Below are 459,141 nucleotides of genomic sequence, written 5' to 3' on the forward strand. Positions count from 1 at the left end.
CAGCTTGTCTGGCTGCGCTGGTCTACGAGTCGCGGTCGAAGGACGAGCCGACGTCACCGCGGTTGCCGCGGGGCGACGTACGGCTCGCACTGGAACGGATGGGATCGATCTGGCGGGACCTGTCCGCGCTGGAGCGGGACATGCGGGTGGACTTCCTGCGGTCCATGGACCTGAACTTCTGCTGGCCCGCGTTCCGCTGGGCCTCGGGCGCGTCGCTGGCCGAGGTCCTGTACGAGTCCGACCTGGCCGCCGGCGACTTCGTCCGCTGGGTCAAACAACTCATCGACCTGACGGAGCAGATCGCAGACGCCGCCGGCGACACTCCGCTACGCAAGACAGCCCGCTCCGTCGTCGACCAGATCCGCCGCGGCGTGATCTCCTACGCGTCCATGGTCGAGTAGACCTCTTCGGGTGAAAGAATTCCTTCTACGCAGTACGTGTTGTAAACCCCTGCCTTGAAGGAGAAGACGTTCGTGGAGTTGTCGCGCCGGAATCTCGGGAAGTTGGCTGTTGCGACGGGTGCCACCGCTGCGGTGGGTACCGGTGCCGGCTATCTGATCGGGCGGCCTGCTGATGCTGCTGCGACCTGGAAGACGACCGGGACCGCGGTGCCGGCGCTGGCCGGGTTCGACAACCAGATGAAGGCGTTCATGCAGGCGCGGGGTGTCACGGCCGGCCAGGTCGCGGTGACGTACAAGGGGCGCCTGGTGCTTGCCCGCGGCTACAGTACGTCGACTGCGCTGACCGTGCAGCCGACGTCGCTGTTCCGGATCGCGAGCCTGTCCAAGTCGTTCACCGCGGCCGCGATCGTGAAGCTCGTACAGGATGGCAAGCTCAGCCTGTCCACGCCGGTCGCGAACATCCTCGACATCACGCCCGCGAGCGGGCTGACCCGCGACTCGCGCTGGTCGACGATCACGTTGTGGAAGCTGCTGCAGCACCTCGGCGGCTGGGACCGGGACGTGTCCGGTGACCCGAACTTCAAGGACGCGATCATCTCGCGCACCCTCGGCGTGCCGCTCGAGCTGCAGCACGCGGACGTGATCAAGTACATGGCCGGCCAGAAGCTCGACGTCAACCCGGGCACGAAGTACGCGTACTCGAACTTCGGGTACCTGCTGGCCGGCCGGGTGATCGAGAAGGTCAGCGGCCTGAGCTACGAGAGCTACGTGAAGCAGAAGCTCCTGGCCCCGTTGAAGATCAAGCGGATGTCGCTCGGCTACTCGATCGCGAAGCACAGCGGCGAGACGTCGTACGAGTCGCAGTACACCGGTCCGACCGTGCTCGACATGTCCGGTAAGACCGTCGCCGCGCCGTACGGCTCGTTCAGCATGCGGATCCAGGACGCGAACGGCGGCTGGATCGCGAGCGCACCGGATCTGGTGCGCTGGGCGAAGATGTTCGACGCGCCGTCGAGCGTGCTGAACAGTACGTCGCTCGGCCGCGTGTGGGCGAAGCCGTCCACCGGCGTGAACGCCGACGGCTGGTACTACGGTCTCGGCTGGCAGATCCGCCCGGTCACCGGCGGCACCGGTCGCAACACGTGGCACACCGGCAGCATGCCCGGCACGTACACGCTGCTCGTCCGCACCTCCGGCGGCCTCAGCTGGGCCGCCCTCGTCAACCGCCGCGACGACACCAGCGGCAAGTCGTACGGCGACATCGACGCAGCCATGTGGACAGCCGCCAACACCGTAAAGTCCTGGCCCACCCACGACCTCTTCCCCCAGTACTTCAGCTGAGCTCTCCGCCCAATTTGCTGGGTCAGCCAGCCAATTTGGTGGGTCAGCCAGCCAAATGAGGGGTTCTGCACCCTGAACGAGGGTGACAAACCCCCAAGGTGACTGGCTGACCCACCAAATGCCGAGGGGTGCGGGCTAGAACATCAGTGCGCGGAAGTGTGGTGTGCTGATCTGGGTTTCGCCGGCCATGGCGGTGAGTGCGTCGCGGAGGGTGTCTACTGCTTCGTCGCCGAGGCGTTTGCGGAGGCGGCGTTCGTAGGTCTGGTGGAATTTCCGGGCGGCGGCGAGGGCTCCCCGGCCGCGTTCGGTGAGGTGGAGCAGGCGGGCGCGCGCGTCGGTCGGGTCGGGGCGGCGTTCGACGTACCCGCGGCGTTCCATGTCGTCGACGATCTGGCTGGCGCCCTGCTTGGTGACGTGGAGTCGCTCGGCGAGGCCGGTGATCGTGGTCGGGCCGTCGTTCAACGTCCGGAAGACGAAGCCGTCCGACCGGCCCTGGTCGTCGTACCCCTGGGCGGCCACGTGCTCGCGGAGTTCGCGGACGAACTCCTGCTCCGCGAGCAGCAGGAGGATTCCGATATCAGGCTTGCCCGAACGCGTCATACCGGTCATGATAGTCAAGCTGACTTGGTCAAGTCAGCTTGACTAAATGATGAGGGGGAACGCAATGCACGTCATTTCTGCCGCCGCGGCGCCGCGGTTCCAGTTGCCGGGTGTCGAGTTCGCCGTGTTCGCGGCGCCGAGTCTCGGGTCGGCCGGGCTGTGCGCGTGGCGGCTCACGGTCGACGAGGGGCACGTCGGCGACGCGCCGCACACGCTCGACCGCGACGAGATCTTCACCGTGCTCAGCGGCACCGTGCAGCTCGGGCCCGACGGCGAGAAGCTCGGCCCCGGCGACTCCGCGGTCGTACCTGCCGGTGAACTGATCTCGCTGAGCAATCTCGGCGAGGGCAAGGCGGAGCTGATCGTCGCCATCACCGCCGGCTTCACCGGCCACATGGCCGACGGCACCGCCGTCCAGCCGCCCTGGTCCAAGTAGTCGTCAGCAGCGCCGGTTCGGTGGGCTGTACGTCGTTTTGCTCGGTGTGGCGACGTAGTAGTCGGTGACCCACGACCCGTCGGTGAGACGGTCCCACACGGCCGTGGTGCCCACCTTGGTGCCCGCTCGCTGGCAGCTGATCCAGGCGAGTGATCCGATCGGCAGCGGGCTCGGGTACGCGGTGTACGCCGTACCCGGGCCGTGCCGCCGGCTGAGGTTGTTGATCGTGGTCTGGTACGGGAACGAGCAGCCGGGGATGGGTGCGCTGTAACCGGTCTTGTTCGGGGTGCGGACGTAGTAGTCCGTGACATAGGTGCCGTCGATCAGCCGATTCCAGACGGTCGTGGTGCCGATCTTCGGGCCGAACGTCTGGCAGACGATGCGGACCCCGGAGCTCGCCGGAATGGTGGAGCGGATCGGGTAGGCGGTCGACGGGCCGCTGTAGGAGTAGATGGTGGCGCGGACCGTGTACGTGTACCAGACCGTCGCCACCGGTGCGTCGAAGCGGTCACTGTCGATGTTGAGCGTCACGCCGCCGTACGTCTCGTTGTGGTCGCCCTGGTACTGCTTGCCGCGCTGCCCGACCGCCCAGAACGTGTTGGGCACTGTCGGCCAGCCGGTGAGGGAGCTGTTGCCGTCCCAGCGGGCGATCCAGAGTGCGTCCGGGCGTGCGTAGGAGCTGGAGTTGTAGGCGGCGGCGAGGTCGACCGCACCGGAGTTCTGGTGCGCGTAGACGCCTGACAGGAAGCCGAGTGCGTGGATCTGCTTGGTCCACGCCGACAGGTACCGCAGTACCGTCGCCCGGCACGTGCTGTCGGTGATGTCGTAGTGCTCCATGTCGGCGTAGATCGCGCTACCGCCGAGCAGGTTCAGCGCTCTGGCCTGCTGTACGGCGTCCCGCGCCAGCAGACCGCCCTGGAAGGTAGCCGACGGCACTGTCATCTTCACCGCGTTGGTGCGGGTCGTGCAGGGCGCCTGGTATCCCATGTAGATCGGGATCAGCCGGAAGCCCATCCGGGTCACGCTGCTGACCCAGCTCGGTGTCAGCTGCGGCTGTGCGCAGCTCCGGTTCACTCCGCCGATGTAGATGCCGACCGCGCGGTACGGCGAGGCCAGCCACGCGGACATCTGTGCGACGGTCGGCGCTGTGCAGGTGTCGAAAGCCAGCCCGGTGAACCGCGTTGCCGTCGTACCGGCGCTGTAGGGCAGTGGTGTTGTCGGCTCCGCGGCGGCGGGCAGTCCGACGACCGTGAGTGCGAGAGCCGCGACGAGGACCTTGAGTTTGAGCATGTTGACCCCCCTGCTCCCAGTAGACGCCTGCGGGTAGGTTGAGGCCAAGACCGAGTGCGGGAGGGTTGGCGGCATGCCGGAGATCGTGGAGGTTGGGGAGCGGCCGTACGTCGCTCTGCGGGGCAAGGTCGCGATGGACGGGATCGGGGCGTTCGCGGACCGGATGGGCGAGGTGATCGGCTGGCTCGCCGCCAAGGAGATCGCGCCGAACGACGCGCCGTTCTTCAAGTACGACGTGGTCGACATGGAGGCCGGGCTGGTGCTCGAGATCGGGTTCCCGGTCGACGACCTGCACTCCGGTGAGGGCGAGATCGTCACCGGCGTCCTGCCGGCCGGACGCTATGCGACCGTTAGCCATCACGGTCACCCTGACGGCCTGATGGAAGCCACCCGCGACCTGCTCGCCTGGGCCGAGGACCAGGGCCTCGAGTGGGACTCCGACGGCCCCCACTGGACCGCCCGCCTGGAGATCTACCGCTCCGACCCCCGCGAGGTCCCGAACATGAACGACTGGGACACCGACCTCCAGTTCAAGCTGAAGGACTGAGTGCCAACCGTTCTCGCCGGCGTGGCGCGGCTCGAGGGTGAGCGGATTCGTCATGTTGCCTCGCCGTTGATCGAGCTCGGGTGTGCACTGCATGTGCTGGCCGAGCCTGCGCACCACGACCGGGTGGACTGGGCTGCGTCGCTCCCGCTGTCCGCTGAGCTTCGTGAAGAGCTGGCGCAGTGGAGCTGGACCGTGCGCGCCGTCCGTGCCCGCTTCTTCGCCACCAGCGCCGCCACTGGCCTGCCCACCTGGTCTGACGAGCTCTCAGCGCTCCGCGAGCGCTCGCCCGAGGACGTGGCCGCGGAACTGGTCCGCCCGTTGCACGGTCGCCCGCTGAGCAGCCGCTCGATCGACACGGACGCCGTACAGCACTGGGCTCGCAGCCGCGGCCGCTCCGTCGCGGCACTCGTCGAAGCTCTTCTGACCTCACCCGAGGAGCCCGTACGCCGTTTCCTCGACGTACTGGATGCCTGCTGGCACGAGTGGTTCGGTGCGTTGTGGGAGGAGTCCCGGGACTCGCTGGCTGCCCGTGGACGGCACGACCGGGACCTGGCCGTCCGGGACGGTGTCGGGACGATGCTGTGCTCGCTGGACAGTGCGATCGACCTGCGGGACGCGGACAGCGTCGTCGTACAGAAGGTGCAGAGCAAGCGCATCGACATCAGCAGCCGCTCGCTGCTGCTTGTCCCGAGCAACTACATCGCACCGCACCTGTTCGTCGGCGAGGTCCCCGGCGAGCCCGTCACGATCATCTACCCGGCCACGGGCCGCGCCGCCGCAGTACCGACGGCGCAGCAGATCCGTGCCCGGCTGGACGCGCTGGCGTCGCCCGACCGCCTCCAGGTCTGCCGCGCCGTGGCCAGCGAGCCACGCACCGCCGGCGAGATCGCCGCCCTCTGGGGCCTCCACCCGACCCAGGTAACCCGCCACCTCCGAGCCCTCACCCGAGCCGGCCTCGTCACCGCCGAACGCCAAGGCCGCTTCGTCGCCTACCGCCTCAACAACGACGCCCTGACAGCTCTCGGCTCTGACCTGCTGACGCTGATCATGCGCTGATCCGAAGGCGGCTCAGCACTGGGCGGCTTCGCGCTTCCAGGTGAAGTCGAAGAAGTCCGTAAGGGCCTGGTAGTGCGCCTGCTGAGGAACCTGGACCATGAGTTCGTCGGAGTTGATCGAACTGTCGGCCATGTTGTCCGACCCGAGCCAGCTGCGGTACGTCCGCTGGCCGGCCGACACGTAGCTCACCAGCAGCATCTTCGAATGGTTGAAACTGATGTCGTTCGCCGGCGCGCCGCCACAGGTCTGCGTGTCCAGCCGGGTGACACCGCCCTGGTCGAGAGTGCTCCGTACGACCGGTCCCGCACCGGCAGTGTGCATGACCTTCACCCAGGCACCCGCCTTACGCAGCCGCACCAGTTCCTGCGCGATCCGCCGGGCCCGCTCGTTGGTGAAGCCCGAGGTCGCGACCCGGATCACCGCCTGGTCGGGGTTCGGGATCGTCCGCAGCCGGGTGATCACGGGATCCTCGGCGATGCAGTCCAGCGGGTAGGCCATCACGCCGTACCCGCCGTTGAAGAAGTGCTGGAAGAGCCTGCCGTCGTTGGGCGTGGCGGTCTGGCACCGCGCCGCGCGGGGGCTGTCGGTCATCTGCTGCTGGAACAGCGCTTTCAGGTCGTCGTGCATGGTCTGGTTGTTCACGAACTGGAACGCGACGTTGTACTGGTTCTTGTTCGCGTCGTCCGTCGGGTTGTACGACGTGACGAGCGAGACATGGCTCGCGGTACCGGTCCGGGAGAACGTGAACGACTTCTGGTGCAACTGCCCCTTGCCCTCCGGCCCGCGGGCGGAGTTCTTGATGCACCTGAAGAAGCTCGCGTCGCCGGCGACCCCCAGGACGGCACGCAGGTGGACTGTCCCACTGCCGCAGTTGCGGTCCCACACCAGTACCTGCACGTGAACCCCGCGCCGGTGTGCATTGATCAGCGCGGTGGTGACCCCCTGGTCGTTGAGGTTCCAGGTCACCGCCCGGATCGTCTGCTGCGCCGGTGTGTGCGCGATGTTGTCGAGGATGGCGCGGCGGATCGGGCTCGACTGGGCCCCGGTGGCGGTCGGGTGCTGGCCGATCGGTCCGGGCTGCGGTGTGTAGGCAACCGCGGCCGTGGACGGGGCGATCAGAGGTGTCGTCAGGGCAGCGATCGCGGCCGAGACTCCGATCACCGCGCGTTTCCAGGGGAGTTTCATGGACGTTCCTCCGTCTAGACGATCCACTGTGGCTGCGACAAGGCAAACAGCTACCCCGGGGACGGCACCAGGAAGGGAACCCGGCAGTTTGACCGGAAGAAGCACCTACGATGTGCCGGTGACAGGTCGCGACGCGATGATCCGGCAGGACCTCGGTGTTCCGGCAGGATCAATGGACTGACAGAAGTCCGCAGTCCACCGGCGGTGCCGGGGAAGCGCTTGTTGGATGGGCAGCTGTGACCTCATCTCTTTCGCCTGCTGTCAGACGGCTGATCGCCGCGACACTCGTCAACACTCTCGGGAACGGCGTCTACGCGGCGGTCGGGGCGCTCTACCTGACGCGGGCCGTGGGGCTGTCGGTTGGTCATGTTGGTGTGGGGCTGACGATTGCCGCGCTGGTCGGGCTGGTTGCGAGTACGCCGCTTGGTGTGGTCGCCGACCGGCTGGGGCCGAACCGGGCGTACGTCGGGTTCCTGTTGCTCCAGGCCGTCACCATGACCGCGTTGACCCAGGTGCGGTCGTTCGGCTGGTACGTCGCTGTCGCGGCGGTGACCGCGATCGCAGACTCGGGGCAGCGGGGTGCGAAGGGTGCGTTGATCGCCGGTGTCGCTGCGGCCGATCAGCGGGTCCGGACGCGCGCCATCCTCCGAGTCGTCACGAACATCGGCATGGCCGTGGGGATGGCAGCCGCGGGTGTGGTCCTCGCGGTCGACCGCCGCGAGGTGTACGTCGTAGCGCTGCTGGCGAACGCGGCGACGTACGTGGTGACGGCCGGGCTGGTGCGGTTCGGGATGCCGGCCGTCGCGCGGGTGCCTGCCGCGGCGGGGCCGTCGGGGCTGACCGCGGTGCGGGACCGCCGGTTCCTGGTGTTCGTCGGGCTGGACGGCGTACTGAGCATGCATGGTGCGCTCGCGCAGATCGGTATCCCGCTGTGGGTGGCGACCGCGACGGATGCGCCGCGGTGGATGATCTCCGTGCTGCTGGTGCTCAACTCCGCCGCGGTGATCCTGCTGCAGGTACGGATCTCACGTGGCACCGAGCGCCTCGGCGGGGCGGCCCGGGCCGGTCGACGTGCCGGGGTGCTGTTGGCGATCACCTGTCTGGTGCTGGCGCTGAGCGATGCGACGTCCGGTGCGGTGACGATCGGTCTGCTGATCGCGGCGGCGCTCGCGCATGTCCTGGGGGAGATGCTGCAGTCCGCGGGCGGGTGGGGGATCAGCTTCGAGTTGGCGCCACCTGGCGCCCAGGGGCAGTACCAAGGCGCCTATGCGATGGGGCACCAGATCGGTGACCTCGCGGCACCGCTGCTCATCACGACGGTCGCGGTGTCGTGGGGCTGGCCGGGATGGTTGCTGACGGCAGGCGTCTTCCTGGTCGCCGGGATGTTCGTACCTGTCGTGGTGCGAGAGCCAGAACCCGTTATGCAGCCAGCGGTTTGAGCAGGTCGCGTAGTGCGCGGGCGGCGGTGAATCCGGCGCGGTTGGCGCCGATGGTGCTGGCCGACGGACCGTAGCCGACGAGGTGAATGCGGGGGTCGACGACTGTGGCGGTGCCGTTCATCCGGACACCGCCGGAGGGCTCACGGAGGTGCAGCGGAGCGAGGTGAGCGAGGTCGGCCCGGAAGCCGGTCGCCCACAGGATGGTGTCGACGTGCAGGCTGCTCCCGTCGGCCCACTCGACACCGTCCGGTGTGATGCGCGAGAACATCGGCAGGCGGGTGTAGACGCCGCGGTCCGCCGCGGCCTGTTCCTGTGGTCGCAGGTGCAGTCCGGTGACGCTCACGACGCTCCGCGGCGGCAGACCGGCGCGGACGCGTTCCTCGACGCGTGCTACGACCTGGCGGCCGTACTCGGGCGTGAAGTCCTCGTCGGTACGCCACTCCGGCGGCCGACGCGTCACCCACGTGGTGTTCGCAACCGCGGAGATCTCCGCGAGCAGTTGCACGGCTGACGCTCCGCCGCCGACAACCAGGACCTGCTGCCCGGCCAACACGGCAGCACCGCGGTAGTCGGCGGTGTGCAGCTGACGCCCCTGGAACGTCTCGATCCCCGGGTACCACGGGATGAAGGGCCGGTCCCACGTCCCGGTCGCGTTCACGATCGACGCCGCGCGGTACCCGCCGTTGGACGTCTCGAGCTCGAACCCGTCGTCCACCGCACGGACGCTCTCGACCGCAACCGGCCGGAGCACCGGCAGGCTGAACTGCTTCTCGTAGTCCGCGAAGTACGCCGGCACGAACTCGTTGGCTCGTTCCGCGCCGGCACTGGACGGCACCGGTACGCCGGGCAGGTTCGCGATCCCGTGGACGTCGTGCATCGTCAACGAGTCCCAGCGGTGCTGCCACGCGCCACCTGGTTCCGGGTTCCGGTCCAGCACGACAACCTCGTCGTACGGCGTGAATCCCATCCGCACCAGGTGGTACGCCGCCGACAGGCCGGCCTGCCCCGCTCCGATCACCGCTACGTCCAGCACACCAGGAGCAACGCCGGACCCGGTCGGTGTCTTCCCGGCTACCGTGGACGACCATGGATCTCGGCGCGATGTACGGCGTGAAGATGGACTGGTTCGTCAGTTTCGCCGCGGTCGCGCGGTACGGCGGGTTCTCGGCCGCCGCGAAGGCGGTGTACCGGGGCCAGTCCCGGATCAGCGAGCACGTCGCGGAGCTCGAACGCGCGCTCGACGTACAGCTGTTCGACCGTACGGCGCACCCGCCGCGCCTCACGCCCGAGGGCCGCGCGCTGCTCCTGCAGGCCGAGGAGATCCTGCGCCGCGTGCAGAACCTGTCCGCCGGGGGAGCCGTCCGTTTCGGCGCCTACCCGAGTGCCGCGGCGTGGCTGTTCCCCCAGGTCGTACGACGCCTGCCAGACACCATCCGACTGCTCCTGATCGAGGGGCCGAGCGTGGATCTGGAGGCCGCGTTGGTCCGTGGTGACATCGACCTAGCCATTCGACCGGTGCACCCGCTCGTCGCGGACGAGTCGCTGACCCACGAGATCCTCTGGCGCGAGCCCCTCACCGCGGTCTTCCCCGAGAACCACCCACTCGCAACCGGCCAATCCGTCACCTTGCACCAGTTGGCCGAGCTGCCCTTGATCTCGATCGGTGAGAGCGACGGCCCGCGGCAGTTCGAGTCCCACCTGGCGTTCGCGTCGAAGGGCCTCAACCCGGAGTCCGCGTTCCGCACCAACCAGCCGCAGACCCTGCTGTCACTGGTCCGCCACGGGCTCGGCGTAGGCGTCACCAATGAACTGGCCGTCACCACCGCCAACCTCGACGGCGTCCGTCTGGTCCCCATCGACGATGCCGGTGTCGAACGTCAGGTCGCCCTCTTCACCCGGCGCGACCATCCGCCGTCCCCGGCACTGCTGCAGGTCATCGAGGTGCTTCAGCGGATGAACTGGTCCACGTAGTCGGCGCCGAGGCCGTTCGCGCCGTAGTGGTCCCGGCAGAGCTGGATCTTGGTGAACGTGTCCTCGTAGCCGGTCTGGTTGCCGGCCTCGTCGACGTAGATCATCGCGCCGGAGATGTTGAAGAAGGTGATCATCTCGGTGCACTCCTCCGGGACGCGGAGCGTGTGGATCTCCCCGGGCGGTTCGTACACGAACGAACCCGCGTCGGCGACCCAGTCGTGTTCGTCGTACTGCCACTTGCCCTTGATGACGTAGCCGAAGACCGCGCTCGGATGGCGGTGCCGGGACACGATGCCGGCGCGGGTGACCTTGAGCAGGTTGCACCACTGGCCGGTGATCGTGTTCAGCATCAGCGGCCGGAACCACACGTCCGGGGCCTGCGGCACCCAGAGCCGCTCGTCGTCGGGAACCGCCTGGACCGCGATCTCCGCCGGGACACCTGCCGATATCGGAATCATCCAGTTCTCCTACATGCTCAGGTAGCCGCCGTCGACGGGTACGACGGCGCCGGTGACGAAGCCCGCGTCCGGGCCGGTCAGGAACGCGATCACGCCGGCGACCTCGTCGGGCGTGCCCCAGCGGGCCATCGGGGTCCGGGAGAGGATCCGGTCGGAGGCGGCCGGATCGGACCGCAGCGCGGCGGTCAGTTCGGTGGCGATCCAGCCGGGCGCGACCGCGTTCACCCGGATCCCGTCCGCGGCCCACGCGACCGCCAGCGACTTGGTCAGCTGCACGATCCCGCCTTTGGACGCGCTGTACGCCGGAACCAGCGGCCCGCCGAAGTAGCTCAGCATCGACGCCACGTTGACGATGCAGCCGTTACTGGCCGCGAGCAGATCGTGCGCGGCCTCGGCGGCCCGCATCGCGCCGGTCAGGTTGATCTCCACGACGTCCCGGAAGACGTCCGGCCGGTGCTCGTCACCTCGCCGGATGACGCCGGCCGCGTTGACCAGTACGTCGAGCTGCCCGAGCGACCGGATCAGCGCCTCCACCGAGCCGTCGACGCGCAGATCCAGCTCGACCTGAGCGGGGCCTGCGCCGAGGCCGGCCGCGACGACGTGCAGTCCGTCGGCGGCGAGTCGCCGTACCGCGGCCGCACCGATCCCGCTCGTTCCTCCGACGACCAGCGCGGTCCGTGTCATGCCCGGCATCGTGCTCGACGCGGGCAGGTCCCGGCAACCATCACCCGGACGGCGGATCGCACCGATCCGCCGTCCGGGTGCCCGGTCAGGCGCTCAGGTCGATGCGCCGGTGGTAGCGCTGCCCCGCCTTGCCGCCGATCAGGGCCGCGATCAGCGTGATCACCACGGCGGCGACCAGGGCGACGAGCCCACCGGTCGTCAGCGTCGCATCGGCGATCGGCACCGACGGCAGCTCGACCCGGTTCAGTACGTCGTACTGCGAGCCGGCCAGGGCGGCGATCCCGGCGACGGCCGCGGTCACGACGACACCGATCAGCCAGACCCCGAACCCCTGCCGGGCACCGTCGAAGCGGGCGAGACGGCCGGCGACGTACCCGCCGTTGTAGTAGGCGATCGCCAGGATCAGCAGCAGGATCGCGCCCGAGGCGATCCCGATCGTGCTTGCCGTGTCGGCGCTGCCGGTGGCGTCGTTCCAGTCGAAGGTGATCGCGTAGTCGACGGCTGCCGCGATGGCGCCGACGATGCCGGTCAGCAGCGCGATCAGCCCGACCGCGACCAGCCAGCCGAAGAACGCGGAACCACCTTTGAAGCCGCGGTACGACGGGTCGACCTCGGCCGCCGGTGACGGGTCGATGTGCGCCCGGTGCCGGCTGGTCGTGGCGGTTCGATCGTCCTCGTACATATCGGACGGACCGACCCGATCGATGCGGGTTTCTTCCTCATGTTGCTGGGTCATCAGCTTCTCCTCACCGGACAAGCCCCGTGTACCTCCCCGGTACCCGCTAAGAAACCCAGCGATTACTCAGAGCAGCTGATCGATGCGGTCGTGGTAGCGCCGGCCGGACTTGCCGCCGATGATCGCGAACAGCAGCGTGAGGATGAGCAGGGTGGCTCCGGCGGCGATGCTGCCGAGAAGAACGGTGTTGTCGCTGAGCGCCACGTCCGGCCGGTTGACCTCGTCGAGCAGGCTGTACTGGCTGTCCAGCACCCAGCCGGCGCCGGCGGCGATCGCTCCGACGAGCACGGCGATCATCCAGACGCCGAAGCCCTGCCGTCCGCCGTCGAACCGCGCCAGCCGGCCGGCGACGTACCCGCCGATGTAGAACGCCAGCGTCAGCATGAAGATCGTGACACCTGCCGCGGTGAGCGAGGCCGCGCCGGGCTGAGCCTTCGCGTCACTGGTGGTGTAGTCCAGGATTTCGGCGGTGCCGAGCGCAGCGGCCGACACGGCGGCCATCAGCAGCACCGACATCGAGATCGCGATCAGCCACCCGAAGAACGCCGCGCCGAACTTGAACCCGCGGTACGACAGCAGGTCCGGGTCGACCTCCGCCTCGGCCGCCGCCGGCGGTGTCCGCAGCGGCTGCTCCTGGGGGATCGAGATCGTGCTCATCGCCCGGCTGGCGGCCGCGCGCGCCTCCTCGTACTTCTGGGTGCTGGCGTCGCCGGCGGGCGTGGTGATCGTGGCGGTGTCGCCGGGGTACTGCTGACTCATCTCCGCTGGCTCCTCAGGTCGGCTTCGGGGCGGTCCCTACCCGTCCGCACTGCGCCTGACACAGCCGGAGCGCTGATTTAACCGACTCCTGGGATGCCTTCACTCACCGTCGCCGGGTATCGGCGCGGAGTGAACACCAGCGAGCCGGCCGGGCGGGGCACAGTGCGCGTCTGTGACGAGCCGACCAGGAGCAGGCACCGCATGTCAACCGTTTGAGGATCCAGTTCCGCCAGTGTCGTGACAGTGATCGACTCCTCGGGCCCGCCGACGTCCCGTCCGACCACTACCGGCGTACCGGGGGAGCGGTGCTCCAGCAGCAGGTCCCGGGTCGCCTCCACCTGCCAGGTACGGGACCTGGAGGCGGGGTTATAGATCGCGATTGCCAGGTCTGCCTGCGCTGCCGCGGTCAGGCGCTGGGCGATGACGTCCCACGGCTTGAGCCGGTCCGACAGTGACAACACGCAGTAGTCGTGCCCCAGCGGCGCCCCGACCCGGCTGGCGACCGCCTGCGCGGCTGTCATGCCCGGCAGCACCTTTACGGCGATGTCGGCGTACTCCGGCTCCGCTGCGATCTCTGTGACCGCACTGGCCATGGCGAACACACCTGGGTCACCGGACGAGACCACAACCACCCTGGAGCCCTTGCGAGCCAGGTCGAGTGCGAACGCGGCCCGCTCCGACTCGACGCGGTTGTCCGAGCCGTGCTTGCGCTGACGGGCCCGGTCCGGCAGGCGATCGACGTACGTCGTGTAGCCGATCACGTCGTCCGCACCGGCGATCGCGGCGCGCACCTCCGGCGTCATCCACTCCGGACCGGCCGGACCGAGGCCGACGACGGTGACGGAGCCCTCGGCGGCGGTCTTGGTGACCGGGGCGGCGAACGTGTTGTTGATGGGGCTCGGGAGCAGGGCGAGGGAGAAGTACGGGACCTCGTCCGGATCGACCTCGTTGAGCGGGGCTGTGCGCTGGGCGTCGGTGGTCGCGCGTTCGACGTACCAGGCCTCGTCGGCGCGCCCCGCGAGCTCGAAGGCCTCGCGGACTCCGGCGAAGGTGCGGCCGAGCTTCATCACCGCGGCCGCGTCTGTGGACCGGAGGCGGTCTGCGAGTACGTCGGGGGGAAGGGTGCCGGGGAGGACCGTGAGGATCTCGTCGCGCTCACACAGCGGGCGACCGAGTACGGCGGCTGCGGCGCTGACCGAGGTGACGCCGGGGACCACCTCGCACGGGTACCTGTCCGCGAGGCGTTTGTGCATGTGCATGTACGAGCCGTAGAACAGCGGATCGCCCTCCGCGAGGACGACGACGTCCCGGCCGGCGTCGAGATGCGCCGCGAGCCGGGCGGCGCAGTCGGCGTAGAAGTCGTCCATCGCGCCCTGATAACCACCCGGGTGGTCTGTCGTCTCGGTGGTGAGCGGGTAGACGAGGTGCTCCTCGAGCTGCCCAGGCGTCAGGTACGGCGCGGCCACCGACCGCGCAATGCTCCGCCCGTGCCGCGCACTGTGAAACGCGACCACGTCAGCAGCCCCAATCAACCGAGCCGCCTTCACAGTCACAAGCTCCGAGTCCCCCGGGCCAAGCCCCACACCCCACAACCGACCTGTCACTCTGTCTCACTCGCAATCGCGTTGACGGCGGCTGCGGTGATCGCGCTTCCGCCACGTCGTCCTCTGACCACCAAGTACTCCAGCCCGAGCGCGTTGGCCGCCAGGGCTTCCTTGGACTCCGCCGCCCCGATGAACCCGACCGGGATACCCAGCACCGCAGCCGGGCGCGGCCCACCACCCGCGATCACCTCCAGCAAGCGGAACAGCGTGGTCGGCGCATTCCCGATCGCCACCACCGCCCCTTCGAGCCGGTCGAACCACAGATCCACGGCGGCAGCGCTTCGAGTTGTGGCGAGTTGCTCGGCGAGCTCCACGGTCCGCGGGTCCTGCAGCGTGCAGATCACCTCGTTGTCTGCCGGAAGCCGTCGCCGGGTGATACCGGCAGCGACCATCTGCGCGTCGCAGAGGATCGGCGCACCGTTCTGGAGCGCGGTACGGGCGTTCTTCACCACGTTCGGCGACCAGGCGAGGTCACCGACCAGGTCGGTCATCCCGCACGCGTGAATCATCCGTACGGCGACCTGCGCCACGTCGGCCGGCAGCCCGTCGAGCGCCGCCTCGGCCCGGATCGTCGCGAACGACCGCCGGTAGATCTCCGCGCCGTCCCGCTCGTACTCGTAACTCACACCCGTTCCCCGTCCACCAGATAACCGTTGCCCACCGCAAGAACATCCACAAACGCACCGGCGGGCTTGCCGCACCGCCGCTCACACCCCGACCAATGCACCCGCCGCCCCCGCCCAACAACCCGCCCCGTGGTCAGGTGGGTAGTTGCGTCAGTTCGGACGTCGGCTTGTGCCTTGGCACACCCCGGCTGACCGGCGCAGGCCGTCACACCCTCCCAGACCGACCCAGGAGTGGTGACCAGCCCGACCTCCTCCAACCCGCTGGCCGCCGCAGGAACCACGACAGACCGCCACGGCGTGATCCGAACCTCATCACCCGCCCGCACCAACGCAGCCGCCTGCTCCTGCGTCAAACTCCCCAGCGGAACGGTGACAACCAGCGCCGCCCCATGCACACCAGCAACCACCCGCGCCGTCTCAACCGGCAGCACCTCAGTCGCCCGCAACCCAAGCCGCTCCAGGATCAACTCCTCACCCCGAGCGACCTCAGCGATCCGCCACTCCTGATCGCGTACCTCCAGGAACGCCTCCGCCGCAGCCACCATCAGCTCCGGCACCACGCCCCACTCCACCCGCACGCCAAGGCTCCCAAGGCTCAACAACGCGGTCCGCTCATCCAGCGCTCGCACCGCCACATCTGCCGCCAGCTCGGACAGATCCCCACGCCCATCGTCCAACGCGAACAGGAACCGTCCCGGCAGGTCAGCCAGCCCAGGCCGGTCGCACAACGCGCGGTCCAGCGCACTGGCGACCGGAAGTACGTCGTACCGCGACAGCTGGTCCAGACCGGAGAGTGGTGACGCCAGGATGTTCCGCACACGCTCATGCGCGATCGACGGCAGCAGACCGGCCGCGAACAGCCGATCCGACAGCTCCTCCGGCCCGTCTGACCGCAGTCCACGGATTTGTACGTTGCCCCGCGACGTGAGCTCCAGCCGCCCGTCACCCAGTTCAGCGGCCGCGAGACGCAGTACGTCGAGCTGTGGTGTCGTCAGCCGTCCACCGGGGACTCGGACGCGTGCGAGACCGCCGTCAGCCGCCTGGTGCACTGCCAGCACACCGGGGCATCGATCGACGTTTGTCCTCGCCACAGCCGTGATGCTACGTCCCCGGAACCTGGTGTGTTCTGCCCCACAGCAGGAACCCGACCGCCACCACCGCACACCCGCCGCCGGCCACCATCGCCACCTGCACCGACCACGCGTCCACCACGAGCCCACCGAGTAGCGCCCCAGCCGACAACACCGCCTGGAACGAGGAGGTGAACCACACGGTCGCCGCCTCCCGCGACTCGGGCACAGCCTGCGCGAACATCGTCATGGAGCAGACCGGTACGCCGCCGTACCCGAGCCCCCAGACCACGAGGAGCAGCAGCGCTCCCGCCGTACTGCGGCCGGCCACTGGCATGAGGAGCGTCGCTGCGGCAATGAGTGCGGCGCAGGTGGTGAAGGTCGTGCGGAGATTGCGAGCTGCCCACAGGCCGGCGACCACGTTGCCGATCAGACCTGCGGCGCCGTAGACGAGCAGGAACAGGCCGATGAGCTCCGGGCGCACCACTTCGCGCAGGAACGGCGTGACGTAGGTGTAGGTCGCAAAGTGGGCCGTGACGATCAGACAGGTCACGACGAGAGCGGTCCGACTGCTGCGGAAGGCCTTGCGGAGTACTGCGGCGTGGGTGACCTGTAACGGCGGCAGTGGCGACACGGTGGCGCGTAGTGCGACCAGTGCCAGCAGGGCGAGTACGCCGAGCGCTGCGAACGACGTACGCCAGCCGGTGAGCTCACCGACGAACGTGCCTGCTGGTACGCCGAGCACCGAGCCGAGGGGGACTGCGGAGAAGATGACGGCCGTCGCCCGCGGCGCCCAGCGCTCCGGGACGAGTCGTCCGGCGAGACCGGCGCCGATGGACCAGAAGCCGCCAATCGTCAGGCCGACCAGGAAGCGGGCAACCAGCTCGAGCCAGAAGACCGGTGCGGCGGCCGCGAGGAAGCCCGCGATGGCCAGCAGGGTCATGAGTACACAGAGCATCAGGCGTCGGTCCAGCCGGGCTGTCGCAAGCGTGACGACAGGTGCGGCGACAGCGGCGACCAGACCGGGCATCGTCATCAGCCAGCCGGTGCGGCCCGGCGTAAGGGCGAAGTCGGCGCCGATCGGGCTGAGCAGCCCGATCGGGAGGATCTCGGTGGTGACGATCACGAAGATCCCCAGCGTCACCGCACCAACCCCAAGCCACTGAAGAGCTCGCGGAGCAGTCCGGGTTGTCAGAACAGTCATAACCCCCAGGCAACTCCCCGCCCCACCAACCGACTCGCGATTTCACGACACCGCGCTCGACAGGCAGCAAGCCGTCGTCTTTCCGCGATGGTGTGTTCTGCAGCTCGACAGGATGTCTTGGGTGGACGGGTAGTGCACCTGAGCGTGGATGTGTCCGTGCGTACAGCGTCTCGCTGGTGCTCTACCTGTCGAGCTGCAGATCACGCAGCCCGCCGAGGAGCCGCGCTGCCACCATTCGGACTGCACGCCGAGTCGTGGCGTTTGGCCCGTCCCCGGTGCGGCGGGTCGTGGATCGAGGCTGCGTTTGGTCGCCGAAACCCGCGACTCGATCGGCCACAGGTGCCTGCGGCGAATGATCCGGCTCGGGATGATCTTTGGGCGGATGATTCGAGCTAGTCTCGGAGGTATGGCGCAGCTTCCGGAACGTACTGTCCCTGACCTCACCGGGTATCTCACGCACGCCGGTCACGTCCTGGAGACCCAGTTGTCCGCGGCGCTGGCGGAGATCGGGCTGACGCTGCGGATGCAGTGCGTACTGCGGCACGCGCTCGAGGCCGAGCGTACGCAGATCCAGATCGCGGAGCTGGCCTACATGGACAAGACCACGATGGTGGTCACCGTCGACGCCCTCGAGAAGGCCGGGTACGCCGAACGCCGTCCCTCCGCGACCGACCGCCGCGCCCGCATCATTGCCGTCACCGAGTCGGGCGCCAAGATCGCCGCCGACGGTCAGAAGATCGTCGACCGCGTCCACGCCGACGCCCTCGAAGCCCTCACCGCCCAGCACCGCAAGACCTTCGTGGACTCCATCACCACCCTGGTAGACGGACCCCTTGCCACCCCAACCACCGCCCAGCCGGTACGCCGCTCCCGCCAACGCGCGAGCTGAACTATCCGGGCAGGTACTCCGTCAGCTCCCGCCAGGACTCTTTGCTGTCCTCGGACTCGACATGCGGCTCGCGGAACAGGCGGATGTAGGACGCGATCTCGGCCACCGACCACCAGACGTCGAACAGCTCCAGCGCCGCGGCCCGCGGGCTGACCGGGCCGGCCTCCGACTGGTACGCCGGGAGTACGTCGGTCGGCCCGCCGAGGACCGCCTTCAGGTCGCGTTCGCGGGGCGCGAGGCGCACGGTCTCCCAGTCGACGAGGCGCATGGCGCCGTCGGCGGTGCGCAGTACGTTCGCGCTGTGCGGCTCGCCGTGCGTCACGACCCAGGGCTCGTCCGACGCGTCGACCTCGCGCGCCAAAGCGTCGTAGTGGTCCAGCATGCTGTGCACGTAGGCGTGCGCCCCGGCCAGCCGCAGTCGGGCGGGCTCGGAGTACGGCCCTGCCGACCACGGCCGCTTGAGGTCCTCGAGCGCCGCTAGGAGCGCGTCCCTGTCCGGTACGGCGAAGTCCCAGCGCTGCAAGGACTCTGGTGCCGTCGTCGCGTGGAGCCGACCGACGATCCGAGCGATCTGCTCCCGCTCGGCCGGGTCGTCCCAGGCGCCGTCCGGAGTGCTCCACCCGTGCAGGTACGGCAGGACCGACACTGTCCACCCGGTCAGTAGTTCGCGCACCAGCCGACCGTCCAGATCGGCCAACGGCGCCACGACGAACTCGTGGCCACGGTCCGCCAGTTCCTTGGCAGTTCGCATGGCCGCCTCGATCTGCGGGCCGACCCGGTCCGCGGTCACGAACCAGCGCGGTCCGTCCGTGTCGGAGGCAATCCAATGGTGACTGCCGAACCCCACGGGTGCGTAGGTGACCTCCGCAGGCCGGAAACCCCAATGTTCCTTGAGGATCCCGGCCACCAGGTCGCGCGAGATCTCCGCCGGCTCGGTTCTCATCCCGACGACCCTAGCCGCGAACCCGAGCGCAGGCAGGTCGTTTTCGCTGTTCATCCGATAGAAGATCGTCTGTTATAGAACTATCTGCTATGGTCTTTTCAATCGATGACCTGAGGAGAAGCCGGTGAAGGTGGATGCGGCGCGTGGGCGGGCCAAGGCGTTGGTGGTGCTGTGCGTGATGCAGCTGATGATCATCTTGGACGGGACTGTGGTGACGGTCGCGTTGCCGACGATCCAGGCGGAGCTGGGATTCTCGCAGGCGGGGCTGGCGTGGGTGATGAACTCGTACCTGATCGCGTTCGCCGGGCTGCTTCTGCTGGCGGGGCGGATCGGGGATCTGATCGGGAGCAAGCGAGTCTTCGTCGCGGGGCTCGGGCTCTTCACCGCGGCGTCGTTGTTGTGCGGGGTGGCGGGCAGTGCCGAGGTCCTGATCGTCGGCAGGTTCCTGCAGGGGGTTGGCGGGGCGCTGGCCTCGGCGGTGATCCTCGGCATGATCGTGAGCCTCTACCCGGCTCCGGGCGAGCAGGCGCGCGCCATGGGCGTCTACAGCTTCACGGCTGCCAGTGGTGCGTCGATCGGCCTCATCTTCGGTGGTGTGATCACGCAGACCATCGGCTGGCACTGGGCGTTCCTGATCAACGTCCCGATCGGTGCGGTCTCGCTGGCGTTCGCCGTACGTCTCCTTGCGCGCCAGCCAGGTCTCGGCCTCGCCAACGGTGCTGACGTCCTGGGTGCCGTACTGGTGACCGCAGGACTCTCGCTGGGCGTCTACACGATCGTCCAAACCGCAGAACCACAGGCGACACTGACTCGCACGGTGGTGCTGGCCGTTGCGTCGCTCCTGCTGCTGGCCGCCTTCGTCGTACGCCAGGCGCGGATCAAGAACCCGTTGCTTGCCCTGCGCATCTTCCGTCGCCGGCAACTCACCGTGGCCAACGGTGTGGTCGTCCTGCTCTTCGCAGCCGGTTTCGGCTTCCAGTTCACCACCGCCCTGTACGTGCAGCGAGTACTCGGCTACGACTCGCTCACCACCGGCCTAGCGTTCCTGCCCGCGCCGCTCATGAACGGGCTGATGTCCCTGTCACTCGCACCACGTCTCACCGTCCGCTTCGGCCCACGCAAGATGCTGATCGCCGGGCTGGGCGTCTTCCTGCTGGCACTGCTCTGGATCAGCCGTGCACCAGTGGACGGCTCGTACGTCGTCAACGTCGGCCCTGTGCTGGCGGTAATGGGTGCCGGTATCGGTGTGGCCATCCCAGCCTCGATCATGCTGGCCATGTCCGGTGCTGACGCCGGCGACGCCGGACTGGCCTCAGGACTCAACAACACCGCCCAGCAGGCCGGTGCAGCCGTCGGAACCGCCGTACTGGCCACCCTGGCCGCATCAACGACCACCAGCCGCCTCACGCAGGGTGCGGGCGACCTGCTGGCACTACGCGACGGCTACGGCGCCGCGTGGCTCGCAGCGGCCGGTTTCGTACTAGCAGCCCTCTTGCTGTCGGTCAGCCTGCTCCGGACGGAGCGCTAGTCTTCCGCCGTGAGTACGTCGAGAGACCCCGACCGCCTGATCCTGTTCACCGACGCGGTGGTCGCGATCGCCATCACGTTGCTCGTGCTCCCGCTCGTCGACCTCGTACCCGAGGTACAGGCGGACGGCGGCGACGCGGTCAGCGTGATCACTGAGCACCGCCAGGAGATCTTCACGTTCCTGCTGAGCTTCGTGGTGATCGCGAGCTTCTGGCTGGGCCACCACCGGGTGTTCGAGCACGTCCGCGCGTACACCACCGCCATGATGCGGCTGAACCTGCTCTGGTTGCTCACGATCGTCGTACTGCCGTTCCCGACCGAGATCATCGGCGCCTTCGACAGCGACCGGTTCACCGCCGGCCTGTACACGGGCACGATCCTGGCGCTCAGCATCTGCCAGTCCGCGCTCACGTGGATGGTCCATGGTCACAAGGAGCTGGAGAGCCCGGACAATCCGGTCGGCAAGCGGGAGCTGGTGAGCTCGTTGCTGCTGACCGGATTGACCTTGCTCGCCTTCCTCCTGGCGTCGCTGGTGCCAGGAGTGAACTTCTACGCGATGCTCCTGCTGCTGTTGTCGCCGATCTTCATGCGGGTGTGGAAAGGCCGCTCCAGAATCCGCACTGGTGCTCAGCAGTCAGATTGACGCGCTGGATGCCGCCCTGGTCCGTCGGCGCGAGTGAGAGCCCGTTGACGGCCTTGGCGCCGGTGGGCGACCAGTGCGGCCGGTCCGGTCCGTTCGGGTTGCCGGTCCGCGCGAACGCCGTCCAGTAGTCGATCATCTGGTTCGACAGCTGCTGCTGCGTCTCCGACATCGGGAAGTCGTACCCACCCAGCCGGAACAGGTACGGGAGTTCCGTGGCGTGTGCGGCGCCCAGCCCGGGTGCAGCGATCGGTGAGTGCTTGTCAGCGAACTCGTACGCGTACACCGGCACCTTGCGCGCCGCCTGCTGATCCGTCGCGACCTGTGTGCACGACCAGATCCGGTCCGTCGTCACAGCACCCCACGCCGCGGCCGGCGACTCGTAGCGCGACTGCGGGTACTGCCGCAGTACCTGAGGTGCCTTCTGCGCGCCGACCATGTTCCTCACCAGCGCCGGGTAGTCCTTGATGTCTCCGAACGCGGCCAGCCAGCCGTTCGCCTCGTCGTGGTTGTTGCCGGAGATGATCGGCACCCGGTGGAACAGTCCAGCCTTCATCGCCTTCGCCGGGCTGAACGGTACGACGGGACTCCCGCCGTACCCGATCTGCGTGAACTGGAGCAGGTCGTCCACCAGTACGTCGGCCTTCAGACCGCGCAGGCACTCGAGCGTCGTGCAGTGCTTGCTGTCGGCCCACTCCTTGCCGGTCGCCTGTACCCGGCTGACCGGGATCCAGGGCGAGTCAGCGGTCTGGCCCGGGTACTGGCTGTTGTCGGCCCAGTTGAAGGCGCACGAGCCACTCTGCATGATCGCCTTCGCGAACAGGCCTGTGGAGGTCGGAGAGGTCAGCTGGGCGCACACGCTCATCCCACCGGCGGACTCACCCGCCACCGTGACGTTGCGCGGGTCGCCGCCGAACCCGCCGGCGTTGCGCTGCACCCAGCGCAGTGCGGCCTGCTGGTCCTGCAGGCCGAACGTGCCCGAGCCCGGCAGGCCCGGGTACCCGAAGAAGCCGAAGATGCCGAGGCGGTAGTTGACCGTGACAACGACCACGTCACCGCGAGCCGCAAACTTCGACGCCTCGTAGCTGCTGCCGGCGCCGGAGAAGAACCCGCCGCCGGGGATCCACACCACGACGGCCCGTGGTTTCGTGGACGGCTTGGCGGGAGTCGTCACGTTCAGATAGAGGCAGTCCTCGGCGGTGGACCCGTCCGGCGCCTCGGAGTTCGCCTGCTGCGCGCACACGCTGCCCGTCTTGGACGCCCGTACGCCGGTCCACGGCCGCGCCGGCTGCGGCGCCTTCCACCGCAACGCGCCCACCGGGGGAGCGGCGTACGGAATCCCGTCGTACACCAGTGCATCCCCAACGGTCTCACTGGCCACCAGCCCTTTATCGGTCCGCACGACGCCAGGTTCCGCGGCCTCACCAGGCCCGGCGAACGCCACCAGCAACCCAGCCGGAGCCACCACGGCCGCCATCATCGCCAACAGTCTCTTTTTCATGCCTGGAGCGTCACCCACACCACGCCGGCCCGACTTCGGTCCGGTGGCCAGAAGCAATCAGACTTTGGTCTATGGCAAGGATCCGCGGGCGGCTCCGACATTGTTGTGAATCGACCACGACACCGAGGAGATCCGGCGATGAACTCGCAAGCCATCACTCCGTTCCGCATCGACGTTCCGCAGCACGAGCTCGACGACCTTCGGTATCGGCTGGACCGGGCGCGGTTCACGGAGGAGCTGCCGGACGCGGGCTGGGGCTACGGCGTACCGCTCGGCTATGTCCGGGACCTCGTCGCCCACTGGCGGACCGCCTACGACTGGCGCGCCTGGGAGGCGAAGCTGAACCGCTATCCGCAGTTCACGACCGAGATCGACGGACAGCGCATCCATTTCCTGCACGTGCGCTCACCGGAGCCGGACGCGGCGCCGCTGATCCTGACGCACGGCTGGCCTGGATCGATCGCGGAGTGGGTCGACGTGATCGGTCCGTTGACGGACCCCCGCGCGCACGGCGGCGACCCGGCGACGGCCTTTCACCTGGTCATCCCCTCGTTGCCAGGATTCGGCTTCTCCGGTCCGACGACGGAGCGCGGCTGGGGACCGCGCCGCATCGCCGCGGCCTGGGCGGAGCTGATGACGCGGCTCGGCTACGACCGCTTCTGCGTCGCCGGCAACGACTGGGGGTCGTTCGTCTCCCTCGAACTCGGCAGACTCGCCCCGGAGCGCGTCGTCGGTATCCACGTGACCCAGATCTTCACCGGCCCCACCGGTGAGCCGGGTGAACTGGACGATCTCACCGAGGACGAAGAGGCCGCGCTGGCCAATGAGCGCCAGTTCGAGGAGAGCATGAGTGCGTACGGCGTACTTCAGACTCAGCAGCCGCAATCGCTCGCGCACGCGCTGGCGGACTCACCGGTCGGGCTCCTCGGGTGGCACTGCCTGATCTACCGCGGCGGCCTGGACCCCGATTTCATCCTGACCAACGTGATGATCCACTGGCTCACCGGAACCGTCGCCTCGGCGATGCGGATCTACTACGAGTTCGCCCAGCAGGACGCTCCGACCGCGCCGACGACCGTACCGCTGGCGCTCGCGCAGTTCAGCGAGGACACCAAGCCGGTCCGCCGGTTCGTCCACCGCGATCACCAGAACCTGGTCTCCTGGAACGTCTACGACCGGCCCGGCCACTTCGCCGCGACGCAGTCACCGGACCTACTGATCACCGACATCCAGAAGTTCTTCAAGAGCCGTGTCGTCTCAGCAAATAGGTGTCCATGATCCAGCCCTTCCTGTCGCGGGCCTCGGCGCGGACCTTCTCGATTTCGGGGGCGACCTCTCGGAGCGGGCCGGAGATCAGGAGCTCGTCCGGTGTGCCGAGGTAGGCGCCCCAGTAGATGTCGGCGTCCTGGTCGAGGTGCTCGGTGAACGCGGTCTGGGCGTCGAGCATCACCACGACGTCGTCCACGCCGGCCGGCCATTCGCGCGCGAGCCTCCGGCCGGTGGTGATCTGGATCGGGCGCCCGACCTGGTTCAGTCCGACCCGGTGCCGTGCGGCGAGCGTCGACACGCTGCTGATCCCGGGAATCACCTCAACCGCGAACTCCAACGAGCCCCGCGCCAGGATGTCGTCCAGGATCGCCAGCGTGCTGTCGTACAGCGACGGGTCGCCCCACACCAGGAACGCCCCCACCTGGTCCTCGCCCAGCTCGGTCGCGATCAGGTCCGCGCACACATCGGCCCGGCGCCGCCGCCAGTCGTCGACGGCCTCGACGTACGCCGGCGTCGTACGGTCCCGCTCCGGGTCCCGCCCGACGACGACCCGGTACTCCTTCGACGTCGCGTACCGACGCAGGATCTCCGACCGCAGATCCACCAGTTCCTGCTTGACCTCGCCCTTGTCCAGCACGAAGAACACGTCGACCCGGTTCAGCGCCGACACAGCCTGCATCGTCACCTGCTCCGGATCACCCGCACCGACCCCGACCACCACAATCTCCCGCATGCGCGGCAGCCTATGTCAGACGGTCAGCAGCAGTCCGGCCGCGATGACGGATCCCACAACGGCGCCGCCGTAGCACAGGACCACGATCGGTACGGCGTACCGCTTGAGCTGCAGGCCGTCGTACAGGGTGTAGCGGAAGCGGTGCGCCCAGTGGAACAGCGCGAGCGCGCACAGGCCGAACAGCACCAGACGGGTGAGCGGATTCCGCAGTACGGCGAGCAGGTGGGCGTGTGAAGGTGACCACAGGTCGAGCGGGATCGCGAGACCGAACAGGAACAGCAGGATCGGCACCATCAGCGCGGCCACCATGCCACCGGAGCTGAACAGCATCCAGAGGAACGGTTCGGGTGAGCGGCGGTTCATCGCAGCACCAGCCACGCGACGACGGCCGACAGCACCAGCCAGGCCAGGTAGTGCGCGGCAACGACCTGCCCCGCCGGCACCCGGCGGCCGCGGACCTTGATCGCCATCGCCCGCGGCGCCAGCCCGAACCACGTCACCACGTGCAGCAGCACGAACAGCATCGCGATCACGTTGATCGCGACCACCCACCACTGGCCGCTCCAGTCGACGAAGCGCTGATACGACGCGGCGCCGTCGCTGATCGCGTTCACCAGCAACAGCAGGAACACCACGAACCACGCGACGAACACGCTGCTCAGCTCACGCAGTACGAACAGCACGTACGCACGGCGCTCAAGCCACCAGAGCAGGTGGATCGGCCGCTGGTAGACGCTCACCGCTTGCCCCGAGAACGCGGCATCAACAGTTCCTTGATCGATTCCGTCGCGGCCGTCAGCTTGTAGCGCTGGATCGCCCCGGCCGGATCCACACCCTTCGGGCACACCGCGCTGCACTCACCCACGAACGTGCAGGCCCAGATCCCTTCCGGCGACGACAGTACGGCGCGACGCTCGTCGGCGCCCTCGTCGCGAGAGTCCAGGTTGTACCGCTGCGCGAGCGCGATCGCCGCCGGGCCGAGGAAATCCGGTTCGAGGCTGTACACCGGGCAGGCCGAGTAACAGAGCATGCAGTTGATGCACATGCTGTACTGCTGGTACTCGTCCAGTTCCTCCGGCGTCTGCAGGTACTCGCCGTCCTCGACCGGACTGTGCACCTCCCGGACCAACCACGGCGTGACCTTCGGCAGCTTGGTCATGAAGTCGTCGATGTCCACCACCAGGTCGCGGACGACCGGGAAGTTGTGCAGCGGCTCGACCCGGATCGGGCCGGGGGCGTAGTCGGTGAGGAAGGTCGCGCAACTCAACTGGGGTTCGCCGTTCACCGTCATCCCGCAACTGCCGCAGATCCCCATCCGGCACGACCAGCGGAACGACAGGGTCCCGTCCAGGTGGTCCTTCACGTAGGTGAGGCCGTCCAGGATCGCCCAGTGCTCCCGCAGCGGGACCTGGTACGACTGCATGACAGGCTCCGTGTCGACCCCGGGCCGGAAGCGTGCGACCTCGAGGGTGATCTCGTCTGCCATCACTACCTCCCGTACACGCGTTCGCCCGGCGGCCAGCGAGTGAGTGTCACCGGCAGGTACCCGACGCGGCTGGATCCGTCCGGTTGGCGTCGTACCAGCGAATGCGCCAGGAACTGCTCGTCGTCGCGGGCCGGGAAGTCGGTCCGCTGGTGCGCGCCGCGCGACTCCTCCCGCAGCACCGCGCTGTCGATGATGCACTCGGCGACATCCAGCATGAATCCGAGTTCGAGCCACGCGATCAGCTCGGTGTTGAAGTCCGTGCTGTGATCGTCGATCCCCGCGTGCTGGAAGCGCAGCCGCAGCTCCGCAAGTTCGTGCGCGGCCTTGGTCAGCGAGTCGCCGTCGCGGTAGATCCCGGCGCCGTTCTCCATCGTCGCCTGCATCTCGGTCCGGATGTCCGCGATCCGCTGGTGTCCCTCGACGCGCCGGCCCAGCTCCGCCGCCAGCCGGCGCTCCTCGTCCCGGCCCTGCGCGAGGATCGACGACGGCACATCGCGGTGGTAGCGACCCGCGAAGACCGCGGCGGCGCGGCCGGCCCGGTTGCCGAACACCAGGCACTCCGGCAACGAGTTCGACCCCAGCCGGTTGGCGCCGTTGATGCTGACGCAGGCCACCTCACCGGCGGCGTACAGGCCGTCGAGCGGAGTGGCGCCGCGAAGGTCCGTGTGGACGCCGCCCATCATGTAGTGCACGACCGGGCGCACCGGGACGAGCTCGCGCACCGGATCGATGTTCTGGTACTTCGAGCACAGCTCCCGGACGAACGGCAGCTTGGCGTCGATCAGCTTCGCCCCCAGGTGCCGCAGATCCAGGTTCACGACCGGTCCGTACGGCGTATCGATCGTGCGGCCCTTCTCCATCTCGTGGACGAACGCCTGCGACAGCCGGTCGCGTGGCCCGAGTTCCATGTTGCGCAGCACGGGTTCCGGCGTCGGCGTACCGAGGTCGTAGTCCTGCAGGTAGCGGTAGCCGTCCTTGTTGAGCAGCCATCCGCCTTCGGCCCGGGCCGCCTCGGTGATCAGGATCCCGGTGAACGGCAGGCCGGTCGGGTGGTACTGGACGAACTCCATGTCCTTGAGCGGCGCCCCGGCGCGATAGGCCAGCGCCATCCCGTCGCCGGTCTTGATGTTGGCGTTCGTCGTGAACGGGAACACCCGGCCGCAGCCGCCGGTGCAGAGGATCACCGCGTTCGCCGTGATGGTCTCGACCCGCCCGGTGGCCAGTTCGATCGCGACCACGCCGTACGCGCGTCCGTCGTCGACCAGGATCTTGGTGACGTACCACTCGTCGTACCGGACGATGTCGGAGTAGGAGAGCGCGGTCTGGAACAGCGTGTGCAGCAGGTGGAACCCGGTCCGGTCGGCCGCGAACCACGTGCGCTTCTTCTTCATACCGCCGAACGCGCGGACCGCGATCTTCCCGTCCGGCTGCCGGCTCCACGGGCAACCCCAGTGCTCCAGCCGGAGCAGTTCCCGCGGGGCCTCGGCGACGAACGCCTCGACGGCGTCCTGGTCACACAGCCAGTCGCCGCCGGACACCGTGTCGTACGCGTGCTCGTCCTGCGTGTCGTCAGCCCCGGCCACCGCCGCGGCACCGCCCTCGGCGGACACCGTGTGGCTGCGCATCGGGTAGACCTTCGAGATCACCGCAACGCGCAGTGCCGGGTTGGTCTCGGCCACCGCGATGGCAGCTCTCAACCCGGCACCGCCGCCTCCAACCACCACCACATCGTGATAGCTCGCCATGGCTAGGCTTCGTGGTCGCCGCTGTGCTCGTCCATCAGCACTTTGCCGTCGTGCCGCACAGTCCGGATCCGGACGCTGCCGTCGTGGAACTCGTGCCGCATCTGCCGGCACCCGCACGCGAACAGCACGTCGTCGAGCCGGAAGCCCTCGAAATCGTCTTCCTGGCTCCGATCGGCATCTCCGAGCCGCCCACACGGCGCCCGTTCCCCAGTGAGATGCGTCTTCGTCCCCGTCATTCGCCCACCTCCTCGCCCTCCGAGGTGTTCGTGACTTACATCACACCTTCGATAGTGCGCCTGCCGGGCGGGGACGGCAATGGGTTACTGCTTGGCCTGGCGCCACTCGCGTTCGAAGGGCAGGCGCCAGGCGCGCGGGGCGATCAGCTGGTGGATCGCGTTCGGGCCCCAGGTGCCGGCCTGGTACGGCTTGACCGGCGGCGGGTCGTCCAGCAGCGGCGCGGACCGGTCCCACAGCGACTCGATGCCCTCGGCCGTGGTGAACAGGGTGTGGTCCCCGCGCATCGCGTCCAGGATCAGCCGCTCGTACGCCTCCAGTACGTCGCCCGCGCTCCCGGTCTCCTGGGTGGAGAACTGCATCGACAGCTTCTCCAGCCGCATCCCCGGCCCGGGCCGCTTGCCGTAGAACGACAGCGACACCCGGGACGAGTCGGCCAGGTCGAACGTCAGGTGGTCCGGTCCCTCCGAGCCGACGCCGGAGCCCGCCGGGAACATCGTCTTCGGCGCCTCCTTGAAGGCGATCGAGATGATCCGCTGGCCCTCGGCCATCTTCTTGCCGGTGCGCAGGTAGAACGGCACGCCGGCCCAGCGCCAGTTGTCGATCTCCACCTTCAGCGCGATGAACGTCTCGGTGTCCGAGTCCGGCGCGACCCCCTCCTCGCCGCGGTACCCGGAGTACTGCCCGCGGACCACGTCACCCGGATTGATCGGCAGCATCGACCGGAAGACCTTGTTCTTCTCCTCCGAGATCGCCCGCGGCTCCAGGGCCGTCGGCGGCTCCATCGCGACGAACGACATCACCTGCATCAGGTGCGTGACGACCATGTCCTTGAACGCGCCGGTCGGCTCGTAGAAGGTGGCGCGCTGGTCCAGGCCGAGCGACTCCGGGATGTCGATCTGCACGTGGTCGATGAAGTTCCGGTTCCAGATCGGCTCGAACAGTCCGTTCGCGAACCGGAACGCGAGGATGTTCAGTGCGGCTTCCTTGCCGAGGAAGTGGTCGATCCGGAAGATCTGCGACTCGTCGAAGGTCTCGTGGACGAAGTCGTTCAGATCGATCGCGGACGCCAGGTCGTCGCCGAACGGCTTCTCCATCACCACCCGGGCGCGTTCGACCAGGCCGGCGTCGCGGAGCATCGCGATCACCGCCTGCGCGGCCTTCGGCGGCACCGACAGGTAGTGCAGCCGGCGAGTGTCCGGTCCGAGCAGTTCCTCGGCGGCCTTGACCGCGGCCGCCAGCGCGTCCGGTCCGGCGGTCACCGGGACGTACTCGAGCCGGTCGGCGAACTGGGCCCACTCCTGGTCGCTCATCTTGTGAGTGCCGAACGTCTCGACCGCCTTCCGCGCACGCTCGCGGAACTCGTCGGAGCTCAGGTCCTCGGTCGCGGTCCCGATCACCCGCACGTCCGGGGTGAACTTGGACTGCTGCAGGTACGCCAGGCCGGGCAGCAGCTTGCGCTTGGCGAGATCGCCGGTCGCCCCGAACAGCACGATCACGTGCGGCGCCAACGGCTCCGGGTCCCGCCGTGACGGTCGCGACCCGGGCGCCGGATACGCAATGGTCTGAGTACGGTCAGGCATTCAGTCCTCCCGAGGACGCCACCGGAGCCAACCCTTCGAAGTCTAGGTGCCTCCGGTGACGCCAAGGGGTCAAGCTGATTGCCAGAGACCGAGAATGTTGCCCTCCGGGTCCTTGAAGTACGCCGCGAAGCCCATGTCCGCGACCGGTACCTTCTCGCCGACCCGTTCACCGCCGAGGCTCTCGATCGTCTTCCAGGCCGCGTCGATGTCCGGTACGTCGACGGTCAGCATCGGCCCCTTGAGATCCTCGGTGCGCTGGAACATCCCGCCGTTGATGAAGCCCGGTTCGGCCGGCATGGACTGCTCGTCCACCGGTCCCGTCGACGCCATCGTGTAGTCCAGTCCGGGCATCTCCATCACGTTCCACCCGAACGCCTCGCGGTAGAACGCCCGCGCCCGGTCGCCGTCGTCGTACGGAACCTCGAAGTGCACGATCCGCCCTGTCATCGCAGCCCTCTCCGTTGGTAACGCCACTACGGTCCGACGCTAGACCCGGGACCGGGCTTGCACTAGGCGTCGTACGACGCAGTGACCTTCAGCAGTTCGGACAAGTCGCTGCCGGACGCGATCTCCTCGGGGTCGGCGCCGCGCCGGAAGAGCCGCGCGCCGGCCGCGATGCCGCCGAGGGTGAGCGTGTCCGCGTGCCGCCGCAGCCACGTCCCCTCGCGGAGCCCGAGCACCGGTACGTCGTTCTCCTCGAGGAACTCGGTGATCCGCAGCTCGCGCGTCTCGCCTTGGTGCGTCGACGTCGGGTCCGGATCGAGGTAGTGCGGGTTGAGCTGGAACGGCACCAGACCGAGCGTCTCGAACGATGGCGGCTGCACGATTGGCATGTCGTTGCTGGTCCGCAACGACGGCCCCGCCAGGTTCGTCCCGGCACTCGATCCGAGGTACGGCGTCCCGTTGCGGACGCGATCGCGGATCACGTCGAGCTGTCCGCTGACCTGCAACGTCTTCACCAGCCGGAAGGTGTTGCCGCCACCGACGAAGATCGCGGCCGCCGATTCGAGTGCTCCGGCATCGGTGTGAGCGCCGACAACTGACACGCCGAGCGGTTCCAGCGCGGTCCGGATCTTTGCGGTGTAGCCGTCGTGGTCGGCGAGCGCGTACGGGACGAACACCAGCTCGCGGACGTCGCGCAGGATGTCGCGCAGCGCGTCCAGAGCGTGCTCGAGAAACGGCCGGCCGTGGGTGGCGGAGTTCGAGAGCAGAAGCAGTTCCACAAGATCCCCTTTGCTGGTCAGCGACGGCGGGTGCGGGCCGCCGGCGTACGGTGCGCGAGCAGGTTGCTCAGTTCTTCGGTTGCCTCCAGCAACCGTGGGACGTGGTCCCGGATATCGCCGGGCAGTTCCTCGAACTTGCCCTCGACCACGGTCAGCGAGCCGATCGGGCGGCGGCCGAGCCGGACGGGCGCGGCGATCGCGCGGGTCGCGGCGTCGTACTCGCCGTCCGAGAACGCCCAGCCGGTCTGCACGGTGTCCTCGAAGACCCGCTCCAGTGCGGCCTCGTCGACCTCGGTCAGGTCGGTGAACCGCGCGAACGGCCGCCCGGACAGCAGCGCGCGGCGCTCGTTGCGGTCCAAGAAGGCGAAGTACGCGCGGGACGTCGCGCCGGCGTGCGCCGGGTACAGGTCACCGACCAGCGGGTGGCTGCGCAGCGGACCGCCGCCGCCGTCGACCGCCGCGATGCAGCGCACGTGGAAGCCGTCCGGGATCGTGAACGTCGCCGTACGCTCGGTGTCCTGGGCCAGGCGCTCAAGCACCCCGTCCGCGAGCGCGGCCAGCCCGCCGGTGCGCTCCCACAGTGCGGCCATCCGCCACATCGTCGGGCCGAGACTGTACCGGCGGGTGATCGGGTCCGGACGGAGGAAGCCGCGGAACGCGAGCGCCGCGAGCAGCCGCTGGGCCGAGGACTTGTCGATCCCGAGCTCGTCGGCGAGCTCCATCACACCCCAGTCGCGGCGCTGCTCGGAGAACGAGATCAGGATCTGCAGCGCCCGATCGACGGTCTGCAGCGGTGATCGTACGTCGTCATCCACGCGCAGAAGAGTAACGCAGCGGCCCAATTATCGATCTCCTCTCTCATATAACGGGAAGTCGTTGCAGATGTCGCGCCTTCTCCTCGACTCTCTTCGGCATGAACCTCGTCCTGCGCCGCGTGGCCGCGATGCTGCCCGCGCTGATCGGCGTCGTGGTGTGCATCTTCGTGCTCACCCGGGTGCTGCCCGGCGACCCGGCCCGGACGCTGGCCGGTGATCAGGCGGACCCGAGCGTGGTCGCGAAGATCCGCACCGACATGGGCCTCGACCAGCCGCTGCACCTCCAGCTGGTCCGGTACTTCACGGACCTCCTGCACGGCAACCTCGGTTTCGCCTGGCACACCGGTCACAGCGTGGCCTCCGACTTCGCGTCCCGGCTGCCCGCGACCGTGGAGCTCGCCCTGGTGGCGCTCCTGATCGCGCTGCTCGCCGGCATCCCGCTCGGGGTCATCAGTGCGACGCGCCGCGACCGCCCGGTCGACCACGCCGGCCGGGTGTTCTCGCTCCTCGGTGCGTCGATGCCGCTGTTCTGGCTCGGGCTGATGGTGATCGTCGTCTTCTACAACAAGCTCGGATGGGCACCGGCACCGCTCGGCCGGGTGGCCGAGGGCATCAACCCGCCGACCGGCATCACCGGCCTCTACCTCGTCGACTCGCTGCTCACCGGCGACTTTGTGGCGTTCCGCTCGGCGCTGTCCCACATCATCTGGCCGGCGCTGTGCCTGGCGACCGGCAGTACGGCGATCATCGCGCGGATGACCCGCTCGGCGATGCTCGAGGTGATCGGTCAGGACTACGTCCGGACGGCGGTCTCCAAAGGCCTCAAACCGTCGGTCGTCACCCTCAAACACGCCCTGCGGAACGCGGCCCCGGTGATCGTCACGATCTCCGGCCTGCAGTTCGGCCAGCTGATGGGCGGTGCGGTCATCACCGAGACCGTCTTCACCTGGCCCGGCATCGGCTCGTACGTCGTGCAGTCCGTCCTGGCCACCGACTACGCGCCGGTGCAGGCCTTCACGCTGGTCGCCGCGGTCGTCTACCTGGCGGCGAATCTCGTCGTCGACCTCGTCAACGCCCGCCTGGACCCGAGGATCGCCGATGCCTGATCTCAAGTCCCGCCCGACCACCACGCTTAGCCTGCTCCTGCGCAACCGCCTGGCCGTCGTCGGCCTCGTCTTCATCGCTCTGTGGACGCTCGGCGCGCTCCTCTCTGGTCTCTCGCCGTACGGCGCCACGCAACCCGGCGCCGGCGCACTGCTCCAGGGCCCTTCGTGGGCGCACCCGTTCGGTACCGACAACTTCGGTCGCGACCTGCTCACACGGGTGCTGGCCGGCGGCCGCATCTCGTTGTGGACCGGCCTGATCGCGATCGCGATCTCGCTGCTGATCGGCGTACCGCTGGGCGCCTTCGCCGGGTTCGTCCGCGGCCGCGCCGGCGGTCTGGTGATGCGGTTGATGGACATGCTGCTCGCGTTCCCGTCGCTGGTGCTCGCGATGGCGATCGCGGCCGCGCTCGGTCCCGGCATGGTCAGCGCGATGGTTGCCGTCGGCATCGTCGGGATCCCGGAGTTCGCCCGGATCGTGCACGGTCAGGTGCTGTCGCTGCGCGAGCGGGACTTCGTCGAGGCCGGGCACGCGATCGGCCTGCCGGGACGCAGCATCCTGATCCGGCACATCGTGCCGAACGCGCTCGCCCCGATCCTGGTCCGGGCCACACTCGGCATGGGTTACGCCATTCTGACCGCCGCCTCGCTGAGCTTCATCGGCCTCGGCGCCCAGCCGCCCGACCCGGAGTGGGGCGTGCTGATCTCGGACGGCCGCGGCTACATCATCAGCGGCGAGTGGTGGATGACCACGTTCCCCGGCCTGGCGATCGCGACCTCGATCCTCGGCTTCAACCTGCTCGGCGACGGCCTCCGGGACGTCCTCGACCCGCGCCTGCGGACCAGCAAATGACGCACCCGCAACGACAAGGAGACCGCGTATGAAGCGGACAGTTCTGGCTCTCGCCGCGGCGGCGGCCCTCGCGGTGTCCGGCTGTGCCGCGAACGCGAACAGCAACAGCAACGGCAGCGGCGCGGAGGACGCCGGCGACACCCTGGTCGCGGCCTACTCCGAAGGCGGCAAGACGCTCGACCCGGCCGAGGCGAACGACGTCACCTCGGACACCTTCGTGGTGGCGGCCTACGACCAGCTCGTCACCTACGCCCGGACCGAGGACGGCGGCAAGCCGAAGGCGAAGACCGACCAGATCGTGCCGATGCTGGCCGAGTCCTGGAAGGCCAGCGCGGGCAACACGTCGTACACCTTCAAGCTGCGGGCGGACGCCAAGTTCCAGGACGGGGCGCCGGTGACCGCGGACGCGGTGGTGAAGTCGTTCGACCACATCAAGGCGTCCAGCTCGGCGAGCTTCCTCTACAAGATGGCCGGGATCGCGAAGGTCACCAAGGTCGACGAGCAGAACGTCAAGATCGACCTGACCGCCCCGAACCACCTGTTCCTGCAGATCCTGCCGATGTACTCGTTCTCGATCATCGATATGGACAAGGTGGCGCAGAACGGCGGCGCCAAGTGGCTGGCCACCAACACGGCCGGTTCGGGCCCGTACAAGATCACCAAGTGGGACCCGTCGACCGAGGCCGCGATGGCCCGCAACGACTCCTACTGGGGTGACACGCCCAAGCTGCGTCAGGTGAACGTGAAGTTCATCGCCGAGGCGTCGAACCGGGTCCAGCTGCTCAAGAAGGGTGAGGTCGGCCTCGCGCTCGAGGTGCCGCCGAAGGACGTGCAGTCGCTGAAGGCAGCGGACGGCGTGACGATCGACTCGCGGGCCGGCAACAAGATCCTGTTCTTCGCGATGAACAACAAGATCAAGCCGTTCGACGACCCGCGGGTCCGGCAGGCGGTCTCGTACGCGATCCCGTACGAGAAGCTGCTGAACGACGTGATGAAGGGCCAGGCGTCTCCGATGAAGTCGTCGGTGGCCAGCTCCACGCCGGGATTCACCGACGCCGGCTACACCTACACCCACGACCTGGACAAGGCTCGTGCGCTGCTCGCGCAGGCCGGTCTGCCGCAGGGCTTCAGCTTCGACTTCACGCTCGGCTCCGGCTTCGACGACTGGAACGACGACGCGGTCCTGATCCAGGCCGAGCTGGCCAAGATCGGCGTGAAGATGAACATCAAGAAGATGGCGCGGCCGCAGTTCCTGGAGGCGCTGGAGACCAAGAAGGTCCAGGCGTACATCACCCGCTGGACGTCGTTCGTCAACGACCCCGGCTACCACCTCGGCCTGCTGCTCACCAGCCAGGGCTCGAGCAACTACGCGAACTTCTCCGACCCGGTCGTGGACAAGGCCTGGCAGCAGGCGTCGACCGAACCGGACGTTGCCAAGCGCAACAAGCTGTACGGCGCCGCGCAGCAGGAGATCAACACCAAGGCGCCGTGGGCGTACCTGTATGAGTACAACATCGTGGTCGCGCACCGCGCCGGGCTCGACGGCTACACGTCGTACCCGGACGGCATCGTCCGTTTCTTCCAGCTGAGCGTGACCAAATGAGCTGGGAGACGAAGGTCCTCGCCGAAATCGAGGCGACCGCGGACGAGCTCGTCGAGCTGGCCGGTGACCTGATCCGGATCCCGAGCGAGAACCCGCCGGGGGACTGCACCGAGGTCGGTGAGTTCATCGCCGCCGTACTGCGGAAGGCGGGCGTCGAGGTGGACGTCCTCGACGCCGGCCAGGGCCGCCTGAACGTGGTCTCGCATCAAGGTTCGCCGGGTGATCGGCACCTGGTGCTGGCGGGGCATTCGGACGTCGTACCGGTCGGTGACGTGAGCCGCTGGAGCTTCCCGCCGTTCGCCGGTGACGTCGTCGACGGGTACCTGCGCGGCCGCGGCGCCAGCGATATGAAGGCCGGTCTCGCCGGGATCATCCACGCGTACGTCGTGATGCACCGGCTCGGCGTACCGCTCGGTGGACGCTTGTCGCTCGCCGCGGTACCCGACGAGGAGGCGGGTGGGCCGCTCGGCGCGGACTGGCTGCTCGATCAGGGCGTGCTGGACGGTGCGACCGGTGCGGTGATCGCGGAGCCGGCCGAGCGGACGCACCCGACGATCGGGCAGAAGGGCAGCAACTGGTTCCGGCTGACGGTGTCCGGTCGGCCGGGTCACGGGAGCCTGCAGCCGTTGCACGGGACGAACGCGAATCTCCAAGCGGCGAAGGCGATTCTCGCGTTGCAGTCGCTATGGGAGATGGTCCCGGACGCGCCGGCCGAGGTACGGGAGCTGATCGCGCGGTCGCAGGTGTTCGCGGAGGAGCGGGAAGGGTACGCGCCGGGCATCGGCGCGGTGTTCGACCACGTGACGATCAACGTCGGGAAGATCACCGGGGGCAGCGCCACCAACGTGGTCGCTGACAAGTGCGTTGTCGAGATCGACACCCGGGTGCCGATCGGACTGACCCGCGCACAGGTTCTGCAGCGGGTGGACGAACTCTTGGCGGAGGCCGGTGTCGAGGCGACGGTGGAGCCGCTCGGGTTCCGCAGCGAGCCGAACTGGACGCTGCCGGACGACCCGATCGTGGTCGAGCTGGTCAGTTCACTGCGCGAGCTCACGGGTGAGCCTGCGGAAGGTGTGCTGCAGTGGGCGTCGTCGGATGCGCGGACGTTCCGCAGCCACGGCATTCCGGTGCTGCAGTACGGTCCGGCCGAGTTGTCGACAATCCACGGATTCGACGAGCGCGCGCCGGTCGCGGACGTCGTACTGTCGGCCAAGACCTACGCCCTGACCGCCCTGCGCTATCTGGGTGTGGCCGATGAGTGATGTGTTGACTGTCGACAATCTGACGGTGCGGATCGACACATCGCGCGGGCCGATCACGCCGGTGCGCGACGTCAGCCTGCGCATCCCGCGCGGGAAGATGCTCGGGCTGGTGGGGGAGTCCGGCAGCGGTAAGAGCGTCACCGCGATGACGATCACCCGGCTGCTGCCGCGACGGAACGTGCACGTGACGGGCGGGCGGATCGAGTTCGACGGGCGGGACCTCACCAACCTGTCGGACCGGTCGCTGCGGGCCGTGCGGGGCAAGGACATCGCGACGATCTTCCAGGAGCCGATGACCGCGCTCAACCCGGTGCTGACCATCGCCGACCAGGTCACCGAGCCGTTGCGCGTGCACCTCGGGCTGTCCCGCCGGCAGGCCGCGGACCGTGCGGCCGAGCTGCTCGACATGGTCGGCATCCGCGACACCGCCCGGGTCCTGCGGGACTACCCGCACCAGCTGTCCGGCGGGATGCGGCAGCGCGTGATGATCGCGATGGCGATGTCGTGCGAGCCGAAGCTGCTGATCGCGGACGAGCCGACGACCGCGCTCGACGTCACCACCCAGCTGCAGATCCTCGAACTGGTGATGGACCTGCAGCAGAAGCACGGGACGTCGGTCCTGCTGATCACCCACGACCTCGGAGTCGTCGCGCAGACCTGTGACGAGGTCACGGTGATGCACGACGGCCAGGTGCAGGAGACCGCACCGGTCGAGCAGATCTTCGAGGCACCGCAGGCGGACTACACGAAGCGGTTGCTGAGCTTCTTGCCCTCCAACCGGGAACGTTCGCGCACGGCTCGTCCGGCCGAAAGACCCGCGCTCCTGGAGGTCTCCGACCTGGTCAAGGTGTTCCCGGGCCGGCGGCGGCGCGGACGGCGTACCGAAGCTGTCGCCGCGGTGGACGGCGTGAGCTTCAGCGTGGCGCCTGGCCGGACGCTGGCGATCGTCGGCGAGTCCGGATCGGGCAAGTCGACGACCGGGCGGGCACTGCTGCGGCTGCACGAGCCGACGTCCGGATCGGTCAGCTTCGACGGCGTCGACCTGATGGCGTTGCCGGCCGAGGAGCTGCGGGCGATGCGGGCCCGGATGCAGATCGTCTTCCAGGACACGTACGCGTCGCTGGATCCGCGGTGGACGATCGAACGGACACTGGCCGAGCCGCTGCGGCTGCACACCGACCTCGAGGCCGCGGGGATCCGCGAGCGCCTGGTCGAGGTGATGGAGCTCGTCGGGCTGGAGGCCGGGCACCTGGAGCGGTTCCCGCACGAGTTCTCCGGTGGTCAGCGGCAGCGGATCGGCATCGCCCGGGCGTTGCTGCTCAACCCGTCGCTGGTGGTCTGCGACGAGCCGGTGTCCGCGCTCGACGTGTCGGTGCAGGCGCAGGTGCTGGAGCTGCTGAAGGACCTGCAGGACCGGCTCGGCCTCGCGTACGTCTTCATCTCGCACGACCTGTCGGTGGTGCGGCTGATCGCCGATGAGGTCCTCGTGATGAGCCGCGGCAAGGTCGTCGAGCACGGCACGGTCGACGAGGTCTTCGCCGCGCCGAAACACCCGTACACCAAGGCGTTGCTGGCCGCTGTGCCGTCGCCCGACCCGCGAGCGCGCCTCGACCGCGCCCAGCGCCGCGAACTCGTCGAAGCCGGAACCAAGGAGGCAGTCGCATGACAGTCCTGGGTGTTGTGACCATTGGGCAGTCGCCGCGGAGCGACATGGTTCCGGAGATGCGGCAGTGGTTGCCGTCGTCGGTCGAGGTTCGCGAACGGGGTGCTCTGGACGGGCTGTCGGCGGCCGATCTGAAGACGCTCGCGCCGCGGCCGGGTGACGAGACCCTGACCACCCGGCTGCGCGACGGCTCGTCGGTCGTGATCGGCCGGGCGGGCGTCCTGCCCCGGCTGCAGGCTGCGATCGAAATCCTCGAGGCAGGCGGCGCGGACGTCGTACTGATCGTCTGCACCGGCGACTTCCCGCCGTTCCGCCACAGCCGCCCGTTGCTGCTTGCGGGTCCGCTGCTGACCGCGGGCCTGTCCGCGCTGGCCGGTGACGCGCTGGTCGGAGTGGTGTGTCCGCTGGCGGAGCAGGAGCAGCAGTCGTACGAGAAGTTCGAGCACCTGGACCAGAAGATCAAGGTCGCGTGGGCGACGCCGTACCAGCCTGGTCTGACCGAGTTGGAGAACGCTGCCCGGTCGTTGGCCGCGGAGGGCGCGCAGCTGCTGGTTCTCGACTGTATGGGGTACACGCAGGAGCATCGTGAAGCGGCCGCGACCGCGTCCGGGCTGCCTGTGGTCCTCTCTCGTTCAGTCGTCGCTCGACTCACTGCGGAGCTGACATGACCACTCGTACGAAGACCAAGCACCCGCGGGCGTTCGAGCCCGCCACACTGGCGCTGCTGGTTGTCTGCGCGGCCGTCGGCGCGGTCATCGGTCTGCAGATCATCACCACCCTGGGCGTCACGCCGAACACCGCGCTGATCGGTGTCCTGGTCGCGGTCGCGCTCAGCCGGGTGCCCCTCGCCGTACTGCGTCCTTTCCGGTCGGTGCATCGGCAGAACCTGGTCCAGTCGACGATCTCCACCGCGACCTTCGCGGCCGCGAACTCGCTGCTGCTGCCGATCGCGATCCCGGTCGTCCTCGGCCGGCCCGGACTGGTCTGGCCGATGCTGATCGGCGCCGGACTCGCGATGCTGATCGACTTCGTGATGCTGTACTGGCTCTTCGACTCGAAGGTCTTCCCGGGATCGGGCGCCTGGCCGCCGGGGGTCGCCGCGGCCGAGGCGATCAAGGCCGGCGACGAAGGCGGCAAGCGGGCCGCGCTCCTGGGGGCCGGTACGGCGGTCGGTCTGCTCGGCTCGTGGCTCGGCGTTCCGATGTCGGCGTTCGGGGTGGCGTTCATCGGGAACGTGGTCGCGCTGACGATGTTCGGCGTCGGGCTGTTGGCACGGGGCTACAGTGCGGACCTGTTCGGAGTGGACATCGCGGCGCACTACATCCCGCACGGGCTGATGGTCGGCGCCGGTCTGGTGGCGTTGATCCAGGCCCTCGTGGTCGTGTTCCGCGGCCGCCGTACGCCGGATCCCGCCGACTCCACCGAGTCCACTGCGGAGCGTACGACGTACACCCGCGACGACTCCGCCGCCGGCCGCGGTCTCGGCCGCGGTTTCGTCCTGTACGTCGGCGCGGCGATCCTGCTCGCGATCACCGGCGGACTGGTCGGCGACCTGGGGTTCGGAGAGCTCGTGCTCTGGGTGCTGTACGCGGCGGTGTCGTGCATCATCGCGGAGTTCATCGTCGGATTGTCGGCAATGCACTCCGGCTGGTTCCCGTCGTTCGCGACGTCGCTGATCTTCCTCACGATCGGCATGCTGCTCGGGTTCCCGCCGATCGCGCTGGCGTTGCTGGTCGGGTTCATCGCGGCCGGCGGACCGGCATTCGCGGACGCCGGGTACGACTTCAAGGCGGGCTGGCTACTGCGCGGGCGGGGCAGCGACCCGGCGTTCGAGCTGGCGGGGCGGCGGCAGCAGCTGTTCGCGGGCGTCATCGGGATGGCGGTCGCGGGTGCGGTCGTCGCGCTGACCTACCACGTGTACTTCGACCGCGACCTGTTCCCGCCGATCGTGCAGGTCTACGCCAAGACCATCCAGGCCGGTGCCGACCAGGACCTGATCGGCAAGTTGCTGCTCTGGGCCGTGCCGGGCGCGATCATCCAGGCGCTCGGCGGCGCGAAACGCCAGATGGGCATCCTGCTCGCCACCGGCACGCTGATCGTCAATCCGATCGCCGGCTGGACGGTGCTGGCGGGGATCGTGCTGCGGGTCGCGTACCGCCGCTGGAAGGGCCCCGAGGCGGAGTCGCAGATGACCATCGCCGCGGCCGGCTTCATCGCGGGCGACGCGTTGTGGGGCTTCGGCAACAGCCTCGTGAAGACGAAATTCTGACTAGGAGAAACAGATATGGCATGGCGTGAAGTTCTCGACCTGTACGACCTACTCGACGATGCGGCTGCGTCCGGGACGGCGGTGGCCGGCTGGCTGAAGGCACATGGTGTCGACGACGTCAGCGTGACGACGGTGCAGGGCGACAAGGGCAGCACCGATTTCGTCCGGGCAGTCATCCCGGGCAGCCGGGGCCGGAGCGCCGGTGGCGATGCGCCGACGCTGGGGATCATCGGGCGGCTCGGCGGACTCGGAGCCCGGCCGGAACGGATCGGCTTCGTGTCCGACGGCGACGGGGCGCTGGTCGCGCTCGCGGTGGCCGGCAAGCTGGGCTCGATGCGGCAGCGGGGCGACCAGTTGCCGGGTGACGTGATCGTCGCGACGCACGTCTGCCCGGACGCCCCGACCCGTCCGCACGATCCGGTGCCGTTCATGGATTCGCCGGTGGACGTCGGCGCGATGAACGAGCACGAGGTCGAGGACGCGATGGAGGCGATCCTGTCGGTCGACACCACCAAGGGCAACCGGGTCGTGAACCACCAGGGCTTCGCGATCTCGCCGACGGTCAAGGAGGGCTGGATCCTGCGCGTCAGCGAGGACCTGCTCGACCTCGCCTCCCAGGTGTCCGGGCGGCTGCCCGTCGTACTGCCCCTGACGATGCAGGACATCACGCCGTACGGGAACGACGTCTACCACATCAACTCGATCCTCCAGCCCTGTACGGCGACCTCCGCGCCGGTGGTCGGCGTCGCGATCACCACCGAGACCGCCGTCCCCGGCTGCGGCACCGGCGCGACCGACCTGACCAGCGTGGAGTCGGCCGCCCGCTTCTGCATCGAGACCGCCAAAACCTACGGCGCCGGCACAGCGTCCTTCTACGACAAGGCCGACTTCACCCGCCTCACCGAGCGCTACGGCAGCATGCACCACCTCCAGACCATGGGCTGACAGACGCTTTACGGTGGGGGTGTCTGTTCCCGCTCGGGCCCCGGGCGAACGACCGGACCTGGGAGGATTGTGTGCCGAATCGGGCAGAAGATCCTCCCCAACCCGGTGATCTCATCGCGGCCAGGATTCAGCGATGGCTGATCATCATTCCGACGCGCTGCTCACCCGTACCGCTCGCGCACACGGAGTAGGCGTACTTGTGGTGGTCGATCCACTGGAATCCCCGGGAGCAGGTACCCAGGAGGGCCTGCGCACTCGTTGCCGGGCCGATGGCAGTGACCACGGCCGTCGTACTCCACCCGCACCGCTTGAGTCTTCTACGGTGGGGGTGTCTGTTCCCGCTTGGGTCGTTCGTCGGTGGGGTGAAGACACTCTGGAGGAGAGCCGTGAAGTACTTGCTGATGATCTGTGGCGACGAGTCGGCTGCTGCGCATGCCAATGACGGGTGCGGCGGCTGGACGGAGGAGATGGAGTCGCGGGGGGTCGTGGCCGGTGGCGCCGGGCTGCGGCCGCCGGACGAGGCGACCACGGTGCGGGTGCGGGAGGGCGAGCTGCTGCTGACGGACGGGCCGTTCGCGGAGACGAAGGAGCAGATCGGCGGGTTCGTGCTGATCGACTGCGCGGACCTGGACGAGGCGATCGAGATCGCGTCGAAGCACCCCGCGGCCGGTTACGGCATGATCGAGATCCGGCCCGTGTTCGAACCTCCGGTGCTGGAACCGCCGGTGTGACGTTCGAGGAGATCTATCGGCAGGAGTGGGGCCAGGTGGTCGCCACTCTCATCCGGCTCACCGGGAACTGGGAGCTGGCGGAGGAGTGCGCGCAGGAAGCGTTCGCCGCGGCCCTGCAGCGGTGGCCGAACGACGGCGTACCGGATCGGCCCGGCGCGTGGCTCACCACGACCGCACGCAACCGCGCGATCGACTGGCTGCGCCGTGAGGCAGTGGGTGCACAGAAGCTGCAGGAGGTGGCTGCGATGACGTACGACTCAGAGCCGCCGTACGACGTACCGGACGACCGCCTGCGGTTGATGTTCACCTGCTGCCATCCCGCACTGGCGATGGAGGCACGCGTGGCGTTGACGCTGCGGACGCTGGCCGGCCTGAGTACGACGGAGATCGCGCGGGCGTTCCTGGTGCCGGAGACGACGATGTCGAAACGGCTCACCCGCGCGAAGCAGAAGATCCAGCACGCGGGCATCCCGTACCGCGTCCCACCCGCAGACCTCCTGCCGGAGCGGACACCCGCCGTACTGGCGGTCCTGTACCTCCTCTTCAACGAGGGGTACTCCGATGTTGTCCGGAGCAACCTGACCGGTGAAGCGATCAGACTGGCCAGACTGCTCGTCCAACTCATGCCGGACGAACCTGAGGCCGCAGGACTGCTTGCACTGATGCTGCTGCACGACGCGCGCCGCGACACGCGTCTTGCAACGGACGGCGCACTGGTCACGCTGGACGAGCAGGACCGCACCCAGTGGGACCACACGCAGATCACCGAAGGCGTAGACCTCCTCGACGCCGCTCTACGCCGCGGCGAGCCCGGCCCGTACCAAGTCCAAGCCGCAATCGCAGCCTGCCACGCCACCGCCCGCACGGCCGCGGATACCGACTGGCCCCAGATCGCCGCCCTCTACGCCCAACTCCCGCAGACCCCCGTAGTAGCCCTCAACCGCGCCGTGGCAATAGGCATGGCAGACGGCCCAGCCGTAGGCCTACGCCTAGTAGAAGACCTAGCAGCCGGCCCCCTCAACGGCTACCACCTCCTCCCCGCCACCCGAGCCGACTTCCTCCGCCGCCTGAACCGCCACCCCGAAGCCGCCACCGCCTACCGCGAAGCCCTGACCCTGGCCACCACAGACGCCGAACGCCTGTACCTGGAGAAGCGGTTCGCTGATTCGCTCATTTGAAATGCCCCCGCGCGCGTACTGTGGCAAGAGGGGGAGGGGGCGCAATGGTGGGGGAGACCGATTGGGCCGCGATCGCCGGCGAATTCAGCCGCCGAGAGCTAACAGCACTGACAACGACGCTTGAGAGCAGCAACGACGCGTTCCGGAAGATCGTCGACCGTGCACTGGACGATGAGGACGTTTCCGCAGAGTTCGCACGGGCCTGGACCGCGGCGGGCCGGCAACCCGGAGAAACGCTCCTACTAGCCGCTTATCTCTACGCGCGATGTCAGGCGGAGTGGGAGCTGACCGGTGACTACGACAGGATCAGCGCGGCCATCGACAGCGCTCGCCGAGGCTGGGAGCAGTGCGACAGGCCGGAAGGCTTGGATGACCCGGCCACAGACTTGTTCCTCCAGCACGTCGCATCTCTGCCGGAGTGCATGAATGCCGAGGGAGCGGTGAACAGCTCCTGTCCGGTCGCGCTCGAGGATCACGCGGCAGCCGTGGCGGAAGTCAACTCGGCGATCCTTCGATCGATCAAGAGCACCCGCAACCTGGACGCCTCGAGCTTCGGCCGATTCCTGTCCGAGATCGTCGAGAAACACATAGTCACGTACGAGGCGGTCGCCGCGGTCGCCCACGCCGTACTGGGCTGGCTCCTGCAAGGCTCCGACGCCGTCCGTGCGCTCGAGGCATGCATGGCACGGCTCGAGAAAGCCGAGTCCAGTGCGCTCCTGGCCAACGACGTCTACGCCTCGGAGCTGCGTGCGCACAGGTATGCCTTGCAAAGCTTGGCTGAGCACACACCCGGTCCAAGGATGCCGGAGCTGACGGTCGACGAGGCCCGCCTGATCTACTGCTATCCGTTCGCCGTCCCGCCGAGTGTCAACTGGGAGGATCTCGGGGAGGCGGACGTCCTGGCCGGTGCGCGACCGCAGCTTGCCGACAGGTTGCAACTCTCCGACATCTGGAACGAGAAGGTCTACAACGGCCTCGTGGTGACGCTGCCGCCGATCAACATCCGCACGACCGCCGGCCTCGATCTTCGCCATACTGTCGAGCTTCGGCTCAGCAATCTCGGCAATCACTACATCCGGATCGAGCACGCCAGCGGCGAGCTGGGACTGCACGACATCTACCAGGGATTCCGTCGAGCCTTGCCCATCATGGGCGAGGAGACGGTGACCTGGCTCGAGGGCGGCGACGGCCGATCGTGGAAGCGCCTCCACGAGTTCGCGAACGGAGTACTCGAGGACCTAGCCATGCAGGTCGCTAACGCGAAGCTGAGCGAGTGGTACGCGGATCTTCAGAAGAACTTCCACGTCGTGCTGGAGATCAGGCGGGCGCGGGTTCGCGTCGCCGGCGGTGACGAACGCGAAGCGACCGGTGCGGACATCACCGCAACGGCCGGGAAGCTGTTGCTGAACCCGATCACCAGCTATGCGACCGCGCTCGAGGAATGGACCCGTCGACAGGTGCCGGAGGTCCATAACCTGTGCGGAGACGCCGGATACGACACCGACCTGCTGGCCCGTACCGACAACACGACGCTTCTGGTGCTTCCCGGTAGTCCGAACTGGGTCTACCTCGGCGAGGAGGAGAAGGTCGAGTTCGTTGCCTCGCTTCCCCCACTCCTGCAACGGTGGCGCCAGGAACTGCGAGATCTGAAGGATGCACTGGCCAACCCGCTGAAGGCCCGAGATTTGGAGAAAACCAAGCGCAGGCAGGTGGAAGAGGACCGGATGAGCCTTGCCCGCCACGTGGCCGAGGTCCGTCTCTGCCTCGATCGGTTGCACAGCCAGCGCCTGGTGCCGGCCGGAGTGCAGCGTCGGCAGGTCGACAGGCTGTACGAAGCCGCGGGTCTGACTCGGTACGAACGCGAGATCGATGAGGAGATCCGCGAGGTCGAGGCGCTCTACGCGCTGGTCGCCGCGTATGTGGGCGTTGTCGAGGAGCACAAGGCGCGCGACGAGGAGCACAAGGCGCGTGCGGAGGAGCAGCGGGCGCGCGCGGAGGAGGTCGCGACCAGCAAGTACCAGGGGAGGATGCAGGCCGCCCTGGGGGTGCTGGCGGTGCTTTCGCTGGTAGGTCTGTTCGACGCGATCAATCAGTTCACCCAGGCATCCGCTGCCGATCGAGTGCCGTCGGTGTGGGCCTCCGTGGAGCTCGCGTTCGTCCTGCTGACCGCGACCGCGATTGCAGTGGGTTTCTGGCTGACGGGACGTCGGGGAGGTAAGCATGGACACGGTGTCTGACCGGTCGGACGTGGAGTATGTCGACTCCTGGCACTTGGCGCCGGAGCAGCTTGAGCGCCTGTACGACGAGGTGCTCAATCCGAGCTTCCCCGTCGACGAGTTGGAGCCGCGGGACCAGTTGCTGCCACGGCTGGCGCAGGAAGACAGCGGGGTCTGCTGTCGCGTCGCGGTCGATGCGGATGGACGGGGCGTGGCCGCGATCATCGCCGACATCTACCCTGCGGCTCGTGTGCTGCTGTTGGCCTATCTGGCCGTTCGATCGGACCTCCGTGATCGAGGCATCGGGAGTGGACTCGCTCGCGACGCCGTACCGGGCTGGATCGCGAGGTATCAGCCTGCGCTGGCTGTCGCGGAGGTGGAAGATCCACGCTTCAACGCCGACAGCGAGGCTGCCGGGTATGGCGACGCAGACTTGCGGATGCAGCTGTACGACGGTTTCGGTGGGCTGATTCTGCCGGTCCCGTATGTGCAGCCGGCCCTCACCGCCGGAGCTGAGCGGGTCCGGAACCTGTTGCTGATGGTGTTCCACGCCGCCCCGGAGGTCTGTCACGGTCAGCGGCTCGACCCCGAGTTGCTCGTGCGGTTCCTGACGGACTACTTCACGGTGTGCGAAGGCAGCACTCCCGTGGACGCCGAGTTCACCGAGTTGCTCGACGCCTGCAAGCGCGTGGACGGTATCCCGCTGATGAAGCCGTCCGAATATCTCTCGGATTGAGTGTCTGTCCCGGCGGAAGTCGTTCGTCGGTGGGGTATGACGGATATCAGGAGTGTTGTGGCGGCGGAGCGGGCCGAGCTGGCGGACGTCCTGGCCGGGCTGCAACCGGAGGACTGGGACAGGGCGACGCTGTGTGATGGGTGGCGGGTGCGGGAGTTGGTTGCGCACGTCACGCTGCCGTACCGGATGTCGTTGCCGCGGTTCGTGGCCGGGATGGTGCGGGCCGGTGGCAGGTTCAATCGGTACGCCGATCGGCAGGCGCGGCGGGATGCGGTGGAGCTGACGCCGGCGCAGCTGGTCGAGTGTTTGCGTCAGAACCTCAACCACCCGTGGAAACCGCCCGGTGGCGGTTACGAGGGCGCGTTGTCGCATGACGTGATCCACGGCCTCGACGTGACCGTTGCGCTGGGCATCGATCGGCAGGTGCCGACCGAGCGGCTGCGGATCGTCTTCGACGCGATGCGACCACGTCACGCCAAGTACTTCGGCGTCGACCTGACCGATGTCCTACTGCAGGCCACCGATCTCACCTGGACCTACGGCACCGGTACACCTCTCACCGGCACGGCACAGGACCTGTTACTGGTCCTGAGCGGCCGTAGCCTCCCACCGAACCACCTGTCCGGTCGCGACGCCGACCGCTTCACCGCTGGAGTGACCCGATGATCATCAGCCTTCCCATCGAGGACCGGCCGCGTTCGTACGCCTTCTACCAGGAGGCACTCGGCCTGACACCGGTCGGCGAGCTGGACGACGACGGCATTCCCGAACCGCTGCAGTTCCAGCTGGCCGACGGCGTACGGATGATGCTGATCCCGACCGAAGGATTCGGCTGGGTGCTGGGGGACCAGCCCGCCGCACCGCATGGCCAGAGCGAGTGCATCCTCAGCGTGGAGGTCGAAAGCGAGGAGGCCGTCGACGCGCTGGCCGCCAAGGCGGTCGCTGCCGGGGCGGTGCAGGTGACGGCGCCGACGCGCAAGCCGTGGACCTACATGGCCACGTTCACCGACCCCGACAGGCACCTCTGGATGGTCACAGCTCCTTGAGTTCGAGGGCGTAGTCGCCGTGGGTGGCGGTCCGGAGCAGGATCCGGCCGGAGTCGACGGTTGCGTCGGTGATCGGGTCGTCGACGTACAGCCCGGCGATCCGGGTGCCGGCCGCCGGATCCCACACCGCGACGTTGCCGCCGGTCGATCCGGTGACCAGCACGGTCCGGTTGTTCAGCGACCCGATCGCCACGCATTCGACCGCCGAGGCGCGGTCGGCCGGGTTCTCGATCCGCTTCCCGTCCGAGATCGTGTACAGCCGCGCCCGCCCGTCGCACGCCACCGCGACGATCGCGCCGTGTCCGGGAAGGTTGCCCAGGGCCACAGAGGTCGCCTGCTCCAGGTTCGGCTTGACGTACAGCAGATCCCAGCCGTGCTCGAGAATGTACGACGACAGCTCGACGAACGGCCCGGCGATCGCGCGCGGACGCTCGCCCGCCCCAGCCAAGGTCCGCCGGTCCCAGATCCAGACGGCACCGTCGACCGATCCCGTCGCGATCACCGGCACGCCGTCCACCTCACCGGCCGCCGCCACCGACTGGGGCCAATCTTCCGGCCGGTCCAGGTCGAGTGGCCGTGGGCGATACATGTCGCGCGGCGGTTCGTTGCCAAGCGCCTCCGGGACCGTGGTCGGCACGAACCCGTCGTACCGCCAGCGTTCGGTCGAGGCGCTGCGCAGCCGCGAGAGCGTGACACCCTCACGGTTCGCGTCGTACTCGATCTGCTGCAGCTGCACCAAGGTGGTCTTGTCGTTGTCGGGCGCCACGGCGACGATCGGATGTCCGCCGACGACGCCGATCGCGATGGCCCGGGTGCGTTCGTCGTACGGCGACTCCTCGACGTACGCGTGCCCGTCGGTGAACCAGAACAGGCGGCTGCCGATCCCCGCAGCGACCACGAACGGCGCGCCGATCCGGGCGCCGGCCATGACATCCAGGAGGCTGTCACTGTCCGACTGGATCGGATCGGTCCGCCAGCCCTCGCGGCCGTCGGCCGGATCGATCAGCAGAAGGCGGTGGGCGCGGTCCCCGCCGGGCTCGTCCTGCACGGCCAGGAGTACCAACGCGTCGTCACCCTCGACCCCGAAGCCGCGGACGACGAGGGCCCCGAGCGCCGGCGAGAGCTCGATGGGCCGCAAGGTCACCGCGTCGACCATCTTCAGTGAGCTGTCGAAGTCGATGCCGGCGATGACCTGCCGTCCGTCGACCCGGCCGACCCCGAGGGCATGACCGAAACCGACATCCGCCGCGGCGATCTGCTCCTTGGTGCGGGCGTCCCACACCTCGAGGATCCGGTCGTATCCGGCCGAGGTCACCACGACCGGGCGACCGTCGATGACCGACATCGCGACCGCGGTCGCCCGGTGGCCGAGCGGGATCATCGACCTGACATCCGGTACGCCGGTCCGCGGATCCCACAACTCGATCCGGGTATCGACCGCGATCGCGACCACCGGCAGATCGTCGATGTGGCCGAATCCGAGACCGCGGACCTTACCGGTGGTGCTGTAGGTCGACTCGAGATCCGCTCGCCAGTCGAGGCTGCCCTCGACCATCCGCAGCCAAGGTGCCGTCGTGAGCTCGCCGACCGCGTCGCCGAGCCCGGTCATGGAGGCGCCGGGATACTCCTTCAACCTCGCATGCAGTTGCCCGGCGAGCTGCGTGGGATCGCGGGTGAGCGCGGTCCGGCTCCGGCGGAGGGTGCGTTCCACCACGTCGACGGGCTGGAACGTGGTCATCCACCGGACCATCGCGTCGACGTCGTCGCGGGACGCGTCCTGTTCCATCACGAGCTTGGCCGCGGTGATGACCGCATCGGTCTGGTCGACGCCCAGCAGGTCGACCGCGCGGGCCAGCCAGCCGGCGTCGGTCACCAGGTCGACGACCGCCTGCGACGCCGGTGCGATCCGGTCCGCGTCGGCCACCAGATGCTCGGCGAGGTAGCGCACCGGGTAGAAGTTCGCGTCCGCCCAACCGTCGATGGCCGCCTTCTGCCGCGCTGCCAGTGCGCGCGCGATCCGTCGGTGACCGGCGGCGTACGACGGCTGCGCGTGGAAGTGCTCCACGAACGTCTGGTGGGCCAGCCGGTAGGTGCTCTGGCCGTGCTCCCCGTCGAGCATGACGTACGGCGCCGCTTCGACGAGCAGGTTGTCGAGATCGGTCTCGCCGGGCCGGCCGTCCGTGAACGCGCCGGCCGCCGTCGCCCAGATGCCGTCGGCGCGCGGGAGTCCGCGGCCACGGGCGTGGCCAAGAGCCTCGAGCAGCGGCCGGAAGTTGCGGTTGGCAACCGTCAGCCGATCCACAGCGATCGCGAACAGGCCGCGGTTGTCCTGCTCCAGCAACTCTGCGAGCTCCGGCTGGGCCTCGGCGGTGAGCAACTCGGGCCGGGCCAGGATCTCGTGCACAGCCAGCCGGGCGTAGAGGAAGTGCCGGTTGTGCGCGCCGACACTGCGCGCGGCAGTGGCCGCGATACCGCGGTTGATGGGCAGTGCGCTCAACCGATGCTCGACGTACCTCGTCACCGCGTCGGGATCGAGGTCCACCGTCACGGTCCCGATCGGCGCGAGCGCGTCGAGCAGGTTGGTGTCGATGGGCGCCGGGTGGTCAAGCCCTTCGTTGGTCGAACGGCGCGTGCCGACGACGACCCGGCAGCCGGGCACCTCGGCCAGTTGCCGCAGTACGGCGGCCACCGCCAGCGGATCCTGCGCCTCGTCGAGCGCGTCGACCATGACCGTACTGCCCTCGACCACCGTCCGTAGGCCTTCGAGCGTGGTGGAGACGTCCGGTTCCTCTTGGAGGTCGGCGGCCACCCGGTTGATCACTTCTGTGGTCGTCAGGCCGGTGAGCAGGACTGTGGCGTCGAAGACGTCGTCCGGCGGCTGCTCCGGCGCTGCCATCCGCTGGACCCGGTCGGCGCGGATCAACAGCTCGCGCAGCGACGGGTTGCTGTGTACGACGAGATTGCCGAGTACGGCGGACTTGCCCGAGCCCGCCGGCCCGGTGACGGCGAGCAGCCCGGAGTCGGTGGTGCGCAGCCAGTCGGTGATCTCTCGATGCTCCCGGTTGCGCCCTTCGAAGTACCAGGTCGGCTCACCGAGCTCCGCGCCCTGCGCCTTGGGGACGAAGAACTTGCGCTGATCCTCGGGCAGGCCCTTGAGGAATGCCTCCAGCTCGAGATAGACGTCCTGGGGCGCGGTGACGCCCGCGCCGAGCGGCCGCGGTGGCGGAGTCAGCGGCCGAGCCTGGCCGAGCCCGACCGGGATCGCGAAGCCGAACGCCAGGTGTTCCTCCAGCCGCCCGACCAGGTCGGCCACCCGGATGACCTCGTCGTTGGGCGTGAAGGACTTCAGCGCCAGGTCCAGAGCCTTCGGCACCGCCTCGAGGAAGCTCGATCCGGTACCGCCGCCACCGAGCAGCGCGAACCGTTTGGCCGGATTCGTCTTGGCCAGGGTCTTCGCCGCCAGCAGTTGCACGAACCGCTCGGCGCCGCAGGCCTCGATGACGACCAACGTCCACGCGCCGTGGTCCTCGCTCCGGTCCCGCCACTCGTCCGCCAGGTGATTCGCCAGTTCCTCCGCGCTGTGACCGGAGCCCTTCCGGTGCTGTGTGCTGTTGTACGACGCCAGCCAGGCATCCTCCGTATCGGACTCGCCATGGCTCACCCAGACCAGGACCGAACTCCGCGGCCCGTCCCGATCGGCCCAGGCGCCCAGCTCGTGCCGCACCCAGTCGGCGTCCGGCCGGCCGTCGCTCCACGGATGCACGACCCCGCCGTACGGCGCGAGCAGGTCGGCGATCGCCTTGACGTCGGCCTCAGCCGCGATCGACGCGAACGGCCGTCGTACCTCGGTGCTGTATGTCGCGATCGGGATCGGGAAGATCGTGAACGCGGGCTCGCTCATCGGTCCGCGTCCTCGGGTGGGACCGCCAGGACCTGCTCGGTGACGCCCGATGCGCCGCCGCCCTTCACCTCGACACGGTAGACGCCTGGCTCCCCGAGGACGACGGATGCGGTCAGTGCCCCGTCGCGACGTTCCAACGGGGGCACCGCGACCTGCCAGCGGTTGAAGGCGTCGACGACCCGGCACGTCGTACCGGCCGCGTCCGCGCCGGTCACCGTGACGGTGAGCGGTTCTCCCACGGAGACGACGTCGGGTACGTCGATGCCGATCTCGCCAGGTCCGAGCGGCGGACCGGCGGTGTCGTTGGTCAGTACGTCGCGCACATGCGAGATGGCTTCCTCGGTGGCCGCGACGGCGCCGTGGGACTGCGGCAGCGTGCCGGGAGGCAGGCCGAATCCGGCGGCCGACCGGCGGAACACCGTGCCGTCGCCGCGCAGATCCAGCCGCTCCCGGATCACTCCGGCCGGATCGGTGATGCACGTGTGCATCAGGGGTGTCAGTGCGCCGTCGCGGATCGACAGACTCTGCATCGTCGGCTGTTCGATGCCGATGAGCAGCCGCAGACTGCCGGCCTCGCCTTGCATGAGTTTGTCGTGCCGCAGCAGGGATTCCTCGGCGAGTTCCCGGTCGCCGTCGAGGCTCTCGACGTCCCCGGGCTCGAGCCGGCGGGCCGTCGTACCTTCATCGACACAGCGGTAGAACGGCAGCAGGTCGTACAGCCCGGGCATGTGCTGGACCAGTTTGCGCAGACGTTTGCGCGGAATCGGCAGACCGTCTCCCGAGCGGAGGATGTACGCCGACTTCACGGAGCCGTAGTACGGCGTGCCGAGTGTGACCGTCGTCCGCACGTCCGACGTACCGCCGAGCACGTGCAGGTAGTACCGGGCGACCAGGCCGCCCATCGAGTGCGCGACCAGGACGACCTTCGCGTCGGCGCTGCCGGACGGATGCGCCCGCCACTGGGACAGGTGCCGATCGACCAACCGCTCGAGCTCGTGGGCGTTGTGTTCCACGGACAGCCGCCAGTCGTACGGGAACTCGCACAGCGCATCCGGATGTGCGAGCACCCGTCCGATCCCGGCCAGCAACTTCGTGTACGGCTCGAAGCCCTTCAGTACCGGCGCGAACGCCGGGAAGCGCAACAGTCCGGTGGCGCGAACGCGGCCGGTCCGGCCGGCCCGTTCGTCATCCGTGACGGCCAAACGTTTGAGCGCTCTCCCTGTCGTCCACGCGCTGACCCACCAACTCGCGTCGTCGAGTCCCCACAGGACATCCCCCGACTCGACGTCGGCCAGCGAACTCCCCATGATTCCCGGGATCACGATGACGGCATCCCGGGACACGGCCCCCACTGCGTCCATCCGAACCCACCCCCGGATTCAGTCTCGATCCGGGCCGGGCGAATTACCAGACCGTGGCCGGGTGGCGAAGCTTGGCCGGACGGAGCGCCCTCTTGGTGGCTGATTGACCGGCTGCTTGACGGTGGAACAGGCGGCCGCCGTACCGGAGCCACTCGACCTGTCCGTCCGTGCCGCGGACGAAGTTGGCGCGGACGTGCGTGGGTGTGCCGTCCGGGTTCTGCGCGAGCACGTAATCCTTGCGGTAGAAGGCGAATCGGAACAGCGCCTGGCCGCCCACACCGGCGAGCAGCTCACCGCTGTCGGCGGTGAGGTCGAGACCGAGCTCCTCCGGCTTGCCGTCGAAACCGATCTGCTGGGAGACGTAGGTGCCTTCGTAGGCGGCCAGCCGGCTCGGCGGCAGCTCTTGCGGTACGGCGGGCAGATTGCTGACGCCGGCGAACTCCTGCAGCGCCCAGTCGTCTGCGAACAGCTCTGCCACCAGCGACGGGCCGCTCTCGGAGTTGGTGAGCAACGTGATGGCGAAGTCCCGCTGCGGCACGAACAGGAAGCCGGAGTGCTGACCTGACCAGTCGCCACCGTGCTGCACCACCGTCGGGCCCTGCGCGGTCGGCCGCAGCATCCAGGTGACACCCACCCCGTTCAGCTCCACGAACAGCGTGCCGCCCGGACCCGGGTGCGACTGCATAGCCAGCCTGCTGCGGTCGCTGAGCAGTCGAGGCAGGTCTCGATGCCCCAGGTGGTACCGCGCGTACCGGAGCTGATCCCGGGCGCTCGAGATCAGGCCGCCGATCGAGTGCAGCGCCCGCGGCATCGCGTCGAACGACGGCTCGACGACCGGCTTGCCGTCGACGATGTTGTGCGACGCGGCGACGCTGAAACCGTCCAGCTCACTGTGGAAGAACCTGCTGTGGGCGAGCCCCAGCGGATCGACGACCAGCTCGCGGGCGGCGGTCTCGTACGGCTTCCCGGCCACCACCTCGATGATCCGCCCGGCCACGCCGATCGCCGCGTTGTTGTACGAGAACACTTTCCCGAGCGGCGTGAGCTGCGGGACCTTCGTCATACCGGCGACGTACTGCGCGAGGGCTTCGTCGCCCTGGCCGGTGTCCCAGAAGTAGTCGCCCTGCCAGCCGGCCGAGTGGTTCAGCAGTTGGCGGACGGTGACTCGCGCGGCGACCGACGGGTCCTGGGTCGCGAAGTCCGGAAGGTAGGCGCGGACCGGTCGGTCCAGGCTGATCCGGCCGCGCTCGACGAGTCGCATGATCGCGGTCCCGGTGAACGTCTTGGACGTCGAGCCGATCCGGAACACGGTGTCACCGGAGACCGGTTCGCCGGTGTCGACGCTGGTGACGCCGAAGCCGCGGACGTACTCCCGGCCGCGGTACCAGACGCCGAGACCGGCCCCGGGGATCGCGTACTTCGCCATCCCCGCCTCGACCTTCTCGGCCAGTCGCCCGATCCCGGCCGGTTCGCGCAAACCGGCCGCCGGGGCGGGCAGGGTGGACAATGCGGCAACCGGAACGGCAGCGGCCGCGGACTTGAGCACGGTACGACGGGTGAGCGACACGTCAACGTCTCCTCGGGCGGGTAGTAATGCTTCCGATGCCGCTATTATTACCAGAATTGGTATCAATGGATACCCTGAAAGAACCCTGATGGAGAGCCGATGGAGGAGTCCGCGACCCCGGTGCTGGACGTGCTGCTGCACCCGATCCGCTGGCGCATCGTGCAGCGGGTGCTGGGCCGCGAGGTGACCACCACGGACCTGAAACGCGACCTGCCCGACATCCCGGCGACCACCCTGTACCGGCACGTCGCCGCGCTGATCGATGCCGGCTACCTGACGGTCGTCCGTGAACGAAAGATCCGCGGCACCACCGAACGCACCCTCACCCTCGACCAGACCAAGGTCGGCCGGATCGACGAGCGCGAAGCCCGCGCAATGACCCCGGACCAGCACCGACAGGCGTTTCTGATGCTCCTGACTCGCCTCGCCGCCGACTTCGACCGTGTGGTCGAGAGCGGAGACCTGTATCCACGGATGCATCAGCTGGGCTACTCACAGCTCGCCCTCTACCTCAGCTCGGAGGACATGGCCGCGTTCCGCGCCGGTTTCGAGAAGCTGATCGAGCCCTACCTGGCCGAGTCGCCGGGCAAGGACCGCGTCGTACTGTCGATGTTCTCGTTGCCGGACAGCTGATCTAGCGGCGCGTGAGGCGGAGCTGGGCGACGTCGAGGTAGCCGGAGGCGAAGCCGGCCTCGCTGTAGGCCAGGTAGTACTCCCACGCCCGCCGGAACGACTCGTCGAAGCCCTCAGCCCGGACGACGGGCCAGTTGGCGACGAACCGTTGCCGCCACCGGCGGAGCGTCTCGGCGTAGTCCGCGCCGAAGCGGTGGTCGTCGTCGACCGTCAACGTGGTGTGCCGCTCCACGGTCTCGTCGATCGCGGTGCGGGACGGGATCAGACCGCCCGGGAAGATGTACTTCTGGATCCAGCTGTACGAGTTCCGGGTGGCGAGCATCCGGTCGTGGTCCATCAGAATCGCCTGGAGTGCGACCCGTCCATCTGGTGCGAGCAGCTGGTCCAGCGTGCGGAAGTACTCCGGCCAGTACTCCTCGCCGACCGCCTCGATCATCTCGACGCTGACGACGGCGTCGTACGTGCCGGTCACCCCGCGGTAGTCCTGCAGCCGCAGGTCGATCCGGTCGACCAGACCGGCATCAGCAACGCGTTTCTGCGCCAGCTGCAGCTGCTCGGTCGACAACGTGATGCCCGTGACCTGCGCGCCACGACGAGCGGCAGCGATCGCCAGCGTGCCCCAGCCGATCCCGACTTCGAGCACCCGGCTGCCGGGACCCACATCGGCGAGATCCAGGATGCGTTCGACCTTGCGGGACTGGGCTTCCTCGAGGTCCTGGGCAGCCAGCGGTACGTCGTGGTCGAACAGTGCGGAGCTGTACGTCAGGCCAGGGTCCAGGAACGCGGTGAAGAGCGCGTTGCTGAGGTCGTAGTGCGCACTGATGTTCTCCCGGGCACCGGCCGGTGTGTTGCGACGGAGGCGAGGTATGCGCCGGTCGACGACCCGCCGGAGGCGCAGGAGGTACGGCGGCACGAGCTGTGCGACCCGTGCTGCGAACGGGGTCAGCAGGTCGCTCAGGTCAGTGCCGTCGGCAGCAGCCCAGTCGCCTGCCATGTACGCCTCGCCGAGACCGATCTTGGGGTTGTGGGCGAGCCGCTCGAACAGTGAGTCCGGGCGGACGATCCGCAACACCGGTGCGTCCGGTCCGCCGCCACCGTGGACCGTGCCGTCCGGATAGACCGCGCGTACCGGGACCTGGTCGAGGATGCGATCGACGATCAGCCGGGTGATCCGGGCACGGACGCACAGCGGGCGCAGGACGGGGTGTCGCAGGCAGAGTGGTTGGGCCATGGTTGGACTGCTCATCGGAGTCCTCTCTGGAGCCGGTGCACCGGGCGTCGGACGACAGGTAGGCGGCGCGCCCACAGCCACACCCCGTTGAGGCGGATCAGCAGGGACACCCGCTGCGACATCAACGGCATCCGTACGGCGGCAGCGAGAGTCGCCCGACGGGTGGCCGGGTGCGGTACGCCGTCGAAGCTCGCCCCGAAGACCGTGTGACCGTCGCGGGACAGGCTCACCTGCACACGGATCCGGTCGTGGCCGAGCTCGAAGCTCAGGCGGTACTGGCCGGAGACGTCGTTGAACGGCGAGACGTACAGCTCCTTGGGAGTCTCGGCGGTGCCGTGCTCGTCCGGTCGGAGCAGGTACGCGTGCCGTTCGCCGTACGTGTTGTGCACCTCTGCGACGACGTACGGGGCGTCGAGGCACCAGAAGACGGTCAACGGGTCGAAGACGTGGCCGAAGACGCGGGCGTTGGCGAGCATGACGACGCGACCGTCGTACCTGATGCCTTCACTGGCGAGGTAGCGACGCAGGTCGGCCTTGATCGTCGGACCGTGGCCGCCGAGGTGGTCGCGGACGTCGAAGCGCGCCAGCGGACGCAGGTACCAGGGCTGGTGCGGTACGTCGTCCAGATCGACCAGCCACTGGTACACCCGGTACCGGAACGCGTGGCGGATCGGAATCCGCCGCCCGTGCCGGACGGAGCCGGTGACGATCGCCGGGAGTGTGGGGAGCACACCGGCGACCGTCACCAGCGGACCCCGAAGGACTCGGCCGCGGCGACGCCGGCGCGACAGCCGTCCTCATGGAATCCCCAGCCGTGATACGCCCCTGCAAACGTGATCCGGCCGGTGTTGAGGGCTGCCAGCCTGCTCTGCGCGGCGACGGCCTTCGGGGTGTAGACGGGGTGCTGGTAGTCGATCCGCTCGATCACCTTCGCGGGATCGACCGTCGTGGCACCGTTCAGGGTGACCAGGTAGGTCTCGTCGGTCTCCAGACGCTGCAACCTGTTCATCCAGTACGTCGTCAGCGGGGCACCGGAGCCGATGATGTAGTTCCACGACGCCCGGGCGCTCTTGGTTGCTGGAAGCAATGAGGTGTCGGTGTGCAGGACCGCTGTGTTGCGGCTGTACTCGAACGGCCCGAGCACCGCCTTCTCCAGCGGCGATGCGTCGGCGAGCAGGTCGAGCGCCTGGTCGGCGTGGGTCGCCAGAACCACCCGGTCGAACTCGGACGCAGCGCCGTCGGGGCCGTCGGCAACAGTCACCGTGACGCCGTCCGGATGCCGCTGCACCGCGTGGACGGGACGGTGTGTGCGAACGGCGCCGACCCGGTCGGCGAGCGCGTCGACGTACTGCCGGGAGCCGCCGGTAACGGTCAGCCATTGCGGTGAGCCGCTGACCGAGAGCATGCCGTGGTGGTCGAGGAACCGGAACAGGTAGCGCGCCGGGTAGGTCAGCGCCGAGCTGCCGCCGCAGGACCAGACGCAGGACACCACGGGTACCGCGTACTGCCGGACGAAGGCCGGGCTGAACCGCTCGGCCTCGAGGAACTCGTCGAGCGTCGTGAGATCGTCGTCGCCGGTCCGGGCCAGGTAGGCGGCGGCTCGGCGGTGGAAACGGCGGACCTCCCCGAGCAGCCTGAGAAAGCTCCGGTCCAGGACCCGGCGCCGCTGCGCGAAGACTCCGGCCGCGCCGCGCCCGCCCGCGAACTCCAGCCCGCTCGCCGGGTCGCTGATGCTCATGCTCATCTCGGTCTGCTGGGTCCGGACGCCGAGCTCGGCGAACAGTTTGCGGAGCAGGGGATAGGTGCGGGTGTTGTGGACGATGAAGCCGGTGTCGATCGCGAGCCGGCGTCCGGCAGGGTCGGTGACGTCATGGGTGTGGGCATGCCCGCCGAGCCGTGGTTCGGCCTCGAACAGCGTGACGTCGAAGCGCCGGGCGAGCAGGTAGGCGGCGGTGAGACCGGACACGCCGGCGCCGATCACCGCGACGGACTCGGTCATGGGCAACGCCTCCAGGCTGTCTAAGGTCTGTCTAAAGATTAGGCAGATGACTAGCTCTAGTCAAAGGTCTGTCTAAAGTTTGTATACTGTGTGACCGTGGAGACTTCGGTGCCGGGCGGACTTCGGATCGGTGCGCTGAGTAAGCGCGCCGGGGTCAGCGAACACGTGCTGCGCGCGTGGGAGTCGCGCTACGGCCTGCTGTCGCCGACGCGCTCGTCCGGTGGCTTCCGGCTGTACTCCGAGACCGACGTGCGTCGGGTCCAGCGCATGCGCGCCTACCTCGCGGACGGCCTGTCCGCCGCCGAGGCGGCCCGCGCTGTGCTGGCAGAGCCGGCCGCTGCGGCGCCCCCGCCTCAGGACCCGGTCGTCGTACGGCTGGCCGAGACCAACGGGCCGGTGAGCCTGCGGTCCGCTCTCGACCTGCTCGACGAGCGGGCCGCGCACGTCGTACTGGACCAGCTGTTCGGTGCGTTGACCGTCGAGGCCGTGATCCGCGACGTGCTGATTCCGTACCTGCACGAGCTGGGGGACCGGTGGAGCCGCGGGGACGTGACCGTCGGCCAGGAGCACTTCGCGAGCAACGTGATCCGGAGCCGGCTCGCTGCGTTGTCCCCGGGCTGGGGCGGCGGCCGCGGGCCGCAGGTTCTGCTGGCCTGTCCGCCCGGTGAGCTGCACGACATCGCGCTGCTGTCGTTCGGACTGGTACTGCGGCGCTCGGGGTGGCGAGTGGTCTTCCTCGGCGCCGACTCACCGACCGGCGACATCGAGCGCACAGCCGACGCGCTCGAACCCGACCTGGTGATGCTCGCCGCCTCGGACGCGTCCCGCTTCGACGCGATCCGCCCGGAACTCGTCCGGCTCGCGCAGAGCCGGCCGGTCGCACTGGCCGGCCCCGGTGCATCCGCGGAGCTGGCCGCCGCCGTCGGGGCGCAGTACGTCGACGACGACCCGGTCACCGCCGCAGAGCGATTGGAGGAGAGTCGATGATCGTCATCGAACGTGAAGTCGCCGTCGCCACCACACCCGAGCGGGCGTTCGACTACCTGGCCGACTTCCGCACCACGCAGGAGTGGGATCCCGGGACGGTCCGCACCGTGCTGGTAGCGGGTGCAGGCGGCGAAGGTACGACGTACCGCAACACGTCTCGCTTCAACGGCCGCGAGACCGAGCTGACCTACGTGGTCGAGGAGTACGCCCGGCCGGACCGGATCGTCCTGCGCGGCGAGAACCGGACGATCGTTGCCCGCGACACCATGACGTTCCGCAGCGAGGCCCACATCACCCGGGTCACGTACCGCGCCGAGTTCCAGCTCAAGGGTCTCGCCCGGCTCGCTGAACCGTTTCTCCGCAGGTCCTTCGAGCACCTCGGCGAAGAGGCCGAGGAAGGTCTCCGCAACGCGCTGGGGAAGCTGGCCGCATGAGCGGCGCTCTGGACACCCTCCTGGACCGCCTGGTCGTCCCTGGCTACACGAGGCTCGGCTATCGCCTCCGGAGCAGGTCGTGGCCCGCCGACGACCCCCGCCCGAACGCCCTGGCCGGCAAGACCGCCATCGTCACAGGCGCCCGCGGCGGCCTGGGCAAAGCCACCGCCGCGGGCCTCGCCGCCCTGGGTGCCACCGTCCACCTGGTGGTCCGTGACGCCGCCAAGGCCGCCCGTACCGTCGCAGACCTTCGCGGCGAGGACCCTAACGCCACGTTCGTGCTCGACGAGTGCGACATCTCCGACCTCGACGCCGTACGCCGCTACGCCGCCACCTGCGCCGGGCGAGTCGACGTACTGGTCCACAACGCCGGAGTCATGCCCGCCCACCGCACCGAATCCCCCCAAGGCCACGAACTGACGCTGGCGACCCATGTCCTGGGCCCACTGCTCCTGACCGAGCTGCTCCGCCCCAACCTCGTCAACGGCCGCGTGATCCTGGTCGCCTCAGGAGGCATGTACACCCAGCCCCTGCCCACCGACCCCGAGTACCGCGACCCGCCGTACCGCCCCGCCACCGCCTACGCCCGCACCAAGCGAATCCAAGTAGCCCTGACCCCACTGCTGGCCGCACACCTGGCCCCCACCTTCGTAGCCACCATGCACCCAGGCTGGTCCCAAACCCCCGGCCTGACCAGCTCCCTCCCCACCTTCACCACCCTCACCAAGCCGTTCCTGCGCACCCCCACCCAAGGCGCAGACACCACGATCTGGCTGGCAGCAACCACCCCCCAACCGCCCACAGCCAACTTCTGGCACGACCGCAAGATCCGCCCGACCCACTACCTCGCCAGAACCCAGGAATCCGCAATAGAACGAGATGCGATCTGGACCTACTGCCGCAAGTCGGCAGGCATCTGAAGCGCCACGAGATCGCGCGGGCGTCGCCTGGGGGTCCGGGGGCGAAGCCCTCCGGGCGGGGTCTGGGGGTTGCACCCCCAGAAAGCACAACGAGCGATCCACCGCTTGCGCATTCTGCAAGCAGGGATCGCTCAGGATCCGAGCGCCCCCGGCAGGATTCGAACCTGCGCACCCGCCTCCGGAGGGCGGTGCTCTATCCCCTGAGCTACGGGGGCTCAGGAACGAGCAGAACATTAGCAGCATGTTCATGCCATCTCCGAATCGGGGCTTCGGCGTGGGGGTAGAAATCTGGGCATGCGCAAACTGGGGATTTCTCTTGTTCTCGTGCTAGCCGCCCTCCTTCTACCCACCCAGGCCCACGCCGTCGCCGGATGGCACGTCGTCGGGTCCGACAACGCCCGTCCGCTCGACGAAAGTCAGGGACTCGCCACGGTGACCCGTGGCGGCACAACGCAGTACCGCTACACCGGTGTCGGCACGATTCCGGCCGACCTGTTGACGAGAGGCTGGAACCACGTCGGCGACCCGGGCGCCGCACAGGGCTGGTACGTCGAGCCGTACCAGCGCGACGACCGCGGCGGGAAGCTGTACCGCGTGCAGTCCCCGTCGGGCACCTGGTCCAACTACGTGCACGCACTGGAGTCCTGGGAGGCGAACAACAACAGCTTCGCCGCAGTGTCCCCGGACGCGCAGTGGATGGTGACGGGGGAGTGGGGAACGATGGACCGCCTCCTCGTCCTCCCCATGCCCGGTGTGGCCGCGACGGACCCGTCGAAGAACCTCCCGTACGCGTCGGCGATCCGCCTCGACCACCAGGTGCGCGACGTACAGGGCTGCGACTTCGTGACCGCCACTCAGCTCCTGTGCTCCTCCGACGACCCGGACGGCACCCTGTTCGGAACGACGAAGCCGCTGCTGCAGGTCGACCTGACCGGTCCGGCCGGGTCCGCCGACGTGACCGGGCACGTCACGTCCCTGGGCCAACTGCCGCTGCAGAGCGGCTGCTCCGGTGACTTCGAGGTCGAGGGCATCGACTACTTCGAGGCTGACGGGACGCTGCGGGTGATCGTCATGTCACCGGGGATCTGCATCGGGATCGACAGCAAGACGTACCGGTTCCAGCGCTGACCCTGTCGATCGTCGTACGGGGGACCCCTGAGCGGACCCTGGAAGACCTGGGGAACGGGATCAGATCTGCCGTGGGCGCCGTCATAGTGGACGTAAGCCCAACGGTGGAAAGGAAAACGGTACTCATCATGGCAAGCTCACTGGTCCGCCCTACACACGGTCGCTGGATCGGCGGTGTCTGCGCCGGACTGGCTCGCCGGTTCGGTATCTCCGCCAACACGATGCGGCTGATCTTCGTGATCAGCTGCCTCCTGCCCGGCCCGCAGTTCCTGATCTACATCGCGCTCTGGATCCTGGTCCCGGAAGAGCGCTGACCCCCGCCCGCCGGCCGCCGCGGCGCACCTGGCAACCTGACTCTTCATGAGAGCAGGCAGGTGGCGCCCGGCGGCCGCGGCTGCTGTGCTTCTCGTCAGCGGAGCACTCGCCGGCTGCCAAGTCGGCCCGGCAGCGCCGGCGGCGGCCGAACTGAGGACCGGCGCACCGCCCTGGGACGCTCCCCGGGACGCGGTCTCGTACATCGACAAGGCCGGTTTCGAACGGCTCCCGCTCGACTTCTCCGGCCCCTCGCCGTACACGCTGACCATCGCGGTCACGGTCGACGGCAAACCCGTGCAGGTCCCGGCCGGGATCGGCATCGACAAGCTCCGCGCCGAACAGGCCGCCATCCACACCCACACCACCGACGGCCAGGTCTGGGTCGAGGCCAAGACCGCCTCCGAACACCCCACCCTCGCCCAGTTCTTCACCCTCTGGGGCCTCCGGTACGACGCCAAATGCCTCGCAGACGCCTGCACCGACCTGAAGATCACCGTCAACGGCACCCCCGCGCCCTGGAACACCCCACTGACCCGCAACGCCCACGTCATCGTGACCGTACGTCACTGATCCGCGCGGTGACCGGGTCGGGAGCGACCGGCGTACCGGGCTGTGGATGGTGAGTCAAGGGTTTGGGGGACGGGCCATTAGGCTGATCCGGTGACCCCGGAACAGCTCGCTGAGAAGATCCTGCAGGCCCTGGCCGCGCTCGCCGCCGACGGCGCCATCACCGTCGAGGGCGGGCTGCCGCGCGAGCTGAAGGTCGAGCGACCCAAGAACCCCGAGCACGGGGACTACGCGACGAACGTCGCCATGCAGCTGGGCAAGCGGTCGGGGATGAACCCGCGCGCGTTCGCCGAGCTGCTCGCCGCCAAGCTGCGGGGCGACGAGGCCATCACCGCGGTGGAGATCGCCGGCCCGGGGTTCATCAACCTCCGGGTAGCGGCCGACGCCCAGGGCAAGGTCGCGCAGGCGATCCTCGACGCGGGCCCGAAGTACGGCACCAGCGACAGCCTCCAGGGGCGGGCGATCAACCTCGAGTTCATCTCCGCGAACCCGACCGGCCCGCTGCACCTCGGCCACACCCGCTGGGCCGCCGTCGGTGACGCGCTGGCCCGGGTGCTGGCCGCCGCGGGCGCGAGCGTCAGCCGCGAGTTCTACATCAACGACCGCGGCAACCAGATGGACAAGTTCGGCGCCAGCCTGCAGGCGGCCGCGCACGGGCACCAGATCCCCGAGGACGGGTACCACGGCGAGTACATCCTCGACCTGGCGAAGCGGATCGCCGACGAGGTCCCGGACATCCTGACGCTGCCCGAGGACGAGCAGGTGATCGCGTTCCGCGAGGCGGGGTACGAGCGGCAGCTCAAGGAGCAGCAGGAGCAGCTCGAGCACTTCCGGACCAAGTTCGATGTCTGGTTCTCGGAGCGCAGCCTGCACGAGCAGGACGGCGTACCGCACGCGATCCAGAAGCTCCGCGACCAGGGACATCTGTACGAGGCGGATGACGCGCTCTGGATGCGGACCACGGACTTCACCGACGACAAGGACCGCGTCCTGATCCGGTCGAACGGCGAGCCGACGTACTTCGCCTCCGACGCGGCGTACTACGTGAACAAGCGCGAGCGCGGTTTCGAGACGTGTATCTACATGCTCGGCGCGGATCACCATGGGTACGTGAACCGGCTGAAGGCGATCGCGGCCTGCGCCGGCGACGACCCCGAGCACAACATCGAGGTCCTGATCGGCCAGCTGGTCAAGATCCTCAAGGGCGGCGAGGAGATGAAGCTGTCCAAGCGGGCCGGCACCATCGTCACGCTCGCGGAGCTGGTCGAGGAGGGCGGCGTCGACGCCCTGCGCTACACGCTGTGCCGCTACCCGACCGACTCGCCGCTGACCCTGGACATCGAGGAGATGACCCGCCAGGCCAGCGAGAACCCGGTGTACTACGTGCAGTACGCGCACGCCCGGCTCGCCTCGATCCTGCGGAACGCCGACGAGCTCGGTATCAAGCTGGACGAGTTCGACCCGGGCCTGCTCAGCCACGAGCGCGAGGGCGATCTGCTCCGCGCGCTGGCCGAGTTCCCGCGGGTCGTCGCCACCGCCGCGGAGCTCCGCGAGCCGCACCGCGTCGCGCGGTACCTCGAGGACACGGCGTCCGCGTTCCACAAGTTCTACGACAGCTGCCGCGTGCTGCCGCGCGGCGACGAGGAGGTGGAGCCGGTGCACAAGGCTCGCCTGACCCTGGTCTCCGCGACCCGGACCGTGCTCGCCAACGGGCTCGACCTGCTCGGCGTCTCCGCACCGGAGCGGATGTGAGGGCGCACGAGGCGGGCGCGCTGCACGCCGACATCGGCCACAAGGCTCCGCAGTGGCTGCGCGCCCCGCGTGACCCCAACGACCTGGTCGCCGCGCTCTGGTCGACCACGGCCAAGAAGAACGGCGAAGGTGCCCTCGAGGTCGGCGGCGTCGACGTCCGGGAGCTGGTCGCCGAGCACGGCAGCCCGGCGTACGTGCTGGACGAGGACGACTTCCGCGCCCGGGCCCGCGCGTTCAAGCACGCCTTCAAGGACTTCGACGTGTACTACGCCGGCAAGGCGTTCCTGTGTACGACGGTCGTCCGCTGGGTGATGGAGGAGGGCCTGAACCTCGACATCTGCAGCGGGGGCGAGCTGGCCGTCGCGCTCCGCGCCGGTGCGGACCCGAAGCGGCTCGGTTTCCACGGCAACAACAAGTCCGTTCCCGAGCTGGCCCGCGCGCTGGACGCCGGCGTCGGACGGATCATCGTCGACTCGCAGTACGAGATCACCCGGCTGATCGAGCTGGCGGCGGAGCGGAACGTCGTCGCGCCGGTGATGATCCGGGTCACCGCGGGCGTCGAGGCGCACACCCACGAGTACATCGCGACCGCGCACGAGGACCAGAAGTTCGGGTTCTCGATCACCTCCGGCGCCGCCTTCGAAGCCGTTGCCCGGGTCAACGAGTCCCCGGAGCTGGAGCTGCTCGGCCTGCACTCGCACATCGGCTCGCAGATCTTCGATTCGTCCGGGTTCGAGGTCGCCGCGAAGCGCGTGATCGCCTTGCACGCAAGGGTTTCCGACGAGCTCGGCGTCGACATGCCGGAGCTCGACCTGGGCGGCGGTTTCGGGATCGCGTACACCACCCAGGACGACCCGTCCGACCCGGCGCAGCTGGCCACCGAGATGGGCAAGATCGTCGAGCACGAGTGCCGGGCGTTCGGCGTCGAGGTGCCGAAGGTGTCGATCGAGCCCGGCCGCGCGATCGTCGGGCCGGCAATGTGCACGGTGTACTCGGTCGGCACGGTCAAGGAGGTCGAGCTGGACGCCGGCGCCGCCCGGACGTACGTGTCGGTCGACGGCGGGATGAGCGACAACATCCGCGCCGCGCTGTACGACGCCGACTACTCCTGCACGCTCGCGAACCGGTACTCCGACACCGCGCCGACGCTCGCGCGCGTGGTCGGCAAGCACTGCGAGGCCGGGGACATCGTCGTGAAGGACGAGTTCCTGCCCTCCGACGTCCAACCGGGCGACCTGATCGCGGTTCCCGGCACGGGCGCGTACTGCCGGTCGATGGCGAGCAACTACAACCACGTACCGCGGCCACCGGTGATCGCGGTCAAGGACGGCCACCTGCGCGTCGTCGTACGCCGTGAGACCGAAGACGACCTGCTTCTCCTGGACATGGGGGCCGCCCAATGACTGATGACAAACCTCTGAAGGTAGGCCTGCTCGGTTGCGGAGTGGTCGGCACCGAAGTGGTGCGGATCCTGACCGAGCAGGCGGACCATCTCGCGGCCCGCGTCGGCGCCCCGCTGGAGATCGCGGGCATCGCCGTACGCCGTCCCGGCCGCGCCCGCGACATCGCCGTCGACCCGGACCTGATCACCACCGACGCGCAGGCGCTGGTGTCGCGCGGTGACCTGGACCTGGTGATCGAGGTGATCGGCGGTCTCGAACCGGCCCGCGGCCTGATCCTGACCGCGCTCGAGCACGGCGCCTCGGTCGTCACCGCGAACAAGGCGCTGCTCGCCGAGGACGGCCCGACGCTGTTCGCCGCCGCGGAGAAGTACCAGCGCGACCTGTACTTCGAGGCCGCCGTCGCCGGTGCGATCCCGATCCTGCGGCCGCTGCGCGAGTCGCTCGCCGGTGACGACGTGACCCGGGTGATGGGCATCGTCAACGGCACCACGAACTTCATCCTCGACAAGATGGACAGCACCGGCGCCGGTTTCGACGAGGCGCTCGAGGAGGCCCAGGCGCTCGGGTACGCCGAGGCCGACCCGACCGCCGACATCGAGGGTTTCGACGCCGCCGCGAAGGCCGCGCTGCTGGCCAGCCTGGCGTTCCACACCCGGGTCTCGATCGCCGACGTGCACCGCGAGGGCATCACCGAGGTGACCGCGACCGACATCGCCTCGGCCCGCGAGATGGGCTGCGTGGTGAAGTCGCTGGCGATCTGCGAGCTGGACGAGCGGACCGACTCCGTCAGCGCCCGGGTGTACCCGGCGATGATCCCGGTCACGCACCCGTTGGCCAGTGTTCGGGACGCGTACAACGCGGTTTTCGTGGAGAGCAAGGCAGCCGGCCGCCTGATGTTCTATGGTCGTGGTGCCGGCGGCGCCCCGACGGCCAGTGCAGTTCTCGGGGATCTGGTGTCCGCCGCGCGCAACCGGCTCAAGGGTGTGCCGGGGGTCGGCGAGTCGTCGTACACCCAGCGGGCCGTGCGGCCGATGGGCGACGCGATGACCCGCTACCACGTGTCGCTGGACGTGGCCGACAAGGCCGGTGTGCTGGCGGCGGTGGCCCATGCCTTCTCGGAGCACGACGTGTCCATCCAGACCGTCCGCCAGGAGGGCCGGGGCAGTGACGCGCAGCTGGTGGTGGTCACCCACACCGCGACCGACGCCGCGTTGTCCGCGACCGTGGAGTCCTTGCGGGACATGGACATCGTCCGTGAAGTCAGCAGTGTGATGCGGGTAGAAGGCGAGTAATTCAATGGTTCACCAGTGGCGTGGCGTGATCGAGGAGTACAGAGACCGGCTTCCCGTCTCGGCGGACACGCCGGTGGTCACGCTCGGCGAGGGCGGGACGCCGCTGGTGGCCGCGCAGTGGCTGAGCGAGCAGAGCGGCTGCGAGGTGTGGCTGAAGGTCGAGGGCAACAACCCGACCGGCTCGTTCAAGGACCGTGGGATGACGGTGGCGATCTCGCTGGCCGCGCAGGCCGGTGACAAGGCGGTCGTCTGCGCCTCCACCGGCAACACCTCGGCGTCGGCCGCGGCGTACGCCGTCCGCGCCGGGATGCTGCCGCTGGTGGTGATCCCGGCCGGCCGGATCGCGAAGGGCAAGCTGGCCCAGGCGGTCGTGCACGGCGCGAAGCTGGTGCAGATCGACGGCGGGTTCGACGACTGCCTGCGGATCGTCCGCGAGCTCGGCAAGAACTACCCGGTCGCCCTGGTGAACTCGGTCAACCCGGTTCGCCTGGAAGGGCAGAAGACCGCGTCCTTCGAGGTCTGCGACGCCCTCGGCGACGCACCGGACCTGCACTTGCTGCCGGTGGGCAACGCGGGCAACATCGCGGCCTACTGGAAGGGGTACCAGGAGTACGCCAAGGACAAGCTCGCCACCCGGACCCCGAAGATGTGGGGTTTCCAGGCCGAGGGGGCGGCGCCGATCGTGCGCGGCTCGATCGTGGAGAAGCCGGAGACGGCCGCGACCGCGATCCGGGTCGGGAACCCGGCGTCCTGGACGCTGGCCGAGGCCGCGCGGGACGAGTCCGGCGGACGGATCGAGCTGGTCACCGACGAGCAGATCCTGACCGCGCAGCGTGACCTCGCCGCTCGCGAAGGTGTGTTCGTGGAGCCGGCCTCGGCGGCCGGTGTCGCCGGGCTGCTGCACGCCAAGGCGCAGGGCTGGCTGCCGGGCGGTTCGACGGTGGTGATCACCGTCACGGGCCACGGCCTGAAGGACATCGACACCGCCCTCGGGCATGTTTCGTTCGAGGAGCCGCCGGTGACCCCCGCGGACACCGACGCCGTCGCCCGCATCGCCGGCCTCGCCTGATTGCCATGGGTGAGCACAAGCCGTGTGATCAGGTCCGCGTACGGGTGCCCGCAACGAGCGCCAACCTCGGTCCGGGATTCGACGCGTTCGGTCTCGCGCTGACCTTGTACGACGACCTTGTCGTCACCCCGTGCGGCTCCGGAGTGACCGTCGAGGTGACGGGATGCGGCGAAGGCGAAGTACCGCTGGACGACACGCATCTGGTGGTGCGGTCGATCCGGGCCGGGCTCGAGGCGCTGGGTGCCCCGGTGCCCGGATTCACCTTGCGGTGCGAGAACCGGATCCCGCACGGACGCGGCCTCGGGTCGTCGTCGGCGGCGATCGTCGGCGGCCTCGCGGCGGCGTACGCACTGGCCGGCGAACCGGTCGATCGCGAGCGTCTCGTCGTACTGGCGAACGAGATCGAAGGGCACCCGGACAACGTCGCCGCGGCAGCGCTCGGTGGGCTCACAATCGCTTGGACGGAAGGCGAAACCGGCCGCGCAGTCAGGTTGGAACCGGCGGCTGGAACTGCTGTTGTTGCTTACGTACCGGACAATCGGGTGCTGACCAAGGAGGCGCGCGGACTGCTGCCGGGCGTTGTTCCCCACAGTGACGCGGCGGCCAACGCGGGGAAGGCGGCTCTGCTCGTCGCGGCGCTGACCGGCCGGCCGGAACTGCTGCTCACCGCGACCGAGGACCGGCTCCACCAGGAGTACCGCGAACCGGCGATGCCGGAGAGCCTCGCGCTGGTGCACAAACTGCGCGGCAGCGGGCTCGCGGCGATCGTCAGCGGCGCCGGCCCGACGGTCGCCGTACTGGGTGGTCAGGACGCGAAGAGCGCAGGTCAGGACCTGTTTTCCCGCGGTACGCCGGACGCGCCGGACGGCTGGACGAAGTACGAGCTGGAGATCGATCCAGTCGGCGTACAGGTCTGGTCGATGGAAGCCGGCTGATCCGGGAATGCCGGACCGCTGACACGCGTTGTACCTCCCGAGTCGGCAGAAGGACCCGTGGTGGTGCTAGTCTCGACTCACCCGATCCCCTCCAGGTGATCGGTGTGCTCTCGTCACGATCCGGGCTGTGCTCCCGGCACCCTGTGTTGTGTGGCGACCCTCCTGTGGATGTGACCTTGCGCCGCCTGCGTCGGAGATGTCCGGGGGGACTCAGATCGAGCGAGAGACTCTTGTACCCCACGTGCCCGTTGTGCGGCCGTGGGTGGAAATTGGTCGATGCGCCGTGCAGGCCTTCGACGATCCGTGTGGGAAGGACCTCACGTGACAGAAACTGTTGAAGCTTCCAGCGGAGACGCCGCGACCTCAACCGCGCGTCGCCGGAAGGCTGGAAGCGGCCTCGAGGGCATGCTGCTCCCCGAGCTCAAGCAGCTCGCCGGGACGCTCGGCATCAAGGGCACCGGCGCACTGCGCAAGGGCCAGCTGATCGAGGCGATCAAGGCCGCCCAGACCGGCGGGTCCGCCGGTTCTTCTGCGGGCGGCTCGACCACGGCCCGCGGCGGTTCGAAGGCGAAGGCGACGCAGCCGACCCTCGACGACGCCGCGAACGAGGCCGTGGAGGCGCCGGCGGCGAAGTCCGCGGCGCCCGCGAAGCGCGAGGGCGGCAGCCGCCGGACCCGCGCCGCTGCCCAGAAGGACCCCCAGAAGGACGCGGCCCCCGACGCCGCGCCGAACGGTGCTGCCCCCGAGGCCGCCGTCGAAGCGCCGGCCGCGACGATCGCGCAGCCCGAGACGGCTGCCCCGGCCGGCACCCAGACCGGTGCGGTCGAGCGGGTGGAGACCCGTACCGAGGAGCGCGCCGACGACCGTGGTGAGAACCAGGGCCGCAACCGCGACCGGAACCGCGACGCCCGCGAGCAGAACCGGGACAACGCCCGGGACAACCGCGACAACCAGGGCCGTAACCGTGACGGCGGCCAGACCCGCGAGCAGAACCGGGACACCAGCCGGGACGGCCAGCGCGACGGCAACCGTGAGCAGAACCGCGACAACCGCGAGCAGAACCGCGACGGGAACCGGGACGGCAACCGTGAGCAGAACCGCGACAACCGCGGTGACAGCCAGCGGAACCGTCAGGACCGTAACGACCGTCAGGACCAGAGCGACCGGGGCGAGGAAGGCGAGGGCCGTCGCCGGCGCCGCCGGGGCCGCGACCGGGAGCGCACCCGCGACGGCCAGTCCACCGACCGCCGTGACGGCGGCCGGGACGGCGGTCGCGACACCGGCCGCACCCGCGGCCGTGGCGAGCGGTACGACACCGAGCCGACGATCAGCGAGGACGATGTCCTGGTGCCGGCCGCCGGCATCCTCGACGTACTCGACAACTACGCGTTCGTCCGGACCAGCGGCTACCTGCCGGGCCCGAACGACGTGTACGTCGCGCTCTCGATGGTGAAGCGCTACGGCCTGCGCAAGGGTGACGCGATCACCGGCGCGGTGAAGCAGCCGCAGGAGGGCGAGCGCAAGGAGAAGTTCAACCCGCTGGTCCGGATCGACACCGTGAACGGCGCCGACCCGGAGATCGCCAAGCAGCGGCAGGACTTCAACAAGCTCACCCCGCTGTACGCGACCGAGCGGCTCCGCCTGGAGACCGAGCCGGGCGTGCTCACCACCCGGATCGTCGACATCGTCAGCCCGATCGGCAAGGGTCAGCGTGGTCTGATCGTCTCGCCGCCGAAGGCCGGTAAGACGATGGTGCTGCAGGCGCTCGCGAACGCGATCACCACGAACAACCCCGAAGTACACCTGATGGTCGTGCTGGTGGACGAGCGGCCCGAAGAGGTCACCGACATGCAGCGCACGGTCAAGGGTGAGGTCATCGCCTCGACCTTCGACCGCCCGGCCGACGACCACACCACGGTCGCGGAGCTGGCGATCGAGCGCGCGAAGCGGCTGGTGGAGCTCGGCCACGACGTCGTCGTGCTGCTGGACTCGATCACCCGGCTGGGCCGTGCCTACAACATCGCGGCGCCGGCCAGCGGCCGGATCCTGTCCGGCGGTGTGGACTCGTCCGCGCTGTACCCGCCGAAGCGGTTCTTCGGCGCGGCCCGCAACATCGAGGACGGTGGCTCGCTGACCATCCTCGCGACCGCGCTGATCGAGACCGGCTCGAAGATGGACGAGGTGATCTTCGAGGAGTTCAAGGGCACCGGCAACATGGAGCTCCGGCTGCGCCGCGAGTTCGCCGACCGGCGGATCTTCCCGGCCATCGACGTGGTCGCCTCCGGCACCCGCCGCGAGGAACTGCTGATGTCCAAGGACGAGACCCAGGTGGTCTGGAAGCTGCGCCGGGTGCTGTCCGCGCTCGACGGGCAGGCCGCGCTGGAACTGCTGATCGGCAAGCTCAAGGAGAGCAAGTCGAACATCGAGTTCCTGCTCCAGGTCAACAAGACCACGCCGTCGACCGGCACCAGCCACAGCACCACCAACGGCGACTGAACGACCCTCGATTACCGGTTTGCCGCCTCCGGGTGGCAAACTGGTACGTCGGTTCCGGTTCACGCTCGCACCGTGCGGGCGACCCGGGGCGCTTGATATTTCCTAGGAGACTTGTTGTGAAGGCTGACATCCACCCGACGTACGTGGACACCACGGTGACCTGCACCTGTGGCGCCACGTTCCAGACGCGCTCGACCGCGGAGAACGGCGTCATCCACGCCGACGTGTGCTCGCAGTGCCACCCCTTCTACACCGGCAAGCAGAAGATTCTCGACACCGGTGGCCGGGTGGCCCGCTTCGAGAAGCGGTACGCCAAGAAGTAGCTTCCACGCCGCGCGCCGGTCCTGCCCGTTCTGGGCGGGACCGGCGCGCGGTTTGTGTTGTCAGACAGGTTCCGAAGGGAGGAGTGCGGCATGTTCGAGGCAGTCGAGACGCTGAAGGCGGAGTACGCCGAGCTGGAGCGGCAGATGACGGAGCCGGAGTTGCACTCCGACCAGGCCAACGCCCGCCGGGTCGGCAAGCGGTACGCCGCCCTGGCCCCGGTGGTCCGGACGTACGACGAGTGGTCGCAGACCGGTGACGACATCGAGGCCGCGCGCGAACTGGCCCACGAGGACCCGGCGTTCGCCGAGGAGGCGGTCCGGCTGACCGCGCGGCGCGATGAGCTCGCCGAGCGGCTGCAGACACTGCTCGTCCCGCGGGACCCCAACGACGACAAGGACGCGATCCTCGAGATCAAGGCGGGTGAGGGCGGCGACGAGTCCGCGCTGTTCGCCGGCGACCTGCTGAAGATGTACCTGAAGTACGCCGAGTCGCAGAACTGGAAGACCGAGGTGCTGGACTCGGCCGAGTCCGACCTGGGCGGGTACAAGTCGATCACGGTCGCGGTGAAGGCGAAAGGTACGCCGGAGCCGGGCGATGCGCCGTACGCGAAGCTGAAGTTCGAGGGCGGGGTGCACCGGGTCCAGCGGGTGCCGGTGACCGAGTCGCAGGGGCGGATCCACACGTCCGCGGCCGGCGTCCTGGTGCTGCCGGAGGCCGAGGACGTCGACGTCGAGATCGACCAGAACGACCTGCGGATCGACGTGTTCCGGTCGTCCGGTCCGGGTGGGCAGAGCGTCAACACGACCGACTCCGCGGTCCGGATCACCCACCTGCCGACCGGCATCGTCGTCTCGATGCAGAACGAGAAGTCGCAGCTGCAGAACCGTGAGCAGGCGATGCGGGTCCTGCGGGCGCGCCTGCTGGCCGCGGCCCAGGAGGCGGCCGACCAGGAGGCGTCGGACGCCCGGCGGTCGCAGATCCGGACCGTCGACCGGTCGGAGCGGGTCCGTACCTACAACTTCCCGGAGAACCGCTTCTCCGACCACCGCGTCGGCTACAAGGCCCACAACCTCGACCAGGTCCTCGGCGGCGACCTGGCGCCGGTCATCCAGGCCCTGACCGAGGCCGACCTGGCCGCACGGCTCGAGGCCGTCGATTCCCAGTGAGAGCTCTACTCGCTGAGGCCGCCGAACGGTTGCGCGAGGCTGGGGTTGCGTCGCCGGAGTTCGATGCTGCCGAGTTGCTGGCGTTTGTGACCGGGTCCAGCCGGTTGCATCTCAGCGAGCCGACGGCGGAACAGGTCGTTGTGTACGACGAGCTGATCGCGCGACGGGCCGCGCGGGAGCCGTTGCAGCATCTGACCGGTACGGCGGCGTTCCGGTACCGGGAGCTGGCGATCGGGCCCGGGGCGTTCGTTCCGCGGCCGGAGACCGAGGTCATGGTCGGGTGGATCCTGGAGCGGATCGCCGGTGTACCGAACCCGTTGGTCGTCGATCTGTGCAGTGGCTCCGGGGCGATCGCGGGCGCGGTGGCGACCGAGCGTCCAGACAGCACGGTGCACGCCGTCGAGTTGTCGCCGGACGCGGTGGTGTGGGCTCGCCGCAACCTGGAGGGCACGGGCGCGGTCCTGCACGAGGGCGATATCGACGGATGCCTGCCGGAGCTCGACGGTCAGGTGGACGCGGTGATTTCCAACCCGCCGTACATCCCGTTGACGGCCTGGGAGTCCGTGACCGCGGAGGTTCGCGACCACGACCCGGCGCTCGCGCTCTGGTCCGGTGACGACGGCCTCGACGAGATCAAGGTGGTCGCCGCGACCGCGGGCCGGCTGCTGAAGCCGGGTGGCTGGTTCGCCTGCGAGCACGCCGACGTCCAGGGCGAGTCGGCCCCAGCGATCTTCGCCGCCACCGGCCTCTTCACCGAAGTCCGCGACCAGCCGGACCTCGCCGCCCGCCCCCGCTTCGCAACCGGCCGCCGCATCTGAGTTGGTCGAAAGCGGCAGCTCGACAGTACGTATACGTCTACTACCTGCCTTTCCGCGCCGGGCGGCAGGCGGGATCACCGGACAGTGGACGTATACGTACTGTCGACCTGCACAAACCCCCAACAGCCCCGCTGGGCGCTAGCTGCGGGTGATGCCGCGGGCGCGGGCGGCCGGGCGTGCGGGCGGTCTGGCCAGGTCCTGTTCGCGGATCTTCCCGATCGCAGGTACGTCGGGTTCCCGGCGCGTGAGCCGGCAGACCACTGCGAAGTGATCCGCGCCCGGCACCTGCACGACCTCGACGTCGCGTGCGACCAGGTCCGGGGTGGAGAACAAGCGGTCGATCGACCGGCCGTCCGGGGTGGTGACGGGCGGCGGATCGCCGAACGCGTCCACGAGACCGAGCGTCTCGCCGAAGAACTCCCGCGGGTTCGGCATGTTCAGGTCACCTGCGACCACCGCGCGACGGACACCGCGTGCCGCCAGCTCGTCCCGCAGGTATGCCGTCATCTGCTCGCCGAACTCCCGCCCGGGTCCCTCGCGATACGTGTACTCGACCCCCTCGGCGCTCCGGAACATGTGGATCGGGCACACCTGTCCGCCCACGATGTCGACCGCACCGAGCGCCCCGAACTCACCCCGCGCGACCAGGAACCCCTTCGGATGCGGATCCATCGGCTGACCGGTCCGCCAGTGCAGGTAGTCGATCGACGGGTTCGGCAGGTCGATCCGCTCCAGCTCGGTCAGCGGGTACGTCGACGCGATCCCCACCCCCAGCCGCTCCACGCCGGGGATGTGCGAGTCCGAGAACCCGTGCCGCAGGCGATACGTCTTCCGCCCCGGCATGGCCGCTGCGGCCAACCGTTTGAGCTGGTCGCCGTCCGGGTCGAGCTCGGTCACGATCAGCACATCCGGCTGCAGCCCCGCGAGCGCCTGCCCGAAGTCCGCCGTACGGTCCGCGTCGTCGTACCCGTCGGGGCCGACGAGCCGGCCGCCGGCGATGTTGGCGAACGCGATCGAGATCATTCGTAGATCACCAGTTCCGGGCGGGGCTTCAGGGCCAGCACCTGTGCCGGGGTCATCAGGGGACCGTGGCGGGTGTCCTCGGTGTAGAAGAGCTTGAAGCCGGCGTGGACCGACGGCGGGAGGGCCGTGGTGAGTTTGGTCCACGTCTTGAGCTTGTCCGTGCGCGCGCCGATCCCGTCGACCGACTTGATCGTCACGACTCCGGGATGCGGTTTCAGTGCCTTCTCGCCGGTGACGATCCGCGCCGACAGTTGGTGGAACACGAACACCTTCTCCGGCAGATGGTTCGCCTGCACCAGCCCGGACAGGTACGCCGCGATGCTGTCGAGCTCCGCGCCTGTCGTGTGCCCGAACACGCGGCCCGGTACCTGGGTCGGGCCGACCGCCCATTCGGGGTCGAACGCCAGCCCGACGTCCGGTTCCTTCAGCCATCGCTCCAGCCGCTTCACCTCGGGCAGGATCTTCGCCCGCCCGGGCTGGATGTCGAGCAGCAGGAGCATCTTGTGCTTCCGCGCGACCGTCAGGTATTGCTCGATCTTCGCGTCGTCGAGCCGCCCGCGATACATCCCGTCCTTGCCGCGCGATCCTCTCGCGACGACCGTGATGAGTTCCATCACGGGCAGCGGCGTGCGCCCAGCCGCGTAGGCGCGTGACAGCTTGTCGAGCTTCACCGCCTTCGCGTCCAGGTCCTTGTCCAGCGGTCCCAGTGCAGGTGAGCCGGGTAGACCGACGTACGCGACCAGCTGGTACTTCGGGAAGATCGCTCGCCCACCGCGTGGCAGTCCGTCCGGTGCTGGCGGGGGAGTAGGGCTGGAGTGCGCGGGCGTCGTCGTCGGAGGTGGCCCGGCCGGGGCGGGCTTGTCATCGCTGCAGGCCACCAGACCTAGCAGTACGACGGCCAGCGCCCCACAGACTTTCCGCACCGCACCAGCCAATCACACGTCAGGCTGCAGCGGCGGTCCGTTCCAGTCCAGCGGCTGCGCGCTGCACCATCGACTCCGGTCCCTCGGCGAGTGCGAGCTCCAGTGCACGCGCGAAATGCGGGCGTGCCTGTGTCAGATCGCCCTTCGCCAGCAGCGTCTCAGCCAGCCGCAGGTACGCGTTCTGCTGCGACTGCGTCGAGTCGCTCTCCAACGCCAGCTCCAGTGACCGGCGTCCGACGTCGGTCGCTGCAGCCCACTGGTGCTGCCGCGCGTACGCCGTACCCAGGAACGCGTACGTGTAGATGAGGCTGTAGTCGGCGCCTCGCTCCACCCCGAGGTCCCGGGCCGTCGTCAGAGCCGCCACAGCGTCGTCCACGCGGTCCAGCTCGAGCAGGCATTCACCGATCCCGTTCAGTACCTCTCCACGTACGGCGGGATCGCCCAGCGCCAGCGATTCCTCGTACGCCGAGAGCGCCCGAGCGAACTCCCCGCGGTCGCCGTACGTCACCCCGAGGTACGCCAGCACCCGGGACGCGATGCCGGTCTCAGCAGCGTGCCGAGCGACCTTCAACGCCTCCTCGAGTACGCCGATCGCCTCGTCGTCGGGATGCAGCTTCGCCAGGCTGTAGCCGATCGAGGCGAGCAGCCGCGCCCGCAACGCCAGGTCCGCGTCCTGCGGCAGCCTGTCGCGTGCGTCCTGCAGCGTTCGCAGACTGGCCTCAGCGCCGAGGCGGTACCGTCCGAGGCTGCCGATCGACAACAGGACCCGTGCCTCCACCGAGGCGTCCGTAGCGGCACGCAGCGCGAGCTCCAGCGCCTCGTCCATCTCGTAGACCCGGCCGCGCTGGAAGAAGCAGGACGCCACGGCCAGACCGAGCCGCCACGCGTGTTCCGACGCACCACTCGACTCGGCGAACCGGATCGTCGCCAGCACGTTCGCGCCCTCGCTGTCGATCCACTCCAGTCCGTCTGAGGCCGAGGTGAACTCAGGCAACCGCACCGGCGCCGGCTCCGGTAGCGGTTGCAGCTGGCTGCTGAAGATCGCCGTACTCGCGGCTGTCGTCGCGTAGAGGTAGTAGTCGAGCAAACGCCGTACTGCGTCCGGCTCGGGGTCCAGTGTGCGTGCGTACTGTCGCAGCAGGTCGTGGAACTGGAAACGGCCAGGACGCAGCTGCAACAGCAGGTTGGCGTCGACGAGCTGCTCCAGCAGGTCCTCCGCATCAACCGCGTCCACGTCGGCCAGCGCCGCGGCGGCGTACATATCGACGTCTTGGCCGGTCATCGCGCCGAGCAGACGGAACAGGCGCTGCTGGTCCGACGGCAGATGCTCGTACGACAAGGCGAACGCGGGGGAGACCCCACCGCTGTCCGTGCTGAGCTCAGCCAGCCGCCTGTCCTCAGCGTCGAGTCGTCGGCTCAGGTGCTCGATCGTCCAGCTCGGGCGATGCCTGAGCCGCGAGCCGGCCACCCGGATCGCCAGCGGCAGGTGGCCGCACTGGCTGACCACCTGTGCCGCAGCAGCTGTGTCACCAGCACGGTCCGGTCCTACGATCTCCGCCAGCAGGTCCCGCGCGTCCTCCGGCCCCAGTACGTCGAGTGCCAGCCGAGCTGTCGCGTCCAGCCCGGTCAGCTGCCGCCGACTGGTCACCAGCACGCCACACTGCGGGCTCCCGGCAAGCAACGGCCGTACTGCGGCACTGTCGGGCGCATTGTCGAGTACTACGAGGATGCGTCGGCCTGCTAGCTCAGAACGCCACAGTGCGGCCCGCTCCTCGAGGTCAGCGGGGATGCGGTCCGCCGGCACGGCCAGCGTGCGCAGCAGGCGGTCCAAGGCCTGCAACGCGGACACCGGTTCATTGCCGGGCGTGTAGCCGTGCAGATCGATGAAGAGCCGCCCGTCCGGGTACACGTCCGCCAGCTGACGTGCGGCGCGTACGGCGAGCGCTGTCTTGCCAACACCTGCCATACCGTCGATCGCAACGACAGCAGGTCCTGGTGTGCGCAGTGCGTCGACCACTTGGGTCAGTACGTCGTCACGGCCGACGAACGCCGCACCGTCGTACGGCAGCTCGTCCCGCAGCACCGGGCGGGCAACTGGCTCGTCGTTGCGCAGAATGCGTTCGTGGATCGCCCGGAGCGCCGGACCGGGCTCCACACCGAGCTGTTCGACCAGCTCTTCCCTGGTCCGGGTGTAGGTGTCGAGAGCTTCGGAACTCCGGCCGCTGCGCCAGTACGCCAGCATGAGCTGGCCGGCGAACTGCTCGCGCAAACGATCAGCCTCGACCAGCGCGACCAGCTCCGGCACCAGGTCGCCGTACCGGCCGCGCTCCAGGTCGAGATCGATCCGCTCGGCCAGCACCTTCAGCCGGCGCTCCGTGAGCCGGTGCCGCTCGACGCCGACGTAGTGCCCGGGCAGGCCGCCCAACGGCTCACCCTTGAACAACGCAAGGGCTTCCGACAGGTTCGCCGCCGCCTCGTCGAGGTTGTCCGTCGCATGCGCGGCGCTGACGAGCTCCTCGAACCGGGTGAGGTCGAGGGCCACCCGCAACCGGTACCCGGCGCGGGAGCTGACCAGCACGTCCTTGGGCAGCAGTTGACGCAACCGGTAGGCGTACGTCGCGACGATCTGCGTCCCGCTGTTCGGTGGCGCGTCGTCCCACACGAGCGCGAGCAGATCGTCGGCAGAGACCACCTGGTCCGCCCGGAGCGCCAGCACCGCCAGGAAGGCCTGCTGGCGCAACGGACCGAGCTCCAGCCGGCGCTCACCGGACCAGCCGCGCAGAGGACCGAGCAGGTCGAGCCGCAGGTCCTCAGTCACAGACGACAGTCTGTCAGCTACCCCGCGTTCACACCTAAAGGTCCTGTCCGGTGATCCATCGCCTACTGCGGGGCACTCGGCACGGCACCTCGCCGCACGGGTGCAAAGGCCACGATGCTCCGCATCGAGACCTTCGCCCCCGCACGCCGATGCACCGCACCGAGCACCTCCTCGCTACGGCGCTGGATCACCGGACAGGACCTAGGTAGCTGTCGATCTCGGACAGCAGGGACGATTTCACCGAGTCCTCGGCGAACGACACGCGGACCGCGGTCTTGGCCAGTTCGCCGACGCCGGCTTCGTCCAGGTCGAGCAGCCGCGCTGCCACGGCGTACTCGTTGGTGAGGTCGGTGCCGAACATCGGCGGGTCGTCGGAGTTGATCGTGACGACCAGGCCGGCGTCGACCATCGCGCGCAGCGGGTGGACGTCGTACGACGCGACCGCGCGGGTGGCGATGTTGGACGTCGGGCTGACCTCCAGCGGGATCCGGTGCTCGCCGAGGTAGTCGACCAGCGCCGGGTCCTGCATCGTCGACGTACCGTGGCCGATCCGCTCGGCCTTCAGCAGCCGCACCGCGTCCCAGATCGTCTCCGGACCGGTCGTCTCACCCGCATGCGGGACGCTGCGCAGCCCGGCCGCGACCGCCGCCTCGAAATGCGGCTGGAACTGCGGCCGCGGTACGCCGATCTCCGGCCCGCCGAGCCCGAACCCGACCAGGCCCTCCGGACGGATCTCGGTCGCGATCCGCAACGTCTCGTCGGCGGCCGGGATCCCTGCCTCACCGGAGATGTCGAAGATCCACCGCAGCACCAGCCCGAACTCCTTCGCGGCCGCGACCCGCGCGTCCTCGATCGCTTCGCAGAACGCCTCGGCGGCGATCCCGCGGATCACCGAGGTGTACGGCGTGACCGTCAGCTCGGCGTACCGCAGGTTCTGCTGCTCGGCCATCTCGCGGGCGACCTCGTAGGTCAGCAGCCGGACGTCCTCGGGCGTCTTGATCAGCTCGACGACGGACAGGTAGATGTCGATGAAGTGGGCGAAGTCGCTGAACTTGAAGTACTCCGTCAGCAGTCCCGGATCGGCCGGCACCGGCGACCCGGGGTGCCGGGCGGCGAGCTCGGCGACGATCCGCGGCGACGCCGACCCGACGTGGTGGACATGCAACTCGGCCTTCGGCAACCCGGCAAGGAACTCACGCGACACAGTCATGTCCGGGATCCTAGAGAGCGGCCCGGCCGTTCGGCGCGGAAGCTGACAATCGTTTGTCAGCAACGACCCGGTTAGGGCCGGGGGCCGCGTGAGTGGCACGATTCACTCCGTGAGTGAGCGCTTCGACTTCACCGGGGACGAACTGGCACCGGCGTACCGCGCAGCGGTGGACGCCATCGAGGCCGGCGACCTGGTCGTCCTGCCGACCGACACCGTGTACGGGCTGGCTGCCGACGCCTTCAAGGCCGACGCGGTGCAGCGGCTGCTGGACGCCAAGGGCCGCGGGCGGGACATGCCGCCGCCGGTGCTGATCTCGGTGGTGGAGTCGCTCGACGCGCTCGCCACCGACATCCCGGACGACGGCCGCAAGCTCTGTGAGGAGTTCTGGCCGGGGCCGCTGACCGTGATCTGCCATGCGCAGACGTCGCTGATGTGGGACCTGGGGGAGACCCAGGGCACGGTCGCGCTGCGGGTGCCGGACCACGAGAACACCCGCGAGCTGCTGTCGCGGACCGGACCGCTTGCGGTCAGCTCGGCGAACAAGTCCGGGCAGCCGGCGGCGCTGGACGTGTACGACGCCGAGGAGCAGTTGGGTGAGTCCGTCGCCGTGTACCTCGACGGCGGCGAGGCAACCGGCGGCCAGCCCTCCACCATCGTCGACCTCACCGGCGACACCCCCCGCGTAGTCCGCGTAGGCGCCCTCTCGGTGGACCAACTCCGCGCAGTAGTCCCCGACGTAGCCACCGAAACCGACGAAAAGCCGGCAGCCGAAACGCCCACCGAGGACAAGCCCGCGGACGAGACGCCCGCCGAGGACAAGCCCGCGGACGAGACGCCCGCCGAGGACAAGCCCGCGGACGAGAAGCCGGCGGACGAGAAGCCGGCGGACGAGAAGCCGGCGGACGAGAAGCCGGCGGACGAGAAGCTGGCGGAGGAGAAGCCGGCGGAGGACAAGCCTCTGGTGGACGAGTCCGCGGAGGACAAGCCCGCCGAGGACAAGCTCGCCGAGGACAAGCCCGCCGAGGACAAGCCCGCGGATGTCGAGCCAACTGCGGAGGCGGTTGTGGCGTCCAAGGAGGACGACACCAAGACCGATCCCGATGTGAGGCCTGCGGACCGAGGTCATGACTCCTGACTCCACGCCTACTGCGCGGCACTCGGCACGGCATCTCGCCGCACGAGTGCAAAGGGCAAGATGCTCCGCATCTAACCCTTCGCCCCCGCACGCCGAGCTACCGCACCGAGCACCTGCTCGCTACGGCGTGGAGTCAGGAGACATGACCTAGTGCGCGAGTACCTGCTGGTCCTGTTCGTGGCGATGGCCACGACCTTTCTGCTGACCGGCGTGGCCCGGCAGATCGCGCTGCGGTACGGCGCGGTCGCGAAGGTCCGGGCCCGGGACGTGCACAAGGTCCCGATCCCGTACTTCGGCGGCCTGTCCATCCTCGGCGGCCTGATCGCCGGTTTCGCGGTCGCCTCCAGCCTGCCGTTCCTCGGCAACAGCCTGCAGGTCGCCCACGACGCCCGGGCGATCCTGGTCGGCGGCGTGGTGATCTGCGCGGTCGGCGTGGTCGACGACCTGTACGAGCTGGACGCGATCACCAAGCTGGCCGGCGAGGTGCTCGCGGTCGGCGTACTCGTTGTCCAAGGCATCCAGTTGTACTGGCTCCCGCTGCCCGGCGGCGTGATCTCGCCGTCGCCCGCGCAGCTCGCCGTCCTGACCGCGGGCATCCTCCTGGTGTCCTGCAACGCGGTGAACTTCGTCGACGGCCTGGACGGTCTCGCGGCCGGCGTCACCGCGATCGGCGCGACCGCGTTCTTCGTCTACTCGTACCTGCTGAACGTCCACGAGAACCTCGACCGCGCCACCACCTCGACCCTGATCACGGTCGCGCTGGCCGGTGCCTGCCTCGGCTTCCTGCCGCACAACTTCTTCCCCGCAAGGGTTTTCATGGGCGACTCCGGCGCCCTGCTGATCGGCCTGATGCTGGCCGCGTCGACGATCAGCCTGACCGGCCAGATGGACCCGAACGCGGTCCCGTACGAGGTCGGCGGCTCCAGCCTGCTGCCCGCACTGCTTCCCCTGGTGCTGCCGATCGCCATCCTCGCGATCCCCGCGCTGGACCTGACGATGGCCTACGTACGCCGTACCAAGGCCGGCCGCTCACCGTTCGCGGCGGACAAGCAGCACCTGCACCACCGCCTGATGCAACGCGGTCACTCGCACCGCCGGGCCGTCCTGCTGATGTACCTGTGGACGGCCTTGATCGCGTACGGCGTCGTGGTTCTCGGCCTCCTCCTGACCTGGTGGACCGCCCTCGTCGTACTGGCCGTCGCGGTCACCGCCGTGCTGCTCACGACGGGTCTCCCGCGACGAACCGGGAAACCGCTCGCCAAAGTCTGAGTATCCGCTGAGAGGGACCAGACCACTCGCCGGTGTGGCCTACCGATAAGGTGTGCCTGTACAGCGGCAGGGGCCTCGTTTTGCTGACCACGCAGACTTTGTGCTAGTTTTCACAAGCACCAGCAAAGAACAGCGACACCCCTGACCCCGCCCACCCGACGAGCTGGCCGCGAGACCAGCACGCCAGCAGGACGGAACCACCAGATGGCTCCTACGGCCCACAGCCCGAAAATCGCCGGACAAGCGACCAAGCACCCGGCGTTGGCGATGTTGCGTGGCGCTCTGGTCGCCGCACTGGTCGTCGGCGTGAACGCCGCCGCCGTGTCCACGGTCGCCGCCGGTGTTCCCGGCCTCCTGGGTGCGCTGCTGGGGATGCTGACGGTCGTCGTGTTCTCCGGTGCCGGTCTGCTCGCGCTGCACCTTTCGCGCAAGACGTCCCCGACCGTGCAGCTCGCCGTCGCGATGGCGTCGTACACCGGCCGGATCGCGATCTTCGGCGGCCTGCTCGCGCTCGCGCTGAACTCGGACGGCCTGGCCAGGCACGTGAATCTGACCGTGCTCGGCCTGGTCGCGATGGTCGTCGTGATGGGCTGGATGGCCGGCGAGATCTGGGCCTGGTCCCGGCTCCGGGTGCCGATCTACGACCTCGACAAAGAGGTGACGGCGTGAGCACCCTTCGTAACGATTCCCCTGCCCTGCCGGGGATTGCCGGGCCCGATGTGACCGCTTCTGTTGCCAACTGGTACGTTTCGGGTGCCAATGAGCGAGCACAAGGATCCGAAGCCATCACCCCCCAATTCGGGCGACGGCTGGCGGGTCCTGTCCTACTTGATCGGCGGTGTCCTCGTCTACGGGGCCATCGGGTTCGGGTTGGATCGCCTCTTCGGCACCCAGTTCTTGCTTCCGGTGGGCATCGTCCTCGGTGCCGGCCTCAGCATCTTGATGTTGCACTTCCGGTACGGGTCGCGGTCCTGACGAAGGTTCCGATGGATCGGATCCTTACCGGGTCTGACGTTGTTGACCGCCATGCCCTGAGCCGCCCTGCCCCTGAATTCCAGGCGTCCGACTTGAGCACGACGCGAGAGGAGACCCGGTGACCGCCGGCGTTCCGACCGAGTTCATCCCACCCGGTCCACAGAACTTCGAGACCACTCCGATCATCCACGGTGTCGACTGGTTCACCAAGCCCGTGCTGGTGGCCGCGCTGTCCGTCGTGGTGATCCTCTGGTTCTTCTACGGTGCGTCGCGCAAGGCCGCGATCGTGCCGAGCAAGCTGCAGTTCGCCGGCGAGCTGGGCTACAACTTCGTCCGCAACTCCATCGCCCGGGACGCGATCGGCAGCGCGGACTTCATGAAGTTCGTGCCCTACCTGTGCGGCCTGTTCTTCTTCATCCTGCTGAACAACGTCGCCGCGACGATCCCGCTGATCCAGTTCCCGACCTTCAGCCACATCGGCTGGGCGTACGTGGCCGCGATCATGAGCTGGGTCATCTACAACGCGGTCGGCATCAAGAAGAAGGGCCTGTGGGGCTACTTCAAGCACCAGACCATGCCGGCCGGCGTGCCGGGCTGGCTGATGCCGCTGATGATCCCGATCGAGTTCATCTCGAACATCCTGGTCCGGCCGATCTCGCTGAGCCTGCGGCTGTTCGCGAACATGTTCGCCGGCCACATCCTGCTGCTGGTCTTCGTGCTCGGCGGCGAATACATGATCCTGCACTCCGGCAGCATCGCGATCGGCGGCGTCGGCATCATCACGCTGCTGATGGCGCTGGCGATCGCCGGGCTGGAGCTGTTCGTGCAGTGCATCCAGGCCTACATCTTCGTGGTCCTGACCGCGCAGTACATCGGCAGCGCGATCGCCGACGAGCACTGACCCGCACCACCCCGCAGTACCCCTAGACCGGTAGTAACGGAATCCCGGATAGCCGCTATCCGTACTGAAAGGAAACACCGCAATGGTGAGCAACATGGCTCTCGCAATCACCGGTGACATCGCCGTTCTGGGCTACGGCCTCGCTGCCATCGGCCCGGGTGTTGGCGTCGGCCTGATCTTCGCCGCCGTGATCAACGGCACGGCGCGTCAGCCCGAGGCTCAGGGCAAGCTGCAGTCGATCGCGTGGATCGGCTTCGGCGTCACCGAGGTGCTCGCGATCATCGGTATCGCCCTCGCCTTCGTGTTCAAGGGCTGACCCCTTCCCCCCTGACTGACAGGACCCAGACATGCTGACGTTAGTTCTGCCGCTGACCGAGGCCGCGGACGAGGCTCCGAGCCCGCTGCTGCCGCACACGGCTGAGATCATCTTCGGCTTCGTCTTCCTGGTCCTCTTGGCCATCGCCTTCGCCAAGGTCGTCGTACCCAAGTTCGAGAAGGCGTACGCCGATCGGACCGCGGCGATCGAAGGCGGGATGAACGAGGCCAAGCAGGCCCAGGCCGAGGCGAAGGCCGCTTTGGACAAGTACAACGCGCAGCTGGCCGAGGCCCGGCAGGAAGCTGCGAAGATCCGCGAGGACGCCCGCGAGCAGGGCGCCCAGATCATCGCGGAGATGCGCGAGCAGGCGAACGCCGAGGCCGAGCGGATCGTCACCCACGCCCGCGCGCAGATCGACGCCGAGCGGACGCAGGCGGTCGCCTCGCTGCGCGGCGAGGTCGGCACGATGGCGACCACGCTGGCCGGCCGGATCGTCGGCGAGTCGCTCGAGGACGAGGCCCGGCAGCGCCGGACCGTCGAGCGGTTCCTGGCCGAGCTGGAAACCTCGGAGTCCGCTCGTCAGGCTGTCGGAACGGACGGCTGATGCGCGGCGCGTCGAACGAGTCACTCGCCCGGGCCGAGCAGGCCCTGGCGGGTGCGACCCCGGCCGAGGGCCTGGGGAGCGAGCTGTTCTCGATCGCCAAGCTGCTGGACGGCAGCGGCGCGCTCCGGCGTGCGCTGACCGACCCGGCGCGGCCGGCCGCGACCAAGTCCGGACTGGCCGAGCAGCTGTTCGGCGGCAAGATCTCCCCCCAGGCGTTGGAGATCCTGTCCGTCGCGGTGTCCGGTCGCTGGGTCAGCGGCCGGGACCTGGGCGACGCCCTGGACCAGCTGAGCGTCGAGGCCGAGGTGGCCTACGCCGACACCCGGCGGAAGCTGGACGAGGTCGAGGACGAGCTGTTCCGGCTGGACCGGGTGGTCGCCGCCGAGCGCGCCCTGGCCGAGAAGCTGGGCGACCGGGGCATCCCGGCCGAACACCGGCAGGAGCTGATCCGCGGACTGCTGCAGGGCAAGGCCGACGCCACCACGGTGCGGCTCGCCGAGCGGGCCGTGGACGGCCGCGGCCGGGCCTTCGCGGCCTCGCTGCGCTCCTACCAGGTCGCCGCGGCGGCCCGGCGGAACGCCAGCATCGCGACCGTGCGGGTGGCCACCGACCTCACCGAGGCGGAGCGGACCCGGCTGTCGGCGGCACTCGGACGGCAGTACGGCCGGGAGATCCAGCTGAACGTCATCGTCGACCCGAACGTGGTCGGCGGCGTCCGGGTGGACATCGGCGACGAAGTGATCGACGGAACCATCGCGGCCAGGCTCGACGACGCGCAACGGCGCATCGCGGGCTGAACCCCCTTAACGACATACAGCGGCGCTAAGGGTCGGGAAAGCCTCTTAGAGCCACAACAGGCCAGCAAGGGTCAAGGAAGCAGGAAACACAATGGCTGAGCTCACGATCAGGCCGGAGGAGATCCGGGACGCCCTGGATCGGTTCGTCACCGAGTACCAACCGGCCGAAACCGCCGCCGAAGAGGTCGGCACCGTGGTCGACGCGGGTGACGGGATCGCGCACGTCGAGGGTCTGCCCTCGGCGATGACCAACGAGCTGCTCGAGTTCGAGGACGGCACCCGGGGGATCGCGCTGAACCTCGACGTCCGCGACATCGGCGTCGTCGTCCTCGGTGAGTTCGACGGGATCGAGGAGGGCCAGCAGGTCCGCCGGACCGGTCAGGTCCTGTCGGTGCCGGTCGGCGACGGCTACCTCGGTCGTGTGATCGACCCGCTGGGCAAGCCGATCGACGGCCTCGGCGAGATCAAGGACCTCGAAGGCACCCGCGCGCTGGAGCTGCAGGCGGCCGGCGTGATGGACCGCCAGGAGGTCCGGCAGCCTCTGCAGACCGGCATCAAGGCGATCGACGGCATGATCCCGATCGGCCGCGGCCAGCGTCAGCTGATCATCGGCGACCGCAAGACCGGTAAGACGGCGATCGCGGTCGACACGATCATCAACCAGAAGGCCAACTGGGACTCCGGCGACCCGGAGAAGCAGGTTCGCTGCATCTACGTCGCGATCGGCCAGAAGGGCTCGACGATCGCCTCCGTCCGCGGCGCGCTCGAAGAGGCCGGCGCGATGGAGTACACCACCATCGTCGCGTCCCCGGCGTCCGACCCGGCCGGCTTCAAGTACGTCGCGCCGTACACCGGCTCGGCGATCGGCCAGCACTGGATGTACCAGGGCAAGCACGTCCTGATCGTGTTCGACGACCTGACCAAGCAGGCCGAGGCGTACCGCGCCATGTCGCTGCTGCTGCGCCGCCCGCCGGGCCGCGAGGCGTACCCGGGTGACGTCTTCTACCTGCACAGCCGGCTGCTCGAGCGCTGCGCGAAGCTGTCCAAGGAGCTCGGCGGCGGCTCGATGACCGGTCTGCCGGTCATCGAGACCAAGGCGAACGACGTCTCGGCGTTCATCCCGACCAACGTCATCTCGATCACCGACGGCCAGATCTTCCTGCAGTCGGACCTGTTCAACGCGAACATCCGCCCGGCCATCGACGTCGGTATCTCGGTCTCCCGGGTCGGCGGCGCCGCGCAGATCAAGGGCATGAAGAACGTGTCCGGCACGCTGAAGATCGACCTGGCGCAGTTCCGCGCGATGGAGGCCTTCGCGATGTTCGCGTCCGACCTGGACGCCACCTCGCGGCGCCAGCTCGACCGCGGTCAGCGCCTGGTGCAGCTGCTCCGTCAGCCGCAGTACTCGCCGTACCCGGTCGAGGACCAGATCGTCTCCATCTGGGCCGGTACCAAGGGGCACTTCGACGAGGTCCCGGTGAACGACGTACTCCGCTTCGAGCGGGACTTCCTGGACTACCTGCGCCGCGAGACCAAGGTGCTCGACGCGATCCGTGAGTCCGGGCTGTTCGGCGACGACGAGGCGCAGGCCGTGACCGAGGCGCTGAACGCGTTCAAGCCGACGTTCCAAACCTCGGAGGGCACGCTGCTCGGCACCGAGGCCGAGGCCGTGGCGATGGACGAAGAGGACGTCGAGCAGGAGCAGATCGTCAAGCAGAAGAGGGGCTGACCGGTGCCGGCCAACCTGCGGGAGCTACGCGATCGGAAGGCTTCGGTCACGACGATCAAGAAGCTCACCCGCGCGATGGAGCTCATCGCGGCGTCCCGGATCGTCAAGGCGCAGCAACGCGCCCAGGCGGCCGGTCCGTACGCGCGTGAGCTCACCCGTGCCGTGTCGGCAGTGGCGACGTTCTCGAACGTCGACCACCCGCTGACCACCGAGAAGGAGAACCCGCGCCGGGCCGCGGTGCTGCTGATCACCTCCGACCGCGGTCAGGCCGGTGCGTACTCGGCCAACGTGATCCGCGAAGGGGAGCGGCTGAACCAGCTGCTCCGCGAGGACGAGAAGCAGATCGTTTCGTACATCACCGGCCGCAAGGGCATCGCGTACTACACCTTCCGGCAGCGCGAGGTCGCGCAGTCGTGGGCCGGTGAGTCCGACAGCCCGAGCTTCGCCCGGGCGCGGGAGGTCGCCGACGCGCTGATCGAGGCCTTCCTGACCCCGACCGAGGAAGGCGGCGTGGACGAGATCCACATCGTCTTCACCCGGTTCGTGTCGATGCTGACCCAGCGCACGGACGTCATCCGGCTGCTGCCGCTGGAGGTCGTCGAGGGCGAGGAGGCGCCGGCGGCGGACGACGTGCTGCCGCTGTACGAGTTCGAGCCCTCCGCGGAGGACGTCCTCGACGGTCTGCTGCCGAAGTACGTCGCCAGCCGGATCCACTACTGCATGCTGCAGGCGGCGGCGTCGGAGCTGGCCAACCGCCAGCGGGCGATGAAGTCGGCGACGGACAACGCGCAGGACCTGATCGAGAAGCTCACGCGGGACCTGAACCAGGCCCGCCAGGCCCAAATTACCCAGGAAATCAGCGAGATCGTCGGTGGCGCCAGCGCGCTGGCCGACGCGAACGCCGGGAGCGAGTGAGAGAGATGACTGCCACGGTTACCGAGAAGAACAACGAGGCGGGTGCCACCGGCATCGGTCGCGTCGCCCGGGTGATCGGCCCGGTCGTCGACATCGAGTTCCCAGCGGACGCGATGCCCGACATGTACAACGCGCTCGAGGTGGACATCACCATGGGCGACGTGACCCAGACGATCACCCTCGAGGTGGCGCTGCACGTCGGCGACAACATCGTCCGGGCGATCTCGATGAAGCCCACCGACGGCCTGGTCCGCGGCGCCGAGGTGCGGGACACCGGCGCGGCGATCTCCGTGCCGGTCGGCGACGTCACCAAGGGCCGGGTCTGGTCCGTGACCGGCAAGTGCCTGAACCAGGACGAGTCCGAGTTCGAGATCACCGAGCGCTGGCCGATCCACCGCAAGGCGCCGGCGTTCGACCAGCTCGAGTCGAAGACCGAGATGCTCGAGACCGGTATCAAGGTGCTCGACCTGCTCACGCCGTACGTGCAGGGCGGCAAGATCGGCCTGTTCGGCGGTGCGGGCGTCGGCAAGACCGTCATGATCCAGGAGATGATCTACCGGATCGCCCACAACTTCGGCGGTACGTCGGTGTTCGCGGGCGTCGGCGAGCGGACCCGTGAGGGCAACGACCTCATCAACGAGATGGACGAGGCCGGCGTCTTCAAGGACACCGCGCTGGTGTTCGGCCAGATGGACGAGCCGCCGGGCACCCGGCTGCGCGTCGCCCTGTCGGCCCTCACGATGGCGGAGTACTTCCGCGACGTGAAGGAGCAGGACGTGCTGCTCTTCATCGACAACATCTTCCGGTTCACCCAGGCCGGTTCCGAGGTCTCCACCCTGCTCGGCCGGATGCCGAGCGCGGTCGGTTACCAGCCGAACCTGGCCGACGAGATGGGCGTGCTGCAGGAGCGGATCACGTCGACCCGCGGTCACTCGATCACCTCGATGCAGGCGATCTACGTGCCCGCCGACGACTACACCGACCCGGCGCCGGCCACCACGTTCGCGCACCTGGACGCGACCACCGAGCTGTCGCGTGACATCGCGTCGCGTGGTCTGTACCCGGCCGTCGACCCGCTGACCTCGACGTCGCGGATCCTCGACCCGCAGTACATCGGCCAGGCGCACTACGACGTGGCCGTCCGGGTGAAGCAGATCCTGCAGAAGAACAAGGAACTGCAGGACATCATCGCGATCCTCGGTGTGGACGAGCTCTCCGAAGAGGACAAGATCACCGTCGCCCGCGCGCGCCGGATCGAGCAGTTCCTCTCGCAGAACACCTACATGGCGGAGAAGTTCACCAACGTGCCGGGTTCCACGGTGCCGCTGAAGGACACGATCGAGTCCTTCCAGAAGATCACCGAGGGCGAGTACGACCACGTCGCCGAGCAGGCCTTCTTCAACGTCGGCTCGCTGGACGACGTCGACCGCAAGTGGGCCGAGCTGCAGAAGGACAACTGAGATGGCCGACGACTCCGCGAAGCACCTCGAGGTAGCCCTCGTCGCGGCGGAGCGGACGGTCTGGCAGGGGCAGGCGAGGATCGTCATCGCCCGCACCACCGACGGTGACGTCGGTATCCTGCCCGGCCACGCGCCGTTGCTGGGCCTGTTGCAGGGCGGCACCGTCCAGGTGCGGACCGTCGACGACGAGTACTTCGTCGCGGCCGCGCCGGACGGGTTCATCTCGGTGGCGAACGACCGGGTCTCGATCCTGGCCGAGAACGCCGAGATGGGGCACGACATCGACCTCGAAGAGGCGCGTCGTGAGCTCGACCAGGCGATGGCGGCCGGCCTGGCCGACGCCGACGCCGACGAGGTACGACTCGCCGAGGCCAGGGTTCGGGCCGCCGAGCAGACGTCCTAGCCGCACCTGCCATAATCGAATATCGCGTCACGCAGTACGGTTCTCCGGGGTGCCCGGGGCAGTACCGAACACGGGCACCGGAAATGAGGTCGGCAAGGTATGAGGGTAGTCCTCGATGTCGTCGGGGTCTGTCTGCTTGCCGCCGTACTGTTCATCGTTCTTGTCGCGTTCCGCCGTCACTGGTTGTCCAGGGACGGCGGAACTTTTGATTGCAGCCTGCAGCTCGCGCAGAAGGAACACGGCCGCGGCTGGGCGCTCGGCCTGGCCCGCTACGTCGGCGACGACCTGCAGTGGTTCCGCGTCTTCAGCCTCGCCTGGTGGCCGAAACTCGTCGTCAACCGCCGCCAGCTCGAAGGCATCAGCACCCGCCGTCCGATGGGTAACGAGCCCTTGGTCACGTACGCCGGCCACGTCATCGTCGACGCCGACCTCCGCGACCGCACCGTCCACTTCGCCATGACCGAAGAAGCCCTCACCGGCGTCCTGGCCTGGATGGAGTCGGCCCCACCGAGTACCCAGACCTACCTCTGAAGCGCCTTCAGCAGCATCGGTAGGGAGGCGTGCAGCTCGCGCTGCCAGTAGGCCCAGCCGTGCGTGCCCGGTCCGTAGAAGTTGGTCGTCAGGTGTTTCGCGCCGACCTGCGCCATGCGGGCGGCGAGGGCATGGTTCTGGCGGTTGAAGTCGGCCTCCAACGCGTCGGTCTTCCCGGGCGGGTCGAACGGTCCGGCGGTGCCGTCGCCGCAGGAGAGGTAGATCGGCAGGGACTTGAGCCGGTGCGCCAGGTAGTACGGGTCGTGTGCCTCCCAGATCCGGCGCTGCGCGACCGGGTCGCCCCAGACCCGGAGCGGATCGTTGCCCTGTCCGGCGAAGAATCCCTTGATCCGGTTGATCGACTCGTCGTTGAGCAGCGGATGGGCGGAGCCGGAGTACGCCGCGGCCGCGCGGAACATGCCGGGATGGCGAGCGGCGTACAGCAGTGCTCCTTGGCCGCCCATCGAGAGGCCGGCCACGACGCGGTTCGAGCTGGCGCCCCAGTCGTGTTCCAGGAGGTGCGCCAGTTCGACGGTGTGGAATGTCTCCCAGGCCGGGTCGCCGCCGGCGCCGTAGTTCCACCAGTCGCTGTACCAGCCGTTCCAGCCGGCCTCGGGCATCACGACGAGGACCTTGTGCAGGCTCGGGATCTGCGCGATGTCGGTGCCGGACCAGGACGTGTAGTCCCCGCAGCAGCCGTGCAGCAGCCAGAACGTCGGCCAGTGCTGACGCCGGTCCGCCGGATTCCAGCCGTCCGGCGTGAGCAGCCGGACGTTGACGGTGCGGCCGCCGAGAGCCTGCGACCGCACGGTCAGATCGGTCAGCCGTTCCGCGACCTGCTTGACCGCGACGACTTCGGCACCGCGCGACGCGGGCCGGGCCACCACAGCCGGAGCGGCGGCGGTCGCCTGGGTGGGAGCGATCGGGGAGAGTCCGAGAAGCAGAGCGGCGACGAGCAACGCTCGCTGGGCGATCCAGGACAGCTGTCTGGGCACGAGCGAACCTCCGGGGCGGGGGACCCGAGACTAAAACCAGGCGAGTTCATTACTCAAGGGCACGACCGAAATTCGGTGGGTAGTTCACCGTCCGTGTGCCAGGATCTCGGCCATGGAGACATACTTCTTCCGCGTCGGCTAGCTTCCGCTGGCCTGTTCGAGGTTTCCCGCGGTCAGCGATGCGGGAGTGACCGGTTGGTTGTTCCCGGGTGCTATCCGGGAGATTCTCCATGCAGTTGGTGCTGGTGCGGACCGTCACGGGGTTGGAGCACCTGGCGGCCGAGGAACTGGCCGATGCAGGGCATCGGGTGGTCGAGGTGTCGAAGCGTCAGGTGATCGTCGAGGCGTCTCCGGAGGTGGTCGAGCGGCCGCCGCTGGTGGCGGACGACTTGTTCGAGGTGTACGGCGTGGCGCCGGATCCCGGGCGGACGCGCGCCGGGTTGACGGCCGCGCTGCGTGAGGCGATTCGGTCGGTGCCGATCGCGCGTGGTGCGTTCGCGGTGTCGGCGTCGTTCCAGGGACCACGGAACTTCGGTCGGTACGACGTCGAGGATCTGGTGGGGGAGCGGATCGCGCGGCTGACGGGTGGGCGGTACCACTCGCGACGGTACGGTGTCGCGCCACCAGAGGAGCGCTCCGACTGGCGCGTGGTCCTGGACGGCAAGACGTTGTGGGTCAGCCGCCGCCCGTACGCCGTACCACTCCATCGACGGACGTGGCGTCGGCAGACGGTCCGAGGAAGCCTGCACCCACCCGTGGCCGCTGCGATGGCCCGGCTGGCGGGACTCGCGCCCGGGCACGAGGTACTCGATCCGTTCTGCGGCGCCGGCACGCTGCTCCTGGAGGCGCGCGCGCTCGAGCCCCGGGCACGGTACGCCGGAGTGGACCGGGATCCTGCAGCGCTCGAGGCCGCGAGAGCCAACGGACCGGAAGGGGTGAAGTGGCGACGTGGAGATGCGCGACGGGTTGATGACCCGGTCGATCGGATCCTCACCAACCCCTCTGGAACCACCGCCTGACCCTCAACACACCATCAGCCTTGCCGGGCAATATCCGTGCATAGTTGTCGCTGAGTGTCGGAATCGGCTGGATGGGTTCGTTGGAGAGGTATGAAGATTCTTCTTACGTCGTCTGGGGTCACGAACGCGTCGATTGCGGGCGCGCTGGTCGAGTTGCTGGGGAAGCCGGTCGCGGAGGCGTCGGCGTTGTTCATTCCTACTGCGTTGTATCCGTTCCCCGGTGGGGCCTATCCGGCCGCGCGGGCGGTTTCGGGGGAGCGGTTGGGTGGGCTCGGGTGGAAGGCGCTGGGGATTCTGGAGCTGTCGGCGTTGCCGAGCATCGAGGAGGAGGCCTGGGTGCCGACGGTGCGGGAGGCGGACGCGATTCTCGTCGGAGGTGGCGACCCGTTGTTCCTGGCGAACTGGATGCGGCGCTCCGGCCTGGCCGACCTGTTGCCGACGTTGAGTTCCGAGGCGGTCTATGTCGGGGTGAGTGCAGGAAGCATCGCCGCGACCACGACCTTCGTCGAGACCTATCCCGAGCCGCCCCGAGGCGCCGACCGCCCGCTGAAGGCGGAGGACGTCGTCTTCCCCACCCCCGAGGGAGACCTGGACAGAATCCTGGTCACCGGGCAGGGCGCCGGCCTCGTCGACTTCGGCGTGATCCCGCACCTCGAGCACCCGCACCACCTCGACGCGTCGCTCCCGAACGCGGAGCGGTGGGCGGCACACATCCCGGCACCGACCTACGCGATCGACGACGAGAGCGCCGTCCGGGTCGTCGACGGTGCCGTCGACGTCGTTTCCGAAGGCGTCTGGAAGCTCTTCACCCCGTAGCCGTAACGAGCCCTTGACATGCGCGTTCCGCGTTCGTAAATTCCTGCGCATACGTAAGAGCAGCGCTCAAATAGGTCATATATGAATGCTCATACGTATGAACGTGCAGCCGCTCTAGTCCTGGGGTGAGAGATATGCGCAGTCGGTGGCGGGTCTTGGTTGTGGTTGGTGCGCTGGTGCTGGCCGGGTGTTCCGGCCCTGCCAAGACGCCGGCCTCCAGCGCTGGAGCGGCGGTCGTCTACGGGAAGACCGACGGCGGTACGACGTTCGTCCGCAACTACAACGTGATGGGCCCGGCGACGGACAAGGCGCCGAACATGGAGCTGGTGTACGAGCCGCTGATGCGGGTCGACTACGGCGACGGCGGTGTCGTGAAGCCGTGGCTCGCGCAGAGCTGGGCGTTCTCGGACCAGGGCAAGGCGCTGACCATCAAGCTGCGCGGCGATGTGACCTGGTCGGATGGGCAGAAGTTCACCGCGGACGATGTCGTGTACTCGCTCGGTCTCCCGATCGAGAAGCCGGACTTCAGCATCGCGGGGATCACCTACAAGTCGGTCGCGAAGGTCGACGCCACCACCGTGAAGGTCGTCTTCGCCGAGCCGTCGTACGCGACCCTGAACCAGTTCGCGAACATCCTGCTCCCGATGGTCCCGAAGCACGTCTGGTCGAGCCAGAACCTGAACACCTGGACGAACCCGGATCCGATCGGCACCGGCCCGTTCACGGTGCAGGAGTTCAAGCCGCAGCAGATCACCCTGGAGGCCCGCTCCGATTACTGGGGCGGCAAGCTCCCGATGACGACGTACAAGATCGTCCCGACCAGCGCCGACGCACTGAAAGCCCAACTGCTGAAGGGCGATATCGACTGGGCGTCGGCGAGCTGGCCGAACGGCGAGAAGGAGTACGTCGCCAAGGACCCGGACAAGCACCTGTACCAGCTGTACTCCAACGGCGGCGCGATGTCCGTGCTCTTCAACACCGCGAAGGCGCCGTTCGACGACGTCCATGTACGGCGTGCGCTCGCCCTCACGATCGACCGTACGGCGGTCGTCACCACGCTGCAGCGCCCCGGAACCGAGGCGGGGCCGACCGGTCTGTCGGAGCAATTGTTCGCGGACTGGCTCGACCCGGCGTACAAGGGCAAGGTCCAGAAGGTCGACGCGACCGCGGCGAAGGCCGAGCTGGCCAAGGGCGGGTGGACGGTCGAGAACGGCGCGCTGGTCAAGGACGGCAAGCGGTACCAGCCGAGCATCCTGTTCAACGCCGACTGGGGCTGGGGCAACTACGCCGACATCCTGATCAACACCTGGAAGCAGACCCTCGGGCTGCAGGTGAAGGGCGCCGGCCAGCCGAGCGCCGGGTACTACGACAAGCAGAACCTGGGCCAGTTCGACCTGGCCGCCGCGTCCACCGGCGGCTCCGGCGTGTACGGCGTCTACCGCTTCCTCAGCAGCCAGTACCTGACCCCGGTCGGCAAGTCGGCCACGCTGAACCAGGGCCGGTGGAACGACCCGGAGACCGACAAGATCATCGCCGCCATGCAGCGCACCGACAACGTCGACGAGCTGAAGACGCTCGGCCGGCAGTTGCAGAAGATCGTCGTCGACAAGACTCCGTTCAGCCCGATCTACAACAACTTCTACTTCGTCGACATCAACGCGACCCGCTGGACCGGCTGGCCGACGCCGGACGACTTCGACCACATCCCGTTCGTGGGGATGGGCCCGGACACGATCCTGACCATGCTGAAGCTTCAGCGCCGGGGGAGCTGAACCGTGCTGACCGTGCGCTGGGCGTTCCTGGCCCGGCGGCTGGGTTTCTACCTGGCCGCCGCGGCCGCCGCGATCGGACTCAACTTCCTGCTGCCCCGGCTGATGCCCGGTGATCCGTCGTCCGCGATCGTCGAGGAGCTGGAACGCGTGAGCGGCCAGCAGGTGCCGGCCGAGACCCTACTGTCGATTCGCGCGATCTTCGGCAACCCGCACGCCAACCTGGCCCAGCAGTTCGCCGACTACCTCCGCCAGTTGTCGCACGGCGATCTCGGCGTCTCCGTGGTCAACTTCCCGGTCCCGGTCGCCGACCTGGTCTGGCAGGCCCTGCCGTGGACTCTCTTGCTGGTCGGTACGACGACGGCCACCGCGTTCGCGATCGGCACCCTTCTCGGTGTCGTCGCGGGCTGGAAGGCGGGTAGCCGTCTCGACGCGATCCTCACGCCGTTCACGACGTTCCTGAGCAGCGTCCCGTACTTCTGGGTCGCGCTCCTCGCCCTCTGGGTGTTCGGTTTCGTCCTCGGCTGGACACCGCTGTCGGGCGGGTACGACGCCGACCTGCCGCAGGGATTCAGCCTCGCGTACGCCGGCAGCGTGCTCCATCACGGTGTGTTGCCAGCAGCAACGATCGTGTTCTCGGCCTTCGGCGGCTGGCTGCTCGGGATGCGGAACATGACCGTCACCACGGTCCGCGAGGACTACGTGCTGCTCGCCCAGGCGAAAGGCCTGTCGCCGCGGCGGGTGATGTTCCGGTACGCCGCCCGGAACGCGATGCTGCCGAGCTTCACCGGGTTCGCGATGGCGCTCGGCGGTGTCGTCGGCGGCGCGCTGCTGACGGAGATCGTGTTCAGCTACCCGGGGATCGGCTACCTGCTGTACGAGGCTCTCCAGAAACGGGACTACCCGATGATGCAAGGCGTCTTCCTGCTGATCACGCTCGCGGTCCTGCTCGCGAACCTGGTCGCCGATCTCGCGTACGTCCTGCTCGATCCCCGGATCCGGGCGCGGGGGTGACCATGCTCAAGAGCTGGAAGGTCCGGATCGGCCTGTCCATCCTGATGTTCTTCGTGCTGCTGGCCGTCTTCGGACCAGTAGTCGGCGGAGATCCCCGGGCGAACGACATCCAAGCGATCTCGCAGCCCCCGAGTTGGCAGCATCTCTTCGGCACCACTCAGTTCGGTCAGGACGTCCTCGCCCAGACCATCGCCGGCGCCCGCGGGTCGATGCTGGTCGGGATCCTGGCCGCCGCGATCGGCACCCTGATCGCGATCCTGGTCGGCGTACCGGCCGGGTACTTCGGCGGCGCGGTCGACAACGGCCTGAACTTCCTCACGAACCTGTTCCTGGTGATGCCGGTGCTCCCGCTGATCCTGATCGTCGCGGGCTACGTGCAGGGCACCGGGCCGTTCGTGATCGCGCTGATCATCGGCCTGTTCGGCTGGTCGGGCGGCGCGCGGACGCTGCGGGCGCAGGCGCTCAGCCTGAGCAGTCGTGACTTCGTCCTGGCGATGCGGATGGTCGGCGAACCGCATCGCCGGCTGATCTTCTGCGAGGTCCTGCCGCACCTGACCGGATGGATCTCGGCGATGTTCCTGCACGGCATGATCGGCGGCGTGATGGCCGAGGCCGGCCTCGCGTTCCTCGGCATCACGGACTCCGGGTCGATCAGCTGGGGCACGATGATCCAGGCCGCGCAGCAGCAGAGTGCCGTACTGCGCGGGCTCTGGTGGTGGTTCGTACCGCCCGGGTTGTGTATCGCGCTGATCGGTACGGCGGCGACGCTGGTGAACTTCGGCGTCGACGAGGTGTCGAACCCGAAGTTGCGCATGGCTCGCCGTTCGGTCGTCGTACGGACGCGAAAGGTGGCGGAGGCATGAGTGTGCTGACGGTGGAAGGGCTGACGGTCGAGTACGTGACCGGCGATCGGCCCGTTCGCGCGTGTGACGACGTGTCGTTCGAGCTGCGGCGGGGCGAGATCCTCGGGGTGGCGGGCGAGTCGGGGTCGGGGAAGTCGACGCTGATCACCGCGCTCACCAGACTCCAGCGGCCGCCCGCGGTGACCACGGCCGGCCGGATCGAGTTCCACGGCACCGACCTGGTCGGGTTGGGCCCAGATCAGCTCAGGAAGTTGCGCTGGACCTCGCTGGCGATCGTCCTGCAAAGTGCGATGGACGCGCTCAACCCGGTCATGCGGGTCGGCGCGCAGTTCGTCGACGTACTGCGCACGCATGACAAGACCCTGAACTCCAAAGCTGCGTGGGCGCGGGCTGCCGAACTGCTCGGCATGGTCGGCATCTCGGCCGACCGCGTCCGCGCGTACCCGCACGAGCTGTCCGGCGGTATGCGTCAACGCGCCAGTATCGCGCTCGCACTGGCCTGCCGTCCCGAGCTCGTGGTGATGGACGAGCCGACGACGGCTGTCGACGTGGTCATGCAACGCCAGATCCTCGCGCAGGTACTACGGCTCAGGAAAGAGCTGGGGTTCGCGGTCGTCTTCGTCACGCACGACCTGTCGCTGCTCCTGGAGCTCGCCGACCGGATCGCGATCATGTACGGCGGCCGCATCGTCGAGATCGGCACCGCCGAGTCTCTGTACACGAAGCCCCGGCATCCGTACACGCGTGGTCTGCGTGACTCGTTCCCGCCGCTCCGCTCGGAACTCCGCACGCTGACCGGGATCCCCGGCAGCCCGCCGGACCTGCGGGACCCGCCGCCGGGGTGCGCGTTCCATCCCCGCTGCCCGGACCGGTTCGACGGTTGCGACCGGCAACGACCGGACCTGGTGACGATCGAGGACCACGCCGTCGCCTGCCGCCTGTACCCGTCGGGAGGATGATCAATCATGAGCCAACCCGTTCTCGAGGCCCGGGCGGTCTCGAAGCATTTCGCCGCCGGACGGTCGACGGTGCGCGCGGTCGAGGACGCGACGCTGGCGCTGCTCCCGGGCCGGATCGTGGCGCTGGTCGGGGAGAGCGGCAGCGGGAAGACCACGCTGGCCCGGCTGCTCGCCCGCTTCTACGCACCGACGTCCGGTGAGATCCGGCTGCACGGCGAGGCGGTGAAGGGCAAGCCGCGCGAGTACTACCGCGACGTACAGCTGATCTTCCAGGACCCGTTCGGATCGCTGAACCCGCTGCATCGGGTGCGGTACAACCTGGAGCGGGCGGTCAAGCTGCATCACGCCGTACGGTCCAAGGCTGATCTCGACCAGAAGGTCGTCGAGTTGATCAACCGGGTAAGCCTGGCCGAGTCGTATCTCGACAAGTTCCCGCACGAGTTGTCCGGTGGGCAGCGCCAGCGGGTCGTGATCGCGCGGGCGCTGGCGGTCGAGCCGAAGGTGCTGCTCGGCGACGAGCCGATCTCGATGCTGGACGTGTCGATCCGGCTCGAGATGCTCAACCTGCTCGAGCGGCTGCGCGCCGAGGACGGCCTCGCGCTGCTGTACATCACGCACGACATCGCGAGCGCGCGCTACCTGTGTGACGACATCGTCGTGATGTACGCCGGCCGGATGGTCGAAGGCGGCCCGAAGGAGGACGTGATCGCGGGCCCGCTGCATCCGTACACGCAGCTGCTGATCGACTCGTCCCCCGATCCCGAGCGCGGTGACCGGAACAACCTCTTCGACGCCGAGGACCTCGGCGAACCACCGAGCCTGATCGACCCGCCGAGCGGCTGCCGGTTCCACCCGCGGTGCCCGGTCGCGATGGACATCTGCCGTACCCAAGCACCGCCACGGACCGAACTGACCGACGGCCGCTGGACCCATTGCTGGTTGCAGGAGAAGAAATGAAAGCACCACGACAGTCCGATGTCGCCCGGCTCGCGGGTGTCTCCCAGTCCGCTGTCTCCCGGGTGGTGAGCGGGGACGTCGACCGGATCCCGGTGGAGACCCGGGACCGGATCCTGGCCGCGGTCAAGGAGCTCGGCTACGTCCCGAACGCGGCCGCGCGGAACCTGCGCAACAAGCGCAACCGGCTGCTCGGCGTCCACACCTTCGAGGCCGTGTTCCCGCACGCCCGCGAGGACTTCTACTTCGAGTTCCTGCTCGGGATCGAGGAGCGGGCCGAGGAGATCGGGTACGACCTCGTGCTGTTCACCTCGACCGGGACGAGTGACGGCCGGCGCCGGATCTACCGCGACGGCACCAACCGGCTCAACCTCGCCGACGGGACCGTCCTGCTCGGTGCCGCGACCGATCGCGAGGAACTGGCCCGGCTCTGGCACGACGGATACCTGTTCGTCCACATCGGCCGCCGCGAGGTGCCGGGCGCGGAGATCCCGTGCATCATCCCGGACTACGTGACGGCGGCCGACCGGATCGTCACGTCGCTGGCCGAGCGCGGCCATCGGCACCTGGCGTACCTGCACTCGGGGATCGACCAGGAGGCGTACGCCGATCGCCGGACGGGTTACCGCGCCGCCGTCGAACGGCTCGGTCTGCACGATCGCTCGCCGGGGCTGCGCGGTGAGTCGGGGCTGACCGAGGAGTGGCTCGACGAGCTGGCGTCCGGACCGGAGACCGCGGTCGTCGCCGAGAACATCGGGCTGGCCGAGCACCTCAGGACGGGGCTGGCGGCGCGCGGGCTGAGCATTCCGGAGGACGTCTCGGTGGCAGTGCTGGAGGGCTCGGGGGACGAGCCCGGCCACCGCTGGGACTGCCTGGTGATCCCGCGCAAGGAGATCGGCCGGATCGCGATCGACGCCCTGGTGGCGCGGGTCGAGAACCCGGACGAGGAGCCGGTCAGCCAGTTGGTGGCCTGTGACCTGGTGGCCGGCGAAACCGTCGCCGACCCCCGACCGAAGGAGTAACGGGTGGAGACTGATGTCCTGGTAGTCGGCGGCGGACTGGGCGGGGTCGCCGCGGCGCTCACCGCGGTCCGGCTCGGGCGCCGCGTCGTACTGACCGAGTCGACGGACTGGCTGGGCGGTCAGCTGACCAGCCAGCTCGTGCCGCCGGACGAGCACCCGTGGATCGAGCAGTACGCCGCCAGCGGGTACGCCGAACTCCGCCGACGCATCCGGGACTACTACCGGCGCAACTACCCGCTGACGCCCGAGGCCGCTGCGGACCCGCTCCTCGATCCCGGTCTCGGCGTCGTCAGCCGCTTCTGCCACGAGCCCCGTGTCGCTGCGGCCGTCCTGGAGGAGATGCTCGCGCCGTGGCGCGCGTCCGGACAGCTGACTGTGCTGATGGAACACGAGCCGGTGTCGGCCGCGACGAGCGGCGACGAGATCGAGGCGGTGACGCTGCGGGACCTCAGGACCGGTGCCGAGCGGACGGTGTCGGCGACGTACGTCGTGGATGCGACCGAGCTGGGCGATCTGCTCGAGCTGGGCGGTGTCGAGCACGTGATCGGGGCGGAAGGTCGCTCGGAGACGGGAGAGCTGCACGCGCCGGACGTCGCGAATCCCCTTGATCAGCAGGCGTTCTCGTGGTGTTTCGCGCTGGAGCACCGGCCGGGGGAGGACCACACGATCGACCGGCCCGCCTCGTACGAGCACTGGCGGGACACGGTCGCGCCGTTCTGGCCGGGATCGCAGCTGTCCTGGACGGACGTCGTACCGGTGACGCTGGAGCAGCGGGAGTGGCGCCTGCTCGACGCGAACCCTTCGCAGCGAGCGCCGTTCTCACTGTGGCGGTACCGGCAGATCCTTGCCAGTAGCAACTTTGTCGACAAGGCGATCCCGGACGTCACGGTGGTGAACTGGCCGCAGCTCGACTACTGGGAACAGCCGCTCCTCCCGGATCCCTCGGACGCGTTGGCCGCGAGCCGCGAACTGTCGTTGTCCTTCCTGTACTGGATGCAGACCGAGGGCGGCTATCCCGGTCTGCGGCTGCGGCCCGACGTCACCGGTACGGCGGACGGTCTCGCGAAGGCGCCGTACATCCGCGAAGCGCGCCGGATCCAGGCCGAGTTCACCGTGCTGGAGCAGCACGTCGGTGTCGAGGCGCGGCCTGACGGTGCGGGCAGTGAGGTGTTCGCGGACAGCGTCGGGCTCGGGCGGTACCGGATCGATCTGCATCCTTCGACGGCCGGCCGGAGCTATGTCGACATCGAGGCGTACCCGTTCCAGATCCCGCTCGGTGCGCTGATCCCGGTCCGCGTCGACAACCTGCTCCCGGCGAACAAGAACATCGGGACCACGCACATCACCAACGGTTGTTACCGCCTGCACCCGGTCGAATGGAGTATCGGCGAGGCGGTCGGCGCACTGGTCAGCTTCTGCCTGACCGAAGGCCTGTCACCACGCAAGGTCCGTAACGATCCCACCCATCTGGCCGACTACCAGCGCCTCCTCACCGGCACCCTGGGCACCCGGATTGCCTGGCCCGAGGAGATCCGCACCCATCGCGACTGAAGGGACCCACCCGTGCTCCGAAAGTCTTTGGCCGCCCTGTGCGCTGCGCTCCTGTTGTCAGGCACCGCTCTGGTGAACGCAACAGCGCAGACCACCGCCCTCCCCGCCCTGCACACCGAAGGCAATCGCATCAAGAACAGCGCCGGCACGAACGTCACCCTCAAAGGTGTCTCCGTCATCGCGCCCGAGCAGAACGACGTCTGCACCGACTGCAACAACAAGCCGATCAACGACCTGATCGACATGACGGTCTCGAACGGCTGGAACTCGAAGGTCCTCCGCCTGCTCGTCACCGAGGCGATCGGCAAGGACCTGAACGCGTACGACGCGACGTACATCAAGCCGTACGTCGACCACGCCGTCGCCAAGGGCCTGTACGTGATCATCGACCTGCACCTGGTGCGCAACTACGGTGACGCGGCCGGCGCCGTACCGCAGGCCGATGTGAAAGGGTTCTGGGACTTCATCGCGCCGCGGTACGCGAACAATCCGAACGTGCTGTTCGAGGTGTTCAACGAGCCGATCGCGCCGGACAACTGGGCCACCTGGAAGTCGTACATCCAGCCGGTCGTGACCTCGATCCGCTCGGTCGCGTCGAACGTGATCCTGATGGGCAGCCCGTCCTGGAGCACCCGCCTGAACGGCGCGCTGACCGACCCGATCACCGGCGGCAACATCGCCTACGTCTACCACCTGTACCCGAACCAGGGCCCGGCGACCGCGGCCAACCTCGACCCCAAGTTCGGTACGGCGGCCGCGACGCTGCCCGTCGTCCTCACCGAGTTCGGCTGGGACCCGTCACCGTCCGCGAACCAGGTTACGGCCGGTACGACGTCCGGCTGGGGACTCCCGCTCCGCCAGTATCTGGACGCGCGTCCGCAGATCGGATGGATGGGCTGGATCTTCGACAACTTCTGGGCGCCGGTGATGTTCGACAAGAACTGGAACCTGCTGTCCGGCGAGTACCAGGGCGCGTTCGTCCGCGACTGGCTGGCCGGCGCCCCGGCGACGTCGCCGTGCTCGAGTCACCTGGCCCGGGGCGCGACGGTGACCGCGTCCTCGACGTACGACGCGAACTCGGGCGCGCCGAAAGCGGTTGACGGGTCGTGTGCGGACAGCGGACGCTGGATGTCGGCCGTCGGCGACACGGCGCCGGTACTCACAGTGGATCTGGGGACCTACAAGGATGTGAGTCAGGTGGACGTCTACAGCGGGTACGGGTACCCGAACGTTGCCACCGGCACCGTCCTGACCGCGTTCAAGGTCGAGGGCCACACCTCCGCCGGCTGGGTCCAGCTGGGCAGTTACACCGCCAACACCCGCGCTCTGGTCTCCACGCCGGTGACGTCGGCGGCTCTCGACCAGATCCGGCTGACGATCACCGACCCGTCCGGAACCACACCCGACATCGCCCGCGTCTACGAGGTGGCCGCCCACTAGGAGGACTCGTGATCCGTTCCCGACCAGTTCGGTTGATCGTCGCGCTGCTCGCCGGTGCGCTGGTTCTCCCCGCGGTTCCGGCGCTGGCGTCGCGGGAGGTGACGCTGGAGATCCTGTCCGGCCGCCCGGACACCGCGACCGGCGGCGACGCGCTCGTGCATGTCGTTGCACCGGATGACCAGGTTCGCGTGACTCTCAACGGCAACGACGTGTCATCGGCGTTCATTGCTGACGGCGACGGTCTGACCGGACTGGTCGGGAATCTGCGGCTCGGTTCGAACCTTCTCCGGGCCGAGGCGGACGGGCGGCGTACGACGCTCGAGGTGCGGAACCACCCGCGGCAAGGGCCGGTGTTCTCGGGGCCGCACGAGCAGCCGTTCCTGTGTGAGACGGCCAAGTTCACGATCCCGGTGATCGGTGGCACGCTCGGCGCTCCGCTCGACGCGGACTGCACGGTCGCGCCGCGGGTCGACTACTTCTACCGGACCACCGCGGGCCAGTTCGCGAAGTGGCCGGCGGGCGCCACGGCGTACCCGGCGGATCTCGCGAAGACGGACTCCGGTGATCCGTTCATCGTGCGGATGGAGACCGGCAGCGCGAACCGGGCCGTCGTCCAGACCAGCATGCTGCACGACCCGCTGCGCTCGGCCGCACCGACCCCGACGCGGCGTTCGCCGAGCTGGAACGGCCGCGCGATCTTCACGCTCGGCGGCGGATGCGCCGGCGGCTGGTACCGGTCGGGTACGACGACCGGTGGGGTGACGGACGCGTTCCTGCTCGGCCGCGGGTACGCGCTGATGTCGTCCTCGCTCAACGTGTTCGGGCAGAACTGCAACGACCTGACCGCGGCTGAGTCCGCGATGATGACGAAGGAACTGTTCGTCGAGCACTACGGACGCCCGGACTTCACGATCGGCTTCGGCTGCTCCGGCGGCTCGTACCAGGCGCATCAGATCACCGACAACTACCCGGGCATCTTCGACGGCATCGTCGTCGGCTGCTCGTTCCCGGAGGTCGGGTTCGGCACGGTCTCGTTCATCAGCGACTCGTGGCTGCTCGACTCATACTTCACCAAGTCTTCGGTGCCGTGGACCCAGGAGCAGAAGCGTCAGGTGGCGGGCTTCCAGACGTACGCGACGCTGCCGAGTATGGCGGCGAGCGCCGCCCGGATCGACCCGCGGCAGAACTGCTCCCATCTTCCTGTGGTTGAACGCTACGACCCCGTTGCGAACCCACGAGGTGCTCGCTGCGACGTCTTCGATCACACGATCAACGCGTACGGGGCCGATCCGTCGACCGGGTTCTCGCGGCGGCCGCTCGACAACGTCGGCGTGCAGTACGGGCTGAAGGTCCTTCGGGCCGGCGTCATCACGCCCGCACAGTTCCTGGACCTGAACTCGTCGATCGGTGGCTTCGACGCGGACGCCAACCTGGTGCCGTCCCGGACCGTGGCGGATCCGCAGGCCACGCGGACGGCGTACCGGACCGGGCGGCTGACGAACGGCGGCGGCGGGCTGAAGGACGTGCCGATCATCGACTACCGGGCGTACTACGACACCCAGTCGTACGGCGACATCCACGTCCGGTACCACACGTTCTCGATGCGCGCCCGGCTGCAGAAGGCGAACGGTACGGCGGCCAACCAGGTGAGCCTGCTCGAGGACGCGACGTACGGACTGTTCAGCACCGCGAGCCCACTGCTGCAGCACGCCGTCGACTCCATGGATCGTTGGCTGACGCAACTGACCGCGGACACCACGTCGCGGCCGAGGATCGACAAGATCGTGGCGGCGCGGCCGTCCGAGCTGGTCGAGGGCTGCCGTACTCCCACGGGCTTCGTCGCGCAGCCGCTGAACCGGGACCCGGCCTCGCGCTGCGAGAAGCTGTTCCCGTCCGCGTCGTTCCCGCGCGAGGTGGCAGGTGCGGGCGTGGCGGCCGACGTGATCAAGTGCAAGCTGCGTGAGCCGGTGCGGTCGGACTACCCAGGCTTCACCGAGGCTGACTGGCAGCGGCTGCTGACAATCTTCCCCAGCGGCGTCTGCGACTGGTCGAAACCAGGCATCAACCAGCAGCCCCTCTCCGGCACCTGGCTCGCCTTCAACTGACCCACCTATCCACGCTTTCCCAAACACCCACCTGCCTACCTGCTTTGGCGAACGTCCTGCCTGCGGCGAGCTGCGCTTCGTCTCCAGCCGGCCTACCGATCTGCCGGCTGTTCACCCCGGGGCCTCGAGCCGGCCGACCGTTCGCCTCCGGCCGCGCCTGTGGGCCTGCTCTTCGCAGGCGGCTCTCGTCTGCATACCCGCTTTCGCCTCCCGTGTGATGTGATGTTTCCCCTTGTGGATAAGGGGTTCCGCGACTTTGTGAGTTTGCCGAGATGGACGATGTGACGTAGACTCAAACACATGTTCGAGTGTGATCTGTCCGAGTTGCCGACGGCCGACCTGCTGGAGTCGGCCGCCGCGCACCGCGCCGAGGCCAACCGCGCCGACGCGCAGCTGCTCGAACACGCCCAGGTCTACGCCGACCGCTTCCACCCAGATGTCTGCCCGGTGCGACTCAGCCGCCGCTCATGCGACGGCCGCGAACGCGCGATCGTTCTCGGCGGCGACGGCTGCCCGGAGATCGCAGAGTTCTCCATCGCCGAGTTCGCCGCCGTGCTCGGCATCTCACCGGGGGTGGGCGCCAAGCTGCTCGGCGATGCCCTGGCACTCCGGCACCGGTTTCCGTTCACCTGGGCCCGGATCCAGTCCGGCGACGCAACTCCGTGGAAGGCCCGCCAGATCGTCACCGCCTGCACGAAGCTGTCCCAGGAGGCCGCTGCCTACGTCGACCGACGGGTCGCGGCAATGATCGACACGATCTCGCCGTACCGGCTGGAAAAGATCATCAAAGCCGCCAAGTACCACGTCGCCCCCGACCTCGCGAAGGCCGAGGCCGAGGAGAAGGCCAAGGAGCGCGGTGTGTTCGTCGGCAACACCGACGAGCACGGCACCAAAACCATGTACATCAAGGCATCCTCCGGCGCGGTCGCCCGCAACAACGCCGCCCTCAACGCCATCGCCGACGCCCTCAAGACCTTCGGCGACCCCCGCACCCTCCAACACCGCCGCGCCGAAGCCGTCGACATCATCTCGGACCCCCTCTACACCCAAGAACTCCTAGCCCAGGCCCGCCGCGACACCCACGCCGCCCCCGCCGCCGACCTCGTCCCCGCCGGCACCAACGCTCCGACCGACGAACCCCCAACGGCCAGCCAAGCCCCCGCAGTCAACCCCGGGGACACCTCCAACGCCGGCCACTCGGCCACCGCGGACACCGTCAATTCACCTCCCGCGGCCACCGTGGTGCGGGCGGGGAGTGTGAGGCCCCACGTCGACCTGCGTGACGAGGACCTGCTGGATGACCGGACCGGGGCCTACGGCAACGAGCCTGCCCCGGACGACTGGGCCGATTGCGATGCACCCAGCCTCAGCGGCGGCGAACTGCCCGGCCCGCGCGACATCCGCTATCCCGAGGTGCTCGACCTCTCCGACCCCTTCGGCCCGTTCGGTTCCGGCCCACGAGCCAACCTCAACGACGCCGGCACCGACGACGACCAACCACCGGACGACGGTGCCCTGCGCGCACTACATGCTCGACTAGCGCAGATCAAACACGACGCCCACACCAGTCCCACCACCAGCGGACAGGTGCGCCCAGGCCAGACCGAGATCTACGTGCACCTGACCGACCACACCCTCGCCACCGGCACCGGTGTACTCCGCGCCGAAACCATCGGCCCACTGCTGGCCACCCAACTAACCGAACTCGTCGGCCACGGACCGTACACCGTGAAACCCGTCATCGACCTCAACGAGGCCGTCAGCGTCAACGCCTACGAGATCCCCACCAGAATCCGCGAACGAGTCAAACTCACCCACCCCGTCGAACTCTTCCCGTTCGGCACCCGCGAGACGACCAGTTCCGTGGACCTCGACCACCTCCGCCCGTACGACCCGCTCGGGCCACCAGGCCAGACCTCCACCACAAACCTCGTACCGTTGGGCCGGTTCGGTCACCGGGTGAAGACCCACGCCCGCGGCTGGAGCGTGCGCCGCGTCGACTACAAGACCGTCGAGTGGACCACACCGCACGGCTTCACCTTCCGCGTCGACCCCACCGGCACCCACCGAGTGGCGGACCCGTGAACGGTCAGCCCAGGCTGAACCGGAACCGATGCCTCCGCGGTTGCAGGTCGTGCGGCGGGAGGATCGGGGCACCGCTGGTTGGACTGCCTAGGCCGTGTTGCAGGGCGTCCAGGGTGATCCAGACGCGGTCGCCCGGCGTCAGATCGGCTGGGTGTTCTGCGGCGGCTAGGTCGGCGATGGTCCAGCGGCGTACGGTCAGGGCGAAGTGTGGGTCGCCGGTCAGGCGGAGTTTGCCGGCTGGGCCGGAGAGTTCGGCCCAGCGGACGTCGGCGCGGGCGCCGTTCTCCTGGGGGTACAGGTACGGGACCTGGAAGTCGTCGATCGTGCTTGTGTAGCGGCCGATCTGCGCTGCCGACCGGGAGTCCGGGTAGGCCTGCCCGGGGCCCAGCCCGAACCAGGTCAGGCCGTGGAATCCCGCCGGCACACCGAATGTCACCCCAAGACGAGCCCAGGGCACCATCCACTCACCCAACGGCTCGACGTCAACCTCCGCCGTCAGCCGCGCGCCGTCGGTCCTCCAGGTGTACGTCGTCTGCACCCGAGCGTCTGTTGCCGCAGCGCCGACCATCGTCACCACGGTCAGCGCGTCGTCGTACGGCTCCACCGCGATGGTCCGGTACCGCAGTCGATCCAGCCCGGCGTTCGCCCACCGGGTCTTCCGGTCCAGCGTCGTGGCATCCCAGGTCCGCGCGTCATGCTGCGTAGGAGCCCGCCACAGTTCCAGCGGAACATGCGCGATCGCCCACCCACCAAGCCCAACCAACCTCCCAGTCCGCCCGTCGAACCGCCCCGGACCGAGGAGGAGATCCCCAGCCCGGCCCCCGAGGCTGTGGGCTCGGCCGGGGGATTGCGGGGTGCCAACCCACTCGCCTCGCGGTTGCCCACCGGGGGCGTTGAGTTGGGTTTGGGTTGAGGCGAGTTCGTGGCAGGCGGGGGCCCAAGGGGTGGTGTTGGTGAGGACGGCGCGGATGGTCAGCCAGCGTTCGCGGTTCTGGAGTGGGGGGAGATCGGGGAGTTGGACGGTCGCGGACCGGCCGGCCGGGATGACCGGGAGGGTAAGTGGGCCGCGGGCAACTACCTCGCCCTCGTCGGCGATCTCCCAGTGCAGCGACAGGTGGGACGTGTCGAGTACGTCGTACCTGTTGGTGATCGTGAGGACGTCACCGGCGACGGACAAGCGCACCGGCTCGTAGACCTTGCGGACCTCCGCGAGCACCGGTTGCGGGGTCAGATCAGGGAACACCAGACCGTCGAGGACGTACGTACCGTCGTGCAGTTCCTCACCGAAGTCACCGCCGTACCCGTAGGAACCGTCCGCTCGCAGGATCCCGTGTTCCATCCACTCCCACAGGAACCCGCCCTGACACCGCTCGTACGTGTCGAACAGCGCCTCGTACTCCGGCAACCCACCAGGACCGTTACCTCCGGCATGTGAGTACTCGCACAACACGAACGGCATCGCACGCCGCCGCGCATCCAGCGCCGGATCCTCCAGCGGCTTCTCGGCGCGCTTCCCGATCGCCTCGACCTCGGCGTGCGACGCGTACATCCGGCTGTACACATCCACATCCGCACACGACAGATCACCCTCGTAGTGCAACGGCCGGGACGGATCCCGGTCCCGCGTCCACTCCGCCATCGCGGTCAGGTTCGACCCGACGCCGGCCTCGTTGCCCAGCGACCACATGATCACGGACGGATGGTTCTTGTCGCGCTCGACCGTCCGCCGCATCCGGTCCAGCGACGCGTCGAGGAACCGGGGGTCGTCGGCCGGGTTCCCCTTCCAGTCGATCAGCATGAACCCGTGCGACTCGTAGTCACACTCGTCCATCACCCAGAACCCGAGCTCGTCGCACAACTCCAGCAACCGGGTGTCCGGCGGGTAGTGGCTGGTCCGGATCGCGTTGATGTTGTGCCGCTTCATCACCAGCAGCTCTTCGCGCATCCGCTCAGCAGGTACGGCGCGACCGAACACGGGATCGTGCTCGTGCCGGTTCACCCCGTGGAACAAGACCCGCCGCCCGTTGACCCGCAGTACGCCGTCGACGATCTCCACCGTCCGGAACCCGATCCGCAGCTCCACCCGCTCACCGGGCAGCTCCACGACCGCGTCGTACAACCGCGGCACCTCGGCCGACCACGGCTCGATGCCCGGAATCGTCACCGTCTCCCCGCACGGCACCACTACATCCAGCGATGGGATCCGCACCACCGCACCCGGCGCCGACTCGACCATCAAGACACCGGCGCCGTCGACGTAATCCGCATGCACGAAGACGTCGGCGTCCACCGGGCGCGCGATCAGCGTGACGTCCCGAAAGATGCCCGGCAGCCACCACATGTCCTGGTCCTCGAGGTACGAACCGGACGACCACTGGTGCACGCGCACCGCCAGCACGTTCCGCCCCGGCCGCAGTACGCCGCCGACCGCGAACTCGGCCGGCAGCCGCGAACCTCGCGTCACCCCGAGCTCGACCCCGTTCAGCCAGACCCGGGCGCACGAGTCCACCCCGTCGAACCGCAGGACCGTCGACCCGCTCCACTCGGACGGCAGCTCGAAGACCAGCCGGTGGTCGCCGGTCGGGTTCTCGTCCGGCACGTACGGCGGGTCGACCGGGAACGGATACTTCTGGTTCGTATACGCCGGACTGCCGTGGCCGTGCATCGGCCACGAAGAAGGCACCGGCAACCAGTCCCACTCCGAGTCGTCGAAGTCCACCTCCTCGAATCCCGTCGCGCCCACCGAGGGAGACAACCGGAACCGCCACTGCCCGTTCAGGCTCAACCGAGGCGCGTCCGACCGGACGGCCGCCCGCGGCGGCAGCACGCCGTACCCAGGACCCGGATCTTCCCAGTAGTTCACGCGTCCTCCCGGATCCACACGGTCATCGGCCCGACGTCCCGGTTCGCCCAGGCGTAGTACGGGATGGCGGTCAACGTGCTGTCTCGCCCAGGTACCTCGACGGTGGTGACGCCGCCGAGCAGGTCGGGCTGCTCGCGTTCGACGAGCTCACCCGGGACGACTGCTGTCTGGTCGAGGACGACATCCGCGTCCTGCTGCTCGAAGCAGTACACCAACGGGCCGCGCTCGATCGCGATGCAGCCACGGATCGAGTCGATCCGCTCGTCGGGCGTCGTACGGCGGGCCGCGACCGGCAACTCCAGTACGACCTCGTCGCCCACCGCCCACACCCGCCGCAGCGGTCCTTCGAACCCGTTGACCGTCAGCCGATGGCTCTCCGCCCACGCCGGGATCCGCAGCCCGAGCGTCCAGGGCGTGTCCGGCGTCGACGTGATCCGCACGCGGACAGTCCCGTGCCACGGATACTCGGTCTCGATCTCGAAGCCGATCGGGCCCACGTTCACCGAGGCCGGCGCATACAGCTGCACCTGCACCCCGTCGTCGTCCGAGGTCGCGACCAGCTGATCCAGCGACGACAGCGTGCGCATCACGTTCGGCGGGCAGCACGCCGTACCGAACCACGGCTGCCGGCCACCCACCGCGGACCGCTGGTCGTCGGCGAAGGCGTTGTTCCGCACCTTCAACGTGTTCACGTAGAAGAACCGGTCACCGTCGAGCGAGACCCCGGAGATCACCGCGTTGTAGAGCGTCCGCTCGATCAGGTCGGCGTACTTGCTCTCACCCGTCGCGAGCAGCAGCCGCCAGCTCCATTGCACGCTGGCGATCGCGGCGCAGGTCTCGCAGTACGCCGCGTCCGGCGGCAGCTCGAACGGGTCGCCGAACGCCTCGCCGTACCACCTCGCTCCGACGCCGCCGGTCAGGTACGTCTGACTCTCGACCATGGACGACCACGTCGCCTGCAACGCGTCGAGCAGCTCGTCGTCGCCGGTCTCCACCGCGACGTCGGTCGCGCCGGACGCGAGGTAGAGCGCCCGGACCGCGTGCCCGGCGATCGTGCGGACCTCGCGCACCGGCAGGTGATCCTGGAAGTACGCCGGACCGTGGTGACCCGGGGGAGTGAGGAGCCCACGCCCGCGCGCCTCGACGAAGTACGACGCCAACTCCAGGTAGGCCGAGGTACTGGTCTCGCGGTAGAGCTCCACGAGCGCCATCTCGATCAGCGGATGCCCGTCGACTCCCTCCAGCCGTCCGGGGCCGAACGTCTTGCACAGGTGATCGGCGAACCGGCACGCCACGTCGAGCAACGTGCGATCGCCGGTCGCCCGGACCTGCGCCACGGCTGCCTGCAGCAGATGGCCCGCGCAGTACAGCTCGTGTCCCTTCTCCAGGTCGCCGTACCGCTGCCCGTCGAGCGCGAGCCGCGTGTAGGTGTTGAGGTACCCGTCGGGGTCCTGCGCGGCCGCGACCAGCGCGCTCGCGGTCGACTGCCGGCCGGCGAGGTCGGCCGACGGTTCGCGGGCCTGCTCCCAGGCGACGGCTTCGAGCCACTTGTAGACATCGGTGTCGGCGAACAGCTTCCCGGCGAAGGCGCCGGTCTGCTCGTCGGCGGCCCGGCGGAAGTTGCGGAGCGTGCCGACCTCCTCCAGCCGCTGGGCAGCGGCCGGGATGGTGGCGTCGCGGTTGATCCGCTGCCGCTCCAGCCAGAAGCCGCCGGTGATCGACGTGGTGCCGAGGGGGAGTGGGCGCAAAGGCATGGAGGCAAGGTAACCACCGCCGCGGACGTCGAGGCAAGACTTGGTGCAAACGATTGCGGCCACGAGAATCACTGAGTGCAAACGATTGCGGTTGATGGGCGTCACGCTCTTGACATCGGCTCGTAACCTCCGTGACCATGAGGGCCGGTCGTTCCATTCGGACGTGACTAGATATTCAGACTGCGCAGTTCAGCAGCCGCCCACCGCACCGATTGCGAGGCATGGACGATGACCGAAACTCCTCCAGGCGAATCCCCCGGCTGGTCCCGGCGTGGATTCGTCGGAACCACTGCGGCCGCCATCGGTGTCGCGTCGCTGGGGATCACGCCGACCGCGAGCGCCAAGACAGCTGCCGGCGCGAGCGTGAACGACGACCGGCTGCCCGCCTTCCCCGGGGCCGAGGGCGCCGGCAAGTGGGCCAAGGGCGGCCGCGGCGGCTCCGTGTACGAGGTGACCACGCTGGCCGATTCCGGACCCGGCTCGTTCCGGGACGCGGTCTCCGGCTCCGACCGGACCATCGTGTTCCGGGTCTCGGGCACGATCCAGCTGCAGTCGGGACTGAAGATCGCCGGCAGCAACCTGACGATCGCCGGACAGACCGCGCCTGGTGGCGGGATCTGCGTGGCGGGCTACGGCACCAACATCGCCGGCGGCGCGCACGACATCGTGATGCGCTACCTGCGGTTCCGGCTCGGTGACGAGAACGCGGTCGCCGACGACGCCTTCAACACCAACGTGCCCGGCTCGGTCAGCCCGGAGATCCGCAACCTGATCATCGACCACTGCTCGTTCAGCTGGGCGGTCGACGAGTGCCTCTCGCCGTACGGGAACTTCGACGTCACCGTTCAGTGGTGCATCGTCTCCGAGGGCCTCGCGCTGTCGGCGCACCCGAAGAACCGGCACGGGTACGGCGGGATCTGGGGTGGTGAGCGGAACACGTACCACCACAACCTGGTCGCCCACCAGGGCGGACGGCAACCGCGCTTCGGCTACACCGAGGGCATCACGCTCGAGGTCGACCACTACAACAACGTGATCTACGACCACGGGTACACCTCGGTGTACGGCGGTGAGTGGGCCAACGGCATCAACATCATGAACAACTTCTACAAGCCGGGCCCTACCACGCTCGACGAGGTCGCACCGGTCGTGGTGAGCGCGAACCGCGGCGGCCAGTGGTACATCGCCGGCAACCAGGTCGACGGCTACCCGGACGTCACCGCGCACAACCGCCGCGGCATCCGGTACCCGATCGGCGGCATCGTCGAGCTGGCCGAACCGCAGCCGATCCCGGGCCGTGGCGACCTGCAGACGGCGAGCAAGGCGTACGACGCGGTGCTCGCCGGGGCTGGTGCGATCCTGCCGAAGCGTGACGCCGCCGACGCCCGTGTCGTCGAGGAGGCCCGCACCGGCACCGGCCGGCTGATCAACTCGCAGAAGCAGGTCGGCGGCTACCCGGAGCTCGTCCAGACCGAGGCGCCGGTGGACTCCGACCACGACGGCATCCCGGACTGGTGGGAGAAGGCCAACGGCCTCGACCCCAACGACCCGTCCGACGCGCAGAAGATCGCGCCGAACGGCTACACCTACCTGGAGAACTACCTCAACTCGCTGGTGCCGGACCCGGTCGGCAACCCGGCCGTGCGGATCACCAGCCCGGCGCAGAACACGGCGCTCGCCGGCCGCACCGCGCCGACCGTGACGATCAAGGCCGATGCGTCCGCCGCGAAGGGCGGGCAGCTCGCCAAGGTCGAGTTCTTCGCCGGTGACCAGCTGATCGGCACCGCGACCCAAGCGCCGTACCAGGTCCAGTGGAAGAACGTTGCCGACGGCTCCTACTGGATCAGCGCGCGGGCCACCGACAAGAACGGTACGGCGACCCAGTCGATCGCGGTCCAGGTGCACGTCAACAAGCAGAACGGTACGACGGGCTGGACCTCGGCCGCGGTCGGGAAGCCGCCGGTGCCGGGCTCGGGCAGTCTGGACGGCGGGGTGCTGAGGATCAAGGGCTCCGGCCGGATCTACGGGCGGACCAGCAACTTCCACTACGTGTACCGCAAGCTCCAGGTGGGAGGGGTCGCGCAGATCACCGCGCGCCTCGACAAGATCAGCAAGATCGCCAACGGACTCACCGCGGGCCTGATGATCCGCGACTCGCTGGACCCGGCCGCGCCGTTCATGTACGGCGGGATCGGCTTCGGTGTCGCGGGCGGGTACGGCACGGTCAACGACAACGCGAGCGCTGCGCCGACCGCCACCGACGACGGCGGCATGAAGGCGCAGGCGATCCGGCTCCAGACCGACGGATCGGTGCCGAGCGTCGGCCCGTGGCCGTGGGACGACAGCTACCTGGACCCGACGAAGGTGTATTGGCTGCGGCTGCTCCGGCGCGAGCGCCCGCAGCAGTTCGGTGACGTCGAGTTCGAGGCGTTCATTTCGACGGATCAAGTCAAGTGGGACCGCTTCGGCTACGAGAAGCTCGTGATGCCGAGCCGGACCTTCTACATCGGTTTCGCCATCGACGGCGGCCGCCTGGACGACAACGGTCTCATCGACTACGGGACCGCGCAGTTCAGCAACATCACGCTCGAGCAGCAGTGAGGTAGAAGACATGTCAGAACGCATGATCGACCGGCGCAAGCTGCTGCAGGGCGGCCTCGGCCTCCTGGCCGTGGCAACGATCCCCGGCTGCGGCTTCTTCGACACCAAGCCGGCCGGGTCCGGCGCCCAGGCCGCCGCGGCCGGCGAGAAGGAATCGCCGATGCTGAAAGCCCTGGTGGACAAGGGCTCCCTGCCCCCGCTGGCGGACCGGTTGCCGAAGAACCCGCCGGTGATCAAGCCGCTCGCGGGTAAGGCGATGTACGGCGGAACCTGGCGGTCGGCGATGCTGACCCAGGAGGACACCCAGTGGCTGTGGTACGCGATGCGCTACGAGCCGCTGCTGCGCTGGAAGCCCGACAAGGTCGGCAAGCCCGGGTACGACGAGATCGAGGCGAACACCTGCGAGTACACGGTCGATGCCGAGAGCAAGGTCTACACCTTCACGCTCCGCGACGGGCTGAAGTGGTCCGACGGGAAGCCGTGTACGGCGGACGACATGATCTTCACGATTCTCGAGGTGCAGTGTGACGAAGGTCTGCACCCGGACGGTCTGTACGACGCGTTCACGTCGCCGGACACCGGCAAGATCGCGAAGGTCGAGAAGGTCGACGCGCGCACGATCAAGATGACCTACAGCTCGCCGCAGCCGTCACTGCTGGTCCAGATCGCCGACGGCATCTTCGAGCGTGAAGGCGCCTACGGGATGCTGCTGCCGAAGCACTACTTCCAGCAGTTCCACCTGAAGTACAACAAGTCCGCGAACGCGCTGGCGAAGAAGGCCGGCGTCGGCAGCTGGACGGATCTCTTCTCGCAGAAGCAGAACCCGTGGACCAACCCGGAGCAGCCGACACTGGCGCCGTGGAAGGTGACCACCGCGCTCGGCAAGGGCTCCGCGGTCACCCTGACCCGGAACCCGTACTACTGGAAGGTCGACGACCAGGGCCGCCAGTTGCCGTACATCGACAACTGCCGCGTCGAGGTCGTCCAGGACGCCCAGGTCGAGCTGCTGAAGGTGATGAACGGCGAGTTCGGCATGCAGTACCGGAACTTCGGGACGCCGCAGAACAAGCCGGTCGTCGCGTCGAACCGGGAGAAGGGCGGCTACAAGATCTTCGAGGTGCCGACCCAGCTGACCAACACGATGGTCCTCGGCCTCAACATGACGCACAAGGACCCGGTCAAGCGGGCGCTGTTCGCGAACAAGGAGTTCCGGGCCGGTCTCTCGCACGCGATCAACCGCAAGGAGGTCATCGACGCGGTCTACGCCGGTCAGGGTGAGCCCTGGCAGGGCGCGCCGCCGAAGGACTCGCCGTACTACAACGAGCAGCTGGCCACGCAGTTCCTGGACTTCGACGCCGCGAAGGCGAACCAGCACCTGGACGCGGCCGGGCTGACGAAGAAGTCGCCGGCCGGTAAGCGGCTCGGCGCGGACGGCAAGCCGGTCTCGGTGGCCGTCCTGGTCAGCGAGTCGTTCCCGGACCATGTCGAGGCGATCGAGTTCATCAAGAAGCGCTGGGCCGCGGTCGGGATCGAGCTGCGCACCCAGGCGGTCAGCGAGGACCTCTACAAGGAACGGGTCAAGGGCAACGATCACGACGCCGGGACCTGGACCTGCGGCACGTTCGTGCTGCCGACCGGCACCGGTGGCGACCACTACTGGGTGCCGACCAACGACGGCAGCGCGCGGTACGGCATCGGCTGGGCGCAGTGGTACCAGTCGAAGGGCGAGGAGGGCGTGAAGCCGCCGGCCGAAGTACAGAAGCAGATGGAGCTGTTCACCCAGGCGCGGCAGGAGCCGGACCCGGCGAAGACGCTCGACCTCGGCAAGCAGATCCTGCAGATCGCCGCCGACCAGTTCTATTACATCGGGATCAGCTCGGTGCCGAACACGTACGGCGTCGTGAAGAACGACTTCCACAACGTGCCGGACAAGATGAGCGAGTCGGTCGCCCCGGGCATCGTCCACCCCGAACAGTTCGCGATCGGTCAGTAATGCTGCGGTTCGTGGCCCGGCGGCTGGTCTGGATGGTCATCACGCTGGCGGCGATCTCGTTCGTCACCTTCGTGGTCATCAAACTGCCGCCGGGCGACTACACCACCACGGTGATCGCGAACGCGGAGGCCCGCGGCCAGGACATCCCGGACTCGCAGATCGCCGAGCTGAAGCGGCACTACGGGCTCGACAAGCCGTTCATCGTGCAGTACCTCACCTGGATCAAGGGCGTCGTACTGCACGGTGACCTCGGACAGTCGTTCGCCTGGAACCAGTCGGTGGCCAGCCTGATCGGCAACCGGGTGCTGCTGTCGATGATCCTGTCGATCGCCAGTCTGCTGTTCGTCTGGGCGATCGCGTTCCCGATCGGCATCTACAGCGCGCTGCGGCAGTACTCCGGCGGCGACTACATCGCGTCGTTCCTCGGCTTCATCGGGATGGCCGTCCCGGAGTTCATGCTCGCGCTGGTGATGATGTACGTCGGGTTCCGGTACTTCGGCCAGAGCGTCGGCGGACTGTTCTCACCCGAGTACGCCGACGCGGCCTGGAACCTGGGCAAGCTGCTCGACCTGATCTCGCATCTGTGGATCCCGATCGTGGTGGTCGGCGTCGCGGGGACGGCCGGGCTGATCCGGATCACCCGGGCGAACCTGCTCGACGAGCTGCACAAACCGTACGTCGCGACCGCCCGGGCAAAGGGGCTGCCGGAGTGGAAGCTGCTGCTCAAGTACCCGGTCCGGATGTCCCTCAGCCCGTTCTTCAGCACCGTCGGCTGGCTGCTGCCCGGCCTGATCAGCGGCGAGACGATCGTGTCGGTCGTGATGAGCCTGCCGACCAGCGGCCCGCTGCTGCTCGGGGCGGTGAAGAGCCAGGACATGTACCTGGTCGGCAGTTTCGTGCTGATCCTCAGCACGCTGACGGTGATCGGCACGATGCTCAGCGACCTCGCACTGGCCTGGTGGGATCCGCGGATCCGCACCCGGTTCCAGAAGGGATAGATCCGCATGGTCCAGCAGACCGAGGTGATGGCCACCGGTCCTCAGCACGAGGCCCAGGAGGAGGTGGTGAAGAGCCTGCGCGACCACGGCGCGCTGCCGCAGTGGCGGCTGATGTGGCGGCAGTTCCGCCGGCACCGGCTGGCGCTGATCGGGTTGATCGTGCTGATCCCGATCTACTTCATGGCGGTCTTCGCCGGGTTCTTCGCGCCGTCGAGCGCCGACACCGCGCACACCGAGCTGCCGTACGCCCCGCCGCAGCGGGTGCACGTCTCGGCGGAGCACGGAATGTTCGTGTACGGGTACTCGTCGACGCGAAACCAGGAGACCTTCGAGCAGACGTTCACCGTCGACAAGTCGAAGATCGTCGACGTCGGGTGGTTCGTCCGCGGCGACGAGTACTCGATCCTGGGCCCGATCAAGTCGAACATCCACCTGATCGGGCCGACGAAGGCCGGCGAGGCGTTCTTCCTGGTCGGCGCCGACCAGTCCGGCCGGGACCTGCTGTCCCGGCTGATCCACGGCGCCCGGGTGTCGCTGTCGATCGGTCTGGTCGGGGTGTTCGCGAGTTTCGTGCTCGGCATGCTGATCGGCGGCATCTCCGGCTACATGGGCGGCACGGTCGACAACATCATCCAGCGGATCATCGAGTTCATCATGTCGGTGCCGACGCTGCCGCTGTGGATGGCGTTGTCGGCGGCGCTGCCCGGCAGTTGGGGTCCGTTGACGCGGTACTTCGCGATCACGGTGATCCTGTCGCTGATCGGCTGGACCGGACTGGCGCGGGACGTCCGCGGCCGGTTCCTCAGCTTGCGCGAGGAGGACTTCGTGATGGCGGCCCGGCTCGACGGCGTCAGCCGGACCGGGATCATCTTCGGCCACATGGTGCCGTCGTTCGCCAGCCACATCATCGCGTCGATCTCGATGGCGGTACCGCGGATGATCCTGGCCGAGACCAGCCTGTCGTTCCTCGGTCTCGGTCTGCAGCCGCCGGCGGTCAGTTGGGGTGTGCTGCTCGAGGGCGCGCAGAACATCCGCGCGGTCGCCACCGCCCCGTGGCTGCTCACCCCGGGCCTCGCGGTCGTGGTCGTCGTACTCGCCATGAACTTCGTCGGCGACGGTCTCCGCGACGCCGCGGATCCGTACAAGTGAGGACTCTGTGATGCAACCTTTGTTGGAAGTGCGCTCGTTGAGGACTCACTTCGAGCTCGGCGACGGTGTCGTGAAGGCGGTCGACGGCGTCAGCCTGTCGGTGCCGCGCGGCCGCACGCTGGCCGTGGTGGGGGAGTCCGGGTGCGGCAAGAGCGTCACCGCGCGCTCGATCCTGCGGCTGGTGGAGAAGCCGGCCCGGATCGTCGGCGGCGAGATCCTGCTCCACCCCGACTCCGACGGGGAGCCTCTCGACCTGCTGGCCGCCAAGGACAAGCGGCTGCGCCAGGTCCGGTGGGCCGATATCGCGATGGTGTTCCAAGAGCCGATGGCCTCGCTCAGCCTGGTGCACACGATCGGCGACCAGATCGTCGAGGCGGTCCGCCTCCACGAGAACGTCGGCAAGCAGGCCGCCCGGGAACGCGCGATCGAGATGCTCGGCCGGGTCGGGATCCCGGACCCGCAGCGCCGCGTCGACTCGTACCCGTTCCAGCTCAGCGGCGGTATGCGGCAACGGGCCATGATCGCGATGGCGCTGTCCTGCCGCCCGCGGCTGCTGATCGCGGACGAGCCGACGACCGCGCTCGACGTCACCACGCAGGCGCAGATCCTCGACCTGCTGCAGGATCTCCAGCAGGAGTTCGGGATGGCGATCATGCTGATCACCCACGACCTCGGGGTCGCGGCGCAGGTCGCCGACGAGGTCGCGGTGATGTACCTCGGCGAAGTCGTCGAGCAGGGGCCCGCGTCCGCCGTACTGAGTCAGCCCAAACATCCTTATACACAGGCACTTGTGCGTTCGGTGCCGCGGCTCGGTGCGCGGGGGCAGGAGCGGCTGGTCGCCGTACGGGGGACTGTGCCGCCGCCGTACGAGCGTCCGACCGGATGTCGCTTTCACCCGCGGTGTGACGCGTTTATGGCGGGCAAGTGCGACGTGACTGTGCCCACGAGGGTCCGCAGCGACGAGATCGACGTCGCCTGTCTGCTGTACGGCGAGGAGAAGTCATGACGTTGCTGGAGACGCGCGGACTGACCATGCACTTCCCGCTGCACGGCGGGTTCCTCGGGCGGAACCGCGGCTTCGTGAAGGCGGTCGACGGTGTCGACCTGTCGATCAAGGCCGGCCGGACGCTCGGACTGGTGGGTGAGTCGGGCTGCGGCAAGACGACCCTCGGCCGGTGCATCGTCCGCGCGTACGAGCCGACGTCGGGCAGCATCATGTTCGACGGTGTCGACCTGGCGCCGCTGAGCGAGAAGCAGCTGAAGCCGTACCGGGCGCAGGTCCGGCTGATCTTCCAGGACCCGCACTCGTCGCTCGATCCGCGCAAGACGCTGCGCGACATCATCGCCGAGCCGCTGCGCGTACAGGAGTCGGGTTCGCGCGACGAGATCGACGACAAGGTCGCCGCGTTGCTGCGGCGCGTCGGGCTGCGGGCGGAGTACGCGCACCGCTACCCGCACGCGTTCAGCGGCGGCGAGCGGCAGCGCGTCGTGATCGCGCGGGCGCTCGCCACCGAGCCGCGGCTGGTGGTCGCCGATGAGGCGGTCAGCGCGCTCGACGTCTCGGTTCGGGCCCAGATCCTCAACCTGCTGCGCGATCTGCAGGAGGAGTCCGGCCTCACCTACCTGTTCGTGTCCCACGACCTCGGCATCGTCGAGCACGTCGCCGACGACGTCGCGGTGATGTACGTCGGCAAGCTCGTCGAGAGCGCGTCGACCGAAGAGCTCTACTCCAAGCCCCTGCACCCGTACACCGAGGCGCTGCTGAGCGCCGTACCGGATCCCGACCCCGCCTCGCGCGGGCAACGCGAGCGGATCAAGCTGCTCGGCGAGATCGCGGATCCGTCCAAGGTGCCGGCCGGCTGCCCGTTCCATCCCCGGTGCGGGTACGCCGAGGCCCGGTGCAAGACCGAAGTCCCGCAGCTGCGCGAGATCGGTGGCCGCAAAGTCGCGTGCCACTTCGCCGAGCAGCTCGACCTGAAGGGTGTCCTCACGGCCACCACCGCCCCGTAAGAGAGGTCTTCTCATGTCCGAAGGAAACATGTCCCGTCGTGGACTGTTACGCAATGGCGCACTGATCGGTGGACTGGCCGCGTTCGGCGGTGCTCTGCAAACGTCTCCCGCGGCCGCCAGTTCGACGAGTGCGATCCCGCGCGCCGCCGCGCAATCCACGGCTGGAGTCGTGGACATCCCGAACAAGTACAACGTGCCGTTCTCGGTCGCCGACGACGAGCTGTTCGTGTTCGCCGCCAACTTCAAGCCGTTCGAGCTCGGCGGCAACGACGACGGGCGGGAGGCGCACCGGTACTTCGACGCCGTGTTCGGCGACGCGATCCGCGCCAAGTTCCCGAACATCAAGGTCAAGTACGCGACCTGGGACTACCCGATCCGCTACGAGGACATCGCCAAGGCCGGCCGGGTGCCGGACCTGATCCTGGAGGACCCGCGGCTGCGGATCGACCGGGACCTCGAGCCGCTCGGCTGGACGCAGGACATCACCTCGCTGATCCAGGGCGCCGGTATCGACCTCAGCACGCTGAACGTCGGCTCGGTCGAGCAGATCAAGTCCCGCTCCGACGGCGGCCTGTACGGCGTCCCGCTGTGGATCGACGAGAGCCTGCTCTTCTACAACAAGAAGATCTTCGACAAGTTCGGCGTCCGGTACCCGGGCGTCGGGTCGACGTACGACGACGTCTACAAGCTGGCCCAGAAGCTCACGCGACAGGTCGGGATCGACCACTACAAGGGCTACATGCAGCACCCGGACAACTACCTCGCGATGAATCAGCTCGGGCTCTACCCGTTCGTGCCCGGTTCGAGCGAGCAGCCGGCGCCCGAGGACGTCAAGGTCAACCTGACGAGCGCCGAGTGGAAGTCGGTCGCGAACAACCTGCACCGGTTCCTGATGATCCCGCGGAACAACTTCACCACGGTGGACGACTTCTTCAAGGGCGACATGAGCTTCCCCGGCCACCTCGCGATGGCCGTGAACAACCTGTCGAAGCTGAACGCGTACGCGCTCAGCTCCTACTACATCGAGGAGGACGACGCCGCGCAGTTCGCCGAGTGGGCGAAGAGCGTGCAGATCGGCGTCACCTCGATGCCGGTGCTGTCCCGCGGCTCGAAGACGATCTACCAGCCGGACACCCGGGCCGCGTTCATCCCGCCGCAGTCGCAGCACAAGGACCAGGCGCTCGACGTGGTCAAGTACCTGGTGTCGGAGGAGATGCAGACCCGCATCTCGTCGTACGGCATGAAGGCGGTGCTGAAGACCGACGCCGTCGTGAACGCGTTCGGTACGGCGATCCCGGAGCTGGCCGCCATCGACACGTCGGCCGTGTACTGGGGCGAGAACGCGGTGATCAAGAACTACCAGAACACCGAGTACTGGGACATCCCGCTGTACAAGGTGTTCCGGCAGCACGTCCTCAAGGACGGCATGGACGTCGACTCGTCGCTGCTGGTCACCGAGACGCAGGACATCCCCGACTACATCAAGGCGCAGGTCGCCCGCGGACTGACGTGGTGATGGCATGGTGAACGACCCCAGGTTCGACGGCCGCATCCGCGAGGGTGCGGCCCTCCTGCCCACCATTCATCCGGGCGACAGCCACGCCGCGACGCTGGTCGAGACCGCTGCCGGTGACCTGTTGTGCGCCTGGTTCAACGGCCCGGGGGAGGGCGAGCCGGACACCAACATCGTCCTGTCCCGCCTCCCCGCCGGATCGGACACCTGGACCGAGCCGGTGCAGCTGTCGTCCGACGCCCAGCGCTCCGAACAGAACCCGCTGTTGTTCGTTACTCCGGGCGATGACGTTTGGTTGCTGCACACGTCGAACGAGCCGCATGATCAGTCGACCTCGCGCGTGATCCGCCGGGTGTCGCACGACGGCGGACTGACCTGGGAACGGTCCGAGGTGCTGTTCGACCACCTCGGTTCGTTCATCCGCAACCCGGTGGTCGTGCTGAGCAACGGCGACTGGCTGCTGCCCGCGTACGACTGTGACAAGACCGCCGAGCGGACGGTGCTCAAGCTCAGCACCGATCGCGGCGAGACGTGGTCGACGGTGGAACTGCCGGACGCGGTCGGCCAGGTGCAGATGAGCGTCGTCGAGCTGTCGCCCGGCGAACTCGTCGGGTACTTCCGCAGCCGCGCCGCCGACCGCATCCACCGGTCGGTGTCGAAGGACAACGGCCGCACCTGGACCTCGCCGGAACGCACCGCGCTGCCGAACAACAACTCGGCGGTCCAGGTGCTCCGGCTGGCCGACGGCCGGCTCGTCCTGGTGTTCAACGACTCGTCGGCGGAGCGCGACCAGTTCCGCTGGGTCGACGACGGCAAGGGCGGCGTACGCCGGAAGACCCTGCGGACCCCGCTGACGCTGGCGCTGTCCGAGGACGACGGCGCCACCTGGCCGTACTGGCGGAACCTGCAGGTGCAGGACGAGGAGTACCGCGACAACGAGTTCGGCTACTCGTACCCGACGTTGCTGCAGACGCGGGACGGGCAGCTGCACGTCGCGTACTCGTACCTGCGCAAGACCATCAAGCACGTGACCCTGGCGCCCGAGTGGATCCAGGCAGGAGACCGATTGCCATGAGTATCGAGAAGTGGGGCCTGCACGAGCTCACGCTGTCCGGGCCTTCCGAGGGCAACCCGTTCGCCTTGGAGTTCCAGGTCACCTACCAGTTCCGGAACCGGATGGTCACCGTCGACGGCTTCTACGACGGCGACGGTGTCTACCGCGCGCGGTTCTCCCCGGACCGCGAGGGGGAGTGGTCGTACATCACGTCGAGCTCCGCTCCTGAGCTCGACGGCCAGTGCGGGACCTTCGTGTGCTCCCCGCCGGGGCCCGGGAACCACGGGCCGGTCGACGTACTCGGCAAGCACCACTTCTCCTACACCGACGGCACGCGGTACGACTGCGTCGGCACGACCTGCTACCACTGGACGTACGAGACCAAGGAACTCCAGGAGCTGACCCTGGAATCGTTGCGCTCGGCACCGTTCGACAAGGTCCGCATGTGCCTGCTGCCCACGGACGGGATGCGCCCCGAGCGCACCCCGTTCGCGGGCAACACGCCCGGCTCCGTCGACGTCGAGCGGTACGACCCGGAGTTCTTCCGGCACTTCGAGTCCCGCGTCGCCGACCTCCTCGGGCTGGGCATCCAGGCGGACCTGATCCTGTTCCACCCGTACGACCGCGGCGTGTGGGGCTTCGACCGGATGAGCCCGGCGCAGGACGCGGCCTATCTGCGGTACGTCGTCGCGCGGCTCGCGGCGTACCGGAATGTCTGGTGGTCGCTGTCGAACGAGTACGACTTCAACCGGCTCAAGACCATCGCCGACTGGGATCGGCTGCTGCAGCTGGTGCAGCGGTACGACCCGTACCAGCGGCTGCGGTCGATCCACAACGGGACCAAGATGTACGAGGTCTTCACGCCGTACGACTTCGGCAAGCCGTGGATCACCCACCAGAGCGTGCAGCACTGGGACGGCGCCGAGGTCGCCGCCTGGCGCGACTGCCCGAAACCGGTGGTGATCGACGAGATCGGGTACGAGGGCAACGCCGGCCGCCGCTGGGGCAACCTGACCGCGGACGAGATGGTGCACCGGTTCTGGCAGGGCATGTCGCTCGGCGGATACGTCGGGCACGGCGAATCGTTCGTCGACCGCGAGACCCGCGCATGGATCTCGATCGGCGGCCGGCTGTACGGCGACAGTCCGGAGCGGATCGACTTCCTCCGGGCCGTGTTCGCCGGGCTGCCGCGGCAGTCCGACGGTGAGGTCGACGCGGACCGCTGCGTCCTGCACTACCTCGGCGACCGTCAGCCGTCCGCTGTCGAGCTGGACCTGCCGGACGGCTCGCCGTTCCACTTCGACCTGATCGACACGCGGGCGATGACCATCACCCCGCTGGCCGAGTACTCCGGCCCGAGCCACATCCCACTGCCCGCCACCCCGTACCTCGCCCTGAGAGGGACCCGATGACGTCAGTAGCACGCTGGGACGTGCTCGAACTACCTGTGCCCGGTCCGGGCGGCGTCCTGTTCCGCCACACGTCCGGCGCCACCGCGTACGCCGCACCGTTCCAGTCGGGCGACGAGTGGATCGTCCGCTACAGCCCTTCTCTGGAAGGAGTTTGGTCGTACGATGGCGGTACTCTGGAGTGCACGCCCGCGACCTCGCGTGGTCCCGTCCGTCGCTCCGGCACCACACTGCGCTGGGCGGACGGAACGCCGTACCACCCACTCACGACTGCCTGGTTCGGCGACCCGCAGCAGTGGGCCGCCGCCCGCCCGGCGCTCGCCGCCTCGCCGTTCAATCGGGTCCGCCTTCGGATGTCGGAGGCCGCGGAGCAACAGGTCCGCGACCTGCTGGCTGTCGACATCGTCGCCGACCTGGTCCTGCCGATGGACGAGGCCGTCGTCCGCGACGCGGTGAACCGCCTGGCCGCGTACCGCAACGTCAACTGGTGCTTGTCGCCTGAGCCTGGCACAGCAGCCTCTGCCGTGCGGCGGCTCGCTGAGCTGATCGCCGAGCTCGACCCCAGCCACCACCTGATCTCGATGCATGAGGCAACCGACCCGGGACCGCCGTGGCTCACACACCTGAGCGTCCGTCTCGAGAACCTCCGCGGTGTGTCGGTCCTGCGCCGCGACTACGCCAAGCCGGTCTTCGTCGACGCCTGCGGCCACGAAGGCAACGGCACGACCCCGGACACCAGCCTCCACCCGGAAGAGATGCTGACTCGCATCTGGGAAGGCACGGTGCGCGGGGCCTACGTGACGCACGGCGAGTGGTACGTCGACCCGTCGTCGGTGAGCGTGGTGCCCTGGTCGGACGGAGGCAGCCGACCCACTGGCGTCGTCGCGCAACGGCTGCGGCTGTTGCGGGAGGTGCTGGACGAGCTGCCCGACGGCGTGGAGCCGATCGACGACTACCGTGACGCTCCGACGCTCGCGGTGCCCGGCTCGTACTACCTCCAATACCTCGGAGAGCACCAGTTCCCTGACCGCACGTTCTCCTTGCCCGAGGGCGAGTACGACGTCGACGTACTGGACGTGTGGAACCACTCGGCACGCCGTACCCGCGAGAGCGTCACGGGTGCCGGCACGTTGACGGTTCGGCTGCCCGGCACGCAGTACCAGGCCATTCAGATCCGCCGGACCTCCTGATGCCCGCGCTCACGTCCGGGTCACGCCAAGCCTCGTTGCGTCGCACACCAGACGGTGTGGTGCTGGAGCTCGGTCTGGCCGACGGTCCGCTCTACCTGGAACGCCCGCTCGGCGATCTCCTCACCTGCTCGGCCGGTCGCCCCTGGCAGCCCAGCCCACTGACGTCTCCCGACGGATGGTGGATCTCGCGGCGGCCAGGGGAGCACCGGGCGGGCTGCCGGACCGGGCCGCTCGCGGTCGAGGTGCGGTTGGCGTTCGACGACGGCGACCGGCTGGACGTCGAACTCCGGTGGCGCAACACCAGCAAGCAGCGCGTCGCCGACCTCGCCGTCGGACTGCTGCTCGACCTCGGCCGGGCGAAGGACAGTCAGCTCACCGTCCCCGGCCTGATCTACAACGACAACCCGTCCGCCGACCCGGCCCGCGCCGTACCGCGCATCGGCCCCACCCCCGGCGGCGGCTTCGTCGCCGAAGAGGACCGGCTGCCGATCCCCGGCGTCAACCTCGAATGGCGCGATGGCCGCGAACGCCGTTGGCTGTCCGTCTTCTCGCGCCCGCAGGCACGGCGCTCCGGCGACGGTCAGGTCCGGTACGGCTCGCTCGGCGCGATCCGGCAGGACGGGCCGGTGATCGCGGCTCTCAGCGGCGTACTGATGTTCGACGGCAAGCAGGACGTCCGCTACGTCAGCAAGGCCGAGACCGAGACGACCGACGACGGGTACCTGACGCTGCGGCCCGGTGAGGTCTACACCCAGCACCTGGTCCTGGACTGGGGACCGCAGGAACTCCGCGGGCACGCGTTCCGGCACCTTGTCGAGAGTGCCCGCACGCTCTTCACCGCCGCCAGCGCGCGCGGTCTGGCTCTGGACGAGTTGATCAGCTTGAAGACGGTTGCCTTGGACAACCGGTGGTACCAGTCCGGGACCGTGGCCGGGTACACCAAGTTCAGCGACATCCCGGGCAACGGGCCGCGCAAGCCCCGGCATTTCCTGTACGGCTGGACCGGTCAGGCGCTGAAGCTCGCGTGGTGTGACGCGCAGATCGGGTTCAACACCCGGGACCGGCTGCGCATCGACCGCTGCCGTGCGGCCGTCGAGTTCTACCTGGCCGGTAGTCCGACGCCGACTCCTGGCCTGCGTCACAACGCGTACCAGGTCAGCACCCGGCGCTGGACCAGCTTCCGCGCCGGCAACCGCCCGATGGTCTCCAGCCGAGCGTACGGCGAGACGATCAGCGACCTCGCCGACGTCATCACGCTCTTCCGCGACCACGACGAACCCGTCCCGCCGTCCTGGCTCAACGCCCTCGAAGAAGCGATGATCTTCCTCCGCGGCACCGCCCAGTTGGCTGACGGAACCTTTCCGGTGGGATGGCGACTCGACGGTACGCCGGCCGCGACGACGGTGTCCGCGGCGGGTATCCCGTGCGTACTGGCCGCTCTCAAGGCCTCGTCGGTGCTCGCCTCCGCCGAGCTGTTGTCGGACGCAACGATCTGGCTGTCTCGGTATCACGACCAGCATGCGCGTACCTTCGATCGTCCGTTCTCTCGCTCCACGTTGGACGCGGCGTGCGAGGACAAAGAAGCCGGCATGTACTACTTCATGGCCGCCTACGAGCTCTTCCGCCGCACCGGCGACCCGCTCTACGCGACCTGGTGCGAAGTCGCTGCCGATTGGCTTCTTACCTGGGTGTACGTCTGGTCCCCGGAACAGGAGGAGGACTCGCCGCTGCACGTCGCCGGGTTCAACGCGATCGGGTGGCCGACCGTCAGCGTCCAGAACCACCACCTCGACACCTTCTTCCCGACGTACGAACTCCTGTCCTTCGGCCTGACCACCAACCGCCCCGCCTACGTGAAGGCTGCCCGCACCACCCTCCAAGCCCTCACCCAAGGCGTCGCGACCGCTCCGAACGACTGGAACTTCCCCCTGCCTGGCGAGCAAGGCGAAGCCGTCTTCCAAACCCACTGGCAACGCCGAGGCCACACCAACACCTGGAACCCCAGCTGGGTCATAGCCATCCCCCTAACCAACGCCCTACGCACCCAACCCCTCCAATGACCGACTACCTGATCACGGACTACGTTGAGCGTGCTGGGGCGGACTGTACGGCGGCGATTGCGGAGGCGATTGACGCGTGTGCGATGACTGGCGGGCGTGTGGTTGTGCCTGATGGTGTGTTTGTGACCGGGCCGATCCGGCTGCGGAGCAACGTCGAACTGCATCTGTCCGCCGGTGCGACGCTCCGGTTCCGGACCGACCCGGCGGCGTACCCGATCGTCCGCACCCGCTGGCAAGGCATCGAGTGCTTCAGCCACTCACCACTCATCTACGCGTACGACGAAGCAGACCTCGCGATCACCGGCACCGGCACCCTCGACGGTGGCGCGACCACGGACAACTGGTGGAGCAGCACCCGCCCACGCACCGACTGGGAACGTCTCCTCCGCATGGTCGAGGCCAACGTACCCGTCGAGGACCGCATCTTCGAACCCGGTCACGGCTTCCGCCCGAGCTTCATCCAGCCGCACACCTCCCGTCGCGTACGCATCGAAGACGTCCGCATCGTCAACGCCCCGATGTGGGTGGTGCACCCGGTGTTCTGCACCGACGTCCTCGTCCGCGGGATCACCGTCGACTCCCTCGGCCCGAACAACGACGGCTGCAACCCCGACTCCTGCGAGAACGTCGTCATCACCGGCTGCTCGTTCACCACCGGCGACGACTGCATCGCGGTCAAGTCCGGCCGCGACGCCGACGGCCGCCGCGTCGGCCGCCCGTCCCGCAACATCCTGATCGAAGACTGCCGCTTCACCGCCGGCCACGGCGCCCTGACCATCGGTAGCGAAGCCTCCGCCGGAGCATCCGGCATCCACGCCCGGGACCTCCACATCACCACGCCCGCGGGTGGATCGGGGGTCGACCACGCGTTGCGGATCAAGACCAACTCCTCGCGCGGTGGCGTGATCGAGCACGTCACCGTCGAGAACGTCGTCGTCGACGCGGTCACGACCTCCGCGATCCTGATCACCACCCGGCACGCGGAACCGGAACAGTTCGGCGGCCACGCGCCCGTCGTCCGCGACATCACCGTCACCAACCTCGCCGTACGCTCAGCGCCCCGAACCGTCGAGATCCACGACTCTCCCCAGGCACCGGTCGAATCCTTCACCCTGACCACCTCTGAAACTCCGTGAACAGCTCGACGCCGCCCAATTGACCCGGCTTCAGCAACACCTCCAGACCATGAACCCCCGGCACCGCCGAGGCAGCCCGACACAGATGCACGCCCGGCGAGATCGGCGTCGCACCTCCCGCAAGCTCGAGCGCCCTAACCTCAAGCTCCCGCAACACCTGCCCCGACGTATCCCCACCAGCAACCACAACCCGCCGCACGCCAACCCCCGCCGCCCTCCGAACAACCTCCGCCAACACCCCCGGCACCCACCCAAGCTCCTCCGGCGCCACCCCATTCGTGTGCACGACGACGCCCTCACCACCCGCCGAAAACGCGCCAACCACCCACTCCGCCACCTCGTCGTCGAGTGGTAGCACGGTCCAGCCGGCGAGGCGGGCATGTTCGATCTGCTCGGCCGTGCGCGGCGACTGACTGCCCGACACGACCAGCACCGGACCACCAGCACCCGACGTACCCGAGCCGACAACCTCACCCTCCGGCCGAAGCGCCAGCCCCAACGCCCGGGACAGCCCACCCGACCCAATCGCAAACCGCACCTCACCCGCGGACCCGTCCCGCAGAATCACACCCCCGAGCGTCCGCAGATCCTCATCCGTCAACGCATCCAGCACCACCGCACCAACCCCACCGGGCATGACAGCGCCGTTGGAATAGCTGGTCAGGTGAAGGGCACTCAGCGGGAGGGCGGTTTGGAGTGAGAGATGCCGGCGGAGGTCGGACTCATGCATAGGGGTGGAGGGGTGCGTGGACATGGTGGGTTGGCGATCGAGGCGATGGATGGTGCCGGCTTCGGCGGCGAAGTGGTGGCTGAAGACCGTGTAGCGACCGAGCTCCGGCTGCGCAATGAGAATCGGAACAACCGCCCGCCCGCAGACCTCACGCCCGATCTCCAGCGCGCGTCCGATACTTCCGCGGCTGGGAGAGGAGTCCGCGGTCGAACACACCTTGTACTGCAGCACCCGCGGCCCAAGCTCCCGCAGCGCTTCCAGCACCGGACGGACCTCGGCTTCCTGCTCGTCCGGCGGCAGCGACCGTGCGATCCCGGCGACCCCGATCACGTCGTACCGCCCGGCCAGCTCCCGCAACTCAGGTGCCGACGGCAACGTCACGAGCAACACAGCCCGTAACCCAACCCGCGCAAACTGCACCATCGCATCCGTCGACCCGGTGAAGTCGTCCCCGTAAAACGCCGCCTCAACCATGCTGACTCCCACTCACGCGCCGCCGGCGTACGGCGAGCCGAACTTGTCCAGGGCCTCTTGTAGGGCAGGGACTTGCGCAGCGGCCGCGTCCAGGGCTGTGCCTGAGGTTGCTGCGGACCAGGCGGCTCGCATCGCGGTCACGCCCGCGCCCGGCCCGCTCGGGTGGCCGTGGATGCCGCCGCCGGCGAGCACCAGGAGATCAGTGGTGTTGGTACGCCGGTAGGTCTCCGGCGCCAACCCAGGCGTCTGCCCGGACGACAACACCGGCAGCGTTTCGTAGCCTCCCAGCAGAGGCGTACGTACGGCGGCAATGGACCGAAGCACCTCCTCATCGGTCTCGTAGAACTTGTTGGACAGCCCGTTGGTATGCAGGTGATCCGCCCCGGCCAGGCGGGCGAGTTTGGACCAGGCGACGTAATCGATGCCGAGCTGCGGCGCACGGGTGTACACACCGGTCATCGCGCGATGACCGTGGATCGGGAGGGCGCAACGTTCCCGCAGCCAGGCGAGCGCGCTGAAGCCGACGAGGTTCACGCACACCATCACGCAGGTGCCGCCGGCGGCGTGGACCAGGTCGTGGTTGGCGGCCATCCGATCGAGGTCGTCGGTGATGTTGAACGCGTACATGGGGCGCCGGCCAGTGCGGGCGGCGGCCTTGTCCAACTCTTCGGTGACGACCGCGACCCGCTCGGCGAGTGGCGAATGCGGCGGATTGCCCATCAGCTCGTCGTCCTTGATGAAGTCGATCCCCGCCTCGGCGAGCTCGCGCACGACGAGCCGAAGGTCTTCAGGAGGCAACCCGATACTCGGTTTCACGATCGTGCCGAGCAGGACGCCGTCCGGCCGGTCGAGCAGCTCGCGAGTCCCGCGGACGCCGTACTGCGGACCGGGGTAGCGCTGGGCGAACGGCGCCGGGAGGTCGAGGTCGAGGAGCCGGATGCCGGCGAGCTGCCGCAGCTCGAACAAGTTGCCGGCCACCGCGGCCAGCAGGTTGGGTAACGACGGCCCGAAGTTGTCCAGACCGAAGGCGACCCGGACTCGCGCACTCCGCTTTCCCGCCTGTGGAGCAGTCCCGGCGCGACCCGCACCGTTGGGGCGAGTCGCGCCGGGGAGATCGGCGTTGCCGGTGGCTGGGATTTCTTCGACTGCGAGGACGCGAGCGGCGAACCGTTCGCGGAGCTCGGGGGTCTCCCGGGCGACGGCCGTGAAGGTGCCTGTCGACTGCTCACCGGCGATGGCTTCGGCGGCCTGCTCGAGCGGGAGGTACGTCTCGACCAGGTACGTCGCGACGACCTCGAAGGATGCTGTCATCGGAACTGACTCCTTTGCTCGGGTCCGACAAGTCTCCGCCAGTAAACCTCAAGAAAACAAGGCGGATCGGCCAGCCTGTGGATAGCCGGTTGACTTCGGGGTCGGAGGAGGCAAAGGTTTACCTCATGGCGACGATCCCTGCGACTCTGCTGCTCGAGGACCGGGCCGCGCTGGCGATGAACGCGGTGACCGGCCTGGCCGACGACGACCTGGACGGCATCCCGTTCTTCAGCGCGAACCTGCTGGCCCGTCCTGCCCGCATGGACCACGGCGACTGGGACTACGGCTCCAGTCACGGAAGGCTCACCGACGCGATCCTGCTGACCCGCCAGATGACCGGCGGCAAGGACTGGGACCCGCGCTGGGACACCATCGCCGACCGCTACCGGCAGCGGCTGTTCGCCCTGCTCGCCGACGACGGTCTCACCTACCGTCAGACGCATCCCAAGGGCCACTGGCTGCCGAATGCGAACCTGATCGACCAGCGCGCCACGCTGCTCGCGATGACGACCGCGGTGGTCGCCGCCGACGATCCGCAGGCCCAGCGCGCCGCGGACCGCCAGGTGGCCGCGCTGAAGCGGATCGCGATCAAGGAGCGCGACGTCTGGTTCTACCCGGCGTCGGAGTACACGGCAGCCGGCTGGCCGTCGTCGAACGCGATCGATCTGCACCTCGCGCCCGACCCGGCCTCGTTCTCCGGCCGCCTGATCATGCCGCTGCTGCGCTACCACCAGGCGACCGGTAACACCGACGCACTGGAGCTGTGCGAGTGGTTCGCCCGGCTGATCGTCGAGAAGAGCGGTGTCTTCAACGCCGACGGGAGCTTCAACCCGGCCCGTGCGTACCGCAGCGGTCACTTCCACACGCGAGTCGGGACGCTGGAGGGACTGGCCCGGCTGGCGCGGCATACCGGTGACCACGGACTGACCCAGTTCGTGCGCCGCAGCTACGACTGGGTCCTCGGCGAAGCGACCCGGTTCGGCTGGACGCCTGGTGACCTCGCCGATCAGCAGTACGAGCACGAGACCTGTTCACTCGTCGACCTCATCGGTCTGGGGACGACACTGGCCGGCAACGGACTCACGGAGTACTGGGCAGTCGTCGAGCGTTTCGTTCGCAACCACCTGGCCGCATCGCAACTGCAGGACGTTAGCTGGGTGGAGTCCGCACCGGACCGCTCACAGGACGAGCCCGGTTGGCGGACGTACGTCGACGTGGGGGAGCGCGTCCTGGGTGCCTTCTGCGGGTACGGCGCTCCGAACGACTACGTGTCCGACGTACCGCTGGGGCGTGGCCACACCAACGACGTCCAGGCGTGCTGTGTCGGCTCTGGCGTCCGTGGACTGTTCTGGGCGTGGAACAGCATCGTCACCGGTGACCACCGGGTGACGCGAGTCAACCTGCTGCTCACCCGCGGCCACCACGCGGTCGACGTCATCAGCCACTTGCCGGTCGAGGGCAAGGTGGAGCTGCACGTCAACGAGCCGATGGACGAGCTCCGCGTGCGCATCCCCGACTGGGCTGGGTACGCGCGGCTGAGGCTGCAGCGCGGTGACGACGAGTGGACCGGCGCCGAGCGGATCTGGGCGCCGGACGGTTACCTGTCGATTCCGAAGCCGCAGCCGGGGGAGCGCATCACGGTGACGTTCCCGATGGTCGAGCAGACCACGACAGAGCTTGCGGCCGGCAACGAGTTCCGGACCACCTGGCGCGGCGACGACGTGATCGCGATCGACCCGCCCGGCACGTCCCGCCCGATGTACGGCGACCGCCCGGAGCACGCCGGCGGCCTCCGCGAGTACGAGCTCCACCGACCCGAGACGGAGTGGTCCTGGTGAGAACTGAATGGGTGCTGCCCGAGCTGCCGAGTGCGGCAGAGCTGGCAGGGCTGACGGCGTACGACCTGCGTTGTGAGCACCGTGTCGATCCACTCGGGATCGGTACGGCGCGACCGCGGCTGAGCTGGCGGCTGGCGTCACCGACCCGTGGCGATCGGCAGGACGCGTTCCGGGTGCAGGTGCTGCGTGACGGCGTCCAGGTGTGGGACAGCGGGTGGCGGACTGAGCCGGACACGTACGTCGACCACGGTGGCGCTCCGCTGACGTCGCAGACCGACTACGTCTGGCAGCTCTCGGTGCGGGACGCGGCCGGTGAGGTGTCGTCGGCAGAGGCGATCTTCGCGACCGGTCTCTTCCACGAGGACGAGTGGGAAGCACACTGGATCGAGCACGACTACGAGACCGATCCGTACTTCGAGCCGCCCGTGGATCGCGCGGAGCCGCGGACGGTGCGGCAGGCAACCATCGCGCCCCCACGCCACTACCGGCGCTCGTTCGAGCTGACCCAGCCGGTCACCAGGGCGCGGGTCTATGTGACTGCGCACGGTCTCTACCAGTTCAGCGCCAACGGTCAGCGGATCGGCAACGACGAGCTGACCCCGGGCTGGACGGACTATCGCGAGCGCGTCGCCTACCAGACGTACGACGTGACCAACGTGCTGCACGAGGGCGAGAACGTGATCGGCGCCGTCCTCGGCGAGGGCTGGTGGTCCGGGTACGTCGGATGGGACACGCGAAGCCACGCGCACCACTACGGCAAGAAACCGCAGCTGCTCGCGCAACTCGTCGTCGATCACCCGGACGGCGCGCGGACCGTGGTCGCGACCGACGGCCGCTGGGTTGAGCGCGTCGGGCCGATCAGGTTCGCGGACCTGCTGATGGGCGAGTCGTACGACGCCAGGAACGAGCTCGGCGCGTGGTCCAGCCCGGGGTACGACGCCGGCGAGTGGGCGCCTGCTGGTGACCTCGGCGGTGACGTGTCGACGCTCATCGCGGCGACGACGGATCCGGTGCGGGTGACCGAGGATGTGCCGGCGACCGCGGTCACCGCGCTCGCACCAGGACGTTTCATCGTCGACCTCGGGCAGAACCTCGCGGGCCGTGTGCGGTTGCGGGTACGCGGCGCCCAGGCAGGGGACCGGATTCGGCTGCGGCACGGCGAGATGCTGCAGGCAGACGGCGAGTTGTACACGGCCAACCTCCGCACCGCCGACGCCACCGACTACTTCGTCAGCGCCGGCGCGGGCGAGGAGTTCTTCGAACCGATCTTCACCGTGCACGGCTTCCGGTACGTCGAGGTCGACGGCTACCCAGGTGAGCTGACCACGGCGGACGTCACCGGGCGGGCGCTGCATTCGGACACGCCGGTCGCGGGGCGGTTCGAGTGTTCGGACCCGGGCGTCAACCAGTTGCTCAGCAACATCCGGTGGGGGCAGCGCGGCAACTTCGTCAGCGTCCCGACGGACTGCCCGCAGCGCGACGAGCGGCTCGGGTGGACGGCGGACGCACAGATCTTCCTGCCCACCGCGGCGTACCAGGCGGACGTGCTGACGTTCTTCGAGAACTGGTTCGCGGATCTCGCGGTCGCTCAGACCGATGAAGGCGCCATCCCGGATGTGATTCCCCATGTCATCACCGGCCGGCACGGCACACCGGCCTGGGCGGATGCGGCGACGATCGTGCCGTGGACGCTGTACCGGATCTACGGCGACGAGCGTGTACTGCGGACCGCGTGGCCGGTGATGCGGCGCTGGGTCGACTACGTGCACCGCGCCAACCCTGACCTGATCTGGCGGAAGCGGACGAGCGGTCATTACGGCGACTGGCTGCAGGTCGGCGCGGTGACCGACCGGGATGTTCTCGCGACCGCCTACTTTGCGCGGAGCGTGGAGTTCACGGCGGCAGCCGCCCGGGTGCTCGGGCTGGCCGACGAAGCAGCGGCGTACGGCGAACTGCGGGACAAGATCGCGGTGGCGTTCGTGGCGGAGTTCGTCGATGCCGAGGGCAAGGTTCGCGGCGAGACCCAGACCGGGTACCTGCTGCCGTTGGCGTTCGGGTTGCTGCCGGAGCAGGCCGAGCAGGCGGCGGTGAAGCATCTGGTCGCGGATCTCGAGCTGCGCGGGCGATCGCTGACGACCGGATTCGCCGGAGTCGCGCTGCTGTGCCCGATCCTGACGAAGTACGGGTACGCCGACCTGGCGTACGACCTGCTGCACGACGACCGGTACCCGTCCTGGGGGTACTCGATCAAACACGGCGCGACGACGATCTGGGAGCGCTGGGACGGGTGGACCGAGGAGAACGGGTTCGGGCCGGTCGCCATGAACTCGTTCAACCACTACTCACTCGGGTCGGTCGGCGAATGGCTGTACGGCGATGTCGCCGGCATCAGCCAGTCACCCGAGTCCATCGGCTTCCGGGACCTCGTCATCAAACCCACCCCCGGCGGCCGCCTGCACTGGGCCGAGGCGTCGTACGACACCCCGACCGGCCGAGTCACCACCCGCTGGCAACAGTCCGACGGCACCCTGACCCTCGACGTCACCATCCCACCCGGCGCCCACGCCACCATCCACATCCCCACCACCAACCCCGAAGCCACCCAGGAATCCGGCCACTCCGTCACCGAGTCGGAGCACCTGACCGTCCTCAACTCCACCCCCAACACCACCACCTGCCGCGCACCCTCAGGCACCTACCACTTCACCACCCCCGCCTAAGGCGGGGGCGGGGAGGATCAGCGGCGGGGGCGGTGGGGTGGGCGGGCGGTTGAGGCGCGGATGACCAGTTCGCCTTGGACGTGGGTGGTGGCGGTGCTGACGCGGGGGGTGAAGCGTTCCCAGGCCTGGCGGCCTAGTTCGACGGTGGAGACGGCGTACGTCGTGAGGCCGGGGTCGGTGTGGGCGCTCATCGGGGCGTTGTCGATCCCGGCGACGGAGATGTCGCCGGGGACGGAGAGGCCGAGTTCGCGGAGACGGCTGAGGACGCCCACGGCGACGTGGTCGTTGAAGCAGATCATCGCGGTGGGCTTGTACGTCAGCGCCTCGTCCACCGCGTCCTGCCCGTCGACGAGCGTCGACCCGCACGGCACCCGGAAGATCGTCAGACCGGACGCCTCCGGCGAGCGGAACCCGCGTTGGCGTTGCTGATCGGACCACGCCGCGGTCGGGCCCTGGAGGTACGCGATCCGCTTGTGGCCGAGTGCCGCGAGGTGTTCGCAGAGCGCGCGGACGCCGAGGTGGTAGTCGACCACGACCGAGCCGACCGCGTGGTGCCGCAGTACCCGGTTGATCAGGACGAGCCGGCGCGCGGCCTCGGCGACCTCGCGCAGACGGGGCGTACTCATCCGCGGCGCGCACAGCAGCAGCCCATCGACCCAGCGAGCGAGCTCGATCGCGGATCGGTACTCCTGCTCCGGGTCCTCCTCGGTGCCGGCGACCAGCGTGTGATGGTCGGTCGCGGTGGCTTCGGCGGCGACACCCTTGAGGATCTCGGCGAAGTACGGGTTGCCGAGGTCCGGTACGACGACGCCGACCGTCCGGCTGCTGCCGCGCAACAGGGTCTGGGCGGCCGGGTTCGGCCGGTAGCCGACGTCCTGGGCCGCGACGCGGACGCGGTCGGCGACCTCCGGCGACACCGGCTTGCCGCCGCTCAGTACCCGCGACACGGTCGCCGTCGACACCTCGGCCAGCCGCGCCACGTCATGGATCGTGGCCCGGGCGGCGCGGTCGGGAACAGCCTCAGAAGATCGGTACCGTCTCACCGGCCCATTGGACCATGACCACGGCACAGATCGCTGCCGGCAGAGTGATGTAAACCTTTTCCTGATTTGCCCCACCGAACTCTTGACGGCTCCCGACCTGCCTGCGAATGTAGCCAGGAAAAGGATTACCCGCCCACCGCCCCGGGCTTTCTGTTGCGGCGGTCCGCGCGAGGAGACCGCCGTGCGCAATCGCCTGTTGAGCCTGCTTCTGGTCGTGCTCGCGGGAGCAACCCTGCTCACCCTCTCGGCCGGTACGGCGACGGCCGCGAACCCGGCGACGTACGGACCGTTCGACCCGCGGATCGAGCTCGACGGGCACTGGGGCCGTGACGACGACGTCGCGATCACCGTGAACTCGGGCTCGTCGGTCCGCCTGCGGTTCACCGGCTCGCATCTCGGCGTGCTGCTCGACACCGCGTCGATCACCGTCCCAGCGCAGCTGTACGTCGCGATCGACGGCCAGGCGCCGGTGCTGCACAAGGCGGACGCGGACCACAAGGTGTTCGCGGACGACCTCGATCCGACGGTCGCGCACACCGCGGAGATCGTGGTCAAGGACGTCGACGAGTACGTGAACCGCTGGAACGTCCCGCTGCAGACCGGCGTCGTGCTGGAGAAGATCGAGCTCGCCCCGGACGCCAAACTGATCCCGCTGCCGACGACCGCGGAGCACCGCATCGAGTTCTACGGCGACTCGATCACGCAGGGCGTGATGGCGCTGTGTGCCGAGCTCGGGACCGACTGCGCGGACGGCACCAAGGCGTACCCGCACCTGGTCGGGGCGGCGTTCGGCGCCGACACCAACCAGGTCGGCTTCGGCAAGCAGGGCATCATTCAGCCCGGTCACGGCAACGTCGGTACGGCGTCCGAGTCGTTCGGCTGGAACCTCGCCGGCTTCCCGGCCGCACCGTTCGACCCGGGCGCGGTCGTGGTCAACTTCGGGACGAACGACGCGGCGTCGCCGAGCGCCGAGTTCACCCCGGCGTACCTGGCCTACCTGCGGAAGATCCGCGCCGCCGACCCGCAGACGCTGATCGTTGCCCTGCGCCCCTTCAACGGCACGCACGCCGACGACATCAAGGCGGCGGTCGCGGCCGCGAAGGACCGTCGCATCGTGTACGTCGACACGACGGGCTGGCTCGGACCGGACGACTTCAACGGCAGTACGCACCCGAACGTCCAAGGTCACCAGGTCGCCGCGACCAAACTCACCGCAGTGCTCAAACGTCTGACCGGCTGGGCCACCGGCCCCAGCGGTACGCCGAAACTCGCGCCGCTGGGCCTCGAGGACGCGACCTGCTCGGACACACCGCTCAGCCTCACGTACCAAGGCCCGGTCCGCCTCGGCGTCACCGGCAAACTCACCATCCACGCGGCGAACGGCGAGGTCGTCGACACGATCAGCCTGGCGGACCTCACGTCGTACCACCGGACTGTCGGCGACGCCCGCACGGACTACGGCGAGCTGCACACGTGGACCTACCAGGCGGTCGTGGTCGACGGGCGGACCGTGAAGATCTACCCGCACCAGCGGCTCAAACCCGGCCAGGTGTACTACGTCACGGTCGATCCCGGGTTCGTGCAAGGCGATCCGGGCATCACGAAGGCCGACGGCTGGCGGATCCGCACGCGCCAGGACCCGCAGAGCGACGGCGAGTTGACCGTAGGACGCGGCCGGGATTTCTGCACGGTGCAGGCGGCGATCGACTTCGTCGGCGAGGGACACCAGGCGACGATCGACGTCGCGCCCGGTCTCTACCGCGAGCTCGTCTGGGTGCCGCCGACCAAGCCCGGTCTCACGATCCGCGGTGCGGGCGCCGGCAGGACCGTGATCGGGTACCCGAACAACAACCTGCTCAACGGCGACTCCGCGATGGGCAGTGTCCCGGTCGAGCAGTCGTACTGCCAGCGCCGCGTGATCCCGCAGTCGGATCGGTTCAACTGCTGGCGGTCCGCGATGGGCGTGTTCGCCGACGACTTCACGATGACGGACGTGACCGTGCAGAACCTCACGCCGTACCGCGGGTCGCAGGCCGAGGCATTCTTCGGCAACGGGAACCGGATCGTGCTGGCGCGGGTTCGCATCCTCGGGTACCAGGACAGCCTTCGCCTGCAAGGACAGGCGTTCGTGACGAACAGCTACGTCGAGGGTGACGTGGACTTCGTCTGGGGGACCGGCGGCGTGTTCATGCAGGACTCGGAGCTGAAGGCGCTGCACGAGGGCTACTACAACCAGGTCCGCAACATCGACAACGGGCCGGGCAACATCTTCGTGCGGGTGCGGCTGACCCGCGCGCCGGAGGTGGCCGACGACAGCGTGTTCCTGGCGCGCGCGGAGCTCAGCCGGTTCCCGACCAGCCAGGCCGTCTTCATCGACTCCGCGATGGACAGCCACGTGAAGAAAACCGGCTGGCAGATCACCAGCCCCAACGACTGCGCGGCCGCCGGCCAGATCCGGTTCTGGGAGTACCACAGCACCGACCTGGCCGGTCAGCCGCTCGACACCAGCACACGACTGGCGTGCTCCCGGCAGCTCGGCGACGACGAGGCGGCGCAGCTGCGCGACCCGGCGTTCGTGTTCGGCGGCTGGCACCCGGTTGTTCCCCGCCTCGAAAGGTGATCCATCATGAAGAACGTCAACCGTCGGGCCATTCTCGGAGGTGCTCTCGCCGTGACTGCCGGCAGTGCAACCGGCTGGCCGCTCACCGCGGCCGCGACCGAGGTCCCCGCAGGCGGTGTGCGGCCGCATCCGGCGCCGCGGCCCGTTGCGCCGGTGAACGCTGAGATCGCAGCTGCCCACGCGGCGACGTACAAGACGCTGCCGCAGGTCGTCGTCGGGGTGGACGTCGAGGAGCTGATGAAGATCCACACCGCGGCGGACGCCGACGCACTGCGTCCACAGCTCGTCGCACAGGTGTGGAAGGACACCGGCGTGCTGCCGACCGGCCTGCCCACGGTGACGCGCGACATCGGTGTGCCGGCCGCGCTGCCGGAGTTCACCGGCGTACGGCGCTACGACCAGCTCGACGTGGCGATGCCGTTCGGGTACGTCGCCACGGTGTTCGTACTCGAGCCGACGCAAAGCACGCACCGGCGCGTCGCGTTCTACCACAACGGGCACGGTGAGGGTCTGGACACGATGCAGCGGGTTGCACAGGGCCTGCTCGACCACGGGTACACCGTGCTGCTGTTCGCCATGCCCTTCTACCACTGGAACCCGAAGACGCTGCAGGACCCGGCCGACCCCACCAAGCAGCTGCAGCCGTCACACAACGACCTGCCGCAGTGGGCCTCGGACACGTACTCGCCGCTCGCGCTGTTCCTGACACCACTGGCCGTGGCGATGAACTACGTGCAGGCGACGTACCGTCCGTCGTCGGTGCAGATGATCGGGCTGTCCGGTGGCGGCTGGGCGACGAGTGTGTACCCGGCGCTGGACACGCGGATCACCCGGTCGTACCCGACCGCCGGCTCGCTGCCGTTCTTCGTCCGGCCGGGGTCGCCGAAGCCGAGCCCGACGCGCGGCGACTGGGAGCAGCGGCTGGACATGCAGCCCGGGTTCTACGGGCTGGCCGACTTCCCGGACTTCTACGCGCTCGCGTCCGTCGGGCGGAACCGGCGGCAGATCCAGATCCTCAACCGGTTCGACGAGTGCTGCTTCAACGGTGTGGGGCACCGTTCGTACGAGGCGGCGGTGCGGCAGCGGATCGCCGTGATCGGGACCGATGCGGTGAGCAACGAGTCGAACGGTCACTGGGAGCTGCTGGAGGACGCGACCCACGGCGACCACACGATCAGCCCCTACGCGCTGTCGGTGATCCTGTGGGACCTGGACACCCACTGCGCGCACCTGCCCTAGTGTCCTGAGTCGAAACGTCGCGATATAAGTCCAGGCCCGAAGCCCTCCATCATGGCCGGCCGGCAGCACGTTCCCCAGCACGACCAGCGCCGACAGCATCTTTGTGCACCCACCAACCAAATCCCGGGCGGTTTCGTGGTCGAGCCGTGCACAAAGAAGCGCCGCGCCGCGCCGCGACGGGGCTTTGGGGAGGTTTACCCTCCCGAAGTGGGCCCGAAGTGGGCTGTAGAGCTCCCCGGTTCGGTCCACGGACCTACCCAAACCGGTTTGGGGAGGTTGCCTGTTCGTCTTTGTGCACGGCTCGACCAGAAACCGGCCGGAAAAATGGTTGGTGGGTGCACAAAGATGCCGTCGGCGCTGGCTGCGCTGGATGAGGTGCCGCGGGCCGGCCGTGATGGAGGTCTTCGGGCCTGGACTTAGTTCACGAACTTCGGGCGCAGGACACTAGCGGATCTGGTGCACGTCCTTCACCGGGCGTCCGTTGACGGTGACGTTGTCGAAGGTTAGTGCTGCGTGCTGGACGGTGCTTGGCTGGTCGACGGTGAAAGCGCAGTCGACCAGCCGGAAGTCCTCGATCCGGGAGTTCCGGTAGCCGCGGAGCAGGAGCGCGTTCCGCGCGTGCTCGACCTTCACGCCGCGCAGTTCGACGTTCCGGACGGTCGGCGTGAGCGGGCCGGCCTCTCCCTCACCGCGATGGAAGTTGCACTGGACAACTTCCTTCAGGACGTCGGAGACCGTGATGTCGCGCAGGTAGACGTTCTCCACGAAACCGCCCCGCACCGCATTGGTCTTGATGTACAAGGCGAAGTACGGTCCGCCGATCCGGCAGTTGCGGACGTACACGTTGCGGATACCGCCGGTCAGGTCCGAGCCGAGCGTGATCGCGCCGTACTTGACCCGCAGCTCGCAGTCCTCGATCAGCACGTCCTCGGTCGGTACGTCGACCCGCAGGCCGTCCGCCTCGCGCCCGGACTTGAGCGCGATGCAGTCGTCGCCGGCGTCGATGACACAGCCGGAGACGACGACCGAGCGGCACGACTCGAGGTCGATGCCGTCGTTGTTCGGTCCCTGCGAGTCGATGACCAGGTCCCGGATCGTCACGTTGCGGCACAGCACCGGGTGGATCTGCCAGAACGGTGAACGGACGACGGTGACGCCCTCGATCAGCACGTTGGTGCAGTTGTACGGCTGCACGAAGCTGGATCGCAGCCGGCTGCCCCGCAGCCGGTCCGCGAGCGGCACGCCGTACCAGCTCTGTTCGCGCAGTGTCGTGAACTCCTCGTCGCACTCGTGGAACCACTGCCACCAGGTGTCCCACGAGCCTTGCCCGTCGAGCGTCCCGGTGCCGGTGATCGCGATGTCGGTGCAGCCGTTCGCGTAGATCATCGGCGCGTGATTCAGGACGTCGAGACCTTCGTAGCGCGTCTCGACGAGCGGGAGGTAGTCGGCCGGGTCGGTGCTGAACAGGAGTGTGGCGCCCTCGCTGACGTGCAGCTCGACGGACGACAGCAGACGGATCCCGGTGGTGCGCCAGCGCCCGGGCGGTACGACGACACGCCCGCCGCCGGCCTGTTGGCACGCCTGGATGGCAGCCGCGATACCGGGACCGGCGTCGTCCTCGACCGCGCCGTACGAGGTGATCGGGAAGTCGACGGCAGGAAAGGCCGGCGGCCGGACGCCGGCCAGAATGCGGTCGGCGTCCGGCCAGCCTGCCGGGAGAGTGGTGTCCGGAGCGGTCACGTGAGCTGGGCCGGGTCCGTGATGAGCTGACCGTTGACGTGGAAGTTCTGGAAGGTCAGCTCGGTGTCCTGGATCGAACTCGCGGCGTCGATGCTGGTGTACGTGCAGTCGATCAGCCGGAAGTCCTGGATCGGCGACCGCGGGTACCCGAAGATCGAGAACGCGTTCCGGGCATGGCCGACGTTCACGTTGCGCAGCTCGACGTTCCGCACCCGCGGTGTCAGCGGGCCGACATCGCCCTCGCTGCGGTAGAAGTTGCAGGACACGACTTCCTTGGTGAGGTTCGAGATGTCGAGGTCGCGCAGGTAGATGTTCTCGGCGAAGCCGCCGCGGACCGAGTTCGTCTTGATGTAGAGGCCGAAGTACAGGTTCGGGCTGCCGATCGTGCAGTTGCGGACGAACACGTTCCGGACGCCGCCGGTCATCTCGCTGCCGATCGTGATCGCGCCGTACCGGATGTTCAGCGTGCAGTTCTCGATCAGGATGTTCTCCGACGGCACGTTGATCCGCAGGCCGTCGGCGCCCTTACCGGACTTGATCGCGATGCAGTCGTCACCGCAGTTCAGCGTGCAGTCGTGGATGTGGACGTACTGCGAACTCTCCGGGTTGACGCCGTCGTTGTTCGGGCCGCGACTGTCGATGGTGAGGCCGCGCACGGTGATGTTGCGCGACAGCACCGGGTGCACCTCCCAGAACGGCGACCGGAGAATGGTGACTCCCTCGATCAGCACGTTGCGGCAGGACTGGGTCTCGATGAACGCGGCGCGCAGGTGGTGGCCGTCGCCGAACACGCGGTCCGCGACCGGTACGCCGTCCGCCGCCATCTGCTGCAGCGCCTGGGCGTCGGGGCCGGACGGGGTGACCCAGGACCACCAGTTGTCCCAGGTCGCGCCGCCGTCGAGGGTGCCGGTGCCGGTGACGGCGATGTTCTCGCAGTCGCGGGCGTAGATGAGCGGCGAGTAGTTCATGCACTCCTGACCCTCGAAGCGGGTCAGCACGACCGGGAGGTACTGCGCGGGGTCGGTGCTGAAGAGCAGCGTCGCGCCGTCGGAGACGTGCAGGTTGACGTTGGACTTCAGGTGGATCGCGCCGGTCAGGAAGGTGCCTGCCGGTACGACGACCCGCCCGCCGCCGGCCCGGTGACAGGCGTCGATCGCCTTCGCGATCGCATCCGTCGCGAGGGTCGCACCGTCGGCCACCGCCCCAAAGGTCGTGATCGAGAAGTCGCGAGCACGAAACCGCGGCGGGACCGTCCTGCGCAGGATCTCGCCCGCCTGCGCCCAGCCGGGACCGGGGTCCAGTGGACTTGCTTGCGCAACAGTTGGAACGAGAGAAGACGCGAGCGTGGTGCCTGCCGTCAGTTTGAGGAAGTTCTTGCGCGTGAGCATGGAGGCTCCTTCAGTTGTCGACGCGGGTGCCGTTGATCCAGACCTGGTTCAGGCGCAGGCCTTCGACGTTCTCGATCACGTTGTCCTCGGTGATCGCGTCGAAGCGGCACTGGTGCAGGTGGATGTCGCGCAGCGGGTCGTCGGTGAGGCCGAGCAGGTTGAGGGCGCGCGGCGCGGACGCGACGGTGAGCTGACTGATCGTGATGCCGTGCACGTCCGGCGGATACGCCCCGGTCGTCACATTCGCGTAGTTGAGCACGATCTCGATCGCCGAGTCGGCGGCCTGCCCGACCGTCACCCGGCGTACGTCGATGTTCGTGATCGTCCCGCCGCGGTCCGGGTTGCTCTTGATCCGGATCGCCCGCTCGAGATGCGGGCTGCTCATCCGGCAGTCGCGGACGAAGATGTCCATCACACCGCCGCTGGTCTCGCTGCCCGCGGTCACGCCGCCGTTCCCGTCGGCCATCTCGCAGTTCCGCACGACGGCGTACCGGGCCGGCACGTTCACCCGCCGCCCGTCGGCGTCCTTGCCGGACTTGAACGCGATGCAGTCGTCACCGGTGGAGATCGTGCAGTTCTCGATCAGTACGTCGGTACACGACTCCGCGTCGATACCGTCGTTGTTCGGCCCGTCCGGGCTGTCGACGGTGACGCCGCGGATCGTGACGTTGCGGCAGAGCACCGGGTGGATGTTCCACATCGGCGAGTCCTTGACCGTGATGCCGTCGAGCAGCACGTTCTCGCAGCGGTTGAACTGCAGCAGGTTCGGCCGCAGGGTGTGACCCGCGCCGAAGACCCGCTGCTCGACCGGAACGCCCGCCGCGGCCATCTGGATCAGCAGCGTCTTGTCCGGTCCCTCGTTCGGCGGCGGCCCTCCGGTCCAATCCCACCAGTGCGTCGCGTCGGCGCGCCCGTCGAGCACGCCCTGACCGGTGACCGCGATGTCGCGCTGACCGTACGCGTAGACGAAGGCGGAGTAGTTGTAGCACTCCGTTCCCTCGTAGCGCGTCGCGACGACTGGGAGGTACGCCGCGGGGTCCTGACTGAACGCCAGCCGCGCTCCGGCCGCCAGGTGCAGGTCGACGCGACTGAGCAGATGGACGGCGCCGGTCCGGTAGTCACCCGCCGGTACGACGACGTGTCCGCCGCCGCGCCGGTGACAGGTCTCGATCGCCGCGCGGAGCGCCGCCGTGCAGTCGGTCGCGTCGTCGCCGACGGCGCCGAAGTCGGTCACGTCGTACCAGCGATCCGGGAACCGCGGCGGGCGGATCCTGCGCAGGATCGCGGCGACTTGCGCGTCCGGTGCGTTTCCGGCGGCGGCCGGGGCGGTACCGCCGCCAAGCAGGGATCCACCGGTGAGAGCAGCCCCACCGGCGAGCAGGACAGTACGGCGACTTACTGGGGCGGTCATCCGCGGCTCCTTGCGTGCAAACGATTGCAACCGATCGTGCCTGTCTCGGGTGAGGCTGTCAACGGGTGGCTGTGGACAACGGACTTGACCGGCCTGAAATCTCTTGGATACTTGCGGGCAAAGCTTTACCTCATCCGTCCCTGAGGAAGGTTGGAACCATGCGCCCCACTCGTCGTCAGATGCTCGGTGTCACCCTCGGAGGAGTGGTTGCTGCAGGCATCGGCTTGCCCGCGGCCGCCGCCGATCAGGAAGCCCTCATCAGATCGCGGATCCGCCCGCCGCGGTTCCGGGACGCCTGGTTCCCGATCACGGCGTACGGCGCGACACCCGACGACGCGACAGCGGGGATCGCGGCGGCCGTCTCGGCCTGTCATCACGCCGGCGGCGGGCATGTCGTCGTACCGCCCGGAGTGTGGCAGACCGGTGCGATCAACCTGCTGAGTCACGTCGACCTGCACCTGGAAGAAGGTGCGACGCTCCGGTTCAGCACCGACCCCGCGGCGTACCTGCCGGTCGTGCGGACGCGCTGGCAGAGCGTCGAGGTGTACAACTACTCGTCGCTGATCCGCGCCGAGGGGCAGACCGACATCGGCATCACCGGCAAGGGCGTCCTCGACGGCGCCGGTGACAACGAGCACTGGTGGTACCTGATCGGCAGCGGTCAGTACGGCTGGCATACCGGCCTGCCGAACCAGCGCGCCGACTGGGGCGAGCTCGAGCGGATGAACAACGAGCAGGTCCCGGTCGAGCAGCGGGTCTTCGGCGCCGGGCATTACCTCCGTCCGAGCTTCATCCAGCCGTTCCGCTGCCAGAACGTGCTGATCGAGGGCGTGACCGTCAAGGACTCGCCGATGTGGACGATCCACCCGCTCGAGTGCCGCAACGTGACCGTCCGGGGCGTCACGGTCAGCAACCTGGGCCCGAACGGCGACGGCTGCAACCCGGAGTCCTGCACCGACGTGCTGATCCGCGACTGCACGTTCGCGACCCACGACGACTGCATCGCGATCAAGTCCGGCCGGGACGCCGACGGCCGCCGGCTCGGGCTGCCGTCGCGCGGGATCATCGTGGAGGACTGCACGTTCCTCAGCGGTGGCGCCGCGGTGGCTGTCGGTAGCGAGATGAGCGGCGGCGTCGAGGACGTGTTCGTCCGCCGGCTGTTCGCGCCGGCCGATCCGGCGGCGGACGAGGCGTACCTGCAATGGCTGCTCTGCGTGAAGTCCACCTCGACCCGCGGCGGCTACGTGCACAATGTCGATGTCCGCGACGTGGATTCGCGGGCCTGGATGTATCGTCCTTTGGAGGTTACTTTCAGCTACCAGGGAGGTGGCGACCAGTCGTTGTTCCCGGACGTTCGCGGCATCCGCTTCGACCGGGTCCGGGTGGCCCGCGCCGAGCGGGCGTACCGCATCGTGGGAGCGGAGACGAAGCACATCACCTCGGTGGCGATCACCGACAGCCGGTTCGACGAGGTCGCGGCGGAAGCTGTCGTACAGTACGCCGACGATGTGACGATCCGGAATGTGCGGATCGGCCAGACGTAGTGGGCCAGAGGTAAGGATCGACAGGGCTGAGGGGAAGACAGTGGCGGAACGGGTTCGGTTGATCGACGTGGCACGCGAGGCCGGCACCTCGGTCTCCACGGTGTCGCGGGCGCTGAACGGTTCGGACCTGATCTCGCCCGAGGTGGTCGCGCACGTGCGCGCGGTGGCCGGCCAGCTGGGATACCGCGCCGACAAGCGAGCGCAGGAGTTCAAGCTCGGCCGTCCGCTGACGGTCGGCGTGACGGTGCCCGACCTGACGAACCCGTTCTTCTCCGAGGTCCTGAAGGGCCTCAACGCCTCCGCGCGCGCCGGTGGGTACCGGCTGCTGATCGGCGAGAGCAGCGAGGACCCGGCCGAGGAGCTGCGCCTCGTCGACGAGCTTGTCGACTACTCCGGCGCGCTCGTGCTGTGCAGTTCGCGACTCACCCGCGCCGGCCTGGAGAAGGCGCTGGCGCAGCCGGTCCCCGTGGTCTGCATCAACCGCACCGTGAAGAACGCCGGCGTGGTCGCGATCGACTACCGCGCTGCCTCGCGACTGCTGCTCGAGCATCTCACCGGTCTCGGCCATCGCCGGGTGCTGTACGTCGGCGGTCCGGCAACGTCCTGGTCCGACGGCGAGCGGCGCCGGACGTTGCGTCGTACGGCGCGGGCGCTTGATGTGACGTTGGACGAGATCGACGGGGGTTGGTCCGGCAACCACGGGTACGACGCCGGTCCGACCGTGCTGCACAGCCGGGCGACGGCGGTGATCACGTTCAACGACCTGGTCGGGATCGGCTTGCTGAGCTGGATGTACGACAACGGCGTCGAGGTGCCGTCCGAGCTGTCGGTCGCGTCGTACGACGACATTCCGATCGCGGCGTACTCGCGTCCGCCGTTGACCTCGCTGCGCAACGAGCGGGCCAAGCTGGGCGAGCTGGCGTGGGAGCAGCTGACCAAACGGCTCGGCGGCGCCGACTGGCCCGCGCCGGACCTGCTCACCCCGGAGCTCGTCGTGCGCGCCAGCACCGGACCGGCTCGTCGGCGGGCTCGCATTCGCTGAAATCCCTGTGTGCAAACGATTGCATGGGTGAGGGTGCGTCAGCTAGCGTTGACGCATGCTGCCGCCACATGTCGTGCTGGGGACGGCCTACTACCCGGAGTACCTGCCGCGCTCGCTCGGTGATCGGGTCCCGACCGACTTGGATCTGATGGTTGCGGCCGGCATCACCGCGATCCGTGTCGGTGAGTCGGTCTGGTCGACCTGGGAACCACGGGACGGCGTCTTCGACCTCGAATGGATCCGCCCGGTCCTCGACGGCGCCCACGACCGCGGGATCAGCGTCATCCTCGGCACGCCGACGTACGCCGTACCGCCATGGCTGCAACGCGCGCACCCGGAGATCGCGGCCGAGAGACAGACCGGCGTACCGGTGCCGTGGGGGATCCGGCAGGAGATCGACTACGGGCAGCCCGCGTTCCTGTTCCACGCGGACCGGGTGGTGCGGCGGATCGTGGAGCGGTATCGCGACCATCCGGCGGTGATTGGGTACCAGGTCGACAACGAGCCCGGTGTGTTGCTGGCCCACAATACGTCCGCGTTCTCGGAGTTCGTGGCGCGACTGCGGCGGACGTACGGCGATGTCGAGGCGCTGAACGAGGCGTGGGGATTGACGTACTGGTCGCATCGGCTGAGCGACTGGTCCGACCTGTGGCGACCGGACGGGAACAGTACGCCGTCGTACGACCTGGCCTGGCGTCGGTTCCAGGCGGCGCGGACGTCCGAGTTCATCGGGTGGCAAGCCTCGTTGCTGCGGGGGTTGCGGCGGCCGGGGCAGTTCGTGACGACTTGTCTCGCGTACGACCGGCCGGCGGTGGCCGACGTACCGCTGACGGCGCAGCTGGACGTTGCGGCGGGCAACATTTATGTCGACGTACAGGACGGGTTGGCGCGGCCTCCGCGGCCTTCGCTGTTGGAGCCGGGGTGGATCGGGCGGAGTGTGTCCGAGCTGTTCCTGGCCGCGGATCGGATCTACGGGTCGCGCGGGGAGCCGTTCCTGGTGACCGAGACGAACGCGACGGCGATCGGCGGTTCGCACCAGAACAAGCCGCCGTACGATGGGCAGCTTCGGCAGCTCGCGTGGGCGATGGTGTCGCGCGGTGCGCGGATGGTCGAGTACTGGCACTGGCATTCGATCCATCACGGGGCGGAGACGTTCTGGGGCGGGATTCTCGGGCACGATCTGGAGCCGGGCCGGGTCTACCGCGAGGTCGCGGCGATCGGCGCCGAGTTGGCTGAGGCCGGTTCGTCGGTGGTCGATCTGACGCCTGATGTGGACGTCGCTGTGCTGTGGTCTCAGGAGTGCGACTGGGCGATGCAGTGCCAGCCGCCGCTGGCGACGCCGGGTGGTATACCGGACAAGGCGTCGTACCGGACGATCGTGGAGGCCTTCTACTCGGGGATTCTGGATGCCGGGTTGCGCCCTGGGGTCGTTCCGGTCGAGCGGCTCGAGGCCGCGTTGTCGGCTCCGGTACTTGTTGCTGCGGGGCTTTACGTCGCGTCGGACGCGGTGCTGGATCAGTTGGTCGCGTATGCGCGGGACGGTGGGCATCTGATCGTCGGGCCGCGGACCGGGTACGCGGATCCGGAGGCCCGGCCGCGTGCCGAGGTCGCACCGCCGCGGTTGCGGGAGGCGGCCGGTTTGGCATACCAGGAGTTCGAGAACCTCGATTCCACGATGCCGGTACGCGGGCTGGACGGGCATGCGACGCGATGGGCGGAGACGTTGCTCGTCGACGATGCCGACGTACTGGCGTCGTACGAGCATCCGACCGGGCGCCGGCCGATCGTCACCAGCAAGCGGTTCGGCGCGGGGCGGGTGACGTACGTCGGGACGGTGCCGGATCGTGCTCTGGCCGCGGCACTGTTCGGGGAATCGCGAGTGTGGGCGCCGTCGGTGACCGCGATGTCTGCGGTGAATGCGGCGGGGGAGCGCTTGTGGTTCGTCCACAACTGGTCCGGGACGGCGGTGGCCGTCGAGCCGCCGATCGCTGGTGTGCCGGCGCGAATCGAGTTGGGTCCGTGGGATGTTCGGGTGCTCAAGGAGGCGCAGTGAGGTACTTCGAGGATCTGACGCCGAGCACCGGGGCGCGGGAGCCGCGGGCGTGGCTGCGATCGTCACGGCCGCGGATCAGTCTGAACGGGCGCTGGAGCTTCAAGCTCTGGGACAGTGCGCCGGATGGTATGCCAAAAGTCGAGGCGGACTGGGGCGAGCTCACCGTTCCCGGGCACTGGGTGCTCCAGGGTCACGACCGGCCGCGGTATACCAACACCGCGTTCCCGTTCCCGATCGATCCGCCGTACGCGCCGGACGCGAACCCGACAGGCGATCACGTCCGGACGTTCGAGCTCGCGGACTTTCCGCTCGACGGCGCGGTACTGCGGTTCGAGGGCGTCGACTCCTGCTTCAAGGTCTGGGTGAACGGCACCGAGGCCGGGACCGCCAAGGGGAGCCGGCTGCCGAGCGAGTTCACGGTCGGCCACCTGCTACGGCCGGGCCGGAACACGCTGGCCGTGCGGGTCCATCAGTGGTCGTCCGGTTCGTACCTCGAGGACCAGGACATGTGGTGGCTGCCGGGCATCTTCCGGGACGTGACCCTGCTCGCGCGCCCGTTGATCGACGACGTGTTCGTCCACGCGTCGTACGACCATGTGACGGGCGCCGGGACACTGCGGGTCGACGTCTTGGCTTTGTCTGACGCGGTTGTGCGGGTGCCGGAGCTCGGGCTGGTCGTCGAGCCCGGTGTGCCGGTGACGATCAGTGGGGTCGAGCCGTGGTCGGCTGAACTGCCGCGGCTGTACGACGCGACCGTCGAGGTGCCGGGGGAGACGGTCGAGCTGCGCATCGGGTTCCGGACCGTGGCGATGGTCGACGGGCTGTTCACCGCGAACGGGCGGCCGTTGTTCTTCCGCGGCGTGAACCGGCACGAACACGACGAGCGGCGCGGCCGGGCTCTCTCGGTCGAGGCGATGCGGCAGGACCTCGTACTGATGAAGCAGCACAACATCAACGCCGTACGGACCGCGCACTATCCGCCACATCCCGCGTTCCTCGACCTGTGCGACGAACTGGGCCTGTGGGTCATCGACGAGTGCGACATCGAGACCCACGGCTTCATCTACACCGACTGGCGCGGCAACCCCGCCGACGACCCGGACTGGGCGCCGATGATGCTCGACCGGATGCGGCGGATGGTCGAACGCGACAAGAACCATCCGAGCGTCGTGATCTGGTCCCTCGCCAACGAGAGCCACCGCGGCCGGAACTTCGGCGACCTGGCCGCCTGGACGCGACAGCGGGATCCCGACCGCGCGGTGTTCTACGAGCGGGACCGGACGTACGAGTTCTCGGACTTCTACAGCCTGATGTACCCGCCGCTGGAGGACCTCGAGGCGATCGGGACGCGCACCGAGGACGTACCGGAGGAGACCGCGGAACATCCCGCGCTCGAGGCAAGGCGGCGGGCGCTGCCGTTCATCCTCGCCGAGTACGCGCATGCCATGGGCAACGGTCCCGGCGGGCTGGCCGACTACCAGCGCATCCTGGAGCACTACCCGCGCCTGCAGGGCGGCTTCCTCTGGGAATGGATCGATCACGGCCTACTGTTGCCCGGAGCAACAGACCACGTCTACGGCGGCGACTTCGGCGAACGCCTCCACGGCACCAACTTCTGCATCGACGGCCTACTCTTCCCCGACCGAACCCCGTCCCCCGGCCTCACCGAATACAAAAAGGTCCTGGAACCAGTACGCATCACCGGCCCCAACCCCCTCACCATCCACAACCACCGAACCCACACAGACACCACCGACCTCCAATTCCACTGGACCGTCGAGGAGGACGGGGTAGAACAAGCCACCGGCCACCTCCCGCTCCCAGCTATCCCCCCAGGCCAATCCGCGACCGTCCCACTCCCATCCGCTTCGCCTTCTCATCGGGAGCGGGTACTGACCGTGCGCGCGGTACTGGCGAAGGATGAACCGTGGGCAACCGCGGGACATGAGATCGCCTGGGCTCAGTTCGTGCTGGAACAGCCCGCCTCGGCACCTGCTCCCGCGGCAGCTCCCGTGGTGGAGAGCGGGCAGGTCCTGAAGCTCGGTGGAGGCGAGTTCGACCGTACAACCGGCCGACTGACGCGACTGTTCGGACAGGTGGTTGACGGACCTGAGCTGGACCTCTGGCGTGCCCCCACCGACAACGACAACGGCCAGGGCGGCCGCAACGGCGTCACCCAGGAGTGGCGCGCCGCCGGCCTGGACCGACTCCTCCACCGAGTCGAAACCGTAGACGTCCACGACAACGAACTCGTCGTACGCACCCGAGTCGCCCCCGAAGGCCTAGGCGTCAGCGCGCACACGACGTACCGCTGGACCGCCAACGACGACACCCTCCAGCTAACCGTCGACGTACAGCCAGAGGGCGAGTGGTCCGGCACAGCGGTAACGCCACGCTGCAGCAGCTGGCCCCGCGTCGGCGTACGGCTGACGCTCCCGTCTGCGCTAGAGAACGTGCAGTGGTACGGCGGCGGCCCCGGCGAGGCGTACGCCGACAGCCGCGAGGCCGCCCGAGTGGGCCGCTACGCACTCACCGTCGACGAGCTACAGACGCCCTACGTCGTACCGCAGGAGAACGGCTCCCGCATCGACGTACGCTGGGCCGAACTAACCGATGCCGACGGCAACGGCCTCCGAGTCAGCGGCACCCCGCTTTTCCAGCTGACCGCCCGCCGCTGGACCACCGAAGACCTCGAACGCGCCCGCCACCGCTCGGACCTCACCGCCCACGACCACATCTACCTGAACCTCGACCTGGCCCAGAACGGCCTCGGCTCAGCCTCCTGCGGCCCACCCGCCACCAACCAACACACCCTCGAAGTAGCGCCCTACACATTCACCCTGAGATTCCACCCACACAGCTGAGAACTGTACGAACGTCGTCTTTGTGCACGGCTCAACCATGAAACCGGCCGAAGAATGGTTGGTGAGAGCACAAAGCTGCCGCTGGCGCCGGCCTACGGGTTCAAGTGGGAAGTGAGGCGGTGGATGTAGGGAGCTCGTTGGTCGGGGGTTGCGGGGGTTTCGAGGTGGCGGGTGTTGTAGAGGTTGTCGTTGGGATAGCGGGGGAAGACGTGGACGTGGTAGTGCCAGGCGTCTTGGTAGCCGGCGGGTTCGTTGTGCTGGCGGGTGGAGATGCCTTCGCAGTTGTAGGTGCTGCGGATGGCGATCGCGACCTCGCGTACGACGTCGTGGACGGCGTGCCCGGCCGCGGGTGGTAGGTCGTAGAGGTTCTCGTGGTGATCGGTGGGGACGACCAGGACGTGGCCCTGGTTGTTGGGCCACCAGCGGGAGGCTACGAAGGCGAGTGCGTGCTCACGGCGCAGCACGATGTCGTGCTGCGCCGTGAGGTGGTCCTCGCCGCCGGCGGCCAGTCGGCAGAACGGGCAGTCGTAGCCGTCGGGTGCATGGTTGAACATGCTCAGCGTGGTACCACAAACGTGATGTAGGTCGAGTTCCCCTTGCCGGCCACGCCGGAGTTCGGGCCGAGGGACAGCTGCCCGGCGGGTACGTCGCGCTTGAAGAGGATCAGGCGCTGGTCCGTCGTGCCTACGGTCTCGCCGGTGCGAGTGAACGAGGACAGCCACGACGGCCACCACACGTTCTCGCCGCGGGGATCGAAGGCGACGTACACGGTTGCCGGCTGGGTCAGGTTGAGTGTCAGGTAGTCGGGTGGTGTGGTCGCCTTGGAGTCGTCGTTGGAGCCCGGTACCAAGGCCTGACCGTTCAACGCCCCAGGCAGCTCAGTGACCGTGTAGCTCCGGTCCACATAGATCGGCGCACCTACCTGAGCCTTCACGAGATTGGACAGCTTCTCCGGCGCCGCGACAGATACGAGAGAGCTAGCCAGCGGCGGTTCGCTCCGCGTGACGCCCAGCACCCGGTTGCCAACTGTCTTGACGGCAGAAGCGGGCTGACCGGTCAGTGGTGCGAAGGTGAAGGACGACAGCGGTACGGCGACACGTTCAAGCGTGTACGACGTACCAGGATCTGTCCGCAGGCTGATGACGTCGGCCAAGGTGCTACCGACGACAGTCTTCCCGTGGGAGTCGATCACACGGACCTGCTGACCCGGCCAGGGGTTGCGGAGCTTCAGCGTGTCTCGGCTGCCGGCCTGGATGCCGACAACGTTCGGTACGCCGTCGTGTACCTCAGTGCTGATCCGGTGCCCGCCCTCGATCTGCACCGACCCTGCGACGTCCCAGTCACGCGGCCACGCGGGCGCGACGTGCACGGTCCCGTCGTACGACTGGACGAGCGCTTCCTGGAGGCCGGTGGTCAGTACGCCGCCCCACTCGTTGTAGAAGCTGCGGTTCCGGACTGCTTCCTGGCCGGTGCGGTGGACGGTGAAGCCGTTCGGGTAGATCTGGAAGTCCGCGATGCCCTTCAGCAGCAGACGTTTCACCTCGTCCGAGAGGCCGAGCCGGGCGGCCCACGTCGAGTCCATGCCCCAGTCCTTGTCCTGTGGATAGACACGCTGCCGATAGGTCGCCTGCATCAGCGCGGACGTCTCGTCGAACACGCCCCACGGCCAGAGCGCCTCCATCTCCGGGTTCTGCGTGTTGTGCGACTCCTCGTCGGTACCGGACCACGCCAGCACCTCCTCACCGCCACGCTGCACGGTCCGGAACGGCGGCAGCTTGCTCACCGCGTCCCGCAACTGCTTGGCCAGCGCTGTGTCTCCATGCGATACGGCCAGATCGGCAACCAGCGGGAAGATGACCCGCATCGCCGCCATGTCGGGCACCGGGTCACTGGTGTCCCACTGCACCTCCAGCGCGTTCACGTGCTCCAGGTGCAGGTAGCCGTCGGCACCAGTGGTCATGGCGGACAGGTAGAACCGCGCCACGTCCCGCATCAGCGGGTAGCTCCGGTTCAGCAGGGCCTTGTCGCCGGTGTACCGGTACTGCTGCCAGATGTTGTTCACCAGCTCCGGCCCGCTGGTCAGGATCCGTCGTGTCCAGCTGGGCTCCTGGATGTTGTCGCAGCCGTCACCAGTGCCGTCGTACCGCATGAACTCCGGCAGGCAGAGTCCTTCGCCGCCGATCCAGTGCGTTCGCGTCCATTCGCGCATCAGTTCGGCACGGTCGAGGTAGAACTTGAAGTACGGCGAGTTGAGCTCGCCGATGCCCGCGCCGAGGTTCGCGGACACCAGCATCCGCAGGTTGAAGTGCCAGTACGAGTCCTGCGCCCAGTCCGCCTGGTCTCCCGCGGACGAGAACATCCGCACCACCGCACCGTGCGTGCTCGGTACGTCGCCGCGCATCGACGCGGCCATCGTGTACAGCTGCAGCGTCCGGAGGTTCTCGACGTACTCACCGGACCCGTCCGCCGACGTGATCCGCATCGGCGCCGCCTTCTCCCAGAACGCGTGCCACCAGGCGAGGTGGTGACTCGGAGACTCGACGACGGCACGTCGCGCGGCTGCCCGCAGCTCTCCACCGCGGTACGACGGTACGCCGACGACCAGCCGGAAACTGCCGTCGGCACGAGGCCGGAATGTCAGGCGCACTGTCAGCGGGTCGACCACCGACGCGGTGACGCCTTGGGCCTGTGCTGTCAGCGCAGCCACCGCCCCGGTGATGCTGCCGGAGGCCTCGTCGTGGAACGTCTCCGCCAATGCAGCGATCCCACCAGCGGCACTGACCGCCGGCGTACGACCTGCCCACAGCTTCAGATCAGCGGTCTGCACCTGCGACGGATCCGCACCCGTCACCTCCAGAACGAACTGATCCGCGTCAGCCCGCACATACGAGCGTGCTGTCAGCCCGCCACCGCTCTGCACCACCTGACCGTCGTACAGCGCCAACCGCCCCCTGTAGTCATCGGCACGCATCAGCGAGTCCAGACCGGGTACGACGAGACGCCCCGCGGACTTGAGGTCCGGGAACGTGTCCACGCGGTTGAGCTGCGCGCTGTAGCCCTTCTCGGCCCAGACCGAGGCCCCGAGCACACCGTTCCCCAGCGGCATCGCCTGGTACGAGCGCCACGCAGGACCCTCCTGGACGAGGTCAGACCGCGACACCAGCCCTGCAGTGTCGCCCTGCAGCGCACCGCCGCGCCAGGCGGTCGTTGCCTGCTCAGACGGCGTACTACTCGTAGCTGGGACGGAGGCGGCGCCGACGGTGAGCAGCGCGGCCAGCAACGGCATCGTCAGACGGAGAGAAGTCACGAGCGCACCTCGATGAAGTAGTCGACGCCGCGGCGGGTACGGAACTCGACGACGCCGTCCTCCGGCCGGGCGAACGCCACTGGGCCGATGGACGACTTCACGTCGACCAACGCGCCGGTCCGCAGCCGCAGCCGGTTCCCGAGCAACGAGCGGATCTTTGCCTTGGTCAACTTCCCGTCGGACCACGAGAGCTCCAGATCGAAGCCGCCGCGGGCACGCAGGCCCTGCACGCTCCCGGTCGGGAACGCGGTCGGCAGACACGGGAGCAGTGCGACCTCGCCGGAGTGGCTCTGCATGATCATCTCGGTCAGTCCGGAGACGCCGCCGAAGTTCCCGTCGATCTGGAACGGCGGGTGCAGGTCGAACATGTTCGGTGCGGTACGGCCAGGAGCCAGCAGCTGGGTCAGGTGCTTGTACGCGTTGTCCGGCTCGAGCAGCCGGGCGCGGAGGTTCAGTTTCCAGGCCAGTGACCATCCCGCGGTCACGGCCGGGCCCCGGAGCTCCAGCGACTTCCGGGCCGCGTCGGCGAGTTCCGGCGTACTGCGTGGGGTCACCTGGTCGCTCGGGAACACGGCCCACAGGTGGGACACATGTCGACTCGTCTCCAGCGCGGCCTCCTCCCAGTCGATCAGCCACTCCTGCAGCTGGCCGAGGTACCCGATCTGGAGCGGTGCGAGCTTCGACCGCGCGTCCGCGGCGGCCGCAGCCAGTCCGCTATCGACACCGAGTACCGCGGTGGCCTGGCCGAAGACCTTGAACAGGTCGTGCAGGATCTCGGTGTCCATCGTCGGGCCGGCACAGATGCTGACGCCCTCGTTGTCGTAGTCGTGGTGCTTGACCTCGGGGGAGTGCGACGGGCTGGTCACCAGCCACCCCGTCTTGGCGTCCGTCTGCAGCTGGTCGAGGAAGAACTCCACCGAGCCACGCAGGACCGGGTAGTACTTCCGCAGCATCTCCTTGTCGCCCGTGTACTCGTACCGCTCCCAGAACAGCAGCGACAGCCACGCACCGCCGGTCGGCCAGACCCCGTAGTACGCGAAGTCGACCGGTGCGGTCCCGCGCCACCCGTCCGTGTTGTGGTGCGCTACCCAGCCAGGTGCGTCGTACATGGTGGCCGCGGTACGGGCGCCGGACTCGGACAGCTCGCTGATCATCTGGAACATCGGGTCCCAGCACTCCGCGAGGTTCGCCGGACCGGCCGGCCAGTAGTTCATCTCGGCGTTGATGTTGAGCGTGAACTTCGACTGCCACTCGGGCAGCATCTTGTAGCTCCAGATGCCCTGCAGGTTCGCGGGCTGGCCCGGCGTACGCGAGCAAGAGATCAGCAGGTATCGGCCGAACTGGTAGTACAGCGCGGCCAGCTGCGGGTCGCCGCCGTTGCGGAACGCCGTGATGCGCTGATCGGTCGGCAGCGCGATCGAGTCCGACGTACCGAGGTCCAGATCGAGGCGGCCGAAGAGTCGCTGGTAGTCCTCCACGTGCTGGTGCCGCAGCGCGCCGTACGCCGGGCGTCCGATCGCGGCGAGTGGTGCTACGGCGCGCGCGACCTGGTCCGCGCTGACGTCGAGGTAGTTGCGGTAGCTGGTGCCGACCGAGAACAGCAGCGTGACCTGGTCGGCGCCCGCGACCGAGAGCTTGCCGTCAGCAACCGTAGTGGAACCGCCTTCGGCGAACGCCCGCAGCAGCGCGCAGAACTTGACCGAACCGGTCAGCCCTTCGGCGTCGCCGCTCACCCCGTTGAGCGCCAGCGTCTGCTTGTCGTACGCCGCGGGGGTCGCGGCCTGCTCCGTGCTGTACGTCGCGTCGAACGTGAGCGCACCGCGCTCGCTGGCCGTCAGCCGCATCACCAGCACCTGCGCGGGATGGCTGACGAACACCTCCCGCGTGTACCGCACGCCCGCGTGCTCGTAGCTGACCGACGTGATCGCCGTGGTCAGGTCGAGCTCCCGCCGGTACGCCGTGACAGCGGTCGCGTCGATGCCCGGAAACGCCAGCGAGAGGTAGCCGACCGGCTGGTACTGCATCTGTTCGGTCGGACGGCCCATGAAGTGCTCGTCGGCGAGGTTCTGCGCGTCGAGGTACTTCTCCTCGGCGATCAGCCGGCGGATCTCCGGGAGGACGTCCTTGCCGACCGGGTCGTCGTACTGGTGCGGACCGCCGGCCCAGATCGAGTCCTCGTTCAGCTGCAGCTGCTCTGTCGCGGTGCCGCCGTACACCATGGCACCCAGGCGGCCGTTGCCGATGGCAAGTGCCTGGAGCCACTCGGTGGCGGGTTGGGTGTACCAGAGCTTCAGAGGGTTGGTGTCGCTGCCCGGTACGGGTACGGGTGCGGCGCCGGCGGTCAGGGGAGTGGTGAGGGAGCCGGCGACGACTGCTGTGCCGGCGGCGGCGCCGGCGGTCTTCAGGACCTGCCGGCGGGTGTATTCGGACATTGGGCGGTCTCCCTGGGGCGGTAGATGCGCTGGGCGGTGCCACGGAACACGTCGTTGTGCGTGGCGGGTGGCAGCAGTGCGGTGGTACGGCGGATCACCTCGGCGCGGGTGGCGGCCAGCGTGCACACCGGCCAGTCCGAGCCGAACAGGAGCCGTTCACTGCCGAAGAGTTCGAGGGCGACGTCGACCAGTGCGCGGAGGTCGTCGGTCGCGAGGTGGGCGGTGCCGGAGAGCTTGACGGTCACGTTCGGATGCTCGGCGAGGGCTTGCATTCCGGACCGCCACTCGGGGGTCGCGGCGGTTGGGTTGCCGAGGTGGTCGAGGACGAGACGGGCGTCCGGTACGGCGGACGCGAGGCGGGCGGCGCCGATCAGGGCGGAGGGGCGGAGCAGGAGGTCGATCGCGAGGCCGGCGTCGGCGGCGGCCCGCACGCCGCGCACATGCGCGGGAGCTGTCAGCAGGTCAGGGTCGGTCTGGTCGGCGGGTGGGCTGCGTACGCCCACCAATCGCGGGTCGTCAGGTAGGCGGTCCGGGAAGTCGAGCAGATCGAACCAGCCCACCACACCAACCACCGCCGGACTCTGCCGAGCCAACGCCAGCAGATCGTTCACCTCACCCGAATCAGCATCCGCCTGCATCAGCACAAGCTCAGGAACGTCGGGCAGGTCGGAGAGGGTGAAGTCACGGCGGAGAGGATGCCCCGCCGGAAGCCAGGGGAGGCGGCGGCGCATCAGGTCCCAGACGTGGACGTGGGCATCAATCATGGCGGCCGGCGGGTCTGGTGATGGAGCTTTCGCCTCGGGCGTGGGCGGCGAAGAGGCGGGCTGAGTCTTCGGGGTCGGTGCCCGCGAGGACCTCGATCAGGTCCAGGTGGCGGCGGGCCATCAGGCCCCAGTCGCCGGCGTACATCGCGTTGGACACCACCTGCAGGCTCCACAACGCCGGCTCCAGCGTCCGCCACACGCGCAGCAGCATGGAGTTGCCGCTGGTTGCCAGCACCTGCCGGTGGAACCGCAGGTCGGCCTCACGGAACGCGCCGATGTCGTGGTGGCCGGCCGCCTCGATCATCCGCTGTACCTCGATCCGGAGCAGGTCGAGCTCCTCCGGCGGTGCGTGACCGGTCGCCCGGCGGGCTGCGGCGGACTCGAGCAGTACGCGGACCTCCCGCGCCTCCCGGGCCTCGACCTGCGAGATCTCGGTGACGAAGTTCCCCAGCCGCGGCCGGTACGTGACCAGCCCCTCGTGCGCCAACCGCCGTACCGCTTCCCGGGCCGGGGTCTGGCTGGTGCCGAGCACCCGGGCGATCTCGGACTCGACCACCCGCATCCCGGGCGCGAGCTCGCCGGACAGTATCCAGCCGCGGATCGCCTCGTACACCCGGTCGGACAGCAACTCTGTGTCACTGGGCATCGGCGGAGCAGGGTGACTCGTCGCCAGGGCAGTTCCGGCACCGGAGCGGTAGTGCTGGACCTCCTCACGACGCCGCCGCGAGACCGTCGACTGCGAGACGCCGTACGTCGCCGCCAGCTCGCGGGTCGACGGGCGATGTCCGGAATCGGCCATCGATGTTGTCGCGACAGCACCCAGCTGGACCCGGTCGACCATCCGCGGCCGTCCGCTGCGCATCCCGTCGTCGAGGCCGGCCATGCCCATCCGGAGGAATCTCCGGCGCCACTTGCCGACCGTGCCCGGGGTGACCTCGAGCAGGTCCGCGACCGCCTTGTTCGAGCGTCCCTCGGCGCTGGCCAGCACGATCCGGGCCCGCAGCCGCATCGCGGCGCTGGTCCGCGGAGCGGCCGCGAGCTGGCTGAGCGCGGTCCGCTCGGCCACCGACAGGGTCAGCGGCGACTTCGGTCTTCCGGCATCGGGCATGGCTGCATGGTGACCCGGTTCACAGCGTTCTGCCAACCCCTTATGGCGCGGACTTCTGACTCAGAATGTCCACTTTGCCGTTTAAACGTTGACACTTGAGCGTCGCGCTCTGCATCGTCACTCGATAACGACGCCCGGCCGCCCCCGAAGCCGGGACGATCCGAGGAGGACCCGGAAATGGCTCGTTCGATACGGCGCTCCCCAGGACGCAACCCACGGCGCAACCCAGGACGCACACCAGGCCTGCTGACAGCTGTCGTGATCCTGGCGGCCGCGGCGGGCTGCGGCGGCGGCTTCAGCGACGACAAGGGTGCTGCTGGTGACAGCACCGGCGAAGTGCGGATGCTGGTCAACATCACCCCCAACCTCACGAAGAGCTACTGGGAGGGCCTGGTCAAGCCCTTCGAGGACGCGAACCCGGGGGTCGACGTGAAGATCGAGGCGCCGACCGGTTCGGGTGTGAAGGACACGCTGCCGCAGCTGCTGGCGGCCGGCAACGCGCCGGATGTCGTCGAGACGCTGATGGCCGACAAGGTGCTGGCGCCGCAGATGCTCGACCTGACCGACCAGGCGTGGACCAAGGACACGCCGCTGGTGGAGCAGGCCTCGCTCGACGGCAAGGTGTACACGGTCGGTGTCGGCCAGCAGGCGCAGTCGCTGGTGTTCTACAACAAGGACGCCTTCGCCAAGGCCGGTATCAGCGCCCCGCCGAAGGACCTGGACGAGCTGACCGCCGCCATGGGCAAGCTGAAGGCGGCCGGCTACCTGCCGCTGCAGACCGCCGGCGACTACGTGACCGGTCTGCAGTTGCTGCAGCTCAGCGACCCGTCGATCGCCACCAAGTACCCGGACTGGTACCAGCAGATCAGCTCCAAGCAGGCCAAGGTCGGCGAGACCATGCAGCCGCTGCTGGAGCGCTACGAGTCCTGGATCAAGAACGGGTACGTCGACAAGAACGCGCTCGGTCTGAAGGACGTCGGCGCGCAGACCAACTTCCTGTCCGGCAAGGCCGGGATGTACATCATGGGCAGCTGGTTCGTCCGGACCGCCGACGACGCCAAGCCGGCGTTCGACCTCGGTGTCTTCGCCGCACCGACCGAGAAGGGGCAGCCGTCACCCGGTCCGCAGGGCGTCACGATGGCCGCGCCGTACATGGTGCTGAAGTCGACCGAGCAGCGCGACCTCTCGATCAAGCTGGTGCAGTGGCTGGTCACCGACAAGACCGCGGTGCAGAGCCAGCTCGCGCAGGACGGCAACTTCCGCAAGGGCTACACCGACAAGCTGTCGCCGCTCGGCAAGCAGGTGCAGGACATCCTCGACCAGGCGCCCAAGCAGGTCGCCCAGGGTGAGGGGTACGGCGCCAACACGCTGCCGCAGGGCTTCAACGGCGAATGGAACAAGGCGGTCCAGAGCCTCTACACGGGGAAGAGCGCGAAGGACGTCGCCACTCGCATCGACAGCTGGATGGGCTCGAAATCGTGAGAGCCCGCCTGACGACCCTCAGTATGGTCGGCCCGGCGCTGGTGCTGTTCGTCGTCATGCTGGTCGTCCCGGTCTGTCTGTCGCTCTACCTCAGCCTGACCGACTGGGACGGCTACAGCGCGAACCCGGCGTTCGTCGGCCTGAAGAACTACGTCAGCCTGACGCACAGCGCCGAGGCGATCCGGGCGGGCTGGGTGACGCTGCTGATCGCGGCAGTCGGCACCGTCCTGCTCAGCGTGTTCGGACTCGGGTTCGCGCTGCTGGTGAACGGTGCGTCCCGGCTGAACGCGTTCTTCCGCATCGTGCTGTTCTACCCGCACGTCTTGAGCGCACTGGTCGTCGGCTTCCTGTGGAGCGCGGTGCTCGGTACGTCGGGTGTCGTCAACGGCTGGCTCACGTCGAAGGGCGCCGAGGTACTGCCGTTCCTCTCCGACCCCAAATGGGCTCTCGCGAGTCTGATCGCCGTACTGGTGTGGGCCGGGTTCGGTGTGAACGTCGTGCTCTACCTGGCCGGGCTGCAGACGGTGTCGAAGGACCTGCTGGAGGCGGCGCGCATCGACGGCGCATCGAAGCGTCAGACGTTCTTCAACGTGACGCTGCCCGCGTTGGCGCCGGTGGTGACCGTGAACCTGGTGCTGTCGCTGGTGACGTTGCTGAAGACGTACGACCTCGTGGTGTCGCTGACAGGAGGCGGCCCGGCTGGGTCCACGCAGACAGCGGCGTACCTGATCCTGTGGGACTCGTTCCACAACAACGCGCTCGGGTTCGGCTCGGCGCAGAGCGTCGTACTGATGGTCATCACCGCAGGTCTCGCTCTGACTGTTGCTCGCCTGCGGGCGCGTGCTGACCGGGGGGTGCAGGGATGAGCGCGCTCCGGATGCCGAGGATCGCGCCGATGCAGCTGAAACCGCTCAAGACCAAGGGCTGGGGACGGATCGCGTTCCTGGTCGTGACCAGCGTGCTGATGCTGGTGCCGATGTACCTGCTGATCACGAGCGCGTTCAAGTCGCAGCAGGACATCCTGGCGCACCCGTTCTCGCTGTCACCCGACCAGTTCACCACGGAGTACCTGCGCAAGGCCGCGACGAACCCCGACTTCAACATCCTCAAGGGGTACGCCGTCACCATCCTGTTCGTGGTGTCGGTGAACGTGCTGTCCGTGGCGCTGGCCGGCCCGGTGTCGTACGTGATCGCGCGGCGCAGCGAACGCCGGTACCGGATGCTCCTGCTGCTGTTCGTGGCCGGGACGTTCATCCCCAGCCAGGTGCTGGTGATCCCGGTCGTCTACACGCTGAAGTTCCTCGGGCTGATGGGCACGATCCCCGGGTTCGTGCTGTTCGAGACCACGCTGACGCTGCCGTTCTCGATCTTCCTGTACGCCGGCTACATCCTGACGATCCCGGCCAGCCTGGACGAGGCGGCCGCGGTCGACGGGGCCGGCAAGCACCGGGTGTTCTGGTCGATCGTGTTCCCGCTGATGAAACCGGCCGTGGTGACGATGGTCATCCTGAACACCTTCTCGGTGTGGAACGACTTCGTGAACCCGCAGATCATCCTCGGCCCGGGCAGCGGTCTCTACACCGTGACGACCGGCGTGTACGCCGCGGTGAGCCAGTACTCCACCGACTACACGGTGGTGTTCCCGACGCTGCTGCTCGCAGTGGCTCCGTTGCTGGTGGTCTTCGTGCTGCTCCAGCGGCACGTGATCAGCGGCCTGACCGCGGGAGCGACCAAGGGATGAACGAACCTGTCATAGCGGAGATACCGATTGGCGCACCGCCCGCGTGGGCGATCATGCAGCGCCGCCTGTTCGACGTGATGGACGAGGGCTGGTGGCTGTTCCGCGAACGCTACTGCCTCCCCGACGGCAGCTTGCGATACGCCGGCCCGGTGCAGAGCCGGGACGGTGCGGACGACTTCTACGAGGCGTTCGTGAACTGGCCGGTGCTCTACCAGCTCGGTGGCGCGGACGACCTGATCGACGTGTCGAAGTGGCACTGGGAAGGTGTCACCCGGCAGCTGACCGACCTGGGTTTCCTGGTCGACGAGTTCGAGCGCGGGTACGACTGGTTCCACATCGGCGAGTCGATGATCTTCTTCTACTCGCTGTGCGCCGCGGACCCGACGGACGAGGTGTTCCGGGAGCGCGCGTACCGGTTCGCCGAGCTGTACCTGCCTGGCTCGTCCAACTACGACCCGGTGACCCGGACGATCCGCGCGCCGCACAACGGCGCGGGCGGTCCGCGGTGGGGCATCAACGACGAGTGGCGGACGTTCGGCACCAACCAGGAGCGGATGCGCATCTTCGGGCTGCCGTTGTCCGGTGTGCCCGGGATCAATACCTGGGACGATCTGAAGGACAACGCGGATCTGATGGGTGCGGAGATGATCCGCCGACTCGGTGCTGGTGACACCGCAGTCAACCTTGCCGCGACGACCCTGACCGCGAACGCCTGGCTGTACGACCACAGCGACCGGTTCGCCGCGTGGACGCTGGAGTACCTGGACGCGTGGGAGGAGCGGGCCAAGGCGAACGGCGGTCTGCTGCCCGACAACGTCGGCCCGAGCGGCATCGTCGGCGAGCTGCACGACGGCCGCTGGTACGGCGGCAAGTACGGCTGGAACTGGCCGCACGGTGTCTACAGCGTCGGCTCGGCCGCGTGCGTCGCGGCGCTGAACGGCGCCGTACTCACCGGTGACTCGAAGCGGCTCGACTTCGCGCGGCAGCTGCTGGACCACCTGTACGACCGTGGCATCAGCGGTGCGGTCGACGAGACCGACATGAGCATCCGCGACCGGTGGGAGGCGGAGCTCGGTGAGGACTGCGCCAACCCGACGCTGCTGATCCCGAACCGGCACAGCGACGACGGGTGGTTCGACTATCAGCCGCCGCAGCTCGGACTGCCGATGTGGTTGTGGCAGGCATCCTTCGAGCCGGGTGACCGTGACCGGCTGAGCAAGCTGCGTGAGCGCAGCGGCTACGACTGGCGGACGGTCCGCGACTTCCGCAACAAGGAGGATGCCGGCCATGAGGCGCCCTGGCTCGCCTACCTGGCCGGAGACAACCCCGGCTACCCGGAAGCGATGCTGGGCGTCGCCCTGTCGCAGGTGCAGCGCCGGATGGACCTGATGGCCGTAGACACCGTCGACCCGGCCGAAATGAATATTCACCACTGGCAGCGGCACAACCCGGTCGCCACCGAGGCGCTGCTGCAGCTGACCACGGGTACGCCGCAGCTGCTCTACAACGGCGGCCTGCTGCCACTGCGCGTGCTGTACCTGGACGCGGACCGCGGCCGTCCCGGTCTGCCACCTGACGTCGCCGCACTGGTCGACACGGTGGAGCCGGACCGGACCGGTCTGCAGCTGGTCAACCTGTCCGCGACGCAGACCCGCCACGTGGTCGTCCAGGCGGGGAGCTTCGGCACGGACCGGATCGACGAGGCGACCGTGTCCACCGCGACGGGCGAGTACCCCGGCCCGTCCCCGGCGTACACCTCGACCCCGCCGACGCCAGGCACCCGCACCGTCGTTGTCGACGGCAACCGACTCGAAGTGACGATGCCGCCCGGCCGGACCATTCGGCTCGATCTGAGGCTGACCAGAAACACCTACCGCGCCAAGCACACGGCGCTTGCCTAATTGAGTACTGAGGAGACATATGAGCAGCACGGAACAAGCCCCGGTGACGCCTGTCTGGGACCTGCCGGTGCGGGGCGACACCCCGCCGGTGCCGGATCCCGACCTGGTGTCGCGGCTGTCCGAGATCGGGTCGGCCACCGCCTGCGCCCGGTTGCACAACCAGGGCATCCGCCGGACCTTCGTCGACGGTCCGACCAGCATGTTCCCCGGCAAGAAGGTGGTCGGCCGCGCGCTGACCCTGCAGTTCATGCCGCAGCGTGAGGACATCGCCGACGGGCAGACCCAGGAGTACATCGAGCGCAGTACGGCGCTGTGGGCCGTGCTCGACGAGATCCAGCCCGGCGACGTCCTCGTGGTCCAGGCCTACGGCAGCCACACCACGGGCTGCTTCGGCGACATGCTGGTCCGCTACTTCAAGCTCCGCGGCGGGGCCGGCATCGTCGTCGACGGCCGGATCCGCGACGTACCCCGGGTGTCGGAGCTCGACGTCCCGATCTGGTCCACCGGAGCCACCCCGCACTACGCGTCCCAGTCCGAGCTGTTCCCGTGGGCGTACAACGTCCCGGTGGCGGTCGGCGGCGTCCTCACGCTGCCGGGGGACCTGGTGCTCGCCGACGACGACGGCGCGGTTGTTGTCCCCAGGCAGCGTGCGGAGTCCGTCATCCAAGCGGCCGCCGAGCACGACGAGTGGGAGAAGTTCAGCCGGCGCCGGATCGACGAAGGCGCCCCCTTGCGTGACTACTACCCCCTGACCGAGAAGACCCGTCTCGAGTACGAGCGCTGGCGCAGCCAGAACGGCAACGCCGGCGACTGATCCCTCCGAGAGAGGACCCCGCCCAACATGTCCAAACGAACCAGGCGTACGACGCTCAGCGTCGGCGCCGGGGTGGTCGCGGCTGCCCTGGTGACCGTCGCGGCGATCCAGTTCAACGCCCAGCCCGCAGGTGCTGTCGACTGCAAGACCTTCTGGGTCGCACCCAGCGGCAACGACTCCGCCAAGGGCACCGAGAAGAGCCCGTGGAAGACCGTGACCCGGGCCCGTGACGAGATCCGGACCAACCACCTCAACGACCGGATGAACTGTGACATCACCGTCAACCTGAAGGCCGGCGACTACCCGGTCGCGTCCACGATCGACCTGAACGAGCAGGACTCCGGGAAGAACGGCCACCGGGTCGTGTACCGCAGCGTTGACGGTCCCGGTAAGGCGCAGCTCCAGGGCGCCGAGGAGATCACCGGCTGGACGCCGACCGCGAACGGCATCTACAAGGCCAAGTTCGACGCGTCGAAACCGTTCTACACGCTCTTCGAGGACGGCAAGCGCGCCACCAACGCCCGGTATCCCAACCGGGGCAGCGACGACACGTGGTCGCCGTACCTGACGTCGATCCTCTACGAAGAGGACAAGATGGACGTCCGCAACTGGCTGTGGGGTACGCCTGGTGACTGGGACCCCACGTGGGACATGAGCCAGGCTTCGGTGACGATCTGGTCCGGTGGTTCGTGGTCCTGGTTCACCGACACCATTCCGCTGCTGGACACCAACTTCAAGAAGACCCAGACCACGCTGAAGTACTGGACCCGCTACGCGATGGTCAACAGCCGTGGCGGCTCCCGCTACTACTTCCAGAACTCGCTGAGCTTCCTGGACCAGGCGGGGGAGTACTACGTCGACAACAAGGCCGGTGAGGTCTACTACAAGCCGCGCGCCGGCAGCATGGACGGTGTCAAGGTACTGCGGCCGACGGTGAAGACTGTGCTGAACCTGGCCGGCAAGTCACCGCAGGACCGGCTGCACGACGTCACGTTCGACGGCGTCGGTGTGCAGTACTCCGACTTCGTGAGCTGGTACCGCAACGGCTGGGTGGCCGGCGGCGACGCAGGTGTGGAGCACAAGTACCCGGAGTACGACCGGCAGATCGAGATGCCGCGGAACCGGTTCGGCGCGATCACGCTGACCAACACGAGCAACATCGACCTGAGCCGGCTGCACCTGTCCGACACCGGCTTCACCGGCATCTACCTGCTGTTCGCCAACGACCACACCAGGATCACCGACAGCTTGCTGGAGAACATCGGCGCCGACGGCATCAAGGTCGAGGGCGGCTGGCCGGGTGAAGGCGACCTGAGCAACCACCACACGATCTCGAACGTGTTCATCGACCACATCGGTGAGCTGGTCCCGGGTGACTCGGCGGGCGTCGAGCTGATGGACACCGGCAACAACACGGTCCAGAACATCGTGGTCAAGCACGGTGCCCGCTACGGCATCAGCCTGGAGTCGCGGCCGGAGGTGAAGGACGGCGACCAGTACGCGAGCGGCAACACGTTCAAGTACATCAAGCTCGAGGAGCTGGGCCTGGACAGCGGTGACATGGGCGCGTTCTACACGTACGGCGTCGACAACCAGGACCCGCACCCGGTGCAGAACACCGTCGACCAGCTGGTCATCGGCGACGTCATCCCGGACCCGTCGATGCCGGACGCCGGCGGTACCCGTGGCGTGCACATGGACGCCGGCGGATGCGGATTCGCGTTCAGCAACGTGCAGGTCGGGAAGGTGACCGACCAGAAGTACCAGTCGTACCAGTGCAACGAGGTGACGAACGCCGACTGGGTCGAGGGCTTCGACGCGTCGAAGATGGAGTACGACAAGATCGGCGTACTGCCCACGTTCCCGTACGACGTCGCGGGCCGGTGACCCAGATGTCACGTTTCGCGGCAGGAGTACTGGCCGGACTGGCCTTGCCCGCTCTTGTCCTCGGAGGCGGGGTGGCGGCGCGAGCCGCCGCCCCGGCGGGGCAGGACAACTGCAGCTCGTTCTGGGTCGCGCCGGACGGCGACAACCGGGCGCCGGGCACCGAGTCGAAGCCCTGGAAGACGATCGAGCACGCTCGGGACACCCTGCGGATCCGGTCGCACGCCGGGTGTACGCCGGTGGTGAACCTGCGCGCCGGGACCTACCTCGTCGACAAGACGATCACGTTCGACGACCGCGACTCCGGTGTGACTTACCGGAGCGTGGACGGCCCGGGCCGGGCGGTCCTGGACGCGGGACGGGAGGTCACCGGCTGGACGCCGTACCAGGACGGCATCTTCAAGGCGAAGGTCGACGTCGACCAGCCGTTCTACACGCTGTACGTCGACGGCGCGCGGGCCACCACCGCCCGGTACCCGAACCGGCGCTCGGACGAGGAGTGGGCGCCGTACCTGAAATCGGTCCTGATCGAGCCGGAGAAGGAGGCCGTCCGCGACCAGGTCGGCTTCACCGAGGGCGACTGGGACGAGACCTGGAACCTGGGCAGCTACACCGACTGGCCGGCGCAGCTGATGATCTGGTCGGGCGGCTCGTGGAGCTGGTTCACCGACACGGTGCCGATCAAGAACCCGGACTGGAAGGACAACAAGGTCACGCTGGACTACTGGACCCGGTACGCGATGATGAACTCCCGGTCCGGCTCGCGGTACTTCGTCCAGAACTCACTGGACCTGCTCGACGCCGAGGACGAGTACTACCTCGACTGGGCGAACAAGGAGCTGTACTACAAGCCGCGTGGCGGCACGATGGACGGCAAGCGGGTCCTGCGTCCGACGCAGACCCAGGTGCTGTCGCTGGCCGGTGTCACGCCCACGCGCCGGCTGCACGACATCGCGTTCGACGGTCTCGGGATCGCGAACACCGACTTCATGCAGTGGTACCGCTCGGGCTGGATCAGCGCGGGTGACTCCGGCCAGAAGCACAAGTACAAGGAGTACGACCGCCAGATCGAGATGACCCGCAACCGGTACGGCGCGGTCACTCTGACCAACACTCGTAACGTCGACCTGACCGGGCTGCACCTGCGGGACACCGGCTATCACGGCGTCTACCTGCTGTCGGCCAACGACCACGTGACGATCGCCGACAGCCTGCTGGAGAACATCGGTGCCGACGGCATCAAGGTCGAGGGCCCGTACCCGGGTGAGGGCGACGTCGCGAACCACAACACCTTCACCAACCTCTACATCGACCACGTCGGCGAGCTCGTGCCGGGTGACGCGGCCGGGATCGAGCTGATGGACACCGGGAGCAACAAGATCTCGCACGTCGTCGTGAAGCACAGCGCGCGCTACGGCATCAGTCTCGAGGCGCGGCCCGAGGTGAAGGACGGCGAGGGCTACGCAGTGAACAACGAGTTCTCCTACATCCGGCTGGAGAAGACCGGCCTGGACAGCGGCGACATGGGCGCGTTCTACACGTACGGCATCGACAACCAGGAACCGCATCCGATCCAGAACACGGTGCGGCAAATGGTCGTCACCGACGTGATCCCGGACGACTCGATGCCGGACAGCGGCACCCGTGGCGTGCACATGGACGCGGGCGGCTGCGGATTCAGCTTCTCCGACATCGAGATCGGGACGGTGACCGACGACAAGTACCAGTCCTATCAGTGCAACGAGGTGACCAACGCCAACTGGGTGGCCGGTTTCGACCCAGGGCGGATGGAGTACGACAAGATCGGCGTACTGCCCTCGTTCCCCTATCCCGTGGAAGGGCGGTGACCTGAGGATGTCCACACGTTCAGGACTTTTCATTGGACTCGCGGTCGGGCTGCTGGTGCCCGCGGCGGTGTTCGGCGGCTCCGCGCTTGGGGCCGGTGCCGCGCCCGCCGATCACGCGGGTTGTGCGGCGTACTGGGTGTCTCCTGCCGGGAACGACTCCGGTGCAGGCACGGAACGGCAACCGTGGAAGACGATCGAGCATGCTCGCGACACCCTGCGGTCGCGGGGTCATGCCGGCTGCACCACGGTGGTGAACCTGAAGGCCGGGACGTACCAGGTCGACAAGACGATCACCTTCGACCAGCGCGACTCCGGGGTCACGTACCGGAGCGCGGATGGGCCCGGGAAGGCCGTGTTCGAGGCGGGGCGGGAGGTGACCGGCTGGACGTCGTACAAGGACGGCATCTTCAAGGCGCCGGTCGACATCAGCCAGCCGTTCTACAGCCTGTACGCCGACGGCAAACGTGCTACGACGGCCCGGTACCCGAACCGGGAGTCCGACGACAAGTGGGCGCCGTACCTGCGGTCGATCCTGTTCGACCCGACCAAGGAAGCGGTGCGCGACCAGCTCGGGTTCAACACCGGTGACATCGACCCGTCGTGGGATCTTCGGCTCGGTACGTCGTGGCCCGCGCAGGTGACGGTGTGGTCGGGCGGCTCGTGGTCGTGGTTCACCGACACGATCCCGATGCTCGACATCAACTTCACGAAGAAGCGGACCACGCTGGTGTACCCGGCGCGGTACGGCTTCATCAACTCCGGCGGCGGCTCGCGGTACTACGTGCAGAACTCGCTGAGCCTGCTCGACCAGGCCGGCGAGTACTACCTCGACTACCCGGCGAAGACCCTGTACTACAAGCCGGCCGGCGGCACCATGGACGGTGTCAAGGTCTTCAGGCCGACGCAGACGCAGGTGTTCTCGATCGCGGGCGCGTCCCCGAACCAGCGGGTGGAGAACCTGACACTCGACGGCCTGACCATCCAGCACACCGACTTCATGGACTGGTACCGGTACGGCTGGAACGGGACGGGTGACTCGGGCACCAAGCACAAGTACCCGAAGTACGACACCCAGATCGAGCTGCCGCGGAACCGGTGGGGTGCGATCACGCTCACCAACACCCGCGGGGTGAAGCTGACCAGGCTGCACATCCAGCAGACCGGGTTCACCGCGATCGAGGTGCTGTTCGCGAACGAGAAGACCACGGTCTCGGACAGTCTGCTCGAGCATCTCGGCAACGACGGCATCAAGATCGAGGGTGGCTGGCCCGGTGAAGGTGACGTTGCCCATGGCAACACGTTCACGAACAACTACATCCACCACATCGGCGAGCTGGTGCCCGGCGACTCGGCCGGCGTCGAGATCATGAACAGCGGCGGCAACCTCGTCAGTCACACGGTGGTCGAGCACGGTGCGAGGTACGGCATCAGCATCGAGTCGAGGCCGGAGATCCCGAACGCGGACAACTACACCGGCGGCAACACGGTCAAGTACGTCCGGCTGTCGCATCTGGCGCAGGACAGCGGCGACACCGGTCCGTTCTACGCGTACGGCGTCCGCAACGAACCGCCGTACACACCGGACGCGTCCGTGTCTCAGCTGATCATCGACGACGCGAACGCCGACCCGTCGATGCCGGACGCGAAACCGTACGGCGTGCACATGGACTTCGGCGGCTGCGGGTTCGCGTTCTCGGACATCAAGGTGACGAACACCGAGAGCGACCCGTACCACGGGCCGTCGGCGGGACCGTGCGACACGTTCGCGAACGTGAGCTGGGAGGCCGGGTTCGACGACTCCAGGATGCAGTACGACCAGATCGGCGTACTGCCTTCGTTCCCCTACGAGAAGCCTTAGAGAGGTCATGAACATTCTGGGTGGCTACCGGGTACTCGACCTGTCGGTGGCGATGGCCGGGCCGCTGGCGGCGATGCGGCTCGGCGACCTCGGTGCTGACGTGGTCAAGGTCGAGCCGGTCACCGGCGAGTGGCAACGGCACACCGCCGCCGGCGGAGCGACCGGCAATGAGATCAACGCGTCCTTCCTGTCGCTGAACCGCAACAAGCGCAGCCTGGCCGTCGACCTGAAGTCCGACGCGGGCCGCGAGCTGCTGTACGAGCTGGTGCGTACAACAGACGTGTTCCTGCAGAACTACCGGCCGGGCGTCGCCGCACGCCTCGGCGTCGACTACGACACCCTGCGCGCACTGAAGCCCTCGCTGGTCTACGTGTCGATCTCTGGGTACGGCGAGAGCGGTCCGTACGCCGAGTGGCCCGGACAGGACCTGCTGGTACAGGCGATGAGCGGTGCGCTGTTCAGCGCCGGCCGACCGGATGAGCCACCTGTCGCCGCACCGTACTTCCTGGCCGACGCGGTCACGGCGTACAGCGCGTTCGAAGGCGTGCTGGCAGCCCTGCTGCACCGGGAGCGGACTGGCGAGGGGCAGCTCGTCCAGGTGAACATGCTGGACGCGGTGATCGCTCTGCAGATGCAGGAGCTGTCGGTGCACACCGTTGGCGGCGTACCACAGACGCGGTCCGAGGAGGTACACGCGCACAGCTACATCCGCGCGCCGTACGGGATCTTCACCACTGCCGACGGGTACATCTCACTGGCGTTTGCGAACCTGCCCGTACTCGCGGAGGTACTGGACGCGCCGCAGCTCGCCGGACTGGACGCGGAGCGCGACGGCTTCGCACGGCGCGACGAGATCGCCGCCGCGGTGTCTACTGCGTTGCGACGGGAGACGACCGAGCACTGGATGCTCAAGCTGCGTGAGCGCGGCGTGTGGTGCGGTCCGGTGCTCTCGTACGACGACGTACGCACGGACCCGCAGGTGCTGCACAACGAGTCCTTCGTGACATACGAGCACCCGACCGAGGGCACCGTGACCACGCCAGGCTTCCCGTACCGCTTCAGCCGCACCCCGGCCGACGTACACCGTCCTGCCCCGCTCGTCGGCGAACACACCGATGAGCTGCTGGCCGAACTAGGCATCTCCCCAGCAACCCGCCAGGCCCTCCTGGACGACGGCGCGGTGCGGCGCCGGAACGCCTGACCAGTTTCCGCCAGACACTCCGACCGAAGCTGCGGTTGACCCCAAGACACGACACAGTCGAACAAAGGAGAACGGGAAAGCGCTCTCCAACCGTGGGGGGCTACGACCTGGGAGTGTCGCGTGGCTCAAACAGAACGAATCCCCAGCCGACAGACCACGGCCGGTAAACCGACGGGCTCCGGACCACCGGGGACCGTTACGGACAGTAGACCCTCGGCGAAGCCGCTGTCCTGGTGGGCGCGCGCCCGCCGGGACAAGATCTTGCTGCTGATGGCGCTGCCCGGGCTGGCGCTGCTGCTGGTGTTCCACTACCTGCCGCTGCTCGGGAACCTGATCGCGTTCCAGGAGTATCTGCCGTTCGTACCGCTCGGCCGCAGCGCATGGGTCGGGTGGGACAACTTCGCGGTGATCTTCAACGGCGACCCGGAGTTCCTGAACGCGCTCAAGAACACGCTGCTGATCACGCTGGTCCAGGTGATCTTCGTGTTCCCGGCGCCGATCGCGCTGGCGCTGCTGCTGAACAGCCTGCTGTCCGAGCGGATCAAGCGGGTCGTGCAGTCGGTGCTGTACCTGCCGCACTTCCTGTCCTGGGTGATCGTGATCGCGATCTTCCAGCAGGTCCTCGGCGGCAGCGGGATGATCAACAACTTCCTCCGCGAGCACGGGATGGGCACGATCGACTTCCTCGGCAACCCGGACGGCTTCATCGCGCTGCTCACCAGTCAGGTGATCTGGAAGGACACCGGCTGGGGGACGATCCTGTTCCTCGCGGCGCTGACACAGATCGATCCGGGGCTGTACGAGGCCGCCCGCGTCGACGGCGCCTCCCGCTGGCGGCAGTTGTGGCATGTCACGGTGCCCGGGATCCGCGGACTGATCATCCTGCTGCTGATCCTGCGGCTCGGCGACTCGCTGACCGTCGGGTTCGAGCAGATCATCCTGCAGCAGAACCTGGTCGGGAGACCGGCGAGCGAAGTACTCGACACCTACGTCTACAACAACGGCGTACTGGCCGGCCAATGGGGTGTCTCGGCCGCGGTCGGATTGGTCAAGGGGCTTGTTGCCGTCGTCCTGGTGCTCGGCGCCAACAAGATCGCCCACATCTTCGGTGAGGCGGGGGTGTACAAGAAATGAGCACGATGCAGAAAGGGATCGACGACGGTCCCGGCACCGCCTCGCGGGCGGTCAAAGGCGTCGTACTGCTGATCTGCTGCGCGATCGTCATCATCCCGTTCATCGGTGTGATCTCGACCAGCATCGCCAGCCAGCAGCACGTGACGAACTCCGGCGGCTTCGTGCTCTGGCCGGACGGCCTGAACCTGGACGCCTACAAGTCGATCTTCAACGGCGGCGTGGTGCAGCGGGCGCTGCTGGTCAGTGTCGTGATCGCCACCGGCGGCACGCTGATCAGCCTGGCCGGCTCCACGATGCTCGCGTACGCGCTCAGCCGGCCGGGGTCGTTCGGGCAGCGGCCGATCCTGATGATCGTGCTGTTCAGCCTGTTGTTCAGCCCCGGCCTGATCCCGAACTACCTGGTGGTGAAGGAGTTCGGGCTGCTCGACTCGTTGCTGGCGCTGATCCTGCCGACGGCGATCAGCGGGTTCAACGTGATCGTGCTGCGCTCGTTCTTCATGGGTATCCCGGACTCGGTGCTGGACTCGGCCCGGATCGACGGCGCCGGCGACTTCCGGATCTTCTGGTCGATCGTGCTGCCGCTGTCGCGGGCCGTGCTCGCGGTCGTCGGGCTGTTCTACGCGGTCGGGTACTGGAACGCGTTCTTCAACGCGATGCTCTACATCAGCGACACCGCGAAATGGCCGTTGCAGCTGGTCCTGCGGACGTACGTCGTCAACAACACCGAGCTGAGCAGCGGTGATCTCGGCGGCGCGTCGGCCGACCAGCTGCCGCCGCAGGAATCGATCCAGATGGCGATCCTGGTGGTGTCGCTGGTGCCGATCCTGATCGTGTACCCGTTCCTGCAACGGCACTTCGCCAAGGGCATGATGACCGGGGCGGTGAAGGGATGACCGGGATCAGCAGAAGAACGCTCCTCGGCGGATCGCTGGCCGCCGCGGCCGTCAGCCTGAGCGGCTGCTCGACCGTGACGCGATCGACCGATATCGCGGCGCTGAACAAGCCCGTCGCGCTCCCGACGTACCAACGCTTCGACGGCCCGAAACCGGACCTGCCGCGAAGCCACCCGTTGATGCCGGACTGCTTCTACAAGTTCCCGGCGAACCCGGCCAACGTCACCGACGGCGCACCCGGCGACGGCAGCGACGTGACCGGGACGGTGCCGACGTCGAACCCGATTCCGCCGACCGCCGACCGCAATCCCTACTGGAAGGAGCTGAACCAGCGCGTCGGTTCGCCACTGGACCTGACGATCACCTCGGCCGCGGGCAGCGACTACGTCAACAAATTCGCGACGTCCGTGGCCGGCGACACCCTGGGTGATCTGTTCAATGTCGACGGCGGTTTCGCCTACCTGCCGCAGTTCCTGGAGGCACGCGCTCAAGACCTCACCGAGTACCTGTCGGGCGACGCGATCCTGGAGTATCCGTTCCTCGCCAACCTCTCCACTGATTCGTGGCGCGGCTGCGTGTACTCCGGCGGCATCCGGGCCGTCCCGATCCAGCGCGGGGTGATGTCGTCGAACCTGCTGCTGGCGCGGCAGGACATCCTCGACCAGCTCGGCGTCGAGCTCGGCTCACCCGGTGTGGACGAGCTGATCGCGGTCGCCAACGCGGTCACGGACGGCAAGAAGAACCGGTGGGCGTTCGCCGTGCCGCCGACGGCCGCGGTGAGCGCGATGCTCGGGTTGCCGAACGGGTGGGAGGTTCGCGACGGACGCCTGGTGCACAGTCGCGAGCTCGAGGAACACAAGCAGATGATCGCGGTCGGTGCGCAGTTGCAGAAGGCCGGTCTGATCCATCCCGACGGGATCGCGAAGAACAACCAGAAGGTCTGGTTCAGTCAGGGGTCAGCGGTGATGACCCAGGACACGTACTCGTCGATCCAGAGCTTCTATCGGCGCAGTGTGGTGCCGAACTTCGCGATCGGGTTGCCGGTCGTGCGGGACGCGTCCGGGAAGGTCGGGCGGTTCCTGCTCGGGCAGCCGAACAACTCGATCGCGGCGATGCGGCCGAGCTCGCCCGAGCGGACCAAGATGCTGTTGCGGATCCTCAACTGGATGGCCGCGCCGTTCGGCACCGCGGAGTACCTGTTCCGTAAGTTCGGGCTGCCCGGACGGCATTACACGCTGAAGGGCACCGACCCGGTGCTCACCGAGGCCGGGCAGAGTGAGGTCTGTCTGGGCGAGTTCCCGATCCAGTACCTGGCCGACGGCGGATACCCGGTCTATTTCCCGGGTCATCCCGAGGCGGTCGATGTCGCGTACAACCATCTCAAGTCCATCCTGCCGACGGCGATCCTGCAGCCGACGTACGGGCTGTACTCGCCGACCCAGTCGATCAAGGGGAAGCTGAACGACAACCGGTTCGACGCGCTCACGAAGGACATCCAGCTGGGCCGTGCCGACCTGACGGACTGGGACAAGACGGTCGCCGAGTGGCGGAAGTCCGCCGGCGACGCGATCCGGCACGAATACGAGGAAGCAATGTCCGCCCAGGGGCGGAAGTAGGCACTCCCGCTGGGGACTGGGAACAAGCAATATCCTGTTCCCAGACCCCGGCGGTTGTTCCCGCTACTTGCAGCGTAGGGAGTCGAGGTTCGGGGCGTCGCCCATGGCGTGGTTGCCGGCGTCGTTCGGGTGCAGGCCGTCGCCGCCGTCGTACGCCGCCGCGAGCCGGGACGGATCCGCCGGGTCACGGGTCGCCGCGTCGAAGTCGGCCACGCCGTCGAACTCGCCGCTCGTGCGGATGAACGTGTTCACCGCCTGCCGGATCGCTTCCTTCTCCGGCGTGTACACGAACGAGCTCCCCATCGGCGTCAGCGTCCCGCCGACGATGCAACGGCCGGACGCGTGCACCCGGGCGATCAGCTGCCGATACCCGGCGAGCAACTGCTCGGTCGTCGCGCCGGCGTAGATGTCGTTGATCCCTTCCAGCACCAGCACGGTCCGTACGCCGGGCTTCGTCAGCACGTCCTTGTCCAGCCGGGCCAGCGCGCTCGCGCCCGCACTGCCTGCCTTTGCGATCCCGCCGAGCACCCGGTTCCCCGAGATGCCTTCGTTCGAGATCGCCAGCCGTCGCGGCTCCGGCAGCTTCGCGTACCGGGCGGCCAGGATGTCTGGCCAGCGCCGGTTCGTGTCGATCGTCGTGCCGACCGACGAGGTGATCGAGTCGCCGAGCGTCGCGACGGTCTCCACCGGCCGCGGCGCCTCGACGATCGCGGCGTTCAGGAAGTACCACGCCGAGGACTCCGTCTGGTACGCCGTACTCGACTCGTCGGCCGCGTGGTCGCCGGACGTCGACTTGTAGCTGTGCTGCATCGCCCGGTTGTGCGCGGTGATCACGCCCGTCGTCCCGACCACGTGCAGGCTGACCGTCAGGCTGGTCAGGGCCGGCACCGTACCGGGCAGCGGATCGCTGATCGCCATCGCGCCCGGTGGGATCGTCACCGTCGTACTGCCGCTGAACGTGAGGCGCCGGCTGGACCCCGGCACCACGCTCGCACCGTTGTCCTGCCGCCCGACGTACACCGAGTCGGACACCAGCGGCTGGTCCCCGTTCGCGTTGGAGATCCGGATCCGCAGATCCTTCCCGCCCACGGACGTCCGCAGCACGTTCCGCACGGTCATGTCACTCAACGACCCGCCGGCGATGTCGTCCGCCGCGCCCCATGTCGTCACCAGCCCGCTGCCAGCACCTCCAGTCGCCACCTCGTCCGGTGCGGCCGCCACCAGACCTGCCGCACCCACCGCCGTCACCAGCAAACTCGCGCCCACCCGGCGCCACGCAGTAAAAGTCATGCCCATCAAGTCACCCCCGAATACCTACGCATGCAATCGTTTGCAGAGATTCTGTCGCCGAACGGTCGGCCTGGCGAGCCGAACGGTAGATATCCCGGCCGGCCGGTGGATTGGCCGGTCAGGGACAATGGGCGGTGATGACGCTGACCGAGATGTTGCCGGGGACCACCGAGCCTGACGACCTGTTCGACGCCCTGCAGAGCTGGGTGGGGGAGCAGGGGATCTCGCTGTACCCGGCGCAGGAGGAGGCGCTGATCGAGGTGATGACGGGGTCGAACGTGATCCTGTCGACGCCGACCGGGTCCGGGAAGAGTCTGGTGGCGACCGGTGCGCACTTCGCCGCGCTGGCGAACGGGCAGCGGACGTTCTACACCGCGCCGATCAAGGCCCTGGTGTCGGAGAAGTTCTTCGCATTGTGCGACGTGTTCGGCGCCGAGAAGGTCGGCATGCTGACCGGCGACGCCTCCGTCAACGCGGGCGCGCCGATCATCTGCTGTACGGCGGAGGTCCTGGCGAACATCGCCCTGCGCGAAGGGGCGGACGCGGACGTCGGCCAGGTGGTGATGGACGAGTTCCACTTCTACTCCGAGCCGGACCGCGGCTGGGCCTGGCAGGTGCCGCTGCTCGAGCTGCCGAAGGCGCAGTTCGTGCTGATGTCCGCGACTCTCGGCGACGTCGAGCGATTCAAGATCGATCTGTCCCGCAGGACCGGCCGGCCGACCGCGATCGTCTCGTCCGGCGAGCGCCCTGTCCCGCTCCTCTACAAGTACGTCACCACGCCGCTGCACGAGACGCTCACCGAACTCCTGGTGACGCACCAGGCTCCGGTGTACGTCGTCCACTTCACGCAGGCCGCTGCCCTGGAACGCGCCCAGGCGCTGACCAGCATCAACGTCTGCACGAAGGAGGAGAAGGACAAGATCAAGGAGCTGATCGGGCACTTCCGCTTCAGTTCCGGCTTCGGCAGGACCCTGCACCGGCTGATCATGCACGGGATCGGCGTCCACCACGCCGGCATGCTGCCGAAGTACCGGCGGCTGGTCGAGCAGCTCGCGCAGGCGGGGTTGCTGAAGGTCATCTGCGGTACGGACACGCTCGGCGTCGGGATCAACGTACCGATCCGTACCGTCCTGCTGACCGCTCTGAGCAAGTACGACGGCCGTCGGCAGCGCATCCTCAAGGCGCGCGAGTTCCACCAGATCGCCGGCCGCGCCGGCCGGGCCGGGTACGACACGTCCGGCACGGTCGTCGTGCAAGCGCCGGACCACGTCGTGGAGAACGTCAAGCTGCTCGCGAAGGCCGGTGACGACCCGAAGAAGCAGCGGCGGGTCCAGCGCAAGAAGCCGCCGGAGGGTTTCGTCACCTGGGGCGAGGACACGTTCGACCGGCTCGTCGCGGCCGACCCGGAGCCGCTGCAGTCGCGGATGCGGGTCAGCCACGCGATGCTGCTGAACGTGATCGCCCGCGACGGCGACGCGTTCGCGAGCATGCGGCACCTGCTGCAGGACAACCACGAGGACTCGCGGGCGCAGATCCGGCTGATCCGCCGCGCGATCCAGATCTACCGGACGCTGCTCACCGCCGGCGTCGTCGAGCGCCTGGACGAGCCGGACGAGAACGGCCGGTCGCTGCGGCTGACCGTGGACCTGCAGAAGGACTTCAGCCTGAACCAGCCGCTGTCCACGTTCGCGCTGGCCGCGCTCGATCTGCTCGACCCCGAGGACCCCGTGTACGCGCTCGACGTGGTGTCGGTGGTCGAGGCGACGCTGGAGGATCCGCGCGCGATCCTGTTGGCGCAGCTGCACCACGCCAAGGGCGAGGCCGTGAACTCGATGAAGGCCGACGGCATCGAGTACGAGGAGCGGATGGAGCTGCTCGAGGACATCAGCTGGCCGAAGCCGCTCGAAGAGTTGCTCGAGGCAACTTTGGAGATGTACCGGCAGACGCACCCGTGGATCGCCGAGGCCGGGCTGTCGCCGAAGTCGGTGGTCCGGGACATGTTCGAGCGGGCGATGACCTTCGGCGAGTTCATCCAGTACTACGGTCTCGCGCGGTCCGAGGGCATCGTCCTGCGCTACCTCAGCGACGCGTACAAGGCGCTCCGGCAGACCGTACCGCCGGACAAGGTGAACGACGATCTCACCGATCTGATCGAGTGGCTCGGCGAGGTGGTCCGCCAGACCGACTCCAGCCTGCTCGACGAGTGGGAAGAACTCACGAACCCGACGGACGTCCCGCAGGCGGAGGTGGTCCCAGCGGGTCCGCGCCGGATCACCTTGAACACCAGGGCTTTCCGCGTCCTCGTCCGCAACGCCATGTTCCGCCGCGTCGAGCTACTCGCCCTGCACCGCTGGGCCGAACTCGGGCAGCTCGACACCGCAGCCGGCTGGGACGCAGGCCGCTGGGCCGAAGCCGGTACGGCGTACTACGCCGAGCACGACGTGGTGGGCACCGGCCCCGCAGCCCGCGGCCCTGCACTCTTCATGGTCGAGGAACACCCGGGCTACTGGGAGGTCCAGCAAATCATCGACGACCCCGAAGGCAACCACGACTGGCGCATCACCGCCAGCGTCGACCTCAACGCCTCCGACGAAGCCGCCGAACTCGTCCTGGAAATGGTGTCGTTCAAGCCCCTCTGACATTCCGGAAGCAGCCCGTCCGGAATGCGGTGTAGACCAGAGGTGTGAGTCTTCCTGGTGAGATCGTGCCGGTTCAGCGGGTCGAGGTCGGCCCCGGGCATCACCTGGCGGTACGGCGGCGCGGCGCGGGCGGCGTACCGCTGCTGCTTCTGCACGGATTCCCTTGCACGAGTCGCATCTGGGCGCACAACCTCGTCCCGTTGGCGGAGGCCGGGTTCGATGTCGTCGCGCCGGACCTGCGCGGGTACGGCGAGTCCGACTTCGCGCCGGACGGCTACTACGACCTCAACGCGTTCAACGCCGACCTGACCGGTCTGTTCGGCAAGCTCGGGTGGGAACGTGCCGTCGTCGCAGGTCATGATCTCGGCGCGTCGATCGCCATCGATCTGGCCAATCGCTACCCGGACCGCGTGGACCGCCTAGTGATCCTGGACGACTCCACACCCGCCCTCGACGACGCGTTCGCGGCCGCCGGCATTCCGGCGGCGAACGCCGGGTCCGCGGTCTACGACTACGTTCGCCGTCAGGGACGTGAGGCCGATGCGCTGGTCGCGGAGCTGGACACGCCGGAGCAGCGGCGGCGCTACGTCGCCGAGTTCTACGGGCATCGCCTGTGGTGTCCTCCCGACGCCTTTGACGAGGAGGACCTGGCCTTCCTGACCGAGCCGTACGGCGACGCGGACCGGCTCCGTGCGTCGTTCGCCGACTACGAGATCGTCATGGGCACCCGGCCGCTGTCCGCGCCGGAGCTGCTCGACCGGCCGGTCGAGCAGCCCGCGCTCATCCTCGTCGGGACGGACCAGGTGACGAAGGACGACCACGTCGAGCAGCGCTGCGCGATCGGGTTCCCCGCGGCGGTGGGTCCGTTGTGGGTCAGGGGAGCCGGACACTTCCTGCCCTGGGAGCGGCCCGAGCTGGTCAACCGCGCGATCCGTTCGTTCTGCGGCGACCTTCTGTCAGCTGATCAGCTCGGCCACTCGACGTCGACCTCGGTGTCGGCGTTGTAGTCCACGCCCGGTACGTCGAAGCCGTACAGGCGGCGTACCTCGGACAGGAACCACGTGGCGTCGGCGACCTCGGCGATGTTGTCTTGGGTCGCGGACTCCCACTGGGTGCGGACGGCGGACTGGATGTCGTCGTTGAGTTCCCAGCGGTCGAGGCGGATGCGGCCCTCGTCGTCCAGGTCGAACGGGGTCTCGCCGGTGAGCTGGTCCCACAGCGCGATCGACTGTTCTACCGGCGTCTGCAGAGCGGTGACCTTGTGCAGCAGGCTGACGTACAGGCCGATGCCCGGGATCGCGGACGACGCCTGGGTGACGGCGGCGCCGTTGACCGACGTCATCGCGGTCACGCCGTCCGCGGCCAGTTTCAGCGCGGTCTGCTCCAGGTCCGCCTTGGCCGCGCCGATCGAGCCCTGGCGGTAGAGCGGGCCGGTCAGCTCGGAGCCGATGTAGGTGAGGGCGACGGTGTTGAACCCAGGCTTGAGCAGGTCGCGCTCCTGGAGGGCGGTGACCCACCGGGCCCAGTCCTCGCCGCCCATCACCTTCACGGTCTCCGCGATCTCGTCGTCGGTCGCGACCTCGATCCCGACCTCCTGCAGCACCGGCGCACCGTCGTCGAACGCGAGGCTCTTCGTGGTGTGCTCGGCGCCGATCGCCTTCAGCACCGACTGGTACGTCTCGCCGTTGCGCGGGTCCGTGCGGCGCGGCGCGGCGACGCTGTAGACGAGGTGGTCGATACCGCCGAGCTGCTCGGCGACCAGGTCGAGCACCTCGTCCTTGGTGGTGTCCGCGAAGGCGTCGGCGTTCACGAAGGTCCACGAGCGGCCGAGCTCAGCGGCCAGCGCAGCGGTCTCCGCAGTGCGGTACCAGCCGGCAGTCGCCGTACGCCGGGCCGTCGGAGCCTTCTCGAAGCAGATGCCGATGCCGTCGATCCCGTACCGCGCGAGGCCGGCGATCGTGGTCGCGAGCCCGTAGCCGGAGCTGGACCCGATCACCAGCGCCGTACGACGCTCCGCCGTACGCCCCTCGACCTCGGCCGCCATGTCCCGTACCACCCGCGCACACCCTGCCGGATGGGAGTCGAGGAACAGGAATCCGCGCCCAACCGGCTTCACCACACGCTCAGTCATGCGGACGACCTTATTAGCTCCAGTACATTTCCGCGTCGTCAGGTTCCACGACGACGTCGGCGCCGAGGCGGCGGAGGTTGCCGGCGAAGTCGGTGTAGCCGCGGTGCACGTGGTGGGCGGCCGACACGAGGGTCTCGCCCTCGGCGGCGAGACCGGCCAGCACCAGGGCGGCGCCCGCGCGGATGTCGGAGGCGACCACCGGAGCGCCGGACAGCCGCGGTACGCCGCGAACGACCGCGTGATGCCCGTCGGTCTGGATCTGCGCACCCAGCCGGGTCAGCTCCTGCGCGAACGTGAACCGGCCCTCGAACAGGTTCTCGGTGACCATCGCCGCGCCGTCGCTGATCGCGTTCAGCGCGATCACGAACGCCTGCAGGTCGGTGGCGAACCCGGGATACGGGAGCGTGACCACGTCCACCGGCTTCGGCCGGTCGTGCATCCGGACCCGGAAGCCGGGGTTCAGCACGGTGATCTCGGCGCCCGCCTTGTGCAGCTTGTCGAGCGGCAGTTCGAGGTGTTCCGCGTGCCCGTTGGTGATCGTCACGTCACCCTTGGTGATGGCGGCCGCGAACGCCCAGCTGCCGGACACGATCCGGTCCGGCACCACGACGTGGTCGACGGGATGCAGCAACCCGCTCACCCCGGTGATCTCGATCCGCGGCGAGCCGGCGCCGTCGATCTGCGCGCCCATCTCGACCAGCATCGCCGCGATGTCCTGGATCTCCGGCTCGCGGGCGGCGTTCTCGATGATCGTGGTCCCGCGCGCGAGCACGGCCGCCATCATGATCGTCTCGGTGGCGCCGACACTCGGGAAGTCCAGCCAGACCTCGGCGCCGTGCAGCCCCTGCGGCGCCTCGGCGATCACGAAGCCGTGCTCGATGTGCACCTTCGCGCCCATCGACTCCAGGCCCGCGACGTGCATGTTCAGGCCGCGGGAACCGATGTTGTCGCCGCCCGGCAGCGCGACCTCGGCCTGGCCGCAGCGGGCCAGCAGCGGACCGAGCACCGAGATCGACGCGCGCAGCTTGCGGACCAGGTCGTAGTCGCACTGGTGCCCGATCGTGCCCGGTACGGCGATCGTCGCGAGCCGCTGCTCCGCGTCGACGGTCACCTCGCACCCGAGGGTGTCCAGCAGTTGCGCCATGAACGTGACGTCGAGAATGCCCGGCACCTGCCGCAGCGTCGTCGTCCCCTCCGCCAGCAGCGCTGCCGCCATCAGCTTGAGCACACTGTTCTTCGCTCCGGCCACCTCGACAGCGCCGTCGAGCCGTGCCTCACCCGCGATCCGAAACCGTTCCACCGGTCGACTGTAGCGTTCGACCGTCTCGGGCTTTGCGTAGAGTCCTGGCATGGCTGTGAACTTGACGCGGATCTACACCCGCACCGGAGACGCCGGCGAGACCCGCCTCGGCGACAACTCCGTCACCTCTAAGACGGATCCGCGGCTGGCGGCGTACGGCGAGGTCGACGAGGCGAACTCCGCGATCGGCGTGGCCATCGCGGCCGGGCACCTGAACAGCGCGATCGTGGTGCTGCTGACGCACATCCAGAACGACCTGTTCGACGTCGGCGCGGACCTGTGCAACCCGATCACGCCCGACCCCGAGTACCCTCCGTTGCGCATCACCCAGGACTACATCGACCGCCTCGAGGGCTGGTGCGACGAGTACAACGGTCGTTTGACCAAGCTCCGCTCGTTCATCCTGCCGGGCGGCACCGAGGGCGCCGCGTACCTGAACGTCGCCCGCGCCGTCGTACGCCGCTCCGAGCGGGCCGGCTGGGCCGCGGTCGAGGCGCACGGCCCGTCCGTCAACCTGCTCGCGATCACGTACCTGAACCGGCTGTCCGACCTGCTCTTCATCCTCGGCCGCGTCGCGAACCTGTCCTCGGGCGGCGACGTCCTCTGGGTCCCGGGCGGCGAGCGCGGTTAGCCGATCTCCCAACTGAAGGGCATCCGCAGTACGCCGGCCGGCGGCAACCCGAGCGCGCTGTAGAGACCGGTGGTCAGGCCGTCGAGCGTCAACGGCGCCGCACTGACCGCCAGATCATCGGTCGTCGTCGGCGCCTTCAGCTGACTGAGCAGGTTGCGGTGCGGTACGGCGGTCACGGCGATCTCGTCGCGGTCCAGACCGGCCCGGTTGCACGCGAGCGTCAGTGCGTGCTGGAACCCGCCCAACTCGTCGATCAGCTTGTGATTGTGCGCGTCCGCACCGGTCCAGACCCGTCCGCGGGCCAGCGATTCCAGCTGCTCCTCGGGCAGGCCGCGGTCCTGTGCGGCCTTGGCGACGAAGTCCTTGTAGATGCGGTCGAGGATCTCCTCCAGCCGCGCCCACTGCTCGTCGGTGAACTCCTCCTGCGCCGAGAACATCTGCGCGTTCGCGCCCTCGGACACGGCCTCGCGGGAGATGCCGATCCGTCCCAGCGCATCGCGTACGACGCCCTTGCCGGTGAGGACCCCGATCGACCCGGTGATCGTGCCGGGCTGCGCGACGATCACGTCAGCCGGCATCGCGACGAAGTACCCGCCGGATGCGGCCACACCGCCCATCGACGCGATGACAGGGCGTCCGGTCGAGCGCAGCCGCAGTACTTCGTTGCGGATCGCGTCTGACGCGACGTACGAACCACCTGGGCTGTCGACGCGCAGCACTACCGCCTTCACGCGTTCGTTGTCCGCAACAGCTCGCAGTGCGGCGCCGACCGTGTCGGAGCCGGAGCCAGGACCACCCATCGGGCTGTTGGAGTTGCGACCGACCGAGATGCCACCTGTCACGCGGACGACTGCCACCAGCGGCTTCTGCGGCCACGGGAGGTTCTTGCGTACCTCGTCGAGCGTCCGCGGACCACGCCGGATGTACCGCTCAGCCAGCAGCCTGTCGTCGTACTGGAGTTGCTTCTCGAGCTCGTCGTACACGTCCGACCGGTAGCCGAGTCGATCGACCAGACCGGCGTCCAGACCGGCCTCAGCGGGCAGGGGCGCGCTGTCGACGAGCTCTCGGACTCGTGCGCTGTCCAGACGCCGCCGTACGGCGATGCCCTCGACGATCTGCTCGTACGCCGATTCCGCGAGCCGCGACGCCATCTCGCGAGCAGGCGCCGTCATCTCCCGCTCCGTGAACGTGTCGGCAGCCGTCTTGTACTCACGCCGCTTGCCGAACTGGGGGATCACACCGGCCTTGTCGAGCGCACCGCGGATGAAGACCGCCTGCACAGACACACCGGTGATCGCCAGGTCGCCGGACGGCTGCAGCCAGATCTCGTCGAACGCCGTTGCCAGGTAGTACGGGACGGTGCCCTGTCCGGCCTCGCCGAACGACTCGGTCCACGCGACAGCTGCCTTACCCGACGTACGGAAGTCAGCCACCGCCTCACGCAGCTCCTGCACCTGGGCCAGTGAGAGCCGGTTGCCGCCGATGTGGGCCACTACGCCGACCACACCGTCGTCACGCGCCCCCTTCCGGAGCGCGCCCACCAGCTCGCGCAGCGTCGGCAGGTGGCGCGCACGGAACGCCGCCACGGGTGAGGCGGGCGGCGTCTCGAGTACACCGCGGGTCAGGTCCAGCTCAAGCAGAGTCCCCATACTCAGACCCTAGACCCACGCCAAAGGGGCTCAAGGGGTCTCCAGCAGCCCACGGGCGGCGGCCTCGTCCTTCGGCCAGACGTAGACCGTCCAGCCGTCGGTGGTGCGGGCCGCGGTCGCCTTGATACCGAAGTCCTTCAGGCGGCTGACCAGGACGCGGGCGTCGTTGTAGTTCGGCACGGTGCGGATGTCGATGAGCAGGCCGAAGGCGTCCCGGTCGGCCGGGCGATGGTCGACCCGGCGTACCAGCGACCCGCCCTTCGCCTTCGAGAAGGCCCAGCGGCACAGCAGTACCATCAGACCGGCCAGGGCGATGGCCACCACCGGGAACAGGAAGTAATCCTCGGCGAACACGGACACCATTGTCTCGCGAATCAAAAGATCGTGAACTCTTGGCAACCTTCCGTGTCTCCGGGGAGTCTTTACCAACACAGAGCTGCCACGCGGCCGCAACACCTCGGGGGCCGCCGGAAGAGCGGGAGGGCACGGACATGCTCGCACCGACCCACAGCAAGCCTGACACCGGTGACAACGTCGTACACCTGACCGGCATCCTGGACGTGCGCACTGTCGGCGACGTCCGTCAAACTCTCAACGAACTGATCGACACCTCCGACGGCGACGTGATCGTGGACCTGGAAGAGGTCGACGCGGTCGACGCCACCGGCCTCGGCCTGCTGGTCGCGACCCATCGCCGGACCCAGTCGCTCGGCCGGCAACTCGTCCTCTGGCACCCGATGCCGTCGGTGGTCCGCATCCTCGCGGTCACCCGCCTGCACCGCGTCCTCAACGTCGAGCGAACACCGCTGCCACTGACCGCCTAGGTCGTGTCCGGTGTGATCCATACCCCTGGTGACACCAGTCACGAGGGGAGGACTCACAAGGGCACAGAGTCCTACTCTCGGGTACATGGCGACCGAGAAGGATCGACCCTGGGTGATGCGCACGTACGCGGGCCACTCGTCCGCGGCGGAGTCCAACGCGCTGTTCCGGCGGAACCTTGCGAAGGGCCAGACCGGGCTGTCGGTCGCGTTCGACCTGCCGACCCAGACCGGGTACGACGCGGACCATCCGCTCGCGAAGGGTGAGGTCGGGAAGGTCGGCGTACCGGTCGCGCACCTGGGCGACGTGCGGGCGCTGTTCGACCAGATCCCGCTCGCGCGGATGAACACGTCGATGACCATCAACGCGCCCGCGATGTGGCTGCTCGCGCTGTACCAGGTGGCCGCGCAGGAGCAGGGCGCGCTGCCGGACGAGCTGACCGGGACCACGCAGAACGACATCGTCAAGGAGTACCTGTCGCGCGGGACGTACGCGTTCCCGCCGGACGCGTCGCTGCGGCTGACGACCGACGTGATCGCCTACACGGTCGCCACCATGCCGAAGTGGAACCCGATCAACATCTGCAGCTACCACCTGCAGGAGGCCGGCGCGACGCCCGTGCAGGAGCTGGCGTTCGCGCTGTCGACGGCGATCGCCGTGCTCGACCGGGTGCGGGACGGCGGGCAGGTGCCGCCGGAGCGGTTCGGGGACGTGGTGCAGCGGATCTCGTTCTTCGTGAACGCCGGCGTGCGGTTCATCGAGGAGACGTGCAAGATGCGCGCCTTCGTCCAGCTCTGGGACTCGTTGACCTTGGAGCGGTACGGCGTCACGGACCCGAAGGCCCGGCGGCTGCGGTACGGCGTACAGGTGAACTCACTCGGGCTGACCGAGGCGCAGCCGGAGAACAACGTGCAGCGCATCGTCCTCGAGATGCTCGGGGTCACGCTGTCGAAGAACGCGCGGGCCAGGGCCGTGCAGCTGCCGGCGTGGAACGAGGCGCTCGGGTTGCCGCGACCGTGGGACCAGCAGTGGTCGCTGCGGATGCAGCAGGTGCTGGCGTACGAGTCCGACCTGCTCGAGTACGACGACATCTTCGACGGCTCGCACGTGATCGAAGCCAAGGTCAACGAGCTGGTCGAGGGGGCGCGCGAGGAGATCGACCGGGTGCAGGCGATGGGCGGCGCGGTCGCCGCCGTCGAGAGCGGGTACCTGAAGCAGGCGCTCGTCGGCTCCCATGCCGAGCGGCGGCAGCGGATCGAGTCCGGCGAACAGGTCGTCGTCGGGGTCAACAAGTTCGAGAACACCGAGCCGTCGCCGCTGACGGCCGATCTCGACACCGCGATCCAGACCGTCGACCCGGCGGCCGAATCGGCGGCCCTGAAGTCGTTGCAGACCTGGCGTGCCGAGCGCGACGCGGCCGCCGTCGACACCGCCCTGTCGAAGCTGCGTGCCGCGGCCAAGACGACCGACAACCTGATGCCCGTCACGCTCGAGTGCGCACGCGCCGGCGTGACGACCGGGGAGTGGGCCGGCGTACTGCGCGAGATGTATGGCGAGTACCGCGCACCGACCGGTGTCGCCGGATCCGTCGGGGTATCGGGCGGTGGCGCCGAGATCGCCGCGGTCCGCGAGAAGGTCACCGCCACGTCCACCGAGCTGGGCGGCCGGCTCCGCTTCCTGGTCGGCAAGCCCGGTCTGGACGGTCACTCGAACGGCGCCGAGCAGGTCGCGGTCCGCGCCCGCGATGTCGGCTTCGAGGTCATCTACCAAGGCATCCGCCTGACCCCCGAGCAGATTGTCGCCGCGGCCGTTGCCGAGGACGTGCACTGCGTCGGTCTCTCGATCCTGTCGGGCTCCCACATGGAACTGGTCCCGCAGGTGGTCGAAGGCCTCCGCGAAGCCGGTCTGGAAGACGTGCCGGTCGTCGTCGGCGGCATCGTCCCCGACGCCGACGCGAAGGCCCTCCGGGCCGCCGGTGTAGCGGCCGTCTACACACCGAAGGACTACGACCTCACCGGCATGATGTCCGACGTCGTCGACGTCATCCGGCACGCCAACAAGTTGTAGGTTGGGGCGCATGAGCGCTAATACTCGGCAGCTGTCCAACGGAACTGAGATCCCCGTGCTTGGGCTCGGGGTCTGGCAGGTGGATGACGGGGCGGAGTGCGAGCGCGCCGTCACCTGGGCACTCGAGGCCGGCTACCGGCACCGGTCCGAGGCGGCGCGCGCGGCGCACGACACCGGTGACGTGCTCGACGTAGTCGTCGACGGTGAACTTGGCCAGCGGCGAGGGTTCCACCGCCAGCGCGTCGAGATCCTGGGGAGCCTGGTAGGACTCAGGGATGAACTGGCTGTTGCCGTGGCCGGGAAGATCGACGGCGACGGCGCGGTGGCCGCGCAGCGTCAGTTCGCTGACCAGGCCGGACCAGCCGTAGGAGTTGGAGTTCGTGCCGTGCACGAGGACCAGGGTGGGCTTTTCGTTCGTCATGGGTGGTTCCTTTTGTTGTCGGGAGTGCAGTCAGGAGTGCTGTCGGGGGTTTCGTCCCATCGGCCACAGGGGCGGGCCGCCGGCCGGGTGCACCGGGCCGGCCAGGTCCTCGAATCCGTGCCGCAGGTAGAGCGCCCTGCTACGCGCCGAGCTCGCTTCGAGGTACGCCGGCACGCCGTCCTGGTCGAGCAGGCGCAGCCGGTGCCGGAGCAGAGCCGAACCGAGACCTGCGCCTTGCCGACGACCCGTCACTGCCATGCAGAACAGGTACGCATGCGGTTCGGCGGGGTGGTGCGGTGCGAGCACCTCGCCCAAGGCCTGGAGCCGTAGGCCCGCGGTACCGAAGACCGCGCTGAGATCGGTGGACGCGGCCGGCTCGGGCCCGGCGAGGTGATGCCAGATCGCGACACCGTCACCGTCGTCGACGATGTCGGTCCGCGCGGCCGGGTGCCCGAGTTGGTGGCGGTAGAAGCGTTCTTGAAGCTCGGGCCGCCGACAGGTCCCGCCGAACAGCCAGGTCGCGATCGGGTCGTCGGCGAACGCCGTCGCCAGCACGGCCAGCACCGCGCTGTGGTCAGTCGGCGCTACCGGTCGTAGCTGCATCGGGTGGTCCTTTCGGATACGTCGTATAACTACAACGTATTGCCGATGCTCCGAACTCCGGCCAATTCTGCGGCGGAGAACTGGAAAGTGTACTAGTGTTTCGCTAAGTGAACTAGGACACTTGGAGTCGTCGTGGGACGCCCTGACCCGCCGTATCTGCAGATCGTCGCCGAGCTCGAGTCCCGGATCCGCACCGGTGCGCTGCGGCCCGGCGACCGCCTTCCGTCAGTACGTCAGATCGCCCTGCAGTGGGGTGTTGCGATCGCCACCGCCACCCGCGTGATCAGCACCCTCCGCGAGGCAGGCCTGGCCGATACCCGGGTCGGCTCCGGCACGGTGGTCACCGCCCAGCCGACCCGCAGCCGGCCCGCGCCGCCGAGCGCGGCTCCCGCGTCGCTGGTGCGGCCCCGGACAGGTACGCCGGAGCGCCGCCGGACGCGCGGCTCGCAGGCAGTGAGCCGCGAACGGATGTTGCGGGCAGCGGTGGCCATCGCCGACGGAGAAGGGCTCGAAGCAGTCTCGATGCGACGGGTGGCCGCCGCGGTGCGCCTCGGGCCGATGTCGCTGTACCGGCTCGTGGCGAACAAGGACGAGCTCTTGGCGCAGATGGCCGATCAGGTGTTCGGTGAAGCCGGGCTACCGGACACAGAACCCGACGGCTGGAGGGCGCGCCTCGAGCTGATCGCCCGCACACAGTGGGCCCTGTGCCGCCGGCACCTGTGGCTACCGCGGGTGGTGTCGTTCACCAGACCGACTCTGGCGCCGAACATGATGGCGCACACCGAATGGACGCTTCGGGCTCTGGAGGGTCTCGACCTGTCCATCGAGACCCGTGTGCAGGAGGCGGTCACGCTGCACTCGCTGGTGATCACGTCCGCCCTCAGCCTCGCCGAGGAGCTGGAAGCCGAGCACGCCAGCGGTATGACGCTGGCACATTGGCTCGCCACCCAACGGGTCCGGGCCGACGAACTGTTCGCCACCGGTCGCTTCCCGCTGCTCGCCGAGATGCACGAGAGCACGACCCCCGACCTCGACGCGCTGTTCGACTACAGCCTCAACCGGCACCTCGACGGCTTCGGCGTGCTGATCGACCAACGCGCCCCGTAGTCCCAGAAGTAGCCCTCCTGAGCGGCCGCCTCAGACCAGCAGGCTGGTGCTCTTCGCCATCTTCTCCCTGAAGGCCTGCCACCTCGTCTCCGGTAGTTCGGGCGGGCCAGGGAGAAGCTTGCGTACGACGGTCGCGCCGGGGGCCCAGGCGGCGTCGGGCAAGGTGCCCATCACGTCGGCGTAGACCGACCGGAGGACCTCGGCCTGGGCCGCCCATGAGAACCGGTGCTGCAGTTCGGGGTCGTCGGCGATGCGTTGGGCGATGCGGTCGCGGTCGGCGAGCACCGTCTGGACTGCCCGCACGAGGCCGTCCACGTCGCCCGCGGGGTAGACCGCGCCGAGGTCCAGCTCCTTCACCAGATCGGCCTGTGCCGGGGTGTCGCTGGTGATGATGGGCAGTCCGGCGGCGATGTATTCGCAGAACTTGTTCGTCACCGCGATGTCGTGGTTCGGCGCGTGCAGCAGCGGGCTGAGGCCGATGGTGGCCGAGCGCAGGTAGAGCGGCACGACCTCGGCGGCGACGAACGGCGCCAGGTGCACGCGGTCGGCCACGCCCAGCTCGGCGGCACGGGCCTGCAACTCGGCGGTGACGGAGTTGGCCCGCGCGACGATCGCGAGATGGACGCCGGGCAAGTGGGTCAGCGCCTCGACCGCCGTTCCTACGCCGCGAGCACGGTTGACGCCGCCGCCGTACACCAGCAGCGGAACGTTCTCGGGCAACCGGAGCTGCTCGCGCAGACCGACCACCTCGGCGTCCTCGGGCGGCGAGACCGGGGCGTTGAGGACGACGTCGGGCAGCTCGGCCAGCTTGTGGTCACGCTTGAGCCACTGGGCCAGCGGCTCGGACACCGTGATGACGCGGTCGGCGTCGCGGATGAACTCGCGTTCGAGATCGCTGTACGCCGCGACTCGGCGCGGAGCCACGACCGGCACGCCCGGGATGTACTCGTGGGCGTCGTAGATGATCTTGATCGTCCGCCCGTCCAGTGCCGCCCGGTGCGCCGCGCGCGCCGCGATGCCGAGCATGAACACGTCGTGCACGTGGATGACCTCGATCAGCAGGCGGTCGAGCAGCGGGCCGAGCGTCAGCTCCTGGTCGACCAGCTCGGGCATCACCCGCCGCCAGCGCCCCGACGGCAGGTAGCGGTACAGGGCGAGCAGCCGCTCGCGCCGCTTGCCGATGCCCAGGTCGGTGATGTCGGCCGCGGGCCTGGTACGCCGGAACGAGTACGCGCGGGCCTGGAGGACGGCGCGGTGCACCCGCAGCAGCCGCCAGCGCATCGCCCGCTGCAGTCGGTCGAGGAGAGACCGCTTGGCAGGCCCAGTGCGCTCTTGGTCGCGGCGATCGCGACCGCGGTCGCCGCGCAGCTCCCGGCTCGCGTACTGCCAGCGGCCGTAGGCCAGCGTGTACTCGGCCTCGGTCCGGAACCACGGCCGCAGGTTCGTCTTGAGGTTGGCCAGCCGTTTGCGCCACCCCGTCAACAGCACCTTCGACGGGATGATCGGGCACAGCACCTGCACCTTGCCGAAGTAGCGGAGGCCCCGGAACCGGCGTCCGGGGATGCCGATGCAGGTGACGTCGAGGTCCCAGTTGGCCACTGTCTGGGCGTACTTGAGCACGCGGGCGTCGACGACGATGTCGTTGCCGGCCATCATCACGACCTTGGGCCGGATCCAGGACGGCTTCCAGTCGACCGGCACCGGACTCGACTGGCTCGACTGCTCGACGAACGCGGCCAGCGCGTCCGCCGACCAGCTGCCGTCGTGCACCATCTCGACGAAGTCCGGTCCGCGGGCGGCGATCTCGCGGCCCCGCTCCGGGTGCGCGATCAGGTCCAGGACGACCTGCTCGACGGTGTCGGGGGTCGCGTCGACGATCGGCAGGTCCAGCCCGGTCTCCGCGGCCACGCGGTCCCGGACGTGCTGGGCGATGTGCCCCACCACGATCCGGCCCGCCGCCATCGCCTCGCACGCGGCGACGCCGTAGCTGCCGATGCGGAACTGGTCGAGCACGATGTCGGCGTCGCGGTAGACGGCCGGCATGTCGGCCGGGTCGACGCCCTCGACCCGGCGATAGGTGATCAGGCCCCGCTCCGCCAGGCTCTCCATGATCGGGTCGATCAGCTCGGAACCCTTCATCGCCGACTTGCTCGGCGCGTGCGCCACCACCGGCTTCCCGTGCGCGAGCACCGGGGCGTCACTGCGCCAGGCCTCGACGTCGACGATCACCGGGCACCAGACCGCGTTCGGGACGTAGTCGAGCAGATCGGGGGTGGAGACGTACACCCGGCCCGGGTACGACGTGAACAGCTCGACGGCCCGGGTGGAATTGCGTTCGAGCAGCTCGACGGTCTCGTCGTCCAGGTCGGGGAACGGCGACCACGGTTCGGTCTCCGCGTGCAGGCTGGGGATGCGGACGTCGGAGCCGTGGGCGATCAGCCCCACCTGCAGACCCTTGGTGAGCAGATGCGGGATCTCGAAGGATCCGTCCGGCCCGTGCAGGGGTCCGAAGATCGGCCGGGCCGCCTCGAGCAGCACGTGCGTGTAGCTGCGCACCACATGGTTGTAGAAGTTCAGCCGCCAGCGCGGATTGCGCCGGTACGTGCGCGCCGGCACCCCGTAGTCGACCGGGTAGTCGAGTACTCCCTTGAAGAAGGCGAACGACGTCGCCTTCGTGGCCGGCACCCGCTCCTCGAGCGCCCGGGCCCACCGGGTGCCCTGACCCGCGAAGTTGGCCGGACCGACGAGCAGCCGCACGGATGCGTCGAGCCGCACCGGCATTCCGTCATCCACAGTGTCAATCCCCCCACGAGATCTCCCGGCCAGTCTTGACATTTAAGGACTAGACCGGTATTGAGACAGACCGCTCCACGGCCTGTGCACTTCGTACGAGTCCCCCCGGACTCATACCTATAGATGCAGTGGGACTCTCAGTTGGTTGCCAGGAACGCCCATTTGTTACCGAAGGCTGCCGCTGTAGCGGAGCAGGACGGGCGTCCAGAGGCCGAGAGCGGCGACGGCGACGACCAGAAGTACGGCGCTGACGAAGGTGGTGACGCCGACGCCGTAGTGCTCGGCGAAGGCGCCCAGTGCGAGCGACGCGACGGGCATGATCCCGATCGCGAGTTCCTGGACGCCCAGTGCGCGGCCGTGCAGCGACTCGTCGGTGGTCATCAGGAGCAGCGTCGTCTGCAGGACGCCGAAGGCCGCGCTCATCACCCCGATCGCGGTCATCAGCACGAACGACACCACCGGGTCGTGGGACAGTGCGAACAGCGACCACAGCGTGCCCCAGATCGCCGTACCCACCACGAACATCCCGCCCTTGAACCGGAAGTCGCCGAGCCAGGCGATCACCAGCGAACCGGTCAGCCCGCCGACGCCTGCGCAGGTCAGCAGCCAGCCCAGTCCGGCCGCGTCGAGCCCGAGCGACTCCTGCGCGAAGACCGGCATGAAGGACTGCGCGATCGGCCACAGCAACGTGTTCGCGGCCAGGGTGATCAGCAGGACGGTCGAGGCCAGCCGGTTCCGGGCGAGGTCGCGGAGGCCGCTGCTGACCATCCGGAGCGCCGATCCGGTGTGCCCGCCGGCCACCCGACCGTACTCGCGCAACGGCAGCAATGTGACCAGCGAAATGGCATACCAAAAGGTCGAGACCCACAACGCGGCCGGTGCGCCCAGGCCGGTGATCATCAGTCCGCCGACCGCGGGCCCGATGACCTGCGTCATGTTCAGCGCCATTGAGTTCAGCGCGTTGGCGTTGCTGAGGTTCTCCCGGCCGACCAGGTCCATCACCAGCGAGGCGCGGGCCGGCTGCGACGGTGACTGCGCGAGCCCGATCGCCAGCCCGCCGACCACCAGCACCCAGTACGACGCCTTGCCGAGCGACGCCAGCGTGGCAACGGCGCTGACCGCGACCAGCGCCCACGACGCCGCGACGATGAGCAGCCGCACTCGGTTGTGCCGGTCCGCGAACGCACCGGCGAACGGCCCCAGTAGCAACGGCGCCAACCGCACCGCCGTGTAGACGGCGACCAGGAAGTCCGAGTGCGTGGTCTCCCAGGCGAGCCACCCGAGCACGAGTGTCTGCGTCCAGACACCCCCGAAGAAGAACAAGTTCGAGAACCAGAACAACCGAAACGCGCGGTTGTCCCGCAGCGAGCCCAGCGTGCGTCCGACAGCAGTCCCGGTACTCACACCTGGAGTTCGCCGTCGCGGACGACGACCTGGCCGCCGGCGATGACGTATTCACGACGCGGTGCGCGGACCAGTACGTCGGGCGCGTTCTCGGCGTCGAGCAGCACGATGTCCGCGCGAGCTCCGACGGTGAGGCCGTGGTTCTCGCGGTGCACGAAGGAGGCGCCGTACGTCGTCGCGAGCTCGACCGCGTACGTCAGGTCCTCGTCGGTGCGGAGTCCGTGCAGCCGGGCGAAACCGCGGGCGATCTGCAGCAGGTCGCCATCGCCGTACGGCGACCACAGGTCGCGGATGCCGTCGGTGCCGAGGCCGATCGGGACGCCCGCCGCGCGCATCTCGCGGAACGGCAGCGGCGCCGAGGTGGGCGGAGCGACCGTCGTCCAGGAGATCCCGGCCGCGCCGAGCCGGTCGACCAGTTCGGTCCGCCGCGCCGGGGGCAGCTCGCCGAGTGCGAACCCGTGCGACACGTTCACCTTGCCCTGCAGACCGGCCTGGACGGTGCGCTCGGCGATCAGCTCGTACTGGAACGCGCCGAGGTCGCCGCGGTCGTGCAGGTGGATGTCGATACCGACCTCGCGCCGGTGCGCGATCTCGAACAGCGCGTCCAGCTGGCCGACCGGGTCGCGGTCGATCGTCGCCGGGTCGAGACCGCCGATGCTCGTCGCCCCTTCGGCCGCGGCCTTGTCGAGCAGGTCGAGGACGCCGGGACGCCGGAGTACGCCGTCCTGCGGGAAGGCGACGATCTCCACGTCGACGGCGCCGTCCAGCGCGGCCGCTGCCTCGAGCACGTTCGCGATGCCGCGCAGCTCGACACCGAGGTCGACGTCGACGTGCGTGCGGGTCGCCGTCGTACCGTGCCGGAGGAACTCGCGCAGCACCGCCTTCGCGCCGTCGACGCTCGGGATGCCGTACTTGTCCCGCTCGGCGCGCTCGTGCGCGATCCGGCCCTGTGTGGTCGGCTGCCCGCCGTACGACACCCACGGCTGGCCCCACCAGCTCTTGTCGACGTGCGCGTGCGCGTTGACGAACCCCGGCAGCGCCAGCAGTCCACGTCCGTCGACCCGCTGCTCCGCGTCCGTGCCGCTCCCGGCGGGGGAGAGGTCCGTGATCACGCCGTCGACGATCGTCACGTCGACCGCGTCGCCGCCCCAAGGGCGCACGTCAGCAAGCAGCAAAGAGGTCATGGCAAGAATGGTATACCAAATTCTCACTCCATCCCGCGGCTGCTCCGGAACAGCACGTGGGACTGCGCGAGGTGCTCGGTGGCGAGGCGTTCGGCGGCGTCGACGTCCCGGTTGGCGATCGCGGTGAACAGCTCCAGGTGCTGGCCGGCGACCGCGATCAGGTCGTCGTGCTGGGTCAGCAGCCAGCGCATCCGGCTGCGCAACGGGCGCTCGATCTCGACCAGCAGCTCGTTGGACGCCAGCTCGGTCACGATCTCGTGGAAGTCGGCCGCCTTCCGCCGCGCGACGACGGCGTCCTTCGCCCGGGCCGCGACCAGTTGCTCGTCCAGAACCGCCCGCAGCCGGTCGAGTCCTTCCCGGGTACGCCGCTCCGCCGCGAGCCGGAACGTCAGCGGCTCGAACGCCTCCCGGACCTCGGTGAGGTCGGCGATGTCGGAGTCGGTGAACGTCCGCACCACCGCCCACGAGCGCGGCCGCAACGTCACCAGGCCTTCGTTGACGAGCGCCTTCAGGGCCTCCCGCACCGGCACCCGGCTGACGTCCAGCGCGGCGGCCAGCTCGCGCTCGACCAGCCGCTCACCCGGCGGCCGCACCCCGTCGAGGATCTCGCCCCGCAGCTGTCGCGTGACCCGTTCGGTCTCGGACTCCCGGCTCTCGCTCATCGACCCTCTCCGACGTTTGGTATGCCATTGCCAGCATGGCGTACTAGCGGCCGGCGGGGCGAATCAGCCGGCCGACTTCTCCTTGATCAGGTCCTCGACGGCCTTCGGGATCGTGGTCTCGAAGTCGAGCAGCTTGGCCCACGTGAGCGTGACCGTGATGACCACCATCTCGTCGTACAGGGCCTTCACGCCCTCGACCCAGCCCGGGTACTGCTCGTCGGTCATGACCTTGTGGCCTGCGATCAGGTAGCCCTCGGGAACTCCCGGGACCAGCTCGAGCGACGCGGTGCCGCGGAGCAGCAGCACCTTGGGCGGGAAGGCGCCGGTGTCGATGGTGAGCGCGACCTTCGGGTTCTTGCGGAGTGCGGCGACCTTGGCGGTCTTGGGCGCGGTGGCGATCTGGATCTGGTCGCCCTCGATCCAGAACCCGATCGGGACCACCCGCGGGTCGCCGTCGAGGCCGTCGTAGGCGAAGCGGGCCGGCTCGGAGCCGTTCAGGAGCTGCTGCGCGTACGGCTTGGCGAGGATCTCGGCGATCTGCTGCTGGTTCATCTCGGTATCCAATCTGAGGAGGTTGTTCTCATCAGGGGGACGGAGCCGCCGCGGGGTTCTCGACATCGATAGGTTGGCGGATCGTGGAAAGTTTTGAGTTCGGTCGCGGGAAGGTCCAGCTCGCCGACGACGGTGCCGTCGCACAGGTGCTGCACCCGGATGGACGGCGCGTCCTGCTGGACGACGGCGTAGATGGCACTGTGCAAGACAGCCTGCACGCCTGGGGCAAGGGTTTCGTGATCACCGATCGCGGAGCGCACCGGTTCGACGCCCCGGCGTTCACCCGGTGGCGGAGCAGCGGCATCGACCTGATGTACCAGTTCGGTGACCTGGAGCTCCGCGTCGGCCGGCGCTTCGGTGAGCGGTGGACCGAGACGTACGAGCTCCGCAACACCGGCTCCGATCCGGTCGAGGTCGGGTCGCTGGCGATCAGTACGCCGTACCGCGATGTCTACACGTCGAGCCGGGAGAGCCTCACCGGCGCGGTGCACGCGCACGTCTGGACAGGCGGCGCGGACGCGTGGGTCTGGGCGGTGCCGATGGACGGCAGCGGGCCTGGGCTCGGCCTGCAGCTCACGGAGGGCGAGCTCTGGGCGTACTCGGTCGAGTCCCGCGAGCCCGGCACGAGCAGCAACATCCGCGGCCACATCTACCTCCATGTCACCGACCATGCACGGGTACCCGGCGCGATGGGCGGCCAACCGGCCATCACGCTCGCGCCAGGAGCGTCGTACCGCTGGACCTGGCAGCTGGCCTGGTACGACGACCTGCCCGCCTTCCATGCGGACCGCGCACCGCTGGTCGGCGCCGACCGCCTCGCCGTCGAGGTCGGCGAGACGATCCAGCTGCACGACGGGCGCGAGATCACGAGCAGCGAGCCAGGCATCAAGTACGTCGAAGCTCCCGACGGCAGGTCGCGGATCGCGGTCCTCTTCCACGAGCCGCTGCGAACGATCGCCGAACGCCGCGCCCGCTTCGTCCTCGACCGGCAACGGCGACCGGAGCTTCCCGACAGCCGCAAGTACGCGTTCGTGCCGTACGACAACGAGAGCGGTCTGACCGTCCTGTCCAGCGCCTGGCGCGACTGGAACGACGCCCGCGAACGCGTCGGCATGGCTCTTCTCCTGCAGGAGGTCCGCGACCGCGGTTGGGGCGACCGCGCCGAACTGGACGAGGCGCTGGCCGGGTACGAGCAGTTCGTCCGCGAGCATCTGCTCGACGAGCACGGCACGATCCAGGACGACAGCGTCCACCAGAACGCCGTACGTCTCTACAACTTCCCGTGGTTCGCCCGCTTCCTGCTCGGCCAGGGCGATCGCGCCGGCGCGGCCCGCATCCTCAACCGGTACTACGAACTCGGCGGCGACCACTTCCTCGCCTTCGACCTCGGCCCGCTGCTGAGCGAACTCGGCCTCCACGAGCACCTGGTCCGGCACGCGACGACCTTCATCGGGTACGGCGACGAGCTGCCGCCGCACGAGGTGAACTACGAGCAGTCGATGGTCGCCCCGCTCCTCGAGCTGCTCGTGTCGGCGTATCGCGTCGCACCGGACCAGATCGACGGCGCCGAGCTGACCCGGCGCCTCCCGTGGCTGACCGCGTTCGCCGCCGACCAGCCCGACGTACGGCTGCGGCACGTGCCGATCCGGCACTGGGACGGCTACTGGTTCGGCCGGCTGCGCCTGTGGGGCGACGTCTTCCCTCACTACTGGTCCGCGTTGAGCGCGGTCGTGTACGCCGCCTGGCCCCGCGAACTCGTGACGCCGGACGAGGCCGCCTGGCTGGATCGCGCGGAGGACGCGATCCTCCGCGCGAACCTGGTCAGCTTCGCCGCGGACGGATCGGCGACCTGCGCGTTCGTGTACCCGAGCTGCGTCAACGGCCAGCCCGCCCACATCGCCGACCCCCTCGCCAACGACCAGGATTGGGCCCTCGTCTACGCCTTACGGCGTGAGCGTCGGCAGTAGCTCGCGGAGCTGGGCCATCACGTACTCGTGCACGCTCGTCCCGTACGAGATCCGCGTCGCGCCGGCCGCGGCGAGCTCGGCCGGCGTCGGTCCACCGGTCTTCGCGTGCCCGTTGATCGGCCCGCCGACCGCCTCGGCCACCTGGGCCAGCTGGTCGAGCGGCGCGAGGATCGGATACACGCAGTCGACCCCGGCCCGCCGGTACTCGCGTCCGCGCCGTACCGCCTCGGCGACGGGGTCGTCCACCGGCCGGAGGAACGTGTCGACGCGCGCGTTGATCACCAGCTCGGCGCCCGCAGCCGCGCGTACCTCGGCCAGATAGTCCGCCTGCTGGGCGATGTCGACCAGTGCGCCGTCGACCGAGTCCTCGAGGTTGCAGCCGACCGCGCCGGTCTCCAGCAGCCGCTCCGCGAACTCCTTCGGCGGCAGACCGTACCCGGCCTCCAGATCCGCGGTGACCGGTACGTCGACCGCGCGCACGATCCGCGCCACGGCGGCGAACATCGTCTGCGGCGGGGTCAGCTGTCCGTCGTCGTACCCGAGGACGCGGGCGACCGCGCCGCTGCTGGTGGCCACGGCCGAGAAGCCGGCCTCGGCGACGAGGCGTGCGCTCACCGGGTCCCAGGCGTTCGGGAGGACCAGGGGAGTGCCGCCGTGGTGGAGTGCTCTGAAGAGTTCGGCGGTCATGGCTTGTAGTGGCCGGGCTCCATCCGCCCGGTCACCCCCACGCGGGTCCACATGTTGATGGTGATGATCAACGCGATCAGCTGCGCGAGCTCCTTCTCGCCGAACGCTTGCGCCGCGACCTCGTACACGTCGTCCGGGACGTGGTCGACGCTGATCAGCGTGATCGCCTCGGTCAGCTGCAGCGCGGCCTTCTCCTGCTCGGTGTAGAACTTCGCCGCCTCGCGCCACACCGGGAGCAGCGCGATCCGCTGCTGCTGGTCCTCGCCGAGCTCCCGCAGGTCGAGCGAGTGCATGTCGGTGCAGTACGCGCACCCGTTGATCTGCGAGGCCCGGATCCGCACCAGATGCGCCAGCTTCGGGTCGATCCCCTCGTCCGACACCCGGTCCAGCTCGATCATCGCCTTGTAGAAGTCCGGCACCAGGTTGGCGAGCTTGACCCGCCGTGTTGATGTTGTCATACCTTCAACCTAAAGGCGGATCGGCCCAGGTGTATGGTCCACTTCTATGGTGGATCAAGGGGCCAATTCGGCGGGGGCGGATTTGCACCTGGATCTGGCCGCGGCGCGGGGGCGGAACGAGTTGGCGCGTGCGTTGCACGAGTCGATCCGGAGTGGGCGGTTGACGGCGGGGACCCGGCTGCCGTCGTCGCGGTCGCTGGCCCGGGACCTCGGCATCGCGCGGAACACGGTCGCCGACGCGTACGGGCAGCTCGTGGCCGAGGGGTGGCTGACGGCGCGCCAAGGGTCCGGGACAGTGGTCGCGAGCCGGGCCGCCGTACCGCCGGCGCCGGCCGTTTCGTTGCCTGAGGCCCGGAGTTTTCGGTACGACCTGACGCCGGGATCACCGGACGTGGCGACGTTCCCGCGGACCGAATGGCTGGCCGCGGCGCGGAAGGCGCTGACCGCGGCGCCGAACGAGGCGTTCGGGCTCGGCGATCCGCGCGGCCGGATCGAGTTGCGGCGAGTGCTGGCCGACTACCTGGCCCGGGCGCGCGGCGTGCGGGCCGACCCGGAGCGGATCCTGATCTGCTCCGGGTACGTGCAGGCGCTGAGTCTGCTCAGCGAGGCGATCAAGAATCTCGGCGGTACGACGATCGCGGTCGAGGAGTTCGGGTACGGGCTGCATCGGGACGTGATCCGGGCGCGCGGCCTGGACGTGGTCGCTGTACCGGTCGACGAGCTGGGTGCGCAGACCACCGGGCTGACCGGGCAGGGCGTACTGCTGACGCCCGCACATCAGATGCCGACGGGCGTGCCGCTCGCCCCGGAACGCCGTACCGCTGCTGTCGAGTGGGCGCGGGAGTCGGGGGCGGTGCTGATCGAGGACGACTACGACGGCGAGTTCCGGTACGACCGGCAGGCGGTCGGGGCGTTGCAGGCGCTGGATCCGGAGCGTGTCGTGTACACGGGTACGGCGAGCAAGAGCCTCGCGCCCGGGCTGCGGCTCGCGTGGATGGTGCTGCCGCAGCGGCTGATCGAGCCCGTCGTCGCCGCCAAACGCACCGCCGACTTCCAGACCGCCACCCTCGAGCAACTGATCCTCGCCGAATTCATTGCCTCCGGCCACTACGACCGGCATGTACGGCGTTCGCGCCTGCACTACCGCCGCCGTCGCGACCGCCTCGTCGAACTGCTCGCGGTCCGCGCCCCCACGGTCGAGGTCGCAGGCATCTCCGCCGGCCTGCACGTGTTGCTCGACGTCCCCGGAGACGCCGAGGACATGGTTGCCCGAGCCGCGCGCCAGGGCCTCGGCCTCGCCACGCTCACGACGTACCACTTCGACCCGACCCCAGCCACCCGCCAAGCAGTCATCGTCGGCTACGGCACCCCACCCGACCACGCCTACCCCGGAGCCCTAGACCTCCTCTGCCAGGTCCTCGGCGTCTAACCCCGCGCACCCCCCGCAATCCCCGTCGCTGCTCAGGGCTCCCCAAACCAGTTCGGGGAGCCCTGCACCCCGAACACACCCCGAAAACGGCAGGTGATCCTCCCCAAACCGGTTTGGGGAGGAACGCGGCCCCGGGGAGGGCGTGCCCCAGGGGAGGTCGTGGGTGGGCAGGTGTGGGGTTTGCTCTGCTGCCCGGTCCAGGGGCGAACCCTGAAGAGCGGGGAAACAAATTTGCAGATCGCGACAGTTTCTTTCCCAACAAGACAGCTCACCCGCTCCGACGACGCCACTCACCGTCGAGCATCGACGAGCTCGGCAGACACAAGCAGGCAGGGCATGTGGCGCGCGGCTACGCAACGCCCGTCGCGAGCGCTTGGATGTCGTCTGGGCTTACTCGGCAGCAGCCTCCGACGTACTTGGCACCCGCCTCGACCCAGCCGGGTGCCAAGGCTGCAGGCCCGGTGCCGTCGCCGACCCAGGTGCGTGCGACCGCGTCCCAGGACTCACCGCGGTTGGGGTAGGCGATCGCGGGCTTGCCGGACACGGCGACGGCTGTCTGTACGGCGGCTCGGACGTCGGTGGGTTTGCAGCAGTTGATGCCGACGGCAATGATCTGGGGAATGGCGGGGATCGCGAAGGCGTCGGTGAGTGGTTGGCCGGCGCGGGTGTGGTTGCCGTCGATCGAGTACGAGAACCAGGCGCGGACGTCGAGTTCGCGCAGGAGCTCGACCAGGACCTCGGCCTCGTCGGTGTCGGGGATGGTTTCGACGGCCAGGAGGTCGGGGCCGGCGGCCGCGAGGAGTTCGAGGCGCGGGCCGTGGAAGTCGCGGAGGACCTGCGAGCTGACGCCGTACCGGCCGCGGTACTCCGATCCGTCGGCGAGCATCGCGCCGTACGGACCGACCGACGCGGCCACGAGCCGGTCGTCGAACTCGTCGCGGACCTCGCGGGCGATCCGCACGCTGCTCGTGATCAGGCGCTCGGCCTCGGCGCGTTCGACACCGGCTCGTGCGAAACCGTCCACGCTGGCCTGGTAGCTCGCCGTGGTCGCGACCATCGCCCCGGCCTCGTAGTACGCGCGGTGCACGGCGGCGATCTCCGCGGGAGCGTCGCGCAGCAGGCGGGCGGACCACAGCGCGTCGGACAGGTCGTGGCCGCGGTCCTCCAACGCGTTCGACAGACCGCCGTCCAGGATGACCAGCTGGTCAGACACCTTGGACAAGTTCGAAGACCTCGTCCGCGCAGCCCCAGGAGAGTGTGACGCCGGAGCCGCCGTGGCCGTAGCAGTGGATGATCGGCTCGCCGGAGCGGGTGCGCACGAGCTCGCAGCGGATCGCCGGACGTGCCGGACGCAGCCCGACGCGCTGCCGGATGATTTTCGCCTTGCGCAGTTGCGGAACCAGCTCGGCCGCCCGCTCCAGGATCTCTTCGGTGGTCTTCGGGTCGACGGCCAGATTCCAGTCGCCGGGCTGGCTGGTGCCGCCGACGACCACGTCGTTCTGCCGCGGAATCACGTACGTCAGCTCGTCCGGCGAACGGTCCGCGACCAGCCAGTCGGTCAGCCCGCACGGCTCGACCGTCAGCACCTGACCACGCACCGGCGTCACCGTCGGATCGCCCGCGGTCAGCCGCGCGCCCAGGCCGGTGCAGTTCACCACGAGATCGGCCCCGGTCGGCAACGCGGACAACGCGGCCCGGGTCAGCGTCCCGCCCGCCGCCTCGAGCCGTTTCACCAACGCGGGCAGGTACGCCGGCATGTCGATCACCGGCGCCGTGAAGGCCCACCCGTCCGCGAACCCGGCCGGCGGCGACGCGACCCGGGTGAGATCCGGCAGTACGTCGGCCCACCGCGGATCCGGCGTCCGCTCCACCAGGAACTCGCGCCCGTGCCGCAGCTGCACCGACGGCTCGAGCTCCGTCAGCTTCGTGAACTCCTCGTACGTCGCCCGCGACCAGCCGGCCACCCGGTCCTCCGGCGCCGACAGGTACGGGTACCAGATCGCGGCCGCCACCGACGAGGTCGTCTCCAACGGCAGATCGCGGGCGAGCACCGCCACGTCGTACCCGCCCTCGGCGAGCCGGATGGCGCAGCTCAGCCCGATCACGCCCGCACCCACCACGATCACGCGCATTCACACAGTGTTACGTACAGCCCGCCATCACGCCAGGTTGACTGCCAGCGAGTAGAAGCGGGTGATCTGGGTGGCGCCGTTGTTGTCGTCCGACATCAGGTACAGCTGCCGGCGCCCGCCCGGCAGGTAGCCGCCGAGGGCGAGCGCTTCGACGTTGTCCAGCAGCGGGTTCGGCTGCGGCTGCTTCGCGACCGCGCCCGACGGCGGGCAGTCCACCAGGTCGAAAAGCAGCTTCTTCTGCAGGAAGACCGACGACGGCGCATCCGCCAGCGAGGCGACCTTGGTGACATCGGTCGCCCGCCGCAGCGACACCGTGAACACCCGGATCGTGTTCCCGACGCCCGGCGTGAACGTCCGCTCCATCGACACCAGCTCGGTCGGGCTCGCCGACGCGAGTTCGACGAGCGCGAGCCCCGGATCCGGCTGGTACGCGTACTGCGCGACGGGCCGATACTCGTGCCCCGGCAGCCCGAAGTACCGGATGATGCGGTTCCGGCTGCGGTTGCCGGCGTCGGTCCCGTCCGAAGCGAGCGGCCCTTCCATACCGGCGTACAGCGACAGACCGTCACGGCTGACCGCGAGCGACTCGAACGTCGCGTTGCTCGTCGCCTCGCCGGCCGGCGCGACCTGGAAGCGGGCCGGCACCGGCAGTTGGCCGATCTGCTTGCCGTCTGACAGCCGGAAGCGCCGGATCGACGGCTCCCGCTCCGACGTCGCCAGGATGGTCCGGTCGCCCCGCTCGACGACGAGTCCTTCGCCGTCGAAGTCGCCGCCGTTGTACGGCGTACCGTCCGGGCGCCGGAGAATCGTCATCCCGTCGACCTGTACCGACGTCGGCGTGCTGTTCACCTTCAGGTCGAACACCCGGGCGGGTGTGGTCGCGACGTTGTCGACCAGCGCGACCGCGCTGTGCGGCCCGGTCACGTTGAGTGCGGACAGTCCCGCCACCGGCTGCCCGTCGTACGTCGTCTTGTCGAGCGCGTCGCTGAAACCGAGGAGCGTCGCATGCCGCGAGCAAGCACCGCCGTACTGGAGAGGAGTCGCGGACGCGGTGAGCGTCGTGGTGAGGGCGGTCAGGACGACTGCTGCGGCCAGCGGCTGGTGCCAACGCATTCCGGACTCCTAGGAGAGAGACGACCGGACCAAACTACTCGCTGACTCCGCGGCTCAACAGGACGGTCGCGATGAAGCTCCGGTAAAGCTGCAGCGGATTGTCATTGCGCAAGGCAACGACCTTCTCCTCGCGCCGCTCGACGCCGCGCAGCTGGGTGGCCAGCTCGGCGAACGCCCCGTTGTGGAAACGCACGGTCAGCTCGGCGGGCAGCGTGATACTCGGCAACCGGATGTCGCTCAGCCGGGCGAGCGCGCGGCGGGCACCGTCGTGGATCAGCTCCCGGGCCCGCTCCGGATGCACCGACAGGGCGGCGTTGTGCGACACCGAATCCTTCACCACGACCGATTCGATCTCCGGACAGAACGCCTGTGCCTCGTCGATCGTCACCCGGTCGCCGGAGATCAGTACGACGGGCACACCGTGCGCCAGCGCTGCGAGCGCGTTGATCCCGGCCTCGCCGGTGATCGCGCCGTTCAGCCGGACCTCGGCGATCGCGCGCGGGTTGTAGGTGTGGTGCAGCACGGACGACGTGGACCCCGCCGACCCGTGGTACGAGACGAAGAACACGGCGTCGAACGAGTCGTCGAGACCCTGCATCATGTACAACGGCTTGTGCTTCCCGGACAGGTAGCTCGCCCGCCCGTGCAGTTCGTCCGGGCGCAGGTTCTGCATCGTCGAATGCGAGTCGTTCACCAGGAACTCGGTCCCGCCCGCGGCCAGCGCGCCGTCGATCGCGGCGTTCACCTCGGCCTGCAGCTGACCCCGGTAGTACTCGTACTCCGCGGCGGGTCCGCGTACCTGGCTCCAGTCGACGACGCCCGCCGTACCTTCCATGTCGGTCGACAAGAAGATCCTCATCTAACGGACCATACAAGGCTTCTTCGGGTCGAAGGTCCAGTCCTCGATCAGGTACTGCATCGCGATCGCGTCGTTGCGTGCGCCGAGGCCGTGCTCGAGGTACAGCTCGTGAGCGGCGGTCAGCGCGTCGCGGTCGAGGTCGATCCCGAGGCCGGGGCGCGTCGGTACGGCGATCTCGCCGCCGGCGATCCGCAGCGGTTCCTTGGTCAGCGCCTGTCCGTCCTGCCAGATCCAGTGCGTGTCGAGTGCGGTGATGTCTCCCGGTGCGACCGCGCCGACGTGGGTGAACATCGCGAGCGAGATGTCGAAGTGGTTGTTGGAGTGCGAACCCCAGGTCAGCCCGAAGTCGTGGCACAGTTGCGCGACCCGCACCGATCCGGCCATCGTCCAGAAGTGCGGGTCCGCCAGCGGGATGTCGACCGCGTCCGTCCGGATCGCGTGCGCGAGCTCGCGCCAGTCGGTCGCGATCATGTTCGTCGCCGTCCGCAGACCGGTCTGGCGCTTGAACTCGGCCATCGTCTCCCGCCCGGAGAACCCGGACTCGGCGCCGCACGGATCCTCGACGTAGGCCAGTACGTCGTCCAGTCCCGAGCAGACCGCGACGGCCTCGCGGACCAGCCACGCCCCGTTCGGGTCGACCGTGATCCGCGCCCCCGGAAACCGCTCGTGCAACGCTCGCACCGCGTCCACCTCGACATGCGGATCGAACACGCCACCCTTGAGCTTGAAGTCGGCGAACCCGTACCGCTCCTGCGCCGCCACAGCCAACTCGACAACAGCCTCAGCAGTAAGTGCCGGCTTCCGCCGCAACTCCAGCCACCGGTCACCACCACCGTCCTGGTAGGGCAGGTCCGTTTGGGCGGCATCGCCTACGTAGAACAGGTAACCCAGCACCGGGACCGCGCTGCGCTGCTGTCCGTCGCCCAGTAATTCGGCAACCGGGACTCCGAGATGCTGCCCGAGCAGATCCAGCAGTGCCGACTCGAGTCCCGTCACCGCATGCACCGTCGTCCGAAGGTCAAAGGTCTGCAGCCCACGCCCACCGGCGTCCCGCCCTTGGAAGGCGGTGGAAATCGCGCGAAGCAGCCGGCGGTATCCAGCCAGTGGCTGGTTGATGAGCTGAGGTGCCGCGTCGCGGATCGTCCCCGCGATCTTCTCCCCGCCAGGCACCTCGCCAAGCCCCGTATTACCCGAGCTGTCGGTCACGATCACGACGTTCCGAGTGAAGAACGGCCCGTGCGCCCCACTCAGATTCAGCAACATGCTGTCGTACCCAGCCACGGGCACGACCTCGACCGACGCGACAGTAGGCGTCATTTCACCTTCTTGATCAACTCGGTCAGCTCCGCGAGTTCCTCGGAGCTGAGGTCCTGCAGCGGCGGCCGCACCGGCCCGGCGCCGCGTCCGATCGCGTTGACGCCGGCCTTCACGATCGACACGGCGTACCCCTTGGTCCGGTCGCGGATGTCCAGGTACGGCAGCACGAACTCCCGCAGCTTGCGGTACACCGCGTCGCGGTCCTGGGCGATCACGTCGGCGTAGAAGCCGAGCGCGAACTCCGGCACGAAGTTGAAGATCGCCGACGAGTACGTGCTGTACCCGAGCTGCAGCAGCGGCAGCGCGAACGTCTCCGCCGTCGGCAGCCCGCCGACGTACGTGAGCCGCTCGCCGACCAGCGCGTACGTCCGCGTCATCTGCTCGACGTTCCCGACCCCGTCCTTGAGGCAGACCAGGTTCGGGTTGCGGTCCGCGAGCTCGGCGACCGTGACGTCGTCGAGGATCGCGTTCGCGCGGCTGTACACCGTCACCCCGAGGCTCGTACTACGGCACACCGCCGACACATGCTCGATCAAACCACGCTGACCGGCCTCGGTCAGGTACGGCGGGAACAGCAGCACCCCGTCCGCGCCGGCCGCCTCCGCCGCCTGGGCTCCCGCCACCGCGGCGGCGGTTCCGCCGGTCGCCGGTGCGATCACCGGGACCCGTCCGTTCACCTCCGAAACAGCGGTCCGTACGACGGTGTCGATCTCCGCCGGCGTCAGCGAGAAGCCCTCGCCGGTCCCGCCCGCGGCGAACAGGCCCGCGACGTCGTACTGGCTCAGCCAGGACAGGTGCTCGCGGTACCCGGCCTCGTTGAAGCTGAGGTCCGCGTGGAAGTGCGTCACGGGGAACGAGAGCAGCCCGGTCTTCAGCTGCGCGGCGAGTTCGGTGGGGGAGTACCGGGGGGAGTCATTGGTCACGCGGCACAGCGTAGGAAGCCGCGTGGATACCTGTCCAAGATCGATTTTGGATCTAATGATGCTCTGGGAGCATCGTGAGGACGCGCTGCAGGACCGGGCTGGTCGCGTCCCGGCGCCAGATCGCGTGCAGCTCGACCGCCTCGACAGGTCCGGCGGGTCCGTCCAGGTCGCAGTACGTCACGCCCTCGACGCCGAGGTAGCGGGCCGACGCCGGCACCAGCGCGACGCCGCGGCCGGCCGCGACCAGCAGGATCACGGTGAGGATCTGCTGCACCCGCTGCTCGATCCTCGGGTGCGACTCGGCGAGGAACCGGACCGTGAGCTCGTGAAAGTACCGGGCCTGGGTCGGCGAGTAGCTGATCACCTGCTCTCCGCTGAAGTCCGCGGACGTCAACGGCCGGCGGAGCGCGGCGAGCCGATGGTTGCCGGGGACAACAGCACACAACGGTTCCCGCACCACGATCCGGGAGTCCAGTACGTCGGAGTCGAACGGCGGCCGTCCGAGTCCGAGATCCAGCTCGCCACGCAGCAGCCCGTCGATCTGCGCGGGGGTGACCCGCTCGTGCAGGATCACGTCGACGTCCGGCAGTTCCTCGGACAGCCGGCGCAGCAGCGGCCCCAGCGTCCGGATCGCCGATGTGGCCGTGAAGCCCAGCCGGAGCGTCCCGGCCGCGCCTTGGTCCACCCGGCGGGCCAGATCGCCCGCGGTCTCGACCAGCGCGAGCAGCCGGCGTGCCTCGGTGAGGAACGCCTGCCCGGCCTCGGTCAGCTCGACCTTGCGGTTGTCGCGTTCGAGCAGCCGCGCGCCGACGGCCCGCTCGAGCTTCTGCACCTGCCGGCTCAACGGCGGCTGGGTCATGTTCAGCCGCTCGGCGGCCCGGCCGAAGTGCAGTTCCTCGGCGACCGCGACGAACGCGCTCAGCTGGTCGAGCGAAAACATGAGTCCCGACATGATGCAGGAAAGGTATCACTCGATGCCACATCGGCCTTGGACACGCATGATCGCGCCTCCCTACGCTCACGCAATCGAGCCCGGAGGAGGATTCCGATGCTGTTCAAGCTCAACCGTCGCGTCCTGGTGACGGCGGTCAGCGCTTCCGTCCTGTTGGCAGGCTGCGGTGGGGTCAAGACGACCTCCACCGGCGGCGAGGGTGACTATCCGACCGGCAACATCCAGATGAGCGTCGGTGCGTCGCCCGGCGGCAGTACCGACCTGATCACGCGGGCGATCGCGGAGGGCGTCGGCAAGGAGCTCGGCGTCTCGGTGCCGGTGGTCAACAAACCCGGTGCGAACGGTGCGCTGAACGCCAAGGAACTGCAGTCGGCGAAGCCGGACGGCTACAAGATCGCGGTCCAGAACGCGTCGCTGTTCACCATCACCCCGCTCGCCGTGTCGGCGAACGAGGTGGTGAAACTCGACGACTTCGACCTGATCACCGGGGTCTCGCAGGACGACTACATGCTGGCTGCGCCGGCCGCGTCCGGGTACAAGACGATCGCCGACCTGAAGAAGGCCGGCAAGAACATCAAGTACGGAACGACCGGCGTCGGTACCGGCGCGCAGCTCGCCTCCGCGTTGACCTTCAAGACCGCGGGCATCGCGGCGACGGACGTTCCGTTCGACGGCGGCGCTCCGGCGATGACCGCGCTGCTCGGTCAGCAGGTCGACGTCGCCACCTTCCAGATCGGCGAGGGGATCGAGAACGTCAAGTCCGGCAAGCTCGTCCCGCTCGCGGTGTTCTCCGCCGAGCGGATCGCCTTCCTGCCGGAGGTGCCGACCGCCAAGGAACAGGGCTACGACGTGGTGGTGTCGCAGTACCGGTTCCTGACCGCGCCGAAAGGCACGCCCGACGACGTCAAGGCGAAGCTCGCCGAGGCCGCGAAGAAGACCTTCGCCACCGACACGTACAAGAAGTTCAACGAGGCGAACTTCCTGACGCCGCGCGAGGTCGGGCCCGACGAGATCAAGAAGATCCTCGACGAGGCCACCGCCAAGTACAAGGCGCAGCTCGACCAGTACGGCATCTCGCTGGCGGCGAAGAAGTGAGTTTCGACGCCGAGGCGCTGCAGGCGGAGCTGGCTGAGGACCGGCCTCCGCATGCGGGGCCGTGGTCGCAGCTGGGCGCCGCGGTCGTCGCTGGTGCCGTCGGGATCGCCGGTGTGATCGGGTCGGTCACGCTCGGGCTGGGCCGGTTGACCCAGCCCGGGCCGGGGCTGTGGCCGTTCGTGGTCTGCGTTGTCGTCACCGTGCTGTCGATCGCGCTCGCACTGGTCGGGCGGCACGGGACGGACACCGAGAAGTTCTCGCGGGCGAGTGTGCAGACCGCGGTCGCCGTACTGACGCTGGTGGTCTTCGCGGCCGTGCTGCCGTTGATCGGGTTCGAGATCCCGTCGCTGCTGCTGACGTTCGTCTGGCTGCGGTTCCTCGGCAAGGAGTCCTGGGTGTCGTCGGTCGCGATCAGCGTGGGTACGGTCGCCGCGTTCTACGTCCTGTTCGTCCTGCTGCTGCAGATTCCGCTGCCCAGGTTGATCTGATGGGCGGCTTCATCGATGGTTTCGGCGTCGTCCTGGAGCCCGCGAACCTGCTCTACTGCCTGGTCGGCGTCGTCATCGGCATGCTGATCGGCGTCCTGCCCGGGCTCGGCCCGGCCGCGACGATCGCGATCCTGTTGCCGATCACGTACGGCGTGGAGCCGGTGTCCGCGATCATCATGCTCGCCGGCATCTTCTACGGCGCGCAGTACGGCGGAACGATCACGTCGGTCCTGCTGCGGCTACCGGGCGAGGCCTCGTCCGTGGTGACGGTGTTCGACGGGTTCGCGCTGGCCAAACAAGGACGAGCCGGTACGGCGCTCGGGATCGCCGCGATCGGATCGTTCATCGGCGGCACGGTGTCGATCATCGGCCTGACCCTGCTCGCACCGGTGGTCGCGGGCGTGGCACTCGACTTCGGTCCGCCGGAGTACGCCGCGTTGTCGTTGTTCGGCGTCCTGCTGGTGGCGACCGTGGGGAACGGCGGCCGGCTGAAGTCGGTGATCGCGGCCGGTGTCGGGTTGCTGCTGGCAACGGTCGGGCGGGACACGTTCACCGGGGCGAGCCGGTTCACGTTCGACAGCCTGAACCTTGCCGATGGCATCGACTTCGTGCCGATCGCGATGGGGCTGTTCGGGCTCGGCGAGATCCTCTACAACCTGGAGGAACGCCACCACAAGCTGCAGACACCGGCCGCGGTCGCGAACGTCTGGCCGTCGCGGGCCGACCTGCGGCAGGCCCGCGGCGCGATCGGCCGCGGTTCGGTCATCGGCTTCGTACTCGGCGTACTGCCCGGTGGCGGCGCGACCTTGTCGTCGCTGGTCGCGTACGCGGTCGAGAAGCGGCGGTCGAAGGAGCCCGAGCGGTTCGGTCGCGGCGCGGTCGAGGGTGTCGCGGCGCCGGAGACCGCGAACAACGCGGCGGCCACCTCGTCGTTCATCCCGCTGCTGACGCTCGGGATCCCCGCGAACGCGACGATGGCGCTGATGTTCGGCGCGCTGCTGATCCAGGGCATCCCGCCCGGTCCGCAACTGGTGTCCGAACACCCGGACCTGTTCTGGGGCGTGATCAACTCGATGTACCTCGGCAACATCCTGCTGCTGATCATGAGCATCCCGCTGGTCGGGGTGTTCGTGAAGATCCTCAAGGTGCGGCCCGCCGTCCTCGCGCCGATCACCGTGCTGATCACGCTGCTCGGCGTCTACACGGTGGCGAACCAGGTGTTCGACATCTTCCTGGTGATCGTGTTCGGCGTCCTCGGGTACCTGATGAAGAAGTTCGGGTTCGAGCCGGGGCCGCTGGTGCTCGCGTTCGTGCTCGGCAGCGTGATGGAGACCGCGGTCCGGCAGTCGCTGCTGATCTTCGGCGGCAACCCGGGCGGCTTCTTCACTCGCCCGATCTCCGGCACGGTCCTCGTGGCGCTGATCATCGTCCTCGCCCTCCCCGCCATCCGGGCGCTCGTCAGGCGCCAGAAGGAACGTGTATGACCAAGATCGCCAGCGTCGAACTCACCCCGGTCGCCTTCGCGGACCCGCCGCTGCTCAACGTCGTCGGCGTCCACGAACCGTACGCACTGCGCACGATCGTCCAGGTGCGGACGGACGACGGGCTGGTCGGGCTGGGGGAGACGTACGCCGCCGACGACCATCTGGAACGGTTGCGGGCGGTCGCGGACGTGCTGCCCGGGCTCGACCCGTTCGACCTCAACGGGTTGCGGCAACGCGTACGCGACGTACTGACGTCAGGCGGTGCTCAGGTGGGCGGGATGCTCAACCTGCAGGATCCGGCCGACGTGGTGTTGTCGCCGTACGAGGTCGCCTTCCTGGACATCCAGGGGAAGCAGTTGGGACGGCCCGTGGTGGATCTGCTGGGCGGGGCGGTCCGGGACGAGGTGCCGTTCAGCGCGTATCTGTTCTACAAGTGGGCCGCTCATCCAGGCGGTGCGGAGGACGTGTGGGGTGCGGCGCTCGATCCGGACGGGATCGTGCGGCAGGCCCGGACGATGATCGACGAGTACGGGTTCACCGCGATCAAGTTGAAGGGCGGCGTGTTCCCGCCGGCGGAGGAGACCGAGGCGGTCCGGGCGCTCGCCGACGCGTTCCCGGAGCACAAGCTGCGGATCGATCCGAACTGTGCGTGGACCGTCGACACCTCGGTACAGGTCGCTCGGGAGCTCACCGGCGTACTGGAGTATCTGGAGGACCCGACGCCCGGGATCGACGCGATGGCGGCCGTTGCGCGGCAGGCAGCGGGCACAGGGATCCCGTTGGCGACCAACATGTGCGTGATCGCGTTCGCGCATCTGAAGCCGGCGGTGCTTGCGGACGCGGTGCAGGTGGTGTTGTCGGATCATCACTACTGGGGCGGGTTGCGGCGGTCGCAGCTGCTGGCGGGGATCTGCGACACGTTCGGGATGGGGTTGTCGATGCATTCCAACTCGCATCTCGGGATCAGCCTGGCCGCGATGACGCATCTGGCCGCGGCGACGCCGAACCTGACGTATGCGTGCGACACGCACTACCCGTGGAAGACGGAGGACGTGATCAAGCCGGGTGTGCTGGCCTTCGAGTCGGGGAGTGTGCGGGTGCCCCGTGGGCCTGGGCTCGGGGTCGAGCTGGATGGCGACATGTTGGGGGCGTTGCACGAGCAGTACCTGGCGTGCGGGATCCGGAAGCGGGACGACACGACGTACATGCGGACGGTCGATCCGGGGTTCAGTCCCAACACTGGACGCTGGTAGTCAGACCGGCCAGCCGTTCGCGGAGAGGGCGTTCAGTACGGCGGTGCGCTGCGGGTTGAGCGGGACGTACAGGAGTGGTTTGCCGTCCGGGCCGCGGAGGCGGGCGTAGCGGCGGCCAACCTTGGTGGAGGTCACCGCGGTTCGTTGGACAACCTGCGAGGCGAGCGTTCCGTGGGTGACCGACACACGGTCCGGCGCGATCGTGACGATCAGGGTGACGCGGAGCGCGTGCCGGATCGAGATGACGACCAAGGCGAGTGCGAGCGCGAGGCTCGGTCCCATGACCGCGATGATGATCGCGGTCGGTGACGCACTGGCGAACGCCAAGGCCATCACCCCCATCACGAGCACCACGACAAACGCCACCGCGAGCTTCGGATTGAACCCGTTGGCCCACGGCAACGGCCCCTGACGCCCATCTCGCAGCACAACCCGCGTCTCCCGCCGCGCCGGCTCCGACGGTGCAACAACCTGAGGAGGTGCCGGCGCATCCTCCCCCGTTGAGCACTGCCAGCCTTCGGCGGTGGCGGCTCGGCGGAACTCGTTGACGTCGAAGCGGGCCAGGGGAAACACGCCGCTCGAGGTCATGCCGTCGAGATACAGATGTGGCTGGCCGCGGTGGTCTGCGACGCGCAACGTGCTGTCGTCGTTGCGGACCAGCTCCCACGACGTACCGGAAGCGCGCAACGCGGTGATGCGATCCGGCCGCACCTCGATCCAGTCCGGATGCCGGCGTACCGCCCGCCCCGCGATCACGAACGCCACCGGAATCAGCAGCACCGCGATGACCGCCATCACGACCGCCACCTGCCAGATCCCGTTGGCGAACTCGAGGACGGCGAACGCGCCCAGCACGATCGTCCCGCCGAATTCGACCCGCTTCCGCGGCGGGACCGGCTTGCGGGCGTGGACGAGCTGCGCCATGCCGGCAACGCTATCCGGCGGTGTGGGTCAGCAACCGCTGCCGAGTGCTCGACAGATGCACCCGCATCGCGGCCCGCGCCGCCTCCGGCTCGGACCGCGCGATCGCCGCGCTGATGTTCTCGTGCTCGTGCACCACCCGGATCAGGTGATCCGGGTCCGACATCTCGTACGCCGGGTCGAGCCGGGTCCGCGGCAGCATGATCATCATCGGCCCGAGTTCGGAGATCAGGTCCCCGTAGAACCGATTGCCCGAGGCAACGGCAACCTTGAGGTGGAACGCGAAGTCGGCCTCCACCGACCGCCCCGGATCGTCGCCGACCCGCCGGAAGTCGTCCAGCGCCCGCTCGATCCCCTTCAACTGATGATCGGTACGCCGGCTCGCCGCCAGCCCCGCCGCCTCGCTCTCGACCCCGATCCGGAAGTCCATCAGGTCGAGGACGTCACGGTGCGAGCGCACCGCGCGCAGTCCCGGCGTACGGTCCGGGACCTCCAGCACGAACGAACCGCGCCCCTGGAACGTCTCCACCAGCCCGGCGGCCTGCAGCCGCGAGACCGCCTCGCGGACGACGGTCCGGCTGACCCCGAACTCCTCGACCAGCCCGTTCTCACCCGGCAGCTTCTCGCCCGGCGCGATCCGCCCGCTGAGAATCCGCCGCTTCAGATCCTCGACGATCTGGTCGGCCAGACCGCTCATCGACGTCCTCGCTTCGCTCCGGGCGCCGATGAGGCACGAGCGCGCTGTGTTGTTTCGGTGCCCTCGCTCCGCTCGGTCACGGGAACTCGCAGCTGTCCACCGTCCAGCGCGCGCACTGCTCGGTCGTGGTGAAGCCGAGACCCGGACGGTCCGGGACGAGCATCCGCCCGTCGACCGTCTCCAGACGCTCGTTGAACAAGGGATTCAGCCACTCGAAGTGCTCCACCCACGGCTCCCGCGGGTACGCCGCCGCGAGGTGCAGATGGATCTCCATCGCGAAGTGCGGTGCGAGCTGCAGACCGTTGTGGTCGGCCAGCGTCGCGAGTTTGAGGAACGGCGTGATGCCGCCGATCCGCGGCGCGTCGGGCTGGATGATGTCGGCCGCCCGCGCCTCGATCAGCCGGACGTGCTCGCCGACGCTGGACAGCATCTCGCCGGTCGCGATCGGGGTGTCGAGAGCAGCCGCCAGCTCCGCGTGCCCGATTGCGTCGTACGCGTCCAGCGGTTCCTCGATCCAGACCAGATCGAACTGCTCGAGCACCCGGCCGATCCGTAGCGCGGTCGGACGGTCCCACTGCTGGTTCGCGTCCACCATCAGCGGTACGTCGTCGCCGAGGTGTTCCCGTACCGCCCGGACCCGCTCCAGGTCGATCCGGCTGTCGGGCTGCCCGACCTTGATCTTGATGCCGCCGATCCCGTCCGCCAGAGACTTCGACGCCCGCTCTTTCACCTCTTCAAGAGGGGCGTGCAGGAAACCGCCGGAGGTGTTGTACGCGCGGACCGAGTCGCGGTGCGCGCCGAGCAGCTTGGCGAGCGGCAGACCGGCGCGCTTGGCCTTCAGGTCCCACAGCGCGATGTCGATCGCGGCGATCGCCTGGGTCGCGACACCGGACCGGCCGACCGAGGCGCCGGCCCACAGCAGCTTGTCGTACACCTTCGCGATATCCGACGGATCCTCGCCGATCAACCCCGCCGCGATTTCCTTGGCGTGCGCGTACTGCGCGGGTCCACCGGCCCGCTTCGAGTAGCTGAACCCGATCCCGTGCTGATCCTGCTCGGTCGCGATCTCCGCGAACAGGAACACCACCTCGGTCATCGGCCGCTGCCGTCCGGTCAGCACCTTGGCGTCGCTGATCGGCTGGTCGAGCGGGAGGACGACGGACGAGAGCTTCACCTGGCGGATGCGGTCCATGGGCAGTGATCATACAAGTGGTCAACTTGTACTACAACATGCTCGTTTGACGTCGTCGTAACACCAGGTGACCGCCGTCGAAACACGACCGGTACAGGCTGCTGCCCGCCGACAGTGCCGACAGTGTGGTCGTGCGCGCCCGCCTGCCGCCATCTGGGGAAGGAAGCAGCCAATGGACGTCTCGGAGAAGCTGCTCCGGTCGTTTGCGACGATCGACACGGACGACGACGGACGGATCTGGTCCTGGGAGTTGCTCAACACCCTCGGCCGGGCCGGGATCATGCCGGACGATCCGCGGGTGCGCGCGGCGCTGGACGGTGTCCGTGACGCGGCCGGCCGGCCGGCGATCACGCCGTACGCCCAGCCGGTGCAGATCGACCTCGACACGTTCGCCGAGGTTGCGCGGCACGACGTGATCCAGCGGACGCTGACCGGCGGCCTCGCGATGCCGGCGGACGAGTTCGCGGAGTTCGCGGACGCGGTGCGGCGGATCCACACCGACCTGCTGGACGAGCGGTCCGGTGCGGTCGCGGACTACATCCCGACCTTGCGGGACGCCGATCCGGAGAAGTTCGGCATCGCGATCTGCACCGCCGACGGCCAGGTGTTCTCGATCGGCGACACCGCGGACGAGTTCAGCGTCCAGTCGACGTCGAAGCCCTTCAACTACGCGATCGCGCTGGAGCAGCTCGGCCCGGAGGAGGTCCACCGCTGGGTCGGTCAGGAACAGAGCGGCGGTCCCTTCAACGATCCGCTGCTGTCGCTGGGCAAGGACGGCCGGCCGCACAATCCGATGATCAACGCCGGAGCGATCGGGACCCTCGCCCTGGTCGACGCGGGCAAGGATCTGTCCGACAGATTCACCACCGTCCGGGACACCTGGGCCGCGATGACCGGCGAGCGTCCGCAGTTGCACGGAGCAACGTTCCTGGCCGAGCGCGAGACCGGGTTCGGGAACGTCATGTTCGCGAACGCGCTGGCGCGGAACGGGAAGCTGTACGGCGCCAGTCCGACCGACCGGCGCGCGCCCGAGGACGCCACCGAGCTCTACACCATGGGCTGCTCACTCACCATGACCGCGGAGCGGCTGGCCAGGGCCGGTGCCACGCTCGCCAACGGCGGCGTCGCACCGCTGAGCGGTCAGCAGGTGTTCTCTCCGGAGACCGCCGGCCAGGTGCTGTCCATGATGGGCCACAGCGGGATGTACAACGACTCGGGACAGTTCTCGAACCAGGTCGGGTTGCCGGCCAAGAGCGGGGTGTCCGGCAACGTCATGATGGTGGTGCCGTCGAAGCAGCTGGCCGTCGTGGTGTTCTCGCCCCGCCTGGACCCGGCCGGCAACTCGGTGCGTGGGGTCGAGGTGTGCAAGCGGCTCGTCAACGAGTTCGGCCTGCACCCGTACCGGAGCACGGGTGCCGAGCGCGGCCGCGGACAGTTGGTCGGTGCGCTCAACGGTGCCGACAAACGAGCCGAGGCGGCGAGCGCCGCCGACCGCGCCCTCGGCGGCCTGCCGAGGCCAGGATCCGCCCGCCCAACCACCACACCGGGCGTCAACCCCGAGCAGCCCGCTGTCGCGACGAGCACTCGCCCTGGAGTCAAGCCCAGCCACCAGCTGTGATCCCCAGGCCATCACAACCGAACGGCCCCCGCCACGCTGAGCGTGACGGGGGCCGTGGTGTCGCTGTTGTGATGGCGTGGCGGTCGGCTACTCGACGGTGACCGACTTCGCCAGGTTGCGCGGCTTGTCCACGTCGTGGCCGAGGGCGACCGCGGCGTAGTACGCGATGATCTGCAGCGGGATCGTCAGCAGGATCGGGTCCAGCTCGGGCTCGTTCTTCGGTACGACGATCTTCGCCGCGACCCCGTCCGGGACCTCGACGCCCGGGTGCGTGACGACGTACAGCGGGCCGGAGCGGGCGCCGATCTCGTGCAGCGCGCCGATGTTGCGGTCCAGCAGCTCGTCGTCGGGGACGATCGCGACACTCGGCACGTCCGGAGAGATCAGGGCGAGCGGACCGTGCTTCAGCTCGGAGGTCTGGTACGCCTCGGCGTGCCGGTACGAGATCTCCTTCAGCTTCTGCGCACCCTCACGCGCGACCGGGTACCCACGGGTCCGGCCGACGAAGAACAGCGATTCGTGCTGCGCGAGGCGACCGGCGATCTTGGCCAGTTCCTCTTCCTGCGCGACGATCGCGGCGATGTGCTCCGGGAGCTTCTTCAGGCCGTCGATCAGCCGGCGGCCGTCGGCGGGGGAGACGTCCCGGATCCGGCCGAGGTGGATGCCGAGCATCGCGAACCCGACCGCCATGTTGGTCAGCGCCTTCGTCGACGCCACCGAGACCTCCGGGCCGGCGTGCAGGTACACGCCGCCGTCGACCTCACGGGCGATGCTCGAACCGACCGCGTTCACCAGGCCGATCACACGGCCGCCCTTGCGCTTCAGCTCCTGCACCGCGACCAGGGTGTCGAGGGTTTCACCGGACTGCGACACGGCGACGTACAGCGTGTCCCGCTCGACGACCGGGTTGCGGTACCGGAACTCCGAGGCCGGCTCCGCGTCGGCGGGGATCCGCGCGACCTCCTCGATGAACTGCGCGCCCATCTGACCCGCGTAGTACGCCGACCCGCAGCCGAGGATCTTGACCCGCTTGATCTCCCGCGCCTCGCGGGCGTCCATGTTCAGGCCGCCGAGGTGCACGGTGTGGAACCGCTCGTCGAGACGGCCCCGGATCACCCGGCCGACCGCGTCCGGCTGCTCGTGGATCTCCTTCATCATGAAGTGCTCGTGCAGACCGCGCTCGAACTCCTCGGCCTCCCACTCGACCGTCTTCGCGGTCTTGGTGGTCGGGGAGGCGTCCTGGGTGAAGGTGCGGTAGCCGTCGGCGCGGACGGTGGCGAGCTCGCCGTCGTCCAAGTACACGACCTGGCGGGTGTAGCGGATCAGCGCGGCCGCGTCGGAGGCGATGTGCATCTCGCCGTCGCCGATGCCGAGGATCAGCGGGCTGCCGTTGCGGGCGACCACGATCCGGTCCGGGAAGTCGAGGTCGATCACCGCGATGCCGTAGGTGCCCTCGATCCGGCGCAGGGCGGCCATCACCTTCTCCTCGAGGGTGCCGCCGTCGGCCTGCTCGATCAGGTGCGCGAGCACCTCGGTGTCGGTCTCGGAGCGCAGCTTCACGCCGGCGTCCTCGAGCTGCGAGCGGATCGCCCCGGCGTTGTCGAAGATGCCGTTGTGCACGACCGCGATCCGCTCGTTGCCGCTGGCGTGCGGGTGCGCGTTGTCCTTGCTCGGGCCGCCGTGGGTGGCCCACCGGGTGTGGCCGATGCCGAGCTTGCCGCCGAAGCGCTTCGGCAGCGACGCCTCCAGCTCACGGACCCGGCCGGCGTCCTTGTGCACCTTCAGCTCGCTGGACCCGAGGACGGCGACGCCCGCCGAGTCGTAGCCCCGGTACTCGAGCCGGGCCAGTCCGTCCACCAGGATGGGCGCGGCCGGCTTGGTGCCGACGTACCCGACGATTCCGCACATGTAGTGGTGCCCTTCGTAGGTCTGTTGGGACCCGGTCAGCCGTAGACGATCCGTCGCAGCTGCCGGGCGGAGAGTTCGGGTGAGCGGACCGGCCAGTGCCGGAGCTCGGTGCCGAGGCGGGCGAAGATCTCGTCGTTGCGGGCCCCGTAGGTCTGCAGCTCACGGTGCCGGCGCCGGACGTACTCCTCGGTCGTCTCGGTGAAATAGGCCAGTACGTCGGCGACCACGCGCCGCGCGACATCCGCCGACAGTCCGGTCGTGCGGCTGACCTGATCGGCCAGCTCGTCGACCGGCTCCACGGCCGCCGCCTCACTGATCACCCGTCAACCATGCAGTCTTTCCAGGGCCAACACCAAGCATCTGCCCGAAATCGGGCAAATATGCTGATTTGTCAGGAGTTTGGGTGCGTGTTGCGCTTGCGGGTGAGCAGGACGACGAGGACTATGACCAGCACCGCCACCAGCGCGCCGACCGGGACGATCAGCCAGACCAGCCAATCGGAGGCGCCCGGCGGTTCCGGAGGGGTCGACGTCATCGGGTAGCTCCTGTTCAGAAGAGGCGCAGGACGTCGGACTCCATGCCGCGGAGGGCGTCGTAGTCGACGGTGAGGCAGTCGAGGCCGCGGTCGGTGGCGAGGAACTGGGCCTGCGGCTTGATCAGCTGGGCGGCGAAGATACCGCGGACCGGGGCCAGCAGCGGGTCGCGGTTCAGGAGTTCGACGTACCGGGTGAGCTGTTCGACGCCGTCGATCTCGCCGCGGCGCTTGATCTCGACCGCGACGTGTTTGCCGTCGGCGTCGCGGAGCAGCAGGTCGACCGGGCCGATCGCCGTCGGGTACTCGCGGCGTACCAGCGTCCAGCCCTCGCCGAACGTGTGGACGTGCTCGGCGAGCAGCTCCTGCAGGTGCGCCTCGACGCCGTCCTTGATCAGCCCGGGGTCCGTCCCGAGCTCGTACGCCGTGTCGCTGTGCACCTCCTCGATGGTGATCCGCAGCTCCTCACCCGCCTTGTTGGTGACGCTCCAGACCCCCTCGTCCTCGGTCAGCTTGCACGGCGGCGACATCCAGTTCAGCGGTTTGTACGACCCGCCGTCGGCGTGGATCAGCACGGACCCGTCCGCCTTCACCATCAGCAGCCGGGGCGCCATCGGCAGATGAGCCGTCAGCCGCCCCGAGTAGTCAACAGAACACGTAGCAATCACCAAGCGCACGAGAAAGCACCGTAGTGCACTCAGGTACCGAGGTGGGAAGGTGGTGAGCATGATGCCGAAGGTGAGCGACGAGGCGGTCGCCGCGTACGACGCGGTCGCGGCCGGGCTCGAGGCGGCCGGAGTGGTGCGCGGCAGCATGTTCGGGATGCCGTGCCTGAAGGCCGGTAAGAAGGTGCTCGCCGGCATGTACGGCGACGCGATGACCTTCAAACTCCCGCCCGGGCCGCGGGAGAAGGCGCTGTCGGTCCCCGGTGCGGAGCCGTTCGATCCGGGGATGGGTCGGCCGATGAAGGAATGGGTAAAGATCCCGCTCGAGCAGTCCGCCGTCTGGCCGGACTACGCCGCCGAGGCCCTGGAGTACGTCGCTCAATGAATCTCATGTGTCCTGCCCGCATCCTGCTGCTGCCCGGTGACGTCCAGGACGCGGTGGTCGGTGAGCGGATCGTGCAGGTGTACGCCGGACCGTTCGAGGCGGCCGCGGGTGCTCGGCTGGCCGAGGCGCTCGCGGTGCCGTTGACCGTCGTACCCGAGCTGACCCAGCAGCCCGACGCCGAACTGCAGTCGATCGCGGACCTGCATCGCGGCGAGACCGTGGTGGTCCTCGGGCTGGACCTCGGCCTCACACTGCCCGCCGTCGTCGAGCACACCGGCGACGGCTGGACCCGGATCGCCTCGGACAACGAGCTCACGCTCGCGGCGTACGAACAGGCCGCCGGCAAGTTCCGCGACTCGATTCCCAAGGAACCCAACCACCTGCTGATCGACCTGCTCGGCGAACATCTCGCACCGGGCGGCAAGGTGCTCGAGCTGGGCAGCGGCACCGGCAAGGACGCGATCGAGCTGGAGAGCCGCGGATACGTCGTACGCCGTACCGACGCGACGCAGGCGTTCGTCGACATGATGCGCGCCGACGGGTACGCCGCCGACCGTTTGAACGCGATCACCGACGACTACGGCGGCCCGTACGACGCGGTCTACGCGAGCGCGGTGTTCCTGCACTTCGATCGCGCGCAACTGGCCGGCGTACTGCGGAAAGCGGGCCGGGCCGCGCCGGTGCTCGCGTTCGCGACCCGGGAGGGCAAGGGCGAGGAGTGGTCGAAACGGCACCTGGATCTCCCGCGGCATTTCGTTCTCTGGCAGGAGGAACCGCTGCGTGACCTGCTGACCGCGACCGGATGGACGGTCGCGCGACTCGAGCGCGGCGATTCGAAGATCGGCACCTGGTTCGAGATCCTGGCGACGCGCTCGTGATCCGCGCGGGTGTCGTACTGCTGACCGAGGACGGGATCGCGGCGATCGAGCGGGTCCGCGACGGGCGGACGTACCACGTGCTGCCGGGTGGTCAGGTGGAGGAGGGGGAGAGCCCGGCGGAGGCCGCGCGCCGCGAGGTGCACGAAGAGCTCGGCCTGCTGGTGAAGATCCGGGAGGCCGTCGCGGTCGTGCACTTCGGCGACAGCACGCAGCACTACTTCGTCGCCGAGGTGGTCGGCGGCGAGTTCGGCACCGGCGACGGCTCGGAGATGGGCAGTGCGGCCGACTCGGAGCGCGGGAGCTATCGCGCCGTGTGGTTGCCGGTGACGGACCTCGCGGCCTCCGATCTCCGGCCGAGGCCGATCGCCGCCGCGCTTGAGGCCGCACCGGACCCATGGTGGCTGCTGGAAGGCTGGATGGTGACACCGGTCGTCATCGACGAGGGTGGGTGAGGTCGGCCTCGCCGGTGACGCGTGATCCTGCTCTGGCGATCGTCAGTGCCAGCGGTGGGCCGGCGACGGCGAAGGTCAGTAGGGCGATGCGCAGGCCGTAGTCGTTGGCCGCCGATCCGATGGCCGCGATCGTCACGATGGCGACGAAGCAGCCCCAGAGGTAGTGCCGTTCGGTCACTGCCCGTTCGAACCAGGCCGGTGCCACCTGGCGGCGGGCGACCACTACGGCGAGCAGATACAGCAGCAGGAGGCCGGCCAGCCAGAGGTGCGGCCCGCCGGACAGGGAGCCGAACGCGTAGCCGGCCTTGCGGGTCACCACGCCGAGGCCGTCGCCGTTCAGCAGGTCTTCGACGAACCGTCCAGCGTGTGAGCGCGAGGCGGCCGGGCGAAGCCAGTCGAGCACGCTGATCAGGGCCACCGCGACGACCGCCGCGGCGCCGGTGAGCAGCAGGCGGACGACACCGATCCGCCGTCTGAGGACATCGAGCGTCAGCAGGACGAATGCCGGGACGATCGCGAACCCGCCGCCGACATCCGCTCCCCACGTCGGCCAGGCGTCGACCACGACCGTCACCAGACCGATCGCCGCGACGGCAGCGGCGGCGACCGCGGTACCGGAACGGGATCGCAGCCAGCGGGCGACGCCGGTCGCGAAGAGCACAGCATGTACGGCGAACACAACGAACGTGGTGTTGCCGAACCCGTAGTACCGCCCACCCGATAACGGCGACGGACCGAGCGGGCTGCCGTGGTGCAGGACGGTGCCGGTGATCGCGTCGAGGGCGAGGACGACGACCGTGATCCCGGCGAGGACAGTGACGGCTCGGGGGAGTCGCCGGAGCGCGAAGGCCAGCGCGACTGCGCCGAGGAGCATGCCGAGCCACAGGGCCGCAAGCGGTACGGGCCATCGCCACCACTGGATGAGGCGGACCAAGTACGAGCACAGCGGCAGGGCGGCGAGTGCAAGCAGGCTGAACTCGACTGTCCGCGTTCTGCGCCCGGTGTGCCGGAGTACCGCCAGTGCGGCGATCGCCAGGAGCACCGCCGCGGCCAGGCCGTTGACGAACCAGCCGGAGCTGCGGCGCAGATCGCGGTCGCGATGTGTGACGTCGGCGAGCTTGGAGACGGTGTCCGCGGCTGACGGCCGGGTGCCCGAGGCGATCAGTGGTGCGCCGGTGAAGTCGTTGGGCTCGGGCACACCTGCCGCGGCGACGATCGTCGACGGGATGTCGAGGAGTCGCACGATGCCCTGCCAACGGGTCGACTGGGCGGTCAGGTAATGGCCGGCGGCTCGGGGGCCGGTGACGAGTACGGCGCTCATCGCCAGGGTTGAGTGCAGCGGCTGGGAGACGCCGAGCACGATCACGGCTGCGGTCGGCGGCGCCTTCTCGAGGACCTCGCGGACGGTGTCGTCGGCCTGTCGGAGGGCGCGGCCGGGATCGCGGCGACGGTCGAGTATGCCGGCGTCGACCATTGTCACCGGACAGTCCCAGCGGGCGGTCTGCGCGGTGGGGTAGTACCTGGCTACTTGGCCCTGGCGGGTGGCGAGGGCCAGCGCGGCGCCTTGGCCTACGGCGGTGGCGCAGACGTTGTTGTCGGCGAGCGTCGTACCGAGTAGTCCTAGCGTCGGGTCGTAGACCGAGTCGTGCTGGGCCTGGACGAGACCGGACCAGCCGTCCACGGTGCCGTCGGTTACCGAGGGGATCGCCGTACAGTCGCGGTCGCGGTGTGGTTGGGGATCAGTCGCTGCCCGGCCCGCCGAGAGGGAGAGCCAGCCGTCCAGCGGGCAGGGTGGCGAGTGCACGGTGCGGACCGTCATCGCCGCGGCCCCGGCCCCGTCCTCGAGCATCCTCCACAGCGTCGGCGCGCCGTCCTCGGTCAGGTTGTCCCAGGTCAGGCCCGCGATCCCAACAACCACCACCGGCGCCGCAACCACCGCTCCCGGAACCGCCGCTGCTGGGTCCTCCGCGGCTGCTGCCGTTGCGGGCAGGCCGAGGAGAGTTGCGGCTGCGACCAGGATCCGGGCGAGCATGTGGTCAACTATCGGGCGCAGTGAGGTCAGGCGTGTGAGGTTGACCTCGCCGGTGACCCAGCTCATGGGCGGACCAGTCGTCGGACTGGCATAGTGCAGAGCATGGCTCGGGAATTGACGACGGTGGGTGTGGTGGGTCTCGGCACGATGGGCGCCGGGATCGCCGAGGTGTTCGCGCGCAACGGCCTGACGGTCGTCGGCGTCGAGCGTGACGAGGAAGCGGTCGAGCGCGGCCGCGGGCACATCCAGCACTCGACCGACCGCGCCGTGAAACGCGGCAAGCTGTCGGTCGAGGACCAGCAGGCGCTGTTCGACCGGGTCACGTTCGCCACCTCGCTGGAGGCGCTGGCCGACTGCGACCTGGTGATCGAGGCCGTCGTCGAGCGGCTCGAGCTGAAGCGCGAGATCTTCGCCGCCCTGGACAAGATCGTCCGCGACGACGCGATCCTGGCGACCAACACCTCGTCGTTGTCGGTCACCGAGATCTCCGTCGCCACCCAGCGCCCGCGGCGCGTCGTCGGCATGCACTTCTTCAACCCGGCGCCGGTGCAGGAGTTCGTCGAGGTGATCAAGACCGTCGTCACCGAGCCGCACGTGGTCGAGGACGTGCAGGAGCTGGCCCGCCGGCTCGACAAGGTCCCCGTCGTCGCGGCGGACCGGGCCGGGTTCATCGCCAACGCGCTCCTGTTCGGGTACCTGAACCACGCGGTCTCCATGGTCGAGTCCCGCTACGCGACCCGCGAGGACGTCGACGCGGCGATGCGGCTCGGCTGCGGTTACCCGATGGGCCCGCTGGCGCTGCTCGACCTGATCGGCCTCGACACGGCGTACGAGATTCTCGACACCATGTACAAGCAGGGCCGCAACCGGCTGCACGCGCCGGCCCCGATCCTCAAGCAGATGGTGACCGCCGGCCTCCTCGGCCGGAAGACCGGCCGCGGCTTCTACACCTACGAGTCGCCGGACTCGCCGGTCGTGGTCGACGACGAGCACACCCCGCACCAGAACGGCGACGAGGTCGTCGTGCGAACGGTCAAGCAGGTCGGCGTCGTCGGCTCCGGCACGATGGCGGTCGGCATCGTCGAGGTGCTCGCCAAGGCCGGGTACGACGTGCTGTACGTCGCCCGCGGTACCGAGAAGGTCGACCGGGTCCGCGGCGTGCTGGAGCGCTCGCTGGAGAAGGGCGTGCAGCGCGGGAAGCTGTCCACCGAGGAGCGGGACGCGGCGCTGCGCCGGGTGACCGGTACGGCGAAGCTCGACGACCTGTCTTCGGTCGACCTCGTCATCGAGGCGGTGGTCGAGGAGCTGAGTGTCAAGCAGGCGCTGTTCGAGACGTTCGACGAGATCTGCAAGCCGGGCGCGATCCTGGCGACCACGACGTCGAGTCTGCCGGTGATCGACCTGGCGATGGCGACCAAGCGGCCGGGGGACGTGGTCGGGCTGCACTTCTTCAACCCGGCGCCGGTGATGCAGCTCGTCGAGGTCGTCAGCACCGTGAGCACCACCGCCGAGGTCGCCGACACGGTGGCCGCGGTGGCCGTTGCCGCAGGCAAGCACCCGGTGCGCTGCGGCGACCGGGCCGGTTTCATCGTGAACGCGCTGCTGTTCCCGTACCTGAACGACGCGGTCCGGATGCTCGAGGCGCACTACGCCGGCGTCGACGACATCGACGCCGCGATGAAGCTCGGCTGCCGCCTCCCGATGGGCCCGTTCGCGCTGCTCGACGTGGTCGGGCTGGACGTCTCGCTCGCCATCCAGCGCACGCTCTACCTCGAGTTCCGCGAGCCAGGCTTCGCCCCGGCCCCGCTACTCGAGCACCTGGTCACCGCCGGCTACCTCGGCCGCAAGACCGGCCGCGGCTTCCGCGACTACTCCAACTGACCGGACCCTGTCTCGCTAGTCTGGCCCTATGCCGGACGAGCACGGGAAGCACATCACCGAGGCGCTGAGTGGGCGGTTCGTGGCGCCGTTGTCGGATGACGAGCGGGTCGAGCACGAGCGGGCGCGCGTCCTCGTCCGGGCGGTGCTGTCGGCGTACAACGGGCTGATCGCCTCCGAGACCGACGAAGCCCGTCGACGCGAGCTCGAGGCGGAGCGCGCGGTACACACCGAGCGGTTCCGGCGGTTCGCGGCGCTGTCGGCCGAGGAGCGGTCCGAGATCCTGCGCACCTACCCCGAGTTGCTGGACCGGCTACGCGCCGAATGATCGACCTCACGCTCACTCCGGCCGAGTCCGAGCAGCTGATTGCCCGTCGGACCGAGGAGATCATGCCGTCCCGGCGGCCCGTCCGCGGTCCTGGCATGCAGCCGCTGGCGGTGGTGATCGGCGGGCAGCCCGGTGCGGCGAAGTCGACGGTCCAGGATCGGGTGCACGCGGCGCTCGGCGTGGACACGGCTGCGACGTACGAGGCCGATGACGACGCCCAGGCACATCCGCGGTTCCAGGAGGCGACGCGCGACGGTGGGCTGGACGCGCACGGCGAGGTGGTGCAGAGCCTGCCGGAGGACCTGAGCCAGCGGTGCCTGGACAGTCTGCTGACCGCGGACCCGCCGTACGACGTCGTGACGAGCGCGTGGCTGGAGACCCCGGAGCGGGCGCAGCAGACGCTGGAGCCGTTCCGGAACGCCGGCCATCGGGTGGTGGCCGTTTATGTCGCCACGAACGAGGCCGACAGTCTGCTGGCGATCGCGGACCGGTACCAGCAGGCGAAGGATGCCGCCGGCAACGGGCGGTGGGTGGATCCGCGAATGCACAACGCCGTCTACCAGCGAGTGTCTGACGCTGCGCACGCGGTGGAGACCCTGGGGTACGCCGACGACATCTACGTCGTGGACCGCGCGGGGAACGTGCTCTACGAGAACCACCGCCGGGCGGACGGCTCGCTGGAGCGCGAGCCCGGGGCGCGCGAGGCGATCGTTGCTGAGCGCAACCGCCCGCCAACGCCGGCGGAGCAGCAGCGCTTCGTGGGTACGGCGCGGGCGTTGCGGCAGCGTGCTGACGAGTTGGCGCCGGAGGTCGACGACCTGGTCCGCGAGGCAATGCGCAAGCAGGTCGACCGTCCAGCCGCCCTGCCCTCACAGCCGGCGCCGGATCGAGCCCCGCAGATCGACGGACAACTGGCCGAGCTGCAGCGCGTGACAGGCGCCGGCGTCGCACCGGCCGGCGGCATCCGCCCCCCGGACCCGGCAAGCACATCACCCGGAGCACCTCAGACTCCTGACGGGACCCGGGCCCCGGGGGTAGGCCACGGAGTACGACGACCGGATGGCGGACGACCGTCGGCAGATCGGTGAGTCAGGGCCGGCGCCCGCCGCGAACGTCGGCCGATCGCTGGGCAGTCGCTGACCCATCACCCGCTGGCGTCGGCGGACGGTGACACGTGAGGGCTGGCAGACTCGGGTGGGTGCGGAGGAGTTCGGTTGGGCGGGAGCTGGTGGCGGTTGCCGGCCTGCTCCTGGTGGGGGTGACGGGGCTCAGCCTGATTATGATGCCGCGGTTGGTCGGTGCCGACTGGGCGGGCTGGTCATCGCTGATGTTCCTGGTTGCTGTGCTGGTGATTCCGACCGCCTGGGTGCTGATCGGGATCTCGACCGGATCGGCCTCCGTGGCGCGGTGGATCGCGGTGCTCGGGGTTGGCGCGGTGCTGGTGCGGGTCGCGTGGTCGACGTACGACGCGGGTCCGGCGCTGCTCCTCGCCATACTGCCGCTGCTGATCGTCGTGGCGCTGCTCGCCGCAGTCCTCGCGTATTCATGGCCGCAGGCAACCACCCGCACGATCAAGGACTGTGTGCACCGCAACGGGTGGCGGCTCGTGGAGTCGCGCGACGTGCGGCTGCCGTCGCTCCCGCTCCCGGTCGGCCGGACCTGGAGCGCGCGGAACGTCGTACAGACGCCGGACGGGCTCGCCTTCGAGGTGCGATGGCTGCAGTGGACCGGACTGCTGTGCCGACGGCGCCGCCTGAGTGTCTTCGTCACAACCCTGCCGGTCGCGCTGCCGCCGGCGGAGGTACGGCCCGGTGGGCTGACCAGATCGGATCTCACACTCGAGAGCGCCGAGTTCAATCGGAGCTTCGACGTGATCGGGGACGAGCCCCGCTACCTCATGGCTGTCCTGCACCCGCGCACGATGCAGGCTCTCCTGGATGCGCGCCCGGTACGGCTCGCCATCGAGGGCACAGCGCTCGTGCTGTCCCGCGACGAGCCGCTGACGGCCGAGTCGTTGACGCAGGGGCTCAAGTCCCTGGCAGGGATCCGGGTCCCGCAGCACGTGTACGACGACTGGGGGCAGCGCGCCGCGGAACCCGGCCGCGGTCTGCGGTTCCGCGGACGCCGCTTCGATCCGTCACCCGGTGCGGCCCTGCTCCGGATGACCACCCTCGCGACCGGGCTCCTCGGCCTGACGCTGCTCTGCTGCCTGGCCGCCGCGGCGACGGAGGCCGACTTCGATCCGCCGCATTCCGTGGGGCGGCTACTGATCGCCGGCGCGGTGCTGCTCGCGATCGCGGCGGCAGGTGCGTTGTCGCGGCGGGTTTACGGCTCCATCTCGGCGTAGTCGCCGCAGGGGCCGCCGCCGATGGCTTCGGCGAGGACGGTTTCGCGGCGGTCGGGGCGGATCAGCGGGTTGTAGAAGGCCGCGATCTCGACGCTGTCCTCCGGGATGTAGTGGAAGATCAGCGCCCGCCGGAAGCGGTCGTCGGTGGAGTTCGGGCGGGAGCCGTGGACGACGCTGCCGTGGAAGAACAGCACGTCACCGGCGGTCATCTTGGTCTGCACCTGGCTCAGACCCTCCGGTACGACGACCTGCCCGGTGCTGAAGGATTCGGTCAGGTCGGCCGGCTCGGGGCAGAGCAGTTCGGTCCGGTGCGAGCCGGGGACCACCTTGAGTCCGCCGTTCGCCGAGTCGACGTCGTCGATCGCGATCCAGGCCGCGAGACAGGTCTCCGGGTCCGCGCGCAGGAACAGGTTGTCCTGGTGCAGCGCCTGGCCGCGGGCACCCGGCGGCTTGAAGTAGAACATCGACTGGGCGCCGAGCGCAGGGCCGATGAGCGCCTGCACGACATCGAGGATCCGGCTGTCGAGCATCAGCTCCAGTGCGAGCCGCCCGGCCTCGGTGTCGGTCCGCCGGTGCGGGTGTACGAACCGCGGGTACCTGGCCAGCGGATCGTCGTCCGGTACGCCGTCGTCGTGGGCCAGCGAGAGATCCGCCGCCACCTGCTCCATGTAGACCTGCTTGATCTGCTCGACCTCGGCGGGATCGAGCAACTGGGGGACCTGGACGATGCCGTCCCGCTGGTAGATATCCGCGACTGTCATATCTCCAGGATCTGGCCCGACGGCTTGGCTGAGCGATAGCCTATCGAGCTGTGAACCTTCGATATCCTGCTGAGTCGCCGCATCCGGTGGTTCGCCGGCTGGCGACCGGTGAGTTCGACGAAGGCCCTGAGTATGCGACGTATCGGCGGCGTGGAACGACCGACTGGCTGCTGGTCCAGACCCTCGACGGCCAGGGACGATTCGGTCAGGTCGCGGCCGCGCCGGGCAGCGTCACCCTGGTCCACCCGCGCACCCTGCACGACTACGCCACGGTCGGCGGCCGCTGGCATTTCCTCTACGCGCACCTGCACCCGAAGCCCGACTGGCTGCCGCTGCTCGACTGGCCGGAAGTTGCTCCCGGCATCGTTCAGCTGCATCCGGCCGCGCCGACCTTCGAGCGGATCGCCGAGCATCTGCGCGACGCCGTACGGCATCAGCACAGTGTCCTGCCGCAGGCCGAGCAGCTCAGCGCCAACTCGCTGGAGGCGGCGCTGCTGTGGTGCGACACCCAGAACCCGAAGGCCGTGCAGATCGACGACCGGCTGCTGCGCGCGATCGAGCTGATCGACCAGGACCTGACCGCGAGCCTCGACGTACCGCGGCTGGCGCGGGCCGTGAACCTGTCGGTGTCACGCTTCGCGCACCTGTTCCGCGAGCAGCTCGGCGTCAGCCCGCAGCAGTTCGTCGAGCGCCGCCGGCTGGATGCCGCGGCGCGGCTCCTGGAGCTCACCAGCCGGCCGGTCGCGTCGGTCGCGGCGCAGGTCGGGTACGCCGACCCGCTCTACTTCGCGACCCGCTTCCGTCTGCACACTGGATCAAGCCCCACCTTGTACCGCAAGAGGTCTTAGGCTGCTGCCCATGAGAACGCGCGCTGTGGTGGGGCTGGCGGTACTGGCGATGGTGGGGCTCGGCGCGTGTGCGCCGGAGGAGAACTCGTCCGGGGCCTCGACGCCGTCGGGTGCGGATGCCTGTGCGAAGGACAAGCTGGCGGTGAAGACCGCCGGCACGCTGACGGTCGGCACCGACAAGCCGGCGTACGAACCGTGGTTCAGCGGCGACGACCCGAGCAACGGCAAGGGGTACGAGTCGGCGGTCACCTACGCGGTGGCGAAGAAGCTCGGGTTCGAGCAGGCGAACGTCAAGTGGCAGACGGTCCAGTTCAACACCGCGTTCGCGCCCGGTCCGAAGGCGTTCGACCTGGACGTGAATCAGGTGTCGATCTCCGAGGAGCGCCGCAAGGCCGTCGACTTCTCCTCCGGGTACTACGACGTCCGCCAGACCGTGATCACCACCGCGGGCAGCAAGATCGCCGAGGCCAAGTCCGTCGCCGATCTCGTCGACGCGAAACTCGGGGCCCAGGTCGGTACGACGAGCTACACCGCGCTGCGTGATGTCGTGAAGCCCAAGCCGAAACCGGCCGTGTTCGACACCAACGACCTGGCGGTGCAGGCGCTGAAGAACAAGCAGATCGACGGCATCGTGGTGGATCTGCCGACCGCGTTCTACATGACCGCGGCGCAGCTCGACAACGGCAAGATCGTCGGTCAGTTGCCGGCCGGTGGACAGGGGGAGCAGTTCGGGTTCGTCCTCGAGAAGAACTCGAAGCTGACCGGTTGCGTCACGCAGGCGGTCGACGCGCTCAAGGCCGACGGCACGCTCGCGAACCTGCAGAAGCAGTACCTGACCGAGTCAGGCGCGCCCGAGCTCTCGTGACTGACTGGCAGCCTTCGGCGCTTCAGCTCGAGCGGATCGCGTACCGGCGTAGGCAGGCGCGGCGGTCGACCGTGATCGCGCTGGTCAGCTCGGTGATTCTGCTCGCACTGGTTGTCGTGGGCATCGGTTCCACGCCGGGCTGGCCGCGGGTCCGGGCGACGTTCTTCGACGTCCACCGCGGCTGGGAGGCGTTGCCGGTCGTTGCCGAGGGCCTCTGGCTCAACGTGCGCGTGATGCTCGTCTGCGCGGTGCTGATCGTGGTGTTCGGGCTGACGCTCGCGATCCTGCGGACGTTGCGGGGCCCGATCTTCTTCCCGCTGCGCGTGTTCGCGGCCGCCTACACCGACGTGTTCCGCGGTCTCCCGTTGCTGCTGGTGATCTTCCTGCTCGGCTTCGGCGTACCGGCTCTGCAGCTGCGCGGGTTGCCGAACCAGGCGGTGATCTGGGGCGGCGCGGCCCTCGTCCTGACCTACTCGTCGTACGTCGCCGAGGTGTTCCGGGCCGGGATCGAGTCGGTGCATCCGTCGCAGCGGGCGGCCGCTCGGTCGCTCGGGCTGACGTACCGGCAGACGTTGCGCTTCGTGGTGCTTCCGCAAGCGGTACGGCGGGTGCTGCCGCCGCTGCTGAACGACTTCGTGAGTCTGCAGAAGGACTCCGGGCTGATCGCGGTGCTCGGCGTCATCGACGCGATCCGGGCCGCGCAACTGGAGACGGCCGAGGACTTCAACTTCACGCCGTACGTCGTCGCCGGGCTGCTGTTCGTCGCACTGACGATCCCGCTGACCCGGCTGACCGATTACGTCGCGCGACGGCAGGGCTGGTACGGCGGGGGAGGCGGACCGGTATGAGTTTGCTGTCGTTACGCGGAGTACGCAAGCAGTACGGCGAGAACGTCGTACTGGACGGTTTCGACCTGGAGGTCGACGCGGGGGAGTGCGTCGTCCTGATCGGGGCGTCGGGGTCCGGGAAGTCGACGCTGCTGCGGTGCGTGAACCTGCTGGAGACGGTCGACGACGGCGTGATCGAGCTGGCCGGCGCGGACATCACGGATCCGCGGGTCGACGCGGACAAGGTGCGGTCCGGGATCGGGATCGTGTTCCAGGCGTACAACCTGTTCCCGCACCTGACCGTGCTCGACAACATCACGCTGGCGCCGATCCGCGTACACCGGGTGCCGCGGGACACGGCACGCGCCCGGGCGCTGGAGATGCTGGAACGCGTCGGACTGGCGGACAAGGCGTCGGCCAAGCCGGACGAGCTGTCCGGCGGTCAGCAGCAGCGCGCCGCGATCGCGCGCGCGATGGTGAACTCGCCCCAGCTGATGCTGCTCGACGAGGTCACGTCGGCGCTCGACCCTGAACTCGTCGGCGAGGTTCTGGACCTGCTCCGCGAGCTGAAGGCCGAGGGGATGACGATGCTCGTCTGCACCCATGAGATGGCCTTCGCCCGCGACGTCGCCGACCAGGTCTGCTTCCTGCACCACGGCCGGCCGCTCGAGATCGGCCCGCCCGCGCAGGTCCTGGACAACCCCCGGGAGGCTCGCACCCAGGAGTTCCTGCGGCGGGTCAGCGGGACGACAGGTAGGTGAGGACCGCCATCACCCGGCGGTTGTCGTCCTCGGACGGGGGCAGGTCGAGCTTCGAGAAGATGTTGTTCGTGTGTTTGCTGACGGCCTTCTCGGTGACGAACAGGGCGGCGGCGATCGCGGCGTTCGAGCGGCCTTCGGCCATCAGGCCGAGCACCTCGGACTCGCGCGGCGTGAGGCGGCCGATCGGTTCGTCGCGGGTGTTCCGGGCCAGCAGCTGACCGATCACGTCCGGGTCCATCGCGGTCCCGCCGGCGGCCACCCGCCGTACCGAGTCGAGGAACTCGGCCACGTTGGAGACCCGGTCCTTCAGCAGGTAGCCGACCGCGCCACCACCGCCGGTGAGCAGCTCCCGCGCGTACAGCTGCTCGACGTACTGCGAGAGCACCAGGATCGGCAGCCCCGGGACCTGGCGACGGGCCTCGATCGCGGCCTTCAGACCCTCGTCGGTGAAGGTCGGTGGCAGCCGTACGTCGACCACCGCGACGTCCGGCCGGTGCTCCACCAGCGCGGGCACCAGCCGCGGCCCGTTGTCGACCGCCTCGACGACCTCGAAGTCGTGCGCCTCCAGCAGGCGGATCAGGCCGTCCCGGAGGAGGGCGTGGTCTTCAGCGATGAGGACTCGCAAGGCAGCTCCATGATCACGGTGGTCGGCCCGGCGCTCGGGCTCACCACGGTCAACGTACCGTCGAAGGCGGCCAGCCGCCGCTCGATACCGTACAGACCGCCACCGGGCCTGATCACGGCACCTCCGACACCGTCGTCGCCGACGATCATGTGCAGTTTCTCGTCCTCGTGGGTGATCTGGATCCACGCCGTGGTCGCGGCCGAGTACTTCACCGCGTTCGCGAGGCATTCGGCCACCGCGAAGTACGCCGCGGACTCGACCGGCGCGGGCGGACGGCCAGGCACGTCGAACGTCACGTCGACCTTGAACGGGCAGGACATCGCGAGCGCCTTGACCGCGCCGTCCAGACCACGGTCGGCGAGCACCGGCGGGTGGATCCCGCGGACCAGGTCGCGCAGCTCGGACAACGCCGTACTCGCGGATTCGCGGGCCTCGGTGAGCAGCGCGGCGGCCTGGGCCGGGTCGCGCGCCACCATCTCCTCGGCCATCCCGAGGTTCATGCTGAGCGCGGCCAGCCGGGCCTGGGCGCCGTCGTGCAGGTCGCGCTCGATCCGGCGCAGCTCGGCGGCCTGGGTGTCGACGGTCTCCGCCCGGGACTCGGCCAGCTCGCGGACCCGCATCGCCAGCTTGGCGCTCTCGGTCGGGCCGAGCAGCGAGCGGGCCACGAACGCGTTCGCCTTCAGCAGCCGCTCGCCGGCGGCCTGCCAGATCAGGAATGCGATCAGCGCCACCGGCATCACCAGGAAGCTGGTCCAGAAGTTCACCGTGAACAGTCCGCCGAACGGCTCGGTGAAAACGCCCTCCGGCGTGACGCCGACGAGCAGCGGGTAGACCAGGTAGAAGAGCCCGGCCAGGAACAGCACGGCGCTGAGCAGACACAGTGTGAACCCGATCACGGCGTTCACCAGCAACCACACGATGTCACGCCAGGTCTGCGGATCGGTCAGGATCGTCCGCAGCCGCATCAGCATGCCGGGCATCGGAGGCTTCTTGTACGGCCGCGGGATCCGCTCGCCGAGGAAGCCGGCCAGCATCGTGCGGTGGCAGTTCGCGAACCAGCGGGCGGCCGGCACGACCACGAGCAGGAGCGGGATCCCGACCCACACCGCGATCAGCGGGACGGACACCACGCTGAGCACGAACAGCGCGATCCCCAGCTCGGCCAGGATCGCGAGGAACAAGGCAATCCACGGCTGCGCGAGCCGCGGGTACCGCATCGGCGGCGCTTCAGTCGTGGCAACAGTGCTCATGCCTCCATCATGACCGAGCGTGAGACCTCGGGCAGTGGGGTTACCTCCACTGTCGGCTGGGACCTGACTCCACAGCAGATTTGGGTAGTAACTCTCATGTTTTCGGAGGTTAGTGCGATGAGGCTTGATGCCGTACGCTGGCCGCGGCTGTACGCCTAGGCCTTCCCCCGCTACCGAGACGAGGACCTGATGGCACAGCCTGTCGCGTCACCTGCTGCTACCCGCCGTTCCGATTTCTCCCCACTGTTACGGGAGATCAAGGCTGCCGGCCTGCTGGAACGCCGCACCGCGGCGTACGTGATGGCGATCGGTATCAACGCGGTGCTGCTCGGTCTCACCTGGGCGGGCCTCGCCGTGATCGGCAGCTCGTGGTGGGCGCTGTTCCTCGCGCTCCCGATGGGGATCCTGACCACCCGCGCGGCGTTCTTCGGGCACGACGCCGGGCACCAGCAGATTGCCAGCTCACGCAAGCTGCACGACTGGATCGGGATGCTGCACGGCAACCTCCTGCTGGGCATGAGCTACGGCTGGTGGAACGACAAGCACAACCGGCACCACGCCAACCCCAACCACACCGACAAGGACCCGGACGTCGGCGAGGGCGTACTGGTCTGGACCCTTGAGCAGGCCGAAGGCCGCAAGGGTCTCGAAGGCTGGCTGAGCCGCAACCAGGCGCGGATCTTCTTCCCGCTGCTGACCCTGGAGGGCTTCAACCTCAAGGTGTCGAGCATCCGCTTCCTGCTCGAGCGCCGGCGCACGGAGAAGGTGGAGATCGGCCTGATGGCCGCGCACCTGGTGCTGTACTTCAGCGCGCTGTTCCTGATCCTGTCGCCGGGGCAGGCGGTCGTCTTCGCGCTCGTTCACCACATGATCTTCGGGCTGCACCTCGGCAGCGTGTTCGCGCCGAACCACAAGGGCATGGAGATGCCCGACGACGACTGCAACTGGGGCCACCTGGAGAAGCAGGTGCTCACCTCCCGCAACGTCAACGGCGGTCTGGTCACCGACTGGATGATGGGCGGGCTCAACTACCAGATCGAGCACCACCTCTTCCCGAGCATGCCGCGCGCCAACCTCCGGTTCGCCCAGCCGATCGTGCGCGAGTACTGCGAGAGCATCGGAATGCCCTACGTTTCAACGAGTCTGATCGAGTCGTACCGGATGGGCCTGCGCCACATGCACGAGGTCGGCGAGGAGCTTCGGGCCGGGTGACCTAGGTCATACGGCTAGCCTTGAAGCGCTATGTCGCGCAGAAGGCCTTCCAAGTGGCAGCGGCCGGTCAGTGACCGGCCGCTGCTCGGTGGTACCCAGGGCCGGGAGGCGAAGGCGGACGGCGAGTGGAACGTCCGGCGGGTGTCCGGATCCGCGTCCGCGAAGTCGTACCGCTGCCCGGGCTGCGACCAGCAGATCCTGCCGGCCACCCCGCATGTCGTGGTCTGGCCGGACAACCCCAGCTTGCTCGGTGCGCTGAGCGGCGCGCAGTCACTCGACGAGCGGCGTCACTGGCACACCGCGTGCTGGCAACGGAGCCGTTGAAAGGTGCGTGCATGAAACTTCCGGTCACGGCGTACGGCGAAACCGGTACGCCGGTCGTGGTGATGCACGGGTTGTTCGGCTCGGGCCGCAACTGGATGACGGCCGCGCGCCGGCTCGCGGACCGGCACCGGGTGTTCGCGTTCGACCTGCGCAACCACGGCACGTCGCCGCATGTCGAGACGATGAGCTACCTGGAGATGGCCGACGACGTCCGCGAGACGATCGAGTCGCTCGGGGTCGGGCCGGTCGCGCTGGTTGGGCACTCGATGGGCGGCAAGACCGCGATGCTCACCGCGCTGCAGCACCCCGCGGTGGTCGAGCGGCTCGTCGTCGTGGACGCGGCGCCGGTCGCGTACCCGCCGGCGTTCGTCGAGTACGCCCGGGCGATGCGGAACGCCGACCTGTCCTCGATCACCCGGCGCGCGGACGTCGACGCCCAGCTCGTCGACGCCGTACCGACGCCCGGGACCCGCGCTTTCCTGCTGCAGAACCTGATCCTCGACTCCGACGGCGCCCGCTGGCGGCCGAACCTGCCGGTGATCGAGGCCGCACTGCCGGCGATCTCCGGCTGGCCCGCGGTCGAGGGGCTGCGGTACGACGGGCCGACGCTGTTCATCTACGGCGGCAAGTCGGACTATGTCCAGCAGGACCATCGTGCGACCATCGCGGCGTACTTCCCGCAGGTCCGGTACGCCGAGGTGCCGGAGGCCGGCCACTGGGTGCACGCCGAACGCCTCGACGACTTCCTGGCGGCGCTCACACCGTTCCTTCCCTGACGCCGTTCCTTCCTCGGCGCCGCGGAGTTACATTCGCGGCAGGGGAAGGGGGGATCATGCGGGGTTTCGCGGGTATCGATCACCTCGGTCTGTCGGTCACCGACCTGGACCGCAGCGAGCATTTCTACACCGTCGTCCTCGGGCTGAAGCCGCTGATGGACTCCGGGACCGTGCGCACGTTCATCGACCGGGAGACCGGGTTCGTGCTGGCGCTGTCCAAGCACGAGCTGGGGACGGACGCGCCGTTCACCGAACTGACCACCGGTCTCGACCACATCGGGCTGACGGCGGCGAGCCGGGACGAGCTCGTCGAGTGGGAGCGCCGCTTCGACGCGCTCGGGGTCCCGTACACGCCGATCCGGGACGAAGCGTTCGCGTCGCACCTGAACTTCCGGGACCCGGACAACATCGCGCTCGAGCTGAGTGCCTCGAACGCGGTGTACGACGGCTGGATGGCCGAACTGCGGGAGCGGGACATCCCGGCGGACGAGATCCGGGCGCGTGTGATGGACTATCTGGAGGGACTGAAGTAAACGGTTGCCTGTAATCCATTGACCTCCGACTGAATCCATCGGTAAGTTTTCAACCCAGTTCCTGCAGGATCCACGATCTGGGTTGGTGGTAGCGATGGTGGTCCGGACCGGCGCGCAGCGTCTGGCCGAGGACCCGGGGTTGGTGCCGGACGGGCGCCTGGGACTGATCACGAACTTCACCGGCGTGCTGCCGGACCTCACGCCGACCTCGGTCGCGTTGCGTGCGGCCGGATTGCCGCTGGCGGCGTTGTTCGGTCCCGAGCACGGCCTCCGAGGTACGGCGCAAGCGGGTGCGAGCGAAGGTGAAGGCGTCGACCCGGACACCGGGCTGCCGGTGTTCGACACGTACCGGCGGCAGGGGCGCGAGCTCGACGACCTGTTCTCCGGTGTCGACGTGCTGCTGTTCGACATCCAGGACATCGGGACGCGGTTCTACACCTACGTCTGGACGATGTACGACTGCCAGCAGGCGGCGGCGCGGCTTGGTATGCCATTTGTGGTGCTGGACCGGCCGAACCCGCTCGGCGGTGTCCGGGTCGAGGGGCCGCTGCTGCAACCTGGGTTCGAGAGCTTCGTCGGGCGGGCGCCGATCCCGCTCCGGCACGGGCTGACGGTCGGCGAACTCGCTCTTCAGTTGGGTGCGGCAACGGTCGTCTCGCTCGAGGGCTGGGCACGGGACAGCTGCGCTGTCGAGCCGTGGGTGCCGCCGTCGCCGAACATGCCGACGCCGGAGACGGCTTTGGTATACCCCGGGACCGGGCTGTTCGAGGGCACGAACCTCAGCGAGGGCCGCGGTACGACGCGACCGTTCGAGACGATCGGGGCGCCGTACGTCGACGACCGGCTGGTGCCGGCGTTGCGGGCGTGCGAGTTGCCTGGGGTGATGTTCCGGCGGACGTGGTTCGAGCCGGTGTTCCACAAGTATGCGGGCCAGGCGTTGTCCGGCGTACAGCTGCATGTCGTGGACCGGGAGACGTTCGAGCCGGTGCGGACCGCGTTGGTGATGCTGCGGGTGCTGAACGAGCTCTATCCCGACGACTTCGACCTGCTGCCGTCGCTCGACAAGCTGTGGGGCTCGGACTCACTCCGGAAAGCGCTGGAGTCCGGCGACGACCCGGTCGAACTCTTGACCACACCGGCGGACTGGGTACGCGACGGCGTGCTGCTCTACGAGGGGGATGCCCGATGATCCGTTCGTTCCGGGTTGGTGACGGTCCAGGGCTCGCTGCCGCGTGGACTGCCGCGGCGCCGGCTGATCCGATTTCCTACCAGCGGTTCCGGGACCTGTTCCTGCTCGACCGGAACTTCGACGCGGCCGGCCTGCAGGTAGCCGTGATCAATGATCAGATCGTCGGCGCCGCCTACGCCGTCCGCCGGATGATCGCCGTCGACGATTTGGAGCCCTCCGCCGGCTGGATCCCGTTCTTCTTCGTCCACCCGGAGCACCGCGGTCGCGGTCTCGGCCGCGAGTTGTTGTCCATGGCAATGGACTGGCTCCGCTCCCACGGACGATCCGAGGTCTACTTCTCGTCGTACACCCCGAACTACTTCCTTCCCGGTCTCGACGCGGCCCGCTACCCCGCCGCGTCCCGGCTGCTCGCCGGCCTCGGGTTCCAGCGCGGGTACGACGCGGTCGCGATGGACCGCAGCCTCGTCGGGTATGCCATTCCGGACGACGTCCGCAAGCGGATCGACGCGCTGACGGCCGAGGGCTACAGCTTTGGTACACCATCCGGCGACGAGCTGACCGCGCTGATCGACATCGCCGGCCACGAGTTCAACCCGGACTGGGCGCGCGCTATCCGCGAGGGCGTCGTGTCCGGTCTGCCACTGGATCGGATCGTGGTGGCACGCAACCCCGGTGGGGCGATCCTCGGCTGGGCGATGCATGGGACCTACGAGGCGGTGATCGATCGCTTCGGGCCGTTCGGCGTCCTGCCGGCCTCCCGCGGCACCGGACTCGGGAAGGTGCTGCTGCACCTGACGCTCGAGCGGATGGTCGCCGCCGGCGCGCACAGCGCCTGGTTCCTGTGGACCGGCGAGAAGTCCGCCGCCGGGCAGCTGTACCTGAAGACAGGTTTCGACATCACCCGCACGTTCACCATCCTCCGGGCGCCCCTGCACCCGGACGGCGGAATGGAGTGACATGAGCATCGCCAAAGGTTTGCGGCTTGCTGTTGTCCTGGGGCTCCTCGCTACGGGCGCTGCCTGTGGTGGCGGCAGCGGCTCGGGCAGTGGCGGCGACAAGGTCGAGCTGACGCTGCTGAGCCACTACAGCGACGGCCCTTCCAAGGAGGGGCTGGACAAGATGATCCAGCAGTGGAACAAGGAGAACCCGAAGGTTCAGGTGAAGGCGCAGGTGGTCAAGTTCGACGACCTGCTCACCACGATGACGGTCCGGCAGACCGGCGGCCGAGGCGCCGACATCGTCAGCGCGTACGGCCTGTGGGGCGGCCAGTTGATGAAGGCGAACGTTGTCGCCAAGGTGCCCGACGACATCGCGACCAAGATCAAGGCGGAGTACAGCCCCGCCGCGCTCGGCGCGGTCACCACCGGCGACACCCTGCTCGGGTACCCGACCGAGTTGAACACCTACGTCCTCTTCTACAACAAGAAGATCCTCGCCGCGGCCGGTGTCAGCAAGCCGCCGACGACGTGGGCCGAGCTCGCCGACGCTGCGAAGAAGACGGTGAAGCGGGATGCCAAGGGCAACATCCAGGTCGAGGGCCTGAGCCTGATCCAGGACGGCGACAACAAGTCCGTGCACCCGTTCCTGTCGCTGCTCGACGCGGCCGGCGGGAAGTTCCTCGGCCCGGACGGTACGGCGCAGTTCGACAACGCCGAGGGCAAGGCGGCGCTGAAGTTCGAGGCCGACCTCGCGGCGGCGAAGGCGACCAACCCGTCGATCATGCCGACCAAGCAGTTCCGCAGCGGTGGTGTCGCGATGGCGATCCAGGCCGGCTGGTGGATCGGCAGCCTGAAGACGCAGATGAAGGACAAGTACGCCTCCGATGTCGGCGTGACCGCGATCCCCGGGCCGACCGCAGGCAGCAAGGGCTCGCTGGCGTACGGGTTCTTCATGGGTGTGAACCAGCGCAGCAAGCACGCCGACGAGGCGTGGAAGTTCCTCACCTGGATGAACGAGCACAAGACGTCCGACGGGACCGTCACGGAGACCGGTAAGTGGCTGGCCGATCAGGGTCTGATCCCGCCGCGGACCGCTGACCAGGCGGCGTACAAGAAGTCGTTGTCCGACCCGAACCTGGCGCCGATCTACGACGCGGCGACATACGCGATGGCCGAACCCAACCAGCCGGGCGCGTACGAGGCGAAGACCGCGCTGCACAACGCGATCATGGGTGTGCTTGCCGACGGCAAGAATCCGGACGACGCGCTGGCGCAGGCCGCCAAGGCGGTCAAGCCGCAATGACGGCCGCGGTCAGCCAGGCCGGCGCCGTGGCGGCGCCGGCCCGGCGGCTCGGCAGGCTGCAGCGCGAGGGGCGGGCCGCGTACCTGTTCCTCGCGCCGGCGCTGCTGTTCTTCTGCGTGTTCCTGATCCTGCCGTTCCTGTTCGCGATCGTGCTCGCGTTCTCCGACTGGGGCGGCTTCGATCTCGGCACCCTGAAGTGGGCCGGTACGGCGAACTTCGGCGACGTCCTGAGCTTCGACGGGACGTTCGTCAAACCGATCCTGGTGAACACGCTGCTGTTCGCGTTCGGGTCGGTGTTCCTGGCGACGTTCGGGTCGGTACTCGTGGCCTACTGCATCGATCGGCTCGCGTTCCAGGGGTTCTGGCGGGTGCTGTACTTCCTGCCCGTGGTCGCGACGGTCGTGGCCATCGGCAACGTGTGGAAGATGATGTACCAGCCGGCCGGGCTGATCAACGGCGTCCTGAACAAGCTCGGCGTGAACAGCATCGGGTTCCTGTCCGACGCGTCGTACGCGCTGCCGTCGGTGACCGTCGTCCAGGCCTGGGCCTCGATCGGCGGCGCCGTCCTGATCCTGACCGCCGGGCTGAAGGCGATCCCGGAGATGTACTACGAGGCGGCCGAGGTCGACGGGGCGTCGACCTGGCACATGTTCTGGTCGATCACGTTGCCGTTGCTGCGGCCGGCGCTGCTGTTCGTGCTGATCACGCAGTTCATCGGCGGGTTGCAGTCGTTCGCGCTGATCATCGTGATGACAGGTGACGGCGGGCCGGTGAACGCGACCAACGTGGCGGCGTTCGAGATGTACCAGCGGGCCTTCAAGTACGGCGCCTGGGGGACGGCGAGCGCGATGGCGATGGTGCTGTTCGTGATCATCCTGGCGATCACCCTGCTGCAGTTGTGGGTCGCCCGGCGGCGCGGGGAGGAGACCTCGTGAGAAGACGGCACGCCAAGTTCCCGTGGTTCGCGTACCTGGTCGTGATCCTCGGCGGGGTCGCGATGGTGATGCCGTTCCTGGACATGGTGATGAGCTCGTTCAAGGGCGCCGGCGAGTACGGCGTGATCCCGTACAAGCTGTTGCCGGAGTCGTTCAACCTGGACAACTATCGGGAGGCGTTCTCGCAGCTGGAGCTGCCGCGGTTGTTCCGGAACAGCGTGATCGTCACGGTCAGCGTGACAGTGTCGGTGCTGATCACGTCGGCGCTGGCCGGGTACGCACTGGCCAAGCTGCGGTTCCGCGGCCGGGCGATGATCTTCCGGTTCATCCTCGCGACGATGATGCTGCCGCCGTTCCTGCTGCTGATCCCGACCTTCCTGATCATGCTCAACTGGCCGCTGGCCGGTGGCAACGACTTCCTCGGGCGCGGCGGCGACGGCGGGCTGACGACCAGCCTGCTCGCGCTGATCCTGCCGTTCACGGTCTCCGGTTTCGGGATCTTCCTGATGCGGCAGTTCATGATCTCGCTGCCGGACGAGATGCTCGAGGCGGCCAAGATCGACGGCGCGAACCAGTGGCAGATCTGGCGGCTGATCGTGCTGCCGCAGACCAAGCCGGTGGCGATCACGCTCGGGCTGATCACGTTCATCGGCACCTGGAACGAGTACATCTGGACGCTGCTGATCTCGTCGTCCGACCCGTCGTTGCAGACGTTGCCGGTCGGGATCCAGTTGCTGCAGAGCTTCCTCGATCCGGACCGCACCATGCCGATCGTGATGGCCGGCCTGGTGATCAGCACGTTGCCGGTGCTGGTCGTGTTCCTGGTGTTCCAGAAGTACTACGTGCGTGGCGTCGTACTCAGCGGCCTGAAGTGAGGAGACTCTTGTGACCAGATCAGTGCTCGCCATCGGGGCGCACATCGGCGACATGGACCTGACCGCCGGGCCGACGCTGGCCAAACTCGTCCTGGAGGGCGCGTCGGCGACGATCGTCGCGCTGACGCCGGGGGAGCGCGGACACCCGCGGCTGACGCCGGCCGACTACAAGGTGCAGAAGATCGCGGAGGGTACGGCGTTCGCGGAGGCGATCGGCGCGGACTTCACGGTCCTCGACCACAGCGACGGGTTCCTCCCGTCCACGGACGACGTCGCGCTGCAACTGGCCCAGATCATCCGCGAGAAGCAGCCCGACACGATCATCACGCACTGGAAACACTCCATCCACCGCGACCACGAGCACACCGCCGTACTGGCCGAACGCGCCCGCTTCCTGGCCGGCCTGCCCATCGACGCCGCGGACGATTTCGCCGCGATCACGCCGTACGCCGCTTTGGCCGAAAAGCTGTCCGCACTGCCTCGGCACGGTGTGCGCTCGTTCCTGCACGCCGAGAACTGGGAGGACATGGAGGGCTTTACGCCTTCGCTGTACGTCCCGATCTCCGACGAGGCGTTCTATCGGTGGGTGTCCGCGATCAGACACCAGGCGTTCGCGCGTGGCGAGACGTACGGGTTCCGGTACATCGACTACTACACCGCCCTCATGACCACCCGAGGCTGCCTGGCCGGCTACCCCCGGGCGTGCGCGTTCCACACGAATCAGTCGCCTGAGGTCAGCAAACTCGCCGGACCATAGGAGATTTGCCGGCGGTTGGTCGTACGGTCGGTGGTGGCTCTGTCGGCGGATGGTGGGAGTAGGCGTGGCTGAGGTTCAGTTGGTTGTTCAGAGTGACGACTTCGGGATGTGCCATGCGGTCAATGTCGGGACAGTGCAGGCGTTCCGCGAAGGGATCGTGACGCAGGTGTCGACCATGGCCGCGTGTCCGTGGTTCACCGAGGCGGCGGCGTTGGCGCGGGAGTTCGGGATTCCCGTGGGGGTGCATCAGACGTTGACGTGTGAGTGGGACTTTCTGCGCTGGCGCCCGTTGACGGACGGGGCGTCGCTGGTGGGGGAGGACGGTACGTTCCGGCGTACCGTCGAGGAAGCTTCGGCGGGCATCTCGCATGCGGACGCGGTGCGGGAGTTGTCGGCGCAGGCGGCGAAGTTCGCGGCGGAGGGACTGACGCTCGAGTACCTCGACTTCCACATGGGGTCGTCCGTGCCGTCGGCGTACGGCGAGGTGTCCGCAGCGCTCGGGAAGCCGTTCATCTACGGGGCTGACGAGTCTCAGCGGTTCGCGTCCATCGAGGTCTTGAGCGACCGGGACGCCGACGACAAGAAGCCCTGGCTGCTGGACTACCTGGACAAGCTGACGCCCGGGGTCCACCTGCTCGTCACCCACTGCGCGGCCGCCGAACCAGAACTGGCTGCCCTCCACCGCCCCGGCTCCTACACGTACCGCTGGGCGGAGGAGTACCGCCTGTCCGACCAGGCAATGGTCACCGACCCGGAGATCCGCCAGGCGATCGAAGACCACGACATCGAGCTCACCACCGTCGCAGCCGCCTTCTGACTCAGCGCAGGGCGCCGGGTGGTGAGCCCGTGGCGGCTTTGACGTGGCGGGTGAGGTGGCTGACCGAGTGGTAGCCGGTCAGTTCGGCGACGGCCTGGAGGGGGAGGGTCGAGTTGCGGATGTGGGCCAGCGCGTGGCGTAGGCGTACTGCTTGAAGCGCGGCCTGCGGGCTGGTGTTGCGGAGGCGGGTGAACGCGGCGCGAAGGCCCGACTGCGAGATGCCGAGCTCGTCCGCGACCTGTGCGATGCGGAGACCGGTCGCAAAGCGTTCCTCGAAGAGCTGCTCTGCCTGGGCGACGAGCTGTTCAGCGGGCGTTTGCGGCGGGGTCGCGGCGGCACGACGGAGGCGGAGGTCCAGCTCTGCGAGCAGGAGCACGCGGAGTTCGTTTTCGGTTTCGCGGACCAGTGCGTCGAACACGCGGCGCAGGGTGTGATCGGTGTCGTCGTAGCACAGTCGCGGCCACGGGTGGGTGGTTGCGGCGTCGACCTGGAGGAAGCGGTTCGCGTACCCGGTGCGGCTCTGCTCGGCATGCCACGTGTGCGGTGGCGTGAGCAGTACGGTCCCGGGCGTGGCGTCGTACGTCGTGTCGCCGACGGGACAGGTGATCCGGCCGCGAACGTAGTACACAAGCTCCCACGACGTGTGCGCGTGGGACGGGTAGTCCTTGCCGGGCGCGGCCGTGTGCACGCCGGCGCCGAGCAGCCGTGGCGATTTGTGCATAAGCCCTGTCGCCTCCTGCATTGTTTCTCAGGTACGTCGGAACGATGCTGGCATCGATTCGTGCATCTTGTGAAGGAGAACCGCGATGGATATGGCTACCGCTCTCCGCGATCTCGGCGTCACCGACGACGTACTCACGCAGGACGAGAAGGACCAGTTGGACCGTGACGGCTTCCTTCCGCTGGAAGGGATTCTGGCCGCGGAGGAGGTGTCCGCGATCAACAAGCGCCTCGCCGAACTGACCGCGGCCGAGGGGGACCGCGCCGGTCTCGAAGTGCATCAGGAGCGCGGTACGGACCGGTTGGCGGATCTGGTGAACAAGGATCCGCGGTTCGAGGTGTGCTTCAGCCACCCGCGGGTGCTGGCGGCGATGCGGCACGTGCTCGGCGAGTTCAAACTCTCGTCCCTCAACAGCCGCGCTGCTTTGCCCGGTGAAGGGCACCAGGGCCTGCACGCGGACTTCGGGCATCCCGTCCAGCCGGGCGAGTACGAGGTCTGCAACTCGATCTGGCTCCTCGACGACTTCACCGTTGCCAACGGCGCGACCCGCGTCGTCCCCGGCTCCCACCGCCGCGGCACCCTGCCCGCCGACGAAATGCCCGATCCCTCCGCCCCCCACCCCGACCAGATCCAGCTCACCGGCCAAGCCGGCACAGTCGTCATCTTCAACAGCCACCTCTGGCACGGCGGCACCCAAAACCACACCGACCACCCCCGCCGAGCCCTCCACTCCTACTTCACCCAACGCCACCTACCCCAACAACTCGACCAACAGACCTACATCCGCCTGAACACCTACACCCGCCTAACCCCCGCCCAACACTTCATCCTCGACGTCACCTGCTGAGGCCCGTCTAGCTGACTGGAAGCGTCCGTCGCCGAACTCACCCGAGAACTCGCGACCGCGTTGACCGACGCGAACGTCCCGGTGCGGGACGTGAGTGCAGTCCTGGGAGTTTCGCACCAGCGGGTTTCACAACTGGTCCGACTCGACCCCTAGACACAACTTGGGGAGAGTTTCTGCCCGGATCGGGTAGGTAACTCTCCCCAAGTTGGTGAGTTCGTGGGCTATGAGGCGTCGGCTTTGCGGACCCAGACTTCTCGGATGATGAGGAGGATGGCGGCGGCTGAGGGGATGGCCAGGAGGGCGCCGACGACGCCGAGGAGGGCGCCGCCGAGGAGGGCGGCGATGACGGTGACGGCGCCCGGGATGTCGACGGCTCGGCGCATGATGCGTGGCGCCACGACGTAGTTCTCGACCTGCTGGTAGATGATGCCGTAGATCAGGCAGGCGATGCCGATCCCGACGCCGCCGGTGAAGCCGATCAGGGCGACGATCACGACGCCGATCAGGCCGCCGACCATCGGGATGAAGTCGCAGAACATCACCACGATCGCCAGCGCCACGGCGTACTCCCGCAGGCCCACGATCTCCAGGAAGATGAACATCATGACGCCGGCGGTCAGCGCCACCAGGAACTGGCCGCTGACGTAGCCGCCGACCCGGCCGAGGACCTCGTCGCCGAGGATCGAGACGCGAGTACGCCGGGTGCGGGGCACCAGGCTGTACGCCGCACGCTTCACCGAAGGGAGCGAGGCGAGGAAGTACAGCGTCAGCACCAGGATCGTGAACGTGTTGAACAGCGCGCCCGCGACCACCTTGCCGACGCCCAGGATGCCGCCGAACGCGCGTTGCGCCAGCGCCGGGTCCTGGATGTACTCCTGGGCCTTGTCGATGAAGTGGTACTTGTTGTCCAGATCGTCGACCGTCTTCGAATTCTTCAGCAGGTCGAGCCACTCGGGCGCGTTCTTGATCAGGCTGTTGATCTGGTCGGAGACGACCGGGACGATCGCGACGGCGACGCCGGCGACCGCGAGGATCATCAGCAGGAACACCACGCCGACGGACAGGCCGCGTTTCAGGCCGCGGCGCATGAACCACTCGACCAGCGGGTTCAGGCCGACCGCGATGAACATCGAGACCAGGAGCAGGATCAGGACCGAGCGGGCCTGGCCGGCGGCGTTCCACAGACCCAGGGCGACCAGTACGCCGAGCGCCGCGAAGAAGCCGAACGTGAACGGGTTGCCCCGGCGCAGCGGCGGACCCGGCGTACCCATCCCGACCGACGGGTGCCGCTCTTCGATCAGCAACTCGTCCGCGAGGTTGGTGTCACCGTCCTCCACATGCTCGGCCGCCGCAGCAGCCTTGTCAGCCGAATCGTCCGCTTCCTCGGCAGACGCGTCAGCTTTGTCGGCGGACTCGTCGGCCTCGTCAGCGGAGGTGTCGGCTGACTTGGCGGCGGATGCTGCGTCGGCTGCGGATTGTTCGCTCTTGTCGGCGGCGGCCTGGGCTTCCGCGGCGGCGGACTTCGCTTCGCGCGCGGCGGCGGCGAGGTCCTGGTCGGGGGTCGCTGTGGAGGTGTCGTCGCCGGATGGCGTCACATCTTGTCCTTCGGGGATCGCGCGCTCGAGGTGGCCGCATCGGTCTTCTCGTCGTCCGCGGGCGACTCGTCGTCGGAGGACTTCGCCGAGCTGGAGCGCCGCTTCTGGACCCGAGTGTCCTCGTTCGCGAGGTCATCCAGCCGGAACTCGTCCACCATCGTCGAGTCCTTCGGCTCCTCGTCGCCGTCCGAGGACTTGGCGGCGTCGGTCGTGTCGGCAAGGTCGTCGTCATCGGCAAGAGCGGCGAGTTCGGCGAGGTCTGCGGCGTCGGCTTCGGGGTCGGCGGGGCCGCCGGCGCTCCTGCTGGTGCCGGCGAGATCGCCGGCGTCCGCCGGGTCGATGCGCAGGCCGGTGTCGATCCGGGTCTCGTCGACGCGGGCGTCCCCGGCGCTGATGCCGACGAACGGGCTGGAGCCAGTGAACGGTCCCTCGGTGTCGTACGACGACTCGGACGAGGATCCCGCGGCCGGCGTCGCCCCCGGGAACGGGTTGTCAGCCGGCGTCGCCGCGGGGAACGGGCTCTCCTCATCCGTCGAACCTGAACCCGACCCAGCCGGAGCCGAATCAGCCGGAGCCGAATCAGCCGGAGCCGAATCAGCCGGAGCCGAATCAGTCGGAGCCGAGCTAGGGGCTGACGACTCGAACCTGGTGGCTGAGGGGGGCGGGGTGGAGGAAAGCGGGGTCGAGGGCTCCGAGGCGAACGGGCTGCCGGCGCCGGTGCCTGGGGCGCCGAGCGGGGGGCGCGAGGACTCGGCCGGCCGTGCGAACGGGTTCACGTACGGCGCCGCGGCCGTCTCGGAGTCCAGCTCTGCCGCCTGCCGGGCGATGTTGCTCGCGATCTCGTTCAGCCCGGCGATCTGGGTCAGAATGCCGTCCCGGCGCTTCGCCAGCCGCTCGGTCTCCCGGGCGACCACGGTCCGGGACCGCTCCGCCTCGTCGGCCGCGTTCGCCAGCTCGGCCTCGGCACGGGTACGCGCGGTGGTCAGCAGCTGCTCGGCCTCCCGGCGGGACCGCGAGAGTGTCCGCTCGGCCGACTCCTCGGCCTCGGCGCGGATCTTGCGGGCCTGCTCGGTCGCCTCGGCCACCCGGCGCTCGGACGCCTCGGCGGCCTCCTTCATCTGGGTGGTGAGGCTGTCGGTGTCGGCCGCGATCTGCTGGTGCTTGTCGGCCAGCTCCTTGGCCTGCTGCTCGCGTTCGTCCGCCAGCCGCGCCCGCAGCGCCGCCGACTCGCGCTGGATCGCGGTCCGGATCTTCTCGGCCTCGTGCAGCGCGCCGTTCTTCAGCGTGCTCGCCTGCGACTCCGCGGTCAGCTGCAGCTGCTCGGACTTCCGCCGGGCCGCCTGCAGCACCTCGGCCGCCTCGGTCTCCGCCGTACGCCGCAGCTCGGCCGCGTCGCCCTCGGCGGTACGGCGCATGCTGTCCGCCTCGTTGAGCGCGACGGTCCGGATGTCCTCGGCCTCGCGGTCACCGGTCGCCCGCGCCGCCGCGGCCTCCTTGGCCGCGTTCGCGCGCAGCTCCTCGGCCTCGCGCTTGGCCTCCTCGAGCGCCTCGGACGCCTGGTCCTGAGCGAGCCGGAGGATCTGCGCGGCCCGGTCGCCGAGCCCGGCGTACGACGGGTTCGCGCTGGCCTCGAGCTGGCGCCGCGTCTCCGCGAGCTGGTGCTGCATCGGCGCGACACTCTGCTGCAGCTCGTCGGCGCGGTTGCGTGCCTGGACGAGTTGCATCTCCAGCGCGCGGACGTAGTCGTCCACGGCCTGCTTGTCGTACCCGCGGCGACTGACCGGGAAGCCCCCGGCCGCTGTCGCCGTGCGGTCGAAGAACGGCAGGCTCGACTCGTCAGGCATTCTCCCGAGGTTCCCTTCTGGCGGCTCAGCGTGAATCCCCCACCATAAGCCTGTCAGAACCCACCCGAAACCAGCCAATCGGGAGTCAGCGGCAACTACCTGTTGCGGAAGCGATTAATGGCGTCCAGATGCTGCTCGCGGAGGGCCGGGTTGCGGACGCCGAGGCCTTCGGTGGGGGCGAGGGTGAGGACGCCGACCTTGCCCTGGTGGAGGTTGCGGTGGACGTCGTACGCCGCCTGCGCGGTGTCCTCGAGTGGGTAGACCTTGCTGACCGTCGGGTGCACCATGCCCTTGGCGATCAGCCGGTTGGCCTCCCAGGCCTCGCGGTAGTTGGCGAAGTGCGAGCCGATGATCCGTTTCAGGTTCATCCACAGGTACCGGTTGTCGTACTCGTGCATGAACCCGGACGTCGACGCACACGTCACGATCGTCCCGCCCTTCCGGGCGACGAACACCGAGGCCCCGAACGTCTCCCGCCCCGGGTGCTCGAACACGATGTCGGGGTCGTCGCCGCCGGTCAGCTCCCGGATCCGCGCGCCGAACCGCTTCCACTCCCGCTGGTCCTGGGTGTGCTCGTCCTTCCAGAACTTGTACCCCTCGGCCGACCGGTCGATGATCAGCGAGGCGCCCATCGCGCGGCAGATCTCGGCCTTCTCCGGCGACGACACCACGCACACCGGGATCGCTCCGCCGTTCAGCGCGAACTGCGTCGCGTAGGAGCCCAGGCCGCCGGACGCGCCCCAGACCAGCACCACGTCGCCCTGCTTCATGTTGGCGCCGTTCGCGGACACCAGTTGCCGGTACGCCGTACTGTTCACCAACCCGGGCGAGGCCGCTTCCTCCCACGTGAGGTGGGCCGGCTTCGGCATCAGCTGGTTCGACTTCACCAGCGCGATCTCGGCGAGACCGCCGAAGTTCGTCTCGAATCCCCAGATCCGCTGCTCGGAGTCGAGCATCGTGTCGTTGTGCCCGTCCGGCGACTCCAGCTCGACCGACAGGCAGTGTGCGACCACCTCGTCGCCGGGCTTCCAGGCGTTCACGCCCGGCCCGGTCCGCAGTACGACGCCTGCCAGGTCGGAGCCGACCACGTGGTACGGCAGGTCGTGGCGGGCCGTCAGCGGCGACAGCTTCCCGTACCGCTTCAGGAACGCGAAGGTCGACACCGGCTCGAAGATCGACGTCCAGACGGTGTTGTAGTTGATCGCGCTCGCCATCACGGCGACCAGCGCCTCACCCGGGCCGAGCTCGGGCGTCGGGACGTCGTCGAGGTGCAGACTCTTCCGCGGATCCTTCTCCTTCGCGTCCAGCCCCTCGAACATCGTCGCCTCGTCGGCGTGGACGGTGATTCCGCGGTAATGCTCCGGTACGTCGAGCTCTCCGACGGCGGCGTTGTCACCGGAGAGGATCGCCTCAAGGATCTGCTTCACGAAAGTACCTCCAGGAGCGGCGGTCTGAGTGAGCGGAACTTACCGCTGAGTATGCGCCCCTGGCTGTGCCCTGTAACACAGCGAGCGACGGTTGAGACGACCGTCACTTTTGCAGTCCACCGTTGTCAGTGGTCTTATCAGCGCAGCCTGGTGTGGAGGCGTACCTGGGTGAAGTCGTCGCCGGACCGCAGTTGCGCCAGGTCGCACAGCTGATTGGCGAGCCAGACGCCCCGCCCGCCGAGCCCGTCCAGCGGCGGCAGCACCCGCCCGACGAGCAGATCGTCGATCCGCCCGCAGTCCAGGACGTCGCAGATCAGCGTGCCGTCGGCGATCCACACCGCCAGCCGCCCGCGCCCGCCGCCGAACCGGATGCTGTTCGTGCAGATCTCGTGCAACGCCAGCGACAGGTCCTCGAGCCGGTCCCTCGACACACCGTGCGACGCCGCCTGCCCGCTCAGCCATTGCCGGATCTGCCCGAGCTCGTCCGGCCCGAACTCCCACCGCTCGGCCCGGTCCGGTACGTCGTCCAGCGGGATCCGGAACTCCTTCTCCGCAAGCGCTTCCGCACCCGAATGCGTCGCGGTCGGGTCGATGCCGACGGACGCGTCGTAGGCGCAGTACAGCCGGAACGCCCGGTCCTGCGCGAACGCGATATCGGACAGCGCCTCGTGCAGCAGCACCTCGTCGTACGCCGCCGCGCTGCGGCCCGGGTACGCCGGCTCGCAGAGTCCGCGGACCGGGCCGGGGTGCTGCTCGACGACGCCGCGCCAGTACGGGATCAGCCGCGCCGGGTTGCCCCCGGCAACGGTCATGTCGGTGAAGCGGACCTCAGGGTGCAGCGGTCCGAGAGCGTCGCGCAGTACGGCGATCCGCTCCGGCGGCAGCACGGCCACGATGGTTTCCCCCGCCGCCAGACCCTCCCGTACGAGCGCAGCCGAGCGCTGCACGAACTCCTCGTCCGACACGTGGACAAAGGCGTCGTGCAGGAATCCGGCCGGCGCACCGTGCAAGGAGTCGGTGGCGCTGTCCTTCAGCACCCGATCAGAGTAGTCCGCCCACCCGGTCGACGAGACCCGAATCGCGTGCCGTCACACCCAGGTCCCGTCCGGTGACCCAGTGCCTAGTGCGAGACCCGTGGCTCCACGAGTTCGACGAGGACGCCGCCGGCCGACTTCGGGTGCACGAAGTTGACCCGGGAGCCGGCGGTGCCGCGTTTCGGCTCGTCGTACAGCAGGCGGGCGCCGCGCTCGCGCAGCACCTTCGAGACCGCGTCGAGATCGCTGACCCGGTACGCGAGCTGCTGGATGCCCGGGCCGCGCTGGTCGAGGAACTTCGCGATCGGCGAGGCGTCCGACAGCGGCGCCAGCAACTGGATCGAGGACCCCGAGTCGCCGACCGAGAGCATCGCCTCCCGGACGCCCTGCTCCTCGTTGACCTCCTCGTGCGCCACGGTCATGCCGAACACGTTGGCGTAGTACCGGACGGCTTCGTCGAAGTCGGGCACCGCGATGCCGACGTGGTCGATCGCGTCGAACAACTGATCCATCCCGCCAGCGTGGCGCAGACCCCGCCCACGAGGCCATCGAAAGTGGCCCACTCGACACCATCCGTGTGACCCGTCTGACGTGCGCGAGCAGCGGCGTACCAGTGCGGTCGCAGGTATCGTGACGGCATGTCTGACACGCGGAACCACAGCGTCATCGTCGCCGGTGCACGGACCCCGATCGGGCGGTTGCTGGGTGGCCTCAAGGGCTTCACCGGAGCAGAGCTCGGCGGGTTCGCGATCAAGGGCGCACTCGAGAAGGCCGGCGTCGCACCGGACCAGGTCGAGTACGTGATCATGGGCCAGGTCCTGCAGGCCGGCGGCGGTCAGATCACCGCCCGCCAGGCCGCGGTCAAGGGCGGCGTCCCGATGGACGTGCCGGCCATCACCATCAACAAGGTCTGCTTGTCCGGGCTGAACGCAATCGCACTCGCCGACCAGCTGATCCGCGCCGGCGAGTACGACGTCGTCGTGGCCGGCGGTATGGAGTCGATGACGAACGCGCCGCACCTGCTGCCGAAGTCCCGGGAGGGCTTCAAGTACGGCGACGTGCCGCTGGTCGACTCGATGGCGTACGACGGGTTGTGGGACGCGTTCACCGACCAGGCCATGGGCGCGCTGACGGACCAGGCGAACACCGAGCGCCAGAAGCTGAGCCGCGAGGAGCAGGACGAGTTCAGCGCTCGTTCGCACCAGCGCGCCGCCGAGGCGTGGAAGAACGGCGTGTTCGCCGACGAGGTCGTCCCGGTCGAGGTGCCGCAGCGCAAGGGCGACCCGATCGTGGTGGACAGCGACGAAGGCGTCCGCGGCGACACGTCGGTCGAGGTGCTGGGCAAGCTGCGGCCGGCGTTCGGCAAGGACGGCACGATCACGGCCGGGTCGGCGTCGCAGATCTCCGACGGCGGCTGTGCGGTCGTCGTGATGAGCAAGGCGAAGGCCGAGGAGCTCGGGCTCAGCTGGATCGCCGAGATCGGCGCGCACGGTTCGGTCGCCGGGCCGGACTCGTCGCTGCAGAGCCAGCCGGCCAACGCGATCGTCAAGGCCTGCGCGAAGGAAGGTATCCAGCCGGCGGACCTCGACCTGATCGAGATCAACGAGGCGTTCGCGGCGGTCGGGATCGCGTCCGCGCGCGAGCTGCAGGTCGGCGACGACAAGGTGAACGTGAACGGCGGCGCGATCGCGCTCGGCCACCCGATCGGGATGTCCGGCGCCCGCCTCGTGCTGCACCTGGCCCTCGAACTCGGCCGCCGCGGCGGCGGCGTCGGCGCAGCCGCGCTGTGCGGTGGCGGCGGTCAAGGTGACGCCCTGATTGTTCGTGTACCCCAGAGCTGACAGAGAACTGATGCCACGACGGACGCCGCCGGTCGGTGAGTTGGTCGAGCGCGCCCGCGAAGGGGATTCGCGGGCGGTCGCTCGGTTGATCTCGCTGGTCGAGGACGAGTCTCCGCTGCTGCGTGAGGTGATGGCCGAGTTGGCGCCGTACGCCGGTCACGCGCACATCGTCGGGATCACGGGCTCGCCCGGCGTCGGCAAGTCGACGTCGACGTCGGCCCTGGTCTCGGCGTACCGGGAGACCGGGAAGCGGGTCGGCGTACTCGCGGTGGACCCGTCGTCGCCGTTCTCCGGCGGAGCACTGCTCGGGGACCGCGTGCGGATGCAGGACCACGCGACCGACCGCGGCGTGTTCATCCGGTCGATGGCGTCCCGTGGGCATCTCGGCGGGCTGTCGTGGTCGACCCCGCAGGCGTTGCGGGTGCTGGACGCGGCCGGGTTCGACGTGGTGCTGGTGGAGACGGTCGGCGTCGGGCAGTCCGAGGTGGAGATCGCCGGGATGGCGGACACGACGCTGGTCCTGCTGGCTCCGGGCATGGGCGACGGCATCCAGGCCGCCAAGGCCGGGATCCTCGAGGTCGGCGACATTTACGTGGTGAACAAGGCGGACCGGGACGGCGTCCAGTCGGTCACCCGCGACCTGCGGTCGATGCTGGCGCTGGCCGAGCGCTCCGAGGGCGCCTGGTCGCCGCCGATCCTCAAGACGGTCGCGTCCCGCAACGAAGGCGTCGCCGAGGTCGTGCAGGCGATCGAGGACCGGCTGGAGTGGATGCGCGGGAACGGCGTACTCACCGAACGTCGCCGGAGCCGGGCGCGGGACGAGATCGAGGCGATCGCCACCACCGCGCTCCGGGCCCGGTTCGCGCACCTCCACGGCGACGCCCGGCTCGACGTCCTGGCCGCGAAGGTCGCGGACGGCGGCACCGACCCGTATTCGGCGGCCGACGAGCTCATCGCCGCTTTGTGACACTTGTCTCGCCGTGGAACAATCGACCACGTTGTGTCACATGGTGTCTTTGTATTTCGTTCACCGGAAGTTGTGCCGATTTCGGGCAAATGCCGCAGGATTTCCGGTGGGTACGGCGATCCGTGTCTCAGGGCGGCGCGCCGATGGGTGCCATGCCCCCGGATCCGTTACAGAATGGACCTTGTAGCTGGTGAGCATTGTGCGGTGGGCTGTGTTCAGTCAGTGACAATTGGTCACGGTCCGTGATACAAACTCAAACACAGTCGACCGAGTGGTTAGGAACAAGGAGTGGCGACATGCCGAAGAAGCTGTTGATCTGGTCGCTCATCGCCTTTGCCGGGTTTTACCTCTTCACCCAGCCGACCAACGCCGCCGGTGCGGTGGGTGGAGCGTTCTCGGCCGTCGGTGACGCGTTCGGGAGTGTTATCCAGTTCCTGACCGCGCTGTTCAGCTGATCTGCCTGTCAAGTGTCCCGTTGCGCCTCGTCGTGCGGGACACTTGAGCTACACGGGGTCACACAACAGCGTGACAGGGGAGTGAACGGATGGCCGGAATAGGCCTGTTCCGGATCTTCGACCCGAAGGTCCGGCGCCACCTGATCTCGGACGAGGGCGAAGTCGTCATCGACGAGGTCCGGCACCACTGGGTGGTGTTCACGGTGCCGATGCTCGAGGTCCTGCTCGCGGCGGCACTGCTGCTCACCATGGCGACCACCGCGATCGGTGGTCAGCCGGTGCTGCTGGCGATCGTTCTGGTGCTGCTCAGTCATGCGTTCTGGCAGTTCCTCACCCAGCATCGGGACCGCTTCGTGGTCACCAACATGCGGGTCATGCGGATCCGCGGCGTCTTCTCGCAGACCGTCGCGACCACCCCGATCGCCCGGGTCCTCGACATCACGCTGCAGAAGCCGATCATCGGGCGGATGCTCGGCTACGGCCACTTCGTCTTCGAGTCGGCCGCGCAGGACCAGGGCTTCCGCGAGATCAAGTGGGTCAGCCGGCCCGACGACCGCGACCTGACGATTCAGCGCGTCATCCAGCGCACCGGCCTGCGGGCTTCCGCGAGCGTCGACGTACTGCAGGGGGACGAGGACTCCGACGACGACGGCACCGGCCCGATCGGGATGGACTCGGCGCAGGAGGTCTCCGCGAGTACCCCGGCCCCGGCCGCGGCCCAGCCGAACCGTCCGCCGTCCCCGACGTCATCGTCCGCCTCGAAGTCCATCTTCAACAGCGAACGCGGCAACTGGACCGACAACGAGTAGGCAACCTCAGAAGTCTTGCTCGGCGAGGTTGCGGAAGTGGTTGCGGCGGCGTTCTCGGTGGGGGCGTTCGGGGTGGTTGGGCGCAGCTGCGTCCAGCGCCTGCTGCAACTCGTCGGCGGCCTCGGCGTAGCGGGAGTGGCGGGCGAGGAGTTCGCCGCGTACGGCGTACCGGCGTGAGCTGGGCGGGATCTCGTCGAGCAGCGTGAGGGCCGTGTCGACGTCACCGGTTTCGGCGATCGCGACGGCGCGGGCGAGTTCTGCGGCGGGGCTGGGGGAGACCTTGACCAGCAGGTCGTAGAGCCGGACGATCTCGCGCCAGTCGGTCGCGGTGTAGCTCGGCACGCGGGCGTGCTCGGCCGCGATCGCGGCCTGCAGTTGGTACGCGTCGGCCTGGCGGGCGGACCGCTCCAGCGAATCGTTGAGGAGCGTGACGCCGCGGGAGATGAGGTCCTGATCCCACACCGACCGGTCCTGGAGATCGAGCGTCACCACCTCTCCGGATTCGTCGACGCGGGCCGGTCGACGCGCCTCGGTCAGGAGTAGGAGCGCCAGCACCGCGGTCGGTGTCGGCTGGGCGGGCAGCAGCGAGTGCAGCAGCTCCGCCAGCCGGATCGCCTCCGCGCACAGGTCGACGTCGTACGCCGCTGTGCCCTCGGCCGGTGCATGACCCGCGGTGTAGAGGCTGTGGATGACGGCGCAGACCGCGGGGAGGCGTTCGGGTAGTTCGGCCTCGGTCGGTACGCGGTACGGGATGCGCGCGGCGGCGATCTTCTGGCGTGCGCGGACGAGTCGCTTCGTCGCGGCGACTTCTGTCGTGAGCAGTACGCCGGCGATCTGAGCAGGCGAGAGTCCACAGAGGGTGCGCAGCGCCAGAGCCACACGGGTCGGAGGGGACAAGGACGGGTGGCAGCAGGTGAAGATCAGGCGCAGGAGGTCGTCCTGAACCACCTCCTCCGTCTCGACCTTGGGAGCGGTCAGCTCGATCAAGTCAGCGCCGGCTCGCTCCTTACCGGTGCGCGCTCGTTCGCGGCGGATGATGTCGATCGCCTTTCGCCGGGCGGTCACGGTGAGCCAGGCGCGCGGCTCGGGCGGTACGCCGGTCACCGGCCACGCACCGAGCGCCGCCAGCGCCGCCTCCTGCACCGCGTCCTCGGCGAGCTGGACGTCGCCGACGGTCCGGATCAGAGTCGCGAGAATCCGCGCCCCCTCGATCCGAACCGTCTCCCCGACCACGTCGTACCGCTCATTCACCGGCGAGCTCCAGGAAGCTATTTGGCCGCGATCACCGGGCGGACCTCGACCGCGCCGGCCCAGGCTGCCGGGATCTCGGAGGCGATCCGAACCGCTTCCTCGAGGTTGTCGGCCTCGATCAGGTAGTAGCCGGTCAGGGCTTCCTTGGTTTCGGCGTACGGGCCGTCGGTGGTGACGACCGGTCCGCCGCGGGCGCCCTCGACGCGGACGACAGTTGCCGTCGACGTCGGATGCAGGACGGCGCTCGCCTTCACCTGCTCGGCGAACTCGACACCGAACCTCCGGTACTCGGCCAGCTCGTCGGCCTGCTCGGGCGCCCACCAGTCGACGTCGGCGGTGTAGGTCAGTGCAAGGTACTGCGCCATGAGAGTCCTCCTTCTCGTCTGTTGTGAAGGGAACGAACGACAACTCCCACAGAGGACATCATCACTGCGATGCTTCGGAAGTTCTCCCGCGGAACGCGCGCACCACGTCGGGATCGCCGACGATCTCGACCACGTCGTCCCCGGCCCGCCCCCACAACCACAAGTACACCTGCGCCGGATCCCCGGACACCTCCGCCGCCGCATCGCCCTCGGCCCCTTGCCGTACGTCGACACTCGTCGCGTCGGCGTCCACGGTCCAGGACCGGCCGCTCGCCGTCAGCCGAACGGCCGCGTCGATCGGATGGGCGGTGTCGCCCTCCTCCCACCACGGCCCGCCGAGCGTCGGGTAGAGGATCTCGTCGATCCCGTCGAGGGCCAGCTCGGGGTCGATCGGGGTGACGGCGTCGTGCGCCTGCTCGACGTCGATCCGGTGGATGACGGTCTCGTGCGTCATCCGCCGGTACCAGAACGCGGACGTGCGGTCGCGCGGGCTGAACGTCCAGGTCGGCGTCTCGGTCCCGGCCGCTTCCAAGGCATCGACGATCGCCGCGCGCGCGTCGTCGTACCACTCCAGTGACGTGAGGCCGGTGAAGTCCGGCGGCCATGGGTCGGGGAGTGCGCCGAGCTTCAGCACTTCGACCTTGTGGACGTACACCATCGCAACGTGCCGGACTACGTCGTCCACCGTCCATCCCGGGCAACTGGGCACGGCCGCATCGAGCCCGGTCCGCGCGACCTCGCCGAGTCGCGCGCTCTCGGCCCGCAGATGCTCCAGAAATCTCATGTCCGCACCCTGCCAGAGCCTGCCGACAGTTTCAGACGCTTCGCGCCTTCAAGGCCGCCTCCCAGTCCTGGGTCTCGGAGTAGCTGATCTCGACCACGCGCTCGGCGAGCAACTTCACCGGCTCGCCGGCCTTGGCGTACCGGCCGGCCTTCTGCGAGTAGAGCCAGGCCTCGTTCCGCAGTTCCTGCGCGGTCCGTGTGTACGTCGGATACGAGTCCTTGAACCCGAACAACGTCCGGATCCCCTCGGCCAGCGCGATCACGCCGCCGAGCGACGGCGCGAGCCAGACAGGCGCCTTGATGGCCACCGAGATCGCGATCACCAGGGCGGCGACGAGTTGTACGGTCCCGAGCGCTCGATACCAGATACGCGCCCGCCGGGCCTGCGCGGCGTACCAGCGAAACCGAATGCTGATCAACTGCTCCGCGGGCGCGTCCGTCCCGAGGGCAGGAAAGTCCGAATCTCTGAGCTTCGACATGGTCAGATCAGTGTGGGGTTAAGGTTCCGCTCATGGCCAGGAAGAGGGCGTTGCCGTTCGATCCGATCGACGAGGCGTCGCGGCAGTGGGGGCGCCGGTGGGGCGCCGTCGAGCAGATGCGGGCCGTGACGTCGCTGATGCGGGCGCAGCAGATCGTGATCAACGAACTGGACGAGATCCTCCGCAAGCACGGGCTGACGTTCGCCCGGTTCGAGGCCTTGGTGCTGCTGACCTTCTCCCGGCGCGGGTCGCTGCCGCTGGGGAAGATGGGGGAGCGGCTGCAGGTGCACCCGACCTCGGTGACCTCGATCGTCCGCAGGCTCGAGGCGGCCGGGCTGGTGACCCGGACGCCGCACCCGGACGACGGCCGCGCGGTGCTCTGCGAGATCACCCCCGAGGGCCGGGACCTGGTCGAACGCGCCACCGCCGACCTGGTCGCCGCCGACTTCGCCCTGTCCGGCCTCACCGACGACCAGCTGAAGATGCTCTGGTCCGTCCTGGAACCCCTCCGGCACAACGCCGGCGACTTCAACTGACCCACTCCTGACCGCGGGATCCCGTGTTACGGCCGCGCTAAAAGTTCATTTCCTACTGAAACTTCCCAAGTTTCCCTATTGCCAGGTCGTGGGATCAGCGTCCAGGATCGGAGACGAGTCGGCCCACCCTGCGGGCCGGCACACTTCCCTGGAGGACCTCATGAAGCGTGCTGCCGCTGTTCTCCTCGCCGCCACCGTGGCCCTGGCCGGCTGCTCCGGCGGCGGCGGTTCCGGGCCCGCCGATGGCGCGACCAAGTCGATCTCGTACGCCGTCTCCGACCCGGTGACCCTCAACCCCGGTCGCCAGACGATCGCGTTCGCCCAGGTCAAGGAGCTGTTCTCGAGCCTGACCTTCGTGAAGAGCGACGGATCGCTGACCTACCTGAACGCCGAGTCGGTGAAGTCGACCGACGCCGTGCACTGGACCGTCAAGCTGCGCCCGGGCTGGACCTTCCACAACGGCGAGAAGGTCACCGCCGAGAGCTACGTGAAGGCGTGGAGCACCGTCGCGTACGGCCCGAACGCCTGGGAGAACAGCGGCCAGCTGGTCAACATCGCCGGGTACGACGCCCTGAACCCGGCCAAGGGCAAGCCCACGACGACGCAGCTGTCCGGTCTCAAGGTGGTCGACGACCTGACCTTCACGGTCACGCTGAAGAGCCCGGACGGTCAGTTCCCGGTGCAGCTGTCGCAGGCGCAGAGCGGGTTCTTCCCGCTGCCGGAAGCGGCGTACAAGGACTTCGATGCCTTCGGCAAGCAGCCGATCGGCAACGGGCCGTTCCAGATGGTCGGCGGCTACACCGAGAACGAGCCGATGACGGTCAAGCGGTACGACGCCTACCAGGGCCCGAAGCCCACCGTCGACGAGATCGTGTTCAAGCCGTACACGGACATGACGACGGCCTACACCGACGTACAGGCCGGGAACACCGACATCCTGTTCGTCCCGGCGGCCCGGATGGCGCAGGTGAAGAAGGACTTCGGCGACCGCGCGTACGTCTTCCAGGGCCTGGGCATGAACTACCTCGGTCTGCCGTTGTGGGACAAGCGCTACCAGGACGTCCGGGTGCGGCAGGCGATCTCGATGGCGATCGACCGGCAGGCCGTGAGCAACGTGATCTACGGCGGCATCTGGGAGCCCGCGACGGCGCTGACGCCGCCGGGTGAGCCCGGTACGCCGAAGGACCTGTGCGGCGAGCTGTGCACGTTCAACCCGGCCAAGGCCAAGCAACTGCTGGCCGAGGCGGGTGGCTTCAGCGGTACGATGGAGATCCGCTACCCGGGTGGCTCGGGTCTGGACGACCTCTACAACGCCTACGCCAACCAGTTGCGGCAGAACCTCGGGATCAAGGACGTCACCGCGACGCCGACCACCGACTTCCCCGAGTTCCAGAAGCTGCGCAACGACAAGAAGCTGAGCGGCCCGTACTTCTCCCGCTGGGGCGCCCTCTACGCCAGCCAGCAGAACACCCTGCGCTCCTTCTACACCAAGGCCGGCGGCTGCGTGAACTGCATCCCGTACTACACCCCGCAGGTCGAGCAGTTGCTCGCGAAGGCCGATGCGCAGGTCGACCCGCAGAAGGCGATCGCGGGGTACGTCGACGTACAGAAGGCGATCCTGAAGGACTTCCCGGCGCCGCCGATGTTCTTCGAGAAGTACACGTACGCGACCTCGGACCGGATCGCGAAGCTGGCCGAAGGCGCGGGCAGCCTCGAACTCGAGAACACCACGCTGGCGGACAACTGATGGCGGCTGCCCCGGCCGGCCCGCTCCAGGCGATTCTGGAGCGGGCCCACCGCGTCCCCGACCTGACCCACTTTCCGGGCGTCGACGAGATCACCGCGCGCCTGGACGCCCTGACCGACCGGCACCCCGACCTGGTGACCAGGAGAAGGATCGGTACGTCGAGACTCGGTGACCCGATCACGATGTACTCGATCGGCGACGGCCCCGACCAGGCCCTGGTGTACGCCGGTGTCCATCCGAACGAACCGATCGGCTTCTGGACCGCGATCCAGCTGGCCGAGGACCTGTGCGCCGATCCGGAGCTCCGGGCGACGTGCCGGTGGAACATCATCGGCTGCATCGACCCCGACGGCACCCGCCTGAACGAGGGCTGGTTCGACGGCCCGTTCACCCGGGTCCACTACAGCGCGCACTTCCACCGGCCCGCTCCGGCCGAGCAGGTCGAGTGGTCGTTCCCGTTCCAGTACAAGAACGCGTACTTCGACCAGGTGCTGCCCGAGACGCTCGCGCTCATGCGGGTGATCGACGAATTGCAACCGATCATCGCCGTCTCGCTGCACAACACCGAGCTCGGCGGCGTCTACTACTACGTCACGCAGGAGCTCGACGGGTACGTCGACGAACTGCACCAGGTGGCGGCGTCCTTCGGGTTGCCGCTCGACCTCGGTGAGCCCGAGACGCCGGTGGCGCGCCCGTTCGGTCCGGCGGTGTACGAGATGATCTCGGCCAAGGCGACGTACGACTACGCCGATCGGCTGGGGCTGCCGACACCGAACGGATCGGGTGCTTCGTCGGCGGCGTACGCCGAGCGGCACGGCACCGTCACCCTGATCGCCGAGCTGCCGTACTGGACCCATCCGGCGGCGGACGACGAGTCGCCGACCGAGGCGTCGTACCGTCAGGTGCTCGCGGACGCGGCCGACGAACTCGAGCAGAACCTGCGGGCGATGGACGAGATCTTCCAGCAGGTACGGCCGTACCTCTCGGACGGCTCGCAGCTGGTCCGGGGGATCGCCGCGTTCCTGCCGTACCTGTTCCGGCGCCCGGAGCGGGACCGGCGGCGAGCGGCCGGGATCGACCCGGGCCGGCGCGCGACGGTCGCGGAGGCGTTCGGCCTGCCCGACGTCAACCGGATGTTCCGGCTCCGGTACGGCGGGATGCTGGTCCGCGCCGTCGAGGGCGAGATCGCCCGGGGCAGCGCCGCGGCCGCGATCCACGCACCGGCGAAGCGCCTGCGCGAGCTGTACCGCGGCTGGCAGGACGAGGCCGCGGAACTCGACGCGCAGCTGCGGACGATCCCGATCAAGGATCTGGTCGGAGTGCAGTACGCCGCCGCGCTCGCACTGCTCGACGCGGTACGGAGGCGGGCGGACTGATGGCGCGCTTCACGATCCGGCGGCTGATCGAGCTGGTGCTGGTGTTCTTCGGCGTCACGTTCGCCATCTACGCGGCCGTCTTCGCGTTACCGGGTGACCCGATCTCCAGTCTCGGCGGCGATCAGCCGCTGTCGCCTGCGGTGGTCGAGCGGATCCGGAACCTGTACCACCTGAACGACCCGCTCTGGTCGCAGTACCTGCGCTATCTCGGTCATCTGCTCACCGGCGACCTCGGCGTCGACTTCCGCGGCCGGTCGGTGGCCGAGCGGCTCGCGAGCCGTTGGCCCGTGACGATTCGGCTGGCGCTGACGGCGTGGGTGATCCAGGTGGTGATCGGTGTCGGCCTCGGTCTGGTCGCCGGCCTGCGGAAGAACACCTGGATCGATCGCGGGGTGCTGATCCTGACGATCCTGATCGCGTCGGTGCCGATCTTCGTGATGGCCGTGACGGCGCAGCTGGTGTTCGGCGTGAAGCTGTCGCTGCTGCCGATCGCGGGCGTGTCGGACGGCTGGCCGACGGCGTACTTGCTACCGGCAACGGTTCTCGCCATCTACGGGCTGGCCGCGGTCGCGCGGCTGACCCGGGGGAGCGTGGTCGACACGATGAGCTCCGACTTCGTCCGCGCGCTGTGGGCGAAAGGGCTGTCACGGCGCCGGGTGATCGGTGTGCACGTACTGCGGAACTCGGCGATCCCGGTGCTGACGTATCTCGCGATCGACCTGGGCGCATTGCTCGGCGGGGCGGTCGTGACCGAAGGCATCTTCAACCTGCCGGGCGTCGGGCAGTTGCTGTTCGAGTCGATCCGGGTGCACGAAGGGCCGACGGTGGTCGGCATCGCGACCGCGCTGATCATGATCTTCCTGCTGACCAGCCTCGTCGTCGACCTGCTCAACTCCCTCCTCGACCCGAGGATCCGCCATGACTGACGCAGTGCTCCTTCAGACCGTCGACGAGGACGTCATCGCGCGCCGCGGCGTCTGGGCGACCGTCCGCCGCCGCGTGCTCTTCTGGCTGCCGCTAGCAGTGCTAGCGGTTCTGCTTCTGATGGCGCTCGTCCCGCAGTTGTTCACCAGCGCCGACCCGCGCGCCTGCGACATCTCCGCCAGCGCACGTCCGTCCTCACCCGGCCATCCGTTCGGCCAGGACCTCCAGGGTTGCGACGTCTACGCGAACGTCGTCCACGGCGCCCGCGCGTCGCTGTCCGTCGGTCTGGTGTGCACGTTGATCGCCCTGGTCATCGCCGTCGGCGTCGGAACGGTCGCCGGGTACGTCGGCGGCTGGGCGGACTCGATCCTGGCCCGGCTGACCGACGTGTTCCTCGGCTTCCCGTTCCTGCTCGGCGCGATCGTCGTACTGAACAGCCTCGGCAAGCGCTCGGTCCTGTCGGTGTCGCTCGTCCTCGCGGTGTTCTCCTGGCCGACCCTGGCCCGGATGGTGCGGACGACGGTCCGCGCGACCAGGGACGCGGAGTACGTCCAGGCCGCGAAGGCGATGGGTTTCCCGACCACCCGGATCCTGTCCCACTACGTGCTGCCGAACGCGATCGGCCCGGTGCTCGCGGTCGCCACGCTGACCGTCGGCGGCGTGATCGTGGCCGAGTCGACGCTGACCTTCCTCGGCCTCGGCCTGCGGGCGCCGTCGATCTCGTGGGGCCTGCAACTCGCCACCGCGCAGTCGCGTTTCCAGCAGGCGCCGCACACACTGATCTACCCGGCGATCTTCCTCGCCGCGACGGTACTGAGCCTGATCACCCTCGGCGACGTGCTCCGCGACGCGGTGAACCCGAAGGGACGCTCCTGAATGACCACCTCCGACAGAACGGACGCCGCCTTGTCCTACGACATCCACATCGCCCGGGAAGCCGCACCGGCCATCGAGAGCTGGCTGGAGTACCAGCGCCGCTACCTGCGCACGCCGGGAGTCCAGGCGGCGATCCGGGTCGGCGACGAGCTCGTCCTCTCGACCGCCCTCGGCCACAGCGACGAGGTCGCCGGTACGCCGCTGCGCACCGACCACCTCTTCCGGATCGCGTCCCACAGCAAGACCTTCACGGCGACCTCGATCCTGCAACTGGTCGAACAGGGCAAGGTCCGCCTGGACGACCCGATCGACACCTACGTCCCCGAGCTGGCCGAGAGCGCCTTGGCGCCGGTCACCGTGCGGGAGCTGCTCGGTCACCAAGCGGGCGTGATCCGGGACGGCGTGGACAAGGACTACTGGCAGCTGATGGATCCGTTCCCGGACCGGGACGCGCTGATCGAGCTGTGCCGGTCCGCCGGCCAGGTGTTCGAGCGCAACGAGTACTTCAAGTACACGAACATCGGCTACTCGCTGCTCGGCCTGGTGATCGAGTCCGCGAGCGGGTCGTCGTACGGCGATTACGTCGCGGCGAACATCGTGGACCGGCTGGGACTGACCAACACCGGCGCCGAGTGGGAGCGTGCGCGCGCCGGTGAGTACGCCGGCGGTCACACCGGGCTGCTCGACGGGAACGACGTACGCGAGGTCATCCCGCACGTGGACACCCGCGCGATGGCGGCCGCTACCGGGTTCTACTCGACCGCCGAGGACCTGGCCGTCTACGGGGCCGCGCACTTCTTCGGGGCGGACCAGCTGATCGGCGACGCGAGCAAGCGGCTGCTGCAGCGGGACGAGAGCCTGGTGAACGCCAACGGCCGCGAGATCGGGCGCTACGGGCTCGGCATGGACATCGTCACGATCGGCGGGCGACGGCTGGTCGGGCACAGCGGCGGGTACCCGGGGCACATCACCCGGACCTTCATCGACCCCTCCGACCAGGTCGTCGTGTCGGTGCTCACCAACTGCATCGGCGGGCCGGCGGGCGCGCTGGCCACCGGTGTGGTCAAGCTGCTGAACCTCGCCGCCGAGGCACCGGCCGGGACCCAGGTGCCGAGCGACATCGACGCCCGGCGGTTCTGCGGCGACTTCGCGAACCTGATGGGCGTGATCAGCATCGCGCTGCTCGGCGGGCGCCTGGTCGCGTTCTTCCCGGCCGCACCGGATCCGGTGGACAGCTACGAGGAGCTCCAGGTCGTCGACGAGAACACGCTGGCCGTCGTACCAACGGCCGGATTCGGGTCGATCGGCGAGAAGGTGGAGTTCACCTGGGACGAGGCAGGCAGTCCGTCGCTGGTCCGGTACGGCGGGAGCTCGCGCTGGCCGGTCGAGGCGTTCCGGGCGCGCCGTACGGCGCAGATCGCGGGAGCTGTGGGAGGCCGGGATGGCAATTGATAACGACGACTGGGAAGAGGATTCCCGCCGGATCGAGTTCGTCGAGCACTTCGCACTGATCCGGGAGCTGGCCGGCTCACCCCGGATGGAAGGCCGAGTGCTCGGCTATCTGATGGTGAGCAACAAGCCGTACGTGTCATCGGCGGAGCTGTCCCGGGCACTCGCGGCGAGCGCGGGCTCGATCTCCAGCACGACCCGACGACTGATCGACCTCGGCTTCATTGCCCGGCATCCCGTTCCGGGCGACCGCAATCACTACTTCAAGGTCGAGGACGACATCTGGGGCAGTTTCCTCGCCGGCGAGGGCCGATCGCTGGGCAAGCAGCGGCGGTTGATCGAGGACATGCTGGAAGAGCTGCCGGAGGGGATGCCCGGTCCGCGGAAGCGGCTGCAGAACGCGCGCAACTACTTCGAATGGCTGGCGCTGCACCGCCGGAAGATGCTCGCGGAATGGCAGGAGTACCGAGACACGCACCTTGAGGACGGTCAATGAGCGACCACGTCCTGCGGTTCGAGGACCTGACCGTCGACTTCACCGTCGGCGGTACGACGCAGCGCGCGGTCGACGGCGTCAGCTTCGGGATCCGGCCGGGCGAGGTGCTCGCGGTCGTGGGCGAGTCGGGATCCGGGAAGAGCGTCACGGCGCTAGCAGCGCTAGGACTGCTGCCCTCGAACGCCCGCGCCGGCGGGCGGATCAGCTTCGGCGGCGCCGACGTACTGGAGATGTCGCGGGCCGAACTCACCGCGCTCCGCGGCCGGCGGATCGCGATGATCTTCCAGGATCCGTCCGGGGCGCTCGACCCGGTGTTCACGATCGGGGCGCAGCTGGTCGAGATGATCCGCACCCACCAGCCGTCGCTGTCGCGGGCCGCGGCGCGGGAGCGGGCGCTCGAGTTGCTGCGGATGGTCGAGATCCCCGACAGCCGGCTGAAGTACTACCCGCACCAGTTGTCCGGTGGCCAGTGCCAGCGGGTGATGATCGCGATCGCGCTGGCCTGCGACCCGGAGCTGCTGATCGCGGACGAGCCGACCACGGCCCTCGACGTCACCGTGCAGCAGGAAGTCCTCGACGTACTGCTCGCGATGCGGTCGAAGATCTCCGGCGCGATCATGATCATCACCCATGACATGGGCGTGGTCGCGGACGTGGCCGACCGGGTCGTCGTGATGCGCAAGGGGTCGGTGGTCGAGACGGCCGAGGTCCACGAGCTGTTCGACCACCCGACGCAGGAGTACACGCGGACGCTGCTGGACGCAGTGCCGCGGGGCGGTGCGCGGGAGTCGGACCCCGTTGCGGACCAGGAGGTTCCGGCGCTGCGGATCGACGAACTCGTGGTCGAGTACCGCGGTCGCCGCGGCCGGACGGTGCGTGCGGTCGAGGAGGTGAGTCTCGGGCTGAATCCCGGCGAGATCGTCGGTCTCGTCGGTGAGTCCGGATCCGGGAAGTCGACGATCGGCAAGGCGGTGCTCGGGCTCGCGCCGATCACCTCCGGCGAGATCCACGTCGCCGGACGGGCGCTCACCTCCGCGTCGGCGTCCGACCTCCGCAAGACCCGTGCCCGGATCGGCGTCGTGTTCCAGAATCCGGCCGGTTCACTGAACCCGCGCGGCACCATCGGGCAGTCCGTCGGCGAGCCGCTCGCCGTCCATCGCGGTGTCCGGGGCGCCGAGCTCCGCCGCCGGGTCGAGGAGCTGCTCGACAGTGTCGAACTGCCGGGTGCCTGGGCCGGGCGGTACCCGCACGAGTTGTCCGGCGGTCAGCGCCAGCGGGTGTCGATCGCGCGGGCCATCTCGCTCGATCCCGGGCTGCTGATCGCGGACGAGCCGACGTCCGCCCTCGACGTCTCGGTGCAGGCCACCGTGCTGGAGCTACTCCGCTCGCTCCAGGACCGGCTGCACTTCGCGTGCCTGTTCATCAGCCACGACCTCGCCGTGGTCGACCAGGTCTGCGACCGCGTCGCCGTGATGAGCCAGGGCCGCCTGGTCGAGCAAGGCGACCGCGAGTCCGTCCTCCGCGCACCTCAGGACCCCTACACCGTCCGCCTGCTCGAGGCGGCGCCCGTTCCCGATCCGCGCGAGCAGGCTCGGCGGCGCGGGCTCAGGTTGGCCGGCTAGTTGGAAATAGTTGGACGTCCTAGTATTTTGGGGACCAGTTCCCAGGGAGGTCTGACTGATGGATGCCGAGCAGATCGCGGCCGGTCGCAGCCGGTGGCAGCAGCGGTACGACGCCGCACGCAAGCGGGAGGCGGATTTCACCACGCTGTCCGGCACCGAGGTCGAGCCGGTCTACGGGCCGCCCGAGGGCGTCGCCGACCCGCGGATGGAGCGGATCGGCTGGCCCGGGGAGTTCCCGTTCACGCGCGGCCTGTACGCGACCGGGTACCGCGGCCGCACGTGGACCATCCGCCAGTTCGCCGGCTTCGGGAACGCGGAGCAGACCAACGAGCGCTACCGGATGATCCTGAACGGCGGTGGCGGCGGCCTGTCGGTCGCGTTCGACATGCCGACGCTGATGGGGCGCGACTCCGACGAGCCGAAGTCGCTCGGCGAGGTCGGGCACTGCGGCGTCGCGATCGACTCGGCCGTCGACATGGACCGGCTGTTCAAGGACATCCCGCTCCAGGACGTCACGACATCGATGACGATCTCCGGCCCGGCCGTGCCGGCGTTCTGCATGTACCTGGTCGCCGCCGAGCGCCAGGGCGCGGACATCTCCAAGCTGAACGGGACGCTGCAGACCGACATCTTCAAGGAGTACATCGCGCAGAAGGAGTGGCTGTTCCCGCCGGAGCCGCACCTGCGCCTGATCGGCGACCTGATGGAGTACTGCGCGACCACGATCCCGGCGTACAAGCCGCTGAGCGTCTCCGGGTACCACATCCGCGAGGCCGGCTCGACGGCCGCGCAGGAGCTCGCCTACACGCTCGCCGACGGTTTCGGGTACGTCGAGCTCGGCCTGTCCCGCGGGCTCGACGTCGACGTCTTCGCGCCCGGCCTGTCGTTCTTCTTCGACAGCCACCTGGACTTCTTCGAGGAGATCGCGAAGTTCCGGGCTGCCCGCCGGATCTGGGCCCGCTGGCTGCGCGACGTGTACGGCGCCAAGACTGACAAGGCGCAGTGGCTCCGCTTCCACACGCAGACGGCCGGGGTGTCGCTGACGGCGCAGCAGCCGTACAACAACGTCGTACGGACGGCTGTCGAGGCGCTGGCCGCCGTACTCGGTGGGACGAACTCGCTGCACACCAACGCGCTCGACGAGACGCTCGCGCTGCCGAGTGAGGAGTCGGCCGAGATCGCGCTGCGGACCCAGTCGGTGCTGATGGAGGAGATCGGCATCACGAACGTCGCCGACCCGCTCGGCGGTTCCTGGTACGTCGAGGCGCTCACCGACGCCATCGAGGCCGAGGCCGAGCAGATCTTCGCGCGGATCAAGGAGATGAGCCCGGACGAGACGATGACCGCCGGCATCCTGCGCGGGATCGAGGACGGCTGGTTCATGGCCGAGATCGCCGACGCCGCGTTCGAGTACCAGCAGAAGCTCGAGAAGAGCGAGAAGAAGATCGTCGGCGTCAACACGCTCACCGACACCGTCTCCGGCGAGCTGGAGATCCTCCGGGTCTCGCACGAGGTCGAGGTCGAGCAGTGCCGGGTGCTTGCCGAACGCAAGGCACACCGCGACGAGGACCGGGTACGGCGTACGCTGTCGGCTCTGGTGGAGGCGGCCAGCGGCACTGGCAACCTGATCGAGCCCATGCTGGAGGCAGTGCGTGCGGAGGCCACGATGGGGGAAATCTGTCACGTTCTTCGGGAACAGTGGGGAGAGTACCGAGAGCCCGCCCGATTCTGAGGAGCCGCCATCGTCCGGGCGCGAGGCCCCGGGCGCGGCCGGGGCGCCGGACGGACGGCGCGTGGTGGTCTGCGGTTCGGACCGCACGATGCTGCGGGTGGTCACCGAGCTGGTGAGCTCGGGCGAACGGGTCACCGCGATCGTCAACCCGGCCTCCCGGCACTACGACCGGATCGGTGAGCTCGGCGCGACCGTGATGGGCGCCCGGGTGATCAGCGAGTCGTTGCTCCGGCGGGCCGGGGTCGACGCGGCCGACGACGGTACGCCGTCCACCGCGCGCGCACTGGTCCTGCTGGACACCGACGACGTCCACAACGTGCACACCGCGCTGACGGCGCGGGACATGGACAAGGACCTGCGGATCGTCGTACAGATGGTGAATCCGCGGCTGAGCAAACAGCTGAACAGTCTGCTCGGCGACTGCGTGGTGATCAACGGGCCGTCGCTCGCCGCGCCCGCGTTCGTCTCGGACGCGCTGGAGGACGACGAGCTGACCTGGATGGAGCTCGGCGGTCAGCGGGTGGTCGTCGGACAGGCCGACCTGATCCGCGAGCCGCACCTGACGGTGCTCGCGGACACGACCTCGTCCGCGACGCCGCAACTGTTGCCGTTGGCCAGCGCCGACCCGGACGGCGACATCGTGCTCGGCACCGGTGTCCGGGCGATCTGGCGCAGCCGTGACGTCCGGCCGGCCGGCTGGTTCATGGCGCTCCGCGACATTCTCGACAGCCGGGTCCGGAAGATCGCCGCGGTGATGGCGTTCCTGGTCGCGGCCGGTACGGCGCTCATTCACTTCGTCGGCGGGGTCGAATGGTGGCGGGCGGTGTACATGGCGGCCGGCGCGGTGACCTCGGCGGGGATCGAGGACAACGCGTTCTCCGACGCCGACCCGTGGGTGAAGGTGGCGGCGGTCGTGGTGCAGCTGACCGGGATCGTGCTGATGGCGCTGCTGACCGCGGTCGTGGTCGACTCGCTGATCGGCGCGCGGCTGTCGCGGATCATCGGCGGGGTGCGGGGCCGGCCGCGCAACCATGTGGTGGTCTGCGGCCTCGGTACGGTCGGCGCGCGGGTACTGGAGATCCTCACCGAGCGCGGCGTCGCGGTCGTCGGCGTCGACCAGGACGAGGACGCGCCCGGTATCCAGGTCGCGCACCGGCTGAAGATCCCGGTGGTGATCGGGGACAGCAGCAACGAGGAGACGTTGCGGTCGGCCGGCGTCCAGCGCTGTCAGTCGGTGCTCGCGATCACCGACGGCGACATCACCAACCTGGAGTCGGCGATGGTGGCCCGGGACCTCAACCCGGACGCCCGGATCACGATGCGGATGTTCGACCACGACCTCGCGCAGCGCGTCGAGCGGCGGCTGGGCCTCGGCCACAGCCGGTCGGTGTCGATGCTGGTAGCGCCCGCGGTCGCCGCCGCGGTCGCGAACCGGCGCAAGCAGGTGACGATCCCGGCCGGCCGCCGCGTGCTGCTGCTGACCGAGGTGACGGTCGAGCCCGGGTCGGTCGCCGACGGCCGGCGGCTCGGCGAACTGAACGAGGCCGAAGGGCTGCGGGTGCTCGCCCGCCAGGATCTGCAGGGTCCCTGGGAGTGGAGCCCGGCGTCCGAGCGACAGGTCAAGGTAGGGGACCGGCTGGCGGTCGCGGGGACCCGGGCAGGACTCGCGAGACTCCTGATGGTGACCCGGGCGCAGCGCAAGTCGGCGGCGTCGTAGAGGATAGACCTGTGAACGTACGGAGTGTGCACGGAATGCGAGGACAGTGGTGAGCCAGTCCAACTTCTCCCGTCCCGGGGCGGTCGACCTGTCGTCCCTCCGTAAACCGGCCGGTGCGCCGAGCGCTCCGGGTGCTGCAGGTGCTCCAGCGGGTGGCGCCGCGGGTGCGTATGCGCTGGAGGTCGGCGAGGCCAACTTCCAGGCCGACGTCATCGAGCGCTCGCTCCAGGCCCCGGTCGTCGTCGAGCTGTACTCGCCGCGGTCGCAGGGTTCGAGCGCGCTCGGTGCGGTACTGACCCAGCTGTCGACCGAGTACGCCGGGAAGTTCCTGCTGGCCCGGATCGACGTCGACGCGAACCCACAGGTCGCCCAGGCGTTCGGCGTCCAGGCGGTGCCGACCGTGATCGCCATCCTGCGGGGTCAGCCGGTGCCGCTGTTCCAGGGCGTCCTCGGTGAGCCGGAGGTCCGGCAGTACCTCGACCAGTTGCTGACGGTCGCGGTCGCGAACGGGATCACCGGGCGCGCCGAACCCGTCGGGCCGGCCGCCGACGGGCCTGCCCCGGAGGAGGACGCACCGAACCCGCGGTACGAGAAGGCCGAGAACGCGGTCGGCGCGGGCGATCTGGACGGCGCGATCGCGGCGTACGAGGAGCTGCTGAAGGAGACGCCGAACGACGCCGAGGCGAAGTCGGGGCTGGCCCGCGTGCAGCTGGTGAAGCGTACGCAGGACGTGCCGGCCGATGTCCGGACCCGGGCGGCCGACAACCCGACCGACGTCGAGGCGCAGCTGCTGGTGGCCGACGTGGACCTGATGGGCGGGCACGTGGACGACGCGTTCGCGCGCCTGATCTCCACGGTCCAGGCGACCGCCGGCGACGAGCGGAACGCCGTACGGCTGCACCTGCTCGAGCTCTTCGAGGTCGTCGGCGCGGACGACGAGCGAGTCGTCAAGGCCCGCCGCCGGCTGATGGCCGCGCTGTTCTAACAGCTACTGGTCCGACCAGTGCACTGGGTAGCTGGCCGGAATCGGACAGTGTGAATTCTTGTAATTGCTGTTGATCTGCTCTGAGAATTCTTTACATGAGCGCTGTCGAGTCGCCGCCGCCGAGTCTCGAGACCCGGATCCACGGCCTGCTGCCGGCGCTCAGCCCGGCGCAGGCGCGGATCGCCACCGAGGTGCTCCGCGACCCGGCGTCGGTCGCCTCGTCGACGATCGGCCAGCTGGCGGCCCGCTGCAGTACTTCGCTGCCGAGCGTCACCCGGTTCTGTCTCGCGCTCGGCCTGTCCGGGTACGCCGAGCTGCGGCTGACGCTGGCGGCCGAGAGTGGTCGGACCAGTCCGAGCTGGGAGCGGGGGACCGGTTCCGAGGTAGGGCCGGACGACTCGCTGGACGACGTACTCCGGACGCTGCTGCGCGCCGACACCCGCGCGCTCGAGGACACCGTCGCGGCACTCGACGTCGACGCGCTCGGACGCGCCGTCCGGGCGATCTCGGACGCGCGGCGGATCGATCTGTACGCCGTGGCGGGATCGGCGTCCGTCGCCGAGGACCTGCGGTTGCGGCTGCACCGGATCGGGCGCGGCGCGAGTACCTGGAGCGACGTACACACCGCGCTGGCCAGTTCCGCGCTGCTCGGCACCGGGGACGTCGCGATCGGGATCTCGCACAGCGGCGAGACGATCGAGGTCCTGGAGCCGATGACCCGGTCCGGCCGGCAGGGCGCGACGACTGTTGCCATCACCAACTATCCCCGGTCGCCGCTGGCGCGGGCGGCGGACATCGTCCTGGTGACCGCGGCCCGTGACGTCACGTTCCGCACCGGGGGACTGTCCGGACGGCACGCCCAGATGATCGTCCTGGACGCGCTCTACCTCGGCGTCGCGCAACGCGACTATCCCCTGGCGGAACAGGCTTTCGACGCGACCGCCGACGCGGTGTCCACGCACCGGCAGCGCTCCTGAATCACCCTCACCACTCCGTTCGACCGCCTTTCGAAGGAGAGACATGCAGAGTCCGCACCAGAGCTTCGGCCCCACCCGTCGCGCCCTGCTCCTCGGCGCCGGCGCCACCGCCCTCACCGCCGCCTCCGCCACCACCGCCTCCGCCTCGCCAACATCCGCCACGGGCGCCGCCGCCTCCGGTGCGGTGTCGGGTGCGGTGGGCTCGGCCGCGGCCGCGGTCGCCGTACCGTCGCCGGACACGTTGCCGTTGACGGGCGGGGCCGACTTCCCGATCGGGTTGTTCTGGCCGCCGCACCCGTACGCGAGTACGGCGGACCGGTTCGCCGAGATCAAGAACGCCGGGTTCGACTTCGTCATCTCCGGCAACTACGCCGGCGACGGCAACATCTTCCAGTACCAGCTCGGGCTCGCCCGCGACGCCGGCCTGAAGATGCTGATCTCGGACGACATCCAGATCCGCAACATGTCCCGCTGGTTCTCGATCTCCGACACCCCGTCGGACTTCCTCAGCGTCACCCCGGCCGAGGCCAGTGCGCTCTACGTCCGGGCCCGCGACGCCTACGGGCCGTACTCCTCGCTGGCCGGTTTCAACTTCTACGACGAACCCGGCGCAGGCTGGTTCGCGACACTGGCCAAGGCGCTGTCGATCTCCCGCGAACTGGCACCGCAACTGCTGCCGTACATCAACCTGTTCCCGTCCGACGACGCGTCGTACTACCGCGGCTTCGTCGACGTGGTGAAGCCGTCGCTGATCTCGTTCGACCGGTACCCGCTGCTCTCCGAGGGCCGCGAGGACGCGAACTACTTCCACAACTGGGCGATCGTCCGGGACGCCGCGCTGCACGGCGACATCCCGTCCTGGGTGTTCATCCAGACGCTTGCCTACAACAACCATCGCGAACCGACCGCGGCCGAGCTGCTCTGGCAGGTGAACATCAGCCTCGCGTACGGCGCGAAAGGCATCCAGTACTTCACCTACTGGACCCCTGAAGCCGCCCGCGGCGAAGGCTTCGGCCCGGCCCTGATCACCGTCGACGGCCAACGGACATCGCGCTACTACGCAGCAAAACAGATCAACACCACCTGGCTCCACCAGGTAGGCCGCGAACTCAAGCCCCTCGTCTCCGAAACCGCCGAACATGCCAACGAAACCCCACTACCGAACGGAACCGTCGCCTTCACTCCGACCAACCTGGTCTCGTCAATCACCGGCAACCCGGTCGTAGTCGGCACCTTCCGCTCCCGCGACACCACGTCAACCGACCGCTGGCTACTGATCGCCAACCGCTCCCACAGCACGCGAGCTCGAGCGGTCGTGGGTGTGAACCAGCAGACAGTCGGCTCGATCGGCGTCTTCGAACCGGCCCGCCAGAAGTACCTTCCCCAACGCCTCGCCCCGGTCCCGGTCTCACTCGCCCCAGGCGCCGCAACCCTCCTCAAACTCACCACCAAGTAGCCCACCCCGGGCTATGACCTTTCTGGTCCGCAGGATGGTGCGGGAGGAGGGTGTGATGGAGATGGGTGTCGAGGAAGTGGCCGCCGCTCTCGGGGACGATCCTGCGCTGGTGGAGTGGCTGGGAGAGTTGCAGCGAGCCGGTGAACCTGGCGACGAGCTCGTGCTCCCGAGTGCCGAGACGGCGCTGACAGCTCTGCTTCGCCTCGGCGCGCCGGCGCAGGACGCGGCCGAGATCGTCGCTGGGTTGTCCGAGCTGCAGCGCAATCCCGCCCTGGCGTGGCTTGTACGGCGGTGCGCCCAGCGAACCGTCGCTGATATGGGCGGGTTTCGGCCCGGTGGATCCTGGCCGACATTGCCGGACGGCTGGGATCGCTACTTCTACGTGTACGTCTTTCTTGCCGTTCTCCCGTCTGTCCGCGCGTACCACGAACGGCGCGGTATCCCCGACGACATCTCCTGGGCGACGCTCGCGGCGCTCGGCCATGCCGTCGAGTCCCATCGGCAACGGCTCGGCACCGGCGGCATCGACGCGCCGTTCTGGATCGACCTGCACTTCCGCGGCGGGATCTATCTGCTCGGCCGGTTGGGCTTCAACCGCGGTGATCTCGGATTCCTCGCCCCGGCAGTGCAGGCCGCCGGCCTTCCGTACCAAGAGTCCGCTCCCGCGCTGGGCGTGCACGCCGCCCCGACCGGCCCCTTGGACCCGGCCGCCTGCGACGCATCCTTCGATCTCGCCCGTGAGTTCTTTGCGCGGCATTTCCCCGAGGAGACGTACCGACTCGCGCGGTGCGGATCGTGGATCCTTGACCCGCAGCTCGCCGAGTACCTGCCGGCCGATTCCAACATCATCCGCTTCCAACGCCGCTTCCAGTTGACACCGGAGACACGGGACGGCGATGCCGACATGCTGTCCCGAATCTTCGGGGCGGCACCCGATACGGATCTCGCGACCCTCCCGTGCCGGACGACCCTCCAGCGAGCCGTGATCGACCACCTGCAGGCCGGCCGCCACTGGAAGATCGGCTTCGGCTGGCTCGAACTCTGACTCAGGTGGTCTGGCCGGTGTAGATGCCCAGGGTTCGGAAGCGGAGGGCGGGGGCGGCGTACTCCTCGAGGGCGTGGGCGGTCCAGCCGATCATGCGGGCGAGGGCGAAGAGGGCGTCGCCGGCGTCGGGGCGGAAGTTGTACGCGTGCATGACGGCGGCGAGCGCGAGATCGCTGTTGGGGAAGGCCGGCGTACGGTCGGCGATCGCGTGGATCGTGCTGACGATCGGGTGGTCGCTTAGGAGTTCGAGGAGTACGTCGGCGCGCGGGTCCCGGTGCTGGTAGATGCGGTGGCCGAAGCCGGGGATCGGTTCGCCGGAGCGCAACTGGTCCGACAACGCCTTCAACGGATCGTGTTTCGCTCGGTCCAGGAACTCGTACGCGAGAGTCGGGGCAGCGCCGTGGTACTGCCCGTCGAGTGCGCCGAGCCCTGCCGAGATGACGGCGTACAGGTTGGCGCGGGCGCTGGCTGCGACCCTGGCGGCGACGGTGGAGACGGCGAGGCCGTGGTCGGCCAGCAGGATGAGCGCGGCGTCGAGGATCTCCGGGTGTGGTTCTGCGTCCGTGAGCTTCGGCCAGAGCTTCCCGCCCAGCGTCGTCCGCGTGACGATCGGCCCCGGGAGTGCTGCGACCAGGGTCCCGATCAGCCTCCCTGCCGCGGCAGTCACCGAAGTCGCCGACAGATCGAACCGCAACGGATCCGCAGCCCCCAGTACGGCGACCGCCACCCGCAGCCGATCCGTCAACCGAGCCCCCGCCGGCACCACCTCCATAGCCGCCCGAGCCAACGCCACCCCCTCCCGCTCAACCCCGAACAGGTCCCCTTCCATCGCTGGATCTGTTGGGGGTTGGCCTGTCCAGAGGAGGGTGGCTACCTGGGGGAGGGTGGCGGTGGTGGCCAGGGACTGGGCGGAGTGGCCTCGGTAGTAAAGGTTGTCGTCCTGGAGGAGGGTCAGTTCGGATTCGATGCGTTCCACGACGCCGGAGTGTTCGACCGAGCGGGCGGCCAGGCGTTCGACGTCCGCGGCGGGGAAGAGGCTGCCGCGGCGGCCGCGGGCTCGGACGCTGGTGAGGAGGCCGCGGCTGACGTAGGCGTAGACCGTGGCCGGCTTGACCTGCAGACGGCGCGCCACTTCGGCGGTGGTCAGGTAATTCTCGTCACCTTCGGACGGCATTCCCCGCTCCTCGCATCATCCATGTTGACTGGATCAATATTGACAATCATTGATCGCCTGTCAACTCTGAAGGTATGTCAACAACGATCAATGTTCCGCCCGGTCTGCGCAACGTCGTCGTCACCGAGACGACCCTCGGCGACGTTCGCGGTGACGAGGGTTTCTACCACTACCGCGAGTACTCGGCGATCGACCTCGCCAAGTCCAAGACCCTCGAAGACGTCTGGTACCTGATGTTCGAGGGCCACCTCCCGACCGCCGCCGAGCGCGCCCGGTTCGTCGCCGAGCTCGCCCCGCTGCGCGTCCTCCCCGACGAAGTCAGCGCGGTCCTCCCGGCCATCGCGGCCGCCGGTACGACGTTCAACCCGCTCGCCGGTCTCCGCACCGCCCTGTCGCTTCTGGCCGCTGTTCGTGGTCTCCCAAAGCTGTGGGACGTTGACCAGGCTCGCCGCAAGGCCGACGCGATGCTGGTCTGCGCAGTGACGCCAACCATCCTCGCGGCCCTGTACCGGCTCCGCGAAGGACAGCAGCCGCTCGAACCCCGCGCCGACCTCTCGGCGGCCGAGAACTGGCTCTACCTGGTGACCGGCAACGAACCCACCGCCGTCCACGCCACCGCGATCGAGCACTACCTGGTCTCGACCGTCGACCACGGCTTCAACGCGTCGACCTTCACCGCCCGCGTCATCGCGTCGACCGGTGCGGACGTGGTTGCTGCCGTGGCGGGTGCGATCGGCGCGTTCTCAGGTCCGCTGCACGGCGGTGCGCCGGATCGCGCGCTCGCGAGCCTCGACGAGATCGGTACGCCGGACCGCATCGACGACTGGGTCCGCGCGAAGGTGTCGGCCGGCGACCGGATCATGGGCTTCGGGCACGCGGTGTACCGCACCGAGGACCCGCGTTCGCTGATGCTGCGCGATATCGCCCGCGGCATCGGCGGCGAACTCGTCGATTTCGCGACGACCGTCGAGCAGCGGATCGTCGACGTACTCGCCGAGCTGAAGCCGGGCCGGAACCTGTACGCCAACGTCGAGTTCTACGCGGGTGTCGTGATGGAGCTGTGCGGGATCCCGCGCGCGATGTTCACGCCGACGTTCGCGGTCAGCCGCATCATCGGCTGGTCCGCCAACATCCTCGAACAGTCCACCGACTCCAAGATCATCCGCCCAGCCGCGACGTACGTCGGTCCGCAGCCTCCCGTGCCCGTCCCTAACTGAACTGCATGACGCCGTCGTCGACGCGGTTGTAGCGGAGGGTTATGAGGTCGCGGGGGTAGTTCTGGCGGAGGCGCCAGGGGCCCTGGGTGCCTTGGCGGGGGAGGATCTGGGCGGCGCGGCGGATGTAGCCGGAGGAGAGGTCGACGACGGGGCGGGGTGGGGCGTCGTACTCGGAAGGGTCGACGTCGGGCAGGCAGATACGGGTGCCGGTTGTGGTGAGGTGGTTGAGCAGCCGGCACACGTACTGCGAGGTGAGGTCCGAGCGCAACGTCCACGAGTTGTTGGTGTACCCAATGCACCAGGCGAGGTTCGGTACGCCGCTCAGCATCATGCCCTTGTAGACGAACGTGTCGTGCGGCGCGACCGGCCGCCCGTCGACGGTCACCTGAATGTTGCCTAGCGCAACCATGCGGAGGCCGGTCGCGGTGACCACCAGATCGGCGTCCAGTTCGCGCCCGGACCGCAGCCGCAGTCCGGTCGGTGTGAACCGGTCGATCTCGTCGGTCACCACCGACGCCGACCCGTTGCGCAGCGCCTTGAACAGGTCCGCGTCCGGGACCAGGCACAGTCGCTGGTCCCACGGCTTGTACCGCGGCGTGAAGTGCGGATCGACCGGGATCGACTCCGGCAGCTGCTTCGCCACAGTGCTGTTCAACAGCCAGGCGGCGTGCGCGGGCCATTTCCGGAACGCGTTGTAGATGGCGGTGCTCGCGACGACGTTCTTCCCGCGGATCACCCGGTGCGCGAGCTTCTCGGGCAGTACGGCGCGGATGCGGTCCGACAACGCGTCGTGGGCCGGCCGCGAAGCGACGTAGCTCGGCGACCGCTGCAGCATCGTCACGTGCTCCGCCGTACCCGCCATCGCGGGCACCAGGGTCACCGCGGTCGCGCCGCTGCCGATCACCACGACACGCTGGCCTGAATAGTCCAACTGGTCAGGCCAGTGCTGCGGGTGCACGATCCGCCCCTGGAAATCATTCTTTCCGTCGAAGTCGACAACGTACCCCGAGTCGTAGTCGTAGTACCCGCTGCACACGTAGAGGAACGAGCAGGTGTACGTCATGTCGGCCGTCTCCACGGTCCAAAGCGCGTCCGCCGACGACCACGAGGCGCGGGCGACGCGCTGACCGAAGCGGATGTGCTTGTCGATTCCGTACGCCGCCGCGGTCTCGTGCAGGTAGTCGAGGATTGACGGCCCGTCCGCGATCGCCTTCGCCGCCTTCCACGGGTGGAACGGGAAGCCGAGCGTGAACATGTCGGAGTCCGACCGCACCCCCGGGTACCGGAACAGGTCCCAGGTGCCGCCGAGCGCGTCGCGGCCCTCCAGTACGGCGTACGTACGGTCCGGGCACCGGGTCTGGAGCCGGTACGCCGCACCGATCCCGGACAGGCCCGCGCCGACGATCAGGACGTCGAGGTGCTCCATGTACCCCACGGTAATAAAAATTCTTTCCGGGTGTTGTCGATTCCGTGTCGCGACGATCGTCAGCAAGATGTCCAAGTAGAAGCCCTAGACGAGGGAGCCCGAGATGGCGCAGTACATGTTCCTGCTGTTCGACAGCGAGGAGTGGTACGACAACCTGACGCGCGACGAGTGGCAGCAGGCGATGAAGTTGCACGGCGAGTTCACGGCGGCGGTGGAGAAGGCCGGGGCCCGGATCCTCGGCGGGGAGGCGCTCGAGCGGTCCAGTACGGCGAGCACGGTGAAGAACCGCGAGGGCGCCGAGCCGCTGGTCACCGACGGGCCGTTCATCGAGACGCGGGAGGCGCTCGGCGGGTTCTACGTGATCGAGGCCCGCGACCTTGACCAGGCGCTCGAGCTGGCCAAGCTCTGCCCGTCCGGCAACATCGAGGTCCGCCCGGTGATGCCGACATCCGAGGCCGACGCGCCGCCGGCCTGAGCATGCCGTTCGACCGTGGTACGCCGACGCTCCGTCCCGTCGGCGTACCAGCGGGCGGGGAGACAGGGGAGATGGTGACGGAGGCTGTAGAGGTGACCCGGGTGGTGGACCGGGCGCATCGCGAGAGCTGGTCGACGGTGCTGTCGTCGGTGGTCCGGCTGACGCGGGACCTGGATCTCGCGGAGGACTGCACGCAGGACGCGTTCGTCCAGGCGCTGCGTACCTGGCCGGACGGGATTCCGGACAATCCGGCCGGCTGGCTGACCACGGTCGCTCGGCGGCTGGCGCTGGATCGGCTGCGGCGGGAGACGACCCTGCGGCGGAAGCTACCGCTGCTGGTGGAGCAGTCCGACGAGCCCGACGACGCCGAGCAGCCGACTGATCCGTTGCGGCTGGTGTTCACGTGCTGCCACCCGGCGTTGGCTCGGGAATCGCAGGTGGCGTTGACGTTGCGGCTGATCTGCGGGTTGACCACGCGGGAGGTCGCCGCGGTGCTGCTGATCGGCGAGGCGACGGCGGCCGCGCGGATCACCCGGGCGAAGAAGAAGATCGCGGCGGCCGGGATTCCGTATCGGATCCCGGCGGATCACGAGTTGCCGGCGCGGATGGATGTGGTGCTGACCGTTGTGCACCTGGTGTACACAGCGGGGTACGTCGCGACCGGGGTGGAGCTGACGCGGGCCGATCTGACCGGGCGGGCGATCGAACTGGCGCGGATGCTCGAGCGGTTGATGCCGGACGAGCCGGAACCGCTAGCGCTGCTCGGGCTGCTGTTGATGACCGAGGCGCGTGGTGACGCGCGGGTCAGTGCGGACGGTGAACTGGTGCTGCTGGCGGATCAGGATCGGTCGCGGTGGGACGGGAAGCTGCTGGCGGAGGGGGTCGCTCGGGCGACTGCGGCACTGCAGCGGGGGACTGGGCGGTTCGCGTTGCAGGCGGCTGTGGCCGGGCTGCATGTGACGGCGCCGTCGTGGGAGAAGACGGACTGGGGGCAGGTGGTCCGGATGTACGACGCGATGATGGTGAGCTGGCCTACGCCGATCGTCGCGCTCAATCGGGTGGCTGCGCGCAGTTTGGTGCCGGGGGCTGATCTCGAGGCGGTGCTGGTCGAGTTGGATGCGTTGGGCAAGGAGCCGGCACTCGCGACGTACGCCTATCTCCCCGCGACCCGAGCCGACATCCTCACCCGCCTCGACCGCTCGAGAGAAGCAGCAGATGCTTATCAGCAGGCGATAGAACTCACAGCCAACGAAACCGAACGCCGCTTCCTGAAGGCCAGGCTCAACACGCTCATGCGCTGAGCGGACCTCACGGGATGGGGCGAAGGAGGGGGACGGGGCGACGCGCCGGGGGTGGGACAGCGGGGCGGAGCCTGCGCGGGATGGGCGGGAGCGGGTGGGTTATTCGTGGGGGGCCCAGAGGTGGTCGGCGGTGCCGGCTTGGAGGCGGCCTCGGTAGACGTCGATCTTGTGGTCTATGAGGTCGAGGCTTTCGGTGAGTTGGGCGAGTTGGGTGAGAATCTCGGCGCGGTGGGTCTCGAGGAGTTCGAGGCGGTCCTTCTCGTTGCCGCGGCCGGCGGTGACGAGTTCGGCGTACCGGCGGATGGTGCGGATCGGCATGCCGGTGGCGCGGAACCTGGTGCAGATCTTGATCCAGTCCAGGTCGATCTGCCGGTACCGGCGACGCCCGCCCGCGGTGCGGTCGACGGTGGTGACGACCAGGCCGGCGCGCTCGTAGTACCGCAGCGTGTGGACGCTGACGCCGGTGCGTTCGGCGGCTTCGGAGATGCTGATCCCGCGTTCATTGACTTCGAGCACGCTCTAAATCCTAGCGTTGTTCCATGACCACCCTCCAGGAATCGGCCACGGTCCGCCGGTACGCCGTCCTCGCGATCTGCTGCGCGAGCCTGCTGATCTCGGTGATGGACATCTCGATCGTGAACATGGCGCTGCCCGCGATCGGGGACGATCTCGGCGCCTCGACGGCCGGCCTGCAGTGGACCGTCGACGCCTACACGCTGGTGCTGGCGAGCTTCCTGCTGCTGGCCGGCTCCACGGCCGACCGGTACGGCCGCAAGCGCATGTTCCGCCTCGGGCTGACCGTCTTCGGCCTCGGCTCCCTGCTCTGCAGCCTCGCCCCGAGCATCGAGACGCTGATCGCCGCCCGCGCCGTCCAGGCGGTCGGCGGCACGCTGCTCAACCCGGTCGCGATGGCGATCGTGGTGACGGTGTTCCCGGAGCGCGCCGAACGCGCCCGCGCGATCGGCATCTTCGGCGCGACCGCGGGCCTCTCGCTCGTCCTCGGCCCGATCCTCGGCGGTGCGCTCGTCGACGGTCTCGGCTGGCGTTCGATCTTCTGGGTGAACCTGCCGATCGTCGTCCTCGCGGTGATCTTCACCAGCTTGTACGTCCCCGAGTCCCGCGCCGCCCACGGCCGCCGCTTCGACCCGATCGGCCAGCTTCTGGTCGTCGTCCTGCTCGGCAGCGTCGTCTCCGCGATCATCGAGAAGAACGGCCTGCGAACACCGCTGATCGTCGCGGCCGCTGTCGCCGCGGTCCTCCTGATCGCGTACGAACGCCGCCGCGCGGAGCCGTTGCTCGAGCTCCGCCTGTTCCGCAGCGTCCCGTTCAGCTCGGCCGTGGTGATCGCGATGTTCGCCTACACCGGGTTCGGCGCATTCCTCTTCGTCACCACGCTCTACCTGCAAAGCGTTCGGCACCTGTCCGCCCTGGAAGCCGGCCTGTGCCTGCTGCCCGTCGGTCTCCTGATCTGCGTCCTCTCACCGCTGACCGGCCGGATCGTCGGCGCGCGCGGCCCGCGCCTACCGCTCGTCGTCGCAGGTACGGCGCTGACGCTCGGAGCACTCGCCTCGCTCACGATCCAGGCGTCCACGCCGCTGCTCGCCGTACTCGCGGTCTTCCTGTTCTTCGGCGTCTTCCTCGGCACCATCAATCCGCCGATCGCGAATTCGGCGGTGTCCGGGATGCCCGCGTCGATGGCCGGCCTGGCGGGTTCGCTGGCGTCGGTCGGCCGGCAGACCGGTACGTCGCTCGGTGTCGCGATCGCCGGATCGATCGTCGGCGCCACCGCGACGACCGATCCGCGGCGGTTCGTCCGCGCAGAGCACATCGTCTGGTGGCCGACGCTCGCGATGGGTCTCGTCGTACTGGCGTTGGCGCTGGTCAGCACGAGCCGCCGGGCGCGGCTTGCGGTGCAGGAACTCTAGGCAGGCCGAAGTACGGCACCAGCTCGGGGTCGCTGAAGACGTGGATGTGGGTCAGGCCGGTGGGGGTTGGCGTGAGGACGGCGACACCGTACGGGTCGCCCTTGAAGTAGGCGCCTACCGCGGGCTGGCCGTTCGCGATGATCGGGATCATCCGCCAGTCGCCCGGTGCGCCGACGGCGGAGGCGAGGAGCTGCAGGCACATCACGCGACCGCTGAACCAGGTCGTCGTACCGACCATTTCGATCGCGGCATCCGCGCGGAGAGCACGTTCCAGCGCGGCGGTGTCGGCGTTCTCGAAGCCGGCGATGTAGTCGCCTAGCAGTGCTAGCGATTCGGGGTCGGTCGGCGCCGAGACCTCGCCCGGAGCCGTGGAATCCAGGTTGGCACGGGCGCGCTGGAGGGTGCTCTTCACGGCCGCGACCGACGTGTCGAGCATGGTCGCAACCTCAGCGGCCGGGAAGGCGAGGACCTCTCGCAGGATCAGTACGGCGCGCTGCTTCGGCGGCAGGTACTGCAAGGCGGCGATCAGAGCCAGCCGCAGACTCTCCCGCAGCGTGACGATCGCAGCAGGATCCGTCGGCGCAGGTGTCACCAGGGTCTCGGCGATCGGCTCCACGAACCGCACCGCCGGATCGTCCGGCGGCACCCCGGGACTGAGGTCGGTCGCGGGTGCTCCGAGACCGGACGGGAGTGCGCGGCGGCCGCGCTGTTCGATCGCGGTCAGGCAGACGTTGGTCGCGATGCGGTACAGCCAGACCCGCAAGGACGAGCGGCCCTCGAAGGACGACCACGACCGCCAGGCGCGCAGGTACGTTTCCTGCACCGCGTCCTCGGCCTCGTGGACGGACGCCAGCATCCGGTAGCAGTGCGCGAGCAACTCCTTGCGGAACGGCTCGGTCAGGCCGAACTCGCTCATCACAGCTCCCTGAGTCATCGCAGCTCCAGCACCCGTCGGGCAAAGCGTCCCATCCGCCGGATCGCATCGTCCGCCTCCGGCGCGCGCCCGGCCGCCATCTGGAACGTGTGCTGCATCTCCGGGAACACGTCCAGCTCCACCTCGACCCCGGCCTTCTCCGCGCCCGCCGCGAGCTGCTGCGCGTCGTCCAGCAGTACTTCGTCCCCGCCGACCTGGATGTAGATCGGTCCGAGCCCGGTCAGGTCGCCGTACAGCGGGTTCACGAACGGATCGCGCGGTGAACCGTCCGGACCGAGGAAGATCCAGGCGAGCCTGCGCACCAGGTCCCGGTGGAAGAACGCGTCGCGGTCCCGGTTCTGGTCGTACGACGCTCCCGTGGCCTCGAAGTCCACCCACGGCGAGAACGGCATCGCACCGGCGGGCAGTGGCAGGCCGACCGAGCGGGCGCGCAGCTGCGTGGTGATCGCCAGCCCGCCGCCGGCCGAGTCACCGGTGAACAGGACGTGCTCGGGCGCGATGCCCTGATCGAGCAGCCAGCGGTACGTGTCGGCCGCGTCGTCGACCTGGGCCGGATGCGTGTGATCGGGCGCCAGCGGATAGTCGAAGACCAGCGCCCGTACGCCGACCTCTCGGGCGAGGTGCGCGAACAGCTTCCGGTGCGAGTACTGCGATCCGCCGACGAAGCCGCCGCCATGCAGACACAGCAGCACCCGGTCGGCGGCGGCGCCGTGCGGCACGATCCACTGCGCCCGGCGTCCCGGCACCGCCAGATAGTCGACGTCCGCCGGCTCGGTCGTCAGCTCGGCCCAGCGATGATCGGCCAGCTCCTGATCGCCGTCCTGGCGGTTCTCCTCGGCGGCCTTCCGGTTCGCGGCCCAGTGCCGCCGTACTGCTTCCGACTCCTTGCTCGCCATCGTGCGTCCCTTTCGTTGCAGGTCTGTCACCGGTACTGACCGAGGACACCGCGAAAAGGAATCGGTGTGCTTGACTGGATTATGAGCACGCCGCTGTCAGGCTCCGAAGAACGTACGTGGGCGATGGTCGCGCACATCGGTGTGCTGATCGCCGCCTGGCTGGCGATGGGCTTCCTCTGCCCGCTGATCATCTGGCTGATCTTCCGGGACCGCTCGGACTTCGTGAAGCGGCACGCGGTGGAGTCGCTGAACTTCCAGATCTCGCTGCTGATCTACTCGGCACTCGCGGCCGTGCTGATCTTCATCACGTTCGGTCTCGGGGTGCTGATCGTCGTACCGCTGATCGTGATCGGCGCGATCGCGGCGCTCGTGGTGATCATCCTCGCGACGGTCGCCGCGTCCGGTGGGGACGACTACCGCTACCCGTTGACGATTCGCTTCGTTCGCTAGGGTCGGCCCGGTGGAACTCATCGGGCAGGGGATGGAAGGTGCCGTCTACGATCTCGGCGACGGCACCGTGCGGAAGGTCTGGTTCGATCGCCGGCCGGAGGACGTCCGGCCGTTGAAGGCGTTCCTCGACGCGCTGCCGGAGCTGCCGTTCCGGACGCCGCGGATCCGGGAGATCTCCGCGGGCGAGGACGGGCTGGCGGTCAGCGTCGAGGACAAGCTGACCGGCGTACCGCTGTCCGAGGCCGGGCTGCCGGAAGAGGTCGCCCTGGACGCGTTCGTGTCCGTGGTCGAGGCGTTGCGCGAGGCGCGGCCAGGGCCGGCGCACCAGGCGATGCCGGTGCTGGGACAGCCGTTCTGGTCGTGGGGCGAGAGTTTGGCGGGATTGGTACGGCGTCGCGCCCACGCCTCGGGTGTTTACCTGCAGCGGGACGTCGCCGGTTTCCCAGAACTGTTGCGGAACATGCTGGACGGCCTGGCTCAGATCGGCGACGGGTTGAGTGTCGTGCACGGGGACATCTGTCCGCCCAACGTGCTGATGGACGGTCAGCGGGTCGCGGCAGTGCTGGACTGGGGGTTCCTGTCGACCGGAGGGGACAGCACGTTCGAGGCGTCGCTGGCGGCCGGGTTCTTCGACATGTATTCGCCCGACGCGCGCCGACTCGACGACCTGCTCACGGCCCGGTTCGAGGAGCTCGGGCACGATCGGGAGCGGATGCGGCTGTACCGGAGGGCGTACGCCGTCATCACCGCCACGATCTACGACGAGAACGCCGGCGACGGCCACTACACCTGGTGCATCAACCAGCTCACGAGATAACTACCGCGACGACTGCGGGCTGTGTGGGTGGTTGGTGCCGGCGCGGGCGCCGCCGCAAACCCCGTGGCTGCTTGGCTCCCCAAACCGGTTTGGGGAGCCCTGCACCCCGGGGAAGTCGTGCCCCAGGGGAGGTAGTGGGTGGGCAGCCGAACAGCGGGGACTGGGAACAGGCAGTGGTGACTGGGGACAGGTAATACCAGGTGCCTACCCACCGTTGCCTGTTCCATGTTCCCGGATCGGGTTGATCGCCGACCGCACATCGGACAGGAGAGCGTGCGGCGTACGTGCCGGACAAAGCAGTGGTGCGCCGCTCAGCTCACGAGGTGATCGGCGAGCCGTTCCTGAGGTTGTGCAGCTGGTCCGGGGCGGCCAGGAGCATCGGGAGTCGGCGGGCGTTGAGCGGTGACACCAGCCCGGCCAGCTTGTCCGGCGGATGCCACGAGACACCGCGGATCTCGAATCCGTCCGGCTGCAACCGGTCGATCAGCGACGGGTCGTGGACGCCGCCGTCGTACAGGATCTCGACAGCGTCGCCCCAGCCCTCCCAGCGCGGCAGCCAGTCGATCGCCAGTACGCCGAGCAGCGGGAGCGCCGTACCGAGCTCCTCCTCCATCTCGCGGGACGCGCCGGTCGCCGGGTCCTCGTCCGGCTCGACCACGCCGCCCGGCAGCTCCAGGTCGCTCTTGTAGCTGACCTCGCACAGCAGCACCCGTCCACCGGTGTCGCGGACGACGACGTGCGCGATCACCCGCTTCTTGGGCAGCGTCGAGTCCATCAAAGCCGTCCAGCCGGTCACCGTGTTCGGGCGCGGGTCATCGGTGCGCATGCCGTAGATGGCGACGTCGCGGCGCTCACCCTCCACGAGCGCGGCACCGCGCAGTACGCCTTCACGCCGGAACCCGGAGCGGACCGCGATCCGGGCCGACGAATGCAGCTCCGGGTCCACCTCGACCTGCAGCCGCTCGAGCCCGAGCTCACCGAAGGCGTACTCCGTTACGAGCCGCATGGCCTGCTCCGCGACTCCGGGGCCGCCTTCGAGGGACCAGACGACCAAAGCGGCCCCAGGCGTGGTCCGGCGCACCTCGATGGTCCCCATGGTGTCGCCTGGGGCCCTGTGCTCGACGGTGAACGTCGTCACCTGCCCGTTCGGCTGCGAAGGGCGCAGCGTCAGGTCACCATCTGACAGGGGTTCCACGGCGGTCACGCCGTGAACGCTACCCGGTGAAGCGCAGGTACACCGTGGCCAGGGGTGGCACGGACAGCTCGGCGCTGCTGTCCATCCCGTGCCAGGGTGTGCCGTTGGCCTCCACCGCGCCGAAGTTGCCGACACCGGATCCGCCGTACGAGTTGGCGTCGGTGTTGACGACCTCCTCCCAGCGACCGGCATACGGCAGGCCGAGGCGGTAGCCGTGGTGCGGGATCGCGGAGAAGTTCGCGATACACGCCACGGTCGGTTCACCCTCCTCGCCGTACCGGACGAACGAGAACACGTTGTTGCCGGCGTCGTTCGCGTCGATCCAGCTGAACTTCTCCGCGTCGTGGTCCGTCCGCCAGAACGCCGGGTTGTCCTTGTAGACCTGGTTCAGGTCGCGGATCAGGTCCTGCAGACCCTTGTGGTCGCTGTGCTCCAGCAGCCACCAGTCCAGCTCGCCCTTCTCCGACCACTCCGACTCCTGGCCGAACTCGCAGCCCATGAACAGCAGCTGCTTACCCGGGTGCGCCCACATCATCGCCAGGTACGCGCGGAGGTTCGCGAGCTGCTGCCAGCGGTCACCCGGCATCTTCCGCAGCAGCGACCCCTTGCCGTGCACGACCTCGTCGTGGGACAGCGGGAGGACGAAGTTCTCGGAGTACGCGTACATCATCGAGAACGTCAGCTCGTGGTGGTGGTACTGCCGGTGCACCGGCTCGTGCTCCAGGTAGCGCAGCGAGTCGTTCATCCAGCCCATGTTCCACTTGAAGCCGAACCCGAGACCGCCGAGATGCGTCGCGCGGGTGACACCCGGCCAGGACGTCGACTCCTCCGCGACCGTGATCACGCCCGGGACCCGCTTGTAGAGCGTCGCGTTCATCTCCTGCAGGAACGACACGGCCTCCAGGTTCTCCCGGCCGCCGAACTGGTTCGGCACCCACTGACCCTCTTGACGCGAGTAGTCCAGGTAGAGCATCGACGCGACCGCGTCCACCCGCAGCCCGTCGATGTGGAACTCCTCGGCCCAGTAGAGCGCGTTCGCGACCAGGAAGTTCCGCACCTGCGGACGGCCGAAGTCGAACACCAGCGTGCCCCAGTCGGGCTGCTCGCCGCGCCGCGGGTCCGGGTGCTCGTAGAGCGGCGTCCCGTCGAACCGGGCCAGCGCCCAGGCGTCCTTCGGGAAGTGCGCCGGGACCCAGTCGACGAGGACGCCGATCCCCGCCTGGTGCAGCCGGTCGACGAGGTGCTTGAAGTCGTCCGGGTCGCCGAAGCGCGACGTCGGAGCGAAGTACGACGTGACCTGGTAGCCCCACGAACCGCCGAACGGGTGCTCCATCACCGGCATGAACTCGACATGCGTGAAGCCCATGTCGTTGACATAGGCAACGAGCTCGTCGGCCAGCTCGCGGTACGACTTGCCCTTGCGCCACGAGCCGAGATGCACCTCGTACACGCTCATCGGCTCGGCGTAGGCCTGCGCGTCGGCGCGCTTGGCCAGCCAGTCGGCGTCGCTCCACTCGTACGTCGACTCGTGCACGACGGACGCGTTCGCCGGGGGAGTCTCGGCCAGGTTCGCCATCGGGTCGGCCTTCTGCCGCCAGACGCCGTCGCGGCCGCAGATGTCGAACTTGTACCGCGTACCGGGGCCGACGCCGGGTACGAACAGCTCCCACACACCGGAGCCGCCGAGCGAGCGCAGCGGATGCGCGCGCCCGTCCCAGAAGTTGAAGTCCGCGGTCAGCCGGATGCCCTGCGCGTTCGGGGCCCAGACCGCGAACGACGTACCGGTCACGGCGCCGCCCGGCCCCTCGTACCGCCGGACGTGGGCGCCGAGCACGGTCCACAGCTGCTCATGGCGGCCCTCGCCGATCAGGTGCAGATCCACCTCGCCGAGCGACGGGAGGTACCGGTACGGGTCGTCGACCTCGGTCGCGGGACCGTCGGTGTAGGTGACCTCGAGACGGTAGTCCGGGACCTTGTCGATATCGAGTACGCCGACCCAGATCCCGTCGTACTCGTGCCGGAGCTCGAGCCGCTGGTCGTCGTACAGCACCGTCACGCTGTTCGCGTACGGGCGTAGCGCGCGGACGGTGACGCCGTGGTCCCCGAGATGCGGGCCGAGCACCTGATGAGGATCGTGGAACGTGCCGGCGACCAGTCGTTCGAGATCGGTCCGATCCACCGAAACCGCTGTCACCACAGGCACGTCAGCCGCCACCACCGGCTCCTCAAAAGCTTCACGCTCTCCCATGAACCCCATCCTGCCCGATCCCTACGCCATTCACCGCAACCCCGTACCCGTCGAGTCCCGAAGTACACAAACTCAATCGCTCAACGCAGCGCGAACGGTGTCGAGACGGGTGCTGTAGCGGGGCCAGGCGAAGCCGGTTTTGGTGTAGGACGAGGTGGTTTCGGTGACGAGGGTGGTGGCGTGGGCGCGGTTGCCTTGGGCGAGTGCGAGGGCGGCGGCGACTGCGCGTGCGGCGAGCCAGGACGTGCTGTGGTCGGGGGTTTCCGCGAAGACCGCGTCGAGGAGGCTGGCCGCTTCGTCGAGTTCGCCCTGCAGGACCAGGAGGTCGGCCAGGTCGATGTACGCGTGCGTGACGCCGGTGTCGTCCGCGATCGCGTACTCGACCGCGGAGCGCAGGAACTTCTCCCCCTCGTCGAGATCTCCGCGGGCGATCGCGACGAGGCCGCGGATCACGTCGTTGAGCGGCAGGATCTGCCGGTCGTCGAGGCGCCGCGCGTAGTGGTCGGACTCGGTGGCCGCCTGCAACGCGTCGTCGTACCGCTCCAGGCCGACCAGTGCGCCGGCCAGGTTGCTGAGGCCGCGGGAGAGTCCGTGCTCGTCGCCGTACTCGCGATCCGCGACGATGCACGTCTCGTAGCACTCGAGTGCCTTGGCCGGTTGGCCTGTGTAGACATACAGCGTGCCGAGCGCGTCCGTGCACGCCGACAGCCTGCGCTCGTGCTGCGGCGACGTCTGCGCCAGGGCCTGACCGGCGAGCAACGGTGTGAAGGCGTCCCGGAGATGACCGCGTTCGATCTCCACGATGCTGCGGTAGTAGAGCGCGGTCAGCGTGAGCGTGTCGTCGTCCTGTGTCCGTGCGAGCGCCTCGGCCGTGGTCAACGACTCCGCGGCCTGGTCGAACTGGCCGCACATCGTCAGCACGAAGCCGTGATTGCTCAGCGCGGTGACCCGTTCAGCCGTGGTCGCACCGGGCGCATCCGCGAGCGCGTCGAGGTGCCGAGCCGCTTCGGCGTACAGGCCGCGGATCAGCCAGGGGGTATGCAGCGCGAGTGCCAGCCGCAGCCCGAGGACCGCGCGGTCCGTCCCCGGGGCGCGATCCAGTACGTCGAGCAGGTTCGGCCACTCGCCGAAGACCTCGGTCACGGACTCGGCCGACGCGAAGTCGTCGTCAGCGCGGCCGACCGCCTCGACGAAGCCGACTGCCCACTCCAGCTGCGCCGTCCGCACCAACTCGGTCTCGCCGGCCTCCTCGAGCTTTCCGAGCGCATAGTCGCGCACGGTCTCCAGCAGCCGGAACCGCCGTCCGTTGACGGCCTCGACCGTCAACAGACTCCGGTCCGCCAGCTCGGTGAGCGCGGGTGCCACGTCGCGGGGATCGACCGCGACCTGTTCCGCCGCTTCCAGGGTGAACCCACCCGCGAACACCGCGATCCGGCGCAGTACGGCGCGCTCCGCGTCACTGAGGAGCTGGTGGCTCCAGTCAAGTGCCGCGACCAGACTCGCGTGCCGGAGCTGCGCATCCCGCGCGCCGGCGACCAGCAACCGCATCCGGTCGGCCAGCCGCTTGGTCAGCTGCGGCACGGTCAGGGTCCGTGTGAGACCAGCAGCGAGCTCGATACCGAGCGGGTAGCGGTCGACCGCCGTACAGATGGCCGCAACCTGCTCCGGGTCGGCTCCCTGCGCATCGGCGGCGGACCGTTCACCGAACAGCCGGGCCGCGTCCAGCGGGTCCAGCGGCCGCATCGGCCGGATGTCCTCGTTCGCCAGCTGCAAGGGCCGCTGTGACGTGACCAGAACGGTCAGCGCAGGCGCCCGCTGCAACAACGCGGCCACGACCTCCGCCGTCTGCTCGACCAGGTGCTCGGCGTTGTCGATCACGAGCACCGACCCGTCCAGCGCCGCCGCAGCCGCGCCCAGCGGATCGTGCCCGCCCGCATCGTCACCCGCAATCGCTTCCAGTACGGCGCTCTCACGCTGCAACGGCGCCAGCTCGACCAGCCGTACGCCCCGACCTGCCACCGTCCGCGCTGCCTCGAACGCGAGCCGGGACTTCCCGCTCCCCGGACCGCCCGTCAACGTGACCAGACCGGGCTCGCTGAGCCGTTCTGCCAGCGACGCCAGCTCCTTGTGCCGGCCGACGAAGCTGGTCATCGGAGCCGGCAGCTTGACCGTTGGCGCAGGGGCAGGGGCAGGGGCCGCGACGGCTTGGGGGAGCAGGGCAGGGTCCTGGCGGAGCAGGCGCAGCTCCATCGCGGCAGTGTCGGGGGCGGGATCCACACCGAGCTCATCGGCCAGCCGGCTCCGCAGCGTTGCCAGCCGCGTCAGAGCGTCGGCCTGCCGACCGGTGCGGTAGAGCGAGAGAGCCAGCAGGCACCAGAGCCGTTCGTGCAAAGGGTTCTCGGCCGCAAGAGCCTCCAGCTCGCGCGCGGCCTCGGCGGCATGTCCGAGAGCGAGTTCCGCGTCCAGCCGCTCGACCTGCAGCGCCAGCCGCCACGCGTCCAGTTGCTCGCCCTCCGCCACGGCGTACGGGACCGTGCGCAGATCAGCCAGCGACGGCCCCCGCCACTGCGCGAGCGCGGCCTGCGCCGTCGTACGTACGGCGAAGTGGTCGCCGGACCGCACCGCCGCATGCATCTGCTCGGCTGCCGCACGGGCCGCGTTCAGGTCGGTCAGCCGGGCCGCGAGCGCGTAGCCGCCGTTGACCCGGACCAGCGCCTCAGGGGCGTCGATCGCCCCGCGCAAACGGGACGCGAGCACCCGCAACCGCTCCGTCGGGCGGGCCAGGTCGACGTCGCCCCACAGGTCGGTCGCCAACCGGTGGTCCGGTACGGACAGCCCGCCGGCCAGCGCGAGCCGGACCAGCAGCGCGCGCTCCAGCGGACGGTCGACCGCGACCGGATTGCCCCCGAGCCGGACCGCGAGAGGCCCTAGGACAAGGACCTCTAACTGTGGTGACTCGGGCGACATACCCGAAAGTATTGCAGTGAGCGTTCACAAGCGCTCTGTAATTCTCAGCCCCGAGAGGATTACTTGGTTGAGATTTGGGGTATCACTGTTCGGCCAACTGCGCGGCAGCCGCCAGCGGGATCGGCAGCCAGCTCGGGCGGTTGCGGGCGTCGTACAGGACCTCGTAGATCACCTTGTCGGCCAGGAACGCGTTCAGCAGTACGCCGTGCTCGCGCGGATCGGCGCCCGCGACCTCGGCGTACCCGTCGCAGAAGGCCTGCTGGTTGCGGGTCGTCCACTCGGCCGCGCGGTACGCGATCTGCTGGTCGCCCTGATGATCGGCCAGCAGCGACCGGGCCGCGTAGTCGAACGAGCGCAGCATCCCGGCGATGTCCTTCACCTCGGTGTCCAGCGCCCGCCGCTCGACCAGCGACTTGGCCGGCTCGCCCTCGAAGTCGATCAGCTTCCAGCCGTCGATGGTGCGCAACACCTGACCGAGATGGAAGTCGCCGTGGATCCGCTGCACCGTCACCGGCTGGTCGTACGCCGCCAGCGCGTCGAACGCCCGCGCCAGACCGCCGGCGTACGGCGTGAGCTCCGGGATCGCGGCAGCGGCCTTGTCGAGCCGGCGCCGCATCGCGTCCGCGTGCTCGACCAGCTTCGCCGGCTCCCACACGTCGGTGCCGAGCGCCTTCGCCAGCTCCGAGTGCACCTGCGCCGTACTCGCGCCGAGCCGGTGCGACTCGGCGGCGAAGTCACCGCCGACCTCCTCGGCGTGCAGGTCGGCCTCGGCGTACAGGTCCCGTACCGACGAGGTCGCGAACGTCCAGCCGTCGGTCGCGTTCTTCTGGAACGCCGTCATCATCGCCAGCTCGCCGCTGTCGGTACCGCCGCCCGCGCGCGGCCACCGGCCCCGCGCGGACCCCAGCACCTCCGGGACCAGGTCGGACCCGGACTCGGTGAGCGCCGACTCGATCTCGACCCCGGGGTTGCTCCCGGGCTCGAGCCGGCGGAACACCTTCAGGAGCGCGACGTCGCCGAACACCAGCGACGTGTTGCTCTGCTCGACCGTCAGTACCAGCGACTGCGCGTCCTCCGGTACCTCGATCGATCCCTCCGGCGCCTGGACGGGATGGAACTCCAGCCCGTCCAGCTGCCGTCCGTGCGTGAGCCCGTCCAGCCAATACGGCGTCGCTTCCTTGTCGTGCAGCGCGTCGTACACCCAGACCTCGGTGTCGCCGAGGTCCGGTTCGGTCCACTCACCGACCAGCGCGTGGCCGAGGTTCTCGACCGGGGCGCGGTGGTAGCTGAGCGGCAGCTGGTACACCCGGATCGGGGATTCCGCCCCGGGTGGACCCGCACAGTAGACGAACCCGATCCGGACCGCCGGCCAGGCGTCCGCGTCCGACAGCCACGTCGACGTGGCCACCGCTTCGACGTGAACGTCGTGTCCCTTCTCCCCGAACCACCTCTGGCTCGCGCAGAAGGACTGGACCTGGTCCAGATGGGAAGTCACTTAAATGCTCTCCTCATGCTTTTCCGGCTGGGCTTCCGGCTTCGTCACCGGCAGCCGGAACCAGTAGAAACCGTGCGCGCCGAGGGTCAGAAGGTAGGGCAACTCGCCGATCGTGGGGAAGTGCACACCGCCGAGAAGTTCGATCGGCTCCACGCCCTGCCACTGCCGCAGGTCCAGCTCGATCGGCTGCGGGAACCTCGACAGGTTGTTCACGCACAGCACCACGTCGTCGCCGAACTCCCGGACGTACGACAGCACGCTCGGGTTGGAGCCGCCCAGGTCCGTGAACGTGCCCATACCGAACGACGGGTGCTGCTTGCGGGTCTGGATCATCCGCCGGGTCCAGTGCAGCAGCGACGAGGCGTTCTCCATCTCGGCCTCGACGTTCACCGCCTGGAAACCGTAGACCGGGTCCATGATCACCGGCAGGCTGAGCTTGCCCGGTGTCGCGGTCGAGAACGAGGCGTTGCGGTCCGGGGACCACTGCATCGGGGTGCGGACACCGTCCCGGTCGCCCAGCCAGATGTTGTCGCCCATACCGATCTCGTCGCCGTAGTACAGGATCGGGGAGCCCGGCAGGCTGAGCAGCAGCGCGGTGAACAACTCCATCTTGTTGGTGTCGTTGTCCAGCAGCGGTGCGAGGCGGCGGCGGATGCCGATGTTCGCCTTCATCCGCGGGTCCTGCGCGTACTCGCCCCACATGTAGTCGCGCTCTTCGTCGCTGACCATCTCGAGGGTGAGTTCGTCGTGGTTGCGCAGGAAGATGCCCCACTGGCAGGTGTCCGGGATCTCCGGCGTCTGCGCCAGGATCTCCGAGATCGGGAACCGCGACTCGCGGCGTACCCCCATGAAGATGCGCGGCATCACCGGGAAGTGGAACGCCATCTGGCACTCGTCGCCGCCGGAGTCCCGGTCGCCGAAGTACTCGACCACGTCGGCCGGCCACTGGTTCGCCTCGCAGAGCAGGACGCGGTCCTCGTAGTTCGCGTCCACCTCCTTGCGGACCCGCTTCAGGAACTCGTGGGTGCGCGGCAGGTTCTCGCAGTTCGTGCCGTCGACCTCGAACAGGTACGGCACGGCGTCCAGCCGGAAACCGTCGACGCCCAGGTCGAGCCAGAACTTCAGCGCCTCGATCATCGCGTCGCCGACGGCCGGGTTCTCGAAGTTCAGGTCCGGCTGGTTCGAGTAGAACCGGTGCCAGAAGTACTGGCCGCGGACCGGGTCCCAGGTCCAGTTCGAGGACTCGGTGTCGACGAAGATGATGCGCGCGTCGGCGTACTTCTCGTCGGTGTCCGACCACACGTAGAAGTCGCCGTACGGACCCTCGGGGTCCTCCCGCGACGCCTGGAACCAGGGGTGCTGGTCCGAGGTGTGGTTCATGACGAAGTCGACGATCACCCGGATGCCGCGGGCGTGCGCCTGCTGCAGGAACTCCGCGAAGTCGGCGACCGTCCCGATCTCCGGCATCACCTCGGTGTAGTGCGAGATGTCGTAGCCGCCGTCGCGCAAGGGCGACGGGTAGAACGGAGGTAACCAAAGACAGTCGACACCGAGCCACTCGAGATAGTCGAGTTTCTCGGTCAGGCCTTGCAGGTCGCCGATGCCGTCGGCGTTGGAGTCCTTGAAGGACCGCACGAGGACCTCGTAGAAGACGGCCCGCTTGAACCACAGCGGGTCACTCTTCGTCAGTCCGTGGTGCTGCTCCGGCAGCATATCGGTCACGCTCACCTCCATCAGGTGTCTCTGAACCTAAGTTCCCGTACCCCGTTCGGGCGCACCTAAAAGGGGAGGGCAGTGCGTTGAGCCCGGACAACTCCCGGGGGTACTGCGGTGATGTGGTGACGCCGTCGGCCGGACGGGTCCGCAAGGCGTTCCGCACAGTCTGGCGGCCCTTTGCCAGTACAAGCAAATAGGCCACGCGCTCAGCCCGTACTGCGATTCGATGACGGCCGCCCCAACAGCCGTTCTACGGCGGCACACTCACCGCCGCGACAGCCGTCCTACCGCGGCGCGTTCACCGCCGCGGCGACCGCTCCTCCCGCTGCTTCCCAGCCTGCTGCCCAGCCCCACCACGCCCACCACCACGCCGATACCGCCGCATCAGCCCGCGCACATTCACCGACTTCAGCCCCGGATACGCCTCATCCGCATTAACGTTGCGCCCCTCCTGGCCTTCGCCGGGGAGAATCACAGCATCAGGCTCCAACGGCTCCGACCCACCGGTTTCCACAGCGCCATCGTGCGGCATTCCGCCTCCTGCAGGGTGTCGGTCTGTTGTGATCGTAGGTCGCTGCCGGGGTCAGCTCTCGGGGACGTCGACGTCGATGACGAGTTGGTCGGGGGCGCCGGAATCGGCTACTACGAGGGCTATCTGGATGCGGAGGTCTTCGAGGGAGGACTCGCGGGTGGCGCCTTCTCCGGAGACGAAGATGTCCGGGGTGAGGGCGGCCTCGGCGATCCAGGTGCCGTCCTCGTCCTCGCCGACGATGTAGGGCAGGTGTAGCTGACGTCGCAACGTGTCTCCCAGGGTCAGTCGCGCGGATCCGCGGCCTTGCGCGGACGGCGGGTGTACTTGGTGAAGCCGGCCCGCTCGGCGTCGGCCTCCGTGCGGAACCAGACCTCGGGCTTGGTGCGGCCGTAGTACGGCGATTCAGGGGTGTGGAAGAGCATCGACTGCGCGTTCCCCTTGATCGTGAACCCGTCCGGCGGCCCTTGATGCGGCACGGCGTCGGCCGAACCTTCGCCGTACCGCCCAGTTGGTACGTCGTTGGGCGCGTCCGGTATCACGTCAGCGGCCGGTTGGATGTGGTCGAACAGCGTCTGCTCCCCACCCATCAACTGCGAAAACACCGGCTGCTCAACCCGATCCGCCTCGGCAGGACCTGCAGGATCCGCCGGGGCTGCTGGTGCTGGGGGAGTTACCGGGGCTGGGGTGGGCTCAGGCGCCGGGGGCGGCTGGGGCAGGTCGTCTGTTGGTGTGGCTGGGGTCGGGTGTGGTGGCTGGGGGTTGGTGCCGGCCGGCTGGTGGACCGGGGCGGGGGTTGCGGGGGTGGGGCGGCGGCGGTCGAGGAGGCGCCAGGTGATGGCTGCGCCTACCAGGAACGCGAGGGCGGACCCCAGCCAGTTGTCTCTCAGTAGCCAGCTCATCAGCGCGCCCCTCGGGCCGAGTGGCGGACGAGGCGGTGCACCAGCCAGGCGGCGGCGCTGCCCAGTACGAACGCGACCAGCAGCAGAATCCAGGTCTCGGCGATCAGCCAGCTCATTCAGTTCCCCTGAACTACTCGGATCTCGGCGCGGCGGTTCGCGACCCGCCCGGCGCCGGTGGCGTTGGATGCGATCGGGAACGCCTCGCCGTACCCGTGCGCGAGGATCCGCTCCGCGCCGACCCCGAGCCGCACCAGTTCGGCCTTCAGCGCGGCCGCCCGGCGCTCGGACAGCGGCAGGCTGGTCGCGGTCGAGCCGAGGTTGTCGGTGTGACCGGCCACCTCGACGCGCACCGTCGTACACGACTTGAGGACGGCGGCGGCCTTCACCACGGCCGGTTTCGACGCGTTGTTCACGATCGACGTACCGGACAGGAAATTGATCGGGTACTGCCGGCTGAACTCGGCCAACCGGCTCGGGAAGGTACGGCACGGCTCACTGACCACGCTCTTAGCCGGCGCCGGAAGCGCCAGCTCGTCCGCGATCACCGCACCCGGTACGGCGGCCGCGGCGGCCCGGCCGATGGTCGCCTTCGTCGCCTGGTCCGGCACCTCACCGGACAGCGTCACGGTTTCCCCGTCGTACCGCACCGAGGCGTCACCGCCGCCGATCGCGAGCGCCCGCAGCAGCGCGGACAGCGTCGCTGCGTCGGCGAGCCCGTTCGCGGCGTCGATCGTGGTGCGGTCGTCGTACTCACGGCCCTCGCCGAGCAACTGCTCCACCTCGGCGGCGATCGCGTCCTTGACCGCCTGACTGCGCACCGGCGCCTGCACCCGGATCGACCGATCCGTCCGCCCGACCTCGAACGCCGGTACGTCGGAACGCTCCGGCGTACTGCTACTGGTCGGACCAGGTGTCGGCGCAGGCGTCGGCGTAGCGCCGGCCTGCCCGTTCACGAGCTCCACGGACCGTACGCCGTCGACGCCGGACACAACCTCCCGGACCACGGCCGGATCCACTCCGGACGGCACGGTGATCCGCGCGTTCCGGCCGTCGAAGTCGACGAAGCCGCCTTCGATACCGCGCGCCTTCAGTGCGGCTGTGGTGCGTTCGCGGAGATCGTCCTCGGTGGTGCCGGCCCGCGCCGGAATCAGCACAGCCGTCAGCAGTACGGGAACTGCGAGGGCCGCGAGCAACCAGATGACGAGCGGCCGTCGAACGAGACCGGGCACTGTTCCTCCGTGGATGCGGTCAGAGTGACCGTGCGCCAGGAGACTACTCCGCTTGGCGGGCCGATCGCACACCTGTCCGGGGAGCGTCGCGAGGTTTTGCCTGTCCTGTCTCGGACAGGACGCATATGTGCCAGCCCTGCGGGCCGTGAATCCCTTGACTTAGTTCGCGTCGTGAACCGTACTTAGTGCTGGCCGGTTCGACTGGGAGGGGCGAGCTTGTGATGCCGATCGAGAGGCCGTCCGATGCGTCGTTGGTGATCGGCGTGGCCGCGTCCACGGCCGAACGGGTACATCTGGCCCGTCTGCTGGGCGGTGCCGACGCACTTCTGCTGGTGTCGAACGCCGACCAGGCTCGAGCCTTCTTGGAGCTGACCGGTGTCACAGTCGCGCCAACCGCGGCGGTCGACGTACAGGCTGTGCCGACCGTGGCTGCGGCTGCGGAGCGGCGGATGCAGGCGGTGCGCGAACCTGAGCCGGTCGCCGAGCTGCGCCTCGACGTCGACCGCCGGGTGGTCCGCTGGAAGGACCGCGAAATGCCGCTGACCCGGCTGGAGCACGACTTCCTGCACTGTCTGGTCGCGGAACCCGGCCGGGTGTGGACGTACCAGCGCCTGCATCACGCGGTCTGGGGCAACGAGCACCTCGGCCACGGCTCGCACATCCACTCGGTCGTCAAACGCCTCCGCCAGAAACTCGCCAACCTCGGCGCCACCGTCACCATCCACGCCGTCCGAGGCGTCGGCTTCCACCTCCTCCCCACCACCTGAACTGGGGAAATAAACAGGTCATTTCAGGTGCGCTACATTCCCCAACCCGATCGGACACGCCGGGCAGCAGGGGGTGGGGACGCCGGGCCAGCCTCGGGCGCGGAGGACCGTGGCGACCTGGATCGCCGCACCACAGGGATCATTCACGATCTGATAACCGAACCGAAGCGTCGCCTGCGCCGACATCAACGCCGCGTTGTCCCTCGTCATATCGCGCCAGCGCGAGCGGGCGTCCTCATGTCCCGCACGACCGTCCAGTTCGACGATCAGGCTGTAGTCGTACGTCGCATCGCGGTAGACCACACCGCCCTCGCCTGCGACCCGGACCTGTCGCCGAGCGGCTGGAAGCCCGTGCGCCCGCTCGACCTTGCGCAGGTAGAAGAGTTCCAGGAACGACTGGACTCCGTCCGCGGCGTCACGTAGTACCTGGACGAGCAGACCGCGCCGGGGGAGTTGTTGCATCCGGGCCACCTCGGCGAGCAGGCGTTGTGGCGTCGTACGGCGCTGACGGCAGACGTCGAGGAGGAGCGCCGCGGCATCATCCGGCCGGGACCGCCGACTCGCGACCGTCAGCACGGCGACTTCGAGCCGAACCATCGGCAGCTCCCGCGATCCGAGCACGCGCTGGGCGAAGTCGCGAGTGCGGGTGACGACGACGCCGGCCGCACCGCGCAACCTGCGCCAGTGCGGTATCTCCAGCCGGATCACATCACCCCCGCTCCGGTCGATCCCGTACTGCCGAAGCGCGGTCTCGCCGGCCAGTGCGGCCTCCGGCCCGTACGCCAGCCAGGCCGCCCACAGCCGCGTCTCCCAGGGCACCGGACCCGAGAAATCCACGTACGCCCCGCGATACAACCGCTGTATCCGTCCCGTCCGGCACCTCGCCGCGATCGATCGGTCCGAGATCCCCGCCGCGTTCGCCTGCGCCCGGCTGAACGCCCCCAGCTGCCGCCGCACCACCTCGTCAAATTCCAGTTCCACCCCCAAGAACATGCACCAACCACCACCCCCAATTCGCCCCCGCGTCTTCCCCTGTGGACAACTCGGTTGGGGACTCCTGCCTGTCATTTCAGGTGCGTTGGATTCCCCATCCCACGGCAAAAGGGCTCGGCCCCCGGACCAGATGGTCCGGGGGCCGAGTTCGTTACTCGCTTACTTGATCGACTTCAGGGCGAAGTCTTCGGTGACGGGGGAGCCGGCGACCAGCTTGGTGGTGCGGGTCTGGGGCTTGTAGCCGTCCTTCGCGGCGATCAGGGTGAGCGGGTTGTTGCGGCGGTCGAGCCAGTACGCGTACTTACCGTCCTTGTCGGTGATGAACGTGTAGGACTGCGCCCACGAGTCCACCTGGACGATCGCGCCCGGGAGGGCGGCGGAGGCGCCGGACGAGCTGACGCCCGTGACGGTGCCCTGCAGCTTGCTCCAGGTGGTCGGCGGGGTGACGGTCATCGTCACACCGACGGCCGGGACGGAGTACGGCGTGTTCTCGCCGATCGTCACGGCACCGCTGTAGGTGCCGGGCTGGTCGACGCTCGCGGTGAGCGTGACCTTGACGGTCGTCGACTGTCCCGGGGCCAGGGTGGCCTCGGTCTGGTCGATGGACAGCCAGCTCACGTCAGCCGACGACTCGGAGCAGTCCTCGAGACCCGGCAGGGCCTCACTGTCCACTGTCGCGTTGAAGCTGCCGGACGAGCCGCCGATCTTGTAGAAGCCACACGCCGCGCCACCGCGGTACCGCGGCAGGTTGGCGTTCGGCAGTGCGGTCCAGCTCTCGGACGACGGGTCGTACGAGAACCCAGCGTTGGTGACCGCACCGGCCTGGACACCGCCGACGATCAGCAGCTTCCCGCCCGCGACGGCGTACGACGCCGCCCAGTGGTCGGCCGGAGCGTCCGCGATCGCGGTCCAGGAGTCGGCTCCCGGGTCGTACACGTACGCCGCCTTCAGCGAGTTCGTGCCGTCGTTGCCACCGGCGCAGTACAGCTTGCCGTCGATGGCACCGCAGGACGCGAACGCGACCGACTGCGGGTAGTTCGCCAGCGTCTCCCAGGCGTTCGCCGCGGCGTCGTACCGGACGACCGTGTTGCTCATCGGCAGACAGCTGGAGGTGGTGCACCCGCCGACGGCGTACAGCTTGCCGTCGAGCACGGCCTGACCGGCCGCGGCCCGCGGGGCCGGGTTGGCGGCCAGTGCGGTCCAGGCGTTGGCGGCCGGGTCGTACGACCAGGTCTCCGGCGCCGGGCCCGCTGCTCCCCAGCCGGAGCTGGCGATGATCTTGCCGCCGATCACACCGACGCTGATGGCGTTGCGAGCACCCGGAAGCGGGGCGATCGCGGTCCAGGCGAGCGTGGCCGGGTCGTACACGTAGCTGTTCCCGGTCGACGCACTACCGTTGCCACCGGCAATCGAGTAGGTCTTGCCCTCGAGGCTGACCACCCGGTTGTCCATCACGGACGCGGGGTAGTCGGCGATGTCGGCCCACGGAGCCGCCTGCGGCTTCGCGACGGCCGGCGCCGCACCGGTCTTCCCGGTCAGCATCCGGGCGAACGAGGTGTCCACGGCGAGCCGCTGCAGCGGTGCGCCGGGCCCGTTCTCCACCTGGGCCTTGGTCGTCGTGCTGCCGTTCGCGTTCTGCAGGACGAAACCGCTGTCCTTCTCACCGAACTTCACCTCGACGGGCGCGCCGCCGGTGTTCGTGACCTTGAACGACTTGGTCACCTTGCCGGTCGGCAGCTTCAGGTTGCCGGTGACACTGCCCGGCGTGACGGCCAGCTGGCCGGCCTTCAGCGTGTAGTCGGCCGTGGTCGTCCAGTCGGCCTCGACCCCGACGGTCGCGGTCGAGCTGACGTAGTTGCCGGCCTTGGCGGTGAAGCCCTGGTCGCCGTCGACGGACGAGTACAGCCAGTAGAAGCCGTCGTTCAGACCGGTGTCCTCCGGCGTCGCGACGGTCGTGGCGGACTCGCTGCTGCCGTCACGGGTGACGACCGCACCGTTCACGAAACCGCCCGTGTTGGCGTCCTTGACATTCCCGACGACGAGGCCGCCGCCGGTCGGCACACAGGTGATCTGGCTGCCGACGAGGACGTTGTCGACCTGCCACCACCATTCGTACGACGCGTTGTAGTAGTGGAACCGCACCTGGACCGCGTTCTTGCCGGCCGCCTGCGGGATCGCGATCTCCTTGACGCCGCGGGCGTCGACGGACTGCGTGAGCACGTTGCTCCAGGTGGCGCCGCCGTCGATCGACAGGTCGACGTCGCCCTTCTCGCCGCCGAGGTAGTTCAGGTCCTGGTTGAACCGGATCACCGGAGCGGTGACCGAGGTCAGGTCCACGACCGGGCTGACCAGCGACGTGTCCTGGGACCCGCCACCGCCGTACTTGTCACTGTCGATGATCGCGAACTTGCCGCTGCCACCGGCCAGGTTGCCCCGGTTGCCCGGGTCGTCGAACTTCCAGACCTGACCGTTGCCCTTGTTGTCGACGACGGTCCAGCCGCTCGGCGCGGCCCCGGAGTCGAAGGTCTCGTACACGCCGTCCGAGCCCCACTTGTACCCGGGCGCGGTGCTGCACGAGGTGCCGTCGGCCGGTACGGCGATGTTCTTCGTCAGGTTGCCCGTACCGACCGTAATCGGCTGGCTGACGGTCTGGTAACCCGGGTACTTCGACTCGACCTTGAGCGAGTACGCCGCACCGGACGGGACCTTGAGGCTGTACCGGCCGTTGCTCGGGGTCGTGTAGTCGAACACGCCACCCGGACCCTCGACCGACACCTTCGCGTACAGCGGCCAGCCGTGGCCGGAGCCGTCCGTGATGGTGCCGCCGACGCTCACCTGCGGAGTGCTCACCAGAGCGAAGTCCTTGGTGGTCGTCTGACCCGTGGTGATGGTGGCGGTGGCGGTCTGCGTCGCGTAACCGAACGACGCGACCGTCAGGTTGTAGTCGCCGGCCGGCAGGACGGACGAGAACGTGCCGTTGCTGCTGGTGGTCAGCGTCTTGTCGGGCTGGCCCGCCGCCTGCACCGTCACGCTGGCGCCGGCGAGCGCCGCACCACCGGTGGCGGCGGTGACAGTGCCGGCGAGAGTGCCGGTGTCGCCGATCGGCGCCGCGTTCAGGAGCGCCAGCGCGTCCAGACGGCCCTGACCGAAGACGTTGTTGTTCGCGTCGGTGCCGCCGCACTGGCTGTTCGGCGCGTCGATCGCGGTCGAGTTCAGCAGCGCCCGCGTCGCCGCGACGTCACCCTTGAGGGACGGCGAGGCCGACCACAGCAGCGCGATCGCGGCCGTCAGGTGCGGCGTCGCCATCGACGTACCGTTGAAGGCGCCGTACGTGTTGCCCGGCAGGCTGGAGCGGACGTTGACACCCGGGGCCGAGATGTTCGGCTTGATGGTGCCGTTCTGCCCCACGCCGCGGCCGGAGAACGACGCGATGTTGTTGTTGATGTCGTAGGCGCCGGCCGAGTAGTTGCTCGTCAGGCTGCCCGGTGAGCCGGACGTGTTGCAGCCGCCCTCACCGCTGTTGCCGTTGGCGAACGTCCCGAAGATCCCGGACGCGGTCCAGGCCAGGGTGATGTCCTCCATGAACGGGTCGTTCGACGGCAGCGTGGAGCCCCACGAGTTGTTGATGACGTTCGGCCGCTTGCTCGCGTCCGGGTTCTGCCCGGCGAGGTCGGTCGGCTCGAGCATCCACTGGCCGGACGAGATCAGCGCGGCGTCGCTCGGGCAGCAGCCGTTCGCGGCGATCCACTTCACGCCCGGGGCGACACCGATCTGGTTGCCCGCGCCGTCGTCGCCGACCATGGTGCCCATCGTGTGGGTGCCGTGGCCGTTGCCGTCGGACGGTGCGTTCGGCGAGGTGCCGGCCGCGTCGAACCAGTTGTAGTTGTGGTTGAAGGTGCCGTCACCGTTGTTGCCGCGGTACTGGTTCACCAGCGCCGGGTGGTCGTACTGCACACCGGTGTCGATGTTGGCGACGACGATGCCCTCACCCTTGTCGCCGTACTGCGACCAGACCTGGTTCGCCTTGATGTTGGCGACACCCCACTCGACGGCCTGGATCGCCTTCTCCTGCTGGCCCGGCGTGACCTTCGGTACCTCGATCTGTACGGGCGCGTACAGACCTTCGACCTCGGTGTGACCGGCCAGGTTCTGGGCGAGTTCGAGCGAGCCGCTCTCGATGCGGATCGCGTTCGTGCCCCAGAAGGACTGGTACTTCACGTGCTGCGCGTCCAGCTCGGCGCGGATCTTCGCCTGGCTGTCCGCGGCGGCCTTCTTCAGCGCCGCGGCCACGGCGGTGCCGCGCTCGTTCCAGTTGCTGATCTTGCCGGCGGCGGTCAGGTCGGCCTTGGCCGCGAACCGGACCCAGTAGTCCGTCGCGGACTTGGCGTCCTTGCCGTCCAGCTTCTCCATCAGCTCTGGCTTGATCTTGGAGGCCGGTGTGGCCTCCGGCTTGGTGGGCGGTGAAGCCTGGGCCTGGCCGGCGGCGGCCAGGCTGGTTGCGACGACTGCCACCGTCGCGAGGGCACCCACCAGTGATCTGGCGAGTCCCTTTCGTTGATGTGACATCTCTGCAGCCCCTCACTTGAACGACCCCGAGTCGACTCCCCCGAGTCATTGCTGCAGGAGGGCGCGTCCGAAACGCACCGTGCCCCCCAGGTCGCGGCATGTGACACCGCAAGCCTGTCGTGGACTTTATGTGTCAGAACAACGTGGTAACAAGCACACTTGGTGAGCAACTTGTGACTAGCTGTCGCGCCGATCGAGGCAACCTGGGCAAACGTTGGCATTCCGTTGACGATCCGAGGCAGGTATTGACATCGTGATCAGATGGTCACCGCCCGTGTCCCCGCCCCAGCGGACGCCGATCTGACCGAGTCCTTCCCGCTGCTGATAGCGGTCGCGGCCTCGCCCGAACAGCGCGTCCAACTCGCCGAACTCGTCGACGACGTCGCACCGCTGCTGCTCGTCTCCAGCCTCGACGAACTGCGCCGACTGCTGGTTCCCGCGCAGCAACCACCGCCGTCCGCACCGGGGCAGCCCGAGCCGCCGGAGCCCGACGCGGTCGAGACCACCGCCGTCCGGGCCACCGGCGAGCACCCCGAGGCCGACGTACTCACCATCGACCAGGCGCGCTCGGTCGCGCTCTGGCGCGGCCGCGAGATCCAGCTGACCGAGCTCGAACAGGAGTTGCTCAGTCGGCTGATGTCCACGCCGCTACGGGTCTGGTCGTACGACGCTCTGCACCAGACCGTGTGGCGGGACCGGAACATCCGCGGCACGGCCGACGTGCACTCGGTGGTGAAACGCCTGCGCCGCAAACTCGACGACCTCGGTACGACGGTCACCATCGACGCCGTCCGCGGGATCGGCTTCCGGCTCACCGATCACCAGCGCCCGATGATCACCGATCTGCGTGCGGGGTAGTTTCTGTTCCCGTGACCTTCTCCGCGCTCAGTCATCTCGAATGTCCTCGCTGTGGCGCCACCCACGACGCCGACCAGATCATCGGCCTGTGCCCGTGCGGATCGCCGCTGCTCGCGCGGTACGACGTACCTGTTCTTCGTAAGGAAGATCTGGCCTCGCGGTCGCCTGATCTGTGGCGGTATCACGAGCTGTTGCCGGTCCGCTCCCCGGAGAACGTGGTGACGTTGGGGGAGGGGATGACGCCGCTCCTGCCGATGCCTCGGTACGGCGCTGAGCTCGGGGTGGATCGCCTGCTGATGAAGGACGAGGGGCTGATCCCGACCGGGACGTTCAAGGCGCGCGGTGCGGCCGTCGGGGTGTCCCGCGCGTACGAGGTCGGCGTCCGGAAGATCGCGATGCCGACCAACGGCAACGCCGGGTCGGCCTGGGCCGCGTACGCCGCCCGCGCCGGCATGGAGGCGCTGATCGCGATGCCGGTCGCCGCGCCGGAGATCTGCCGGCGCGAGGTGACCGCGGTCGGCGCGCGGCTCCAGTTGATCGACGGGCTGATCGGGGACGCGGCGGCGTACATCCGCTCGCAGCCCGGCTATTTCGACGCTTCGACGTTGAAGGAGCCGTACCGGATCGAGGGCAAGAAGACGATGGGCCTCGAGATCGCCGAGCAACTCGGGTGGTCCTTGCCGGATGTGATCGTCTACCCGACCGGCGGCGGCGTCGGCATCATCGGCATCTGGAAGGCCCTGAACGAACTCCGCGACCTCGGCTGGATCTCCGGGCCCCTCCCGCGCCTCGTCGCCGTCCAGTCGACCGGCTGCGCACCGATCGTCCGCGCCTGGGAGAAAGGCCTTGTGGAGAGCGAGCCGTGGCCCGACGCGAACACGGTTGCCTTCGGCATCACCGTCCCCAAGGCCCTCGGCGACTTCCTCGTCCTCCAAGCCATCACCGAAACCAACGGCTGCGCAATCGCCGTAGACGACGAAGACATCCTCACCGAACAACACCTGGCCGCCCGCCTCGAAGGCACCTTCACCTGCCCCGAAGGCGCCGCCAACTTCGCCGCCATCCGCCAACTCCGCGAGTCCGGCTGGCTCCACGCCGACGACCAGGTGGTCGCCCTGAACACGGGTGCCGGCCTCAAGTACCCCGAAACCGTCCCGCTCTGAGGTGTTACGTCCGAAGAACCGTGCGCTATAGCCCTCGGTTCTCGGACGTAACGGAGGGGTCAGGCTTGGCCGCGGCGTACGGCGAGGATGTGGGCGGGTTCGCCGTTGGGGTCGAGTTTGACGTAGTTCTGTTGGCCCCAGCGCCACGTTGCGCCGGTGATTTCGTCGTACACCGTGAAGGTGTCCTCGGGGCGCATGCCGAGGGCGGGCATGTCGAGGTGGACCATCGACTCGCGGACGGAGTGCGGGTCGGTGTTGACGACGACGATGACGGTGTCGCTGTGGCCGTCGGGGGCGGTGGAGCGCTTGGAGTAGCACATGATCGCTTCGTCGTCGACCGAGTGCAGCGTCAGGTTGCGCAGTTGCTGCAGGGACGGGTGGCGGCGACGGATGTTGTTCAGCAGCGTCAGGTACGGCGCCAGCGTGCGCCCCTCACGTTCCGCGGCCTCCCAGTCCCGGGGGCGGAGCTGGAACTTCTCGGTGTCGAGGTACTCCTCCGAGCCGGGCCGGAGCGCGACGTGCTCGAACAGTTCGTACCCGGCGTACACGCCCCAGGCCGGTGACGACGTCGACGCGATCGCGGCGCGGATCTTGAACGCGCCGGGACCGCCGTACTGCAGGTAGGCGGTGAGGATGTCCGGCGTGTTGACGAAGAAGTTCGGCCGCAGGAAGTGGCCGGTCTCCTTGGTGAGCTCCGTGAGGTACTCCTCGAGCTCCCACTTCTCGTTGCGCCAGGTGAAGTACGTGTACGACTGGTGGAACCCGACCTTCGCGAGCTCCTGCATCATCGGCCGCCGGGTGAACGCCTCGGACAGGAACACGACGTCCGGGTCGGTCTTGCGGATCTCGCCGAGCAGGTACTCCCAGAAGTTGACCGGCTTGGTGTGCGGGTTGTCGACCCGGAACACCGTGACGCCCTTGGAGATCCACAGCCGGACGATCCGCAGGACTTCGGCGTAGATGCCTTCGGGGTCGTTGTCGAAGTTGATCGGGTAGATGTCCTGGTACTTCTTCGGCGGGTTCTCGGCGTACGCGATCGAGCCGTCGGCGCGCTCGGAGAACCACTTCGGGTGGTCCTTCACCCACGGGTGGTCCGGCGACGCCTGCAGGGCGAGGTCGATGGCGACCTCGAGGCCGACCTCGCGGGCCCGGCCGACGAAGTACTCGAAGTCCTCGAACGTGCCGAGCTCCGGGTGGATCGCGTCGTGGCCGCCGTCCTCGGAACCGATCGCCCAGGTCGAGCCCGGGTCGCCCGGCTTCGGGTCGAGGGTGTTGTTCGGGCCCTTGCGGAACGAGTGGCCGATCGGGTGGATCGGCGGCACGTACAGGATGTCGAAGCCCATTTTCGCGACCGCTTCGAGCCGCAGTGCGGCGGTCCGGAAGGTCCCCGACTTCCACTCGCCGGCCTCTTCGTCGTACCGCGCACCTTCGGAGCGCGGGAAGAACTCGTACCAGCTGCCGTACAGCGCGCGGGTCCGGTCGACCCACACCGGGTACGTCTCGGACGACGTGATCAGCTCACGCACCGGGTACCGACCGAGGGCCGCCCGTACCTGCGGGGAGATGCCCGCGGCCAGCCGTGCCTCCGGCGGCAGTGCGCCGTTCGCCAAGGCGTGCGCCGCATCGCTCAGCGTGCCGCGGTCCGCCCGTACGGCGGGTGGTACGCCGGCGGCCGCGCGGTCGAAGAACGCGGCGCCCTCGGCGAACATCAGGTCGACGTCGAGGCCGGCCGGGATCTTGATCTCGGCGTTGTGCCGCCAGGTCCCGTACGGGTCGCTCCAGCCCTCGACCGCGAACGTCCACGCGCCCTGCTCCTGCAGGGTCACGTCGACGGTCCAGCGGTCGGTGCCCTGACCGACAGGGGCCATCAGCATCCGTCTGGTCTGTCCCGACGGCGAGGTCAGTACGACGTTCGCGTTCACCGCGTCATGGCCTTCCCGGAAGACCGTGGCCGCGATGGTGAACGTCTCGCCGACCGCGGACTTCGCCGGATAGGCTCCGGCGTCGACGGTCGGGGTGACATCGGTGATCGGGATGCGCCCAGTCATGGCGTAGACAGACCTTCGCTTTCCGTAACGTGGTGCTTCGGATCTGGCGGGGTGGGTAACTACGTCGAGAACGACAGTGCTGACGTTATCGGTTCCCACTAGCCGTCCGTGACATGCAGAGCTGCAAATTCTTGCTCGCGTTGCAAGATCGATGCATCCCGAAGGTGTTCTGCGGCCCCTGGGCCGGTACGGTGTCCCGGTGCGAGCGATACGACGATTCTCCGTCCGCCCTGTCCTGCCCGAGCCGCTGACCGGCCTGGGCACCCTGGTGAACAACCTCCGCTGGGCCTGGCACCCGGAGACGCAGGACGTCTTCGAGGCCGTCGACCCGCAGCTGTGGCGGAGCACCGGCGGTGACCCGGTCAAGCTGCTCGGCGAGGTCCCGGCGGCCCGGCTCGACGAGCTGGCCAACGACAACGCTTTCCTTCGCCGGCTGGAACTTGCGGTAGCCGACCTGGACAGCTACGTGACCGAAGACCGGTGGTTCCAGACCGCGGGCGGCTCGCCGCTCGACGCGGTCGCGTACTTCTCGCCGGAGTTCGGCATCACCCACGTGCTGCCGCAGTACTCCGGCGGTCTCGGCATCCTTGCCGGTGACCACCTGAAGGCGGCCAGCGACCTCGCCGTACCGCTGATCGGCGTCGGCCTGCTGTACCGGCACGGTTACTTCGCGCAGTCGCTGAACGCCGAGGGCTGGCAGCAGGAGCGTTACCCCCTGGTGGACCCGGACGGGCTGCCGATCAGCCTGCTCCGGGATGGTGACGCACCCGCGACCGTCACGCTGAACCTGCCGGGCAACCGTGAGCTGCACGCGCAGATCTGGGTCGCCCAGGTCGGCCGGGTGCCGCTGCTGATGCTCGACTCCGACATCGAAGAGAACGAGCCGTCGGAGCGCGAGGTGACCGACCGGCTGTACGGCGGTTCGACCGAGCACCGTCTGCTCCAGGAGCTGCTGCTCGGCGTCGGCGGTGTCCGCGCGGTCCGCACGTACTGCCGGATCACCGGTCACGCGGCGCCCGAGGTGTTCCACACCAACGAGGGCCACGCCGGCTTCCTCGGCATCGAGCGGATCCGTGAGCTTGCCGCCGACAAGGACCTCGACTTCGACACCGCGCTCGAGGTCAACCGCGGCGGCACCGTGTTCACCACGCACACCCCGGTCCCGGCCGGTATCGACCGGTTCCCGGTGGAGCTGATCCAGCAGCACTTCTCGCCGGACGTGTTCGGCCCGGAGGTCCCGGTCGACCGGATCCTCGAGCTCGGCGCCGAGGACTTCGAGGGCGGCGACCCGGCGCTGTTCAACATGGCGATCATGGGGCTGCGGCTGGCGCAGCGCGCGAACGGCGTGTCGAAGCTGCACGGTGTGGTCAGCCGCGGGATGTTCGCGGGACTGTGGCCGAGCTTCGACTCGATCGACGTACCGATCACCTCGATCACGAACGGCGTGCACGCGCCGACCTGGGTGGCGCGTGAGGTGCACGACCTGACCTACGCGAACTACACCGCCGACGGCGACTCGGTGTTCGAGGGTCTGGACAAGACCACCGACGCGCAGATCTGGGAGACCAAGCGACTGCTCCGGCAGCGGTTCATCGACGACACCCGTGCGCGGGTGCGGCAGTCCTGGATCAACCGCGGCGCCAGCGAGGCCGAGCTCGGCTGGGTCGACTCGATCCTCGACCCGGACGTCCTGACCATGGGGTTCGCCCGGCGCGTTCCGTCGTACAAGCGGCTGACGCTGATGCTGCGCGACCCGGAGCGGCTGAAGGCGCTGCTGCTGCACCCGGAGCGTCCGGTGCAGATCGTGATCGCCGGCAAGGCGCACCCGCACGACGAGGGCGGCAAGAAGCTCATCCAGGAGATGGTCCGCTTCGCCGACGACCCGGAGGTGCGGCACCGGATCGTGTTCGTGCCGGACTACGACATCGCGCTCGCGCGGCCGATGTACCCGGGCACCGACGTCTGGCTGAACAACCCGCTCCGCCCGTACGAGGCGTGCGGCACGTCCGGGATGAAGGCCGCGCTGAACGGCGGCCTCAACCTGTCGATCCGCGACGGGTGGTGGGACGAGTGGTACGACGACGAGTTCGGCTGGGCGATCCCGTCCGCCGAGGGGATCGAGGACACCGATCGCCGCGACGACCTCGAGGCGCACGCGCTGTACGACCTGATCGAGAAGCAGGTCGCACCGCGCTTCTACGACGGTGACGTGCCGACCCGCTGGATCGAGATGCTGCGGCACACGATCAAGGAGCTCGGCCCGAAGGTGCTCGCCACCCGGATGGTCAAGGACTACGTCGAGCAGCTTTACGTGCCGGCCGCGAAGTCGTCGCGTTCCTTGAACTCGACGTACGACGGCGCTCGCGAACTCGCTGCGTGGAAGCACAAGGTCCGCGCGGCGTGGCCGCAGATCCGGGTCGACCACGTGGAACTCCAGGGCCTCGGCGACGTACCGCAGCTGGGCACGACCGTCGGGATCCGCGCCTTCGCGGCGCTCGGCGACCTCGCCCCGTCGGACATCTGCGTCGAGGTGCTGCACGGCCGTGTCGACGCCAACGACGAGATCACCGACCCGGTCCGCGCCACGCTCTCGCAGGCCGAGACCTACGAGGGCAACCGGCACCGGTACGAGGGCGAACTGAAACTGGACCGCACCGGCCCCTTCGGCTACACGGTCCGCGTCGTCCCGAACCACCCCGCCCTCGCCAGCGTCGCCGAACTAGGCCTGGCCGCCGGCCCGTCCGACCCCGACGACCCCTCCACCCCCGACCTCCCCGCCGGCTCAGAATTCTGAGCCAACCCAAGAAAAGACACACCCCCGCCTGCCTCACCAGGCGGGGGTGTTTTTGTAGCTGATGCCGGTGCGCCTGCTCGGGCGTAGGTTGGTCGTCATGCGCCTGGGCTGGGGGATTGCTGGTGTCGTACTGCTGCTCGCGGGGTGTGGCACCGAAGAGCCGACGACGGCTGAAGCGTCCTACGACTTGAGTCCGACGTACGCGCAGGCGACTGCGACCCCATCCGGTTGGCAGTCGAGTCCTGCGGTGAACCCGCCGCGGCGTACGCCGATCCCGCCGGGGGCGAATGCCGAGGAGCTGAGCGGAATGCGTCGGCTGCAGGCTCCGGATCGGAGCCTGTTCCCGCCGCGGCCGGGAGAGGCGCAGGTCATCTTCGCGTGCACGTACGAAGAGGGCAGCGCGCAGTGGGACGCCAACGCGTTGAACCACCTGAACACGCCAGGTGCGACAGGGCGTAGCTGGCTGAACGCCATGTCGTACGACGAGACCATCAAGCGTCTCGGCCGTGGCACGGAGCACGTCACCGAACCGGACTTCTATCTGCAGGCCTACACACGGGACTCGTGGCCGGTGCGGGAGCTGGTCACCGTGTACAGCGTGAAGCGGTCTCAGCTGAGCAAACTGAACCTGGTCATCGCTCGCAACGAGTACGCAATGGGCTGTGCGTACGACCGGTGGCTCGACACGCGCATGGTGCAGGTCAGCTTGTATGCGCCTTGGCGGCTCGAGTTCTGAGGATGCCCCAAGCAACCAGTGCGGCGGCGAGGGCTGTGAGGGTGAGGCCGGCTGTTGTGGTGGCCTGGTGGAATTGGGTGGTTTGGTGGGGGGTCCAGGTTGGGGTGGTGATGGGGCCGGTGAAGAGGGTGGCGAGGATGGTGCCGGTGATGGCTATGCCGGCGCCGGAGGTTACCTCGGTGGCGGTGTCGGTGAGGGCTGCGCCGATTGTGGTGCGGTTCTTCGGGAGGCCTCGGAGGACGTTGACTCCGGCAACTACTCCGACGACGCGCATACCGGCCGCGACCAAGACGATTGCGATCGCGACCCACAGGTAGCCGTAGCGGCTCAGGGCTCCGAAGACGGCGAGCCCGAAGACGACCGCCGCCGCGCTCATCCATGCGGCCCGCTCGAGGCCGACGCGTTCGACGAACGGTCTGATCAACGCGCCGCCGGCGACCAGAACCACCACCTGCGGCAGCATCCCGATCGCGGCGAGCGCGGGTGACCAACCCCAGTCGAGCTGGAGTTGCAGCGTCACGAGATACCCGAGCCCCGCCGTCGCCAGACCGGCCGCAGCCTTGAAAGCAAGTCCGCTCGACACCAAAGGATGCGCGACGATCCGAGGATCAAGCAGCGGGTACGTCGCTGAACGCTCGCGCAGGTAGAACAGCACCGCCCCGATCACCGCCAGCACGGAAACAAACCAAGGACTCCACGACCCAGCGCCCTCGTTGACGAACAGCGTCGGCGCGACGAGCGCCAGCACGATCGTCGCCGTACCGAGGACCGCGCCCGCGACGTCGATCGGATCACGGTGCAGCTCGTCCGGTACGTCGGGGGAGACGCCCCGTCGTACGCCGATCATCGCCAGCACCGCGACCGGTACGTTGGCCAGCAGCAGAACCTGCCATGGCGCGATCGCCAGCACGAACCCGCCCGCCGTCGGACCGAACGCGAGCCCGACCAGTCCCACGGTCGAGATCAGCGTGGTCGCGCGCACCCGGAGCCCGTCGTCCTCGAACAGCCGGAAGCTCAGCGCGAGCGACCCCGGTGTCGTCATCGCGGCCGCGACGCCCATCGCGACGCGGACGGCGATCAGCTGCTCGACCGTGGTGACGAACGCGGTCGCAAGGCTCGCAAAAGCTAGCAGTGCTAGCCCGGCAAGCATGATCCGCCGCCGCCCGAACCGGTCGGCGATCGCCCCGAACACGAGCATCAGTCCGCCGAACACGACGGCGTACGCCCCGGTGACCCACTGCAGCGCGGTCGTGGACGCATGCAGCTCGCGCCCGATGGTGGGTAGCGCGACGTTCAGGATCGAGTTGTCGAGCATCTCGAACAGGAACACCGCCGACAATCCCGCCAGCGCGACCCAGGCCTCCCGCAACGACCGGGGCCGGCCTGCTATGACAGTTGTCTGATCGAAGGACATGTCACTAAGTTAAGTGACTAAGCTTAGTGACACAAGAGAGTGAGGTCAGATGCCCAGAACCGCAGCCCGTGGCGGACCGCAGACGCGTGCGCGGATCTCGGACGTCGCGACCCAGTTGTTCCTGGAGCGCGGGTTCGACGCCGTGACGGTCGCCGAGGTCGCGCGGGAGGCCGGCGTGTCGAGCGTGACGGTCTTCAAGCACTTCCCGCGCAAGGAGGACCTGCTCCTCGACCGCGCGGACGACGCGATCGAGGTTCTCCGTACGGCGGTGCGCTCGGCGTCGGCCGACGTACTGACGTCGCTTCGGGAGGCCGTACTGGGCCTGGCCGACGACCGTCACGCCTTGTCGGGGCTCAAGGACGGATCGGTCCCGTTCTTCGTGACGGTCGCCGCGTCGCCGGCGTTGATCGCGCGGGCCCGGGAGATCGCGGACGCGATCCAGCAGACGCTGGTCGAGGAGCTGGCCGCCGCCGCCTTCGAAGGCGACGCCGCGCTCCTCGCCGCGTTCCTGATCTCCGGCTACACCACGGTCCTCACCGGAACCGCCCGCCGGCTGATGGCCGGCGAAACCCCCGACGAGGTCGCCGAGGACCACCGCGCCCGGGTCGACCACCTCTTCGACAAACTCCGCACCGGGTTCGAGAACGGGACTAGCTGAGGTCCTTCCAAGCGAACTCTCCGCCGGCCGGTGAGGTGACGAACGAGCGGCCGGCAAACGTGAGTTCAGGATCGGTGCGGTACAGCTCGTTGACCTCCTTGGCCGCCGCGTCGTCTCCGTTGTCGGAGGCAACCATCAGCTCGGCGATCCGATCGGTGAGCTCGACGTCGGCGCCGTCCAGCGTGTCGGACATGGTGCCCCAGTTGTCCCACAGCAGCAGCTCGTCGCCGTTCAGGTGCGCGAGCTGGTAGTGCACGTAGTTGCGGATGAACCAGCCGCCGTGCAGCTTCAGCGGAGCATCCGGGTTGGGGTCGGCGCCGTACAGATCGCCGTCGAGCTCGCCCGACCGGTACCCGCGCCAGACCTCGGCCGCCGACAGGAACGGCCCGGCCGGCATGTCCGAGACATCGAAGGTGTACTTCGGTTCGGCCGGATCCATCTGGGCGTCGATCATCACCCAGCGGTCGCCGTTCCAGTACTCGGCCACCACGTGGTCGGGGTTGAAGTCTTCGGCGAAGTAGTTCCCGAATCCGACCCGGCTGCGGGCCGGGATCCCCTTGTGGCGCAGGGCCGACACGAACAGCAGCGTGTAGTCCCGGCAGCACCCTACGACCCGGTCGAACGGCTCGCGCGGTACGGCGAGCGCCGTACCGCTGCGCTTCTGGTCCGTGGCGAGGATCGCCGACACCCACCGGTTGTCGATCTCGGCGAGCCGCTCGCCGGTGAACTCGATCCCGCCGCCGCGGTAGTGGATCAGCAGGTTGCGGACCACCGCGGCGATCTCGGTGACTCCGTCCGGCAGGGCGTCGAACAGTCCGGCATGTACGCCGGGATCGCTGAAGCGCGTATGAATCGCGTAGTCCATCAAAGGTTCCTCTCGAGAATGGGCAGTGCGATGTCGACGGCAGGTTCGTCGCGGGGGAGGAGGTGGCAGTCCGGGCGGTAGACCTCCCGCGGCGGACCCGCTTCGGGGCTTCCGGACGCTCGCGCCCAGTCGAAGACGAGGTCGTACGCGAGCATGATCCGCGGGTAGGCGCACTCGTCCATCGTGATCGTGCAGTACGCCTCCCGGTGCGCCGGCTCCACCCGGATCCCGATCCGGCCGGCCGGGTCCACCAGGCCCTCGAACGGCACGCACACCTCGACCGTCGCCTCACCCTCGGGCGTCACCGCACCGTGGTAGATCACCCACGACCCGACGTCCGCGGTCGCACCGGCGGCCCGCAGGTACGACGTGAGCTCGTCGGTGCACGTCACGATCACCCCGATCAGCATCTGCTGGTTGGTGTCGGCCCGGATCGACGCGATCTTCGTCGCCGGTACGTCCCGGGTGTGCACCGGTCGCGGCGCGAGCCCCGTCGTACCCGAGCGCGACAGCCGGTCCCGCAGGTACTGCAACGTCGCCCGCCGGGACGCCGTGGTCGCCTCCTCGGCGGCCCACCACCGGTCGAGCCGGATCAACGCGTCCTCGTCCGTCCCGGTGAGGACTTCGGCGATCGTAGTCAGCGGCATGTCCAACTGCCGCAGCACACTGATCCGTCGCGCCCGCTCCAACTGCTCCTCGTCGTACAAGCGGTACCCGTTCGCCGGGTCCACCTGCGCCGGTGCGAGTAGCCCCGACACGTCGTACAACCGCAGTGCCTTGTGCGAAAGCCCGGCCCTCCGCCCGAACTCACTGATCGTCAACACCGGACCATCACACCCCCTGCCCTTGGGGCAGAGTAAAGGGGAACGGCTTCACATCTGGCTCCACACATCCGGTCCGCGCTGCCGGGGACGCCAGGGCGCGTGAGCTGTAGAAGCGGAGCAGTAGCCGCTTGTCCAGCAGCCCCGGGTTCAGCCGCACCAACTCGTCGAAGGTCTCGGCCTCGGGCATGTGGTACGCCGTCAGCTCGACCCATGCTCTGCTGACCGTCGCGTTGTACTTCTGCGGCGCCCCGGCGTACCGGGCCGTCTTCTGGATCCCGTCGCTGATCAGCTCCACCGCGCCGGCCGTCCCGCACCGCCGTACCGCGAGCCACGTCAGCCGAACGTGCTCTCGATGCCCGAACCGCTCGGCGGTCGACATCAACTCACTCATCAGCTCGTCGAAGACATCCATAACGCCCGAGCCTCCACCGAATCCGTGGTCACCGCCACCGGATTCACGGGGCTTGCGTTGAAGACAGTAACGATATATCGTTAGTGTCATGAAGAATATCGAGGAGGAAACTATGAACACCCCCAACGAAATCCGAGGCCGCCGACGCGGCCACCACCCCCGGCGCGGTGGACCGCGCATGGGCGATGGGATGCCGATGCACGGCGGACGCGGCGAACGTCGTGAACGCGGCGAGCGTGGCGAGCGTGGCGAACGCAGGGGCCGCGGTGAGCGCGGACCCAGGCGTGGTCCGGGCCGCGGGCGGGCTCCGCGTGGCGACGTTCGGGCAGCCGTCCTGATGCTGCTTGCTGAGGAGCCGATGCACGGCTACCAGCTGATGCAGGCCATCGCCGACCGCAGCGACGGGCGCTGGACCCCCAGCCCCGGCGCGATCTACCCGACCATCAACCAACTGGAGGACGAGGGCCTGGTCACCGTGACCGCAGAGGCCGGCCGCAAGCTCGTCACCCTGACCGACGCCGGCCGCGAGTACGTCGAGACGCGTCGCGAGACGTCGGTCGACCCGTTCGCCGGTTTCGCGAGCACCGAGCCTGGGACCGACCTGCGCGCACTGCTCGAGGAGCTGCACTCGGCGACTCGGCAAGTGGCCCGCAGCGGTTCGGAGGAGCAGCGCACCGCAGCCGCCAAGATCCTCGCCGAGGCTCGCCGTTCGCTGTACCTGCTGCTCGCCGACGCTCCCGTGCTCCCGGAGACCCCGAAGGATCCAGAAGCCTGAGACCTGCGTCACGCAGGGGAACGTCCCGACCGAACGGCTCCTCTTCGGAGATGTCACGTACATCCGAGAAGGAGTCGAGATGGATTCTCGCAAGGTCTCCGCGAGCGCACACGTCCTGCTTGCGGCAGTACATGTCTACTGGGCGACAGGCGCCATCTGGCCCGCAGCGGATGAGCGCAGCCTCTCGCTGACTGTCCTCAACATGCAGGTGAGCTTCGGCCCCGCTGTCGTCCTTCCACTGGCCGCACTGCACCTCCTGCTGGCAGGCGCCCTTCTGACGAGCGCAAGGTGGAAGCTCAGCCGGCTCGTGGTCGCCGGACTGGTGGCCGGGCTAGCCGCACGGGCCGCTGTTGGACTGGTCTGGATCACAGGCACGGTTCACACGGGTACGGCGTTCTACTGGCTCAACCTGCTCCTCTACACCCCGCTCTGCGTCGCGCTGTGCGTAGCTGATCTGAAGCTCCTCCGAGCGCACCGGCCGCTGGTGCCAGAATTCTCCAGATGATCGAGGAACCTCTGATTCGCGCGGCGCAACGTGGTGACACGGTCGCGATGAACGAGGTGCTCGATGCGTTGACGCCGTACGTCGGGAGGATCTGCGGGCCGATCGCGCTGAACGACGGGGCCGACGCGGCGCAGGAAGCGCTGATCGCCATCTTCCGGAACCTGCACAGCCTGCAGGAACCGGCGGCGTTGTTCGGCTGGGCGCGGGCGATCGCCGTCCGGGAAGCCGTCCGGGTCGCGCGCCGCGGGCGGCGTCAACATCCCGCCGAACTCACCGATCTGCCGGCCGCGGACGATCCGCAGCTCGCAATCGACGTACAGGACGTCCTGAGGAGGCTGTCGCCCGAGCATCGGGCGGTCCTGGTGCTGCGGGATCTCGAAGGAATGGACGAACAGGCAGCGGCCGCCGTACTCGATGTCCCGTCGGGTACGGCGAAGTCGCGGCTGCACCGTGCGCGGGCAAGCTTTCGGAAGGCGTGGAGCTCATGAACTGGCCGCAGGTTGAACTGACTGACGTGGAGCGGTTCCGCGCGCTGGCAGCGGGCGTGCCGGGTGCAGCGATCACCGAACGCGTACTTCCGGCAGCACCGGATCAGGTGATGGAGATGCTCGCCGACCTCGATGTGTTCGCCAGCATTCAGGCGGACCTCGTCGAGGCGACGCTCGAGGAGCGGGACGGCGACCACGTCGTGATCCGCGCGACAGGCAAGCGCGGCCAACGTGCCCGGTTGACCGGTCAGTTGCGCCCCGGGTGGTGCTGGTTGCAGAGCCGCTTCCTGATCATCGGCATGGCGATCGCCGCCGAGCCAGGGGGTGGCACGCGAGTAGCTCTGACCGGCGGCATCCGCGTACCCGGCCGTGCCGCGATCGTCCCGATCAGGGTGCGGCAGGAGAGCAGTAAGACGCTAGACCGGCTGCAAGAGCTGCTGAGGGAGCGCAGCCAGTAGGGCGTCGGCGTGGCGGCGGTAGCCGAGGTTGTTGGGGTGGAAGGCGTCGGGCGCGAGCATGCCGCGCCACGGCGGCCTGGCGTAGCGGGACACCTCGGCAACCGGCAGGCCACGGGAGGTGGCTGAGTTGCTGATCAGCTGGTTGATTCCCGAGACATACGGGCTGACAGCTCCACCGACCCGCCACAGGCGGTCCGGAACGGTCAGGTCCATGACAACGGAGGAAGAGGGCAGCCGGTCGATCATCTGCCGCAGGTGGTCGCGGAAATGCTTTGGCGGCGTCGCGAGGATGTCGTTGTTGCCGATGCCGCAGGTGACCAGTGCCGGCGTCAGACCGTCCAGCAACGGCAGCTGATCCTCCAGCACGTGCCGCGTCTGCGCACCGGACCGCGACAGGTTCAGCACCCGCCACGGCGTCCCCTTCCGGCGCAGGGCGTTCAGGACTTGGCCGACGTACCCGTGCAGCGGCGACGAGGCGCCGAGGCCCTGTGCGGTGGAGTCGCCGAGCACGACCCAGAGCGGTCCGTCAGCCGAGAGCGCCGACGTGTTCTGCTGGGTCCAGTACTCCGCGTACGTGCGCGCCTGTACGTCGACGTACGCGACGCCGTCGACCCAGCGCTGGATCGCGAGCCGCGAACCGGTCCGCTCGGCCTCACCCCAGCGCATGATCGCGCGGTGCAGCGCTCCGATCGGTGTCATCGGTCCCCCCAGTACATGAACAGCAGGTGACCGCCGAATGTACAGGGGGAAGGTTAACGACCTCAGAGAGCGCGCAGCAGCACCAAACAGCGTGGGGCGAGCGGTACCGTCGCACCGGCTTCCACCTCGGTCACCATGCTCTTGCTGGTGTCCAGAACCACCTCGTACGCGGGTGCCCACGACGCATCCGGTACGACGACGTTCCTCGTTTCCGCTGTCGCGTTGAGAGCGAGCAGGAACGAGCTGTCGGTCAGGGCGTTGCCCTCCGCGTCGGTGGCCCGCAACGCGTCGCCGCGCAGGAACATGCCGATCGTCCGCAGGTTCCCATCGAACCAGTCCGCGTCGGTCATCTCCCCGCCGTGCGGAGCGATCCACGACAGGTCCTTGCGGCCACCGGACACAACAGGCTGCCCGGAGAAGTAGTGCCACTGCCGCAGCGCGGGGTGGGCGGCGCGCAGGGCCAGCAGCTTCTTCGTCAGCTCCAGGTGATCGGACCACGCCGCCGGTAGCGACCAGTCGAACCAGGACAGTGGGCTGTCCTGGCAGTACGCGTTGTTGTTGCCGCCCTGCGTCCGCCCGCACTCGTCCCCGGCGGTGATCATCGGCACGCCGGTGGACAGGATCAGCGTCGACATCAGGTTCGCCATCTGCTGCTTGCGCAACGCGATCACGCCGGCGTCGTCGGTCTCGCCCTCGACGCCGCAGTTCCAGGACCGGTTGTCGTCGGTCCCGTCCCGGTTGTCCTCGTGGTTCGCGTCGTTGTGCTTGTGGTCGTAGCTGACCAGGTCCCGCAGCGTGAACCCGTCGTGCGCGGTGACGAAGTTGATCGACGCGTACGGGTAGCGCCCGTCGTCGCCGTACAGGTCGCTGGATCCCGACAGCCGGTAGGCGAGGTCCTTCACGCCGTCGGAGGTGTTGCGCCAGACGTCGCGCACGCTGTCGCGGAATTTACCGTTCCACTCCGACCACGGCGGCCCGAAGTTGCCCACCTGATAGCCGAACGGCCCGATGTCCCACGGCTCGGAGATCAGCTTCACCCGGCCGAGTACCGGGTCGGCGGCGACCTCGGCGAGGAACGGGTGGTCGGGGATGTCGACCTCGTGCCGCTCGTTGCGCACCAGCGTCACGGCGAGGTCGAACCGGAACCCGTCGACGCCCATCTCCTCGACCCAGTACCGCAGCGAGTCCATCAGCAGCCGCCGGACGTGCGGGTGGGAGGTGTCGACCGAGTTGCCGGTACCGGTCACGTCGTACATGGCGGCCCCGTGGGTCAGCCGGTAGTACGCGCGGTTGTCGATCCCGCGGAAGCTCAGCGTCGGTCCGTCGAAGCCGCCCTCGGCGGTGTGGTTGTAGACCACGTCGAGGATCACTTCGATGCCCGCGGCATGGAACGCGGCGACCATCGCCTTGAACTCGGTCACCTGCTCCCCGCGGGTCCCGGACGACGAGTACGGCGCGTGCGGCGCGAAGAACCCGAGTGTGTTGTAGCCCCAGTAGTTCGGCAGGCCGCGCGCCGCGATCGCCGGCTCGGTGAGGAAGTGGTGGATCGGCAACAGTTCCACCGACGTCACCCCGAGCTCGGTCAGATACTTGATCACCGACGGATGCGCGAGACCGGCGTACGTGCCGCGCTGGTGCTCGGGTACGTCGGGATGCAGCTTCGTGAACCCCTTCGTGTGCAGCTCGTAGATGACCGTCTCGCCCCAGTGCACCGGCTTGCTGATCGGCGGCGGCGGTGCGGAGTCGGCGACCACCACACCGACCGGCACATGCCCGGCCGAGTCGCCGTCGGAGGAGTCGTAAATCACCGGGCTCGTGTAGTCCAGGGCCCCGTCCACGGCCCGCGCGTACGGGTCGAGCAGCAGCTTCGACGGGTTGAAGCGCAGACCGTGCGACGGGTCGAAAGGACCGTGCACGCGGTACCCGTACCGCTGGCCGGCGCCGACACCCGGAACGAACCCGGTCCAGAACTCGCCGGTGTGCGTCAGGTCCAGGTTCCGCTGGCTGCCGTCGTCCGCGACCAGGGCCAGCTCGACCCGTTCCGCGGCCGGGGCCCACAGCGTGAAGGTGGTCCCATCGGTCTGGACCACTGCCCCTGGACGCGGACCGGTCTCGGGGGACGAACCCGGAGCGCTCGGGGCGGCGGTCGCTTCTTTCACCGGGTCATTCTGCACAGTACGGCGTGAGTTCACGATAGTGAGGTGGTTTTGTTCGTGAGACGGTAGTTGCGAACGCCTGTGCGCAGTGATACGCAAGGACCGTTACTAATTTACCCACCCCCAGGGGAACACATGTCGGAAGAGTTGGCCGGTCTGACCGTCGGTCTGATCGGCGCGGGCAACATCTCGCGCATCCACGCCGCGTCCTGGAAGGCCGTCGGCGCTCGCGTCCTGGTCTATTCCCTCGAGGGCGCCGAGGAACTCGCGCAGGAGTACGGGCTGGAGGTCGTGGCGACGCGGGACGAACTGCTGGCACAGGCCGAGTTCGTCGACATCGTCACGCCGTCGGCGACCCACAAGGAGATCACGCTGGCCGCGATCGCGGCGGGCAAGAACGTGATCTGCGAGAAGCCGCTGACGCTCACGGCGGCCGACTCGCACGAGGTGATCGACGCGGCCGCGGCGGCCGGCGTCCGGTTGTACCCGGCGCACGTGGTGCGGTGGTTCCCGGCGTACAAGGCGGCGTACGACGCGATCCAGGCCGGACGGATCGGTGAGGTCGCGGTGGCGCGGTTCTACCGTCAGGCGTCGTCGCCGGCCGGTGCGGGCTGGTACCGCGACGTGGCCCGGTCCGGTGGCGTGATCATGGACCTGATGGTGCACGACCTCGACCAGGCGCGCTGGCTGTGCGGCGAGGTCACCACGGTGTACGCCGTCCAGAACCCGCCGACCGTCGACGGTGTCAGCCCCGTCAACGTGGCGGCGCACGTGACGCTGACGCACGAGTCCGGTGCGATCAGTCACTGCCGCGCGACCTGGGGCGCGACCGGTACGACGTTCCAGACCGGCTTCTCGGTCGCGGGCGCGAGCGGCGTACTGAAGTTCAAGTCCGACGGCGACACGGGTTACAGGGAAGAGCTGCAGAACGGCGGCGCGGCCGGCGACCTGCTGATTCCCGAGTCGGCGCTGGGCGAGAGCCCGTACCTGACCCAGCTGCGGGAGTTCGCGATCGGTCTGCGGGGCGGACCGGAGCCGCGCGTGCTCGCGTCGGACGGTGCGACCGCGGTCTACCTGGCCGAGGCGGCGCGCGCGTCGATGGAGTCCGGTCAGCCGATCGACATGAAGACCTTCGTCTCGACGGGAGCAGTGGCATGACGCTGAAGGTTGCGATCGCTTCGTTCGCGCACGTCCACGCGGGTTCGTACGCGCACCTGCTCGCGACGTTGCCCGGTATCGACGTACTGTCCGCGGACCCCGACGGCGCCGGCGCGCCGGACCCCGGTCCGCGCGGAGCCGAGTTCGCCGCACAGTTCGGCATTCCGTACGTCGACTCGTACGACGAACTGTTCGCGTGGGGACCCGACGCGGTCGTGGTGACGTCCGAGAACTCGGGCCACCGCGAGCTCGTCGAGCGGGCCGCCGCCGTCGGGGCGCATGTCCTGTGCGAGAAGCCGCTGGCCACCGAGGTCGCGGACGGCGAGGCCATGCTCGCGGCCTGCGAGGCCGCCGGGACGATCCTGATGATCGCGTACCCGGTCCGGTTCTCGCCGGCGTACGCGCAGCTGCGGGCGAACGTGGAGGCCGGCCGGCTCGGTGACGTGTTCGCGATCCTCGGCACCAACAACGGGAAGATCCCGTACGCCGCCCGCCAGTGGTTCACCGACGCGAAACTGGCCGGCGGGGGAGCGCTCGTCGACCACACCGTGCACTGCGCGGACCTGATCGACGGCCTGACCGGTGGCGCGTCCGCCACCCGCGTGTACGCCGCCGCGAACCGGATCCTGCACCAGGACAAGGGTGTGGAGGTGGAGACGGGCGGTCTGGTGACGATCAACTACGACAACGGGCTGCTGGCAACCATCGACTGCTCGTGGAGCGTTCCGGACAACGGCCCGACCTGGGGCGGTGTGTCGCTGCAGGTGACCGGTACGAACGGGTCCGTGGAGATCGAGCCGTTCGTCGCGCACGTCGGCGGCACCGACGCCGGGGGCGAGGTCTTCCTCGCGATCGGTGGCAACCTGGACGCGTCGCTGCTCGACACGTTCCTGGACGCCGTCCGCACCTCCGGCCCGGCGCAGCCCGGCCAGGCGCCGGCCGTCGTACCGCAACCGGACGGCGCTGTCGGCCTCCGCACGCTGAAGATCGTCGACGCCGCCCGCCGCTCCGCGGCCTCCGGCCAGGCGGTGGATGTTTAAGGTCCCGCTCCTGTCAGGTACGGTTCCCGGGGATGTGACCGACCGGTAAGCCCCGGGAACCGTAGGGAGTGGACGCATGGGCGAGTTCGTCAACCTCACCGTGAGTGAAGGTGTTGGCACGATCCGGCTGGATCGGCCGAAGATGAACGCGCTGAACGTCCAGGTCCAGGAGGAGATCCGGGCCGCCGCGCTCGAGGCGACGGCCGACGACGCCGTTCGCGCCGTGGTGATCTACGGCGGCGAGCGGGTGTTCGCGGCCGGTGCGGACATCAAGGAGATGGCCGACATGTCGTACGCCGACATGGCCAAGCGCTCCGGTCCGCTGCAGTCCTCACTCAGCGCGGTCGCCGCGATCCCGAAGCCGACCGTCGCCGCGATCACCGGGTACGCGCTCGGCGGCGGCTGTGAGCTCGCGCTCTGCGCCGACTACCGGATCGCCGCCGAGGACGCCAAGCTCGGCCAGCCGGAGATCCTGCTCGGCATCATCCCGGGTGCCGGCGGCACCCAGCGGCTGTCCCGCCTGGTCGGCCCGTCGAAGGCCAAGGACCTGATCTACACCGGTCGCTTCGTGGACGCCGAGGAGTCGCTCCGGATCGGCCTCGTCGACAAGGTGGTCCCGGCCGCCGACGTGTACGACGCGGCCGTTGCCTGGGCGTCGCAGTTCTCCCGCGGCGCGGCGATGGCGCTGCGCGCGGCCAAGGAGTCGATCGACTCCGGGCTGGGCGTCGACCTCACCACCGGGCTGGAGATCGAGCGCCAGCAGTTCGCGGCGCTGTTCGCCACCGAGGACCGCGCGATCGGGATGAAGTCCTTCGTCGAGAACGGCCCGGGTAAGGCCGAGTTCAAGGGAATCTGATGTCTGCTACCTCTAAGCCCGCCGCGTCTGCCGAAGAAGTCGAGGCGGCCTGGAACGACAACAAGCTCGCCCAGGTGCTGTACCACGACTGGGAAGCGTCGACGTACGACGAGAAGTGGTCGATCTCGTACGACGAGCGCTGTGTCGACTACGCCCGGGACCGCTTCGTCGCGGTCGCCGGGTCGCGCGGCTGGCCGTACGGCAAGACGCTCGAGATCGGCGCCGGCACCGGCTTCTTCACGCTCAACCTCAAGCTGGCCGGCGTCCTCGACGAGGCGCACGTCACCGACCTCTCGCCCGGCATGGTCGAGGCCGCGAAGAAGAACGCGAAGACCCTCGGGTTCGCGATCGAGGGCAAGGTCGCCGACGCCGAGAAGCTGCCGTACGACGACGACACCTTCGACCTCGTCATCGGGCACGCGGTCATCCACCACATCCCGGACGTCGAGCTGGCGTTCCGCGAGATGCTCCGCGTCCTCAAGCCGGGCGGGCGCTTCGTGATCTGCGGCGAGCCCACCCGGTACGGCGACTTCGTGGCCCGGCGACTGTCCCGGTTCACCTGGTGGGCGACCACCAACGTGACCAAGCTGCCCGCGCTCGCGCACTGGCGGCGGCCGCAGGAGGAGCTCGACGAGTCGTCGCGGGCGGCCGCGCTCGAAGCGGTCGTGGACCTGCACACGTTCGACCCGGACACACTGGCGCGGATGGCGTCGCGCGCCGGCGCCGATCAGGTGAAGACTGTCACCGAGGAGCTGCTGGCCGCGTGGGTCGGGTGGCCGATCCGCACGTTCGAGGCCGCCGTACCGGAGCAGAAGCTCGGGTTCGGGTGGCGGATGTTCGCGTACAGGTCGTGGCTGCAGTTGTCGAAGGTGGACAAGGCGTTGTCGTCGGTCGTCCCGGACGAGCTGTACTACAACGTCTCGATCACTGGGGTTGCCGGCAAGCAGTAGGACAAGCAGTAGGGTGTGTCGATGCGGTTGCTGTCCGTGGCGAATCTGCGCTGGGTGGTGCGCCATCGGGCGTGGACGCCGTACTACCTGAAGCGCTACTGGCGGTTCGCCTGGTTCAAGCTGCGGCACCCGCAGGTGATCACCGAGGGTTTCGTGTTCCTCGGCAAGCATCTGGAGATCGTGGCCCGGCCCGGTCACGGGCGGATCGTGCTCGGCAAGTGGGTGCATCTCGGTGACGAGACCCGGCTGCGCGCGCACGAAGGGACGCTGCGGATCGGCGACAAGGTGGTGTTCGCCCGCGACGTCACGGTGAACTGCTACCTGGACATCGAGATCGGTGCGTCGACGCTGATCGCGGACTGGACCTACATCTGCGACTTCGACCACAAGACCGAGGACCTGGGGCTGCCGATCAAGGACCAGGGGCTGGTGAAGTCGCCGGTCCGGATCGGTCCGGACTGCTGGCTGGCCACGAAGGTCACGGTCACCCGGGGCGCCGATATCGGCCGCGGGGTGGTGATCGGCGCCAACAGCGTTGCCCGCGGCAACATCCCGGCGTACGCGATCGCGGCCGGCGTACCGGCCAAGGTCCTCGGCGACCGCGCCGAGCGGTACGAGGCCGACGCCGAGCGCCGCAGGTACCTGGCCGGCCTGGCCGCGGCGAACGACCGGACCGCCGATCTGCTGCGGTCCGGCGAGCCGCCTCCGCCCGAGAAGCCGGCCGCTCCCGAAAAGCCGGCTGCACCTTCCCGGAGCGTGGCGCCCGGCGATGCGGGCGGTGATGGGGTAGAAGCAGATGGTGAAAAAGAGAGCGTGAGGGGTTCTCAAGTTACTCACCAGTCGGGCACTATGGCCCCCACATCCGGTCGGACGCCCACGACCTGATGAGCAGCTGAAGAGCATTCGGAGAGGAGAAGTAGCGTGGCGGACCGGATCGGGGCCGATCACGGTGCCCGGTCGTCGCTCGACCAGGCCGCGGCGGACGGCTCGATCACGCAGGCGAGGACCCGCGCGGTCGACCCGGTGCCGATCGTCACCGAGCCAGTGGTAGCCCGCAGCGCTACGTTGGAACCAGTGCTTGAAACGAACGAGTCAGACATGGGCGTGAACACCAGCGTGAACCCGGAAGCACAGGCAGTGGACAACACTGCGGACGGCACAGTGGACGGCAGTACGGCAGCGGCACCGGTTGCGGGCGCGCGCCGCCGGTTGTCGCCACGCCCGGTCCCGGTCAGCCGGCGGAGGAGACCGCCGGCCGCCGCCGTGGCCACGGACGAGGAACGCACCCCGGCTGAGGAGATGGACGACGTGGGTACGCAGGACGAGAAGGCTGAATCGAACACGGCCGCCGAAGCCGGCAAGGCGGAGACCACTCCTGCCACGGAGACCGGCTCTGTGACCGGCACGGGCGGTTCGGGGACGGCGACCGCGACGAAGACGGCCCGGCCGAGGACGGCGGCGGAGATCGTGGCGGAACAGCGGGCCCGGGAGAAGGCCGCGGCCGAGACCCCGGCGACGGACGCGGCCGGCTCGGAGGACGCCGCGCCCGGTCGCCCTGACGGCCCGGCACCGGATGCCGCTGCCGCTGACAAGCCGGCCGCCGCTGCCAGTGCGGCAGCCCCGGCCGGGAAGCCGACCGGTGCCTCGGGCAACAAACCGGCCGCGAAGAGCTCGTCGGGACCCGGGATGGGCAAGCAGGCGCTGACCTCGGTCGGTTCCGGTGTCCGGAAGCTGCGCAACCTGATCGCGTCGCTGATCTGGCTGGCCGCGGTGCTCGCGGCCGCGGTGCTCGCGCTCGGTGCGCTGTTCACGGCGCTCGACCAGACCAACCAGAGCAACGAGATCGTGCGCTGGATCCTGGAGCGCGGGCACGACCTGGTCGGCCCGTTCAAGGACCTGTTCCGGCTGGAGACCGCGAAGAACACCCTGCTGGTGAACTGGGGGATCGCGGCGCTGGTCTACCTGATCGCCGGCAAGATCGTCGAGAAGATCATCCGGCCCTAGTTCTTCTGTTGGGCCACCAGAACGAGATCGAGAGATTCGTCCAGGTTTCCTGGGCGGATCTCGAAGTCCTCGTACGTCGTACTCCGCACCAGCTCGGTCAGATTGTCGTCCCACTGATCGTGCGGCGCGGCGAGCTGGGCGTCCACACAGGAGCCGTACTGCGTCTCCCAGGACGTCAGCCGGGCGCCGTGGTGGAGTCCGAGCTGGTGCGTGATCTCGAAGTGCGGCTCGAGCAGTTCGACGAACTCGGCGGCGGTGAGTTCGCGCGTGTGGTACCAGTTCCCGCTCGGGAAGGTCAGGCGGTTCGGCGTACTCAGGACCAACGTCCCGCCGGGCGCGAGGATGCGCGCGCACTCGGCAATGAACCGCGGCTGCTCCCAGAGGTGCTCGATCGTCTGCAACGACGTGACGGTCGTGAAAGCCTTGTCCTTGAAGGGTGTCTGGACGAGATTGCCGCGCGCGGGATTGACCTGTGGATAAACGCGGCGGACGTGCCGCAACGTCGTATCTTCATAGTCGAGACCGGTCACTGTGTTGCCACGGCTCGCTCCGGCGAGCCGGAGCAGTTCCGCGCCGTAGCCCTCGCCGCAGCCGGCGTCGAGGATCCGGCCGGTCCCGATCGGCAGGTGGGCCGTGATCCAGCGATAGGCGGCGTCGTGACGCGCGAACCAATAGTTCTCGTGCCAGATCCCGGGCGCGGTCCTCTCACCGGTCAGCGGTAACTTGACTGCTCCCCACTCTGAAGGGCGAGGGTTCGGCCCACCAGTAGCGACATCGGGATTCATGGCTCACACTGCCTTTCCAGTCGGCGACTGAACGGGTCTTCTGCGATCGGCACCATCCGGGTTCAGACCTGCCCGGTTGAGCATGACGCGCGCGGAGTTCTTGTCTCGCGGTGAGACTGCCCCGCACGCGGTGCAGGTGTACATGCGCTCACCCAGCGGCAATGCGTGCTTGGCTCTCGCTCCGCATTGTCCGCAGTCCATCGTGGTGTGCGCGGGGTGTACCAGCAGGACGGTCCTGCCGTGCTTGTGGCCCATGTCGATGAGGGCTTGCTTGGTAGCTGCGATGGCGGCGTCAGCGGCCTTCTTCGCCATCGTGGACCTGGCCAGGAACTTCGGACGGAAGTCCTCGACAGCCAGACAGTCGTGGTCACGGACAACTTTCTTCGCCCACTTGCGGGCATAGTCCTGCCGCTGCCGGGAGACCTTCTTCAGTAGCCGCGCTCGCCGCTTCTTCGCCTGCAGGTAACCGTTGCTTCGCAACTGCCCCTTCGGCCGGCGGCGTCGCGATACGGCTTTGTCGACAGCTGCCAGTTCTGCGGCGGTCTTCTTCCCGAAACCGGGGTGTGGCAAGTCATGGTCGTCGCTGGTCGTCGTCGCGATGTCCTTGACACCCCAGTCGACTCCGAGGACCCCACCTGTTTTCGGCAGCGGCTGCACCTGTGGCTGGACGACGAACGACGCGTACCAGTGACCGAGTGAGTCGCGATAGACACGGACACTCGACGGCACCGATGGCAACTCCCGCGACCAGACCAGGTTGACGGTGATGTGACCGACAAGGTTGAGCTTGTGGTCCTTGAGACGGAAACCGTTGCGCGTGTAGTTGAGGCTTGGCTCCGCCAGGTTCTTCCTCTTGAAGTCCGGCATGCCCGCACGACGGCGCATCGGGATCTTTTCGGCGATGTCCTTGATCGCCTTGGCACGCGACTTGCCGAAGTCCCGGATGATCTGCCTCTGCGGCATCGACGCGCCGGCCCGCAGCCACTCGCGTGTGGCGCGCCAGCCGGTGCACATCTTGTCCAGTGTCGCGGGCCCGATCTTCTCGCCGCGCTGATATGCCGCTCTCGCCTCCGCGACGCACTGGTTCCACACCCAACGGCATCGGTCCCACTCCGACTGCAGCAACCGCTCCGCGGCTGATCCGACACGCAGACGGTAGGTGTACCGCGCCGAACTGATGGCTGTGTCCATGGCTCAACATCTTGCACCTGGCCTCTGACAGTTTCTGGCGACTATCGTCACTGCGGACATGTGGTTCCGCGATGCACGTGATTGTGTCGTGGTGACCAGGTACCAGCGTGGCGCGCTGAACGACGATGCTGACCGTCTACGGCCCTGCGCAGTGCGTCATGGATCACGTGGCTCAGACTAGGGTGCGTCAGTACGGTGCCGGAGTGTCAGCCGGTGCCCTGCGGACTGTGATGGGACTCGCACCGGGGTTATGTTTCTCGCGAGTAACATTCGTGGCAGGCTTGGCAGAGACCGTTAACCAGAAGGGGTCCCACACGCTATGAAGATCGTCGTCTGCGCGAAGTTCGTGCCGGATGCCACCGCGGACCGCCGCTTCCGCTCGGAGGACAACACGGTGGACCGTGCGGGTGTCGACGGGCTGCTGTCCGAGCTGGACGAGTATGCCGTCGAGACCGCGCTCACTGTCAAGGAGGCCGGAGACGCCGAAGTGACCGTTCTCACGGTCGGTCCGGAGCAGGCCGCGGACGCGGTGAAGAAGGGCCTGCAGATGGGCGCCGACGCCGGTGTCCACGTGCTCGACGACGCGATCCATGGTTCGGACGCGGTCGCCACCTCGCTGATCCTGTCCAAGGCGCTGGGCAAGCTGGAGGCTGACCTGGTCGTGTTCGGCATGGGGTCGACCGACGGCGGCATGGGCGTCGTCCCGGCGATGGTGTCGGAGCGGCTCGGGCTGCCGGCCGTGACGCTGGGCTCGGAGGTGACCGTCGACGGGCAGACCGTGCGGATCCGCCGTGACGGTGACACCGCGAGCGAGACGATCGAGGGCACGCTGCCGCTGGTGCTGTCGGTGTCCGACCAGGCGAACGAGCCGCGGTACCCGTCGTTCAAGGGGATCATGGCCGCGAAGAAGAAGCCGGTCGAGACCTGGTCGCTGGCCGACCTCGAGCTGACCGCGGAGCAGGTGGGCGGTTCGTCGGCGTGGACCGAGGTGGTCGAGGTGACCGCCCGTCCGGCGCGGACCGCCGGCACGATCGTCACCGACGAGGACGGCAGCGGCGCCGCCGGCCTGGTCGAGTTCCTGTCCACGAACAAGTTCCTCTGAGGGGTGCGGGTCTAGTTATGTCGAACGTTCTGGTTCTCGTTGACCACACCGCGGGCACGGTCCGCAAGACGACCGCCGAGCTCCTCACGATCGCCCGCCGCCTGGGCGAGCCGGTCGCCGTCTTCATCGGCACTGGTGACGCTGAGGTGCAGGCGGCCCTGCCGGCCCTGGGGCAGTACGGCGCGACCAAGGTGATCGCCCTGTCCAACCCGGAGCTCACGCAGTTCCTGGTGGCTCCGAAGGCCGAGGCGCTGGCGCAGGTCGCGGCGAAGATCGAGCCGTCGGCGATCCTGATCTCGTCGAACGCCGAGGGCAAGGAGATCGCCGCGCGTCTGGCGGTCAAGCTGGACTCGGGCCTGATCACCGACGCCGTCGACGTACAGGCCGGTCCTGTCACCACACAGTCGGTGTTCGCGGGCAACTTCACTGTCCAGTCGAAGATCACCCACGGCACGCCGATCATCACCGTCAAGCCGAACGCCGCCACGCCGGAGGCCGCTGACGCCTCGCCGGAGGTGGAGGAGTTCGACGTCACGATCTCCGACACCGCCAAGACCGCGCGGATCACCGACTCCAAGCCGCGGGAGGCCACGGGCCGTCCGGAGCTGACCGAGGCCGCGATCATCGTGTCCGGTGGCCGCGGTACCGGCGGTGACTTCGGTCCGATCGAGGCGTTCGCCGACTCGCTCGGTGCGGCCGTCGGCGCGTCCCGCGCGGCGGTGGACTCGGGCTGGTACCCGCACGCCTACCAGGTCGGCCAGACGGGTAAGACGGTGTCGCCGCAGCTGTACGTCGCGGCCGGTATCTCCGGCGCGATCCAGCACCGTGCCGGTATGCAGACCTCGAAGACGATCGTCGCGGTCAACAAGGACCCCGAGGCCCCGATCTTCGAACTGGTCGACTTCGGCGTGGTCGGCGACCTCCACAAGGTCCTCCCCACCGCCACCGAAGAGGTCACCAAGCGCAAGTCCTGACCCTCACAACACCACGCAACAGCCCGGCTCGCCTCGCGAGCCGGGCTGTTGCGTTGAAGGCTTGGGTCAGGCCGTCAGTTCCTGGCGGATGGTGGACAGGTCGTCGGCGATGGCGGCCTTGCGGGTGTCGGTGTTCTTGAGGTAGCTCGCGAGGGCGGCGGCGGCCGAGTCGCAGCGTTCGTTGAGGTTGGTGACCTCTCCGGCGGCTCTGGTCTTGTCGGCGTCGATGGCGCGCCGCAGCTTGACGTAGCTGTTCAGGCCGAAGGCCATCACGACCAGGCCGACCACGATCCAGAACCAGTGCAGGAGCAGCCCGAGCCCGACCGCGACCACCGCGCCGCCCACCAGCAGACCGATCGGGGTGGCGCGGTCCGCGGTGCTCATGACGCCCGCGGACGCGGTGAGCGCCGACGTCGCCTTGCCGAGTTCGAGCTGGTCAGCTCCGTCGGCGCGGATGGTGATCGTGTGCGCGCCGCTGTCGACGGAGACCTCCGACGGCGCCGGGCGGTCAGCGGTCTGCGCCACGGTCTCGACCGCGGGCAGCGCCAACGGGCCGACGACGCGCAGCGCGGCGGTCGACAGGTGCGGGTCGGCCGACAGGCTGAGGTCCTCGGCGAGCAGTGCGTCGACAGCGCCGGCGGAGTCGTCGAGCCCGTGGGCGGCGGCCTCGGCAGCCCCGGTGACGCGTGCACGCAGTACGGCGATGCGGGCCAGCGTCTCGCGCTCCGGCTCGCTGCCTTCGGAGATCAGCAGCCGCAGCATGGCCGCGGCGCTGTCCTCGGCGGGCTCGTCGTCGGCGCCGCGCCCGGACGACTTGGTGTCGCGGCGGGACGACTTGGCATCGGCCGGGGTGCTGTCGGTCTTACGGGCCTCTGGGTAGGCCAGGTCAGGGTCGGGCTCGCGGGCCTCGGTGTTGGCGAGGATCGCCTCGACGGCGTTGCGGGTCCGGCTCAACCGGTCCGCGGCTTCATCCTGGTCTTGGGTCGCCTTGAGACGCGGACCGCTCGAGCGGCTCGAGCTGCCGCGGTTCTCGAGTTTCGACAGCCAGTTGCCGTCGGGAGACGCGGCCGACTGCAGCCGCTTCACCACGAGCTCCAGACCGTCGGCTCCGAAGCCACCACGCGCAGCAGTCGTCCACAGCACCCGCTGTACCCGGGTCAGCGTTCCGTCCGCGGCCGGTACGCCGAACGCCACGTCCAGCCACTCGTTCTGCACCTGGTGCCGTTGCCCGAGCACCGCCAACGCCAGCGACAGGTAGATCGACGTACGGCGCTGGTCGAGCTCCAGTGCCGTACTGATCGCCTGCTCGTCCGGCTTGGCGGCGTGCAGGGAGATCAGCGCTTGGGTGGCGGGGCTCAACCAGTACCGGGCGACGGGTGCAGCGGGCTCCGGTAGCTCGGTTCCGGACGCCATCGCGGAGAGGACCCGCGCGGCGTACCGGCGGAGTTCGGCGGCGTCGAGGAAGCCGGCCGTGTCGTGGCGGAGGTCGGACAGCTCGACGAAGGCGTCGAATGCTCGCGACAGGCTGTCCACCCGGCTCTGCAGGCTGCCCTGGATCTGGGACAACTGGGACCGGAGGTTGGAGGCCTCATGTCGCGCATACGACATCTCGCTCGCGAGGCTCTCCAACTGCTGGTTCTGCTTGCGATCGGTCCACCAGTCGTTCATTTCCAGCCTTCCGCTGATCCGTACGTTGCTCTTCGGAAGGATTGCCTGTCAGCGGGTCACCGGCCAAACACCGGCCGCCGCGAGTCGAGGCCGGTGCCGTACTCCGGGTCGCGGCCCGTGACCAGGACCCAGTGTTCGGTGGCGCGGGCACGGTACAGGCGGATGTCGTCGCGCAGCTCGTCGGCGTTGTACCGGCGCAGCTCCTCGTACCGCGAGGAGTAGAGCGTCGCGGCCGCGTCCAGTTCGTCGTCCGGCACGAGCGCCGCCTGTGCGCGGATGTACACCGCCGACGCTCCACCGATCGGCACGGACGAGTCGAAGATCGCGATGCTCACGTCCGGCCGCTCGGCCAGGTTGCGCGAGTGCAGCGAGTTCGGCGACGACGCCCAGTAGAACGTGTCGTGCCCGTCCGGTGTGAAGTAGACCGGCGTCACCCAGGGCAGCCCGTCCGCTCCGACCGTCCCGAGCGCCAGGTACTTGTTGGCTTCGATGACCGCCGTCGCGCGCCGGTCGAGGATCTCTTGTGTCATCACTGCTCCCGATGAGGTACGTCGTACGTCAGGTGGGTCGCGTTCGGGGTGCTGGTGGTTTCTCGCGGCACCAGCCGGATCGGTGTCAGCGTGGTCCGCTCGAACAGCGGGGTGCCGTCGCCGAGCACGATCGGCGCGACGTGCACCCGCAGTTCGTCGACCAGCCCGGCGTACAGGTACTGCCGGCACAGGTGCCCGCCACCCATGATCATCACGTCCCGCGTCCCCGCGGCGGCCTGTGCCAGCTTGAGCGCCGCCTCGATCCCGTCCGGTACGAACTCGAACCAGCCGTCCAGCCGGACCCGGCTCGGCGGATTCGACGTCACCACGTAGATCGCCGGCCGCTCGGCGCTGAACCCGTCGGCGCTCCACCCCTGCGGCCCGTCGATCAGGTCGAACGTCCGCCGCCCCATCAGGACGGCGCCGATCCCCGCCTGAGTGCGCTCGATCGCCTCGCGGTCGGCCTCCTGCTCGCCGCCGATCCAGTCGTGCAGCGGATCACCGCCGATCCCGAGACCGTGCGTGAGGTCCGCACCCGGCCCGGTGACGAATCCGTCGAGTGACATCGTGATGTCCACCAGTACGCGTCCCATGGTCTTCTCCCATCTCCGAGGTTCGTGCCTCCAGCCTCGGCGCGGGCGCCACGGAAAGTCCTCCGTGGCGGCCACGGAAGGACCACGGATCCCGCATGATGGGCCAATGGCTGGTCCGAAGGACGTGTCGGCGCGGGAGGCCGAGGTACTCGCGGCACTCGCGGGCGACCGCTCGAACGCACAGATCGCCCGGCGGCTGCACATCAGCATCCGGACCGTCGAGAGCCACATCTCCTCGCTGCTGCGCAAGTACGGCGTCGCGGACCGGCACGAGCTCGCCGCGCTCGCGGACGTGGCCCAGTCCCAGCCACCTGGCTTCACTACGCCGGCTGGACCGGGTACGACGTTCGTCGGACGTGAGCAGGACCGCGCAGAGCTGACCAGAGCACTCGGGAGCAACCGCCTCGTCAGCCTGCTGGGCCCTGGTGGTGTGGGCAAGACCCGTCTGGCTCTGCGGGTCGCAGCGGACGTCGCCGACAACTACCCGTACGGCGGTGCGGTCGTCGATCTCGCGCCGGTACGTCCTGGTTTCGTGGTCGCTGCGGTCGCCGAGGCGCTGCAGGCCACCGAACAACCACCCCGCACTCTCGCGGACGCCGTACTCGAACGGCTCAAGCGCGGCCGCACTCTGCTCGTCCTGGACAACTGCGAGCACCTGCTGGACGACGTGGCCGGTCTGGTCGCCCGCATCCTCACTGAGGCGACCGAAACGGCGGTACTGGTCACGAGTCGCGAGCGTCTTGGCGTGGCGGGGGAGCGGCCGGTGCAGCTCGGTCCGCTGACGCTAGGCGCCGAGGCAGAGCAGCTCTTCCGCGACAGGGCCGCTCTGGTCGCGCCTGAGGTTGCGGATGACAGTGGCCTTGCGCAGAAGGTGTGTGCCGAGCTGGACGGCGTACCGCTGGCCATTGAGCTGGCAGCGGCTCGTGCCGGGTCGCTGGGGCCGGACGGGCTCCTGGCGGCGCTGGACGACCGGATGCGGCTTCTGTCCGGAGGACGTGGTCCTAACGAGCGGCACAGCTCGCTCGCGCAGGTGATTGGTTGGAGCTACGACCTGCTCGGTGACGACGAGCGTCGGTTGTTCCGACGGCTGGGTGTGTTCGTTGGTGGCTTTGACCTGGCCGCAGTCGCCGGTGTGATGCCGGGCAGCACAAAGAGCGAGCTGAGCGACCTCCTCGGCCGGCTGACCGACAAGAGCCTGCTGTACCGCGGTCAGCACGCGGGGACCAGCCGTTGGCGGATGCTGGAGACAGTGCGGGTCTTTGCGCTCGAGGAGCTCAAGGACGAGTACGACGAGGTTGCCGCGCTGCACGTGGCGTGGGCCGATCAGTTGGCCACCGAGCTGGAGCAGCGGCTGGAGCTGGGGGAGGAGTGGCAGGAGGAGTTCGACCTGCTCGCTCCGGACCTGCGCGTGGCGAGTGCCGGCGTACGAGGTCTCGCCCGCAAGCTCGCCCATCTGACCTTCGCCCGCAAGCGCTTCCTCGAGGCGCACGACCACTACCTGGCCGCGGCGAAGCACGCCGCGAATGCCACCGAGTTGTACGACGACCTGCGCGACGCGTCCGACGCGATGCTGGTGATCGCGGACGGCACGGAGTCGTACCACCTGATGCTGCAGGTCGCGGAACGCGCGGCCGCCGAGGGCAACGACGAGCTCCGCGAGGACGCGCTGGCCCAGGCCGTCATGCTCCTCAACCGCTATGAGGTCGACGTACCCGTTCCTGACGATCGAGGCGACAGCCTCCTCGAGCCCGATGCGGACACGACCTCGGTTCGGATCGCACGCGCCTGGATGCACCGGTTCGACATCCCGCTCGCGGAGGAGGCGGTCGCGGCCGCCCGGCGGACCGGCGACTCGGTGACGATCATGAACGCGCTGGACGCGTACGGAACCGCGGTCGGCGGCGCCGGCCGGTTCCGCGACGCCCGGACGGCGGCCGAGGAACGGCTCGCCCTCGCCGCGGCGCTGCCCGGGCACGACCCGCGGGCGGTCGCGGAGATCGTGGACGCGTTCCATGTCGCTTCGACCACCGCCGTCGCGATCGGCGATCTCGTCGAGGCGGTCCGGCTGGCGAGGTCGACCGACGATCCGGCGCAGGGGCACCCGTTCATCACAGCGCCGCGCAGGGTGCGCGCCTTCGCGTTGGCCGGGCTGTTCGACGAGGCGATCGAGGAGGCCGAGGTGATGTGGACCGGCTGGCGCGCCGCCGGCTGCCCGCAGCACGCCTGGATGGCGTCCGGCGCGTCCTGCGCGGCACTGGCCCACGGACTGCTCGGTACGGGCCTCGCCCCGGTCTGGCAGGACCGGGCGCTCGAGATGGCCCGGGTCGAGGCCGCGAAGGACGGCCCGTCGCTGGCCGCGAACGCTGCCTTCGTCGCGGCCCGCCTGGCGCTGCACGACCTCGAGAACGGCAGGCTGACCAGCACGGTCGCCCGCGCGATCGAGCAGGCGTTCGAGCCGTTCCCGGAGCCTTGGTGGGTCCCGTACGCGCGGGCCGCCGGAGCCGAGTTGGCGGTCGTTGCCGGGGACGCCGACGCTCCCGGGTACCTCGATCAGGCAGCGAGCGAGAACGCCTGGGGCGAGGCGGTCCTGCTCCGGGCCCGGGGCCGGCGCCCGCGCGATCAGAAGCTGCTGGAGCAGGCGGCGGCCCGGTTCGAGCGGCTCGGCGCCCGGTTCGAGTACGAGCGGACCGTCCGGTTGCTGTCTCTCGGTTGAGTCCCGAGGAGCGGGAACATCCGTGCCGGACATACCCTTGAAACCGATATGACTGCTTCCGACCGCCGCACGGTGTACCTGGACCACGCGGCGACGACACCGATGCTCCCGGCCGCGATCGAGGCGATGACCTATCACCTCGCCCGGACCGGTAACGCGTCGTCACTGCACGGCTCCGGCCGGTGCGCACGGCGTACGGTCGAGGAGGCGCGCGAGTCGATCGCGGCGGCGCTCGGGGCGCAGCCGAGCGAGATCGTGTTCACCTCCGGCGGCACCGAGGCGGACAACCTCGCGCTCAAGGGCCTGTGGTGGTCCCGCCTGGCCGCCGATCCGCGCCGGCGCCGGATCCTGCTGAGCGGTATCGAGCACCACGCGGTGCTCGACCCGGCCGTCTGGCTCGGTCAGCACGAGCACGCCGAGATCGAGTGGCTCCCGGTCGACGAGCTGGGTCGTGTCCGTCCGGACGACGTGCGACGGGCGGTCGAGCGCGATCCGGAGTCCGTGTCGTTCATCACGTTGATGATGGCCAACAACGAGGTCGGCACACTGCAGCCGGTCGCCGACGTCGCGGCGATCGCGCAGGAGTACGGCGTACCCGTGCACACCGATGCCGTGCAGGCGATCGGGCAGGTGCCGGTGGACTTCGGTGAGCTCGGCGTGGACGCGATGACGGTGTCCGCGCACAAGCTCGGCGGTCCGTACGGGATCGGGGCGCTCGTCGTCCACAAGGAGACGCAGCTGACGCCGATCCTGCACGGCGGGGGACAGGAGCGCGACGTACGGTCCGGCACTCTCGACGCGCCGGCGACCGCCGGGTTCGCGGTGGCGGCCGAGCACGCGGTGAAGCACCAGGCGGACGAGGCCCGCCGGCTGACCGAGCTGCGGGACACCCTGATCAGCGGCATCACCGGCACCGTCGATGGGGCTCTGCTGTCGGGGGACCCGACGGACCGCTTGCCCGGTAACGCACACTTGTCCTTCAGCGACTGCGAGGGTGACTCGCTGTTGCTGCTGCTCGACGCCCGCGGGATCGAGGTCTCGACCGGATCCGCGTGCAACGCCGGGGTCGCCGAGCCGAGCCACGTGCTGCTGGCGATGGGGTACGACGACCAGCGGGCCCGCGGCTCGCTCCGGTTCACCCTCGGGCACACTTCGACCCAGGCCGACATCGACGCCGTCCTGGACAACATCGGGCCGGTGGTGGAGCGCGCGAAGTCCGCCGGCCTGCAGAACGTGGGAAGGAACACCTGATGCGGGTACTCGCCGCCATGTCCGGCGGAGTGGATTCCGCGGTCGCGGCCGCGCGGATGGCCGAGGCCGGGCACGACGTGACCGGAGTGCACCTGGCGCTCAGCCGCAACCCGCAGTCGTACCGCAGCGGCGCCCGCGGCTGCTGCACGATCGAGGACTCCCGCGACGCCCGCCGGGCCGCGGACGTGATCGGCATCCCGTTCTACGTCTGGGACCTGGCCGAGCGGTTCCACGCCGACGTGGTCGAGGACTTCGTCAGCGAGTACGCCGCCGGCCGCACGCCGAACCCGTGCCTGCGCTGCAACGAGAAGGTCAAGTTCAGCGCCGTCCTGGACCGGGCGCTCGCGCTCGGCTTCGACGCCGTCGCGACCGGCCACTACGCGCGGATCATCGACACCGCTGACGGTGCTCGCGAGTTGCATCGGGCGGTGGATCCGGCCAAGGACCAGTCGTACGTGCTCGGCGTACTGACGCAGCAGCAGCTCGCGCACGCGTTCTTCCCGCTCGGCGACACGGTCAAGACCGAGGTGCGCGAGGAGGCCGAGCGGCGCGGGCTGTCGGTCGCGGCCAAGCCGGACAGCCACGACATCTGCTTCATCGCCGACGGCGACACCGCGGGCTTCCTCGGGACGCAGCTCGGCCAGGCCCCCGGCGACATCATCGATGCACAGGGCAACAAGCTCGGTGAGCACCAGGGCACGCACGGCTTCACCATCGGCCAGCGCAAGGGCCTGCGGATCGGTACGCCGGCCGCGGACGGCAAGCCCCGCTTCGTCCTGGACATCAGCCCGATCGACCGCACCGTGACCGTCGGGTCCCGCGCGGAACTGGCCGTCTCGCAGCTGACCGCGTCGAAGCCGCGGTGGTGCGGCCCGGCGCCGACGGCCGACCTGCACGCCACAGCCCAGCTCCGCGCCCACGGCGAAGAGGTCCCCGTGACCGCGACGGTCCAGGGCGATCAGGTGCGGGTCTCCTTCGAGGAGGCGACCTCAGCGGTCGCTCCAGGACAGGCGGTCGTGTTGTACGACGGAACGCGCGTGATCGGCTCCGCCACCATCGACACGGTCGAGCGAGTCGCTGCCGCGGTATGACAACCACTGGCCTGGGCTCACTGCCCGGCGATGACGTCCGCGAGTGGATGCGCGCCGTACTCGAGTTGGTCGACCTCCCGTTCCTGCCTGAGCTGGCGGCGCGTCCGTACGGCGACATGATCAGCCGGACCGTCGCCGTACTGACGGAGCTCGCTGCTGACCTGCAGCCGGTCGGGTGGCGGTTGACCGGTGGTGGGGACGCGCGGGCGAGTCTGGACCAGCGGCGGGCGCGGGCGCTGCTGCAGGAAGACCTGGACGTGCTGGAGGAGTACGCGGACGGGTATGAGGGGCCGCTCAAGGTACAGGTCACCGGGCCGTGGACGCTGGCCGCAGCAGTCGAGCGGCCACGCGGGGACAAGGTGCTGGCGGACCACGGTGCGCGGCGGGACCTGGCGCAGGCACTGGCGGATGGTGTGCAGCAGCATGTGGCCGACGTACGGAAGCGGGTTCCGGGAGCCGAGGTCGTGCTGCAGGTGGATGAGCCCGGGCTGCCCGCCGTACTCGCGGGGGCTGTGCCGACCGCCTCCGGTTGGAGCAAGCACCGGTCTGTCGACGGGCCTGGTGCTGTCGAGCTCCTGAGCCTCTTCACGACAGGTGCACCGACTGTCGTCCACTGCTGCGCAGCGCGCCCTCCGATCGAGGTCTTCACCAAGTCGGGAGCCACTGGGGTAGCCGTCGACACGGCTCTGCTGAACACCGCGGCCTGGGACCAGATCGCCATCGCCGCCGAGGCGGGCACCACGATCTACGCCGGCGTCGTACCCACCACCGGCGCGCTGCCGTCCGCCCAGCAGGCGGCTGACCCGCTCGTACGCCGTTGGCGCGAGCTCGGGCTCGACCCGGAACTGCTGAAGAAGGTCGTCATCACGCCCGCGTGCGGACTGGCGGCCGCTCCGTCGCCCGCCGACGCCAGAGCGCGGCTCAAGCTCCTGCGCGACATCGCCGACGTGGTCGGCGAAGCATCCGACGAGTAACCGAAAACTGTCCGTATCGCCCTGTAAGTTCTGCTTATGAGCGAGAACGTCGGTGCTCCCGCCGAGGTGCGGACGCGGCACGCGGAGTTGAGTCAGGAGATCGAGGACCACCGCGCGCGGTACTACTTGGCCAGCCCGATCATCTCGGACGCAGACTTCGACGTGCTGATGCACGAGCTGCAGGGCCTCGAGGAGCAGTATCCGGAGCTCCGGACGCCGGACTCGCCCACCCAGAAGGTCGGCGCGCCGATCTCCACGCTGTTCACGCCGGTCGACCACCCGCAGCGGATGGAGAGCCTCGGCAACGCGTTCTCCGCCGAGCAGATGGAGGCCTGGGCGAAGCGGCTGGAGCGCGAGGTCACGGTCCAGCAGATCCACGACAGCGGATTCCTCTGCGAGCTCAAGGTGGACGGCCTCGCCCTCGACCTGGTCTACGAGAACGGCAAGCTGGTCACCGGCGCGACCCGCGGCGACGGCCGCACCGGTGAGGACGTCACGCCGAACGTGCGGACGATCAAGTCGATCCCGGAGCGGTTGCGCGGTGACGACCTCCCGACGTTCCTGGAGGTCCGCGGCGAGGTCTACTTCCGGGTCGAGGACTTCGAGGAGCTGAACGCGCAGCTCGTCGAGGCCGGCAAGGACGTGTTCTCGAACCCGCGCAACAGTGCGGCCGGGTCGCTGCGGCAGAAGGACCCGCGGGTCTCGGCCGGGCGGCCGCTGCGGTTCGTCGTGCACGGTCTCGGCAAGGTCGAGGGCTATCACGTCGGGCGGCTCTCGGAGTCGTACGACCAGCTGAAGGCCTGGGGCCTGCCGGTCAGCGACCGCGCCCGCCGGGTCGGCACGCTCGACGAGGTCAACGAGTTCATCGCGTACTACGGCGAGAACCGGCACTCGGTGGACCACGAGATCGACGGCGTCGTGGTGAAGGTCGACGAGGTCGATCTGCAGCGCGCGCTCGGGTCGACCTCGAGCGCCCCGCGCTGGGCGATCGCGTACAAGTACCCGCCGGAAGAGGTCAACACCAAGCTGATCGAGATCGAGGTGAACGTCGGCCGCACCGGCCGGGTCACCCCGTTCGCGCACATGGAGCCGGTCCGGGTGGCCGGTTCCACGGTCGAGTACGCGACCCTCCACAACGCCAAGGAGGTCGCCCGCAAGGACGTCCGCCCGGGCGACACCGTCGTACTGCGTAAGGCGGGCGACGTGATCCCCGAGGTCCTCGGACCGGTGGTGGACCTGCGCCCGAAGGGCCTGCCGGCGTGGGAGATGCCGACCCGGTGCCCGTGGTGCGACACGGTGCTGGCGCCGGCCAAGGAGTCCGACGTCGACATCCGCTGCCCGAACTCGCAGTACTGCCAGGGTCAGCTGCGGGAGCGGCTGTTCTACCTCGCCGGGCGGTCCGCGTTCGATATCGAAGGGCTCGGGTTCAAGGCGGCCGACGCGCTCATCCGCGGCGGGCTGATCGCCGACGAGGGTGACCTGTTCGCGCTCACCGAGGAGAAGCTGGCCGAGAGCGAGTTCTTCACCACGAAGGCCGGCGCGCTGTCGGCGAACGCCCGCAAGCTGCTCGCGAACCTCGAAGAGGCCAAGGTCAAGCCGCTGTCCCGGGTGCTGGTCGCGCTGTCGATCCGGCACGTCGGGCCGACCGCGGCGGTGGCGCTGACCGAGGTGTTCCGAAGCATCGAGGATGTCCGGGCGGCCAGCGAGGAGCAGTTGGCCGAGACCGAGGGCGTCGGGCCGACCATCGCGCAGGCGATGATCGAGTGGTTCCAGGTGCCGTGGCACCAGGCGATCGTGGACAAGTGGCAGGCGTCCGGCGTGGTCATGCGCGAGGAGCGCTCCGGCCCGACGCTGCCGCAGACGCTGACCGGGCTGTCGGTCGTGGTGACCGGGACCGTCGAGGGGTTCAGCCGGGACGAGGCGACCGAGGCGATCGCCGGGCGCGGCGGGAAGGTCGCGAGCTCGGTGTCGAAGAAGACGTCGTTCGTGGTGGTCGGCGATTCGCCGGGATCGAAGTACGACAAGGCCGTCCAGCTCGGCGTACGGATTCTGGACGCCGCCGGGTTCCAGGTGCTGCTCGACGACGGCGCCGAGGCGGCTGCCGCGGTGGCGACCACGCCGGCGGCCGACGAATCGTAACGATTTCGGCAGTCCGCGAACCGGATGGATCCGTCCGGAGCACTGAGCCGTCCGACTGTTAACTTTGCACGTCGACACCTGGGTCAGAAGGAGCACATATGACGACGCCGCCGCAGGGACCATGGGGTCCTGGGCAGCCGGGGGGCCAGCCAGGCGGGCAGCACGGGGGACAAGGTGGCCAGCCGCCACAGCAGGGCGGTTGGGGCCAGCAGCCCCCGGGCCAAGGCCAGGGCGGCTGGGGTCAGCAGCCCCAGCAGGGCCAGCCTCCGCACGGTCAGCCGCCGCAGCAGGACCAGCGCCCGCAGCAGGGCGGCTGGGGCCAGCAGCCGGGACAGCCTGGACAACATGGTCAGCCTCAGCAGGGCCAGCCGCCGGCGGGTGGCTGGGGTCAGCCGCCGCAGCAGGGTGGCGCGTACCAGCAGCAGTCGTGGGGTCAGCGCCAGCAGCAGCAAGGCGGTTGGCACCAGCAGCAGGGCGGTCCGGGCCAGCAGTGGCAGCCGGGCGGTCCGGGTTCCAAGGGCCCGGGTGGCATCAGCAAGGAGAAGCTGCCGCTGGTGATCGGCGGCGGTGTGGTCGGTCTCGTGGTGATCGGCCTGCTGGTGTTCCTCGGCATCCGCGCGTTCGGCGGCGAAGACACGCCGACCTCGAACCCGACGACCACCGAGCAGCCGACCGGTGAGCCGACCGGCAAGCCGACGACCTCCACGTCGTCCGGCGGTCCCGGCCAGAACGGCGAGCTCGGCAACGCGACCGGCCAGGCCAAGACCGCGACCGAGAAGTTGCAGGGTCTCGGCTTCGGCTGCAGCGACCTGTTCAACACCAGTCAGGGCGCGCACCGCGGCTGCTTCAAGGAGGACGGCCGGAAGGGCGCCGAGGCGATCTTCCAGTTCGGGTCCGACGGCAACATCATCGCGGTCCGGCTGCAGGCGCAGGACGACGACAACTTCAACAACGCCCAGGTCGCCTTCGACCAGGTGCTGCAGGCGCTCGGCAACGACACCTTCGGCGCGGACCAGGTGAAGAAGGTCCAGGACGCGGTGAAGACCGGTCAGCGTTCCGACGAGGTCGGCACCACCTGGGGCGAGTTCCAGCTCAGCAACCAGGGCCAGAGCGTCCGGCTGTCCGGGCACAAGTCCGGCGAGGACTCGATGGACCTGCCGGACCAGTCCTTCGACACCACCCAGGCACAGCTGGTGACGGCGCTGAAGGCCAAGGGCTACGTCTGCACGACCTCCTGCAAGAAGGACGTCGGCAAGTACGGGTACCAGCGGGTCTTCTTCTTCGCCAGCAGCGGCAAGGGCATCAAGGACATCGAGATCAGTGCCTCCGGTGAGGCCGAGGACGCCAAGAAGGCGTTGCCGGCCGCGCTCGGCGACGCGTTCGGTGCCCTCAAGGGCGGCAACGTCGCGGCCGTGAAGGCGTACGTCGACGCGCACAACGACGGGAAGCCGTACTCTGCTTATGTAGGCGGCTGGAAGGTCGAGATCAGCGGGAACAGCTCGGCGAGCTACACCTCGCAGCAGGTCTCGATCGAGTACGAGTCGTTCTACGCCTGATCAGCGGTAGGCAAGCACGGAAGCAGTACGGAGGACGGCGTGAAGTTCCCCCGGGAGAAGCGGGAGTCTCGGACGATGGCCCAGCCACCGCCCGAGGCCGTCCAGCGGGTCGACGGCGGTGGGGCCTGGGGTCCCACCCAGTTCGACCTCCCGGACAAGAACGGCAGCAACAGCCAGGCGATCCTGATCGTCAGCCTGATCGGCGTCGTCGTCCTGCTGATCATCGCGGGCCTCTGGGCCCTCGCGTACTTCCAGTTCACCTGAGCAACAGCAAAACCCCCGCTCGCCGGCGTTCGGCGAGCGGGGGTTTTCGCGTTCGGGTCAGGAGGTGGCGCGGATGGTGACGGCCAGGGAGGCCAGGTAGGAGAGTCGCGCGACCTCGGAGCCGAGGAACTCGGGGCCGCCGCGACGGCCGATCACCAGGACGCGGCGGTCGGACTCGAGCGGCGCGGCGACCAGCACCGACTCCGCGAGACCCTTGTGGTCCGGGGCTTCCAGCGTCGTCGCCTTCTCCAGCGGGAGCCAGCGGCCCGCCACATCGCCGAACTCCGGCGTCGCACTGGTCTCCAGCGCGACCTTCACCTCGCTGCCGGTGCCGTCGAGCAGCGCAGCCCAGTCCGCGTGCAGCACAGCCGGTGACTGCTCGACCAGGATGTCGATCGCGTCCGCGGGCGCCGACGTCATCTGCTCGACCGCTTCCAGGTCCATGTGCAATCCGCCGCCGGCGCCGTACCGCGAGAACCAGATGACCTCGACGTCGGGGACGCTGTTGCAGGCCGACACCAGGCGGTCGGGCAGTACGCCAGGTGGCAGATCGACCACGATGTCGTCGACCGCGGTGCCGTTCTCCCGCCGGTGCTCGACGATCTCGATCGCGTGGATGTCGGCGTCCACCTCACCGAGGGCCGTCGCCACGACGCCCAGCGAACCGGGCCGGTCGGGGATGATCAAGCGCAGCAGGAACACCGAACGATCATCTCCCAGCCGATCACCTTGCGCGTAACGCCTTGTCGCCGCCCATGTTACAGAGCGGTAGGCAGAGACACGCCGACCCATCTCATCCCGCCGTTGTCCACAGCTTCGGGGGACGGAAATGTGTCTGTCACAGAGCGCCCACTAAGCTGATGCGAGCCATGTGTCTACATGGCTGACAGCTACTGCACGCATTGGATCAGTTCATGCCATCGATTACCCGCGAAGAGGTCGCGCACCTGGCGCGACTGGCGCGGATCGAGCTCTCCGACGACGAGCTCGACCACCTCGCGCCGCAGCTCGACCAGATCATCACCTTGGTCGGGCAGGTCAGCCAGGTGGCGGCGGACGACATCCCGCCGACCTCGCACGCCCTGCCGCTGACCAACGTGATGCGCGCCGACGAGAACGTCCCGTGCCTCACCCCCGAGCAGGCGCTGTCCGGCGCGCCCGCCGCGGAAGAGCAGCGTTTCCGGGTGCCGCGGATCCTGGAGGAGGACTGATATGTCGGACCTCACCAGGAAGACGGCGGCCGAGCTCGCGGAGCTGATGACGTCCGGGCAGGCCAGCTCGGTGGAGATCACCCAGGCCCACCTCGACCGGATCGCCGCCGTCGACGGTGACGTGCACGCGTTCCTGCACGTCGACACCGAAGGTGCGCTGGCGCAGGCCAAGGCGGTCGACGGCAAGCGCGCCTCGGGCGAGCAGCTCGCGCCGCTGGCCGGCGTACCGCTGGCGCTGAAGGACGTGCTCACCCAGGAGGGTGTGCCGACCACGGCCGGCTCGAAGATCCTCGAGGGCTGGAAACCGCCGTACGACTCGACGGTGGTGCGGCGGCTGAAGGCGGCCGGGATCGTGATCCTCGGCAAGACCAACATGGACGAGTTCGCGATGGGCTCCTCCACCGAGAACTCGGCATACGGCACCACTCACAACCCGTGGGACCTGAGCCGGATCCCGGGCGGTTCCGGCGGCGGTTCGTCGGCCGCGATCTCGGCGTACGAGGCGCCGCTCGCGATCGGCACCGACACCGGCGGCTCGATCCGGCAGCCGGGTGCGTTCACCGGCACTGTCGGCGTGAAGCCGACGTACGGCGGGACCTCGCGGTACGGGCTGATCGCGCTGGCGTCGTCGCTGGATACGCCTGGTCCGTGTGCGCGGACGACCCTCGACGCGGCGCTGCTGCACGAGGCGATCGCCGGCTACGACCCGATGGACTCGACCTCGATCAACCAGCCGGTTCCGGCCGTCGTCGAGGCCGCCCGCAACGGTGACGTCGCCGGTCTGCGGATCGGTGTGGTCAAGGAGCTCGGCGGCGAGGGGTACCAGCCGGGGGTCGAGGCCCGCTTCCACGAGGCGGTCGAGCTGCTCACCAAGCTCGGCGCCGAGGTGGTCGAGGTCTCCTGCCCGCACTTCGAGTACGCGCTGCCCGCGTACTACCTGATCCTGCCGAGCGAGGCCTCGTCCAACCTGGCCAAGTTCGACGCGATGCGGTACGGCCTGCGGGTCGGCGACGACGGCACCAACAGCGCGGAGACGGTGACGAGCCTGTCCCGCGAGGCCGGGTTCGGCGCGGAGGTGAAGCGCCGCATCATCCTCGGCACGCACGCGCTGTCCAGCGGGTACTACGACGCGTACTACGGCCAGGCGCAGAAGGTGCGGACGCTGATCGCCCGCGACTTCGCCAGCGCCTACGAGCAGGTCGACGTGCTGGTCTCGCCGGCCACGCCGACCACCGCGTTCGCGATCGGCGACCGGATCGACGACCCGATCGCGATGTACAAGAACGACCTGTGCACGATCCCGTCCAACCTGGCCGGTAACGCGGCCGCGTCGTTCCCGTGCGGCCTCGCCGACGAGGACGGCCTGCCGGTCGGCTTCCACGTGATGGCGCCGGTGATGCGCGACGACCTGCTGTACAAGGTCGGCGCCGCGCTGGAGTCCGCGCTGGCCGAGCAGTGGGGCGGCGTACTGATGACCAAGGCTCCGGAGCTGGAGGTGACCCGATGACCGCCACTGTCCTCGAAATCGACGACGCACTGGCGCAGTACGACCCGGTGATGGGCCTCGAGGTCCACGTCGAGCTGAACACGAAGTCGAAGATGTTCTGCGGCTGCCCGACCGAGTTCGGCGCGCCGCCGAACACCCAGACCTGCCCGGTCTGCCTCGGTCTGCCGGGCGCGCTGCCGGTGGTGAACGCGAAGGCCGTCGAGTCCGCGATCAAGATCGGCCTGGCGCTGAACTGCGAGATCGCCGAGTGGTGCCGGTTCGCCCGGAAGAACTACTTCTACCCGGACATGCCGAAGAACTTCCAGACCTCGCAGTACGACGAGCCGATCGCGTTCAACGGCTGGACCGAGGTCGTCGTCGACGGTGAGACGTACCGGATCGAGATCGAGCGCGCGCACATGGAGGAGGACACCGGCAAGTCGACGCACGTCGGCGGTGCGACCGGCCGGATCCACGGCGCCTCGCACTCGCTGGTGGACTACAACCGGGCCGGGATCCCGCTGATCGAGATCGTCACCAAGACGATCGAGGTCCCGCCGGCCAAGGCCGCCGCGGTCGCCCGGGCGTACGTGAGCATGCTGCGTGACCTGCTGCTGTCGCTGGACGTCTCGGACGTGCGGATGGACCAGGGTTCGCTGCGGTGCGACGCCAACGTGTCGCTGAAGCCGCACGGTTCCGATGTCCTGGGCACGCGGACCGAGACCAAGAACGTGAACTCGTTCCGCTCGGTCGAGCGTGCGATCACCTACGAGATCACCCGGCAGGCGGCGATCCTGTCGTCCGGCGGGAAGATCCTGCAGGAGACCCGGCACTGGCACGAGGACACCGGGATCACCACGTCGGGCCGGGAGAAGTCCGACGCGGACGACTACCGGTACTTCCCGGAGCCCGACCTGGTGCCGGTCGCGCCGTCGCGGGAGTGGGTCGAGGAGCTGCGGGCGACGCTGCCCGAGGCGCCTTCGGTACGTCGTGCGCGGCTGCAGGAGGACTGGGGTTTCACCGACCTCGAGATGCGCGACGTGATCAACGGCAACGCGCTGGAGCCGATCGTGGCGACGATCGAGCTCGGCGTCACGCCGGCGGCCGCGAAGAAGTGGTGGCTGGGTGAGCTGGCCCGCTCGGCGAACGAGTCCGGTCAGGACCTGGACGCGCTGGGCGTCGGCCCGGCCGAGGTCGCCGAGGTGCAGAAGCTCGTCGACGACGGCACGCTGAACGACAAGCTCGCGCGGCAGGTGTTCGAGGGTCTGCTCGCCGGTGAAGGCACGCCGGCCGAGATCATCGAGAAGCGCGGGATGGCGCTCGTGTCGGACGACTCGGCCCTGCTCGAGGCGATCGACCGCGCGATCGCGGCGAACCCGGACGTCGTCGAAAAGGTCAACTCCGGAAAGCCCGCCGCCGCCGGCGCCCTCATCGGCGCCGTCATGAAGGACATGCGAGGCCAAGCAGACGCCGCCAAGGTCCGCCAACTCCTGAACGAGAAACTGGGGATCTGACCCAGAGCCGGGCGTCGGCACCTCCGACGCCCGGCAACCCAGCCCCAGCACCCGTGCCGGGCACCCCCCCAAACCCGCCCCGAGCGGAGCGAGGGGCGGGGTTTTTCAGGCTGCGTCGCGTTCTGTGTGGGGAGCGTCGGCGATGACGCCGCGGTCTACTCGGCCGTCGTCTACGTCGGCGGCGTCGGCGAGGAGGGTTTGGGCGACGGTCAGCTCCTCTGAGGGGCAGCGGATCTCGTAGCGGGTTGGGAGGGTCTCGGTGTGGACCAGCTCCGGCCGGTTGCGGACGAGGCCGCGGAACAGACCCCACAGGGCTCCGACCAGTACGCCGTACACGAAGCCCCAGACCACGACCGCGAGACCGGTCAGCGTTGTCTCGGCGACCAGCGTGATGAAGACGGCCGCGAGGACGCCGAGCGCCGCGCCCTGCAGCGCGGTCGTCGCGGTCAGCCGGACGACCGGGACCGCTCTCCGTCTGGTGGCTTGCCGGAGTCCGGCGCCGACGATCTCCAGGCTTCTCGCCTGCATCCCGTAGCTTCTCAGGTACTCGACTGTTCGCTGAGCATCGTCGTACCTGCTCATCGATGCGATCACACTGCTGGGGACGCCAGACGCCTGGCCGGTCGGCATACCGATCTCCTCCTCGAGTCGCGGGGCTTACTCCACTAAGTACCAGACGACCGAAGAATCGAAACGGTTGACGACTCAGGAGGTGCTGAGCGTCACGCGCAGAATCCTGTCGTCGCCGTCCCGGGTGCCACCGCGGCCGTCGGTGTTGGACGTGGTGACCCACAACGAGCCGTCCGGTGCGAGTTCGACCGTGCGCAGCCGCCCGTACCGGCTGGTGAAGAACGCCTGCGGCTCGCCGACTCGTTTGCCTCCGGCAACGGGGATCGCCCAGAGTCGCTGGCCGCGCAGCGACGCCATGAACACGTACCCCTTGGCGAACGCGATCCCGGACGGCGACGCGTCGGCCGTGTGCCACTGCGCGATCGGGTCGACCATCCCGTCCAGCTGGCTGACGCCCTCGGCGGCCGGCCAGCCGTAGTTCGAGCCGGGGGTGATCGCGTTGAGTTCGTCCCAGGTATTCTGCCCGAATTCGGCGGCGTACAGCTGGTTCCCGTCGAACGCGAGGCCCTGGACGTTGCGATGGCCCTTGGTGATCCACACCCGGCCGTCCGGGTTGCCCGGCGCGGCCTTGCCCTCGGTGGTGATCCGCAGGATCTTGCCGCCGAGCGAGTCGTCGTCCTGCGAGTTCGGACGATCCGATCCGTCGCCGGTCCCGGCGTACAGGAACCCGTCCGGCCCGAACCGCAGCCGCCCGCCGTTGTGGATCGCCGCCGCCGGAATCCCGTCCAGGATCACCTGCTGATCCGACAACTTCCCGTCCTGGTAGGTGATCCGCGCGATCCGGTTGTCGTCGTCACCCGAGTAGTACGCGTAGATGTACGGCTTCCCCGGATACCCCGGATCGACCGCCAGCCCGAGCAACCCGCCCTCGGACGACGACTTCACATCGTCCACGGTCCCGACCTCGGTCACGTCCTGCCCGGCGATCCGCTTGATCTTCGCGGAATCGCGCTCCGCCACCAGCGCGCTCTTGTCAGGCAGGAACGCCAACCCCCACGGCACCTCGATCCCGGTGGCCACCGTCGCCGCCACCGTCAGCTCGACCGTGCCCGTAGGCACCGCCGTACCGGAACTCGCCGGAGCCGGAGCCGACGGAGACGTCGTCGGCGCAGTCTCCGAACACCCGCTGACCAACGCCAGCGCAGCCACCACAGCTGTCGCCCGCCCGCTGCCCATCGCCGCTCCTCAGGTCGTCCTGTCCCCAAGTTAGCGGCTCACACCAGCCCGTACGGCGGGAATCACCCGGCGCGCGACGAGTTCGAGCGAGCGCACCGCGGCCTCGTGGGAGAGCGTGGGCAGCCGGAGCCAGTGCGCGAAGTGCACGAACCGGGTGGCCGCGTGCAGGTCGATCAGCCGGGCCGCGACGTCGTCCGGCGTACCCACGAGGTAGTCGTCGCGGTGCAGCGGCGGCGGTTCGGTCCCGCCGTACGACGCGATTTCGCCTTCCAGGTAGGCGATTCCCGGCGCGGCGTCCGCCCAGGCCCGGTCCGGGTCGTCGTCCACGTGCAGGATCCCGGTGCAGATCAGCGGCGGCGGATCGTCGACGACCTCGTCCAGCAGTTTGCGTCGCGCGATCAGGTCGGCCGGAGTCGCACAGTAGATGATCACGCCGTCACCCACCCGGGCGGCGCGGCGCAGACCTGCCGCGGTCACGCCGGCGGCGTAGATCGGGATCTCGGCCCGCGGCTTCGGCGTCACGTCTCCGCCCGACCACGCCTCGCGGATGCGCCGCACACCGTCCTCGAGCAGCACGCCACGCCGCCGCCGTTCCGCTCCGAACGCCGCAAACTCCCGCTCCGCGTACCCCTGTCCCACCCCAAGCACGATCCGTCCGCCCGACACCAGGTCCAGTACGGCGACGTCCTCGGCGACCCGCAACGGGTGATGCAGCGGCAGCACCAGCACGTTGGTCCCGATCCGGATCCGCTCCGTGCGTCCAGCGAGCACGCCCGCCATCACCAGCGGCGACGGCAGCATCCCGTCTGGTGTGAGGTGATGCTCGGACAACCACGCACCGTCGAACCCGAGCCGGTCGGCGAGCACCACCTCCTCGATCCGTTCCGCGGAGTACCCCGCACCTTCCTCCCGAACGTCCACCAGCACGCCGAACTCGACAGTCACCAACCCACCGTCGCGCGCGCCGGCCGCCCAGGTCCAATGCCTAACCTGGGCGGTCTCCATGCACTCGCCGCATGAGCGTCAGCTCATCCAGGTCGGGCGGAGGGGGAAGTGGGCGTTGGCTTCGGCATCGAGTTTTACGGCGAGGATCTGGTGGAGCTGGGTGGTGTTGCGTTCGAAGCCGACGCGGCAGGCGGCCAGGTAGAGGCCCCAGATCTTGGCGGTGGGGTAGCCGACCTCGGCGACGGCCTCGTCCCAGTGGGCGAGCAGGTTGGCGGACCAGCCGGCCAGGGTGAGGGCGTAGTGCTCGCGGAGGTTCTCCTCGTGGCGGACCTCGAAGCCGGCGTCCTGCGCCTCGGCGATGATCCGGCCGGAGCCGATCAGCTCGCCGTCCGGGAAGATGTAGCGGTCGATGAACGCGCCGGTCGAGCGGAACCGGTTGTCCGGCCGCGTGATGCTGTGGTTGAGCAGCCGGCCGCCCGGCTTCAGCCGGTCGAGCAGGAAACCGAAGTACGACGGGTAGTTGCGGACGCCGATGTGTTCGGTCAGCCCGATCGAGCTGATCGCGTCGAAGTCGCGCTCGGCGACGTCGCGGTAGTCGAGGAACCGCACCTCGGCGCGATCCTCCAGGCCCTCGCGCTTGATCGCCTGCGTCGCCCACTCCGCCTGGGCAGCGGACAACGTCACGCCGAGCGCCTCCACGCCGTACTCGCGGGCCGCGTGCCGGACCATGCCGCCCCAGCCGCAGCCGACGTCGAGCAGTCGTTGCCCGGGCCGCAGGTCGAGTTTGCGAGCGACCAGGTCGTACTTCTCCGCCTGCGCCTCCTCGAGCGTGGCGCTCGCCGACGGGTAGACGGCGCACGTGTAGGTCATCGACGGTCCGAGGATCAACTCGTAGAACCGGTTCGACACGTCGTAGTGGTGATGGATCGCGGACTTGTCCCGGGCCTTCGAATGCCGCAGACCCTCGAAGGTACGGCGCCATTTCGGCAGGTGCTCCTGGGGCGGCGGTGGCGGCGGTTTCAGGTGACTCCAGCCGAGACCGCGGACGATGCGCAGCGCTTCGCTGGGCGTCGGGCGGTGGAAGTGCAGCTGGTTCAGCATCATCCGCATCAGCTCGTACGGGTTGCCCGGGTGGACGCCGGTGATCTCCAGGTCGCCCATCACGTAGGCCCGGACCAGACCGAGGTCTCCCGGCGCGGTCAGGACGTACGACAGTCCGCGCTCGGAGGCGAGGTGCATCTGAACAGGTGAGTCGTCGGGCCCGGTCGCACTGCCGTCGTACGCCGTGAACCGGAACGGCAGCCCGTCCGGAGTCACCGCTGTGAGAGCTTCGGCGATCGATACCTGAGTTGCCAGCGTCGTCATTGGCGCGTCACCGCCTTTTCGTAGAGCCCGGTGAGCCGGGCGTCCGGGTCGTAGCGTTTCTTCACCTCGTCCAGCGCTGCGACGTTGTAGAGCCGGTCGAAGGTGGCACGGTCGTAGTAGGCGTCGGAGTAGAGGGACTTGTGGCCGCCGAAGTCGGTGACGGCCTGCTCGATCCGCCGGTTCACGTCGCCGTCGGCGGCGCCGGGAGCGATCGGGACAGTGCCCCAGAAGCCGACGTTCACATAGGTCTCGCCGGGCTGCAGCGGGTAGAGCGGCCAGGACGCTTGCCCGCGCAGGCGCAGCGGGCAGAGCCAGACCGGCCGCATGCCGACGTGCGTGTCGAACCAGCGCAGGAAGTCCGCCAGCCGGGCGACCGGGATCTCGACGTCCTGGACCACGCGCTCGCGGTCCGGTTGCCCACGGCGACGGTTCAGCCGGGCGGCGACGTGGTGCCGGTTCTCGAAGCCGACGATCTTGTGGAAGACATCGCTGCGTCGCCAGCGCCGAGGCCACAACCGCCGTACGACGGGCTTCTGCGCACCGAACGCCGCGGAACACCAGAACCAGTCGGTGTCCCAGCGCCAGAGGTAGTCGTGCGCGGTGAGGAAGTCCTTGGGGCGCTGCTGGATCGACCGGTAGTAGATCTGCTGACCGGTGTAGTCGCTCGTCCGCACCGCGGCGTCGCTGTTCCGCCCGACGGTCAGGTACGCCTCCGAAGGGCTGAACGCGACGCCGTCGACGAAGTGCACCGGCTCCCCGTCGTACGTGCCGGAGGCAACGATCTCGTCGATGGCCGGGGCGAGTGCGTCCAGACCGAGCCGGACGTGCCGGAGGGCGACGTACGGCGAGATGCGGTCGAGCTCGATGCGCAACCGGGTCGCGTACCCGAGCGTGCCGTACGAGTTCGGGAACATCCGGAACAGGTCGGCGTGCTCGCCGTCGGGGCGCGCCGTGACCACCGCGCCGGCGCCGGTGAGGATGTCCAGTTCGAGCACGGACTCGTGCGGGAGGCCGGCGCGGAACGACGACGACTCGATGCCGAGCCCGGTCACCGCGCCGCCGAGCGTGATGGTCTTGAGCTGCGGCACGACCATCGGCGTCAGCCCGTGCGGGAGCGTCGCCGCGACCAGGTCCTCGTACGTGCACATGCCCTGCACGTCGGCAGTCCGCGCCGCCGGGTCCACGCTGATTACGCCGGTCAGCTGCGACACGTCGAGCCCCGGACGCCCGGGATCGGCGCGCGGCCGGAAGAGGTTCGAGCTGCGCTTCGCCAGCCGGACGGGCTCGCCCGGCGGGATCAGCTCGTACGACGCCCGCAGCCGCCCGACGGCCCGATCGTGCGCGACCACCACCGCCGTATCCGATGTCGAAGGCACCGATCCAGAGTACGACTCTCTCCGGACTCCGGCACCGGAGTTCAAAACTGTCCACGACCCCGAGTAGGTTGAAACGCATGGCTGACGTGGTGAAGGCATGGCTGCCCTGGGAGGACCCCGACGCGTTCCTCGGCGGGGTGCCCGAGGGGTACGACGTGGACTTCTACTCCGGTGCTGAGCGGCCGAAGTCGCTCGACGAGGTGGAGTTCTACGTGCCCGGCTACATGGGCGGCGGCGACGTGTTCGACGTCCTCCGCGACATGCCGGCACTGAAGGTCGTGCAGCTGCAGACGGCCGGGTTCGAGCACGCGCAGTCGCGGCTCGCTGACGGCGTCACCTTGTGCAACGCACGCGGCGTACACGACGCCTCCACGGCCGAGCTGGCGGTCGGGCTGATCCTCGCCTCGTTCCGCAATCTTCCGCGAGCCGTCCGCGACCAGGAGCAGCAGGCCTGGCCGGGGTCGTACGACGAGGTCGACGACTCGCTCGCCGACCGGACTGTGCTGATCCTCGGGTACGGCGCGATCGGTGAGGCGCTCGAGCGCCGGCTGACGGGGTTCGAATGCGAGCTGATCCGGGTCGCGCGGCGGCCGCGGGACGGCGTACACCCGATATCGGAGCTGCCGGAGCTGTTGCCGCGCGCGGATGTCGTGGTGCTGCTGACGCCTGCGACGCCGGAGACCAAGCGGATGGTCGACGCGAAGTTCCTGGCCGGCATGAAGGACGGCGCGCTGCTGGTGAACGTCGCGCGCGGTGTCGTCGTGGACACCGACGCGTTGCTGACCGAGCTCGGGACGCGGCGGATCCGGGCCGCGCTGGACGTCACGGATCCCGAGCCGTTGCCCGCCGGACATCCGCTGTGGTCTGCTCCGAACGTACTGATCAATCCGCATCGCGGCGGCGCCTCGACGGCGTTCGCGCCGCGGGTGGCCAGGCTGGTGCGCGCGCAACTGGAGCGCTACGCGTCCGGGGAACCGTTGATCAATGTGGTGGCAGGTCCGCCACGCTGAAGGAGGACGACGACGATGTCCGAGGCCGTACTGCTGATCGGGACCAAGAAAGGTCTCTGGATCGGCCGGAGTGCTGACCGCAAGGAGTGGCGGCTCGACGGACCGGTGCCCGAGTTCGAGATGCAGGGCGTGTACGCCGTCGGCATCGATACCCGTGGAGACCAGGCGCGCCTGTTCGTCGGCGGCACCAGCGAGCACTGGGGCCCGGCGGTCTTCCACTCCGACGATCTCGGCAAGACCTGGGCCGAGCCGCCGGAGGGCTCGATCGGCTTCCCGAAGGACGCCGACGCGTCGCTGGAGCGGGTGTGGCAGGTCCAGCCGGCGCCGGCCGACCAGCCGGGCGTCGTGTACGCCGGGTCCGAGCCGCAGGCGCTGTGGAAGTCGACCGACGGCGGCGTGACGTTCGAGCTGGTCCGCGGGCTGTGGGACCACCCGCACCGTTCCGAGTGGGGCGCCGGATTCGGCGGCGCGGCGATTCACACCGTGCTGCCGCACTCGACCGATCCCGATCGGGTGAGCGTGGCGATGTCCACCGGTGGCGTCTACCAGACCACCGACGGCGGGAAGACGTGGTCCCCGAAGAACCAGGGGATCCAGGCCAAGTTCTTCCCGGACCCGTATCCGGAGTTCGGTCAGTGTGTCCACAAGATCACCGCGCATCCCGACGCGCCCGAGCGGATGTTCGCGCAGAACCACCACGGCGTCTACCGGAGCGACGACGGCGGAGGGATCTGGAAGTCGATCGCGGACGGCCTCCCGTCGGACTTCGGGTTCCCGATCGTGGTGCATCCGCACGAGCCCGAGACGGTGTACGTGTTCCCGCTGGTCGCGGACGCGAACCGGATCCCGACCGAGGCGCGGTTCCGGGTGTACCGCTCCCGTGACGCCGGCTCGACCTGGGAGCCGCTGGCCGCCGGGCTGCCTGACGTGTCGTACGCCCCGGTGCTGCGCGACGCGATGACCGTCGACACCGCCGATCCGGCGGGCGTGTACGTCGGCACGCGGGACGGCTGCGTCTACGCGAGCGCCGACGCCGGCGACAGCTGGATCGAGGTCGCGCGGCACCTTCCCGACGTACTGACGGTGCGCGCAGCGGTGGTCGGATGATCGCGGTCCGCCTGCCCACGGTGCTGCGTCCGTTCGCCGGCGGCGCCGAACGTGTGGAGGTCGAGGTGGACGGTTCGCCGACCGTCGCCTCGGTCTTCGCAGGTCTCGAAGCCGACCACCCGGCGCTCCGCCGCCGCCTCACCGACGAGCAGGGCGCGATCCGCCGGCACGTGAACATCTACCTCGGCAACGACAACATCCGCGACCTGGACGGCCTCGGCACACCGCTGAACGACGGCGACGAACTCCTCGTCCTGCCCAGCGTGGCCGGCGGCTGACGTCCTGGGCCGGCGAAAAGAAAAGACTGCCGTTTCGCGGCCGGCTTGGTTAGCGTCGGTCGGCATGAGCAACGTCCTCCTGCTGACCGGGCCGTCGGGCTCGGGTAAGACGACCGTGGCGCGGCTGGTCGCTACCGGCGCGCCGCGGCCGACGATGCACCTGACGACCGACGAGTTCTACCGCGGCATCCGCACCGGGTTCATCGCGCCGTACCTGCCGGGAGCGCACACCCAGAACGAAGTCGTCGTCGATGCGATCGTCGCGACCGTGAGCGTGTATGCGCGCGGCGGGTACGACGTGGTCGTCGACGGCATCATCGGGCCGTGGTTCCTCGCCCCGTTCCGCGCGGCCGCAGCGGCGGGGGAGTGGACGATGTCGTACGTCGTTCTGCGGGCCGACCTCGCGACGACCCTGGACCGTGGACAGGCACGGCCCGAACCCGAGCTGACCGACGCCGACGCCTTGACCGGTCTGCACGGCGCCTTCGCGGACCTCGGCGCCCTGGAACCGCACGCGATCGACACCACCCGGCTCGACGCGCAGCGGGCAGCAGCCGAGGTCCGCAAAGCCGTTGCCTCAGGCGACTATCTGCTCAGTGCCTGAACAGGCGTACGCCGGTTTCGAACCAGTGGATCCGGGCCGCCGCGCAGGCGGCCGCCACCTCGGGCGTGCGGATCGAACCACCCGGGTCGGCGATCTGCGACACGCCGTACCGCTGGGCCTCCACGACGTTGTCGGTGAACGGCAGCGCACCGTCGGAGACCATCGAGACGCCGGTGAGCGGATCGCTCGAATGCCGCGCCCACCACAGCGCGGCCTTCTCGCCGGCGAGCCGCGTACAGTCCACCCGCGACTGCTGCCCGGCGCCGACGCCGATCGTCATCCCGTCCTTCACCATCACGACCGTGTTCGACTGCGTGTACCGCGCGACGATCATCCCCAGCACCACGTCGTCCGGAAGGTCGCGGGGCATCGGAAGCGCGTCGCGTTCCTGCGTGAGCCGGACGCCGAACACCTCACGGACCTCCTCCGCGGGCGGCTCGAACGCCGGGTCCACCTCGAGCACCAGGTAGGTCCCGCGCTTCTTGGCGGCAAGGATCTCGAGCACGCCCTCGTCGTACCCGGGCGCGATGATCCCGTCCGACACGACCCGCTTCAGGACCATCGCCAGTTCCAGGTCGACCGGATGCGAGACCGCCACGAAATCGCCGTACGACGACTTCGGGTCGGCGTCCCGCGCACGGGTGTACGCGGCTGCCACCGTCTCGCCGAGCGCGGCACCCGCGGGCGACACATGCTTGTACGACGCCGCGGCCGGTACGCCGAACCGCTCCGCGGCCTCCCGCACCAGCTGCCACCCGGTCAACGCGTCGAGAACGTTGATGTACGACGGCGCGCCTGCGACGACTGTGAACGGTGGATGTTCGATCGTGGCGGTTTGGTGCGGGTTCATTCCGTAGCGCAAACGCATGAGGACCTCCGAGCGGATCGGAGGCGCCCAGGCGGACGACGCCCTACAGGAACATTTCCGCTCCCCGGTGGTACTCCACCCTCGCCAGTCGCGGTGCGCCCAGCCTACTTGGCCTACTTCGTCGCGCGCACCACCAGCAGGCGTGATGCCGCATCCAGCGGCTCGCCGTGCCACCCGCCGTCGATGACGACATCCGAGAAACCCGCCGCCAGCAGGTCAGCCGTGATCTCGTCGGCGGACCGGAAGTACAGGACGTTCCGGTAGACCGCGTCTCGCCCGTCCTCGAAGACGTTGTGCGCGTCGAACGTCACGCGCCCGTTCGCGATCTCGATCAGCTCGAGCCACTCCTTCAGCCGCCCGGCCTTCGTGTCCCGTTCGCCGTACGTCGCCTCGCTCGTCCACTGCTCCCACGCCCGCGCCGCCGGATTGCGCGACTCGAAAGCGAGCACGCCACCGGGCCGCAGTGCGGCGGCCAGCGCACCGACCGCGGCCGCGTGCTCCGCGACGTGCATCATCGTGTTGCCGCTGCTGACCGCGAGATCCACGTCGCCGGTCGGCCGCACCACGCGGTGGTCCCCGTCGAGCCAGGTGACCGCGTCGGCGCCGGGCTGCCGGCGCGCGTACCCGAGCATGGTGGGACTCGGATCGACGCCGATCACCGTCCGCCCGGGCGCGACCAGCGACCGCGTGAGCAGCCCGGTTCCACAACCGAAGTCCAGAACCTTCGCGGTGCCGTCGGCCAGAGCCCGGTAGTAGTCGTGATCCTCGCCGGACGGGTTGTCCAGGTCGTAGAGCTCCACCAACTGCTCGTCGCCGTACGGATCGTCAATCACCCCCGGAATGCTAGGGGACGCGTCTGTAAGACGGGCATCTCAGGAGGTGAGACACAGGTGAGGTGAACTTGACCCGGCCGCCGGTTGTCGGCGAATAATGCCTACATGCGATCGATTCTCCTCGTACTTGTGCGGCGCGCCGACTGACGCGACCACTGAGTCGAGCGCGCCCCTTCAGCCAACCCGGCGGAAGGGGTTTTTTGTTGCCAATGCGACTATCTGCGACCCAGTAGTCCATGGAAAACAACCACGAGCGAGGATGGATCGGTCGCGAAAAGCTAAACAAGCGTGACTGACTGAGGGAAGGCACTCATGAGTGAGCAGCTGACCGGGGCACAGGCTCTGATCCGCGCACTGGAACATGCCGGGGTCGACACCGTCTTCGGCATCCCGGGCGGCGCGATCCTCCCGGCGTACGACCCGATGCTCGACTCGACCCAGATCCGCCACATCCTGGTACGTCACGAGCAGGGCGCCGGTCACGCCGCCCAGGGGTACGCCGCGGCGTCCGGCAAGGTCGGCGTCTGCATGGCGACCTCCGGACCGGGCGCGACCAACCTGGTGACGCCGATCGCCGACGCGTACATGGACTCGGTGCCGCTGGTGGCGATCACCGGGCAGGTGGCCGGGGCCGCGATCGGGACGGACGCCTTCCAGGAGGCGGACATCCGCGGGATCACGATGCCGATCACCAAGCACAACTTCCTGGTGACCGACCCGAACGACATCGCCACCACGATCGCCGAGGCGTTCCACATCGCCTCCACCGGCCGGCCCGGCCCGGTGCTGGTCGACGTCACCAAGGACGCGATGCAGACCACCGGCGTCGACTTCCAGTGGCCGACCGAGCTGTCGCTGCCCGGCTACCGGCCGGTGACCCGCCCGCACCCCAAGCAGGTGCGTGAGGCGGCCCGCCTGATCGTCGCCGCCGAGAAGCCCGTCCTGTACGTCGGCGGCGGGGTGATCCGCGCTCAGGCCAGCGCCGAGCTGAAGGAGCTCGCCGAGCTGCTCGGCATCCCGGTGATCACGACGCTGATGGCCCGCGGCGCGCTCCCCGACACCCACGACCTGCACTTCGGTATGCCGGGCATGCACGGCTCGGTCTCGGCCGTCGGCGCCCTGCAGCGCTCCGACCTGCTGATCACCCTCGGCGCCCGCTTCGACGACCGCGTGACCGGCCGGCTGGACTCGTTCGCGCCGGAGGCGAAGGTCATCCACGCCGACATCGACCCGGCCGAGATCGGCAAGAACCGGGCCGCCGACGTGCCGATCGTGGGTGACTGCAAGGAGGTCATCACCGATCTGATCGCGGCGCTGAAGACCGAGATCGCGAGCGCCGGCCGCACCCCGTCGTACGACGCCTGGCGTGGTCAGCTCGAAGCGGTCCGGGCCAAGTACCCGGTGGCCTACGACGAACCCGAGGACGGCACGCTGTCCCCGCAGTACGTGATCGAGCGGATCGGCAAGATCGCCGGCCCCGACGCCGTCTACACCGCGGGCGTCGGCCAGCACCAGATGTGGTCCGCGCACTACCTGCCGTTCGAGAAGCCGGGCCACTGGCTGAACTCCGGCGGCCTCGGCACCATGGGGTACGCCGTGCCGGCCGCGATGGGCGCCAAGGTCGCGCGGCCGGACAAGACCGTGTGGGCGATCGACGGCGACGGCTGCTTCCAGATGACCAACCAGGAGCTCGTCACCTGCGCGCTCGAGGGCATCCCGATCAAGGTTGCCGTGATCAACAACCAGTCGCTGGGCATGGTCCGCCAGTGGCAGACGCTGTTCTACGACAAGCGCTACTCCAACACCGACCTGCACTCGGCCCGGATCCCGGACTTCGCCAAGCTCGCCGAGGCGATGGGCGGCGTCGGGCTGCGCTGCTCCGACAAGGAATCGGTCGACGCCACCATCGACAAGGCGATGTCGGTCACCGACCAGCCCGTCGTCGTCGACTTCGTGGTGCACCGCGACGCGATGGTGTGGCCGATGGTCGCGGCCGGTACGAGCAACGACGACATCCAGATCGCCCGCGACATGGCGCCGAAGTGGGACGGGGAGGAGCTCTGATGTCGAAGCACACACTGAGCATCCTGGTGGAGAACAAGCACGGTGTGCTGGCCCGGGTGGCGGCGCTGATCTCGCGCCGCGGGTTCAACATCGATTCCCTCGCGGTCGGTCCGACCGAGCACCCCGAGGTGTCCCGGATGACCATCGCGGTCAGCGTGGACGAGCAACCTTTGGAGCAGATCACCAAGCAGCTCAACAAGCTCGTGAACGTGATCAAGATCGTCGAACTCGAACCCACGCAGACGGTTCAGCGCGAACTGCTGCTGGTGAAGGTCAAGGCGGACACCCTGACCCGCGGACAGGTGCTGGAGACCGTCCAGCTGTTCCGTGCGAAGGTGGTGGACGTGGCGCCGGACGCGATCACGATCGAGGCGACCGGCAATCCCGAGAAACTCGAGGCCATGCTCCGGGTGCTGGAACCCTTCGGCGTCCGCGAGCTGGTGCAGTCCGGCATGGTGGCGATCGGCCGCGGCAGCCGCTCCATCTCCGACCGCACCCTGCGTCCGGTCCCGGTGCCGCCGCCGCACGTGCAGTCCGGACCCCCGAACGTGCAGGCGCGGCCGGCCGGTGCCAGTACTGGTGCCGCTGCCGCCCCTTCGCACCACCCGGTACCGGCGCCGCCGCCGGGCCGTACCGCCGCCGCCGTACCGAATCAACACTAAGGAGAAGTGCCCGAAGTGGCTGCTGAAATGTTCTACGACGACAACGCCGACCTGTCGGTGATCCAGGGCCGGCACGTGGCCGTCCTCGGCTACGGCTCCCAGGGCCACGCCCACGCGCTCTCGCTGCGCGACTCCGGCGTCGACGTCCGGGTCGGTCTGCCGGAAGGCTCGAAGAGCCGGGCCAAGGCCGAGGCCCAGGGCCTGCGGGTCGTCACCCCGGCCGAGGCGGTCGAGGAAGCCGACGTGATCGTCGTCCTCGCTCCGGACCCGGCCCAGCGCAAGCTCTACAAGGAGGCCATCGAGCCGAACCTGGTCGACGGCGACGCGCTGGTCTTCGGGCACGGCTTCAACATCCGGTTCGGCTACATCAAGCCGCCGGCGGGTGTCGACGTGTTCATGGTCGCCCCGAAGGGCCCGGGCCACTTGGTCCGTCGCGAGTACTCCGAGGGTCGCGGCGTACCCGTGCTGGTCGCGGTGGAGCAGGACGCCACCGGCAAGGCGTGGGACCTGGCGCTCTCGTACGCCAAGGGCATCGGCGGTCTGCGGGCCGGCGGTATCAAGACCACCTTCACCGAGGAGACCGAGACCGACCTGTTCGGTGAGCAGGCCGTCCTCTGCGGTGGCGTGTCGGCGCTGATCCAGTCCGGCTTCGAGGTGCTGACCGAGGCCGGCTACCAGCCCGAGGTCGCGTACTTCGAGTGCCTGCACGAGCTCAAGCTGATCGTCGACCTGATCTACGAAGGCGGGATCGCCAAGCAGCGCTGGTCGGTTTCCGACACCGCCGAGTACGGCGACTACGTGTCCGGCCCGCGGATCATCGACGCGTCGGTGAAGGCCCGGATGGTGGAGGTGCTCTCCGACATCAAGGACGGCACCTTCGCGGCCCGCTTCATCGCGGACCAGGACGCCGGCGCGCCGGAGTTCGCCGAGTTCCGCAAGCAGAGCGAGAGCCACCCGATCGAGGCCGTCGGCAAGGAACTGCGCGGCCTGATGGCGTGGGTCAAGTCCCACGACGAGGACTACGTCGAGGGCACCGCCGCCCGCTGACGAAACGACCTCAGGGCCCGGACCAACCCAGGTGGGTGGTCCGGGCCCTTTTGTTTGACACAATGTGTGACGGTTGTGGTCTGTACTGGTGATTTGGGGGAGGGCGAGCGGTGGAGGACGGCAGGAGCGGGGCTCCGCGGCCGCCGCGGCGGGTTCCGGCGGGAGCCGGCACGCTCACCCAACTGGAGGCGCCGACCCGGTCGTCCGGCGCCCAGCCGCCGCCCCGGGGCCCGTGGATCTTCGGCCGGATCCTCGCCGGTCTGCTCGTCCTGATCGTGATCGTCGCGGGCGGCGCCGGTGCGGGCTGGTACGTCCGCGCGCAGAGCCTGCGGATCGACACCGCCGCGGTGCTGACGTCGGCCGGCCCGGCCGTGGTCCGGGTGCTCGCCACCACCTGCGCCGGCACCGGTGAGGCGTCCGGCGTCGTCATCGACAACGGGCGGGTGCTGACCGCCGCGTCGGCGGTCGACCAGCCGAAGTCGATCATCGTGGTGGCCCAGGACGGCCGGATCCGGCGCGCCAACCTGCTCGCCACCAGTGCGGACGGCGTCGCCGTCCTGCAGTCGATCGGTTTGAACGAGTCGCCGCTGCGACTGCCGGCGGCCGATCCCGAACGGAAGGCCGAACGCGCCCTGGTCGGCTACACGGCAGCGGGCAAACAGGTTGTCAACGCGGTCGGCTCGGAGGCCGACCCCGAGCCGCTGAGCCAGTTCATGAACGCGGCCAAGCTGGGCGGCCCGGTTGTCGGCAAGTCCGGCGAACTCGTCGGCCTGGTCACCGGCGACACGGTCCAGGCCAGCACCATCGTCCCGCTCAGCAAACTCCGCGGGTACGTCGCGCAGGCGCCGTCGGGCGTCACGGTCGGGACGCTCGGAGATTGTCCGGAGTCCCGCGGTCCGCAGAGCCCGATCGCACCGGTGCTGCAGGTCGCGAACACGCCGCTCGCCAGGGAGGCGCAGCGGGTGCTGACCAACTACCTGACCCTGCAGAACCAGCACGAGTTCGGCAAGGTGCGGGCGTACTACTCGCCGCGGTTCGCGGGCGCCCTGACGGAGGCACAGGACCGGGACAAGCACCTGACCTCGTACTTCTTCAACCCGAGGCTCACCGACCTGGCGCCGGACGGCTCCTCCGCGCGGATGGCGTACAACGTGCTGTTCGCCCCCACCGCGACCGGCGCCGACGGCCAGAACTGCACCCGCCTGGACACCACGTTCTACCTGGTCCGCTCACGCGGCCAACTGGTGATCGACAGAACCGTCAAGGCGTCAGAACCAGCCGCCTGCGACGCCTAGTGACCGGCATTCGGGTCCCCGTTCACGGTGTGGAGTGGACGGGGTACCATCGAGAGCAGCGGGCACAGCGCGGTGCTCTGTTCTTGATGAGCCCCTACCGCTTCTGCAGGAGATTCCTCCATGACTGACGTAACCCGGCCCGTCGTCCTGATCGCCGAAGAGCTCAGCCCGGCCACCGTCGAGGCGCTCGGCCCCGACTTCGAGATCCGCCAGACCAACGGCGCCGACCGCGCCGAGCTGCTGCCGGCCATCGCCGACGTCGACGCCATCCTGATCCGCAGCGCCACCAAGGTGGACGCCGAGGCGCTGGCCGCCGCGAAGAAGCTGAAGGTCGTCGCCCGCGCCGGTGTCGGCCTGGACAACGTGGACGTGAAGGCCGCCACCCAGGCCGGTGTGATGGTCGTGAACGCGCCGACCTCCAACATCACCAGCGCCGCCGAGCTGGCCGTCGCGCTGCTGCTCGCGTCCGCGCGCCGGGTCCCGGCCGCGAACGAGTCGCTCAAGAAGGGCGAGTGGAAGCGCAGCAAGTACTCGGGCGTCGAGCTGTTCGAGAAGACCGTCGGTATCGTCGGCCTCGGCAAGATCGGCGTCCTGGTCGCGCAGCGGCTGGCCGCCTTCGGCATGAACGTGATCGCCTACGACCCGTACGTGCAGGCCGGCCGGGCCGCGCAGATGGGCGTCCGGCTCGCCACCCTGGACGAGCTGCTGGCGACCAGTGACTTCATCTCCGTGCACCTCCCGAAGACCCCGGAGACCATCGGCCTGATCGGCGACGAGCAGCTGCACAAGGTCAAGCCCGAGGTCATCATCGTGAACGCGGCCCGCGGCGGCATCGTCGACGAGCAGGCGCTCTACTCCGCTCTGAAGGAAGGGCGGGTGGCCGGCGCCGGGCTGGACGTGTTCGCGTCCGAGCCGTGCACCGACTCGCCGCTGTTCGAGTTCGAGAACGTGGTCGTGACGCCGCACCTCGGCGCGTCCACCGACGAGGCGCAGGAGAAGGCCGGGATCGCGGTCGCGAAGTCGGTCCGGCTCGCGCTGTCGGGTGAACTGGTCCCGGACGCGGTCAACGTCCAGGGCGGCGTGATCGCCGAGGACGTCCGCCCGGGCATCGGGCTGACCGAGAAGCTCGGCCGGATCTTCACCGCGCTGGCGGGCGGCGTCGCACAGCAGCTCGACGTCGAGGTCCGCGGCGAAATCACGCAGTACGACGTGAAGGTGCTCGAGCTCGCCGCGCTCAAGGGTGTCTTCGCGGATGTCGTCGAGGACAACGTCTCGTACGTGAACGCGCCGCTGCTGGCCGCCGAGCGGGGCCTCGAGGTCCGGCTCGTCACCGACCACGACAGCCCCGAGCACCGCAACCTGATCACGCTCCGCGGCACCCTCGCCGACGGCGCCCAGGTGTCGGTGTCCGGCACGCTGGTCGGTGTCCGGCAGTCGGAGCGGCTGGTCGAGATCGACGGGTTCGACCTCGAGGTGGAGCTGTCGGCGCACCTAGCCTTCCTCACCTACGAGGACCGGCCGGGCATCGTCGGGCAGATCGGCCGGATCCTCGGCGACGCCGACGTGAACATCGCCGGCATGCAGGTCAGCCGGGACCGCAAGGGCGGCAAGGCGCTGGTCGCGCTGTCGGTCGACTCGAAGATCGAGCCGACGGTCCTCGACGACATCAGCGCCGCGGTCCAGGCCGACACCGCCCGGACCGTGGACCTGGAAGCCTGATTCACCCGAACGACTGATTTACTGGAGGCGGTCAGCCGCCCGCAGGCGCATGGCGGCTGACAAGGGCCCGGGCTCCATAGCCCGGGCCCGCTTTTCATGGGTAAGCGTCCGAGATGCCGGGTTTACGTCCGAGATCCGGGACGCAAACCCAGCGTCTCGGACGTAGACCCACCAAATGCCGCGAGGTGTCAGCGCCGGGTGGCCAGCAGGACGGCGGCGTCGGGGGCGACCATTACCTCGACGGTGGTGAAGCGCTTGTCCATCAGCCATTCCTGACGGAGTGTGTCGACGCGCCCCTCGTACATCGGCGGCCAGACGGCCGACGGCGTGAAGTCGTCCAGTACGACGAAGCCGCCCGGCTCGACCACGTCCGCGATGATGTCGCGGGCGGACAGCTTCGCCTCGCGGGCGTCCACGAACAGCAGCGCGAACGGGCCGCGCTCGATCAGTGCGGTCCAGTCGGCGGAGACGACCTCGATCCGCTCGTCGTCGGCGAACAGTTCCGCGACCACCTGCGCCAACTGCGGATCGCTCTCCGCGGTGACGATCGACGTGCTCTCGCCGGCGCCGCTGCGCAGCCACGCCGAGCCGACGCCGCAGCCGGTCCCGAGCTCACCGAGCAGGCCGGTCTTCGAGGCCGCGAGGGTGGCGAGCAACCGGCCGGTCTCGTTCCTGGTGGAGCTGACGAATCCGCGCCGGCCGGACAGGCTGAGGGCCGCCGACACCAGCGGCGGCAGTTCTGGAGGAGCACTCACCGGGTGAGAGTCGCACAGGTCCGGTCCAGTGACCCCACCCGGATCTCATATTCCGGGACAAGCTGCCCGCATAGTGGAGAAATAGTCGGATGTGCGAGTAAATTCGTGCGCATCCTGCCGCCCACGACATATTTGGGAGCAGCCGCATGTACGACATGTATCCAGCCAACTGGCCCTCGATCGACGCGCGCGAGCGGAAGGCGACCCGGCGTCGCCGCAGCACGCGCCCGGCGAGCGACGAGGTCAAGGCTGTCCAAGAGGCCATGAACCGCCGTGACAATGGGGGAGAACCCAAGAAGTGAGCGAGACGAAGAACTTCACGCTGGCCGTCGTCCCCGGCGACGGGATCGGACCCGAGGTGACCACCGAGGCGCTCAAGGTCCTCGACGCGGTCGCCGCACAGCACGGCGTGACGTTCGACCGGACCGAGTACGACCTCGGCGCCAAGCGCTGGCACGCCACCGGTGAGACGCTGCCGGACGCCGAGTTGGAGGAGATCCGCAAGCACGACGCGATCCTGCTCGGCGCGGTCGGGGACCCGAGCGTCCCCTCCGGCGTCCTCGAGCGCGGTCTGCTGCTCAAGCTCCGGTTCACCCTCGACCACTACGTGAACCTGCGGCCGTCGAAGATCTACCCGTCCGTCGGCTCCCCGCTGGCGAACCCGGGCGAGGTCGACTTCGTCGTCGTCCGCGAAGGCACCGAGGGCCCGTACGTCGGCAACGGCGGCGCGCTCCGGGTCGGGACGCCGGCCGAGATCGCCACCGAGGTGTCGGTGAACACGGCGTACGGCGTCGAGCGGGTCGTCCGGGACGCGTTCGCCCGCGCGCAGGCCCGCCCGCGCAAGAAGCTGACGCTGGTGCACAAGAACAACGTGCTCGTGCACGCCGGCCACCTGTGGAAGCGGACCGTCGACGCGGTCGCCGCCGAGTTCCCCGAGATCACGGTCGACTACCTGCACGTGGACGCGGCGACGATCTTCCTGGTCACCGACCCGTCCCGGTTCGACGTGATCGTCACCGACAACCTGTTCGGCGACATCATCACCGACCTGGCGGCCGCGATCAGCGGCGGGATCGGGCTGGCCGCGAGCGGCAACATCAACCCGGACCGGACCGCGCCGAGCATGTTCGAGCCGGTGCACGGCTCCGCGCCGGACATCGCGGGCCAGCAGAAGGCCGACCCGACCGCGGCGATCCTGTCCGCGTCGCTGCTGCTCGAGCACCTCGGCCTGACCGAGGCGGCGAAGGCGATCGAGGACGCCGTCACGGCGGATATCGAGGAGCGCACGGGCGCCGCCCGCAGTACCGCGGAGATCGGCGACGCGATCGCCAAGCGCGCGGCGGGCTGACCGATGGATGCTCGCCTGACCAGTTGGTGGAGAGGTACGGTGCGGCTATGAGCGCCGATCTGCAGTTCACCGTTGAGCCAAACACCCAACCGGCCAGCGACGACCAGCGCGCCCAGATCCTGGCGAACCCGGGATTCGGGCAGAACTTCTCCGACCACATGGCGATCGCCACCTGGACGGCTGAGAAGGGCTGGCACGACGCACGGATCACCGCCTTCGGACCGCTGGAGCTGTCTCCCGCGACCTCGGTGTTCCACTACGCCCAGACGATTTTCGAAGGGATGAAGGCGTACCGGCATCCCGACGACTCGATCCACCTGTTCCGCCCCGAGGCGAACGCGATCCGTTTCCAGCGGTCCGCGCACCGGCTCGCGCTGCCGGAGCTGCCGACCGCCGCGTTCCTCGACTCGCTGCACAAGCTGGTCGAGATCGACCGGGCCTGGGTGCCGGGCGGCGGCGAGACGTCGCTGTACCTGCGGCCGTTCATGTTCGGCTCGGACCCGTTCCTCGGCGTCCGCCCGTCGGCCCAGGTCACGTACTGCGCGATCGCGTCGCCGGCCGGGTCGTACTTCGCGAACGGCGTGAAGCCGGTCCGGATCTGGCTGAGCGAGGAGTACACCCGCGCGGCCCCCGGTGGCACCGGCGCGGCGAAGACCGGCGGCAACTACGCCTCCTCGCTGCTCGCCCAGGCCGAGGCGATCGAACGGGGCTGCGACCAGGTCGCGTTCCTGGACGCGGTCGAGAAGAAGTGGGTCGAGGAGCTCGGCGGGATGAACCTGTACTTCGTCCTCGACGACAACTCGGTGGTCACGCCGGAGCTGTCCGGCACGATCCTCGAGGGCGTCACCCGGGACTCGATCCTGAAGCTGGTCACCGACCTCGGCCACACGGTCACCGAGCGCAAGATCTCGGTCGACGAGTGGCGTGAAGGCGCGGCCTCCGGCAAGGTGCGGGAGGTGTTCGCCTGCGGCACCGCCGCGGTCGTCACCCCGGTCGCCTCGCTGAAGTGGAAGGACGGCGAGACCCAGATCGGCGACGGCAACGGCGGCCCGGTCACCGCGGCCGTCCGCACCGCCCTCCTCGACGTCCAGTACGGCCGCGCGGCCGACCCGCACGGCTGGATGACCCGCATCTCCTGAGGTACGGCGAACGGCCCGGTGGTTTCGAACCACTGGGCCGTTTGTCATGTCCGGCGCTTGACGAACCAGCCGATCGTGTTCAGCACACCGAGCACCAGCCAGAGACCGATCGCCAGCACCGGCGCCCCGGTCCACCCGAACTCGCTGTACTCACTGGAGTCCGGCTTCAGCAGCACGATCACGATCGTGTCCGCGAGCCCCAGGTAGGCGCACACGAACGCGGCGACGGTCGTCGGCGAGGCCAGGGCGACCAGGACGAGTACGGCGTACGCGATGAACAGCCAGTTGGCGGCGCTCCCGAGGAGCTCGGCGTCGCGGGTCATGCCGAAGCCGCTGTAGACGCGCACGCCTTCGCGGCTGTACTCCCGGATCAGCCAGGTCGGCGTCAGTGTGACGAGCACGGCCAGCGCGGTCGCGTAGCCGAGCAGCTGGAAGCGCAGTTGCTCGAAGCCGTTCGCGTCACGCGGAGGCAAGGGCGCCTTCAGCACGTTCAGGTTCACGTCGTCTGGCTCACTCACCGGTCATTCCCGTTCTGGAGTAGTAGTTTCACAGGATCTTTTCAGGTCTGCGGGTCGGACAGTTGGTCGCAGGCCGTCGCTTCGGTTCGGTAGGGTCTGGCGGCATGAGCGGCTTCCCGGACGAGGTTGAGGCGTACTACGCGGAGCTGGCCGAGCGGCGTGGGTGGCCCGGGGAGACTGTCGCCGCGATCCGGTCGACCGTCGAGCTGATCCGGGATCTGGATCGCGGGACGGCGTCGCGGACGTACGGCGCGGCCGTCGACGACTACGGCACCGACTGGCTGTACGAGGCGGTCTGGCACGAGCGTGAGTGGGTCGTCGTCCGCCAGCTCGGGGTCGGCGAGGACGGCGACGTACGGCGGTACTGGTGGCAGCGTCTCGAGGACGACGAGGGGATGCTCACCGACCAGGCGCTGGATCGCGAGGACTGGGGCCTGCGCCCGCTGACCCGCGAAGACTTCTACACCGCCTGGGACGACCCGGGCTGGTCCCTCAGTGCCTGATCTCTGGGCCTGAACTCCAGTACGCCTTCCAGTACTGAATGTTCGTGATGCGAGACGAGGCCCTCATGGTCCGGACAATGTGTGGCAGACTGCAAATCGTTATGAAGCACTTTCGGGTGATTATTAGCTAGGCGCGCTCAGCAAGCCGTACCTGAGCGCGCAGACCTCTCGCACCTTGCGGGAGGTTTTTTGTTTGCCCCGACCCCCTCCGGAAGGCCGACCCCCATGAGCATCTCGGACGATTTCCACGTCTACGACACCACCTTGCGCGACGGTGCGCAGCAGGAGGGTCTGGCGCTGTCCGTGGCCGACAAGATCGCCATCGCGCAGTACCTGGACGAGCTGGGAGTCGGATTCATCGAGGGCGGCTGGCCGGGCGCCGTACCGAAGGACACCGAGTTCTTCGAGCGGGCGAAGACCGAGCTGCACCTGCGGCACGCGACCTTCGCCGCGTTCGGCGCGACCCGCAAACCGGAGGCGGTCGCCGCTGACGATCCGCAGGTCGCGGCCCTGCGGGAGTCCGGCGCCGACGTCGTCACACTCGTTGCCAAGAGCCACGACGCGCACGTCGAGCGGGCCTTGCGGACGACACTCGACGAGAACCTCCGGATGGTCGCGGACACCGTCCGGCACCTGCGGGACAACGGGCAGCGGGTCTTCCTCGACACCGAACACTTCTTCGACGGCTACCGCGCGAACCGCGCCTACGCACTCGAGGTAGTACGAGTGGCTGCCGAAGCCGGCGCCGACGTGGTCGCCCTCTGCGACACGAACGGCGGGACCCTCCCGAGGGAACTCCAGGACGTCGTCCGCGACGTCCTCGAGAACACCGGAGCGAGGCTCGGCATCCACTGTCACAACGACGCCGGCTGCGCGGTGGCGAACTCGATCGCCGCCGTCGAGGCCGGCGTCACGCACGTCCAGGGCACGATCAACGGGTACGGCGAGCGCACGGGCAACGCCGACCTGCTCGCGGTCGTGGCCAACCTGGAGCTGAAGCGCGAGCAGCAACTGCTCCCACCGGGCAAGCTCGCCGAGTCGTTCCGGATCGCGCACGCGATCGCCGAGGTCACCAACGTGCCGCCGTCGAACCGCGCGCCGTACGTCGGCCTGTCCGCGTTCGCCCACAAGGCGGGCCTGCACGCCAGCGCGATCAAGGTGGACCCCGATCTCTACCAGCACACGGATCCGGCTCGCGTGGGCAACGACATGAGAATGCTCGTCTCCGAGATGGCCGGCCGGGCGAGTGTCGAGCTGAAGGGCCGGGAGCTCGGGTTCGATCTCGGCAGCGACCGCGAACTGGTCAGCCGGGTGACCGAGCGGGTCAAGGAGATGGAGTCGCGCGGCTACACGTTCGAGGCCGCGGACGCGTCGTTCTCGCTGCTGCTGACCGAGGAAGTGACGGGCAAGCGGGCATCGTTCTTCGATGTCGAGTCCTGGCGCGTGATCACCGAGTCGCGGGCCGACGGCGAGGCGGTGTCGGAGTCGACCGTGAAGCTGGTCGCGGGCGGCGAGCGGGAGATCGTCACGGGCGAGGGCAACGGCCCGGTGAACGCGCTCGACCACGCGCTGCGGACCGCGATCGAGCGCGCGTACCCCGTGGTGAACAAGTTCGAGCTGGTCGACTACAAGGTCCGCATCCTCGACCAGGGGCACGGGACGGACGCGGTAATCAGAGTGCTGATCGAGACCGCGGACGGCGAGGGCTCGTGGGTGACGGTCGGGGTCGGCCACAACATCGTCGAGGCGTCCTGGGAGGCGCTGGTCGACGGCTTCACCTTCGGTCTGCTGCGCCACAAGGAGGTCGTGCGATGAGTCTGCTCGCAGTCGAACGCGCCGTCACGGTGTTCACGGCACGCGTCGTCGAGGTCGAAGGGTTGCTGGCGCGCGTCGCCGTACTCATGAATCCGTACGACGTCCGCGAGCTCGCCCTGTCACTGGACACCGGCGAGCTCCGGATCGTCGTCGAAGGCAACGGCTTCGACGCCACCCGGGTCGCCGCCCGCCTCGACCACGTCATCGGCGTCCTCGAGGTCACCGTCAGCTGAGCCCTGCGTTGTGCGCAGTCTGAACTGATCAGTTTGAACTGGACAGTTCAGACTGATGAATCTACAGTGGATGTGTGAGCGAGAAGGTTTCTGCGTCCGCGAGTCAGGCCGCCAGTGAGGTGCGGGTTGTGTTCGGGCGGGTCAAGCGGCGGTTGAAGGAGTTGGCCGAGACCGATGACCTGACACCGTCGCAGTCGTCGGTGCTGAGCCGGTTGGACAAGGACGGGCCGGCGTCGGCGAGTGCGTTGGCGGCGGCGGAGCGGATTCGGCCGCAATCGATCGCGGCGATCCTGGCGGCGCTGCGCGAGGCCGATCTGGTCCAGCGGCATCCCGATCCCGAGGACGGCCGGCGGCAGGTGGTGTCGCTGACCACGGCCGGGCGGCATCGCCTGCAGGGGGATCGCAAGGTCCGGCAGGAGTGGCTGGCGCGGACGTTGCAGGACCAGTGCACCGAGGACGAGCGGCAGACCATCATCAAGGCGCTCTCGCTGCTGGACCACGCGATCGAGGCGGCGACCGGGCGTTGACGGGGCACTTCGATCGGCGTCTGATCGCGCCGATGCTCGTCGGGTCGATCCTGAACCCGATCAACTCGTCGATGCTCGCGGTCGCGCTGATCCCGATCGGCGCCGCGTTCGGCGTACCGCCGTCGCAGACCGCATGGCTCGTCACCGGCCTGTACCTGGCCACCGCGGTCGGTCAGCCGGTGATGGGCCGGCTCGTCGACCTGTTCGGCCCGCGACCGCTCTACCTGGTCGCCACCTCGCTCGTCGGCGTGGCCGGTCTGCTCGGCGCACTGGCCCCCAACCTCGGCGTACTCGTCGGCTCGCGCGTCCTCCTCGGTCTCGGTACGTCGGCGGCGTACCCGGCGTCGATGTCGTTGATCCGCAGCGAGGCCGACCGGACCGGGATGGAGACGCCCGCCGTCATTCTCAGCAGCCTGTCGATCGCGAACCAGGTGATCGCGGTGATCGGGCCGACGCTCGGCGGACTCCTGATCGGGCTTGGCGGCTGGCATCTGATCTTCACGATCAACGTCCCGCTGTCGGTGATCTGCGTCGTTCTCGGCGCGCTCTGGCTGCCGCGTCGCGCACGGTCGCGCGGCGCCGGCGGACTGGACTACGCGGGCATCGCGTTGTTCACCGGCACCTTGGTCTCGACGATGTTCTTCCTGATGCAGCCACGGGTCTCCCGCTGGTACCTGCTCGTGCTCGCACTCCTGCTCGGTACGGCGTTCGTGATCGCGCAGTTGCGAGTGGTGGCGCCGTTCATCGACCTGCGCGTCCTGGGCGGCAACCGGCCGCTGATCTTGACCTACGCACGTCAGGTTCTCGCATTCGTCGGCGCGTACTCGTTCCTCTATGGATTCACTCAATGGCTGGAGGAGGCCCGCGGCCTGGGTGCGTCCGCCGCCGGCCTGCTCCTGCTGCCGTTGTCGCTCGCGGCGGTGGTGATCACCGCGCTGACCGGCCGGCGGGCGGTGATCCGCGGCAAACTCGTTGCCGGAGGCCTCTTTTTGCTGGCGGCCGCCGCGGCGCAGCTGTTCGTCGGTCCGAGTACGCCGATCTGGATCCTCGCGGTCGTCGGCGTGATCGCCGGCGTACCGCAGGGCCTCAACAATCTCGCCAACCAGACCGCCTTGTACCAGCAGGCCGATCCGGCCCGGATCGGCTCGTCCGCGGGACTGCTGCGGACCTGCGTGTACGTCGGCGCGCTCATCTCCGCCGCGGCGAACGCCCACTTCTTCCAGTACGGCGCAACGACGGCCGGACTGCACGACCTGGCGATCTTCCTGCTCGTCGTCGCCGGCCTGCTCCTGCTGGTCACCTTCCTCGATCTCCCCGAATAGAGAGGTTCATCCGTGCCTGTCACCACCCTCGACCCGAAGACCGCCCTCGTCGTCATCGATCTGCAGAACGGCGTCGCCGTACTGCCCGGTGCGCCGCATCCCACCGCGGACGTGATCGGCAGGACCGTCGAACTCGCCGACGCCTTCCGCAAGCACGACCTTCCGGTCGTCCTCGTCCGGGTCAGCTTCGCCGCCGACGGCGCCGACCGGCTCACCGGCCGGACCGAGCAGTCGCCGCGGTCGGGTGGCGGGACGCCGCCGCCGGGCGCCGATCAGATCGTCGATCAGCTGGCCGGTCACGCCGAGGACATCGTCGTGACGAAGCGCAACTGGGGCGCGTTCCACGGCACCGACCTCGACGTGCACCTGCGCCGGCGCGGCATCACGCAGATCGTGCTGACCGGCGTAGCCACCAGCATCGGCGTCGAGTCGACCGCGCGAGCGGCGTACGAACACGGCTACCACGTCACCCTCGCCACCGACGCCATGACCGACCTGAACCCCTCCGCCCACGAGAACTCCCTGCACTGGGTCTTCCCGCGGCTGGGGGAGACCGGCTCGACAGCGGAGATCCTCGCACTGCTCGGCTGAGTGGGAACAAATTTGCACATCGCGACGATTTCTTTCCCCGCTGGGGCAGCTCATGCTCCCCGGCGACTCGAGAGATTCCGGCACGCGGGGCCGGTCGGTGACGCTGACGTTCGACGAGTTCAAGTACGGCACGCATGCGGCGTACAAGCAGCACACCAGGAACACCGGCATCACCGAGTTCGTCGAGCTGCCCGGCCGCGGTCACTCGCTGGTGATCGACCACGGCTGGGAAGAGGTCGCGCTGACCGCACTCGAGTTCATCCGCAAGCACGACCCGACCAAGTGACAGTAGGCGGAAGGGCGGGAGGCCCGCGGAGCGGCGAGTTGCACCGCGGGCCTCCCTGTCCGTGATGGTCCGGGATCGAGTCAGTCCCAGCTGAGTCCGCTGGCCGACTGGTACTCGATGACCCGGGTTTCGAAGAAGTTCTTCTCCTTCTTCAGGTCCATCACCTCTGACATCCATCCGAAGGGGTTCCGCGTTTCACCGAAGATCGGATCGAGACCTATTTGTTCCGCTCTGCGGTCCGTGACGAAGTGCATGTACTGCTCGCAGAGGTCCGCGGTCAGGCCGAGCATGCCGTTCGGCATGGTGGCGCGGCCGTAGGCGACTTCCAATTCGCACGCCTCGGTCAGCATCTGCCGGACCTCGGCCTGGAACGCGGTCGTCCACAGATGTGGGTTCTCCTGTTTGATCTGGTTGATGCAGTCGATGCCGAAGTTCAGGTGGATCGACTCGTCGCGCAGGATGTACTGGTACTGCTCGGCGATCCCGACCATCTTGTTCCGTCGGCCGAGCGACAGGATCTGCGCGAACCCGGTGTAGAACCACATCCCCTCGAACACCACGTAGAACGCGATCAGATCGCGCAGGAACGCGGTGTCCGCTTCCGGCGTACCGGTGCGGAATTCCGGGTCCTCCAGGTGCTGCGTGTACTTCAGCGCCCACGCGTCCTTGTCGGAGATCGACGGCACCTCGCGGTACATGTTGAACAGTTCGCCCTCGTCGAGACCGAGCGACGTACAGATGTACTGGAAGGTGTGCGTGTGCACAGCCTCCTCGAACGCCTGGCGCAGCAGGTACTGCCGGCACTCGGGGTTGGTCAGCTGCCGGTAGACGGCGAGCACGATGTTGTTCGCGACCAGTGATTCCGCCGTGGCGAAGAACCCGAGGTTCCGCTTCAGCATCAGCCGCTCGTCGTCGGTCAGGCCGTCCTTTGACTTCCACAGCGAGATGTCGGCCTGCATCGAGACCTCGGTCGGCATCCAGTGGTTGTTGCATCCGGCAAGGTACTTCTCCCAGGCCCACGTGTACTTCAACGGGAGCAGCTGGTTGACGTCGGCGCGCGAGTTGATCATCGCCTTGTCGGCGACCTCGACGCGGGCCGCTCCGATCGAGATGGCGCTCACTGGCAGGCCTCGCAGTCCGGGTCGTCGATGGAGCAGACCGCTCCGCTGGCTTCGGGGACGGCGACGGGTACGGCGTTCAGCCGGCCGTCGGTGCCCTTCAAGGTGGACTTCTCCACATGGGTTGCCGACTGGGAACGCAGGTAATAAGTCGTCTTGAGGCCATAGCGCCAAGCCGACCGGTACAGCTCGTCGAGCGCCCGGCCGGACGGTTTCGCCATGTAGAGGTTCAGCGACTGCGCCTGGTCGATCCACTTCTGGCGCCGCGACGCCGCCTTCACCAGCCAGAGCGGGTCGATCTCGAACGCCGTCGCGTACAGCTCGCGCAGGTCCGCCGGGATCCGCTCGATCCCCGCGACCACGCCGTCGTGGTACTTCAGATCCGACACCATCACCTGGTCCCACAGCCCGCGCGCCTTCAGGTCGGCGACCAGGTACGGGTTGGCGACGGTGAACTCGCCGGACATGTTCGACTTCACGAACAGGTTGCTGTACGTCGGCTCGATCGACTGGCTCACGCCGCAGATGTTGGAGATCGTCGCGGTCGGGGCGATCGCCATCACGTTCGAGTTCCGCATCCCGTCCCGCAGGACCTTCGCACGCAGACCGTCCCAGTCGAGTCGCGCGTCGCGGTCGATGATCACGTCACCGTCGCGTGCCGTGTGCAGCAGGTCGAGCGAGTCGATCGGCAGGACCCCACGGCTCCACAGCGATCCGTCGTACGACGAGTAGCGGCCGCGCTCGGCGGCGAGCTCGCTGGACGCCTCGATCGCGTGGTAGCTGATCTGCTCCATCGAGCGGTCCGCGAACTCGACCGCTGCGTCGGACGCGTACGGGATCCGCAACGTGAACAACGCGTCCGCGAACCCCATCAGCCCGAGGCCGACCGGGCGGTGCCGCTGGTTGGCGCGCTCCGATTCCGGGGTGGTGTAGAAGTTCACGTCGATGACGTTGTCGAGCATCCGCACCGCGGTCTTCACGGTGTCCCGGAGCAGGTCGGCGTCGAACCCGTCCGCGGTCAGATGCGCGACCAGGTTGACCGATCCGAGGTTGCAGACCGCGGTCTCCTCGGTCGTCGTGTTCAGGGTGATCTCGGTGCACAGGTTCGACGAGTGGACGACACCGTCGTGCTGCTGCGGCGAACGCAGGTTGCAGGCGTCCTTGAAGGTGATCCACGGGTGCCCGGTCTCGAACAGCACCGTCAGCATCCGCCGCCACAGGTCAACCGCCTTGACCCGCTTGAACACCAGAATCTCCCCACGATCCGCAGCTGCCTCGTACGCCGAGTACGCCTCAGCGAACGCACCGCCGTACAACTCGTGCAGATCCGGCACCTCATCGGGAGAGAACAACGTCCACTCCCCACCGGCCTCCACCCGCTGCAGAAACAGATCCGGCACCCAGTTCGCCGTGTTCATGTCATGCGTACGCCGCCGCTCGTCCCCGGTGTTCTTCCGCAGATCGAGAAACTCCTCAACATCGATATGCCACGTCTCGAGATACGCACACACCGCGCCCTTACGACGGCCGCCTTGATTCACTGCGACGGCGGTGTCGTTGGCGACCTTCAGAAACGGGACGACGCCTTGGGATTCGCCGTTGGTGCCCTTGATGTGGGCGCCGATGCCGCGGACCGGGGTCCAGTCGTTGCCTAGGCCGCCGGAATACTTGGCGAGGAGGGCGTTGTTGCGGATGCCGGTGAAGATGCCGGACAGGTCGTCCTCGACGGTGGTCAGGAAGCACGACGACAGCTGCGGGCGGGTGGTGCCGGAGTTGAAGAGGGTCGGCGTCGACGACATGAAGCGGAACGAGCTGAGCAGTTCGTAGAACTCGATCGCCCGGGCCTCGCGGTCGTCCTCGCGCAGGGCCATGCCCATCGCGACCCGGAGGAAGAACGCCTGCGGCAACTCGTACCGCACTTTGCCGAGGTGCAGCAGGTACCGGTCGTAGAGCGTCTGCAGGCTGAGGAAGGTGAAGTTCAGATCGGCCTCCGGCTTGATCGCCGCGGCGAGCCGCTCGAGGTCGAAGCGGCCGAGCTCCGGGTCGAGCTGACCGGCCTCGATCCCGACCTGGATGTAGCGCGGGAAGTAGTCGACGTACGCCGTGGTCATGTCGGCCTGGCTGGCCTGCCGGGGCTCGCCGTGGACGCGGCCCAGCGCCTCGCGGCGGATCTGGTCCAGCAGCAGGCGGGACGCGGCGAAGCTGTACTGCGGCTCGGTCTCGACGTACGACCGCGCGGCCATCACCAGCGCGAGCTCGACCTCGTGCTGCGGGATGCCGTCGTAGCAGGCGCCGAGGGTCTCGTTCAGGATCAGCTCGGGGTCGACCGCGTCGAGTCCGGCGGCGGCCTCGGCGACGATCACGCGGAGCCGGTCGACGTCGAGCGGGGACCGGCTGCCGTCGGCCGCGCGGACCGTCAGCGCCGGCTTCTCGGCGACGCCGGCCGGGTCGGCAGGGGTGCGGGCCTTGGTCCGCTCCTCGCGGTACAGCACGTAGGCGCGGGCGACCTGGTGTTCGCCGGCGCGCATCAGCGCCAGCTCGACCTGGTCCTGGATGTCCTCGACCTGCACGCTGCGGCGAGTGTCGCCACGGCTGGTCAGGGCGGCTACGACCCGGCCGGTCAGGTCGGTCACCAGGTCACGGACCCGGTGGGTGGCGGCCGCGTCGGCGCCCTCGACGGCGAGGAACGCCTTGGTCACGGCGACGGAGATCTTGGTGGCGTCGAACGGCGTACTACTGCCGTCGCGACGGATGACGGTGAGCTCCGTACGAAGCTCTGTCGCCACTGATGATGAGGAAGCAATGGTCACAGGTGTGCGCTCCAGAAGAGTTCGGAGACCCGGGACCACACGAGGGGGCGCATGACGGGACCGGCGGCACCGGCCGGGAACACTGCCGTCACGCCCTGCGACCCACCCGCGAGGTCTCGGACCGCGTGCACCGGCGGTACACGCACCGGTGGCAGGTATCCGGACTCGCGGGCATGCGTCGACAGCACGTCCACTCACCGTTGCGGGGCAGCTCCGGAGTCGCACCGGATTCCCCTGTTGCCCCGGGACGCCCAACATCTTGTGGCGTTGCGCGCCCCGAACCACCAGCAGTAGTGATGCTAGGCGGATCCCTCTAGATCTTGTGGTAGCGCCACGCCGCGTGTCGCACATCTTGTGGTCCTCACGCCGCGACCGCGTAGAGGTCCTGGAGCGTCATGATCTCCGAGCCGTGGTGGATCAGCTCGCGATTCAGCCGCAGGACGACGTGGCCGAACGGCTCGGCGGCGTCCAGTTCGTTGGCCTGGCTGAGGCCGATCGTCATCGCCGCGTCCTCGTCCAGGCCGGCGATCGCGTCCTGCCAGGCCTCGACCCAGTAGGTCAGCCAGGCGACCGCGTCCCGGGCGTTCCCGTGCAGGGTGATCTCGGCACCCGCCTGCACGCTCGCGCCGAAGGTCCATTCCCAGCGCTCGAAGAAGGTCTCGGTGAGGTGGGCGATCAGCCAGGCGATCGTGCGTGGACCGCGATGGTCCGGCTCCTCGGGCCACTGCGCGACCCACTCACCGGACCCGAGTGACCGGTAGCGCCCGGCATGGTGCCGGCGCACCACACTGATGGCCTCACTGCTCGGTCGCCAGAAGTACTGCTCGTCGGTCAGCTGGGCGAGCCGCCCGGACAGCACCATCCAGCTGAAGCCGAGCTGGCCGCGGACCATCGCCATCGCCGACGGCCGGTGCAGGATGTCCCAGTCGAACGCCTCCGGCATCACAACTCCCCTGTACGATCGAACATGTGTTCGAATTCTTGCTCGATCGCAGTCAGAAAGTCAAACCCCCTAGTGTGTCGGTTCTGGCCTTGCCGGGACGGGTCTGCTAGGCGGCTCGATCCGGGTGTCCGCGGCCGGGCTCGCGAAGCGGCGCTCCAGCAACGTGAAGGCGTCGATCAGTTCGGGCGCTTCGTAGACGCGGTTCCGGCGCCCGTCGGTGACCTCGCGCAGGATGCCGGTCTCGACCAGTCGGGCCAGGCCCTGGTTGGCGGCCTGCTGGGAGCGGTCGATGAGCCGGGCCGCGGCCGCGAGCGTCAGGACCGGCGCGGCCGGCAGTGCCTCGATCAGCAACTCGGCCGCTGAGCCGGCGCGGACCGGTGCCGCGCGCTCCCGCCATTCGGCCTTCAATTCCGCGGCGTTCGTCTCGAAACGCGCCGCTTCGGCCGTCGCATGCGTGCAGGCGAGAGCGAACATCCGCAGCCACGGGTTCGCGGCCGCGCGGGCCTTGACGGTCGTCGCGCGTCCGACGTACCGGAAGGCGGTCAGTGCGTCGACGTACTCCGCGGCGTGGGTGGCGAGGGCGAGCGAGACCGGCGGCACGGTGCGTGTGATCAGGCCGTCGGCGCGCAGGATCAGGTGGATCAGCGCCCGCCCGGTCCGGCCGTTGCCGTCGGCGAACGGGTGGATCGTCTCGAACTGTGCGTGCGCGATCGCGGTCTTCGCCAGCACGGGCAGCGGCGACTCACGGACGAACGTCATCAGGTCCGCGAGCAGTTCGGGGAGCAGTTGCGCCGGCGGCGGCACGTAGTACGCCTCGGCGGGGGAGCGGCCGCCGATCCAGTTCTGCAGGTAGCGGATCTCGCCGCCGTACTCCGGGTGCGGCGACTGCGCCATCAACCGGCGATGCGCCTCGAGCAGATGGTCGACCTCGAGTTTGTCCCCGGCCTGGACGGACTCGGTCACCCAGGTCATCGCGTCGACCGCGCCGAGGACCTCCTCGGCGGTCACGTCGCTGATGCGATCCCGCAGTACGTCGGCCTTCAGCAATCTGTGCGCGCCGACGACGAGCCCTTCGATATGCGACGAACCGACCGCTTCGGCACGCAGCAGGAGCCGTGCCAGCGCCTCGCTGTTCGTCAGTACGGCGGCCGTCGCGTCCAGGCGGGCAAGATCCCCGGCGGCGTCCTCGAGCAGCGCGAGTACGTCGTCGGACAGGTCGAACTCGCGCCCGACCAGCGGGTCGGGGAAGTGCAGCTCGTACGACCCGCCCAGGCGCTCCGCCCGGGTGAACCCGTCGGGGTGCCCGGGCCAGCGGTGCAACTCGACCCTCGCCATACCCCTTATTCAAGCTTATCCACAAACCTTGAACAAGGGTGTGGACAAGTTGTGGACCCAGTGGCGGGCAGACTGCTGAGTGTGACTCTGGATGCGCAGACGCGACGGATGGTGGCCGCCAACCAGGCCGACTGGAACGCCCGGGCGCCGCTGCACGCGGCGAGCGACTTCTACGACCGGCCCGCCGAGTTCTGGTTCGCCGACTACGAGTGGGAGGATCTCGGTCCGCTCGACGGTCGCGACGTACTGCATCTGCAGTGTCATCTGGGGACTGAGACGATCGAGTTCGCGCGGCGGGGTGCGCGGACCAGCGGACTCGACCTCTCCGAGAAGTCGCTGGAGGCCGCGAGGCGGATCGCGGCGGAGGCAGGCGTCGAGGTCGACTACCTGCACGCCAACGTGTACGACGCCCTAGACGCGGTCGGCGGACGGCGGTTCGACGTCGTCTACACCGGCAAGGGCGCACTCTGCTACCTGCCCGAACTGAAACAGTGGGCAGAGGTCGTCGGAGACCTGCTCAAACCCGGCGGCGTCCTCTACATCGTCGAGTTCCACCCGTTGCTCAACGCGCTCCGTGAGGTCTCCCTGCCCGGCGAGTCCGAGGACCTCGTGCTCCGCGCCGACTACCTCGAAGGCCGCGGGCCGATCGCCCACGACTCCACCGTCACCTACACCGGCGACGAGGTCCCCGGCCGCCAGACCAGCTACGAATGGCGCCACGGCCTCGGCGAAATCACCACCACCCTCGCCGACGCCGGCTTCCAACTCACCAGCCTCCGCGAGTCCGAAGTACTCCCATGGCCCCGCTGGCCCTCCATGCAGCAAACCTCGGACGGCTGGTGGCGTCTCCCGGACGCCGCCCCCCGCATCCCACTCCTCTTCGCCCTCAAGGCCACAAGACCATGAGCCTGTTGCTGACGGGCTGACTCAACCTTTCGGGGCTGGGATCGTCAGTCAGGTATGGGGCTGATCGTGGGAGACACGATGACGGGCAGCGGCGCAGCGTTCGAGACGTTGTTTCGAACCGAGGCCGGCCGGCTGGTGCGGCTGGCCCATCTGCTCGGTGCCGAGGACCCTGAGGACGTTGTCCAGGAAGCGTTCTGCCGGCTGTACGACGTACGCCGGCACCGCGAGGTCGGCAATCCGGCCGCCTACCTGAACCGGATCGTGGTCAACGAGGTCCGGACGCGGCGCCGGCGGAAGATCCTCAGCGACCGGAAGGTCCTCTATCTCGTCACCGCGGCACCTGCCGACGAACAGGTTGTTCTGAGCGAATCGATCCGCGGGCTGCTGCGGGCGCTCGATCACCTCGCGCCGCGGCAGCGGGAGGCGCTGGTACTGCGGTACTGGCTCGATCTGCCGCTGGCGGAGATCGCCGACGCGATGCAGGTCCGCGTCGGCACCGTCAAGTCACTGGTCAGCCGCGGCCTCGCCAGGCTCGCGACCGAACTCGAGGACCACCGATGAACGAAACCGAACGCCGCCTGAGCCGGGAGCTCGACCGCGCCGCCGCGGCCCGGACCGTCGACCTCGACGAGCTGTGGGAGCAGGTCCAGGCGCGTACCGCTCGCAACCGCCGCCGATCGCTCGTGCCGTACCTGGCCGCCGCCGCGGTCGGGGTCGTGGTCGTCGTGACCGCGACGCTTCTCGCCAGAGGCACTGAAGGGCCCGGCCCGGTGACGACACCTGACGTGACCCCGCAGCAGAAGACGACGCCCGGACCGCGCCCGGCTGTCATCGGCGGCTGGGGCTGCCAGAACCAGCGGACGATCGAGCCCGGCACCAACTCCGTGACGGGCAAGCCGGTCCGCGCCGTCCTCGATCCGTCGACCGCGCCTCCGGAGGCCGTCGCGTACGGCGTTCCGCAGTACCAGTTCACGTTCAACGCGACATCCGGCACGCTCGACTACGCGGACGCCTCCGGGCACCGGATCGCGCGCACCGAGCTGACCCGGACCGACACCGGCTGGCTCGTCGGCACCCGTACCGTGTGTTCCGGCCCCGCGGGCCGTCTCTCGCCGAACCCGGTCGAGCTGGGCAAGTACACGGAGTCGCCGCTGCCGCTGGACCCGACGTCGGCGCAGGTCCAGGCGAATCCGCCGATCGGCGAGCCGATCCTGGTCGACGACCGCACCTACTACGACGCCGCCGGGATGCTCCGGCACCGCAGCCTGTATGCGTTCGTGACCAAGGACGGATACGAGTTCGCGGGCATGCCGGGCGATACGTCGTACTCGACCGGCGGCCAGAAGGAGGACACGATCGGCGGCGCCAACCTCTCGCCGGCGGTCGGCACGGACGACACCTACATCTTCGGCGTGCACGACAACCTGGGGATGGTGCTCAGCTACCTCACCGGGAAGTCGACGGTGGAAGGCCTCAGCTCACGCGACGCCGACACCAACACGGCCGGCACCTCCCAGCGGTTCACGTTCCCGGGCGGCCGCACCCTCTACACCGTCGTCCCCGCACCTGCCCGCGACGGCCGAACCTACGTCACCGTCCACCGCTCGACCGGCGACGACCCGCCCCGCCGCTTCTAGCGCTTGCGCGGGCCGCGAATAGCGACGTACAGCAGCGCGACGCCGAACGCGGCGACGATCGGGCCGACGGTTGCCCAGAGTGTGCTGCCCGTCATTGAGCTGCCCTTGAGGTAGCCGAGGCCTTGCAGCGTCCAGACGCCGCCGATCGCGATGAGCAGCGCAGCGAAGGCGATGGCGACGATCTTTCCCATGCGGGGAGGTTAGCGGAGTTCGGCGGAGCGGCGGCGGGTGCGGAAGGCGGCGACGCTCTCGCGATGGGCGCAGGTGTCGCTGCAGTAGCTCTTGCTGCTGTTCCTCGATCGGTCGACGAACGCTCTCCGGCAGGCGGCCGATGCGCAGATGCCGAGGCGGCGAGCGTTGCCGTCGCACACGAACAGCACCAGACCCATCAGCGCGGTGACGGCGAGCCAGTGGATCAGGCCCTCGTCGGCGGCTTCGAAGTGCAGGTGAGGTTCGCCGTGCTCGGTGCTGATCCGAGGGAGTGCCCGGTAGGCGCGCAAATGCTCGTTGAGCACCGTCGCCGCGGAGACGGGGTCCTGCGCGCCGGTGTCGAACACGGCACGTAAGTGCGTTCGCAGGTCGCGTGCTGCTGTCGCGTCGGCGTCTGTTGCGGTCCAGTTCGTCATCGCGTCGCGGTACAGGGCGGTGACGGCCGCCAGATCGATTCCCGCGGGCAGGGCCGGGTTGCCCTCCAGTTCGGTCAGATCCGCGTGCTGGGCGAGGAAGTCGGTCAGTCCTGCGGCGTCGGTGAGGTCGTCCGCGCCCGTCGGTTCGGATCGGGTGTTGACCAGGTCGACCGCCAGTTCCAGCCCGAGCGTGTTGTAGTACCCAAAATGCATTTGACCTGTCACCAGCCCCTGACTAGCGTGTTACATGTAAAAGGAAGATCGCCTGTAACCCTATCTCGTGAGTCAGGACCGCACCATGACCACCTTCGAGGCAGCCACTCCGCTCGGCGCCGTCCGCGGGACCGAGGCCGGTGGGCTCTTGCACTTCACCGGAATTCCGTACGCACAACCACCGGTGGGGGCGCTGCGGTTCGCAGCCCCTGAGCCGGCCGTGCCCTGGTCGGGCGTGCTCGATGCGACCGGCGGGCCGGTGGTTGCTCCACAGGGGCCGTCGCGGCTGGTCGGCGCGGTCGGGGAGTTCAGCGCCGACCAGAGCGAGGACTGTCTGCAGGTGTCGGTGACGACGCCGGCCGTCGACGGCGCTCGTCGTCCGGTCATGGTGTGGCTGCACGGAGGAGGTTTCTCCAGTGGGGGCGGAGCGCTGGACTGGTACGACGGCAGCACCCTCGCCCGAGAAGGCGGTGTGGTGGTGGTCGGCGTCAACTATCGGCTCGGACCGCTGGGCTACCTGCGGGTCGACGGAGTCGGCGACGGCAACGCAGGGCTGCTGGACATGGTCGAGGCACTGCGCTGGGTACGCGACAACATCGAGGCCTTCGGCGGCGACCCGGACAACGTGACGGTGTTCGGACAGTCCGCTGGTGGTCTGTGCACGCTGCTGATGCTCACGATGCCTGGGGCGCGAGAGTTGTTCCATCGCGCGATTCTTCAGAGCCCGCCTGCCGGGGTCCTGCCGCTGACCAGTCGCGAGGCAGAGCGCAATGCGGCGTTGCTGCACGACGCACTGGGGTATCCGGCGTTGGACTCCGCTGCACTGCGGCAGCGGCTGTCCGGGGAATCGACGGGACGGCTGCTGACCGCCGCGAGGCTGGTCGCCCGCGAGAGCGCTGTGCTCGGTGGCGTCGCGCCGCCGTACCTGCCGGTCGCAGACGGGTTCGAGTCCACGGACGTGCTGCTGTCGGCGGCTGCCCGCGGTGCTGCAGAGGCCGGCATCCCGCTGATCGTCGGTACGACCCGTGACGAGGCGTGGGCCATGGTTTACGGCCAGGCGGCCGCGGAGGCCACCCGGGAGCAGGTCCAGCAGTTCGTCGACAGCGACCCGACTGGACGGACGCCACGCGACGCGCTCAGCGCGGCTGAAGTGCTGGTGGACGTGATGACCGACCGCTGGTTCACCGTTCCTGCTCACTCGTTTGCCCACGCGGTTGCCGCCGCGGGATGCAAGGTGTGGGTCTACCGGCTGGACTGGGCGCCGGCAGGTTCACCGCTAGGCGCCTGCCACTGCCTGGAGTTGCCGCTGGTCTTCGGTACCGCTGACGCCTGGGCCGCCGCGCCCATGCTGGCCGGCGCCGATCCGGCCGAGCAGGAGGCGCTGTCCGCGCGGATTCGCGGCAACTGGCTGAGCTTCGCCGCCACCGGTGAGCCTGCCGGCGACCTGCCGTGGCCCAGCTACGACGACGGTCGCTCCACGATGATCTTCGATACCCGGTCCGGCGTCGTCCGCGACCCCGTCGGCCTCGACCTGTGACCCGTTGCCGATGACAACCAATTTGACGAAAGGCAGGTAAGACCATGACCGCGGACGCCAACGTCCTGCACCACGTCGGGCTGATCGGCCGCGACCTGGACGCCGTGATCGGGCAGTACGAGGACCTCGGGTTCTCGTTCACACCGCTGACGGTGCCGCAGATCAAGCTGCGGCCCGACGGCGAGCCGGAGTTGATCGGCGCCGGGAACCGGACCGCCGTCTTCACCCACAACTACCTGGAAGTACTGGCGATCGTCGACCCGTCGCGCTGGGCCGAGGTCACGCCGGAGCAGAAGGGCCCGTACAACCTGGACCGGCCGCTGTCGCGCTACGAGGGACTGCACGTCATGCACTTCGGTACCGACGACATCGAGTCCGTGCACGAGCGGCTGGTCGCCGAGGGCGTGCCCACGCGAGGAGTCCACCCGTACCAGCGGATGGTCGACACGGACGAAGGCCCGAAGCCCATGCGGGCCCTGGCGATGGGCTTCCCGCCCGAGGCCAACCCTGAGGCCCTCGTGCAGATGGCACAGCACCTCACCCCGGAGCGGATCTTCCAGGAGCGCTACCAGCACCACGCCAACGGCGCCGTCGACGTCGTCGAGATCACCGTCTGTGGCGACGACCCACAGCGGTACGCGGCGCTGTACGCGAAGTACACCGGCCATGACTGCACGCGCGCCGGCGACGTGTGGACGGTCGACCTGGGATTGTCGCGGGTGCGGGTGGTGTCGCCGGACGCGCTGCCGGCCCTCGTCCCCGGAGCCAAACTGCCCGCCGTTCCGTCCCTGGTGAATTTCACTGTCGCCGTGACGAGCCTGGACACGACCCGTGATCTGCTGGCTGACCGCGACGTTCCGTTCGACGTGGCCGGCGACATCGTTGTGGTGCCTGCCAGCCACGGGGCCGGCTCCGCAGTGTCGTTCACCGCGGCTTGAGGAGTTCGTCGCAGAGGGTTGTGAGTTGGTGGCGGAGGGGGCGGGCGCGGTCGGCGAAGGTGCGTTGGGCGGTGGTGTATTCGGCTTTGCCGTCGGGGGTTTCGATGCGGACGGGGGAGTAGCCGAGGGCGGCCAGGTCGTACGGCGAGGCGCGCATGTCGAGGGTGCGGATGTCGCGGGCGAGCTCGAAGCACTCCAGGAGCAGGGAGCTGGGGGTGAAGGGCATCAGCTTGGTCGCCCACTTGTAGAGGTCCATGTTCGCGTGCAGACAGCCGCCTTGCTCCAGGACGGGTTGCGTTTCGCGGGTCGGTTGCAGGACGTTGCGTGGGCGCGCGGGGGTGGTGAAGAAGCGGAAGGCGTCGAAGTGCGAGCAGGCGATCTTGTGCGACTCCACCACCTGATCGGTGCCTTCAGCACCTAATCGCAGCGGCCAGGAGTCGTGGCGTACGTCGGGAGTTTGGTAGACCATCGCCCATTCGTGCAGCCCGAAGCAGCCGAACTGGGGTTGCCGATCGAGCGTGGCGGACAGCAGCCGGCGGATCCAGGTGATGCTGTCGGAGCGCCGGGTGATCTCGGCGGGATCGAGCGATGCGGTCCCGTCGACGACCTGGTAGCCACGGCGGCCGTCGTACGACGCGGCGTCCAGCAACCGCACGCCCGGCCCGGGATGCCAGACGCGGAGCTGGTTCGGGCGGGTCGGGTAATAGGTGAAGAGGAAGTCCTCGACCGGATGTGGTTCCCGGCGGCGGCGCCGGTCCAGGTGATCGGCCAGCAGTACGTCGACGCGTGCGGCGTGATCGGCGGCGTACGAGGACCACTCGGTGGCAGTCAGCGTCTTCATAGGTCCAGGGCGTACGCGTACAGGTCGACGCCTGGGATGGGGGACCAGTCGCGCTCCGGGAGGCGGGTGAACCCAAGGCGCTCGTAGATCCGGTGGGCGGCGGTCATGTACGTGGCGCTGCTCAGCACGATCCGCCGCTGCCCGAGCTCACGGGTCCGCGCGATGCAGCGCTCGGTCAGCAAGGTCCCGACCCCCAGACCCCGCGCGCGACCGGCCACACCGAGCATCCGGAACTCGCCCTCGTCGTCGAGCCCGATCTCCCGATAGACCGACCCGACGGGACAGTAGGTGACAGTGCCCAGCAGGCCGGACGAGTCCACCGCGACCCACAGCTCCGCCTTCGCGGCGCGGTCCGCGGCTGCACGGAGCGTCATCGCGTACTCACCACGAACGAAGCCGTCGTGCGAGTACGCCTCCACGGTCAGCTCGCCCACAGCGTCGTACTCCGCAGGAAGGGCAACCCGGATCTCAACAGTCACCGCATAACTGTCTCATCTCATGCTTCTGTAGGCTCGGCCCGTGCGTATCGCCAGATTCTCCGTGGACGACGAACCGAAGTACGGCGTCGTCGAGACCGACGACCCCGAAGGGCTCGTCGGTACTGTCAACGTTCTCGACTCGGACCCGCTCTACCGGTCGGCGCAGTTCACCGGGGAGAAGCTGCAGCTCGCGGACGTCCGGCTGCTGGCGCCGGTGATCCCGCGCAGCAAGGTGGTCTGCGTCGGCCGCAACTACGCGGCACATGCCGCGGAGCTCGGCAACGACGTACCGCAGCAGCCGATGATCTTCCTGAAGCCGAACACCAGCGTGATCGGCCCGCGGGACGGCATCGTCTACCCGGAGCAGACCAACGACCTGCACTTCGAGGGCGAGCTCGCGATCGTGATCGGCCGGATCTGCCGGGACCTGCCCAAGGAGCGGGTCAACGAGGTGATCTTCGGCTACACGGTCGCGAACGACGTGACCGCGCGCGACCTGCAGAAGAGCGACGGGCAGTGGGCCCGGGCCAAGGGGTACGACACGTTCTGCCCGCTCGGCCCGTGGATCAGCACCGAGTTCGACGCGTCCGACGTCCGGGTCAGCACCGAGCTGAACGGCGAGCCCAAGCAGGACGGGCGCACCTCCCAGTTCATCTTCGACATCCCCGAGGTGCTGGCCTACATCACCTCCTTCACCACGCTGCTGCCCGGTGACGTGGTGCTGACCGGCACCCCGGCCGGAGTCGGCCCGATGCTGCCCGGTGACGAGGTCTCGGTCAGCGTCGAGGGCCTCGGAACCCTGACGAACAAGGTGATCGTGCGTGACTGACCCCGTGCTGGGCGATCTCGAGCCGCATGAGGTGCGCGTCCGGTTCCCACCGTCACCGACGGGTCTGCTGACCGTCGGCAACATCCGCAGCGCGCTGTTCAACTGGGCCTTCGCCCGGCACTTCGGCGGCAAGCTGGTGCTCCGCATCGAGGACACCGACACGGCGCGGAACACCGCCGAGGGCTACCGCTACACGTACGACGCTCTGCGCTGGCTCGGTCTGACCTGGGACGAGGGCCCCGAGGCCGGCGGTGACTTCGGTCCGTACCTGCAGTCCGAGCGGATGGACCTCTACGCCGACGTGGTCGCGAAGCTCATGGCCGCGGGCAGGGCGTACCACTGCTACTGCTCGCAGGAGGAGCTCGACCAGCGTCGCGAGGCGGCCCGCACGGCCGGCCAGCACAGCGGGTACGACGGCCACTGCCGCAACCTCACGCCCGAGCGGGTCCAGGCGTACGTCGACGAAGGCCGGCGCCCGGTGGTGCGGCTGCGGATGCCGGACCACCCGATCGTGTTCGACGACCTGGTCCGCGGCGAGATCACGTTTCTGCCGGAGAACCTCGGCGACTACGTCCTGGTCCGCGCGAACGGCTACCCGCTCTACCCGCTGGTGAACCCGGTCGACGACGCGCTGATGGAGATCACCCACGTGCTCCGCGGCGAGGACCTGCTGCCGTCGACGCCGCGCCAGATCGCCCTGTACGAGGCGCTCGCGGACATCGGCGTCGGCAGCGGCCGGACGCCGCGCTTCGGGCACCTGCCGTTCGTGATGGGCGAGGGCAACAAGCGGCTGTCCAAGCGGGACAAGGGATCCGGGCTGACGGAGTACGTCGACCGCGGGTTCCTGCCCGAGGGCCTGCTGAACTACCTGGCGCTGCTCGGCTGGTCGATCGCCGAGGACCGTGACGTGTTCACGATGGCGGAGATGGTCGAGGCGTTCGACATCCGCAAGGTGAACTCGAACGCGGCCCGCTTCGACCCGAAGAAGTGCGAGGCGATCAACGCCGCGCACATGCGGCTGCTGCCGCAGGACGAGTTCGCGCAGCGGATGATCCCGTTCCTGACCACGGCCGGGGTGCTTGCGGAGCCGCCGTCCGCGGAGGACCTCGCGGTACTGCGGGCCGCCGTACCGCTCGTGCAGGAGCGGATGGACACGCTGTCGGAGTCCGAGGAGATGCTCGGGTTCCTGTTCGTCTCCGAGGACCGGTTCACGGTCGACCCGGACGCCGCCGCGAAGGTGCTGACCGGGGACGCGACCGCCGTCCTGGACGCCGCCGCCAAGGCGCTCGCCGACGTCGAGTGGACCACCGAGGCGATCGAGGCGGCGCTGCGGGCGTCGCTGATCGACGGGCTCGGGCTGAAACCGAAGAACGCGTTCGGGCCGGTCCGGGTGGCGATCTCCGGTCGCCGGATCTCGCCGCCGCTGTTCGAGTCCCTGGAACTGCTCGGGCGGGAGAAGTCCCTGCACCGGCTCGACCGCGCCCGCCGTACGACGTGATGAGCAAGCAGACGACGCCGTACCAGCGGCTGCTCGACAACGACGCCACGCCGCGCGCGTTCGTCGTCCTGGGCTCGTTCACGATCCTGGTCGGCTGGATGATCGCCGGCGTCGTGATCCAGGGGGTGCAACTCGCGATCCACAAGGACGCCGAGGGCACGCTGTCCTGGTTCGGCCTCCTGGGCGTCAACCTGACCCTGATCACCTTGATCCCGCTGTCGGTGCTGGTCGCGCGCGGGCTGAACAAGCAGACCCCGGGCCTGCTGTCGTCGGTCGTCGGCCGGCTGCGGTGGCGTCCGCTGGCGTGGTTCGCGCTGATCTCGGTCGTGCTCGAACTGATCGCGTTCGCGATCATCCAGATCGGGGACGTCCCGCTCGCCACGGGCGAACGCCACGGCGGCGGCATGGCGCCGGACGCGATCGCGATCATCGCGGTCACGCTGCTGACCTCGCCGATCCAGGCCGCGGGGGAGGAGTACTTCTTCCGCGGGTACCTGCTGCAGGCCGTCGGGTCGTTCGTGCGGACGTCGCTGGTGGCCGTGGTCGTCACCGGCGTGCTGTTCACCGCCGCGCACGGGATCTGGCCGTGGCAGAGCCCGGCGCTGTTCGTCGACCGGCTCGCGTTCGGCCTGATCGCCGGCCTGCTCGTCGTCCGGACCGGCGGACTGGAGGCCGGGATCGCGTCGCACGCTGCCAACAACGTGGTCACCTTCGTGTTCGCGGCGATGACCGACACGGTCGGGGCGAGCCTCGGCGTGAAGGACGCGCCCTGGCCGCTGGTGACGATCGATGTGGTGAAGTTCGCGGCATTCGGCGCGATCGCGTGGTGGCTGTCCGGCCGGATGAAGCTGGCCGCGACGTCCGAGCTGCCGTTGACCGCGGTGCCGGTCAGTGGCCCGGGACGGGTGTGACGGGAGTGACAACCCGCCGCGAGGGGGCCCGTTTTGCTGTCCGGTCCCTGCCTCGGGTAAGCTCTCCGAGCCGGGTTGATGAGGGCGGAAACAAACTCTCGACCCAGTGAAATGCCTTTGGGGTATGGGGTAATTGGCAGCCCGTCTGATTCTGGTTCAGTTAGTCTAGGTTCGAGTCCTAGTACCCCAGCGGATTGGACCGCACCGGTGAAAATCGGTAGAGTTCAACCTCGTTGCCCGGCCCGTCAGGACCGGATGACACACCTCTGGCCCCGTTGTGTAGCGGCCTAGCACGCCGCCCTCTCAAGGCGGTAGCGCGGGTTCGAATCCCGTCGGGGCTACCAGAGTCGAGCGCCTCCCATCATTCGGTGGGAGGCGTTTTCGTTGTGCTCAGCCTCAGCGTGAAGCGGGCGCCGCCGGGAGCTTCACCGGCGGTCGGCGTGCTGTCGTGGCCGTGAGCAATTTCGGCTCTTCTGTCCGATGTGTGGGTGGTGATCAGCCAGTTCCGCGGCCGTGCGACAGGTAGTCGTGGGTCGGCACCTGGTATTACCTGCCCCCAGCCACCAGCGCCTGTCCCGACGCCCCGCATCCGTCGCCCGCTCCGTCGCCCGGCCGTCGCCGCGGTGGTCGGCCGCTACCCGTCGTGCAGTCCCCAGTCCGGAACCAAACCAACAGGTTGCCGAGGGCGGGAGACAGGAACTGGGTACCGCGGACAAGAGCCGGATAACCCCAGCTGTCATGACGGGGGTGGTGGCTCTGGGGCGGCGGGTGGGAGGTCGCCGGATCGGCCCTACCCACCAACACATGCATCACAAGAGCCGTTACTACGGTCGTCGTCGACCTGCAGTACGACGTACCCGGCCTGCTCCTCGATCCGCACGGTGACCGCTGTCCGTACATGCCGCATCGCGTTGTCGATCAAGTTGCGGACCAGCCGATCCAGTTGCCGGGCGTCACCGTCCACGATCGCGGACTCGACCGAGTTGACCCGAGCTCCGGACCGGTCGGCCTGCTTCTGCTTGGAATCACCCCGAGAATCAGGTGCTGGACACCTCGAGGTCTAAGCGCTTAGAGTCTAACCGCTTAGACCTCTCCTGCTCGTGGAAAGGGGAACGCTGTGCGGCGTAACCTCTTCGCTCTTCCGGCCGTGGCGGTTGCCGCGGCCCTGCTGCTGGCCGGCTGTGGTGGCTCGTCCGGGTCCGGCGGCCAGGCAACGACCGACCCTGGTCCTGAGACCGGGACGATCACGTTCACGGGGACCGACAACGCCGAGACGTACCAGCCGGTGATCAAGGCCTTCGAGGCGAAGAACCCGGGGATCAAGGTGACCTACACCCAGATCCCGTTCGACCAGTTCAACGCGACCATGCAGCAGCGGCTGAGCGCGAAGGACACCGGGATCGACGTCTACACGGTCGACGAACCGCGGGTCTCGCAGCTCGCCGCGAAGGGGTTCCTCACCGACCTCAGCGACCTCGACGCCAAGGTGAAGACGTCGTTCAGCGCGACGGCGTACAAGACCAATCATTTCCGCGACAAGCTCTGGTCGTTGCCGATGTGGAACTCGACGCAGTTCCTCTTCTACAACAAGACCGCGCTCGCGAAGGCCAAGGTGACGCCGCCGACCGCGGACCCGGAGCAGCGCTGGACCTGGGAGCAGGTCGAGGCCGCCGGCCGGAAGGCGATGCAGTCGGGCGGGACGAAGTACGGCCTGTTCCTGGAGCAGCCCGAGGCGTACTACCAGCTGCAGCCGCTGGCCGAATCGCTCGGCGGCGGATCCGGGATCGAAGGCGACGACGCCCTCACGCCGGCGGTCGAGACCGACGGCTGGAAGAAGGCGATGCAGTGGTACGGCGCGACGTTCGCGAGCGGACTGTCGCCGCGGGGCATCGGCGGGTTCCAGACCGGCCCGGTGTTCGCGGCCGGTGACGTCGCGTTCTTCGTCGGCGGGCCGTGGGACCTGAAGATCTTCGGCAGTTCGAAGATCGACTGGGGAGTCGCCCCGATGCCGTACTTCCAGGGCGGCAAGCCGGTCACGCCGACCGGTTCGTGGTCGCTGGGCGTCAACCCGGCGTCGAAGCAGCAGGGGATGGCGCGCAAGTTCGTCGAGTTCGCGACGCTGGACCCGGCCGGCAACCTGGCCACCACGAAGACGACGACGATCATCCCGGCGAACCTCGAGGCGCAGAAGCAGTACACCCCGCAGATGGACACCTTCTCCGGTGCGAAGACGGCCGGGGCGGCCGCGATCACGACGTACGAGAGTGAGCACACGGCGGTGTCGCGGCCGGTGAGTGTCGGGTACATCCAGTTCGAGGAAGTGATGGGGAAGGCGTTCGCGGACATCCGCAACGGGACGAACTCGGACGCGCGGTTGCAGGAGGCAACTCGCCAGCTCACCGACGCCTGGAAGTCCATTAAGTGAAGCAGAGGCAAGGGCTGATCGCTCTCGCGTTCCTGGCGCCCGCGCTGGTGTGTCTCGCCGTACTGCGGATCGTCCCGGCAATCTCGGCCGTGGTCGAGAGCTTCTACACCGAGAGCCTGCTGCGCGGCGGGCGGGTGTTCGCGGGCCTCGGCAACTACACGGATCTGCTGTCGAACAAGGACTTCCGGCAGTCGGTCGGTGTGACGCTGCTCTTCACCGTGCTGGTGAACCCGATCCAGGTCGCGGTCTCGTTCCTGCTCGCGGTCCTCTTCACCCAGCGGGCCGCGGGCGCGCGGCTCTGGCGCACGCTCGTGATCCTGCCGATAGCCACCCCGCCTGCGGTGTCGGCAGTGATCTGGAGCGTCATCTACCGGCCCGACGGCTTGGCGAACGGCGTACTGGAACGGCTGGGTCTGCCGGCGCAGCCGTTCCTCACCTCGCCGGGTCAGGTGCTGCCGTCGCTGATCGTCCTGCTGTCCTGGATCGGCGTCGGGTACTGGATGCTGTTCCTGATCGCGGGGATTCAGGAGGTCCCGGAAGAGGTCCGCGAGGCCGCGCTGCTCGACGGCGCGGGTCCGTGGCGGCGGATGATCTCCGTCGTCCTTCCGCTGGTACGGCGCCCGCTCGCGTTCGTCCTGGTCGCCGACACGGTGTCGAACCTGCTCGTGTTCGCGCCGGTGCAGATCCTCACCAAGGGCGGGCCGAACGGCAACAGCAATCTGCTGATGTACGACGTCTACAGCCGCGCGTACGCGATCGGCGACATCCACGTCGCGCAGGCCGAGGTCGTCATCCTGGTCGCGCTGACGCTGGCGATCGTGGCCGCGCAGTTCCGGCTGCTGCGAGGTGACCAGTGAAGCGGGTGAGCCTCTCGGTGCTCGGCGGCGCCGTCGGCATTCTGTTCTTCCTGCCGTTGCTCTGGGTCGTCACGAACTCGCTGCGCCCCGGCTCGGAGACCTTCGCCAACCTCAGTCCGCTGTCCTGGCAGACATTCCTCGAGCTGCGTCCCACCCTCACCAACTACTCCGCGCTGCTGGACAGCCCGATCGGTCGCGCGACACTCAACTCGATCCTGGTCAGCGCGGCCACCGTCGTCATCGGCCTCGCGGTCTGCGCGACCGCGGCCTTCGGGCTGGCGGCGTTCCAGTTCCGCGGGCGCGGGCTCGTGTTCGGCATCGTCGTACTGAGCTTCCTGGTGCCGTTCGACGCGATCGCGATCCCGCTGTCGACGATGTTCCGGGACTGGCAGCTGACCAACACGTTCGCGGGTCTGGTGCTGCCGGGGATCGGCAACGGGATGGCGATCTTCCTGCTGCGGCAGTTCTTCCTCGGTATCCCGGCCGAACTGGTCGAGGCCGGGCGGCTCGACGGGCTCGGCTGGTTCGGGGTGTTCCGCTGGATCTACCTGCCGCTGTCGAAACCCGCGCTGATCGGCGCCGGCCTGATGCTGTTCCTCTTCCAGTGGCAGGCCTACGTCTGGCCGCTGCTGATCGGCACCGACGCCGAGCACATCCTCGGCCCGGTCGCGCTGTCCAACCTGCAAGGCCAGAACTTCACCGACTACGGTCTCGTGTTCGCGGGCGCCGTGGTCCTCACCGTCATTCCGCTGGTCGTCATCGCCGGCTTCCAGCGGTACTTCGTCCAGTCCGTGTCGAGTACCGGGCTCAAGTAAGGAGAACATGCGCTCCCTCATCCTGGACACCGATATCGGGTCCGACGTCGACGACGCCATGGCGCTCGCCCAGCTCCTCGGCAGCCCGGAGATCGACCTCGTCGAGGTGCACACCGTGTACGGCGACACGCGGCTGCGGGCCCAGTTGGCTCGACGGTACGGCGTACTCGCGGGCCGCTCACTGGACGTCGTACCGGGGCTCGCTGAACCGTTGTCGGGGCGGGAGGTCTGGTGGGCCGGGCATGAGGGCACGCTGCACGACGCCCTGTCCGAGGAAACCATCAGCGCCGACACCGCGCCCGAACGACTGGTCGCACGGCTCCGCGAGCAACCTGGTGAGCTCGACGTGGCTGCGATCGGTCCGCTGACCAACGTGGCGGCCGCACTGGCCCTCGAACCGCAGGCGGCCTGGTGGATCCGGCACCTGTGGGTGATGGGTGGCTCGTTCGGCGACGACGTGTGCGAGCACAACTTCAAGTCCGACGACGTGGCCGCGCAGGCCGTGCTGAACGCGGGGATCCCGACCACGATCACCGGCCTGGAGATCACCCAGCAGGTCGCGATCGAGGCGGCGCGACTGGAGCGGATCCGCGCCGCTGGCCCGCTCGGTGCCGCGCTCGGGGCGGACATCGAGCAGTGGTGGGCGTACTGGAACGAGACGTGGAACGTGCCGCACGACCCGGTCGCGGTACTCGCGCTGAGTCGCCCGGAACTGTTCACGTTCTCCAAGCTCGGGCGGGTGACGATCGAGGTCGGGGGAGAGCGCGCGGGGCACAGTACGTTCGCGCCTGATGCGGACGGCACCGTGCGGATCGTCACCGCGGTAGAGGCCGAGCACGTGGCCGAGGAGATCACGGCGCGGATCGTGGCCGCGGGGACGGCATACGCTGTGGCTCGTGGGGAGATCGATGGCGACCGCACGTGACGTCGCGGAACGCGCCGGCACGTCCACGGCGGTCGTCAGCTACGTCTTCAACAACGGCCCCCGGCCCGTGTCGGCGGAGACCCGCCGGCGCGTGCTGGAGGCCGCGGCGGAACTGGAGTACCGGCCGAACATCCTCGCCCGGGCGCTGAGCGCGGGCCGCACGTACTCGCTCGGACTACTCATCCCGCAGATCCGCAACCCGTACTTCGCCACGCTCGCGGAACACCTGGAGAACTACGCGCGGCAGCACGACCACCTGCTGCTGATCGGCGACTCGGCCGGCGACCCGGAACAGGAGTCGGCCCATATCGGGTCGTTCATCGAACGCAAGGTCGACGGCGTCGTCCTCGTCTCGCTGCTCGTCGCGCCGGCGATCCAGCGCTTCGCGACCGCCGGCGTACCCGTTGTCGCTTTGCATCCGGTGCCCGACGGAGTGACGGTCTCCACGCTCTCGATCGACTACGTCGCGGCCGCGGAGACCTCGGCGGACCATCTGCTGTCACACGGCTACCGGACCCTCGGCGTCGTCACCGGTCCCGAGGATTCACCCGGTACGGCGGAACACCGCAGCGGCATCGAACGCGCGCTGAAGGCACACCCACGAGCCTCGGCGCGGTACGTCGCGTCGCCCGTGTCGCGGTTCGCCGCGCGGGACGCCGTACGCCCGTGGTTCGCGCAGAAGCGCCCGCCGCGGGCGATCTACTGCTCGACGGACGAGCAGGCGTTCGGCGTACTGTTCGCTGCCTGGGAGGCCGGGCTGCAGGTGCCTGACGACGTCGCCGTGATGGGCTTCGACGGCACCAGCGAGTGCACCGTGACGATCCCGCCGCTCGCCAGCGTCCGCCAGCCCATCGAGGAAACCGCACGCCAGGCGGTCGAACTACTGCTCGACCGCACCAATCCGCCCGCAGCCCGCCACGTCCTCGACTACGAACTGGTCCCGAGTACGTCGTGTGGTTGTCAGGCAGGCGTTGGGTCGGACTGAGACGCCCCCGGTTGCGGCAGCGCTCGCCGTACGGACAGACCGACACCGATCAGTACGGCGCCCCAGACGATGGCTGTCACGCCGAGGAGCGTCGCAACGGTCACCGCGCCGGCGCCCGGGTTGGCGGCGAAGAGCACGCCGATGAAGATCGAGAGCAGTCCGCTCAGCAGTAGCAGCCAGCGTGGCATCACCTGGTGACTGCTGAAGGCGCCGGCGAACTCGAAGATGCCCCGGATGATCAGCCAGATCCCGAGGATCCAGGTCAGCGTCTTCGCCGTCATCCCCGGGCTGGTGATCGCGAAGAACGCCGCGATCAAGGCGATCACCCCGAGGGTGACCAGGAACAGCCGGCTGCCCTTCGCCTCCGGCTGGAAGGCCTGGGCGATCGATCCGATCCCGTCGGTGAGGGCCCAGAACCCCCAGAGCAAAGCCAGTGCGATCGCCGTGGAGATCGGCCAGGCGATCGCGAGAATCCCGAACACGATGCCGATCGCGCCACGCACGAGCAGCATCTTCCACCCCAGCGTCAACCACTCCCGCTCCATATCGGTCCTCCTCGAGGCGTTCGTTCTCCTCATGGTGATCCGATTGCTCACTCACGGCAATCACCCGCGGCGCGAGTAGCCTGAGGGCATGGCCGTCGAGTTCAATCACACGATCGTGAATTCCAGCGACAAAGAGGCGTCGGCACGCTTTCTGGCCGGCATCCTGGGGCTCGGGGAACCGAGCAGTTACGGGCCGTTCGCGGTCGTTCAACTCGCGAACGGGACCTCGTTGGACTTTGCTGACGCCGGCGGGCAGCCGCGGACGCAGCACTACGCGTTTCTGGTGAGTGAGGACGAGTTCGACCAGATTCACGCGCGGATCGTCGAGCGGGGGCTGACCTACTGGGCGGACCCGTTCCATCGGCAGGAGCGCGAGATCAACACCAACGACGGCGGGCGCGGCCTCTACTGGGACGACCCCGACGGGCACAGACTCGAGATCCTCACGGTCCCGTACGGCGGCTGGCCGTCGGCCTGAAGCTGCTACTCGGAGGCGCGGCGGAGGGCCTCGGAGAGGCGTTCGGCGGCGGCCATGACGGCGGGGGCGTGCATCCGGCCGGGCTGCCGGGAGAGGCGTTCGATCGGGCCGGAGACCGAGACGGCGGCGATCACCTTGCCGCTGGGGGAGCGGACCGGAGCGGAGACCGACGCGACGCCCTGCTCGCGTTCGCCGACCGAGTGCGCCCAGCCGCGACGACGTACGCCGGCCAGTGCGGCCGCGTTGAACGAGGCGTTGTGCAGACCGCGGTGCATCCGCTCCGGGTCTTCCCACGCAAGCAGTATTTGAGCGGCCGACCCGGCCGCCATGGTCAGCTGGCTGCCCACCGGGACGGTGTCACGCAGACCGGACGGACGCTCGGCGGCGGCGACGCACACCCGGTACTCACCCTGGCGGCGGAACAGCTGCGCCGACTCACCGGTGATGTCCCGCAGTCGCGCCAGCACCGGGCCGGCGGTCGCGAGCAGCCGGTCCTCACCGGCCGCGGAGGCCAACTCGCTGAGTCGCGGGCCGAGCACGAAGCGTCCCTGCATGTCGCGGCCGACCAGGCGGTGGTGCTCGAGCGCTACCGCCAGACGATGTGCCGTCGGGCGCGCCAGCCCCGTCGCCGCGACCAGTCCGGCCAGGGTCGCCGGTCCGGACTCGAGTGCGGACAGAACGAGAGCTGCTTTGTCGAGAACGCCGACTCCGCTAGAGTTGTCCATGAGACGATACTGCCGTCTCGAATCGTGGAACGCAAGTCGCTTCAGCCGCCCAATCGAGAGCACTGTGAGCGAAAGCACTCAGCACGCAACCATCTCGCGACCGGGGTGGTGGGGTGGGAAAAGTATCCAAGGAGGAGAGTCTGATGGGTAGGACGTTGTCGGAAAAGGTCTGGGATGCGCACGTCGTGCGCCATGCCGACGGAGAGCCCGACCTCCTGTACATCGACCTCCACCTGGTGCACGAGGTGACCAGTCCGCAGGCGTTCGACGGGCTCCGGCTGGCGAACCGCCCGGTCCGCCGTCCGGATCTGACCATCGCCACCGAGGACCACAACGTCCCGACGTACGACGTGGACAAGCCGATCGCCGACCCGGTGTCGCGGACGCAGGTGGACACGCTGCGCAAGAACGCCGAGGAGTTCGGCATCCGGATCCACACCCTCGGCGACCCGGACCAGGGCGTCGTGCACGTGATCGGCCCGCAGCTCGGCCTGACCCAGCCCGGGATGACCGTGGTCTGCGGTGACAGCCACACCTCCACCCACGGCGCGTTCGGGGCGATTGCCTTCGGCATCGGTACCAGCGAGGTCGAGCACGTGCTGGCCACCCAGACGCTGATGCAGGCCCGCCCGAAGACGATGGCCGTCACCGTCGACGGCGTACTGCCGGACGGCGTTTCGGCCAAGGACCTGGTGCTGGCGCTGATCGCGCAGGTCGGCACCGGCGGCGGCCAGGGCTACATCGTCGAGTACCGCGGCGAGGCGATCCGGGCGCTCAGCATGGAAGCCCGGATGACGATCTGCAACATGTCGATCGAGTGGGGCGCGAAGGCCGGCATGATCGCGCCGGACGAGACCACGTTCGCGTACCTGAAGGACAAGCCGCACGCACCGCAGGGCGTCGACTGGGAAGCCGCCGTCGAGTACTGGAAGAGCCTGGCCACCGACGACGACGCCGCCTTCGACCGTGAGGTCGTGCTGCGCGCCGAGGACATCGCGCCGTTCGTCACCTGGGGCACCAACCCCGGTCAGGGTGTTCCGCTGTCCGCGACCGTGCCGTCGCCGGACGACTTCGACAACGAGAACGACAAGGTCGCCGCCGAGCGGGCCCTGGAGTACATGGGCCTGACCGCCGGTACGCCGCTGCGCGAGATCCACGTGGACACGGTGTTCCTGGGGTCCTGCACCAACGGCCGGATCGAGGACCTGCGCGCCGCGGCCGGCGTACTGGCCGGACGGAAGGTTGCCGAGGGCACCCGGATGCTCGTCGTCCCGGGCTCCGGCCGGGTCCGGCTGCAGGCCGAGGCCGAGGGCCTGGACGCGATCTTCAAGGACGCCGGCGCCGAGTGGCGCGGCGCCGGATGCTCGATGTGCCTGGGCATGAACCCGGACCAGCTGGCCCCGGGCGAGCGCAGCGCCTCCACCTCGAACCGGAACTTCGAAGGCCGGCAGGGCAAGGGCGGACGCACCCACCTGGTGTCGCCGCTCGTCGCCGCCGCGACCGCTGTCACCGGGACCCTGGCCGCTCCGGCCGACCTGCCGCCCGTCGCCGTACCTGCGAACGTCTGAGGAGCAACGGAATCATGGAAGCCTTCACCCAGCACATCGGTACGGCGGCTCCGCTGCGCCGCAGCAACGTCGACACCGACCAGATCATCCCGGCCGTGTACCTGAAGCGGGTCACCCGCACCGGCTTCGAGGACGGGCTGTTCGCGGCCTGGCGCAACGATCCGTCCTTCGTGCTCAACCAGCCCGAGTACGAGGGTGTCTCGGTGCTCGTGGCGGGACCGGACTTCGGGACCGGATCCTCCCGGGAGCACGCGGTCTGGGCCCTGCTCGACTACGGGTTCCGCGTCGTCGTGTCGTCGCGGTTCGGCGACATCTTCCGCGGGAACTCCGGTAAGGCCGGTCTGCTCGCGGCCCTGGTGACACAGGAGGTCGTGGAGCAGCTGTGGACCGCGATCGAGGCCGACCCGGGAACCAAGGTCACGGTCGACCTGGAGAACAAGACGATCTCCGCCGGTGACGTCGCGGCGCCGTTCGAGATCGACGACTACACGCGCTACCGGCTGCTGAACGGTCTGGACGACGTCGGCATCACGCTGTCGCACGCGGACGAGATCGCTGCCTACGAAGCGACCCGGCCGTCCTTCAAGCCCGCAACCCTTCCTGCCAAGGCCTGAAGCTCTCGCAGAGTTATCGCCCCCGTAACGTTTGGGTAGGCGGGGGCGATAACTCTGGTGTTACCCTTCTGGGGTTGCCAAGAACGTTGTCAGAACAAGGCTTGCGAGACCGAGGAGGTGAGGCGCTCATGACCAACAGCAGCGATCCCTCCAGACATACGGGTCTCGCTCGACCTGTGGGGGACTGACTTTCTTCCAGCAGTAGCGGTCGGGCAGACGTGCGCTCATCACTCTCACGTTTCCACCGCACCTGGAGGACTCATGTCCGACCTGCGCCTGCGTTCGCTTCGCGCGTTCAGCCGCACCCCGTCACTGCGTGCCGCCGCCCGTAAGCACGCCGCATCCGCCGCCGCGACAGCGATCGAGCCGGCCGAGAAGCTGTCCCGCGATCATCAGAAGCCCAAGGGACACAGCGTCGTCGACAGCGCGATCTACTGCGGCGGCAACCGGATCGCGTCCCCGGACTCGCTCGCGGACACGTACGCCGCGTTGCACGACTCCCCACAGAGCCTGGCCTGGATCGGCCTGTACCGGCCGGACCGCCGCGAACTCGCCTCGCTGGCGCAGGAGTTCGACCTGCACGAGCTCGCGATCGAGGACGCCAACGAAGCGCATCAGCGACCGAAGCTGGAGCGGTACGGCGACACGTTGTTCGTCGTACTGAAGGCCGCTCGGTACCGGGACGCGACCGAGGAGGTCGAGTTCGGTGAGGTGCACGTCTTCGTCGGCCCGGACTTCGTGGTGACGGTCCGGCACGCCGAAGCGCCCAATCTGGCCGCGGTACGGCGCCGGGTCGAACGCGACCCCGAACTCCTCGGCCGCGGCGCCGAGGCGGTGCTGTACGCGATCATGGACAAGGTCGTCGACGGGTACGCGCCGGTGGTCGCCGGTCTGGAGAACGACATCGACGAGATCGAGACCGAGGTGTTCCGCGGCGATCCGAAGGTGTCGCGGCGGATCTACGAACTGTCCCGCGAGGTGATCGAGTTCCAGCGCGCGACCCGGCCGCTGATCGGCATGCTCGAGCAGCTCCGCGGCGGGTTCCAGAAGTACGGCGTCGACGAGGAACTGCAACGTTCACTGCGCGACGTGGCCGACCACGTGACCGAAGTGGTGGAGAAGGTCGACGGCTTCCGGGAGTTGCTGCGCGACATCCTGACCGTGAACGCGACCCTGGTGGCCCAGCAGCAGAACGAGGAGATGAAGAGCCTCGCGATGGTCAGCAGTGAGCAGAACGAAGAGGTGAAGCGGATCTCTGCCTGGGCGGCGATCCTGTTCGCCCCGACGCTGATCGGCACCGTCTACGGGATGAACTTCGACAAGATGCCGGAGCTGCACTGGGAGTACGGATACCCCTTCGCGATCGGCCTGATGGCCTTGGTGTGTGGAGGTCTGCACCAGATCTTCAAGCGCCGCGGCTGGCTCTGAAAACGGCCGCAACGGGCCCAAACGGGCGAAATTGTGGCACGAATCGCCTAAAACAAGGCCGAATTGCCGCGTTGGTGTTTGTGAACGGCGTGTTGAGTCCATAACGTTCCTGTGAGATCGAGCGCTGTGCTCGACGCCTACGTTCACGGAGGGAAGCAGTGAACAAGAGCCAGTTGGTCGAAGCGCTCGCAGTGCACTTCGACGGAAACCGCCGCCAGGCCCAGCACGCACTGGAGTCGGTGATCGACACCGTCCAGCGCGAGCTGACCAAGAAGGGCGGCAAGGTCGCCATCACCGGTTTCGGTGCCTTCGAGGCCATCGAGCGTGGTGCGCGCATCGTGCGCAACCCGCGGACCGGTGAGACCAAGCGCGCCAAGAAGACCACGGTTCCGAAGTTCCGCGCGGGTGCGGAGCTGAAGGCCGTCGTCTCCGGCGCCAAGAAGCTGCCGAAGCTGGTAGCCCCGAAGCCGGCCGCGACCGCCACCAAGGCGGCTGCCCCGGCGAAGAAGGCCGCACCGGCCAAGGCCGCTGCGACGAAGACCGCCGCTGCGAAGAAGACGGTCGCGAAGAAGGCCCCGGCCAAGACGGTCGCCAAGAAGGCTCCGGCGAAGACCGTTGCCAAGAAGGCCCCGGCGAAGAAGGCCCCGGCCAAGAAGGTCGTCGCGAAGAAGGCGCCGGCCAAGAAGGCCCCCGCCAAGAAGACCGCGGCGAAGCGCACCGCTCGCTGATCTTCACGCACTGCGGCAAACCGCACAACAGCGAAGGCCGGTCACCCCACTCCAGGGGTTGACCGGCCTTCGCCGTTGTTCGGGGCAACCGACTACAGGCGGGTACCGAAGTCCAGCTTGGTGATCGCGAGCTCTGCACCCGAACCGGTGGTCTCGATCCGCACCCGTTGCCCCACCCGCAGATGCCGGACCGGGGTGTCGGCGACGGCGTGCACGGTGAACGGGAGCTCGATGCCGGTGTCCGTCAGCACCGCGCCGGAGAACGTCTCGCCGTCGTACCGGCTCACAGTTGCTTGCCTGGGCGCTTGCATGTCAGCAGGCTAGACCCTCGGTACCCGTCGCGGCGCCGAGCACCAGCGACATCACGTCCGCCGTCGCCGGACCGACTCCCAGCTGTACGGCGTGGGCGAGGTCGGCGGCCGTGTCGACGTCACGTCGTACCGACTCGATCGCGGTCAGTTCGATCGGCGTCGCCCCGGACGCCTGGTGCGCCAGGGCGGAACCGACACCGAAGCGCGGATCCAGCGCCACCCCGGGCGCTGCGGCGAGCAACGTCGTACCGGTGACGGGCTGGTCGATCACGAACGAGCGCGGCGCCGTACAGGCCGCGAGGACGGCGGTCAGTTCGGCCGGGCGGAGCGCGGGAAGATCGGCCGAGAGGGCCGCGATGCCGTTGCCACCGAACTCGGCAGCGGCCACAGTGGCTCCATGCAGCAAGGCTTCGTTCAGACCGGCGGCGGGCAGGTCCGGGACCACGTGCGCGCCGGCGGCGGTGACGTCCGCGGCGACCAGCGGGTCGTCGGTGACCACCAGGACCGTCCGCACCAGGGGAGAACCGAGCGCGGCCGCAGTAGTGTCGACAGCGAACGCGCGGGCCAGTTCGGGACGGTGCTGAGGGTAGGCCGGAGCGAGCCGGCTCTTCGCGATCGCCGTACGCTTCACCGGGATCACCAGGGTCCAGGGAGCGACCTGTAGGTCTGCCATCAGGCAGGATTCTCCCATGACCGACGGCCAGCATCAGCACCAGGAGGCAGCTGTGGACGCGAGGCAGGCGGACCCACGGCCGCCGCGTGGGTTCTGGTTCGGGGTGATCGTCGCGATCGTCAAGCCGTTCATGATCGTGTTCACCAAGTGCCGGTTCAGCGGCCGGGAGAACATGCCGCGGACCGGCGGCGTGGTGTACGTGCCCAACCACATCTCGCATTTCGACCCGGTCGTACTCGGGTACTTCATCTGGGAGTGCCGGCGGATCCCGCGGTTCCTCGGCAAGGCGTCGGTGTTCAAGATCCCGGTGGCCGGGAAGATCATCAGCGGCGCCGGGCAGATCCCGGTGTACCGGGAGTCCGCGCAGGCCGCGGACGCGTTCCGGGACGCGGTGGCGGCGGTCGAACGCGGTGAGTGTGTGGGCGTTTACCCAGAAGGGACGATCACCCGCGATCCCGAGCTGTGGCCGATGACCGGCAAGACCGGCGCCGCGCGGATCGCGTTGATGACCGGCTGCCCGGTGATCCCGGTCGCGAACTGGGGAGCGCAGGAGATCCTCAGGTCCTACACCGGCAAGGTGCGCTTCCGGTTGCTGCCGCGCAAGACGCTGCAGGTGCGGGCGGGGACGCCGGTCGACCTGAGCGCCTTCGAGGGCAAGCCGCTGACGAACCAGCTGTTGCACGAGGCAACCGAGGTGATCATGGCCCGGGTCGCCGAGACCCTCGGCGAACTGCGCGGCGAGACCCCGCCCAAGGAGCTCTACGACCTGCGCAAGGCCCGCAAGGCTCAAGGTGAGGAGAAGGAATGACCAAAGTCGCGGTGTTCGGCGCGGGGTCCTGGGGTACGGCGTTCGCCACGGTGCTGGCGAACGCGGGGAACCAGGTGTCGGTGTGGGCCCGGCGGGAGGACGTGTGCGACGCGATCAACGCGCGGCACGAGAACGCCGAGTACCTGCCCGGGATCGAGCTGCCGGACGCGATCACCGCGACGCATGACCCGGCCGCGGCGGCCGACGGGGCGGAGGCCGTCGTCCTCGCGGTACCGTCGCAGTCGCTGCGCGAGAACCTCGCGGACTGGGCCGGCGTGCTGCCGAACGCCGTACCGCTGGTCAGCCTGATGAAGGGCGTCGAGCTCGGGACGACGCAGCGGATGAGTGAGGTGATCGCGGAGCTGACCGGTGCCGGTCCCGAGCGGATTGCGGTGGTGTCGGGCCCGAACCTGGCGCGCGAGATCGCCGAGGGGCAGCCGGCCGCGTCCGTGGTGGCCTGCGCCGACGAGGGCACCGCGGCGCGGTTGCAGAAGCTGTGCCATTCCCCGACGTTCCGCCCGTACACGAACAACGACGTCGTCGGCTGCGAACTCGGCGGCGCCTGCAAGAACGTGATCGCGCTCGCGGTCGGGATGGCCGTCGGCCTCGGGTTCGGCGACAACGCCCGGGCGTCGGTGATCACCCGCGGCCTGGCCGAGATCGCCCGTCTGGGTACGGCGCTGGGCGCGGACGAGCACACGTTCTCGGGACTGGCCGGACTGGGCGACCTGGTGGCCACGTGCTCGTCGCCATTGTCGCGGAATCGGACTTTCGGCGAGAAACTCGGTCAGGGCATGACGGTCGCGGAGATCGCGGCCGGCACCCGGCAGGTCGCGGAGGGCGTGAAGTCCTGCGCGTCGATCAGCGAACTGGCGCACCATCACGACGTGGAGATGCCGATCGCGGAGCACGTCACGAAGGTCGTCGCCGGTGAGATGACCCCGAAGGACATGCTGTTCAGCCTGGTGTCGCGCTCGGCGAAGTCGGAGCGCTGGGGTTGATCCCGGAAGCGTTCGCGCGGAGCACCGTCGCGCGCGAAGGTGACGCCGGAGAGGCCTGGCTGGCCGAGTTACCCGGCATCGTCGAGGACCTCCTCGGGCACTGGGACCTGGAGCGGGACGGCGACGTCCTGCACGGGCAGGTCGGCGTCGTGGTGCCGGTCCGCGGTGACGCCGTGCTCAAGGTGTCGTTCCCGCATCCGGGGAACGTGCACGAGCCGGACGCCTTCGAGGCGTGGGACGGTCGCGGCGCGGTGAAGCTCTACGAACGTGACGACGCCCGCTACGCGATGCTCCTCGAGCGAGCGCACCCGAGCACCCTCGTCGAGCACACCGGCGACCTCGCCGCGATCGCCGGGGATCTGCTCGGCCAGTTGACGATCCCGGCGCCGGACGGCCTGCCCCGGATGTCGGAGAAGGCCGACACCTGGGCCGAAGACCTCCACAAGGACGCGGCGGAACTCGACCACCCACTGCCGGATGTTGTCGTGCGCGAGGCGATGGCGGCCGTCGACGAACTGTGCCGCGATCAGCCGGAGACGTTGGTTCACGGCGACTTCCACTCGAGCAACATCCTGCGTGCGGAGCGGGAGCCCTGGCTCGCCGTCGATCCGAAGGGGTACGTCGGCGACCCGGCGTTCGACGCCGCGATCTTTCTCCGCACCCGCGCGTACCACCTGTACCTCGCGGGCGCCGGCGACCTGCCGCGAACCTTGCGGACCGAGCTGGACCAGTTCGCCGAAGCCTCTGGAGTCGACGCCGTCCGCATCCGCCGCTGGTGTCAGCTGATCGTCGTCCAGTCCGCGTTCTGGGGCCGCCGCCACGGCTTCGGCCGTGCCCGCACCGGCGCCCAGCTCGACCGGGTGATCGCGGTGATTGACGAGCTCGCCGTCAGCTGGACTGATTAGCTCTGCAGTACCTGGTTCAGGACCAGGGTGGCGGCGCCGAGGAGGGCGGCGTCGCGTCCGGTCCGGGACGGGACCACGTGCAGGTGGGTTGTGGCCAGGGGCAACGATCGGGCGTAGACGGCCTCGCGGAGACCGGCCAGCAGACTGTCGCCGGCCTGGGAGAGGGAGCCGCCGACCACGATCACGGACGGGTTGAGCAGGCTGACCGCGGCGGCGAGGACGGTGCCGATCTCGCGACCGGCCTGGCGAATCTCCGCGATGGCCGCGGTGTTTCCGGCGCGGACCAGTTCGACGATGTCGCCGCTGGTGCCGACTCCAAGCCGGGTCGCCAGCGCGGCTGCGGAGGCGACAGCTTCCAGGCAGCCGGTGTTGCCGCAGCGGCAGAGCTCGGTGTGGCCGGGCGCCTGGATGTGACCGATGTCGCCGGCTGCTCCTTGGGCGCCGCGGTGCAACCGGCCGCCGCTGATCACGCCAGCTCCGATGCCGGTGGCAACCTTCACGAACAGCAGGTGCTCGACGTCCGGGTACGTCGTCGCGTGCTCGCCGAGCGCCATGATGTTCACGTCGTTGTCGACGAGCACCGGGCCCGGTAGCTCCCGGCTCAGTCGGCCGACCACGTCGTACGAGTCCCAGCCCGGCATGATCGGCGGGTGGTTCGGCCGCCCCGTGCTGTGCTCGACCGGTCCGGGCAGCCCGACCCCGGTGCCCGCCAGATCCTCCGGTGATCTCTGGGCCTCGCGCAGCAACGCGTGTCCGGCCTCGGCGACCGCGGCGAGGACGACCTCGGGTCCTTCGGCGATCTCGAGCGGCGTCGTCGACCGGTGCAGGATCTCGCCGGCCAGGTCGGTGAGGGCGACGGACAGGTGCGTCGCGCCGACGTCCGCGGCGAGCACGAGCCGCGCGACCGGATTGAACCGGAACCGCGCCGGCGGCCGGCCACCCGTCGACGCCGCCTCACCCGACGGCACCACGAGCCCGTCGGCGAGCAACGCCTCGATCCGCCCGGTCACCGTGGACCGCGCGAGACCGCTGCGCTCGATCAGCTCGGCGCGCGTCCGCGGTTGCCCGTCGAGGAGCAGCCGCAACACCGCGTCCGCCGTACCGAGATCGCTCATCACCGGACTTCCGTCGTACTGGCCGTGGACTTTTGCTTGACAGGGTTCAAAAGGGTCCCATAGCGTCCTACGACGTGTCCACCAAACGGCTCAGGGTAGGGATCGTCGGCGGCGGCTTCATGGGCCAGGTCCACGGCAGGTCCGCGTTGGTCTCCGGAGCGACCGTGGTCGGCGCCGTCGGCTCGTCGCCCGCGAGGGCTGAAGCCGCGGCGGAGGCGACCGGTGCCGAGCGCGGCTTCGCGTCCCTCGACGACCTGCTGGCCGCCGACATCGACGTGGTCCACATCTGTACGCCGAACAACACGCATCGCGAGGTCGCGCTGAAGGCTCTCGAAGCCGGCAAGCACGTGGTCTGCGAGAAGCCGCTCGCCACCTCGGTGCAGGACGCGGCCGGTCTGCACGCCGCGGCGGTCGAGGCCGGGCTGGTCGGTGCGGTGCCGTTCGTGTACCGGTACCACCCGATGGTCCGCGAGCTGCGCACCCGGATCGCTGCGGGCGACGCGGGCGTGATCACCAGCCTGCACGGCTCGTACCTGCAGGACTGGCTCGCCGGCGCTGACGACCAGAACTGGCGCGTGGACGACACGACCGGTGGGCCGTCGCGCACCTTCGCCGACATCGGATCGCACTGGTGCGACCTGACCGAGTTCGTGACGGGTGACCGGATCGCCGCGATCAGCGCCCAGCTGCGGACGGTGCGGTCGACCCGTGGCGGGGTCGAGGTTCGCACCGAGGACCTCGCCACCGCGCAGTTCCGGACCGAGGCCGGCGTGGTCGGGACGATCGTGGTCAGCCAGGTCGCGGCCGGCCGGAAGAACCGGCTGTACCTCGAGGTGTCCGGCACCGAGTCGAGCTTCGGCTTCGACCAGGAGGACCCGGATCGCTTGTGGGTCGGCCGTCGTGCCGGGTCCCAGGTACTGACGCGCGACCCCGAGACCTTGAGCCCGCCCGCGGCCCGGGTGAACCGGCTGCCGGCCGGCCACGCGCAGGGGTACCAGGACGCGTTCGACTCGTTCGTCGCCGACAGCTATGCCGCCGTACTGGGTGACCGCCCGGACGGCCTGCCCGATTTCGCCGCCGGAGCGCGGTCAGCTCGCGTGGTCGACGCGGTACTGCGGTCTGCCGCGGACGACTCTGCCTGGATCACCGTCGACAACGCCTAGGAGCCTTTGAGATGCCTCGTCCGATCACGCTCTTCACCGGTCAGTGGGCCGACCTGCCGTTCGAGGAGGTCTGTCAGTTCGCCTCCGAGGCCGGGTACGACGGCGTCGAGATCGCCTGCTCGGGTGACCACTTCGACGTCCAGCAGGCCGTCGACGACGACTCGTACGTCCAGGGCCGCAAGGACATCCTGGAGAAGTACAACTTGCAGGTGTTCGCGATCTCCAACCACCTGGTGGGGCAGGCGGTCTGCGACAACCCGATCGACTTCCGGCACCAGGCGATCGTGCCGTCCCGGATCTGGGGCGACGGCGACGGCGAGGGTGTCCGGCAGCGCGCCGCCGAGGACCTGAAGAACACCGCCCGCGCGGCCAAGAAGCTCGGCGTGAACACCGTCATCGGCTTCACCGGCTCGTCGATCTGGCAGTACGTCGCGATGTTCCCGCCGGTGCCCGCGGACGTGATCGACGCCGGGTACAAGGACTTCGCCGACCGGTGGAACCCGATCCTCGACGTGTTCGACGAGGAGGGTGTCCGGTTCGCGCACGAGGTGCACCCGTCGGAGATCGCGTACGACTACTGGACCACCCAGCTGACCATGGAGGCGATCGGTCACCGCGAGGCCTTCGGGCTGAACTGGGACCCGTCGCACATGGTGTGGCAGGACATCGACCCGGTCGCGTTCCTGTGGGACTTCAAGGACCGGATCTACCACGTGGACTGCAAGGACACCCGGATGCGGGTCGGCGGCGGACGCAACGGCCGGCTCGGCTCGCACCTGCCGTGGGGCGACCCGCGCCGCGGCTGGGACTTCTATTCCACCGGGCACGGCGACGTGCAGTGGGAGGACTGCTTCCGGGTGCTGAACTCGATCGGCTACGACGGCCCGATCTCGGTCGAGTGGGAGGACGCCGGCATGGAGCGCAAGGTCGGTGCGGCGGAGGCGGTCAACGTCATCCGCGCGCTCGCCTTCGACAAGCCGGAAGCCGCCTTCGACGCCGCCTTCGCCACGGACAAGTAGTCGACCTGGGGAGGATTTTGCACCCGAAACGGGACGAAATCCTCCCCAGGTGGCTCAAACAGGGCGAGTGTCGCGGCCGGCTACGAACCCGAGCGTGACCTGTACGGCGGCCAGGGTCGCGAAGACGACGAGCGTCGTACTCCAGCCGCCGGTCACCTGGGTCAGGTAGCCGGCGACGACCGGACCGGCCGCGGCCAGCGTGTAGCCGACTGCCTGCGCCATCCCGGACAGCTGGGTGGTCTCGTGGTGCCCGCGGCCGCGGAGACTGATCAGTGAGAGCGCGGCGACCAACCCGGCGCCTTGACCCAGCCCGCCGACGATCGCCCAGACGATCGCGAGGTGCGGCGCCACCAGAAGCCCCAGCAGTGCCAGGAGACTCGGCAGGCTCGCGGTCATCAGCCCGGCCCGCTGATTGGTCGGGTGCTTCAGCAGCAACGGAATGCTCAGCCCGCCGATCAGGCCGCACACCTGGAAGATGAACAGGTGCACTCCGGTGGACCGCTCCGAGACGCCGCCGGTCGCGATCTCGATGGTCGGCAGCCAGTTCACGAACAGGTAGAAGCTCGTGGACTGCAGACCCATGAACCCGGTCACCAGCCAGGCCGTCGGCTGCCGCCAGACGCTCACTCGTCGCGCCACGTCCGCCGTCGTTGCCGCCGGCATCGGTTCCGGCGACAGCGTCCGCGGCAGCCAGATCACCGCGACCAGTACGGCGAGCCCGCCCCAGACCGCGAGTGACAGCCGCCAGTCGACCGCGTCGGCGATCGGTACGGCGAGGATCGAGGCGATCGCGGCGCCGCCGGTGATGAACGCCGTGTAGATGCCGGTCGCGCGGGACACGTGCGCGGCGTAGTCGCGTTTGATGATGACGGGCACCAGGACGTTGCCGACCGCGATCGCGGCGCCGACCACCGCCGTACCGATCCAGAGGCCGGCCTGACCCGTGTACGGGCGGAGCGCGCTGCTCGCCGCGAGCACCAGGAGCGAGACGAACACCGCCCGCTCCATCCCGAACCGCCGCGACGCGAGGTGGACCAAGGGAGAGGCGACCGCGAACGCGAGCAGCGGCAGCGTGCCCAGCAGGCCTTGTGCGGCCTCACCGAGGTGCAGATCGAGCCCGATCCGCGGCAGCACCGGACCGACCGCGGTCAGCGCCGGCCGCAGGCTCAGCGCGACCACGAAGGCGGTCGCGGTGATCAGCGCCGACCGCTCTCGAGCCACTGGTTCGGTCAGCACCGCCACGACACACCTCTCCTTGACTTCCGTGCAGATGTCCTACATTTATATACTCTACGCCATGGAGTCGAGTTCCTTGGTGCGGCAGGTGCCGCTCGTGCTGCAGGTCACGGAGCGCTTCCGCGCGCAGATCGAGTCCGGGGCCTGGCCGCGCGGGTCGCGGATCCCTGGCGAGAATCAGCTCGCTACCGAGCTCGGCGTCAGCCGCGGCACGGTGCGGGAGGCGCTGCGTTCGCTGAGCCTGACCGGCCTGCTCGAGCCGCGCGTCGGCGACGGCACCTACGTGCGCGCGACCAACGAGATCAGCGGCGTACTGGTGCGGGACGAGCTGTCAGCGTCGCTCACCCACGTCCTCGACGCGCGGGCCGGTATCGAGGCGGCCGCCGCCCGGCTCGCCGCTCAGTACGCCGATCCGGACAGCCTGACGCCGCTCACCGACGCCCTCGACCGTCGCGGGGTGGCGCTTGCGGACGGTGACATGGACGCGTTCGTCGCCGCCGACACGGAGTTCCACCGCGGCGTCGTGGTCGCGAGCGGGAACCCGTTGTTGCTGCGGTTGTACGACGCCCTCGCCGAGGTTCTCGCCGCGTCGATCCACCAGACCGCGACGATCCCCGAGGACCACCGGATCCTCGACGCGCACGTCGACGTACTGGAGGCAATCCGGGCCGGTGATCCCGAGGCGGCGAGTCAGGCGTCGTACGCGCTGATCGAGTCCGTCAAGGTCGCGGGATCCGGCCAGTAGTACCTGAGGCAGGCGGGCCGGCCGTTGAGGCGGCGCGGTTCGCCACCCGGCGGCGGGACCTCTGTGCGGTCACCTTGGATGCCGCCGCGCGCTTCGTAGAAGCCTTGTGCGGCGGTGTTCTGCTCGAGGACCCACAGGTAGATCCCCGAACCCGGCGACGCCTCCTGCAGCGCCTCGGCCGTCAATGCCAGGAGCTGGGTGCCGATGCCTTGCCGCTTGAGCGGCGCGCGGACATGCAGGTTGTCGACCAGCGCACCGAACTTCGGGTCCGCATCGAGGATCAGGTGAGAGAGCCCGACCAGTTGGCCGTCGTACTCCGCCACCGTCGTCCGCGTACCCTCCCGCGCGGCGAGCCGCTGGGCCCACATGCCGCCGAGATACTCCGGCGACTCGTCGTCGAGGAAGGCGTCCGCGTAGGCGCCCCGGTAGTGCCGCCGCCAACTGTCCCCGTGCAGCTCCGCAACCGCCGCTGCGTCGTCCGCCCCAGCCACCCTGAAAGTCGTCACCCAACGATTCGTACCACCCGCTGCTGCTCCGCATCCGGCCTTGTCCAGCCGCTGGTACGGCTCTAGTCGGCGACCCGGGTGCGGCTGCGCGTGCGGAGGACCGGCGCGAAGACGGCCAGGCCGGCCGCGAGGGCGGTGACGACGATGAACGAGATGGTCAGGTTGCTGGCCTGGGCGATGCCGCCGATGATCGACGGGGCGACCAGGCCGGAGGCGTACGTGATGGTGGCGACGCCGGCGATCGCATGGCTGGAGTTGCCCTCGGCGTGACCCGCGGCGGCGAAGGCGAGCGGTACGACGACCGCGATGCCGACGCCGATCAGGCCGAAGCCGGCCATCGCGACGATCGCGTTCGGCGCGAGGACGACGAGCAGCCCGCCGAGCGCCGCGATCACGCCGCTCCAGCGCACCGTGCGGACGGCGCCGAACCGGTCGACGACCGCGTCGCCGGTGATCCGGGCGATCGCCATCGTCAACGCGAACCCGGTCGTCGCGCCGGCCGCGACACCCGCCGAGCTGTCCAGGATGTCGCGCAGGTACACGGCCGACCAGTCCAGGCTCGCGCCCTCCGCGAACACCGCGCAGAACCCGACCGCCCCGATCAGCAACGCCGACTTCGGCGGCAGCGCGAACCGCGCCGGCGGCTCCTCGTCGTCCTCGGGATGGATGTTCAGCACGAACTGGCACACCACCGCGCCGACGACGGTCAGGACGACGGCCGCGACCGCGTGGTGGATCTGCGCACTGAGACCGGCATGCGCCGCGACCGTCCCGACCGCGGATCCGAGCAGCGCGCCCACACTCCACAGGCCGTGCAGCCCCGACATGATCGACTTCTTCAGCCGGTGCTCGACCTCCACGCCGAGCGCGTTCATCGCCACATCGGCCATCCCCGCCGTACCGCCGTAGATCAGCAGTGCGGCGCACAACGTCAGCAGGCCGGGGGCGAGCGACGGCAGGATCAGCGCGAGCGTCCAGAGCGCGAGCAATCCGCGCAGCGCGGTGCGGGTGCCGAACCGGTGACTGACCCGAGCCGCGAGCGGCATCATCAGCGCCGCGCCGAGCGCCGGAAACGCGAGCGCGAGGCCGAGCTGACCGGCGGACACCCCCGCGTGCTCCTGGATCCAGGGCACCCGGGTCGCGAACGACCCGGTCACGGACCCGTGCACGCAGAAGACCGCGGCGACGGCGTACCGCGACCGCTTGACGAGCGTCGTGTCATCAGTCACAAGCAAACACACTATCTGTTTGAACGATCAGGCGGATGGTAGATTTTTGCGCATGAGAAGTGCGGAACGGCACCAAGTGATCGTAGAACGACTACGAGTCGTGGACCGAGTGTCGGTCCAGGAACTGGTCGAGGCGACCGAGGCGTCGGATATGACGGTCCGTCGCGACCTCGACTTCCTGGCGGCGCAAGGTGTCCTGAAGCGCGTCCACGGTGGTGCTGTGTCCGCGATGCCGTCCGGTCTCGAGCCGCCGCACTCGCTGCGCGCCCAGGCCGCGGTCGCCGCCAAGCAGGCGATCGCCCGCGCCGCCGTCGAGCACCTTCGCGACGGCGAGACGATCGTGCTCGACAGCGGTACGACGGCCCTCGAGACCGCGAAGCTCCTGCACGACCGCGCGATGACGGTGATGCCGCTCTCGCTGCACGTCGCACACGAGTTGGCCGACGCGCCGCGGATCCGGCTGCTGATGCCGGGCGGCGAGGCGCGCAAGGGCGAGCTGTCGCTGGTCGGCCCGCTGACCGTTGCCTCGCTGCGGGCGCTGCGCTTCGACGCCGCCGTACTCAGCCCGTGCGCGTTCAGCCTCGACGCTGGGCTGACCGCCTTCGACCTCGGCGACGCGGAGGTCAAGCAGGAGGCGATGAACGTCGCCACCCGCACCATCGTGCTCGCCGACGGCGCCAAGTGGGACCGCGCCGCACTTGCCTACGTCTGCCCCGCAGACCGCCCCGACCTGATCATCACCGACGACTCTGCCCCTGAGGATCAACGAACCTTGCTCACCCAACGCGGCACCCTCGTAGAGGTGGCAGGTTGACCGCCACCGACGTACAGCTTCCGTCCGCACCGCCCCGAGCCGCCCGTGTCGCCACCTGGCTGTACTTCGGGCTGAACGGCTTCGCCGTCGGGATGTGGGTCGTGCACATCCCGAGCATCGAGCAGAAGACCGGGATCACCCACAGCACGCTCGGACTGCTCCTCCTCGTGCTCGGCGGCGCTGCCTTCATCGGTATGCAGGTCGCCGGACCGCTGGTCGACAAACTCGGTCAACGCCGGCTCGTTCCGGCCGCCGGCATCCTGCTCGGCATCGCGCTCTTCGGCCCCGGACTGGCCACGAACTGGTGGACGCTCGGGCTCACGCTGATCCTCGTCGGCTTCGGCAACGGGTCGATCGACGTCGGGATGAACGCGCAGGCCGTCGTCGTCGAGCGCGGCTATCCGCGACCGATCATGGCCGCCTTCCACGCGATGTGGTCGATCGGCGGCGCGATCGCCGCGGTCATCGGCGCGGCCACGCTGCGCGCCGACGTACCGACCGAGGTCACGCTCGCCCTGTCCGGCCTGCTGTGCATCGCGATCGCGCTGGCCGCCAGCCGGTTCTTGCTGGAGGCAACGGTTCCCGACGAGGAGGACGCGGACGACGGTGCGCCGCGGGAGAAGCCGCCGGCCAAGCTGGTCTGGGCGCTCGGCGCGCTCGCCTTCGGCCTGATGCTGTCCGAGGGTGTGGCCAACGACTGGGCAGCGCTGCACTTCCGCGACATCCTCGACACCTCGGTCAGTACGGCGGCCTTCGCGTACGGCGCCTTCGCGGTCGCGATGACCGTGGGACGCTTCCTCACCGACCGGGTCGCGGCCGTCGTCGGGCCGGCGGCGATCGTGCGCTGGGGCGCCGCGATGGCCGCGGTCGGTCTCACGCTCGTGATCGTCGTACCGTGGGTGCCCGTCGCGCTCGTCGGCTGGGCGATCTTCGGCCTCGGCCTCGCGGGCGGCGTACCGCAGCTGTTCACCGCCGCCGGCAACCTCGACCCGCGCTCGTCCGGCGCCCTGATGGCACGGGTCGTCGGCCTCGGGTACGTCGGCCTGCTCGCGGGCCCCGCACTGATCGGGGGCCTCGCGCACTGGATGCCGCTGAACATCGCGTTCATCCTGCCGGTCGTGCTGTGCGTGCTGACGTTCTTCGGCGGACCGATCCTCAAGCGCGCCCCAGCCAACCGCTGATGGGTAAGCGTCCGAGATGCCGGGTTCGCCCACCAGAGCCCGGGCGCTAACCCTGCATCTCGGACGTCAACCCATCAGATGCAGGGAGGTCAGCGGGTGAGGGCTTGCTCGAGGTCGCTCCAGAGGTCGTCGGGGTGCTCGATCCCGACGGACAAGCGGATCAGGTCCTCGGGGATCGTCGGGACCTCGATCGGCCAGCGGCGGCGGCGTTCCAGCATGGACTCGACGCCGCCGAGGCTGGTCGCGTGCACCCAGAGTTCGGTGCGCTCGCAGACCTGCTGGGCGCCGGCCGCGTCGCCGCCGAGCTCGAAGGCGAGGATCGCGCCGAAGCCGGACATCTGCGCCGCGGCCCGGTCGTGACCCGGATCGTCGGGCAGACCGGGGTAGCGGACCCGGCTGACCCGCGGATGCGCGCGCAGCCGCTCGGCCAGGAACGCGGCGTTCGACTGGGCGCGTTCGAGGCGGAGCGCGAGCGTGCGCAGACCGCGGAGCGCGAGCCAGGCCTCCATCGGGCCCGGGATCGCGCCGAGGCTGCGGCGGCGCAGGTCAATCGCCGACCAGAGGTCGTCGTCCGCGGTGACGACCGCGCCGAGGACGACGTCCGAGTGCCCGGCGATGAACTTGGTGGCCGAGTGCATCACGACATCCGCGCCGAGCCGGAGCGGCTGCTGGAGCAGGGGAGTCGCGAACGTGTTGTCGACGACGACGGTCGCACCGGCGGCCCGGCCGGCCGCTGCGAGGGCCGGGATGTCGGCGACCTCCATCGCGGGGTTCGTCGGTGACTCGATCCACAGCATGTCAGCGGTTTGGACCGCTTGGACGGCTGCTTGGGTATCGGCGATGTCCACTCGCTCGACCTTGAGCCGGCCGGTGCCCGCCTGCTGATCGAGCAGCGCGAGTACGCCGGAGTATGCGTGCTGCGGCGCGACCACCCGGCCGCCGACCGGGACCAGGTCGATGACCGCCGCCGCGGCTGCCATCCCGGACGCGAACGTCAGGCCGCGCCCGCCCTCCAGTTCGCCGAGCGTCTTCTCGAGCGCGGTCCAGGCGTCGTTCCCGAACCGTCCGTAGCCACGGTCCCCGCCGGCGACGTACGTCGAGCTGAACACCGGCGACTCGCCGAGCGGCGCATCCGGCACCCGCTCGGGCCGGCCCGCGTGCACGACAACGGTGGACGGATCGAGGTCAGGAGTCATGCCCCGAATTGTCCCTGCCTGCTCCGGGCTGGCAGTCGGTGGGTCAGGCGTCGTGGGTGCCGGGAAGGGGGACGCCGCCGGTGGACAGCAGGCGCATCGCCTGACGGGCCAGGGTCTTCGCGTCGACTGTGCCCGGATGGTCCACCCAGACGCGCACGACGTTCTCGATGACGTTCATCGCGATCCCCGCGGACAGCGCGCCGACGAACTCCGCGCGGCGCGGGTCGTCCGCGGGCAACCGGCGTACCAGCTCGTCGGCCAGGTCGTTCCGGAACCGCCAGATCAGCTCGTTGAGATGAGCGCTCACCGAACCGTTCTGCTCCGCGAGATCGAAGACCGCGCGGACCCGGTCCGGGTTGGCCTCGAGTTGCTCGAGAACCCGCTCGATCACCGCCCGCAGCCCGTCCGGCAGCTCCATGGAGGGCTGCTGGTGGAACCAGTCGACCGCCTCCGCCAGGCAGTCGTCGACGAACTCGAGGACCAGGCCCTCCTTGGTCGGGAAGTACCGGTACAGCGTGCTCGGCCCGACCTCGGCCGCCGCCGCGATCTGCTCGACCGTCGTCCGGCCGAACCCGTTGTCGCTGAACAGCTCGAACGCCTTGTCCGCGATCAGCCGGCGGGTCCGCTCCCGCTTCACCTCGCGCAGTCCCATCAGCACCTCCGCGGGCAGGGTATCGCCTCCGACGCGCCGCAGCCCTGTTCCTAATCGGAAGCGTCAGCCATATGGTAGTCACTACCAAAATCCCAGGAGAGGGTGCGCGATGACCGAGAGTTTCCCCGTCCGCAGGCCGTCCGGTTGCCCCTTCGACCCGGCGCGGGAGTACGCCGCGTACCGCCGTACCGAGGCGCCCGCGAAGGTGTCCACGCCGGCCGGCGTCGACGCGTACGTGATCAGCCGGTACGACGACGTCCGCACCCTGCTCCGGGACAGCCGGCTGAGTTCGCGGCTGGCGCCGTCCGATCACGTCGTACCGGACGCGGATCTGGACCGGGAGGCGGAGTCGGGGTCGATCCTGCAGGTGGACGGGGCGGCGCACAAACGATTGCGCAGGATGCTGGCGACCGAGTTCGCGGTCAAACGGATGGAGGCGATGCGGCCGCGGATCGCCGAGATGATCGAGGCGCGGATCGACGCGATGCTGGCCGCCGGCGGGCCGGTGGACCTGGTCCAGGGGTTCGCACTGCCGATCCCGTCGCTGGTGATCTGCGAACTGCTCGGCGTTCCGTACGAGGACCGCGACGAGTTCCAGGAGCGCAGCGCCCTGCTCGTCCGGGTCGACGGGTGGACCGATGAGATCGGTCGGGCCAGCGACGAACTGAACCAGTACATCGTCGGGTTGGTGCTGGCGAAGCAGGCGCATCGCGAGGACGACCTGCTGTCCCGGCTCATCACCCGCGGCGAGGAGCTCGGTACGCCGTTGAGCCTGGAGGAGCTCGTGACGGTCGGGGTCACGCTGCTGATCGCGGGCCACGAGACGACCGCGAACATGATCGCGCTCAGCACGCTAGCGCTGCTAGCGAATCCGGCGCAGCTCGATGCGCTGCGCGCCGATCCCTCGCTCGCGCCCGCCGCGGTCGAAGAGCTGTTGCGGTACCTGTCCGTGGTGCACTTCGGGCTGTTCCGGTACGTGACCGACGACCTGCCCGTAGGACCATTGACGATCGACGCCGGCGGTTACCTGATCGCGGCGCTGTCCTCGGCCAACCGCGACGAGAGCGTGTTCCCGGACCCGGACCGGCTGGATCTGGAGCGGGACGCCGCGGCGCACGTGGCGTTCGGGTTCGGGCCGCACCAGTGCATCGGCCAGCAGCTCGCTCGGGTCGAACTGCAGGAGGTGTTCACGCGGCTGTTCGCCCGCATTCCGACGCTGCGACTCGCCGTACCGTTCGAGGAGATCGACTACAGAGACAACACGCTCGTTTACGGAGTGACAGCGTTGCCAGTCACTTGGGACGGGCCGCTACCCACCGCGATCTGAAGGGTTCTTAACCGAACCCCGGTCGGAACCTCATCTCCGGGCCGCTACAGTCGAGCCGGTGAGTGAGTACTCAGAAAGTCAGCGGAAGCCCCGTGTCGCGGTCGTGTTCGGCGGTCGTTCGAGCGAGCACGCCATCTCGTGCGTGACCGCCGCGAACGTCCTGCAGGTGATCGACAGGGACAAGTACGACGTGGTTCCGGTCGGTATCAGTTCCAGCGGGCACTGGGTGCTCGAGAGCGGTGACCCCGAGAGGCTGTCGATCACCGACGGCAAGCTCCCCGAGGTGGACGTGACCGCGATGCCGGTGCTGTTCGGCGCGAACCGCGAACTCGTGGTCAGCGAACCCGACCAGGTGCCGAGCACGCTCGGCGAGGTCGACGTGGTCTTCCCGCTGCTGCACGGCCCGTGGGGTGAGGACGGCACCATCCAGGGCCTGCTCGAGATGTCCGACATCCGGTACGTCGGCTCCGGCGTCCTCGCCAGCGCCGTCGGCATGGACAAGCACTACATGAAGGTCGTCTTCCAGGCCGCCGGCCTCGAGGTCACGCCGTACGTCGTGATCCGCGACCGGGACTGGATGCGGGACGCGGACGCGTGCCGCGCGGCGGTGGACGCGCTCGGCTACCCGGTGTTCGTGAAGCCGGCCCGCGGCGGGTCGAGCCTCGGGATCAGCAAGGTGAACTGCCTGGACGAGCTCGACGAGGCGGTCGCGGTGGCGCGGGCGCACGACCCGAAGGTGATCGTCGAGGCGTCGGCGAAGAGCCCGCGGGAGATCGAGGTCGGGGTCCTCGGCGGCCTCGACGGCGGCACCCCGGAGGTCAGCGTCTGCGGCGAGATCTCGGTCTCCGGCGGCGGGCACGACTTCTACGACTTCGAGACCAAGTACCTGCCGGAGGGTGAGGAGTACACGGCGCTCTCGGTGCCGGCCGACCTGCCTTCGGAGATCGCGGACGAGGTCCGCTCGAAGGCCCTGATCGCCTTCGACGCGATCGAGGCCGAGGGGCTGGCCCGGGTCGACTTCTTCCTGGACGCCGACAACCGCGTGATCATCAACGAGATCAACACGATGCCCGGGTTCACGCCGACCAGCATGTTCCCGCGGCTGTGGGCGGCCGCCGGCAAGGACTACGCGGCCCTCGTCGAGCACCTCCTGCAGCTGGCCATGACCCGGCCCACCGGCCTTCGCTGACCTCAGCGGATGGCGCTCGCGAGCACGCAGTACGGTCCTGTCCTGGGGACCGGCGACGACGTCCTGTCCTTCAAGGGCATCCCGTACGCCGCGCCGCCCGTCGGTCCTAACCGGTTTCAGCCGCCGCGCCCACCGGAGCCGTGGACGTCGCCCCGTGACGCGCGTCATTACGGGGCGACCGCACCGCAGACCGGGACCGAGGGCGCGATGGCGGAGCTCATCCCGCGGACGATCATCCCGGGTGACGACTACCTGAACCTGAACGTCTGGACGCCGGGCCTGACCGGGCAGGCACCCGTCATGGTGTTCATCCACGGCGGCTCGTTCACGAGCGGCTCCGGAGCGCTGGCGGTGTACGACGGCACGCGGTTCGCGCGCGACGGCGTCGTACTGGTCACGATCAACTACCGGCTGGGCGCCGACGGGTTCCTGTGGTTCGGCGACGGTACGCCGAACCTCGGGCTGCTCGATCAGATCGCCGCCCTGACCTGGGTCCGCGACAACATCGCCGGCTTCGGAGGCGACCCCGGCAACGTGACGGTCTTCGGTGAGTCGGCCGGTGCGATGAGCGTCTGCACCTTGCTCGCGATGCCCGCGGCCGAGGGCCTGTTCCATCGGGCGATCGCCGAGTCGGGCGCCGCGCACAACACGATCAGCCCTTCGAGCGCCCGGCTGGTCGGTGCCCGTCTGGCGGCGGCGCTCGGTACGGCGCCGACGCGTGAGGCGATTGCCGACGTACCGGTTCCGCGACTGCTTGCGGCTGCGGACAAACTCAGCCAGCAGGTGGCTGCGAAGCCGCGGCGCAAGTTGTGGGGTGATGTTGCCCGCACGTTGCTGCCGTTCAGTCCTGTGGTCGACGGTGACGTGCTGCCCGGGGCGCCTCTCGACCGCATTCGGTCTGGTGCCGGCGCTGATGTCGACCTCATGATCGGCACGAACAGCGAGGAGGCGCGACTCTTCCTCGTCCCGACCGGTGTCGCCGCCAAGATGAACACACCGTTCCTGTACGCCGCCGCGGCCCTCCGCTTCGGGTTACCCGTGAGCGGCGTACGTCGGTATCGCGCCAACCGTCCGGGTGCGACGGCCGGTGATGTGCTGGCCGCCGTCATGACGGACTCGTACTACCGCATCCCCGCGATCCGCCTCGCCGAGGCCCACCCCGGCACGTACATGTACGAGTTCGCCTGGCGCTCACCCGCGTGCGCCGGCCAACTCGGCGCCTGCCACGGCCTCGAACTAGCCTTCGTCTTCGACAACCTAGACGAACCGTCCGCAGCCGGAATGCTAGGCCCCGCACCGCCCCAACACCTTGCGGACCTACTCCACAAAACCTGGCTAACCTTCGCCACCACCGGCACCCCCGGCTGGCCCCCCTACACCCCACCCCACCGCACCAGCCGCCACTTCAACACCGCCTCCGGCACCACCACCAACCACCACCCCGACGAACGCCTAACCTGGCACAACCACCACTAACCTGCCCCTCAGCCCCGGCCGGTGCACAGAAACTCGTGCGAGTGCCCAGCAAATAACCTGTTCACCGCCCCCGCCGCGCAGGTCTCGCCCCGACACAGGTGGCGCGGCTACCGGCGCGGGTGGGGTGTGGGATGCGGCGCCTGGTGAGCGGGCGAGGGGCGGGGCGCTGGCGCGGGGCGGGGTGCGCGGGGAGGGTGCGGTGGCGGCGCGGGTGGGGTGTGAGATGCAGCGCGTGGTGAGCGGGCGAAGGGCGGGGCGAGCGGCGCGGGGTTGTGCGGGGAGGGAGCGCTACCGGCGCGGGGGTGCGCGGGTGGGGTGCGCTGGTGGCGTGGGTGGGGTGTGGGGGTTAGGGGTTGGGGAGGGTGTTTAGGCGGGTGCGGAGGTAGCGCTGGTGGGGGACGCTGGTTGTTCGGGTGGCGGCTTCTTCGTAGGCGGCTCGGGCGGCTGTTGTGTCGCCGGACATTTCTAGGAGGTGGGCTCGGACTGCTGGTAGGCGGTGGTCTTTGGCCAGGTGGTCGTTGTGTTCGATGGACGACAGGAGGGTGAGGGCCTCGGCGGGGCCTCTTGCCATGGCGACCGCGACTACGTGGTTGAGGGCGACCATCGGGTTGTCGGTGAGTTGCAGCAGGACCTCGTACAGCGCGACGATCTGCGGCCAGTCGGTCTCCTCGGCGGTCGGCGACTCGTCGTGTACCGCTGCGATCGCCGCCTGCAGTTGGTACTGCCCAACCGGACCTCGCGGCAGTGCCGCGGTGATCAGCTCGACGCCCTCCCGGATCAGCTGCGGGATCCACAGCGACCGGTCCTGCTCCGCCATCGGCACCAGCTCGCCGAGCGGTCCCGTCCGCGCCGGTCGCCGCGCGTCCGTCAGGAGTAACAACGCCAGCAACCCGGCGACCTCGGCGTCGTCCGGCAGCAGCCTGTGCAGCATCCGCGCCAACCGGATCCCCTCGGCCGCCAGCTCGACGCGTTGCAGGCTCGGCCCCGTCGTACTCGCGTAACCCTCGTTGAAGATCAGGTACACGACCTTCAGCACCGCGCCCAGCCGCTCGTCGCGATCGGCCGGCATCGTGAACCGCGCGCCGCTGTCCTGCACGCTCGCCTTCGCCCGGGTGATCCGCCGCGTCATGGTTGCCTCCGGCACCAGGAACGCCCGCGCGATCTCCGCGGTCGTCAGACCACCGACCGCCCGCAACGTCAACGCGATCTGCGACGCGGGCGACAGCGACGGATGGCAGCACAGGAACAACAGCACCAACGTGTCGTCCGCGTCGCCAACCGGCTCGCCCTGCAGCGCCCAGGCCGCGACCCGGTCCTCCCGCCGCTGACGGGCCTGCTCCCGCCGAAGCAGATCCGTCAGCCGGCGAGACGCGACCGTGATCAGCCACCCGCGCGGATTGTCGGGCACCCCGTCGACCGGCCACTGCTGCGCGGCCGCGAGCAGCGCCTCCTGCACCGCGTCCTCAGCCGTGTCGAAATGCCCGTACCGCCGGACCAGCGCCCCGAGAACCTGCGGCGCCAACTCCCGCGTCAGCTCCTCGAGCGGCACGGTCATGAGTCACAGCCCCATGACCACACCGGCAGCGCATCCAGAAGCGCGGTCATCGTCACTCACTCCACCAGTTCGTCGCGACCCTCGACGAGCGGCCGGATGTCCGCGTACGCCGTCGCGCGGGCGGCCTCGGGCGCCGGCGTGTCGGCGAGCCGCGACGCGATCTCCGTGGCCCGGTCGAAGGACTCGCACTCGACGATCCAGTACCCGGCGAGCACTTCCTGCGTCTCGGCGTACGGCCCGTCGGTCACCACCGACTGCCCGTCCTTCGACCCCAGCCGCCGGGTCAGCACCGGCGCCGCCAGTCCGCGCGTCTCGACCAGCTCACCCGACTCGATCAGCTCGTTGTTGAACTTCTCCATGAACGCCCCCATCGCCGCGAAGTCCTCCGGCTTCCAGGCGGGCTTGCCCGTGTCCTTCCCCGCCATCCCGTCGTAGTCCTGCTGCGACGCGTACGTCAGGATCATGTACTTCATCAGCTTCTCCCGTCCTCCGAGCACCCACGGCAAGGGCGCTTCCACCCGAGACGTCGCCTCCCAACTCCCCGACCGGACACGATCGGACACAACCGGCAGAGAAATTTCGATCTCGCCAAGGAGTATGCAGTCGTCAGGTGCAGGGTGTGACGAGTTTGTCGAATCTGTGGACAGCGTCGGAGACATCGGTGAGGGCGTTGGCTTGGGGCGCGTACTTGGCGGGGACCGCGACCTCGAAGTAGAGGGAGCGGCCGATGGTGGTGAAGATGAAGCCGTTCTCGACCTGTTTGGCGAACCAGCCGACGCCGTTGACCTCGAAGCACTGGGACTGGGCCTCGGCCATGCCGGCCGGGGGTGTGACGCCGCAGGTCATCTCGATCGGCGGGTCGCCGTACGCCGCGGTCAGCGGGCTCTTCGGGGAGGTCTCGCGACGTTCCGCGTCGAGGACCTTGGCGGGGAGCGCCTTGACCAGGTCGGCGCAGGCGGCGGCGACTTCAGGCGCGGGGGAGGGAACCGGCACCGGCGTCGGTCCGTGGCTGCACCCCGCGATCAGCAACACGCCGAGCGCAGCGCCGACGAGCCGCGCACGCGGCCCGCGGCCGGCGGCCCGGGCGCGACGTGCGTCGCCCGCGGGACGGGCAGTGGCGGTCCGGGTGGAGCGATGTTCGGGCATGCTGAGAAGTGGCGGGTCCCGTTCCGGCGATCAGATGTGGACGACGGGGCAGGTCAGCGTGCGCGTGATGCCGGGAACGTTCTGGACCCGGGCAACCACCAGTTTGCCCAGTTCGTCGACGTTGCGGGCTTCCGCGCGGACGATCACGTCGTACGGACCGGTGACGTCCTCGGCCAGGGTGACGCCCTGGACCTCGGCGATCTGTGCCGCGACGTCGGCCGCACGGCCGACCTCGGTCTGGATCAGGATGTAGGCCTGGACCACCACGTCGTTCTCCACTCAGTCGTCCTCAGCTGGCTCCGGGCACCCACAGGCGTACTGCGGGAGCGCCGGGCGTACTCTTCGTTGCCCGGTCACGGTACCGCCTAGACTCCGCCTAGCGATATGGGAGGTCTGCTGACGTGACAGAGACGTTGGGGAGCACGGGTGAGTTCGGCCTGATCGCGGCCGTCACCAAAGGGCTGTCCACAGGTGAGGACGTCCTGGTCGGTCCCGGTGACGACGCGGCCGTGATGGCGGTGCCGGACGGCCGCATGGTGATCACGACGGACCTGCTGGTCGAGGGCCGGCACTTCCGCCAGGACTGGTCGTCTGCGTACGACGTGGGTCGCAAGGCCGCCGCACAGAACCTGGCCGACGTGGTGGCGATGGGTGCCCGGCCGACCGCGCTCGTGGTTGGTTTCGGCGGCCCTGCCGACCTGCCGACCGCCTGGGCGCTGGAGCTGAACCAGGGCCTCGTCGACGAGTGCGAACTGGTCGAGGCGAGCATCATCGGCGGTGACACGGTCCAGTCCGACAAGATCGTCGTCTCGGTGACCGCGTTCGGCTCGCTGGACGGCCGTCCGCCGGTGCTGCGCTCAGGCGCCCGCCCGGGGGACGAGGTCGCGTACGCCGGGCGGCTCGGCTGGGCCGAGGCCGGCTGGGCGGTGCTTGCTCGCGGGTTCCGCTCGCCACGGGCCGTCGTCGAGGCGCACCGGCGCCCACAACCGCCGTACGCCGAAGGTCCGCGGGCTGCCCTGGCCGGGGCCTCCTCGATGTGTGACGTGAGCGACGGCCTGCTGTCCGATCTGGGCCATATCGCGGCGGCGAGCCAGGTGATCATCGACGTGCACACGAAGGCGCTGACCGTGCCCGAGCCGCTGCAGGCGGTGGCCGCGGCGACCGGTGTGGACGCTCTGCGGTTCGTGCTGACCGGCGGCGAGGACCACGCCCTGGTCGGTACCTTCGAGCCGGCCGACGTCCCCGAGGGCTGGACCGTGATCGGCTCGGTTGCTGAGGGCAACGAGGAGCGACCGGCCGGGACGGTGACCGTCGACGGCGCGCCGTATGCTGCGGACACCGGACACGCCCATTTCAGGAGTTGAGATGCCGCCCCCCAGAGTGCTGACGATCGCCGGTTCCGACTCCGGCGGCGGGGCCGGGATCCAGGCGGACCTGAAGGCGATGCTCGCCAACGGCGTGCACGGTATGAGTGTGCTGACCGCGATCACCGCGCAGAACAGTGTCGGCGTCCAGGGCGCCTGGGAGCTGCCGGAGGAGCAGGTCCGCGCCCAGTTCCGCAGCGTGGTGGACGACATCGGGGTCGACGCGGTGAAGACGGGCATGCTGGCGTCCGAGTCGATGGTCCGTGTCGTCGCGTCGCTGCTGCGGACGCTGCCGCCGGACGTGCCGGTCGTGGTCGATCCGGTGTCGGTGTCCAAGCACGGCGACGCTCTGCTGGCGGCCGACGCGATGGAGGCGGTGCGCGCGGAGATCGTCCCGCTGGCCACAGTCCTCACTCCGAACCTCACTGAGCTCGGTCCGGTCGCCGGCATCGACCTGGAGACCGTGGAGGACCGGGAGCTCGCTGCGAAGGCTCTGCTGGAGGCAGGAGCGTCCTGGGTGCTGGTCAAGGGCGGTCACGATGTCGGTACGGCGTCCGTCGACGTACTGCACGGTCCAGGGGTACGGCGTTCGTACAGCGCGCTCCGGGCCGACAACACGCACACCCACGGCACGGGATGCACGCTGGCGAGCACCATCGCGTCGTACCTTGCTCGTGGGTACGACGTACCGAGTGCCGTCGGCGCTGCGAAGGAGTACGTGACCGGGGCGATCGCGGCCGGGTTCGCACTCGGCGACGGCATCGGCCCGGTCGATCACGCATGGAGATTTCGAGGGAGCAGCAGTTGAGAAAGAGGGCATCTGGGACCCCTGCGCCTACTGCGCGGCACTCGGCGGGCACCTCGCTGCGCTGGAGCGAAGGGCACGATGAAACCACATCGAACCCTCCGCTCCAGCGCACCGAGGCACTCCGCCGAGCACCTGCTCGCTACGGCGCAGGGGTCCCAGATGCCCTCTAAGCAGCAGCCCCCGGTGGACGGGTACTGCGAGCAGTGCGGTTTCAGCTACGACACCGGGACCTTGCAGGGGACGGTGACGCTGCTCGTCCGGCAGTCCGCGGACTGCAGCATGGCGCTGACGAAGGCCGCCGCCGGTCCGGACCCGAACGTGGTGCGGCTGCGACCGGAGCCGGACGTGTGGTCGGCGATCGAGTACGCGTGCCATGTGCGCGACGTACTCGAGGTGCAGCGGCTCCGTATCGCGCAGTGCCTGGCTGAGGACCGGCCGGTGTACGCGCCGATGGACCGGACCGGACGGGTGAAGCAGGAGAAGTACGAGAACCAGGACCCGATGGAGGTCGCGGCCGCGCTGGTGCGGTTCGCGCGCGAGTTCGGGGCGGCGGCGCGGGTGCTGCAGCCGCAGGAGCTGGGGAAGCTCGGGCTGTACAACTACCCGGTCCGGGCGCCGCGCCCGCTGGGCTGGCTCATCCGGCACACCGCCCACGAGATCCAGCACCACCGCCACGACATCCTCGAGATCCTGGCGAAGGTGGAGCCGCCCATCATCCCGAAGCCGAAGGTCGAAGAGGCTGAGGGTGAGGCCGCTGAAGAGGCTGCTGAGGAAGTCGAGGTAGCCGACTAGCGCTGGGCGACCCAGGTTGCGATGGCCTGCTCGGTGGTCAGCTGGTCGAGGGCCAGTGCGGCGGCGCCGCGGAGCGGTCCGTCCGGCTGGTGGGTGGCCGGCAGGACCGGTGGGGGAGTGCTGCGGTGAAACGTCATCAGACCGCTCTCGTACGCCTCCGCAAAGGTCTCCTCCGCAGCCGCTCGCAGGGGGATGGCTAGACCGCCGATCGTCACCACGTCCGGGTCGTGCGCGTTGACGAGGCCCGCGATGCCGTAGCCGAGTGCGGTGACCACCCTGGTCACTGCGGCGCGGGCAGCCCGGTCGCTGCGCCGGAGTACCTCTTCTGCATAGGCAACGGGGTCGTCCGGCGTTGGCTGCTTCAGGTAGCGCGCGAGGGCTCGTCCGTCGATCTCCAGGTCCCAGCAGCCCCGGGCACCGCACGGACAGGTACGGGACCGGTCACCGAAGGGCATGTGGCCGTACTCGCCACCTGCTCCCGACGCGCCCTGTGCCGGTACCCCGTCGATCAGCAGCGTCCCACCGATCCCCACCTCGATGATCAGGTGTACCGCCGTACCGGCTCCCGCAGCAGCGCCCGTACGCGCCTCAGCCACCCCACTCAGCGTCGCGTCGTTGCCGGCGAGCAGCGGTACGCCGGTGTCGCCCGTGACCTGTGCAAGGTCCAGTTCGACCCACTCCAGCGTCGGTGCCTGCATCAGGTGGTTGTCACGGACGGTGCCCGGTACGGCGAGGCTGACCATCTGGAGCCGAGCACCGTACCGCTGCTGCGCCTGCTCGACCTCACGCCGCAGGTTGTTCAGTACGACCTGCGCACGCCGACTCCGGTGTCGCCTGTACTGCGGCTCCTGCAGCGACCCGTCGAGCGCTACAACCGCGCTGCGCCAACTGCTCTGCCGTAGGTCGAGTGAGAGCACCACAGGTCCCTGCGGGTGCGGCTGCAGCACTGTGGTCGGCCGACCACGCCCCTGACTGGGAGCAGGTACCTCAGTCAGCAGTTGTACGTCGCGTAGCCGAGCGGTCACCTCGGTCGCGGAACCCGTGCTCAACCGCAGCGCCCGCGCGACCGCCGCCCGCGTGATCCCGGGCTGACGGGTGAGCTGGGTCAGCACGTCCGCAGCCGTCTGCCACTGTCCACGGCGTACTGGAGTCATCGCTGCCCTTCCCGTTATGCTCGGAGAACGAGTTTAACGGGAGGGGTCATGGAGATCCGGGACATCCGCGCGGTGCTGTTCGACATGGACGGCACGCTGGTCGATTCCGACGCGGTCGTCGACCGGAGCTGGGGCCGCTGGGCGACCGAGTACGGTCTGGTGCCGGCCGACGTACTCGCGGTCGCGCACGGGAACCCGGCGATGGCGACCGTGACGCACTTCTTGCCGGACGCGTCGGCGGCGGAACGGACCGCGGCGTGGGCGCGGGTGTTCGATCTCGAGGTCAACGACGTCGACGGTGTGGTGGCGAAGCCGGGTGCGTTGGACCTGCTTGGCACGCTTGGCCGGATCGGTGTGCCGTGGGCGGTCTACACCAGTGCGCCGGCCCAGCTCGCGAAGGTACGGCTGACCGCGGCCGGGATCGCGCCGTCGGTGCTCGTGACGGTCGACGACGTGAGCCGTGGCAAGCCGGACCCGGAGGGATACCTGCGGGCGGCGGAGCTGCTCGGCGTACCTGTGACTGAGTGCCTGGTGGTCGAGGACACCGTTGTCGGGCTGACGGCAGGGCAGACGTCTGGTGCGCTCACGGCCGGTCTGAAGGGTATTGCGGCGGATATCGAGCTGGCTGACCTGCACCGGCTCGACGCGCTGTTCAAAGGTCTGGAATGACCGCGGGCGCTCAGGCCCCGCCGCGGAGCGGTGCCCGTGGCGACGAGGTACGGATCGGGATCGCGCTGTCTGCGATGGGGTTCGTGCTGGCCGGGCTCGGTGCGTGTGTGGCGATTCTCGCGCGGGATCTGGACGAGCCGACCAGCCGGCTGGCGCTGTTGTCCTCGGGGTTCGCTGTTGGGTTGATGCTGGTCGCGGTGGTTGGTCCGCGGATGCTCAAGCTGTGGTCGATGCCTACGGTGCTTGGGCTCGGGTCGGTTGTGTGTGCGGTGGGTGCGGTTCTGATCGCGGTCGCGCCGGTGTACGCGGTGGCTATCGCCGGTGGGTTGCTGGTTGGGCTTGGCGGGGCGCTGCTCGTCCTGGTCGCTCCGCTGATGCTCAACGGCCCGACTGCGGCTGCACGGCTGAGCCGGGTCAACGCGGTCGCCAGCGGGACCGGGATCCTAGCGCCGCTAGCAATCGGCACGCTGGACGGTCTCGGTCCGAGCGGCCGGTACGCCCTGCTCGCCGCGGCACCTCCCCTCCTTCTCCTAGCAGTACTAACCCGCCGCTCCCGCCCACTTCAGCCAACAGAGGGGGTTGCGGTGCCGGTGTTGATTGATTCGGCGCCGGCTGTTGGGTTGGGGCGGAAGTGGCGGCGCGTGGGGCGACGGGTTGTGATGGACGTCGGCGCGGGGTGGCTTCGGGTTGTGCTCGCGGTGTCGGTCGAGTTCTGCTTCGTGGTGTGGGCGGTGGCGCGGCTGGTGGCGAGCGGGTTGCCTACTGCGGCCGCCGCGCTGCTCGGCAGTGCGTTCCCGATCGGTATGGCGGTCGGCCGCGCGATCGGACCGATCCGGTACCGCGGCTGGTCGCCGGTCTTTCCGTCCGGCGCACTCGCCGCCTGCGGCACGCTGCTGGTGAGCCTGTTCGACGCCCCGGCCGTGGTAGCGCTCGGGCTGGTCGTAGCCGGTCTCGGAGTAGCCCCGCTGTACCCGGTGACGCTCGCAGCCCTCGTAGCGACCCCTGGTCTCAGCTCCGCCCGTCTCGCCGCGGTGGGTGCGATGGCCTCGGGTACGGCGATCTTGGTCGCGCCGGCGCTCCTCGCCGTACTGGCACGTGTCGTCGACCTGCGGACGGCGTACCTGGTGACGCTGCCGCTGATCGCGATACTTTTTCTGCTCAGCCGTCGATCTGACCGGGCTGCGTTCGTGTAGGGGGTGAACGAGCCCGAAACGACGAACGAGGTGACGTGATGAAGCTTCTGCTGGACAACCTGGCCTTTCCCGAAGGAGCCCGCTTCCACGACGGCCGGTTGTGGTTCTGCCACTGGATCGCGCAGCAGATCATCGCCGTCGACGCCGACGGCAAGACCGAGGCCTTCGAGGCGCCGGTCGGACGGTCGATGGGCTGGTCCGTCGACTGGCTGCCGGACGGCCGGATGCTGACCACCGGTGACAAACTGCGCCGGTACGAGCCCGACGGCTCGATCACCGTGCTCGCCGAGCAAGGAGCGAACGAGATGGTGGTGGATGCCCAGGGCAACATCTATCTGGACGGCGCGGACTTCGACTTCGCCGGCGGCGCGGAGCCGGTCCCCGGCTGGATCAAGCTGGTCACGCCGGACGGCGAGGTGCGGCAGGTCGCCGACGACATCCAGTTCCCGAACGGGATGGTGCTCACGCCGGACGGGAAGACCCTGGTGATCGCGGAGTCGTTCGCCGGCCGGTTGACCGCGTTCGACGTCGAGCCGGACGGCCGGTTGTCGAACCGCCGCGTGTACGCCGAGAATCTCGGCCCGGACGGCATCGTCCTCGACGCCGAGGGCGCGATCTGGTCCCAGACCTGGGGCGAAGGCGTGGTCCGCGTCGCGCCGGACGGCGAGATCCTCGAGCGGATCGACCTCCCCGAGAACCGGGCGCCGTTCTCGCTCGGCCTGGTCGACTTCGACGGTCCGACGCTGTGCATCCTGACCGCGGAATGGCGGGCCGACGACAGCATCACCGACAACCTCGACCGGCTCACCAACGGCCCGCGGACCGGCCAGGTCCACACGGTTCCGGTCGCCGTACCGCCGGTCGCTCGCTAACATCGCCGACATGGAGTGCTTCGCCGCCGGGCGTACCCGGCGCTGATCCCGGACCCATCGCCGCCTGCGCGCGGTGGGCCGGTCGCGCCTGCCCGGATTTCTCCTTCGCTCGCGAGAGGCACGCTCCATGCACATTCGTTCGTACGTCGCCGCTGACCTGGCCCGGCTCATCGACCTCACCATCGACACGTTCGGGCCGTTCTACGAGGAATCGTTCCGGCCCCTGGTCGGCGAGCTGATCTTCACCCGCCAGCACGGCGACTGGCGTGGCGACTACCGTACGCAGGTCGCCGGGCTGCACGATCCCGCCGCACACAAGTACGTCGCCGTTGCTGTCGCAGACGACGTACCCGCCGGGTACGTCGCCTGGTGGCTCGACACCGCCCGCAGACAAGCCACGGTCGAGATCTTGGCGGTCGCGCGGGAGCATCGACGTTCCAGCATCGCCACCGCGCTCTGCGAGCACGCGTTCGCGGCGATGCGCGCCGAGGGAGCGGAGTACGTCGAGATCGGCACCGGAGGCGACGACTTCCACGCGCCGGCGCGGGCGTTCTACGAATCAATCGGTTGCGTGAAAGTGCCGGTGGCGGTGTACTTCCGCGAGCTGTAGTCGAACCCCAGACGCCGGAGCATGATGAAGGGATCAGGGCTGGGGGCTTCATCGTGATCAGGGGGAGGCATTGCCATGAGCGACAACGCACGGCCGTCGCTGGAGGAACTGGACAAGATGCCGGACGACATCTCGCAGGAAGATCAGGCCAAGCTGCTCGTCGAGCCGAGCTTCGACCATGACCTCGCGAACGAGGCGGAAGAGCTGCAGGCGGAGTTCGGGCCCGCCGAGGACGGTGAGTACGGCCGGGCGCCGGCCGAGGACCGCGAACCGACGTACTCGGGCAAGGCCGGATCATGAGCGGTCTCGAGGACATGATCCACACCGCCGAGCTCGACATCGGGCTCGGCGAGCCGAACAAGATCCAGAAGTGGTACCGCGACCGCAACGGCCCGGCGTTCAACGGCAACTTCGCCTGGTGCGACGCATCGATCACGTTCTGGGCGTTCAACTCGGGCAACCACAGCACGGTCACGTTCGGGAAGGACTTCGCGCTGACCACGGCGCACGCGAAGGCGTTCAAGAACCACAGCCAGTGGCACGTCGACGTCGCGGGGATCCGGCGCGGTGACATCGTCTTCTTCGACTGGGACGGCACCGACCTCAAGTCCCGGATCGACCACGTCGGCCTGGTCACCGGGGTCAGCGGCTCGAAGGTCTACACGATCGAGGGCAACTACAGCAACAAGTGCGGCCGGCACACCCGGATGGCGAGCACGATCGCCGGCTACGGGCGGCCGTCGTACGTGCACTCGCCCGGGCCGCGGACCGGGTTCGTGACGTTCCCGGGCAAGTCGTTCTTCGTGATGGGCCGCAAGAGCCCGATCATCGCGGCGATGCACCAACGGCTCCTCGACGTCGACTGCAACAAGTACGAAACCCAGACGAACAAGGACACCTGGGGGACCGGCGACCTGAAGTCGTACTCCGCCTGGCAGCGGAAACTCGGCTTCCAGGGCTCGGTCGCGCAGCCCGGCTCCGACGCCGACGGAATCCCCGGGAAGGAAACCTGGGACAAGCTCAAGGTCCCGCGCACCTGACGGACGGCTACGGCTTGGCGTGTTTCCCGACCATGCGCACCAGTGTGTCGGGCGGGACCACCTTGACGTGCGGGGCGAGTCCGTCGACGACGGAGAGAACGTTGTCGACGGACTTGCTCCACGCGTGCCAGACGACGACCGAGTAGCCGGCCGTGGAGAAGGGGTTGCGGGTCGCGGCGTTCAGCTCCGCGGTGACGGAGGCCTCGTCGGCGCCGTCGAGCCCCTCCCAGAGCATGGTCCGGGCGGAGATCACCGGCTTGCCCTCGGACCAGACCACCTTGCCCTTGAGACCGTCGTACCGCGAGTACTCGAGGTAGATGAGGCCGTCGATCTCCGGCCGCCTGAGGTACGACGACCACAGCCGGGTGTTCTCGAACGCGTCGAAGTCGATGATCTGCGCAACCGAGAGATCGGATCGCCCCATGGCCCGGGCGAGGGACGCGGTGTGCTTGTCCAGCGCGGCGGCCGGGTAGCGGCTCGGGTACATGTAGCCGCCGCCCGACGGACCGACCACCCAGCGGTCCTTGCGCGACTGGTCGTAGAACCAGCGCATGACTGACGGCGCGAGATCGATCAGCGACGGTGAGATGCCCCAGCCGAGGTCGACCTCACCCCGCCGTGGGCTCCCGAACCACCGCGGATCGGTCGGAAAGTCGCCGAGCGCCCACTGGATGTTGTCGCCGTCGGTGATCAGGAAGCTGACGTAGTGCGCGTCGGGATCCGGCGTCGGAGGTTGCGCCGGGACATGCTGCGTCAGGCGGTCTTCGGTGATGCCTGACAGCACCGACAGGTTGCGGGCATGGTCGGCGGGCAGGGCCTTGACGCCGGTGGCCGAGTTCACGCCGATGAAGGCGTCCTCGCCCGCCGAGGCGTCGCCCCAGCCGATGACCGTGCCGTCGTCGTCCAGCGCGTCGACCACCTCGGCGCGGAACTCCGAGTTGCCGTCGAAGAAGGCGAACGTCCCCGCCATCGTGACGTAGTCCCGGAGCCGCTCCGGGATGTCGGCGCGCTGCTCGACCGCGACGTCGTGCCGCAGCCGGGGCCAGTACGTCTCGAACACCCAGCGGTCGTCCTTGTCCCGCACGTCCAGGACCTTGCGCAATCCGTGCTGGATCGCGAGTGCCTCCAGGCTTTCCTCGATCGCCACGGCACCCGTCACACCCGCGAGCGTGGTCGCGACGTTGACCGACGGGGTGCCCGTACGGAAGAGAACATATCCAGTTACGCCGGACCGCTGAACGGTTTTCCACAGGTCCCCGGTGCGCGTCCGGACGCCGTACTGCGACACCAGGCCGTCGAGCCAGTGCTGGTAGCCGAGCGTCGGCAGGTTCAGGTACAGCGATTCGCCGCCGCGTCGCGCCATCAGGCCCTGCAGCGTCGTCGCCAGCGTTCGCTCCGGCAGGCTCAGCGTGGACTCGTCGAACACATTCAGCATCCGCGGCCGCTGTCCCTTGGGATACGCCGACCGAGCGGTCGCGGCGCCGAACGCCAAGGACGGCGAGACGGCCGCGGCGAGCCCCAGGCCGGCGGTGAGGCCCAGCGCGGTGCGGCGGGAAAATCGGCGATCGGACATGTGGTGCCTCCAGTGAGCGGCTGGTGGAATGTCCTACGTTGTCAGTTGCCCGGTGACGATGTCACAGCCTTCACGTCCTTACAAGACCTCAGAGGGTGTCTGAGGCAGCTCATGACGCCGAAACAGCTCGATCAGCGCCGGTACGCCGGCCGACAGGTCGTACAGCTCCGCGCGCAACCCGACGCTCGCGGCGCCCTCCACATTGGCCACGTTGTCGTCGATGAACAGCACGGAGGAGGCCGGCAGGTCGAGCGCACCGAGAATCGCCCGGAAGTACGCCGGGTCCGGCTTGGCGAGCCCGAGGTCGCACGAGTAGAACGTCCGGTCGAACCATGCGCCGTACCCGCGCTCGTCCTGCATGATCGCCCGCCGGTACCCCTGCTGATTGGTCGCCAGGTGGCACCCGATGCCGGCCGCCCGCAGGGATTGGATGAGCGCGATCACCGCGGGCTCCGCGACGAACCAGCTCCACGGCTCGAGCGCCTCGTCGACGGACACCGGCGAGTTCCAGCGCCGCAGTACGTCGCCCAGCGCGTCCCGGAAATCGACTTTCCCGACCAGTGCCGGCTTCTCGGCCGCCATCAGGTCCGCGACGAATGCTTCGCCGTCGGTGGGTACGAGGGAGGTCAAACGGGCCGACCAGTCGCGATCGGGTCGCTGGATGACCCCGTCGGCGTCGAAGAGGACTGCGGTGGGTCTCATGGCATCCCATCTTGTCATCGGAGGCTTGACCGGTTCAGTCGGTATGCGCTTACCTAATGGCTACGTAAACATATGTGGACACCTTCCGGCGAAAACCAACAGAAAGCGCCAGGTGAGGTCATGACCCTGAGTAGAAGGCACTTCCTCGCGGCCGGCTCCGCCGTCGCCGCCGCGGGTCTCACCGGCTGCGGATCCCGCAGCTCGCTGGGCGGATCGAACGAGCTCAGCATGTGGACATGGGTCGGGTCCGTCAACGACGACCTGATCGGCCAGGCGGAGAAGGCGATTCCCGGGTACGACGGTATGAAGCTGGCGATGACCCGGATCGGCTCCAACTACAAGACCAAGGTGCTGACCGCCCTGGCCGGCAAGTCCCTGGTCCCGGACATCGTCGCGATCAACGACGACGTCGCGACGTACTTCCCGAACGCGGACCAGTTCCACGACCTGTACGACCTCGGCGCGAAGGAACTGGAGAAGGACTTCCTGCCCTGGAAGTGGAAGTGGGGGGTCACACCGCAGGGCAAGATGATGGCCTACCCGATGGACACCGGGCCGACCGCGTTGTTCTACCGGACCGACATCTTCCAGAAGGCGGGCGTCGACATCGACCCGGCCGCGGTCGCGGGGATCGCCCCGGACTGGGACGCCTTCATCACGCTCGGCAAGAAGCTCGAGCAGGCCGTGCCCGGCTCCGCGATCACCGACAACATCACGAGCATCTACGGCTACCGGATGGCGCAGCAGTCCAAGCGCTACATGACGCCGGACGGCCAGTACCTCGGCGATCAGGACCACGTCCGGCAATCGTTTGATCTCGCCGTCCGGGTGGTCAAGGAAGGTCTCTCGGCCAACGCGCAGAACTCGACCGACAAGAACGCGGTCGTCACCAACGGCAAGCTCGTCGCCTACAACGGCGCCGTCTGGTGGGCGCAGCTCGGCCCGAAGAACGCGGCGCCGAAGACGAAGGGACTCTGGCGGGTGACGGCGGCTCCTGGTGGCGCCGGCAACAAGGGCGGATCCTTCCTGGCGATCACGAAGTACTGCAAGAACCCGAAGGCGGCGTTCGCGTTCATCAGCTGGCTGGAGTCGGCGAAGAACCAGGCCCAGGCGTTCCTGGACCCGGTGCTGTTCCCGTCCACGCCGGCGACGTACACCGATCCGGTGCTGGCCGCTCCCGACCCGTTCTTCGGCGGTCAGAAGATCGTCGACGTGTTCGCGGAGTCCGCGAAGAAGTACCCGGGCGCCTACTTCTCGCCGTACGACAGCATCATCGACACCCCGATCGGCGCCGAACTGGTCAACGTCGAGGCGTCCGGCAAGGACCCGGATCAGGCCTGGGCCGACGCCCAGCACCAGATCGAACGCGAACTGACCCGAGCGGGGGCGATCTGACATGGCTGTCACCAGCAAGACGGCCCCGGCCGCAATCACCCGGCCGTCCGCCGCCGCGGAAAAGCCGCCGAACAAGTACCGGCAGGCGTTCCCGCAGTACGCCGCGGTCTCGCCGTTCTTCATCCTGTTCGCGATCTTCGGCGCGTTCCCGGTGCTGTTCTCGATCTGGATCTCGTTCCATTCCTGGGACGGCATCGGGCAGATGAAGTGGGTCGGCCTCGAGCAGTACCGCTACCTGCTCACCGACGAGACGTTCTGGAAGACCATCGGCAACACGATGATCATCTGGGTGCTCTCGACGGTCCCGATGCTGCTGCTGGCGCTGGTGATCGCCAACGCCCTGCACAACGCGACCCGGCTGCGCACCTTCTACCGGATCGCGTACTTCATCCCGAACGTCACCTCGGTGGTCGCGATCACCCTGGTGTTCGGCTCGATCTTCAGCAACAACTTCGGCCTGCTGAACGCCTTCCTGCGCTCGATCGGCGTCGGCGAGGTGCAATGGCTGACCTCGCCGTGGGGGATCAAGATCGCGATCGCCACCATCGTCACCTGGCGGTGGGTCGGCTACAACGCGATCATCTACCTGGCCGGCCTGCAGGCGATCTCCGCCGACGTGTACGAGGCCGCCAAGGTGGACGGCGCGAGCCCGCGGCAGACGTTCTGGCGGATCACCGTCCCGATGATGCGGCCGGTGATCCTGTTCACCGCGGTCACCTCGACGATCGGCGGACTGCAGATCTTCACCGAGTCCCGGGTGCTGTTCGGTGACACCTCGAACATCGGCGGCCCCGGCGACGCCGGCCTGACCATCGTCTCGTACCTGTACCAGAGCGCGTTCATCAAGAACCAGTTCGGGTACGGCGCCGCGATCGGCTGGGCGCTGTTCATCCTGATCGTGCTGTTCAGCATCATCAACTGGCGGCTGATCGGCGGAAACGACGACGAACGGCTGACCCGACGCGCCGCTCGGCGGGTGGAACGCAGGATCGCAGCCCAGAATGCCAAGAGGGAGGCCGCAGATGTCCGTTGAGCGCATTCGCACCGCCGTCGGTCACATCGTGCTGATGTTCGGCGTGCTGGTCTCGCTGTTCCCGTTCTACTGGATGGTGGTGATGGCCTCCAACACCACCCCGGACATCTTCAGCTACCCGCCGAAACTGCTGATCGGCTCGCACCTGTTCGAGAACATGGGCAAGGTGCTCGACAACATCGACTTCTTCGGCTCGATGCTGCTCACGCTGATCGCCTCGCTCGGCGTCACGGTCCTGGTGCTGTTCTTCGACTCGCTCGCCGCGTTCGCGTTCGCGAAGTACGAGTTCCCGGGCCGGAACCTGCTGTTCGGCCTGCTGCTCGCGACCTTCATGATCCCGGCGCAGCTGTCGCTGGTGCCGCAGTTCGTGACGCTGGCCGAGTTCGGCTGGATCGGGTCGCTGAAGGCCCTCATCATCCCGGGCGCGGCGAACGCGTTCGGGATCTTCTGGATGCGCCAGTACGCCAAGGGCGCCATCCCCGACGAACTCATCTCGGCCGCCAAGGTCGACGGCGCCGGATTCTTCCGGCAGTACCTCACCGTCGGCCTGCCGGTGCTCCGGCCCGGTCTGGCCTTCCTCGGCATCTTCACCTTCATCAACGTCTGGAACGACTACCTCTGGCCGTTGATCGTGATGACCGACCCGAACCGCCTCACCCTCCAGGTCGCACTCGACCAGCTGAACGGCATCTACGGCACCGACTACTCGATGGTGATGGCCGGTGCGCTGATGAGCGTCATCCCGCTGATCGGTGTCTTCCTGATCGGCGCCCGTTCGTTCATCGCCGACCTGGCCGCGGGCGCCATGAAGTTCTGACCCAACCACACACCAGACACGGGATTTCTTTTGACTGACCACAAGCTCCGCTGGGGCATCATCGGCACCGGCAACATCGCGTCCCGGTTCGCCAGCCAGGTGCCGACGTCGAAGACCAACGAGGTCGTCGCCGTCGGCAGCCGGTCCCTCGACTCGGCGAACGCCTTCGCCGACAAGTGGGACATCGCCAACCGGCACGGTTCGTACGACGACCTGCTCGCCGACGAGACCGTCGACGCCGTCTACATCGCGACACCGCACCCGATGCACGTCGAGTGGGCGATCAAGACGGCCGAGGCCGGTAAGCACGTGCTGTGCGAGAAGCCGCTCGCGATCAACCGCGCGTGGGCCGAGGCGATGATCGAGGCCGCGGTCCGCAATGACGTCTTCCTGATGGAGGCGTACATGTACCGGTGCCTGCCGCAGACCAAGCTGGTCGCCCAGCTGGTCCGCGACGGCGAGCTCGGCACCGTCCACCAGATCCAGGCCACGTTCGCGTTCAACGCGTCGTTCAACCCCAGCAGCCGGATCTACGCCGACGAGCTGGCCGGCGGCGGCATCCTCGATGTCGGCGGCTACCCGGTGTCGATGGCCCGCCTGATCGCCGGCGCGGCCACCGGGCAGCCGTTCCAGGACCCGGCCGCGGTGTCCGCGGTCGGCACCGTGGGCGAGACCGGTGTCGACGAGTGGACGGTGGCGACGCTGTTCTTCGACGGCGGCGTGACCGCCCAGGTGAGCACCGGCGTACGGCTCGGTGACAAGAACCAGGTCCGGGTCTACGGCAGCAAGGGCTACCTGCAGGTCGACGACCCGTGGTTCGGCGGCGACGGCAAGCCGACCCACGTCACGCTGCACAAGGTGGGCGAGGAGCCGCGGGAGATCTCTGCGGAGCCGGCGCTGATCTACACCGCGGAGGCCGAGGCGGTACAGGCGGCGATCGTCGCCGGCGCGAAGGAGGCGCCGGAGATGAGCTGGGCGGACACGCTCGGCAACCTCACCGTCCAGGACCAGTGGCGGGCCGCGATCGGGCAGCAGTACGCGAGCGAGCGGGACGACGCGATCATCCCGACCGCGACCGGACGCCCGCTGACCAAGCGTGCGGACGCCCCGATGACGTACGGGCACGTGCCGGGCGTCGACAAGCAGGTGTCCCGGCTTGTGATGGGCGTGGACAACCAGCAGACGCTCCCGCACGCGGCGGTCGTGTTCGACGACTTCGTCGAGCGCGGCGGTACGACGTTCGACACGGCCTACATCTACGGCGGCGGCCGCGGCGAGAAGCTGCTCGGGCAGTGGATGCAGTCCCGCGGCAACCGGGACGAGGTCGTCGTGATCGGCAAGGGCGCGCACACGCCGTACTGTGACCCCGAGTCGATCACCCGGCAGCTGCACGAGAGCCTGGAGCGGCTGCAGACCGACCACGTCGACCTGTACTTCATGCACCGCGACAACGAGGACATCGCGGTCTCGGAGTTCATCGACGTCCTCGACGAGCACTTCAAGGCCGGCCGGATCAAGGCGTTCGGCGGTTCGAACTGGTCCACCGCGCGCTTCGACGAGGCCAACGCGTACGCCGAGGCGAACAGCAAGCAGCCGTTCACGCTGCTCAGCAACCACCTCAGCCTCGCGCGGGCGTACGACGTACCGTGGGCCGGCTGCCGGCACGTGGCCGACGACGAGTCGCAGGAATGGCTGCGGGAGCGGCAGGTCGCGCTGTTCCCGTGGTCGAGCCAGGCCCGCGGGTTCTTCACCGGACGGGCCAAGCCGGAGGACACCTCGGACGCCGAGCTCGTGCGCTGCTTCTACTCCGACGAGAACTTCCGCCGGCTGGACCGGGCGCGGGAGCTGGCGGCCGCCAAGGGCGTCGAGCCGACCGCGATCGCGCTAGCCTGGTTGCTGCACCAGCCGTACCCGGTGTTCCCGCTGATCGGGCCGCGGCACGTCAGCGAGACCCGGACCTCGACACCGGGCCTGTCGGTGACGCTGACGGACGAGGAAGTGGCCTATCTCACTGCCTGATCGAGGGCAGTCAGCCGAATTGGTCGTGTGCTGACACGCATGTAACATGGCATGTCGGAGTTACGACCCTGAACACGGAGAATCATGTCTAAGAAGTGCGATGTCTGCGGCAAGCAGCCGACGTTCGGCAACAGCGTTGCCCGCCTGGGTAAGGGTGCGATGATCCGCCGGGTCAAGGCTCGTACGCCGCGGCGGTTCAACCCCAACATTCAGCCGGTGAAGGCGCTCATCAAGGGCACCCCGACCCGCATGAAGGTCTGCACGTCCTGCATCAAGGCCGGCAAGGTCCAGCGCGTCGTCGGCTGATCTCAGCTTTCACTCCGTGTAGGGCCTTTCGATAGGCGCCCGGGTCTGACCCGGGCGCCTATTCGTGTCTCCTCGCGACGACCGTGATCTCGTTCCGGTTGTGGTGCAGCTGCCGGGCGTGCAGTACGTCGTACCGCTCGCCGAGCACGTCGATACCGCGGCGCGCGCCGTCCAGCGGGTTCTTGCCGCCGCCCTTCAGCGTGACGACGGCGAGACCGCCGCGTCGCAGGTGCGCCGCCGCGTCCAGCATCATCCGGGCGCTCGTCACCTGGTCCATCCGCATGTCGTTCACCGCCACGTCGAAGCGGACCCGGTTGGCGGCGAAGAACCGGCCCGCCGTCGTCGCCTCGTGATGGATCCGGCGATCGCCCCGCAGCCGCGGGTCCAGCGATCCCGGGTCGACCGACCACACCTCCTGCCCGTGCTGCCGCAGGATCCGCGTCCAGCCACCCGGCGACGCGCCGAGGTCGACGGCCTTCCCACCGCGGGGCAGCCCCAGCCCGAACGTCGCGATCGCCTCTTCCAGCTTGAACTCCGACCGCGAGACCCGCTCGTCACCCCGGGCCAGCCGCATCCGCCCGCCCGGCCAGTCCGACAGGCTGTTCGCGAGCCGGTTCAGCCCGAGCAGCACCGCCTTCCGCCCCGCGAAGCACGAAACGACGTACTCCTGCCCGGAGCGCGTGACGGCCACCCCGCGGGCGGCCAGGGCCTCCTGCAGGTGGTGGTAGTACGACCCGCCGGTGCCGGCCGCGTCGGTCCAGGCCTGGACCGCCAGCGCCTTCGGGTACTCCGGCAGCTCGCCCAGCACGACCTCGGCCAGCTCGTACTCCGGCGGCAGCTCCTCGAAGCTCGCGATCTCCACCGTCAGATGCCGGACGAACATGATCCGCCCCGCGTCACACGCCGCCGCGAACGCCTCCACGGGCGGCCCCTCGACCCGCCCGAGCTCGGCGCCGACCCGCTGGACCCGCACGTCCCGCCCGAACTCGCCCCGGATCTCCCGCACTGCCAACTCGTAGCTGTCGGCCGCGACCGAGAACAACACACTCCTGCCACCACTCACCCGGGAACCCTACGCGTTAGCCTTCCGGGCGTGGAGGAATTGACCGTTGACGTGCTGCGGGCCTGGGCCCGGACCGCACTGGCCGACCTGGCCCGGGCCCGGACCGAGATCGACGAGCTGAACGTGTACCCGGTACCGGACGGCGACACCGGCACCAACCTCTACCTGACCTGGGAAGCCGCCTGCGACGCGCTGCCCAAGGGCGAACTGACCTTCACCGAGGCGATCCAGGCCTTCGGCCGCGGCGCCCTGCTCGGCGCCCGCGGCAACTCCGGCGTGATCACCTCCCAGCTGATCCGCGCCTGCGGCCTCCGCCTCGACGAGAACCTCCCGCACCACGATTCCCGGATGAGTGAGGCCGCCGCCTTCGCCGACGCGCTCAAGTACGCCGCCGACGCCGCGTACGGGGCCGTCGCGCAGCCCGTCGAAGGCACGATGCTCACCGTCGCCCGCGCCGCCGCCACCGGTGCGATGACCGCCGCGAACGACGGCAAGACCCTCGCCGACGTCTGCCTCGCCGCGGTCGCCTCCGCCCGCCAGGCCCTCACGAGGACGACCGAACAGCTCGACGTACTGCGTCGCGCGGGCGTCGTCGACGCCGGGGGAGCGGGTCTCGTCGTCATCCTGGGCGCGATGGAATCGGTCCTCACCGGGCAGCACGTGCGGGTCGACGTACCGGCCAGGGTCGAGCCGCAGGGCGAGAGCGCGGAGAGCCAGGACGGGCCGGCGTACGAGGTGATGTACCTGCTGGACGCGCCCGACGACAAGATCGGCGACTTCCGGCAGGCCCTGGCCGCGCTCGGCGACTCGGTCGTCGTGGTCGGCGGCGACGCGCTCTGGAACGTCCACGTGCACACCGACGACGTCGGCGCCGCGATCGAGCACGGCATCGACATCGGCCGCCCGCACCGGATCCGGGTCACCCACTTCGACGACCAGGCCCACCACCACGAGCCCGCTCCGAGCCGCGCCGTGATCGCAGTCGTGGCCGGCGACGGGCTCGCAGGCCTGTTCACCGAGGCCGGCGCCCGGATCATCCGCGGTGGCCCCGGCCGCCGCTGTTCCACCGGCGAGCTGCTGCAGGCGATCGAGCAGTCGCAGGCGCCCGAGATCGTGATTCTGCCCAATGACCAGGACTCGATCGCGGTCGCCGAGGCCGCCGCGACCGCTGCCCGCCAGGACGGGATCCGGGTCGCCGTGATCCCCACCCGCGCCCAGGTCCAGGGCCTCGCGGCGATCGCCGTCCACGACCCGGACCGCAGCTTCGACGACGACGTCGTGCACCTGTCGGCCGCCGCAGGGCAGACCCGGCACGGCGCCGTCACGATCGCGGTCAAGGACGCCTGGACGATGGCCGGCCGGTGCCGGATCGGCGACGCGCTCGGCGTTGTCGACGGCGATTTCGCGCTGATCACCGGCGATCTCGAGGAGGCGGCGCTGGAGGTCGTCGACCGGTTGCTCGGCGGCGGTGGCGAGCTGCTCACGATCGTCACCGGCCGCGACGCCGACCCGGCCCTGGCCGACGCCGTGGAGCGGCACGTTCGCCGGCAACGCAAAGATGTCGACGTCGTGGTGTACGACGGAGGGCAGGACAGGTACCCGCTGCTGATCGGGGTGGAATGAAGACTGACATGGACCGCAAGCTTCGGGACTTCCTCGGGGCGAAGACGGCCAAGACGTTCGCCGACGTGCTCGAGATCGAGACCGTCGGCGAGCTGCTGCGGCACTACCCGCGGCGGTACCTGAAGAAGGGCGAGCTGACCCCGTTCGACGAACTCGAGGTCGGCGACCAGGCGACCGTCAGCGGCCGGGTCAAGAAGGTGACGGCCCGCGCGCTGGACACCAAGATCGAGATCAAGGCCGACGACGTCTACAAGTTCCGCAAGAAGCGGACGATCACCAAGGTCGTGGTCACCGACGGCCGCAACGACCTGGAGCTGGCGTTCTTCAACCAGCCCTGGCTGCTGACCAAACTGACCCCCGGCACCGCCGCGCTGTTCTGGGGCGAGGTGACGATGTTCCGCGACACCATGCAGCTGAAGGGCCCCGGCACCGAGATCCTGGACGAGGACGACCTCACCGAGGCCGAGATCGAACGCCGGGCCCGGCCCTTCCGCCCGCTCTACCCGGCGACCGGGAAGTTGCCGACCGCAACGATCGAGCGCTCGGTCAAGATCGTCCTGGACAGCCTGGACGACCGCGTCGACGACCCGGTCCCGGACCTGGTGCTGCGCAACGAGAAGCTGCTCGGTCTGCGCGAAGCCCTGCAGAAGGTGCATCTTCCGGACACCGAGAAGGACATTCACGACGCGCAGCAGCGGTTCCGGTTCGAGGAAGCGCTGGTGATGCAGACGATCCTCGCTCAGCGCCGCGCGGTGACCGACGCGCTGAGCGCCGTACCGCGGCCGCGGCAGACCGGTGGACTGCTCGACGACTTCGACCAACGGCTGCCGTTCGAGCTGACCGAAGGCCAGGCCGAGGTGGGGGAGGAGATCTTCGCCGACCTCGCCCGGCCGCACCCGATGCACCGGCTGCTGCAAGGCGAGGTCGGCTCCGGCAAGACCGTGGTCGCGCTGCGGGCGATGCTGTCCGTGGTCGACAACGGCGGCCAGGCGGCCCTGCTGGCGCCGACCGAGGTGCTCGCGGTCCAGCACCACAAGACGCTCACCAAGATGCTCGGCGACCTGGCCGAGCAGGGCATGCTCGGCGGCGCGGAGCATGCCACCAAGATCGGGTTGCTGACCGGTTCGCTGAACACCGCGTCCCGCCGTACGGCGATGCTCGACGCGGCCAGTGGTGCGGCCGGGATCGTGGTCGGGACGCACGCGCTGCTCGAGGACAAGGTCCAGTTCGCGGATCTCGGGCTCGTGGTGGTCGACGAGCAGCACCGCTTCGGGGTCGAGCAGCGGGCCGCGCTGAGCGCGAAATCCGGGGCGAACACGCCGCACGTGCTGGTGATGACCGCGACGCCGATCCCGCGCACGGTGGCGATGACGGTGTTCGGCGACCTCGCGGTCTCGACGCTCACCCAGTTGCCGGCCGGGCGGTCGCCGATCCAGTCGTCCGTGGTGCCCGCCAAGGAGCGGCCGGACTGGCTGCAGCGGGCCTGGGCGCGGGTCCGCGAGGAGGTCGGCAAGGGCCACCAGGCGTACGTCGTGTGCCCGCGGATCGGCGACGACGTCAAGAACGCGAAGGACGAGGAAGGCGAGCTCCTCGAGACCGATGAGGGCGGGAAGAAGCAGGCGCGGCCGCCGATCTCGGTGATGCAGGTGTCCGAGGCGCTGGCGGAGATCCTGCACGACCTGCGCGTCGAGATCCTGCACGGGCGGCTCCCGGCCGAGGAGAAGGACGCGGTGATGTCCCGGTTCGCGGCCGGCGACATCGACGTCCTGATCGCCACCACAGTCATCGAGGTCGGCGTCGACGTACCGAACGCCTCGACGATGGTGATCATGGACGCCGACCGGTTCGGGATCTCGCAGCTCCACCAGCTGCGCGGGCGGGTCGGGCGGGGCAAGGTGCCCGGGCTGTGCCTGCTGGTCACGGACCTGTGGGCGGGTTCCAAGTCGTACGGGCGCCTGGACGCGGTGGCGTCGACGACCGACGGGTTCGAGCTGTCGCGGATCGACCTCGAGACCCGCCGCGAGGGCGACGTACTGGGTGTCGCGCAGTCCGGGCGGCGCAGCAGCCTCAAACTGCTCAGCGTGCTGCGGGACGAGGACATCATCCTCGCGGCCCGCCACGAGGCCACCAGGATCGTCGGGGTGGACCCCGCCCTGTCCGAGTTCCCGGAGCTGCTCACGATCGTCCGAGCCGCCCTGCAGTCCGAGACCACCGAATACCTGGAGAAGCATTGACGCGCGTGATCGGGGGAGCGGCTGGTGGGCGGCGGATCGGCGTACCGGCGGGGAGTGGGACTCGGCCGACGGCGGATCGGGTGCGGGAGGCGTTGTTCTCGTCGCTGGAGTCCGAGTTCGGCAGCTTCCATGGGCTCGCGGTCCTCGACCTGTACGCCGGATCCGGCGCGATCGGGCTGGAGGCGCTCTCCCGGGGCGCTGCCACGACCGTGCTGGTCGAATCGGACCGGAAAGCGGCCGAGGTGATCGCGGCCAACATCAAGGTCGTGGGCCTGCCGGGAGCGACGCTCCTGACCCGGCCCGTGGAGAAGGTGACGGCCGGTGACGCCCTCGCGGTGTTCGACCTCGTGTTCGCGGACCCGCCGTACAAGCTGGAGACCGCCGAGCTGCAGGAGGTGCTGACCGGCCTGGCGGCGCACGGCTGGCTCGCCGACGACGCGGTGGTGGTCGTCGAACGCGGGAAACGGGAGCCGTGGGACTGGCCCGAGGGGTTCGCCGCGCTGCGCGACCGCAAGTACGGCGAGGCCCGCCTTTGGTACGGTCACCGCCATGGTTAAGGCCGTCTTCCCAGGGACCTTCGACCCGCCGACGGTCGGGCACCTGGACGTCATCACGCGGGCTGCTGCCGCCTTCGACGAGCTGATCGTCGCGACCGGGGTGAACCAGTCGAAGAACCGGCTGTTCGGGCCGCAGGAGCGGATCGAGATGCTCACCGAGCTGGTCGAACCGTTCCCGAACGTCCGGGTCGGCTCCTTCGAGGGCCTGGTGGTCGACTACTGCCGGGCCGAGGGCGCCGCCGTGATGGTAAAGGGCCTGCGGTCGGCCGCCGACTACGACTACGAACTGCAGATGGCGCAGCTGAACCGGCGGATGACCGGCGTCGACACGTTCTTCCTGCCGACCGCGCCGGAACACGCCTTCATCTCGTCCAGCTGGGTCAAGGAGATCGCCCGCCTCGGCGGCGACGTCAGCACGTTCGTGACCCCAGCCGTTCACGCACGGTTACTGAACACGCTGTGACTGTCCCCGGATTGGGCGCAGCGCCGGGGAGTTGGTAGTGTAGATCACCGGTCTCGACGAGACCGAGTTCTTGCCTGCCCACGCCTGAAAGGGATGTTCTGAGCGTCTTGGACCCGCGGTCCCCACTCGTGATCGATACCCACGAGCTGACCCGCCGCGCAGGGTCCCAACGCGAAGTCACCTTCTCGAGCCCGGCGCCGGCGGATCTCGGAATCGACGTGATCGGCGTCCCCGAAGGCGATCCGATCCAGTTCGATCTACGGCTGGAATCGGTGGTCGAAGGGGTGCTCGTCACCGGAACGGCCCGCGGCCGTCTGGTCGGGGAGTGCGCGCGGTGCCTGGTCGATATCGAGGACGAGTTCCTCGCTGACGTCCAGGAGCTGTACGTCTACCCGGAGAGCGAAGCCGAGCCGGACGAGGCCAGCCGGATGGAGGGCGATCTGATCGACCTCGAGCCGGTGCTGAGGGACCAGGTGGTGCTCGCACTGCCGTTCCAGCCGTTGTGTACGGACGACTGTCCGGGTCTGTGCCCCGACTGCGGGGTACGCCTGGCGGACGAGCCCGGCCACAAGCACGAGGACGGGACCGACCCACGCTGGGCCGCCCTCGGAAACCTGCTCGAGCAGGACCAGCAGGACAACTGAACAGCTCCACCGCACCACCGCAGTACCGAAATCGTCAGACTGAGCCGGCCGGGTCCACCAGGCCCCCGGCCGAACCGAGGAGTCATAACCGTGGCCGTTCCGAAGCGGAAGATGTCGCGCAGCAACACCCGGAGCCGCCGGGCGCAGTGGAAGACGACTGCCCCGTCGCTGGTGACCTGCGTGAACCCCGCCTGCCGCGCGAAGCACCTGCAGCACACCGTCTGCCCGAACTGCGGCCAGTACGGCGCCAAGGGCGAGCGCCGCCAGGTCGTCGAGAGCTAAACGGCCACCTTCACAGTGAACTCTGCCAACGAAACGGGGCTCTACGCCGAGCTGAACCAGCGGCTCGGCGTATCGCTGGCTGACGAACTGCTGGAGCACGCCTTCACCCACCGCTCGTACGCGTACGAGAACGGCGGGCTGCCGACGAACGAGCGACTGGAGTTCCTCGGGGACTCCGTGCTCGGCGTCATCGTCACGGAGTCGTTGTTCCGGAACCACCCGGACCTGTCCGAGGGCCGACTGGCCAAGCTACGGGCCGCGGTGGTCAACATGCGTGCGCTCGCGGGTGTCGCCCGCGAGCTCAAGCTGGGCAAGTACCTGCGGCTCGGCCGCGGGGAAGAGGCCACCGGCGGCCGGGACAAGTCGTCGATCCTTGCCGACTGTGTCGAGGCGCTGATCGGCGCCGTGTACCTGGACCGCGGCTTCGAGGTCGCGGGCGGGGTCGTGCACCGGCTGTTCGACGACCTGATGGAGTCCTCGGCCCGGCTCGGCGCCGGCCTGGACTGGAAGACGTCGCTGCAGGAGCTGGTCGCCCAGCTCGGCGTCGGCGTCCCCGAGTACGTGATCGCGGAGTCCGGACCGGACCACGCCAAGACGTTCGAGGCGCGGGTCCGAATCGGTTCCGACACCTACGGCCACGGCATCGGCCGGAGCAAGAAGGAAGCCGAGCAGCAGGCCGCCGAGACCGCCTGGAAGGCCCTGCGCGCCGCGCATCCCGACAGCGTGGACCCCTCGCAGTCCTGAGTTGCCCGAGCTCCCGGAAGTAGAAGTCGTACGGCGCGGCCTGGTGGATTTCCTCACCGGGCGCACCGTCGAGAGCGTCGAGGTGCTGCACCCCCGCCCGGTACGGCGTCACGCCGCCGGGCCGGAGGACTTCGTCTCGCGGCTCAAGGGCCAGGTTTTCGCGGAGCCGGCCCGGCGCGGGAAGTACCTCTGGCTGCCTTTGACGTCCGGTGACGCGGTTCTGACCCACCTCGGAATGAGCGGTCAGTTCCGGGTCCAGCCGGTCGGCGCGCCCGACGAGCCGCATCTCCGGGTCCGGTTCCGGTTCGCCGACGGCGGCGGAGAGGTCCGTTTTGTGGACCAGCGGATGTTCGGTGGTCTTTCGTACTCCGAGGGCGGCGCCGAACTGCCCGCCGAGATCGCCCACATCGCCCGCGACCCGTTCGATCCTCTGTTCGATCCGGAGCTGGCGACGGCGAAGATCCGCCGCCGACGGACCGGGCTCAAACGAGCGCTGCTGGACCAGACCGCGATCAGCGGGATCGGCAACATCTACGCCGACGAAGCGTTGTGGCGGGCCAAGCTGCACTACGCCCGGGCGACAGAAACGCTGAAACCCTTACAAATAAGGGGCATCCTCGAGCAGGCGCACGCCGTGATGGCCGAGGCGCTGACCGTTGGTGGCACCAGCTTCGACGCCCTGTACGTCAACGTGAACGGGGAATCCGGGTACTTCGAGCGCGGCCTGAACGTCTACGGGCAGGAGGGATCGCCGTGTCCACGGGACGGCCGGCCGATCCGTCGCGAGCCGTTCATGAACCGTTCGTCGTACCGGTGCCCGAAATGTCAGCCGGTTCCGCGGCTGGTCCGCTGGTGAGCGAGGTATCGTTAATAAACGTGGCCCAGGTTGACCCGTCGCCCTCGCCGGTGTCACCCTGAAAGACGGCACACATTTTCGGCGCTCCCTGATGACCCCGATACGGAGCGCGACCGGCCAGAACCCTTCCGGAGGACAGCACAATGGCCAAGGCTCTTCTAGGGCATCTTGGAGGCACTGACCCGCGCATGCTCGAGCAGGTTCGTCTGCTCAACCGGCGCGTCGCAGATCTGGAGGCGCACGTGATGCGGCTTCAGGCGGAGAACGACCACCTGGTGGCACAGATCCACGAGGGTCGGCTGCTCACAGTCGACGAGGCCCTGCGCACTCCCGCTTCGGTCTGAAGCACCTAGATTCATCTCGACCGTCCGGCACTAGCTGCAGAACGGCGGTGGCCCCCGTCCGGGCCTCCGCCGGTTGTAGGTTCTTCTTGTTGTGCATCCCGATGATTCGCCGGCCATCTCTCAACGGCCTGGCCTCCGCTGGATTCCGCGGTTCTCTTTGTAGACTGCGAAGCGGAACACCTTCCCCCGGGTAGCGGCAGCGCGACGTACAGCTACGGCGGTTCCTTCGGTACCGTCTGTCCTTTCACGGGTTGGAGAGCTTCGCCTTGTACCTGAAGAGCATGACGCTCCGGGGCTTCAAGTCGTTCGCGTCCGCGACGACGATGAACTTCGAACCAGGCATCACCTGCATCGTCGGGCCGAACGGCTCCGGCAAGTCCAACGTCGTGGACGCACTGGCCTGGGTGATGGGTGAGCAGGGCGCCAAGTCGCTGCGCGGCGGCAAGATGGAGGACGTCATCTTCGCCGGCACCTCCGGCCGCGCCCCGCTGGGTCGCGCCGAGGTGGTGCTCACCATCGACAACACCGACGGCGCACTGCCGATCGAGTACGCCGAGGTGACGATCAGCCGGACGATGTTCCGCAACGGCGGGTCCGACTACCAGATCAACGGCCAGAACTGCCGCCTGCTGGACGTCCAGGAACTGCTCAGCGACTCCGGTATCGGCCGCGAGATGCACGTCATCGTCGGCCAGGGCCAGCTGGACTCGATCCTGCGCGCCACGCCGGAAGGCCGCCGCGGGTTCGTCGAGGAGGCCGCCGGCGTCCTGAAGCACCGCAAGCGCAAGGAAAAGGCGATCCGGAAGCTGGAGGCCACCGAGGGCAACCTGCACCGGCTCGGGGACCTGATCCAGGAGATCCGCCGTCAGTTGAAGCCGCTCGGGCGCCAGGCGGAGGTGGCGCGCCGGGCGGTGACGATCCAGGCGGAGGTCCGGGACGGCCGCGCGCGGCTGCTCGCCGACGACATCGTCCAGGCGCAGTCCGCGCTCGAGGCGGAGCTGCGGGACGAGGCCGCGCTCACCCAGCGGCGGACCGAGACCGAGGCGAAGCTGCACGAGGCCCGCGAGCTGGAGGCCGAGCTGGAGGAGGCGCTCCGCGAGGACGCGCCGGCGCTGCAGGCCGCTCAGGACACCTGGTACCAGCTGTCCGGCTTCGGCGAGAAGATCAAAGGTACGGCGCGAATCGCGGCGGACCGGATCCGGTCGCTGAACGACGAGGCCGAGGACGGGCCACGCTCCGGGCGTGACCCAGAGGAACTCGAACTGGAAGCGGCCCGGGTCCGTGAGACCGAGGCGCAGATCGAGGCCGAGGTCGAGGCGCATTCCGAGCTGCTCGCCGAGTCGGTCGAGCGCCGCCAGCAGCTGGAGGCCCAGGAGGCCGAGGAGGAGCGCCGGATCTCGGCGCTGATCCGGGCCGCCGCGGACCGCCGCGAAGGACTGGCTCGGCTGACCGGTCAGGTGAACGCGCTGAAGAGCCGCGCGGCCGCCGCCGAGTCCGAGATCGGCCGGCTCGCCAACAACCGGCGCGAGGCCGAGCAGCGGGCCGCGAAGGCGCAGCACGATTTCACCGCGCTGGAGACCCAGGTCGCCGGGCTGGATGCCGGCGAGAAGGGCCTCGACGACCAGTACGAGGCCGCCCAGGCGGTTCTGGACGAGCTGGACGAGCGGCTGGCGAAGCTGCGGGCCGAGGAGCGCGACGCCGAGCGTGAGCGCACCGGTCTGGCCGCCCGCAAGGAGGCGCTCGAGCTTGGTCTGAACCGCAAGGACGGGGCCGGCGCGCTGCTGGCCGCGTCGGAGCAGGTCAACGGGCTGATGGGCTCTGTCGCCGCTCTGCTGAGCGTGCGGTCCGGGTACGAGACCGCGATCGCCGCGGCGCTCGGCGAGGCCGCGGACGCCGTCGCCGTCACGCACACCGACGCGGCGCTGCACGCCGTCGGTCACCTCAAGGAGCACGACCTCGGCCGCGCCGGGATGCTCCTCGGCGACGCCCCGGCCGACGACTACGCACTGTGGCCGCCGTTGCCGTACGGAGCGTCGTACGCCGTGGACGTCGTGGAGTGCCCTGAGACCCTGCGACCCGCCCTGCGGCGGCTGCTGCGCAAGGTCGCGGTCGTCGACGACGTGGACGCGGCCCGGTCCCTCCTGCGGAACCTGCCCGACGTCACGTGCACGACGCGCGTCGGCGACGTACTCGGAGCGCATTTCGCGTACGGCGGGTCCGACGCGGCACCGAGCCTGATCGAGGTGCAGTCCGCGGTCGACGAGGCGGCGGAGAAGCTGACCGAGGCGACGGCTCGGAGCGAGCGGCTGCGGTTCGAGCTGCAGGGCCTGGAGGACGAGCGGACCCGCCAGAAGGAGTCCGTCGAGATCACGCTGGCCCGGCTGCACGAGTCGGACGCGTCGATGGCGGCGGTCGCCGAGCAGCTCGGGCACTTCGGGTCGCTGGCGAAGGCGTCCCGCGGTGAGGCCGAGCGGATGGCCGAGGCGATCGCCGCGGCCGAGGAGGAGCGGGACCGGAACCTGTCCGGTCTGGCCGAGCTCGAAGAGCGGCTGACGGACGCCGAGGCGTTCGACGAGGAAGGCGACGAGCCGGACACGTCGCAGCGCGACCGGCTGGCCGAGGAGGCCAAGGCGGGGCGTGCGGCCGAGATGGAGGCGCGGCTGGCGCTGCGGACCACCGAGGAGCGGGCCCGGGCGCTGTCCGGTCGCGCGGACTCGCTGGAGCGCGCGGCCCGGCAGGAGCGCGAGGCGCGGGCCCGGTCGATCGCGCGAGCGGCACGCCGGGCGCGGCAGGCCGAGGCCGCGAACGCCGTACACCTGGCTGCTGGTCACGTGCTGGCGCGGCTGGAGTCGTCGCTGCAGCTGGCGGCGTCCGAGCGGGCGGCGATCCAGGCGCAGCGGGCCGACCGGGAGCAGGCGCTCGCCCAGGCACGCTCCGCGTCGCGGAACCTCAGTTCCGAGCTCGAGCAGCTCACGAACACCGTGCACCGGGACGCGCTGGCGCGGGCCGAGCAGAAGATGCGGCTGGAGGCGCTGTACGAGAAGGCGCTGGGCGAGATCGGTATCGAGGTGGATGCGCTGGTCACGGAGTACGGACCGGACCAGCTGGTGCCGCCGGTGCCGACCGGTGACGACACGCTGGAGCTCGAGGCGGAGCCGTTCAACCGGACGAAGGTCGAGAAGCGGCTCAAGCAGGCAGAGCGGGCTTTGAACCAGCTCGGCAAGATCAACCCGCTCGCGCTCGAGGAGTTCGAGGCGATGGAGGAGCGGCACCGGTTCCTCTCCGAGCAGCTCGAGGACCTGAAGAAGTCCCGGCGGGACCTGATGGACATCGTCAAGGAGGTCGACGAGCGGGTCGAGCAGGTCTTCACCGAGGCGTACCGGGACGTCGAGCTCGCGTTCGAGCACGTCTTCAGCCGGCTGTTCCCGGGCGGCGAGGGCCGGCTCGTCCTGACCGACCCCGACGACATGCTCACCACCGGGATCGACGTCGAGGCCCGCCCGCCGGGCAAGAAGGTCAAGCGGCTGTCGCTGCTGTCCGGTGGTGAGCGTTCGCTGGTCGCGGTCGCGTTCCTGGTCGCCCTGTTCAAGGCGCGCCCGTCGCCGTTCTACATCCTCGACGAGGTCGAGGCCGCGCTGGACGACACCAACCTCGGCCGCCTCCTGGAGATCTACGAGGAACTCCGCGAGAACAGCCAGCTCCTGGTCATCACCCACCAGAAACGCACCATGGAGGTCGCCGACGCCCTCTACGGCGTCACGATGCGCGGCGACGGCGTCTCCGCCGTCATCTCCCAACGCATCCGCGAACCCGAACCGGTCTAGGTTGTACGCAACTGCCGCCACCCAGCTAGCGGGTTGTGTCACCGCTGACTTGCAACAACCCGCCAGCCGCACCACAACCCGCCAGCCGCGTCGGCGCTCGGCCGCCGCACGACGATCTGCAAACAGTCGGGGTCATCGCGTGCGTGCAGCGCTGCGGCACGAGTCGCCGGGCCTCAGGGGACCCGGATCTGGGGAGGATTACTCCCCCGAATTGGGACAAGATCCTCCCCAAGTCTCTTCATCCACTCGACCCAACGCGCTTTCCGGAACATTTCGCCGTCGGCTGGCAGTTATGTTCCGCAAACCTCCACCCCCCGCGGACCGGTCCCAAGCACCCGGCCATCCGCTCGTCTGCCGGGCGGTGCGGTTACCCACGTTCCTGTGGTCAGCCAAACTCCACGACTCGACGCGAACTCGGGTACACCAGCGGGTCAGAGCGACACAGCGCCCGTGCAGGCTCCGCGCTGCGGGCGACGGACCTGTCAGCACAACGGATGTTCACCCTCGCACCTCAACAGATCACCCCTAACGCGAGAGGCTATCCATTCGCATGCAGGGTTCTCCCCTCGCATATCAGTAGAGAACCCTGCATTCGAACGGATATCCGCTCCACCGCAGGTGCATAGGAACAGGCGACCTCGCCTACGCTGATCAGGTGAAGATCATCAGTCAGGCGGAGTTGCAGGACAGCCTCGACGCGGTTCTGGATGCGGTCGAGGCCGGGGAGATGTACCGCATCACGAGCAATGGCACCGAGGTCGCAGAGCTACGCCCGTTGAGTCAGAGGCCGCGCCCGACCACTGCTGAGCTGATTGACGGTCGTCGCCGACTTCCGCAGGGCGACGGGGCCGGACTTCGGGCCGATGGTGACGCGCTCCCCGGGTGAAGCCGCCTGGCCGCAGTGCCTTTGGGCTAAGGGCGCGGCAGGCTGTCGATCCCGTTGGTGGGAAGAAAGCACCGTCGGCATGTGCACATTTGTTTTCCCGCAGGCCGTCATGCATTCCGCCTCAGGAGTTGACGGCGGTCGGAGTTGCCGCACCGGCTCAAAATGGGGATGCTCGTTTACCGGATCCGGCAGTTAGTCCATCCCGGCCCGTGGCTCAGGCGGTGATGGTCATCGACGTCAGTTGGTCGCCGGCGGTTTCGAAGGTGAAGTGGGAGGGGCCGTTGAAGCCCTCGCCGCCGACCTGGGTGAGGATTGTCAGGGGGTTGCCGGGAGTGGTGACCTGGGTGTCGGTGAACGTGGCGCGTTTGCCGATCAGTTCGTTGTCGCTCCAGGAGCGGATCCGGTCGTGGCCGCGGAACTCGCGGCCCCAGTCGTTCACGTAGCCGTCCGCGGCGAACGCCGCCACGAACGCGTCGTTGTCCAGGGCGTCGATCGCGTCGAGCGCGCACTGAACCGCTGCGGGGATCTCTTGGCTCATGCGACCGACGATATCGCTCCCGTTTGAACCGGTCAGAGGATCCGCACGTATGGCGGGTGACGTTCGGACCCGACCGAGGAGCCTGTGATGAAGTCTGTCGTGAAGCGTGTGATGAGTGGGTTGGCCGTCGGTGTGCTCGGGGTGTCCGGGCTGACCGCGTGCGGCAGTGACGACGCGCCGGCAGCCTCCGCGCCGAGCAGCTCCTCCAGCGCGGCCGCTGCCGTGAAGCTGGCGACCGCGACGGTCGGCGACTACGGCAAGATCATTGTCGACGGCAACGGACGGACCGTGTACGTGTTCGACAAGGACACGTCCGGTACGTCGAACTGCTCGGGCGACTGCCTCGCCAAGTGGCCGGTGGTGCCGGCTGGTGACGGCACGCCGCAACTGGAGGGCATCGACGCGTCCCTGGTCAGCACCGTCACCCGCGCGGACGGCAGCAAGCAGTTGGCCGTCAAGGGGCTGCCGCTGTACCTGTTCGCCAGTGACAGCGCGGCCGGCGAGGCCAAGGGACAGGCGGTCGGTGGTGTCTGGTGGGTCGTCGGCGCGGACGGTCAGAAGATCACCACCAAGCCGGGTGGTTCCGGCAATGGCTACGGTTACTGATCTGACTGGTGCCGCCGTGGTGTGGGCGCCCGCTGATCCCGGTATCGTGCGGTCGGTGGCTGACAACCCAGGGCCGCACGACGCCGAGACCCTGATCCGTGCGCTGTACGCCGAGCACGGCCGCAGCCTGCTCGCGTACGCGACCCGCCTGACCGGAGACCGTGCCGCGGCCGAGGACGTCGTACAGGAGACGCTGCTGCGGGCCTGGAAGCACGCGGACGACCTGACCAGCGGCAGAGGGTCTGTGCGGGGCTGGCTGCTGACGGTGGCGCGCAACCTGGTCACCGACCGGGCCCGTGCTCGTGCGGTGCGCCCGACCGAGGTGGCGGACGTCGTGGACAGGCCGCCGGTCACAGGAGACCACTCTGAGTCCGTGGTCAACACCATGGTCGTGATGGATGCGCTGGACAAGGTGTCGCCCGAGCACCGCGAAGTACTCGTGCAGCTGTACTACCGCGGCCGGTCCGTGGCGGAGGCTGCCAAAGAGCTGGGTGTTCCACCCGGTACCGTGAAATCGCGTTCGTACTACGCCCTCCGAGCTCTGCGCGCGGTGATGGCAGGGAAAGCAGCGGAGGTGTCCCATGAGTGAGCACGACCGTACGCAGTTGGGCGCCTACGCCCTCGGCGCTCTGGAGCCGGCCGAGGTAGCGGCCGTCGACGAGCACCTGGCCACCTGTGCGGAGTGCCGCACGGAGCTGGCTGAGCTGACCGAGATGAAGGAGTTCCTGGGAGAGGTCCCACCGGAGGCGTTCCTCGAGGGACCGCCTGAGGGTGGCGACCTGTTGCTGCAGCGCACGCTGCGGGAGGTCCGTGAGCCTCAGGTACTGGAGCCCCAGGTGCAGGCCCCTCCGAAGCGGCGCTCCCGCTGGTTGCTCGTCGCGGCCGCGGTCGTCGTGGTGGCTGGTGCACTCGGCGGAGGCGTTGTACTCGGCCGGTCGACCGCGCCGGATCCCGACCAGCCTGTTGCCGGTTCCAAGCAGGTCACGACGTCCGACACGACCACTGGCGCCACCATGGCTGCCACGGTGGAGCCACGCGCCGGCTGGAGCTGGGTGAGAGTGAACGTGACGGGTCTGAAGGCCGGCGACCAGTGCGAGATGGTCATCACCGACAAGTCCGGTACGAGCTGGGTAGCGGGCAGTTGGCTGGTGTCGGAGAAGGCCGCGAAGGGCGGGAGCGCGTTCGGCGGCGGTGTACTGGTTCCGCCCGATCAGGTGCGTTCAGTGGAGATCAGGACCGTGCAGGGAAAGCACGTGGTGACGGCGACAATCTAGGCACGATCTAACGCCGTTGCGGGACACGAGAGGATGGAGGTGTGGCTACTACCTCCGAGGACCTGCGAGAGCGCCGGAAGAACGCGGCGGACAACTGTGAGCGCTGGCTGTCCCAGCGGCGGGTGCCGGCAGCCGACCGGCTGCGGCAGCTTGCAGATGTCGCCACAGACGATCTCGTCGATGTCTACGGCAACGGTGGTGAGGTAGCAGCGCTGGAGCAGGAGGTGGCGGAGCTGCTGGGCAAGCCGGCCGCGGTGTTCCTGCCGACCGGCATCTTGGCTCAGCAAGGAGTGCTGCGGGTGTACGCCGACCGCGCGGGCACGAGCCGG

Annotated in this window: 420 protein-coding genes, 3 tRNA genes and 2 riboswitches (2 of these 425 only partly in view); of the genes, 265 read left to right on the forward strand and 158 right to left on the reverse strand. The window is 68.8% G+C overall.

Annotated features, from left to right (window positions below; genetic code table 11):
* Positions 1–401: the end of a DEAD/DEAH box helicase gene (locus E0H92_RS28410; RefSeq protein ID WP_131498438.1), read on the forward strand. It extends 2,416 nt beyond the left edge of the window; only the last 401 of its 2,817 coding nucleotides appear in the window; its start codon lies beyond the left edge, outside the window; the stop codon is at positions 399–401.
* 54 nt (positions 402–455) lie between these two features.
* Positions 456–1,742, forward strand: a complete 1,287-nt coding sequence (locus E0H92_RS28415) for a serine hydrolase domain-containing protein (RefSeq protein WP_202873888.1) — start codon at positions 456–458, stop codon at positions 1,740–1,742.
* Positions 1,743–1,877: 135 nt separating this feature from the next.
* Here the strand turns inward: E0H92_RS28415 and E0H92_RS28420 are convergent, their stop codons facing one another.
* Complete coding sequence (locus E0H92_RS28420; RefSeq protein WP_131498439.1) at positions 1,878–2,342, reverse strand: MarR family winged helix-turn-helix transcriptional regulator; 465 nt, start codon at positions 2,340–2,342, stop codon at positions 1,878–1,880.
* A gap of 64 nt (positions 2,343–2,406) precedes the next feature.
* On the opposite strand from E0H92_RS28420, the gene E0H92_RS28425 reads away from it, so the two are divergent.
* The gene (locus E0H92_RS28425; RefSeq protein WP_165550080.1) at positions 2,407–2,778 is read left to right on the forward strand and encodes a cupin domain-containing protein; all 372 of its coding nucleotides are present in this window, start codon (positions 2,407–2,409) and stop codon (positions 2,776–2,778) included.
* 3 nt (positions 2,779–2,781) lie between these two features.
* Here the strand turns inward: E0H92_RS28425 and E0H92_RS28430 are convergent, their stop codons facing one another.
* Positions 2,782–4,068, reverse strand: a complete 1,287-nt coding sequence (locus E0H92_RS28430) for a glycoside hydrolase domain-containing protein (RefSeq protein ID WP_131498441.1) — start codon at positions 4,066–4,068, stop codon at positions 2,782–2,784.
* A 73-nt stretch (positions 4,069–4,141) separates the two neighbouring features.
* Here E0H92_RS28430 and E0H92_RS28435 point away from each other — a divergent pair, with 73 nt between their 5' ends.
* A complete protein-coding gene (locus E0H92_RS28435) occupies positions 4,142–4,615 on the forward strand; it encodes a GyrI-like domain-containing protein (protein WP_131498442.1) in 474 nt (157 codons plus the stop codon).
* Complete coding sequence (locus E0H92_RS28440; RefSeq protein WP_131498443.1) at positions 4,616–5,671, forward strand: ArsR/SmtB family transcription factor; 1,056 nt, start codon at positions 4,616–4,618, stop codon at positions 5,669–5,671. It abuts the gene before it with no gap.
* Between the two features lie 12 nt (positions 5,672–5,683).
* Here the strand turns inward: E0H92_RS28440 and E0H92_RS28445 are convergent, their stop codons facing one another.
* Positions 5,684–6,856, reverse strand: coding sequence for a phospholipase D-like domain-containing protein (locus E0H92_RS28445; protein WP_131498444.1), 1,173 nt, complete (start codon positions 6,854–6,856; stop codon positions 5,684–5,686).
* A gap of 236 nt (positions 6,857–7,092) precedes the next feature.
* Between E0H92_RS28445 and E0H92_RS28450 the strand changes: the two genes are divergently transcribed.
* Entirely contained in the window at positions 7,093–8,295 is a 1,203-nt protein-coding gene (locus E0H92_RS28450) for an MFS transporter (protein ID WP_165550081.1), read from the forward strand.
* Here E0H92_RS28450 and E0H92_RS28455 read toward each other — a convergent pair.
* Positions 8,276–9,328, reverse strand: coding sequence for an FAD-dependent oxidoreductase (locus E0H92_RS28455; protein WP_131498446.1), 1,053 nt, complete (start codon positions 9,326–9,328; stop codon positions 8,276–8,278). The two genes, E0H92_RS28450 and E0H92_RS28455, sit on opposite strands and share 20 nt — an antisense overlap.
* 53 nt (positions 9,329–9,381) lie before the next feature.
* Between E0H92_RS28455 and E0H92_RS28460 the strand changes: the two genes are divergently transcribed.
* Positions 9,382–10,266, forward strand: coding sequence for a LysR family transcriptional regulator (locus E0H92_RS28460; RefSeq protein WP_131463395.1), 885 nt, complete (start codon positions 9,382–9,384; stop codon positions 10,264–10,266).
* Here E0H92_RS28460 and E0H92_RS28465 read toward each other — a convergent pair.
* The 8 genes from E0H92_RS28465 to E0H92_RS28500 form a co-directional block, all read right to left on the reverse strand.
* Entirely contained in the window at positions 10,242–10,724 is a 483-nt protein-coding gene (locus E0H92_RS28465) for a 2,4'-dihydroxyacetophenone dioxygenase family protein (RefSeq protein ID WP_131498447.1), read from the reverse strand. The two genes, E0H92_RS28460 and E0H92_RS28465, sit on opposite strands and share 25 nt — an antisense overlap.
* Positions 10,725–10,733: 9 nt before the next feature.
* Positions 10,734–11,408: an SDR family NAD(P)-dependent oxidoreductase gene (locus E0H92_RS28470; protein WP_238173640.1), complete on the reverse strand. Its 675-nt coding sequence runs from the start codon at positions 11,406–11,408 to the stop codon at positions 10,734–10,736.
* Between the two features lie 85 nt (positions 11,409–11,493).
* A complete protein-coding gene (locus E0H92_RS28475; protein WP_202873889.1) occupies positions 11,494–12,144 on the reverse strand; it encodes a hypothetical protein in 651 nt (216 codons plus the stop codon).
* 66 nt (positions 12,145–12,210) lie between these two features.
* Positions 12,211–12,903, reverse strand: coding sequence for a hypothetical protein (locus tag E0H92_RS28480; RefSeq protein ID WP_131498449.1), 693 nt, complete (start codon positions 12,901–12,903; stop codon positions 12,211–12,213).
* A gap of 77 nt (positions 12,904–12,980) precedes the next feature.
* Positions 12,981–14,507, reverse strand: a complete 1,527-nt coding sequence (locus E0H92_RS28485; RefSeq protein WP_131498450.1) for a precorrin-3B C(17)-methyltransferase — start codon at positions 14,505–14,507, stop codon at positions 12,981–12,983.
* Entirely contained in the window at positions 14,504–15,133 is a 630-nt protein-coding gene (locus tag E0H92_RS28490) for a precorrin-8X methylmutase (protein WP_131498451.1), read from the reverse strand. The genes E0H92_RS28485 and E0H92_RS28490 overlap by 4 nt, the downstream gene beginning before the upstream one ends.
* Positions 15,130–16,224, reverse strand: a complete 1,095-nt coding sequence (locus E0H92_RS28495) for a precorrin-3B synthase (protein ID WP_238173641.1) — start codon at positions 16,222–16,224, stop codon at positions 15,130–15,132. The genes E0H92_RS28490 and E0H92_RS28495 overlap by 4 nt, the downstream gene beginning before the upstream one ends.
* A 10-nt stretch (positions 16,225–16,234) precedes the next feature.
* Positions 16,235–17,347 carry an MFS transporter gene (locus tag E0H92_RS28500; RefSeq protein ID WP_238173642.1) on the reverse strand — a complete coding sequence of 371 codons (1,113 nt, stop codon included), beginning with the start codon at positions 17,345–17,347 and terminating at the stop codon, positions 16,235–16,237.
* A gap of 466 nt (positions 17,348–17,813) precedes the next feature.
* On the opposite strand from E0H92_RS28500, the gene E0H92_RS28505 reads away from it, so the two are divergent.
* Positions 17,814–18,296, forward strand: a complete 483-nt coding sequence (locus E0H92_RS28505; RefSeq protein ID WP_131463401.1) for a MarR family winged helix-turn-helix transcriptional regulator — start codon at positions 17,814–17,816, stop codon at positions 18,294–18,296.
* 1 nt (position 18,297) lies between these two features.
* Here E0H92_RS28505 and E0H92_RS28510 read toward each other — a convergent pair whose 3' ends face one another.
* A complete protein-coding gene (locus tag E0H92_RS28510) occupies positions 18,298–19,239 on the reverse strand; it encodes a phosphotransferase enzyme family protein (protein WP_165550082.1) in 942 nt (313 codons plus the stop codon).
* A 124-nt stretch (positions 19,240–19,363) separates the two neighbouring features.
* Here E0H92_RS28510 and E0H92_RS28515 point away from each other — a divergent pair, with 124 nt between their 5' ends.
* Together E0H92_RS28515 and E0H92_RS28520 are read left to right on the forward strand one after the other, a co-directional pair.
* Positions 19,364–20,767 (forward strand): MFS transporter, encoded by a 1,404-nt coding sequence (locus tag E0H92_RS28515; protein ID WP_238173643.1) that lies wholly within the window; start codon positions 19,364–19,366, stop codon positions 20,765–20,767.
* 9 nt (positions 20,768–20,776) lie between these two features.
* Positions 20,777–21,409 (forward strand): TMEM175 family protein, encoded by a 633-nt coding sequence (locus E0H92_RS28520; protein ID WP_131498454.1) that lies wholly within the window; start codon positions 20,777–20,779, stop codon positions 21,407–21,409.
* On the opposite strand, the gene E0H92_RS28525 is transcribed toward E0H92_RS28520, so the two are convergent.
* Positions 21,351–22,907, reverse strand: a complete 1,557-nt coding sequence (locus tag E0H92_RS28525) for a carboxylesterase/lipase family protein (RefSeq protein WP_131498455.1) — start codon at positions 22,905–22,907, stop codon at positions 21,351–21,353. The genes E0H92_RS28520 and E0H92_RS28525 overlap by 59 nt on opposite strands.
* Before the next feature lie 138 nt (positions 22,908–23,045).
* On the opposite strand from E0H92_RS28525, the gene E0H92_RS28530 reads away from it, so the two are divergent.
* Entirely contained in the window at positions 23,046–24,185 is a 1,140-nt protein-coding gene (locus E0H92_RS28530) for an epoxide hydrolase family protein (RefSeq protein WP_131498456.1), read from the forward strand.
* Here E0H92_RS28530 and cobF read toward each other — a convergent pair.
* From cobF to E0H92_RS28580, 10 genes are all read right to left on the reverse strand, one after another.
* Positions 24,148–24,909 (reverse strand): precorrin-6A synthase (deacetylating), encoded by a 762-nt coding sequence (gene cobF, locus E0H92_RS28535; protein WP_131463406.1) that lies wholly within the window; start codon positions 24,907–24,909, stop codon positions 24,148–24,150. The two genes, E0H92_RS28530 and cobF, sit on opposite strands and share 38 nt — an antisense overlap.
* A gap of 15 nt (positions 24,910–24,924) precedes the next feature.
* Entirely contained in the window at positions 24,925–25,272 is a 348-nt protein-coding gene (frdD, locus tag E0H92_RS28540) for a fumarate reductase subunit FrdD (protein ID WP_131498457.1), read from the reverse strand.
* Positions 25,269–25,649 (reverse strand): succinate dehydrogenase/fumarate reductase transmembrane subunit, encoded by a 381-nt coding sequence (locus E0H92_RS28545; protein WP_131463408.1) that lies wholly within the window; start codon positions 25,647–25,649, stop codon positions 25,269–25,271. Before E0H92_RS28545 ends, frdD begins: the two co-directional genes overlap by 4 nt.
* Positions 25,646–26,395, reverse strand: a complete 750-nt coding sequence (locus E0H92_RS28550) for a succinate dehydrogenase/fumarate reductase iron-sulfur subunit (RefSeq protein ID WP_131463409.1) — start codon at positions 26,393–26,395, stop codon at positions 25,646–25,648. The genes E0H92_RS28545 and E0H92_RS28550 overlap by 4 nt, the downstream gene beginning before the upstream one ends.
* Before the next feature lie 2 nt (positions 26,396–26,397).
* A complete protein-coding gene (gene frdA / locus E0H92_RS28555) occupies positions 26,398–28,140 on the reverse strand; it encodes a fumarate reductase (quinol) flavoprotein subunit (RefSeq protein WP_131463410.1) in 1,743 nt (580 codons plus the stop codon).
* Between the two features lie 2 nt (positions 28,141–28,142).
* Positions 28,143–28,376, reverse strand: coding sequence for a hypothetical protein (locus E0H92_RS28560; protein ID WP_131291163.1), 234 nt, complete (start codon positions 28,374–28,376; stop codon positions 28,143–28,145).
* An 84-nt stretch (positions 28,377–28,460) separates the two neighbouring features.
* A complete protein-coding gene (gene zwf, locus E0H92_RS28565; RefSeq protein ID WP_131463411.1) occupies positions 28,461–29,957 on the reverse strand; it encodes a glucose-6-phosphate dehydrogenase in 1,497 nt (498 codons plus the stop codon).
* 69 nt (positions 29,958–30,026) lie between these two features.
* Complete coding sequence (locus tag E0H92_RS28570) at positions 30,027–30,404, reverse strand: VOC family protein (protein WP_131498458.1); 378 nt, start codon at positions 30,402–30,404, stop codon at positions 30,027–30,029.
* A 62-nt stretch (positions 30,405–30,466) separates the two neighbouring features.
* Complete coding sequence (pepE, locus tag E0H92_RS28575) at positions 30,467–31,180, reverse strand: dipeptidase PepE (protein WP_131463413.1); 714 nt, start codon at positions 31,178–31,180, stop codon at positions 30,467–30,469.
* A 17-nt stretch (positions 31,181–31,197) separates the two neighbouring features.
* Positions 31,198–31,995: an IclR family transcriptional regulator gene (locus E0H92_RS28580; protein WP_202873890.1), complete on the reverse strand. Its 798-nt coding sequence runs from the start codon at positions 31,993–31,995 to the stop codon at positions 31,198–31,200.
* A 98-nt stretch (positions 31,996–32,093) separates the two neighbouring features.
* Here E0H92_RS28580 and E0H92_RS28585 point away from each other — a divergent pair, with 98 nt between their 5' ends.
* The 8 genes from E0H92_RS28585 to E0H92_RS28620 are packed head-to-tail and all read left to right on the forward strand — an operon-like array spanning position 32,094 to position 41,693.
* Complete coding sequence (locus tag E0H92_RS28585) at positions 32,094–33,101, forward strand: ABC transporter permease (RefSeq protein ID WP_130387284.1); 1,008 nt, start codon at positions 32,094–32,096, stop codon at positions 33,099–33,101.
* Entirely contained in the window at positions 33,094–33,951 is an 858-nt protein-coding gene (locus tag E0H92_RS28590) for an ABC transporter permease (RefSeq protein WP_131291174.1), read from the forward strand. The genes E0H92_RS28585 and E0H92_RS28590 overlap by 8 nt, the downstream gene beginning before the upstream one ends.
* Before the next feature lie 28 nt (positions 33,952–33,979).
* Positions 33,980–35,554 carry an ABC transporter substrate-binding protein gene (locus E0H92_RS28595; protein ID WP_131463414.1) on the forward strand — a complete coding sequence of 525 codons (1,575 nt, stop codon included), beginning with the start codon at positions 33,980–33,982 and terminating at the stop codon, positions 35,552–35,554.
* Positions 35,551–36,816, forward strand: a complete 1,266-nt coding sequence (locus tag E0H92_RS28600) for a M20 family metallopeptidase (protein WP_131498459.1) — start codon at positions 35,551–35,553, stop codon at positions 36,814–36,816. The genes E0H92_RS28595 and E0H92_RS28600 overlap by 4 nt, the downstream gene beginning before the upstream one ends.
* A complete protein-coding gene (locus tag E0H92_RS28605; RefSeq protein ID WP_131498460.1) occupies positions 36,809–38,482 on the forward strand; it encodes an ABC transporter ATP-binding protein in 1,674 nt (557 codons plus the stop codon). Before E0H92_RS28600 ends, E0H92_RS28605 begins: the two co-directional genes overlap by 8 nt.
* Entirely contained in the window at positions 38,479–39,147 is a 669-nt protein-coding gene (locus E0H92_RS28610; protein WP_131291183.1) for an AroM family protein, read from the forward strand. The genes E0H92_RS28605 and E0H92_RS28610 overlap by 4 nt, the downstream gene beginning before the upstream one ends.
* Positions 39,144–40,748: an OPT/YSL family transporter gene (locus tag E0H92_RS28615; RefSeq protein WP_131498461.1), complete on the forward strand. Its 1,605-nt coding sequence runs from the start codon at positions 39,144–39,146 to the stop codon at positions 40,746–40,748. Before E0H92_RS28610 ends, E0H92_RS28615 begins: the two co-directional genes overlap by 4 nt.
* A 15-nt stretch (positions 40,749–40,763) precedes the next feature.
* Positions 40,764–41,693 carry a DUF1177 domain-containing protein gene (locus tag E0H92_RS28620; protein ID WP_131498462.1) on the forward strand — a complete coding sequence of 310 codons (930 nt, stop codon included), beginning with the start codon at positions 40,764–40,766 and terminating at the stop codon, positions 41,691–41,693.
* A gap of 127 nt (positions 41,694–41,820) precedes the next feature.
* Here the strand turns inward: E0H92_RS28620 and E0H92_RS44320 are convergent, their stop codons facing one another.
* Entirely contained in the window at positions 41,821–41,976 is a 156-nt protein-coding gene (locus tag E0H92_RS44320; protein WP_165550083.1) for a hypothetical protein, read from the reverse strand.
* 103 nt (positions 41,977–42,079) lie between these two features.
* Between E0H92_RS44320 and E0H92_RS28625 the strand changes: the two genes are divergently transcribed.
* From E0H92_RS28625 to E0H92_RS28650, 6 genes are read left to right on the forward strand one after another with little or no spacing between them, the layout of a single operon-like run.
* Positions 42,080–42,424: a YciI family protein gene (locus tag E0H92_RS28625; protein WP_131498463.1), complete on the forward strand. Its 345-nt coding sequence runs from the start codon at positions 42,080–42,082 to the stop codon at positions 42,422–42,424.
* Positions 42,421–43,602 (forward strand): RNA polymerase sigma factor, encoded by a 1,182-nt coding sequence (locus E0H92_RS28630; RefSeq protein WP_131498464.1) that lies wholly within the window; start codon positions 42,421–42,423, stop codon positions 43,600–43,602. Before E0H92_RS28625 ends, E0H92_RS28630 begins: the two co-directional genes overlap by 4 nt.
* Positions 43,603–43,646: 44 nt before the next feature.
* Positions 43,647–45,839 carry a hypothetical protein gene (locus E0H92_RS44325; protein ID WP_165550084.1) on the forward strand — a complete coding sequence of 731 codons (2,193 nt, stop codon included), beginning with the start codon at positions 43,647–43,649 and terminating at the stop codon, positions 45,837–45,839.
* A complete protein-coding gene (locus E0H92_RS28640; RefSeq protein ID WP_131498465.1) occupies positions 45,823–46,554 on the forward strand; it encodes a hypothetical protein in 732 nt (243 codons plus the stop codon). Before E0H92_RS44325 ends, E0H92_RS28640 begins: the two co-directional genes overlap by 17 nt.
* A gap of 36 nt (positions 46,555–46,590) precedes the next feature.
* Positions 46,591–47,220: a maleylpyruvate isomerase family mycothiol-dependent enzyme gene (locus E0H92_RS28645; protein WP_131498466.1), complete on the forward strand. Its 630-nt coding sequence runs from the start codon at positions 46,591–46,593 to the stop codon at positions 47,218–47,220.
* On the forward strand, positions 47,217–47,600 hold the full coding sequence (locus tag E0H92_RS28650) for a VOC family protein (protein ID WP_131498467.1): 384 nt from the start codon (positions 47,217–47,219) through the stop codon (positions 47,598–47,600). The genes E0H92_RS28645 and E0H92_RS28650 overlap by 4 nt, the downstream gene beginning before the upstream one ends.
* Here the strand turns inward: E0H92_RS28650 and E0H92_RS28655 are convergent.
* From E0H92_RS28655 to E0H92_RS28665, 3 genes are read right to left on the reverse strand one after another with little or no spacing between them, the layout of a single operon-like run.
* Positions 47,587–51,501, reverse strand: a complete 3,915-nt coding sequence (locus E0H92_RS28655) for an nSTAND1 domain-containing NTPase (RefSeq protein WP_131498468.1) — start codon at positions 51,499–51,501, stop codon at positions 47,587–47,589. The genes E0H92_RS28650 and E0H92_RS28655 overlap by 14 nt on opposite strands.
* Complete coding sequence (locus E0H92_RS28660; protein ID WP_131498469.1) at positions 51,498–52,862, reverse strand: esterase/lipase family protein; 1,365 nt, start codon at positions 52,860–52,862, stop codon at positions 51,498–51,500. Before E0H92_RS28660 ends, E0H92_RS28655 begins: the two co-directional genes overlap by 4 nt.
* Before the next feature lie 43 nt (positions 52,863–52,905).
* Positions 52,906–54,429 (reverse strand): serine hydrolase domain-containing protein, encoded by a 1,524-nt coding sequence (locus E0H92_RS28665; RefSeq protein WP_202873891.1) that lies wholly within the window; start codon positions 54,427–54,429, stop codon positions 52,906–52,908.
* 99 nt (positions 54,430–54,528) lie between these two features.
* On the opposite strand from E0H92_RS28665, the gene E0H92_RS28670 reads away from it, so the two are divergent.
* On the forward strand, positions 54,529–55,062 hold the full coding sequence (locus tag E0H92_RS28670; RefSeq protein WP_131463426.1) for a helix-turn-helix domain-containing protein: 534 nt from the start codon (positions 54,529–54,531) through the stop codon (positions 55,060–55,062).
* Between the two features lies 1 nt (position 55,063).
* Here the strand turns inward: E0H92_RS28670 and E0H92_RS28675 are convergent, their stop codons facing one another.
* From E0H92_RS28675 to E0H92_RS28685, 3 genes are read right to left on the reverse strand one after another with little or no spacing between them, the layout of a single operon-like run.
* Positions 55,064–56,308, reverse strand: coding sequence for an SAM-dependent methyltransferase (locus E0H92_RS28675; protein WP_131463427.1), 1,245 nt, complete (start codon positions 56,306–56,308; stop codon positions 55,064–55,066).
* Positions 56,305–57,039, reverse strand: coding sequence for a DUF1365 domain-containing protein (locus tag E0H92_RS28680; RefSeq protein WP_131463428.1), 735 nt, complete (start codon positions 57,037–57,039; stop codon positions 56,305–56,307). Before E0H92_RS28680 ends, E0H92_RS28675 begins: the two co-directional genes overlap by 4 nt.
* Positions 57,036–58,292, reverse strand: a complete 1,257-nt coding sequence (locus E0H92_RS28685) for an NAD(P)/FAD-dependent oxidoreductase (protein ID WP_131463429.1) — start codon at positions 58,290–58,292, stop codon at positions 57,036–57,038. The genes E0H92_RS28680 and E0H92_RS28685 overlap by 4 nt, the downstream gene beginning before the upstream one ends.
* A gap of 96 nt (positions 58,293–58,388) precedes the next feature.
* Between E0H92_RS28685 and E0H92_RS28690 the strand changes: the two genes are divergently transcribed.
* From E0H92_RS28690 to E0H92_RS28700, 3 genes are read left to right on the forward strand one after another with little or no spacing between them, the layout of a single operon-like run.
* Positions 58,389–59,279: a MerR family transcriptional regulator gene (locus E0H92_RS28690; RefSeq protein WP_165550085.1), complete on the forward strand. Its 891-nt coding sequence runs from the start codon at positions 58,389–58,391 to the stop codon at positions 59,277–59,279.
* Positions 59,276–59,713 carry an SRPBCC family protein gene (locus E0H92_RS28695; RefSeq protein WP_131463431.1) on the forward strand — a complete coding sequence of 146 codons (438 nt, stop codon included), beginning with the start codon at positions 59,276–59,278 and terminating at the stop codon, positions 59,711–59,713. The genes E0H92_RS28690 and E0H92_RS28695 overlap by 4 nt, the downstream gene beginning before the upstream one ends.
* Positions 59,710–60,633, forward strand: coding sequence for an SDR family NAD(P)-dependent oxidoreductase (locus E0H92_RS28700; RefSeq protein ID WP_131498470.1), 924 nt, complete (start codon positions 59,710–59,712; stop codon positions 60,631–60,633). The genes E0H92_RS28695 and E0H92_RS28700 overlap by 4 nt, the downstream gene beginning before the upstream one ends.
* A 143-nt stretch (positions 60,634–60,776) precedes the next feature.
* On the opposite strand, the gene E0H92_RS28705 is transcribed toward E0H92_RS28700, so the two are convergent.
* A tRNA-Arg gene (locus E0H92_RS28705) sits at positions 60,777–60,848 on the reverse strand.
* 79 nt (positions 60,849–60,927) lie between these two features.
* Here E0H92_RS28705 and E0H92_RS28710 point away from each other — a divergent pair.
* The 12 genes from E0H92_RS28710 (at position 60,928) to prmC (ending at position 73,898) form a co-directional block, all read left to right on the forward strand.
* Positions 60,928–61,761: a hypothetical protein gene (locus E0H92_RS28710; RefSeq protein ID WP_131463433.1), complete on the forward strand. Its 834-nt coding sequence runs from the start codon at positions 60,928–60,930 to the stop codon at positions 61,759–61,761.
* A gap of 128 nt (positions 61,762–61,889) precedes the next feature.
* Complete coding sequence (locus tag E0H92_RS28715) at positions 61,890–62,075, forward strand: PspC domain-containing protein (RefSeq protein WP_131463434.1); 186 nt, start codon at positions 61,890–61,892, stop codon at positions 62,073–62,075.
* A 46-nt stretch (positions 62,076–62,121) separates the two neighbouring features.
* Positions 62,122–62,646, forward strand: a complete 525-nt coding sequence (locus E0H92_RS28720; protein WP_131498471.1) for a hypothetical protein — start codon at positions 62,122–62,124, stop codon at positions 62,644–62,646.
* A 90-nt stretch (positions 62,647–62,736) separates the two neighbouring features.
* Positions 62,737–64,395: an arginine--tRNA ligase gene (argS, locus tag E0H92_RS28725; protein WP_131498472.1), complete on the forward strand. Its 1,659-nt coding sequence runs from the start codon at positions 62,737–62,739 to the stop codon at positions 64,393–64,395.
* Positions 64,392–65,798 (forward strand): diaminopimelate decarboxylase, encoded by a 1,407-nt coding sequence (lysA, locus tag E0H92_RS28730; RefSeq protein ID WP_131498473.1) that lies wholly within the window; start codon positions 64,392–64,394, stop codon positions 65,796–65,798. The genes argS and lysA overlap by 4 nt, the downstream gene beginning before the upstream one ends.
* A complete protein-coding gene (locus tag E0H92_RS28735; RefSeq protein ID WP_131463438.1) occupies positions 65,795–67,090 on the forward strand; it encodes a homoserine dehydrogenase in 1,296 nt (431 codons plus the stop codon). The genes lysA and E0H92_RS28735 overlap by 4 nt, the downstream gene beginning before the upstream one ends.
* Before the next feature lie 4 nt (positions 67,091–67,094).
* Entirely contained in the window at positions 67,095–68,159 is a 1,065-nt protein-coding gene (gene thrC, locus E0H92_RS28740) for a threonine synthase (RefSeq protein WP_131463439.1), read from the forward strand.
* A 5-nt stretch (positions 68,160–68,164) separates the two neighbouring features.
* Positions 68,165–69,094 (forward strand): homoserine kinase, encoded by a 930-nt coding sequence (gene thrB, locus E0H92_RS28745; RefSeq protein WP_131498474.1) that lies wholly within the window; start codon positions 68,165–68,167, stop codon positions 69,092–69,094.
* 321 nt (positions 69,095–69,415) lie between these two features.
* Complete coding sequence (gene rho / locus E0H92_RS28750) at positions 69,416–71,590, forward strand: transcription termination factor Rho (protein ID WP_131498475.1); 2,175 nt, start codon at positions 69,416–69,418, stop codon at positions 71,588–71,590.
* 116 nt (positions 71,591–71,706) lie between these two features.
* A complete protein-coding gene (gene rpmE, locus E0H92_RS28755) occupies positions 71,707–71,913 on the forward strand; it encodes a 50S ribosomal protein L31 (RefSeq protein ID WP_131291225.1) in 207 nt (68 codons plus the stop codon).
* 90 nt (positions 71,914–72,003) lie between these two features.
* Positions 72,004–73,080: a peptide chain release factor 1 gene (prfA, locus tag E0H92_RS28760; RefSeq protein ID WP_131498476.1), complete on the forward strand. Its 1,077-nt coding sequence runs from the start codon at positions 72,004–72,006 to the stop codon at positions 73,078–73,080.
* Positions 73,077–73,898: a peptide chain release factor N(5)-glutamine methyltransferase gene (gene prmC / locus E0H92_RS28765; protein WP_131498477.1), complete on the forward strand. Its 822-nt coding sequence runs from the start codon at positions 73,077–73,079 to the stop codon at positions 73,896–73,898. Before prfA ends, prmC begins: the two co-directional genes overlap by 4 nt.
* 138 nt (positions 73,899–74,036) lie before the next feature.
* Here the strand turns inward: prmC and E0H92_RS28770 are convergent, their stop codons facing one another.
* The 4 genes from E0H92_RS28770 to E0H92_RS28785 all read right to left on the reverse strand — a co-directional run bounded on the left by E0H92_RS28770 (position 74,037) and on the right by E0H92_RS28785 (position 79,872).
* On the reverse strand, positions 74,037–74,921 hold the full coding sequence (locus E0H92_RS28770; RefSeq protein WP_131498478.1) for an endonuclease/exonuclease/phosphatase family protein: 885 nt from the start codon (positions 74,919–74,921) through the stop codon (positions 74,037–74,039).
* Complete coding sequence (locus tag E0H92_RS28775) at positions 74,918–75,844, reverse strand: hypothetical protein (protein ID WP_238173644.1); 927 nt, start codon at positions 75,842–75,844, stop codon at positions 74,918–74,920. The genes E0H92_RS28770 and E0H92_RS28775 overlap by 4 nt, the downstream gene beginning before the upstream one ends.
* 19 nt (positions 75,845–75,863) lie before the next feature.
* Positions 75,864–78,662, reverse strand: a complete 2,799-nt coding sequence (locus E0H92_RS28780; protein ID WP_131498479.1) for an AfsR/SARP family transcriptional regulator — start codon at positions 78,660–78,662, stop codon at positions 75,864–75,866.
* A gap of 187 nt (positions 78,663–78,849) precedes the next feature.
* On the reverse strand, positions 78,850–79,872 hold the full coding sequence (locus E0H92_RS28785; protein ID WP_131498480.1) for an adenosine deaminase: 1,023 nt from the start codon (positions 79,870–79,872) through the stop codon (positions 78,850–78,852).
* Positions 79,873–79,981: 109 nt separating this feature from the next.
* Here E0H92_RS28785 and E0H92_RS28790 point away from each other — a divergent pair, with 109 nt between their 5' ends.
* The 13 genes from E0H92_RS28790 to E0H92_RS28850 all read left to right on the forward strand — a co-directional run bounded on the left by E0H92_RS28790 (position 79,982) and on the right by E0H92_RS28850 (position 90,907).
* A complete protein-coding gene (locus E0H92_RS28790; RefSeq protein ID WP_238173645.1) occupies positions 79,982–81,007 on the forward strand; it encodes an L-threonylcarbamoyladenylate synthase in 1,026 nt (341 codons plus the stop codon).
* A 150-nt stretch (positions 81,008–81,157) separates the two neighbouring features.
* Positions 81,158–82,276 (forward strand): glycosyltransferase family 4 protein, encoded by a 1,119-nt coding sequence (locus tag E0H92_RS28795; protein ID WP_131291237.1) that lies wholly within the window; start codon positions 81,158–81,160, stop codon positions 82,274–82,276.
* A gap of 204 nt (positions 82,277–82,480) precedes the next feature.
* Positions 82,481–82,945, forward strand: coding sequence for a Cg1360 family ATP-synthase-associated protein (locus E0H92_RS28800; protein WP_131463447.1), 465 nt, complete (start codon positions 82,481–82,483; stop codon positions 82,943–82,945).
* 90 nt (positions 82,946–83,035) lie between these two features.
* On the forward strand, positions 83,036–83,251 hold the full coding sequence (locus E0H92_RS28805) for an AtpZ/AtpI family protein (protein ID WP_131291241.1): 216 nt from the start codon (positions 83,036–83,038) through the stop codon (positions 83,249–83,251).
* A gap of 118 nt (positions 83,252–83,369) precedes the next feature.
* Positions 83,370–84,152 carry a F0F1 ATP synthase subunit A gene (gene atpB / locus E0H92_RS28810; protein WP_131463448.1) on the forward strand — a complete coding sequence of 261 codons (783 nt, stop codon included), beginning with the start codon at positions 83,370–83,372 and terminating at the stop codon, positions 84,150–84,152.
* A 94-nt stretch (positions 84,153–84,246) separates the two neighbouring features.
* The gene (gene atpE, locus E0H92_RS28815) at positions 84,247–84,468 is read left to right on the forward strand and encodes an ATP synthase F0 subunit C (protein WP_202873892.1); all 222 of its coding nucleotides are present in this window, start codon (positions 84,247–84,249) and stop codon (positions 84,466–84,468) included.
* 31 nt (positions 84,469–84,499) lie between these two features.
* Positions 84,500–85,072: a F0F1 ATP synthase subunit B gene (locus tag E0H92_RS28820; protein WP_131463450.1), complete on the forward strand. Its 573-nt coding sequence runs from the start codon at positions 84,500–84,502 to the stop codon at positions 85,070–85,072.
* Positions 85,072–85,869, forward strand: coding sequence for a F0F1 ATP synthase subunit delta (locus tag E0H92_RS28825; RefSeq protein WP_131498481.1), 798 nt, complete (start codon positions 85,072–85,074; stop codon positions 85,867–85,869). The genes E0H92_RS28820 and E0H92_RS28825 overlap by 1 nt, the downstream gene beginning before the upstream one ends.
* Positions 85,870–85,960: 91 nt before the next feature.
* Positions 85,961–87,598, forward strand: coding sequence for a F0F1 ATP synthase subunit alpha (gene atpA / locus E0H92_RS28830; RefSeq protein WP_131463452.1), 1,638 nt, complete (start codon positions 85,961–85,963; stop codon positions 87,596–87,598).
* A gap of 3 nt (positions 87,599–87,601) precedes the next feature.
* Positions 87,602–88,513: a F0F1 ATP synthase subunit gamma gene (locus E0H92_RS28835; protein WP_131463453.1), complete on the forward strand. Its 912-nt coding sequence runs from the start codon at positions 87,602–87,604 to the stop codon at positions 88,511–88,513.
* Positions 88,514–88,518: 5 nt separating this feature from the next.
* On the forward strand, positions 88,519–89,973 hold the full coding sequence (atpD, locus tag E0H92_RS28840; RefSeq protein WP_131498482.1) for a F0F1 ATP synthase subunit beta: 1,455 nt from the start codon (positions 88,519–88,521) through the stop codon (positions 89,971–89,973).
* A 1-nt stretch (position 89,974) separates the two neighbouring features.
* A complete protein-coding gene (locus E0H92_RS28845) occupies positions 89,975–90,376 on the forward strand; it encodes a F0F1 ATP synthase subunit epsilon (protein ID WP_131346353.1) in 402 nt (133 codons plus the stop codon).
* Between the two features lie 99 nt (positions 90,377–90,475).
* The gene (locus E0H92_RS28850) at positions 90,476–90,907 is read left to right on the forward strand and encodes a DUF2550 domain-containing protein (RefSeq protein WP_131498483.1); all 432 of its coding nucleotides are present in this window, start codon (positions 90,476–90,478) and stop codon (positions 90,905–90,907) included.
* Here the strand turns inward: E0H92_RS28850 and E0H92_RS28855 are convergent.
* Entirely contained in the window at positions 90,898–91,902 is a 1,005-nt protein-coding gene (locus E0H92_RS28855; RefSeq protein WP_131498484.1) for an alpha/beta hydrolase, read from the reverse strand. The two genes, E0H92_RS28850 and E0H92_RS28855, sit on opposite strands and share 10 nt — an antisense overlap.
* Positions 91,903–92,132: 230 nt before the next feature.
* Here E0H92_RS28855 and E0H92_RS28860 point away from each other — a divergent pair, with 230 nt between their 5' ends.
* The 12 genes from E0H92_RS28860 (at position 92,133) to E0H92_RS28915 (ending at position 107,499) form a co-directional block, all read left to right on the forward strand.
* Positions 92,133–92,921, forward strand: a complete 789-nt coding sequence (locus E0H92_RS28860; protein ID WP_131498485.1) for a methyltransferase domain-containing protein — start codon at positions 92,133–92,135, stop codon at positions 92,919–92,921.
* A 90-nt stretch (positions 92,922–93,011) separates the two neighbouring features.
* Positions 93,012–93,737, forward strand: coding sequence for a Type 1 glutamine amidotransferase-like domain-containing protein (locus tag E0H92_RS28865; protein WP_131498486.1), 726 nt, complete (start codon positions 93,012–93,014; stop codon positions 93,735–93,737).
* A gap of 134 nt (positions 93,738–93,871) precedes the next feature.
* The gene (locus E0H92_RS28870; protein ID WP_131498487.1) at positions 93,872–95,509 is read left to right on the forward strand and encodes an ABC transporter substrate-binding protein; all 1,638 of its coding nucleotides are present in this window, start codon (positions 93,872–93,874) and stop codon (positions 95,507–95,509) included.
* A 3-nt stretch (positions 95,510–95,512) separates the two neighbouring features.
* Complete coding sequence (locus E0H92_RS28875) at positions 95,513–96,520, forward strand: ABC transporter permease (RefSeq protein ID WP_238173646.1); 1,008 nt, start codon at positions 95,513–95,515, stop codon at positions 96,518–96,520.
* 2 nt (positions 96,521–96,522) lie between these two features.
* Positions 96,523–97,383 (forward strand): ABC transporter permease, encoded by an 861-nt coding sequence (locus E0H92_RS28880; RefSeq protein WP_131498488.1) that lies wholly within the window; start codon positions 96,523–96,525, stop codon positions 97,381–97,383.
* Positions 97,380–98,342, forward strand: coding sequence for an ABC transporter ATP-binding protein (locus E0H92_RS28885; protein ID WP_131498489.1), 963 nt, complete (start codon positions 97,380–97,382; stop codon positions 98,340–98,342). The genes E0H92_RS28880 and E0H92_RS28885 overlap by 4 nt, the downstream gene beginning before the upstream one ends.
* A gap of 6 nt (positions 98,343–98,348) precedes the next feature.
* A complete protein-coding gene (locus tag E0H92_RS28890; RefSeq protein WP_131498490.1) occupies positions 98,349–99,299 on the forward strand; it encodes an ABC transporter ATP-binding protein in 951 nt (316 codons plus the stop codon).
* Complete coding sequence (locus E0H92_RS28895) at positions 99,296–100,318, forward strand: LacI family DNA-binding transcriptional regulator (RefSeq protein WP_131498491.1); 1,023 nt, start codon at positions 99,296–99,298, stop codon at positions 100,316–100,318. Before E0H92_RS28890 ends, E0H92_RS28895 begins: the two co-directional genes overlap by 4 nt.
* Positions 100,319–100,321: 3 nt before the next feature.
* Positions 100,322–101,869 (forward strand): FAD-dependent oxidoreductase, encoded by a 1,548-nt coding sequence (locus E0H92_RS28900; protein WP_131498492.1) that lies wholly within the window; start codon positions 100,322–100,324, stop codon positions 101,867–101,869.
* Positions 101,870–101,941: 72 nt separating this feature from the next.
* Positions 101,942–103,309 carry a cellulase family glycosylhydrolase gene (locus E0H92_RS28905; RefSeq protein WP_165550087.1) on the forward strand — a complete coding sequence of 456 codons (1,368 nt, stop codon included), beginning with the start codon at positions 101,942–101,944 and terminating at the stop codon, positions 103,307–103,309.
* 8 nt (positions 103,310–103,317) lie between these two features.
* Positions 103,318–105,414, forward strand: coding sequence for a DUF6351 family protein (locus E0H92_RS28910; protein ID WP_202873893.1), 2,097 nt, complete (start codon positions 103,318–103,320; stop codon positions 105,412–105,414).
* Positions 105,415–105,714: 300 nt separating this feature from the next.
* Positions 105,715–107,499, forward strand: coding sequence for a DUF222 domain-containing protein (locus tag E0H92_RS28915; RefSeq protein WP_131498494.1), 1,785 nt, complete (start codon positions 105,715–105,717; stop codon positions 107,497–107,499).
* Between the two features lie 4 nt (positions 107,500–107,503).
* On the opposite strand, the gene E0H92_RS28920 is transcribed toward E0H92_RS28915, so the two are convergent.
* Together E0H92_RS28920 and E0H92_RS28925 are read right to left on the reverse strand one after the other, a co-directional pair.
* The gene (locus E0H92_RS28920; protein WP_131498495.1) at positions 107,504–110,362 is read right to left on the reverse strand and encodes a glycoside hydrolase family 2 TIM barrel-domain containing protein; all 2,859 of its coding nucleotides are present in this window, start codon (positions 110,360–110,362) and stop codon (positions 107,504–107,506) included.
* Positions 110,359–112,116 (reverse strand): glycoside hydrolase family 127 protein, encoded by a 1,758-nt coding sequence (locus tag E0H92_RS28925; protein WP_131498496.1) that lies wholly within the window; start codon positions 112,114–112,116, stop codon positions 110,359–110,361. The genes E0H92_RS28920 and E0H92_RS28925 overlap by 4 nt, the downstream gene beginning before the upstream one ends.
* Before the next feature lie 228 nt (positions 112,117–112,344).
* On the opposite strand from E0H92_RS28925, the gene E0H92_RS28930 reads away from it, so the two are divergent.
* The 12 genes from E0H92_RS28930 (at position 112,345) to E0H92_RS44335 (ending at position 129,229) form a co-directional block, all read left to right on the forward strand.
* Positions 112,345–114,717, forward strand: coding sequence for an Ig-like domain-containing protein (locus E0H92_RS28930; RefSeq protein ID WP_131498497.1), 2,373 nt, complete (start codon positions 112,345–112,347; stop codon positions 114,715–114,717).
* Positions 114,718–114,727: 10 nt separating this feature from the next.
* Positions 114,728–116,710, forward strand: a complete 1,983-nt coding sequence (locus E0H92_RS28935; RefSeq protein WP_131498498.1) for an ABC transporter substrate-binding protein — start codon at positions 114,728–114,730, stop codon at positions 116,708–116,710.
* An 11-nt stretch (positions 116,711–116,721) separates the two neighbouring features.
* Positions 116,722–117,708: an ABC transporter permease gene (locus tag E0H92_RS28940; protein ID WP_238173647.1), complete on the forward strand. Its 987-nt coding sequence runs from the start codon at positions 116,722–116,724 to the stop codon at positions 117,706–117,708.
* A gap of 6 nt (positions 117,709–117,714) precedes the next feature.
* A complete protein-coding gene (locus E0H92_RS28945) occupies positions 117,715–118,857 on the forward strand; it encodes an ABC transporter permease (RefSeq protein WP_238173648.1) in 1,143 nt (380 codons plus the stop codon).
* Positions 118,858–118,885: 28 nt separating this feature from the next.
* On the forward strand, positions 118,886–119,863 hold the full coding sequence (locus E0H92_RS28950; RefSeq protein ID WP_238173674.1) for an ABC transporter ATP-binding protein: 978 nt from the start codon (positions 118,886–118,888) through the stop codon (positions 119,861–119,863).
* The gene (locus tag E0H92_RS28955; protein WP_131463474.1) at positions 119,860–120,867 is read left to right on the forward strand and encodes an ABC transporter ATP-binding protein; all 1,008 of its coding nucleotides are present in this window, start codon (positions 119,860–119,862) and stop codon (positions 120,865–120,867) included. Before E0H92_RS28950 ends, E0H92_RS28955 begins: the two co-directional genes overlap by 4 nt.
* 13 nt (positions 120,868–120,880) lie before the next feature.
* Complete coding sequence (locus E0H92_RS28960; protein WP_131463475.1) at positions 120,881–122,383, forward strand: ABC transporter substrate-binding protein; 1,503 nt, start codon at positions 120,881–120,883, stop codon at positions 122,381–122,383.
* 4 nt (positions 122,384–122,387) lie between these two features.
* Positions 122,388–123,455 (forward strand): sialidase family protein, encoded by a 1,068-nt coding sequence (locus E0H92_RS28965; RefSeq protein ID WP_131463476.1) that lies wholly within the window; start codon positions 122,388–122,390, stop codon positions 123,453–123,455.
* Positions 123,452–124,846, forward strand: a complete 1,395-nt coding sequence (locus E0H92_RS28970) for a DUF5060 domain-containing protein (RefSeq protein ID WP_131463477.1) — start codon at positions 123,452–123,454, stop codon at positions 124,844–124,846. Before E0H92_RS28965 ends, E0H92_RS28970 begins: the two co-directional genes overlap by 4 nt.
* Complete coding sequence (locus E0H92_RS28975) at positions 124,843–126,033, forward strand: DUF5605 domain-containing protein (protein WP_131463478.1); 1,191 nt, start codon at positions 124,843–124,845, stop codon at positions 126,031–126,033. The genes E0H92_RS28970 and E0H92_RS28975 overlap by 4 nt, the downstream gene beginning before the upstream one ends.
* On the forward strand, positions 126,033–128,093 hold the full coding sequence (locus E0H92_RS44330; RefSeq protein WP_165550088.1) for a hypothetical protein: 2,061 nt from the start codon (positions 126,033–126,035) through the stop codon (positions 128,091–128,093). The genes E0H92_RS28975 and E0H92_RS44330 overlap by 1 nt, the downstream gene beginning before the upstream one ends.
* Positions 128,094–128,215: 122 nt before the next feature.
* Entirely contained in the window at positions 128,216–129,229 is a 1,014-nt protein-coding gene (locus tag E0H92_RS44335) for a glycoside hydrolase family 28 protein (protein ID WP_165550089.1), read from the forward strand.
* Here E0H92_RS44335 and E0H92_RS28985 read toward each other — a convergent pair.
* Complete coding sequence (locus E0H92_RS28985; protein ID WP_131498500.1) at positions 129,201–130,433, reverse strand: four-carbon acid sugar kinase family protein; 1,233 nt, start codon at positions 130,431–130,433, stop codon at positions 129,201–129,203. The genes E0H92_RS44335 and E0H92_RS28985 overlap by 29 nt on opposite strands.
* Before the next feature lie 12 nt (positions 130,434–130,445).
* Complete coding sequence (locus tag E0H92_RS28990; protein ID WP_131498501.1) at positions 130,446–131,744, reverse strand: RuBisCO large subunit C-terminal-like domain-containing protein; 1,299 nt, start codon at positions 131,742–131,744, stop codon at positions 130,446–130,448.
* Between the two features lie 125 nt (positions 131,745–131,869).
* On the opposite strand from E0H92_RS28990, the gene E0H92_RS28995 reads away from it, so the two are divergent.
* Together E0H92_RS28995 and E0H92_RS29000 are read left to right on the forward strand one after the other, a co-directional pair.
* The gene (locus E0H92_RS28995; RefSeq protein WP_131498502.1) at positions 131,870–133,582 is read left to right on the forward strand and encodes a glycoside hydrolase family protein; all 1,713 of its coding nucleotides are present in this window, start codon (positions 131,870–131,872) and stop codon (positions 133,580–133,582) included.
* Entirely contained in the window at positions 133,579–136,302 is a 2,724-nt protein-coding gene (locus E0H92_RS29000; protein ID WP_165550090.1) for an alpha-L-rhamnosidase, read from the forward strand. The genes E0H92_RS28995 and E0H92_RS29000 overlap by 4 nt, the downstream gene beginning before the upstream one ends.
* Positions 136,303–136,319: 17 nt before the next feature.
* Here the strand turns inward: E0H92_RS29000 and E0H92_RS44340 are convergent, their stop codons facing one another.
* Entirely contained in the window at positions 136,320–137,345 is a 1,026-nt protein-coding gene (locus E0H92_RS44340) for a LacI family DNA-binding transcriptional regulator (RefSeq protein WP_165550091.1), read from the reverse strand.
* A 181-nt stretch (positions 137,346–137,526) separates the two neighbouring features.
* Here E0H92_RS44340 and E0H92_RS29010 point away from each other — a divergent pair, with 181 nt between their 5' ends.
* Positions 137,527–139,965, forward strand: coding sequence for a pectinesterase family protein (locus tag E0H92_RS29010; RefSeq protein ID WP_165550092.1), 2,439 nt, complete (start codon positions 137,527–137,529; stop codon positions 139,963–139,965).
* 6 nt (positions 139,966–139,971) lie between these two features.
* Positions 139,972–141,204: a hypothetical protein gene (locus E0H92_RS29015; RefSeq protein ID WP_131498506.1), complete on the forward strand. Its 1,233-nt coding sequence runs from the start codon at positions 139,972–139,974 to the stop codon at positions 141,202–141,204.
* A 444-nt stretch (positions 141,205–141,648) separates the two neighbouring features.
* Here the strand turns inward: E0H92_RS29015 and E0H92_RS29020 are convergent, their stop codons facing one another.
* From E0H92_RS29020 to E0H92_RS29030, 3 genes are read right to left on the reverse strand one after another with little or no spacing between them, the layout of a single operon-like run.
* Positions 141,649–142,944: a glycoside hydrolase family 28 protein gene (locus tag E0H92_RS29020; RefSeq protein ID WP_131498507.1), complete on the reverse strand. Its 1,296-nt coding sequence runs from the start codon at positions 142,942–142,944 to the stop codon at positions 141,649–141,651.
* Positions 142,941–144,332 (reverse strand): glycoside hydrolase family 28 protein, encoded by a 1,392-nt coding sequence (locus tag E0H92_RS29025; protein ID WP_131498508.1) that lies wholly within the window; start codon positions 144,330–144,332, stop codon positions 142,941–142,943. The genes E0H92_RS29020 and E0H92_RS29025 overlap by 4 nt, the downstream gene beginning before the upstream one ends.
* A gap of 10 nt (positions 144,333–144,342) precedes the next feature.
* The gene (locus E0H92_RS29030; protein WP_131463488.1) at positions 144,343–145,743 is read right to left on the reverse strand and encodes a glycoside hydrolase family 28 protein; all 1,401 of its coding nucleotides are present in this window, start codon (positions 145,741–145,743) and stop codon (positions 144,343–144,345) included.
* A gap of 158 nt (positions 145,744–145,901) precedes the next feature.
* Between E0H92_RS29030 and E0H92_RS29035 the strand changes: the two genes are divergently transcribed.
* From E0H92_RS29035 to E0H92_RS29050, 4 genes are read left to right on the forward strand one after another with little or no spacing between them, the layout of a single operon-like run.
* Complete coding sequence (locus tag E0H92_RS29035; protein WP_131463489.1) at positions 145,902–147,287, forward strand: glycoside hydrolase family 28 protein; 1,386 nt, start codon at positions 145,902–145,904, stop codon at positions 147,285–147,287.
* A gap of 40 nt (positions 147,288–147,327) precedes the next feature.
* Positions 147,328–148,329 (forward strand): LacI family DNA-binding transcriptional regulator, encoded by a 1,002-nt coding sequence (locus E0H92_RS29040; protein ID WP_131291325.1) that lies wholly within the window; start codon positions 147,328–147,330, stop codon positions 148,327–148,329.
* A gap of 55 nt (positions 148,330–148,384) precedes the next feature.
* Positions 148,385–150,382: a beta-galactosidase gene (locus tag E0H92_RS29045; protein WP_131498509.1), complete on the forward strand. Its 1,998-nt coding sequence runs from the start codon at positions 148,385–148,387 to the stop codon at positions 150,380–150,382.
* Positions 150,379–153,246, forward strand: coding sequence for a glycoside hydrolase family 2 TIM barrel-domain containing protein (locus E0H92_RS29050; protein ID WP_131498510.1), 2,868 nt, complete (start codon positions 150,379–150,381; stop codon positions 153,244–153,246). Before E0H92_RS29045 ends, E0H92_RS29050 begins: the two co-directional genes overlap by 4 nt.
* Positions 153,247–153,338: 92 nt before the next feature.
* On the opposite strand, the gene E0H92_RS29055 is transcribed toward E0H92_RS29050, so the two are convergent.
* Genes E0H92_RS29055 through E0H92_RS29075 form a run of 5 tightly spaced genes read right to left on the reverse strand, consistent with a single transcriptional unit; the run spans position 153,339 to position 160,857 of the window.
* The gene (locus E0H92_RS29055; protein ID WP_131498511.1) at positions 153,339–153,800 is read right to left on the reverse strand and encodes an HIT family protein; all 462 of its coding nucleotides are present in this window, start codon (positions 153,798–153,800) and stop codon (positions 153,339–153,341) included.
* 2 nt (positions 153,801–153,802) lie between these two features.
* Entirely contained in the window at positions 153,803–156,553 is a 2,751-nt protein-coding gene (locus tag E0H92_RS29060) for a glycosyl hydrolase family 95 catalytic domain-containing protein (protein ID WP_131498512.1), read from the reverse strand.
* Positions 156,550–158,985: a glycoside hydrolase family 95 protein gene (locus tag E0H92_RS29065; RefSeq protein ID WP_131498513.1), complete on the reverse strand. Its 2,436-nt coding sequence runs from the start codon at positions 158,983–158,985 to the stop codon at positions 156,550–156,552. The genes E0H92_RS29060 and E0H92_RS29065 overlap by 4 nt, the downstream gene beginning before the upstream one ends.
* Entirely contained in the window at positions 158,955–159,749 is a 795-nt protein-coding gene (locus tag E0H92_RS29070) for an amidohydrolase family protein (RefSeq protein WP_131498514.1), read from the reverse strand. Before E0H92_RS29070 ends, E0H92_RS29065 begins: the two co-directional genes overlap by 31 nt.
* On the reverse strand, positions 159,742–160,857 hold the full coding sequence (locus tag E0H92_RS29075; protein WP_131498515.1) for an FCD domain-containing protein: 1,116 nt from the start codon (positions 160,855–160,857) through the stop codon (positions 159,742–159,744). Before E0H92_RS29075 ends, E0H92_RS29070 begins: the two co-directional genes overlap by 8 nt.
* Positions 160,858–161,034: 177 nt before the next feature.
* Between E0H92_RS29075 and E0H92_RS29080 the strand changes: the two genes are divergently transcribed.
* From E0H92_RS29080 to E0H92_RS29135, 12 genes are all read left to right on the forward strand, one after another.
* On the forward strand, positions 161,035–162,339 hold the full coding sequence (locus E0H92_RS29080) for an ABC transporter substrate-binding protein (RefSeq protein WP_131463498.1): 1,305 nt from the start codon (positions 161,035–161,037) through the stop codon (positions 162,337–162,339).
* Positions 162,336–163,205 carry a carbohydrate ABC transporter permease gene (locus E0H92_RS29085; RefSeq protein ID WP_202873894.1) on the forward strand — a complete coding sequence of 290 codons (870 nt, stop codon included), beginning with the start codon at positions 162,336–162,338 and terminating at the stop codon, positions 163,203–163,205. Before E0H92_RS29080 ends, E0H92_RS29085 begins: the two co-directional genes overlap by 4 nt.
* Complete coding sequence (locus tag E0H92_RS29090) at positions 163,202–164,080, forward strand: carbohydrate ABC transporter permease (RefSeq protein ID WP_202873895.1); 879 nt, start codon at positions 163,202–163,204, stop codon at positions 164,078–164,080. The genes E0H92_RS29085 and E0H92_RS29090 overlap by 4 nt, the downstream gene beginning before the upstream one ends.
* On the forward strand, positions 164,077–165,981 hold the full coding sequence (locus E0H92_RS29095; RefSeq protein WP_131498516.1) for a DUF8034 domain-containing protein: 1,905 nt from the start codon (positions 164,077–164,079) through the stop codon (positions 165,979–165,981). Before E0H92_RS29090 ends, E0H92_RS29095 begins: the two co-directional genes overlap by 4 nt.
* A gap of 19 nt (positions 165,982–166,000) precedes the next feature.
* The gene (locus E0H92_RS29100; protein ID WP_131463501.1) at positions 166,001–166,795 is read left to right on the forward strand and encodes an RraA family protein; all 795 of its coding nucleotides are present in this window, start codon (positions 166,001–166,003) and stop codon (positions 166,793–166,795) included.
* Between the two features lie 27 nt (positions 166,796–166,822).
* The gene (locus E0H92_RS29105; protein ID WP_131498517.1) at positions 166,823–168,682 is read left to right on the forward strand and encodes a right-handed parallel beta-helix repeat-containing protein; all 1,860 of its coding nucleotides are present in this window, start codon (positions 166,823–166,825) and stop codon (positions 168,680–168,682) included.
* A 5-nt stretch (positions 168,683–168,687) separates the two neighbouring features.
* Positions 168,688–170,526: a right-handed parallel beta-helix repeat-containing protein gene (locus tag E0H92_RS29110; RefSeq protein ID WP_131498518.1), complete on the forward strand. Its 1,839-nt coding sequence runs from the start codon at positions 168,688–168,690 to the stop codon at positions 170,524–170,526.
* A 7-nt stretch (positions 170,527–170,533) separates the two neighbouring features.
* Positions 170,534–172,384: a right-handed parallel beta-helix repeat-containing protein gene (locus E0H92_RS29115; protein ID WP_131498519.1), complete on the forward strand. Its 1,851-nt coding sequence runs from the start codon at positions 170,534–170,536 to the stop codon at positions 172,382–172,384.
* Between the two features lie 7 nt (positions 172,385–172,391).
* Positions 172,392–173,585, forward strand: coding sequence for a CaiB/BaiF CoA transferase family protein (locus E0H92_RS29120; RefSeq protein WP_131498520.1), 1,194 nt, complete (start codon positions 172,392–172,394; stop codon positions 173,583–173,585).
* A gap of 270 nt (positions 173,586–173,855) precedes the next feature.
* Entirely contained in the window at positions 173,856–174,719 is an 864-nt protein-coding gene (locus tag E0H92_RS29125; protein WP_131463506.1) for an ABC transporter permease, read from the forward strand.
* On the forward strand, positions 174,716–175,612 hold the full coding sequence (locus E0H92_RS29130; RefSeq protein WP_131463507.1) for a carbohydrate ABC transporter permease: 897 nt from the start codon (positions 174,716–174,718) through the stop codon (positions 175,610–175,612). Before E0H92_RS29125 ends, E0H92_RS29130 begins: the two co-directional genes overlap by 4 nt.
* A complete protein-coding gene (locus tag E0H92_RS29135) occupies positions 175,609–177,228 on the forward strand; it encodes an extracellular solute-binding protein (protein ID WP_131498521.1) in 1,620 nt (539 codons plus the stop codon). The genes E0H92_RS29130 and E0H92_RS29135 overlap by 4 nt, the downstream gene beginning before the upstream one ends.
* 63 nt (positions 177,229–177,291) lie before the next feature.
* Here E0H92_RS29135 and E0H92_RS29140 read toward each other — a convergent pair whose 3' ends face one another.
* Entirely contained in the window at positions 177,292–178,518 is a 1,227-nt protein-coding gene (locus E0H92_RS29140) for an SGNH/GDSL hydrolase family protein (protein ID WP_165550093.1), read from the reverse strand.
* Positions 178,519–178,655: 137 nt separating this feature from the next.
* On the opposite strand from E0H92_RS29140, the gene E0H92_RS29145 reads away from it, so the two are divergent.
* Both E0H92_RS29145 and E0H92_RS29150 read left to right on the forward strand, forming a co-directional pair.
* Complete coding sequence (locus E0H92_RS29145; RefSeq protein ID WP_131498523.1) at positions 178,656–181,157, forward strand: DEAD/DEAH box helicase; 2,502 nt, start codon at positions 178,656–178,658, stop codon at positions 181,155–181,157.
* A gap of 44 nt (positions 181,158–181,201) precedes the next feature.
* The gene (locus E0H92_RS29150) at positions 181,202–182,164 is read left to right on the forward strand and encodes an alpha/beta fold hydrolase (RefSeq protein WP_131498524.1); all 963 of its coding nucleotides are present in this window, start codon (positions 181,202–181,204) and stop codon (positions 182,162–182,164) included.
* On the opposite strand, the gene fabV is transcribed toward E0H92_RS29150, so the two are convergent.
* Together fabV and murA are read right to left on the reverse strand one after the other, a co-directional pair.
* Positions 182,122–183,288: an enoyl-[acyl-carrier-protein] reductase FabV gene (gene fabV / locus E0H92_RS29155; RefSeq protein WP_131498525.1), complete on the reverse strand. Its 1,167-nt coding sequence runs from the start codon at positions 183,286–183,288 to the stop codon at positions 182,122–182,124. The genes E0H92_RS29150 and fabV overlap by 43 nt on opposite strands.
* 13 nt (positions 183,289–183,301) lie before the next feature.
* Complete coding sequence (murA, locus tag E0H92_RS29160) at positions 183,302–184,588, reverse strand: UDP-N-acetylglucosamine 1-carboxyvinyltransferase (protein ID WP_131291374.1); 1,287 nt, start codon at positions 184,586–184,588, stop codon at positions 183,302–183,304.
* 49 nt (positions 184,589–184,637) lie between these two features.
* Here murA and E0H92_RS29165 point away from each other — a divergent pair, with 49 nt between their 5' ends.
* Positions 184,638–185,219 carry a cob(I)yrinic acid a,c-diamide adenosyltransferase gene (locus E0H92_RS29165; protein WP_131291376.1) on the forward strand — a complete coding sequence of 194 codons (582 nt, stop codon included), beginning with the start codon at positions 184,638–184,640 and terminating at the stop codon, positions 185,217–185,219.
* Here E0H92_RS29165 and sppA read toward each other — a convergent pair.
* Positions 185,216–186,868 (reverse strand): signal peptide peptidase SppA, encoded by a 1,653-nt coding sequence (gene sppA, locus E0H92_RS29170; RefSeq protein WP_131463513.1) that lies wholly within the window; start codon positions 186,866–186,868, stop codon positions 185,216–185,218. The two genes, E0H92_RS29165 and sppA, sit on opposite strands and share 4 nt — an antisense overlap.
* Before the next feature lie 30 nt (positions 186,869–186,898).
* Positions 186,899–187,231, reverse strand: coding sequence for a hypothetical protein (locus tag E0H92_RS29175; RefSeq protein WP_131464207.1), 333 nt, complete (start codon positions 187,229–187,231; stop codon positions 186,899–186,901).
* A 128-nt stretch (positions 187,232–187,359) separates the two neighbouring features.
* On the opposite strand from E0H92_RS29175, the gene E0H92_RS29180 reads away from it, so the two are divergent.
* Both E0H92_RS29180 and E0H92_RS29185 read left to right on the forward strand, forming a co-directional pair.
* Positions 187,360–187,692, forward strand: a complete 333-nt coding sequence (locus tag E0H92_RS29180; protein WP_131463514.1) for an STAS domain-containing protein — start codon at positions 187,360–187,362, stop codon at positions 187,690–187,692.
* A gap of 85 nt (positions 187,693–187,777) precedes the next feature.
* A complete protein-coding gene (locus E0H92_RS29185) occupies positions 187,778–189,757 on the forward strand; it encodes a protein meaA (RefSeq protein WP_131498526.1) in 1,980 nt (659 codons plus the stop codon).
* Here E0H92_RS29185 and E0H92_RS29190 read toward each other — a convergent pair.
* Together E0H92_RS29190 and E0H92_RS29195 are read right to left on the reverse strand one after the other, a co-directional pair.
* On the reverse strand, positions 189,732–190,178 hold the full coding sequence (locus E0H92_RS29190; protein WP_131498527.1) for an alpha/beta hydrolase: 447 nt from the start codon (positions 190,176–190,178) through the stop codon (positions 189,732–189,734). The genes E0H92_RS29185 and E0H92_RS29190 overlap by 26 nt on opposite strands.
* A 30-nt stretch (positions 190,179–190,208) precedes the next feature.
* Positions 190,209–190,781: a GNAT family N-acetyltransferase gene (locus tag E0H92_RS29195; protein WP_131498528.1), complete on the reverse strand. Its 573-nt coding sequence runs from the start codon at positions 190,779–190,781 to the stop codon at positions 190,209–190,211.
* Positions 190,782–190,913: 132 nt separating this feature from the next.
* On the opposite strand from E0H92_RS29195, the gene E0H92_RS29200 reads away from it, so the two are divergent.
* Positions 190,914–191,888 carry a TetR/AcrR family transcriptional regulator C-terminal domain-containing protein gene (locus E0H92_RS29200; RefSeq protein ID WP_131498529.1) on the forward strand — a complete coding sequence of 325 codons (975 nt, stop codon included), beginning with the start codon at positions 190,914–190,916 and terminating at the stop codon, positions 191,886–191,888.
* A 30-nt stretch (positions 191,889–191,918) separates the two neighbouring features.
* Here E0H92_RS29200 and E0H92_RS29205 read toward each other — a convergent pair whose 3' ends face one another.
* From E0H92_RS29205 to E0H92_RS29225, 5 genes are all read right to left on the reverse strand, one after another.
* Positions 191,919–194,681, reverse strand: a complete 2,763-nt coding sequence (locus E0H92_RS29205) for a glycosyltransferase (RefSeq protein WP_131498530.1) — start codon at positions 194,679–194,681, stop codon at positions 191,919–191,921.
* Between the two features lie 165 nt (positions 194,682–194,846).
* Positions 194,847–196,085 carry an MFS transporter gene (locus E0H92_RS29210; protein ID WP_202873896.1) on the reverse strand — a complete coding sequence of 413 codons (1,239 nt, stop codon included), beginning with the start codon at positions 196,083–196,085 and terminating at the stop codon, positions 194,847–194,849.
* On the reverse strand, positions 196,082–197,269 hold the full coding sequence (locus E0H92_RS29215) for an amidohydrolase (protein WP_131463520.1): 1,188 nt from the start codon (positions 197,267–197,269) through the stop codon (positions 196,082–196,084). Before E0H92_RS29215 ends, E0H92_RS29210 begins: the two co-directional genes overlap by 4 nt.
* Positions 197,270–197,292: 23 nt before the next feature.
* Complete coding sequence (locus E0H92_RS29220) at positions 197,293–197,931, reverse strand: GntR family transcriptional regulator (protein ID WP_131463522.1); 639 nt, start codon at positions 197,929–197,931, stop codon at positions 197,293–197,295.
* Positions 197,932–197,994: 63 nt separating this feature from the next.
* Positions 197,995–198,483 carry a pyridoxamine 5'-phosphate oxidase family protein gene (locus tag E0H92_RS29225; RefSeq protein ID WP_131498532.1) on the reverse strand — a complete coding sequence of 163 codons (489 nt, stop codon included), beginning with the start codon at positions 198,481–198,483 and terminating at the stop codon, positions 197,995–197,997.
* A gap of 83 nt (positions 198,484–198,566) precedes the next feature.
* Between E0H92_RS29225 and E0H92_RS29230 the strand changes: the two genes are divergently transcribed.
* Positions 198,567–200,450, forward strand: a complete 1,884-nt coding sequence (locus tag E0H92_RS29230; RefSeq protein ID WP_238152866.1) for a hypothetical protein — start codon at positions 198,567–198,569, stop codon at positions 200,448–200,450.
* Here the strand turns inward: E0H92_RS29230 and E0H92_RS29235 are convergent.
* Positions 200,427–201,137: an isocitrate lyase/PEP mutase family protein gene (locus E0H92_RS29235; RefSeq protein WP_131498533.1), complete on the reverse strand. Its 711-nt coding sequence runs from the start codon at positions 201,135–201,137 to the stop codon at positions 200,427–200,429. The two genes, E0H92_RS29230 and E0H92_RS29235, sit on opposite strands and share 24 nt — an antisense overlap.
* Positions 201,134–201,595 (reverse strand): carboxymuconolactone decarboxylase family protein, encoded by a 462-nt coding sequence (locus E0H92_RS29240; protein WP_131498534.1) that lies wholly within the window; start codon positions 201,593–201,595, stop codon positions 201,134–201,136. The genes E0H92_RS29235 and E0H92_RS29240 overlap by 4 nt, the downstream gene beginning before the upstream one ends.
* A gap of 46 nt (positions 201,596–201,641) precedes the next feature.
* Here E0H92_RS29240 and pdxR point away from each other — a divergent pair, with 46 nt between their 5' ends.
* Positions 201,642–203,024, forward strand: coding sequence for a MocR-like pyridoxine biosynthesis transcription factor PdxR (gene pdxR, locus E0H92_RS29245; RefSeq protein WP_131498535.1), 1,383 nt, complete (start codon positions 201,642–201,644; stop codon positions 203,022–203,024).
* A 349-nt stretch (positions 203,025–203,373) separates the two neighbouring features.
* Here pdxR and mmuM read toward each other — a convergent pair whose 3' ends face one another.
* From mmuM to E0H92_RS29280, 7 genes are read right to left on the reverse strand one after another with little or no spacing between them, the layout of a single operon-like run.
* Positions 203,374–204,237 (reverse strand): homocysteine S-methyltransferase, encoded by an 864-nt coding sequence (gene mmuM, locus E0H92_RS29250; RefSeq protein ID WP_238173649.1) that lies wholly within the window; start codon positions 204,235–204,237, stop codon positions 203,374–203,376.
* The gene (locus E0H92_RS29255) at positions 204,230–205,156 is read right to left on the reverse strand and encodes an FAD-dependent oxidoreductase (protein ID WP_131291406.1); all 927 of its coding nucleotides are present in this window, start codon (positions 205,154–205,156) and stop codon (positions 204,230–204,232) included. Before E0H92_RS29255 ends, mmuM begins: the two co-directional genes overlap by 8 nt.
* 27 nt (positions 205,157–205,183) lie before the next feature.
* Positions 205,184–206,269 carry an esterase-like activity of phytase family protein gene (locus E0H92_RS29260; RefSeq protein WP_131498536.1) on the reverse strand — a complete coding sequence of 362 codons (1,086 nt, stop codon included), beginning with the start codon at positions 206,267–206,269 and terminating at the stop codon, positions 205,184–205,186.
* 34 nt (positions 206,270–206,303) lie between these two features.
* A complete protein-coding gene (locus tag E0H92_RS29265) occupies positions 206,304–207,128 on the reverse strand; it encodes a M55 family metallopeptidase (RefSeq protein ID WP_131498537.1) in 825 nt (274 codons plus the stop codon).
* The gene (locus tag E0H92_RS29270; protein ID WP_131498538.1) at positions 207,129–208,445 is read right to left on the reverse strand and encodes an enolase C-terminal domain-like protein; all 1,317 of its coding nucleotides are present in this window, start codon (positions 208,443–208,445) and stop codon (positions 207,129–207,131) included. It abuts the gene before it with no gap.
* Complete coding sequence (gene kdgD, locus E0H92_RS29275; RefSeq protein ID WP_131463543.1) at positions 208,442–209,368, reverse strand: 5-dehydro-4-deoxyglucarate dehydratase; 927 nt, start codon at positions 209,366–209,368, stop codon at positions 208,442–208,444. The genes E0H92_RS29270 and kdgD overlap by 4 nt, the downstream gene beginning before the upstream one ends.
* 52 nt (positions 209,369–209,420) lie before the next feature.
* Entirely contained in the window at positions 209,421–210,320 is a 900-nt protein-coding gene (locus tag E0H92_RS29280; RefSeq protein WP_238173650.1) for a LysR family transcriptional regulator, read from the reverse strand.
* Positions 210,321–210,416: 96 nt separating this feature from the next.
* Between E0H92_RS29280 and E0H92_RS29285 the strand changes: the two genes are divergently transcribed.
* The 4 genes from E0H92_RS29285 to E0H92_RS29300 are packed head-to-tail and all read left to right on the forward strand — an operon-like array spanning position 210,417 to position 214,640.
* Positions 210,417–211,415, forward strand: a complete 999-nt coding sequence (locus E0H92_RS29285; protein ID WP_131498539.1) for a Bug family tripartite tricarboxylate transporter substrate binding protein — start codon at positions 210,417–210,419, stop codon at positions 211,413–211,415.
* Positions 211,412–211,903, forward strand: a complete 492-nt coding sequence (locus tag E0H92_RS29290) for a tripartite tricarboxylate transporter TctB family protein (protein ID WP_131463547.1) — start codon at positions 211,412–211,414, stop codon at positions 211,901–211,903. The genes E0H92_RS29285 and E0H92_RS29290 overlap by 4 nt, the downstream gene beginning before the upstream one ends.
* Positions 211,903–213,387 carry a tripartite tricarboxylate transporter permease gene (locus tag E0H92_RS29295; RefSeq protein WP_131498540.1) on the forward strand — a complete coding sequence of 495 codons (1,485 nt, stop codon included), beginning with the start codon at positions 211,903–211,905 and terminating at the stop codon, positions 213,385–213,387. The genes E0H92_RS29290 and E0H92_RS29295 overlap by 1 nt, the downstream gene beginning before the upstream one ends.
* On the forward strand, positions 213,384–214,640 hold the full coding sequence (locus tag E0H92_RS29300; RefSeq protein ID WP_131463551.1) for a glucarate dehydratase family protein: 1,257 nt from the start codon (positions 213,384–213,386) through the stop codon (positions 214,638–214,640). The genes E0H92_RS29295 and E0H92_RS29300 overlap by 4 nt, the downstream gene beginning before the upstream one ends.
* On the opposite strand, the gene E0H92_RS29305 is transcribed toward E0H92_RS29300, so the two are convergent.
* The 3 genes from E0H92_RS29305 to E0H92_RS29315 form a co-directional block, all read right to left on the reverse strand.
* Positions 214,641–215,564 (reverse strand): hypothetical protein, encoded by a 924-nt coding sequence (locus tag E0H92_RS29305; protein WP_131498541.1) that lies wholly within the window; start codon positions 215,562–215,564, stop codon positions 214,641–214,643.
* A gap of 10 nt (positions 215,565–215,574) precedes the next feature.
* Positions 215,575–216,258 carry a FadR/GntR family transcriptional regulator gene (locus E0H92_RS29310; protein WP_131498542.1) on the reverse strand — a complete coding sequence of 228 codons (684 nt, stop codon included), beginning with the start codon at positions 216,256–216,258 and terminating at the stop codon, positions 215,575–215,577.
* A gap of 76 nt (positions 216,259–216,334) precedes the next feature.
* The gene (locus tag E0H92_RS29315; protein ID WP_131498543.1) at positions 216,335–217,450 is read right to left on the reverse strand and encodes an L-talarate/galactarate dehydratase; all 1,116 of its coding nucleotides are present in this window, start codon (positions 217,448–217,450) and stop codon (positions 216,335–216,337) included.
* 172 nt (positions 217,451–217,622) lie between these two features.
* On the opposite strand from E0H92_RS29315, the gene glsA reads away from it, so the two are divergent.
* Positions 217,623–219,068: a glutaminase A gene (gene glsA / locus E0H92_RS29320; RefSeq protein WP_131498544.1), complete on the forward strand. Its 1,446-nt coding sequence runs from the start codon at positions 217,623–217,625 to the stop codon at positions 219,066–219,068.
* A gap of 87 nt (positions 219,069–219,155) precedes the next feature.
* Here the strand turns inward: glsA and glmS are convergent, their stop codons facing one another.
* The 4 genes from glmS to nucS form a co-directional block, all read right to left on the reverse strand.
* Positions 219,156–220,976, reverse strand: coding sequence for a glutamine--fructose-6-phosphate transaminase (isomerizing) (gene glmS, locus E0H92_RS29325; RefSeq protein WP_131463561.1), 1,821 nt, complete (start codon positions 220,974–220,976; stop codon positions 219,156–219,158).
* Positions 220,977–221,011: 35 nt separating this feature from the next.
* Positions 221,012–221,296, reverse strand: a complete 285-nt coding sequence (locus E0H92_RS29330) for a hypothetical protein (RefSeq protein ID WP_238151128.1) — start codon at positions 221,294–221,296, stop codon at positions 221,012–221,014.
* Positions 221,297–221,367: 71 nt separating this feature from the next.
* Positions 221,368–221,511 carry a hypothetical protein gene (locus E0H92_RS44345; protein ID WP_165550094.1) on the reverse strand — a complete coding sequence of 48 codons (144 nt, stop codon included), beginning with the start codon at positions 221,509–221,511 and terminating at the stop codon, positions 221,368–221,370.
* 14 nt (positions 221,512–221,525) lie between these two features.
* Positions 221,526–222,185 (reverse strand): endonuclease NucS, encoded by a 660-nt coding sequence (gene nucS, locus E0H92_RS29335; protein WP_130387417.1) that lies wholly within the window; start codon positions 222,183–222,185, stop codon positions 221,526–221,528.
* Positions 222,186–222,234: 49 nt separating this feature from the next.
* On the opposite strand from nucS, the gene E0H92_RS29340 reads away from it, so the two are divergent.
* From E0H92_RS29340 to E0H92_RS29350, 3 genes are read left to right on the forward strand one after another with little or no spacing between them, the layout of a single operon-like run.
* Entirely contained in the window at positions 222,235–222,558 is a 324-nt protein-coding gene (locus tag E0H92_RS29340) for a hypothetical protein (RefSeq protein ID WP_202873897.1), read from the forward strand.
* A 5-nt stretch (positions 222,559–222,563) separates the two neighbouring features.
* Positions 222,564–223,436 carry a class I SAM-dependent methyltransferase gene (locus E0H92_RS29345; protein ID WP_238173651.1) on the forward strand — a complete coding sequence of 291 codons (873 nt, stop codon included), beginning with the start codon at positions 222,564–222,566 and terminating at the stop codon, positions 223,434–223,436.
* On the forward strand, positions 223,433–223,888 hold the full coding sequence (locus E0H92_RS29350; protein WP_202873898.1) for an NUDIX hydrolase: 456 nt from the start codon (positions 223,433–223,435) through the stop codon (positions 223,886–223,888). Before E0H92_RS29345 ends, E0H92_RS29350 begins: the two co-directional genes overlap by 4 nt.
* Here the strand turns inward: E0H92_RS29350 and E0H92_RS29355 are convergent.
* Positions 223,869–225,986 carry a hypothetical protein gene (locus E0H92_RS29355; RefSeq protein ID WP_131498547.1) on the reverse strand — a complete coding sequence of 706 codons (2,118 nt, stop codon included), beginning with the start codon at positions 225,984–225,986 and terminating at the stop codon, positions 223,869–223,871. The two genes, E0H92_RS29350 and E0H92_RS29355, sit on opposite strands and share 20 nt — an antisense overlap.
* Positions 225,987–226,022: 36 nt before the next feature.
* On the opposite strand from E0H92_RS29355, the gene E0H92_RS29360 reads away from it, so the two are divergent.
* The 4 genes from E0H92_RS29360 (at position 226,023) to E0H92_RS29375 (ending at position 230,473) form a co-directional block, all read left to right on the forward strand.
* Positions 226,023–227,801, forward strand: coding sequence for a 3-hydroxyacyl-CoA dehydrogenase family protein (locus tag E0H92_RS29360; RefSeq protein WP_131498548.1), 1,779 nt, complete (start codon positions 226,023–226,025; stop codon positions 227,799–227,801).
* Positions 227,802–227,829: 28 nt separating this feature from the next.
* A complete protein-coding gene (locus tag E0H92_RS29365) occupies positions 227,830–228,126 on the forward strand; it encodes a hypothetical protein (RefSeq protein WP_131498549.1) in 297 nt (98 codons plus the stop codon).
* Entirely contained in the window at positions 228,123–229,214 is a 1,092-nt protein-coding gene (locus tag E0H92_RS29370; RefSeq protein WP_131498550.1) for a zeta toxin family protein, read from the forward strand. The genes E0H92_RS29365 and E0H92_RS29370 overlap by 4 nt, the downstream gene beginning before the upstream one ends.
* Before the next feature lie 194 nt (positions 229,215–229,408).
* On the forward strand, positions 229,409–230,473 hold the full coding sequence (locus tag E0H92_RS29375; protein ID WP_131498551.1) for a hypothetical protein: 1,065 nt from the start codon (positions 229,409–229,411) through the stop codon (positions 230,471–230,473).
* Here the strand turns inward: E0H92_RS29375 and E0H92_RS29380 are convergent.
* The gene (locus E0H92_RS29380; protein WP_131498552.1) at positions 230,452–231,234 is read right to left on the reverse strand and encodes a phytanoyl-CoA dioxygenase family protein; all 783 of its coding nucleotides are present in this window, start codon (positions 231,232–231,234) and stop codon (positions 230,452–230,454) included. The two genes, E0H92_RS29375 and E0H92_RS29380, sit on opposite strands and share 22 nt — an antisense overlap.
* Before the next feature lie 50 nt (positions 231,235–231,284).
* Here E0H92_RS29380 and E0H92_RS29385 point away from each other — a divergent pair, with 50 nt between their 5' ends.
* From E0H92_RS29385 to E0H92_RS29400, 4 genes are read left to right on the forward strand one after another with little or no spacing between them, the layout of a single operon-like run.
* Positions 231,285–232,082 (forward strand): helix-turn-helix domain-containing protein, encoded by a 798-nt coding sequence (locus tag E0H92_RS29385; protein ID WP_238151129.1) that lies wholly within the window; start codon positions 231,285–231,287, stop codon positions 232,080–232,082.
* 10 nt (positions 232,083–232,092) lie between these two features.
* A complete protein-coding gene (locus E0H92_RS29390) occupies positions 232,093–232,947 on the forward strand; it encodes an ABC transporter substrate-binding protein (RefSeq protein ID WP_131498553.1) in 855 nt (284 codons plus the stop codon).
* Positions 232,944–233,795 (forward strand): amino acid ABC transporter permease, encoded by an 852-nt coding sequence (locus E0H92_RS29395; RefSeq protein WP_131463581.1) that lies wholly within the window; start codon positions 232,944–232,946, stop codon positions 233,793–233,795. The genes E0H92_RS29390 and E0H92_RS29395 overlap by 4 nt, the downstream gene beginning before the upstream one ends.
* A complete protein-coding gene (locus E0H92_RS29400) occupies positions 233,792–234,535 on the forward strand; it encodes an amino acid ABC transporter ATP-binding protein (RefSeq protein ID WP_131498554.1) in 744 nt (247 codons plus the stop codon). Before E0H92_RS29395 ends, E0H92_RS29400 begins: the two co-directional genes overlap by 4 nt.
* Here E0H92_RS29400 and E0H92_RS29405 read toward each other — a convergent pair.
* Positions 234,513–235,160 carry a response regulator gene (locus E0H92_RS29405; RefSeq protein ID WP_131291460.1) on the reverse strand — a complete coding sequence of 216 codons (648 nt, stop codon included), beginning with the start codon at positions 235,158–235,160 and terminating at the stop codon, positions 234,513–234,515. The two genes, E0H92_RS29400 and E0H92_RS29405, sit on opposite strands and share 23 nt — an antisense overlap.
* Complete coding sequence (locus E0H92_RS29410) at positions 235,112–236,410, reverse strand: sensor histidine kinase (protein WP_131498555.1); 1,299 nt, start codon at positions 236,408–236,410, stop codon at positions 235,112–235,114. The genes E0H92_RS29405 and E0H92_RS29410 overlap by 49 nt, the downstream gene beginning before the upstream one ends.
* Positions 236,411–236,599: 189 nt before the next feature.
* On the opposite strand from E0H92_RS29410, the gene E0H92_RS29415 reads away from it, so the two are divergent.
* From E0H92_RS29415 to E0H92_RS29465, 11 genes are all read left to right on the forward strand, one after another.
* On the forward strand, positions 236,600–237,622 hold the full coding sequence (locus tag E0H92_RS29415; RefSeq protein ID WP_131463587.1) for a fatty acid desaturase family protein: 1,023 nt from the start codon (positions 236,600–236,602) through the stop codon (positions 237,620–237,622).
* Between the two features lie 30 nt (positions 237,623–237,652).
* Entirely contained in the window at positions 237,653–237,946 is a 294-nt protein-coding gene (locus E0H92_RS29420) for a hypothetical protein (protein ID WP_131498556.1), read from the forward strand.
* Between the two features lie 11 nt (positions 237,947–237,957).
* The gene (locus E0H92_RS29425) at positions 237,958–238,722 is read left to right on the forward strand and encodes an alpha/beta fold hydrolase (RefSeq protein ID WP_131498557.1); all 765 of its coding nucleotides are present in this window, start codon (positions 237,958–237,960) and stop codon (positions 238,720–238,722) included.
* A 56-nt stretch (positions 238,723–238,778) separates the two neighbouring features.
* Positions 238,779–239,255, forward strand: coding sequence for a VOC family protein (locus E0H92_RS29430; RefSeq protein ID WP_131498558.1), 477 nt, complete (start codon positions 238,779–238,781; stop codon positions 239,253–239,255).
* A 94-nt stretch (positions 239,256–239,349) separates the two neighbouring features.
* A complete protein-coding gene (locus E0H92_RS29435; RefSeq protein ID WP_131498559.1) occupies positions 239,350–240,444 on the forward strand; it encodes an exo-beta-N-acetylmuramidase NamZ family protein in 1,095 nt (364 codons plus the stop codon).
* Positions 240,441–241,400, forward strand: a complete 960-nt coding sequence (locus tag E0H92_RS29440; protein WP_131498560.1) for a GNAT family N-acetyltransferase — start codon at positions 240,441–240,443, stop codon at positions 241,398–241,400. Before E0H92_RS29435 ends, E0H92_RS29440 begins: the two co-directional genes overlap by 4 nt.
* A 1-nt stretch (position 241,401) precedes the next feature.
* On the forward strand, positions 241,402–242,685 hold the full coding sequence (locus E0H92_RS29445; RefSeq protein WP_238173652.1) for an extracellular solute-binding protein: 1,284 nt from the start codon (positions 241,402–241,404) through the stop codon (positions 242,683–242,685).
* Complete coding sequence (locus E0H92_RS29450) at positions 242,682–243,620, forward strand: carbohydrate ABC transporter permease (RefSeq protein WP_238173653.1); 939 nt, start codon at positions 242,682–242,684, stop codon at positions 243,618–243,620. Before E0H92_RS29445 ends, E0H92_RS29450 begins: the two co-directional genes overlap by 4 nt.
* Entirely contained in the window at positions 243,617–244,495 is an 879-nt protein-coding gene (locus E0H92_RS29455; protein WP_131498561.1) for a carbohydrate ABC transporter permease, read from the forward strand. The genes E0H92_RS29450 and E0H92_RS29455 overlap by 4 nt, the downstream gene beginning before the upstream one ends.
* 10 nt (positions 244,496–244,505) lie before the next feature.
* Entirely contained in the window at positions 244,506–245,252 is a 747-nt protein-coding gene (locus E0H92_RS29460; RefSeq protein ID WP_131498562.1) for a PIG-L deacetylase family protein, read from the forward strand.
* A gap of 64 nt (positions 245,253–245,316) precedes the next feature.
* A complete protein-coding gene (locus E0H92_RS29465; protein WP_165550096.1) occupies positions 245,317–246,069 on the forward strand; it encodes a carbohydrate deacetylase in 753 nt (250 codons plus the stop codon).
* A gap of 1 nt (position 246,070) precedes the next feature.
* Here the strand turns inward: E0H92_RS29465 and E0H92_RS29470 are convergent, their stop codons facing one another.
* A complete protein-coding gene (locus E0H92_RS29470; protein ID WP_165550097.1) occupies positions 246,071–246,790 on the reverse strand; it encodes a helix-turn-helix transcriptional regulator in 720 nt (239 codons plus the stop codon).
* An 85-nt stretch (positions 246,791–246,875) separates the two neighbouring features.
* Between E0H92_RS29470 and E0H92_RS29475 the strand changes: the two genes are divergently transcribed.
* Positions 246,876–247,637 carry a phytanoyl-CoA dioxygenase family protein gene (locus E0H92_RS29475; protein WP_131498565.1) on the forward strand — a complete coding sequence of 254 codons (762 nt, stop codon included), beginning with the start codon at positions 246,876–246,878 and terminating at the stop codon, positions 247,635–247,637.
* A gap of 221 nt (positions 247,638–247,858) precedes the next feature.
* Here the strand turns inward: E0H92_RS29475 and E0H92_RS29480 are convergent, their stop codons facing one another.
* The 5 genes from E0H92_RS29480 to mce all read right to left on the reverse strand — a co-directional run bounded on the left by E0H92_RS29480 (position 247,859) and on the right by mce (position 254,049).
* Positions 247,859–249,232 (reverse strand): AI-2E family transporter, encoded by a 1,374-nt coding sequence (locus tag E0H92_RS29480; protein WP_131463608.1) that lies wholly within the window; start codon positions 249,230–249,232, stop codon positions 247,859–247,861.
* On the reverse strand, positions 249,229–251,076 hold the full coding sequence (locus E0H92_RS29485; RefSeq protein ID WP_238173654.1) for a coiled-coil domain-containing protein: 1,848 nt from the start codon (positions 251,074–251,076) through the stop codon (positions 249,229–249,231). Before E0H92_RS29485 ends, E0H92_RS29480 begins: the two co-directional genes overlap by 4 nt.
* 95 nt (positions 251,077–251,171) lie before the next feature.
* Positions 251,172–252,503 carry a crotonyl-CoA carboxylase/reductase gene (gene ccrA / locus E0H92_RS29490; RefSeq protein WP_131498566.1) on the reverse strand — a complete coding sequence of 444 codons (1,332 nt, stop codon included), beginning with the start codon at positions 252,501–252,503 and terminating at the stop codon, positions 251,172–251,174.
* A 137-nt stretch (positions 252,504–252,640) separates the two neighbouring features.
* Positions 252,641–253,540 carry a sensor histidine kinase gene (locus E0H92_RS29495; protein WP_131498567.1) on the reverse strand — a complete coding sequence of 300 codons (900 nt, stop codon included), beginning with the start codon at positions 253,538–253,540 and terminating at the stop codon, positions 252,641–252,643.
* Positions 253,541–253,623: 83 nt separating this feature from the next.
* Positions 253,624–254,049 (reverse strand): methylmalonyl-CoA epimerase, encoded by a 426-nt coding sequence (mce, locus tag E0H92_RS29500; protein WP_131498568.1) that lies wholly within the window; start codon positions 254,047–254,049, stop codon positions 253,624–253,626.
* Positions 254,050–254,175: 126 nt separating this feature from the next.
* On the opposite strand from mce, the gene E0H92_RS29505 reads away from it, so the two are divergent.
* The 4 genes from E0H92_RS29505 to E0H92_RS29515 all read left to right on the forward strand — a co-directional run bounded on the left by E0H92_RS29505 (position 254,176) and on the right by E0H92_RS29515 (position 257,609).
* Entirely contained in the window at positions 254,176–255,378 is a 1,203-nt protein-coding gene (locus E0H92_RS29505) for an acetyl-CoA C-acetyltransferase (protein ID WP_131498569.1), read from the forward strand.
* A gap of 10 nt (positions 255,379–255,388) precedes the next feature.
* Positions 255,389–256,345 carry a methylmalonyl Co-A mutase-associated GTPase MeaB gene (meaB, locus tag E0H92_RS29510; protein ID WP_131463616.1) on the forward strand — a complete coding sequence of 319 codons (957 nt, stop codon included), beginning with the start codon at positions 255,389–255,391 and terminating at the stop codon, positions 256,343–256,345.
* A 296-nt stretch (positions 256,346–256,641) separates the two neighbouring features.
* Positions 256,642–256,800, forward strand: coding sequence for a hypothetical protein (locus E0H92_RS44350; RefSeq protein WP_165547247.1), 159 nt, complete (start codon positions 256,642–256,644; stop codon positions 256,798–256,800).
* An 89-nt stretch (positions 256,801–256,889) separates the two neighbouring features.
* Positions 256,890–257,609, forward strand: a complete 720-nt coding sequence (locus E0H92_RS29515; protein ID WP_131463618.1) for a PH domain-containing protein — start codon at positions 256,890–256,892, stop codon at positions 257,607–257,609.
* 6 nt (positions 257,610–257,615) lie between these two features.
* Here E0H92_RS29515 and E0H92_RS29520 read toward each other — a convergent pair whose 3' ends face one another.
* From E0H92_RS29520 to E0H92_RS29530, 4 genes are all read right to left on the reverse strand, one after another.
* The gene (locus tag E0H92_RS29520; RefSeq protein WP_165550098.1) at positions 257,616–258,860 is read right to left on the reverse strand and encodes an RNA polymerase sigma factor; all 1,245 of its coding nucleotides are present in this window, start codon (positions 258,858–258,860) and stop codon (positions 257,616–257,618) included.
* A gap of 17 nt (positions 258,861–258,877) precedes the next feature.
* Complete coding sequence (locus E0H92_RS44355) at positions 258,878–259,225, reverse strand: YciI family protein (protein WP_165550099.1); 348 nt, start codon at positions 259,223–259,225, stop codon at positions 258,878–258,880.
* 61 nt (positions 259,226–259,286) lie between these two features.
* Entirely contained in the window at positions 259,287–260,009 is a 723-nt protein-coding gene (locus E0H92_RS29525) for a maleylpyruvate isomerase family mycothiol-dependent enzyme (RefSeq protein WP_131498571.1), read from the reverse strand.
* A 31-nt stretch (positions 260,010–260,040) separates the two neighbouring features.
* Entirely contained in the window at positions 260,041–260,487 is a 447-nt protein-coding gene (locus E0H92_RS29530) for a DUF4231 domain-containing protein (protein WP_131463624.1), read from the reverse strand.
* Positions 260,488–260,519: 32 nt separating this feature from the next.
* Between E0H92_RS29530 and E0H92_RS29535 the strand changes: the two genes are divergently transcribed.
* The 14 genes from E0H92_RS29535 to E0H92_RS29605 all read left to right on the forward strand — a co-directional run bounded on the left by E0H92_RS29535 (position 260,520) and on the right by E0H92_RS29605 (position 277,425).
* Complete coding sequence (locus E0H92_RS29535; protein ID WP_131463626.1) at positions 260,520–261,023, forward strand: MarR family winged helix-turn-helix transcriptional regulator; 504 nt, start codon at positions 260,520–260,522, stop codon at positions 261,021–261,023.
* 160 nt (positions 261,024–261,183) lie between these two features.
* Complete coding sequence (locus tag E0H92_RS29540) at positions 261,184–262,770, forward strand: peptide ABC transporter substrate-binding protein (protein WP_131498572.1); 1,587 nt, start codon at positions 261,184–261,186, stop codon at positions 262,768–262,770.
* Positions 262,770–264,146, forward strand: coding sequence for a M14 family zinc carboxypeptidase (locus tag E0H92_RS29545; protein WP_131498573.1), 1,377 nt, complete (start codon positions 262,770–262,772; stop codon positions 264,144–264,146). Before E0H92_RS29540 ends, E0H92_RS29545 begins: the two co-directional genes overlap by 1 nt.
* Positions 264,146–265,072, forward strand: a complete 927-nt coding sequence (locus E0H92_RS29550; RefSeq protein ID WP_131498574.1) for an ABC transporter permease — start codon at positions 264,146–264,148, stop codon at positions 265,070–265,072. Before E0H92_RS29545 ends, E0H92_RS29550 begins: the two co-directional genes overlap by 1 nt.
* Positions 265,065–265,946, forward strand: a complete 882-nt coding sequence (locus E0H92_RS29555) for an ABC transporter permease (RefSeq protein WP_131463632.1) — start codon at positions 265,065–265,067, stop codon at positions 265,944–265,946. Before E0H92_RS29550 ends, E0H92_RS29555 begins: the two co-directional genes overlap by 8 nt.
* Positions 265,947–267,398: a serine hydrolase domain-containing protein gene (locus tag E0H92_RS29560; RefSeq protein WP_131498575.1), complete on the forward strand. Its 1,452-nt coding sequence runs from the start codon at positions 265,947–265,949 to the stop codon at positions 267,396–267,398. It abuts the gene before it with no gap.
* Positions 267,388–267,891 carry a GbsR/MarR family transcriptional regulator gene (locus E0H92_RS29565; protein WP_131498576.1) on the forward strand — a complete coding sequence of 168 codons (504 nt, stop codon included), beginning with the start codon at positions 267,388–267,390 and terminating at the stop codon, positions 267,889–267,891. Before E0H92_RS29560 ends, E0H92_RS29565 begins: the two co-directional genes overlap by 11 nt.
* Positions 267,888–269,513 (forward strand): dipeptide ABC transporter ATP-binding protein, encoded by a 1,626-nt coding sequence (locus tag E0H92_RS29570; RefSeq protein WP_131498577.1) that lies wholly within the window; start codon positions 267,888–267,890, stop codon positions 269,511–269,513. The genes E0H92_RS29565 and E0H92_RS29570 overlap by 4 nt, the downstream gene beginning before the upstream one ends.
* 58 nt (positions 269,514–269,571) lie before the next feature.
* Positions 269,572–271,245, forward strand: a complete 1,674-nt coding sequence (locus E0H92_RS29575; protein ID WP_131498578.1) for a coenzyme B12-dependent isobutyryl-CoA mutase large subunit — start codon at positions 269,572–269,574, stop codon at positions 271,243–271,245.
* The gene (locus tag E0H92_RS29580; protein ID WP_131498579.1) at positions 271,166–272,962 is read left to right on the forward strand and encodes an NAD-binding protein; all 1,797 of its coding nucleotides are present in this window, start codon (positions 271,166–271,168) and stop codon (positions 272,960–272,962) included. The genes E0H92_RS29575 and E0H92_RS29580 overlap by 80 nt, the downstream gene beginning before the upstream one ends.
* Positions 272,963–273,011: 49 nt before the next feature.
* Positions 273,012–273,947, forward strand: a complete 936-nt coding sequence (locus E0H92_RS45590; RefSeq protein WP_131498580.1) for a tetratricopeptide repeat protein — start codon at positions 273,012–273,014, stop codon at positions 273,945–273,947.
* Positions 273,948–274,042: 95 nt separating this feature from the next.
* The gene (locus E0H92_RS29590; RefSeq protein WP_131498581.1) at positions 274,043–274,924 is read left to right on the forward strand and encodes a MurR/RpiR family transcriptional regulator; all 882 of its coding nucleotides are present in this window, start codon (positions 274,043–274,045) and stop codon (positions 274,922–274,924) included.
* Between the two features lie 43 nt (positions 274,925–274,967).
* Positions 274,968–276,380, forward strand: coding sequence for a hypothetical protein (locus tag E0H92_RS29600; RefSeq protein WP_238173656.1), 1,413 nt, complete (start codon positions 274,968–274,970; stop codon positions 276,378–276,380).
* Positions 276,381–276,435: 55 nt separating this feature from the next.
* Positions 276,436–277,425, forward strand: coding sequence for an acyltransferase domain-containing protein (locus E0H92_RS29605; protein WP_202873899.1), 990 nt, complete (start codon positions 276,436–276,438; stop codon positions 277,423–277,425).
* 1 nt (position 277,426) lies between these two features.
* Here E0H92_RS29605 and E0H92_RS29610 read toward each other — a convergent pair whose 3' ends face one another.
* Positions 277,427–278,599 (reverse strand): citrate/2-methylcitrate synthase, encoded by a 1,173-nt coding sequence (locus tag E0H92_RS29610; protein WP_131463647.1) that lies wholly within the window; start codon positions 278,597–278,599, stop codon positions 277,427–277,429.
* Positions 278,600–278,673: 74 nt separating this feature from the next.
* Here E0H92_RS29610 and E0H92_RS29615 point away from each other — a divergent pair, with 74 nt between their 5' ends.
* A complete protein-coding gene (locus E0H92_RS29615) occupies positions 278,674–279,816 on the forward strand; it encodes a citrate/2-methylcitrate synthase (protein ID WP_131463649.1) in 1,143 nt (380 codons plus the stop codon).
* On the opposite strand, the gene E0H92_RS29620 is transcribed toward E0H92_RS29615, so the two are convergent.
* The gene (locus tag E0H92_RS29620; RefSeq protein WP_131498582.1) at positions 279,809–281,242 is read right to left on the reverse strand and encodes a flavin-containing monooxygenase; all 1,434 of its coding nucleotides are present in this window, start codon (positions 281,240–281,242) and stop codon (positions 279,809–279,811) included. The two genes, E0H92_RS29615 and E0H92_RS29620, sit on opposite strands and share 8 nt — an antisense overlap.
* A gap of 103 nt (positions 281,243–281,345) precedes the next feature.
* Here E0H92_RS29620 and E0H92_RS29625 point away from each other — a divergent pair, with 103 nt between their 5' ends.
* Both E0H92_RS29625 and E0H92_RS29630 read left to right on the forward strand, forming a co-directional pair.
* Positions 281,346–281,717, forward strand: coding sequence for a YciI family protein (locus tag E0H92_RS29625; RefSeq protein WP_131463653.1), 372 nt, complete (start codon positions 281,346–281,348; stop codon positions 281,715–281,717).
* Positions 281,718–281,719: 2 nt separating this feature from the next.
* On the forward strand, positions 281,720–283,018 hold the full coding sequence (locus tag E0H92_RS29630; protein ID WP_338068880.1) for an RNA polymerase sigma factor: 1,299 nt from the start codon (positions 281,720–281,722) through the stop codon (positions 283,016–283,018).
* 99 nt (positions 283,019–283,117) lie between these two features.
* On the opposite strand, the gene E0H92_RS29635 is transcribed toward E0H92_RS29630, so the two are convergent.
* Positions 283,118–283,534 carry a MerR family transcriptional regulator gene (locus E0H92_RS29635; protein WP_131498583.1) on the reverse strand — a complete coding sequence of 139 codons (417 nt, stop codon included), beginning with the start codon at positions 283,532–283,534 and terminating at the stop codon, positions 283,118–283,120.
* Positions 283,535–283,557: 23 nt separating this feature from the next.
* On the opposite strand from E0H92_RS29635, the gene E0H92_RS29640 reads away from it, so the two are divergent.
* The gene (locus E0H92_RS29640) at positions 283,558–284,943 is read left to right on the forward strand and encodes an MFS transporter (protein WP_131498584.1); all 1,386 of its coding nucleotides are present in this window, start codon (positions 283,558–283,560) and stop codon (positions 284,941–284,943) included.
* Here E0H92_RS29640 and E0H92_RS29645 read toward each other — a convergent pair.
* Together E0H92_RS29645 and E0H92_RS29650 are read right to left on the reverse strand one after the other, a co-directional pair.
* The gene (locus E0H92_RS29645; RefSeq protein WP_131498585.1) at positions 284,900–285,859 is read right to left on the reverse strand and encodes an RNA polymerase subunit sigma-70; all 960 of its coding nucleotides are present in this window, start codon (positions 285,857–285,859) and stop codon (positions 284,900–284,902) included. The genes E0H92_RS29640 and E0H92_RS29645 overlap by 44 nt on opposite strands.
* 14 nt (positions 285,860–285,873) lie before the next feature.
* Positions 285,874–286,773, reverse strand: coding sequence for an alpha/beta hydrolase (locus E0H92_RS29650; RefSeq protein ID WP_131498586.1), 900 nt, complete (start codon positions 286,771–286,773; stop codon positions 285,874–285,876).
* 66 nt (positions 286,774–286,839) lie between these two features.
* Here E0H92_RS29650 and E0H92_RS29655 point away from each other — a divergent pair, with 66 nt between their 5' ends.
* Both E0H92_RS29655 and E0H92_RS29660 read left to right on the forward strand, forming a co-directional pair.
* Positions 286,840–287,223 (forward strand): DUF4870 domain-containing protein, encoded by a 384-nt coding sequence (locus tag E0H92_RS29655; protein WP_202873901.1) that lies wholly within the window; start codon positions 286,840–286,842, stop codon positions 287,221–287,223.
* A 10-nt stretch (positions 287,224–287,233) separates the two neighbouring features.
* Positions 287,234–288,040 carry an aminoglycoside phosphotransferase family protein gene (locus E0H92_RS29660; protein WP_131498587.1) on the forward strand — a complete coding sequence of 269 codons (807 nt, stop codon included), beginning with the start codon at positions 287,234–287,236 and terminating at the stop codon, positions 288,038–288,040.
* Between the two features lie 316 nt (positions 288,041–288,356).
* Here the strand turns inward: E0H92_RS29660 and E0H92_RS29665 are convergent, their stop codons facing one another.
* From E0H92_RS29665 to arfA, 8 genes are all read right to left on the reverse strand, one after another.
* Entirely contained in the window at positions 288,357–289,244 is an 888-nt protein-coding gene (locus E0H92_RS29665; RefSeq protein WP_238173657.1) for an NUDIX hydrolase, read from the reverse strand.
* Positions 289,245–289,254: 10 nt separating this feature from the next.
* A complete protein-coding gene (glgB, locus tag E0H92_RS29670) occupies positions 289,255–291,450 on the reverse strand; it encodes a 1,4-alpha-glucan branching protein GlgB (RefSeq protein ID WP_238173658.1) in 2,196 nt (731 codons plus the stop codon).
* Positions 291,451–291,555: 105 nt separating this feature from the next.
* Entirely contained in the window at positions 291,556–294,450 is a 2,895-nt protein-coding gene (locus tag E0H92_RS29675) for an ATP-binding protein (protein WP_131498588.1), read from the reverse strand.
* Between the two features lie 82 nt (positions 294,451–294,532).
* A complete protein-coding gene (locus E0H92_RS29680; protein ID WP_131463671.1) occupies positions 294,533–295,945 on the reverse strand; it encodes a maltokinase N-terminal cap-like domain-containing protein in 1,413 nt (470 codons plus the stop codon).
* Positions 295,946–297,679 carry a maltose alpha-D-glucosyltransferase gene (gene treS / locus E0H92_RS29685; RefSeq protein ID WP_131291557.1) on the reverse strand — a complete coding sequence of 578 codons (1,734 nt, stop codon included), beginning with the start codon at positions 297,677–297,679 and terminating at the stop codon, positions 295,946–295,948.
* 565 nt (positions 297,680–298,244) lie between these two features.
* Positions 298,245–298,460 carry a hypothetical protein gene (locus tag E0H92_RS29690; protein WP_131498589.1) on the reverse strand — a complete coding sequence of 72 codons (216 nt, stop codon included), beginning with the start codon at positions 298,458–298,460 and terminating at the stop codon, positions 298,245–298,247.
* A 14-nt stretch (positions 298,461–298,474) separates the two neighbouring features.
* Positions 298,475–298,795, reverse strand: a complete 321-nt coding sequence (locus tag E0H92_RS45825; protein ID WP_131498590.1) for a sunset domain-containing protein — start codon at positions 298,793–298,795, stop codon at positions 298,475–298,477.
* A 413-nt stretch (positions 298,796–299,208) separates the two neighbouring features.
* The gene (gene arfA / locus E0H92_RS29700; protein ID WP_238173659.1) at positions 299,209–300,321 is read right to left on the reverse strand and encodes a channel-forming protein ArfA/OmpATb; all 1,113 of its coding nucleotides are present in this window, start codon (positions 300,319–300,321) and stop codon (positions 299,209–299,211) included.
* 221 nt (positions 300,322–300,542) lie between these two features.
* Here arfA and E0H92_RS29705 point away from each other — a divergent pair, with 221 nt between their 5' ends.
* The gene (locus E0H92_RS29705) at positions 300,543–301,088 is read left to right on the forward strand and encodes a winged helix-turn-helix domain-containing protein (protein WP_131498591.1); all 546 of its coding nucleotides are present in this window, start codon (positions 300,543–300,545) and stop codon (positions 301,086–301,088) included.
* A gap of 18 nt (positions 301,089–301,106) precedes the next feature.
* Here the strand turns inward: E0H92_RS29705 and E0H92_RS29710 are convergent, their stop codons facing one another.
* Complete coding sequence (locus E0H92_RS29710) at positions 301,107–302,069, reverse strand: type IV toxin-antitoxin system AbiEi family antitoxin domain-containing protein (protein ID WP_165550100.1); 963 nt, start codon at positions 302,067–302,069, stop codon at positions 301,107–301,109.
* A gap of 171 nt (positions 302,070–302,240) precedes the next feature.
* The gene (locus E0H92_RS29715) at positions 302,241–306,593 is read right to left on the reverse strand and encodes a S8 family serine peptidase (protein ID WP_238152879.1); all 4,353 of its coding nucleotides are present in this window, start codon (positions 306,591–306,593) and stop codon (positions 302,241–302,243) included.
* A 315-nt stretch (positions 306,594–306,908) separates the two neighbouring features.
* Here E0H92_RS29715 and E0H92_RS29720 point away from each other — a divergent pair, with 315 nt between their 5' ends.
* Together E0H92_RS29720 and E0H92_RS29725 are read left to right on the forward strand one after the other, a co-directional pair.
* Positions 306,909–307,505 carry a winged helix-turn-helix domain-containing protein gene (locus E0H92_RS29720; RefSeq protein ID WP_131463681.1) on the forward strand — a complete coding sequence of 199 codons (597 nt, stop codon included), beginning with the start codon at positions 306,909–306,911 and terminating at the stop codon, positions 307,503–307,505.
* Between the two features lie 11 nt (positions 307,506–307,516).
* Positions 307,517–308,668, forward strand: coding sequence for a threonine synthase (locus tag E0H92_RS29725; RefSeq protein WP_131498593.1), 1,152 nt, complete (start codon positions 307,517–307,519; stop codon positions 308,666–308,668).
* A 59-nt stretch (positions 308,669–308,727) separates the two neighbouring features.
* Here E0H92_RS29725 and E0H92_RS29730 read toward each other — a convergent pair whose 3' ends face one another.
* Positions 308,728–310,716, reverse strand: coding sequence for an alpha-1,4-glucan--maltose-1-phosphate maltosyltransferase (locus tag E0H92_RS29730; RefSeq protein ID WP_131498594.1), 1,989 nt, complete (start codon positions 310,714–310,716; stop codon positions 308,728–308,730).
* A gap of 199 nt (positions 310,717–310,915) precedes the next feature.
* Between E0H92_RS29730 and glgP the strand changes: the two genes are divergently transcribed.
* Complete coding sequence (gene glgP, locus E0H92_RS29735; RefSeq protein WP_131498595.1) at positions 310,916–313,510, forward strand: alpha-glucan family phosphorylase; 2,595 nt, start codon at positions 310,916–310,918, stop codon at positions 313,508–313,510.
* Between the two features lie 97 nt (positions 313,511–313,607).
* Complete coding sequence (locus E0H92_RS29740) at positions 313,608–314,246, forward strand: hypothetical protein (protein WP_131498596.1); 639 nt, start codon at positions 313,608–313,610, stop codon at positions 314,244–314,246.
* Here E0H92_RS29740 and E0H92_RS29745 read toward each other — a convergent pair.
* On the reverse strand, positions 314,212–315,660 hold the full coding sequence (locus tag E0H92_RS29745; RefSeq protein ID WP_131498597.1) for an MFS transporter: 1,449 nt from the start codon (positions 315,658–315,660) through the stop codon (positions 314,212–314,214). The genes E0H92_RS29740 and E0H92_RS29745 overlap by 35 nt on opposite strands.
* A gap of 49 nt (positions 315,661–315,709) precedes the next feature.
* On the opposite strand from E0H92_RS29745, the gene E0H92_RS29750 reads away from it, so the two are divergent.
* Entirely contained in the window at positions 315,710–316,318 is a 609-nt protein-coding gene (locus tag E0H92_RS29750; protein ID WP_131498598.1) for a TetR/AcrR family transcriptional regulator, read from the forward strand.
* On the opposite strand, the gene E0H92_RS29755 is transcribed toward E0H92_RS29750, so the two are convergent.
* From E0H92_RS29755 to E0H92_RS29765, 3 genes are read right to left on the reverse strand one after another with little or no spacing between them, the layout of a single operon-like run.
* Complete coding sequence (locus E0H92_RS29755) at positions 316,311–317,183, reverse strand: transglutaminase-like domain-containing protein (protein WP_131498599.1); 873 nt, start codon at positions 317,181–317,183, stop codon at positions 316,311–316,313. The genes E0H92_RS29750 and E0H92_RS29755 overlap by 8 nt on opposite strands.
* On the reverse strand, positions 317,183–318,007 hold the full coding sequence (locus E0H92_RS29760) for a MerR family transcriptional regulator (protein ID WP_131498600.1): 825 nt from the start codon (positions 318,005–318,007) through the stop codon (positions 317,183–317,185). The genes E0H92_RS29755 and E0H92_RS29760 overlap by 1 nt, the downstream gene beginning before the upstream one ends.
* Before the next feature lie 7 nt (positions 318,008–318,014).
* The gene (locus E0H92_RS29765; RefSeq protein ID WP_202873903.1) at positions 318,015–318,419 is read right to left on the reverse strand and encodes a hypothetical protein; all 405 of its coding nucleotides are present in this window, start codon (positions 318,417–318,419) and stop codon (positions 318,015–318,017) included.
* Between the two features lie 337 nt (positions 318,420–318,756).
* Here E0H92_RS29765 and E0H92_RS29770 point away from each other — a divergent pair, with 337 nt between their 5' ends.
* The 4 genes from E0H92_RS29770 to E0H92_RS29785 all read left to right on the forward strand — a co-directional run bounded on the left by E0H92_RS29770 (position 318,757) and on the right by E0H92_RS29785 (position 320,645).
* The gene (locus E0H92_RS29770; RefSeq protein WP_202873904.1) at positions 318,757–319,194 is read left to right on the forward strand and encodes a PadR family transcriptional regulator; all 438 of its coding nucleotides are present in this window, start codon (positions 318,757–318,759) and stop codon (positions 319,192–319,194) included.
* Positions 319,195–319,273: 79 nt separating this feature from the next.
* Complete coding sequence (locus E0H92_RS29775) at positions 319,274–319,699, forward strand: DUF3995 domain-containing protein (protein WP_131498602.1); 426 nt, start codon at positions 319,274–319,276, stop codon at positions 319,697–319,699.
* The gene (locus E0H92_RS29780) at positions 319,696–320,187 is read left to right on the forward strand and encodes an RNA polymerase sigma factor (protein ID WP_131498603.1); all 492 of its coding nucleotides are present in this window, start codon (positions 319,696–319,698) and stop codon (positions 320,185–320,187) included. Before E0H92_RS29775 ends, E0H92_RS29780 begins: the two co-directional genes overlap by 4 nt.
* Positions 320,184–320,645, forward strand: coding sequence for a hypothetical protein (locus E0H92_RS29785; protein ID WP_202873905.1), 462 nt, complete (start codon positions 320,184–320,186; stop codon positions 320,643–320,645). Before E0H92_RS29780 ends, E0H92_RS29785 begins: the two co-directional genes overlap by 4 nt.
* On the opposite strand, the gene E0H92_RS29790 is transcribed toward E0H92_RS29785, so the two are convergent.
* Together E0H92_RS29790 and glgX are read right to left on the reverse strand one after the other, a co-directional pair.
* A complete protein-coding gene (locus tag E0H92_RS29790; protein WP_131498604.1) occupies positions 320,604–321,344 on the reverse strand; it encodes an SGNH/GDSL hydrolase family protein in 741 nt (246 codons plus the stop codon). The genes E0H92_RS29785 and E0H92_RS29790 overlap by 42 nt on opposite strands.
* Positions 321,345–321,406: 62 nt before the next feature.
* On the reverse strand, positions 321,407–323,434 hold the full coding sequence (glgX, locus tag E0H92_RS29795; RefSeq protein ID WP_420843843.1) for a glycogen debranching protein GlgX: 2,028 nt from the start codon (positions 323,432–323,434) through the stop codon (positions 321,407–321,409).
* A gap of 201 nt (positions 323,435–323,635) precedes the next feature.
* On the opposite strand from glgX, the gene E0H92_RS29800 reads away from it, so the two are divergent.
* From E0H92_RS29800 to E0H92_RS29825, 6 genes are all read left to right on the forward strand, one after another.
* Entirely contained in the window at positions 323,636–324,658 is a 1,023-nt protein-coding gene (locus tag E0H92_RS29800; RefSeq protein ID WP_131463723.1) for a Gfo/Idh/MocA family protein, read from the forward strand.
* Positions 324,655–325,698 carry a Gfo/Idh/MocA family protein gene (locus tag E0H92_RS29805; protein WP_131498606.1) on the forward strand — a complete coding sequence of 348 codons (1,044 nt, stop codon included), beginning with the start codon at positions 324,655–324,657 and terminating at the stop codon, positions 325,696–325,698. Before E0H92_RS29800 ends, E0H92_RS29805 begins: the two co-directional genes overlap by 4 nt.
* 76 nt (positions 325,699–325,774) lie before the next feature.
* On the forward strand, positions 325,775–326,554 hold the full coding sequence (locus E0H92_RS29810) for an enoyl-CoA hydratase/isomerase family protein (protein WP_131463727.1): 780 nt from the start codon (positions 325,775–325,777) through the stop codon (positions 326,552–326,554).
* The gene (locus E0H92_RS29815) at positions 326,554–327,504 is read left to right on the forward strand and encodes a class I SAM-dependent methyltransferase (RefSeq protein WP_131498607.1); all 951 of its coding nucleotides are present in this window, start codon (positions 326,554–326,556) and stop codon (positions 327,502–327,504) included. The genes E0H92_RS29810 and E0H92_RS29815 overlap by 1 nt, the downstream gene beginning before the upstream one ends.
* Before the next feature lie 21 nt (positions 327,505–327,525).
* Positions 327,526–328,389, forward strand: a complete 864-nt coding sequence (locus E0H92_RS29820) for an acyltransferase (RefSeq protein ID WP_131463731.1) — start codon at positions 327,526–327,528, stop codon at positions 328,387–328,389.
* A 36-nt stretch (positions 328,390–328,425) separates the two neighbouring features.
* The gene (locus tag E0H92_RS29825; RefSeq protein WP_131463733.1) at positions 328,426–329,508 is read left to right on the forward strand and encodes a hypothetical protein; all 1,083 of its coding nucleotides are present in this window, start codon (positions 328,426–328,428) and stop codon (positions 329,506–329,508) included.
* Here the strand turns inward: E0H92_RS29825 and E0H92_RS29830 are convergent.
* Complete coding sequence (locus E0H92_RS29830; RefSeq protein WP_131498608.1) at positions 329,505–330,293, reverse strand: class I SAM-dependent methyltransferase; 789 nt, start codon at positions 330,291–330,293, stop codon at positions 329,505–329,507. The genes E0H92_RS29825 and E0H92_RS29830 overlap by 4 nt on opposite strands.
* Before the next feature lie 3 nt (positions 330,294–330,296).
* Positions 330,297–331,484, reverse strand: coding sequence for an RNA-guided endonuclease InsQ/TnpB family protein (locus E0H92_RS29835; protein ID WP_131498609.1), 1,188 nt, complete (start codon positions 331,482–331,484; stop codon positions 330,297–330,299).
* Positions 331,485–331,803: 319 nt separating this feature from the next.
* Between E0H92_RS29835 and E0H92_RS29840 the strand changes: the two genes are divergently transcribed.
* Both E0H92_RS29840 and E0H92_RS29845 read left to right on the forward strand, forming a co-directional pair.
* Positions 331,804–332,586, forward strand: coding sequence for an electron transfer flavoprotein subunit beta/FixA family protein (locus tag E0H92_RS29840; RefSeq protein ID WP_131291607.1), 783 nt, complete (start codon positions 331,804–331,806; stop codon positions 332,584–332,586).
* A gap of 17 nt (positions 332,587–332,603) precedes the next feature.
* On the forward strand, positions 332,604–333,560 hold the full coding sequence (locus E0H92_RS29845) for an electron transfer flavoprotein subunit alpha/FixB family protein (protein WP_131498610.1): 957 nt from the start codon (positions 332,604–332,606) through the stop codon (positions 333,558–333,560).
* Positions 333,561–333,626: 66 nt separating this feature from the next.
* On the opposite strand, the gene E0H92_RS29850 is transcribed toward E0H92_RS29845, so the two are convergent.
* Genes E0H92_RS29850 through E0H92_RS29860 form a run of 3 tightly spaced genes read right to left on the reverse strand, consistent with a single transcriptional unit; the run spans position 333,627 to position 336,351 of the window.
* Positions 333,627–335,228, reverse strand: a complete 1,602-nt coding sequence (locus tag E0H92_RS29850; protein WP_131463739.1) for a hypothetical protein — start codon at positions 335,226–335,228, stop codon at positions 333,627–333,629.
* Between the two features lie 56 nt (positions 335,229–335,284).
* Positions 335,285–335,758 (reverse strand): pyridoxamine 5'-phosphate oxidase family protein, encoded by a 474-nt coding sequence (locus tag E0H92_RS29855; RefSeq protein ID WP_131463741.1) that lies wholly within the window; start codon positions 335,756–335,758, stop codon positions 335,285–335,287.
* Positions 335,758–336,351 carry a dihydrofolate reductase family protein gene (locus E0H92_RS29860; RefSeq protein ID WP_131463743.1) on the reverse strand — a complete coding sequence of 198 codons (594 nt, stop codon included), beginning with the start codon at positions 336,349–336,351 and terminating at the stop codon, positions 335,758–335,760. The genes E0H92_RS29855 and E0H92_RS29860 overlap by 1 nt, the downstream gene beginning before the upstream one ends.
* A 106-nt stretch (positions 336,352–336,457) precedes the next feature.
* On the opposite strand from E0H92_RS29860, the gene E0H92_RS29865 reads away from it, so the two are divergent.
* Genes E0H92_RS29865 through ligA form a run of 5 tightly spaced genes read left to right on the forward strand, consistent with a single transcriptional unit; the run spans position 336,458 to position 344,519 of the window.
* Positions 336,458–339,064, forward strand: coding sequence for an ATP-binding protein (locus E0H92_RS29865; protein WP_165550101.1), 2,607 nt, complete (start codon positions 336,458–336,460; stop codon positions 339,062–339,064).
* 48 nt (positions 339,065–339,112) lie between these two features.
* Complete coding sequence (locus E0H92_RS29870; RefSeq protein ID WP_131498612.1) at positions 339,113–340,315, forward strand: cysteine desulfurase family protein; 1,203 nt, start codon at positions 339,113–339,115, stop codon at positions 340,313–340,315.
* Positions 340,315–341,406 (forward strand): tRNA 2-thiouridine(34) synthase MnmA, encoded by a 1,092-nt coding sequence (gene mnmA / locus E0H92_RS29875; RefSeq protein WP_131498613.1) that lies wholly within the window; start codon positions 340,315–340,317, stop codon positions 341,404–341,406. Before E0H92_RS29870 ends, mnmA begins: the two co-directional genes overlap by 1 nt.
* On the forward strand, positions 341,403–342,380 hold the full coding sequence (locus E0H92_RS29880; protein WP_131498614.1) for a uroporphyrinogen decarboxylase/cobalamine-independent methonine synthase family protein: 978 nt from the start codon (positions 341,403–341,405) through the stop codon (positions 342,378–342,380). Before mnmA ends, E0H92_RS29880 begins: the two co-directional genes overlap by 4 nt.
* Before the next feature lie 36 nt (positions 342,381–342,416).
* Entirely contained in the window at positions 342,417–344,519 is a 2,103-nt protein-coding gene (ligA, locus tag E0H92_RS29885; RefSeq protein WP_131498615.1) for an NAD-dependent DNA ligase LigA, read from the forward strand.
* Positions 344,520–344,602: 83 nt separating this feature from the next.
* On the opposite strand, the gene E0H92_RS45290 is transcribed toward ligA, so the two are convergent.
* Entirely contained in the window at positions 344,603–344,983 is a 381-nt protein-coding gene (locus E0H92_RS45290; protein WP_238173661.1) for a hypothetical protein, read from the reverse strand.
* 90 nt (positions 344,984–345,073) lie between these two features.
* Between E0H92_RS45290 and E0H92_RS29890 the strand changes: the two genes are divergently transcribed.
* Entirely contained in the window at positions 345,074–346,075 is a 1,002-nt protein-coding gene (locus E0H92_RS29890) for a PT domain-containing protein (protein ID WP_238152884.1), read from the forward strand.
* Positions 346,076–346,114: 39 nt separating this feature from the next.
* Entirely contained in the window at positions 346,115–346,339 is a 225-nt protein-coding gene (locus tag E0H92_RS29895) for a hypothetical protein (protein ID WP_131291631.1), read from the forward strand.
* 57 nt (positions 346,340–346,396) lie between these two features.
* On the opposite strand, the gene E0H92_RS29900 is transcribed toward E0H92_RS29895, so the two are convergent.
* Positions 346,397–347,041, reverse strand: coding sequence for an amino acid-binding protein (locus E0H92_RS29900; protein WP_131463757.1), 645 nt, complete (start codon positions 347,039–347,041; stop codon positions 346,397–346,399).
* A gap of 212 nt (positions 347,042–347,253) precedes the next feature.
* On the opposite strand from E0H92_RS29900, the gene gatC reads away from it, so the two are divergent.
* From gatC to gatB, 3 genes are read left to right on the forward strand one after another with little or no spacing between them, the layout of a single operon-like run.
* On the forward strand, positions 347,254–347,550 hold the full coding sequence (gene gatC / locus E0H92_RS29905; RefSeq protein ID WP_130387521.1) for an Asp-tRNA(Asn)/Glu-tRNA(Gln) amidotransferase subunit GatC: 297 nt from the start codon (positions 347,254–347,256) through the stop codon (positions 347,548–347,550).
* Position 347,551: 1 nt separating this feature from the next.
* The gene (gene gatA, locus E0H92_RS29910; RefSeq protein WP_131498616.1) at positions 347,552–349,057 is read left to right on the forward strand and encodes an Asp-tRNA(Asn)/Glu-tRNA(Gln) amidotransferase subunit GatA; all 1,506 of its coding nucleotides are present in this window, start codon (positions 347,552–347,554) and stop codon (positions 349,055–349,057) included.
* Entirely contained in the window at positions 349,054–350,550 is a 1,497-nt protein-coding gene (gatB, locus tag E0H92_RS29915; RefSeq protein ID WP_131498617.1) for an Asp-tRNA(Asn)/Glu-tRNA(Gln) amidotransferase subunit GatB, read from the forward strand. Before gatA ends, gatB begins: the two co-directional genes overlap by 4 nt.
* A 105-nt stretch (positions 350,551–350,655) precedes the next feature.
* Here gatB and E0H92_RS29920 read toward each other — a convergent pair whose 3' ends face one another.
* The 5 genes from E0H92_RS29920 to E0H92_RS29940 all read right to left on the reverse strand — a co-directional run bounded on the left by E0H92_RS29920 (position 350,656) and on the right by E0H92_RS29940 (position 356,042).
* Entirely contained in the window at positions 350,656–351,132 is a 477-nt protein-coding gene (locus tag E0H92_RS29920) for a hypothetical protein (protein ID WP_165550102.1), read from the reverse strand.
* Positions 351,133–351,255: 123 nt separating this feature from the next.
* Entirely contained in the window at positions 351,256–352,356 is a 1,101-nt protein-coding gene (locus tag E0H92_RS29925) for a PQQ-dependent sugar dehydrogenase (protein WP_131498619.1), read from the reverse strand.
* A 30-nt stretch (positions 352,357–352,386) separates the two neighbouring features.
* The gene (locus tag E0H92_RS29930; RefSeq protein WP_165550103.1) at positions 352,387–353,301 is read right to left on the reverse strand and encodes an LLM class flavin-dependent oxidoreductase; all 915 of its coding nucleotides are present in this window, start codon (positions 353,299–353,301) and stop codon (positions 352,387–352,389) included.
* Positions 353,302–353,379: 78 nt separating this feature from the next.
* Positions 353,380–354,666, reverse strand: coding sequence for an SAM-dependent methyltransferase (locus E0H92_RS29935; RefSeq protein WP_131498621.1), 1,287 nt, complete (start codon positions 354,664–354,666; stop codon positions 353,380–353,382).
* On the reverse strand, positions 354,663–356,042 hold the full coding sequence (locus tag E0H92_RS29940) for an FAD-binding oxidoreductase (RefSeq protein WP_238173662.1): 1,380 nt from the start codon (positions 356,040–356,042) through the stop codon (positions 354,663–354,665). The genes E0H92_RS29935 and E0H92_RS29940 overlap by 4 nt, the downstream gene beginning before the upstream one ends.
* A 77-nt stretch (positions 356,043–356,119) precedes the next feature.
* Here E0H92_RS29940 and E0H92_RS29945 point away from each other — a divergent pair, with 77 nt between their 5' ends.
* The 4 genes from E0H92_RS29945 (at position 356,120) to E0H92_RS29960 (ending at position 359,041) form a co-directional block, all read left to right on the forward strand.
* The gene (locus tag E0H92_RS29945; protein WP_131498623.1) at positions 356,120–357,052 is read left to right on the forward strand and encodes a 2-hydroxyacid dehydrogenase; all 933 of its coding nucleotides are present in this window, start codon (positions 356,120–356,122) and stop codon (positions 357,050–357,052) included.
* A gap of 15 nt (positions 357,053–357,067) precedes the next feature.
* Complete coding sequence (locus tag E0H92_RS29950) at positions 357,068–358,159, forward strand: WD40/YVTN/BNR-like repeat-containing protein (protein ID WP_131498624.1); 1,092 nt, start codon at positions 357,068–357,070, stop codon at positions 358,157–358,159.
* Positions 358,156–358,437 carry a ubiquitin-like small modifier protein 1 gene (locus tag E0H92_RS29955; RefSeq protein WP_131498625.1) on the forward strand — a complete coding sequence of 94 codons (282 nt, stop codon included), beginning with the start codon at positions 358,156–358,158 and terminating at the stop codon, positions 358,435–358,437. Before E0H92_RS29950 ends, E0H92_RS29955 begins: the two co-directional genes overlap by 4 nt.
* Before the next feature lie 64 nt (positions 358,438–358,501).
* On the forward strand, positions 358,502–359,041 hold the full coding sequence (locus tag E0H92_RS29960; RefSeq protein ID WP_131498626.1) for an AAA family ATPase: 540 nt from the start codon (positions 358,502–358,504) through the stop codon (positions 359,039–359,041).
* Here E0H92_RS29960 and E0H92_RS29965 read toward each other — a convergent pair.
* On the reverse strand, positions 359,031–359,909 hold the full coding sequence (locus tag E0H92_RS29965) for a 5-aminoimidazole-4-carboxamide ribonucleotide transformylase (RefSeq protein WP_131498627.1): 879 nt from the start codon (positions 359,907–359,909) through the stop codon (positions 359,031–359,033). The two genes, E0H92_RS29960 and E0H92_RS29965, sit on opposite strands and share 11 nt — an antisense overlap.
* Before the next feature lie 18 nt (positions 359,910–359,927).
* Positions 359,928–360,011, reverse strand: a riboswitch (ZMP/ZTP riboswitch).
* Positions 360,012–360,022: 11 nt separating this feature from the next.
* Positions 360,023–360,742, reverse strand: a complete 720-nt coding sequence (locus E0H92_RS29970) for a class I SAM-dependent methyltransferase (protein WP_131498628.1) — start codon at positions 360,740–360,742, stop codon at positions 360,023–360,025.
* A gap of 312 nt (positions 360,743–361,054) precedes the next feature.
* Between E0H92_RS29970 and E0H92_RS29975 the strand changes: the two genes are divergently transcribed.
* From E0H92_RS29975 to serA, 5 genes are all read left to right on the forward strand, one after another.
* A complete protein-coding gene (locus tag E0H92_RS29975) occupies positions 361,055–362,806 on the forward strand; it encodes an acetolactate synthase large subunit (protein WP_131291657.1) in 1,752 nt (583 codons plus the stop codon).
* Entirely contained in the window at positions 362,806–363,468 is a 663-nt protein-coding gene (gene ilvN, locus E0H92_RS29980) for an acetolactate synthase small subunit (protein ID WP_131498629.1), read from the forward strand. The genes E0H92_RS29975 and ilvN overlap by 1 nt, the downstream gene beginning before the upstream one ends.
* 27 nt (positions 363,469–363,495) lie before the next feature.
* Positions 363,496–364,515 (forward strand): ketol-acid reductoisomerase, encoded by a 1,020-nt coding sequence (ilvC, locus tag E0H92_RS29985; protein ID WP_131292027.1) that lies wholly within the window; start codon positions 363,496–363,498, stop codon positions 364,513–364,515.
* Between the two features lie 110 nt (positions 364,516–364,625).
* Positions 364,626–365,810: a trypsin-like peptidase domain-containing protein gene (locus tag E0H92_RS29990; RefSeq protein ID WP_131498630.1), complete on the forward strand. Its 1,185-nt coding sequence runs from the start codon at positions 364,626–364,628 to the stop codon at positions 365,808–365,810.
* Between the two features lie 120 nt (positions 365,811–365,930).
* Positions 365,931–367,529 (forward strand): phosphoglycerate dehydrogenase, encoded by a 1,599-nt coding sequence (serA, locus tag E0H92_RS29995; RefSeq protein ID WP_131463787.1) that lies wholly within the window; start codon positions 365,931–365,933, stop codon positions 367,527–367,529.
* 188 nt (positions 367,530–367,717) lie between these two features.
* Here the strand turns inward: serA and E0H92_RS30000 are convergent, their stop codons facing one another.
* On the reverse strand, positions 367,718–368,284 hold the full coding sequence (locus E0H92_RS30000; RefSeq protein ID WP_131463789.1) for an O-methyltransferase: 567 nt from the start codon (positions 368,282–368,284) through the stop codon (positions 367,718–367,720).
* A gap of 146 nt (positions 368,285–368,430) precedes the next feature.
* On the opposite strand from E0H92_RS30000, the gene E0H92_RS44365 reads away from it, so the two are divergent.
* Genes E0H92_RS44365 through E0H92_RS30010 form a run of 3 tightly spaced genes read left to right on the forward strand, consistent with a single transcriptional unit; the run spans position 368,431 to position 370,771 of the window.
* Positions 368,431–368,586 carry a hypothetical protein gene (locus E0H92_RS44365; protein WP_165550104.1) on the forward strand — a complete coding sequence of 52 codons (156 nt, stop codon included), beginning with the start codon at positions 368,431–368,433 and terminating at the stop codon, positions 368,584–368,586.
* Entirely contained in the window at positions 368,583–369,632 is a 1,050-nt protein-coding gene (locus E0H92_RS30005) for a 3-isopropylmalate dehydrogenase (protein WP_131463791.1), read from the forward strand. Before E0H92_RS44365 ends, E0H92_RS30005 begins: the two co-directional genes overlap by 4 nt.
* Positions 369,633–369,679: 47 nt before the next feature.
* A complete protein-coding gene (locus E0H92_RS30010; protein ID WP_131498631.1) occupies positions 369,680–370,771 on the forward strand; it encodes a branched-chain amino acid aminotransferase in 1,092 nt (363 codons plus the stop codon).
* Positions 370,772–370,815: 44 nt separating this feature from the next.
* Here E0H92_RS30010 and E0H92_RS30015 read toward each other — a convergent pair whose 3' ends face one another.
* Positions 370,816–371,289 (reverse strand): hypothetical protein, encoded by a 474-nt coding sequence (locus tag E0H92_RS30015; RefSeq protein ID WP_131498632.1) that lies wholly within the window; start codon positions 371,287–371,289, stop codon positions 370,816–370,818.
* A gap of 104 nt (positions 371,290–371,393) precedes the next feature.
* Between E0H92_RS30015 and E0H92_RS30020 the strand changes: the two genes are divergently transcribed.
* From E0H92_RS30020 to E0H92_RS30050, 7 genes are all read left to right on the forward strand, one after another.
* Positions 371,394–371,792 carry a hypothetical protein gene (locus tag E0H92_RS30020; protein WP_131498633.1) on the forward strand — a complete coding sequence of 133 codons (399 nt, stop codon included), beginning with the start codon at positions 371,394–371,396 and terminating at the stop codon, positions 371,790–371,792.
* A 225-nt stretch (positions 371,793–372,017) separates the two neighbouring features.
* Entirely contained in the window at positions 372,018–373,607 is a 1,590-nt protein-coding gene (gene cimA, locus E0H92_RS30025) for a citramalate synthase (RefSeq protein ID WP_131498634.1), read from the forward strand.
* Positions 373,604–373,840, forward strand: a complete 237-nt coding sequence (locus E0H92_RS30030) for a hypothetical protein (protein ID WP_131463801.1) — start codon at positions 373,604–373,606, stop codon at positions 373,838–373,840. The genes cimA and E0H92_RS30030 overlap by 4 nt, the downstream gene beginning before the upstream one ends.
* Before the next feature lie 74 nt (positions 373,841–373,914).
* Positions 373,915–374,367, forward strand: coding sequence for a MarR family winged helix-turn-helix transcriptional regulator (locus tag E0H92_RS30035; protein WP_131463803.1), 453 nt, complete (start codon positions 373,915–373,917; stop codon positions 374,365–374,367).
* The gene (locus E0H92_RS30040) at positions 374,364–375,689 is read left to right on the forward strand and encodes an MFS transporter (protein ID WP_202873906.1); all 1,326 of its coding nucleotides are present in this window, start codon (positions 374,364–374,366) and stop codon (positions 375,687–375,689) included. Before E0H92_RS30035 ends, E0H92_RS30040 begins: the two co-directional genes overlap by 4 nt.
* A gap of 12 nt (positions 375,690–375,701) precedes the next feature.
* Complete coding sequence (locus E0H92_RS30045) at positions 375,702–376,280, forward strand: isochorismatase family protein (protein WP_131498635.1); 579 nt, start codon at positions 375,702–375,704, stop codon at positions 376,278–376,280.
* Positions 376,281–376,377: 97 nt separating this feature from the next.
* Complete coding sequence (locus E0H92_RS30050; RefSeq protein WP_131498636.1) at positions 376,378–376,566, forward strand: hypothetical protein; 189 nt, start codon at positions 376,378–376,380, stop codon at positions 376,564–376,566.
* Positions 376,567–376,646: 80 nt separating this feature from the next.
* On the opposite strand, the gene E0H92_RS30055 is transcribed toward E0H92_RS30050, so the two are convergent.
* The 4 genes from E0H92_RS30055 to E0H92_RS30070 form a co-directional block, all read right to left on the reverse strand.
* On the reverse strand, positions 376,647–377,687 hold the full coding sequence (locus E0H92_RS30055) for a ribonucleotide-diphosphate reductase subunit beta (RefSeq protein ID WP_238152893.1): 1,041 nt from the start codon (positions 377,685–377,687) through the stop codon (positions 376,647–376,649).
* Positions 377,684–380,470 (reverse strand): ribonucleoside-diphosphate reductase subunit alpha, encoded by a 2,787-nt coding sequence (locus tag E0H92_RS30060; RefSeq protein WP_238173663.1) that lies wholly within the window; start codon positions 380,468–380,470, stop codon positions 377,684–377,686. Before E0H92_RS30060 ends, E0H92_RS30055 begins: the two co-directional genes overlap by 4 nt.
* Positions 380,471–380,627: 157 nt before the next feature.
* Positions 380,628–380,795, reverse strand: a riboswitch (cobalamin riboswitch).
* Between the two features lie 60 nt (positions 380,796–380,855).
* Positions 380,856–381,437 (reverse strand): DinB family protein, encoded by a 582-nt coding sequence (locus E0H92_RS30065; RefSeq protein ID WP_131498638.1) that lies wholly within the window; start codon positions 381,435–381,437, stop codon positions 380,856–380,858.
* Between the two features lie 69 nt (positions 381,438–381,506).
* Positions 381,507–382,772, reverse strand: a complete 1,266-nt coding sequence (locus E0H92_RS30070; protein WP_131498639.1) for a Fic family protein — start codon at positions 382,770–382,772, stop codon at positions 381,507–381,509.
* Between the two features lie 81 nt (positions 382,773–382,853).
* Here E0H92_RS30070 and E0H92_RS30075 point away from each other — a divergent pair, with 81 nt between their 5' ends.
* From E0H92_RS30075 to E0H92_RS30085, 3 genes are all read left to right on the forward strand, one after another.
* Positions 382,854–383,678: a class I SAM-dependent methyltransferase gene (locus tag E0H92_RS30075; RefSeq protein ID WP_131498640.1), complete on the forward strand. Its 825-nt coding sequence runs from the start codon at positions 382,854–382,856 to the stop codon at positions 383,676–383,678.
* Between the two features lie 78 nt (positions 383,679–383,756).
* Positions 383,757–384,239: an RNA polymerase sigma factor gene (locus E0H92_RS30080; RefSeq protein ID WP_165550105.1), complete on the forward strand. Its 483-nt coding sequence runs from the start codon at positions 383,757–383,759 to the stop codon at positions 384,237–384,239.
* A complete protein-coding gene (locus E0H92_RS30085; protein WP_131463816.1) occupies positions 384,236–385,315 on the forward strand; it encodes a hypothetical protein in 1,080 nt (359 codons plus the stop codon). Before E0H92_RS30080 ends, E0H92_RS30085 begins: the two co-directional genes overlap by 4 nt.
* Here the strand turns inward: E0H92_RS30085 and E0H92_RS30090 are convergent.
* Positions 385,312–385,506, reverse strand: a complete 195-nt coding sequence (locus E0H92_RS30090) for a hypothetical protein (protein ID WP_131463818.1) — start codon at positions 385,504–385,506, stop codon at positions 385,312–385,314. The two genes, E0H92_RS30085 and E0H92_RS30090, sit on opposite strands and share 4 nt — an antisense overlap.
* Before the next feature lie 9 nt (positions 385,507–385,515).
* Positions 385,516–386,154 carry a CGNR zinc finger domain-containing protein gene (locus E0H92_RS30095; protein ID WP_131463820.1) on the reverse strand — a complete coding sequence of 213 codons (639 nt, stop codon included), beginning with the start codon at positions 386,152–386,154 and terminating at the stop codon, positions 385,516–385,518.
* Between the two features lie 85 nt (positions 386,155–386,239).
* Between E0H92_RS30095 and E0H92_RS30100 the strand changes: the two genes are divergently transcribed.
* Positions 386,240–387,691 carry a carboxylesterase/lipase family protein gene (locus E0H92_RS30100; protein WP_131463822.1) on the forward strand — a complete coding sequence of 484 codons (1,452 nt, stop codon included), beginning with the start codon at positions 386,240–386,242 and terminating at the stop codon, positions 387,689–387,691.
* A 44-nt stretch (positions 387,692–387,735) separates the two neighbouring features.
* Positions 387,736–388,629: a VOC family protein gene (locus E0H92_RS30105; RefSeq protein ID WP_131463824.1), complete on the forward strand. Its 894-nt coding sequence runs from the start codon at positions 387,736–387,738 to the stop codon at positions 388,627–388,629.
* Here E0H92_RS30105 and E0H92_RS30110 read toward each other — a convergent pair.
* On the reverse strand, positions 388,616–389,470 hold the full coding sequence (locus E0H92_RS30110) for a 3-methyladenine DNA glycosylase (protein ID WP_131498643.1): 855 nt from the start codon (positions 389,468–389,470) through the stop codon (positions 388,616–388,618). The genes E0H92_RS30105 and E0H92_RS30110 overlap by 14 nt on opposite strands.
* Positions 389,467–389,949 (reverse strand): GNAT family N-acetyltransferase, encoded by a 483-nt coding sequence (locus E0H92_RS30115; protein WP_131498644.1) that lies wholly within the window; start codon positions 389,947–389,949, stop codon positions 389,467–389,469. The genes E0H92_RS30110 and E0H92_RS30115 overlap by 4 nt, the downstream gene beginning before the upstream one ends.
* Before the next feature lie 40 nt (positions 389,950–389,989).
* Between E0H92_RS30115 and E0H92_RS30120 the strand changes: the two genes are divergently transcribed.
* The 5 genes from E0H92_RS30120 (at position 389,990) to E0H92_RS30140 (ending at position 393,531) form a co-directional block, all read left to right on the forward strand.
* Complete coding sequence (locus tag E0H92_RS30120; RefSeq protein WP_131291714.1) at positions 389,990–390,778, forward strand: fumarylacetoacetate hydrolase family protein; 789 nt, start codon at positions 389,990–389,992, stop codon at positions 390,776–390,778.
* The gene (gene gltX / locus E0H92_RS30125; protein ID WP_238173664.1) at positions 390,771–392,276 is read left to right on the forward strand and encodes a glutamate--tRNA ligase; all 1,506 of its coding nucleotides are present in this window, start codon (positions 390,771–390,773) and stop codon (positions 392,274–392,276) included. Before E0H92_RS30120 ends, gltX begins: the two co-directional genes overlap by 8 nt.
* Positions 392,276–393,187, forward strand: coding sequence for a CPBP family intramembrane glutamic endopeptidase (locus E0H92_RS30130; protein WP_131463832.1), 912 nt, complete (start codon positions 392,276–392,278; stop codon positions 393,185–393,187). Before gltX ends, E0H92_RS30130 begins: the two co-directional genes overlap by 1 nt.
* A gap of 118 nt (positions 393,188–393,305) precedes the next feature.
* A tRNA-Gln gene (locus E0H92_RS30135) sits at positions 393,306–393,377 on the forward strand.
* 78 nt (positions 393,378–393,455) lie between these two features.
* Positions 393,456–393,531: transfer RNA gene (locus E0H92_RS30140), tRNA-Glu, on the forward strand.
* A 446-nt stretch (positions 393,532–393,977) separates the two neighbouring features.
* Here the strand turns inward: E0H92_RS30140 and E0H92_RS44370 are convergent.
* A complete protein-coding gene (locus E0H92_RS44370; RefSeq protein WP_165550106.1) occupies positions 393,978–394,151 on the reverse strand; it encodes an ATP-binding protein in 174 nt (57 codons plus the stop codon).
* Positions 394,152–394,304: 153 nt separating this feature from the next.
* On the opposite strand from E0H92_RS44370, the gene E0H92_RS30145 reads away from it, so the two are divergent.
* Genes E0H92_RS30145 through E0H92_RS30165 form a run of 5 tightly spaced genes read left to right on the forward strand, consistent with a single transcriptional unit; the run spans position 394,305 to position 399,194 of the window.
* Positions 394,305–395,612, forward strand: a complete 1,308-nt coding sequence (locus E0H92_RS30145; RefSeq protein ID WP_131498645.1) for a sugar ABC transporter substrate-binding protein — start codon at positions 394,305–394,307, stop codon at positions 395,610–395,612.
* Entirely contained in the window at positions 395,609–396,469 is an 861-nt protein-coding gene (locus E0H92_RS30150) for a carbohydrate ABC transporter permease (RefSeq protein WP_131498646.1), read from the forward strand. The genes E0H92_RS30145 and E0H92_RS30150 overlap by 4 nt, the downstream gene beginning before the upstream one ends.
* The gene (locus tag E0H92_RS30155) at positions 396,466–397,284 is read left to right on the forward strand and encodes a carbohydrate ABC transporter permease (protein ID WP_131463839.1); all 819 of its coding nucleotides are present in this window, start codon (positions 396,466–396,468) and stop codon (positions 397,282–397,284) included. The genes E0H92_RS30150 and E0H92_RS30155 overlap by 4 nt, the downstream gene beginning before the upstream one ends.
* 7 nt (positions 397,285–397,291) lie before the next feature.
* Positions 397,292–398,209 (forward strand): nucleoside hydrolase, encoded by a 918-nt coding sequence (locus E0H92_RS30160; protein WP_131463841.1) that lies wholly within the window; start codon positions 397,292–397,294, stop codon positions 398,207–398,209.
* On the forward strand, positions 398,193–399,194 hold the full coding sequence (locus E0H92_RS30165) for a LacI family DNA-binding transcriptional regulator (protein ID WP_131463843.1): 1,002 nt from the start codon (positions 398,193–398,195) through the stop codon (positions 399,192–399,194). The genes E0H92_RS30160 and E0H92_RS30165 overlap by 17 nt, the downstream gene beginning before the upstream one ends.
* Here the strand turns inward: E0H92_RS30165 and E0H92_RS30170 are convergent.
* On the reverse strand, positions 399,170–399,739 hold the full coding sequence (locus E0H92_RS30170) for an HdeD family acid-resistance protein (protein WP_165550107.1): 570 nt from the start codon (positions 399,737–399,739) through the stop codon (positions 399,170–399,172). The two genes, E0H92_RS30165 and E0H92_RS30170, sit on opposite strands and share 25 nt — an antisense overlap.
* A gap of 88 nt (positions 399,740–399,827) precedes the next feature.
* Between E0H92_RS30170 and E0H92_RS30175 the strand changes: the two genes are divergently transcribed.
* Positions 399,828–400,217, forward strand: coding sequence for a VOC family protein (locus tag E0H92_RS30175; protein WP_131498647.1), 390 nt, complete (start codon positions 399,828–399,830; stop codon positions 400,215–400,217).
* Positions 400,218–400,222: 5 nt separating this feature from the next.
* Here E0H92_RS30175 and E0H92_RS30180 read toward each other — a convergent pair whose 3' ends face one another.
* Complete coding sequence (locus E0H92_RS30180) at positions 400,223–400,942, reverse strand: IclR family transcriptional regulator (protein WP_130387568.1); 720 nt, start codon at positions 400,940–400,942, stop codon at positions 400,223–400,225.
* 143 nt (positions 400,943–401,085) lie between these two features.
* On the opposite strand from E0H92_RS30180, the gene leuC reads away from it, so the two are divergent.
* The 4 genes from leuC (at position 401,086) to E0H92_RS30200 (ending at position 405,280) form a co-directional block, all read left to right on the forward strand.
* On the forward strand, positions 401,086–402,510 hold the full coding sequence (gene leuC, locus E0H92_RS30185) for a 3-isopropylmalate dehydratase large subunit (protein WP_131498648.1): 1,425 nt from the start codon (positions 401,086–401,088) through the stop codon (positions 402,508–402,510).
* A gap of 14 nt (positions 402,511–402,524) precedes the next feature.
* On the forward strand, positions 402,525–403,124 hold the full coding sequence (gene leuD / locus E0H92_RS30190) for a 3-isopropylmalate dehydratase small subunit (RefSeq protein ID WP_131463851.1): 600 nt from the start codon (positions 402,525–402,527) through the stop codon (positions 403,122–403,124).
* A 261-nt stretch (positions 403,125–403,385) separates the two neighbouring features.
* Entirely contained in the window at positions 403,386–404,552 is a 1,167-nt protein-coding gene (gene corA / locus E0H92_RS30195; RefSeq protein ID WP_131463853.1) for a magnesium/cobalt transporter CorA, read from the forward strand.
* A 158-nt stretch (positions 404,553–404,710) separates the two neighbouring features.
* Entirely contained in the window at positions 404,711–405,280 is a 570-nt protein-coding gene (locus tag E0H92_RS30200; protein WP_131291739.1) for an HU family DNA-binding protein, read from the forward strand.
* A gap of 92 nt (positions 405,281–405,372) precedes the next feature.
* Here the strand turns inward: E0H92_RS30200 and E0H92_RS30205 are convergent, their stop codons facing one another.
* Entirely contained in the window at positions 405,373–405,591 is a 219-nt protein-coding gene (locus tag E0H92_RS30205) for a hypothetical protein (protein WP_131498649.1), read from the reverse strand.
* Position 405,592: 1 nt separating this feature from the next.
* On the reverse strand, positions 405,593–406,264 hold the full coding sequence (gene cofC, locus E0H92_RS30210; protein ID WP_131498650.1) for a 2-phospho-L-lactate guanylyltransferase: 672 nt from the start codon (positions 406,262–406,264) through the stop codon (positions 405,593–405,595).
* 16 nt (positions 406,265–406,280) lie between these two features.
* Between cofC and E0H92_RS30215 the strand changes: the two genes are divergently transcribed.
* From E0H92_RS30215 to E0H92_RS30225, 3 genes are read left to right on the forward strand one after another with little or no spacing between them, the layout of a single operon-like run.
* Entirely contained in the window at positions 406,281–407,072 is a 792-nt protein-coding gene (locus E0H92_RS30215) for a lysophospholipid acyltransferase family protein (protein WP_131498651.1), read from the forward strand.
* On the forward strand, positions 407,069–408,073 hold the full coding sequence (locus E0H92_RS30220; RefSeq protein WP_131498652.1) for an NAD(P)H-dependent glycerol-3-phosphate dehydrogenase: 1,005 nt from the start codon (positions 407,069–407,071) through the stop codon (positions 408,071–408,073). Before E0H92_RS30215 ends, E0H92_RS30220 begins: the two co-directional genes overlap by 4 nt.
* A complete protein-coding gene (locus E0H92_RS30225; protein WP_202873907.1) occupies positions 408,070–408,978 on the forward strand; it encodes an aminoglycoside phosphotransferase family protein in 909 nt (302 codons plus the stop codon). The genes E0H92_RS30220 and E0H92_RS30225 overlap by 4 nt, the downstream gene beginning before the upstream one ends.
* On the opposite strand, the gene E0H92_RS30230 is transcribed toward E0H92_RS30225, so the two are convergent.
* Positions 408,975–410,093, reverse strand: coding sequence for an ROK family transcriptional regulator (locus E0H92_RS30230; protein ID WP_131498654.1), 1,119 nt, complete (start codon positions 410,091–410,093; stop codon positions 408,975–408,977). The two genes, E0H92_RS30225 and E0H92_RS30230, sit on opposite strands and share 4 nt — an antisense overlap.
* Before the next feature lie 74 nt (positions 410,094–410,167).
* On the opposite strand from E0H92_RS30230, the gene E0H92_RS30235 reads away from it, so the two are divergent.
* Entirely contained in the window at positions 410,168–411,256 is a 1,089-nt protein-coding gene (locus E0H92_RS30235) for a Gfo/Idh/MocA family protein (RefSeq protein ID WP_238173665.1), read from the forward strand.
* An 11-nt stretch (positions 411,257–411,267) separates the two neighbouring features.
* Positions 411,268–412,275 (forward strand): sugar phosphate isomerase/epimerase family protein, encoded by a 1,008-nt coding sequence (locus E0H92_RS30240; protein WP_131498655.1) that lies wholly within the window; start codon positions 411,268–411,270, stop codon positions 412,273–412,275.
* A 54-nt stretch (positions 412,276–412,329) separates the two neighbouring features.
* On the opposite strand, the gene E0H92_RS30245 is transcribed toward E0H92_RS30240, so the two are convergent.
* Positions 412,330–413,517 carry a CynX/NimT family MFS transporter gene (locus tag E0H92_RS30245; RefSeq protein ID WP_202873908.1) on the reverse strand — a complete coding sequence of 396 codons (1,188 nt, stop codon included), beginning with the start codon at positions 413,515–413,517 and terminating at the stop codon, positions 412,330–412,332.
* Positions 413,518–413,572: 55 nt separating this feature from the next.
* On the opposite strand from E0H92_RS30245, the gene E0H92_RS30250 reads away from it, so the two are divergent.
* A complete protein-coding gene (locus E0H92_RS30250; protein WP_165550108.1) occupies positions 413,573–414,256 on the forward strand; it encodes a FadR/GntR family transcriptional regulator in 684 nt (227 codons plus the stop codon).
* On the opposite strand, the gene E0H92_RS30255 is transcribed toward E0H92_RS30250, so the two are convergent.
* Together E0H92_RS30255 and E0H92_RS30260 are read right to left on the reverse strand one after the other, a co-directional pair.
* Positions 414,202–414,762 (reverse strand): GNAT family N-acetyltransferase, encoded by a 561-nt coding sequence (locus tag E0H92_RS30255; protein ID WP_131498657.1) that lies wholly within the window; start codon positions 414,760–414,762, stop codon positions 414,202–414,204. The two genes, E0H92_RS30250 and E0H92_RS30255, sit on opposite strands and share 55 nt — an antisense overlap.
* A gap of 62 nt (positions 414,763–414,824) precedes the next feature.
* On the reverse strand, positions 414,825–415,991 hold the full coding sequence (locus tag E0H92_RS30260) for an MFS transporter (protein WP_202873909.1): 1,167 nt from the start codon (positions 415,989–415,991) through the stop codon (positions 414,825–414,827).
* 52 nt (positions 415,992–416,043) lie between these two features.
* Between E0H92_RS30260 and E0H92_RS30265 the strand changes: the two genes are divergently transcribed.
* Entirely contained in the window at positions 416,044–416,805 is a 762-nt protein-coding gene (locus E0H92_RS30265; RefSeq protein WP_131463873.1) for a DeoR/GlpR family DNA-binding transcription regulator, read from the forward strand.
* Positions 416,802–417,986: an MFS transporter gene (locus tag E0H92_RS30270; protein ID WP_131498659.1), complete on the forward strand. Its 1,185-nt coding sequence runs from the start codon at positions 416,802–416,804 to the stop codon at positions 417,984–417,986. Before E0H92_RS30265 ends, E0H92_RS30270 begins: the two co-directional genes overlap by 4 nt.
* Before the next feature lie 89 nt (positions 417,987–418,075).
* On the opposite strand, the gene E0H92_RS30275 is transcribed toward E0H92_RS30270, so the two are convergent.
* Positions 418,076–419,182: a trans-sulfuration enzyme family protein gene (locus tag E0H92_RS30275; protein ID WP_131498660.1), complete on the reverse strand. Its 1,107-nt coding sequence runs from the start codon at positions 419,180–419,182 to the stop codon at positions 418,076–418,078.
* A gap of 43 nt (positions 419,183–419,225) precedes the next feature.
* Complete coding sequence (locus tag E0H92_RS30280; RefSeq protein WP_131498661.1) at positions 419,226–419,834, reverse strand: TetR/AcrR family transcriptional regulator; 609 nt, start codon at positions 419,832–419,834, stop codon at positions 419,226–419,228.
* Between the two features lie 109 nt (positions 419,835–419,943).
* On the opposite strand from E0H92_RS30280, the gene E0H92_RS30285 reads away from it, so the two are divergent.
* From E0H92_RS30285 to E0H92_RS30295, 3 genes are read left to right on the forward strand one after another with little or no spacing between them, the layout of a single operon-like run.
* Positions 419,944–421,161 (forward strand): cytochrome P450, encoded by a 1,218-nt coding sequence (locus tag E0H92_RS30285; protein ID WP_131498662.1) that lies wholly within the window; start codon positions 419,944–419,946, stop codon positions 421,159–421,161.
* A 58-nt stretch (positions 421,162–421,219) separates the two neighbouring features.
* The gene (locus E0H92_RS30290; protein WP_131498663.1) at positions 421,220–422,350 is read left to right on the forward strand and encodes a D-alanine--D-alanine ligase family protein; all 1,131 of its coding nucleotides are present in this window, start codon (positions 421,220–421,222) and stop codon (positions 422,348–422,350) included.
* Positions 422,351–422,359: 9 nt separating this feature from the next.
* On the forward strand, positions 422,360–423,826 hold the full coding sequence (locus E0H92_RS30295; protein WP_131498664.1) for a carboxylesterase/lipase family protein: 1,467 nt from the start codon (positions 422,360–422,362) through the stop codon (positions 423,824–423,826).
* 346 nt (positions 423,827–424,172) lie between these two features.
* On the opposite strand, the gene E0H92_RS30300 is transcribed toward E0H92_RS30295, so the two are convergent.
* The 4 genes from E0H92_RS30300 to E0H92_RS30315 all read right to left on the reverse strand — a co-directional run bounded on the left by E0H92_RS30300 (position 424,173) and on the right by E0H92_RS30315 (position 426,794).
* A complete protein-coding gene (locus tag E0H92_RS30300) occupies positions 424,173–425,381 on the reverse strand; it encodes an RNA polymerase sigma factor (protein WP_131498665.1) in 1,209 nt (402 codons plus the stop codon).
* 56 nt (positions 425,382–425,437) lie between these two features.
* Entirely contained in the window at positions 425,438–425,854 is a 417-nt protein-coding gene (locus E0H92_RS30305; RefSeq protein ID WP_131463890.1) for a YciI family protein, read from the reverse strand.
* Between the two features lie 133 nt (positions 425,855–425,987).
* Positions 425,988–426,527, reverse strand: a complete 540-nt coding sequence (locus E0H92_RS30310; protein ID WP_131498666.1) for a DUF3515 domain-containing protein — start codon at positions 426,525–426,527, stop codon at positions 425,988–425,990.
* Between the two features lie 30 nt (positions 426,528–426,557).
* Entirely contained in the window at positions 426,558–426,794 is a 237-nt protein-coding gene (locus tag E0H92_RS30315) for an Lrp/AsnC family transcriptional regulator (protein WP_170990044.1), read from the reverse strand.
* 134 nt (positions 426,795–426,928) lie between these two features.
* Here E0H92_RS30315 and E0H92_RS30320 point away from each other — a divergent pair, with 134 nt between their 5' ends.
* The 3 genes from E0H92_RS30320 (at position 426,929) to E0H92_RS30330 (ending at position 429,491) form a co-directional block, all read left to right on the forward strand.
* Positions 426,929–427,891 (forward strand): thiamine-phosphate kinase, encoded by a 963-nt coding sequence (locus E0H92_RS30320; protein WP_131291772.1) that lies wholly within the window; start codon positions 426,929–426,931, stop codon positions 427,889–427,891.
* Position 427,892: 1 nt separating this feature from the next.
* Positions 427,893–428,699 (forward strand): bifunctional hydroxymethylpyrimidine kinase/phosphomethylpyrimidine kinase, encoded by an 807-nt coding sequence (gene thiD, locus E0H92_RS30325; protein WP_131498667.1) that lies wholly within the window; start codon positions 427,893–427,895, stop codon positions 428,697–428,699.
* A 159-nt stretch (positions 428,700–428,858) separates the two neighbouring features.
* On the forward strand, positions 428,859–429,491 hold the full coding sequence (locus tag E0H92_RS30330) for a DinB family protein (RefSeq protein ID WP_131463895.1): 633 nt from the start codon (positions 428,859–428,861) through the stop codon (positions 429,489–429,491).
* Here the strand turns inward: E0H92_RS30330 and E0H92_RS30335 are convergent.
* On the reverse strand, positions 429,488–430,645 hold the full coding sequence (locus tag E0H92_RS30335) for an ROK family transcriptional regulator (protein ID WP_131498668.1): 1,158 nt from the start codon (positions 430,643–430,645) through the stop codon (positions 429,488–429,490). The two genes, E0H92_RS30330 and E0H92_RS30335, sit on opposite strands and share 4 nt — an antisense overlap.
* A gap of 48 nt (positions 430,646–430,693) precedes the next feature.
* Here E0H92_RS30335 and E0H92_RS30340 point away from each other — a divergent pair, with 48 nt between their 5' ends.
* From E0H92_RS30340 to E0H92_RS30365, 6 genes are all read left to right on the forward strand, one after another.
* Positions 430,694–431,314: an HAD-IA family hydrolase gene (locus tag E0H92_RS30340; protein ID WP_131463899.1), complete on the forward strand. Its 621-nt coding sequence runs from the start codon at positions 430,694–430,696 to the stop codon at positions 431,312–431,314.
* On the forward strand, positions 431,311–432,507 hold the full coding sequence (locus E0H92_RS30345; protein WP_131463901.1) for an MFS transporter: 1,197 nt from the start codon (positions 431,311–431,313) through the stop codon (positions 432,505–432,507). Before E0H92_RS30340 ends, E0H92_RS30345 begins: the two co-directional genes overlap by 4 nt.
* A 38-nt stretch (positions 432,508–432,545) precedes the next feature.
* Positions 432,546–433,379, forward strand: coding sequence for an SMP-30/gluconolactonase/LRE family protein (locus E0H92_RS30350; RefSeq protein WP_131463903.1), 834 nt, complete (start codon positions 432,546–432,548; stop codon positions 433,377–433,379).
* A 127-nt stretch (positions 433,380–433,506) separates the two neighbouring features.
* Positions 433,507–433,989 (forward strand): GNAT family N-acetyltransferase, encoded by a 483-nt coding sequence (locus E0H92_RS30355; RefSeq protein WP_131463905.1) that lies wholly within the window; start codon positions 433,507–433,509, stop codon positions 433,987–433,989.
* 75 nt (positions 433,990–434,064) lie between these two features.
* Positions 434,065–434,289, forward strand: coding sequence for a hypothetical protein (locus tag E0H92_RS30360; RefSeq protein ID WP_131463907.1), 225 nt, complete (start codon positions 434,065–434,067; stop codon positions 434,287–434,289).
* A complete protein-coding gene (locus tag E0H92_RS30365; protein WP_202873910.1) occupies positions 434,286–435,029 on the forward strand; it encodes a peptidoglycan-binding protein in 744 nt (247 codons plus the stop codon). Before E0H92_RS30360 ends, E0H92_RS30365 begins: the two co-directional genes overlap by 4 nt.
* A 7-nt stretch (positions 435,030–435,036) precedes the next feature.
* Here E0H92_RS30365 and E0H92_RS30370 read toward each other — a convergent pair whose 3' ends face one another.
* Together E0H92_RS30370 and E0H92_RS30375 are read right to left on the reverse strand one after the other, a co-directional pair.
* The gene (locus E0H92_RS30370; protein ID WP_131463909.1) at positions 435,037–436,602 is read right to left on the reverse strand and encodes a GxGYxYP domain-containing protein; all 1,566 of its coding nucleotides are present in this window, start codon (positions 436,600–436,602) and stop codon (positions 435,037–435,039) included.
* 78 nt (positions 436,603–436,680) lie between these two features.
* Positions 436,681–437,304 carry an HAD family hydrolase gene (locus E0H92_RS30375; protein ID WP_131463911.1) on the reverse strand — a complete coding sequence of 208 codons (624 nt, stop codon included), beginning with the start codon at positions 437,302–437,304 and terminating at the stop codon, positions 436,681–436,683.
* A gap of 120 nt (positions 437,305–437,424) precedes the next feature.
* On the opposite strand from E0H92_RS30375, the gene E0H92_RS30380 reads away from it, so the two are divergent.
* The 5 genes from E0H92_RS30380 (at position 437,425) to rpmB (ending at position 442,874) form a co-directional block, all read left to right on the forward strand.
* Complete coding sequence (locus E0H92_RS30380; protein WP_131463913.1) at positions 437,425–438,699, forward strand: ABC transporter substrate-binding protein; 1,275 nt, start codon at positions 437,425–437,427, stop codon at positions 438,697–438,699.
* Between the two features lies 1 nt (position 438,700).
* Positions 438,701–439,732, forward strand: coding sequence for a carbohydrate ABC transporter permease (locus tag E0H92_RS30385; protein ID WP_131463915.1), 1,032 nt, complete (start codon positions 438,701–438,703; stop codon positions 439,730–439,732).
* Complete coding sequence (locus E0H92_RS30390; RefSeq protein ID WP_131498669.1) at positions 439,722–440,549, forward strand: carbohydrate ABC transporter permease; 828 nt, start codon at positions 439,722–439,724, stop codon at positions 440,547–440,549. The genes E0H92_RS30385 and E0H92_RS30390 overlap by 11 nt, the downstream gene beginning before the upstream one ends.
* Positions 440,550–440,579: 30 nt before the next feature.
* Complete coding sequence (locus E0H92_RS30395; RefSeq protein ID WP_131498670.1) at positions 440,580–442,568, forward strand: aldo/keto reductase; 1,989 nt, start codon at positions 440,580–440,582, stop codon at positions 442,566–442,568.
* An 84-nt stretch (positions 442,569–442,652) separates the two neighbouring features.
* Entirely contained in the window at positions 442,653–442,874 is a 222-nt protein-coding gene (rpmB, locus tag E0H92_RS30400; RefSeq protein WP_131463921.1) for a 50S ribosomal protein L28, read from the forward strand.
* Positions 442,875–442,932: 58 nt separating this feature from the next.
* Here the strand turns inward: rpmB and E0H92_RS30405 are convergent, their stop codons facing one another.
* A complete protein-coding gene (locus E0H92_RS30405; RefSeq protein WP_238173666.1) occupies positions 442,933–443,937 on the reverse strand; it encodes an SAM-dependent methyltransferase in 1,005 nt (334 codons plus the stop codon).
* Between the two features lie 30 nt (positions 443,938–443,967).
* Between E0H92_RS30405 and E0H92_RS30410 the strand changes: the two genes are divergently transcribed.
* The 11 genes from E0H92_RS30410 (at position 443,968) to E0H92_RS30460 (ending at position 456,394) form a co-directional block, all read left to right on the forward strand.
* Positions 443,968–445,560 carry a DAK2 domain-containing protein gene (locus E0H92_RS30410; RefSeq protein ID WP_131498671.1) on the forward strand — a complete coding sequence of 531 codons (1,593 nt, stop codon included), beginning with the start codon at positions 443,968–443,970 and terminating at the stop codon, positions 445,558–445,560.
* Entirely contained in the window at positions 445,557–447,794 is a 2,238-nt protein-coding gene (gene recG, locus E0H92_RS30415; RefSeq protein WP_131498672.1) for an ATP-dependent DNA helicase RecG, read from the forward strand. Before E0H92_RS30410 ends, recG begins: the two co-directional genes overlap by 4 nt.
* A 5-nt stretch (positions 447,795–447,799) precedes the next feature.
* Complete coding sequence (rsmD, locus tag E0H92_RS30420) at positions 447,800–448,351, forward strand: 16S rRNA (guanine(966)-N(2))-methyltransferase RsmD (RefSeq protein ID WP_338068882.1); 552 nt, start codon at positions 447,800–447,802, stop codon at positions 448,349–448,351.
* On the forward strand, positions 448,344–448,814 hold the full coding sequence (coaD, locus tag E0H92_RS30425) for a pantetheine-phosphate adenylyltransferase (protein ID WP_131498674.1): 471 nt from the start codon (positions 448,344–448,346) through the stop codon (positions 448,812–448,814). Before rsmD ends, coaD begins: the two co-directional genes overlap by 8 nt.
* Positions 448,815–448,942: 128 nt before the next feature.
* Complete coding sequence (locus E0H92_RS30430; protein WP_165550109.1) at positions 448,943–449,458, forward strand: YceD family protein; 516 nt, start codon at positions 448,943–448,945, stop codon at positions 449,456–449,458.
* 90 nt (positions 449,459–449,548) lie between these two features.
* Positions 449,549–449,740 carry a 50S ribosomal protein L32 gene (rpmF, locus tag E0H92_RS30435; protein WP_130387616.1) on the forward strand — a complete coding sequence of 64 codons (192 nt, stop codon included), beginning with the start codon at positions 449,549–449,551 and terminating at the stop codon, positions 449,738–449,740.
* Positions 449,741–449,755: 15 nt separating this feature from the next.
* Positions 449,756–450,484: a ribonuclease III gene (gene rnc / locus E0H92_RS30440; protein ID WP_130387617.1), complete on the forward strand. Its 729-nt coding sequence runs from the start codon at positions 449,756–449,758 to the stop codon at positions 450,482–450,484.
* A gap of 1 nt (position 450,485) precedes the next feature.
* The gene (gene mutM, locus E0H92_RS30445; protein ID WP_131463933.1) at positions 450,486–451,340 is read left to right on the forward strand and encodes a bifunctional DNA-formamidopyrimidine glycosylase/DNA-(apurinic or apyrimidinic site) lyase; all 855 of its coding nucleotides are present in this window, start codon (positions 450,486–450,488) and stop codon (positions 451,338–451,340) included.
* Between the two features lie 188 nt (positions 451,341–451,528).
* Positions 451,529–451,684: a hypothetical protein gene (locus E0H92_RS30450; RefSeq protein ID WP_238151152.1), complete on the forward strand. Its 156-nt coding sequence runs from the start codon at positions 451,529–451,531 to the stop codon at positions 451,682–451,684.
* A 266-nt stretch (positions 451,685–451,950) separates the two neighbouring features.
* Positions 451,951–455,508, forward strand: a complete 3,558-nt coding sequence (smc, locus tag E0H92_RS30455; protein WP_165550117.1) for a chromosome segregation protein SMC — start codon at positions 451,951–451,953, stop codon at positions 455,506–455,508.
* A gap of 655 nt (positions 455,509–456,163) precedes the next feature.
* Entirely contained in the window at positions 456,164–456,394 is a 231-nt protein-coding gene (locus E0H92_RS30460; RefSeq protein WP_131498676.1) for a type II toxin-antitoxin system Phd/YefM family antitoxin, read from the forward strand.
* Positions 456,395–456,608: 214 nt separating this feature from the next.
* Here E0H92_RS30460 and E0H92_RS30465 read toward each other — a convergent pair whose 3' ends face one another.
* Positions 456,609–456,932, reverse strand: coding sequence for a nuclear transport factor 2 family protein (locus E0H92_RS30465; RefSeq protein WP_131498677.1), 324 nt, complete (start codon positions 456,930–456,932; stop codon positions 456,609–456,611).
* An 87-nt stretch (positions 456,933–457,019) separates the two neighbouring features.
* On the opposite strand from E0H92_RS30465, the gene E0H92_RS30470 reads away from it, so the two are divergent.
* The 4 genes in view from E0H92_RS30470 to E0H92_RS30485 are tightly spaced (at most 55 nt apart) and all read left to right on the forward strand, a layout consistent with a single transcriptional unit that may run on beyond the window.
* Positions 457,020–457,538, forward strand: a complete 519-nt coding sequence (locus E0H92_RS30470) for a COG4315 family predicted lipoprotein (RefSeq protein WP_131463941.1) — start codon at positions 457,020–457,022, stop codon at positions 457,536–457,538.
* Positions 457,539–457,593: 55 nt separating this feature from the next.
* Positions 457,594–458,127, forward strand: coding sequence for a sigma-70 family RNA polymerase sigma factor (locus E0H92_RS30475; protein ID WP_272948515.1), 534 nt, complete (start codon positions 457,594–457,596; stop codon positions 458,125–458,127).
* Positions 458,120–458,812 (forward strand): anti-sigma factor family protein, encoded by a 693-nt coding sequence (locus E0H92_RS30480; RefSeq protein ID WP_131463943.1) that lies wholly within the window; start codon positions 458,120–458,122, stop codon positions 458,810–458,812. Before E0H92_RS30475 ends, E0H92_RS30480 begins: the two co-directional genes overlap by 8 nt.
* 41 nt (positions 458,813–458,853) lie before the next feature.
* Positions 458,854–459,141: the start of a threonine aldolase family protein gene (locus E0H92_RS30485; RefSeq protein WP_131498678.1), read on the forward strand. The gene runs 804 nt beyond the window's last position; only the first 288 of its 1,092 coding nucleotides appear in the window; its start codon is at positions 458,854–458,856; the stop codon falls past the right edge of the window.

Source organism: Kribbella speibonae, from assembly GCF_004331375.1.
Classification (GTDB): Bacteria; Actinomycetota; Actinomycetes; order Propionibacteriales; family Kribbellaceae; genus Kribbella; species Kribbella sindirgiensis.

Bases quoted from the DNA above. Each gene is read 5' to 3' on its own strand.
- E0H92_RS28420 (WP_131498439.1), bottom strand. From the start codon at position 2,342: ATGACGCGTTCGGGCAAGCCTGATATCGGAATCCTCCTGCTGCTCGCG.
- E0H92_RS28425 (WP_165550080.1), top strand. From the start codon at position 2,407: ATGCACGTCATTTCTGCCGCCGCGGCGCCGCGGTTCCAGTTGCCGGGT.
- E0H92_RS28430 (WP_131498441.1), bottom strand. From the start codon at position 4,068: ATGCTCAAACTCAAGGTCCTCGTCGCGGCTCTCGCACTCACGGTCGTC.
- E0H92_RS28435 (WP_131498442.1), top strand. From the start codon at position 4,142: ATGCCGGAGATCGTGGAGGTTGGGGAGCGGCCGTACGTCGCTCTGCGG.
- E0H92_RS28445 (WP_131498444.1), bottom strand. From the start codon at position 6,856: ATGAAACTCCCCTGGAAACGCGCGGTGATCGGAGTCTCGGCCGCGATC.
- E0H92_RS28460 (WP_131463395.1), top strand. From the start codon at position 9,382: ATGGATCTCGGCGCGATGTACGGCGTGAAGATGGACTGGTTCGTCAGT.
- E0H92_RS28465 (WP_131498447.1), bottom strand. From the start codon at position 10,724: ATGATTCCGATATCGGCAGGTGTCCCGGCGGAGATCGCGGTCCAGGCG.
- E0H92_RS28470 (WP_238173640.1), bottom strand. From the start codon at position 11,408: ATGACACGGACCGCGCTGGTCGTCGGAGGAACGAGCGGGATCGGTGCG.
- E0H92_RS28475 (WP_202873889.1), bottom strand. From the start codon at position 12,144: ATGACCCAGCAACATGAGGAAGAAACCCGCATCGATCGGGTCGGTCCG.
- E0H92_RS28480 (WP_131498449.1), bottom strand. From the start codon at position 12,903: ATGAGTCAGCAGTACCCCGGCGACACCGCCACGATCACCACGCCCGCC.
- E0H92_RS28505 (WP_131463401.1), top strand. From the start codon at position 17,814: ATGGCGCAGCTTCCGGAACGTACTGTCCCTGACCTCACCGGGTATCTC.
- E0H92_RS28510 (WP_165550082.1), bottom strand. From the start codon at position 19,239: ATGAGAACCGAGCCGGCGGAGATCTCGCGCGACCTGGTGGCCGGGATC.
- E0H92_RS28525 (WP_131498455.1), bottom strand. From the start codon at position 22,907: ATGAAAAAGAGACTGTTGGCGATGATGGCGGCCGTGGTGGCTCCGGCT.
- E0H92_RS28530 (WP_131498456.1), top strand. From the start codon at position 23,046: ATGAACTCGCAAGCCATCACTCCGTTCCGCATCGACGTTCCGCAGCAC.
- cobF (WP_131463406.1), bottom strand. From the start codon at position 24,909: ATGCGGGAGATTGTGGTGGTCGGGGTCGGTGCGGGTGATCCGGAGCAG.
- frdD (WP_131498457.1), bottom strand. From the start codon at position 25,272: ATGAACCGCCGCTCACCCGAACCGTTCCTCTGGATGCTGTTCAGCTCC.
- E0H92_RS28550 (WP_131463409.1), bottom strand. From the start codon at position 26,395: ATGGCAGACGAGATCACCCTCGAGGTCGCACGCTTCCGGCCCGGGGTC.
- frdA (WP_131463410.1), bottom strand. From the start codon at position 28,140: ATGGCGAGCTATCACGATGTGGTGGTGGTTGGAGGCGGCGGTGCCGGG.
- E0H92_RS28560 (WP_131291163.1), bottom strand. From the start codon at position 28,376: ATGACGGGGACGAAGACGCATCTCACTGGGGAACGGGCGCCGTGTGGG.
- zwf (WP_131463411.1), bottom strand. From the start codon at position 29,957: ATGCCTGACCGTACTCAGACCATTGCGTATCCGGCGCCCGGGTCGCGA.
- E0H92_RS28570 (WP_131498458.1), bottom strand. From the start codon at position 30,404: ATGACAGGGCGGATCGTGCACTTCGAGGTTCCGTACGACGACGGCGAC.
- E0H92_RS28585 (WP_130387284.1), top strand. From the start codon at position 32,094: ATGAACCTCGTCCTGCGCCGCGTGGCCGCGATGCTGCCCGCGCTGATC.
- E0H92_RS28590 (WP_131291174.1), top strand. From the start codon at position 33,094: ATGCCTGATCTCAAGTCCCGCCCGACCACCACGCTTAGCCTGCTCCTG.
- E0H92_RS28595 (WP_131463414.1), top strand. From the start codon at position 33,980: ATGAAGCGGACAGTTCTGGCTCTCGCCGCGGCGGCGGCCCTCGCGGTG.
- E0H92_RS28600 (WP_131498459.1), top strand. From the start codon at position 35,551: ATGAGCTGGGAGACGAAGGTCCTCGCCGAAATCGAGGCGACCGCGGAC.
- E0H92_RS28605 (WP_131498460.1), top strand. From the start codon at position 36,809: ATGAGTGATGTGTTGACTGTCGACAATCTGACGGTGCGGATCGACACA.
- E0H92_RS28610 (WP_131291183.1), top strand. From the start codon at position 38,479: ATGACAGTCCTGGGTGTTGTGACCATTGGGCAGTCGCCGCGGAGCGAC.
- E0H92_RS28615 (WP_131498461.1), top strand. From the start codon at position 39,144: ATGACCACTCGTACGAAGACCAAGCACCCGCGGGCGTTCGAGCCCGCC.
- E0H92_RS28620 (WP_131498462.1), top strand. From the start codon at position 40,764: ATGGCATGGCGTGAAGTTCTCGACCTGTACGACCTACTCGACGATGCG.
- E0H92_RS44325 (WP_165550084.1), top strand. From the start codon at position 43,647: ATGGTGGGGGAGACCGATTGGGCCGCGATCGCCGGCGAATTCAGCCGC.
- E0H92_RS28640 (WP_131498465.1), top strand. From the start codon at position 45,823: ATGGACACGGTGTCTGACCGGTCGGACGTGGAGTATGTCGACTCCTGG.
- E0H92_RS28645 (WP_131498466.1), top strand. From the start codon at position 46,591: ATGACGGATATCAGGAGTGTTGTGGCGGCGGAGCGGGCCGAGCTGGCG.
- E0H92_RS28650 (WP_131498467.1), top strand. From the start codon at position 47,217: ATGATCATCAGCCTTCCCATCGAGGACCGGCCGCGTTCGTACGCCTTC.
- E0H92_RS28655 (WP_131498468.1), bottom strand. From the start codon at position 51,501: ATGAGCGAGCCCGCGTTCACGATCTTCCCGATCCCGATCGCGACATAC.
- E0H92_RS28660 (WP_131498469.1), bottom strand. From the start codon at position 52,862: ATGGACGCAGTGGGGGCCGTGTCCCGGGATGCCGTCATCGTGATCCCG.
- E0H92_RS28670 (WP_131463426.1), top strand. From the start codon at position 54,529: ATGGAGGAGTCCGCGACCCCGGTGCTGGACGTGCTGCTGCACCCGATC.
- E0H92_RS28675 (WP_131463427.1), bottom strand. From the start codon at position 56,308: ATGAGCAGTCCAACCATGGCCCAACCACTCTGCCTGCGACACCCCGTC.
- E0H92_RS28685 (WP_131463429.1), bottom strand. From the start codon at position 58,292: ATGACCGAGTCCGTCGCGGTGATCGGCGCCGGCGTGTCCGGTCTCACC.
- E0H92_RS28695 (WP_131463431.1), top strand. From the start codon at position 59,276: ATGATCGTCATCGAACGTGAAGTCGCCGTCGCCACCACACCCGAGCGG.
- E0H92_RS28700 (WP_131498470.1), top strand. From the start codon at position 59,710: ATGAGCGGCGCTCTGGACACCCTCCTGGACCGCCTGGTCGTCCCTGGC.
- E0H92_RS28710 (WP_131463433.1), top strand. From the start codon at position 60,928: ATGCGCAAACTGGGGATTTCTCTTGTTCTCGTGCTAGCCGCCCTCCTT.
- E0H92_RS28715 (WP_131463434.1), top strand. From the start codon at position 61,890: ATGGCAAGCTCACTGGTCCGCCCTACACACGGTCGCTGGATCGGCGGT.
- E0H92_RS28720 (WP_131498471.1), top strand. From the start codon at position 62,122: ATGAGAGCAGGCAGGTGGCGCCCGGCGGCCGCGGCTGCTGTGCTTCTC.
- E0H92_RS28735 (WP_131463438.1), top strand. From the start codon at position 65,795: ATGACTGATGACAAACCTCTGAAGGTAGGCCTGCTCGGTTGCGGAGTG.
- thrC (WP_131463439.1), top strand. From the start codon at position 67,095: ATGGTTCACCAGTGGCGTGGCGTGATCGAGGAGTACAGAGACCGGCTT.
- thrB (WP_131498474.1), top strand. From the start codon at position 68,165: ATGGGTGAGCACAAGCCGTGTGATCAGGTCCGCGTACGGGTGCCCGCA.
- prfA (WP_131498476.1), top strand. From the start codon at position 72,004: ATGTTCGAGGCAGTCGAGACGCTGAAGGCGGAGTACGCCGAGCTGGAG.
- E0H92_RS28770 (WP_131498478.1), bottom strand. From the start codon at position 74,921: ATGATCTCGATCGCGTTCGCCAACATCGCCGGCGGCCGGCTCGTCGGC.
- E0H92_RS28785 (WP_131498480.1), bottom strand. From the start codon at position 79,872: ATGACTGTGTCGCGTGAGTTCCTTGCCGGGTTGCCGAAGGCCGAGTTG.
- E0H92_RS28800 (WP_131463447.1), top strand. From the start codon at position 82,481: ATGGCTCCTACGGCCCACAGCCCGAAAATCGCCGGACAAGCGACCAAG.
- E0H92_RS28805 (WP_131291241.1), top strand. From the start codon at position 83,036: ATGAGCGAGCACAAGGATCCGAAGCCATCACCCCCCAATTCGGGCGAC.
- atpE (WP_202873892.1), top strand. From the start codon at position 84,247: ATGGCTCTCGCAATCACCGGTGACATCGCCGTTCTGGGCTACGGCCTC.
- E0H92_RS28820 (WP_131463450.1), top strand. From the start codon at position 84,500: ATGCTGACGTTAGTTCTGCCGCTGACCGAGGCCGCGGACGAGGCTCCG.
- E0H92_RS28825 (WP_131498481.1), top strand. From the start codon at position 85,072: ATGCGCGGCGCGTCGAACGAGTCACTCGCCCGGGCCGAGCAGGCCCTG.
- atpA (WP_131463452.1), top strand. From the start codon at position 85,961: ATGGCTGAGCTCACGATCAGGCCGGAGGAGATCCGGGACGCCCTGGAT.
- atpD (WP_131498482.1), top strand. From the start codon at position 88,519: ATGACTGCCACGGTTACCGAGAAGAACAACGAGGCGGGTGCCACCGGC.
- E0H92_RS28845 (WP_131346353.1), top strand. From the start codon at position 89,975: ATGGCCGACGACTCCGCGAAGCACCTCGAGGTAGCCCTCGTCGCGGCG.
- E0H92_RS28850 (WP_131498483.1), top strand. From the start codon at position 90,476: ATGAGGGTAGTCCTCGATGTCGTCGGGGTCTGTCTGCTTGCCGCCGTA.
- E0H92_RS28860 (WP_131498485.1), top strand. From the start codon at position 92,133: ATGCAGTTGGTGCTGGTGCGGACCGTCACGGGGTTGGAGCACCTGGCG.
- E0H92_RS28865 (WP_131498486.1), top strand. From the start codon at position 93,012: ATGAAGATTCTTCTTACGTCGTCTGGGGTCACGAACGCGTCGATTGCG.
- E0H92_RS28870 (WP_131498487.1), top strand. From the start codon at position 93,872: ATGCGCAGTCGGTGGCGGGTCTTGGTTGTGGTTGGTGCGCTGGTGCTG.
- E0H92_RS28880 (WP_131498488.1), top strand. From the start codon at position 96,523: ATGCTCAAGAGCTGGAAGGTCCGGATCGGCCTGTCCATCCTGATGTTC.
- E0H92_RS28885 (WP_131498489.1), top strand. From the start codon at position 97,380: ATGAGTGTGCTGACGGTGGAAGGGCTGACGGTCGAGTACGTGACCGGC.
- E0H92_RS28890 (WP_131498490.1), top strand. From the start codon at position 98,349: ATGAGCCAACCCGTTCTCGAGGCCCGGGCGGTCTCGAAGCATTTCGCC.
- E0H92_RS28895 (WP_131498491.1), top strand. From the start codon at position 99,296: ATGAAAGCACCACGACAGTCCGATGTCGCCCGGCTCGCGGGTGTCTCC.
- E0H92_RS28915 (WP_131498494.1), top strand. From the start codon at position 105,715: ATGTTCGAGTGTGATCTGTCCGAGTTGCCGACGGCCGACCTGCTGGAG.
- E0H92_RS28925 (WP_131498496.1), bottom strand. From the start codon at position 112,116: ATGCCTTTGCGCCCACTCCCCCTCGGCACCACGTCGATCACCGGCGGC.
- E0H92_RS28930 (WP_131498497.1), top strand. From the start codon at position 112,345: ATGACCGAAACTCCTCCAGGCGAATCCCCCGGCTGGTCCCGGCGTGGA.
- E0H92_RS28935 (WP_131498498.1), top strand. From the start codon at position 114,728: ATGTCAGAACGCATGATCGACCGGCGCAAGCTGCTGCAGGGCGGCCTC.
- E0H92_RS28945 (WP_238173648.1), top strand. From the start codon at position 117,715: ATGGTCCAGCAGACCGAGGTGATGGCCACCGGTCCTCAGCACGAGGCC.
- E0H92_RS28955 (WP_131463474.1), top strand. From the start codon at position 119,860: ATGACGTTGCTGGAGACGCGCGGACTGACCATGCACTTCCCGCTGCAC.
- E0H92_RS28960 (WP_131463475.1), top strand. From the start codon at position 120,881: ATGTCCGAAGGAAACATGTCCCGTCGTGGACTGTTACGCAATGGCGCA.
- E0H92_RS28965 (WP_131463476.1), top strand. From the start codon at position 122,388: ATGGTGAACGACCCCAGGTTCGACGGCCGCATCCGCGAGGGTGCGGCC.
- E0H92_RS28970 (WP_131463477.1), top strand. From the start codon at position 123,452: ATGAGTATCGAGAAGTGGGGCCTGCACGAGCTCACGCTGTCCGGGCCT.
- E0H92_RS28975 (WP_131463478.1), top strand. From the start codon at position 124,843: ATGACGTCAGTAGCACGCTGGGACGTGCTCGAACTACCTGTGCCCGGT.
- E0H92_RS44330 (WP_165550088.1), top strand. From the start codon at position 126,033: ATGCCCGCGCTCACGTCCGGGTCACGCCAAGCCTCGTTGCGTCGCACA.
- E0H92_RS28985 (WP_131498500.1), bottom strand. From the start codon at position 130,433: ATGGTTGAGGCGGCGTTTTACGGGGACGACTTCACCGGGTCGACGGAT.
- E0H92_RS28990 (WP_131498501.1), bottom strand. From the start codon at position 131,744: ATGACAGCATCCTTCGAGGTCGTCGCGACGTACCTGGTCGAGACGTAC.
- E0H92_RS28995 (WP_131498502.1), top strand. From the start codon at position 131,870: ATGGCGACGATCCCTGCGACTCTGCTGCTCGAGGACCGGGCCGCGCTG.
- E0H92_RS29015 (WP_131498506.1), top strand. From the start codon at position 139,972: ATGAAGAACGTCAACCGTCGGGCCATTCTCGGAGGTGCTCTCGCCGTG.
- E0H92_RS29025 (WP_131498508.1), bottom strand. From the start codon at position 144,332: ATGCTCACGCGCAAGAACTTCCTCAAACTGACGGCAGGCACCACGCTC.
- E0H92_RS29030 (WP_131463488.1), bottom strand. From the start codon at position 145,743: ATGACCGCCCCAGTAAGTCGCCGTACTGTCCTGCTCGCCGGTGGGGCT.
- E0H92_RS29035 (WP_131463489.1), top strand. From the start codon at position 145,902: ATGCGCCCCACTCGTCGTCAGATGCTCGGTGTCACCCTCGGAGGAGTG.
- E0H92_RS29045 (WP_131498509.1), top strand. From the start codon at position 148,385: ATGCTGCCGCCACATGTCGTGCTGGGGACGGCCTACTACCCGGAGTAC.
- E0H92_RS29055 (WP_131498511.1), bottom strand. From the start codon at position 153,800: ATGTTCAACCATGCACCCGACGGCTACGACTGCCCGTTCTGCCGACTG.
- E0H92_RS29065 (WP_131498513.1), bottom strand. From the start codon at position 158,985: ATGTCCGAATACACCCGCCGGCAGGTCCTGAAGACCGCCGGCGCCGCC.
- E0H92_RS29070 (WP_131498514.1), bottom strand. From the start codon at position 159,749: ATGATTGATGCCCACGTCCACGTCTGGGACCTGATGCGCCGCCGCCTC.
- E0H92_RS29075 (WP_131498515.1), bottom strand. From the start codon at position 160,857: ATGCCCGATGCCGGAAGACCGAAGTCGCCGCTGACCCTGTCGGTGGCC.
- E0H92_RS29080 (WP_131463498.1), top strand. From the start codon at position 161,035: ATGGCTCGTTCGATACGGCGCTCCCCAGGACGCAACCCACGGCGCAAC.
- E0H92_RS29090 (WP_202873895.1), top strand. From the start codon at position 163,202: ATGAGCGCGCTCCGGATGCCGAGGATCGCGCCGATGCAGCTGAAACCG.
- E0H92_RS29095 (WP_131498516.1), top strand. From the start codon at position 164,077: ATGAACGAACCTGTCATAGCGGAGATACCGATTGGCGCACCGCCCGCG.
- E0H92_RS29100 (WP_131463501.1), top strand. From the start codon at position 166,001: ATGAGCAGCACGGAACAAGCCCCGGTGACGCCTGTCTGGGACCTGCCG.
- E0H92_RS29105 (WP_131498517.1), top strand. From the start codon at position 166,823: ATGTCCAAACGAACCAGGCGTACGACGCTCAGCGTCGGCGCCGGGGTG.
- E0H92_RS29110 (WP_131498518.1), top strand. From the start codon at position 168,688: ATGTCACGTTTCGCGGCAGGAGTACTGGCCGGACTGGCCTTGCCCGCT.
- E0H92_RS29115 (WP_131498519.1), top strand. From the start codon at position 170,534: ATGTCCACACGTTCAGGACTTTTCATTGGACTCGCGGTCGGGCTGCTG.
- E0H92_RS29120 (WP_131498520.1), top strand. From the start codon at position 172,392: ATGAACATTCTGGGTGGCTACCGGGTACTCGACCTGTCGGTGGCGATG.
- E0H92_RS29125 (WP_131463506.1), top strand. From the start codon at position 173,856: ATGGCGCTGCCCGGGCTGGCGCTGCTGCTGGTGTTCCACTACCTGCCG.
- E0H92_RS29130 (WP_131463507.1), top strand. From the start codon at position 174,716: ATGAGCACGATGCAGAAAGGGATCGACGACGGTCCCGGCACCGCCTCG.
- E0H92_RS29135 (WP_131498521.1), top strand. From the start codon at position 175,609: ATGACCGGGATCAGCAGAAGAACGCTCCTCGGCGGATCGCTGGCCGCC.
- E0H92_RS29140 (WP_165550093.1), bottom strand. From the start codon at position 178,518: ATGACTTTTACTGCGTGGCGCCGGGTGGGCGCGAGTTTGCTGGTGACG.
- E0H92_RS29145 (WP_131498523.1), top strand. From the start codon at position 178,656: ATGACGCTGACCGAGATGTTGCCGGGGACCACCGAGCCTGACGACCTG.
- fabV (WP_131498525.1), bottom strand. From the start codon at position 183,288: ATGACTGAGCGTGTGGTGAAGCCGGTTGGGCGCGGATTCCTGTTCCTC.
- E0H92_RS29165 (WP_131291376.1), top strand. From the start codon at position 184,638: ATGGCTGTGAACTTGACGCGGATCTACACCCGCACCGGAGACGCCGGC.
- sppA (WP_131463513.1), bottom strand. From the start codon at position 186,868: ATGGGGACTCTGCTTGAGCTGGACCTGACCCGCGGTGTACTCGAGACG.
- E0H92_RS29175 (WP_131464207.1), bottom strand. From the start codon at position 187,231: ATGGTGTCCGTGTTCGCCGAGGATTACTTCCTGTTCCCGGTGGTGGCC.
- E0H92_RS29180 (WP_131463514.1), top strand. From the start codon at position 187,360: ATGCTCGCACCGACCCACAGCAAGCCTGACACCGGTGACAACGTCGTA.
- E0H92_RS29185 (WP_131498526.1), top strand. From the start codon at position 187,778: ATGGCGACCGAGAAGGATCGACCCTGGGTGATGCGCACGTACGCGGGC.
- E0H92_RS29190 (WP_131498527.1), bottom strand. From the start codon at position 190,178: ATGACGAACGAAAAGCCCACCCTGGTCCTCGTGCACGGCACGAACTCC.
- E0H92_RS29195 (WP_131498528.1), bottom strand. From the start codon at position 190,781: ATGCAGCTACGACCGGTAGCGCCGACTGACCACAGCGCGGTGCTGGCC.
- E0H92_RS29215 (WP_131463520.1), bottom strand. From the start codon at position 197,269: ATGACCTCTTTGCTGCTTGCTGACGTGCGCCCTTGGGGCGGCGACGCG.
- E0H92_RS29220 (WP_131463522.1), bottom strand. From the start codon at position 197,931: ATGAGCGAGAGCCGGGAGTCCGAGACCGAACGGGTCACGCGACAGCTG.
- E0H92_RS29225 (WP_131498532.1), bottom strand. From the start codon at position 198,483: ATGAACCAGCAGCAGATCGCCGAGATCCTCGCCAAGCCGTACGCGCAG.
- E0H92_RS29235 (WP_131498533.1), bottom strand. From the start codon at position 201,137: ATGACCGCCGAACTCTTCAGAGCACTCCACCACGGCGGCACTCCCCTG.
- E0H92_RS29240 (WP_131498534.1), bottom strand. From the start codon at position 201,595: ATGACAACATCAACACGGCGGGTCAAGCTCGCCAACCTGGTGCCGGAC.
- pdxR (WP_131498535.1), top strand. From the start codon at position 201,642: ATGGTGGATCAAGGGGCCAATTCGGCGGGGGCGGATTTGCACCTGGAT.
- E0H92_RS29255 (WP_131291406.1), bottom strand. From the start codon at position 205,156: ATGCGCGTGATCGTGGTGGGTGCGGGCGTGATCGGGCTGAGCTGCGCC.
- E0H92_RS29260 (WP_131498536.1), bottom strand. From the start codon at position 206,269: ATGCGTTGGCACCAGCCGCTGGCCGCAGCAGTCGTCCTGACCGCCCTC.
- E0H92_RS29265 (WP_131498537.1), bottom strand. From the start codon at position 207,128: ATGAGGATCTTCTTGTCGACCGACATGGAAGGTACGGCGGGCGTCGTC.
- E0H92_RS29270 (WP_131498538.1), bottom strand. From the start codon at position 208,445: ATGACGCCTACTGTCGCGTCGGTCGAGGTCGTGCCCGTGGCTGGGTAC.
- E0H92_RS29280 (WP_238173650.1), bottom strand. From the start codon at position 210,320: ATGTCGGGACTCATGTTTTCGCTCGACCAGCTGAGCGCGTTCGTCGCG.
- E0H92_RS29285 (WP_131498539.1), top strand. From the start codon at position 210,417: ATGCTGTTCAAGCTCAACCGTCGCGTCCTGGTGACGGCGGTCAGCGCT.
- E0H92_RS29295 (WP_131498540.1), top strand. From the start codon at position 211,903: ATGGGCGGCTTCATCGATGGTTTCGGCGTCGTCCTGGAGCCCGCGAAC.
- E0H92_RS29300 (WP_131463551.1), top strand. From the start codon at position 213,384: ATGACCAAGATCGCCAGCGTCGAACTCACCCCGGTCGCCTTCGCGGAC.
- E0H92_RS29305 (WP_131498541.1), bottom strand. From the start codon at position 215,564: ATGGCGCAGCTCGTCCACGCCCGCAAGCCGGTCCCGCCGCGGAAGCGG.
- E0H92_RS29310 (WP_131498542.1), bottom strand. From the start codon at position 216,258: ATGAGCGGTCTGGCCGACCAGATCGTCGAGGATCTGAAGCGGCGGATT.
- E0H92_RS29315 (WP_131498543.1), bottom strand. From the start codon at position 217,450: ATGGACCGCATCCGCCAGGTGAAGCTCTCGTCCGTCGTCCTCCCGCTC.
- glsA (WP_131498544.1), top strand. From the start codon at position 217,623: ATGGACGTCTCGGAGAAGCTGCTCCGGTCGTTTGCGACGATCGACACG.
- glmS (WP_131463561.1), bottom strand. From the start codon at position 220,976: ATGTGCGGAATCGTCGGGTACGTCGGCACCAAGCCGGCCGCGCCCATC.
- E0H92_RS44345 (WP_165550094.1), bottom strand. From the start codon at position 221,511: ATGACGTCGACCCCTCCGGAACCGCCGGGCGCCTCCGATTGGCTGGTC.
- E0H92_RS29340 (WP_202873897.1), top strand. From the start codon at position 222,235: ATGATGCCGAAGGTGAGCGACGAGGCGGTCGCCGCGTACGACGCGGTC.
- E0H92_RS29345 (WP_238173651.1), top strand. From the start codon at position 222,564: ATGTGTCCTGCCCGCATCCTGCTGCTGCCCGGTGACGTCCAGGACGCG.
- E0H92_RS29355 (WP_131498547.1), bottom strand. From the start codon at position 225,986: ATGAGCTGGGTCACCGGCGAGGTCAACCTCACACGCCTGACCTCACTG.
- E0H92_RS29360 (WP_131498548.1), top strand. From the start codon at position 226,023: ATGGCTCGGGAATTGACGACGGTGGGTGTGGTGGGTCTCGGCACGATG.
- E0H92_RS29365 (WP_131498549.1), top strand. From the start codon at position 227,830: ATGCCGGACGAGCACGGGAAGCACATCACCGAGGCGCTGAGTGGGCGG.
- E0H92_RS29370 (WP_131498550.1), top strand. From the start codon at position 228,123: ATGATCGACCTCACGCTCACTCCGGCCGAGTCCGAGCAGCTGATTGCC.
- E0H92_RS29375 (WP_131498551.1), top strand. From the start codon at position 229,409: ATGCCGCGGTTGGTCGGTGCCGACTGGGCGGGCTGGTCATCGCTGATG.
- E0H92_RS29380 (WP_131498552.1), bottom strand. From the start codon at position 231,234: ATGACAGTCGCGGATATCTACCAGCGGGACGGCATCGTCCAGGTCCCC.
- E0H92_RS29390 (WP_131498553.1), top strand. From the start codon at position 232,093: ATGAGAACGCGCGCTGTGGTGGGGCTGGCGGTACTGGCGATGGTGGGG.
- E0H92_RS29400 (WP_131498554.1), top strand. From the start codon at position 233,792: ATGAGTTTGCTGTCGTTACGCGGAGTACGCAAGCAGTACGGCGAGAAC.
- E0H92_RS29410 (WP_131498555.1), bottom strand. From the start codon at position 236,410: ATGAGCACTGTTGCCACGACTGAAGCGCCGCCGATGCGGTACCCGCGG.
- E0H92_RS29415 (WP_131463587.1), top strand. From the start codon at position 236,600: ATGGCACAGCCTGTCGCGTCACCTGCTGCTACCCGCCGTTCCGATTTC.
- E0H92_RS29420 (WP_131498556.1), top strand. From the start codon at position 237,653: ATGTCGCGCAGAAGGCCTTCCAAGTGGCAGCGGCCGGTCAGTGACCGG.
- E0H92_RS29425 (WP_131498557.1), top strand. From the start codon at position 237,958: ATGAAACTTCCGGTCACGGCGTACGGCGAAACCGGTACGCCGGTCGTG.
- E0H92_RS29430 (WP_131498558.1), top strand. From the start codon at position 238,779: ATGCGGGGTTTCGCGGGTATCGATCACCTCGGTCTGTCGGTCACCGAC.
- E0H92_RS29435 (WP_131498559.1), top strand. From the start codon at position 239,350: ATGGTGGTCCGGACCGGCGCGCAGCGTCTGGCCGAGGACCCGGGGTTG.
- E0H92_RS29440 (WP_131498560.1), top strand. From the start codon at position 240,441: ATGATCCGTTCGTTCCGGGTTGGTGACGGTCCAGGGCTCGCTGCCGCG.
- E0H92_RS29445 (WP_238173652.1), top strand. From the start codon at position 241,402: ATGAGCATCGCCAAAGGTTTGCGGCTTGCTGTTGTCCTGGGGCTCCTC.
- E0H92_RS29450 (WP_238173653.1), top strand. From the start codon at position 242,682: ATGACGGCCGCGGTCAGCCAGGCCGGCGCCGTGGCGGCGCCGGCCCGG.
- E0H92_RS29470 (WP_165550097.1), bottom strand. From the start codon at position 246,790: ATGCACAAATCGCCACGGCTGCTCGGCGCCGGCGTGCACACGGCCGCG.
- E0H92_RS29475 (WP_131498565.1), top strand. From the start codon at position 246,876: ATGGATATGGCTACCGCTCTCCGCGATCTCGGCGTCACCGACGACGTA.
- E0H92_RS29485 (WP_238173654.1), bottom strand. From the start codon at position 251,076: ATGCCTGACGAGTCGAGCCTGCCGTTCTTCGACCGCACGGCGACAGCG.
- mce (WP_131498568.1), bottom strand. From the start codon at position 254,049: ATGGATCAGTTGTTCGACGCGATCGACCACGTCGGCATCGCGGTGCCC.
- E0H92_RS29505 (WP_131498569.1), top strand. From the start codon at position 254,176: ATGTCTGACACGCGGAACCACAGCGTCATCGTCGCCGGTGCACGGACC.
- meaB (WP_131463616.1), top strand. From the start codon at position 255,389: ATGCCACGACGGACGCCGCCGGTCGGTGAGTTGGTCGAGCGCGCCCGC.
- E0H92_RS44350 (WP_165547247.1), top strand. From the start codon at position 256,642: ATGCCGAAGAAGCTGTTGATCTGGTCGCTCATCGCCTTTGCCGGGTTT.
- E0H92_RS29515 (WP_131463618.1), top strand. From the start codon at position 256,890: ATGGCCGGAATAGGCCTGTTCCGGATCTTCGACCCGAAGGTCCGGCGC.
- E0H92_RS44355 (WP_165550099.1), bottom strand. From the start codon at position 259,225: ATGGCGCAGTACCTTGCACTGACCTACACCGCCGACGTCGACTGGTGG.
- E0H92_RS29525 (WP_131498571.1), bottom strand. From the start codon at position 260,009: ATGAGATTTCTGGAGCATCTGCGGGCCGAGAGCGCGCGACTCGGCGAG.
- E0H92_RS29530 (WP_131463624.1), bottom strand. From the start codon at position 260,487: ATGTCGAAGCTCAGAGATTCGGACTTTCCTGCCCTCGGGACGGACGCG.
- E0H92_RS29535 (WP_131463626.1), top strand. From the start codon at position 260,520: ATGGCCAGGAAGAGGGCGTTGCCGTTCGATCCGATCGACGAGGCGTCG.
- E0H92_RS29540 (WP_131498572.1), top strand. From the start codon at position 261,184: ATGAAGCGTGCTGCCGCTGTTCTCCTCGCCGCCACCGTGGCCCTGGCC.
- E0H92_RS29545 (WP_131498573.1), top strand. From the start codon at position 262,770: ATGGCGGCTGCCCCGGCCGGCCCGCTCCAGGCGATTCTGGAGCGGGCC.
- E0H92_RS29550 (WP_131498574.1), top strand. From the start codon at position 264,146: ATGGCGCGCTTCACGATCCGGCGGCTGATCGAGCTGGTGCTGGTGTTC.
- E0H92_RS29555 (WP_131463632.1), top strand. From the start codon at position 265,065: ATGACTGACGCAGTGCTCCTTCAGACCGTCGACGAGGACGTCATCGCG.
- E0H92_RS29560 (WP_131498575.1), top strand. From the start codon at position 265,947: ATGACCACCTCCGACAGAACGGACGCCGCCTTGTCCTACGACATCCAC.
- E0H92_RS29565 (WP_131498576.1), top strand. From the start codon at position 267,388: ATGGCAATTGATAACGACGACTGGGAAGAGGATTCCCGCCGGATCGAG.
- E0H92_RS29570 (WP_131498577.1), top strand. From the start codon at position 267,888: ATGAGCGACCACGTCCTGCGGTTCGAGGACCTGACCGTCGACTTCACC.
- E0H92_RS29575 (WP_131498578.1), top strand. From the start codon at position 269,572: ATGGATGCCGAGCAGATCGCGGCCGGTCGCAGCCGGTGGCAGCAGCGG.
- E0H92_RS29590 (WP_131498581.1), top strand. From the start codon at position 274,043: ATGAGCGCTGTCGAGTCGCCGCCGCCGAGTCTCGAGACCCGGATCCAC.
- E0H92_RS29600 (WP_238173656.1), top strand. From the start codon at position 274,968: ATGCAGAGTCCGCACCAGAGCTTCGGCCCCACCCGTCGCGCCCTGCTC.
- E0H92_RS29605 (WP_202873899.1), top strand. From the start codon at position 276,436: ATGGAGATGGGTGTCGAGGAAGTGGCCGCCGCTCTCGGGGACGATCCT.
- E0H92_RS29610 (WP_131463647.1), bottom strand. From the start codon at position 278,599: ATGCCGTCCGAAGGTGACGAGAATTACCTGACCACCGCCGAAGTGGCG.
- E0H92_RS29615 (WP_131463649.1), top strand. From the start codon at position 278,674: ATGTCAACAACGATCAATGTTCCGCCCGGTCTGCGCAACGTCGTCGTC.
- E0H92_RS29620 (WP_131498582.1), bottom strand. From the start codon at position 281,242: ATGGAGCACCTCGACGTCCTGATCGTCGGCGCGGGCCTGTCCGGGATC.
- E0H92_RS29625 (WP_131463653.1), top strand. From the start codon at position 281,346: ATGGCGCAGTACATGTTCCTGCTGTTCGACAGCGAGGAGTGGTACGAC.
- E0H92_RS29630 (WP_338068880.1), top strand. From the start codon at position 281,720: ATGCCGTTCGACCGTGGTACGCCGACGCTCCGTCCCGTCGGCGTACCA.
- E0H92_RS29640 (WP_131498584.1), top strand. From the start codon at position 283,558: ATGACCACCCTCCAGGAATCGGCCACGGTCCGCCGGTACGCCGTCCTC.
- E0H92_RS29645 (WP_131498585.1), bottom strand. From the start codon at position 285,859: ATGAGCGAGTTCGGCCTGACCGAGCCGTTCCGCAAGGAGTTGCTCGCG.
- E0H92_RS29650 (WP_131498586.1), bottom strand. From the start codon at position 286,773: ATGGCGAGCAAGGAGTCGGAAGCAGTACGGCGGCACTGGGCCGCGAAC.
- E0H92_RS29675 (WP_131498588.1), bottom strand. From the start codon at position 294,450: ATGTCGCCCGAGTCACCACAGTTAGAGGTCCTTGTCCTAGGGCCTCTC.
- treS (WP_131291557.1), bottom strand. From the start codon at position 297,679: ATGGAGGTGAGCGTGACCGATATGCTGCCGGAGCAGCACCACGGACTG.
- E0H92_RS29705 (WP_131498591.1), top strand. From the start codon at position 300,543: ATGCCGATCGAGAGGCCGTCCGATGCGTCGTTGGTGATCGGCGTGGCC.
- E0H92_RS29720 (WP_131463681.1), top strand. From the start codon at position 306,909: ATGGTCACCGCCCGTGTCCCCGCCCCAGCGGACGCCGATCTGACCGAG.
- E0H92_RS29730 (WP_131498594.1), bottom strand. From the start codon at position 310,716: ATGACTGGGCGCATCCCGATCACCGATGTCACCCCGACCGTCGACGCC.
- E0H92_RS29740 (WP_131498596.1), top strand. From the start codon at position 313,608: ATGCGCCTGGGCTGGGGGATTGCTGGTGTCGTACTGCTGCTCGCGGGG.
- E0H92_RS29745 (WP_131498597.1), bottom strand. From the start codon at position 315,660: ATGTCCTTCGATCAGACAACTGTCATAGCAGGCCGGCCCCGGTCGTTG.
- E0H92_RS29750 (WP_131498598.1), top strand. From the start codon at position 315,710: ATGCCCAGAACCGCAGCCCGTGGCGGACCGCAGACGCGTGCGCGGATC.
- E0H92_RS29755 (WP_131498599.1), bottom strand. From the start codon at position 317,183: ATGGACTACGCGATTCATACGCGCTTCAGCGATCCCGGCGTACATGCC.
- E0H92_RS29765 (WP_202873903.1), bottom strand. From the start codon at position 318,419: ATGGATGTCTTCGACGAGCTGATGAGTGAGTTGATGTCGACCGCCGAG.
- E0H92_RS29770 (WP_202873904.1), top strand. From the start codon at position 318,757: ATGCTGCTTGCTGAGGAGCCGATGCACGGCTACCAGCTGATGCAGGCC.
- E0H92_RS29775 (WP_131498602.1), top strand. From the start codon at position 319,274: ATGGATTCTCGCAAGGTCTCCGCGAGCGCACACGTCCTGCTTGCGGCA.
- E0H92_RS29780 (WP_131498603.1), top strand. From the start codon at position 319,696: ATGATCGAGGAACCTCTGATTCGCGCGGCGCAACGTGGTGACACGGTC.
- E0H92_RS29785 (WP_202873905.1), top strand. From the start codon at position 320,184: ATGAACTGGCCGCAGGTTGAACTGACTGACGTGGAGCGGTTCCGCGCG.
- E0H92_RS29790 (WP_131498604.1), bottom strand. From the start codon at position 321,344: ATGACACCGATCGGAGCGCTGCACCGCGCGATCATGCGCTGGGGTGAG.
- E0H92_RS29800 (WP_131463723.1), top strand. From the start codon at position 323,636: ATGTCGGAAGAGTTGGCCGGTCTGACCGTCGGTCTGATCGGCGCGGGC.
- E0H92_RS29805 (WP_131498606.1), top strand. From the start codon at position 324,655: ATGACGCTGAAGGTTGCGATCGCTTCGTTCGCGCACGTCCACGCGGGT.
- E0H92_RS29810 (WP_131463727.1), top strand. From the start codon at position 325,775: ATGGGCGAGTTCGTCAACCTCACCGTGAGTGAAGGTGTTGGCACGATC.
- E0H92_RS29815 (WP_131498607.1), top strand. From the start codon at position 326,554: ATGTCTGCTACCTCTAAGCCCGCCGCGTCTGCCGAAGAAGTCGAGGCG.
- E0H92_RS29820 (WP_131463731.1), top strand. From the start codon at position 327,526: ATGCGGTTGCTGTCCGTGGCGAATCTGCGCTGGGTGGTGCGCCATCGG.
- E0H92_RS29830 (WP_131498608.1), bottom strand. From the start codon at position 330,293: ATGAATCCCGATGTCGCTACTGGTGGGCCGAACCCTCGCCCTTCAGAG.
- E0H92_RS29835 (WP_131498609.1), bottom strand. From the start codon at position 331,484: ATGGACACAGCCATCAGTTCGGCGCGGTACACCTACCGTCTGCGTGTC.
- E0H92_RS29840 (WP_131291607.1), top strand. From the start codon at position 331,804: ATGAAGATCGTCGTCTGCGCGAAGTTCGTGCCGGATGCCACCGCGGAC.
- E0H92_RS29845 (WP_131498610.1), top strand. From the start codon at position 332,604: ATGTCGAACGTTCTGGTTCTCGTTGACCACACCGCGGGCACGGTCCGC.
- E0H92_RS29850 (WP_131463739.1), bottom strand. From the start codon at position 335,228: ATGAACGACTGGTGGACCGATCGCAAGCAGAACCAGCAGTTGGAGAGC.
- E0H92_RS29855 (WP_131463741.1), bottom strand. From the start codon at position 335,758: ATGACACAAGAGATCCTCGACCGGCGCGCGACGGCGGTCATCGAAGCC.
- E0H92_RS29860 (WP_131463743.1), bottom strand. From the start codon at position 336,351: ATGGGACGCGTACTGGTGGACATCACGATGTCACTCGACGGATTCGTC.
- E0H92_RS29865 (WP_165550101.1), top strand. From the start codon at position 336,458: ATGGCTGGTCCGAAGGACGTGTCGGCGCGGGAGGCCGAGGTACTCGCG.
- E0H92_RS29870 (WP_131498612.1), top strand. From the start codon at position 339,113: ATGACTGCTTCCGACCGCCGCACGGTGTACCTGGACCACGCGGCGACG.
- mnmA (WP_131498613.1), top strand. From the start codon at position 340,315: ATGCGGGTACTCGCCGCCATGTCCGGCGGAGTGGATTCCGCGGTCGCG.
- E0H92_RS29880 (WP_131498614.1), top strand. From the start codon at position 341,403: ATGACAACCACTGGCCTGGGCTCACTGCCCGGCGATGACGTCCGCGAG.
- ligA (WP_131498615.1), top strand. From the start codon at position 342,417: ATGAGCGAGAACGTCGGTGCTCCCGCCGAGGTGCGGACGCGGCACGCG.
- gatC (WP_130387521.1), top strand. From the start codon at position 347,254: ATGCCATCGATTACCCGCGAAGAGGTCGCGCACCTGGCGCGACTGGCG.
- gatA (WP_131498616.1), top strand. From the start codon at position 347,552: ATGTCGGACCTCACCAGGAAGACGGCGGCCGAGCTCGCGGAGCTGATG.
- gatB (WP_131498617.1), top strand. From the start codon at position 349,054: ATGACCGCCACTGTCCTCGAAATCGACGACGCACTGGCGCAGTACGAC.
- E0H92_RS29920 (WP_165550102.1), bottom strand. From the start codon at position 351,132: ATGAGCAGGTACGACGATGCTCAGCGAACAGTCGAGTACCTGAGAAGC.
- E0H92_RS29925 (WP_131498619.1), bottom strand. From the start codon at position 352,356: ATGGGCAGCGGGCGGGCGACAGCTGTGGTGGCTGCGCTGGCGTTGGTC.
- E0H92_RS29935 (WP_131498621.1), bottom strand. From the start codon at position 354,666: ATGACGACGCTGGCAACTCAGGTATCGATCGCCGAAGCTCTCACAGCG.
- E0H92_RS29945 (WP_131498623.1), top strand. From the start codon at position 356,120: ATGGCTGACGTGGTGAAGGCATGGCTGCCCTGGGAGGACCCCGACGCG.
- E0H92_RS29950 (WP_131498624.1), top strand. From the start codon at position 357,068: ATGTCCGAGGCCGTACTGCTGATCGGGACCAAGAAAGGTCTCTGGATC.
- E0H92_RS29955 (WP_131498625.1), top strand. From the start codon at position 358,156: ATGATCGCGGTCCGCCTGCCCACGGTGCTGCGTCCGTTCGCCGGCGGC.
- E0H92_RS29960 (WP_131498626.1), top strand. From the start codon at position 358,502: ATGAGCAACGTCCTCCTGCTGACCGGGCCGTCGGGCTCGGGTAAGACG.
- E0H92_RS29965 (WP_131498627.1), bottom strand. From the start codon at position 359,909: ATGCGTTTGCGCTACGGAATGAACCCGCACCAAACCGCCACGATCGAA.
- E0H92_RS29975 (WP_131291657.1), top strand. From the start codon at position 361,055: ATGAGTGAGCAGCTGACCGGGGCACAGGCTCTGATCCGCGCACTGGAA.
- ilvN (WP_131498629.1), top strand. From the start codon at position 362,806: ATGTCGAAGCACACACTGAGCATCCTGGTGGAGAACAAGCACGGTGTG.
- ilvC (WP_131292027.1), top strand. From the start codon at position 363,496: ATGTTCTACGACGACAACGCCGACCTGTCGGTGATCCAGGGCCGGCAC.
- serA (WP_131463787.1), top strand. From the start codon at position 365,931: ATGACTGACGTAACCCGGCCCGTCGTCCTGATCGCCGAAGAGCTCAGC.
- E0H92_RS44365 (WP_165550104.1), top strand. From the start codon at position 368,431: ATGTACGACATGTATCCAGCCAACTGGCCCTCGATCGACGCGCGCGAG.
- E0H92_RS30010 (WP_131498631.1), top strand. From the start codon at position 369,680: ATGAGCGCCGATCTGCAGTTCACCGTTGAGCCAAACACCCAACCGGCC.
- E0H92_RS30020 (WP_131498633.1), top strand. From the start codon at position 371,394: ATGAGCGGCTTCCCGGACGAGGTTGAGGCGTACTACGCGGAGCTGGCC.
- cimA (WP_131498634.1), top strand. From the start codon at position 372,018: ATGAGCATCTCGGACGATTTCCACGTCTACGACACCACCTTGCGCGAC.
- E0H92_RS30030 (WP_131463801.1), top strand. From the start codon at position 373,604: ATGAGTCTGCTCGCAGTCGAACGCGCCGTCACGGTGTTCACGGCACGC.
- E0H92_RS30065 (WP_131498638.1), bottom strand. From the start codon at position 381,437: ATGCCGGAGGCGTTCGACTGGGACATCCTGCACCGGCCGTCGGCGATG.
- E0H92_RS30070 (WP_131498639.1), bottom strand. From the start codon at position 382,772: ATGGCGAGGGTCGAGTTGCACCGCTGGCCCGGGCACCCCGACGGGTTC.
- E0H92_RS30080 (WP_165550105.1), top strand. From the start codon at position 383,757: ATGACGGGCAGCGGCGCAGCGTTCGAGACGTTGTTTCGAACCGAGGCC.
- E0H92_RS30085 (WP_131463816.1), top strand. From the start codon at position 384,236: ATGAACGAAACCGAACGCCGCCTGAGCCGGGAGCTCGACCGCGCCGCC.
- E0H92_RS30090 (WP_131463818.1), bottom strand. From the start codon at position 385,506: ATGGGAAAGATCGTCGCCATCGCCTTCGCTGCGCTGCTCATCGCGATC.
- E0H92_RS30095 (WP_131463820.1), bottom strand. From the start codon at position 386,154: ATGCATTTTGGGTACTACAACACGCTCGGGCTGGAACTGGCGGTCGAC.
- E0H92_RS30100 (WP_131463822.1), top strand. From the start codon at position 386,240: ATGACCACCTTCGAGGCAGCCACTCCGCTCGGCGCCGTCCGCGGGACC.
- E0H92_RS30105 (WP_131463824.1), top strand. From the start codon at position 387,736: ATGACCGCGGACGCCAACGTCCTGCACCACGTCGGGCTGATCGGCCGC.
- E0H92_RS30110 (WP_131498643.1), bottom strand. From the start codon at position 389,470: ATGAAGACGCTGACTGCCACCGAGTGGTCCTCGTACGCCGCCGATCAC.
- E0H92_RS30130 (WP_131463832.1), top strand. From the start codon at position 392,276: ATGAGCAAGCAGACGACGCCGTACCAGCGGCTGCTCGACAACGACGCC.
- E0H92_RS30160 (WP_131463841.1), top strand. From the start codon at position 397,292: ATGCGCTCCCTCATCCTGGACACCGATATCGGGTCCGACGTCGACGAC.
- E0H92_RS30165 (WP_131463843.1), top strand. From the start codon at position 398,193: ATGGCGACCGCACGTGACGTCGCGGAACGCGCCGGCACGTCCACGGCG.
- E0H92_RS30170 (WP_165550107.1), bottom strand. From the start codon at position 399,739: ATGGAGCGGGAGTGGTTGACGCTGGGGTGGAAGATGCTGCTCGTGCGT.
- E0H92_RS30175 (WP_131498647.1), top strand. From the start codon at position 399,828: ATGGCCGTCGAGTTCAATCACACGATCGTGAATTCCAGCGACAAAGAG.
- E0H92_RS30180 (WP_130387568.1), bottom strand. From the start codon at position 400,942: ATGGACAACTCTAGCGGAGTCGGCGTTCTCGACAAAGCAGCTCTCGTT.
- leuC (WP_131498648.1), top strand. From the start codon at position 401,086: ATGGGTAGGACGTTGTCGGAAAAGGTCTGGGATGCGCACGTCGTGCGC.
- leuD (WP_131463851.1), top strand. From the start codon at position 402,525: ATGGAAGCCTTCACCCAGCACATCGGTACGGCGGCTCCGCTGCGCCGC.
- corA (WP_131463853.1), top strand. From the start codon at position 403,386: ATGTCCGACCTGCGCCTGCGTTCGCTTCGCGCGTTCAGCCGCACCCCG.
- E0H92_RS30205 (WP_131498649.1), bottom strand. From the start codon at position 405,591: ATGCAAGCGCCCAGGCAAGCAACTGTGAGCCGGTACGACGGCGAGACG.
- cofC (WP_131498650.1), bottom strand. From the start codon at position 406,264: ATGGCAGACCTACAGGTCGCTCCCTGGACCCTGGTGATCCCGGTGAAG.
- E0H92_RS30215 (WP_131498651.1), top strand. From the start codon at position 406,281: ATGACCGACGGCCAGCATCAGCACCAGGAGGCAGCTGTGGACGCGAGG.
- E0H92_RS30220 (WP_131498652.1), top strand. From the start codon at position 407,069: ATGACCAAAGTCGCGGTGTTCGGCGCGGGGTCCTGGGGTACGGCGTTC.
- E0H92_RS30230 (WP_131498654.1), bottom strand. From the start codon at position 410,093: ATGAGCGATCTCGGTACGGCGGACGCGGTGTTGCGGCTGCTCCTCGAC.
- E0H92_RS30240 (WP_131498655.1), top strand. From the start codon at position 411,268: ATGCCTCGTCCGATCACGCTCTTCACCGGTCAGTGGGCCGACCTGCCG.
- E0H92_RS30250 (WP_165550108.1), top strand. From the start codon at position 413,573: ATGGAGTCGAGTTCCTTGGTGCGGCAGGTGCCGCTCGTGCTGCAGGTC.
- E0H92_RS30265 (WP_131463873.1), top strand. From the start codon at position 416,044: ATGAGAAGTGCGGAACGGCACCAAGTGATCGTAGAACGACTACGAGTC.
- E0H92_RS30275 (WP_131498660.1), bottom strand. From the start codon at position 419,182: ATGACTCCTGACCTCGATCCGTCCACCGTTGTCGTGCACGCGGGCCGG.
- E0H92_RS30280 (WP_131498661.1), bottom strand. From the start codon at position 419,834: ATGGGACTGCGCGAGGTGAAGCGGGAGCGGACCCGCCGGCTGATCGCG.
- E0H92_RS30285 (WP_131498662.1), top strand. From the start codon at position 419,944: ATGACCGAGAGTTTCCCCGTCCGCAGGCCGTCCGGTTGCCCCTTCGAC.
- E0H92_RS30295 (WP_131498664.1), top strand. From the start codon at position 422,360: ATGGCGCTCGCGAGCACGCAGTACGGTCCTGTCCTGGGGACCGGCGAC.
- E0H92_RS30300 (WP_131498665.1), bottom strand. From the start codon at position 425,381: ATGACCGTGCCGCTCGAGGAGCTGACGCGGGAGTTGGCGCCGCAGGTT.
- E0H92_RS30305 (WP_131463890.1), bottom strand. From the start codon at position 425,854: ATGAAGTACATGATCCTGACGTACGCGTCGCAGCAGGACTACGACGGG.
- E0H92_RS30310 (WP_131498666.1), bottom strand. From the start codon at position 426,527: ATGCCCGAACATCGCTCCACCCGGACCGCCACTGCCCGTCCCGCGGGC.
- thiD (WP_131498667.1), top strand. From the start codon at position 427,893: ATGCCGCCCCCCAGAGTGCTGACGATCGCCGGTTCCGACTCCGGCGGC.
- E0H92_RS30330 (WP_131463895.1), top strand. From the start codon at position 428,859: ATGCCCTCTAAGCAGCAGCCCCCGGTGGACGGGTACTGCGAGCAGTGC.
- E0H92_RS30335 (WP_131498668.1), bottom strand. From the start codon at position 430,645: ATGACTCCAGTACGCCGTGGACAGTGGCAGACGGCTGCGGACGTGCTG.
- E0H92_RS30340 (WP_131463899.1), top strand. From the start codon at position 430,694: ATGGAGATCCGGGACATCCGCGCGGTGCTGTTCGACATGGACGGCACG.
- E0H92_RS30345 (WP_131463901.1), top strand. From the start codon at position 431,311: ATGACCGCGGGCGCTCAGGCCCCGCCGCGGAGCGGTGCCCGTGGCGAC.
- E0H92_RS30350 (WP_131463903.1), top strand. From the start codon at position 432,546: ATGAAGCTTCTGCTGGACAACCTGGCCTTTCCCGAAGGAGCCCGCTTC.
- E0H92_RS30355 (WP_131463905.1), top strand. From the start codon at position 433,507: ATGCACATTCGTTCGTACGTCGCCGCTGACCTGGCCCGGCTCATCGAC.
- E0H92_RS30360 (WP_131463907.1), top strand. From the start codon at position 434,065: ATGAGCGACAACGCACGGCCGTCGCTGGAGGAACTGGACAAGATGCCG.
- E0H92_RS30365 (WP_202873910.1), top strand. From the start codon at position 434,286: ATGAGCGGTCTCGAGGACATGATCCACACCGCCGAGCTCGACATCGGG.
- E0H92_RS30370 (WP_131463909.1), bottom strand. From the start codon at position 436,602: ATGTCCGATCGCCGATTTTCCCGCCGCACCGCGCTGGGCCTCACCGCC.
- E0H92_RS30375 (WP_131463911.1), bottom strand. From the start codon at position 437,304: ATGAGACCCACCGCAGTCCTCTTCGACGCCGACGGGGTCATCCAGCGA.
- E0H92_RS30380 (WP_131463913.1), top strand. From the start codon at position 437,425: ATGACCCTGAGTAGAAGGCACTTCCTCGCGGCCGGCTCCGCCGTCGCC.
- E0H92_RS30385 (WP_131463915.1), top strand. From the start codon at position 438,701: ATGGCTGTCACCAGCAAGACGGCCCCGGCCGCAATCACCCGGCCGTCC.
- E0H92_RS30390 (WP_131498669.1), top strand. From the start codon at position 439,722: ATGTCCGTTGAGCGCATTCGCACCGCCGTCGGTCACATCGTGCTGATG.
- rpmB (WP_131463921.1), top strand. From the start codon at position 442,653: ATGTCTAAGAAGTGCGATGTCTGCGGCAAGCAGCCGACGTTCGGCAAC.
- recG (WP_131498672.1), top strand. From the start codon at position 445,557: ATGAAGACTGACATGGACCGCAAGCTTCGGGACTTCCTCGGGGCGAAG.
- coaD (WP_131498674.1), top strand. From the start codon at position 448,344: ATGGTTAAGGCCGTCTTCCCAGGGACCTTCGACCCGCCGACGGTCGGG.
- E0H92_RS30450 (WP_238151152.1), top strand. From the start codon at position 451,529: ATGCTCGAGCAGGTTCGTCTGCTCAACCGGCGCGTCGCAGATCTGGAG.
- E0H92_RS30465 (WP_131498677.1), bottom strand. From the start codon at position 456,932: ATGAGCCAAGAGATCCCCGCAGCGGTTCAGTGCGCGCTCGACGCGATC.
- E0H92_RS30470 (WP_131463941.1), top strand. From the start codon at position 457,020: ATGAAGTCTGTCGTGAAGCGTGTGATGAGTGGGTTGGCCGTCGGTGTG.
- E0H92_RS30480 (WP_131463943.1), top strand. From the start codon at position 458,120: ATGAGTGAGCACGACCGTACGCAGTTGGGCGCCTACGCCCTCGGCGCT.